General features: G+C 61.0%; 442 protein-coding genes, 6 tRNA genes, 1 other RNA gene and 3 pseudogenes (2 of these 452 cut by a window edge). 216 read left to right on the top strand and 236 right to left on the bottom strand.

Features of this window, described 5'->3' with window-relative positions; genetic code table 11:
* The 9 genes from murD to rnpB all read right to left on the bottom strand — a co-directional run.
* On the bottom strand, window positions 1-1,294 hold the 5' portion of the coding sequence (murD, locus tag ACE2AA_RS06510; RefSeq protein WP_395371785.1) for a UDP-N-acetylmuramoyl-L-alanine--D-glutamate ligase. The gene continues 107 nt to the left of window position 1, outside the view; 1,294 of the gene's 1,401 nt are visible here — the first part of the coding sequence; its start codon is at window positions 1,292-1,294; its stop codon lies beyond the left edge, outside the window.
* Window positions 1,291-2,382, bottom strand: a complete 1,092-nt coding sequence (mraY, locus tag ACE2AA_RS06505) for a phospho-N-acetylmuramoyl-pentapeptide-transferase (RefSeq protein WP_141260384.1) — start codon at window positions 2,380-2,382, stop codon at window positions 1,291-1,293. Before mraY ends, murD begins: the two co-directional genes overlap by 4 nt.
* The gene (gene murF, locus ACE2AA_RS06500; RefSeq protein ID WP_395371783.1) at window positions 2,382-3,776 is read right to left on the bottom strand and encodes a UDP-N-acetylmuramoyl-tripeptide--D-alanyl-D-alanine ligase; all 1,395 of its coding nucleotides are present in this window, start codon (window positions 3,774-3,776) and stop codon (window positions 2,382-2,384) included. Before murF ends, mraY begins: the two co-directional genes overlap by 1 nt.
* Window positions 3,773-5,245 carry a UDP-N-acetylmuramoyl-L-alanyl-D-glutamate--2,6-diaminopimelate ligase gene (locus ACE2AA_RS06495; protein WP_395371782.1) on the bottom strand — a complete coding sequence of 491 codons (1,473 nt, stop codon included), beginning with the start codon at window positions 5,243-5,245 and terminating at the stop codon, window positions 3,773-3,775. Before ACE2AA_RS06495 ends, murF begins: the two co-directional genes overlap by 4 nt.
* Before the next feature lie 5 nt (window positions 5,246-5,250).
* Complete coding sequence (locus ACE2AA_RS06490) at window positions 5,251-7,266, bottom strand: peptidoglycan D,D-transpeptidase FtsI family protein (RefSeq protein ID WP_395371781.1); 2,016 nt, start codon at window positions 7,264-7,266, stop codon at window positions 5,251-5,253.
* A gap of 43 nt (window positions 7,267-7,309) precedes the next feature.
* The gene (locus ACE2AA_RS06485; protein WP_141260380.1) at window positions 7,310-8,095 is read right to left on the bottom strand and encodes an ABC transporter permease; all 786 of its coding nucleotides are present in this window, start codon (window positions 8,093-8,095) and stop codon (window positions 7,310-7,312) included.
* Window positions 8,092-9,093 (bottom strand): 16S rRNA (cytosine(1402)-N(4))-methyltransferase RsmH, encoded by a 1,002-nt coding sequence (rsmH, locus tag ACE2AA_RS06480; protein ID WP_395371780.1) that lies wholly within the window; start codon window positions 9,091-9,093, stop codon window positions 8,092-8,094. Before rsmH ends, ACE2AA_RS06485 begins: the two co-directional genes overlap by 4 nt.
* Entirely contained in the window at window positions 9,090-9,563 is a 474-nt protein-coding gene (gene mraZ / locus ACE2AA_RS06475) for a division/cell wall cluster transcriptional repressor MraZ (protein WP_141260378.1), read from the bottom strand. The genes rsmH and mraZ overlap by 4 nt, the downstream gene beginning before the upstream one ends.
* A 333-nt stretch (window positions 9,564-9,896) precedes the next feature.
* Window positions 9,897-10,304: RNase P RNA component class A (gene rnpB, locus ACE2AA_RS06470), an RNA gene on the bottom strand.
* A gap of 103 nt (window positions 10,305-10,407) precedes the next feature.
* Here rnpB and ACE2AA_RS06465 point away from each other — a divergent pair.
* Window positions 10,408-11,445, top strand: coding sequence for an alpha/beta hydrolase (locus tag ACE2AA_RS06465; RefSeq protein WP_141260377.1), 1,038 nt, complete (start codon window positions 10,408-10,410; stop codon window positions 11,443-11,445).
* On the opposite strand, the gene ACE2AA_RS06460 is transcribed toward ACE2AA_RS06465, so the two are convergent.
* A complete protein-coding gene (locus ACE2AA_RS06460) occupies window positions 11,363-11,818 on the bottom strand; it encodes a hypothetical protein (protein ID WP_141260376.1) in 456 nt (151 codons plus the stop codon). The two genes, ACE2AA_RS06465 and ACE2AA_RS06460, sit on opposite strands and share 83 nt — an antisense overlap.
* A 7-nt stretch (window positions 11,819-11,825) precedes the next feature.
* On the bottom strand, window positions 11,826-13,307 hold the full coding sequence (gene zwf, locus ACE2AA_RS06455) for a glucose-6-phosphate dehydrogenase (RefSeq protein ID WP_141260375.1): 1,482 nt from the start codon (window positions 13,305-13,307) through the stop codon (window positions 11,826-11,828).
* A gap of 255 nt (window positions 13,308-13,562) precedes the next feature.
* On the opposite strand from zwf, the gene ACE2AA_RS06450 reads away from it, so the two are divergent.
* Window positions 13,563-13,838: a DUF2312 domain-containing protein gene (locus ACE2AA_RS06450; RefSeq protein ID WP_010509284.1), complete on the top strand. Its 276-nt coding sequence runs from the start codon at window positions 13,563-13,565 to the stop codon at window positions 13,836-13,838.
* 66 nt (window positions 13,839-13,904) lie between these two features.
* Window positions 13,905-14,633 (top strand): hypothetical protein, encoded by a 729-nt coding sequence (locus ACE2AA_RS06445; RefSeq protein ID WP_395371779.1) that lies wholly within the window; start codon window positions 13,905-13,907, stop codon window positions 14,631-14,633.
* 123 nt (window positions 14,634-14,756) lie between these two features.
* Here ACE2AA_RS06445 and proB read toward each other — a convergent pair whose 3' ends face one another.
* From proB to rplU, 4 genes are all read right to left on the bottom strand, one after another.
* Window positions 14,757-15,911 carry a glutamate 5-kinase gene (gene proB, locus ACE2AA_RS06440; protein ID WP_395371777.1) on the bottom strand — a complete coding sequence of 385 codons (1,155 nt, stop codon included), beginning with the start codon at window positions 15,909-15,911 and terminating at the stop codon, window positions 14,757-14,759.
* Window positions 15,908-16,945, bottom strand: coding sequence for a GTPase ObgE (gene obgE / locus ACE2AA_RS06435; protein WP_141260370.1), 1,038 nt, complete (start codon window positions 16,943-16,945; stop codon window positions 15,908-15,910). Before obgE ends, proB begins: the two co-directional genes overlap by 4 nt.
* Before the next feature lie 156 nt (window positions 16,946-17,101).
* Window positions 17,102-17,371, bottom strand: coding sequence for a 50S ribosomal protein L27 (gene rpmA / locus ACE2AA_RS06430; RefSeq protein WP_007400196.1), 270 nt, complete (start codon window positions 17,369-17,371; stop codon window positions 17,102-17,104).
* A 63-nt stretch (window positions 17,372-17,434) separates the two neighbouring features.
* On the bottom strand, window positions 17,435-17,749 hold the full coding sequence (gene rplU, locus ACE2AA_RS06425) for a 50S ribosomal protein L21 (protein ID WP_010513032.1): 315 nt from the start codon (window positions 17,747-17,749) through the stop codon (window positions 17,435-17,437).
* A gap of 250 nt (window positions 17,750-17,999) precedes the next feature.
* Between rplU and ACE2AA_RS06420 the strand changes: the two genes are divergently transcribed.
* A tRNA-Ser gene (locus tag ACE2AA_RS06420) sits at window positions 18,000-18,089 on the top strand.
* Window positions 18,090-18,318: 229 nt separating this feature from the next.
* Here ACE2AA_RS06420 and guaD read toward each other — a convergent pair.
* The 4 genes from guaD to ACE2AA_RS06400 all read right to left on the bottom strand — a co-directional run bounded on the left by guaD (window position 18,319) and on the right by ACE2AA_RS06400 (window position 24,103).
* Window positions 18,319-19,677, bottom strand: a complete 1,359-nt coding sequence (gene guaD, locus ACE2AA_RS06415; RefSeq protein WP_395372146.1) for a guanine deaminase — start codon at window positions 19,675-19,677, stop codon at window positions 18,319-18,321.
* A gap of 46 nt (window positions 19,678-19,723) precedes the next feature.
* Window positions 19,724-21,928, bottom strand: coding sequence for an FUSC family protein (locus tag ACE2AA_RS06410; protein WP_141260368.1), 2,205 nt, complete (start codon window positions 21,926-21,928; stop codon window positions 19,724-19,726).
* 118 nt (window positions 21,929-22,046) lie between these two features.
* On the bottom strand, window positions 22,047-23,264 hold the full coding sequence (locus ACE2AA_RS06405) for a UdgX family uracil-DNA binding protein (RefSeq protein WP_395371775.1): 1,218 nt from the start codon (window positions 23,262-23,264) through the stop codon (window positions 22,047-22,049).
* A 44-nt stretch (window positions 23,265-23,308) separates the two neighbouring features.
* Entirely contained in the window at window positions 23,309-24,103 is a 795-nt protein-coding gene (locus ACE2AA_RS06400; RefSeq protein ID WP_395371773.1) for a sulfite exporter TauE/SafE family protein, read from the bottom strand.
* Window positions 24,104-24,303: 200 nt separating this feature from the next.
* On the opposite strand from ACE2AA_RS06400, the gene ACE2AA_RS06395 reads away from it, so the two are divergent.
* The 4 genes from ACE2AA_RS06395 (at window position 24,304) to ACE2AA_RS06380 (ending at window position 26,739) form a co-directional block, all read left to right on the top strand.
* Window positions 24,304-24,708 (top strand): helix-turn-helix transcriptional regulator, encoded by a 405-nt coding sequence (locus ACE2AA_RS06395; protein ID WP_141300355.1) that lies wholly within the window; start codon window positions 24,304-24,306, stop codon window positions 24,706-24,708.
* A gap of 233 nt (window positions 24,709-24,941) precedes the next feature.
* Window positions 24,942-25,424, top strand: coding sequence for a MucR family transcriptional regulator (locus ACE2AA_RS06390; RefSeq protein WP_141260364.1), 483 nt, complete (start codon window positions 24,942-24,944; stop codon window positions 25,422-25,424).
* A 62-nt stretch (window positions 25,425-25,486) separates the two neighbouring features.
* Entirely contained in the window at window positions 25,487-26,416 is a 930-nt protein-coding gene (gene sppA / locus ACE2AA_RS06385; RefSeq protein ID WP_395371771.1) for a signal peptide peptidase SppA, read from the top strand.
* A gap of 26 nt (window positions 26,417-26,442) precedes the next feature.
* Window positions 26,443-26,739 (top strand): integration host factor subunit beta, encoded by a 297-nt coding sequence (locus ACE2AA_RS06380; RefSeq protein WP_141300351.1) that lies wholly within the window; start codon window positions 26,443-26,445, stop codon window positions 26,737-26,739.
* Between the two features lie 233 nt (window positions 26,740-26,972).
* Here the strand turns inward: ACE2AA_RS06380 and ACE2AA_RS06375 are convergent, their stop codons facing one another.
* Window positions 26,973-27,857 carry a LysR family transcriptional regulator gene (locus tag ACE2AA_RS06375; RefSeq protein ID WP_025438836.1) on the bottom strand — a complete coding sequence of 295 codons (885 nt, stop codon included), beginning with the start codon at window positions 27,855-27,857 and terminating at the stop codon, window positions 26,973-26,975.
* 106 nt (window positions 27,858-27,963) lie between these two features.
* Entirely contained in the window at window positions 27,964-28,920 is a 957-nt protein-coding gene (trxB, locus tag ACE2AA_RS06370; protein WP_141260361.1) for a thioredoxin-disulfide reductase, read from the bottom strand.
* A 142-nt stretch (window positions 28,921-29,062) separates the two neighbouring features.
* Here trxB and ACE2AA_RS06365 point away from each other — a divergent pair, with 142 nt between their 5' ends.
* On the top strand, window positions 29,063-29,533 hold the full coding sequence (locus tag ACE2AA_RS06365) for an Lrp/AsnC family transcriptional regulator (RefSeq protein ID WP_141260360.1): 471 nt from the start codon (window positions 29,063-29,065) through the stop codon (window positions 29,531-29,533).
* Window positions 29,530-31,014 carry an ArnT family glycosyltransferase gene (locus ACE2AA_RS06360; protein WP_395371770.1) on the top strand — a complete coding sequence of 495 codons (1,485 nt, stop codon included), beginning with the start codon at window positions 29,530-29,532 and terminating at the stop codon, window positions 31,012-31,014. The genes ACE2AA_RS06365 and ACE2AA_RS06360 overlap by 4 nt, the downstream gene beginning before the upstream one ends.
* A gap of 26 nt (window positions 31,015-31,040) precedes the next feature.
* On the opposite strand, the gene ACE2AA_RS06355 is transcribed toward ACE2AA_RS06360, so the two are convergent.
* From ACE2AA_RS06355 to ACE2AA_RS06345, 3 genes are all read right to left on the bottom strand, one after another.
* A complete protein-coding gene (locus ACE2AA_RS06355) occupies window positions 31,041-31,388 on the bottom strand; it encodes a response regulator (RefSeq protein ID WP_141260358.1) in 348 nt (115 codons plus the stop codon).
* Window positions 31,385-31,879, bottom strand: a complete 495-nt coding sequence (locus ACE2AA_RS06350) for an NUDIX hydrolase (protein ID WP_395371768.1) — start codon at window positions 31,877-31,879, stop codon at window positions 31,385-31,387. The genes ACE2AA_RS06355 and ACE2AA_RS06350 overlap by 4 nt, the downstream gene beginning before the upstream one ends.
* 108 nt (window positions 31,880-31,987) lie before the next feature.
* Window positions 31,988-32,380: a hypothetical protein gene (locus ACE2AA_RS06345; protein WP_141260356.1), complete on the bottom strand. Its 393-nt coding sequence runs from the start codon at window positions 32,378-32,380 to the stop codon at window positions 31,988-31,990.
* Between the two features lie 168 nt (window positions 32,381-32,548).
* Between ACE2AA_RS06345 and guaA the strand changes: the two genes are divergently transcribed.
* Window positions 32,549-34,150 carry a glutamine-hydrolyzing GMP synthase gene (gene guaA / locus ACE2AA_RS06340; RefSeq protein WP_141260372.1) on the top strand — a complete coding sequence of 534 codons (1,602 nt, stop codon included), beginning with the start codon at window positions 32,549-32,551 and terminating at the stop codon, window positions 34,148-34,150.
* Window positions 34,151-34,547: 397 nt separating this feature from the next.
* Here guaA and ACE2AA_RS06335 read toward each other — a convergent pair.
* Window positions 34,548-35,302, bottom strand: a protein-coding gene (locus ACE2AA_RS06335) for an IS5 family transposase (RefSeq protein WP_395371766.1) whose coding sequence is annotated in 2 segments (ribosomal slippage) — window positions 34,548-34,963 and window positions 34,963-35,302 — 756 coding nt in all. Because the reading frame shifts where the segments join, the coding sequence is not laid out codon by codon here.
* Window positions 35,303-36,400: 1,098 nt separating this feature from the next.
* Between ACE2AA_RS06335 and ACE2AA_RS06330 the strand changes: the two genes are divergently transcribed.
* On the top strand, window positions 36,401-38,665 hold the full coding sequence (locus ACE2AA_RS06330) for a TonB-dependent siderophore receptor (protein ID WP_141260336.1): 2,265 nt from the start codon (window positions 36,401-36,403) through the stop codon (window positions 38,663-38,665).
* Between the two features lie 161 nt (window positions 38,666-38,826).
* On the opposite strand, the gene sodC is transcribed toward ACE2AA_RS06330, so the two are convergent.
* A complete protein-coding gene (gene sodC, locus ACE2AA_RS06325; RefSeq protein ID WP_141260335.1) occupies window positions 38,827-39,354 on the bottom strand; it encodes a superoxide dismutase[Cu-Zn] in 528 nt (175 codons plus the stop codon).
* A gap of 317 nt (window positions 39,355-39,671) precedes the next feature.
* Here sodC and ACE2AA_RS06320 point away from each other — a divergent pair, with 317 nt between their 5' ends.
* Together ACE2AA_RS06320 and ACE2AA_RS06315 are read left to right on the top strand one after the other, a co-directional pair.
* Window positions 39,672-40,859, top strand: a complete 1,188-nt coding sequence (locus ACE2AA_RS06320; RefSeq protein ID WP_395371764.1) for a hypothetical protein — start codon at window positions 39,672-39,674, stop codon at window positions 40,857-40,859.
* 46 nt (window positions 40,860-40,905) lie between these two features.
* Window positions 40,906-41,979: a glycosyltransferase family 4 protein gene (locus ACE2AA_RS06315; protein ID WP_395371762.1), complete on the top strand. Its 1,074-nt coding sequence runs from the start codon at window positions 40,906-40,908 to the stop codon at window positions 41,977-41,979.
* A gap of 159 nt (window positions 41,980-42,138) precedes the next feature.
* Here ACE2AA_RS06315 and kdsA read toward each other — a convergent pair whose 3' ends face one another.
* From kdsA to ACE2AA_RS06290, 5 genes are all read right to left on the bottom strand, one after another.
* On the bottom strand, window positions 42,139-42,987 hold the full coding sequence (kdsA, locus tag ACE2AA_RS06310) for a 3-deoxy-8-phosphooctulonate synthase (protein ID WP_141260332.1): 849 nt from the start codon (window positions 42,985-42,987) through the stop codon (window positions 42,139-42,141).
* Window positions 42,984-44,630 (bottom strand): CTP synthase, encoded by a 1,647-nt coding sequence (locus ACE2AA_RS06305; RefSeq protein ID WP_141260331.1) that lies wholly within the window; start codon window positions 44,628-44,630, stop codon window positions 42,984-42,986. Before ACE2AA_RS06305 ends, kdsA begins: the two co-directional genes overlap by 4 nt.
* Window positions 44,631-44,758: 128 nt before the next feature.
* Window positions 44,759-45,055, bottom strand: coding sequence for a preprotein translocase subunit SecG (gene secG, locus ACE2AA_RS06300; protein ID WP_141260330.1), 297 nt, complete (start codon window positions 45,053-45,055; stop codon window positions 44,759-44,761).
* 37 nt (window positions 45,056-45,092) lie between these two features.
* Window positions 45,093-45,836, bottom strand: a complete 744-nt coding sequence (gene tpiA / locus ACE2AA_RS06295; RefSeq protein WP_141260329.1) for a triose-phosphate isomerase — start codon at window positions 45,834-45,836, stop codon at window positions 45,093-45,095.
* Window positions 45,833-46,102, bottom strand: coding sequence for a hypothetical protein (locus ACE2AA_RS06290; RefSeq protein ID WP_395372247.1), 270 nt, complete (start codon window positions 46,100-46,102; stop codon window positions 45,833-45,835). The genes tpiA and ACE2AA_RS06290 overlap by 4 nt, the downstream gene beginning before the upstream one ends.
* Here ACE2AA_RS06290 and ACE2AA_RS06285 point away from each other — a divergent pair.
* The 13 genes from ACE2AA_RS06285 to ACE2AA_RS06225 all read left to right on the top strand — a co-directional run bounded on the left by ACE2AA_RS06285 (window position 46,044) and on the right by ACE2AA_RS06225 (window position 60,268).
* Window positions 46,044-48,035: a peptidyl-prolyl cis-trans isomerase gene (locus tag ACE2AA_RS06285; protein WP_395371760.1), complete on the top strand. Its 1,992-nt coding sequence runs from the start codon at window positions 46,044-46,046 to the stop codon at window positions 48,033-48,035. The genes ACE2AA_RS06290 and ACE2AA_RS06285 overlap by 59 nt on opposite strands.
* 44 nt (window positions 48,036-48,079) lie before the next feature.
* Entirely contained in the window at window positions 48,080-49,600 is a 1,521-nt protein-coding gene (gene trpE / locus ACE2AA_RS06280) for an anthranilate synthase component I (protein ID WP_395372143.1), read from the top strand.
* A 101-nt stretch (window positions 49,601-49,701) separates the two neighbouring features.
* Window positions 49,702-50,298 (top strand): aminodeoxychorismate/anthranilate synthase component II, encoded by a 597-nt coding sequence (locus ACE2AA_RS06275; RefSeq protein WP_141260326.1) that lies wholly within the window; start codon window positions 49,702-49,704, stop codon window positions 50,296-50,298.
* 6 nt (window positions 50,299-50,304) lie between these two features.
* Window positions 50,305-51,684 carry an anthranilate phosphoribosyltransferase gene (gene trpD / locus ACE2AA_RS06270; protein ID WP_395371758.1) on the top strand — a complete coding sequence of 460 codons (1,380 nt, stop codon included), beginning with the start codon at window positions 50,305-50,307 and terminating at the stop codon, window positions 51,682-51,684.
* A gap of 3 nt (window positions 51,685-51,687) precedes the next feature.
* Window positions 51,688-52,569, top strand: coding sequence for an indole-3-glycerol phosphate synthase TrpC (gene trpC, locus ACE2AA_RS06265; protein WP_193558345.1), 882 nt, complete (start codon window positions 51,688-51,690; stop codon window positions 52,567-52,569).
* Entirely contained in the window at window positions 52,566-53,057 is a 492-nt protein-coding gene (gene moaC, locus ACE2AA_RS06260; RefSeq protein WP_141260324.1) for a cyclic pyranopterin monophosphate synthase MoaC, read from the top strand. Before trpC ends, moaC begins: the two co-directional genes overlap by 4 nt.
* 133 nt (window positions 53,058-53,190) lie before the next feature.
* The gene (pdhA, locus tag ACE2AA_RS06255; protein ID WP_227000871.1) at window positions 53,191-54,150 is read left to right on the top strand and encodes a pyruvate dehydrogenase (acetyl-transferring) E1 component subunit alpha; all 960 of its coding nucleotides are present in this window, start codon (window positions 53,191-53,193) and stop codon (window positions 54,148-54,150) included.
* Between the two features lie 7 nt (window positions 54,151-54,157).
* Window positions 54,158-55,522: a pyruvate dehydrogenase complex E1 component subunit beta gene (locus ACE2AA_RS06250; RefSeq protein ID WP_395371757.1), complete on the top strand. Its 1,365-nt coding sequence runs from the start codon at window positions 54,158-54,160 to the stop codon at window positions 55,520-55,522.
* A 15-nt stretch (window positions 55,523-55,537) separates the two neighbouring features.
* Complete coding sequence (locus tag ACE2AA_RS06245; protein WP_395371755.1) at window positions 55,538-56,800, top strand: pyruvate dehydrogenase complex dihydrolipoamide acetyltransferase; 1,263 nt, start codon at window positions 55,538-55,540, stop codon at window positions 56,798-56,800.
* Window positions 56,801-56,812: 12 nt separating this feature from the next.
* The gene (lpdA, locus tag ACE2AA_RS06240; protein WP_395371754.1) at window positions 56,813-58,222 is read left to right on the top strand and encodes a dihydrolipoyl dehydrogenase; all 1,410 of its coding nucleotides are present in this window, start codon (window positions 56,813-56,815) and stop codon (window positions 58,220-58,222) included.
* Window positions 58,223-58,457: 235 nt separating this feature from the next.
* On the top strand, window positions 58,458-59,450 hold the full coding sequence (gene lipA, locus ACE2AA_RS06235) for a lipoyl synthase (protein ID WP_141300323.1): 993 nt from the start codon (window positions 58,458-58,460) through the stop codon (window positions 59,448-59,450).
* Window positions 59,450-59,938 (top strand): type II toxin-antitoxin system RatA family toxin, encoded by a 489-nt coding sequence (locus tag ACE2AA_RS06230; protein WP_141300321.1) that lies wholly within the window; start codon window positions 59,450-59,452, stop codon window positions 59,936-59,938. The genes lipA and ACE2AA_RS06230 overlap by 1 nt, the downstream gene beginning before the upstream one ends.
* A 39-nt stretch (window positions 59,939-59,977) precedes the next feature.
* Complete coding sequence (locus tag ACE2AA_RS06225) at window positions 59,978-60,268, top strand: hypothetical protein (protein ID WP_193557641.1); 291 nt, start codon at window positions 59,978-59,980, stop codon at window positions 60,266-60,268.
* 135 nt (window positions 60,269-60,403) lie between these two features.
* Here ACE2AA_RS06225 and ACE2AA_RS06220 read toward each other — a convergent pair whose 3' ends face one another.
* From ACE2AA_RS06220 to ACE2AA_RS06205, 4 genes are read right to left on the bottom strand one after another with little or no spacing between them, the layout of a single operon-like run.
* Window positions 60,404-60,907 (bottom strand): CinA family protein, encoded by a 504-nt coding sequence (locus tag ACE2AA_RS06220; RefSeq protein WP_141260317.1) that lies wholly within the window; start codon window positions 60,905-60,907, stop codon window positions 60,404-60,406.
* Between the two features lie 31 nt (window positions 60,908-60,938).
* Window positions 60,939-61,403 (bottom strand): phosphatidylglycerophosphatase A, encoded by a 465-nt coding sequence (locus ACE2AA_RS06215; protein ID WP_141260316.1) that lies wholly within the window; start codon window positions 61,401-61,403, stop codon window positions 60,939-60,941.
* A complete protein-coding gene (locus ACE2AA_RS06210) occupies window positions 61,403-63,385 on the bottom strand; it encodes a lytic transglycosylase domain-containing protein (protein WP_395371751.1) in 1,983 nt (660 codons plus the stop codon). Before ACE2AA_RS06210 ends, ACE2AA_RS06215 begins: the two co-directional genes overlap by 1 nt.
* Window positions 63,385-63,990: a YjbE family putative metal transport protein gene (locus tag ACE2AA_RS06205; protein ID WP_141260314.1), complete on the bottom strand. Its 606-nt coding sequence runs from the start codon at window positions 63,988-63,990 to the stop codon at window positions 63,385-63,387. The genes ACE2AA_RS06210 and ACE2AA_RS06205 overlap by 1 nt, the downstream gene beginning before the upstream one ends.
* A 226-nt stretch (window positions 63,991-64,216) precedes the next feature.
* On the opposite strand from ACE2AA_RS06205, the gene purB reads away from it, so the two are divergent.
* From purB to ACE2AA_RS06155, 10 genes are all read left to right on the top strand, one after another.
* The gene (gene purB, locus ACE2AA_RS06200; RefSeq protein WP_395371749.1) at window positions 64,217-65,569 is read left to right on the top strand and encodes an adenylosuccinate lyase; all 1,353 of its coding nucleotides are present in this window, start codon (window positions 64,217-64,219) and stop codon (window positions 65,567-65,569) included.
* Window positions 65,570-65,611: 42 nt separating this feature from the next.
* The gene (locus tag ACE2AA_RS06195; protein ID WP_395371747.1) at window positions 65,612-66,355 is read left to right on the top strand and encodes an NRDE family protein; all 744 of its coding nucleotides are present in this window, start codon (window positions 65,612-65,614) and stop codon (window positions 66,353-66,355) included.
* 131 nt (window positions 66,356-66,486) lie between these two features.
* Entirely contained in the window at window positions 66,487-67,251 is a 765-nt protein-coding gene (gene purC, locus ACE2AA_RS06190) for a phosphoribosylaminoimidazolesuccinocarboxamide synthase (RefSeq protein WP_061274201.1), read from the top strand.
* On the top strand, window positions 67,248-67,490 hold the full coding sequence (gene purS, locus ACE2AA_RS06185; RefSeq protein ID WP_141260311.1) for a phosphoribosylformylglycinamidine synthase subunit PurS: 243 nt from the start codon (window positions 67,248-67,250) through the stop codon (window positions 67,488-67,490). Before purC ends, purS begins: the two co-directional genes overlap by 4 nt.
* Complete coding sequence (locus ACE2AA_RS06180) at window positions 67,487-67,870, top strand: Rap1a/Tai family immunity protein (RefSeq protein ID WP_141260310.1); 384 nt, start codon at window positions 67,487-67,489, stop codon at window positions 67,868-67,870. The genes purS and ACE2AA_RS06180 overlap by 4 nt, the downstream gene beginning before the upstream one ends.
* Window positions 67,867-68,571 carry a phosphoribosylformylglycinamidine synthase subunit PurQ gene (gene purQ, locus ACE2AA_RS06175; RefSeq protein ID WP_141300313.1) on the top strand — a complete coding sequence of 235 codons (705 nt, stop codon included), beginning with the start codon at window positions 67,867-67,869 and terminating at the stop codon, window positions 68,569-68,571. Before ACE2AA_RS06180 ends, purQ begins: the two co-directional genes overlap by 4 nt.
* Window positions 68,568-70,778, top strand: a complete 2,211-nt coding sequence (gene purL, locus ACE2AA_RS06170; protein WP_141300311.1) for a phosphoribosylformylglycinamidine synthase subunit PurL — start codon at window positions 68,568-68,570, stop codon at window positions 70,776-70,778. The genes purQ and purL overlap by 4 nt, the downstream gene beginning before the upstream one ends.
* Before the next feature lie 19 nt (window positions 70,779-70,797).
* On the top strand, window positions 70,798-71,031 hold the full coding sequence (locus ACE2AA_RS06165; RefSeq protein WP_141260307.1) for a BolA family protein: 234 nt from the start codon (window positions 70,798-70,800) through the stop codon (window positions 71,029-71,031).
* A gap of 37 nt (window positions 71,032-71,068) precedes the next feature.
* Window positions 71,069-71,404 carry a Grx4 family monothiol glutaredoxin gene (gene grxD, locus ACE2AA_RS06160; protein ID WP_141260306.1) on the top strand — a complete coding sequence of 112 codons (336 nt, stop codon included), beginning with the start codon at window positions 71,069-71,071 and terminating at the stop codon, window positions 71,402-71,404.
* 143 nt (window positions 71,405-71,547) lie between these two features.
* Window positions 71,548-71,880, top strand: coding sequence for a hypothetical protein (locus tag ACE2AA_RS06155; RefSeq protein ID WP_395371744.1), 333 nt, complete (start codon window positions 71,548-71,550; stop codon window positions 71,878-71,880).
* 15 nt (window positions 71,881-71,895) lie between these two features.
* Here ACE2AA_RS06155 and ACE2AA_RS06150 read toward each other — a convergent pair whose 3' ends face one another.
* Window positions 71,896-72,294: a YraN family protein gene (locus ACE2AA_RS06150; protein WP_395371742.1), complete on the bottom strand. Its 399-nt coding sequence runs from the start codon at window positions 72,292-72,294 to the stop codon at window positions 71,896-71,898.
* Between the two features lie 120 nt (window positions 72,295-72,414).
* On the opposite strand from ACE2AA_RS06150, the gene cls reads away from it, so the two are divergent.
* The 3 genes from cls (at window position 72,415) to ACE2AA_RS06135 (ending at window position 75,124) form a co-directional block, all read left to right on the top strand.
* Window positions 72,415-73,833, top strand: a complete 1,419-nt coding sequence (cls, locus tag ACE2AA_RS06145) for a cardiolipin synthase (protein WP_395371740.1) — start codon at window positions 72,415-72,417, stop codon at window positions 73,831-73,833.
* Between the two features lie 197 nt (window positions 73,834-74,030).
* On the top strand, window positions 74,031-74,735 hold the full coding sequence (locus tag ACE2AA_RS06140; protein WP_395371738.1) for a ferric reductase-like transmembrane domain-containing protein: 705 nt from the start codon (window positions 74,031-74,033) through the stop codon (window positions 74,733-74,735).
* Window positions 74,723-75,124 carry a cytochrome c3 family protein gene (locus ACE2AA_RS06135; RefSeq protein ID WP_395371736.1) on the top strand — a complete coding sequence of 134 codons (402 nt, stop codon included), beginning with the start codon at window positions 74,723-74,725 and terminating at the stop codon, window positions 75,122-75,124. Before ACE2AA_RS06140 ends, ACE2AA_RS06135 begins: the two co-directional genes overlap by 13 nt.
* A 15-nt stretch (window positions 75,125-75,139) precedes the next feature.
* Here ACE2AA_RS06135 and ACE2AA_RS06130 read toward each other — a convergent pair whose 3' ends face one another.
* Both ACE2AA_RS06130 and ACE2AA_RS06125 read right to left on the bottom strand, forming a co-directional pair.
* Window positions 75,140-75,838, bottom strand: coding sequence for an endonuclease/exonuclease/phosphatase family protein (locus ACE2AA_RS06130; RefSeq protein WP_141260303.1), 699 nt, complete (start codon window positions 75,836-75,838; stop codon window positions 75,140-75,142).
* On the bottom strand, window positions 75,835-76,911 hold the full coding sequence (locus tag ACE2AA_RS06125; RefSeq protein ID WP_141260302.1) for an AI-2E family transporter: 1,077 nt from the start codon (window positions 76,909-76,911) through the stop codon (window positions 75,835-75,837). Before ACE2AA_RS06125 ends, ACE2AA_RS06130 begins: the two co-directional genes overlap by 4 nt.
* Before the next feature lie 118 nt (window positions 76,912-77,029).
* Between ACE2AA_RS06125 and ACE2AA_RS06120 the strand changes: the two genes are divergently transcribed.
* The 5 genes from ACE2AA_RS06120 to ACE2AA_RS06100 all read left to right on the top strand — a co-directional run bounded on the left by ACE2AA_RS06120 (window position 77,030) and on the right by ACE2AA_RS06100 (window position 81,633).
* The gene (locus tag ACE2AA_RS06120; RefSeq protein WP_141260301.1) at window positions 77,030-77,878 is read left to right on the top strand and encodes a sulfurtransferase; all 849 of its coding nucleotides are present in this window, start codon (window positions 77,030-77,032) and stop codon (window positions 77,876-77,878) included.
* An 11-nt stretch (window positions 77,879-77,889) separates the two neighbouring features.
* Window positions 77,890-79,149, top strand: coding sequence for a cystathionine beta-lyase (gene metC, locus ACE2AA_RS06115; protein ID WP_141260300.1), 1,260 nt, complete (start codon window positions 77,890-77,892; stop codon window positions 79,147-79,149).
* 139 nt (window positions 79,150-79,288) lie between these two features.
* Window positions 79,289-80,323 (top strand): alcohol dehydrogenase AdhP, encoded by a 1,035-nt coding sequence (adhP, locus tag ACE2AA_RS06110; protein ID WP_141260299.1) that lies wholly within the window; start codon window positions 79,289-79,291, stop codon window positions 80,321-80,323.
* Between the two features lie 100 nt (window positions 80,324-80,423).
* Window positions 80,424-80,723 carry a hypothetical protein gene (locus tag ACE2AA_RS06105; RefSeq protein ID WP_395371732.1) on the top strand — a complete coding sequence of 100 codons (300 nt, stop codon included), beginning with the start codon at window positions 80,424-80,426 and terminating at the stop codon, window positions 80,721-80,723.
* A gap of 158 nt (window positions 80,724-80,881) precedes the next feature.
* A protein-coding gene (locus ACE2AA_RS06100; protein WP_395372138.1) for an IS5 family transposase occupies window positions 80,882-81,633 on the top strand; the annotation gives its coding sequence in 2 pieces (ribosomal slippage) (window positions 80,882-81,212 and window positions 81,212-81,633; 753 coding nt in all).
* A 147-nt stretch (window positions 81,634-81,780) separates the two neighbouring features.
* Here ACE2AA_RS06100 and ACE2AA_RS06095 read toward each other — a convergent pair.
* Complete coding sequence (locus ACE2AA_RS06095) at window positions 81,781-81,969, bottom strand: hypothetical protein (protein ID WP_141260298.1); 189 nt, start codon at window positions 81,967-81,969, stop codon at window positions 81,781-81,783.
* Between the two features lie 185 nt (window positions 81,970-82,154).
* Here ACE2AA_RS06095 and ACE2AA_RS06090 point away from each other — a divergent pair, with 185 nt between their 5' ends.
* Window positions 82,155-82,451: a hypothetical protein gene (locus ACE2AA_RS06090; RefSeq protein ID WP_141260297.1), complete on the top strand. Its 297-nt coding sequence runs from the start codon at window positions 82,155-82,157 to the stop codon at window positions 82,449-82,451.
* A gap of 136 nt (window positions 82,452-82,587) precedes the next feature.
* On the opposite strand, the gene ACE2AA_RS06085 is transcribed toward ACE2AA_RS06090, so the two are convergent.
* Complete coding sequence (locus ACE2AA_RS06085; RefSeq protein ID WP_395371730.1) at window positions 82,588-83,916, bottom strand: DUF6056 family protein; 1,329 nt, start codon at window positions 83,914-83,916, stop codon at window positions 82,588-82,590.
* A gap of 205 nt (window positions 83,917-84,121) precedes the next feature.
* Here ACE2AA_RS06085 and ACE2AA_RS06080 point away from each other — a divergent pair, with 205 nt between their 5' ends.
* Complete coding sequence (locus ACE2AA_RS06080) at window positions 84,122-85,576, top strand: sugar porter family MFS transporter (RefSeq protein WP_141300299.1); 1,455 nt, start codon at window positions 84,122-84,124, stop codon at window positions 85,574-85,576.
* Between the two features lie 510 nt (window positions 85,577-86,086).
* Here ACE2AA_RS06080 and ACE2AA_RS06075 read toward each other — a convergent pair.
* Entirely contained in the window at window positions 86,087-86,758 is a 672-nt protein-coding gene (locus ACE2AA_RS06075) for a PAQR family membrane homeostasis protein TrhA (protein WP_395371728.1), read from the bottom strand.
* Between the two features lie 464 nt (window positions 86,759-87,222).
* On the bottom strand, window positions 87,223-87,474 hold the full coding sequence (locus ACE2AA_RS06070; protein ID WP_141260293.1) for a hypothetical protein: 252 nt from the start codon (window positions 87,472-87,474) through the stop codon (window positions 87,223-87,225).
* A gap of 163 nt (window positions 87,475-87,637) precedes the next feature.
* On the opposite strand from ACE2AA_RS06070, the gene ACE2AA_RS06065 reads away from it, so the two are divergent.
* Window positions 87,638-88,909, top strand: coding sequence for a DUF2075 domain-containing protein (locus tag ACE2AA_RS06065; protein ID WP_395371726.1), 1,272 nt, complete (start codon window positions 87,638-87,640; stop codon window positions 88,907-88,909).
* 256 nt (window positions 88,910-89,165) lie between these two features.
* Here ACE2AA_RS06065 and ACE2AA_RS06060 read toward each other — a convergent pair whose 3' ends face one another.
* Together ACE2AA_RS06060 and ACE2AA_RS06055 are read right to left on the bottom strand one after the other, a co-directional pair.
* Complete coding sequence (locus ACE2AA_RS06060; RefSeq protein ID WP_025438756.1) at window positions 89,166-89,405, bottom strand: hypothetical protein; 240 nt, start codon at window positions 89,403-89,405, stop codon at window positions 89,166-89,168.
* A gap of 119 nt (window positions 89,406-89,524) precedes the next feature.
* Complete coding sequence (locus ACE2AA_RS06055; RefSeq protein WP_193557639.1) at window positions 89,525-89,713, bottom strand: CsbD family protein; 189 nt, start codon at window positions 89,711-89,713, stop codon at window positions 89,525-89,527.
* 284 nt (window positions 89,714-89,997) lie between these two features.
* Here ACE2AA_RS06055 and ACE2AA_RS06050 point away from each other — a divergent pair, with 284 nt between their 5' ends.
* Together ACE2AA_RS06050 and ACE2AA_RS06045 are read left to right on the top strand one after the other, a co-directional pair.
* The gene (locus ACE2AA_RS06050; RefSeq protein ID WP_395371724.1) at window positions 89,998-91,401 is read left to right on the top strand and encodes a M20/M25/M40 family metallo-hydrolase; all 1,404 of its coding nucleotides are present in this window, start codon (window positions 89,998-90,000) and stop codon (window positions 91,399-91,401) included.
* Between the two features lie 171 nt (window positions 91,402-91,572).
* Window positions 91,573-92,481, top strand: a complete 909-nt coding sequence (locus ACE2AA_RS06045) for a sulfurtransferase (RefSeq protein WP_141260288.1) — start codon at window positions 91,573-91,575, stop codon at window positions 92,479-92,481.
* A 143-nt stretch (window positions 92,482-92,624) separates the two neighbouring features.
* Here the strand turns inward: ACE2AA_RS06045 and ACE2AA_RS06040 are convergent, their stop codons facing one another.
* Window positions 92,625-93,548, bottom strand: a complete 924-nt coding sequence (locus ACE2AA_RS06040; protein WP_227000832.1) for a DMT family transporter — start codon at window positions 93,546-93,548, stop codon at window positions 92,625-92,627.
* A gap of 280 nt (window positions 93,549-93,828) precedes the next feature.
* Between ACE2AA_RS06040 and ACE2AA_RS06035 the strand changes: the two genes are divergently transcribed.
* Window positions 93,829-94,620, top strand: a complete 792-nt coding sequence (locus ACE2AA_RS06035) for a class I SAM-dependent methyltransferase (RefSeq protein WP_227002381.1) — start codon at window positions 93,829-93,831, stop codon at window positions 94,618-94,620.
* 621 nt (window positions 94,621-95,241) lie between these two features.
* Here the strand turns inward: ACE2AA_RS06035 and ACE2AA_RS06030 are convergent.
* On the bottom strand, window positions 95,242-95,886 hold the full coding sequence (locus ACE2AA_RS06030; RefSeq protein ID WP_395371722.1) for a hypothetical protein: 645 nt from the start codon (window positions 95,884-95,886) through the stop codon (window positions 95,242-95,244).
* Window positions 95,883-96,683, bottom strand: coding sequence for a hypothetical protein (locus ACE2AA_RS06025; protein WP_395371720.1), 801 nt, complete (start codon window positions 96,681-96,683; stop codon window positions 95,883-95,885). The genes ACE2AA_RS06030 and ACE2AA_RS06025 overlap by 4 nt, the downstream gene beginning before the upstream one ends.
* 36 nt (window positions 96,684-96,719) lie before the next feature.
* Between ACE2AA_RS06025 and ACE2AA_RS06020 the strand changes: the two genes are divergently transcribed.
* Together ACE2AA_RS06020 and ACE2AA_RS06015 are read left to right on the top strand one after the other, a co-directional pair.
* Window positions 96,720-97,241 carry an HD domain-containing protein gene (locus tag ACE2AA_RS06020; protein ID WP_395371718.1) on the top strand — a complete coding sequence of 174 codons (522 nt, stop codon included), beginning with the start codon at window positions 96,720-96,722 and terminating at the stop codon, window positions 97,239-97,241.
* 346 nt (window positions 97,242-97,587) lie between these two features.
* Entirely contained in the window at window positions 97,588-99,159 is a 1,572-nt protein-coding gene (locus ACE2AA_RS06015) for a P-loop ATPase, Sll1717 family (RefSeq protein ID WP_395371716.1), read from the top strand.
* 356 nt (window positions 99,160-99,515) lie between these two features.
* Here the strand turns inward: ACE2AA_RS06015 and ACE2AA_RS06010 are convergent, their stop codons facing one another.
* From ACE2AA_RS06010 to ACE2AA_RS05960, 11 genes are all read right to left on the bottom strand, one after another.
* Window positions 99,516-100,091: a hypothetical protein gene (locus ACE2AA_RS06010; protein ID WP_395371714.1), complete on the bottom strand. Its 576-nt coding sequence runs from the start codon at window positions 100,089-100,091 to the stop codon at window positions 99,516-99,518.
* A gap of 661 nt (window positions 100,092-100,752) precedes the next feature.
* Window positions 100,753-101,079, bottom strand: a complete 327-nt coding sequence (locus ACE2AA_RS06005) for a hypothetical protein (protein ID WP_395371712.1) — start codon at window positions 101,077-101,079, stop codon at window positions 100,753-100,755.
* Between the two features lie 75 nt (window positions 101,080-101,154).
* Entirely contained in the window at window positions 101,155-101,493 is a 339-nt protein-coding gene (locus ACE2AA_RS06000; RefSeq protein WP_395371710.1) for a hypothetical protein, read from the bottom strand.
* A gap of 1 nt (window position 101,494) precedes the next feature.
* A complete protein-coding gene (locus ACE2AA_RS05995; protein WP_395371709.1) occupies window positions 101,495-101,932 on the bottom strand; it encodes a structural protein in 438 nt (145 codons plus the stop codon).
* Window positions 101,933-101,948: 16 nt separating this feature from the next.
* Complete coding sequence (locus ACE2AA_RS05990) at window positions 101,949-102,257, bottom strand: hypothetical protein (RefSeq protein WP_395371707.1); 309 nt, start codon at window positions 102,255-102,257, stop codon at window positions 101,949-101,951.
* 66 nt (window positions 102,258-102,323) lie between these two features.
* Window positions 102,324-102,584 (bottom strand): hypothetical protein, encoded by a 261-nt coding sequence (locus ACE2AA_RS05985; RefSeq protein ID WP_141300271.1) that lies wholly within the window; start codon window positions 102,582-102,584, stop codon window positions 102,324-102,326.
* Between the two features lie 16 nt (window positions 102,585-102,600).
* Complete coding sequence (locus ACE2AA_RS05980) at window positions 102,601-103,026, bottom strand: hypothetical protein (RefSeq protein ID WP_141300269.1); 426 nt, start codon at window positions 103,024-103,026, stop codon at window positions 102,601-102,603.
* A 1-nt stretch (window position 103,027) separates the two neighbouring features.
* A complete protein-coding gene (locus ACE2AA_RS05975) occupies window positions 103,028-104,017 on the bottom strand; it encodes a hypothetical protein (RefSeq protein WP_395371705.1) in 990 nt (329 codons plus the stop codon).
* 9 nt (window positions 104,018-104,026) lie between these two features.
* Window positions 104,027-104,617 carry a YmfQ family protein gene (locus ACE2AA_RS05970; protein ID WP_395371704.1) on the bottom strand — a complete coding sequence of 197 codons (591 nt, stop codon included), beginning with the start codon at window positions 104,615-104,617 and terminating at the stop codon, window positions 104,027-104,029.
* A gap of 3 nt (window positions 104,618-104,620) precedes the next feature.
* Window positions 104,621-105,736, bottom strand: a complete 1,116-nt coding sequence (locus tag ACE2AA_RS05965; RefSeq protein WP_395371703.1) for a baseplate J/gp47 family protein — start codon at window positions 105,734-105,736, stop codon at window positions 104,621-104,623.
* 1 nt (window position 105,737) lies between these two features.
* On the bottom strand, window positions 105,738-106,238 hold the full coding sequence (locus ACE2AA_RS05960; RefSeq protein WP_395371702.1) for a phage GP46 family protein: 501 nt from the start codon (window positions 106,236-106,238) through the stop codon (window positions 105,738-105,740).
* A gap of 78 nt (window positions 106,239-106,316) precedes the next feature.
* Between ACE2AA_RS05960 and ACE2AA_RS05955 the strand changes: the two genes are divergently transcribed.
* Entirely contained in the window at window positions 106,317-106,577 is a 261-nt protein-coding gene (locus ACE2AA_RS05955; protein ID WP_395371701.1) for a hypothetical protein, read from the top strand.
* Between the two features lie 27 nt (window positions 106,578-106,604).
* On the opposite strand, the gene ACE2AA_RS05950 is transcribed toward ACE2AA_RS05955, so the two are convergent.
* The 30 genes from ACE2AA_RS05950 to ACE2AA_RS05805 all read right to left on the bottom strand — a co-directional run bounded on the left by ACE2AA_RS05950 (window position 106,605) and on the right by ACE2AA_RS05805 (window position 129,689).
* On the bottom strand, window positions 106,605-107,111 hold the full coding sequence (locus ACE2AA_RS05950) for a phage baseplate assembly protein (protein WP_395371700.1): 507 nt from the start codon (window positions 107,109-107,111) through the stop codon (window positions 106,605-106,607).
* The gene (locus ACE2AA_RS05945; RefSeq protein WP_395371699.1) at window positions 107,108-108,328 is read right to left on the bottom strand and encodes a phage baseplate assembly protein; all 1,221 of its coding nucleotides are present in this window, start codon (window positions 108,326-108,328) and stop codon (window positions 107,108-107,110) included. Before ACE2AA_RS05945 ends, ACE2AA_RS05950 begins: the two co-directional genes overlap by 4 nt.
* Window positions 108,325-109,623 carry a DNA circularization protein gene (locus ACE2AA_RS05940; protein ID WP_395371697.1) on the bottom strand — a complete coding sequence of 433 codons (1,299 nt, stop codon included), beginning with the start codon at window positions 109,621-109,623 and terminating at the stop codon, window positions 108,325-108,327. The genes ACE2AA_RS05945 and ACE2AA_RS05940 overlap by 4 nt, the downstream gene beginning before the upstream one ends.
* Before the next feature lies 1 nt (window position 109,624).
* Window positions 109,625-111,643, bottom strand: coding sequence for a phage tail tip lysozyme (locus tag ACE2AA_RS05935; protein WP_395371696.1), 2,019 nt, complete (start codon window positions 111,641-111,643; stop codon window positions 109,625-109,627).
* Window positions 111,644-111,772: 129 nt separating this feature from the next.
* Window positions 111,773-112,447, bottom strand: a complete 675-nt coding sequence (locus ACE2AA_RS05930; protein ID WP_395371694.1) for a phage tail assembly protein — start codon at window positions 112,445-112,447, stop codon at window positions 111,773-111,775.
* Window positions 112,444-112,827: a phage tail tube protein gene (locus ACE2AA_RS05925; RefSeq protein WP_395371692.1), complete on the bottom strand. Its 384-nt coding sequence runs from the start codon at window positions 112,825-112,827 to the stop codon at window positions 112,444-112,446. The genes ACE2AA_RS05930 and ACE2AA_RS05925 overlap by 4 nt, the downstream gene beginning before the upstream one ends.
* 9 nt (window positions 112,828-112,836) lie before the next feature.
* The gene (locus ACE2AA_RS05920) at window positions 112,837-114,324 is read right to left on the bottom strand and encodes a phage tail sheath subtilisin-like domain-containing protein (RefSeq protein ID WP_395371691.1); all 1,488 of its coding nucleotides are present in this window, start codon (window positions 114,322-114,324) and stop codon (window positions 112,837-112,839) included.
* The gene (locus ACE2AA_RS05915; RefSeq protein WP_395371689.1) at window positions 114,321-114,560 is read right to left on the bottom strand and encodes a DUF2635 domain-containing protein; all 240 of its coding nucleotides are present in this window, start codon (window positions 114,558-114,560) and stop codon (window positions 114,321-114,323) included. Before ACE2AA_RS05915 ends, ACE2AA_RS05920 begins: the two co-directional genes overlap by 4 nt.
* A gap of 17 nt (window positions 114,561-114,577) precedes the next feature.
* Complete coding sequence (locus tag ACE2AA_RS05910) at window positions 114,578-115,090, bottom strand: hypothetical protein (RefSeq protein WP_395371687.1); 513 nt, start codon at window positions 115,088-115,090, stop codon at window positions 114,578-114,580.
* Window positions 115,087-115,431 carry a hypothetical protein gene (locus ACE2AA_RS05905; protein ID WP_395371685.1) on the bottom strand — a complete coding sequence of 115 codons (345 nt, stop codon included), beginning with the start codon at window positions 115,429-115,431 and terminating at the stop codon, window positions 115,087-115,089. Before ACE2AA_RS05905 ends, ACE2AA_RS05910 begins: the two co-directional genes overlap by 4 nt.
* Window positions 115,428-115,709 (bottom strand): hypothetical protein, encoded by a 282-nt coding sequence (locus tag ACE2AA_RS05900; RefSeq protein WP_395371683.1) that lies wholly within the window; start codon window positions 115,707-115,709, stop codon window positions 115,428-115,430. The genes ACE2AA_RS05905 and ACE2AA_RS05900 overlap by 4 nt, the downstream gene beginning before the upstream one ends.
* A gap of 10 nt (window positions 115,710-115,719) precedes the next feature.
* Window positions 115,720-116,829 (bottom strand): major capsid protein, encoded by a 1,110-nt coding sequence (locus ACE2AA_RS05895; RefSeq protein WP_395371682.1) that lies wholly within the window; start codon window positions 116,827-116,829, stop codon window positions 115,720-115,722.
* 16 nt (window positions 116,830-116,845) lie between these two features.
* Window positions 116,846-117,244 (bottom strand): head decoration protein, encoded by a 399-nt coding sequence (locus tag ACE2AA_RS05890; protein WP_395371681.1) that lies wholly within the window; start codon window positions 117,242-117,244, stop codon window positions 116,846-116,848.
* Between the two features lie 17 nt (window positions 117,245-117,261).
* Window positions 117,262-117,807, bottom strand: coding sequence for a hypothetical protein (locus ACE2AA_RS05885; RefSeq protein ID WP_395371679.1), 546 nt, complete (start codon window positions 117,805-117,807; stop codon window positions 117,262-117,264).
* 35 nt (window positions 117,808-117,842) lie between these two features.
* Window positions 117,843-118,694 (bottom strand): S49 family peptidase, encoded by an 852-nt coding sequence (locus ACE2AA_RS05880; protein WP_395371677.1) that lies wholly within the window; start codon window positions 118,692-118,694, stop codon window positions 117,843-117,845.
* Window positions 118,691-120,421, bottom strand: coding sequence for a phage portal protein (locus ACE2AA_RS05875; RefSeq protein WP_395371675.1), 1,731 nt, complete (start codon window positions 120,419-120,421; stop codon window positions 118,691-118,693). Before ACE2AA_RS05875 ends, ACE2AA_RS05880 begins: the two co-directional genes overlap by 4 nt.
* Window positions 120,421-120,720: a gpW family head-tail joining protein gene (gene gpW / locus ACE2AA_RS05870; protein ID WP_395371674.1), complete on the bottom strand. Its 300-nt coding sequence runs from the start codon at window positions 120,718-120,720 to the stop codon at window positions 120,421-120,423. Before gpW ends, ACE2AA_RS05875 begins: the two co-directional genes overlap by 1 nt.
* A 30-nt stretch (window positions 120,721-120,750) precedes the next feature.
* Window positions 120,751-121,521, bottom strand: coding sequence for a hypothetical protein (locus ACE2AA_RS05865; RefSeq protein ID WP_395371672.1), 771 nt, complete (start codon window positions 121,519-121,521; stop codon window positions 120,751-120,753).
* A 13-nt stretch (window positions 121,522-121,534) separates the two neighbouring features.
* A complete protein-coding gene (locus ACE2AA_RS05860) occupies window positions 121,535-123,682 on the bottom strand; it encodes a terminase gpA endonuclease subunit (protein WP_395371670.1) in 2,148 nt (715 codons plus the stop codon).
* Entirely contained in the window at window positions 123,651-124,283 is a 633-nt protein-coding gene (locus ACE2AA_RS05855) for a DNA packaging protein (RefSeq protein ID WP_395372141.1), read from the bottom strand. The genes ACE2AA_RS05860 and ACE2AA_RS05855 overlap by 32 nt, the downstream gene beginning before the upstream one ends.
* A gap of 253 nt (window positions 124,284-124,536) precedes the next feature.
* A complete protein-coding gene (locus ACE2AA_RS05850; protein ID WP_395371668.1) occupies window positions 124,537-125,019 on the bottom strand; it encodes a DUF6362 family protein in 483 nt (160 codons plus the stop codon).
* Window positions 125,016-125,957: a hypothetical protein gene (locus tag ACE2AA_RS05845; RefSeq protein WP_395371666.1), complete on the bottom strand. Its 942-nt coding sequence runs from the start codon at window positions 125,955-125,957 to the stop codon at window positions 125,016-125,018. The genes ACE2AA_RS05850 and ACE2AA_RS05845 overlap by 4 nt, the downstream gene beginning before the upstream one ends.
* A 1-nt stretch (window position 125,958) precedes the next feature.
* Window positions 125,959-126,243: a hypothetical protein gene (locus ACE2AA_RS05840; protein ID WP_395371664.1), complete on the bottom strand. Its 285-nt coding sequence runs from the start codon at window positions 126,241-126,243 to the stop codon at window positions 125,959-125,961.
* Between the two features lie 6 nt (window positions 126,244-126,249).
* Window positions 126,250-126,444, bottom strand: a complete 195-nt coding sequence (locus tag ACE2AA_RS05835) for a hypothetical protein (protein ID WP_395371662.1) — start codon at window positions 126,442-126,444, stop codon at window positions 126,250-126,252.
* A 2-nt stretch (window positions 126,445-126,446) separates the two neighbouring features.
* Complete coding sequence (locus ACE2AA_RS05830; protein ID WP_395371660.1) at window positions 126,447-127,979, bottom strand: replicative DNA helicase; 1,533 nt, start codon at window positions 127,977-127,979, stop codon at window positions 126,447-126,449.
* Window positions 127,976-128,221, bottom strand: coding sequence for a hypothetical protein (locus ACE2AA_RS05825; protein ID WP_395371658.1), 246 nt, complete (start codon window positions 128,219-128,221; stop codon window positions 127,976-127,978). The genes ACE2AA_RS05830 and ACE2AA_RS05825 overlap by 4 nt, the downstream gene beginning before the upstream one ends.
* Window positions 128,218-128,460, bottom strand: coding sequence for a hypothetical protein (locus ACE2AA_RS05820; protein ID WP_395371656.1), 243 nt, complete (start codon window positions 128,458-128,460; stop codon window positions 128,218-128,220). The genes ACE2AA_RS05825 and ACE2AA_RS05820 overlap by 4 nt, the downstream gene beginning before the upstream one ends.
* Before the next feature lie 45 nt (window positions 128,461-128,505).
* Entirely contained in the window at window positions 128,506-128,739 is a 234-nt protein-coding gene (locus tag ACE2AA_RS05815; RefSeq protein ID WP_395371654.1) for a hypothetical protein, read from the bottom strand.
* A complete protein-coding gene (locus ACE2AA_RS05810; RefSeq protein ID WP_395371652.1) occupies window positions 128,736-129,050 on the bottom strand; it encodes a hypothetical protein in 315 nt (104 codons plus the stop codon). Before ACE2AA_RS05810 ends, ACE2AA_RS05815 begins: the two co-directional genes overlap by 4 nt.
* Window positions 129,051-129,335: 285 nt before the next feature.
* Window positions 129,336-129,689, bottom strand: a complete 354-nt coding sequence (locus ACE2AA_RS05805; protein ID WP_395371650.1) for a hypothetical protein — start codon at window positions 129,687-129,689, stop codon at window positions 129,336-129,338.
* Between the two features lie 129 nt (window positions 129,690-129,818).
* On the opposite strand from ACE2AA_RS05805, the gene ACE2AA_RS05800 reads away from it, so the two are divergent.
* The gene (locus ACE2AA_RS05800; protein ID WP_395371648.1) at window positions 129,819-130,088 is read left to right on the top strand and encodes a hypothetical protein; all 270 of its coding nucleotides are present in this window, start codon (window positions 129,819-129,821) and stop codon (window positions 130,086-130,088) included.
* Between the two features lies 1 nt (window position 130,089).
* Here ACE2AA_RS05800 and ACE2AA_RS05795 read toward each other — a convergent pair whose 3' ends face one another.
* Window positions 130,090-130,374: a hypothetical protein gene (locus ACE2AA_RS05795; protein ID WP_395371646.1), complete on the bottom strand. Its 285-nt coding sequence runs from the start codon at window positions 130,372-130,374 to the stop codon at window positions 130,090-130,092.
* Window positions 130,375-130,406: 32 nt separating this feature from the next.
* On the bottom strand, window positions 130,407-130,667 hold the full coding sequence (locus tag ACE2AA_RS05790; protein WP_132304361.1) for a hypothetical protein: 261 nt from the start codon (window positions 130,665-130,667) through the stop codon (window positions 130,407-130,409).
* 96 nt (window positions 130,668-130,763) lie between these two features.
* Between ACE2AA_RS05790 and ACE2AA_RS05785 the strand changes: the two genes are divergently transcribed.
* The 11 genes from ACE2AA_RS05785 (at window position 130,764) to xerC (ending at window position 136,242) form a co-directional block, all read left to right on the top strand.
* Complete coding sequence (locus tag ACE2AA_RS05785; protein WP_395371644.1) at window positions 130,764-131,525, top strand: LexA family protein; 762 nt, start codon at window positions 130,764-130,766, stop codon at window positions 131,523-131,525.
* 40 nt (window positions 131,526-131,565) lie between these two features.
* A complete protein-coding gene (locus ACE2AA_RS05780) occupies window positions 131,566-132,432 on the top strand; it encodes a hypothetical protein (protein WP_395371642.1) in 867 nt (288 codons plus the stop codon).
* Between the two features lie 99 nt (window positions 132,433-132,531).
* On the top strand, window positions 132,532-132,816 hold the full coding sequence (locus tag ACE2AA_RS05775) for a hypothetical protein (protein ID WP_395371640.1): 285 nt from the start codon (window positions 132,532-132,534) through the stop codon (window positions 132,814-132,816).
* Window positions 132,813-133,100, top strand: coding sequence for a hypothetical protein (locus ACE2AA_RS05770; RefSeq protein WP_395371638.1), 288 nt, complete (start codon window positions 132,813-132,815; stop codon window positions 133,098-133,100). Before ACE2AA_RS05775 ends, ACE2AA_RS05770 begins: the two co-directional genes overlap by 4 nt.
* On the top strand, window positions 133,097-133,666 hold the full coding sequence (locus ACE2AA_RS05765; protein ID WP_395371636.1) for a hypothetical protein: 570 nt from the start codon (window positions 133,097-133,099) through the stop codon (window positions 133,664-133,666). Before ACE2AA_RS05770 ends, ACE2AA_RS05765 begins: the two co-directional genes overlap by 4 nt.
* On the top strand, window positions 133,663-134,238 hold the full coding sequence (locus tag ACE2AA_RS05760; RefSeq protein ID WP_395371634.1) for a chromosome partitioning protein: 576 nt from the start codon (window positions 133,663-133,665) through the stop codon (window positions 134,236-134,238). Before ACE2AA_RS05765 ends, ACE2AA_RS05760 begins: the two co-directional genes overlap by 4 nt.
* Window positions 134,235-134,372, top strand: a complete 138-nt coding sequence (locus ACE2AA_RS05755) for a hypothetical protein (RefSeq protein ID WP_162851919.1) — start codon at window positions 134,235-134,237, stop codon at window positions 134,370-134,372. Before ACE2AA_RS05760 ends, ACE2AA_RS05755 begins: the two co-directional genes overlap by 4 nt.
* A complete protein-coding gene (locus tag ACE2AA_RS05750; protein ID WP_132304343.1) occupies window positions 134,369-134,620 on the top strand; it encodes a hypothetical protein in 252 nt (83 codons plus the stop codon). Before ACE2AA_RS05755 ends, ACE2AA_RS05750 begins: the two co-directional genes overlap by 4 nt.
* Window positions 134,617-134,853, top strand: a complete 237-nt coding sequence (locus ACE2AA_RS05745) for a hypothetical protein (RefSeq protein WP_132304341.1) — start codon at window positions 134,617-134,619, stop codon at window positions 134,851-134,853. Before ACE2AA_RS05750 ends, ACE2AA_RS05745 begins: the two co-directional genes overlap by 4 nt.
* On the top strand, window positions 134,850-135,158 hold the full coding sequence (locus ACE2AA_RS05740; protein WP_081500376.1) for an AlpA family transcriptional regulator: 309 nt from the start codon (window positions 134,850-134,852) through the stop codon (window positions 135,156-135,158). Before ACE2AA_RS05745 ends, ACE2AA_RS05740 begins: the two co-directional genes overlap by 4 nt.
* Window positions 135,130-136,242 carry a tyrosine recombinase XerC gene (xerC, locus tag ACE2AA_RS05735; protein WP_395371631.1) on the top strand — a complete coding sequence of 371 codons (1,113 nt, stop codon included), beginning with the start codon at window positions 135,130-135,132 and terminating at the stop codon, window positions 136,240-136,242. Before ACE2AA_RS05740 ends, xerC begins: the two co-directional genes overlap by 29 nt.
* A 62-nt stretch (window positions 136,243-136,304) precedes the next feature.
* Here xerC and ACE2AA_RS05730 read toward each other — a convergent pair.
* Window positions 136,305-136,379: transfer RNA gene (locus ACE2AA_RS05730), tRNA-Met, on the bottom strand.
* Between the two features lie 178 nt (window positions 136,380-136,557).
* On the opposite strand from ACE2AA_RS05730, the gene ACE2AA_RS05725 reads away from it, so the two are divergent.
* Window positions 136,558-137,787, top strand: coding sequence for a mechanosensitive ion channel family protein (locus ACE2AA_RS05725; protein WP_141260287.1), 1,230 nt, complete (start codon window positions 136,558-136,560; stop codon window positions 137,785-137,787).
* A 113-nt stretch (window positions 137,788-137,900) separates the two neighbouring features.
* Here the strand turns inward: ACE2AA_RS05725 and ACE2AA_RS05720 are convergent, their stop codons facing one another.
* A complete protein-coding gene (locus ACE2AA_RS05720; RefSeq protein WP_141260286.1) occupies window positions 137,901-138,743 on the bottom strand; it encodes an undecaprenyl-diphosphate phosphatase in 843 nt (280 codons plus the stop codon).
* Window positions 138,744-138,866: 123 nt separating this feature from the next.
* On the opposite strand from ACE2AA_RS05720, the gene ACE2AA_RS05715 reads away from it, so the two are divergent.
* Window positions 138,867-139,325, top strand: coding sequence for an MlaD family protein (locus ACE2AA_RS05715; protein ID WP_141260285.1), 459 nt, complete (start codon window positions 138,867-138,869; stop codon window positions 139,323-139,325).
* Window positions 139,326-139,343: 18 nt separating this feature from the next.
* Here the strand turns inward: ACE2AA_RS05715 and ACE2AA_RS05710 are convergent, their stop codons facing one another.
* Together ACE2AA_RS05710 and ACE2AA_RS05705 are read right to left on the bottom strand one after the other, a co-directional pair.
* Complete coding sequence (locus tag ACE2AA_RS05710) at window positions 139,344-140,438, bottom strand: D-alanine--D-alanine ligase (RefSeq protein ID WP_395371628.1); 1,095 nt, start codon at window positions 140,436-140,438, stop codon at window positions 139,344-139,346.
* Window positions 140,435-141,010, bottom strand: coding sequence for a DedA family protein (locus tag ACE2AA_RS05705; protein ID WP_141260283.1), 576 nt, complete (start codon window positions 141,008-141,010; stop codon window positions 140,435-140,437). The genes ACE2AA_RS05710 and ACE2AA_RS05705 overlap by 4 nt, the downstream gene beginning before the upstream one ends.
* A gap of 289 nt (window positions 141,011-141,299) precedes the next feature.
* Between ACE2AA_RS05705 and ACE2AA_RS05700 the strand changes: the two genes are divergently transcribed.
* The 10 genes from ACE2AA_RS05700 (at window position 141,300) to ACE2AA_RS05655 (ending at window position 153,523) form a co-directional block, all read left to right on the top strand.
* A complete protein-coding gene (locus tag ACE2AA_RS05700; RefSeq protein ID WP_193557638.1) occupies window positions 141,300-142,319 on the top strand; it encodes a lytic transglycosylase domain-containing protein in 1,020 nt (339 codons plus the stop codon).
* Entirely contained in the window at window positions 142,316-143,593 is a 1,278-nt protein-coding gene (locus ACE2AA_RS05695) for a D-alanyl-D-alanine carboxypeptidase family protein (RefSeq protein WP_395371626.1), read from the top strand. Before ACE2AA_RS05700 ends, ACE2AA_RS05695 begins: the two co-directional genes overlap by 4 nt.
* A 3-nt stretch (window positions 143,594-143,596) precedes the next feature.
* Window positions 143,597-144,241, top strand: coding sequence for a dTMP kinase (gene tmk / locus ACE2AA_RS05690; protein WP_395371625.1), 645 nt, complete (start codon window positions 143,597-143,599; stop codon window positions 144,239-144,241).
* Window positions 144,234-145,196: a DNA polymerase III subunit delta' gene (locus ACE2AA_RS05685; protein WP_395371623.1), complete on the top strand. Its 963-nt coding sequence runs from the start codon at window positions 144,234-144,236 to the stop codon at window positions 145,194-145,196. Before tmk ends, ACE2AA_RS05685 begins: the two co-directional genes overlap by 8 nt.
* Window positions 145,193-146,731 carry a methionine--tRNA ligase gene (gene metG, locus ACE2AA_RS05680; RefSeq protein ID WP_141260279.1) on the top strand — a complete coding sequence of 513 codons (1,539 nt, stop codon included), beginning with the start codon at window positions 145,193-145,195 and terminating at the stop codon, window positions 146,729-146,731. The genes ACE2AA_RS05685 and metG overlap by 4 nt, the downstream gene beginning before the upstream one ends.
* On the top strand, window positions 146,728-147,525 hold the full coding sequence (locus ACE2AA_RS05675; protein ID WP_141260278.1) for a TatD family hydrolase: 798 nt from the start codon (window positions 146,728-146,730) through the stop codon (window positions 147,523-147,525). Before metG ends, ACE2AA_RS05675 begins: the two co-directional genes overlap by 4 nt.
* A 3-nt stretch (window positions 147,526-147,528) precedes the next feature.
* A complete protein-coding gene (locus ACE2AA_RS05670) occupies window positions 147,529-148,317 on the top strand; it encodes an MBL fold metallo-hydrolase (protein ID WP_395371621.1) in 789 nt (262 codons plus the stop codon).
* 244 nt (window positions 148,318-148,561) lie between these two features.
* Window positions 148,562-150,064, top strand: a complete 1,503-nt coding sequence (gene guaB / locus ACE2AA_RS05665) for an IMP dehydrogenase (protein WP_141260276.1) — start codon at window positions 148,562-148,564, stop codon at window positions 150,062-150,064.
* 37 nt (window positions 150,065-150,101) lie between these two features.
* A complete protein-coding gene (locus tag ACE2AA_RS05660; RefSeq protein ID WP_395371619.1) occupies window positions 150,102-151,397 on the top strand; it encodes an RsmB/NOP family class I SAM-dependent RNA methyltransferase in 1,296 nt (431 codons plus the stop codon).
* A 272-nt stretch (window positions 151,398-151,669) separates the two neighbouring features.
* Window positions 151,670-153,523, top strand: coding sequence for a sodium:proton antiporter (locus ACE2AA_RS05655; protein WP_193557637.1), 1,854 nt, complete (start codon window positions 151,670-151,672; stop codon window positions 153,521-153,523).
* Here ACE2AA_RS05655 and ACE2AA_RS05650 read toward each other — a convergent pair.
* On the bottom strand, window positions 153,510-153,965 hold the full coding sequence (locus tag ACE2AA_RS05650; protein WP_141260346.1) for a L,D-transpeptidase: 456 nt from the start codon (window positions 153,963-153,965) through the stop codon (window positions 153,510-153,512). The two genes, ACE2AA_RS05655 and ACE2AA_RS05650, sit on opposite strands and share 14 nt — an antisense overlap.
* Before the next feature lie 221 nt (window positions 153,966-154,186).
* Here ACE2AA_RS05650 and ACE2AA_RS05645 point away from each other — a divergent pair, with 221 nt between their 5' ends.
* Entirely contained in the window at window positions 154,187-154,906 is a 720-nt protein-coding gene (locus ACE2AA_RS05645; RefSeq protein WP_026018684.1) for a response regulator transcription factor, read from the top strand.
* A gap of 79 nt (window positions 154,907-154,985) precedes the next feature.
* Here the strand turns inward: ACE2AA_RS05645 and ACE2AA_RS05640 are convergent, their stop codons facing one another.
* Complete coding sequence (locus ACE2AA_RS05640; RefSeq protein ID WP_193557636.1) at window positions 154,986-155,780, bottom strand: exodeoxyribonuclease III; 795 nt, start codon at window positions 155,778-155,780, stop codon at window positions 154,986-154,988.
* Between the two features lie 379 nt (window positions 155,781-156,159).
* On the opposite strand from ACE2AA_RS05640, the gene uvrC reads away from it, so the two are divergent.
* The 7 genes from uvrC to ACE2AA_RS05605 all read left to right on the top strand — a co-directional run bounded on the left by uvrC (window position 156,160) and on the right by ACE2AA_RS05605 (window position 163,498).
* Entirely contained in the window at window positions 156,160-158,058 is a 1,899-nt protein-coding gene (gene uvrC, locus ACE2AA_RS05635) for an excinuclease ABC subunit UvrC (RefSeq protein ID WP_162853801.1), read from the top strand.
* Between the two features lie 92 nt (window positions 158,059-158,150).
* Window positions 158,151-158,750: a CDP-diacylglycerol--glycerol-3-phosphate 3-phosphatidyltransferase gene (pgsA, locus tag ACE2AA_RS05630; protein ID WP_141260268.1), complete on the top strand. Its 600-nt coding sequence runs from the start codon at window positions 158,151-158,153 to the stop codon at window positions 158,748-158,750.
* A 92-nt stretch (window positions 158,751-158,842) separates the two neighbouring features.
* Entirely contained in the window at window positions 158,843-159,340 is a 498-nt protein-coding gene (locus ACE2AA_RS05625) for a hypothetical protein (protein WP_395371615.1), read from the top strand.
* Between the two features lie 48 nt (window positions 159,341-159,388).
* Window positions 159,389-159,643, top strand: a complete 255-nt coding sequence (moaD, locus tag ACE2AA_RS05620) for a molybdopterin converting factor subunit 1 (RefSeq protein ID WP_141260344.1) — start codon at window positions 159,389-159,391, stop codon at window positions 159,641-159,643.
* A 7-nt stretch (window positions 159,644-159,650) separates the two neighbouring features.
* Window positions 159,651-160,115 (top strand): molybdenum cofactor biosynthesis protein MoaE, encoded by a 465-nt coding sequence (locus ACE2AA_RS05615; protein WP_141300157.1) that lies wholly within the window; start codon window positions 159,651-159,653, stop codon window positions 160,113-160,115.
* Window positions 160,116-160,431: 316 nt separating this feature from the next.
* Window positions 160,432-162,279: a ribonucleoside-diphosphate reductase subunit alpha gene (locus ACE2AA_RS05610; protein WP_370685911.1), complete on the top strand. Its 1,848-nt coding sequence runs from the start codon at window positions 160,432-160,434 to the stop codon at window positions 162,277-162,279.
* A gap of 208 nt (window positions 162,280-162,487) precedes the next feature.
* The gene (locus ACE2AA_RS05605) at window positions 162,488-163,498 is read left to right on the top strand and encodes a ribonucleotide-diphosphate reductase subunit beta (protein WP_395371613.1); all 1,011 of its coding nucleotides are present in this window, start codon (window positions 162,488-162,490) and stop codon (window positions 163,496-163,498) included.
* Window positions 163,499-163,780: 282 nt separating this feature from the next.
* Here ACE2AA_RS05605 and ACE2AA_RS05600 read toward each other — a convergent pair whose 3' ends face one another.
* Window positions 163,781-164,542, bottom strand: a complete 762-nt coding sequence (locus tag ACE2AA_RS05600; protein ID WP_395371611.1) for a tRNA1(Val) (adenine(37)-N6)-methyltransferase — start codon at window positions 164,540-164,542, stop codon at window positions 163,781-163,783.
* A 199-nt stretch (window positions 164,543-164,741) separates the two neighbouring features.
* Here ACE2AA_RS05600 and ACE2AA_RS05595 point away from each other — a divergent pair, with 199 nt between their 5' ends.
* Complete coding sequence (locus ACE2AA_RS05595) at window positions 164,742-165,746, top strand: polyprenyl synthetase family protein (RefSeq protein WP_141300153.1); 1,005 nt, start codon at window positions 164,742-164,744, stop codon at window positions 165,744-165,746.
* 144 nt (window positions 165,747-165,890) lie between these two features.
* Here ACE2AA_RS05595 and ACE2AA_RS05590 read toward each other — a convergent pair whose 3' ends face one another.
* Window positions 165,891-166,718, bottom strand: coding sequence for a glutamate racemase (locus ACE2AA_RS05590; RefSeq protein ID WP_141260259.1), 828 nt, complete (start codon window positions 166,716-166,718; stop codon window positions 165,891-165,893).
* Window positions 166,719-166,732: 14 nt separating this feature from the next.
* The gene (locus ACE2AA_RS05585; RefSeq protein ID WP_141260257.1) at window positions 166,733-167,494 is read right to left on the bottom strand and encodes an orotate phosphoribosyltransferase; all 762 of its coding nucleotides are present in this window, start codon (window positions 167,492-167,494) and stop codon (window positions 166,733-166,735) included.
* A 227-nt stretch (window positions 167,495-167,721) separates the two neighbouring features.
* Here ACE2AA_RS05585 and ACE2AA_RS05580 point away from each other — a divergent pair, with 227 nt between their 5' ends.
* Complete coding sequence (locus ACE2AA_RS05580) at window positions 167,722-167,976, top strand: hypothetical protein (RefSeq protein ID WP_010508037.1); 255 nt, start codon at window positions 167,722-167,724, stop codon at window positions 167,974-167,976.
* Window positions 167,977-168,147: 171 nt separating this feature from the next.
* Here the strand turns inward: ACE2AA_RS05580 and gltA are convergent, their stop codons facing one another.
* The 4 genes from gltA to ACE2AA_RS05560 form a co-directional block, all read right to left on the bottom strand.
* The gene (gene gltA / locus ACE2AA_RS05575; protein ID WP_141260255.1) at window positions 168,148-169,446 is read right to left on the bottom strand and encodes a citrate synthase; all 1,299 of its coding nucleotides are present in this window, start codon (window positions 169,444-169,446) and stop codon (window positions 168,148-168,150) included.
* Window positions 169,447-169,665: 219 nt separating this feature from the next.
* Window positions 169,666-170,217: a histidine phosphatase family protein gene (locus ACE2AA_RS05570; RefSeq protein ID WP_141260254.1), complete on the bottom strand. Its 552-nt coding sequence runs from the start codon at window positions 170,215-170,217 to the stop codon at window positions 169,666-169,668.
* A gap of 6 nt (window positions 170,218-170,223) precedes the next feature.
* Window positions 170,224-170,541 (bottom strand): chorismate mutase, encoded by a 318-nt coding sequence (locus tag ACE2AA_RS05565; protein WP_141260252.1) that lies wholly within the window; start codon window positions 170,539-170,541, stop codon window positions 170,224-170,226.
* Window positions 170,542-170,580: 39 nt separating this feature from the next.
* On the bottom strand, window positions 170,581-171,288 hold the full coding sequence (locus tag ACE2AA_RS05560; RefSeq protein WP_193557643.1) for a metallophosphoesterase: 708 nt from the start codon (window positions 171,286-171,288) through the stop codon (window positions 170,581-170,583).
* Window positions 171,289-171,902: 614 nt separating this feature from the next.
* On the opposite strand from ACE2AA_RS05560, the gene ACE2AA_RS05555 reads away from it, so the two are divergent.
* Both ACE2AA_RS05555 and ACE2AA_RS05550 read left to right on the top strand, forming a co-directional pair.
* The gene (locus ACE2AA_RS05555) at window positions 171,903-173,420 is read left to right on the top strand and encodes an acetyl-CoA hydrolase/transferase family protein (RefSeq protein ID WP_141260249.1); all 1,518 of its coding nucleotides are present in this window, start codon (window positions 171,903-171,905) and stop codon (window positions 173,418-173,420) included.
* A gap of 52 nt (window positions 173,421-173,472) precedes the next feature.
* Window positions 173,473-173,673 (top strand): hypothetical protein, encoded by a 201-nt coding sequence (locus tag ACE2AA_RS05550; protein WP_395371607.1) that lies wholly within the window; start codon window positions 173,473-173,475, stop codon window positions 173,671-173,673.
* Window positions 173,674-173,683: 10 nt separating this feature from the next.
* On the opposite strand, the gene ACE2AA_RS05545 is transcribed toward ACE2AA_RS05550, so the two are convergent.
* The 7 genes from ACE2AA_RS05545 to ACE2AA_RS05515 all read right to left on the bottom strand — a co-directional run bounded on the left by ACE2AA_RS05545 (window position 173,684) and on the right by ACE2AA_RS05515 (window position 183,159).
* Window positions 173,684-178,222 carry an AAA family ATPase gene (locus ACE2AA_RS05545; RefSeq protein WP_395371606.1) on the bottom strand — a complete coding sequence of 1,513 codons (4,539 nt, stop codon included), beginning with the start codon at window positions 178,220-178,222 and terminating at the stop codon, window positions 173,684-173,686.
* A 16-nt stretch (window positions 178,223-178,238) separates the two neighbouring features.
* Window positions 178,239-178,862: a thioredoxin domain-containing protein gene (locus ACE2AA_RS05540; RefSeq protein ID WP_141300721.1), complete on the bottom strand. Its 624-nt coding sequence runs from the start codon at window positions 178,860-178,862 to the stop codon at window positions 178,239-178,241.
* A gap of 134 nt (window positions 178,863-178,996) precedes the next feature.
* Entirely contained in the window at window positions 178,997-179,911 is a 915-nt protein-coding gene (locus ACE2AA_RS05535; RefSeq protein WP_141260245.1) for a hemolysin family protein, read from the bottom strand.
* Window positions 179,908-180,489, bottom strand: coding sequence for an rRNA maturation RNase YbeY (gene ybeY, locus ACE2AA_RS05530; protein WP_227000814.1), 582 nt, complete (start codon window positions 180,487-180,489; stop codon window positions 179,908-179,910). Before ybeY ends, ACE2AA_RS05535 begins: the two co-directional genes overlap by 4 nt.
* The gene (locus ACE2AA_RS05525) at window positions 180,473-181,528 is read right to left on the bottom strand and encodes a PhoH family protein (protein ID WP_141260340.1); all 1,056 of its coding nucleotides are present in this window, start codon (window positions 181,526-181,528) and stop codon (window positions 180,473-180,475) included. The genes ybeY and ACE2AA_RS05525 overlap by 17 nt, the downstream gene beginning before the upstream one ends.
* A 92-nt stretch (window positions 181,529-181,620) precedes the next feature.
* Window positions 181,621-183,030 (bottom strand): tRNA (N6-isopentenyl adenosine(37)-C2)-methylthiotransferase MiaB, encoded by a 1,410-nt coding sequence (gene miaB / locus ACE2AA_RS05520; protein ID WP_395371604.1) that lies wholly within the window; start codon window positions 183,028-183,030, stop codon window positions 181,621-181,623.
* A gap of 3 nt (window positions 183,031-183,033) precedes the next feature.
* Complete coding sequence (locus tag ACE2AA_RS05515; protein ID WP_264371838.1) at window positions 183,034-183,159, bottom strand: hypothetical protein; 126 nt, start codon at window positions 183,157-183,159, stop codon at window positions 183,034-183,036.
* Window positions 183,160-183,446: 287 nt separating this feature from the next.
* On the opposite strand from ACE2AA_RS05515, the gene ACE2AA_RS05510 reads away from it, so the two are divergent.
* From ACE2AA_RS05510 to ACE2AA_RS05500, 3 genes are read left to right on the top strand one after another with little or no spacing between them, the layout of a single operon-like run.
* Window positions 183,447-185,405, top strand: coding sequence for an autotransporter assembly complex family protein (locus ACE2AA_RS05510; protein ID WP_395372139.1), 1,959 nt, complete (start codon window positions 183,447-183,449; stop codon window positions 185,403-185,405).
* The gene (locus tag ACE2AA_RS05505; RefSeq protein WP_395371602.1) at window positions 185,405-189,607 is read left to right on the top strand and encodes a translocation/assembly module TamB domain-containing protein; all 4,203 of its coding nucleotides are present in this window, start codon (window positions 185,405-185,407) and stop codon (window positions 189,605-189,607) included. Before ACE2AA_RS05510 ends, ACE2AA_RS05505 begins: the two co-directional genes overlap by 1 nt.
* A 48-nt stretch (window positions 189,608-189,655) precedes the next feature.
* Complete coding sequence (locus ACE2AA_RS05500; RefSeq protein WP_227002379.1) at window positions 189,656-190,849, top strand: MFS transporter; 1,194 nt, start codon at window positions 189,656-189,658, stop codon at window positions 190,847-190,849.
* 44 nt (window positions 190,850-190,893) lie between these two features.
* Here the strand turns inward: ACE2AA_RS05500 and ACE2AA_RS05495 are convergent.
* From ACE2AA_RS05495 to ACE2AA_RS05485, 3 genes are all read right to left on the bottom strand, one after another.
* Window positions 190,894-191,645, bottom strand: a protein-coding gene (locus ACE2AA_RS05495) for an IS5 family transposase (protein ID WP_395372138.1) whose coding sequence is annotated in 2 segments (ribosomal slippage) — window positions 190,894-191,315 and window positions 191,315-191,645 — 753 coding nt in all. Because the reading frame shifts where the segments join, the coding sequence is not laid out codon by codon here.
* A 183-nt stretch (window positions 191,646-191,828) separates the two neighbouring features.
* Window positions 191,829-192,425 carry a CarD family transcriptional regulator gene (locus ACE2AA_RS05490; protein WP_026018640.1) on the bottom strand — a complete coding sequence of 199 codons (597 nt, stop codon included), beginning with the start codon at window positions 192,423-192,425 and terminating at the stop codon, window positions 191,829-191,831.
* Window positions 192,426-192,508: 83 nt separating this feature from the next.
* A complete protein-coding gene (locus ACE2AA_RS05485) occupies window positions 192,509-193,384 on the bottom strand; it encodes a bestrophin family protein (RefSeq protein ID WP_162851923.1) in 876 nt (291 codons plus the stop codon).
* Between the two features lie 244 nt (window positions 193,385-193,628).
* On the opposite strand from ACE2AA_RS05485, the gene ACE2AA_RS05480 reads away from it, so the two are divergent.
* Both ACE2AA_RS05480 and fghA read left to right on the top strand, forming a co-directional pair.
* Complete coding sequence (locus tag ACE2AA_RS05480) at window positions 193,629-194,744, top strand: S-(hydroxymethyl)glutathione dehydrogenase/class III alcohol dehydrogenase (RefSeq protein ID WP_141260238.1); 1,116 nt, start codon at window positions 193,629-193,631, stop codon at window positions 194,742-194,744.
* A gap of 3 nt (window positions 194,745-194,747) precedes the next feature.
* On the top strand, window positions 194,748-195,602 hold the full coding sequence (gene fghA / locus ACE2AA_RS05475) for an S-formylglutathione hydrolase (protein ID WP_395371599.1): 855 nt from the start codon (window positions 194,748-194,750) through the stop codon (window positions 195,600-195,602).
* A 261-nt stretch (window positions 195,603-195,863) separates the two neighbouring features.
* Here fghA and ACE2AA_RS05470 read toward each other — a convergent pair whose 3' ends face one another.
* The 11 genes from ACE2AA_RS05470 to ACE2AA_RS05420 form a co-directional block, all read right to left on the bottom strand.
* Complete coding sequence (locus ACE2AA_RS05470; protein ID WP_395371597.1) at window positions 195,864-196,283, bottom strand: secondary thiamine-phosphate synthase enzyme YjbQ; 420 nt, start codon at window positions 196,281-196,283, stop codon at window positions 195,864-195,866.
* A 17-nt stretch (window positions 196,284-196,300) separates the two neighbouring features.
* Entirely contained in the window at window positions 196,301-197,296 is a 996-nt protein-coding gene (trpS, locus tag ACE2AA_RS05465) for a tryptophan--tRNA ligase (RefSeq protein ID WP_141300135.1), read from the bottom strand.
* A 48-nt stretch (window positions 197,297-197,344) separates the two neighbouring features.
* Window positions 197,345-197,833 (bottom strand): cytochrome c, encoded by a 489-nt coding sequence (locus tag ACE2AA_RS05460; protein ID WP_141260231.1) that lies wholly within the window; start codon window positions 197,831-197,833, stop codon window positions 197,345-197,347.
* Window positions 197,834-197,912: 79 nt separating this feature from the next.
* Window positions 197,913-198,407 (bottom strand): FKBP-type peptidyl-prolyl cis-trans isomerase, encoded by a 495-nt coding sequence (locus ACE2AA_RS05455; protein ID WP_141260230.1) that lies wholly within the window; start codon window positions 198,405-198,407, stop codon window positions 197,913-197,915.
* A 48-nt stretch (window positions 198,408-198,455) separates the two neighbouring features.
* The gene (locus ACE2AA_RS05450) at window positions 198,456-199,685 is read right to left on the bottom strand and encodes an argininosuccinate synthase (protein ID WP_007400432.1); all 1,230 of its coding nucleotides are present in this window, start codon (window positions 199,683-199,685) and stop codon (window positions 198,456-198,458) included.
* A 110-nt stretch (window positions 199,686-199,795) separates the two neighbouring features.
* Window positions 199,796-201,040: a 23S rRNA (adenine(2503)-C(2))-methyltransferase RlmN gene (rlmN, locus tag ACE2AA_RS05445; protein WP_141260228.1), complete on the bottom strand. Its 1,245-nt coding sequence runs from the start codon at window positions 201,038-201,040 to the stop codon at window positions 199,796-199,798.
* A gap of 105 nt (window positions 201,041-201,145) precedes the next feature.
* The gene (locus ACE2AA_RS05440; RefSeq protein WP_141260227.1) at window positions 201,146-201,889 is read right to left on the bottom strand and encodes a TlyA family RNA methyltransferase; all 744 of its coding nucleotides are present in this window, start codon (window positions 201,887-201,889) and stop codon (window positions 201,146-201,148) included.
* 28 nt (window positions 201,890-201,917) lie between these two features.
* Window positions 201,918-203,909, bottom strand: coding sequence for a 1-deoxy-D-xylulose-5-phosphate synthase (gene dxs, locus ACE2AA_RS05435; RefSeq protein WP_395371594.1), 1,992 nt, complete (start codon window positions 203,907-203,909; stop codon window positions 201,918-201,920).
* A 5-nt stretch (window positions 203,910-203,914) separates the two neighbouring features.
* The gene (locus ACE2AA_RS05430; protein ID WP_395371592.1) at window positions 203,915-204,850 is read right to left on the bottom strand and encodes a polyprenyl synthetase family protein; all 936 of its coding nucleotides are present in this window, start codon (window positions 204,848-204,850) and stop codon (window positions 203,915-203,917) included.
* An 8-nt stretch (window positions 204,851-204,858) separates the two neighbouring features.
* Window positions 204,859-205,089: an exodeoxyribonuclease VII small subunit gene (locus ACE2AA_RS05425; protein ID WP_025438679.1), complete on the bottom strand. Its 231-nt coding sequence runs from the start codon at window positions 205,087-205,089 to the stop codon at window positions 204,859-204,861.
* A 100-nt stretch (window positions 205,090-205,189) separates the two neighbouring features.
* Window positions 205,190-205,456: a sulfurtransferase TusA family protein gene (locus ACE2AA_RS05420; RefSeq protein ID WP_141260215.1), complete on the bottom strand. Its 267-nt coding sequence runs from the start codon at window positions 205,454-205,456 to the stop codon at window positions 205,190-205,192.
* A 123-nt stretch (window positions 205,457-205,579) separates the two neighbouring features.
* On the opposite strand from ACE2AA_RS05420, the gene ACE2AA_RS05415 reads away from it, so the two are divergent.
* Window positions 205,580-206,488: an ROK family protein gene (locus ACE2AA_RS05415; RefSeq protein WP_141260213.1), complete on the top strand. Its 909-nt coding sequence runs from the start codon at window positions 205,580-205,582 to the stop codon at window positions 206,486-206,488.
* Window positions 206,489-206,518: 30 nt separating this feature from the next.
* On the opposite strand, the gene ACE2AA_RS05410 is transcribed toward ACE2AA_RS05415, so the two are convergent.
* On the bottom strand, window positions 206,519-207,283 hold the full coding sequence (locus ACE2AA_RS05410; RefSeq protein WP_141260212.1) for an RlmE family RNA methyltransferase: 765 nt from the start codon (window positions 207,281-207,283) through the stop codon (window positions 206,519-206,521).
* A 12-nt stretch (window positions 207,284-207,295) separates the two neighbouring features.
* Entirely contained in the window at window positions 207,296-208,426 is a 1,131-nt protein-coding gene (locus ACE2AA_RS05405) for a Ppx/GppA phosphatase family protein (RefSeq protein ID WP_395371589.1), read from the bottom strand.
* Window positions 208,427-208,591: 165 nt separating this feature from the next.
* On the opposite strand from ACE2AA_RS05405, the gene ACE2AA_RS05400 reads away from it, so the two are divergent.
* A tRNA-Gln gene (locus ACE2AA_RS05400) sits at window positions 208,592-208,665 on the top strand.
* A 590-nt stretch (window positions 208,666-209,255) separates the two neighbouring features.
* Here ACE2AA_RS05400 and ACE2AA_RS05395 read toward each other — a convergent pair.
* Window positions 209,256-209,984: an SDR family oxidoreductase gene (locus ACE2AA_RS05395; RefSeq protein WP_141260209.1), complete on the bottom strand. Its 729-nt coding sequence runs from the start codon at window positions 209,982-209,984 to the stop codon at window positions 209,256-209,258.
* 226 nt (window positions 209,985-210,210) lie between these two features.
* Here ACE2AA_RS05395 and rpmI point away from each other — a divergent pair, with 226 nt between their 5' ends.
* The 6 genes from rpmI to lpxB all read left to right on the top strand — a co-directional run bounded on the left by rpmI (window position 210,211) and on the right by lpxB (window position 217,067).
* Window positions 210,211-210,414: a 50S ribosomal protein L35 gene (rpmI, locus tag ACE2AA_RS05390; RefSeq protein ID WP_007400447.1), complete on the top strand. Its 204-nt coding sequence runs from the start codon at window positions 210,211-210,213 to the stop codon at window positions 210,412-210,414.
* Between the two features lie 14 nt (window positions 210,415-210,428).
* Entirely contained in the window at window positions 210,429-210,785 is a 357-nt protein-coding gene (rplT, locus tag ACE2AA_RS05385) for a 50S ribosomal protein L20 (RefSeq protein ID WP_010507784.1), read from the top strand.
* 190 nt (window positions 210,786-210,975) lie between these two features.
* Window positions 210,976-212,046, top strand: a complete 1,071-nt coding sequence (gene pheS / locus ACE2AA_RS05380; RefSeq protein ID WP_395371587.1) for a phenylalanine--tRNA ligase subunit alpha — start codon at window positions 210,976-210,978, stop codon at window positions 212,044-212,046.
* A 3-nt stretch (window positions 212,047-212,049) separates the two neighbouring features.
* Complete coding sequence (pheT, locus tag ACE2AA_RS05375) at window positions 212,050-214,512, top strand: phenylalanine--tRNA ligase subunit beta (protein WP_395371586.1); 2,463 nt, start codon at window positions 212,050-212,052, stop codon at window positions 214,510-214,512.
* Window positions 214,493-215,524, top strand: a complete 1,032-nt coding sequence (pstS, locus tag ACE2AA_RS05370; RefSeq protein ID WP_395371584.1) for a phosphate ABC transporter substrate-binding protein PstS — start codon at window positions 214,493-214,495, stop codon at window positions 215,522-215,524. The genes pheT and pstS overlap by 20 nt, the downstream gene beginning before the upstream one ends.
* A 313-nt stretch (window positions 215,525-215,837) precedes the next feature.
* Window positions 215,838-217,067 carry a lipid-A-disaccharide synthase gene (lpxB, locus tag ACE2AA_RS05365; protein WP_395371583.1) on the top strand — a complete coding sequence of 410 codons (1,230 nt, stop codon included), beginning with the start codon at window positions 215,838-215,840 and terminating at the stop codon, window positions 217,065-217,067.
* On the opposite strand, the gene ACE2AA_RS05360 is transcribed toward lpxB, so the two are convergent.
* The 3 genes from ACE2AA_RS05360 to ACE2AA_RS05350 are packed head-to-tail and all read right to left on the bottom strand — an operon-like array spanning window position 217,006 to window position 218,521.
* Window positions 217,006-217,248 carry a hypothetical protein gene (locus ACE2AA_RS05360; RefSeq protein WP_141260204.1) on the bottom strand — a complete coding sequence of 81 codons (243 nt, stop codon included), beginning with the start codon at window positions 217,246-217,248 and terminating at the stop codon, window positions 217,006-217,008. The genes lpxB and ACE2AA_RS05360 overlap by 62 nt on opposite strands.
* The gene (hisI, locus tag ACE2AA_RS05355; RefSeq protein WP_141260203.1) at window positions 217,235-217,651 is read right to left on the bottom strand and encodes a phosphoribosyl-AMP cyclohydrolase; all 417 of its coding nucleotides are present in this window, start codon (window positions 217,649-217,651) and stop codon (window positions 217,235-217,237) included. The genes ACE2AA_RS05360 and hisI overlap by 14 nt, the downstream gene beginning before the upstream one ends.
* A gap of 39 nt (window positions 217,652-217,690) precedes the next feature.
* Entirely contained in the window at window positions 217,691-218,521 is an 831-nt protein-coding gene (locus tag ACE2AA_RS05350) for a folate-binding protein YgfZ (protein ID WP_141300100.1), read from the bottom strand.
* Between the two features lie 85 nt (window positions 218,522-218,606).
* Between ACE2AA_RS05350 and ACE2AA_RS05345 the strand changes: the two genes are divergently transcribed.
* The 5 genes from ACE2AA_RS05345 to ACE2AA_RS05325 all read left to right on the top strand — a co-directional run bounded on the left by ACE2AA_RS05345 (window position 218,607) and on the right by ACE2AA_RS05325 (window position 224,096).
* Window positions 218,607-219,521, top strand: a complete 915-nt coding sequence (locus ACE2AA_RS05345) for a glycosyltransferase family 9 protein (RefSeq protein WP_395371582.1) — start codon at window positions 218,607-218,609, stop codon at window positions 219,519-219,521.
* A 212-nt stretch (window positions 219,522-219,733) separates the two neighbouring features.
* Window positions 219,734-220,429, top strand: a complete 696-nt coding sequence (locus tag ACE2AA_RS05340; RefSeq protein ID WP_141300098.1) for a hypothetical protein — start codon at window positions 219,734-219,736, stop codon at window positions 220,427-220,429.
* 40 nt (window positions 220,430-220,469) lie between these two features.
* Complete coding sequence (locus ACE2AA_RS05335) at window positions 220,470-221,843, top strand: PQQ-like beta-propeller repeat protein (protein ID WP_141260197.1); 1,374 nt, start codon at window positions 220,470-220,472, stop codon at window positions 221,841-221,843.
* Between the two features lie 16 nt (window positions 221,844-221,859).
* The gene (der, locus tag ACE2AA_RS05330; protein WP_141260196.1) at window positions 221,860-223,281 is read left to right on the top strand and encodes a ribosome biogenesis GTPase Der; all 1,422 of its coding nucleotides are present in this window, start codon (window positions 221,860-221,862) and stop codon (window positions 223,279-223,281) included.
* A gap of 218 nt (window positions 223,282-223,499) precedes the next feature.
* A complete protein-coding gene (locus ACE2AA_RS05325; protein WP_395371580.1) occupies window positions 223,500-224,096 on the top strand; it encodes a nicotinamidase in 597 nt (198 codons plus the stop codon).
* Window positions 224,097-224,233: 137 nt separating this feature from the next.
* Here ACE2AA_RS05325 and ACE2AA_RS05320 read toward each other — a convergent pair whose 3' ends face one another.
* Complete coding sequence (locus tag ACE2AA_RS05320; RefSeq protein WP_141300094.1) at window positions 224,234-225,577, bottom strand: gluconate:H+ symporter; 1,344 nt, start codon at window positions 225,575-225,577, stop codon at window positions 224,234-224,236.
* A gap of 207 nt (window positions 225,578-225,784) precedes the next feature.
* On the opposite strand from ACE2AA_RS05320, the gene ACE2AA_RS05315 reads away from it, so the two are divergent.
* Window positions 225,785-226,534 (top strand): dienelactone hydrolase family protein, encoded by a 750-nt coding sequence (locus ACE2AA_RS05315; protein ID WP_395371578.1) that lies wholly within the window; start codon window positions 225,785-225,787, stop codon window positions 226,532-226,534.
* Here the strand turns inward: ACE2AA_RS05315 and ubiA are convergent.
* Window positions 226,524-227,441, bottom strand: coding sequence for a 4-hydroxybenzoate octaprenyltransferase (gene ubiA, locus ACE2AA_RS05310; RefSeq protein ID WP_141260192.1), 918 nt, complete (start codon window positions 227,439-227,441; stop codon window positions 226,524-226,526). The two genes, ACE2AA_RS05315 and ubiA, sit on opposite strands and share 11 nt — an antisense overlap.
* Before the next feature lie 158 nt (window positions 227,442-227,599).
* Here ubiA and ACE2AA_RS05305 point away from each other — a divergent pair, with 158 nt between their 5' ends.
* From ACE2AA_RS05305 to ACE2AA_RS05290, 4 genes are all read left to right on the top strand, one after another.
* Window positions 227,600-228,325 carry a 16S rRNA (uracil(1498)-N(3))-methyltransferase gene (locus ACE2AA_RS05305; RefSeq protein ID WP_141300091.1) on the top strand — a complete coding sequence of 242 codons (726 nt, stop codon included), beginning with the start codon at window positions 227,600-227,602 and terminating at the stop codon, window positions 228,323-228,325.
* A gap of 94 nt (window positions 228,326-228,419) precedes the next feature.
* On the top strand, window positions 228,420-229,832 hold the full coding sequence (locus ACE2AA_RS05300) for a glutamate--cysteine ligase (protein ID WP_395371577.1): 1,413 nt from the start codon (window positions 228,420-228,422) through the stop codon (window positions 229,830-229,832).
* Between the two features lie 148 nt (window positions 229,833-229,980).
* Window positions 229,981-230,937, top strand: a complete 957-nt coding sequence (gene mbfA / locus ACE2AA_RS05295; protein WP_141260189.1) for an iron exporter MbfA — start codon at window positions 229,981-229,983, stop codon at window positions 230,935-230,937.
* 74 nt (window positions 230,938-231,011) lie between these two features.
* Complete coding sequence (locus ACE2AA_RS05290; RefSeq protein WP_141260188.1) at window positions 231,012-231,656, top strand: outer membrane lipoprotein carrier protein LolA; 645 nt, start codon at window positions 231,012-231,014, stop codon at window positions 231,654-231,656.
* Window positions 231,657-231,801: 145 nt separating this feature from the next.
* Here ACE2AA_RS05290 and rsmI read toward each other — a convergent pair whose 3' ends face one another.
* Window positions 231,802-232,791, bottom strand: a complete 990-nt coding sequence (gene rsmI / locus ACE2AA_RS05285) for a 16S rRNA (cytidine(1402)-2'-O)-methyltransferase (RefSeq protein WP_395371574.1) — start codon at window positions 232,789-232,791, stop codon at window positions 231,802-231,804.
* Here rsmI and ACE2AA_RS05280 point away from each other — a divergent pair.
* Window positions 232,776-234,113, top strand: a complete 1,338-nt coding sequence (locus tag ACE2AA_RS05280) for a penicillin-binding protein activator (RefSeq protein WP_227000802.1) — start codon at window positions 232,776-232,778, stop codon at window positions 234,111-234,113. The two genes, rsmI and ACE2AA_RS05280, sit on opposite strands and share 16 nt — an antisense overlap.
* Before the next feature lie 32 nt (window positions 234,114-234,145).
* Here ACE2AA_RS05280 and ACE2AA_RS05275 read toward each other — a convergent pair whose 3' ends face one another.
* The 12 genes from ACE2AA_RS05275 to pdxH form a co-directional block, all read right to left on the bottom strand.
* A complete protein-coding gene (locus tag ACE2AA_RS05275; protein WP_141260186.1) occupies window positions 234,146-234,496 on the bottom strand; it encodes a hypothetical protein in 351 nt (116 codons plus the stop codon).
* Window positions 234,497-234,656: 160 nt separating this feature from the next.
* On the bottom strand, window positions 234,657-235,592 hold the full coding sequence (locus ACE2AA_RS05270; protein ID WP_141260185.1) for a lauroyl acyltransferase: 936 nt from the start codon (window positions 235,590-235,592) through the stop codon (window positions 234,657-234,659).
* Window positions 235,589-236,575: a tetraacyldisaccharide 4'-kinase gene (gene lpxK, locus ACE2AA_RS05265; RefSeq protein WP_395372136.1), complete on the bottom strand. Its 987-nt coding sequence runs from the start codon at window positions 236,573-236,575 to the stop codon at window positions 235,589-235,591. Before lpxK ends, ACE2AA_RS05270 begins: the two co-directional genes overlap by 4 nt.
* Complete coding sequence (locus ACE2AA_RS05260; protein ID WP_395371572.1) at window positions 236,575-237,873, bottom strand: 3-deoxy-D-manno-octulosonic acid transferase; 1,299 nt, start codon at window positions 237,871-237,873, stop codon at window positions 236,575-236,577. Before ACE2AA_RS05260 ends, lpxK begins: the two co-directional genes overlap by 1 nt.
* Before the next feature lie 97 nt (window positions 237,874-237,970).
* Window positions 237,971-238,462 (bottom strand): DUF934 domain-containing protein, encoded by a 492-nt coding sequence (locus ACE2AA_RS05255; RefSeq protein WP_395371570.1) that lies wholly within the window; start codon window positions 238,460-238,462, stop codon window positions 237,971-237,973.
* Entirely contained in the window at window positions 238,449-240,137 is a 1,689-nt protein-coding gene (locus ACE2AA_RS05250; protein ID WP_395371568.1) for a nitrite/sulfite reductase, read from the bottom strand. The genes ACE2AA_RS05255 and ACE2AA_RS05250 overlap by 14 nt, the downstream gene beginning before the upstream one ends.
* Window positions 240,127-240,456: a DUF2849 domain-containing protein gene (locus ACE2AA_RS05245; RefSeq protein ID WP_141300077.1), complete on the bottom strand. Its 330-nt coding sequence runs from the start codon at window positions 240,454-240,456 to the stop codon at window positions 240,127-240,129. The genes ACE2AA_RS05250 and ACE2AA_RS05245 overlap by 11 nt, the downstream gene beginning before the upstream one ends.
* A 145-nt stretch (window positions 240,457-240,601) precedes the next feature.
* Window positions 240,602-242,488: an adenylyl-sulfate kinase gene (gene cysC / locus ACE2AA_RS05240; RefSeq protein WP_141260180.1), complete on the bottom strand. Its 1,887-nt coding sequence runs from the start codon at window positions 242,486-242,488 to the stop codon at window positions 240,602-240,604.
* Between the two features lie 25 nt (window positions 242,489-242,513).
* Window positions 242,514-243,308 carry a sulfate adenylyltransferase subunit CysD gene (cysD, locus tag ACE2AA_RS05235; protein ID WP_395371567.1) on the bottom strand — a complete coding sequence of 265 codons (795 nt, stop codon included), beginning with the start codon at window positions 243,306-243,308 and terminating at the stop codon, window positions 242,514-242,516.
* Window positions 243,309-243,388: 80 nt separating this feature from the next.
* A complete protein-coding gene (locus ACE2AA_RS05230) occupies window positions 243,389-244,081 on the bottom strand; it encodes a phosphoadenylyl-sulfate reductase (RefSeq protein WP_141260178.1) in 693 nt (230 codons plus the stop codon).
* Between the two features lie 168 nt (window positions 244,082-244,249).
* Window positions 244,250-245,095, bottom strand: a complete 846-nt coding sequence (locus tag ACE2AA_RS05225; RefSeq protein WP_141260222.1) for a universal stress protein — start codon at window positions 245,093-245,095, stop codon at window positions 244,250-244,252.
* A gap of 130 nt (window positions 245,096-245,225) precedes the next feature.
* Complete coding sequence (gene pdxH, locus ACE2AA_RS05220; RefSeq protein ID WP_141260177.1) at window positions 245,226-245,831, bottom strand: pyridoxamine 5'-phosphate oxidase; 606 nt, start codon at window positions 245,829-245,831, stop codon at window positions 245,226-245,228.
* 209 nt (window positions 245,832-246,040) lie between these two features.
* Here pdxH and fabI point away from each other — a divergent pair, with 209 nt between their 5' ends.
* Both fabI and aroC read left to right on the top strand, forming a co-directional pair.
* Window positions 246,041-246,880, top strand: coding sequence for an enoyl-ACP reductase FabI (gene fabI / locus ACE2AA_RS05215; RefSeq protein ID WP_141260176.1), 840 nt, complete (start codon window positions 246,041-246,043; stop codon window positions 246,878-246,880).
* Window positions 246,881-246,899: 19 nt separating this feature from the next.
* Complete coding sequence (gene aroC / locus ACE2AA_RS05210; protein ID WP_141260175.1) at window positions 246,900-247,991, top strand: chorismate synthase; 1,092 nt, start codon at window positions 246,900-246,902, stop codon at window positions 247,989-247,991.
* Between the two features lie 120 nt (window positions 247,992-248,111).
* Here aroC and ACE2AA_RS05205 read toward each other — a convergent pair whose 3' ends face one another.
* Window positions 248,112-248,543, bottom strand: coding sequence for an OsmC family protein (locus ACE2AA_RS05205; RefSeq protein ID WP_141260174.1), 432 nt, complete (start codon window positions 248,541-248,543; stop codon window positions 248,112-248,114).
* A 275-nt stretch (window positions 248,544-248,818) separates the two neighbouring features.
* Here ACE2AA_RS05205 and rpsB point away from each other — a divergent pair, with 275 nt between their 5' ends.
* The 4 genes from rpsB to parC all read left to right on the top strand — a co-directional run bounded on the left by rpsB (window position 248,819) and on the right by parC (window position 253,738).
* Window positions 248,819-249,604, top strand: coding sequence for a 30S ribosomal protein S2 (gene rpsB / locus ACE2AA_RS05200; protein ID WP_061271752.1), 786 nt, complete (start codon window positions 248,819-248,821; stop codon window positions 249,602-249,604).
* 109 nt (window positions 249,605-249,713) lie between these two features.
* Window positions 249,714-250,619 (top strand): translation elongation factor Ts, encoded by a 906-nt coding sequence (gene tsf, locus ACE2AA_RS05195; protein ID WP_141260173.1) that lies wholly within the window; start codon window positions 249,714-249,716, stop codon window positions 250,617-250,619.
* A 49-nt stretch (window positions 250,620-250,668) separates the two neighbouring features.
* Window positions 250,669-251,460 carry a DNA repair protein RecO gene (gene recO / locus ACE2AA_RS05190; RefSeq protein WP_395371562.1) on the top strand — a complete coding sequence of 264 codons (792 nt, stop codon included), beginning with the start codon at window positions 250,669-250,671 and terminating at the stop codon, window positions 251,458-251,460.
* 61 nt (window positions 251,461-251,521) lie between these two features.
* On the top strand, window positions 251,522-253,738 hold the full coding sequence (parC, locus tag ACE2AA_RS05185; RefSeq protein ID WP_395371561.1) for a DNA topoisomerase IV subunit A: 2,217 nt from the start codon (window positions 251,522-251,524) through the stop codon (window positions 253,736-253,738).
* A gap of 4 nt (window positions 253,739-253,742) precedes the next feature.
* Here the strand turns inward: parC and ACE2AA_RS05180 are convergent, their stop codons facing one another.
* The 3 genes from ACE2AA_RS05180 to ACE2AA_RS05170 form a co-directional block, all read right to left on the bottom strand.
* Complete coding sequence (locus tag ACE2AA_RS05180; protein ID WP_395371560.1) at window positions 253,743-254,525, bottom strand: arginyltransferase; 783 nt, start codon at window positions 254,523-254,525, stop codon at window positions 253,743-253,745.
* 140 nt (window positions 254,526-254,665) lie between these two features.
* Window positions 254,666-255,658 (bottom strand): porphobilinogen synthase, encoded by a 993-nt coding sequence (gene hemB, locus ACE2AA_RS05175; RefSeq protein ID WP_141260169.1) that lies wholly within the window; start codon window positions 255,656-255,658, stop codon window positions 254,666-254,668.
* Between the two features lie 86 nt (window positions 255,659-255,744).
* Window positions 255,745-257,214, bottom strand: a complete 1,470-nt coding sequence (locus tag ACE2AA_RS05170) for an amino acid permease (RefSeq protein WP_395371559.1) — start codon at window positions 257,212-257,214, stop codon at window positions 255,745-255,747.
* Between the two features lie 201 nt (window positions 257,215-257,415).
* On the opposite strand from ACE2AA_RS05170, the gene glyA reads away from it, so the two are divergent.
* A complete protein-coding gene (glyA, locus tag ACE2AA_RS05165; RefSeq protein WP_305778618.1) occupies window positions 257,416-258,705 on the top strand; it encodes a serine hydroxymethyltransferase in 1,290 nt (429 codons plus the stop codon).
* Between the two features lie 25 nt (window positions 258,706-258,730).
* On the opposite strand, the gene ACE2AA_RS05160 is transcribed toward glyA, so the two are convergent.
* Together ACE2AA_RS05160 and ACE2AA_RS05155 are read right to left on the bottom strand one after the other, a co-directional pair.
* Window positions 258,731-259,768, bottom strand: coding sequence for a succinylglutamate desuccinylase/aspartoacylase family protein (locus ACE2AA_RS05160; RefSeq protein ID WP_395371558.1), 1,038 nt, complete (start codon window positions 259,766-259,768; stop codon window positions 258,731-258,733).
* 160 nt (window positions 259,769-259,928) lie between these two features.
* A complete protein-coding gene (locus ACE2AA_RS05155; protein WP_395372135.1) occupies window positions 259,929-261,032 on the bottom strand; it encodes a DEAD/DEAH box helicase in 1,104 nt (367 codons plus the stop codon).
* 111 nt (window positions 261,033-261,143) lie between these two features.
* Between ACE2AA_RS05155 and ACE2AA_RS05150 the strand changes: the two genes are divergently transcribed.
* The 3 genes from ACE2AA_RS05150 (at window position 261,144) to ACE2AA_RS05140 (ending at window position 264,566) form a co-directional block, all read left to right on the top strand.
* Window positions 261,144-262,109, top strand: coding sequence for a mitochondrial fission ELM1 family protein (locus ACE2AA_RS05150; RefSeq protein ID WP_141300063.1), 966 nt, complete (start codon window positions 261,144-261,146; stop codon window positions 262,107-262,109).
* 38 nt (window positions 262,110-262,147) lie between these two features.
* Entirely contained in the window at window positions 262,148-264,037 is a 1,890-nt protein-coding gene (locus ACE2AA_RS05145; protein WP_395371556.1) for a hypothetical protein, read from the top strand.
* A gap of 145 nt (window positions 264,038-264,182) precedes the next feature.
* Window positions 264,183-264,566, top strand: coding sequence for a hypothetical protein (locus ACE2AA_RS05140; RefSeq protein WP_141260164.1), 384 nt, complete (start codon window positions 264,183-264,185; stop codon window positions 264,564-264,566).
* A gap of 460 nt (window positions 264,567-265,026) precedes the next feature.
* Here the strand turns inward: ACE2AA_RS05140 and ACE2AA_RS05135 are convergent.
* The 4 genes from ACE2AA_RS05135 to ACE2AA_RS05120 all read right to left on the bottom strand — a co-directional run bounded on the left by ACE2AA_RS05135 (window position 265,027) and on the right by ACE2AA_RS05120 (window position 269,776).
* Window positions 265,027-265,101: transfer RNA gene (locus ACE2AA_RS05135), tRNA-Val, on the bottom strand.
* Between the two features lie 69 nt (window positions 265,102-265,170).
* Window positions 265,171-266,682, bottom strand: coding sequence for a YifB family Mg chelatase-like AAA ATPase (locus ACE2AA_RS05130; RefSeq protein ID WP_395371555.1), 1,512 nt, complete (start codon window positions 266,680-266,682; stop codon window positions 265,171-265,173).
* Window positions 266,683-267,086: 404 nt separating this feature from the next.
* On the bottom strand, window positions 267,087-268,604 hold the full coding sequence (locus ACE2AA_RS05125) for a replicative DNA helicase (RefSeq protein WP_141260162.1): 1,518 nt from the start codon (window positions 268,602-268,604) through the stop codon (window positions 267,087-267,089).
* Window positions 268,605-268,675: 71 nt separating this feature from the next.
* Window positions 268,676-269,776 carry a glycosyltransferase family 4 protein gene (locus ACE2AA_RS05120; RefSeq protein WP_395371553.1) on the bottom strand — a complete coding sequence of 367 codons (1,101 nt, stop codon included), beginning with the start codon at window positions 269,774-269,776 and terminating at the stop codon, window positions 268,676-268,678.
* Between the two features lie 258 nt (window positions 269,777-270,034).
* On the opposite strand from ACE2AA_RS05120, the gene ACE2AA_RS05115 reads away from it, so the two are divergent.
* From ACE2AA_RS05115 to ACE2AA_RS05095, 5 genes are all read left to right on the top strand, one after another.
* Entirely contained in the window at window positions 270,035-271,516 is a 1,482-nt protein-coding gene (locus ACE2AA_RS05115; RefSeq protein ID WP_395371552.1) for a mannitol dehydrogenase family protein, read from the top strand.
* Between the two features lie 138 nt (window positions 271,517-271,654).
* A complete protein-coding gene (locus tag ACE2AA_RS05110) occupies window positions 271,655-274,042 on the top strand; it encodes a glucose/quinate/shikimate family membrane-bound PQQ-dependent dehydrogenase (RefSeq protein WP_395371551.1) in 2,388 nt (795 codons plus the stop codon).
* 382 nt (window positions 274,043-274,424) lie between these two features.
* On the top strand, window positions 274,425-275,753 hold the full coding sequence (locus tag ACE2AA_RS05105; RefSeq protein WP_141260158.1) for a cytochrome c: 1,329 nt from the start codon (window positions 274,425-274,427) through the stop codon (window positions 275,751-275,753).
* A gap of 21 nt (window positions 275,754-275,774) precedes the next feature.
* Window positions 275,775-276,248 (top strand): (2Fe-2S)-binding protein, encoded by a 474-nt coding sequence (locus ACE2AA_RS05100; RefSeq protein ID WP_010507850.1) that lies wholly within the window; start codon window positions 275,775-275,777, stop codon window positions 276,246-276,248.
* A complete protein-coding gene (locus ACE2AA_RS05095; RefSeq protein ID WP_395371549.1) occupies window positions 276,241-278,562 on the top strand; it encodes a molybdopterin cofactor-binding domain-containing protein in 2,322 nt (773 codons plus the stop codon). Before ACE2AA_RS05100 ends, ACE2AA_RS05095 begins: the two co-directional genes overlap by 8 nt.
* Window positions 278,563-278,730: 168 nt before the next feature.
* On the opposite strand, the gene ACE2AA_RS05090 is transcribed toward ACE2AA_RS05095, so the two are convergent.
* Window positions 278,731-279,213 (bottom strand): DUF3429 domain-containing protein, encoded by a 483-nt coding sequence (locus tag ACE2AA_RS05090; RefSeq protein ID WP_395371547.1) that lies wholly within the window; start codon window positions 279,211-279,213, stop codon window positions 278,731-278,733.
* Between the two features lie 137 nt (window positions 279,214-279,350).
* Here ACE2AA_RS05090 and eno point away from each other — a divergent pair, with 137 nt between their 5' ends.
* Together eno and ACE2AA_RS05080 are read left to right on the top strand one after the other, a co-directional pair.
* Entirely contained in the window at window positions 279,351-280,631 is a 1,281-nt protein-coding gene (gene eno, locus ACE2AA_RS05085) for a phosphopyruvate hydratase (RefSeq protein WP_141260155.1), read from the top strand.
* 60 nt (window positions 280,632-280,691) lie between these two features.
* On the top strand, window positions 280,692-281,021 hold the full coding sequence (locus tag ACE2AA_RS05080) for a septum formation initiator family protein (protein WP_141260218.1): 330 nt from the start codon (window positions 280,692-280,694) through the stop codon (window positions 281,019-281,021).
* A 73-nt stretch (window positions 281,022-281,094) separates the two neighbouring features.
* On the opposite strand, the gene rpmG is transcribed toward ACE2AA_RS05080, so the two are convergent.
* Window positions 281,095-281,262 carry a 50S ribosomal protein L33 gene (gene rpmG / locus ACE2AA_RS05075; protein ID WP_003620129.1) on the bottom strand — a complete coding sequence of 56 codons (168 nt, stop codon included), beginning with the start codon at window positions 281,260-281,262 and terminating at the stop codon, window positions 281,095-281,097.
* 159 nt (window positions 281,263-281,421) lie between these two features.
* Here rpmG and glp point away from each other — a divergent pair, with 159 nt between their 5' ends.
* Window positions 281,422-282,630, top strand: a complete 1,209-nt coding sequence (glp, locus tag ACE2AA_RS05070) for a gephyrin-like molybdotransferase Glp (protein ID WP_395371544.1) — start codon at window positions 281,422-281,424, stop codon at window positions 282,628-282,630.
* Between the two features lie 118 nt (window positions 282,631-282,748).
* Window positions 282,749-283,423 (top strand): transcriptional repressor LexA, encoded by a 675-nt coding sequence (gene lexA, locus ACE2AA_RS05065; RefSeq protein WP_141260153.1) that lies wholly within the window; start codon window positions 282,749-282,751, stop codon window positions 283,421-283,423.
* An 82-nt stretch (window positions 283,424-283,505) separates the two neighbouring features.
* Here the strand turns inward: lexA and bioD are convergent, their stop codons facing one another.
* The 3 genes from bioD to ACE2AA_RS05050 are packed head-to-tail and all read right to left on the bottom strand — an operon-like array spanning window position 283,506 to window position 286,770.
* Window positions 283,506-284,915: a dethiobiotin synthase gene (gene bioD, locus ACE2AA_RS05060; RefSeq protein WP_395371542.1), complete on the bottom strand. Its 1,410-nt coding sequence runs from the start codon at window positions 284,913-284,915 to the stop codon at window positions 283,506-283,508.
* Complete coding sequence (locus ACE2AA_RS05055; RefSeq protein WP_395371541.1) at window positions 284,912-285,580, bottom strand: alpha/beta fold hydrolase; 669 nt, start codon at window positions 285,578-285,580, stop codon at window positions 284,912-284,914. The genes bioD and ACE2AA_RS05055 overlap by 4 nt, the downstream gene beginning before the upstream one ends.
* A complete protein-coding gene (locus tag ACE2AA_RS05050) occupies window positions 285,577-286,770 on the bottom strand; it encodes an 8-amino-7-oxononanoate synthase (protein WP_141260150.1) in 1,194 nt (397 codons plus the stop codon). Before ACE2AA_RS05050 ends, ACE2AA_RS05055 begins: the two co-directional genes overlap by 4 nt.
* Before the next feature lie 61 nt (window positions 286,771-286,831).
* Between ACE2AA_RS05050 and ACE2AA_RS05045 the strand changes: the two genes are divergently transcribed.
* The gene (locus tag ACE2AA_RS05045; RefSeq protein WP_395372133.1) at window positions 286,832-288,097 is read left to right on the top strand and encodes an adenosylmethionine--8-amino-7-oxononanoate transaminase; all 1,266 of its coding nucleotides are present in this window, start codon (window positions 286,832-286,834) and stop codon (window positions 288,095-288,097) included.
* A gap of 53 nt (window positions 288,098-288,150) precedes the next feature.
* Window positions 288,151-288,408: a hypothetical protein gene (locus ACE2AA_RS05040; protein WP_141260149.1), complete on the top strand. Its 258-nt coding sequence runs from the start codon at window positions 288,151-288,153 to the stop codon at window positions 288,406-288,408.
* A gap of 182 nt (window positions 288,409-288,590) precedes the next feature.
* Here ACE2AA_RS05040 and ACE2AA_RS05035 read toward each other — a convergent pair whose 3' ends face one another.
* Window positions 288,591-289,145: a DUF4167 domain-containing protein gene (locus ACE2AA_RS05035; protein WP_141260148.1), complete on the bottom strand. Its 555-nt coding sequence runs from the start codon at window positions 289,143-289,145 to the stop codon at window positions 288,591-288,593.
* Between the two features lie 264 nt (window positions 289,146-289,409).
* Window positions 289,410-290,273 carry a peptide chain release factor N(5)-glutamine methyltransferase gene (gene prmC / locus ACE2AA_RS05030; RefSeq protein WP_395371539.1) on the bottom strand — a complete coding sequence of 288 codons (864 nt, stop codon included), beginning with the start codon at window positions 290,271-290,273 and terminating at the stop codon, window positions 289,410-289,412.
* A 30-nt stretch (window positions 290,274-290,303) separates the two neighbouring features.
* Between prmC and ACE2AA_RS05025 the strand changes: the two genes are divergently transcribed.
* Entirely contained in the window at window positions 290,304-290,768 is a 465-nt protein-coding gene (locus ACE2AA_RS05025) for a hypothetical protein (RefSeq protein WP_141260140.1), read from the top strand.
* A 4-nt stretch (window positions 290,769-290,772) separates the two neighbouring features.
* Here the strand turns inward: ACE2AA_RS05025 and prfA are convergent, their stop codons facing one another.
* From prfA to ACE2AA_RS04995, 6 genes are all read right to left on the bottom strand, one after another.
* Window positions 290,773-291,834 (bottom strand): peptide chain release factor 1, encoded by a 1,062-nt coding sequence (prfA, locus tag ACE2AA_RS05020; RefSeq protein ID WP_141260139.1) that lies wholly within the window; start codon window positions 291,832-291,834, stop codon window positions 290,773-290,775.
* 2 nt (window positions 291,835-291,836) lie between these two features.
* Window positions 291,837-293,093, bottom strand: coding sequence for a histidine--tRNA ligase (gene hisS, locus ACE2AA_RS05015; RefSeq protein WP_141260138.1), 1,257 nt, complete (start codon window positions 293,091-293,093; stop codon window positions 291,837-291,839).
* A gap of 87 nt (window positions 293,094-293,180) precedes the next feature.
* Entirely contained in the window at window positions 293,181-294,341 is a 1,161-nt protein-coding gene (gene ispG, locus ACE2AA_RS05010) for a flavodoxin-dependent (E)-4-hydroxy-3-methylbut-2-enyl-diphosphate synthase (RefSeq protein ID WP_141300033.1), read from the bottom strand.
* A gap of 131 nt (window positions 294,342-294,472) precedes the next feature.
* Complete coding sequence (locus tag ACE2AA_RS05005; protein WP_141300031.1) at window positions 294,473-295,621, bottom strand: helix-turn-helix domain-containing protein; 1,149 nt, start codon at window positions 295,619-295,621, stop codon at window positions 294,473-294,475.
* Entirely contained in the window at window positions 295,618-296,691 is a 1,074-nt protein-coding gene (locus tag ACE2AA_RS05000; protein WP_141300116.1) for a nitronate monooxygenase family protein, read from the bottom strand. The genes ACE2AA_RS05005 and ACE2AA_RS05000 overlap by 4 nt, the downstream gene beginning before the upstream one ends.
* A gap of 11 nt (window positions 296,692-296,702) precedes the next feature.
* A complete protein-coding gene (locus ACE2AA_RS04995) occupies window positions 296,703-297,956 on the bottom strand; it encodes an aspartate kinase (protein WP_141260135.1) in 1,254 nt (417 codons plus the stop codon).
* A 157-nt stretch (window positions 297,957-298,113) separates the two neighbouring features.
* Here ACE2AA_RS04995 and ubiG point away from each other — a divergent pair, with 157 nt between their 5' ends.
* On the top strand, window positions 298,114-298,863 hold the full coding sequence (gene ubiG, locus ACE2AA_RS04990) for a bifunctional 2-polyprenyl-6-hydroxyphenol methylase/3-demethylubiquinol 3-O-methyltransferase UbiG (protein ID WP_141300029.1): 750 nt from the start codon (window positions 298,114-298,116) through the stop codon (window positions 298,861-298,863).
* 31 nt (window positions 298,864-298,894) lie between these two features.
* On the opposite strand, the gene ACE2AA_RS04985 is transcribed toward ubiG, so the two are convergent.
* The 5 genes from ACE2AA_RS04985 to ACE2AA_RS04965 form a co-directional block, all read right to left on the bottom strand.
* Complete coding sequence (locus ACE2AA_RS04985) at window positions 298,895-300,124, bottom strand: lactonase family protein (protein WP_395371535.1); 1,230 nt, start codon at window positions 300,122-300,124, stop codon at window positions 298,895-298,897.
* A gap of 46 nt (window positions 300,125-300,170) precedes the next feature.
* Window positions 300,171-300,695, bottom strand: coding sequence for a DUF2147 domain-containing protein (locus tag ACE2AA_RS04980; protein ID WP_141260145.1), 525 nt, complete (start codon window positions 300,693-300,695; stop codon window positions 300,171-300,173).
* A 66-nt stretch (window positions 300,696-300,761) separates the two neighbouring features.
* Window positions 300,762-301,220, bottom strand: a complete 459-nt coding sequence (locus ACE2AA_RS04975; RefSeq protein WP_141300025.1) for a DUF1178 family protein — start codon at window positions 301,218-301,220, stop codon at window positions 300,762-300,764.
* Window positions 301,221-301,243: 23 nt separating this feature from the next.
* Window positions 301,244-301,504 (bottom strand): glutaredoxin 3, encoded by a 261-nt coding sequence (grxC, locus tag ACE2AA_RS04970; protein WP_141260131.1) that lies wholly within the window; start codon window positions 301,502-301,504, stop codon window positions 301,244-301,246.
* Between the two features lie 70 nt (window positions 301,505-301,574).
* The gene (locus ACE2AA_RS04965; protein ID WP_395371533.1) at window positions 301,575-302,339 is read right to left on the bottom strand and encodes a ComF family protein; all 765 of its coding nucleotides are present in this window, start codon (window positions 302,337-302,339) and stop codon (window positions 301,575-301,577) included.
* Window positions 302,340-302,395: 56 nt separating this feature from the next.
* Here ACE2AA_RS04965 and ACE2AA_RS04960 point away from each other — a divergent pair, with 56 nt between their 5' ends.
* On the top strand, window positions 302,396-303,259 hold the full coding sequence (locus ACE2AA_RS04960; RefSeq protein WP_395371531.1) for a methyltransferase domain-containing protein: 864 nt from the start codon (window positions 302,396-302,398) through the stop codon (window positions 303,257-303,259).
* Window positions 303,260-303,274: 15 nt separating this feature from the next.
* Here ACE2AA_RS04960 and moaA read toward each other — a convergent pair whose 3' ends face one another.
* From moaA to ACE2AA_RS04935, 5 genes are all read right to left on the bottom strand, one after another.
* Complete coding sequence (moaA, locus tag ACE2AA_RS04955; RefSeq protein ID WP_395371529.1) at window positions 303,275-304,306, bottom strand: GTP 3',8-cyclase MoaA; 1,032 nt, start codon at window positions 304,304-304,306, stop codon at window positions 303,275-303,277.
* A 12-nt stretch (window positions 304,307-304,318) separates the two neighbouring features.
* The gene (locus ACE2AA_RS04950; protein WP_227000793.1) at window positions 304,319-304,501 is read right to left on the bottom strand and encodes a DUF3553 domain-containing protein; all 183 of its coding nucleotides are present in this window, start codon (window positions 304,499-304,501) and stop codon (window positions 304,319-304,321) included.
* Window positions 304,502-304,769: 268 nt separating this feature from the next.
* A complete protein-coding gene (gene pgmG, locus ACE2AA_RS04945; RefSeq protein WP_395371526.1) occupies window positions 304,770-306,179 on the bottom strand; it encodes a phosphoglucomutase/phosphomannomutase PgmG in 1,410 nt (469 codons plus the stop codon).
* On the bottom strand, window positions 306,176-307,045 hold the full coding sequence (galU, locus tag ACE2AA_RS04940; RefSeq protein ID WP_029329297.1) for a UTP--glucose-1-phosphate uridylyltransferase GalU: 870 nt from the start codon (window positions 307,043-307,045) through the stop codon (window positions 306,176-306,178). Before galU ends, pgmG begins: the two co-directional genes overlap by 4 nt.
* Before the next feature lie 452 nt (window positions 307,046-307,497).
* Window positions 307,498-307,583, bottom strand: a tRNA-Leu gene (locus ACE2AA_RS04935).
* A 60-nt stretch (window positions 307,584-307,643) separates the two neighbouring features.
* Here ACE2AA_RS04935 and lipB point away from each other — a divergent pair.
* Window positions 307,644-308,336 (top strand): lipoyl(octanoyl) transferase LipB, encoded by a 693-nt coding sequence (gene lipB / locus ACE2AA_RS04930; protein WP_141260125.1) that lies wholly within the window; start codon window positions 307,644-307,646, stop codon window positions 308,334-308,336.
* Window positions 308,337-308,357: 21 nt separating this feature from the next.
* Here the strand turns inward: lipB and ACE2AA_RS04925 are convergent, their stop codons facing one another.
* The gene (locus ACE2AA_RS04925) at window positions 308,358-308,981 is read right to left on the bottom strand and encodes an outer membrane lipoprotein carrier protein LolA (RefSeq protein WP_141300015.1); all 624 of its coding nucleotides are present in this window, start codon (window positions 308,979-308,981) and stop codon (window positions 308,358-308,360) included.
* On the bottom strand, window positions 308,978-309,292 hold the full coding sequence (locus ACE2AA_RS04920; protein WP_141260123.1) for a BolA family transcriptional regulator: 315 nt from the start codon (window positions 309,290-309,292) through the stop codon (window positions 308,978-308,980). Before ACE2AA_RS04920 ends, ACE2AA_RS04925 begins: the two co-directional genes overlap by 4 nt.
* Window positions 309,293-309,371: 79 nt before the next feature.
* Here ACE2AA_RS04920 and ACE2AA_RS04915 point away from each other — a divergent pair, with 79 nt between their 5' ends.
* The 3 genes from ACE2AA_RS04915 (at window position 309,372) to ACE2AA_RS04905 (ending at window position 313,099) form a co-directional block, all read left to right on the top strand.
* Window positions 309,372-310,001, top strand: coding sequence for a J domain-containing protein (locus ACE2AA_RS04915; RefSeq protein ID WP_141260122.1), 630 nt, complete (start codon window positions 309,372-309,374; stop codon window positions 309,999-310,001).
* 158 nt (window positions 310,002-310,159) lie between these two features.
* On the top strand, window positions 310,160-311,185 hold the full coding sequence (gene cobS, locus ACE2AA_RS04910; protein ID WP_141260121.1) for a cobaltochelatase subunit CobS: 1,026 nt from the start codon (window positions 310,160-310,162) through the stop codon (window positions 311,183-311,185).
* An 18-nt stretch (window positions 311,186-311,203) separates the two neighbouring features.
* Window positions 311,204-313,099: a cobaltochelatase CobT-related protein gene (locus ACE2AA_RS04905; protein WP_395371524.1), complete on the top strand. Its 1,896-nt coding sequence runs from the start codon at window positions 311,204-311,206 to the stop codon at window positions 313,097-313,099.
* Window positions 313,100-313,243: 144 nt separating this feature from the next.
* On the opposite strand, the gene ACE2AA_RS04900 is transcribed toward ACE2AA_RS04905, so the two are convergent.
* Together ACE2AA_RS04900 and ACE2AA_RS04895 are read right to left on the bottom strand one after the other, a co-directional pair.
* Window positions 313,244-314,680 (bottom strand): pyridoxal phosphate-dependent decarboxylase family protein, encoded by a 1,437-nt coding sequence (locus ACE2AA_RS04900; protein WP_395371523.1) that lies wholly within the window; start codon window positions 314,678-314,680, stop codon window positions 313,244-313,246.
* A gap of 97 nt (window positions 314,681-314,777) precedes the next feature.
* Complete coding sequence (locus ACE2AA_RS04895; protein ID WP_395372131.1) at window positions 314,778-315,734, bottom strand: bile acid:sodium symporter family protein; 957 nt, start codon at window positions 315,732-315,734, stop codon at window positions 314,778-314,780.
* 89 nt (window positions 315,735-315,823) lie between these two features.
* Between ACE2AA_RS04895 and ACE2AA_RS04890 the strand changes: the two genes are divergently transcribed.
* Entirely contained in the window at window positions 315,824-316,756 is a 933-nt protein-coding gene (locus ACE2AA_RS04890) for a hypothetical protein (protein WP_395371521.1), read from the top strand.
* 144 nt (window positions 316,757-316,900) lie between these two features.
* Here ACE2AA_RS04890 and mfd read toward each other — a convergent pair whose 3' ends face one another.
* Both mfd and ACE2AA_RS04880 read right to left on the bottom strand, forming a co-directional pair.
* Window positions 316,901-320,383: a transcription-repair coupling factor gene (gene mfd, locus ACE2AA_RS04885; RefSeq protein WP_395371519.1), complete on the bottom strand. Its 3,483-nt coding sequence runs from the start codon at window positions 320,381-320,383 to the stop codon at window positions 316,901-316,903.
* On the bottom strand, window positions 320,380-320,691 hold the full coding sequence (locus ACE2AA_RS04880) for a succinate dehydrogenase assembly factor 2 (protein ID WP_010507900.1): 312 nt from the start codon (window positions 320,689-320,691) through the stop codon (window positions 320,380-320,382). Before ACE2AA_RS04880 ends, mfd begins: the two co-directional genes overlap by 4 nt.
* A 104-nt stretch (window positions 320,692-320,795) precedes the next feature.
* On the opposite strand from ACE2AA_RS04880, the gene recG reads away from it, so the two are divergent.
* Entirely contained in the window at window positions 320,796-322,943 is a 2,148-nt protein-coding gene (gene recG, locus ACE2AA_RS04875) for an ATP-dependent DNA helicase RecG (protein ID WP_395372129.1), read from the top strand.
* Here the strand turns inward: recG and ACE2AA_RS04870 are convergent.
* On the bottom strand, window positions 322,882-323,607 hold the full coding sequence (locus ACE2AA_RS04870) for a TetR/AcrR family transcriptional regulator (RefSeq protein ID WP_227000791.1): 726 nt from the start codon (window positions 323,605-323,607) through the stop codon (window positions 322,882-322,884). The genes recG and ACE2AA_RS04870 overlap by 62 nt on opposite strands.
* 376 nt (window positions 323,608-323,983) lie before the next feature.
* Here ACE2AA_RS04870 and ACE2AA_RS04865 point away from each other — a divergent pair, with 376 nt between their 5' ends.
* Window positions 323,984-324,664: a cold-shock protein gene (locus ACE2AA_RS04865; protein ID WP_141260116.1), complete on the top strand. Its 681-nt coding sequence runs from the start codon at window positions 323,984-323,986 to the stop codon at window positions 324,662-324,664.
* Window positions 324,665-324,999: 335 nt separating this feature from the next.
* On the opposite strand, the gene smpB is transcribed toward ACE2AA_RS04865, so the two are convergent.
* From smpB to ACE2AA_RS04845, 4 genes are all read right to left on the bottom strand, one after another.
* Window positions 325,000-325,494 (bottom strand): SsrA-binding protein SmpB, encoded by a 495-nt coding sequence (smpB, locus tag ACE2AA_RS04860; RefSeq protein ID WP_141260115.1) that lies wholly within the window; start codon window positions 325,492-325,494, stop codon window positions 325,000-325,002.
* A gap of 3 nt (window positions 325,495-325,497) precedes the next feature.
* A complete protein-coding gene (gene dapA / locus ACE2AA_RS04855; protein ID WP_141300003.1) occupies window positions 325,498-326,376 on the bottom strand; it encodes a 4-hydroxy-tetrahydrodipicolinate synthase in 879 nt (292 codons plus the stop codon).
* A gap of 153 nt (window positions 326,377-326,529) precedes the next feature.
* On the bottom strand, window positions 326,530-327,375 hold the full coding sequence (locus ACE2AA_RS04850; RefSeq protein WP_141260114.1) for a prephenate dehydratase: 846 nt from the start codon (window positions 327,373-327,375) through the stop codon (window positions 326,530-326,532).
* The gene (locus ACE2AA_RS04845) at window positions 327,372-328,124 is read right to left on the bottom strand and encodes a 3-deoxy-manno-octulosonate cytidylyltransferase (RefSeq protein ID WP_395371515.1); all 753 of its coding nucleotides are present in this window, start codon (window positions 328,122-328,124) and stop codon (window positions 327,372-327,374) included. Before ACE2AA_RS04845 ends, ACE2AA_RS04850 begins: the two co-directional genes overlap by 4 nt.
* Before the next feature lie 138 nt (window positions 328,125-328,262).
* On the opposite strand from ACE2AA_RS04845, the gene ACE2AA_RS04840 reads away from it, so the two are divergent.
* The 3 genes from ACE2AA_RS04840 (at window position 328,263) to serA (ending at window position 330,938) form a co-directional block, all read left to right on the top strand.
* The gene (locus ACE2AA_RS04840; RefSeq protein ID WP_141260112.1) at window positions 328,263-328,766 is read left to right on the top strand and encodes a cytochrome c family protein; all 504 of its coding nucleotides are present in this window, start codon (window positions 328,263-328,265) and stop codon (window positions 328,764-328,766) included.
* Window positions 328,766-329,581, top strand: coding sequence for an inositol monophosphatase family protein (locus tag ACE2AA_RS04835; protein WP_141299991.1), 816 nt, complete (start codon window positions 328,766-328,768; stop codon window positions 329,579-329,581). The genes ACE2AA_RS04840 and ACE2AA_RS04835 overlap by 1 nt, the downstream gene beginning before the upstream one ends.
* Before the next feature lie 91 nt (window positions 329,582-329,672).
* On the top strand, window positions 329,673-330,938 hold the full coding sequence (serA, locus tag ACE2AA_RS04830) for a phosphoglycerate dehydrogenase (protein ID WP_141260110.1): 1,266 nt from the start codon (window positions 329,673-329,675) through the stop codon (window positions 330,936-330,938).
* Between the two features lie 197 nt (window positions 330,939-331,135).
* Here serA and ACE2AA_RS04825 read toward each other — a convergent pair whose 3' ends face one another.
* On the bottom strand, window positions 331,136-331,462 hold the full coding sequence (locus ACE2AA_RS04825) for a superinfection immunity protein (protein ID WP_141260109.1): 327 nt from the start codon (window positions 331,460-331,462) through the stop codon (window positions 331,136-331,138).
* A gap of 149 nt (window positions 331,463-331,611) precedes the next feature.
* On the opposite strand from ACE2AA_RS04825, the gene ACE2AA_RS04820 reads away from it, so the two are divergent.
* A complete protein-coding gene (locus ACE2AA_RS04820; protein ID WP_141260108.1) occupies window positions 331,612-332,118 on the top strand; it encodes a hypothetical protein in 507 nt (168 codons plus the stop codon).
* Between the two features lie 115 nt (window positions 332,119-332,233).
* Here the strand turns inward: ACE2AA_RS04820 and ACE2AA_RS04815 are convergent, their stop codons facing one another.
* Window positions 332,234-333,598: an MATE family efflux transporter gene (locus tag ACE2AA_RS04815; RefSeq protein WP_395371511.1), complete on the bottom strand. Its 1,365-nt coding sequence runs from the start codon at window positions 333,596-333,598 to the stop codon at window positions 332,234-332,236.
* Between the two features lie 218 nt (window positions 333,599-333,816).
* Here ACE2AA_RS04815 and ACE2AA_RS04810 point away from each other — a divergent pair, with 218 nt between their 5' ends.
* The 4 genes from ACE2AA_RS04810 to ACE2AA_RS04795 all read left to right on the top strand — a co-directional run bounded on the left by ACE2AA_RS04810 (window position 333,817) and on the right by ACE2AA_RS04795 (window position 338,386).
* Entirely contained in the window at window positions 333,817-334,974 is a 1,158-nt protein-coding gene (locus ACE2AA_RS04810; RefSeq protein ID WP_395371509.1) for a restriction endonuclease subunit S, read from the top strand.
* Between the two features lie 37 nt (window positions 334,975-335,011).
* Window positions 335,012-335,506: a GNAT family N-acetyltransferase gene (locus ACE2AA_RS04805; protein ID WP_395371507.1), complete on the top strand. Its 495-nt coding sequence runs from the start codon at window positions 335,012-335,014 to the stop codon at window positions 335,504-335,506.
* Window positions 335,507-335,671: 165 nt separating this feature from the next.
* The gene (locus ACE2AA_RS04800; RefSeq protein ID WP_141260101.1) at window positions 335,672-336,721 is read left to right on the top strand and encodes an AI-2E family transporter; all 1,050 of its coding nucleotides are present in this window, start codon (window positions 335,672-335,674) and stop codon (window positions 336,719-336,721) included.
* Between the two features lie 6 nt (window positions 336,722-336,727).
* A complete protein-coding gene (locus ACE2AA_RS04795; RefSeq protein WP_395371505.1) occupies window positions 336,728-338,386 on the top strand; it encodes an N-6 DNA methylase in 1,659 nt (552 codons plus the stop codon).
* Window positions 338,387-338,506: 120 nt separating this feature from the next.
* Here the strand turns inward: ACE2AA_RS04795 and mtnK are convergent, their stop codons facing one another.
* A complete protein-coding gene (gene mtnK / locus ACE2AA_RS04790) occupies window positions 338,507-339,739 on the bottom strand; it encodes an S-methyl-5-thioribose kinase (RefSeq protein ID WP_141260099.1) in 1,233 nt (410 codons plus the stop codon).
* A gap of 158 nt (window positions 339,740-339,897) precedes the next feature.
* Between mtnK and bfr the strand changes: the two genes are divergently transcribed.
* The gene (gene bfr, locus ACE2AA_RS04785) at window positions 339,898-340,386 is read left to right on the top strand and encodes a bacterioferritin (protein WP_141260098.1); all 489 of its coding nucleotides are present in this window, start codon (window positions 339,898-339,900) and stop codon (window positions 340,384-340,386) included.
* Here the strand turns inward: bfr and ACE2AA_RS04780 are convergent.
* Together ACE2AA_RS04780 and ACE2AA_RS04775 are read right to left on the bottom strand one after the other, a co-directional pair.
* Window positions 340,355-340,546: a hypothetical protein gene (locus tag ACE2AA_RS04780; protein WP_395371502.1), complete on the bottom strand. Its 192-nt coding sequence runs from the start codon at window positions 340,544-340,546 to the stop codon at window positions 340,355-340,357. The two genes, bfr and ACE2AA_RS04780, sit on opposite strands and share 32 nt — an antisense overlap.
* A gap of 69 nt (window positions 340,547-340,615) precedes the next feature.
* Entirely contained in the window at window positions 340,616-341,266 is a 651-nt protein-coding gene (locus ACE2AA_RS04775) for a hypothetical protein (protein WP_395371500.1), read from the bottom strand.
* 147 nt (window positions 341,267-341,413) lie between these two features.
* Between ACE2AA_RS04775 and ACE2AA_RS04770 the strand changes: the two genes are divergently transcribed.
* Window positions 341,414-341,863 carry a Fur family transcriptional regulator gene (locus ACE2AA_RS04770; protein ID WP_141260095.1) on the top strand — a complete coding sequence of 150 codons (450 nt, stop codon included), beginning with the start codon at window positions 341,414-341,416 and terminating at the stop codon, window positions 341,861-341,863.
* A gap of 39 nt (window positions 341,864-341,902) precedes the next feature.
* Here ACE2AA_RS04770 and ACE2AA_RS04765 read toward each other — a convergent pair whose 3' ends face one another.
* Entirely contained in the window at window positions 341,903-342,250 is a 348-nt protein-coding gene (locus ACE2AA_RS04765; protein ID WP_395371498.1) for a hypothetical protein, read from the bottom strand.
* 282 nt (window positions 342,251-342,532) lie between these two features.
* Between ACE2AA_RS04765 and pgm the strand changes: the two genes are divergently transcribed.
* The gene (gene pgm / locus ACE2AA_RS04760; RefSeq protein WP_395371496.1) at window positions 342,533-344,197 is read left to right on the top strand and encodes a phosphoglucomutase (alpha-D-glucose-1,6-bisphosphate-dependent); all 1,665 of its coding nucleotides are present in this window, start codon (window positions 342,533-342,535) and stop codon (window positions 344,195-344,197) included.
* A gap of 56 nt (window positions 344,198-344,253) precedes the next feature.
* Here pgm and ACE2AA_RS04755 read toward each other — a convergent pair whose 3' ends face one another.
* Window positions 344,254-344,760: a YaiI/YqxD family protein gene (locus tag ACE2AA_RS04755; protein WP_141260092.1), complete on the bottom strand. Its 507-nt coding sequence runs from the start codon at window positions 344,758-344,760 to the stop codon at window positions 344,254-344,256.
* Between the two features lie 253 nt (window positions 344,761-345,013).
* Entirely contained in the window at window positions 345,014-346,003 is a 990-nt protein-coding gene (locus ACE2AA_RS04750) for a helix-turn-helix domain-containing protein (protein WP_395371494.1), read from the bottom strand.
* Window positions 346,004-346,113: 110 nt separating this feature from the next.
* On the opposite strand from ACE2AA_RS04750, the gene ACE2AA_RS04745 reads away from it, so the two are divergent.
* The 3 genes from ACE2AA_RS04745 (at window position 346,114) to ACE2AA_RS04735 (ending at window position 348,640) form a co-directional block, all read left to right on the top strand.
* Entirely contained in the window at window positions 346,114-347,286 is a 1,173-nt protein-coding gene (locus ACE2AA_RS04745; protein WP_395371492.1) for an alpha/beta hydrolase family protein, read from the top strand.
* 699 nt (window positions 347,287-347,985) lie between these two features.
* Window positions 347,986-348,132: a hypothetical protein gene (locus tag ACE2AA_RS04740; RefSeq protein ID WP_162851920.1), complete on the top strand. Its 147-nt coding sequence runs from the start codon at window positions 347,986-347,988 to the stop codon at window positions 348,130-348,132.
* Between the two features lie 157 nt (window positions 348,133-348,289).
* Window positions 348,290-348,640, top strand: coding sequence for a zinc ribbon domain-containing protein YjdM (locus tag ACE2AA_RS04735; RefSeq protein ID WP_193558337.1), 351 nt, complete (start codon window positions 348,290-348,292; stop codon window positions 348,638-348,640).
* A gap of 85 nt (window positions 348,641-348,725) precedes the next feature.
* Here the strand turns inward: ACE2AA_RS04735 and ACE2AA_RS04730 are convergent, their stop codons facing one another.
* From ACE2AA_RS04730 to ruvX, 3 genes are all read right to left on the bottom strand, one after another.
* The gene (locus tag ACE2AA_RS04730) at window positions 348,726-350,360 is read right to left on the bottom strand and encodes a dihydroxyacetone kinase subunit DhaK (protein WP_395371489.1); all 1,635 of its coding nucleotides are present in this window, start codon (window positions 350,358-350,360) and stop codon (window positions 348,726-348,728) included.
* Between the two features lie 138 nt (window positions 350,361-350,498).
* On the bottom strand, window positions 350,499-351,428 hold the full coding sequence (locus ACE2AA_RS04725; RefSeq protein WP_141260088.1) for an MIP/aquaporin family protein: 930 nt from the start codon (window positions 351,426-351,428) through the stop codon (window positions 350,499-350,501).
* Between the two features lie 165 nt (window positions 351,429-351,593).
* Window positions 351,594-352,070, bottom strand: coding sequence for a Holliday junction resolvase RuvX (ruvX, locus tag ACE2AA_RS04720; RefSeq protein WP_141260087.1), 477 nt, complete (start codon window positions 352,068-352,070; stop codon window positions 351,594-351,596).
* A gap of 75 nt (window positions 352,071-352,145) precedes the next feature.
* Between ruvX and gatC the strand changes: the two genes are divergently transcribed.
* The 5 genes from gatC (at window position 352,146) to ACE2AA_RS04695 (ending at window position 356,002) form a co-directional block, all read left to right on the top strand.
* Window positions 352,146-352,433 (top strand): Asp-tRNA(Asn)/Glu-tRNA(Gln) amidotransferase subunit GatC, encoded by a 288-nt coding sequence (gene gatC, locus ACE2AA_RS04715; RefSeq protein ID WP_010511548.1) that lies wholly within the window; start codon window positions 352,146-352,148, stop codon window positions 352,431-352,433.
* A 1-nt stretch (window position 352,434) separates the two neighbouring features.
* Window positions 352,435-353,919: an Asp-tRNA(Asn)/Glu-tRNA(Gln) amidotransferase subunit GatA gene (gene gatA, locus ACE2AA_RS04710; RefSeq protein WP_141299968.1), complete on the top strand. Its 1,485-nt coding sequence runs from the start codon at window positions 352,435-352,437 to the stop codon at window positions 353,917-353,919.
* Window positions 353,916-355,364: an Asp-tRNA(Asn)/Glu-tRNA(Gln) amidotransferase subunit GatB gene (gatB, locus tag ACE2AA_RS04705; protein WP_141260085.1), complete on the top strand. Its 1,449-nt coding sequence runs from the start codon at window positions 353,916-353,918 to the stop codon at window positions 355,362-355,364. The genes gatA and gatB overlap by 4 nt, the downstream gene beginning before the upstream one ends.
* Window positions 355,365-355,463: 99 nt before the next feature.
* Window positions 355,464-355,556: transfer RNA gene (locus tag ACE2AA_RS04700), tRNA-Ser, on the top strand.
* A gap of 206 nt (window positions 355,557-355,762) precedes the next feature.
* Window positions 355,763-356,002, top strand: coding sequence for a hypothetical protein (locus ACE2AA_RS04695; RefSeq protein WP_395371485.1), 240 nt, complete (start codon window positions 355,763-355,765; stop codon window positions 356,000-356,002).
* A gap of 116 nt (window positions 356,003-356,118) precedes the next feature.
* On the opposite strand, the gene ACE2AA_RS04690 is transcribed toward ACE2AA_RS04695, so the two are convergent.
* The gene (locus tag ACE2AA_RS04690; RefSeq protein WP_395371483.1) at window positions 356,119-356,433 is read right to left on the bottom strand and encodes a hypothetical protein; all 315 of its coding nucleotides are present in this window, start codon (window positions 356,431-356,433) and stop codon (window positions 356,119-356,121) included.
* Between the two features lie 149 nt (window positions 356,434-356,582).
* Between ACE2AA_RS04690 and ACE2AA_RS04685 the strand changes: the two genes are divergently transcribed.
* The 11 genes from ACE2AA_RS04685 (at window position 356,583) to ACE2AA_RS04635 (ending at window position 362,301) form a co-directional block, all read left to right on the top strand.
* Window positions 356,583-356,861 carry a hypothetical protein gene (locus ACE2AA_RS04685; RefSeq protein ID WP_395371481.1) on the top strand — a complete coding sequence of 93 codons (279 nt, stop codon included), beginning with the start codon at window positions 356,583-356,585 and terminating at the stop codon, window positions 356,859-356,861.
* Entirely contained in the window at window positions 356,815-357,309 is a 495-nt protein-coding gene (locus tag ACE2AA_RS04680) for a hypothetical protein (protein ID WP_395371479.1), read from the top strand. Before ACE2AA_RS04685 ends, ACE2AA_RS04680 begins: the two co-directional genes overlap by 47 nt.
* Window positions 357,194-357,961, top strand: coding sequence for a phage portal protein (locus tag ACE2AA_RS04675; protein ID WP_395371477.1), 768 nt, complete (start codon window positions 357,194-357,196; stop codon window positions 357,959-357,961). The genes ACE2AA_RS04680 and ACE2AA_RS04675 overlap by 116 nt, the downstream gene beginning before the upstream one ends.
* 7 nt (window positions 357,962-357,968) lie before the next feature.
* The gene (locus tag ACE2AA_RS04670; protein ID WP_395371475.1) at window positions 357,969-358,502 is read left to right on the top strand and encodes a hypothetical protein; all 534 of its coding nucleotides are present in this window, start codon (window positions 357,969-357,971) and stop codon (window positions 358,500-358,502) included.
* Between the two features lie 71 nt (window positions 358,503-358,573).
* On the top strand, window positions 358,574-358,882 hold the full coding sequence (locus ACE2AA_RS04665; RefSeq protein WP_141300273.1) for a hypothetical protein: 309 nt from the start codon (window positions 358,574-358,576) through the stop codon (window positions 358,880-358,882).
* A gap of 16 nt (window positions 358,883-358,898) precedes the next feature.
* On the top strand, window positions 358,899-359,336 hold the full coding sequence (locus ACE2AA_RS04660) for a structural protein (RefSeq protein WP_395371473.1): 438 nt from the start codon (window positions 358,899-358,901) through the stop codon (window positions 359,334-359,336).
* Between the two features lies 1 nt (window position 359,337).
* Window positions 359,338-359,676: a hypothetical protein gene (locus tag ACE2AA_RS04655; protein ID WP_395371471.1), complete on the top strand. Its 339-nt coding sequence runs from the start codon at window positions 359,338-359,340 to the stop codon at window positions 359,674-359,676.
* 146 nt (window positions 359,677-359,822) lie between these two features.
* Window positions 359,823-360,149 carry a hypothetical protein gene (locus tag ACE2AA_RS04650; RefSeq protein WP_395371469.1) on the top strand — a complete coding sequence of 109 codons (327 nt, stop codon included), beginning with the start codon at window positions 359,823-359,825 and terminating at the stop codon, window positions 360,147-360,149.
* Between the two features lie 159 nt (window positions 360,150-360,308).
* Window positions 360,309-360,935 (top strand): hypothetical protein, encoded by a 627-nt coding sequence (locus ACE2AA_RS04645; RefSeq protein ID WP_395371467.1) that lies wholly within the window; start codon window positions 360,309-360,311, stop codon window positions 360,933-360,935.
* The gene (locus ACE2AA_RS04640; RefSeq protein ID WP_395371465.1) at window positions 360,932-361,066 is read left to right on the top strand and encodes a hypothetical protein; all 135 of its coding nucleotides are present in this window, start codon (window positions 360,932-360,934) and stop codon (window positions 361,064-361,066) included. Before ACE2AA_RS04645 ends, ACE2AA_RS04640 begins: the two co-directional genes overlap by 4 nt.
* 332 nt (window positions 361,067-361,398) lie before the next feature.
* Window positions 361,399-362,301, top strand: coding sequence for a hypothetical protein (locus ACE2AA_RS04635; RefSeq protein ID WP_395371463.1), 903 nt, complete (start codon window positions 361,399-361,401; stop codon window positions 362,299-362,301).
* 40 nt (window positions 362,302-362,341) lie between these two features.
* On the opposite strand, the gene ACE2AA_RS04630 is transcribed toward ACE2AA_RS04635, so the two are convergent.
* The 6 genes from ACE2AA_RS04630 to ACE2AA_RS04605 all read right to left on the bottom strand — a co-directional run bounded on the left by ACE2AA_RS04630 (window position 362,342) and on the right by ACE2AA_RS04605 (window position 367,226).
* A protein-coding gene (locus ACE2AA_RS04630; RefSeq protein ID WP_395372127.1) for an IS5 family transposase occupies window positions 362,342-363,057 on the bottom strand; the annotation gives its coding sequence in 2 pieces (ribosomal slippage) (window positions 362,342-362,757 and window positions 362,757-363,057; 717 coding nt in all).
* A gap of 481 nt (window positions 363,058-363,538) precedes the next feature.
* Window positions 363,539-363,976 (bottom strand): hypothetical protein, encoded by a 438-nt coding sequence (locus ACE2AA_RS04625; RefSeq protein ID WP_395371461.1) that lies wholly within the window; start codon window positions 363,974-363,976, stop codon window positions 363,539-363,541.
* Complete coding sequence (locus ACE2AA_RS04620) at window positions 363,976-364,416, bottom strand: glycoside hydrolase family protein (protein ID WP_395371459.1); 441 nt, start codon at window positions 364,414-364,416, stop codon at window positions 363,976-363,978. Before ACE2AA_RS04620 ends, ACE2AA_RS04625 begins: the two co-directional genes overlap by 1 nt.
* Window positions 364,417-365,243: 827 nt before the next feature.
* The gene (locus ACE2AA_RS04615) at window positions 365,244-365,627 is read right to left on the bottom strand and encodes a hypothetical protein (protein WP_395371457.1); all 384 of its coding nucleotides are present in this window, start codon (window positions 365,625-365,627) and stop codon (window positions 365,244-365,246) included.
* Window positions 365,602-365,817, bottom strand: coding sequence for an RNase A-like domain-containing protein (locus tag ACE2AA_RS04610; protein WP_395371455.1), 216 nt, complete (start codon window positions 365,815-365,817; stop codon window positions 365,602-365,604). The genes ACE2AA_RS04615 and ACE2AA_RS04610 overlap by 26 nt, the downstream gene beginning before the upstream one ends.
* Window positions 365,818-365,957: 140 nt before the next feature.
* A complete protein-coding gene (locus tag ACE2AA_RS04605; RefSeq protein ID WP_395371453.1) occupies window positions 365,958-367,226 on the bottom strand; it encodes an ATP-binding protein in 1,269 nt (422 codons plus the stop codon).
* Window positions 367,227-367,493: 267 nt separating this feature from the next.
* Here ACE2AA_RS04605 and ACE2AA_RS04600 point away from each other — a divergent pair, with 267 nt between their 5' ends.
* On the top strand, window positions 367,494-367,697 hold the full coding sequence (locus ACE2AA_RS04600) for a zinc-binding dehydrogenase (protein ID WP_395371451.1): 204 nt from the start codon (window positions 367,494-367,496) through the stop codon (window positions 367,695-367,697).
* A 19-nt stretch (window positions 367,698-367,716) separates the two neighbouring features.
* Here ACE2AA_RS04600 and ACE2AA_RS04595 read toward each other — a convergent pair whose 3' ends face one another.
* Window positions 367,717-368,658: an SDR family oxidoreductase gene (locus tag ACE2AA_RS04595; RefSeq protein WP_395371449.1), complete on the bottom strand. Its 942-nt coding sequence runs from the start codon at window positions 368,656-368,658 to the stop codon at window positions 367,717-367,719.
* 150 nt (window positions 368,659-368,808) lie between these two features.
* On the opposite strand from ACE2AA_RS04595, the gene ACE2AA_RS04590 reads away from it, so the two are divergent.
* Window positions 368,809-369,501: a type 1 glutamine amidotransferase domain-containing protein gene (locus ACE2AA_RS04590; protein ID WP_395371447.1), complete on the top strand. Its 693-nt coding sequence runs from the start codon at window positions 368,809-368,811 to the stop codon at window positions 369,499-369,501.
* Here the strand turns inward: ACE2AA_RS04590 and ACE2AA_RS04585 are convergent.
* On the bottom strand, window positions 369,498-370,010 hold the full coding sequence (locus ACE2AA_RS04585) for a MerR family transcriptional regulator (protein ID WP_227000595.1): 513 nt from the start codon (window positions 370,008-370,010) through the stop codon (window positions 369,498-369,500). The two genes, ACE2AA_RS04590 and ACE2AA_RS04585, sit on opposite strands and share 4 nt — an antisense overlap.
* A gap of 92 nt (window positions 370,011-370,102) precedes the next feature.
* Between ACE2AA_RS04585 and ACE2AA_RS04580 the strand changes: the two genes are divergently transcribed.
* A complete protein-coding gene (locus ACE2AA_RS04580; protein ID WP_395371445.1) occupies window positions 370,103-370,939 on the top strand; it encodes an alpha/beta fold hydrolase in 837 nt (278 codons plus the stop codon).
* Window positions 370,940-371,211: 272 nt separating this feature from the next.
* On the opposite strand, the gene nhaA is transcribed toward ACE2AA_RS04580, so the two are convergent.
* The gene (gene nhaA, locus ACE2AA_RS04575) at window positions 371,212-372,417 is read right to left on the bottom strand and encodes a Na+/H+ antiporter NhaA (protein WP_395371443.1); all 1,206 of its coding nucleotides are present in this window, start codon (window positions 372,415-372,417) and stop codon (window positions 371,212-371,214) included.
* A gap of 967 nt (window positions 372,418-373,384) precedes the next feature.
* Between nhaA and ACE2AA_RS04570 the strand changes: the two genes are divergently transcribed.
* The 12 genes from ACE2AA_RS04570 (at window position 373,385) to ACE2AA_RS04515 (ending at window position 387,826) form a co-directional block, all read left to right on the top strand.
* Complete coding sequence (locus ACE2AA_RS04570) at window positions 373,385-373,861, top strand: hypothetical protein (RefSeq protein WP_395371441.1); 477 nt, start codon at window positions 373,385-373,387, stop codon at window positions 373,859-373,861.
* Between the two features lie 11 nt (window positions 373,862-373,872).
* Complete coding sequence (locus tag ACE2AA_RS04565) at window positions 373,873-375,126, top strand: TolC family protein (RefSeq protein ID WP_395371439.1); 1,254 nt, start codon at window positions 373,873-373,875, stop codon at window positions 375,124-375,126.
* Window positions 375,123-376,289 (top strand): efflux RND transporter periplasmic adaptor subunit, encoded by a 1,167-nt coding sequence (locus ACE2AA_RS04560; RefSeq protein ID WP_395371437.1) that lies wholly within the window; start codon window positions 375,123-375,125, stop codon window positions 376,287-376,289. The genes ACE2AA_RS04565 and ACE2AA_RS04560 overlap by 4 nt, the downstream gene beginning before the upstream one ends.
* The gene (locus ACE2AA_RS04555) at window positions 376,289-379,363 is read left to right on the top strand and encodes an efflux RND transporter permease subunit (RefSeq protein ID WP_395371435.1); all 3,075 of its coding nucleotides are present in this window, start codon (window positions 376,289-376,291) and stop codon (window positions 379,361-379,363) included. The genes ACE2AA_RS04560 and ACE2AA_RS04555 overlap by 1 nt, the downstream gene beginning before the upstream one ends.
* Entirely contained in the window at window positions 379,363-380,034 is a 672-nt protein-coding gene (locus ACE2AA_RS04550; protein WP_395371433.1) for a response regulator transcription factor, read from the top strand. The genes ACE2AA_RS04555 and ACE2AA_RS04550 overlap by 1 nt, the downstream gene beginning before the upstream one ends.
* Window positions 380,031-381,380: a sensor histidine kinase gene (locus ACE2AA_RS04545; protein WP_395371431.1), complete on the top strand. Its 1,350-nt coding sequence runs from the start codon at window positions 380,031-380,033 to the stop codon at window positions 381,378-381,380. The genes ACE2AA_RS04550 and ACE2AA_RS04545 overlap by 4 nt, the downstream gene beginning before the upstream one ends.
* A 230-nt stretch (window positions 381,381-381,610) precedes the next feature.
* Window positions 381,611-381,997, top strand: a complete 387-nt coding sequence (locus ACE2AA_RS04540) for a cytochrome b (RefSeq protein ID WP_395371429.1) — start codon at window positions 381,611-381,613, stop codon at window positions 381,995-381,997.
* Entirely contained in the window at window positions 381,984-382,691 is a 708-nt protein-coding gene (locus ACE2AA_RS04535; RefSeq protein WP_141299158.1) for a VIT family protein, read from the top strand. The genes ACE2AA_RS04540 and ACE2AA_RS04535 overlap by 14 nt, the downstream gene beginning before the upstream one ends.
* 396 nt (window positions 382,692-383,087) lie before the next feature.
* On the top strand, window positions 383,088-383,354 hold the full coding sequence (locus ACE2AA_RS04530; RefSeq protein ID WP_227000603.1) for a YtcA family lipoprotein: 267 nt from the start codon (window positions 383,088-383,090) through the stop codon (window positions 383,352-383,354).
* A complete protein-coding gene (gene mdtN / locus ACE2AA_RS04525) occupies window positions 383,354-384,403 on the top strand; it encodes a multidrug transporter subunit MdtN (protein ID WP_395372126.1) in 1,050 nt (349 codons plus the stop codon). The genes ACE2AA_RS04530 and mdtN overlap by 1 nt, the downstream gene beginning before the upstream one ends.
* Window positions 384,384-386,207 carry an FUSC family protein gene (locus tag ACE2AA_RS04520; protein WP_395372125.1) on the top strand — a complete coding sequence of 608 codons (1,824 nt, stop codon included), beginning with the start codon at window positions 384,384-384,386 and terminating at the stop codon, window positions 386,205-386,207. The genes mdtN and ACE2AA_RS04520 overlap by 20 nt, the downstream gene beginning before the upstream one ends.
* The gene (locus ACE2AA_RS04515; RefSeq protein WP_141299160.1) at window positions 386,204-387,826 is read left to right on the top strand and encodes a TolC family protein; all 1,623 of its coding nucleotides are present in this window, start codon (window positions 386,204-386,206) and stop codon (window positions 387,824-387,826) included. Before ACE2AA_RS04520 ends, ACE2AA_RS04515 begins: the two co-directional genes overlap by 4 nt.
* A 111-nt stretch (window positions 387,827-387,937) precedes the next feature.
* On the opposite strand, the gene ACE2AA_RS04510 is transcribed toward ACE2AA_RS04515, so the two are convergent.
* Entirely contained in the window at window positions 387,938-388,300 is a 363-nt protein-coding gene (locus ACE2AA_RS04510; protein ID WP_395371426.1) for a DDE-type integrase/transposase/recombinase, read from the bottom strand.
* A 272-nt stretch (window positions 388,301-388,572) separates the two neighbouring features.
* Between ACE2AA_RS04510 and ACE2AA_RS04505 the strand changes: the two are divergent.
* Window positions 388,573-388,939 (top strand): annotated as a pseudogene (locus ACE2AA_RS04505) (transposase); the annotation flags it as partial.
* Window positions 388,940-389,122: 183 nt separating this feature from the next.
* Here ACE2AA_RS04505 and ACE2AA_RS04500 read toward each other — a convergent pair.
* A complete protein-coding gene (locus ACE2AA_RS04500; protein ID WP_141259472.1) occupies window positions 389,123-389,683 on the bottom strand; it encodes a recombinase family protein in 561 nt (186 codons plus the stop codon).
* 260 nt (window positions 389,684-389,943) lie between these two features.
* Between ACE2AA_RS04500 and ACE2AA_RS04495 the strand changes: the two genes are divergently transcribed.
* The 5 genes from ACE2AA_RS04495 to ACE2AA_RS04475 all read left to right on the top strand — a co-directional run bounded on the left by ACE2AA_RS04495 (window position 389,944) and on the right by ACE2AA_RS04475 (window position 396,747).
* Complete coding sequence (locus tag ACE2AA_RS04495; protein ID WP_395371424.1) at window positions 389,944-390,633, top strand: hypothetical protein; 690 nt, start codon at window positions 389,944-389,946, stop codon at window positions 390,631-390,633.
* Complete coding sequence (locus ACE2AA_RS04490) at window positions 390,633-393,236, top strand: EAL domain-containing protein (protein WP_395371422.1); 2,604 nt, start codon at window positions 390,633-390,635, stop codon at window positions 393,234-393,236. The genes ACE2AA_RS04495 and ACE2AA_RS04490 overlap by 1 nt, the downstream gene beginning before the upstream one ends.
* A 113-nt stretch (window positions 393,237-393,349) precedes the next feature.
* Window positions 393,350-393,964: a hypothetical protein gene (locus tag ACE2AA_RS04485; RefSeq protein ID WP_395371420.1), complete on the top strand. Its 615-nt coding sequence runs from the start codon at window positions 393,350-393,352 to the stop codon at window positions 393,962-393,964.
* An 86-nt stretch (window positions 393,965-394,050) separates the two neighbouring features.
* Window positions 394,051-394,872 (top strand): 2OG-Fe(II) oxygenase, encoded by an 822-nt coding sequence (locus ACE2AA_RS04480; protein WP_395371418.1) that lies wholly within the window; start codon window positions 394,051-394,053, stop codon window positions 394,870-394,872.
* Window positions 394,873-395,274: 402 nt separating this feature from the next.
* A complete protein-coding gene (locus tag ACE2AA_RS04475; protein WP_395371416.1) occupies window positions 395,275-396,747 on the top strand; it encodes a PLP-dependent aminotransferase family protein in 1,473 nt (490 codons plus the stop codon).
* A 406-nt stretch (window positions 396,748-397,153) separates the two neighbouring features.
* Here the strand turns inward: ACE2AA_RS04475 and ACE2AA_RS04470 are convergent, their stop codons facing one another.
* The 3 genes from ACE2AA_RS04470 to ACE2AA_RS04460 form a co-directional block, all read right to left on the bottom strand.
* Window positions 397,154-398,095 (bottom strand): DMT family transporter, encoded by a 942-nt coding sequence (locus tag ACE2AA_RS04470; protein WP_395371414.1) that lies wholly within the window; start codon window positions 398,093-398,095, stop codon window positions 397,154-397,156.
* Between the two features lie 169 nt (window positions 398,096-398,264).
* A complete protein-coding gene (phnX, locus tag ACE2AA_RS04465) occupies window positions 398,265-399,077 on the bottom strand; it encodes a phosphonoacetaldehyde hydrolase (RefSeq protein ID WP_395371412.1) in 813 nt (270 codons plus the stop codon).
* Window positions 399,078-399,105: 28 nt separating this feature from the next.
* On the bottom strand, window positions 399,106-400,308 hold the full coding sequence (locus tag ACE2AA_RS04460) for a 2-aminoethylphosphonate--pyruvate transaminase (RefSeq protein WP_395371410.1): 1,203 nt from the start codon (window positions 400,306-400,308) through the stop codon (window positions 399,106-399,108).
* Between the two features lie 110 nt (window positions 400,309-400,418).
* Here ACE2AA_RS04460 and ACE2AA_RS04455 point away from each other — a divergent pair, with 110 nt between their 5' ends.
* A complete protein-coding gene (locus ACE2AA_RS04455) occupies window positions 400,419-401,330 on the top strand; it encodes a LysR substrate-binding domain-containing protein (RefSeq protein ID WP_395371408.1) in 912 nt (303 codons plus the stop codon).
* Window positions 401,331-401,415: 85 nt separating this feature from the next.
* Here the strand turns inward: ACE2AA_RS04455 and ACE2AA_RS04450 are convergent, their stop codons facing one another.
* Window positions 401,416-402,273: a LysR family transcriptional regulator gene (locus ACE2AA_RS04450; RefSeq protein WP_395371406.1), complete on the bottom strand. Its 858-nt coding sequence runs from the start codon at window positions 402,271-402,273 to the stop codon at window positions 401,416-401,418.
* Window positions 402,274-402,383: 110 nt separating this feature from the next.
* On the opposite strand from ACE2AA_RS04450, the gene ACE2AA_RS04445 reads away from it, so the two are divergent.
* Window positions 402,384-403,691, top strand: coding sequence for an aspartate aminotransferase family protein (locus tag ACE2AA_RS04445; protein WP_395371404.1), 1,308 nt, complete (start codon window positions 402,384-402,386; stop codon window positions 403,689-403,691).
* Between the two features lie 590 nt (window positions 403,692-404,281).
* Here ACE2AA_RS04445 and ACE2AA_RS04440 read toward each other — a convergent pair.
* From ACE2AA_RS04440 to ACE2AA_RS04425, 4 genes are all read right to left on the bottom strand, one after another.
* Entirely contained in the window at window positions 404,282-405,682 is a 1,401-nt protein-coding gene (locus ACE2AA_RS04440; protein WP_395371402.1) for an amino acid permease, read from the bottom strand.
* Between the two features lie 242 nt (window positions 405,683-405,924).
* The gene (locus ACE2AA_RS04435) at window positions 405,925-406,761 is read right to left on the bottom strand and encodes a DMT family transporter (RefSeq protein WP_395371400.1); all 837 of its coding nucleotides are present in this window, start codon (window positions 406,759-406,761) and stop codon (window positions 405,925-405,927) included.
* A gap of 101 nt (window positions 406,762-406,862) precedes the next feature.
* Complete coding sequence (locus tag ACE2AA_RS04430) at window positions 406,863-408,245, bottom strand: aspartate aminotransferase family protein (RefSeq protein WP_395371398.1); 1,383 nt, start codon at window positions 408,243-408,245, stop codon at window positions 406,863-406,865.
* Between the two features lie 36 nt (window positions 408,246-408,281).
* Complete coding sequence (locus tag ACE2AA_RS04425) at window positions 408,282-409,043, bottom strand: SDR family NAD(P)-dependent oxidoreductase (protein ID WP_395371396.1); 762 nt, start codon at window positions 409,041-409,043, stop codon at window positions 408,282-408,284.
* A gap of 290 nt (window positions 409,044-409,333) precedes the next feature.
* Here ACE2AA_RS04425 and ACE2AA_RS04420 point away from each other — a divergent pair, with 290 nt between their 5' ends.
* Window positions 409,334-410,008 (top strand): GntR family transcriptional regulator, encoded by a 675-nt coding sequence (locus tag ACE2AA_RS04420; protein ID WP_395371394.1) that lies wholly within the window; start codon window positions 409,334-409,336, stop codon window positions 410,006-410,008.
* A 16-nt stretch (window positions 410,009-410,024) separates the two neighbouring features.
* Here ACE2AA_RS04420 and ACE2AA_RS04415 read toward each other — a convergent pair.
* Window positions 410,025-410,723: pseudogene (locus tag ACE2AA_RS04415) on the bottom strand (transposase).
* Complete coding sequence (locus tag ACE2AA_RS04410; RefSeq protein WP_395372246.1) at window positions 410,656-410,820, bottom strand: hypothetical protein; 165 nt, start codon at window positions 410,818-410,820, stop codon at window positions 410,656-410,658. Before ACE2AA_RS04410 ends, ACE2AA_RS04415 begins: the two are co-directional and overlap by 68 nt.
* A gap of 156 nt (window positions 410,821-410,976) precedes the next feature.
* Here ACE2AA_RS04410 and ACE2AA_RS04405 point away from each other — a divergent pair, with 156 nt between their 5' ends.
* From ACE2AA_RS04405 to ACE2AA_RS04385, 5 genes are all read left to right on the top strand, one after another.
* Window positions 410,977-412,059, top strand: coding sequence for a phosphotransferase (locus ACE2AA_RS04405; RefSeq protein WP_395371392.1), 1,083 nt, complete (start codon window positions 410,977-410,979; stop codon window positions 412,057-412,059).
* A 24-nt stretch (window positions 412,060-412,083) separates the two neighbouring features.
* Entirely contained in the window at window positions 412,084-413,430 is a 1,347-nt protein-coding gene (locus ACE2AA_RS04400) for an aspartate aminotransferase family protein (protein WP_395371390.1), read from the top strand.
* Window positions 413,431-413,675: 245 nt separating this feature from the next.
* A complete protein-coding gene (locus ACE2AA_RS04395) occupies window positions 413,676-414,029 on the top strand; it encodes an EthD family reductase (protein ID WP_227000609.1) in 354 nt (117 codons plus the stop codon).
* 862 nt (window positions 414,030-414,891) lie between these two features.
* Window positions 414,892-417,120, top strand: a complete 2,229-nt coding sequence (locus tag ACE2AA_RS04390; protein WP_227002289.1) for a TonB-dependent receptor domain-containing protein — start codon at window positions 414,892-414,894, stop codon at window positions 417,118-417,120.
* Between the two features lie 1,110 nt (window positions 417,121-418,230).
* Window positions 418,231-418,923: a GntR family transcriptional regulator gene (locus tag ACE2AA_RS04385; RefSeq protein ID WP_395371387.1), complete on the top strand. Its 693-nt coding sequence runs from the start codon at window positions 418,231-418,233 to the stop codon at window positions 418,921-418,923.
* Window positions 418,924-419,214: 291 nt separating this feature from the next.
* Here ACE2AA_RS04385 and putA read toward each other — a convergent pair whose 3' ends face one another.
* The 7 genes from putA to ACE2AA_RS04350 all read right to left on the bottom strand — a co-directional run bounded on the left by putA (window position 419,215) and on the right by ACE2AA_RS04350 (window position 431,094).
* Entirely contained in the window at window positions 419,215-422,850 is a 3,636-nt protein-coding gene (gene putA, locus ACE2AA_RS04380; protein WP_395371386.1) for a bifunctional proline dehydrogenase/L-glutamate gamma-semialdehyde dehydrogenase PutA, read from the bottom strand.
* 377 nt (window positions 422,851-423,227) lie between these two features.
* Window positions 423,228-424,568 (bottom strand): sorbosone dehydrogenase family protein, encoded by a 1,341-nt coding sequence (locus ACE2AA_RS04375; RefSeq protein ID WP_141299199.1) that lies wholly within the window; start codon window positions 424,566-424,568, stop codon window positions 423,228-423,230.
* A gap of 308 nt (window positions 424,569-424,876) precedes the next feature.
* Window positions 424,877-425,251, bottom strand: a complete 375-nt coding sequence (locus tag ACE2AA_RS04370; RefSeq protein WP_395371385.1) for a cytosine permease — start codon at window positions 425,249-425,251, stop codon at window positions 424,877-424,879.
* A 1,105-nt stretch (window positions 425,252-426,356) separates the two neighbouring features.
* On the bottom strand, window positions 426,357-426,800 hold the full coding sequence (locus ACE2AA_RS04365; RefSeq protein WP_395371383.1) for a hypothetical protein: 444 nt from the start codon (window positions 426,798-426,800) through the stop codon (window positions 426,357-426,359).
* An 85-nt stretch (window positions 426,801-426,885) separates the two neighbouring features.
* Window positions 426,886-427,128 (bottom strand): hypothetical protein, encoded by a 243-nt coding sequence (locus ACE2AA_RS04360; protein ID WP_395371381.1) that lies wholly within the window; start codon window positions 427,126-427,128, stop codon window positions 426,886-426,888.
* Window positions 427,129-427,782: 654 nt separating this feature from the next.
* On the bottom strand, window positions 427,783-428,727 hold the full coding sequence (locus ACE2AA_RS04355) for a hypothetical protein (RefSeq protein ID WP_395371379.1): 945 nt from the start codon (window positions 428,725-428,727) through the stop codon (window positions 427,783-427,785).
* A 921-nt stretch (window positions 428,728-429,648) separates the two neighbouring features.
* Window positions 429,649-431,094 carry a sugar porter family MFS transporter gene (locus tag ACE2AA_RS04350; protein WP_395371377.1) on the bottom strand — a complete coding sequence of 482 codons (1,446 nt, stop codon included), beginning with the start codon at window positions 431,092-431,094 and terminating at the stop codon, window positions 429,649-429,651.
* Between the two features lie 891 nt (window positions 431,095-431,985).
* Between ACE2AA_RS04350 and ACE2AA_RS04345 the strand changes: the two are divergent.
* From ACE2AA_RS04345 to ACE2AA_RS04300, 10 genes and pseudogenes are all read left to right on the top strand, one after another.
* Window positions 431,986-432,250 (top strand): annotated as a pseudogene (locus ACE2AA_RS04345) (transposase); the annotation flags it as partial.
* 255 nt (window positions 432,251-432,505) lie between these two features.
* Window positions 432,506-434,005, top strand: coding sequence for a carbohydrate porin (locus ACE2AA_RS04340; protein ID WP_395371375.1), 1,500 nt, complete (start codon window positions 432,506-432,508; stop codon window positions 434,003-434,005).
* 157 nt (window positions 434,006-434,162) lie between these two features.
* Window positions 434,163-435,662, top strand: coding sequence for a glycerol kinase GlpK (glpK, locus tag ACE2AA_RS04335; RefSeq protein WP_395371374.1), 1,500 nt, complete (start codon window positions 434,163-434,165; stop codon window positions 435,660-435,662).
* A 35-nt stretch (window positions 435,663-435,697) separates the two neighbouring features.
* Window positions 435,698-436,537: an MIP/aquaporin family protein gene (locus ACE2AA_RS04330; RefSeq protein WP_141259959.1), complete on the top strand. Its 840-nt coding sequence runs from the start codon at window positions 435,698-435,700 to the stop codon at window positions 436,535-436,537.
* A 103-nt stretch (window positions 436,538-436,640) separates the two neighbouring features.
* Window positions 436,641-438,269 (top strand): FGGY-family carbohydrate kinase, encoded by a 1,629-nt coding sequence (locus tag ACE2AA_RS04325; protein ID WP_395371371.1) that lies wholly within the window; start codon window positions 436,641-436,643, stop codon window positions 438,267-438,269.
* 143 nt (window positions 438,270-438,412) lie between these two features.
* Entirely contained in the window at window positions 438,413-439,699 is a 1,287-nt protein-coding gene (locus tag ACE2AA_RS04320; protein ID WP_227002354.1) for a sugar ABC transporter substrate-binding protein, read from the top strand.
* Between the two features lie 10 nt (window positions 439,700-439,709).
* Window positions 439,710-440,630 (top strand): carbohydrate ABC transporter permease, encoded by a 921-nt coding sequence (locus ACE2AA_RS04315; RefSeq protein WP_227000621.1) that lies wholly within the window; start codon window positions 439,710-439,712, stop codon window positions 440,628-440,630.
* Window position 440,631: 1 nt separating this feature from the next.
* A complete protein-coding gene (locus ACE2AA_RS04310) occupies window positions 440,632-441,459 on the top strand; it encodes a carbohydrate ABC transporter permease (protein WP_141299213.1) in 828 nt (275 codons plus the stop codon).
* A 42-nt stretch (window positions 441,460-441,501) separates the two neighbouring features.
* Window positions 441,502-442,611 (top strand): ABC transporter ATP-binding protein, encoded by a 1,110-nt coding sequence (locus ACE2AA_RS04305; protein WP_395371369.1) that lies wholly within the window; start codon window positions 441,502-441,504, stop codon window positions 442,609-442,611.
* 31 nt (window positions 442,612-442,642) lie between these two features.
* Window positions 442,643-443,416 carry an SDR family NAD(P)-dependent oxidoreductase gene (locus tag ACE2AA_RS04300; protein WP_141259964.1) on the top strand — a complete coding sequence of 258 codons (774 nt, stop codon included), beginning with the start codon at window positions 442,643-442,645 and terminating at the stop codon, window positions 443,414-443,416.
* A gap of 146 nt (window positions 443,417-443,562) precedes the next feature.
* Here the strand turns inward: ACE2AA_RS04300 and ACE2AA_RS04295 are convergent, their stop codons facing one another.
* A complete protein-coding gene (locus ACE2AA_RS04295) occupies window positions 443,563-444,633 on the bottom strand; it encodes a DUF3445 domain-containing protein (protein ID WP_141299219.1) in 1,071 nt (356 codons plus the stop codon).
* 29 nt (window positions 444,634-444,662) lie between these two features.
* Window positions 444,663-445,076: a flavin reductase family protein gene (locus ACE2AA_RS04290; protein ID WP_395371368.1), complete on the bottom strand. Its 414-nt coding sequence runs from the start codon at window positions 445,074-445,076 to the stop codon at window positions 444,663-444,665.
* A 108-nt stretch (window positions 445,077-445,184) separates the two neighbouring features.
* On the opposite strand from ACE2AA_RS04290, the gene ACE2AA_RS04285 reads away from it, so the two are divergent.
* Window positions 445,185-445,967 carry an NAD(P)/FAD-dependent oxidoreductase gene (locus tag ACE2AA_RS04285; protein ID WP_395371366.1) on the top strand — a complete coding sequence of 261 codons (783 nt, stop codon included), beginning with the start codon at window positions 445,185-445,187 and terminating at the stop codon, window positions 445,965-445,967.
* Between the two features lie 321 nt (window positions 445,968-446,288).
* Entirely contained in the window at window positions 446,289-447,776 is a 1,488-nt protein-coding gene (locus ACE2AA_RS04280; RefSeq protein ID WP_395371364.1) for an FAD-dependent monooxygenase, read from the top strand.
* Window positions 447,777-447,900: 124 nt separating this feature from the next.
* Here the strand turns inward: ACE2AA_RS04280 and ACE2AA_RS04275 are convergent.
* From ACE2AA_RS04275 to ACE2AA_RS04255, 5 genes are all read right to left on the bottom strand, one after another.
* A protein-coding gene (locus tag ACE2AA_RS04275) for an IS5 family transposase (RefSeq protein WP_395372124.1) occupies window positions 447,901-448,652 on the bottom strand; the annotation gives its coding sequence in 2 pieces (ribosomal slippage) (window positions 447,901-448,322 and window positions 448,322-448,652; 753 coding nt in all).
* Between the two features lie 123 nt (window positions 448,653-448,775).
* Window positions 448,776-449,627 (bottom strand): SDR family oxidoreductase, encoded by an 852-nt coding sequence (locus tag ACE2AA_RS04270; protein WP_395371362.1) that lies wholly within the window; start codon window positions 449,625-449,627, stop codon window positions 448,776-448,778.
* Window positions 449,628-449,807: 180 nt separating this feature from the next.
* Window positions 449,808-452,318 (bottom strand): TonB-dependent siderophore receptor, encoded by a 2,511-nt coding sequence (locus ACE2AA_RS04265; protein WP_395371360.1) that lies wholly within the window; start codon window positions 452,316-452,318, stop codon window positions 449,808-449,810.
* Window positions 452,319-452,462: 144 nt separating this feature from the next.
* Window positions 452,463-453,467, bottom strand: coding sequence for a FecR family protein (locus tag ACE2AA_RS04260; protein ID WP_395371358.1), 1,005 nt, complete (start codon window positions 453,465-453,467; stop codon window positions 452,463-452,465).
* A 100-nt stretch (window positions 453,468-453,567) separates the two neighbouring features.
* Window positions 453,568-453,978 carry the 3' portion of a sigma-70 family RNA polymerase sigma factor gene (locus ACE2AA_RS04255; protein ID WP_141259988.1) on the bottom strand. The gene runs 99 nt beyond the window's last position, so only the last 411 of its 510 coding nucleotides appear in the window; the start codon falls outside the window, past its right edge; its stop codon occupies window positions 453,568-453,570.

Raw genomic sequence — 453,978 nt, 5'->3', positions numbered from 1 at the left:
CGGGCGACAGCATCACGACATCGACGCCCACTTCGCGTGCATATTCCAGCGCCTCGGGCACGGCGCGGTCAAGGGTTGCGACAATACGGTGGGGAATACCGTGGCGGGCCAGCGTTGCCGCCAGTTCCGGCGCATCCCGTCCGATCAGCAGCGCCATGGCGATGCGGTCGAACAGCGGGGCCAGTTCCTCGATCCCGCCTGCCTTGGCCGTGCCGCCCGCAATCCATACCATCCGGTCATGGCAGGCCAGTGCGCGCGCGGTCGCGTCCGCGTTGGTGGCCTTGCTGTCGTTGATGAAGCGGATGCCGTCGATGCTTCCCACGGTTTTCTGGCGGTGATCTAGTGCGACAAAGGACGCAAGGGCGGGTTCCACCGCAGATCTCGGCATGCCCAGATGCAGGGCCATGGCGGTGGCGGCAGCCGCGTTTTCGCAGTTATGGGTGCCCGGCAGGTCACGGGCCGCGCGCAGGTCGGCAATGACGCCTTCATGGTCACATAGCGTGTCGGACGTGCAGTACAGGTCGCATTGCGGCATGTCGTCGCCACTGACGCAGGCAATGGTGGTACGGGTTACGGCAAGACGTCGGCGTATCATGCTGTAATCGGGCAGGGTTTCGCCCAGTACCGCAAGGTCGCCCACATGCTGGTGGTCGAATACATGCAGCTTGGCGGTGACATACCCCGCCATGTCGCCATGCCGGTCCAGATGGTCTGGCGTCAGGTTGAGGAGGCAGGCGACATTGAAATGCATCTGTTCCAGCCGTTCCAGCATGTAGGACGACATTTCCAGAACGTACACCCCGTCATCGGGCAGCAGCGGCAGGGAAAGCGCCGCAGGCCCAAGGTTGCCACCGACGGCAACCGGCATGCCGCAACCGGCCAGCATATGGGCCAGCAGCACCGTGGTGGTTGATTTGCCGTTGGTGCCGGTAATGCCCGCGAACCGCGCGCGGCTGCCCGCCGTACGCACGGCGCGGTACAGCAGTTCCGCATCCGACAAAATCGGTACGAAGGCATCCACTGCCATGCGCGCCAGCGGATGGGGCGTGGGCAGGTTGTGCGGAATGCCCGGCGACAGGACCAGTCCCGCCAGCCCCAGCATGTTGTCAAACGGCGCGATCTTCAGCCGTTCATGTGGCGCCAGGGCCGCACGGGCTTCCGCACGGTCGTCCCACGCCTGCACGCTGGCCCCCATCGCCAGCAGGGCGGTGACGGCCGCCGCGCCATTGCGACCCAGTCCGGCCACACCGTAATGGTGGGCCGCCAGAAGGGACGGGGGGAAGGACGTGCTCATCGTAACTTCAGCGTGGCCAGACCACACAGCCCCAGCACGATGGACACGATCCAGAAGCGGATGACGATCTTGGATTCCGCCCAGCCTTTCTTTTCAAAATGGTGGTGCAGCGGCGCCATCAGAAACACGCGCCGCCCGGTGCGCTTGTACCAGAACACCTGGATGATGACGGAAAACGTTTCCACCACGAACAGGCCGCCCACGATGCACAGCACCAGTTCATGCTTGACCGCAACAGCCACGGCCCCCAGCGCGCCACCCAGCGCCAGCGACCCCGTATCTCCCATGAACACGGCGGCAGGCGGCGCATTGAACCACAGGAACCCCAGCCCCGCGCCCACAAGTGCTGAACAGAATACCCCCAGCTCCCCGGTGCCCGGCACGGCATGAAGCTGCAGGTAATCGGCAAAGACATGGTTGCCTACAAGGTAGGAAATCAGCGCGAACACAAGGGCCGCGATAATGACCGGCACGATGGCCAGACCATCCAGTCCGTCGGTAAAGTTCACGGCGTTGCCGAAACCCGTAATGGTGATCATCGCAAACAGCGGGAAGGCATAGCCTAGCGGTAGCAGCAGGTCTTTTACGAACGGGAAGGCCAGGTGGTTGGCAAGGTCGGGCGGCATCATGTGTTCCAGCCAGATGCCACCGATCAGGGACGCGCCAAACTCACACCCCAGCCGCATGCGTTTGGAAACCCCATCGGTATTGCGGCGTGACAGCTTCAGGTAATCATCGGCAAAGCCCACCGCGCCGAAGGCCAGTGTCACCAGCATCACGGCCCAGACAAACCCGTTGGTCAGGTCCGCCCACAGCAGGGTGGACCCGAACAGGGAGATCAGGATCAGCACGCCGCCCATGGTGGGGGTGCCGACCTTTTCGATCAGGTGGCGTTCGGGACCAAGCTTGCGGATGGGCTGGCCCCCGCGCTGGATACGGCGCAGCTGCGCGATCAGCGGGTTGCCAAGGCACAGGCTGATGACCAGCGCGGTCAGGCATGCGGCTCCGGAACGGAAGGTGATGTAGCGGAACAGGTTGAGCATGGAGGTATGCGCCCCCGCATGCTGCTGGAACAGGTCATACAGCATCAGGCCGGTCCCACCCGCGCGCCATCCGCCTGCAGGGCGGTAACGACATGGCGCATCCGGCTGCCAAGGCTGCCCTTGACCATCACGGTGTCGCCCGCGCGCAGGGCCGCGCGAACCAGTGGGGCAAGCTGGCTGGAATCGGACGTCCACCCCCCCTGTATGGAAGAAGGCAGGGTGTCAAAGAGTGTTTTCATATTCGGGCCGCAACAGAAGACAATATCCGCGTTCGCGCGGACGGCAGGGAGAAGGGAGGTATGCTCATGCCGTGCAAACGTGCCCAGTTCAAGCATGTCTCCAAGGATGGCGACACGCCGCCCCGTGGCAACCAGCCCCAGCAGGTCCAGGGCCGCCCGTACGGATGCGGGTGATGCGTTATAGCTTTCATCCAGCAGCATGACTTTGTCATGCATCACCCTGGCTATCGCCCCGCGTCCCGCGCCGGGGTGGAAGATGGCCAGTCCGGTTACTGTATGGCCCATGTCCGCGCCCAGCGCGTGGGCCGCAGCCAGCGCCAGCATGGCGTTATCAGCCATGTGCCGACCCGGCGCGTTGACCCGTGCCTGTCCCTGCCAGCCGGGCAGGGACAGGTTGAACCCGCTGCCCTGTGCGTCGGATGTCACATCGGTTGCCTGCACGGCGCAGTCGGGCGTGACCCCCGTCCACCACAGCGTGGCTCCCACGGCTGCGGCATTGCGCCGGAAATATTCTGCGCCGGTAATGCCTGCGGGCACGATGCCGGTGCCACCCTGGGGCAGCGCCAGCAGGATTTCCGCCTTTTCCCGCGCAATGGCGTCGATGCTGCCCATAAGCCCCAGGTGTGAGGACGCAACCGTGGTCACCACCGCGACATCGGGCCGCACCATGTCGGCCAGGGGCCGGATCTCGCCTGGGTGATTCATCCCGATTTCGCACACGCAATAGGCCGCGCAGGCGGGCAGGCGCGCCAGAGTCAGCGGCACGCCCCAGTGGTTGTTGTATGACGCCACGGCGTAATGCGTGGGACCGCAGGCCGCCAGCGCATGGCGCAGCATGTCCTTGACCGATGTCTTGCCCACGCTGCCGGTCACCGCCACCATCCGCCCGGCAAAGCGCGCGCGTGCAAAACGTGCCATGTCCTGCATCGCCACAAGCGTATTGCCGACCATCAGGATACGCGGGTCGTCAACCCCGCATGGCTCATGCGCAATGACAGCCGCCGCCCCCGTATCCAGTGCTGTGGCGACATGGTCATGCCCGTTACTGTTTTCGCCCTGCAGCGCGATGAACACATCGCCCGGACGCAGCGTGCGGGTGTCGATCGAAACGCCGGTGGCCGCGATATCGTCGTGTGATGGTGACGGAAAACGCCCCGACGTCGCGGCCAGCAGGTCCGCGCGGTTCCATAACAGTGTCATTCATTCCCCGTCAGGCCACGGATGACCGTGGCATCATCAAATGGAAGGACATCGTGGCCTACGACCTGCCCCTGTTCATGGCCCTTGCCTGCCACCACCAGCACGTCACCATTACCCAGCATGTCCAGACCGGCTGCGATCGCGCGCCGCCGGTCCCCGATTTCCACCGCACCGGGGGCAGCCGCCATGATTGCCGCGCGGATGGTGTCGGGCTGTTCCGTGCGCGGGTTGTCATCGGTCACGATCACCCGGTCGGCAAGGCGGGTTGCGGTCGCCCCCATGACGGGTCGCTTGCCCCGGTCACGGTCGCCGCCAGCCCCCATCACCACTACCAGCCTGCCCGCCGTATGCGGACGTAGCGAATGCAGCAGGCGTTCCAGCGCATCGGGCGTATGGGCGTAATCAACATAGGCCGCGGCCCCGCCTGGCAGCACTGCCACCCGTTCCATCCGCCCGCGCACGCCATGCAGGTGCGCCAGCAGGGGCACGGCCCGGTCCGGTCCCGCCGCATCCCGGTCCGCCATGGCGGCGGCCAGCAGCATGTTATCGACCTGGAAACGCCCCGCCAGCGGCACCGTAACGTCATGCACCATGGCGGGGGTTGCGATGCGCAGCACCTGCCCCGTGGGCGTAGGCCGTACGTCCAGCAGGCGCAGGGTCGTGCCCTGTTCGCCAGTGCTGCGCAGGACAAGGTTGCGGCGGCGGGCGATATCGGCAATGGCGGCGCAGGTCGCCGCATCCATGTCCGCATTTATGGCGGCAATGCCCCCTTCGGGCAGGACGGTGTCAAACAGCCGCAGTTTCGCCGCCCGGTAATGTTCGGTCGTGCCGTGGTAATCCAGATGGTCGCGGGTCAGGTTGCTGAAACCGGCCGCATACGGGGCAAGCCCATCCAGCCTGCGCTGTTCCAGCCCGTGCGATGATGCCTCGATCGCCACGTGACCAACGCCATTTTCTGCCATGGCCCCCAGCATGCGCATAAGCCCCACGCTGTCGGGCGTGGTCAGCACCGGCCCGCAATCGGGCAGCGGGCAGGGGGCGACCGCGCCCAGCGTGCCGATGGTGCCCGCAGGCAACCCCATCAGGGTCCAGATCTGGCGCAGGAACTCCACCGTGCTGGTCTTGCCGTTCGTGCCGGTCACCGCTGCAATGAAACCGGGGACATGCGGCGTCAGCACGCGTGCGATAACTGCCAGCGCATGCCGCGCGTCCGACACGCGTATCGGCATGATACCGGGGGACAGGTCACAGGCGGGGACCGCATCGACCAGCACGGCCACGGCCCCGTTCGTCATGGCCTGCGGGATATAGGCCCGTCCGTCCATGTGCGTGCCATGCAGGGCGGCAAAGATCATGCCAGGGCGGACGGCGCGGCTGTCTGCCGTAATGCCGGTAATGGCCAGATCACCCGCCCCGGCGGGTACGGGCATGTCCACGCCTGCGCGGCGCAGGACTTCAGGCAGGTACATTGATATCATCCCCTGTCGCGCGGGTGTGGGGCAGCTGGTCCGTCCACAGTATTGCGGGCATGCAGGTTGCGGGCGGGAACCTGTGCCGTGCTGGTGGCGCTGCGGGCGGTATGGGCGTGGGCGGCATGGCCCGTGGTTTCGCGTTCATGTTCATGCAGGTGCGCAGTACCCGGATCGTAACCCGGTCCCAGCGCACGGTAGCCGCGCGGCACGGCCGGCTTCATGGGAATGGCCAGCGATGCCTCGATCGCCGCTGCATGCTGCGTATCGGGGAACAGGCCCAGCATGGGAGCAATGCGCGTAATCATGTGCGACGCCGTGGGGGCCGCGTTCCATCCCGCCGTGGTCCAGCCATGGGTCTGGGCCGTGGGTTTGGGACTGTCCAGCATGACATAGATCGCGTAACGCGGCGCGTTCATGGGGAAAATACCGGTAAAGGCGGAGACATTGACGTGTTTCAGGTAGCCGCCATGCGGGCCGATCTTTTCTGCCGTCCCTGTCTTGCCACCCACGTAATAACCGGGAGATTCCGCCTTCTGTCCGGTGCCCTTTGCCACGTCGAGGCGCAGGATCTTGCGCAGGATATCCGAATTGGCCGCCGAAATCAGGCGTTCGGCACCGGCAGGGACGCCAGGTGTCGTATCTGTTGCATCCGGCGCATCCGTTTCATGTGCACTGTCCGCCGCCAGCAGGGTGGGCTTGAGCAGGAAGCCCCCGTTGGCCGTTGCCGCAGTCCCCCGGATTATGGACAGCGGGGGTTCGGCCACGCCGTGGCCGAACGCCACCGTCATGGTGGTGGAGACGCCCCAGTTATGGACCGACGGCACGATCGGCCGTCCCGCTTCGGGCAGTTCCACCGGCACGCGGGAGAAGAAGCCCATGTTGCGCAGCCAGTCCTGCTGGCGTGTCGCCCCCGCATCAAGCGCGATATGCGCCGCCGCCGGGTTGGAGGAATAGGCCATGACTTCGGGCAGGGACAGCCACGGGGCGAAATGGTCCGCTTTCATGTCCGATATGGTGAACCGGCCGATCTTGATGGGCGTGCTGGAAAAACTGTCCCATATATGGGCGACCCCTTCCTGCAGGGCCATGGCGACGGTCTGCAGCTTGAAGGTCGATCCGGGTTCGTACATGCCGGTCACGGCGCGGTTGAAGCGGGAATCAGGTGATGCCCGGCCAAAATCATTGGCGTCGTAATCCGGCAGGCTGACCATGGTTATGATCTCGCCGGTATGCACGTCCATCACGATGGCGCAGGCCCCGATGGCCTGAAACGTATCCACGGCGGACTGCAGTTCGTCATGCACCACGTTCTGCACGCGCACGTCCACCGACAGGCGCAGCGGCGCGCGGTCACTGTCCAGACGCTTGTCAAAATACCGTTCGACCCCCGCAACCCCGTGGTCGTCAATGTCCACGCCACCCAGTATCTGGGCTGCGACACGGCCCATGGGGTAACGGCGGCGTTCACCCGGTTCGAAATAGATGCCGGGAATGCCAAGGTTGTTGATCGCCAGTTCCTGTGCCGGAGAAATGTCGCGCGCCAGATAGACGAACTGCTTGTTCAGCGACAGGCGGCGTTTCGTTTCTTCCTCGTTCAGGGTGGGCAGGGCGGCCTTCAGCTTGTGGGCCGCGTCGGTGGCATCGATCATTTCCTGCGGGTTGGCATAGACCTGGGCTACCGGCAGCGACATGGCCAGGACCTGCCCCGTGCGGTCGATGATCGATGCGCGATGGACCTGCGGCAGCGCGATATCCCCCGCGATCATGCCCTTGGGATCGCTTTTTGGAATGGGGGGCACCTGTGGTGCGATCTGCTGCTGCTGTGGCGGCATGGGGCGGATGATCGTCGCCATGGTCAGCTTCAGCCCGATGGCCGAAAACAGGACGCAGAACACCCCTGCCACAACCACAAGCCGCGCATGCATCCGGTCCTGCGCCATAAGCGTGCGCAGGCTACCACCGACGGGGATGGTATCCTGCGCGCTTCTGGCTGGCTGGTCTTGGGGCGGGTTGTTCATGCGCGTTCCGGGCTGGGGGCCGGGGTGAAAAATGGATCAGGGATCAGTTGCTGACAGGCACCGGGGGTGGCAGGGCGCTGACATGTGGCGTGCCAAGGGAACTGCCGCCCATATGCACGGCCGCCGCCGGGTGCCATGCGGCTTCGGCTATGTTCTGGTTGCGCGCGGGATAGCTGGCCCCCATGCGGGTGGGGGGGACGACGGTGTCATGCGCGACTGCCGCATGGGCGGGTTCGGCTGCCGCCACCGCCACAGGACGTTCGGGTACATGCACGCGTTCCATGGGCGGGGCATGCGGGGCAGGGTGGACATCGTTCTGCGCCAGGGCGCGGGCCAGGGCGTCATGTGCCGCGGGTTCGGCATGGCGGGGCGCTGTCGCCACATGGTCGGCATGCGGCACCACCGGGGCGGCTGGCATGGACGGGGCCACATGGGGGGCGGGTGCCGCGTCACGCACTGGCGGGATCACGACATGGTCGGCCGCCAGTGTGGCAACCATTGTCGCGCGCGGGGCCGGGGCGGGATGGTGCAGCGGGCTGCCGGGTGCGGGCATGTGGGACGCAAGGGCCGACATCTGCACGAACTGCGTGGGTGTTACGGGCTGCAGTCCCTTGTCGTACCGGCTGGCCAGCGTGCCCAGCCGGTCGGGCTGGTTCAGCATGGCCCATTCGGCGCGCAGCATTGCCGTCTGCGAACGTACGTGTTCGGTCTGTTCCACGATCTGTGCGATCTGGTGGTCAAGTGCGGTTGTCTGCTGCTTCTTGTTATACAGGAACAGACCGGACACCGCCGCCACCACGGCGAAGAATAACGTGACAAACCGACTCATTCGGCAGTTTCCGATGCTGGAATGGATGAGGGGGCAATGCATTCCATCGCCCGCAGTCTTGCGCTGCGTGCGCGTGGATTACGGCGGGTTTCTTCTTCCCCCGGCCGGATGGGGCGTCCGGTCAGGAGCGTGAAATCAGTGGGCTGCGCACGTGCGGTCATGGCGCGCGGGTCATGGCGCGAGGGGGCGGGCAGGCGACCCGCGGCCCGCGACATCGCCTGCTTGACCAGCCTGTCTTCCAGCGAATGGAACGATACGACAACCAGCCGCCCGCCCGGCGCCAGCAGGTGCGGGGCCTGTTCCAGCACACGGCTGATCTGGCCCAGTTCGTCATTGACGTGAATGCGCAGGCCCTGGAACGTGCGGGTGGCGGGGTCGATGCCCGACCGGTCGGGGCGCACGACCGAACGTACCACATCCGCCAGCTGGGCGGTGCGCCGCAGCGGGGCCTCGGCCCGGGCGGCCACGATGGCACGCGCGACACGGCGCGACAGCCGTTCCTCGCCATAATGATAGATGATGTCCGCCAGTTCATCTTCGGGTAGCGTGTTGACCACGTCGGCCGCCGTCGGTCCCGTATCGGCCATGCGCATGTCCAGCGGCCCGTCCATGCGGAAGGAAAAGCCGCGTTCGGCCTCATCGATCTGGTAGGATGAAACCCCAAGGTCCAGCACGATGCCATCGACCTTCGTGATGCCTTCATCCGCCAGCAGCCCGGCCATGTCGGCAAACCCGCCATGAAGCAGGTGCAGCCGGGATGCGCCATGCCCGTCGGGGAAGGCAGGGGCAAGGGCCTGCCCGCGCGCAATCGCGGCGGGGTCGCGGTCGATGCCCCATAGCTGGCAGTTGCCGGAAGCGAGGATGGCGCGCGCATAGCCGCCGCCGCCAAACGTGCCATCCACGTAACGGCCACCATCATGCGGGGTGAGGTATTCCATCACCTCGGCCAGCATGACGGGCACATGCCCGGGATCGTGCGGGGGGAAGGCTGCGTTCATGACGGCGTGCCCATGCCGGGGGTGCCGCGGCCCGCGGTCAGGCGGCGGGCGCGTTCGCGCGCGGCGTCGCGGCGGGCCAGCGCCGCCTGCGGATCCCAGATCTGGAAGGTGCGGCCCAGCCCCATGAAAGTGACCTGGTCCGCAAGACCCGCATAGGCCCGTAGCGATTCCGGCAGCAGGATACGCCCTTCCTTGTCGGCCTCGAACGGATAGGCATCGGCATAGAGCGCGGTGGCGAGGTCGTCGTGGTCTTCGGAAAAAATGTCCATTTCATCCAGCGGGCGGGTCAGTGCGGCAAAAGCATCAGCGGGCCATGCCTCAAGGCAGGGATGCAGATGGGACGGGCGCAGGATGGCCAGTGGCTCGCCCGATTTGGCCCGGGCACGCAGCGCGGCGCGGAATGCTGACGGAATGGAAACCCGTCCCTTTGCATCCAGCCGGTTCTGGTGTGTGCCCAGGAATACACTCACGCTGCGCGATGCCCTCCCTTGGCATGAATTTCAGGAACCGGATGACTGACTGACCGCCAGGCGACGGCGCCGGAATCTGGCCGCCACCCTTTGTCCGGTGTGGTCATGGGATAACATGGGATTTTATGGGCGGTCAATTAAAGATGTAGGAAAGATGGCTGAAAACTGCAGTTATTCCAGCACAACCATCCGCACCCACAGGTAAAGGGGAAAAATCGGGGGCAATATGGCAGCAATGTGATATGTTTATGGTTTGTTCTTAAGTATTAATACTTGTAAACAACTCCGGGTAGAGGGCGCCCGTTCCCTGGATTCACGCGTAAAACAGGAAAAAATGCCAGACGGTCTGTAAGCCGGGTTCTGTCCGCCCATGGGGCGGGACGGTCATTCCTCTGCGATGAACCTTGCGGCACACCTTGCGCGACCAACCCGAACGACGGGGCGGAAACCCCTGATGGCGCCTTGCGGCCCATCCGCCGTTCCTATTCGGTCTTGCTCCCGGTGGGGTTTGCCCTGCCATCCATGTTACCATGCATGCGGTGCGCTCTTACCGCACCGTTTCACCCTTGCCCCCAACACGGCCCGTATTGCTACGGGCATGCCGTGGGGGCGGTCTGTTTTCTGTGGCACTGTCCCTGGGGTCGCCCCCGCCGGCCGTTAGCCGGCACCGTTTTTCCGTGGAGCCCGGACTTTCCTCCATCATGTGTATGACCACATGACAGCGACCGTCCGACCGTCTGGCATGCGGAAACTGGCGGTGCATGCACCCTGCGTCAAGCGATAAATGATGGGGACGGGGTGCCTGCCCCCTTTTTCAGTTCCCGTTTCCCGCCGGAGATGCCCCATGTCAGATTCCGCCGCCGTGTCCCGTCCCGGTCTGCTGACCCGCCTGCTGCTGGGGGGCATGAAGCTGCGTGCCGCCCGCCGCGCCCACGAACCCCACACGCTGGAGGACCTGCGCGCAAAGCTGGACCGCCCATGTTTTCCCATGGCGCTGTCATCATTGCAGGTGCGGCGTGTCATTGAATGCCGCGTGCCGGGCAGCCGTGGCATGCTGTCTGCGCGGCTGTACGTACCTTATGGCCGGGTGCATGGTGTGGTGCTGTTCATGCATGGGGGCGGGTATGTGCATTGCGGGCTGAATTCCCATCACGGCATCTGCTGCAGGCTGGCGCGGCAGTCGGGGGCGGCAGTGCTGTCCATTGCCTACAGCCTTGCCCCTGAAAACCATTTTCCCGTCGCGGTGGATGACTGCTGGGCGGCGCTGCAGTGGCTGGCGGGGGAGGCGCACCGGTGGGGTGGTCCAATCGCGGTGGCGGGTGACAGCGCGGGTGGCACGCTGGCGGCCGTGCTGGCGCAGATGGCGCGCGACCGGGGCGGGCCGGAACTGGCCATGCAGCTATTGTATTACCCGTCGCTGTATGGCGAACGCGACGTGCCGTCGCGCCAGACCTATGCCAGCGGCTACATGCTGTCGACCAGGCTTATGGAATGGTATGCCGAACAGTATATCCGTACGCCCGCCGACCTGCGTGACCCGCGCCTGGCACCGATCCATGCATCGTCACTGGCGGGACTTGCGCCTGTGGTGATCGGGCTGGCGCAATGCGATCCGCTGCATGATGAAGGGACGGGTTATGCCGCCGCCATGCAGAAGGCCGGAAGTGCCGCCGAAACCCGCACATGGCGGGGTACGGTGCATGGGTTCCTGAATTTCTACGCCTTCCTGCCCGCCGGGCGGGAGGCGATCCGTTATGGCGCCCATGCGCTGAAGCGCGCCCTGCGTGGCGGGCGCGCGGTCAGCGTGGCAGCGGGTGAAACACCCCCGGTGACTGCCAGTCCGTCTGTGCCGTCTGTCCAACCCGATCGATCTGCAGCGTAAACAGGCGCGGCAGGGTGTTGCGGTCACCGGGGCATCTGCCGGAATGTTTTTCCATGACGTCGATACGGGTTGCATCCGGCGGATCGTTACCGTTGAGCACGAACAGCAGGCAGTCCTTGGAATCGGATGTCATGCCGTTATGGGTGACAACGGTGCGGAAATGTTCAACCAGCGCGGTGTTGTCGAACCAGCTTGTGCGTGAAAATGTCAGCTTGTCCGCCGCCTGATCCAGCCAGCCCATGCGGCCGACCAGAAAGACAAGGGCCGCCATGGGCACGATCATGAGCACCCGGCGTACGATCCGCTGTTTCAGTGTGACGGGCGCGCGCCTGCGGGTCAGGCGCGGCGGTGTGGGGGTGGGGGCCTTGGTCATGCAGGAATTATTTCTTCATGTCTTCATGCCACAGATGCCCTGACTGCGACAGCAGGTTGCGTGCGCCTTCCGGTCCCCATGTGCCTGCGGCGTAGGGTTCCAGCGGGGCCTTGTTTTCGCGCCAGCCCTGCTCGATCGGGTCGATCCAGCGCCATGCGGCGGCCACTTCGTCACGGCGGATGAACAGGATCGGGTCTCCGCGCACCACATCCAGCAGCAGGCGTTCATAGGCGTCGGGATAGCGGACGTTGAAGGCTTTTTCGAATTCGATGTTGATGTCGGCCTGACGCAGCGCGAGGCTGTCGGTCGGCGTCGGGTCCTTGGTGGCCACTGACAGCATCACGCCCTCATCGGGCTGGATGCGGATGATGAGGCGATTGGGTTCGGGCCGGTTGGCGAAGATCGACCATGGCGCAGACTTGAACTGGATCACGATCTCGCTGGATTTTTCCGCCATGCGTTTGCCTGAGCGCAGGTAGAACGGCACGTTGCCCCACCGCCATGTCGAGATATTGACCTTCAGCGCGACAAAGGTTTCCGTCTCGCTCGTCACCCCTTCGCCCAGATCCTCAAGGTAGCTGCCGACCGTTTTGTCGCCAATGGTGCCGCGCATGTACTGCCCGCGCGCGGTGTAGATTGCCACGTCATCGGCCGGGATGGGCCTGAGTGCGTGCAGTACCTTCAGCTTTTCATTGCGCACGCTGTCGGCGTCCAGCGAGACCGGAGGGTCCATCGCCACCAGGCACAGCACCTGCAGCAGGTGGTTCTGGATCATGTCGCGCAATGCGCCGGACCGGTCATAATACGCGCCGCGTCCTTCCACGCCCACGGTCTCGGCTGCCGTGATCTGCACGTATTCGATCGCATCGCAGGACCACAGGCGTTCGAATACCGGGTTGGCGAAGCGCAGCGCGATCAGGTTCTGGACCGTTTCCTTGCCAAGGTAGTGGTCGATGCGGAAAATCTGGTTTTCATGGAAGTGACGGCCCACGCTGTCGTTGATCGCCTCGGCACTGGCAAGATCAGTGCCGATGGGCTTTTCCAGCACCACACGCGACTGTCCGGTGACAAGCCCCTGCGTGTTCAGGTTTTCACAGATCTGCCCATACAGCGCGGGCGAGGTGGCCAGGTAATAGACCCGGATGCGGGTGGCGGGCACGCCATCCAGCAGGGCCTTCAGTGCGGGCCAGTCGCTGCCCGCTTCCGCTCCGTTCAGGCTGACATAATGCACCATGTTCAGGAAACGCTGCACGGTGGCGTCATCCAGCGCGTCGGGCTGGACATGCTCGGTCAGGGCCGCATGTGCGCGCTGCTGGTAGTCGGCGCGCGACAGGGGGGATCGCGCGGTGCCGATAATGCGGGAATCATCAGGGATCTGCCCGTCGCGGTAACGATGGTACAGCGCAGGCAGAAGCTTGCGCATGGTCAGGTCACCCGTCCCGCCGAAAACGATGTAGTCAAAGGTGTCAACGGGGGGAAGATGTGCCATGGAAGTCGGCCTCCTGCCTGTATATGATGCCCGGCATGTCTGGTGGGCATGCGCGGTATATGGGACATGACGCAAATGCGGCATACTGGCGTGCCGCTTCGATTACGGCCCGTCTCTCCGGGCTGTCAAGTTGGCATTGACCATCGGGCGGCGGCGCGATAATCCCGCCGTTCCACCCCGTCGCCTAATGACATTCCCTTCATGTGTGCTGATGGGCGCGGAACGGCACAATCACGATATCTGGAGACACCTGCCATGAATGCTGACAATTTCGAGGCGGAAGACAAGTCTGCCGCCGTCGGCGGTATCGCAGCCGACCGCCTGCGCAGCATTATCGAACGCGTTGAACGCCTGGAAGAAGAGCGCAAGGCCCTTGCCGGCGACATCAAGGATATTTTTACCGAAGCAAAATCCGCCGGTTTTGATGTAAAGGTGATCCGTCAGATCATCCGCCTGCGCAAGCAGGAACCGGCCGAGGTCGAGGAACAGGAAACCCTGCTTGACATCTACCGCCGTGCGCTGGGCATGTAATGGTCTGGCAGCGCGGATGACATCCGCCCGCATTGCCGGGTAACTTCAGTTCAGGTGGCACGATACATGCTGTCGTCCCTTTTCCCCGAATGGATGCCCGCGTGGGCACAGGCGGTGCTGCTGGTGGGCGGCATCCTGTTCGCGCTGGTGTGGCTGCTGGTGCCTTTCGCGGTCTTTGGCGTGAAGGGGCGGCTGGATAACCTTGCCATACAGCTTGATGATCTGCAGGCGGAACTGCGGGTCATTGCGATGGGGCAGCAGCATGCGGCCAATGCCGTGGCATCGGTTGCGGGTGATGTCCTGCCTGACGTCGTGGCCCCGGCCCCCGTATGGGAACCTGAACCCGTGCATGTCCCCGTCCGGCCTGCCCCTGATTATGACGGGGTGGGGGATGAAAACGACATTCCCGCCTATGAACGCCGTGCCGCACGTGTGCAGCCTGCACCGCCCATCCGTCCCGTGGCCCCGGTGCGTCCGCAGCCCCGGGCCGAACCGATCCGGCCCGCTGAACCGGTGCGCGCGCCACCGGCGCGGCATGACATTGCGGATGAATGGGACGTGCTGTCATCGGGGCGCAAGGGGCCGCGCCCCTACCTGTCCCGTGCGCCCGAACGTGACGGTATGGATGGCCGGCGCGAGCGTCAGGATACGCCATCCCTGTCCGACTGGAGCCGTAATGGCCCGCGCGATGACGATGCCGGTCGTGGCGCGCGCCCGGTGCGCGCATCGGTCTGGCCGCCCGAGCGTGGAAGCCGTGCGGAACCGACCCTGCGCTGGCCGCCCCGCCCGGAATAGGGGAACTGGCGTGGCCGCGAATCATAAAGAAGTTTTTGGGTGCCGCTTTTTTTTCAGACAGGCGACGTTTTTCGAAGCTTTTTCAAAAAGCTTCACCAAAACTTTTTCTTTATCAGACAGTTTTCAGGGCGCGGCAGGCTCCACCCGCGTCAGCAGCACAAGGTCATCGCGGTGGATCAGTTCATCCGCCCCCTGCCAGCCCAGCAGCCCTTCGATTTCGTCGGACTGGCGTCCCGCAATCCGCCGTGCATCATCCGCCGCATAGGCCGTAAGGCCACAGGCAATCCGGTTGCCATGCTGGTCCATGACCGCGATCAGGTCACCCCGGTCGAAATCACCCGTGACAGTGGTTACACCCGCTGGCAACAGGGATGACCCCATCGTCAGCGCGCGGACCGCGCCATCATCAATCACGGCCTGTCCTGCGGGTGTCAGGCTGCCTGCGATCCAGCTTTTGCGTGCCGAACGGGCGTCGGTTGCTGGCAGGAACCATGTGCAGCGCCCGCCATCACACAGGCGGGTCAGCGGGTGCAGGGGCTGGCCCTGCGTAATGGCCATGGCGCAGCCCGACTGCGTTGCGATACGCGCCGCCATGAGCTTGGTCCGCATCCCGCCCGATGAATAACCCGGTGGGGGTGCGCCGCCCATGGCCTCGATACTGTCGGTCAGTTCGGCCACGACCGGCAGGTGCCTTGCATCGGGGTTGTTGCGCGGGTCGGCAGTATATAGCCCGTCAATGTCAGACAGCAGGACAAGCTGGTCCGCATTGATCATTTCGGCCACGCGCGCGGCAAGGCGGTCATTGTCGCCAAAGCGGATTTCGGTCGTGGCGATGGCGTCGTTTTCATTGATGATGGGTACGCAGCCCAGCGCCAGCAGGGTGTTGAGCGAGGCGCGCGCGTTGAGGTACCGGTCGCGGTGTTCGGTATCATCGGGCGTCAGCAGCAACTGCGCCGCTGTCAGGCTGTAGCGCGACAGGGCATCGGTCCATGCCTGCGCCAGCCGGATCTGCCCGACCGAAGCAGCCGCCTGCTTTTCCTCCAGCCGCAGCACACGCCGCGTTGTCAGGCCCAGCTGGTGGCGGGCAAGGGCGATCGCACCGGAGGACACGACGACCACTTCCGTGCCCTGTGCGCGCAGGTCGGCAATATCCTGCGCCACGCTGTCCAGCCACGCCTGACGGGGGGCCGCCTGTTCGGGGTCGACAATCAGGGCGCTGCCAATCTTTACGACAACACGCTGCGCCGTGCGTAGCTGGGGCAGGGGAGTGTCCGTCATGTTGCGGGGATCTCCCCCTTTTCCTGTTCGGCTTTTTCCGCACGGTCGCGGGTTACGTAATCCTGCAACCGGCGCAGCACGGTGTCCACATTCATGTGGGCGACGGAAGACATGCACATCACATCCTGCCCGCATGCCTGTTCCAGTGCCGTCCGGCGTTCCTCGATTTCCTCAGGCAACAGCGCGTCGATCTTGTTCAGCACGATGATTTCAGGCTTGTCCGCCAGCCCACCGCCATATTCCGACAGTTCATGGCGGATGGTGCGCCATGATTCGACCACGTCTTCCGCCGTGCCGTCAATCAGGTGCAGCAGCACCGCGCAGCGTTCGACATGGCCCAGGAAACGATCACCCAGTCCGCTGCCTTCATGCGCACCTTCGATCAGGCCGGGAATGTCGGCAATCACGAATTCTTCCGTAACCGACAGACGCACTACCCCAAGCTGTGGGTGCAGCGTGGTGAACGGGTAATCCGCGATCTTGGGACGCGCTGCCGATACGGTGGACAGGAACGTGGACTTGCCCGCATTGGGCAGGCCAACCAGCCCGACATCGGCAATCAGTTTCAGGCGCAGCCAGACCCAGCGTTCCTCACCCGGCCATCCCTTGTCCGCGCGGCGGGGGGCACGGTTGGTGCTGGTCTTGAAATGCGCGTTGCCGCGGCCACCATCGCCACCACGGCACAGAAGCAGGCGCTTGCCCGCGATATCAAGGTCGCCCAGCATGGTTTCGCGGTCTTCATCAAAGATCTGGGTACCGATCGGCACCTTGATGACGACCGTTTCCGCGGCTGCCCCCGTACGGTCCGACCCCGCGCCATTGCCGCCCTTGCGCGCGCGGAAATGCTGGGTGTAGCGGAAGTCGATCAGCGTGTTCAGGTTATCGACCGCTTCGAATATGATATCGCCGCCCCGGCCGCCATTGCCCCCGTCCGGACCGCCAAATTCGATATATTTTTCCCGGCGGAAGGCGACGACACCGTCCCCGCCGTCGCCGGATTTTACATAGATTTTGGCCTGGTCAAGAAACTTCATTGCCTGCGATCCGGTGGGCGCGTGCAGTCCTGCGCACGTGCCTTATGTGCGTGCATGATACCAGAAAACGTGTCCCGGCATCATACGAAAAAAGGGGCGGCCAGAATGACCGCCCCCTTCAATTCGGGTATTCCCGCAGTGATTAAGGCGTAAACCTTATTCCGCTGCCAGCGGCAGGGCCTGCACGGAAACATGCACGCGACCTTCTGCGCGGCGTTCGAACTTCACATGTCCGTCCACCAGCGAAAACAGGGTGTGGTCGCGGCCGACGCCAACGTTCACGCCCGGCTTCATCTTCGTGCCGCGCTGGCGGACGATGATGTTGCCTGCGATGACGCTTTCGCCACCAAACTTCTTGACGCCAAGGCGACGTCCGGCGCTATCGCGCCCGTTACGGGATGAACCGCCTGCCTTTTTTTGTGCCATTGCCTGAACTCCTTAAAACTGAAATCTCTGATCTGACCTGCCCGGTTGCGACCGGGCGAGGGATCAGGCGGCGTTGATCGCGGAGATGCGCACCACGGTCACCGGCTGGCGGTGACCGTTCTTGCGGCGGCTGTTCTGCCGGCGGCGCTTCTTGAAGATGATGATCTTGGCCAGACGGTCCTGTGCGATCACGGTGCCCGTGACGGTCGCACCCTTGACGGTCGGCGCGCCGATGGTCGTGCCACCTTCGCCGCCAACGGCCAGGACCTGGTCGAACGTGATGGTGGAGCCGGCTTCGGCTTCCAGCTTTTCGATCTTCAGGACGGCGTCCTTGGCAACGCGGTACTGCTTACCGCCGGTACGGATAACTGCAAACATGTCTTTATCTATCTTTCCGATCTCTTGGCGTGCGCGGCACCGTGGTTGGGTGCAGGCGACACGACCCAGTCGCTTTTTTATATTGGCCGCAATTGCAGCGGCGCCCCGTCCGCGCGGGGTGAATGCGGGCTTTTACTGGGTGTGCGCGCGCAGGTCAATATTTTTTATGGACATGTGCAAAGGGTGAAAAAAGACCCCTTGCGCCACCCCGCGCGCGCCCCTATAAGCCGCTGCATCACCGCGTGCAGTTGGAGAGGTGCCGGAGCGGTCGAACGGGGCGGTCTCGAAAACCGTTGTGCGTGCAAGCGTACCGTGGGTTCGAATCCCACCCTCTCCGCCACTGCATCGCGTGTGGCTGCTTTTCATTAAAAAAATCTTTTCTGGAATGCCCCCAGCCATCAGGCTGATGGGGCTTTCCCGCGTGTGTCACGCCGCCTGACCGGCGCGCGGGCCATGGCATGGTGGTTTCTGATCCGGCCCGAAACGCTGCCGTTCATGACCGGGGGTATCGGCGGTACGGCATGCGTGCTGTCCGGGCATCCTGTCGCGATGGCCGGAACGTGGTCTGTTCAGATGGCGGCTTCTTCCGTTCCATGTTCATGAACCGGCCGGCCTGCCACCCAGGTCGCGCGGATGCTGCGGTCATCGCCCAGCATCATCAGCGTGAACAGGATATCCGCCGTGCTGTCGCACATCTGCGCACGCAGCGCCTGCAGCGGTGTCGCGCGCGGGTCGAGGATGCACAGGTCCGCATCCATGCCGGGTGCTATGGTGCCGATGCGGTCGTCCAGATGCAGCGCCTCGGCCCCGCCGCGCGTCGCCAGCCAGAAGGCCTGTACCGGGTGCAGCCGCTTTCCGGTCATCTGCGCGATCTTGTAGGCCTCGTTCATGGATTGCAGGTGTGACAGGCTTGTACCCGCGCCCACATCGGTGCCCAGCCCCGTGCGCACCGGGCGTCTGGCATCCATCACGTCAAACAGCCGGAACGCTCCGCTGCCCAGGAACAGGTTGGATGTGGGGCAGTGCGCCAGCGCGCTGCCACTTTCGTGGCAGCGGCACAGGTCGCGTTCATCCACGTAAATGCCGTGACCCATCACGCTGCGCGGGCGCACAAGCCCCGCGCGGTCATACACATCCAGATAGGACCGGCTGTCAGGATACAGTTCGGCCACCCATGCGACCTCCGCCTGGTTTTCCGCAAGGTGGGTCTGCATGAACAGCGTGTCGTCGCCCTTCAGCAATGCGCCCGCCAGTTCCAGCTGTTCGGGTGTGCTGGTGGGGGCGAAGCGGGGGGTGACGGCGTAATGCTGGCGGTTGCGCCCATGCCAGCGTTCGATCAGGCGGCGCGATTCATCATAGCCGCGCTGGGCCGTATCACGCAGGTAGTCGGGCGCATTGCGGTCCATCAGTACCTTGCCCGCCACCATCAGCGTGCCAAGGCGGGTGGATTGACCAAAAAACGCATCAACCGATTGCGGGTGGACCGTACAGTAAACCGCCGCCGTGGTCGTGCCGCAGCGCACCAGTTCGTTCAGGAACTGCCGTGCAATGGTGGTCGCATATGTTTCGTCAGCAAAGCGGCGTTCGGTGGGAAAGGTATAGCGTTCCAGCCATTCCAGCAGCTGTTCGCCATAGGCCGCGATCATGGGCAGCTGCGGGTAATGGACATGCGTGTCCACGAACCCCGCAGAAATCAGACAGCCCCGGTAATCGGTCACATCCATGCCCGGCGGCAGATGGGCGATGGTTTCACCATACGTCCCGACATGGGTGATGCGGCCATCAGTGATAATGACCAGCCCGTCGGGTTCGTCCACCAGCGCGTCCTGCGGTGGCATAAGGAACGGGTTGCCGCGAAAGGTCACGATATGCCCGCGCAGGGCGGCGCTGGCGGCGCTGGCGGCGGGGGAAGTGGGGGCAGGGGTCATCATGGTTGGCTCCATCCTTCCCGTGCCCATGTGTATCAGGGACGCGTCATGATCCGTCGGTCATGCGATAGGGCTGGGAAGCATCAAGGAAGGCTGCGTTGGCGCCCAGTTCATAGGAAATGACCAGCAGGTAGGCAATGGCGCGCGTGATTTCGATACGTGACGTGATGTTGGTTTCCGTCGCTTCCAGCCGCCGCAGGCTGCGTGTGGCCCCGCGCGCCACCCGTGCGGTGCGGCCAAAACGTCCGTAACGGCCACTGAACTGGGACATGCGGCTGAGGAACAGTTCAATGGCGCGGTTGGCGGCAGGCGGCAGCTGTCCCCGTTCCATGACCGTGCGCAGGCGGATGATGTTCAGCCCGATGGTCATGGCTGACAGCGTGCCCTGCAGGTAGGCTTCGATGGTGGGGGTGGGTGTCGGCCCGGCATGGCGGATCAGGCGGGAGAAACGGTCCGTATTGCGCCCGATCCACGATTGCGTGCGCGGCATGGGCTGGGCGGATGCCAGGTGGCGGAGGTCATGCAGTGTGCGGTTACGCATGCGCCAGCGTTCTTCATCATTGTCGAACGGCAGCACCGCGCGGAAGATCAGCACCGCGAAGCCGATACTGCACAGCAGCGCGAAGGACGCGTTGAAATACGCGATTTCGTTCAGGCGCGTCTGGTTGCCCGGTCCCACCAGGTTGGGCAGGAACAGGCAGTACGAGGCCGCAGCCCCCGCTGTGGCCGGGTTGCGCGCGGCAAGCCCGCCTGCGATCATGGGCAGGGCGAGGACGGCGGCCAGCATTTCGAATTCCGCAGGCCGTGGCAGGAACAGAAGCACAAGGAAGCCCGAGACAAGTACCGCCCAGCACGCCCCGCGCAGGAAGCTCATGGTACCCACCACAGGGTTTTCACGCGTGGCGAACAGCCCGCATGTCACCGCGACCATGGTGATGAAGCCGATGCCGTTGGCCCATGCCGTCACTTCCCATATCAGGGCGGACGCGCCGATGGCCACGGCGGCGCGGATGCCGTTATAGGCAGCTTCCTTGAAGTCGCGGTGCGCCTCGATACGGAAATGGAAGTGGTCGCCACGGATTTCGTGCTGGCTGGCATCGAACTCCGTGATGGCCTGCTCCAGTTCCCCCAGCAGTTCATCCAGCGCGTTATGCAGGATACGGCAGTTCAGCAGGTCGTCCACTTCTGCCGTCTCGGCAGTGGGGTCCATGCCGATTTCATGGGTCAGCGCGTCGATGATGCGCTGGCGGCATACGCCGCGCAGGTCCTGCAGGTCCTGCTGGACATGCGGGATCTCGGCATCGTTTTCCAGCCGCGCGGGCAAGCCCAGCAGAAAGGTGCGCGTCAGCAGCGACGTTTCGGTAAACTGTTCGTTGGTGGTGCCCAGCGCCTTGATGCGCGCCATCATGCCCAGACCCCGCGACAGCAGGACCGATACGGCGGCAAGGGCCGCGCGCGCATGGTCGCCTTCATGTCCGTGGGGCCCCATCTCGACTTCACTGAACTCGATCTGGTCATTAATGCTCAGGATCGTGCCGAACAGTGCGCGTGAACGGATGAAGGCGGCCTCGTCGCCTGCCAGCAGGTTGGCCACCGCATCCGTCGAACTGCCCAGCGCCATCTGGATTTTCTGGCGCATGTTGCGCCGCGCGCTGGAGGCAAGGTTGTGCGCGAACAGCACCGCCACCAGCGTTTCGCACGTGATGCCCAGCACGATATAGGACGTGCGGGACATGGTTATCATGAAGATGTTGTCGGGGTCGCGGGTCGCTGCCAGCGCGATGATGGCGCAGGTATAGCCCGACAGCACCAGCGCATAGGACCGGAAGTTGCGCACCAGTGTCGCACACATGCAGCACAGGCCGATCCATATGCTGATGGCGGGAAAGAACAGCCAGGGCGCCTGTGGAAAGGAACAGATCAGGATGACGGCGCTGATCGCCCCGATGGCGGTGCCCACCAGTCGCCACCGTGCCTTTGACAGGCTTTCCCCGCGCGATCCCTGTGCCACGATCCATACCGTCATGGCTGCCCATGGCGGGTCGTCCAGTTCCATCCACATGGCGATGGTCAGCGCCATCAGGGCCGCGAAGGTGGTACGCACGGCAAAGGCCAGGGCCTCCGGCGTGGGGGCATACAGCCATTTCAGTCCACTCATCCGCGCATAGCCGGGGGCGCGGATGGTGGGAAAATGCTTTCCGCTGAAAATACGGGTGATGAAAGAGGGCAGAAGATTCAGGTCTGCAGGCACGATATGCGGCTTCCGGCGACAAGGGGCGCCCTATCCATAACGCATCTTGGCATGACGTAACGGTGCCGCGAGTGCATATCTGGCATCGGCTTTCCTCGTGGCGGGGCCTGTGGGCTGATCAGGGCGCCGCAGGCGTACGCAGGCTGGCGGCCAGCTTCAGGTCCGCGACAAAATGGTCATATTCACGCACGCGCGCCGCTTCATCGGGCACGCGCAGCAGGAAGGAGGGATGAACCGTGACAACCCCGGTCGTACCATCATCCAGCGTGATCGCGCGCGAGCGTTCACGCCCGATCGTGACATGACGGCCCAGCAGGGCCGACGCCGCCGTGGCCCCCAGCATGACCAGCACATGCGGGCGGATGACCCGCCGTTCCGCTGCAAGCCATGGGGCGCAGTTGGCGATTTCCTCCGGCCCGGCCTTTTCATGGATGCGGCGGGTGCCGCGGGGGCGGAATTTGAAGTGCTTGACGGTATTGGTCACATACGCATCATCACGGTCGATTCCCGCTTCCATCAGGGCGCGGTCGAACAGTTGTCCCGCCGGTCCGACAAAGGGGCGGCCGGCAAGGTCTTCCTTATCTCCCGGCTGTTCACCCACGAACATCATGCGTGCGTCGCTGCGGCCTTCGCCAAACACGGTCTGGGTGGCGTGGCGGGCCATGGGGCAGATCCGGCACGTCCGCGCCGCCAGCGCCACGGCGGGCAGGGCGGTGATGCGGGGAATGTCCAGCCCGTTTACCAGCGGCATGGCGGGCGGCGGCAGGCTGTTGAAAGCAATGGGGGACGGGGCTGCGCCATCCTGTCCGTACAGCAGTTCCTTGCCCGTCCATTCCATCCGCCGCCCCGGCAGTACCAGCCGCCATGGGGCAAGCGACAGCTGGAAGGTCATGAACCGTGCATTACATTCGGGGGCATAGGTCGTGGCCTGCAGCGTGGCGTGCCACCCATCGTCTCCATCGGTATGCTGCATAAGGGTGAACAGGTCGTGGCGCAGGTGCGCGGTTTCCGTACGCACGGCTGCCGCCGCGTCCTCCATCCGCGCAAGGTCGGGCGGCGGGATATCGGTCCCGGTCACATGGGTGTAGATCAGACGGTAGGCGAGGGTAAAGCGGTCGGGCAGCATGGACTGCAGCACATCCGCCGCCAATTGCATGGTTTCACGCGGAATGCGGAAGGGACGGGCATCCGGTGCGGGGGTGTCTGGCTGGCCGGATGGCGCGACGTGCCACGCAATGGCCTCGGGCGACACGTGCAGGCCGACCAGGGCGCGCGTCGCGCTGCGCCAGCGGGCAAAATCGACGGGGTGGTCAAGGGTTATGGTGGTCTGTGGCATGGGGCGACTTCCCGGTCATGATGGTGCGATGGTCACGCGCCGTGTCAGACAAGGCCCATTGCCCGTGCGCTGCGCCACATCATGTAGAATGCCACAATGAAAATCAGGTAGGCAAAAATCATGCGCAGTCGCTGTGGGTGCCGGCCCAGATGCCGCGCAAGCTTGGTGCCTCCCGCGCTGCCTGCCACGCCGCCCGCCACAAGGATCCCCACCATGGGCAGATCGACCATACCTGCCACCGCGTAGCTGATGGACGTTGTCAGCCCGAAGGCGCATACCGCCACCAGTGACGTGGCGATGGCGTTGAGCATGGGCATGCCGGTCGCCGCCAGCAGCGCGGGTACGATCAGGAAGCCACCACCAATGCCAAAGAATCCCGAACAGAATCCTGTCGCGATCCCGTAGGCCATGACAGGCATCGAGGTCGTGCGCATGGTGACCTGTTGTGGCTGCGTCTGTTGTGGCTGGTGGCAGCCCCGCGCCATCAGCGCGCCGACCGCGATCATGACAAGGGCAAACAGGAAAAGCAGGTGCTGCCCGTTGACGACCTTGCCACAAGCGGCTCCCGCCAGTGCGCCGAGCATGCCGGCACTGGCAAACAGTGCCGCGCAGTTCCATGCGACATTACCCGAGCGTGCATGGCTGGCCAGGCTGCACAGCGCATTGATGGTGACGGCCAGCGCGCTGGTGCCGATGGCCCGGTGCGGGTCGGCAATCCCCACCACATAAAGCAGCAGCGGCACGGCCAGGATAGATCCCCCGCCCCCGACCAGACCCAGCGTGAAGCCGATGGCCCCGCCACTGCACAGGCCCAGCAGGGTATGCAGCACGTCAGGCATGACAGCGCAGGTGGGACCGGGGGAGCATGTATGCGGGTGCGGCGGGGTCGGTCATGGGGGCTCCCGTATGATGGGGGTGCGTAAATGGTTTATCTGTTTAATATATTATGTATGTATTTTATCAAGTCCTGTCCTGTGTTCCGCCGGTCGGGATTATGGTACGGAGTGACTTGCCTAACTGGTCTAAGGGGATCCGTGACATGAGCAATCTGCCCAGAACACGAGAAATTGCGGAAAATCTTGTGCAGCGCCTGCGCCTGCTGGCTCAGCCGCAACGGCTGATGGTGCTGGCCTGCCTGCTGGAGGGGGAAAAGAGCGTCGGCCAGATCGAAGCTGAAACCGGCATCGGCCAGCCTACGTTAAGTCAGCAGCTGGCGGAACTTCGGCGGGCGGAAATCGTTATAACACGCAAGGAGGCCCGACAGGTCATTTACAGTATTAAGGATAGTATGGAGGAAACGCGCATCCGCCTGATCTGCGCCGCCTGCGACCCGGAATTCGATATGGAGCAGCTGAACGGGGTGCTGCGCAGGCAAAAAACGCCCGCACCGATGGCGCATGACGGAACGGCCGCCTGTTTTGCCCGTATCCATCTGAATGCCTGAAAAAGACTGATACAGCATGAAACGAATTTATACAAAAACACCTGTTCACATTTGATCTGGTTATTTAGGACGGTGCATTCTATATAATATAACCGAAACATCCTGTTTGATAATACGCGGCATAGACTGCCCTGCAGTATTGTATTTATTGAGGTGGCAGTATATGTCCCTGAAATGAAGGTTCGTGAGGAAGTCGCGACTATTTGGCTGAATATAGAGGCACGGAATATATTATGTCTGATACAGAGCAGGATTTTTCATGTCTGGAACTGACGACGCAGATCGTGTCGGCACATGTTTCAAACAATAGTGTCGCGGCCGATGTGCTTCCCGACCTGATACGTAATGTGTACCAGGCGCTGTCCGCTGCCGGGCGTCCGGTGAACGAACCTGAAAAGCCGCAGCCTGCCGTGCCGATCAAGCGCTCGGTCTTTCCTGATTACATCATCTGCCTGGAAGACGGCAAAAAGCTCAAGATGCTCAAGCGCCACCTGCACAGCGCCTATGGCATGACGCCGGAACAGTACCGCGAACGCTGGGGTCTGCCTGCCGAATACCCCATGGTTGCCCCGAACTATGCCGAACGCCGTTCCAGCCTTGCGCGTGAAATCGGCCTTGGCCGCAAGATTACCGCCGCATCGGCCGCTGCCGCGGCTGCAGCCCCCTCAGATCATGACGAACCCGCCAAGCCCACGCGCCGCCGGCGCAAGGCGTAAGGGTGAAACGTCTTTCATAGTCCTGCCTTCGGTGTGGGTGGTATCCGTGATATGGCTCTGTCATGGATACTGATCCCGATATGTTGCTGCATGCCGCATCCCTGCGTCGCCGCCTTCTGGTCTGGCGGGGTGGGGCTGTGGCTTTTTTTGTCCTTGCCTGCATCGTGGCTGTATTGCGTGCCGGTGGGGGCGGGCTTGCGGGCCATGCGCCGCATCTGGTCCACATGAAGCTGGAGGGGATCATCCCTTCGGATGAACATGAAAATGTCGAAGCCCTGCAGAAAGCTGCCGATGATGCATCGGTGCGTGGCCTGGTGCTGGAGGTCAGCAGCCCCGGCGGCGCCGTAACGGGCGGCGAGGTGCTGCATGACGCCGTGGCTACCTTTGCACGACGCAAGCCGGTGGTGGTGTCCATGGGTGCGGTCGCGGCGTCGGCTGGGTATATGGTGTCGGTGCCGGCTGCGCGCATTTTTGCCAACCGCTCTACCCTGACCGGTTCGATCGGGGTAATTCTGGAATCGCCCGATGTGTCGGGCCTGCTGGACAGGGTGGGGGTGCATGTGGACCAGCTTGTCTCCGGCCCGATGAAGGGGCAGCCTTCCATGGTGCAGCCGCTTTCGCCCGAGGGACGCGCAATGCTGCAGGGCGTGATTGCCGACCTGTACGGTTTTTTCGTGAATGTCGTGGCGCAGGACCGGCATATGCCGGTTGACCGCGTGAAGCAGCTGGCTGATGGCCGCCCCTATACCGGGCAGCAGGCGGTCGCGCTGGGGCTGGTGGACCAGATCGGGTCCATGGCCGATGCACGGAAATGGTTGATCGGGATTACGCATCTGCCCGATGATGTGCAGGTGAGCGATATCGGCCCCACGGCCACGCGGATCAACTGGCGGCGGTGGATTTCGGGTATCCTGTCGGGTGTGCCGGGTGCAGAATTTCTGTTGAAGGAAAGTACCGCGCTTGACGGGGCCGTTGCGATCTGGAAACTTTAATTTGTTGTTTAAATTAGGGGAACAGGATGACCAGATCGGAATTGATTGCCGAACTTGCCGCTGCGCGTCCACATCTGCCCATACGGGAGGTGGAACGTATTGTTCAGGTCATCTTTACGGAAGTCAGTAATGCACTGATGCGGGGGGACAGGGTGGAACTGCGCGGTTTCGGGGCGTTTACGGTCAAAAAACGTGACGCCCGTACCGGTCGCAACCCCCGCACAGGGGAAACCGTGTCGGTGGAGGAAAAGGTGGTGCCGTTTTTCAAGGCGGGTAAGGAACTCCGTGAACGCGTCAACCAGTCGCATAATACGACCGATTGACCATCCGTCTGGTTCCTGATTCGCCCGTTATCAAAGACTGCCTGAAACAGCTTATTGATAAAAAATTTTTGGGTGCCGTCTTTTTTAATAAGGGGGCAGCGTGCTTCGACGTCCTGATGACTGCAGGGTGTTGGTCAGGCCGACTTTATTAAACTATCTACTTACAATACAAAAACACCGCGTCGGGCTGGACCCGGCGCGGTGTTTCTTTATTCGGGCTGATCGCGACGTGATCAGTGGCGGGCGTTGATTTCCGCCAGCAGGAAGTCACGGAATACCGCCACACGCTTGGACGTGCGCAGTTCCTCGGGATATACGAAATAGGCATCGACCGTGGGCAGCGGCACTTCGGGCAGGATCTTGACCAGGTTGGGGTACTGTGATGCCGCATAAAGCGGGATCGACCCGATTCCGATACCGGCCGCGATCGCACCGGCCATGGCGGCCAGGCTGTTGACCTCCAGTCGCGCCTGACGGCGTTCATCCGACGGGACGCCGGTTTCAGCCAGCCAGTTGATATGCGGCACGGGCGGGTGGTACCCGCCGAACAGCACCAGCTTGTGGGCGTTCAGTTCCTCAAGCGTGCGAGGCGTGCCGTAATCATTCAGGTATGACTGCGAGGCGTAGATCGGCAGCGGGAAATCCGCCAGGTGCCGCTGGATCAGGTCCGGCTGGCGGGGCGGGTGCATGCGCACCGCGACATCCGCTTCGCGCATGCCCAGATCCAGGTCGTTATCTTCCAGGATCAGGGTGATCGAAATGTCAGGATTGGTTTCCATGAACCGGTGCAGACGTGGCGTAAGCCAGCAGGTGCCAAAGCCGGTTGTGGTTGTGACCCGTAGCCGTCCCGCCGCCTTTTCCTTGCTTTCCGTCAGCAGGGACTGCGTCATGGCCAGCTTGGAGAAGACTTCCCGAACCGTCTGGTTCAGTGTCTCACCCTGTTCGGTCAGGATCAGCCCCCGGGCATGCCGGTGGAAAAGAGGGACCTGCAGCGCCTCTTCCAGGGCTGAAATCTGCCGCGATACCGCAGACTGGCTCAGGTTAAGCACGTCGCCGGCATGGGTGAAGGACCCTGCTTCGGCTACAGCATGAAATATCCGGAGTTTATCCCAGTCCACGCGTTGACTCCGCTTTGCTATCTAATAAAGGGCGCGCCAAGTGTTATGACACTAAGCGTTGTGGTGAAGGAAATACGGAGGGAGGTCAAGGACTCTTCATGTTTCATTACTGCGCTGCCGCAAGAAAACGCTCGGCCTCCAGTGCCGCCATGCACCCGGTGCCAGCAGCTGTCACCGCCTGGCGGAATATCTTGTCCTGCACGTCACCTGCGGCAAAAACGCCGGGAACCGAGGTGCGCGTGCTGCCCGGCGTAGTGACGATGTAACCGTCTGTATCGATCTCCACCACATCACGGAAAATTGTGGTGTTGGGGGCGTGGCCGATGGCAACGAATACCCCGTCAACATCGATATGCTGAATCGCGCCGGTTACGGTGTTGCGCAGTTCTGCCCCCGTGACCACGGGTGGCGTGCCGCTGCCGGTAATGCGTTCGACCGCACTGTTCCATATGACCGAGATCTTGGGGTTGGCATGCAGCCGGTCCTGCAGGATCTTTTCCGCGCGCAGGCTGTCGCGGCGGTGGATCAGGGTCACGTGACTGGCGTGGTGGGTCAGGTACAGGGCTTCTTCCACCGCCGTATTGCCGCCCCCCACAACGGCCACGCGCTTGCCGCGATAGAAAAAGCCATCGCACGTGGCGCAGGCCGACACGCCGGACCCCTGGAATTCCTTTTCTCCCGGCACGCCCAGCCACTTGGCCTGCGCGCCGGTTGCGATGATTACGCTGCGCGCTTCATACAGCGTGCCGGAATCGCCGGTGGCGTAAAACCGCCCGGTGCCGTCCGTACGGGTGAAGTCGCACGAGACAATGATGTCATCCATAAGCCGCGTGCCGACATTACCGGCCTGTTCGGCCATCTGCATCATCAGGTCCGGTCCCTGCACGCCCTTGGCGAAGCCGGGATAATTCTCGACATCCGTGGTGATCATCAGCTGGCCGCCGGGCTGCAGCCCGGCGACCAGGACGGGGGAAAGATTCGCGCGCGCGGCATAGATGGCAGCGGTGTAACCGGCGGGACCTGCACCAATGACAAGCAGGTCGGTAGAACACGTCTGGGGCATGAGATCAGAAAAACCCTATCGTCACAATTTCCTTTGGTATGGTCGTCCACTGGCGTCCGTGCAAGGGTTGGAGTAGGAAGGGCGTCATTATTGCGGCATATGGGCGCGACAGCCGCCCCCTTTGGCGAGAGATGGAACAGGCATGGCGGAACGGATGGCTGATCTGGATGCGATTGACCGTCGGATTGTGGCCGAGCTTCAGCTGGACGGACGCATGACGAACGTGGAGCTGGCGCGGCGTGTGGGCATTTCCGCGCCGCCCTGCCTGCGTCGCATGCGCCGGCTGGAGGAAGACCATGTGATCCGTGGCTACCATGCCGATACCGATGGTGCGCGGCTGGGATGGTCGATCACGCTGTTCGCGCTGATCGGGCTGGACAGCCAGAAGGAAGCGGTCCTGTCAGCTTTTGAAAAGCAGGTATCCGGCTGGCCGGAAGTGCGCGAATGTCACATGATCCGGGGCGGGGGAGATTTTCTTGTGCGGCTGGTGGCGCGCGACGCGACGCATGAAAACCTGCTGACCCGTCAGTTGACCGAAGCCCCGCATGTGGTGCGTGTGCAGACATTGCAGACCATCCGCACCAGCCTGAACCGCCCCGGCGTGCCTGTGTGAGGGTGCGGTACAGCCCGCAATGGTGGCTGTACCTGCTTGTACTGCTGGCCGGTGTGCGGCTGGTTGTGGCGGGTATCCTGCCACTTTCCCCTGACGAAGCCTATTACCGGCTGTGGGCGTTTGCACCCGCCGCGGGCTATCTTGACCACCCGCCCATGGTGGCGGCGTGGATACGGCTGGGCATGTTGCCGAGCGGTGATGACGCGTTTGGCGTCCGGCTGGTGGGGGTGCTTGCCGGGGCAGGGATATCCTTTTTCCTGTTCCGCGCCGTGCGTGACCTGCTGCCCGGTACGGGGCGAGCAGGGGGCGTGCGGGCGTGCGTCATGTTACAGGCGACTTTGGCGCTGGCAATTCAGTCAGTTGTCATAACGCCAGACATGCCGGTGATGTTTTTCCTGTCCGTGCTGGTATGGGCCATGGGCCGCGTCAGGGCCGGGGCGGGGACGGGCTGGTGGCTGGTGGCTGGTTTTGCCGCGGGCCTTGCGTGCGACAGTAAATATACTGCCATCCTGCCGGTTGGCGGCATCGGGTTATGGCTGCTGATCCAGGGGCTGCGTCATCGTGCCTGGGGGGGGCAGCAGGTGCCGGGCGTTGTGGGCGGCGTGATGGTGGCGGCTTTGTGCATCACACCCGTGGTGTGGTGGAATGCACGACATGGCTGGGCCAGTTTCGTGCGGCAGGGGGGGCGGACGGCAGACTGGCATCCCGGCCGGGCGGTGCAGTTCCTGACCGAACTGGTGACGGGACAACTGGGATTGATGACGCCGGGCATCGCGGCCTTTTTCATATGGGGGCAGGTGATCCTGCTGCGCCATGCGCGGCGGGATGCGGGGGCTGCGTTACTGTCGTGCATGACGCTGGTGCCAGCCTGCGTGTTCGTGCAGCATGCCATGGGCGACCGGGTGCAGGCGAACTGGCCGGTGGTAATCTATCCCATGCTGGCGGCGGGTGCGGCCATGGTGACGTGGCGGTGGGGGCGTTGGGCGGTTGGTGGCGGCGTGCTGGTTGGTGCGCTGGTTTACGTGCAGGCCCTGTTCGCCCCGCTGCCGTTGTCGGCCCATACGGATGTGGCGCTGCGGCAGATGGCAGGCTGGCGTGACCTGGCCAGCGGTATCGAAGCCCATGCGCGACCGGGTGACTTCATTGCAGCGTGTGATTATGGCACGGCGGCGGAACTGGCCACCGTCATGCCCGGCCAGGTCGTGGTGGGGATGGAGCCGCGCTGGGCGCTGTTCAACCTGCCGCATGACGTGGCGGGGGATGGGATCATGGTCTGCAATCCCCGTCGTGGTTTTGATCGGGATGTATTTGTATCGGTTCAGCAGATCGATACACTGGCGCGTGGACGACAGGGACGGGTGGCGGAACGTGTCAGCCTGTACCGTGTCAGCCTGCGCACGGACCTGTCGGCCATACAGCGCAGTACCATCGTAAGGCTGCCCACGCCGTACAAGGATCGTATTAACAAAAGTTTTTGGTGAAACTTTTGATTCTGAAGTGTCAAGGGTCAGGCCGCCGGTGCAACCTGACGGACCTGTTCCAGCAATGCCTTCATGCGAAAGGGCTTTTCCAGCAGCGGCAGCGGTGCGTAACCGGCCAGCCGGTCGGGATCACCACTCATCACGATTACATGGCAGCCCTGGGCCTGTGCCATGGCAATGAAGCCATCGGGATCGCCATCGGGCAGGGTCAGGTCCACCAGCGCCAGCGTATGGCGAGTATCCCCGATCCTCTGCATGGCATCCGCAACGCTGGGGCTTATGGTGGCATGGATGCCGTTTGCCTCCAGCATTGTGGCGACCAGTTCCGCTATCGTTGCCTCGTCCTCGACAATCAGGGCAGAAATCTGGGTCATGACGGAATGCTCTCGGGGCGGGGGGAATGGGGGGCAGGCGTGCGCATCTGTGCGACGACAGGCCATGGGGCGATGCCACGCGGGGACAGGGCCAGCGTGCCCAGTTCCAGCAGGCCGGGGCTGAAGGCGGCGGGATCGGCGCGTACCTGCGCCATGTCAAACCACCCCACGCCGCACGCGTCATCGCCCGCCGTGATGTCGGTCCAGCCATTGTCGTGGCATTTAACCGCCACGATCAGGTAGTGGAAACGGACCCGGCCTGCACGGTCACGGTCGATCAGGTCAAAGGCCGTCAGCGTGCCTTCGGCATGGGTGATGAAGCCGGTTTCCTCACGCAGTTCGCGCGCTGCGGCGTCAAGGTAGCTTTCGCCGTATTCAATGCGACCGCCGGGGAAACCCCACAGCCCCTGATCCGGCGGATTGCGCCTGCGGACCAGCAGCATCTGTCCATTGCGGACAACAATGGACAGGACTGCCCCGGCTAGTGTCATGTTATCAGCCATATACAAGAATATATCGGATCATGGCGCGGCATCCATGCCTGTATCGGACCAGTCTGTTCCCGATTGCGTGAACTTGGCCCGGCGGGCAGGGGAAAACTAGCGTTTCATCACGATATGCGCCCGGCAGCGCGGGGTGCCGTAAGTACCGACCATCGTGTTGCCTTCGGGACGGGCTTCAAACACCATGGGAAAAGCCGCCCCCGATGGCTGTCTGACCACGGTTTCGGTATGGTACAGGTCGGCTTTCTTCTGTGGCACGCCCGTCAGCGCGATTGATCCGTCGGCCGGGGTGAACGTCATGCGTTTCGCGCTGATCTGGAAGGTCGATGTGTTGCCGGTTTCGGTGCTGCAATTGCCCTGATCACGTACCAGTTGGCCCGTCCACAGCCCGATCGGGTCATTTTTGGCATCGGCGCGCGCTGGGGAAGCAGCAAGGGGCAGGCAGGCAAGGCAGCCTGCCGCCAGCAGCAGGAATGAACGTGCAGTCATGAAACAGCCATATGATCCGGTTTGTCTGAACTGACAGGAAAGACATGCCTGCCTGAATGCATATATTGTGCTATCTGCGCGGGAAAGACTATCCCACCCTTGCAATATGTTGCCAGCTCATGCTGGAAGCCTAGTTTATCGATAATGCCCGCGACCGAAAGACATATGATGAACGATACCGCGAAGACCGCCGCCCCTGAGGCAGGACTTGATGAAACCCTGCATGAGGATCGTATCCTGATCCTGGATTTCGGCAGCCAGGTCACCCAGTTGATTGCCCGGCGCGTGCGTGAAAGCGGGGTGTACTGCGAAATCTGGCCGTATTCCAGCACTGCCGAGCGGATTCGCGCCTTTGCGCCCAGGGGCATCATCCTGTCCGGTAGCCCCGCCAGCGTGCTGGACAAGGACGCGCCGACCATTCCGGAAGTGGTTTTCGCCCTGAATGTGCCGGTGCTGGGCATCTGCTATGGTCAGCAGGCGATGTGCCGCCAGCTTGGTGGCACGGTGGAGACATCCGAACACCGTGAATTCGGGCGCGCGCATATCGATATCATCAAGGACTGCGCCCTGTTCCGTGGCACATGGGCGCGTGGCAGCCGTGAACAGGTGTGGATGAGTCACGGCGACCGCGTAACCAAGCTGCCGCCCGGGTTCCAGGCCGTGGCCGTGAGCGAGGGCGCGCCATTTGCCATCATCGCTGACGAAGGCCGCCGCCTGTATGGCGTGCAGTTCCACCCCGAAGTGGTACACACCCCGCATGGCGCGGCCCTGCTGCGCAACTTCACCCATGGCGTGGCGGGCTGCAGGGGCACGTGGACCATGGCGGGTTTTCGTGAAATGGAAATTGCCCGCATCCGCCAGCAGGTGGGCAAGGGACGTGTGATCTGCGGTCTGTCGGGCGGGGTTGATTCCTCGGTCGCGGCGGTGCTGATCCATCAGGCCATTGGCGACCAGCTGACCTGTATTTTCGTTGATCCCGGCATCCTGCGCGCGGGTGAGGCGGATGAGGTGATCCGGACCTTCCGTGATCGCTTCAACATCCACCTGATCCACCGCGATGCGTCCGACCTGTTCCTGAATGCGCTGGAAGGGGTGAGCGACCCCGAAATCAAGCGCAAGACCATTGGTCGCCTGTTCATTGAAGTATTCGAGGAAGAAGCCGCCAAGTTGGGTGGCGCTGAATTCCTGGCGCAGGGCACGCTGTACCCCGACGTGATCGAAAGCGTCAGCTTTACCGGTGGTCCGTCCGTTACCATCAAGTCGCACCACAATGTGGGCGGCCTGCCAGAACGGATGAAGATGCAACTGGTCGAGCCGCTGCGTGAACTGTTCAAGGACGAGGTGCGTGAACTGGGCCGGGAAATGGATATTCCCGAAGCGATCGTGGGTCGGCACCCGTTCCCCGGGCCGGGGCTTGCCATCCGTATTCCCGGCGCCATCACGCGCGAAAAGCTGGACCTGTTGCGGCGGGTTGATTCGATCTTTCTTGAGGAAATCCGTGCGGCTGGTCTGTATGATGCCATCTGGCAGGCCTTTGCCGTGTTGCTGCCGGTCCGTACCGTGGGCGTCATGGGCGATGGCCGCACATATGATTACGCCTGTGCCCTGCGTGCGGTTACCAGCACCGATGGCATGACGGCAGATGTCTATCCTTTCGACATGTCCTTCCTCAACCGCGTGGCCGGGCGGATTGTTAATGAGGTGCGCGGCGTAAACCGCGTGACGTATGATATTACGTCCAAGCCGCCGGGAACGATTGAGTGGGAGTGATTGGAAGTAATTTATAATAAATAAATCGTCTATATTATAAATCTGTCTGGTTTTATTATCCTTCAGGATCAATGCTGTTTAGGTATGTGTCCTGAAGGATTTTTTATGATTTAGTCTAAAAAATCGTATCTAACCAAAATGGAATTATTAAATTTCTATATAAATAATAATGTTTAAGATTAATTTTTAATATTTCCGATTATTCTAACATTTTCTCATTTGTAATAATATTTATGGAAATAATAGAATAAATTGTTGTATTTCTGTTCGTATATAATTATATTATTTTCAGCGTCTTCTATAAAAGGAATACCACATACAGGCGTTACCCCAATAATATCACCATCATCTGGGTCAATTGCAGCAAGAACCGCTTTGGGATTTTTACGGCGTGTCGTCAGTTAAGCAGGATGATGATTGAGGCGAACTGCACGGCTGCGAGGAAGGTCGATTTCAGTTTATCGTAGCGGGTTGCGATAGCGCGGAACTGCTTGAGTTTATTGAAGAACCTCTCAACAAGGTTCCGTTCGCGGTAGAGAGAAAAATCGGTTTTCCGTCGTGTCGTTCTGTTGCGTTTTGGCGGGATGACCGGGGTAATCCCGCGCTGTATCAGCCGATCGATCAACCTGTCCGTGTCATACGCCTTGTCAGCGAGGAAAGCATCTGGGTCGATGTTTTCCAGAAGCGGTTCCGCCTGGGTGATATCGGCATCCTGTCCCGGTGTGATGCCGAGTTCCACCGGATTACCCAGAGCGTCGCAGATGGCATGGATCTTTGTGGTCAACCCGCCTCGTGATCGTCCGATGGCCTGATCCGTGCCCCTTTTTTGAGAGCTCCGGCACTATGCTGATGCGCCCGGACAATTGTGCTGTCGATCATCATGTATTCGTTGTCGTAATCAGCGGCCAGATAACGAAATATCCGTTCGATGACGCCGCTTTCACACCAGCGGCGCAGACGCCGGTGCACGTTTTTCCAGTCCCCGAAACGGGCAGGAAGGTCGCGCCATGGAATACCCGCGCGATAGCGATACAGCACCGCCTCCAAGAACAGACGGTTGTCCGCCGCAGTGCCGCCGACATAGCCTTCTCGACCGGGAAGAAAATCCTTTATCCGCTCCCACTGGTCATCGCGTAAACTATAGCGCCGCATCTGTCTGTCTCCCCTAAAAAAAACGGGAAAACAGTCAGCACACTCAGACACAAAGTACAACCCTCACGTGCCACACTCAGGGCTTAACTGACGACACGCCGTAGTGGAATTGGTAATGCATTGGAAATCAGGGAATATGCGTGTATTGCCGAATTGAATTATAGGCGAATTGCGCAATTGCGGGAATCTCTCTCAGTTCAAGCTTAAGTAATTCGCTTCTTGGGCGGAGATAGGATCCCGCTTTTATGTTTTCTGCTGCGGCTGAGAAATGGGCGAAAATTGCCTGACGGAGCAAGCAGTCTGGTTTGCCCTTTAAGACCATGCCGTGACAGTGGTTATGCGAGGTAGCGCCGCAAAAGTGGAGTTTGCGCTGCGGGGATGACCGTGGGGTTATCAGCGGGATCATTTACCTGATCCATAACGGGTTTCAATGAACAGTCGCATGCAAAGGGTCCCGGATTGCACGAGACGCTGTATAACCGGTTTATCCGCTGGAGCGCGCGTGGTGTATTCAGGAAGGTCTTCATAATTCTGGTGGCCCGGGCCGGTAATCCGGAATGCCTCGTGATCGATATACATATCGCAAGCCGCACCGGACGACAGCCTTACGACGCAAAAAGGGGCAGTGCCCCACGGGACCGGACGCATACACGGTGGCCTGAATTCGTAGCGTCATGCCGTCTGTGACGGCGTGTTTCTGCCTTGTCCCGAGTTTTATTCAGGGCAGATGCTTGATGCTCACGCGGCAGGATTATGTCTTCAGCCGTACCATGACCACTTTCGGATGATGGCCGGCTGACGATACCGGAATCGGTTATCAGGTTGCTCAGGCGTATAGTCAAAGTTGCGGGCGTCGAAATTTACACCTGCGTACTCAGATATGTGCCAACCGCGGTCGAGGTTGGCGCGTCTGCCTGCTTTTCCAGACATATGACCAATATGCAGTGCGCAGGAACAGCCTGCCCGGGGCAGGGCGGGCTGCCCCAGCCTATGCGCGCCGATCCGGGATCGGGTTGGGAAGATGCATATTTGATATTGCAATTCACTATCAATTGCTAAATAAGCTGCCGGAAACCGTCACAGTGTGAGCTTTGATCAATGAGTCTTCGTACGCTTTGCCTGAGCACAATCTGCGCCTCCAGCCTGCTGGCGGGTGTGGGGGCTCCGGTGGCATCCCGCGCTGCAACGGATGGAACCGGTGCCGTGCAGCAGGGAAAACCGGCTGCCACGCGGCGTGCGCAGCCAGCCCATGCCCCCGTAGACAATGCGGGCGCACAGGCAGGCGCTACACCGGAAGGAACCCCGGACAGGCACGAGGACATTGTCGTCACTGCCGCGCGCAGGAACCGCATGTATGTTAGCAGTGGGGGCGATCTGGGCGCGTTGGGCAAGAAGAACGGGCTGGATGTACCTTTCAACATCCGCAGCTACAATTCCAGCCTGATCCTGAACCAGCAGTCACAGACACTGGGCGACGTGCTGCTGAACGATCCCACCGTGCGCACGACGATGGGCTATGGCAATTACGCGCAGCTGTTCCAGATCCGCGGCTTTACGCTGTATGGCGATGACGTGGCGATTGACGGTCTGTATGGTGTAACCCCACGGCAGCTTGTCTCGCCCCAGCTTTATGATTCAGTGCAGGTGCTCAACGGCGCCAGCGCGTTCCTCAATGGCGCGGCCCCCGGTGGTTCGGCTGTTGGCGGCAACGTCAATCTGATCCCCAAACGGGCGGCGGTGACGGATATTACGCGTATCACCGGCGATTACACCAGCAGCGGGCAGGGGGGCGGCGCGTTTGACATAAGCCGCCGGTTTGGCCGCGACCATGCCTTCGGCTTCCGCTTCAACGCCGCCGGCATGGATGGGGAAACGGCGATCAAGGGCGAACGGCGCGACGATGTGGCCCTTGGTGCGGCCTTTGACTGGCATAATGACGACACGCGCATCGACATGAACATGAATTACCAGAAACAGCAGGTTTATGGCGGGCGCAGCGCGATCATCGTCTCCAGCCTGGCGGATGGCATGCCCGCGCCCAAGGCAACCGCGCCGTCGGAAAACTGGGGGCAGCGCTGGGCCTATACCGATCTGAGCTACCTGTTCGGCACGCTGAATATCGAACATGATTTTGGCAGCCACATCACGGCGTATGGCAAATTCGGTGCGCAGGGCGGCAATGAAATGGGCAATTACGCCACCACCACGCTGACCAATTCCCGCACTGGCGCAGGCAGCGTGGGGGCCATGGCGGATGCGTACAACGTCATGAACGAGGCCACGCAGGCCGGTATCCATGCGCATGTCACTACTGGCCCGATCAAACATGAAATCAACGCGGGCGGGTCGGCAATATGGGAGGAATCAGACGCCGCCTATTCCATGAGTCTGACGTCACAGGCGGGCAACATCTATCACCCCACGCAGTTCACCCCTCAGGAAACCTATAGCGGAGGCAACCTGAACAACCCCGGACGCGTGGCGTGGAACAAGCTGTACAGCCTGTTCCTGTCGGATACCATGACGTTCTGGCACGATCGCATCGCGCTGACGGGCGGGTTCCGGTACCAGGATATCCTGTCGGATTCATTCCTGTATGGCAGTGGCAAGCTGGATACGCATTATGATGCGGCGGCGTTCTCGCCGGTCATTGGTCTTGTCATCCATCCGGTCAAACATGCCGCCCTGTATTTCAACCGTATTCAGGGGCTGTCGGCGGGGCAGACGGTGGGGGCGACCTACGTCAATGCCGGGCAGGTTTTCGCCCCGTACCAGAGCACCCAGTACGAAGTCGGCGCGAAATATGACGTGGGCCGCTTTGCAGCAGGTGTTGCGTTTTTCCAGACCGGCATGCCGCAGGGCATGACCGAAGCCTACGGCAATACCGGACAGATGCTGTACACACAGAATGGCCGACAGCGTAACCGGGGCATGGAACTGACCTTCAATGGCGAAATCCTGCGCGGGCTGCGCTTCAACGGTGGCCTGACATTGATTGATGCCAAACAGATGAATACGGCGGGCGGTGAATATAACGGCAAGACCGTGATCGGCGTGCCGAATTACACCATCAACGGTAACCTTGAATACGACGTGCCGTTCGTGAAGGGGCTGACGCTGGTTGGCCGTGTCATCAGCACCGGCAAGCAGCAGTTCAACAGCATGAACACGACGCACCTGCCCGCATGGTCACGTTTCGACCTTGGAGCGCGCTATACCTTCCTTGCGGCAAAGAAGCCGCTGACCGCACGCTTTGAAGTCGATAACATCGGGAACCAGCGCTACTGGGCCTCGGTTTACCAGAGCGACCTGGTCATGGGGGATCCGGAGACCTTCAAGTTTTCGATCAGTGCTGATCTGTAAGAAGGCAGACGGAAGTCATAAAAGTTTTCAGGCGCTGTCTTTTTTTTAAAAAGGTGGCATTACCTGAAGGTTTTGGAAAAAAGCTTGCCAGAACTTCTTTATTTTAGATTACGGTTTTTGGCCGCAATCCTCGATTGCGACCGGAAACCATAATGTGCGTATCAGTGAATGACCCCGCAGGCCACGCGATCCCCCGCGCCACCAATGGGCTGGGTGCGATAGTCATCGGGATTGGCGTGAATGACCAGCGCCGAGCCATCGGCATCCAGCAGGGCAGGGCGGCCATCCCCGGCGTTGAGTGATACCAGCGTGGAATACATCTCCACCGTGGCCGTCCCGTCCTGACCCACAAACAGGTTGGGCAGGTCGCCCGCGTCATTGGCGTTCGCGTTCAGCAGGCCATGCACCACGGGTGTCGCTGCATGGACATGTGCCCCGGCGGAGGTGAACTTCGGCGGTCCGCAATCGCCCTTTTCATGGAAATGGATACCGTGCCAGCCGGGGATCAGCCCTCTGGCTTCGATACGCAGCAGCACGCCCTTTGGCGCTTGCGTGATGTGCAGGGTGCCGTGGTCGCTGCCGTCATTGCCAATCAGCTTGCCCGACGCGGTATCCGCGGCATGGGCCATGGTGGGCAGGGTAGCCAGTCCGGCAAGGATCGTCAGCAGTTTCAGGCGTGGTGTGAACATGGTCTTTATCCTTATTCCCGTTCGCTCGGACGTTTAGCGTGCCGGAATTAAGACCGGTTCGCAATAACCTGGAACCTGTCCTGTATTCCCCAACCGTCATGCATGATGTCCGAACCCGTGCGCGAACAGGGTAGTGGGCACGAAAGGGAACTGCATTCACTTTGTGCTGAACTGGTGGGACGCCATGCCATGGGATGCATTCCATGTGGCTGTTGCGCATGGTGTGCTGAACATCCCCACGCGCCGGGGTGGCGGGTAGGGAAACGCGGAGGGTTCCCATCCATGGCTGCGCGCTGTATGCCCACACGATCCTTATCATGACATTGCGGCCCATGAAGATCGGTTTCCTGTTCAACCACGACTGTATCCATCAGGTCTCGCACACCGCGCCGATCATCTGTGAACTGGTGGCGCTGGGGCAGGATGTGATGGTCATGACCTCCACCCCCGCGCAGGAAGCGCATGTGCGCCGGACCATTGCGCCGTGCATGGACCGCGTGCGCTTTGTCCGCATTGATATCGGGCCGGTGTCGCAGGCCATAAACGTGCTGGCGCAGGCAGTCGTGCCCTTCCGCCGCATTGCGAACCTGCGTGAAAACGTGGACCTGTTTCGTGGGTTTGACGCGCTGGTGGTGCCGGAAACCACATCGGCCCTGCTGAAAAGCCACTTCAACCTTGATATCCGGCTAATCTATTTTCCGCACGGGGCGGGGGACCGTTCCATCGGCTTTCGTGACGTGACCCGGTTTTTCGATCTTGTGCTGTTGCCCGGGGCCAAGACGCGCGACCGCATGCTGGACCGGCAGCTGATCCGCCCCGGCCACCACGCCATTGTCGGCTACCCCAAATTCGACACCGTGGACATGGCGGCGCATCCGCGCCTGTTCGACAATGACCGGCCCACGGTCCTGTACAACCCGCATTTTGACCCGGTCCTGTCGTCGTGGTGGGATATGGGGATGGATGTGCTGGAATGGTTCGCGCGGCAGGATGACTACAACCTGATTTTCGCCCCCCATGTCATGCTGTTCCGGCGCAGGCTGCATACATCGGTCGAACACCGCCGCGTGCGCCTGCGCCGGATGATCCCCGAACGCCTGCGCAACCTGTCGCATATCCGTATCGATACCGGCAGCCGGAATTCGGTGGACATGTCCTATGTCCTTGCCGCCGACATCTATCTGGGTGATGCCAGCAGCCAGGTCTATGAATGGATCGCGCGTCCCCGGCCGTGCATCTTCCTCAATTCCCACGGTGCGCGCTGGCAGGACAATCCCAGTTACGCGCACTGGAACCTGGGGCAGGTGATCGACAGCGTCAGCGAACTGCCCCATGCCCTGGCCGTGGCGAAGGAGCGCCAGCGCGAATTCGCCCCACGCCAGCAGGCCGCGTTCGAGGCAACATTCCATACGGTCCCGGGCGAAACCGCCGCCCATCGCGCGGCACGGGAAATTGTTTCCTTTTTATTACAGGATAAATCCTGCCCCCCTGAACCCCGGCGCTAGGGGGTGCTATGGTCCGCCGCTGGTCCATGGAATGGGTGGGAAGGCCATGCGTATCGCCTATGTCATCAATACGTTCGAAGGTGGCGGTGCGGCCCTGCCCATTCCCGATATCGCCGGGGTCTTTCGCCAGTGCGGGCATGATGTGCATGTAGCCGCCCTGTGCCGGCGCAACGGGCGGGCCATGCCGGGCCTGCGTCGCGCGGGGCTGGAGCCCGTGGTGCTGGCCGCGGATGGCGCCCCGATATCACGGCAGGTGGCCAGTCTGGATACATGGGTGCGCCATGTCCGGCCCACCCATATCTGGACATCGCTTACGCGTGCGACCCTGCTTGGGCAGATGGTGGGGGCATGGCGGCGTATTCCGGTGGTCAGCTGGCAGCATAATGCCTTCCTCCTGCCTGCCAACCTTGCGCTGCTGCGGCTGATGAAGGACCGCAGCCGGATCTGGGTGGGGGATTCCGCCCATGTCACCGCCCTGACCCGCAAAAGGCTGGCCCTGCCGGACAGCCGCGTGCTGTGCTGGCCCATTTTTCGCGCATGGTCCGATGTGGCGCCCGCGTCCGCGTGGCGACCGGGGGAGGAAGTGCGCATCGGTTCGCTCGGGCGGCTGCATGCCGGCAAGGGCTACGACGTGCTGTGCCGCGCGCTGGTCCAGTTGCGGGATGTGCCGGGCCTGCCGCCCTATCGTGTCACCATTGGCGGCGAGGGGGCGGAGCATGCGCGCCTGCAGGCTTTCTGCCAGCGGCATAGGCTGAATAATGTGCGCTTTGTGGGATATGTCGAGGACACGGCGGCCTTCCTGCGGCAATGCCATCTGTATGTGCAGCCATCGTTTTACGAAGGTTTCTGCATCGCAGCCCACGAAGCCATGAACATGGGGCTCCCGGTACTGGGCAGCAATGTGGGCGAAATGGGCCGTTCCATCGTGGAAGGGGTGACCGGCTGGAAACTGCCGCCCCGCCAGCCTGACGTGCTGGCCCGCAGCCTGGACGCCATCCTGCGCCAGCCATGGCATCTGGCCGGCATGGGGCAGGCCGCGCGCGAATGGGTCATGCGCAGTTTCAGCGCACAGGCCTTCAACCGTGCGGGGAGTGCGATCATGCAGCGCATGGCGGGGTAAGGGGTATGCAAGGGCAACGGAGGTGCGAAAAAAAGCTCGGGAAACCGCCCTTGCGCCGCCCGTGCCCTCTGCCATGCGCCTGCAGGAAAGGTCGGTTTTTTCAGTATTTCACGACTGGGAGAAAGTGTACCCCTTCCAATGAAGGGAAGGGGTACAGGGTCAGATGATGACGTCTGGCGGGCTTTGCTTGGTCAGCCTGTCATACTGCAACAGGGTGGTCAGAAGGTCTTCCATGCATTCCAGCGGCAGCATGGTCGCGCCATCACTTGGCGCGGTGTCGGGATCGGGATGGGTTTCAATGAACACTCCCGCAACCCCGATTGCCAGCGCGGCACGTGCCAGAATGGGCGCGAACACCCGCTGCCCGCCCGATGCCGACCCCAGGCCGCCGGGCTGCTGCACCGAATGGGTGGCGTCATAGATTACGGGATGCCCGGTGCCTGCCATGATCGGCAGGGCGCGCATGTCATTGACCAGCGTGTTGTAGCCAAACGACGTGCCGCGTTCGCACAGCATGATGCGGTCATTGCCGGTGGAAGCGACCTTGGCCGCGACATTGGCCATGTCCCACGGAGCAAGGAACTGCCCCTTCTTGATGTTGATGGCTGCCCCCGTCTGTCCCGCCGCCAGCAGCAGGTCGGTCTGGCGGCACAGGAAGGCCGGGATCTGCAGCACGTCGGCCACTTCCGCAACCGGCGCGCACTGGTCGGGCTGGTGCACGTCGGTCAGCACCGGCACGCCAAAGCGGGCGCGGACCTGTGACAGGATATCCAGTCCCTGCGCCATGCCCACGCCGCGCGCGCCGTTGATGGAGGTGCGGTTGGCCTTGTCGAACGAGCTTTTGTAGATCAGCCCGATCCCCAGCTTCGTTGTAATGCCATGCAGCGCATCGGCCACTTCATTGGCCTGCTGCAGGGATTCGATCTGGCACGGCCCTGCGATCAGCACGAAGGGGGCTTCGTTGCTGACCGTAAGGCTGCCGATGGAGACTGCGTGGTGGTCTGTCATCGCTTCGTCCCCGCCTTGTCTGCGGCCTTGGTCGCGGCTGCCTTGATAAAGCCGGAAAACAGCGGATGCGGGTCAAACGGCTTGGAAATCAGTTCGGGGTGGTACTGCACCGCGATGAACCACGGGTGGTCGGGGTATTCCACCACTTCGGGCAGGATGCCGTCGGGTGACATGCCCGAAAAGCGCAGGCCGGTCTTTTCCAGCTGCTCGCGATAATGGTTGTTGACCTCGTAACGGTGGCGGTGGCGTTCGCGGATGTCGGTACGGCCATAGGTCTGGGCCGCCCGCGACCCTTCAGCCAGCCTGGCGGGATAGGCGCCAAGGCGCATGGTGCCACCCATCTCGCCGCCTTCGCGCCGGCGCAGCAGTTCGTTGCCGCGCGCCCATTCGGTCATCAGGCCAACCAGCGGCTGGTCGGTTGGCCCGAATTCGGTCGACGACGCATCCTTGATGCCCGCGAGGTTACGCGCGCATTCGATTACCGCCATCTGCATGCCAAAGCAGATGCCCATGAACGGTATGTTGTTTTCACGCGCGTATTTAACCGCGCGGATCTTGCCTTCCGACCCGCGTTCGCCAAACCCGCCGGGCACCAGGATGGCGTCGCTGCGGGCAAGGCTGTTCACCGCATCGTCCGATTTCTCGAAATCTTCCGCTTCCACCCAGTTCAGGCGCACGCGCGCGCGGTTGGCGATGCCACCGTGCTGCAGGGCCTCGATCAGGGATTTGTAGCTGTCCAGCAGGGCGGTGTACTTGCCCACCACCGTCACCACGACCTCGCGGTCGGGGTGGCGGACGGCGTCCACGATCTTTTCCCACCGCGTCAGGTCGGGGTCGGGGGTCGTGGGCAGGCCGAAATGGCGCAGCACCTCGGTATCCATGCCCTCGGCATGATAGGAAATGGGACAGGCATAGATCGTGTCCACATCGCGGGCCGCGATCACGGCCTGCGGGCGGACGTTGCAGAAACTTGCGATCTTGCGGCGTTCGTTTTCGGGTATTTCCCGGTCCGAACGGCAGACCAGCATCTGCGGCTGGATGCCGACATTCTGCAGTTCCTTGACGGAATGCTGCGTGGGCTTGGTTTTCAGCTCACCCGCCGCCGCGATCCATGGCAGCAGGGTCAGGTGGATGAACATGGTCTGGTCAGGCGCAAGGTCGTTGCGCAGCTGCCGGATGGATTCAAGGAAGGGCAGGCTTTCGATATCGCCCACCGTGCCGCCGATCTCGACCAGAACGAAATCCAGATCCTCGGTATCCGCCACGATCGTTTCCTTGATCGAGTCGGTGATGTGGGGGATGACCTGCACGGTCGCACCCAGGTAATCGCCACGCCGTTCGCGCGCGATCACGCCGGAATAGATCTGCCCCGTCGTGGCATTGTCCGCCCGGGTGGCGTGCACACCCGTAAAGCGTTCATAATGGCCAAGGTCCAGATCCGTTTCAGCCCCGTCATCGGTCACGAAGACCTCGCCGTGCTGATAGGGACTCATCGTCCCCGGATCGACATTCAGGTAGGGGTCAAGCTTGCGCAACCGGACCCGATAGCCACGGGCCTGGAGCAGGGCAGCAAGGGCAGCCGAAGCAATGCCTTTGCCGAGGGAGGACACCACGCCGCCGGTGATGAATACAAACCGCGTCATGGATGGCCTTTCTACACAGCTTGCGGCCGCGCTGCAAAGGCTACGATGCGCCATGGGGCGAAAAAATGAAAAACGCCCCGGCACAGGGTGTCGGGGCGTTGGTCATGCCTTTGGAAAATAGTGGAATATCAGTGTGTTGCGGCGGGGGCGGTCGAAGCGGGGGGCTGGGCCAGGATATCATGCCCCGCACCGGTCGACGCCCCACGGTTCATGACCGCAAGCGTCAGCGACAGCACCATGAAGGCCGTGCCCAGCACGGCGGTGGAACGCGTCAGCAGCGTCGCCGTCCCGCGCCCGGACATAAAGGAACCCATGCCCTGCGACCCGCCGATTCCAAGGCCACCGCCCTCGCTGCGCTGGATCAGGATGGTCCCGATCAGCGCGATGGTGACGAACAGGTGCAGTAGAAGAAGAACTGTGATCATGCGTCTTTCCAGTAGATCCCCGTCCGCCGCGCGGCAATCACGAAGCGCGGGCGGCGCGGACAAGCGGCGCGAAGGCGTCGGCCTTCAGGCTGGCATTGCCCACCAGCGCCCCGTCCACGTGTTCGACAGGCAGGATATCGGTGACATTGCGTGCGTTAACGGACCCACCATAAAGGATTTGGATCGTTTTGCCAGCATCACCGAACTGCCGCACCAGTTCGGCGCGGATAAAGGCGGACATGTCGGCAATATCCTGCTGCGATGCGGCCTGACCCGTGCCGATGGCCCAGATCGGTTCGTACGCCACAATCCCCTTGAATCCCTGCGGCAGGGAACCTTCAAGCTGCCAGCCCACGGTGGCCTGCGAATCCCCGGCTGAACGCTGGTCATCGTTTTCGCCCACGCACACGATGGGGGTCAGGCCCGCTTCCATGGCGGCGACCGTCTTTTCACGCACGGTTTCATCCAGTTCGTGGTGTTCGGCGCGGCGTTCGGAATGGCCAAGGATGACGTATTCCACCCCGAGATCCACCAGCATGGGGGCGGAAATGTCGCCGGTATGCGCGCCCGACTTATCCTTGTGGCAGTCCTGCGCGCCCAGCTTTATGCCAGCCTGCTTCAGCTTGGGCGCAAGGCGGGCCAGCTGCGTGAACGGCGGACAGACCACGACATCGGCCCGTGGAGTGAGTGCGGCCAGTTCCGTCGCCAGCCCGTCCACCAGCGCGTCGGCATCCGCGCTCAGGCCATTCATTTTCCAGTTGCCGACAATTATCTGCTTCATGTTTCCACTCCTGCGCCATGCCGTAACGTGCCGCCTGCGCGGTCCGTGGCATGGCTGTCATGGGGGCGCAGCCTACACCATGGCGCGCCCCCGGTTGCAACCCATGTGCGCCGCATCGCGGGCGTGCGTGCATCCTTGGTGCTGGTCAAACCGCTGGCGTGACCGTATGGTGCCCGACCGGAAAACAGGGCGCCCGTATGGGGACGCATGGTGCGCAGGCCCTGTTCCATCCGGCTTTGTCTTGGTGCTGGCGCAGGGTTTTTCATGCTATCTTTTCTGTATCGCGTGTTTGTCGATTCATGGGTGGGACGCATCGTCGCCGGGCTGTTTTTCCTTGCGTTCATAGGTTTTGGCGTGGGTGACGTGCTGATGAACATCGGCACAGAACGCGCCGATGTCGTGGCCCGCGTGGGTGACCGACCCATTCTGGTGCAGTCGTACCAGAACGCGCTGCAGTCCGAGATGCCGCAGGTCGCGCAGTCCATGCATCTGTCCGACCCGTCACAGATCCCGGCCGCCACGCGCGAACAGATCGCCCAACAGGTGCTGACCCGCCTTGTGCTGCAGGCCGAAATTGCCGAAGCGGCCGACCGTCACGGCCTGATCGTGCCGGATTCCGTGGTACGTGACGAAATTTTCTCCATCCCCGCGTTCAGGGGGCGTGATGGTCAGTTCGACCGCGCGCTGTTCAATGACCGCCTGCGCCGTACCGGCATGTCCGAAGGACGGCTGGTTGAGCTGGTGCGGCAGGAACAGGCATCGCGCGTGCTGCTGCAGCCGATTCGCGACGGCGCCACCGTGTCCGACGTCATGACCCGCCGCCTGTTCGATTTTGAAGCCCAGACCCGCACCATCGACCTCGTGCGCGTGCCGTTCGACAGCCAGCCGGTCACGGCCACCCCCACGTCAGCCCAGCTTGCGCGCTACCACGCCAACCACCCGTGGGAATTCGTGGCCCCCGAATTCCGCCATGCCCGCATTGTCGTGCTGTCGGCGGATACGATCGGCCGCCAGATCGATATTTCGGATGAGGACCTGCACAAGGCCTATGACGCGCAGGCCCAGACCTTCAACGCGTCCGAACGTCGCGACGTGCAGATCGTGACCGTGCCGACCGAAGCGCGCGCCGCAGCATTGCGTGCGCAGTGGACAGACGGCAGCGCATGGGCGCAGGTGCAGAAAAGTGCAGGCAAGGACGCGGCTGCGGTTGAACTGCCGGGCATGAAGGTGAGTGACGTGCCGTCAGCCGACCTTGGCAAGCAGATCTTCGCCGCACCCGCTGATGCGACACAGGGACCGATCAGGAGTGAGGGCGGTTGGGTCGTCTTTCGCGTGACCGGCATTACGCCTGCCCACACAACCCCGTTCGGGGACGTGCGTCAGGCCCTGCATGACCAGATCGCCCATTCCCGCGCGCAGGCGCTTCTGGCCGACCGGGTGCAGAAGCTGCAGGACACCATTGCCGGTGGCGGGCTGGATTCCATCCCCACCGACCTTGGTGCCACCGCCGTATCGGGCGACGTGGATGCGTCGGGCCTGACACATGATGGCAATCCTGCCCCCATTCCGGGCAGCGACGCGGTACGGCAGGCGATCGTGGCCCGCATCTTCGCGCAGGCGAAGGGTGCGAACCCCGAACTGGTGCAGGGGCCGGACGGTGTGTGGTACGCGGTATCGGTTGATGGCGTGACCCCGGGTCATACCCTGACGCTGGATGAGGCAGGCCCGCGCGTGAATGCCGCATGGCTGGCCGATGCCCGCCGCCACATGGCCGACCAGCAGGCCACCGCGTATTACACGCAGGCACAGGGGCAGGGCGGTCTGGGGCATGTCAGCCCCGCCATTGCCGGGCTGGAGCACAGCCAGCCGATTTCGCCCATGCAGCCCGCGCCGGAAATCCCGCGTGAAATCGCGGCCCTGATCTTCCGCCTGTCCCAGACGGGGCAGAGCGTGATGACGGAGGCGGGGGATGCGTATGTGGTCGCGACGCTGACGGCCATCAACCACCCCGATCCGGCCACGCAGAAGAACCTGTATGACCGCGTGCGTGCGGGTCTGACCCAGTCCATGGGCGATGATATCGAAATGGGTTACGGCAACGCGCTGGAAGGCGTGGTCAAGCCCAGGCCGAACAATGCCGCCATCCACGCGGTCATGTCGGAAGTAACCGGCAGCCAGAATACGGGAACAGCACAGTGACAGCAGACGCGCAAAGCCCCTCCTTACGGCCCGCTGATGCCGCCATGCGTGAGGCGGCTCTTGCCGACCTGCGCGCGGACAGGGGTACTGTGGCATGGCGGGTGGAGCCTGCAGACCTGCTGACGCCGGTTGCGGCCTTCCTGCGCCTGTCACGGCTTGCGCGCAGCCATGGCGGCGGCAATGGCGGGCATAACGCTTTCCTGCTGGAAAGTGTCGAAGGCGGCACGTCGCGTGGGCGGTATTCGGTCATCGGCCTGCTGCCCGACCTGATCTGGCGCTGCCATGACGGGCAGGCCAGCGTGTGTACCGACCCGTCGGCCCCCATTCATACCTTCACACCCGAAGCCGATGCCCCGCTGGTGTCCCTGCGCCGCATCCTGCACGAAAGCCGGATGGACCTGCCTGAGGGCCTGCCGCCCATGACCGGCGGCGTGTTCGGCTACCTTGGCTATGACATGATCCGGCAGGTCGAGCACCTGCCCGACATGCCGGTTGATGACCTCGACCTGCCCGAAGGCATCCTGATCCGCCCCAGTCTGTTCGCGATATTCGACACGGTGCGCGACGAACTGCTGCTGGCAGCCCCCCTGCGTCCCACGCCGGGCCAGACGCCGAAGGCCGTGTGGGATGCGGCGCAGGGGCGTCTGCAACAGGCCCGCGCGGCCCTGTCCACCCCGGTCGAACTGCCCGACGGGGTGGAGGGGGAGATTGCTGCCCCCGTGCCGCAATCCACCATGACGCGGGAGGAATTCTGCAATGTGGTCCGCAGGCTGCAGGATTACATCGCGGCAGGCGATGCTTTCCAGATCGTGCCCAGCCAGCGTTTCAGCGCGGCGTTCAGCCTGCCGCCATTCGCGCTGTACCGCGCGTTGCGGCGGATCAACCCGGCCCCCTTTCTGTTCTACCTTGACCTTGACGGGTTCAGCCTGGTGGGGTCATCGCCCGAAATCCTGGTGCGCCTGCGCGAAGGCACCATGACCGTGCGTCCGCTGGCGGGCACCCGCCCGCGTGGCCGCACGACGGAGGAAGACCTGGCGCTGGAGGCCGAACTGCTGGCCGACCCCAAGGAACGCGCCGAACATCTGATGCTGATCGACCTTGGCCGCAACGATGTGGGAAGGGTGTGCGAACTGGGTTCGGTCAGGGTGACGGAGCAGTTCGTGATCGAACGCTTCAGCCATGTCATGCACATTTCCTCCAATGTGGAGGGGACGCTGCGCCCCGACCTTGAGGCCCTGGACGCGCTGATGTCGGGCTTCCCTGCAGGCACGCTGACCGGTGCACCCAAGATCCGCGCAATGGAGATCATTGACGAGGTCGAACCCACCCGTCGCGCCACCTATGCCGGATGCATCGGCTATTTCGGTCCCGATGGGGACATGGATACCTGCATCGGCCTGCGCATGGCGGTGGTCAAGGACGGGCGGATGTACGTGCAGGCAGGCTGTGGCGTCGTGGCCGACAGCGTGCCCGACGCGGAATATGAGGAAACCCGCCAGAAGGCCCGCGCCCTGTTCCGCGCGGCGGAGGAAGCGGTGCGTTTCGCCAGCGGCGACGACGCATAAGGCGTTTTGATGGCGGGCGCGTACATGATAAGGAAGAGGGAGACATGCCGGGCCGGACCTGAAGGTTTGACCCGGCCCAGCGGAAAAGCCATGATACGCCCATGATCCTCCTGATCGACAATTATGACAGCTTCACCTTCAACCTCGTCCACTATCTGGGGGATCTGGGGGAAGAATGTGCGGTCTATCGCAATGATGCGATCAGTGTTGCGGATGCGCTGGCGCTGAAGCCGGAGGCGATTGTCATCTCACCGGGGCCCTGCTCGCCTAACGAGGCCGGGATCTGCTGCGACCTGATTGCGGCTGCGGCGGGAAAGGTGCCGGTCTTTGGCGTCTGCCTCGGCCATCAGGCGATCGGTCAGGTCTTTGGTGGCAGGGTGGTGCGTTCGCCCGTGCCGATGCATGGCAAGGTCTCACCGGTGTATCATGACGGGACCGATATCTTTGCGGGCCTGCCCGACCCGTTCAGCGCCACCCGTTATCACAGCCTGACGGTTGCGCCCGACAGCCTGCCGGACACGCTCGTGGCGACCGCGCATACGTCCGATGGTGTCATCATGGGACTGCGGCACGCCAGCCTGCCGATATTTGGCGTGCAGTTCCATCCCGAAAGCATCGCATCGGAATATGGCCACGAAATCATGGCCAATTTCCTGTCCATTGCACGCGGATCCAACACACCGCGCAAGGCCGCCTGAACGGCGATGGCCAGCAGCAGGGACAGCGCCTCGGTCGCCAGTACCACGTTCCGCGATATTCTGGGACGTGTTGCGGGCGGCGAAGTCGTGGCGCCTGAACAGGTCAAGGTCGCGCTGGACGCCATCAGAAGTGGCGGCGTGGATGAAATTCCTGCCATTGCCTTCCTGACCGGGCTTTACATGCATGGTCGCATACTGGCTGATCCGGTGGAACTGGAAGTCGAACTGCGCAACCGCGCCCCTGCGGGTGAGACGTCGGATGCCCAACCGGGCAACACTGTGCCCGCAACCCCTGCCATGACGCCGGAATTCCGCGAGATACTGGACTGGACTCTGGCTGGTCACGCGCTGGATGCGGACATGGCGCAGGTCGCTTTTGACCAGATCATGGATGGGCAGATCGGTGCCGGTGGGCTGGCCGCCTTCCTGACCGCGCTGCACATGCGCGGCGAAACCGTGACCGAGCTGGAAGCCGCCGTGCGCGCCATGCGCGCGCGCATGCTTGCGGTGCCCGGCATGCCGGAAAATGCGATTGACGTATGCGGCACCGGCGGCGACGGGCTGGGCACGCTGAATGTGTCCACCGCCGTGGCGTTCGTGCTGGCGGCGCTTGGGGTGCCGGTGGTCAAGCATGGCAACCGCGCGCTGTCCTCGCGCTCGGGGGCGACGGACGTGCTGCTGGAACTGGGCGTGCCGCTGCCGGTGGACCATGGACATATCGGTGGCATGGTGGCGGAGCATAAACTGGCTTTCCTTTCCGCCACAAATCACCATCCCGCCATGCAGCACGTGGGGGCGGTGCGCCGGGCGCTGGGTTTTCGCACCATTTTCAACCTGCTTGGCCCGCTGTGTAACCCCGCGGGTGTGACGCGGCAGATGGTGGGCGTGTTTTCCCCCGACTGGCTGGACCCCATGGTCCGGACATTGCAGGCGACCGGATCGGCACGTGTATGGGCCGTATGCGGAGATTGTGGCGAAGGGCGGTTCATTGATGAACTGACCCTTGCCGGTCCCAACCATGCCACTGTTCTTGAAGACGGGCAGGTCGGGTCCCTGATCGTTGAGGCAGGGAAGGCGGGACTTGAACCCAGGCCCATATCGGCCATTGCCGGTGGGTCGCCCGTGCATAACGCGCGCGCGCTGCATGATCTGGCGCATGGCGCGCGTGGCGCCTATCGCGACACCGTGCTGCTGAACGCGGCGGTTGCGTTGCATGTGGCGGACAGGAAGCACAATATTATCCGGGGCGGCGCGATCGACTATACCGCCCTGCGTGAGAACATCCGCCTTGCGGCGGGTGTACTTGTTGAAAATGGCAGGGTCGCGGCCGTGCTGGATGCTGTCCGGAGTTTCCGGACGGACATGTCAAACAGAGTAACAGGGTAGAAAATGAACGACACGCCAATGACCTCCCCCCAGACAGGTAGTGTCCAGCCCGCGGATGTGGACAGCATTCCCGATGTTCTGGAACGTATCTGTGCACGGACCCGGGTGGACGTGGCGCAGCGTGCCAAGGTCACCCCGCTGAAGGAAATTACGGCGCGCGCGCGCGAAGTGACCACGCCGCCGCGCGGCTTCGGTCAGGCGCTGAAGCAGAAGACCGCCGACCACCAGATCGGGCTGATCGCGGAAATCAAGAAGGCGTCGCCGTCCGCCGGTATCCTGCGCCCCGATTATGAGCCGACCGTGATCGCGCAGGAATATGAAAAGGCGGGTGCGGCCTGCATTTCGGTCCTGACGGAAGGATCGTGCTTCCACGGCAGTGCCGAGGACCTGACGCGCGTGCGTGAGGCGTGCAAGCTGCCGCTGTTGCGCAAGGATTTTATCATCGACCCGTGGCAGGTGCATGAAAGCCGCCTGATCGGGGCGGACTGCATCCTGCTTATCATGGCCATCCTGACTGATGCGGAAGCGGCCGAACTGCTGGATATCGCGCGCGGGCTGGACATGGACGTGCTGGTGGAAGTGCATGACGAGGGCGAACTGAACCGCGCCCTTGCGCTTGATACCTCGCTGATCGGCATCAATAATCGCAATCTCAAAACGCTACAGACCGATATCGAGACCACATGTCGCCTGGCGCCGCTGGTGCCGCCCGACCGGATCATCGTGTCCGAAAGCGGCATCCGCACCCATGCAGACGTGGTGAAGCTGAACGCCATAGGTGCTTCGGGCTTCCTGGTGGGGGAAAGCCTGCTGCGGCATGAAGATGTGGGGCCCGCTGTCCATGAACTGCTGGGCACCGCGCCAGCGGATAACGCCACGCCATGACGGACGCACGCCTGTCACACCTTGATGCGGCGGGGCATGCGGTCATGGTTGATGTCTCGGCCAAGCCCGATACGCGACGCGAAGCCGTGGCGCACGGGCATATCAGGATGCGGCCCGCGACACTGGCCATGATCCTGTCGGGGGAAATGCCCAAGGGCGACGTGCTGGCCACCGCGCGCATCGCGGGCATCATGGCGGCAAAGAAAACGTCGGACCTGATCCCGCTATGCCATCCGCTGGCCATATCGTCGGTGAAGGTGGACCTGACGCCTGATGCGGCGGGCGAGGGGATCGAGATCACCGCCCGGGTGCGCACCACCGGGCCGACAGGGGTGGAGATGGAGGCCCTGACCGCCGCCTCCGTCGCGGCGCTGACGCTGTATGACATGTGCAAGGCCGTGGAGCGGGACATGGAAATCGGTCAGATACACGTGATCCATAAATCCGGTGGGGCGTCGGGCACTTATAATCGTGCCGCCACACCGTGACGGCATTGCCGGCCACGGCACCGGCCCCGATTGCCATGTCCGCGCAGGCATGGCGCAGGAAACATGAACCTGAGGACGTTTGATGAGTAACGAGACAGATCCCGGCCTGTCCGGTGGCCATAACAGCCGGACCATGACCGAGTCCGACCTGAAGGAAGCCTATTACCAGATGGTGCTGATCCGCCGGTTCGAGGAACGCGCGGGCCAGTTGTATGGCATGGGGCTGATCGGCGGTTTCTGCCATCTGTATATCGGGCAGGAAGCCGTCGTGGTCGGGATCCAGATGGAGCTGAAGCAGGGGGACAAGATCATCACCTCCTACCGTGACCACGGGCAGATGCTGGCGGCTGGCATGGACCCGCGCGGGGTGATGGCGGAACTGACCGGGCGTGAGGGCGGCTATTCCCACGGCAAGGGCGGGTCCATGCACATGTTCTCCAGCGAAAAGCATTTCTATGGCGGGCACGGCATTGTCGGCGCGCAGGTCTCGCTGGGTATCGGGCTGGCGTTCGCCAACAAGTACCGGGGCACGGACGAAGTCTCGGTCACGTATTATGGCGAAGGCGCATCCAACCAGGGGCAGGTTTACGAAAGCTTCAACCTCGCCGCCCTGCACAGGCTGCCCTGCCTGTTCGTGCTGGAAAACAACCGCTACGGCATGGGCACCAGTGTCGAACGCGCCTCCGCATCCAAGGCATTGTGGCGCAATGGGGAACCGTGGGGCATCCCGGGCATGTATGTCGATGGCATGGATGTCGAGGCCGTGCGGGCCGCGGCAGCCGAAGCCGTGGCCCATTGCCGCGCGGGCAAGGGGCCGGTGCTGATGGAGGTCGATACCTACCGCTACCGTGGCCATTCAATGTCCGACCCTGCGAAATACCGCCAGCGTTCGGAAGTCGAGGAAATTCGCAAGAACCATGATCCCATCGACCGCGTGCGCCGCGAACTGCTGGAACGTGGCGTTGCCGAAAGCGACCTGAAGGCGCTGGACGACAAGGTCAGGACGGTCGTGCTTGACGCGGCGGAGTTTGCCCAGACCAGTCCCGAGCCTGATCCCTCGGAACTGTGGACGGACATACTGGTGGAAAGCTGAATTAGAGATGGCAACAGAAATACTCATGCCCGCCCTGTCCCCCACAATGAAGGAGGGCAAGGTCGCACGCTGGCTGCGCAGGCCGGGCGAGGCCATTGCGGCAGGCGATGTGATCGCGGAAATCGAAACCGACAAGGCCACGATGGAAGTCGAGGCCGTGGATGAAGGTATCATGGGCCGTATCCTGATCCCCGAAGGGACGGAAAACGTGGCGGTCAACACGCCCATCGCCATCCTGCTGGCCGAAGGCGAGGATGCGGACGCGCAGCCTGCCGCCGCAGCCGCCACCGATGCCGCTGCTGCGGCAGAACCGGCCGCCCCGCCGTCCTGCGGTCCGGCATCCGCTGCCCCCAGCACGCCGAAAGCAGCGGCCGAGCCGGAAAAGGACTGGGGCGAGAGTGCCGAGATTACCGTGCGTGAAGCCCTGCGCGACGCCATGGCAGCCGAGCTTGCGCGGGATGAGGACGTGTTCCTGATCGGTGAGGAAGTGGCGCAGTACCAGGGCGCGTACAAGGTCTCGCAGGGGTTGCTGGACCAGTTTGGTGAAAAGCGGGTGATCGACACCCCCATTACCGAACAGGGCTTTACCGGCATGGCCATCGGGGCCGCCCTGACGGGGCTGAAGCCGATTGTCGAGTTCATGACCATGAACTTCGCCATGCAGGCCATTGACCAGATCATCAATTCCGCCGCCAAGACGCGTTACATGTCGGGCGGACAGATGTCGTGCCCCATCGTGTTCCGTGGCCCCAATGGGGCCGCCGCCCGCGTGGGCGCGCAGCATTCGCAGTGCTATGCCAGCTGGTATGGTCATGTGCCAGGGCTGAAGGTCGTGGCCCCGTGGTCGGCGGCGGATGCCAAGGGCCTGCTACGTGCCGCCATCCGCGATCCCAACCCGGTCATCTTCCTTGAAAACGAAATCCTGTACGGACAGCGTTTTCCCTGCCCGGTGGATGAGGACTTCATCCTGCCGATCGGTAAGGCGAAGATCGAACGCGCGGGCACGGACGTCACCATCGTCGCCTTTTCCATCATGGTTGGCACGGCGCTGGAAGCGGCGGCGAAGCTGGCGGAGCAGGGGATCGAGGCCGAGGTCATCAACCTGCGCACCATCCGCCCGCTGGATACCCGGACCATCGTGGACAGCGTGAAAAAGACTAGCCGCCTTGTCACGGTGGAAGAGGGCTGGCCGTTCGCGGGCATTGGCGCTGAAATCGCCATGCAGGTGATCGAACACGCATTCGACTACCTTGACGCCCCGCCAGTGCGCGTAGCCGGGGCCGATGTGCCCATGCCGTTCGCTGCCAACCTTGAAAAACTTGCGCTGCCCGACCCGGACTGGATCATCAATGCCGTCCGGCAGGTTGTGTGAAGGGGGAACCGCACGATGTCCATCAACATCCTGATGCCCGCCCTGTCGCCGACCATGACGGAAGGCAAGCTGGCCCGCTGGGTCAAGGCGGAAGGCGAGGCGATTGCCGCAGGCGACGTGATCGCGGAAATCGAAACCGACAAGGCCACGATGGAAGTCGAGGCCGTGGATGAAGGCGTGCTGGGCCGTATCCTGATCCCGGAAGGGACGGAAGGCATCGCCGTCAATACCCCCATCGGCATACTGGTGGCCGAAGGGGAAAGCGTGCCGGATGCCCCCGTCCCCGCAACCCCGGCGGCGGCACCGGCTTCCGTCGCGCCCGCCACTGCCAGCGCCAGCGCAGCCCCTGCGCCGCAGGCCGCTCCTGCTGCGGCCCCGACGGCCAAGGGCAGGCGCGTCTTTGCCTCGCCGCTGGCACGCCGGATCGCAGCAGGCAAGGGCATCGACCTGTCCACGCTGAAGGGCAGCGGCCCCAACGGGCGGATCGTGCGTCGGGACGTGGAACAGGCAGCCAGCGCAGCCCCTCCCACGCCGAAACCCGCCGCCGCTGCGCCTGTGGCAGCCCCCGTGACCGTCGGTGCGGGGTATGAAAGCGTGCCGCATTCCACCATGCGCAAGGTGATCGCGCGCAGGCTGACGGAAGCCAAGACCACCGTCCCGCATTTCTATGTGGAAATGGACGTGCAGCTTGACGCGCTTCTGGCGCTGCGCAAGCAGTTGAACGCCGCGTCCCCCGCCGAGGGACCGGATGCGTACAAGATTTCGGTCAATGACATGCTGGTGAAGGCAGCCGCCCTTACGCTGCGCCGCGTGCCGAAGGTCAACGTGGCGTACAGCGATGACGCGACGCTGGTGTATGACGACGTGGATATTTCTGTTGCCGTCTCCATCCCTGACGGGCTGATCACGCCCATCGTCCGCCGTGCCGATACCAAGGGCCTGCGTCAGATCAGTAACGAAGTCCGCGACCTTGCCACCCGTGCGCGGGCGGGCAGGCTGAAGCCGGAGGAATTTCAGGGCGGCACGTTCTCCATTTCCAATATGGGAATGTATGGGGTGAAGGCGTTTTCCGCCATCCTCAACCCGCCACAGGCCGGGATACTCGCCATCGCGGCGGGGGAACGCAGGCCGGTGGTGAAGGGGGATGAAATCACCATCGCTACCGTCATGACCGTCACCCTGTCGGTCGATCATCGCGTGGTGGACGGGGCGCTGGCGGCGGAATGGGTATCGGCTTTCCGCAACGTGGTTGAAAATCCCATGAGCCTTGTGGTCTGAGGAAACGGTCTGATGAACACCACGCAATTTGATGTCATTGTCATTGGTGGCGGACCGGGCGGTTATGTCGCGGCCATCCGCGCGGGCCAGCTTGGGCTGAAGGTCGCGGTGGTCGAGGCAGCCCAGCTTGGGGGCATCTGTCTCAACTGGGGCTGTATCCCGACCAAGGCGCTGCTGCGCGCATCCGAAATCAACCACCTGCTGCACAATCTGGGTGAATTCGGGTTTGCTGCCGACAACGTGCGTTTTGACTTCGCCAGGGTGGTCAAGCGGTCGCGCAATGTCTCGGCCCAGCTTTCGGCGGGTGTTGCCCACCTTCTGAAAAAGCACAAGGTCACCGTCATCAACGGGTTCGGCAAACTGACGGGCATGGCAGGCGGGCAGCGCAAGGTGTCGGTCAGTGTGGACGGGAAGGAAACCGTTACCCTGACCGCGCCCAACGTGATCGTGGCCACGGGGGCACGTGCCCGCGTGCTGCCGGGTCTGGAACCGGATGGCAAGCTGGTCTGGTCCTATCGTGAAGCCATGGTGCCAAAAGAACTGCCGCGCAGCCTGCTGGTGATCGGGTCGGGCGCAATCGGGATCGAATTTGCCTCGTTCTACCGCAACATGGGTGCCGAGGTGACGATTGTGGAAGTCGCCGACCGCATCCTGCCGGTGGAAGATGCGGAAATCAGCGCCTTTGCCTGCAAGGCGCTGGAAAAGCAGGGAATGAAAATCCTGACCGGGGCAAAGCTGGGCGCGATCAGAAAGGGCGACAACTCCGTCACCATTGACGTGACCATGGGGGGCAAGACCCGGCAGGTTATGGTGGAGCGCGTGATCTCGGCGGTTGGTATTGTTGGCAATGTCGAGAATATCGGCCTGGAGGGCACTGCGATCGAAGTGGACCGCACCCATATCAGGGTTGATCCCTACTGCCGCACGGGGGAGAAGGGGGTATACGCCATTGGCGACATCGCCGGTGCGCCGTGGCTTGCGCACAAGGCCAGCCATGAAGGCGTGATGGTGGCCGAACAGATCGCGGGCCGCACCGTCCACCCGATCAACCCGCTGAACATTCCCGGCTGCACCTACTGTCGCCCGCAGGTTGCATCCGTCGGCATGACGGAAGAAAAGGCGAAGGCGGCGGGCCATAAGCTGCGTGTCGGGCGTTTCCCCTTCATCGGCAATGGAAAGGCGATCGCGATGGGTGAGCCGGAGGGCATGGTCAAGACCATATTTGACGACGCAACGGGCGAATTGCTGGGCGCGCATATGATCGGCCCCGAAGTGACCGAAATGATCCAGGGTTACGTCATTGCCCGCACCGGGGAACTGACGGACGCGGAACTGAAGGAAACCATCTTCCCGCATCCCACCATATCGGAAACCATGCACGAAGCGGTGCTGGCGGCCTATGACGGAGCGCTGCATATCTGATTGATAAGAAGGGAAAAATTAGGGCGATCTGCCTTTTTTCAAATAAGGCGGCGTTCTTTGATGCGTTTTGAAAAAAGCTTTGCCAGAAACTTCCGGTCATCTGGCAGGCAGGGGATGACCGCCCTGATCGTGCGGTTGTGATCCCCTGCCGGGACGAAGGCGGCAAGAATGCTTGACGTGGTGGGGCAGGCGTTACACTTCTGGATATCTGCCTGTTTACGGGAATTTTTGCGTCATGTCCGTGCGTTTGATGATCGATCACCGGAAGAAAGGGGAGGCCGCGCCTCGGCACCCTGAAAAGGCACACCGGCCCGACAACCCCATCGCGCGCAAGCCCGAATGGATCCGCGTGCGCGCGCCCAACCACCCGACCTATCACGAGACGCGCAAGCTCATGCGTGACAACAAGCTGGTGACCGTGTGCGAGGAAGCAGCCTGCCCCAATATTGGTGAATGCTGGTCCCAGCGCCACGCCACCATGATGATCATGGGCGAAATCTGTACCCGTGCCTGCGCGTTCTGCAATGTCACCACGGGCCTGCCGCATGCGCTGGATGCGGATGAACCGCAGCGCGTGGCCGACGCGGTGGCGAAGCTGGGCCTGCGGCATGTTGTCATAACATCGGTGGACCGTGATGACCTGCCCGATGGTGGCGCGCATCACTTCGCGCGCGTGATTGCGGCCATACGCGCCGCAGCCCCCGATACCACCATCGAGATCCTGACGCCCGACTTCCTGCGCAAGCCCGGCAGTCTGGAGATCGTGGTGGCCGCGCGGCCTGATGTATTCAACCACAACCTGGAAACCGTGCCCCGGCTGTATCCCGCCATCCGGCCCGGCGCACGGTATTACCAGTCGATGCGCCTGCTGGATGACGTGAAACGGATGGACCCGTCCATCTTCACAAAATCGGGACTGATGCTGGGGCTGGGGGAAGAACGGCCCGAAATACTTCAGGTCATGGATGACCTGCGGATTGCGGACGTTGATTTCATCACAATGGGGCAATATCTCCAACCAACAGTGAAGCATGCTGCGGTGGCCCGGTTTGTAACGCCCGAGGAATTCGCCGACTATGCGGGCATGGCCCGTGTGAAGGGATTCCTGCAGGTCAGTTCCTCGCCGCTGACACGGTCGTCGTACCATGCGGATTCTGATTTTGCGGAATTGCGCGCCGCACGTGAACAACGCCTGCGGACAGAACGTGGCGCAACGGAGATGAAGTAATGCCCACCCATGCCGAACGTCGGCTTATTGCCTATTCCCCCAGCCAGCTTTTTGACCTGGTGGCCGACGTCGGGAAATACCCCCAGTTCCTGCCGTGGTGCACCAGTGCGCGCGTGCGCACCCGCACGGCGGACGAACTGGTGGCTGATCTGACCATCGGTTTTGGCCCGTTCCGGGAAACGTTCACCAGCCGCGTCCTGCTGGAAGCGCCCAATACCATTCGGGTCAGTTATGAAAAGGGGCCATTCCGTTACCTGAACAATGTATGGACCTTCACGCCGGAGCCGCGTGGCTGCCTGGTCGATTTCTTCGTGGATTTCGAATTCCGCTCGCGCCTGTTGCAGGCGGCGATTGGCGTGGTATTCAACGAAGCGGTGCGGCTTATGGTCTCGGCCTTCATCCGTCGGGCCCGTGACATCTACGGACCACCGCCTGCGGTTCCCGCACCGCAACAACCCGTCGGCCCGGCCAAGGCCGGTAACGCCTGACGTCCCCTTACGTAAAACCGGACAGGGAAATACCCCATCATGAAAACCATTATCACCGCCATGGCAGGGGGCGTCCTGCTGTGTATGGCGCAGCCTGCATCTGCGGCCCCCGCGTCATCCCACCATGCAAACAGGGAATCCATTGCCGCCAGCGACGCGGAAACCGCCGACCTGAATAACCAGAGCCTGCAGAAGGCCCGGGCCTCACTCCAGCCTGCCGCCACGCCAACCGCAGCCAGCCCGGACCACCCGGTGCAGGCCGAGGGCACGGGCCAGACCGCGCCTGCCATCCGCGTGCCCGAAACGGGCAGCACGGTTGCCGGATACTAAGAAGCTGTCTGAAAGCAACCATCTGATAAAAAATGAAAGTTTTTGAGTGCCGCCTTTTTCAGAAAGGCGGCGTTCTTTGAAGCTTTTTTACAAAAAGCATTACCAAAAACTTTTATTACTTAATGAAATAACGGCCTATTCTGCCGACAGTCGTCCCGCATGGTCCAGCAGCAGGGCCAGCGCGGTGCGGACCGCCTGCGTGCGTACGTCCCACCGTTCGCCTGCGAAAAGATGGGACACCGTATCCACCGTGCCGCTGGTGGCCACGGCAAACCAGACCAGGCCGACCGGCTTGTCCGGTATGGCTCCGCCGGGACCGGCAATGCCGGTAATGGCGATCGACAGGTTGGCGTCAGGCGCATGTGCCAGCGCCCCCTGCGCCATGGCGGCAGCGACTTCGCGGCTGACAGCACCGTACTGCTCCAGCAGCTTCGCGGGCACGCCCAGCGCATGGGCCTTCATGCTGTTGGAATAGGTGACAAATCCGCCGCACACCACGTCCGATGATCCGGCAGATTCGGTCAGGGCAGCTGCCAGCAGGCCACCGGTGCAGCTTTCCGCCGTGACGACCCGGCATCCCGCCGAACGGAAGCGGGCCAGCGCGTCGGGCATATGGGCAAGGAATGTATCAGGTAACATCCGGTATGGTCTCCTTTGCCATCCTAACGCATCAGGCCAGGAAACGGATGCCTGTCAGGATGATGCCCGCCATGATGCCTGCCACGATGTCATCGCCCATGATGCCCATGGCGTCATGTCTGCGGTCGAACCAGCCCACCGGGCCGGGCTTGGTAATGTCAAACAGGCGGAACAGGGCAAACGCCAGCAGCAGCCACAGCACATCCGCCCAGCGCAGGGTGGACAGGCGCAGGGGGGCCAGCGGGAACATGGCCAGCCACATGCCAGCGACCTCATCAATCACGATCCAGCCGTGATCCTCCCCGTTGGAGGCAAGCTGTGTGGCGCGGTAGCCCACCGCCGTGCACACCAGCACCGCCAGCGCCATCCAGATCCAGTGGCCCAGCAGCGGCACCCCAACGATCAGGGCCGCCAGCGACCCCACGGTGCCCGGTGCGCGCGGGGCGAACCCCGTGCCGCCAAAACTTGCGATCAGGTGGGACAGGGGACGCGCCATCAGCCGTGGTCCAGAGCCGGATCGGTTGCCTGGTAAATCGCCATGTTCTCCTCCACCCGTTCAACGTAATTGCGCGTCTCCCCAAACGGGATGCTTTCGATCCAGTCCAGCATGGCGTCCGGCTGTGGTGTGTCACGCGCGGGGTTGCCCAATGTCGTAAGCCAGGTATCCGTGCGGTGTGGCCCCGCATTGTAGGCGGCGGCCACATACGGTACGGCGCCGCCCATGCGCTGCGCGATATCCGCCAGGAACGCTGCCCCCAGCCGCATGTTAAGCTGCGGGTCGGTCAGGCTGGCTGCGCTGACATTCACGTTCAGACCGGCCTTGCGCGCAACCTCGCGCGCGGTGGGGACCAGCAGCTGCATCAATCCCACCGCATGGGCAGGGCTGACCACGCCCGCGTCAAACCCGCTTTCCTGCCGCGCCACCGCCAGTTCCACATCGGCTGGCAGGGTGGATGTTGGCGGAGTATAGGCACGTGGCCAGCCTTCACGGACCAGCGTCAGCCCGTCCTTGCCCGCCAGGCGCGCCACCATCACGGCGGCGTCGGGAATGCCAAGGCGGGTGGCCATGCGCGCGGCCAGCACGTGCTTCGCGATACCGGTGTCCTGTGCATCAAGGGCAAGGATGAAGTCACGCGCATGGTGCCGGTCGCCCCACGCCACCAGTATTTCAGCGGCACGGGCAAGGTCGCTTGTGTCGAAATGTACGGAATCGGCCACACCGGGCGTGGGTTCGCGTTCACGCAGCAGGTAGCTGCGGATCTGGCGGCCTGCCTGATCGGGCACGATCAGCTGGTTCATGCTGTCGCCCGCCAGCCGTTCAATGGCCATCTGCCCATAAAACGTGTTGGCCAGCGCCGCCGCCTGCTGCCACTGGGTCCTGGCCGGTCCATGCCGCCCCTGCGCCCATAGTGCGCGCCCGGCCCAGTACAGTCCGCGACTGCGGGTAATGACGGGTACCGCCTGCGCCAGTGGCGTGAAATCAGCCAGTGCGTGGTCAGCATCATGCAGGTATTCCAGCCGGATCCATCCGGTCAGGAACAGGGCATCGTACCGCGTGGCCGACCCGGTATCGGTACGGTCATTGGCCATGAACAGCGCGTCATCCGTGCGGTGGGCCAGCAGCAGGTCACGCGCCATGGCGTCGCGTTCGCGCCAGAAAACCGCAGCGACCGCCGGGGTCTGCTGCTTTTCGGTTTCCACCCCGCGTTCGTGCCACAGGGACAGTGCCTCATCCAGGCGCTGCGCATGGTGCAGCCAGCGCAGGCGGTCCAGCACCAGCGCGCCATCGGCCTGCTGTTCGGGCGGCAGGGTGGCCAGCGTGCCTTCGGCATCGGGGTCATTGCGGCGGAAGGCCAGGCGCGCGCGCGCGACAGGCTGCTGGATGGTGTCCAGCATGGGAACCTGCCGTGTCGCCGCATCAATCCTGCCCGCGCGTTCCTGCCGGTCGAATCGCAGCCAGTGGTCCTGTGGCGTCAGCACGGGGCCGAAAGCGGACAGCATGGCCTGCGCTTCCGCTTGCGTATCGGCACGGTTGACCCATGCGACGCGCGCCCAGCTGTCCAGTGCGGCAGGCCGCGGCATCGCGTGTGCGCAGCGCACCAGCGCATGCACGTCCGTCAGCTGCTGGCGGTCGCATAATGTACCCGCGACCGCGTCATCGGGTTCGGCCGCCAGTTTCTGCTGGAAACGCGCAAGCAGTAGCGGGCGCTGCGGCCATGAAGGGTTTTCGGTCAGGAAGGTCGCGTATTCCCCCGCCGTGCCGTCCGCTGACAGCAGGCGCAGGTAAACCAGCACCTTGGCCGCGACAGGATCATCATCGGCATTGCCGGTCGCGGCCTGTCCCGGTGTGGGCCAGCCACCCTGTGGCGTGGCGGGGGCAGGGGCCGCATGCAGCGGGGGGACAGACAGCAGCGCCAGTCCCGCGGCAAGGCCCCATGTCGCAACGGGACCGGGGCGGGGACCAGCCCTGCGCGGCATTACGCGGCTCCTCCCACATGGGTCCAGACCTCGCCTCCGCCCTTGACGATCAGTTCGATCGCCACAGCCAGCACAACCAGCAGCCCGACCCACGAAATCCAGCGATAGCGTTCCAGCAGCCGTGCGATCAGCGACGCCGCCACCGCCATCAGCACCACCGATATCACCAGCCCCGCCACCAGCACGCCCATGTGCTCGCCCGCCGCACCCGCCACCGCCAGCACGTTATCAAGGCTCATGGACAGATCGGCCACGATGATGCGGATGATGGCGTTGCGCAGCGATGCGGGGGCGGGGGTGTCACCTTCCGCATGGGCGTCGCCGGCCATTTCGCGGTACATGCGCCAGCACACCCACAAAAGCAGCAGCCCGCCCGCCAGCGTCAGCCCGATGATGGCCAGCAGCCTGACCGCCACAAGGGCAAGGCATATCCGGATTGCCGCCGCCCCCAGCACGCCGCACAGAATGGCGATTCGGCGTGAACTGTGCGGCAGGTTGCGCACTGCCATGCCCACCACGATGGCGTTATCCCCTGCCAGCGTCACGTCAATCAGGACAACCTGCGCCAGTGCGTAAAGGGATGAGGCGGAAAAAATGGCAGACATGGGCAAGGTCAGTTCCTGGGCAGATGGCCGCGACAGGCGGGCGCGCGGTTTTCACAATCGCTTTATGCCGTTCGCTGCCCGCATCATGCAAACATGTCCGTTCCGGCGCATGATATATGCCACGTTATGAATCGCGCGTGAATATAAGGGAGACGCAAGCGGCAGAATTGGTTAGGAAGGCCGCCTGATCCTGTATCGTCCGTTGCAGCAAAGGAAGCCCGAGAACATGGTACCGCGCTATACCCGTCCCGTCATGGCCGCCATCTGGTCGCCCGAGAACCGTTACCGCATCTGGTTCGAAATCGAGGCCCTGGCCTGTGAAGCCATGGCGGAATATGGCGTGATCCCGGCCGAGGCCGCAAAGACCATCCGCACGAAGGGCGACGCCGCCATGGCCGCCTTTTCGCAGGCGGACCTTGACCGCATTGATGAAATCGAGGCCGAAACCCGCCACGACGTGATTGCGTTCCTGACGTGGCTTGCGGAAAAGGTCGGCCCCGACAGCCGCTTCGTGCATCTGGGTATGACATCGTCCGACGTGCTGGATACCTGCCTGTCGGTGCAGATGGTGCAGGCCACCGACCTGCTGCTGCAGGATCTCGATGCGGTGCTGGTGGCGCTGAAACGCCGGGCGTTTGAGCACAAATACACCCTGACCATCGGCCGCAGCCATGGCATCCATGCCGAGCCGACGTCATTCGGCCTGAAGATCGCGGGCCATTATGCCGAATTTGCCCGCAACCGCGAACGTCTGGTCCGCGCACGCGATGAAATCGCCGTCTGCGCCATTTCCGGCGCGGTGGGCACCTATGCCCATATCGACCCGCGTGTTGAGGAATACGTGGCGGACAAGCTGGGCCTGAAGCCCGAAGGCGTGTCCACGCAGGTTATCCCGCGCGACCGGCATGCAGCGTATTTCTGCGCGCTGGCCGTGATCGCCAGCGGCATCGAACGTCTGGCTACCGAAGTGCGCCACCTGCAGCGTTCGGAAGTGCGTGAGGCGGAAGAGTTCTTCCACAAGGGGCAGAAGGGTTCGTCCGCCATGCCGCACAAGCGCAATCCGGTGCTGTCGGAAAATCTGACGGGTCTGGCCCGCCTTGTGCGTTCGCACGTCATACCGGCGCTGGAAAACGTGGCGCTGTGGCATGAACGTGACATCAGCCATTCCTCGGTCGAGCGTAACATCTGTCCCGATGGCACGATCGGGCTGGACTTCGCGCTCATGCGGCTTGCGGGGATGATGGAAAAGCTGGTGGTCTATCCCGAACAGATGCAGGCCAATATCGACAGCCTGGGTGGCGTGGTGCATTCGGGGGAGGTGCTGCTGGCGCTGGCGCGCGCGGGCATCCTGCGCGAAGATGCGTACCGCATCGTCCAGCGCAACGCCATGGAGACATGGACGAAGCTGGGGCACAAGGACGCAAAGACTTTCCGCGAAAATCTGGACGCCGACCCCGAAGTCGCGGGCCGGGTGCCGTCCGAAGTGCTGGATGCGGCAATGGACAGCAACGCCCACCTGCGCCAGATCGACCATACCTACAGCTGCGTGTTTGGTGAGTCCGGCCCCGCGCGGACCTGACCACACCATGGCCTGACGCAAACAACAGCAGGATATCAAGGCGTGTGCACAGTCGTCATTTCCCACGACCCGGCCCTGGAATGGCCGCTGCTGATGGCGGCCAACCGTGATGAACGCCTTGACCGGCCATGGCTGCCACCGGGGCGGCACTGGCCGGAGCAGCCTGATGTCGTGGGCGGCCAGGACCGGATCGCGGGCGGGTCGTGGCTGACACTGAATGACGCGGGCGTGGTGGCAGGCATCATGAACCGCGTGGGCAGTCTTGGGCCGATGCCGGGCAAGAACTCTCGCGGGGCGCTGCCGCTGCTGGCCGGACGTTTCCCCACCGCGCGTGAAGCGGCAGGCCATATCGCCACGATCGATGCAGGCGAATGGCGGTCGTTCAACATGATCGTGGCGGACGGGAACGACGCCTTCTTCATTCGTGGCCCTGGCTACGGCCAGCCACAGGTCGAGCCACTGGCGCCTGGCGTGCACATGGTCGCCACCACCGACCCCGATGACATGGCCATGCCGCGCATCGCCCGCCACCTGCCGCGTTTCCGCGCAACCCCCCGCCCGGTGCCGCCGCAGTGGACGGGGTGGACCACGCTGCTGGCCGACCGTTCGCTGCCTGCGGGCAGTGAACTGAACATCCCGCCGCGTTCGGGCTTTGGTACGTGCAGTTCATCCGCCATCGGGGTGGCGCGCGACGGGCGGCATTCATGGTTTTTTGCCGCGGGCGCCCCAGACCGTGTGGGCTACCAGCCAATCAATCTGTCTGCCCCGGGCGCGCAGGCGGGGTAAATATGGTATCTTCCCGCCCGGATCGCTGCTATGGCATGCGGACCATTTGGGATCATGCCAGCAACAGATCCTGCAGATCAGGGGAGGGGCCGCTCCCGGCCCGTCCCCGCAGCGCTATGTGAAGGACGAGTATGGGCCGCCGTCGCCAGCTTTACGAAGGAAAAGCCAAGATCCTTTTCGAGGGGCCCGAACCGGGCACCCTCGTGCAGTATTTCAAGGATGACGCCAGCGCCGGGAACGGCGCGAAAAAGGGCATCATCACCGGCAAGGGGGTGCTGAACAACCGTATCAGCGAACACCTCATGCTGAGGCTGCACGATATCGGGATCCCCACCCATTTCATCCGCCGCCTGAACATGCGCGAGCAGCTGATCCGGGAAGTGGAGATCATTCCGCTGGAGGTCGTGGTGCGCAATGTCGCCGCGGGCTCCCTGTCCAAGCGGCTGGGCATTCAGGAAGGCACGCGCCTGCCGCGCCCGATCATCGAATTCTATTACAAGAACGACGCCCTGAACGACCCGATGGTGAGCGAGGAACACATCACCGCCTTCGGCTGGGCCTGCCCGCATGACATGGAAGACATCGTGGCGCTGAGCATGCGCGTGAACGACTTCCTGTGCGGCCTGTTCATGGGCATCGGCATCATCCTTGTCGATTTCAAGCTGGAATTCGGCCGCCTGTTCGAAGGCGACAACATGCGTATCGTGCTGGCGGATGAAATCTCGCCCGATAACTGCCGCCTGTGGGACGCCAAGACCAGCGAGAAGCTGGACAAGGACCGTTTCCGCAAGGACATGGGCAAGGTTGAAGAAGCATATCAGGAAGTCGCGATGCGCCTGGGCATCCTGCCCGAGGCCACGAATTCCGACATGAAGGGACCGGAGGTAATGCAATGAAGGTGCGTGTGACCGTCATGCTGAAGGAAGGCGTGCTTGACCCGCAGGGCAAGGCCGTGGAACACGCGCTGCACGTGCTGGATTTCAAGAACGTGGGTGAAGTCCGCATCGGTCGCGTGATCGAGCTGGAAATTGACGAGACCGACTGCGAACGTGCCCGCGCGCAGGCTGACGCCATGGCGCGCGCGCTGCTGGCCAACCTTGTGATCGAGGACTTCACGACGGAGGTCGTTGGATGAAGATCGCCCGCCTTCTTGCCCTTGGCTGCATCATGGCCGTGGGCCTGCCCGCGGCCCATGCGTCAGCACAGCGTGTCTCGCGCCTGACGGGCGAACAGCTTGGTTCGCTGTGCACCAAGCCCACGGGTACGGGTATCTGTGATGCCTATATCTCCGGTATCGCTGATTCCGCGGCCCTTGACCACCTGTTCGAGCGCAATGCCGAAAAGGACACCAAGGATGTCGCGGCCTTCTGCGTGGCCCCCGCCACATCCACGGCGGACATGCGTGGCAAGGTCGTAAGCTGGATGAAGGACCACCGCGACGGGCTGTCCCGCCCGGCGGGCGAGGTCGTGTTCACCGCACTGCGTGAAACCTATCCCTGCGGCGGCGGCAAATGAAGGCGGCGATTGTAGTTTTTCCCGGCACCAACCGCGAACGTGACATGGCCATTGCCCTGCGCGGGGTTACGGGACAGGCGCCCACCATGGTGTGGCACCGCGAAACGGCGCTGCCCGCAGGTACCGATCTTGTCGTGCTGCCCGGTGGTTTCAGCTATGGCGATTACCTGCGCTGTGGCGCGATGGCGGCGCATGCGCCGATCATGGCGGCAATCCGTGAATTTGCGCAAAAAGGCGGTCATATCCTTGGCGTGTGCAACGGGTTCCAGATCCTGACCGAAGCGCAGCTTCTGCCCGGCGCATTGCTGCGTAACGCGGCGCTGCGTTTCCTGTCGCAGGACTGTTTCCTGCGCGTTGAACGCAATGACACGCCGTTCACCCGCCACTGGGCAAAGGGCGATGTGTTCCGCACCCCCATGGCGCATGGTGATGGCAACTATATCGCCAGTGCCGACACCATCCGCATGCTGGAGGACACGAACCGCGTGGCCTTCCGTTACGTGGCCGAAGATGGCCGCGTGGATGCAGGCGACCCGCAGTTGAACCCCAATGGTTCCATGAATGCCATTGCCGGTGTGTTCAGCGAAAACCTGCGGATCTGCGGCATGATGCCCCATCCGGAGGATCTGGTTGATCCGCTGATGGGTGGCGAGGACGGAAAACCCCTGTTTACGGGACTTGTGGAGGCACTGGTCGGATGAGTGCAAAGTCACCGCGCCCCGTTGATGCGGCACTGGCGCGCGAATTCGGCCTGACGGCGGAAGAATACGGCAATGTCCTGTCGATCATGGGCCGTACGCCCACGTTCACGGAACTGGGCATTTTCTCGGTCATGTGGTCGGAACACTGCTCGTACAAATCGTCGCGTGCGTTCCTGAAAACCCTGCCAACGACGGCCCCGTGGGTGATCCATGGCCCCGGTGAAAACGCGGGCGTGGTTGATATCGGCCACGGCCTCGCCGCCATCTTCAAGATGGAAAGCCATAACCACCCCTCCTTCATTGAACCCTATCAGGGGGCGGCGACGGGGGTTGGCGGCATCCTGCGCGATGTGTTCACCATGGGCGCGCGGCCCATAGCCAACCTCAATGCCCTGCGTTTTGGCGACCCCGGCAATCCGCAGACCCGCCGCATCGTGGACGGCGTGGTGCGTGGCGTGGGCGGCTACGGCAACTGCGTGGGCGTGCCCACCGTGGGTGGCGAGATCAATTTCCACCCTGCTTATGACGGCAACCCGCTGGTCAACGCCATGACGGTTGGTGTGGCGCGGCAGGACCGTATCTTCCTGTCGGCTGCCGCTGGTGTGGGCAACCCGGTGATCTATGTCGGGTCCAAGACCGGGCGCGACGGCATCCACGGGGCCACCATGTCATCGTCCGAGTTTGACGAGGACGCGCTGGCCAAGCGCCCGACCGTGCAGGTAGGTGACCCGTTTGTCGAAAAGCTGCTGATCGAGGCCTGTCTGGAACTGATGGCGACCGACGCCATCGTGGCCATTCAGGACATGGGGGCGGCTGGCCTGACCTCGTCTTCCGTTGAAATGGCGGGCAAGGGCGGGGTTGGCATCGACCTTGACCTTGATAACGTGCCCCAGCGAGAACGTGGCATGACGGCGTATGAAATGATGCTGTCCGAAAGTCAGGAGCGCATGCTGATCGTGCTGCGTCCCGACCGCACGGAACAGGCGCGCGCCATCTTTGACAAATGGGAACTGGATTTTGCCGTCATCGGCCACCTGACCGATACCGGCAACATCGTGATCCGCCACAAGGGCGAAGTGGAAGCCGACATTCCGCTGGCCCCGCTGGCCGATCAGGCCCCGGTCTACCATCGCCCGACGGCACCGGCGCTCAGGCCGCAGCCGATGGAGCCGATCATTGACCCGGTGGGCGTGGAACAGGCGCTGATCCGGCTGATCGGCTGCCCTGACCTTGCATCGCGCGCATGGGTCTACAACCAGTACGACAGCACGGTGGGCGGCCAGACGGTGCGCAGGCCGGGCGCGGCGGACGCCGCGATCGTCAAGGTCGAGGACACGGAAATCGGCCTGGCGCTGACCACCGACTGCACGCCGCGTTACTGTCGCGCCAATGCGAAGCTGGGTGGCGCGCAGGCCGTGGCCGAAGCCTGGCGTAACATTACCGCGACCGGCGCGCGCCCGCTGGCGGTGACGGACAACCTCAACTTCGGCTCGCCTGAAAAGCCGGAGGTGATGGGGCAGTTCGTCGATGCCATCGCGGGCATGGGGGAAGCCTGCCGCGCGCTGGACTTCCCGGTCGTCAGCGGCAATGTCTCGCTGTACAACGAAACCCGCGCGCCCGATGGCACGTCACAGTCCATCCTGCCCACACCGGCCATTGGCGGTCTTGGCGTGCTGGAGGACGTGCGCACGGCGGTCGGGCTGGAAATGCCCGATGGCTGTGATGTCATGCTGCTGGGGGAAACGAAGGGCCAGCTTGGCCAGTCGATCTGGTTGCGTGAAATCCTTGGCGCACAGGATGGGGAACCACCCGAACTCGATCTGGCCGCCGAACGGCGCAATGGTGATTTCGTGCGTGGCCTGATCCAGAACGGCACCATCATCGCCTGCCATGACGTGGCCGATGGCGGCGTGCTGGTGGCCGTGACCGAAATGGTCATGGCAGGACAGGCGGGCTGCGTGCTGGATGCGCCGCAGTCGGGCATGCGCCCCGAGGCCTTCTGGTTTGGTGAGGACCAGTCGCGCTATGTCGTCGCCGTGCGCGACGGACAGGCGCTGGCCACACTTGCGGCGCAGGCAGGTGTGCCATGCCGCAGGCTGGGCCGTTCGGGGGGGCAGGGTTTGACATTGCCCAGCGGGTCCACAATATCCAAGGCACGTCTGCTCGCGGTGCATTCCGAATTTTTTCCGCGACTGATGGACCGATAGGGCAGGAGTTTTAAGCCAGATGGCAATGACGGCACAGGAAATCGAAACCTATATCCGCGAAGCCCTGCCTGACGCGAAGATTACGATCGATGATCTGGCAGGCGACGGGGACCACTATGCCTGCCGTGTCGTGAGCGAGGTCTTTCGCGGCCTGCCACGCGTGCGGCAGCACCAGCTGGTCTATAATGCGCTGCAGGGGCACATGGGCGGCAAGCTGCATGCGCTGGCCCTGCAGACGCAGACCCCGGACTGATTACGGATACTTACCCCCAACGCAGGAAACGAAAACAATGGCTGAAACAATCGCACAGCGCATCCAGGCGCAGATCGATGCCAACCCCGTCATGCTGTATATGAAGGGCGACGCCACCTTCCCGCAGTGCGGCTTCTCCGCGCGCGTGGTGCAGGTGCTCAAGCACCTTGGCGTGCCGTTCAAGACCGAGAACGTGCTGGCAGATCCCGAACTGCGCCAGGGCATCAAGGATTTTTCCAACTGGCCGACAGTGCCGCAGCTTTACATCAAGGGTGAGTTCATTGGTGGCTGCGATATCGTGACGGAAATGTACCAGACCGGCGAACTGGAGAAGCTGCTGGCGGAAAAGGGCATCGCCTCCGCCGCGGCCTGATCGCACGGTGCGTCATATCGTTATCGATCGGGACGGGCGGGACAGAAATGTTCCGCCCGTTTCCTGTTTTGTGGACAACATCCCTTGCATCCGGTCCACGCTTTCGCCTAGCTTCGTGCAGGTTTGAAAAACAAGGGGGCCTGATGCGCTATAGCGACTTGCGTTTTGCTACAATGTTACTGCTTGGCGCAGGTCTTGCTGGCAGCATCGTAACCCCCGCCCATGCCCGCACCCACGCCGTGACGGACATGGAAGCCGACCGTCTGACGCTGGGTGCGCTGACAGCCCCCCCGCCGCCGGTCCGGCATGTGACCTATGTCCGTCGCGCAGGTGGCCATCGCGCCCCGGTGGTGATGGCAGCAAACCACAGCACGGCGGCCCATACGCGGCGCACCATGGTCCACACCATTGCCTATCATCCCCATGGCGCGGTGGTTCACCATATTCACCCGATTGCGGTCCGCCACCGCACCTGATTGCGGGTGGCCCCCTCAGTATTGCCTGAAGGCGTCCGGAATCCATTCCACGACATTGCCTGGCAGCACCGCGCATACATCGAAGCGGATGCTGTCATAAACCCAGTGCGGGTTGGCCGCGCATAAAAACTGCGCGGCGTTCATGATACGCGCCACCTGTGCCGGGCGGATGGATTCTCCCGCCGCCAGCAGGGATGGGCGGGCCTTGACCTCGGCAAAGATCAGGCAGCCTGCCTGCAGTGCCACGATATCCACTTCCCCCCATCGCGTACGCGCACGGTGCAGCAGGACGTGTCCGCCACGGGCCTGAATGTCCGCGATCGCCAGCCGTTCCGCTGCCATGCCATCGGCGCAGGCCCGCCTGCCGCGCTGCTGGCGGTGAAGGGGGGCGGGTGGGGCATTACGCATTGTCATGCTTTGTTTTTCCTGCGACTGGCATGGGTGTGTAAACCCGGCTTGTAGGATATAGCAGGCAGCACGACCGGGCTCTGGCGGCCATGGACGGACGCCGTGGGCTGCGACAGGATGTGCGATATGTTTCTTCATTTCCTGACCATATGGGATCTTTGCCTGCTGCTGGCGCGCGTGTCCATTATCGCGGCGGTGGTGGTGCATGTGCTGCTGACCAAGCGTGATGTCGGGGCATCCATCGGCTGGATTGGCGTGACCGTGCTCATGCCGCTGACGGGTGGGATGCTGTACCTGATGTTCGGCATCAACCGCGTGCACAGGCGCGCACGGCGCATGGCGGGACAGCACCCCTGGCGCAGCCGCACCATGTCATCGCAATGGCGGCGTGACGAAGCCGGAACCTTCGCGCCGCTGGCCTCCATGGTGGGCAAGCTGACTGGCCGGCCGCTTCTGGGCGGCAATGCGATCGTGCCCATGCATGACGGGGACATTGTCTATCCGCGTATGCTCGATGCCATAAACGGTGCGCGGCATAGCGTGCTGATGTGTTCGTACATTTTCCGTGATGACGGGATCGGGCGGCAGTTCTGTGACGCGCTGATCGCGGCCCACAGGCGTGGCGCGCAGGTGCGCGTGCTGGTTGATGGCGTGGGGTCGGGATATTTCAACTGTGGCGTGGGTCGCATCCTGCGTGATGCGGGCGTGCCGGTGGGGCGGTTCATGCATTCCATGCTGCCGTGGCGCATGCCGTTCATCAACATGCGCGACCACAAGAAGATACTGGTGGTGGATGGACTGACCGGCTTCATGGGTGGCCTGAACATTGGCGAAGAAAATGTCGCGGCAGCCCATCCCCGCCATCCGGTATCGGACACGCATTTTGAAGTGAAAGGCCCGGTCGTCCATCAGTTAAGCGAGGCTTTTGCCCGCGACTGGGCCTTTACCCGTGGTGAGGAACTGACGGCGGACATCTACTTTCCGCGTCAGGACAGTCACGGCCCCAGCCTGAGCCGCGTCGTGACCGCAGGCCCGGACATGGATCTGGAAAAGATCGAATATACCATGCTGCAGGCCTTCACCCTGGCGCGGCGCAGCATCCGGATCATGACGCCCTATTTCCTGCCCGATGACCGGTTCCTGACTGCACTGGCCCTTGCATCCATGCGCGGGATCGAGGTGGATATCATCGTGCCATGGCACAGCAACCATACCCTGCTGGACTGGGCGCGGTCGGCCAACCTGCCGCGATTCCTTGATTCGGGGTGCCGGATCTGGCTGGCGCGGCCGCCGTTCAACCATTCCAAGCTGATGGTGGTGGACCGGCACTGGTCATTCGTGGGCAGTTCCAATCTGGACGTGCGCAGTCTGCGACTGAATTTTGAAATCAACCTTGAAGCCTATGACGCGGCACTGGCGACCAGGATTGATGATTTCATCGCCACCCACCGCCATGTGCGCATGACGCATCATGACCTGGATCGCCGGTCCTTTCCGCGCAAGATGCGTGACGCGGCGGCGCGGCTGTTCCTGCCTTACCTGTAGGGTGGGTAAATTGACAGGGACGGGCATGCATACTATTTCATATAAGTAATAAAAGTTTTTGGATGTCGCCTTTTTTTTAAGGTGGTGTCTTTCGAAGCTTTTCTGAAGAAAAGCTTCACCAAAAACCTTTATTCTTTTCATCAACAGCCTGCCTCGAAATGATCTTTTATGGCCATGCCGCATATATTGAGTGTCGCATGTTCCTGATCCTGCCACTGTTTGCGGCCTATAGCGTCTTCCTGCTGTGTTTCTGGCCGCAAGGCGTCATGCACCTGTCCATCGGGTGGGACGTCAGCATGCTGTGCGGGTTTTCGGCGCTGTTTTTGCTACTCACGCTGTTTGCCCTGACGGGGCGTCCGCTGCCCGAACCCTTTTTCGATGGTCGGTTTTTCCTGACCCTGCATCGCTGGCTGGCGTGGCTGTTTGTCGGGTTTGTAATCCTGCATGCCGGGGGGATCATATGGCTCGATCCGCAGACGCTGTATGACCTGTGGCCATCGGGCGCGCCCGGCATGCAGTTTGGCGCTGCGGCGGCGCTGCTGGCGGTGGTGACGCCATGCCTTGCGCTGCAGCGCGTGCGGCGCGGGCTTTATGCAACGGCGGCCATGTTCCGCCGCTCACACGCATTGCTGGCCATGGCGGTGCTGGGGGCTTCTGTTTTCCATGTCGTGGCGACACGGGTGCATGTGGCCGTGTGGTGGCAGGTCTGGATGTGTATCGGGGTTGCCTTGGTGGCCTGCATGCTGCCGGTGGGGGAACGCTGGATGCTGGCGCGCCTGCCCATGCGTCGTGACGGGCGCAGGCGGCGGCTGCATACGGCGTATCTGGCCCGCAGGCTGGCGGGTGTCATGCTGTGCGTGGTCGTGTCCGAAACGGTGGTGTTCGTGTTATGGCGGCACTAGGCCTGCGGCGCGCCATGGCACCTGTGCTGACGGTGATCGGGCTTGCGGGCCTGTTCGCCCTGCTGGTGGTGGGGCACCGCATGACGGTTGCGACGGGGCAGGACATACCCCTTGTGTTCCACCATCGCGCACATGGGGGCTATAACTGCGTCACCTGTCACCATGATTTCCTCAAGCCGGTGGTGACGCCTGCGACACATCGCACCTGCATTGCCTGCCACAGGGAAACGCCGGAACTTGTCCCCATCATCCGCGACCAGTTTCATGAACTGTGCGAAGGCTGCCACCTGAACCTGCAGCAGCAGGGACGGCAGGCGGGGCCGGTGCATGAATGTCGCGACTGCCATGTTCGCAGGCCCGACATGCAGGCGCATGGCCGGCTGCTCTGACCCGGTACGCCGCGGTCAGCGCGTGGGTTTGAGCAGGACGGAAATGGGGCGGTGGTCGGATGCGTAATTCTCGATCACGTGGCGCTCGACACAGGTCAGGCCGCGCACAAGGCAGCGGTCCAGCCGGATGGGCAGCATGTCGGCCATGCGGTGCGTGGGCTCGCGTGGCCCCACGTCACGGAAATGCCGGATCAGGGCGGGACCGACCTGGTTGAAATCCCCCAGGATGGCAGCCTGATGCGGCAGGATCTGCACGACGCGGCGCAACTGCCGGCGGTTGAGCAGCTGCCCGTGCGACAGGTGGACATTGGCCACCGTAACCGGCCCGCAATCCACGATCTGCGCCACCCGGCGGATCAGCGTGCCCGCGGGCAGGGTGCAGGTCAGCGGCTGGCGGCGGTAGGGCCACGGGCTCCAGCATGCCAGCCCGTGTATGCGGCCGGGCAGGGGGGAACGTGCGTAATGTCCGCCGATCAGGGTGGGCAGGGTGTCGATTTCCACCGTCGCTTCCTGCATCAGCATAAGGTCAGGCCGCTCGGTGCGGATCAGGTCGATCACGTCGCGCACCGTCGCCCCGATGCGGCGCAGCAGGTTCCAGCTGACGATCTTGATCGCCTCGCCCTCACGATCGGGCGGGGTCAGGTCCATCTGCGGCGGCGTGCCATGGCGGGGCTGGATGGACGGCAGGCGAAGGTAGGGGCGCGCTAGGGTCATGGTTCGATAAACGGCTCGCGTATCTCATCAGGAATGGGGTCTTTGGACCGGGGGTCACCGGCAGCGAATTCGGCAGTCAGGGTATAGCCCACGCCAATCAGGACAGGACCAAGGAAAATGCCCAGTCCCCCGAATGTCAGCACGCCACCCAGCACGCCCAGCACGGTCAGCAGGTAGGGCATCTGCGCCCCGCGTGCGATGAACATGGGCCTGATGATGTGGTCCGCTCCCGATACGATGATCGTGCCATACAGCAGCAGGAAAATGCCCCAGCCCGGATGGTGGGTCAGCAGCAGGAACACGGCGGCGGGGATCCAGATCAGCGGCGCGCCGATGGGCAGCACCGCGACAAAGGCGGTGACCGCCCCCAGCAGCACGGGGCTGGAAATACCCGCGATGGCAAAGCCGATGCTGGTCAGGATGCCCTGTATGATGGCGGTGCCAAGGATGCCGTACACCGTGCCGCGTATGGTCCGTCCCACGATGCGCAGGATCCGGTCGGCATAAACGCCTGCGATCCGCCGCACCACGGCAACGAAGGTATCGCCCAGCGCGTCGCCACCCAGCCAGAAGAAGAAGGAAATGAACAGCGCCATGGCCAGGTGCGCCAGCCCGCTGGCCAGCTGCATCATGGCGCTGAGGATGGATTGCCCGATACGCCCGGCATAGGGGCGCACGACCTGGTCTATGCTGCCGATATCAACCGACCATTTCTGCCATTTTTCAACTATTTCAGGACCGAAATGCGGAATATGCGCAATACGCGCGGGCAGTGGCGGCAGGTGCAGCGTGCCCACCGTGTCAACGATGTACTGCAGTGTCGCCGGGACATCGGCAATGCTGCTGGACACCACGGCGGCCAGTGGCACCACCAGCACCAGCGCGCACAGTACCGTCATGATCAGGGCCGCGGGCAGCAGCGACATGTGACGCCGCAGCCGCATGAACACCGGCCATGTGGAAAAGGTCAGGATCGCAGCCCACAGCAGTGCGGTCATGAACGGATACAGGATCAGGACGCAGCCGAATGCGATCCCCCCCAGCATCAGTCCCATCATGATACGTTCGACCATAGCGGTGGCGTATCCCCTCCTGCCATTAAACGAAAGACAAATGTTCAGGACTTTCGTTCCCATGCCGTATGCTGCACCTTATTGTGCAACACGCAATTCCTAAACACCGGGAGAAGGTATGCATCCGCTGATTTCAGCCAGTGATCTGGCACAGGCCATCCAACACGGCGATATCCTTGTGCTTGATGCCTCCATGGCGTTGCCGGGGCAGACCTTTGATCCGCAGCAGCGTTTTGCCAACGCCCATATCGCCGGTGCAGTGCGCTTTGACATCGACACGTTCTCTGACCCGGATTCCCCGCTGCCGCACACCATCCCCGGTCAGGCGCGCTTTGCCCGGCTTGCGACCGAACGCGGCATGGCCAACACGAAACGCATCGTGTTCTATGATCAGGACGGCATGGCGTGTGCGGCGCGTGCATGGTGGCTGACCCGCCTGTTCGGCCATGAACAGGTGCAGGTGCTCGAAGGTGGACTGACCGCATGGAAAAGTGCCGGCCTGCCGCTGGAAAGCGGGCCGGACCTTGCCGCCCCCGCCCCCTTTGTCAGCCGCCCGCGCTATGACCGGCTGCACGGCACGGGTGACGTGCTGGATATCGTGCACGGCCGCCTGCCGGGGCTGATCCTGGATGCGCGCAGCCGGGGCCGGTTCGAAGGCCGGGACCCCGAACCCCGCGCCGGGATCGAATCAGGCCACATGCCTGGTGCCCGCAGCCTGCCCTATACCGAACTGCTGGATGATAATGGCCGCTTCCTGCCGGCTGATACGCTGAAGGGGAAATTCGCGGGTCTTGGGGTTGCTGACACCACCGCCGTCACCTGTTCATGCGGCAGCGGCATGACCGCGTGCATGATCGCTCTCGCGCTGGTCAGCATCGGGGCGGGCGCGGGGGAGCCTGCGGTTTATGACGGGTCATGGGCGGAATGGGCGTCCACGCCTGATTCGCCCATCGTGTGCGGCGCGTAAGGGCGGACGAGATGACCGATCCCATGATGCTGGTGCCGCCTGACCTGCTTGAACGTGTCGTGCGCGGCTGGCGCGACATGTCCACGCGGCTGGTCCAGCTTGGGCGCGATACGCCCGAAGGCGACAGGGGCGTATTCGTCAATCCCGCAGCCGAGCGCGGATCGACCGTGCTGTTTTCCAGCCTGGAGGCCATGGACCGCGCCGGTCACGGCCGCTACGGGCCGGAACTGATATACGGCGCCATGGGGACCCCCATCCAGCACCGGCTGGAAGCGGTCATTGCCGAAATCGAGGGCGGAACCCATGCGCAGATCGTGCCATCGGGGCTTGCGGCCTGCACGCTGCCGCTGCTGGCGTATCTGGCGGGGGGAGATCACTGCCTGCTGTCCGATTCCGTCTATGGTCCCACCCGGCGCTTTGCCGACAGGGTGCTGCGGCGTTTCGGGGTGGAGATCACCTATTTCCCCCCCATGGCGACCGAAGCGGACCTGCGGGCGCTGGTGCAGCCCGGTACCCGCCTGATCTTTGCCGAAAGCCCCGGCAGCCATTCGTTCGAGGTGCAGGATGTGCCGATGCTGGGCCGTCTTGCCGCCAGCATCGGCGCGCGGCTGGTGGTGGACAACACATGGGGCATCGGCCTGTTCAACCCGTTTGCGCACGGGGCGCATGTATCGGTGCAGGCGCTGACCAAATATGCGGCTGGTCATTCCGACACCATCATCGGCGCGGTCACGGTGGCGTCGGATGCGGACTGGCGGCCACTGCGCGACACCGCGATACAGGCAGGCCAGACGGCGGGGCCGGATGACTGCTGGCTGACCCTGCGCGGCCTGCGCACCATGGGGGCACGGCAGGAACGCCAGGCGGCCACGGCGCTGGCGGTGGCGCTGTGGCTGCAGTCCAGGCCCGAAGTGCGGCGCGTGCTGCATCCCGCGCTGCCGTCATGCCCGGGGCATGAATTCTGGGCGCGGGATTTCAACGGCGCGTCCTCGCTGTTCAGCGTGGTGTTTGATGCCGGTTTCACGTCCGCCGACATGACTGCCATGATCGACGGCCTGCAGCATTTCGGTATTGGCGCGTCATGGGGCGGGTACGAAAGCCTTGTGCTGCCGACCACGGGCGGGATTTCACGTTCATGCCGGTCGGTTACGGCTGAAGGACCGGCCTGCCGGCTGCATATCGGGCTGGAAGCGGGCGGGCTGCTGGTGGCTGATCTGGCGCGTGGTCTGGATGGCATGTCTGCCGCCCGCGCAGGGCGGGGGACAGGCTGACGTAGATCAAGGCTGCGACAGGGCGGGGGTGAAACACTGGCCCCATACATGCCCCCGTCCGGCCATGCTGGCCGGGCGGGTGGCGCAGGTAACGGTGGCTCCATGGCCGGGGCCATGACATCGGAACAGAAGGTGCAAGATGGCTGGAAAGATGAAGGCTGCGGTTGTACGGGAATTCGGCAAGCCGCTGACGATCGAGGAACTGGACATTCCGCAGATCAACTCCAACCAGATCCTGGTCAAGGTCGATGCCTGCGGCGTCTGCCATACCGACCTGCATGCCGCCCGTGGCGACTGGCCCACCAAGCCCAGGCCCCCGTTCATTCCGGGGCATGAAGGCATCGGCCACGTGGTTGAGGTCGGCAGCAACGTCAACTGGATCAAGACCGGTGACGTGGTGGGCGTGCCGTGGCTGTATTCGGCCTGCGGGCATTGCGAACACTGTCTGGGCGGGTGGGAAACCCTGTGTGAAAAGCAGGAAGACACCGGCTATTCCGTCAATGGCTGCTTTGCCGAATACGTGGTGGCCGACCCCAATTACGTTGCCCACCTGCCGAAAGATATCGACCCGATCAAGACAGCACCCGTGCTGTGTGCAGGGCTGACGGTATACAAGGGCCTGAAGATGACTGATACCCGGGCCGGGGAATGGGTCGCCATTTCCGGCGCGGGTGGTCTGGGGCAGATGGCCATCCAGTACGCCGTGGCCATGGGCCTGAATGTGGCGGCGGTGGATATCAGCGATGAAAAGCTGGAAGAAGCGCGCAAGCTGGGCGCGCGCGTGACCGTCAACGCGCTGAAGCAGGACCCGGTCGCCTATATCCGTGAACAGACGGGTGGCACGCACGGCGTGCTGGTCACCGCCGTGTCGGACAAGGCGTTCAGTCAGGCCGTCGGTTATGCGCGTCGTGGCGGCACGGTGGTGCTGAATGGCCTGCCGCCCGGGGACTTCCCGCTGTCGATCTTTGACATGGTCATGAACGGCACGACCGTACGCGGGTCGATTGTGGGCACGCGGCTGGACATGATCGAAGCCATGTCCTTTTTCACCGATGGCAAGGTCACGACGGTGGTCAGCCCCGACAAGCTGGAAAACATCAACACCATTTTCGACAATCTGGAGCATGGCCGCGTGGAAGGGCGCGTCGTTCTGGACTTCCGTAACGGAGCGTAAGGCAACTTCGCGTTGTCGGGTGCGTTTGGGATACAGACACGGCGTGGACGCACCGGTGCGTCCACGCCCGTATTCGAAAACATTTAGGACGGGTAGGATTATGATGAAAAAAACGCTGATTCTGGCAGGGCTGTGCGCAACCGGACTGAATGTCGCAACCCTGACCCCGGCACTGGCGGATGCCTGCGACGGTGTAACGGATCATGCGGAATGTGAGGTACGTCTCAAGTCACATGAAACCAGTGCGGAGACCCGTGAAAAGGCCCATGAAGCGCACGAAAAGGCCGCCGAGAAGACCGACAGCGCCAAGGACTGGGGCGACCGGACCGGCAAGAAGCTGGATAACTGGGGCCACAAGACCAAGGGCGATATGAGCCAGTTCTTCACCGGGCATCGCTAAGCGGGTTATTTAAAGGAAAGTCATGGAAGTTTTTGGATGTCGTCTTTTTTAAAGGCGGCGTTCCTTCGGGCTTTTTGAAAAAAAGCTTTTCCCAAAACTTTCTTGGGGCTGTTGGGAATTGAGTTTTCTAAAGGGCCATGATGTGTTTCAAAGACCATATGGATCGCTTCATACTGACGGATGCCCAATGGGCGAAAATGGAACCGCTGTGCCTTGGCAAGAAGACGGATCAGGGACGCAGCGGGAAGGATAACCGCCTCTTCATCGAGGCGGTCCTGTGGATCGCCCGGACCGGTAGTCCGTGGCGGGACCTGCCGACGTATTTCGGACATTGGAACTCGGTTTATTCGCGCTACAGTGACTGGATGAAAGCCGGTGTTTTCAAACGGCTTTTTGACGCTGTCTCTGACGATGCCGATATGGAATACGCGATGATTGACGGTACGGTGGTCCGGGTTCACCGCCACGGCCAAGGCGCAAAAGGGGGACCCGAAGCCAGGCGATAGGGCGGAGTGTAACGGGGTGGTCAACGAAGATCATCGCCATGACCGACGCCTTGGGTAATCTGGTCCGCTTCACGCTTATCCCCGGCCAGCATTACGATACGGTCGGCGTTGCGCCTCTTCTCGAACCAGCTGATTTTAAAGGAATTCTTGCTGACAAGGCTTTCGATGTCCACTGGATCGTGGACGCCATACGCGCGCAAGGGGCCTGCGTGGCCATCCCCCAGCGCAAAAACCGCCTCGACAGACGCCCGTTCGATGGGGCCCTGTTCAAAGCACGCCATCTCATTGAGAACTTCTTCTGCAAGCTCAAGGAGTTCAAGCGCATCGCCATGCGCAGCGAAAAAACAGACAGATCATTCGAAGCCATGATCTATCTCGTTGGCGCAATCATTAATTCAAGATAATTCCCAACAGGCCCTTATATCTTGCCGGTCGGGTCGAAGGATATCTGGGCGTGTATGACTACCGTCCCATCCCGTCCGGGAAGGATATAAAAAAGGGGGGCGACGCCATTCGGCATCGCCCCCCTTTTTTTATATCACGCCAAGCGATCAGGAATGGTGGTGATCGCCCGCTTCATGTTCGCGCCAGCCTGCTTCCAGCGTGTGAAGGAAAGTCTTGAAATGCTTCTTCACCTCGTCAGGGGACGCCTTTTCCATCACTTCCTTCTTTGCGGCCGTCAGGGTTGCGGCGGCATGGATCAGGGCGGCGTGGATGACGTCTGTCGGTTCTTTGGCCATGGTCGTATTCTCCCGTTGGGTTGATGGACAGAGGATGAAATACGGGACGGTAGCTGGCAACCGTTGCGCCTGCATGACTGCCGGTCCCTGCTACCCCTTGAAACCGCACGGGAATGAAACGGGGGGGAACCCGCACCGTGCCATATCGTTGAACGGACTGAACACCAACCTGTATGGGATAAGATATGTTTTTCAGGCGTACCGTTCTGGCCCTTGCCACCACGACAATCCTTGCCCTGCCACTTACGGCCGGGGCGGAACCGGGGGGCTGCGTCAAGGGGGCCGTCGCCGGTGGGGTGGCGGGCCATTTCGTTGGCAGTGGCCATGGCAAGGGCGGGGCGGCGGCCGGGTGTGCCGCTGGCATGGTGCGACGCCATCACGCGCGCAAGGAAGCGCGTGAAAACCAGCAGCAGCAGCCCGAGAATGGCCCGCCTGAAGGGGCATCGCAGTCTGCGCCGCCGCCCAATAACAGTGGCCAGTAAAAGACCGGTTGAAAGAAGAAGTTTTTGGTAAAGCTTTTTTCAGAAAGCTTTAGGAGGCGCCGACTTTTTGAAGAAAGTCGGCTCCCAGAAACTTTTATTACTTTTTACTGTCCGGTTACTTTCAGAAAGCCTTCCGTCAGGGCACGGACCTGACGGAAGATGCCCCCATGGCGCGTGCGAAACACATGGTCAGCATGTTGTGCGGGTCGGGGTTTATACCTACGAAAATGATGTCCTTGCGCACATAAAGCAGCTTGTGCCGTGGCCCCATCGTGACCCGGGGCAGGATAACCGGCTGGTCACGGGCGACCTGTTCGCGCGTGCTGGCCACCTGGTCGCGGCTTATGCGGGCCAGTTGCGTAAGATCCGGCACCACGATTACCATATGCATGACAACCAGTCCGGCACAGCCCAGCGCCACGACCGCGCTGAAGCCGCGCCCGACAGGGCAGGTAAACAGCAGGCAGGTCAGGTAGCTCACCAGCAGCACGCTGGCGGGAAAGGACACCCGCGCGGCCAGTGCTTCGCGCGGGAACATGAGCAGCAGCGCCATGTAGGCCAGCGACAGTCCGACAAACCATATCCCGTGCCCCGCGCGCAGGCAGGCGGGAAAAGACAGATGCCGTCGGCCCAGAAACAGGCCAATGCCGATCATCATCACAAAAGGCACCCAGAACGGGTCAAACAGGCTGCCAAGATTGCCCAGCAGTCCATCCAGCCGGTCGATGACCGGGCTGGGAACCATGGTACGCATGCGCACGTAGTTGCCCGGCGCGATTCCCAGTACCAGCGTGCCTGCGCCATGGCTGCACAGCAGCGCCCATGGCGCGCGCTGTCCGCGTTTCCATGCATGCAAGACATATCCGAGCAGTACCAGCGTCAGCAGCAGCGAAAGTGGTTCAAGGAACGTGGCGATCAGGAAAACGGTAACATGCTGCGCCATGTTCATGTCGGTGCGGCGTGATACGATGCGCGCCAGCAGCCACATCTCTCCCGCCACGGGCCACAGGTAGCCGATGGCCCCGGTTTTCCATAACGCGACCTCGCCAATGGTGCGGGGCAGCCACCACAGCATGAGGAACACCAGCAGGTACTGCACCATCCCGTCTCGCCAGTGGACAGGGGCGGGCTGCCCCGCCACCGCGCGGCACATATGCACCACCACATGCACCAGAAAGGTGAATATGGCCGCATTCACCACTGCGAAGGCCACGAGTGAGCCATAGGGCCGCAGGTCCAGCACGAAAAAGGTCACCAGCGTGGTGAACCACCGCCCCGTCCAGAAATTGTAATTGCCCCATACAATGCGCATGATGGTGGCGGGGTTGAAGGGCATGGTGCGGCAGTAATCATCCGCCCATAGCGGCGTGACCCAGTTGGCCCACAGCAGGAAGACAAGGCACAGCGCCAGCCCCACCCGTGCGCCGGGTTCGGGACGGGGGAAGATGCTTGCGGGTGGTTTCATTCGATACTGGGCCTCTGCCGGTCCGGGGTTCCGTCATGACGGTGGGGGTCTTACGGAAAAACGATATGCTCTGACCCCGGGCCGTTCGTGCAATTGATCCGTGACTGGGGTTGTATCATGGATCGGTGCTGCCGCATCGCCTATGAATCCAGCCTGACCGGCCCCGTCAATTACGATCATGCCGGAGATCAGGGGATAGAGCCACGTGTTACAGCCTGCCGATCAATCCGTCGCCTCCCCGCATGGCGCGGTACCCGTCACCCCGGCCACTGCCGGGTCTCCGCCACCATCCTCCGGTGCTGGCGGGGGGGCGGCACGCGCGGCCCTGACCACGGCATGTGCGGGGTTGCTGGTGGGACTGGATACCGGGCTGATCGCGGAAGCACTGGGCTTCATCGGTCGTGATTTCCATGCTTCTGCCCGGGCGCAGGAATGGGTGGTATCGGTTCTGATGGTGGGTGCGCTGCTGGGATCGGGTGGTGCGGGGGTGTTTTCCAGCCGCTTCGGCCGCAGGCTGGCGCTGGGTACGGCCACGCTGCTGATCGGGCTGGGGGCGCTGTTATGTGCCACGGCGGGCCTGATCGGGCAGATCCTGCTGGGGCGGTTCCTGATCGGGACGGCCATTGGCATCTGCACCTTTACTGCGCCGCTGTATATTTCCGAACTGACGACGGGACGCATGCGCGGCACCATGGTGACCACCTTTTCCATGCTGCAGTCGGCGGGAATCCTGCTGGGATATCTGGCTGGCGGCATCCTGTCGGGTGGGGGGCACTGGCGGCTGATGGTGGGGTTGCCGGTCATTCCGGCGGCACTGCTGTTCATGGGGTGCGCGTTCCTGCCATCCAGTCCGTCATGGCTTGCGGCAAAAGGCAGGTTTGGGGAAGCCCGCAAGGTCCTGCGCAGCCTGCGTGGGGATGAAGCGACGGCGGACCGGGAACTGGACAACATCCGTCGCGAACTGGGCGCGGGCAAGCCGGCGGGCGGCTTTGCCCTGCTGCGCACCAAACCGTTTTTCCGCCGTTCCGTCGCCCTTGGCATCGGGTTGCAGATCATGCAGCAGCTGACCGGCATCAATGTGGTGATGTATTACGCGCCCAAGATACTGGAGGGCGCGCATTTCGGCACCTCCGCCGCCGCATGGGCTACGGTCATGGTCGGTGCTGTCAATGCGGTGGTAGGCGTGCTGGCCATCTTCATGGTCTCGCGCTGGGGGCGCAGGCCGCTGCTGGTGACAAGCTGTGTCATCATGGCGGTGGCGCTGGCTGCCGCTGGCGTGATCGAGGGGATGCACCTGCAGGGGCCTGGCGCGGTACTGGCGCTGATGGCGGCGTTGCTGGTATTCGTGGCGGGGTTTGGCATGGGGGCCGGGCCGCTGGTGTGGACCCTGTGTTCGGAAATCCAGCCGATCGAGGGACGGGATTTTGGCGTTGCCTGCTCCACGCTGGCCAACTGGGGCATGGACTGGGCGGTCAGCAACACGTTTCTCAGTATTGTGTCAGTGGCCGGGGCAGGCTGGACCTTTGCCGGGTTCAGCGTGATGAACGTGGTGTTCGTGCTGTTTACGCTGGCACTGGTGCCCGAAACCCGTGATGTGCCGCTGGACGTGATCGAACAGCATCTGGAGGCCGGTCGACCACTGCGTGAAATCGGGCGTTAGGTCTGATTGGCAGGGGCGTAACCCGTTGCCGTGGCCTGGGGCATCCTGTTTCAATCATGATCTGGATGCAACGGCATGCGGTATGGTTGTCGGGGCGATCCTGCCGTCATGTCAGTCGCATTATCATGTGAATATGCCTGTTCATTACATCCTGTTGGAACAGAATGAAGAACACAAGGCAGGAATTTTCTTTTTTCACTTGATGTGTATGAGTAAGGAAAATGTATTATTGTAATTTAATTTAGTATCTAAAGGTAATTGAATATTAAGGTCCCAGATCTGCCCGCATTTTTCCGTAATGGCGGTTCCTGTATTCCTGAATCGCTCTTCATCTTTCAGATTTTTGAAACCGGATATTTTCGGATCATCCATATTCATGTGCCTGGTCAGACAGTCTTCTTTTCAGATCATCAGATGGAGGCAAGGGACCGGGATCCATGTCGTCTTATTCTCCCTGTGTCATATCCCATGATGGGAAGCGGTAATATTCCGCCATAATCCTGATTGCCTTCATTGCATCGGTCCCCGGCTGTAATGCAGCAGCATGGCCCCCATGGCGGCCATGTGCGTGCCAGCGCCCAGTACGACCATCACATGCCACAGCGCATTGGAAAACGGCATGTTTTCACGCATGTAGAATACAACGCCGATACAGAAGAACATCAGTCCCAGCACGATCAGGAAAAAGACAGGTGTCGGCAGCGTCCACACCAGCGGGTCGGGACACAGGAAGAAAACCCACGCAACACACAGATAGGGCACGACGTGAAAGCGGCGTGACCACGTGAAGAAACACATCTTGGCCAGTACGCCCGTTCCGGCCATGGCCCACAACAGGGCGCAGAACCACAGACTGCCCCGGCCATGCCCACCCAGAAGGATGAAAGGGGTGTAGGTTGCGGCAATGGCGACAAAGATTACGGACTGGTCAACACGTTGCAACCCGCCCTTGAGCCAGCATGACGGGCAGAAATTATAGGCGGCCGAGGACAGGCACGTGCCCAGTATTGCCCCGCAGTACAGCAGCGTTACCCCGGACTCCAGCCCCGAGTGGGACACCATGGCGGTATGTACCAGCCACAGCACGCCATACCCCAATCCCACCACGCCAATGACATGCACCAGCAGGTCGGCCGCCCGTTCGGACAGGGAATAGATGGGAAAACGTGTGCGGGTATTCATGGCAGCGGAAAATACTCCTTATTTTTCCGCAGGTCCGGTCCCATATAATGAATAAGTCTGTTTCCATATATGCAAAAAAGATCATGCCTGCGTGAATTGTCCCGCAGGCTGGGTCCGTTACCTGCCCATCCGGTTGTCTACGGATCATACAGTTCACGTCACATGATGGAGTGCCGATCCGTATCCTGCAAAAAGGTGGTGCAGGCAGGGCATATCTTTATGCTGCAAGGGAATAATGGAAACACTCGGCTGCTGTGTTTCTTTTAAAAGCCTGCCTGAAAAAATATAAGAAACTTCTTGGTAAAGCTTTTTTCAAAAAACTTGCGAAGACGCCGCCTTTGTAAAAAAGACAGCACTCCAAATTTTTGATTTATCAAAACATCATTTTAAACGGTTGCAGTAGAATGAACCGGAAAACACGGGGGCGTACATATGCCCGATCCGATGTTCCCCGGTCCCGGCCCTTAGCGGGCCGTGCGTTCGCCCTTGACGTGGTTGCACAGGGCCTTGATTTCGGTTGCCGTGATGCCTTCGGGGTTGTGCTGGGCCTTTTTGGCGATTTCATGATCGGCCTCGGTGGCGCGGCCATGTTCCTTGGCGACGTGCTGGCCCAGGGAAATCACCTCTTCCTTGGTCAGCAGCTTGGGTTCCTTCAGGCCCTTGTCCGCCAGCTTGTGCATGTGTTCGCGTGCAGCGGCGGTGGGTTTGTCAGTCATTATGGGCAATCCTGTCTGAATGATGCGCGGTATGCGCGTGGATGGATGATATAACGTATGGCAGGGCAGGAAAACCAATAGGGTACACATGCCCTTGCGTCATATTTCACATATCTGGTCAGCCGTCCCGCAGCATAAAAGGGGAGCACCAGAAGGGACAGACATGCCAGACCCCATTGACCACGCACCCGACAGTGCGCTTGCACGCCTTGCCCCCACCATGGCGCTGACGGGCCAGCAGCAGGCCCTGAAGGCGGAGGTGATGGCCTTCTGCCGCGCCCACCGGGCGGATGACCACGCGCTGTTCATTATCGAAGGGGATGCGGGAACGGGAAAGAGCCTGCTGCTCAACACCCTGTTTACCGCGATACAGGATGCGGCGCGGGGCAGGGACGCGCAGGACCCGCTGCATGACAGCCGCAACTGGCTGCTGGTCAACCATCCGGAAATGATCAAGCTGTACCGAAATATTTCCGAAACCCAGCCCTGCCTGCGCAAGAAGGATTTCGAACGCCCCACCACCTTCATCAACCAGATGTCGGTGCGTGACGGCCGGGCCGATATCGTGCTGGTGGATGAGGCGCACCTGCTGCTGACCCGCAGCGATCCCTACAACCGTTTCCGGCAGGATAACCAGCTGGCGGAAATCATCCGCCATGCCCATATCGTGGTCATCATATTCGACGCCTGTCAGGTGCTGAAGTTCAAGAGCCTGTGGAATGACGCCACATTGCGCCAGCTTGTGGCGGGCTACCCGGTCGTGACCCGCAGGCTGGACCAGCAGTTCCGCGTGCATGCCCATGCGGATGTCATGGCGTGGATCCACGCGCTGCGTGACGGCAGGCTGCTGGCCCTGCCGGCCCCGCAGCCCTTTGATTTCCGGATCTTTGACGACGCGCAGACCATGTACGAAGCCATAAGGCAGCGCAACGACCGGTATGGTCTGTGCCGCATGCTGGCGACGTATGATTATCCCTATACCCTGAACGGACAGGATCATTTTATTACCGAGGGGCGTTTTCACCTGCGCTGGGACCGCGCCATGCCACAGGCGCGCCTGCCATGGGCGGAACGGCCCGATACGATTGATGAGGTCGGTTCGGTCTATACCATTCAGGGGTTCGACCTGAATTACGCGGGTGTGATCCTTGGCCCGTCCGTGACCTGTGACCCCGCCACCGACCGGATCGTGGTCGATCCGTCACGGTATGAGGACAGGGCGGCCTTTACCGGGCGGGATGGGGTGGACAACCCGCAGGCGGTGATGGAACGCATTATCCTCAATTCCATCAACGTACTTATGACGCGGGGGAGCAGGGGGCTGTATATCTACGCCAGTGATCCACGGCTGCATGCCCGCCTGTCGGCGTTGTGGAAAGCCCGCGCGGCCGCTCCGGTGGTGCAGGCATGCGCCGCTGACCAGACGGTAACATAGCTGCTGGCTGTGGCGACAGGCGATCAGGTAGAGAATGTCATAATGCCGGACAGGCCGCACCATGCCATTTTTCGGGCAGGAAAAGCGGCGGTCAGGGCGTTGCGCCTGCGGTCGGTCTTTGATGCCTGCAAGCCCGTTCTGAAACGGCGCGCAGGTCAGGAAGACGTTTTTGGTAAAGTGTTTCCAAAAAACTTCAGGGAACACCGCCTTTTGGAAAAAGGCGGCACCCCGGAAACGTTTATCCTGAAACAGCCAGTCAGCCGCGCTGGCCCAGACGCTGCAGGTAGGGCAGAATTTCAGAGCCGGATTCAATGGCATGGCCCAGCACGGTTTCAACCAGCGTGGCCAGCTTCGCAGCATCAAGACCAGCAAGGGTCACGCTGAGGTCATGCTTCTGGGAATCGGACAGGCCGGGCGCCTGGATGATGCGCCGTTCAATGGCCGCCTTCATGGCGTCCGTGGTGAAGGGCATGTCGATGATCTGGTCTTTGCTCATGGCCGTCATTCCTGAATGGATTGAGTGATGCGGCCATCGTACGGGCTGCCGGTTTCCCGGCAACCTCCTTGCGCGCGATGCGGTTATGCGTTTGTCATCATGTATGGGGGAGGGGGCGTTCAGCCCTGTTCGGACCGCTCCATGGCGGCCATGCGGTGCAGGCGGGCGGTCTGGGAAAACCCCCGCATTTCCTGTGCGATGCCCTGACGCTCCAGCCGCCGCAGGCCCGTGGCGTAGCCGATTTCCTGTTTCAGTTGGCCCAGCAGCATGTTGGTGCGACCGCTAAGCATCGTCTTGAAACGATCCATGTCAGACCTTTCATCCAATGGAAAGAATGCTGCGCCATGCGCATGTCAGACAACAGCATGATGCATATGTTCATGCAACAATTAATGCATATCTGACAGACAATTAATGCATAGGGTCTGCCGTTGCGCCTGCCACATGACCCGTCCGGCCACGCCCATGGCCGTATTTCGCGCCTGCGCCAGCCTCCATCGTATGTCCGGTGCCCATTGGGGGACGACTGGCACGCGGGACGGTTCCATGTCATTATTTTATCGAAATAATAATTTTGGAAAGTACCCGATCAATGCGCAAAGTCGTGGCCCTGCTTGCCGTTACGGCCCTTCCGGTCCTGCTTCCCCCCATGGCGCTTGCCGATGTGATGCCGCACCCGCAGGCGGATGCACAGGCGCTGGACCTTGCGGAAAAGGCGATCGCGCTGCGCTCGGTCGCCGGGCCGGACAACAGGACGGCGGACGTGGCCAAACTGTTCAGCAAGGCACTGGTGGCCGGTGGTTTTTCCAAAAAGGACATTCAGATCGTCCCGGTGGGAAAAACCATGTACATGACCGCCACGTGGCATGGTACCGACCCGTCGCTCAAGCCGCTGGTGGTGCTGGGCCACATGGACGTGGTGGAGGCGAAACCCGCTGACTGGAAGCGTGATCCGTTCACTCCGGTGGTGGAGAACGGCTACCTGTTCGGTCGTGGGGCCACGGACATGAAGCTGGATGATACGCTGGCGATTGCCTCCCTCATCGAACTGCGGCGCGAGGGTTATAAGCCGAAGCGTACGATCATCCTTGCTTTCTCCGGGGATGAGGAAACGGACATGCATAGTGGTGCTGCTTTGGCGGACAAGCTGTCTGATGCGGGCATGGTGCTGAATGTCGATGGCGCTGACGGCGTGCTGAACGAACAGACCGGCAAGCCGGAATATTTTGCCTGGGCAGCGGCGGAAAAGACCTATGCCGATTACGAACTGACGGTGACCAACCCCGGTGGCCATTCGTCCGAACCCCGGGCCGACAACGCGATTGCCGAACTGTCGGCGGCCCTGTCGCGCATCCAGAAATACCAGTTCAGGCCGGAGGAAAATGACATTACCCGCGCCTATTTCGAAGGGGCGGCAAAGCTGGAGCCGGGCAGGCTGGGGACGGCGATGAAGGCGTTCGCCGCCAACCCGGCGGACCGGAAGGCAATTGCAACCCTGTCGGCCGACCCGTCCATGGTGGGCAAGATCGGGACGACCTGCGTCGCCACGATGGTGAACGGGGGCCATGCGCTGAACGCCCTGCCGCAGCGGGCGACGGCCAACATCAACTGTCGCATCTTCCCCGGCCATTCCAAGGCTGACATCATGGCCGAACTGCAGAAGGTGATTGCCGACCCGAACGTGCAGGTGCGTGACGTTTCGGTCGGGTCATCGGTCGCGACCGACGCCTCCCCGATGGATAAGGGCTTCGTTGACGCGGTGAACAAGGCGATCCACAGCGTGTATCCCGGCCTGCCGGTCATCCCGTCCATGGAGGCGGGGGCGTCGGACAACATGTGGTTCCGCGCCCATAACGTGCCCAGCTATGAAGCCAGCCCGCTGTTCATCAAGCCGTCGGAAAACTTCATGCATGGTCTGAACGAACGTACGCCGGTGGCCGCCATTGCGCCGGGCGTGGACTTCCTGCTGTCCATCATTCCCGACCTGTCCAACTGAGAGTATGTTCCAGACGCCGCCTTTGTTTCAAAAAGGCGGCGTTTCCCTACGCTTTCCCATACACCTGCAGCGGGTCATGCCCGGGAAAGGGATGCGCGCCTGCGCCCCGGTGATGGCTAACCTGCGTGGGGCAGGATGCAGGCCTGCCGTGTTTCTGATAGGGCAGGGACAATGTCCCGAACCATGCAGGAAGCCGTAATGCCGACAACTGTTCTTTATTCGCCTGATGATGTGCGCAGGCTGCTTGCCAGTGGCGACGCGGTCGTAATCGATGTGCGCGACCGCAAGGATTTTGACGCGGGTCATATCCCGGGTGCGGTCAACATGCCCGACATCTTTACCTATCTCGCGGAAACCACGCAGGACGGGCTGCATATGCTGCAGCAGACATTCGCCAGCCTGTTCGCGGATTACGGGCTGGATGGAAAAAAGACCGCCATCGTTTACGAAGATGCCCTGCACACCCGCTATGGCGCGTCATGCCGGGGTTACTGGATCCTCAGTTACCTCGGTTATCCCGCCGTCGGTATCCTGGATGGCGGACTGAGCGCATGGCGCAGAAGTGGCGGGGCACTGACCACCGAAACCGTCACGCCCGCGCGCACCACATTCCCGCTGCATATCAATGCCGGTCTCATGGCCACATATGAAGATGTGCGCGCGGCCCTGGGATCGCCCACGGTCAGGCTGCTGGATAATCGTGACCGGGTGGAATGGCTGGGTGAAAGCTCGTCGCCGTATGGCGTCGATTTCGCCCCGCGCAAGGGACGCATGCCCGGTGCGGTGTGGATCGAGTGGTATGACTTCATGAAAGTCACCGACAACCACGCTGCCTTCCGCAGCGCCGATGAAATCCGCGCCCTTGCCGCCAGCCGTGGCCTGCGGCCCGATGATGACATCATCATTTACTGCTTCAAGGGCGCGCGGGCGGCCAATACCTATGTCGCGCTGGCATCCGCCGGTTTCAGTCGCCTGCGGATTTACATGGGTTCGTGGAACGAATGGTCCCGCAATCCCGCCCTGCCGATCGAAGATGGTCTGCCCAAGGCTGCGGCCCCGTATCGGGAACGCCAGGCGTAACTAGAAGGTGTCCTGCTGGGCAAAAGACGCTTTTGGCGAATCTTTTTTCAACAAGCTTCAGGAAACGCCGTCCTTTTCTCCAAAGGCGGCGCCCTGAAACTTTTATCAATGTGTCATTTTAAGGCGTCGGAACACACCCACGATTACTGATGGGGGACGGTGGGGCTGTCGGACGCGGCCCATGTCGGGCTGGTGACGGTGCGGGCAGTGTCTGGCGCGCGGCTGGTCAGCAGGTACCATGCAACGGCCCCCAGCACGATGGCCCCACCACCCATGACCGCCCCGGTCGGGCGTTCGCCATAGAAAAACCAGACCCATAACGGGCCAAGGGGAACATCCAGCATCGAGACGAAGCCAGCCTCGCCCGAGGAAATCAGCTGTCCGCCCTTCAGCAGCAGCATATAGGCCACCCCCATCGTCAGGATACCGAACAGGGCACAGGCCAGCAGGGACTGGAACGACGGGATATCAGGCCGCATGAAAGGAACGGCCACCAGCATGCAGATCCCTGACATCAGGGTGATGATGATGGTCATGTCCAGCGATGGATACCGCTTCACCTGTACCAGCTGTGTTGCGAAACCAATTGTCATGATTACGGCCGCGCCAATCCCCAGCAGGTCGCGCGGGCCTGCCGCCGCCCGGCCCATGATGGCAATGCCCGCGATTGCGATACCGCCCGCCACAAGAAAACGCATGGTGACCCGTTCGCGCAGCCAGATGAAGGCAATGCCCGTGGTGATGAAGGGCAGGGCGGCATAGATGATCATGACATTCGCTACGGTCGTCATCCGCAGGGCCATGACATAACAGATGGCCGATACCACCGACACGGCTACGGCGCATGCTCCCGGCCATCCCTGCCGCAGGATGACGCGGCCAAGTTCGCCCCGGTAATGCACGACGGCAAAGCCACCGAGCGTCACGAAGGAAAAGAACGATCGCCATGCCACGATGGTCCACGTGTCCAGATGACTCATCCGCACAAACAGGCCCGCCGTACTCCACAGCACGGCGGACAGTGCAACAAGGAAAATGCCGACAGTGCGGCTGTGAAGGCGGTCCATGACGGCTCCGAAGGCGGCTGCGCGTCACATATATCCGATGATGATATGGGCAGCTATTGCGAAATCGGAACATTCTGGCATGCCAACCTTGTCCGGGTGGCATACATCGCGGGCCGGTGGCGCAGATCCGTGGGACGGCATGGCAATCTGCCGAACCGCTGCCCTGGAAAGAGACGCCGGGCGCAGGCGGATGGCGCTCATGATAAATTATGATATCGTAATGACTTCGATGCCAATATCGGAAGGACCGGGCAAAGTGTACATACGGAATTCGTTATACGTGATCGCCTGCCTTGCAACCGCGATGCCCGCAATGGCAGCACCCGCCGGCCAGCCCCTGCGCGCTGCGGTCACCGCATCCACCCGTACCCCCGATCTGGTGGCACGCGACGGGGCACGGCATCCTTACGAACTGCTTTCGTTCTATGGTGTCACGCCACGTGCCACAGTTGTGGAGATATGGCCGGGCGGTGGTTACTGGACTGAAATCCTCGCACCGCTGTTGCGGGACAAGGGCATCTATTACGCCGCGATGGGCGTGCCGGACGGGACGGAGGTCGAGCGTGAATATGCCGACTGGCCCGCGGCGATGAAGGCCCGTGTCGATGCGCATCCGGATCTTTATGACCGTATTCGTTATACGGAGTTCGGGCATGCCCACCCGGATCTGGCGCCAGCGGGCACCGCCGACGTGATCCTGACCTTCCGTAACCTCCATAACTGGATGCAGGACAAGGATACGCCCGAGTTGCTGGCGGCTGTTCACAGGGCACTCAAACCCGGCGGCATCTTCGGTGTGGAAGATCATCGCGCCCGCCCGACCCGGCCGCAGGATCCCGCAGCGGAAAGCGGATATGTCCGGCAGGATTACGCGATTGCCCAGATCGAACGTGCCGGATTCAAGCTTGTCGGCGCGTCGGAAGTCGCGGCCAATCCCAAGGATACGACGGACTGGCCAAAAGGTGTGTGGACACTACCGCCCACCTATGCGCTGGGGGCTGTCGATCATGCGAAATATCAGGCGATTGGCGAAGGCGACAACTTTGAGCTGAAGTTCCGCAAGGTCGATTAGGGACTGCAAGCAACAGACATGACGGCAGCCTGTACATGTATTTTCGGACAGGACTGTCATCCAATCTTTTGCCGGGGCCGTACTTTCGATCAATAAGACAGGCCAGCATACAGGCTGGTCGGTTACGGCCGGGGGCAGGGCGTCGGCTATGGCAAGCTGCCGGTTGTATCCGTCGTGACGGGGGTGGTCGGGAAAGGCAGATTCGCGCAGCGGGTCAGGCCGGTGCCGTCATGACCGGGCTGCCTGCCCTGGGTGGACAGTCATGGCGGCCAGCGAAAAGGCCAGCATACCCATGGGCGTCGTCATATATGCTGACCGCACCACAAACGGCAGGCACGAAGCGCCGCAACAAAGGTCACCTGTTATCGTTTAGAACAGGAGAGTGCTAAAAGCAGGGGAATATGGATTGCCAAAACAGCTTGCAACAGGGCCGGATGATGGTCCTGAAAAAGTCTAAAAATGTAAGGAAAATCAATCCTAACGCAGATGGTAGCGGTGGACGGATTTGAACCGCCGACCAAGGGATTATGATTTTCCTGTTTCTTCAATAAAATCAAATGGGTTGGTCGGAAAATGCCCATGTGGAGCACACGGGAAAATCACGAGTCGTTTAAAGAGTGACTAACGGTTTTTTCGATTCGGATTGCCATGCGTTCCAACGAACGGAACGGTTGGTAGCGGCTGGATGCATTCGGCTGTACTCCAGCTATCAATCATAGCTTGTACACGGCCACGCAGTTCCTCCCGATCGGCGATCAGCCGGGCCGCCTCGGCGTGCCGGGCATCATCGTTCTGTGCCAGCATCTCGGTCTCGTATCCAAGCTGCCGCGACATCTCGACATCTGGTAGCGACGACAGCGGAGCGTAGGCCACGGGCAGGCTGACCGTGTGACCGCGCGTCCGGGTGGCATCGCCCTGCACGCTGAATGTGGGCGCTGTCGTGATCGCTCCCACGGTGAATTGTCCGCCCTGCGTGAACTGCCCGGATAGCTGCAAGGTCACATCGCCCGCAATCGTGCCCACCACCGGATCGGCCCGGTCCTGACTGCACTGTGCCGCCCGGACGGCGCGGACGAATAGCGCGTCCTGATCCGGGGTCCAGTCGCCCGCGTGCGATACCGACACCACCCCGGCCTGCGCCAGACTGGACTGGATGCCTGCCATGGCCTGCGGAATGGTCGTGCTGACCTTGGCCGGATGGACTGCGCAGCCGGACAGGCCAATCATGCAGCCGAGCAGGAAGGCTATCCGGTCGCCCCGGTTCACGACACACCCCGCAGATATGCCGCGTTGGCCTCAACCAGAGCCGCCCAGTCGTCACCAGCCGGATACAGGCCACCGGGGGCGTGCAACTGTCCCCACGCCAGCCCATGCGCCTCCATGATGCGGGACCGGACCCAGCGCCATGTGGCCTTTTGCTTGCTGCCCCATGTCAGCAGCGTGACCAGATCGGTGTCGGCGGTGCCCGCATAATCCCACAGCAGCAGGCAGTGGCCACCCGCGCTACCCGGTGTCGGATCACCATGGTCGGCCGGACTGTCCGTGTCCCATACGGGCGGCAGGTTGCCGTCCTGGTCCTCCCACATATCCGCCGTGGCAAGCTGCACGCCCAGATAGGCGGCAGACAGGCCAGCGGTGATGTTGCGGATCCCGTTCAGGTCACCCGGATCGGCGCTGCCCCAGAGCGGGAACAGCGTCTGGTCCGCCAGCGTATAGCCATCGCGCAGGGCGGTCGTCAGTACGTCCACCTCCACGCCGCCATTATCCGTTGCCGGATTGCCGGGCACATAGCCAGTGGAGCGGGAATAGAACTGCACGGCGGCAGACGTGGTTACGGCAATCTGAAAGCCCGCCAGCGCAGCCGTGGCGCGCAGGTGATTGCCGATGCCCGCGCTGGTACAGTCGCCCAGCACGTCATTGCCCAGCAGAAGCGGCGCGGGGTCAATGTGACTACGGTCGAGCCAGGCAGGGGCCTGCCGGGCCATGAAGCCCCGCATGGCCGAGATGGAGGGCTGGCCCGAACGCGTCTGCGCGAGATGACAGCCGAGCATTCGCTGTGTCATGTTGTACCTGTCTGAATTTTATGGGATCATTGACGGATGACAGACCTGATCTCACGAGCCGATGCGTTTGCTGCGGCAGCACACGCCAGCATCAATCAGCGTCGCAAATACACGGGCGATCCCTATATTGTGCATCCGCGCCGTGTTGCGCAGATCGTGAAGGACACCGGTGCCCGCGATGAGGTCATCGCAGCAGCGCTCCTGCATGACGTGGTGGAAGATACGCCGGTCACGCTGGAGGAAATCAGGACTGAATTTGGTAAGGATGTAGCGGCGCTGGTCGAGATGGTGACAGATGTCAGCCGGCCAGAAGATGGCAACCGCAAGGTACGGAAGGCGATGGATCGGGATCATCTGGCCCTGGCCTCGGCCGAAGGTCAGACCATCAAGCTGGCTGACCTGATCGATAATACGGCATCCATCACCCAATATGATCCGGGATTTGCGAAGGTCTATATGCGGGAGAAAGTGGAGCTTCTTGGCGTTCTCAAAAAAGGAGACATCACATTATGCCAGCACGCTTCAGCTCTTGCAGAGCGGTATGGTACCAAACGGTGATGCTTATCTAAATTAGAAATGTCGGCTTACGCCTACATGTCAGACATCCAAAAGGTTGTGGCGGTTCCCCGAAAGCCGACATGTTTTTACCCCCCCCTCCCGCTTAACCGCCGGTCGGCTAAATGAATTTGAATTAAACCAACGGAAGTCACTTTTAGGTCGGTCATTTAAAGTTCTATGACACAATTTTCAAAATAGAAAATATATTGCGCAATTAAATGCTTCGGATCAGCTTAAAATTTCTAAAAATAAATATTGATAATTGTCCTAACATTAATGATGGCTTGCGGGAGATATAATCTCCGAGTATCTATGAAATTGAATAGATTGTAGGAGGAATATCGCTATGGTTTGGTCAGAGATAAATTATATGATTACCCCATATAATGATGCATACAACTACAGAGAGAAAGATAAAAAAGAGTTCTTCTCAAAAGTTTTTGTTAAAACAAAAGTATTAAACGACTTAAAAGATAATAGCATCTATTACCTGATAGGAGAGAAGGGGACAGGAAAAACAGCATATGCTGTTTGGAACGAAAATAATCCAAGCAGAGATATGGTAAGTAAACTTACCGTAATGACAGAAACTCAGTATAAAAGATTTATTTCCCTCAAAAAAGATAATAAACTTCAATATAGTGATTATGCTAATATATGGAGGTCCATACTTTTATTCTTATCTAGTCAAATGATTATTGAATCATCAGGAAATAATATTATTCACAGGATGTCTGGAAAATTTAAAAAATTGCAAAAAGAATTAGAGGCTTGGACAAAAAACTCTTTAAACCCAGAGATGGAAACTGCTTTTGATGCAATCAATAAAATGGCTTTTTCTGCTGGTTTAGGAAAAAAAGATATTGCATCTATTTCGGCGACAGAAAATGGCGAATTTCATGACACCACAAAAATTATTAAACATCATCTATTGGAAAGAGAGAATGGGTTTAAGGAAGCTTTGAGCGATATTAAACTACCAAAAAATCATGTAATTTTTATTGATGGAATAGATTTCCGACCTGAGAATATACCGCATAACGAATATATTGAATGCATAAAAGGGCTAGGCGAAGCTTGCTGGCAGTTGAATTCTGATTTCTTTTCTCGAATAAAAGATAGTAAAGGGCGCATACGTATTGTACTTATATTACGACCAGATATATTTCATTCTATGAATATATACAACTCCAACTCTAGAATTAGAGACAATTCTGTTTTTATTTCGTTTTCAAAGGTTGATGATTTTTCGAGTGGGGATATATTTAAAGTTTGCGACAAGTATTTCGAAAGTCAGCAAAAAGACAAGAAAAAATACAAAGAATCTATGTTTCATTACTTTTTATCGAGAGAAAATAATGAATGTCTTTTTAATAATTTAAAAAAAATAACATATAATAGACCACGAGACTTCCTCACTTATATAAAAATGGAAATAGAAAAAGTTAAGAATGGTGAAAAAATATTTGATCAATTTACAGAATTAGACGTAAATTTTATATCAGATGATTTTTCAGACTACATTGTCGGGGAGATGAGGAATTATGCATCATTTTATATAGAGCAAAAAGATTTTGATAAATATATAAAATTTTTTGATATTCTTAACGGTAGAAATACATTCACGTACCAGAATTACATTGGATATTATAACAAATTTAAAGAGGAATCGAAAAAATTTGATGATTTCAACAATAAGTACTTAAATAGACCAATTGACCTTTTGCAGTTCTTTTATGACGTAGGATTGATTGGCTATAGAGAAAGATTATCTGATGGAACTGGATATCATTATTACTGGTCATTCCGAGAAAGAACTCCAAACAAACTTAATCCTCAAGTGAAACCAACAGATCATCTTATGGTGAATATGGGGGCGTCTAAATCATTAAATGTTGGGAAATCTTTTTCTTCTTGATGTAGAGTAAATTAATAATGGTGATCTGCGTGACAGAGAATGTCGATTTTGGAAAGATTATTCGTAAACCCGACATTCCGTAGTCCCCCCCAAGGCAGTCATATTGACGCATGTCCAGTTCTTACTCCAGCCCACGATCCTGTAGCTGCACCGCCATATAAAGCGCATGCAGCCTAAGCGGGATCGTGACTAGTAACCCGATGAGGACGACAACGCCGCCCGCACCGGAGATGACGCCCTCCATGAAGGGCGTCATCGTGAATTGCTCGCCAAATATGCGTAGAGAAAGAAGGAGGCGGCGACCCCACTTGTGAGGCCGCTGATCCAGAGAAGAAGGGCAATGACCGGGTTCATGGTTACCCCTGCGAAACTACAAAGACATCAATCTTCCCGATGGCCGCATTCGGGTTGACGGGTGCCACGCCATGCAGGCGCGGCCCGGACATGTCCACCATGGCCTTGAGCAGGTCGATCAGCGTTTCGGCTGCCCCCGCCGCCGTTTTGGCCTCGGATACCACGCTGCTGGACAGGCTCGACGCAGTGCCGGTGATAGTGGAAATGATGAGCGTGTCCACCTTCTCCACATCAGCAAGGATACTGTCGAACGCAGCTTTCACGCTGGCGCTGTCATAGCTGACAGACGTGCTGGACCCTGCGGCGGACTGGAACGCGGCCAGCGCGGATTTCAGCGATGCGATGACGGTGTTGGCCAGTGCGAGATTGGCGGTGCCCATGCCCGACGCCACGAACGACACGTTGATGGCCGTGCTGGCAAAGGACAGGATCGCGTTGCCGTAGTCTGTGACCTCGGCCACGTTCAGGGTGACGGTTGTAACATTGCCGGACGTTGTGGTCGTGCAGGCCGCCAGCGCAGTGGCGGCAACAAGGGCGGATGAACCGCGCAGGAAGGTACGGCGGGTGGGGTTCTGCATGGCAGGCTCCATAAAAAAACCGCCTTGCGGGCGGCCAGAAATGTTTTGTCGTGTTTTGCTCGCTTCGGTTTCAGGATGGCCATAATCCTGAAACGTCACGATGTTTGTCTGTCTGTGCGGGCCGGGTTGTGCAGCAGCCTCTGACTGGCCTGGCCCGCACCTCAGGAGTAAGGAACGACAGCGGGCATGGGCAGGGACAACTCGTCTTCCCGGTCGCAGAGGTCTCTGCCCAGCCTGTCGTAGCATTCTGTTTTTCAGTACGATTTTCCCATGCCAAGGAACCGGCGACCGCCATCGATGGCGACGAAGTTTACACGCTGGGTCATGGACCAGTTTTCCAGTCTTGATATGAAAATAGTCCACCTGTGCCACAACACCGCAGAAAACCGGCGTTTTTCGTGTGATGCAGGTGGACCAGTTTACAGACCGGCATGTCGGGCTATGTAAGGCTGATCGGAAAGCAAATTATAAAATTTGTTCTAATTGCGTGACGAAGCCAGCATCTTTACCCATTCAGACTGATGGTTCTGTGGGCAGTCCGAACAATTGCAACGGCCTTCTTGGGAGCAGGGGAAGGCCGTATGCAGTTCCATCAGTCAGGCGTAGGCTGTTGCCGTTCTGATCATCAGCAGCAGCCTACGTCTTTATTTTTACAAAACTTTCAGTGCGCAGGCTGACCAGGCACGACCGGGTGCGGGGCCTCGGCCCTGGCGGACGCAACCGTGGCGGCCACTGTTGCCGGCTTCGCCTCGATCGCGGTTTTCAGGTCAGCAACACCGCCCACGATCTTCGTGACGGCGGCATCCACACCGGCAACGTCGAGGTTCGGGGCCGCGCGCGCGACAATCACGGGGATCAGCAGCTGCAGCACGGTGCCGGCCAGCTGGATGTCAGCCTGTGTTGCGGCCGTGTCACGCTTACCCAGAACAGTTTCGAGCAGGCCTTCCAGCGCGGGGATGGCGGTGCTGGTGGTGCTATCTTCGGCCATGTCTGGCGTCTCCATATGAAAAAACCGTCTCGGGGGCGGTTGGGGTATCCGGGATGATTGAATCGGGCCAGCCAGTCAGACCGGCGGGGAAGCGCGCGCCGGTGGCCTGCCCGGCCGGGTGGAACCGGGTGGCACATCAAGGCGCTGCTCAACTTCCTTGCGCGGAACCGTTGCGGGGACCATCGCGGCCTTTTTGCCCGGCTGGTAGGCGGGCAGGTTCCAGCCGCGCGCCTGGGCAATGGCGGTGACGATGGTCCAGACCAGCACCCATTTCGACGTGGGGTCAGGCGGCCGCCAGAACCGCGCGATCAGGGCGCAGGTCGAGATCAGGAACGACACGATGACCACGATGTCACCGGCATACTGCGCGGGGAGCATCGACAGGACATCCTGCAGGAGGGAGACAGGATCCATATCAGGCCTCAACGACAGGCTGTGACGGGGCAGGCGCCGCGTGCAGCGCCTGGTCGATCTGGGCCAGACCGAGATGACCCGGCCCGTTCTCCACTGTTGCGATCCCCGCGATCAGCGCCCGCTGGGTGGCCGGGTCGCGCAGGTCCAGCACGGTATCGGGCTGCACGCCCATATGGCTGCAAAGGGCGTAAATATAGGCTCCGGTGGGGTTCTCGCTGGCGGGCGCATAGACGGATATGATGGCGGAAACCGTGGTCAGCCCCCGTTCACCATAGCGCAGCAGCTGGTCGCGCAGCGCGCGGATGCCATCCGCCATGGTGGGGAAGGCGGCAAAGCGGGGGCAGGGCACGCCGGTTTCCAGATGCGCGCCGGGCTGTCCCACATAGTTCAGGTTGCCGGGGTTATTGTTGCGGATGCCGCGCGGGATTTTTACAGTCATGTCATGGTTCCTGCGTTCAGGGATGCCCATCGTGCAGGAGATGCGTGACCCAGTCGCAGAAGGGCGGATAGGCGAACAGGGCGGCCGCCACGGTGCCGATGACGGTGATCAGGCCGACGGTCGCGGCCCCGATAATCTTGATGGCCTTCATGCCACCGATCAGCTGGCCCATACATGCGCGCATCTCGGTCGACAGGGTACGGACCTCGACCCGCAGGGCGCGCAGGTCCGTCTCGGTTGATTCGACCTTGGTCTCGACACGGACAAGCCGGTCACGCAGCTGGGGGTCTTCACCGAACCCCAGCACTCTCCACAGAATGAACATCAGATTTCCAGGCAATAAAAAACCGCCTCAAGGGCGGTCGGGCAGGCGCAGGTTGTGCGGAGTGAATCAGGCCGTCGTGGCGGCAGGCGGCGTGTAGATGCTGCCGACCGGATATTTGCCGTCCGCATCCAGTGCGAAAGCCAGACCGGCAGGCGCTGTAACACCGTCCAGACCTGTCAGCATCTGGGTTGCGATGACTTCTCCCGCGGGCAAAAGCGTCACAACCGCTGGTGTCACGGTGGTACCAGACTGGTCCGTGTAGCTGGCTGGCTGCGCAGTCAGCGCCGTGGTGCGGTAAAGGATGTAGTTCTGTGCCGTATCGGCCATGGGTCAGGGTCTCCGGTCAGGTTGCAGCGGGAGGAGGCGGCAGCACCGCGCTGGTGGCATCCGCGCCGTCACGGATGGCCAGCAGCGCCTTCTGGTAGGCAATCCATTCGGCGGGAACGGTTTCACCAAGCGCGCCGTATTCGTTCCAGACATGCCGCCTGGCATCCGCCAGAGCGCGGCGTGCATGCATGGAAAGCGGGATCACATGGACGTGGCGCACGATCACGCCATCCTCACCGATGCGGTGCGACAGATGGCGTGGCAGGCTGGCCCAGTCTTCCGGCGTGACAGGGTGCATGCCGGATGCGGGCGGCACATGCGCGACGGATGACAGCGCCCATGTGTCATGCCAGCCTGTCACCCGTCGTGTTGCAGGGTCATACTGGGCGTAATAGCGGGCGGGGAAAGCCTGCTGGCGTTCAGGTTGCGCATTGATGTTCATTTCAGGCCGCTCCAAATGCAAAGACCCATACGCCAGCGCCATGGGTGCTGGCCTCACCGCCTTCAGTCGCGTTCACGTTCACTTCAAAGCCGGTTTCGGTCACGGTTCCGGTTACGATATTGATCCATGCCGAAAGATTGGTGGTGAATTCGGATGTGGCGGTCACGAATACCGACGGCACGGCTGAAAAGGATTCAGGAAACGTGATCTTGAAGTTCGTGCCCATAACGCTGTCTATGTAATAGATCAGCATCTTCTGGCCGTTGATCGTCGTTCTGGTGCCGCCAGATATGGAGGACTGCACGCCATACAGCAGCCCCAACCACACATCGGATGAACCGTTATTGTAACAGAAGGACGGTCCCGCCGCGCCCTGGATCAGGGCCTTGCCATCATACATTCCCGTCCCGACGCCATAGGCCCCGGATACGCGGGCGTTTACGTTGGTCGTGAGCGCGGCATCAGCTGCTGCACGGGTGGCAGCTTCGGTGGTCAGGTTGGTCTGGACTGTTGTTACGTCCACGTAATTCGCGATCGGGGCATAAACATCATCCGTCCCGTTATTGTAAACGCCAACCGGACGTCCTGTCGTGGCCTGCTGATACAGACCCAGCATCTGATAATCGCCAGAGCTTTTTCCATAGATGCCCGAGACACGGTTGCTGACATCAGCCGTCAGCGTTGCGATCTGGCTGGAACGGGTCGCGGATTCAGCCGCAAGGCTGGAGGCGGCAGTGGCGGCAGACGTCGCGATCAGTGACTGGATGGCGGCGGATAACTGTCCCCAGTTGGTGCGATCGAGGGTCAGGCCGGAATCAAGGATGACCTGCACGACCTCAGCCACCAGCATGTTGTAATGGCTGGCCGGGAAATCTGTAGCCGGGATGGTGGATGCCGGATCACCATCAGTTGCCCAGCCGGGCGTGCCGGTAGCCGGCATCGTGTCGCGTGAGGTCTCGACCACGGTGCCCGTGCCGATGATCAGTTCCATCGGTTGTCCTTAGCTGTAGTTGAAAATGAGGATGGTGTGCGCGGGTTTGCGGGCGTTCAGTTCGCATTCCAGCACCGCGTTGCTCCAGGTTGCCCACGGGTTGCCGAAGGACTGGCCGAATTTCAGGCGGTTGATGGTCAGCTGCGGGCTGTTGATTTGCCACGTGTAGGCCCAGGCATCGCCGCCGAAAGGCGTGCCGAACTTGCGCCGGAACCGTGAGGGTGCGAACTGGGTGATGGTGATGTCGTAACCAAGCGTCCTGGCGAACGCGATGAAGTAATCGACCGATGCGCCGCCGTTATCCGTCAGGCGCGCCACCACCTGTGCGCGCCGCAGCTCCACGGTCGGGCTTTCGCCCGCGCAGGGATCCGGCAGCCCCAGCGTGGCCTCCCATTCCGGCAGCAGGTTGACCGTGGTGGAGGGGAAGGCGTCATCGATCAGGTCACCGGCGGACTGGGCGCTGCGCTGGAACGATGGTGCCCACACGCCTGCCAGCTGGTAGGGCATGCCGTCCGGGTCGCGTGACCAGATACGCCCGCGCGGCAGCAGGTTAAGAAGTGCGGTGCGGAAATCCGCTACCGAGAAATTGGGTGCTGCCATGGGTCACGCCGCGAAGCTGATGGTGCCGAGGGTTGGCATGGTGCCGGCATTGGTGCCCGTTACCGGCCCGGTGGGGGACTGGACCTCGAAACTGTCCAGCCCGATGGCACCGATTGCTTCCTCCCAGTCGTTCGGGTCGATGGTGCCGCCGGGGGCTGACAGGCGCACGAACATGTCGGTCAGGGCTTCGGTAATCAGTTTCTGGTTGGCCGTGGTGTTGCCGGTGCCCAGATCAGTGATGACGAAATCCGTGGGCTGCGCGATGGGAGCGCAGACAATGACCAGCGCCGTGACCGGCTGGCTGGGCTTGATGGCGTTGGCGACCGTCAGCTGGTCGCCGGTCGCGGTGGTGTACCGGTCATCATCCGTGGCCGCTCCATTCGTGCCGTTGGGAAAGCCGCCACTGGCCGCATTGGCTTCATCCAGCATGACGTAGACGACCACGGTGCCGGCTCCCGCGCCATTGCCGACCACCCATGCCCGGGTAACGCCCGCCACGGCTTCGGCCCAGCCGACGTAATCGTCGGCTTTCCCGTCCTGTCCCTGCGCCTGATAGGCGTCCATGACACGGGTGCGGAAATCGGTATCGTCTTCGATATCCGCACCGCTGACCGTAATATCGGTGATCGTGCCCGTGGTCTGGATGCCCGCCACCGGGCTGGACAGGGTGACGATGGTGCCCAGCGTGACATTGCCCGCCGTGCCCGTGCTGCTGGCGGTCCAGTTGACGGTGGTGATGCCATCCACTGTCACGCTGTCGGCCGATGCCGTGGCCAGCAGGCCGCCCTGCAGGGCGAACTGCGTGCCTGCCGGGATGACGGCCGTGCCGGTGGCGGTGAAGGTGGCCGTGCCGCTGGCGGCCGTGGCCCCCTTGCGATACACGCCCTTGAGCGCGCCCCACGCGGCCAGATATGCGCCCGTGGCGGTCCAGGGCACCGACTGCATCGCCACCCAGTCGATATAGCCGTAATGGAGCCATGACAGGCCTGCCAGCACCATGGACAGGACATAGATGACCGAGAAGCGCAGCACGGCTGTCACACCGGGAATGCCGCCGCTTATGACATCCTGCAGGGCCTGCTGGCGCAGCTGCGACAGGGTGGGGCGTGGATAGGCCATGTCAGGTCAGCCCCTCCCAGGCCCATGAAAACTTGAACACCTGGGGCGTGCTGTTGCCCGGTTCGGTGATGGTGATGGAAAATTCGGCCATGGTCCGGACGGTGGGGTTCCACCACGCGCTGACCGCGACCGAGGTTGCGACCCCATCATTGACCAGCCACTGCAGGGCTTCGGAACAGATGTCCTCGATCTCGCGCGGGATGGCCCGCGTGCCAACCTTGACCGCGCGCCGCAGTTGCCACAGGCGGGAGCCGATCGGCAGGTCGGCAAAGGCGTCGCCCCACCAGCCGCGCCGGTCAGCCGTGGCCGAGCCGGTAGGGCCACTGGGGGACTGGATACCTGCGGCTGCGTCGTCGGATGATGGCTGCTGCGGTGCCACGCGGTCGGTAAACAGGGAGACCATGACGGCCGAGCGCAGGGAATTGTCCAGCGCCAGATCACTGGACACGATGGACCAGTCGCCGCGCGCTGCGCGGACATTCCAGACGATTGCGATATCCATTGAGTTTCCCTTGGGCTGCGCGCGCGTTGACTCGCAGCGTCGTTATCGTTTGTGCTATCAAGCCGTCAGGAGGCCATCATGACCGTAGACACCAGCAGCATGATTCTTGAGCAGCTTCGCCTGATCCGTAAGGAGATTGCGGATCTGCGCACGGTGACACTTGCGAACGCCGATCGTTCCCGCAGGCTTGAGCGTCGTCTTGAGGAGATGCGTGACGACATTGAACTGATGATGAAGGCGGAACTCATGGGCCGTCTTGGGCATTTCGAAACGCAGGTGGAAAACCGGCTGGATGCGATGTCAGATCGGATTGGCGAAATCATGCACGGCAAGGCGTAAGCTGCTATTTGCTGCGCCGCCTGACCATCAACTGGCCACAGGCGGCCCGGAATTACCGCTACCCGGCTGCACCCCGTTGTGGGGATGGCTGGACAGCCTGATGCCCTGCGCCTCGACCTCATTGCCGGTGATGGTGCCCCCGGCCGTGAAATCGCCGGGGGTGGTGACCTTGTTGTTCGCCGGGTTCAATGCGATGGACCCGTCCGCCTTGAGCCAGATCCGGCTGCCGGTGGAGGGATGGAACAGGCAGACCTCACCGGGCTGCAGGTCCTTCGGCCTGCCGCGCTGGTCGCCGGTGGCGATGACGACGCCGCGCGTGCGGTCGCCGCCGATGAAGGCGACGATCAGGTCAGACCCCGGAACCGGCCTGCTGGCCAGGCCATATTCCTGCATGATCGGCAGGTCGGCCTTTACCTCTCCTGCCGCCAATGCGGCCTGCACGGTAGGTGTGTTGGGGGTTTCGTTCGTGTTGGCGGTCTGGCGACCGATGCCCAGCGCCATCATCACGCGGCGTGCGGTGCGGAGCACGGTCATGACGTGGTGTCTTTCAGTGGGGGCAGGTCATCGGTCTGGATGGAACTGTCCGCGCTGTTCTGGGCGCTGTTCATGACCTGGAGGAATTTATCGGCCAGCACCGGGTTGAGCAGGGGTTCGGGCGCGAAGGCATCAGGTGGCATGAGCACCACATCGGCGTGCGTGCCGTCCTCGACCGTCTGGCGCAGGGTCAGTTCCCCGATCAGCAGGTCCGACACCGTGCCATTGCGCGCGGTGACAGGGGCGAGCGTATTGGGCAGCCAGAGCTGTCCTGCCGCATCGCGCCAGCTGTCGGCCGTCAGGGTGACGGGATAGGCCCGGCCATAGCGGCGGTTGACTTCCCACTGCGCGCGCTGCTGGCAGACCTTGTTGTTCTCGTCCCCGTTTTCGACCGGGATGAACATGTTGCGTGTACGGGGCACGCCGGGGTCGGTGGCCTCCACGCCAACGGTCAGAACGCCCATCTGGCTTTCCAGCGCATTGACGTTCGGATCCGTAAACAGCGATACGGTATTCTGGGTTATGGCGATAACCTTGGAATACCGGCCGCCAAGGCTGCGCACGGTCTGGATGCGTTCGACGTTCTGGCCCACGGCAAAACCGCTGGCCGCGCGTCTGCTGCCCACGGCAGACATGCAGATGTTCCCGTCCGGCCGGTCATAGAACAGTACGGCAGCAAGGCGGGACAGGCGCTCGATCACCTCATACGCGGTTTCCGTCAGGATGACGGAAAAGGCGAGGATGTCGGTATCGCCCGCACCATTGACGGATATCACGTCAATTTGTGCGAACTTGCAGACGGCCTGCGCGATTGCCAGCACGTTGGTACTGTTCATCTGGAACGTACTGAATTCGGCAGCACACTCTACCAGATCGACGGATTTCGATGCGATCTGCACCTCGATCATGTGGTCTTCCGGTCCAAGGTCATCCACCACGGTGATGACGTAGCCGGTGAACACGAGGTCGGTCCCGATATAGACCTGGCAAATATCGCCCGGATTGATGGTGTTGACGCCTGCGGCAGACGCGCGTGCGGCCGTCATGCCCAGCGCCGCAGTCCAGGGCATGATCTCGATACCCAGCCGCAGTACGGCAGATGTCCAGTTGGTGATCTGGCGTGACGTGCTGCCGGTCGTGACCACGATGGAGACCTGATCCGACGGGGCGTTATTCCACCCCAGAAAGTCGGATATGGCGGTCAGCGCACCACTCATGATGACAGGGCCTCGAACTCGGTTGGCATGAAAGCGGGGTGGACGGGATCGGCACGCCGGATCAGATCGGGTGCGCGGGATCCGTCGGCATAGAGCTGCTGCGCCAGCACCAGCGCGGGCAGGGCGGCGTTGCGGGTAACGGTGACCATGTCCGGCAGGCGTGCGCCCCGGTCGGCCAGATCCTGCAGCACCTGTGCCCGTAGTGACCGCAGCGCCTGGAAGCTGGCGTCATTGCCGTTGTCGGCCGCCGTGATGGCTTCGTCATCAAGCAGAGTGCCGATCTTGAGGCGCATGGCCTGCGCATCCTCGGCCGAGGATGGCTGCCAGTCGCCGCAGGCGCGGGACAGTGACAGCAGGGCGGCCTGTCGGCACAGCGTTGCAGTGGCGGCCTGCGCCGTTGCAATGGCCCCGCCGATCGGTGCGCTGGAAGCCAGCACCGTGGCGTTGCATGAGACCAGCGGGGTCAGGACCGCGATCTGCCCGGCCGGATCCGCAATGGCGGAGCGGACTGATTCGGGAATGGCAAGGATACCGGCGGCGAGCGCCGTGGCGTCCGCTGCATCCGCCAGTCCTGCCACATTGGCGCTGACGACCTGACCGTTCGTGGTCAGGGCTTCCAGCACGCTGCCCTCGGTTGCATCCGGGTCGATGGTTGCGCCATTGCCGCCTACATACCGACCGAGGTTGCCCGGCAGGACACCAAGGGCGGATGACCACGCGCCGGGGGAACGGATGGCCGTGACGGCGCCCGCGCCCCATAGACTGGCGACAGCGCGCCCGGCGCTGAGGACAGAGCGCCCGTAGGAATACGGGGTCAGCGTATTGGCGGTGTAGTCGGATGACGCCGATGCGCCGAACGCCACCGCCGCGACCCCAATGGCGGCGTCCAGCGCCAGGGTGATGACCGAGCCGAGGTAATTGACAACCTCGACCAGTTCCATCTCGATATCGACAATGCCCATCACCCCGTCGCGTTCGTACCAGTCGAAGCGGGTGAGGGCGGCCTGCAGTGCGCCCACGGTAGGGTGGATCAGCGTGCCCGGCCCCTGTGCCTCGGCCGCCATGACCAGCAGGTCACGCTGCACCAGGCATTCGGGGCCGATCAGGAAGCCACGGATGCGGTAGGAACGCGGGGCGCGTCCCAGATCCTCGGCCCAGACCTGATCGCGGTATGGGTAACGGTGGATCTGGAAATTGCGCCCGTTGCCCCCGCCGCTGCCGACCACCACAAAGGGGACGCCACGGAACGACCCTTGCAGGTATTCTTCTGCAAGGCGGGTGATCGTGCCGGACATGTCAGTTTCCTATGGGTGTAAGGGCAGGCGGCATGGCCTGCTGGACAGGCGTGCGGTTGACGACACGGGTGCCGGGTGGCGCGTTTTTTACTCGGGTCTTGGTGCCTGGCGGCGCATTCCGGTGATCAATTTCTATCTGGATCGGCTGCAATGCTTGTGCCGCTACCGGACCCGATGCGGTTCCTGACGGCACGGTCATGTCGGGACCGGAGAAGTACTGACCGGCAAGCTGGTTGGCCAGTTGCCCTCGGCGGATCATTTCGCCAAGCTGGTCCTGCGGGCGCTCCACGTAGCCCGAAACAACGGCGGCTGAGGCGGCCGGGCTACGCATCCGCCGCAGCAGATCGCCGCCCCGGTGTTCGGTCGTGTTCAGTTCGTAATCAAAAAACTTGAGCTGCTCGTCCAGATTGGATTGCCGGATATCGTGGCCGTACAGGCGTTTGAACAAAGCCTGTCGGTCGGCATGCCACTGGCCAATGCCGTATGCCTCACCGTTATCGCCCTCCCTGTGAGGATCCATCCCGCTTTCCTGGACAAGGTTGGCGACGATGCCAGCTGAATTGCCCCCGCTCCACCCACGTGAGCGGTAGAAGGCATAGGCGTTCTTGATGTCCTCCTGATTGGCGATCTTCTGCTGCTGCGCATAGGAGCGGCCGACAATACCGCCAGAGAGCCGCGATGCCGCATCATCCAGATAAGATGCTCCCGGAATGTAGCGGTCTGGCATCGAGCGCAGGTTGTTATCAGGATCCGTTGCACGAATGGTGCGGTAAGCTGCATATCCGACCGCGAGAGGTAATGCGGCGCGCGAAAGCATACCACCGCCAACTCTGCCTGATACGCCTCCCGCAGCCTGCGCTGTGCGAGAAGCGGCACCAGCTTCTATCGCGGATTTCCGCATGCGGCCGAATGCCGTTGCCACTCCGATAATGGCGGTTGCCAGGCTGAGCATGCCTGTCAGAACTGGAGCGGCATATATTGCCCCGATGGCAATCAAGGCATCACGGCCAGCCGATTTCCACCCACCAAGACGTTTCACCACGTCAGTAATGGCTTGATAAACGCCGAACACATCACCCTTAATCTGGTTCCAGCCGCCTGCACGCAGCCACGTTATAAACTGGCGTACGTAACCTGTTATATCTTGGGCAATCCATGTGCGGTTGGCCGCGATCCACTCTGCCATGCCTTCGATAACGGGACGGATGGCGGGCTCTAGTGACTCGGCCAGACTATTGCCGGACCCTCTGACGGCCAGTTCCAGTTTCTGCTGCGCCTTACGAAGCCGGTCTGCAGCATCCACACCTTTCTGATTGAACAGGCCGTATCGTTCAGCCAGCTTGAGGTTATTTTCGAATTCACGCCTGGTCTGCTGGAATATCGGCATGAGACCCTGCGCAGCGCCACCGAACAGGGTTGTAGCAGCAACAGCCTGCGCAGCAGGATTGCGGATCTGACGTAGGCTTGCCGCAACACGCAGAAAAAGCTTGTCAGGACTGAGTTTCTGTAAATCTTCTGCCTGAAGGCCGATGGCCTTGAATTGGGCAACGGCTGCAGGGTCCTGATTATTTAGAGCGGCCCAGCTTGTCTGGGACAGCTGCTGCAATGCTCCGGTCATGGCCTCGGCTGATCCGCCAGACAGTTTTGCCGCGTTCTGCATGGCCTGCAGTTTCTGCGGGGCCATGCCCATGGTGCGTGATGTGGTGCGCAGGTCCGTGCCAACCTGCGCCCACGCGCTGGCGAGGCGGTACACACCCGCCACGCTGGCGGCACCGGTCAGCGTGCCCAGCACGGGGATGATTTGGCCCAGCGACTGGAACGCGCCAAGGGCAGACCGACCGACGCCGACGATGCCATTGTTCAGCCGGGACAGCCCCGACAGGCTGGCAAAGCGGCCAAAGGCCGCCTGCACGCGGCGGACGGGGGCCTGCATGCGCGCGATGCGGGTGTTGATCCGCTCGATCGTCTGGCTGGCGCGGTCAGCCGCGCTGATGATAACCTTAACGCCTGCGTTTGGCACGTTCTGCCTCCCGTTTCTGTTCCGCCGCGATCTGGTTGGCGGTCTCGATCGCGTCGATCATGTCGGTGCCGGTCAGCGTTTCCACGTCATGGCGCGACCAGCCGGTGAAGAACCGGCACAGATCCGCGCCTAGCCGTTGCCAGTTGCCGGGCCAGACATAAAAAAACCGGTCAGATAGTCCGCGGCTTTCGCAAACTGGCTGATCGGCATCTTGAGGACGGCGGCCTTGGGCCATTCGCTGACCGCCTCGACCAAGGCGATTTCCGCCTGCAGGAAGGCTTCCGGCGTGCCCCTGGCTTCCGCCGCCTTCATGATCCGGCGTTCGCGCACCGTCGGTTCACGCAGCGTCATGTCGCTGAATGTGCGGCCAGTGGCCTCGATCGGGTCGGGGAAAATTAAAGAGAAGGACGGGGAGGTGTCCGGTTCTTCATCGGGCTTGCGCCGCGCGTCCTCCTCGAACCCCGTGACGAACACGACAGCACGGTCGAGGATCGTGGTGGCCAGTTCGATGATGGCCCGTTCCGGCACGCCGGAAATCCGGGCTATCAGACCGATCTGGGAATTGTAGACCGATTCAGGTGTCATCTGCCGGCCCATGACCTGCGCCGCGCACAGGATCTGGTACACGTTGGGTTCATGCAGGCGCAGTTCTTCGAACGTGCCGGCCTTTTTCACCTCAAGCGGCGGGTTCAGGTCGATGACGAGGGTGTTGCCCCCATCATCTTCCTGTTCCACTTCACCGCCTGCGGGGATTACGATGGCAAGGACTTCCTCATCACTGGGCTGATTGTGGTGACGGCTCACGAGACGATATCCTCTGTCACGGTGTCACTTTCGACATGCAGTTCGAACGTGCCTTCCTGCGTGTTGACGGTGATGTTTTCGGTCTGCCAGCCGGTGTTGCAGGTGATGACCTTGCCATTGGCGCAGACCAGCACGATGGTCAGGTCGGACGCACCCTGCAGGCTGCTGACCGGGTAGTCGCGACGGTCACGGCAGGTGGCGCTGATGAATCCCTGACCGGGCATCTGGGTGAAGCCCTCGACGGCGGATTGGCCCTTGGCGGTTTCATTGACCGGGCCAGATGCCTGCCACTGGCCTTCGCCCACGACATTGAACGGGATGCCGTTGATGGTGAGGGTCGCGGTGCCGCCAAGCGGCCCGCGATAGACGGTTCCGGACATGGCGGCTCCTTACGATTTCACGAACTGGCAGTTGCCAGCGATGACCCACAGCTGGTTGGCAAAGTCATAGGGCATGAGCAGGAACACCTGCCCACCACCCTGATTCTGTGCCTGCAGGCTGGTGGCGAAGGTGGCGGCGTTCTGTGCCCACAGCTGCGTGCACTGCCAGTTGTAACGAGCGGCGCAGGCCTTGCCGATCAGCTGCGCCGTGGTGGCCTTCGCCCCCGCCGGGATCTTCGTCCCATCGGCCACGAGGATGAAGCCACCGAACATGGAGGCCAGATAGATCCGCATGTCCTGCAGGCAGATCATGGCGGTCATCAGCGTCTCGATGTCGAGATAGCTGTCATCAGGCACGCCTTCGGCGTTTTCCTGATAGGTCGTGACCAGGCGCTCGACATTGACCGTGCCGCTGTCATCCACCGTGAAGGTGCTGATGCCGTCGTGCAGCAGGCTGTTGCGCTGGGCCAGCGTGAAGCGGCCGGCATCCGTGGGCGGCATGACCGTCAGGGCAACACCGGTCACGGGGATGGCCGGGTTGGTTCGGATGCTGGCTGCGACCAGTGCGCCAACCTGTGCCGCCCAGACCATGGGACTGGACGGGCTATCGGACACGGGCATGACCGTGGTGTGCGGGTCGTTCTGGCTCAGGCCGAACGTGGTGGCTTCCCCGTACGTGCCCCGGAAGGCGGTGATGCCGTGACCATACAGCTGGTTCATCGGTGCCCAGCGGCCATCGGTATTGTTGAACAGCGTCTTGAACGCGGTCAGGCTGGCCGTATCGGTATAGGGGTGGATGAACAGGTCATAGACACGGTCACCCAGCGTCGCGAGGGCCGTGGCCAGGGTGGTCGGGTTCTGCGTGCCGCCCGACATCTGGGTCAGTGTGACCGACACACCCGTGGGCAGGGACTGTCCGCCAGCTGTGCCCAGCAGGTCCACGCCCAGCACGATGTCATTGCCGCACAGCCCCTTGTTCAGCGCCGTGACATTGATCTGCCCTGCCGTGGTGGCGTCCACCGCCAGCGAAACCGGTAGACCGGTCACGGCGGCGGCGGCCGTGATGACGTTCTCGGCAATGGTGGCTGCCGTGTCGCCTGCCGTCACCAGCGTGGGGATCAGCTGATCGCCCACATACAGGCACAGCGTGCCGGATGCAGACGCCGGGCCTGCGATGGAGAACGTGCCCTTGGCGGCAGCGGACGCGGCATCATCGGCCAGTGGCAGCACCCAGACCTCGCCCAGCGGGTCGAGGGCGAAATACTTCGCGACCATGATCGCGGCCTGCGAGCCCGCGCCATACAGCCCCTGCGCATCGCTGATCCCGGCGGACAGGCGCGCGGTCCCCGCAAGGGCCGCGCCGGTCGTGGTCTGCGCGATGATCAGGACACGGCGACCATAGGACGCGGTATTTGCCCTGGAATTGTCCAGAGCAAAATAAAAGCCGGGCACCCGGTTGTTGGTCGGGTAACCCGGCACCGTGATGGAGCCGCTCATGCGTGGGCCTCGGCAGGTTCAGGAATGGCCGCCGCGCCACCGGACAGGTGCGTGGGCGAAGGAGAGGGCGAAACAGGCGCGGCCGATGCATCGGGCGGCGTGGCCTTCACCACGTCACCGTTATGCAGACACAGCAGCCAGAAGCCCGTTTCGGGCACGGTTTCACCCTGCGCTTTCAGCAAGCGCATCGTGCCGGGCCACCGCACTGCGCGGCCCGGGGCGGGTTTTACAAACATGATGGAGGGCCTCGGTTTTAGGAGGTGGGGACCTGCATACCAGCGAAATCGGCGTTGCCGTTCGCGGTCATGGTGCCGGTGATTTCGGTGAGCGGGGTGCCCGCCGGAGGATAGGTCTCGATGTATTCGAGGCCGAAATGCATGCTGACTTCGCCGGTATGCTCGGCAGTCTTGCTGTTGATTTCGACTTCCGTCTCAATTTCCGTGACCTGCGTAAGCATGGCCTGCAGTCCGGCATCGAGCATGATCGCCAGTTCGATCTGTTCTGCGAAGGCCTCGACTTCCGCCTCGGCATTTTCGGGTGACGTGTGGCAGAGCCGGGCATGCACGTACAGATGCGAGACGCGGGTGAACTGCGGCTGGGCACGCCCGGCGCTGATCCCGTTATCTCGCGGACAGGATATGATGATGGCGGGCAGCATGTCCGCCGTCATGGGCAGGCTGCGGTCGATAAAGACGTTTTTTACGCCGCTGATGCCCGCCAGCGCTGTTGCGGCGGCCTGTTTCAGTTCCACGCGGTAGAGGGTCATGGGCTGCTGTTCACCAGGTTCAGGTCGAGCCGTGCGCCGCCGTGGCTGTCCGGCTGGACCTCACGGATGGCGTATGTCAGGCCGTTGATGACAAAGGTGTCACCCTGGACGGGCGGCACGGGAAAATCCGACAGCCGGACCCCAAGACGGGGCAGGCTGGTCGTTATGTCCGTGGGCGCCATGCCCGGGATGGTGCCCATGGGGTCCAGCGCCTCGTAACCATCATCGAATATGGCGGTGATGGTTACGGGATCGGCCAGAGACTGGGATTTCCATGCATAGGGCGCGCCAAACGTATCGAGACACGGGCCCAGGACAAGCTGGCCGAAGTCTAGGCTCACGCGGCCGGCTTCTCTTCCTTTAGTGGCGGCGCGGGCGGCATTGAGGCGGCAACCTCGTCCGGATCAACTGGCCGCACTCCGTCCGTTGCAACCGGTGCAATGGTGCGGATCCGATCGGCATCGGGGGAACCGGCAGCAACTGCGATGCCTCGCGCGATGAACATCGCGGCCTCATAGGATGAAACCGTGATTTTCGTTCCTACCGGCTGGGGACGACGCCCGGGCTGGGTATAGACAGGACGGCGCAGGATGACCTGCGCCACATCTTTTTCAGACATATCTTATCCCTCAGATGCCAGGTGCCGGAACATCGGCCCCGGCAGCCATCACGGTTGCGCACAGGGATGCATTCGGCCGCGACGGGATGACGAGCGGCGCGGACTGCATGAGCAGGTTGACCTGCGCCGGGTTTTTCTCGACCCACATTTTTGGGGCGTAGGGCATGGGCATGTAAGAGAATTCAGGATCGACAATCAGGCCGAATACCTGCGTACCCTGCAACTGGGGCGTGGTCATGATGACCGTCCCGTCGGGGATCATCGGTTCCTCAATTCCCGTATCAGGATCAACAAACCAGTCGTTGAACAACCAGCAGTTATACTGACCCCAATGCCCCTTGAACACGGCACCGGTCTCGATCTGGCTGCCAAGGTTCAGGTCAGCGCCACCTGCGCGGGGGTCCCACAGCACCGAATTAAGGACACCGACATCCGCCTTGAACGCATTCCACGGGCTGGTCGTGAAAATCAGGTCGCGCGGCGTTGCCCCGCTTTTCTTGAGCATCATCGCGGCCCAGGCATCGATCGATGCCGACGGCGAGACGCCCGTCTGGCCCCACTGGGCTGCGCCGGACAATGCAAAGGTCAGCGACGGATCACGCCCGAAATCGATCTCGACCGCCGGATAGCCTTCGCCCTTGACGACATAGGACGAGTTGACCATGGCCTGGCAAGCCATCCATTCCATCCGGCGCTTGATCATGTCGAGCTGGTCGGAAATCTCATAGGCGAGATTGAACTCCAGCCGCTCGGCCGGGGACATGCCGCCCATGAGGCGCTCGCCGTACTGGCGACGCACCGGTTTAAGCAAATCAGGGTTACGCAGATCCTTGATATAAGGCGGCGTGAACATGTTGGTGGTGAACCGGCGGGATTCCACCGGCTTGGCCTCGGACGTGGGAGCCGTGAACGGCGCGAGACGCCGGACACCGATATCCACGTCAAGCGCTACCTTTTCGGTTTCGCTGACCTCGATATCAGGAAAGAAACGGTCAAGCATGAAGGTATCGGCCAGCATCAGGTTATCGACCGTGCCGATCAGCTGTGCCGTGTCATATGCCGACAGCATGGCGGCAAGCGATGCCTGCGCCCCCGCTTCGGCGGAAGTAGTTCCGGACATGAAGTTTATCCCGATTTTACGAAGTGGGAGGAGCGCCGGAGACCGACGTCTTGAGGTAGATACCGAACGGGCGTATGGCCTCGGTCAGCGTGGCGACCGTCCAGCTGGCGTCATAGGTCATGTAGTTCGTGTTGAATTCCCCCATGACATAGGCATCGCCCGTGGCTGTTGCGCCAGCGGCGGTGGTGACATCATCGATCAGGATGGCGCAGGGGGTTTGGGACCCGTCCGTCGCGGTGGCGACAGACAGGATGTACTCGCCCGTTGCCGTTACCTTGCCCAGCACCGCACCCCGGATCAGGGTCTGGCTGGCGCCGATCGTGATCGGCTGGGTGACGATCTTGAGATTGCCGGAAACAAGCTGGTCGGGGACGAACGTCACCGACTGCATGCCCGGCATGAAACCGTAGGACATGGAATGGCTTCCTGTGTTCAGCGCTTGCGGGTCTTGCGCGCGTTGGCGATGGCGGCGAGGCGTGCGCCGGGCTGCTGTGCGGCATCATTGCCGCCGGCGGGCAGCGGCGGCGCGCCGGGTTCGCGCCCCATGCGTTCGCGCAGGCCCTCACGCGCAGGTGGCTGGCTGGCGGTTTTGGTGGCAGGCGGGGCTACTGCGCCCATGGTGGAGAGCAGGCGGACGGCAGCACTGCGGGGCAGGCTGGTACCGAAAGCGATTTCCGCAGCGGCGGCAGGATTGCTGGCCGCGAATGTGCTGCTGAAAATGGCGGCGCAACGGCCGCGCTCGCGGGCGCGGGCGGATGCTTTTTCGCCGTCGCTTTCATCTTCGGCGTCGGTGGTGTCGTCGCCGTCGGTATCCGGGTCACCGCCGTCGTCGGCCTTCTTGCCCTTTTTCTTGCCGTTTTCGTCGGTATCATCACCACCGCCGCCGTTATCGGGCGTGGTGTTCTTGTCATCGTCCTCGGCAGCGCTGCCATTGAGGAATGCGAAACGGCTTACGCCTGCGCGTAGCGTGTTGCTCATGCTCGTATTGTCCCTGTCAGGAATGGTGTGGGTCATCAGCCCAGCGAGGCGATCACGTCCATCATGGCGTTGTCTGCCGACATGACGGCGTCAGCCAGACCGGCGGCAACGCCGTGCTGACCGAGGAAGGTGGCGGCCTGTGTCTCGCGCACCGCGTCGGGCGACAGGCCGCGATTGCGCGCCACGGTGGCGACGAACAGTTCGCCCATTTCATCAATGTCCGCCTGGAAGCGGCTGGCAGCGCCATCCGTCATGGGCGTGGTGGGGTAACTGTCCGTCTTCTGGTCACCGAACTGGAAAGTGGTGACCTTGATGCCCGCCTGGTCGAGCATGCCGGTGATATCGACATGCATGCCGACCACGCCGATCGAGCCAACGCCGCCCGTGCGGGGGAGGATGATGCGATCGGCGGCCGAGGCTATGGCGTAGGCGGCGGAATAGGCGGCTTCATCCACGATGGCCACGATCGGCTTGGTGCCGCGCGCGGCGTAAATGCGGTCCGCCGTATCGAAGCATCCCGCCACCGTGCCGCCGGGACTGTCGATATGAAGGGCGATTGCCTTCACGTCTTCATTGCCCATGGCCTCGCGCATGGCGGCATCGATATCGCCATACAGCGTGACCCAGTCCCACCAGGGCGAACCGCCACAGCCGGGCATCAGCACGCCGGAAACGCGGATGATTCCTACGCCCGCCACGATATCCGACAGCTGGGAGACGGGGCGGCTGTCGGTATCGTCCTGCCAGAACCCGGCGTTCAGGGTGCGGCCAAACAGGCCGACGTCGTCTGCGCCCTGCGCCAGCAGTTGACGTATGACGGCCACACGCTCGCCCGACAGGGCCAGTGGCCGGCCCAGCAGGTTCTGGGTGAGTGTGAGGTGCCTCATTCGGCCTCCGGCTTGCGTTCGGTGTTTTCCGTGGTTTCCGTGCCGGTCCATTCTGGCAGCGGGATGCCCAGTTCCCTGAATGTCTCGATCTCAAGGGCGCGCTGGTGGACGTTTTCCTCCCAGTCTGCGCCTTCGTTTTCGGCACATTCCTTTTCCAGCGTCGACAGGCCGCCATCCATGGCGAGAATGGAGCCCTGTTTTTCCGACACGGGATCGATCCAGCCTCGACCCGGCCCCATCCACTGGCAGCGGGCGTAGGCGGCGCGGGCATCGATATACTCGGGCGCGCCACGGGGGAGCGGCAGGTCATCGACTTCCATGGCTTCCTCCATCCACGCGATGCGGATGGGAGCGGCCCAGCCGATGGAAAATTCTTCCCGCCGACGCTTGAGCGTTTTCCATGCCTCCAGCAGGGCGCCACGGGCAGAACTGTAATTGACTTTTGACCAGTCATTGCTGACCTGCATGGGGGCAAGCCCCATGCCGCTGGCGACGTTGTTCAGCACGGCGGCCTGAAAGTCTGCATAGTTGCTGTTAGGCCGCGCTGCCGTGACTGCGTTGATCTTCTCGCCCGGGTAGAGCATCGGGATCCGTGCGCCCTGGAGCGACAGGTCCCGACCCGCATTCCAGGCCAGCTGCCCGGCCCAGCGGCCGCCATCGAAGCCGCCGCCTGTTGGAGAATCCAGCGCTTCCGCCGTCATCTGGTGGTCGTATGGACTTTCGATGTAGGCGGCGAAAATCGCATTGACGATGGCGCTGTCCAGTTCGGTGCTGTCGTATTTGGTCAGCATCTTGAGACGCTGCACAACGGGGGCGAGCATGCCCGCACCACCACGGTGCTGGTCGGCACGGTGGTGTTCGAACATGTGGACTACCTGCGGGCGACCCCATGAACTTTCGCGCTCGATGCGTTCCCATTCCACTGATTTCGCCGCGTTGTACCAGTCGCCCTGGTGGGCGCGGCGGATGTGGTAGGCGATCGGGGCTTCGGCATAGTCCAGTTCCACACCGCCGCGCATGCGGCTCATGTCCATGAACATCTGCGGGTTGGACAGGCGGTCGGGGTCGATGACCTGCACGGTGGTGGCGTACTGGGCACGGCCACGCGCTACGCGCTCGGGCATCCACGGCAGGGTGGTCAGTGCGTCGCCATCCACCAGCAGGTGCCGGAAAGACAGGTTGGCCTGCTGTCCGAATGTCAGCATGCGCTGGCTGTCGTTATAGCGCCCGGGATCATTGGCCCAGGTACGCCAGCGCGCATCGACCGCGCGCCCGAACTCCCGCGCCCATTTGGCGTCGAAGGCTGGATTGCCGGTCATGTGCGCCAGTGCGCGGTAGTCGGGTTTCGAGATGGGGTGGAAATTGACCCCGATGGCATTGTCCAGCGTGCGGGTGACGGCACCTGCCGCCCATCCGTCATTGCGGACCAGGTCGCGCACGCGGCTGACGATCCGGTCACGCCACGGGTTCAGTTCCGTATCGGCCGACCACAGTGGGGGCACCCATTGCCGGGTGTGCGGCCCCCACATGTCTGCCGCGTCATACGGCACGCCATAGGGGGCATTGAGTGCGGCAGGTTTGTTCGGGCCGCCAGGCGGCGTCTTCTGCCCCGGTAATATGCGCGGCGCCGCCGGTGCCGCAGGGCGTGCGGTCTGGCGCGGAGCAGCGGGGACAGACGGCGCGCGCTGACCGGACAGGGCGGCGAATGCGTCTGTCAGTCTGGTCATCAGAATATCGGCCTTAATGCGCGGCGCCGGACGCCGGGGACGCCCAGCTGCTGCTGGATCTGCATGATGAACTGGGTCAGGTTGGGCAGGCTGGCCTGCGTGTAGGACACCGAGCGCGAGCCATCGCCCTGCGCGTAACTGACCGAGACCACCTTGCCGCCGGTCTGGAGCTGGACCAGGGCGGCCTGTGCGGATGCAAGAGCCGCCTGCAGCTGCACGGTGGTCATCCCCGCCAGCGTGGAGGTGTTCGGGTTATACTGGATGGGGGGAACGCCCCATGGGTTGAAGCGGTTCATCATGGCGTGGCTTCCTGCAGGCGGAAGGCAGGGTCAGGACATTTCCCGTTTGACTTCCGCATTGATGGCGTTCGTCACGGTGCGCTCCATGCGGGCAGATACCGTGTTTTCGACGATTTCGTTGACGGGCAGGCGTACGCGATAGGTCGGACGCGTCGGCACAAACCACAGGATCGGCACGACCTTGCCGGGGCCGACGAGCTTAAATATGCCCGTCGGGCGCCCGTTTCCGCCGCGCCCTTTCGCATGACCTACGAAATATTCCGACCTCTGACCGCGCGCGTTTTTATTCTGACGCTGGAGCCGCCGGGCCGTGCGGTCGCTCATATTTTTCTGGCTTTGCTGCATGACGCCCAGGCGCGACAGTATCCGTACGATTTCTGACCGCTGGATATTTCCAGACGCATCAAGCGGAGCGCCTGGACCCGGAACCCAGAACTGACCGCCTGATATGTCGGACAGCAATTTTTCTGACCGCTTCATGTCTCGCGGGCCGCCCCATATCTGGGGACCAAGATAACGGATGGCGGGCGTTCCCCTGGCCGCGAAATCGATCGTGCCGACCCACGCAGAAAGATCAGACGGCGTTGCTTTCTTGACGGTAAAGCCCCCAAGAGTGAACCGGCCGGGACTGTCAAACACCTCTTTCATGCGATCGACAATCTGCCAGCGCGCGCCGTTGGCCAGCTTGTTCATGGCGTTGGCCGTGGCAGAGCGGATGCCTGTTTCCGACAGTTTTGCCAATTTTTTCTGCACGTCCGCCGCATCGACCGATATGCCCAGCTTGAGGAAGTCAGGGGCCATATCGGTCTCCGGTTCAGAAGGTGCCGGACCCGAACTGTCGGGCCAGGCGCTGCATGCGTTCAGCCATGGTCTCGGCCGGTTGCGGTGACGGCGCGGCAGCCGGTGCGATGGCCTGCGTGACAGTCTTGAGGCTTTCGGCAAGCTGCTGGACGGGACCGGGCACATCCACGACCAGGACGTTGCTGTCGTGAGGCATTGCCCATGATGGTGGCGCGGTCCAGTCGATGCGGCGCAATCCATGCAGGTTGGCCATCACGTTGGTCATGACCATAAGATCAAGCGCTTCATTTCGCGCCCCCGATGTCGCTTTTTCCCATCTGCCATTCGCCATCCGCTGTTCGGCCACGAGTTGGTCGAAAAATGGATGTGGCGAAGCGGCGCTTTTCAGCGCAGCGGGGAAATGAACGTATAATGGCCCGGCTTCGCCACGCTGGAGCTGAAGCGCCACGACATCCTTGGCAGTGTTCGGGTTGAAAATGCCCAGCGGCACGTCGCCCCGATTGGCCGCAAACCTGTCCTTGCGCTGGGTCTCCGGATAATTGACGACCAGCGAGGCGGAATTGATACCGCTCGCTCCCTTGAGTGGAAGGATAGTCCAGGCATCGCGTCCGTCCTTTTTGCCAAGGAACAGCGCATCCTTACGCTTTCGGGCACGGCGCCATGCTTCATACGCCTGGAGCGTGACACCTTCCTGGCCGCCGCTGTCGTAACCGATAGCAAGGATCTTCATCCCTTTATGCGGGGCATCCACAAGCGGATATACATGTGTGCGCAGGCGGTGAAGCAACGCATCCCAATCTGCAGGACTGGTCGCCGGATCCGCTGACATCCTGAAATAATCGATGACCCAGCTTTCGCCGCCGATGCCCCACCCGCGAACCATTGCCTCGAAATGACGGCCCTGAATATCAACTGCTGCGGTAAGGAACCGGACACCCTCGGGAACGGTTCCCAGTATCATGCCGGGTTCGGCACGTTCAGCTACAACGCAGGCATCTATGCTGCCAACCGATTTAGGCGGCTGGAACGGAAGCCCCCAGCGCTTGACTGTAACATCCTTGAGCTTCTGGAGCGCGTCTTCCTCACCATTCTCCAGCGCACGACGCGCTTTCTCCATTTCATAGGCGAGCGATCCGATACCGCCGATCACGAAAGGCGACATGGCACCTGTGATCCAGAAACCTGCGATCTCTTTTGCCGCCAGTTCGCCAGATATGTCGCCCGCCTCGCTGATGGTCTGACCAGTGCCAACCCATACGCCATCACGGTTCATGGCGCGTCGCCATTTATCTTCGATCAGGGATCCGCAGCATGGACAGACAAGGCGTGCAGCTTCCTTGATTTCATCAAGGGGGGCATCCGCAGGCCAGTCCAGCGTCATGACCCGCTCCCCCATCGGGTTGGGGGCGGAGTAGGCATTGCAGTTCGGGCACGGCCAGTACCAGATATGACGGTCACTGTCCCGGTAGAGAGACATAACTCCGGCAGTCCATTTATCCGGGTTGGCACCGGCAGCCATGTCCGGATGACTTTCGGCCAGCACCATGGATTCATACATGAACGACTGGCGGCGCACGCTGGCAAGCTCATAAGTATTGCCGTCGCAGGCATCCAGTTCGGTAATAATGATGCGCGGTGCGGATTTCTGAATGAGGTTTCTGTAGCTGGCGGCCAGAAACTGCACCCACATGCTGGAGAATTTCTTGAAATGCATGGAGTTGTCGCGCGGCAACTTCCCCTGCTTGTCTTTCAGGCGCTTATGGCTGTCGATCAGCGGATTGATTTCCGCCTTCACGTATTCCTCGATCATTGCGTCTGTCGCACTGTAAACCAGCATGTCCGCCGGATCCGCGTCGATGGACTGGCACATCCAGTTCTGGCCAATCGCGGTCTTGCTGCTTCGGGCAGGCCCAACCACCGCGACGGTCAGATGGTCACGACTGGTCAGCATACGCATCGGCCCTACCAGATAAGGCGCTTCATCGTGGTTCCATCGGCCGACATAACCGCCGCCGCGGTTATCCAGATAGCGATGTAGCGCAGCATAATCGGCCACATCTATCTGCTCTGGAGGCAGGAAGGCACGGATCGCGCTGGAGATGATCGTGCGCGGATCTACAAACCGGACCTTATCCAAGAAGGTCGGACTGGGGTCCGTCATCTTCTGCTTCGCCTATCTTCATATCATCCAGCACTTTCTGGACTGCCGCTCGCTGCATGTCAGCCAGCTTGCTTTCCGCCTGCCGGATCATGGCATCAGGCCACGATTGCTCGCGACCCAACTGACGGATGAAAACATTGATGTCCCGGCCGAGACGCCCGAACACGGATGTGAACAGGTCCTGCACGCCCTCGGCATTAACCAGCTTCCCGGCCCGTTCCGCCTGTTTCATCTGCAGGTCCTGCAGACGCGCCAGATCAAGCTGTTCCTTGATCGGTATCCGCTGGGAGACCGGCTGCGCTACAGGTTCGGGCCACAACGTGAGTTGGAGCTTCATCAACTCCGCATCGCGGTCCGCCTCCTTGGCGGCCTCTTCCTCCCTTCGTGCAGTCAGGAATGCCAGGACTTCATCGAGATGGAACGTCCAGCTGACACCGTTGCGGCCACGCTCGACCACGGGAAAATCAGTCCAGCGGTCCAGCCAGTTGGTCAGGGTAGGCAGCGATATCCGCAGCCGGTTGGCCAGTTCGCGTTTGTTGACGGTCGGACGAATGATGGTGGCCTGACCATCCAGCGCTGCCTCACTGTCTGACAACAACACCAATGGAAACACCAAGCCTTTGTAAAATTTATAAAAGTCAGAGAGTAACCGGGCGCGAACAACTCGCGGAGCCCGACCCTCCCAGGAAGGACCCAAGAGATTTCCCGCCATGGCCGGGGGAGGGGAGGAAGGCCCGCGCGGGGGATCGGATCGGATTACATGATCGCCTCCATCACCGCCATTGCATGGGGAGTGCCATAACGAAAAACGGCGTGAACCCCGAAGGATGCACGCCGCCTCAATATAACAATCGCTATGCGGCAAAATGGAAAGTTTGGAAAGCAGAAAATGCGTCTGGGGCAATTTTTCTGGCAATTTCAGCTACAGCCAACTGATGCCATGATTTGGCAGACGTGTGGCTCGTGCCGACACGATTGGCGATTTCCCGCCAACTAAAGCGATATCGATGCGAGATCGGATGCACGATTAGACGCAGGCAGACCACCTTGCGCCAGTTCATCCGGTCAGCACCAATCAGGCCGATCCATGACAGTGATTCGTCCATGCGCGTGATCGCAGCCGAACTGGGTCGAGGCGGTCGCATGTCATCATCCGGACAGGCATTGATCCAGTCGAGATCCGCTTCCTCCAGCATTTCCGGCCATGCTACCCGTACGCCGCCGGGTTTCAGGCCATGGGCGGGCAATGCCGCCAGCGTGCAACCGGCCTCAAACAGGCGTTCTCCGACCACGTCCGCAATGGCCAGACCTTCGGGAATGGTGAGGGTGCGCTTCATGCCGCCACCCGTGCGCGGGCGATGAAGTCTTCCCGACGCGGCTGCGGCGCATCGCTGCCGTTTGCAGAATCCAGCACCCACCGTCGATGGGCTTCCTGATAGGCCGCGTCTGCCGCGAACTCGGCTTCCGTGGTGCAGACCAGGGCAGGGATGTCGCGTTCGGCAATGGCCCTGGCAATCGCCTTGTTGAAATAGCCCATGTGCGCAATCGGGGTCTTCTTTTCTGCCTCCCGGTCAGCCAGCGTGCCGACTACATGCATCACCAGCCGTTCAGTCTCAGCTGCACTCAGGCCCTCGGCCAGCGCATCGGCTACCCACTGGCGAACCTGTCCCCAGTTGCCGCGGTCACGGGCCAGATCGAAACCAGCGCGTTCCCATGCCTTGCGCCCCAAAACCTTGAACACCGCATCTACATCCTGTGCCGCAGGCTTAGCTTTAAGGTTATTATTAACCTCTAAGCTAAGCTTAGGGTCGTGGGTTTCGCGTTGGGTTTCGTCGGCCATGTCTTTTCCTCCTGCAATGCCCATGATGGCGGTGCGCTGGCGCGGATCGTCCTGTGGTTTCGGATTGGATTTTGTTGGCGGCCTTCCGCCCTTTTTGCCGTTCTCCCGCGCGGCCAGCGCCTTGCGTGACGGCATGAGCGCGCCCGGCAGCCCGATGGTGCCGACCGTGCGGTCGTGGGTTATCAGTTGGGTTTCGGTGTAGGTTTCCAGATGGGTTACCAGTTCGGTTACATCCATGCGCAACCCGACGGCGGCGATTTCCTCCAGCGTGGGCGCGCCACCATTACCCGGCACCATCACGCCATCGGTTCCGTATTCGATGATGTAGGAAATGAGCTGCACCCAGATCCCGATGGCAGCATGGCCCAGCGCGCGCAGGCGGATGTTGTGCGTCGCCATCTGGAGCATTTTCTGTTCGGTTGTTACGCGGGCCATGTCAGTACGCTTTCAGACGGTAGCCATTCCGGAAAGGCTCCAGAATGTCGAGCCGCACCAGCTGCTCGATTGCGGTGGCGACTTCGGCGGCATCAGCCGCCACAAGCCGGGTAAACTGTTCCAGGTCAGGTGCCGTGCGCACGGGCGCGCGCATTTCCGGCATGAGATCAGCCGCGTCAGTCAGCTCCAGCCACATGGCGCGGGCCGACAGGCCAAGCAGACGCCAGCGGCGGTCTGTCATCAGCACGCGGGCATGTTTTCCGGGGCGTTGACGCGGCGATTTCATGGTGGGTTATCCTTCCCAGCGGTCGATAAGGATCAGGATGGACAGGAATGCCCACGCGGCCATCAGGCCAAACATGATCAGGAGGGACACGACCGCACCACCATGCGGTCCGGTCAGATAGCATCCCGCCAGGGCACAGAGCGCGCCAAGCAGGGCAGAGCGCAGTAATTCAGGGATCGATACGCGGAAACGTTTACGCATGATCAGAACTCCGGCGCCGTATTGGTCCATGCCGGACCGTTTTCACTTTCATCCACATCGCGGAACCACGTGGTCATGTCCTGGAACTGGAGCGCGCAGCCGCCGGTCGCGCCATGCCGGTTCTTGGCGATGTAGACGGTCGCCTTTCCCTTGCTGTCACGTGTGCGCTGGATCAGGCTGGCGCAGCGGGCGCTGTAGGCTTCATCCGTTTCGCGGTCATTGCGGGGAATGTTGCCGTCGCCCAGCTGCTTGTTTAGGTAATAATGATCGCGGTGCAGGAACAGCACGGTGGCCGCATCCTGCTCCAGAGATCCACTGTCGCGCAGATCGGTCAGTTCCGGCCGCTTGTCCTCGCGCTTGGCGCTTTCGCGTGACAGCTGCGCCAGCGCCAGCACGGGGATTTCCAGTTCACCTGCAAGGTTTTTCAGGTCCTTGCTAATTTCCGTCATCCTGTGCGTCAGATTGAATGACCGCGAATCAGTCGAGGCGCTGAGCAGGCCAACATAATCGACCACGATCAGGTCCAGCCCCTGTTTCGACCGCTTCATGGCGCGGGCCTGCGTGCGCAGTTCCGCCACCGTGATGCCGGAGCGATGATCGATGCGCAGCGGCAGGCTGGCGGCGGCGTGCTCGCCTTCCTCCAGTTCCCGCCACTGGTAATCAGCCAGCGGTTCACGCTGGGAGGTATCGACATGCGGCGGAATGTCGTAACGCCGACCGGTAAAGACCGATAGCGTGGACAGACCGGCCCATGCCGCGCCGGCACGCGCCCCCAGCTGCGCGGCGCGCATTTCACCCGACCAGAACAGCACGGAATTACCCGCCGCCGCCGATCGCACGGCAATGCCAAGTCCCAGCGCGGTCTTGCCCATGGCCGGACGCGCGCCCAACAGGGTCAGATCACCGGCATGCAGGCCGCCGGTCATGCGATCGAGCGCCTTGTAACCCCACGTGATGCCCGCCAGCCCGTCACCACGCTCGGCAGCGGCGCGGGCGTTTTCGATGGCCTGCCCAATGGCGTCACCGATCTGCACGGTAGGCTGGATTTCGACACTGCCGGACGCGATGCGGGTGATGCGGCTTTCCAGCAGTTCCATGATGGCGCTGTCGGGCCGTTCGCCCGGCATGCAGCACAGGTCCGCGGTCTCGGAACACACGTCAAACAGATTACGCCGGAACCATGCGCTACGGATCGCCCAGGCATAATCCGCCGCGTTGGTGATGCCGACCATGCTGCCCAGCAGCGTGGCGAACACCTTGCCTGCCGTCATGTCAGTCGGCAGCAGCGGATCGTTTTCAAACTTTGGCCGCAGCGTGACCGGGTCGGCCACGTTGCCCGCCCAGATCAGCGTGCGCATGGCGCCATAGATCGCGCCGTGCAGCGGAATGTAGAAGTGTTCAGGCTCAAGGATTTCCTCGACGCGCCCGAACGCAGCATTATTGGTCAGGATCGCGCCCAACAGGGCCTTTTCCGCCTCGACATTCGTGGGCCTGTTGCGCAGGGCCATGCCAAACAGGGGAGCGGGGCCGTTCATGACTGGTCATCCGTTGGGGCAGGGGGCATGAAAAACGGCTGGTACATCGTAACCGTGACCGGGCGATAACCCAGCGCCAGCGGCACGGATGTGCCCAACCCCTTGTGCCCGTTCACCGCATTGGCCAGCGTACGTAGGTTCAGGCCGGTTTTCGTGGCCAGTTTCGCCACGCCGCCCGCCTCACGCACGCGGCTGTTCAGCACGGCATACATTTCGGCTGCCGTCAGCATCGCGCCGATCATGACGAACGCCTTCCGCCAGAGCGGGGCAGCGTGAAGCGGCCGCGCCCGATATAGGTGCGACCGGAAGACGTGATGGCGACACTGACCTGATTGTTCAGCCCCAGCAGCTGCATGCGCGACCGCACGGCACGGGTCGAAATGCCCATCTTCCGCGCCATGGTGGAAACCGATACGCCCATACCCGAAAGCTGGCGCAACATGGGGTCAAGCCTGTCCCAGTCTATGGCAATAGCTGGCATTGTATTCTCCCTGCGCGGGGCGCGTGCATGCGGCACGCCGGCCCATCAGTGAAACAGGTTCCGGCGCAGACGGACCTTGAGGCGCGCAATGCGCTCAAGCCGTTCGGTCCTGCGTTCCAGAATGACGGATTCCCGCAATGCCCACGCGTCGAGCGCGCCAAGCATCAGCCGGAAAAACTTGAGGACGATCCACGCGCGGCCACGGCGCATCACCAGCACCAGACACACGGGAACGCCGAAAACGGACGCGCTGATCCAGACGTAAAAGGCATGCGTCACAGCAGGTCCCGCAGTGCGGCCTGCCGCTGCCGGATGTTTTCCAGACGCTGGCGGATCAGCGCGTCTTCATGCCGCAGGCGACTTTCTTCCTGCGCCAGACGGACAGCACCCAGTTCGCGCACGGCCTGCCATTCGGCCAGCGTGACTACACGCACCTCATGGTGCCAGCACGCGCGGACGCGGCGCACGGTAAAGCCCAGCGCACGCGCCACCTCGGCAAACGCACCGGCCAGCCCCAGACGGTCGCGCCGCGCGCTGACCTCGGCACTGACCAGATTCTGGAATTCATCGCGCATCGCATCGGCGCACATCTTATGCCTGACCTCCCGATCCGGACTGGATGCACCCGCGCGCGCGGGTGAAATGGGCAAAACGTCCGAGCGCTCGGACAAATCGGCCAAAATACCCGCGCGCTCGGACAAAAACGGCAAAATACCCGACACCTCGGACGTCCTCCCTGACACCTTCATGGATGTCAGGGGGGACTTTCCCCCGGATATTGTGAAGGGCAGGGAAGGGCAGGCCGCCAGCGCGCTGGACACGCATGGAAAGCTGGCGGTCTGCCGACCCTGAATGGAAATGACACGACACAGACATCAGTCCGTCATCCGGCGGCAGGTTTCGCAGCGGAACAGGAAACGGCTGGTCGCAACGAACACCCTGCGGCAGTTGCAGCATCGGCGATCGATGTGTTCCTTACGCGCCGCACCGGGCTTGCGCTCGTACGCAGCGCCATGCGCGGCCGCCGTGCGGTTCAACTGGGCATGGTTCAATTTCTGGCCGTCATGCTTACATTGACGCGGACGCGACAGACCGAGGAAATGGACACGGTATTTCACCGTCGACAGGGTCAGACCAAGCCGCCCCGCAATTTCGGCATGCTGCAGCCCTTTGGCCAGCAGCGGCACCAGTTCGGCCCGCGCCGCATCCCAGTCAACCCGCGCGGCCATCAGGTATTCACCGATGAATACCTGCCATTACCGGCGCACGCGGAATATCCGCCCTTACGGGTCAGCCCATTGTCAGGCCGACCCGCGCGGACCACCATGCGGTTACCACACCTAAACATGGAGGATTCGATGTCATATGCACCCGTGCCCGGAATGCGCACAGTCAGGGAACCCGCACCCACGACGGGTAAGCCAGAATATCCGCAGCGGAGAGCGCTTGAGGAAGCGGGCGCCCTCACCACGCTGCTGGTGGAGATTGTCGGACGTGCCGCACCCAATCTGCCCGAACAGGCCCGCGATGAACTCATTGCAAAGCTGGAAGCCGCAAGCAAGGGAGCGAAGGGGCTCGTATCCGATGCGGCGGCAGCGGCACTGCGGGCGGTCAACAAGGTCACGTAAATCATGGCCGCCACGGCGTTTCGTATTCGGGCATCTTGTGCCGTTCACCGTCCGGCCCTTCGGTGAGGCAGAATGTCTGCGGGTCAAAGCCGTATGGAGGAACAGCGAAGACAAAGTAAACGCCATCAGGCTGCGTTTGGTACAGCACCCGCATCGCTTCCAGCATCCGCGCGAGGATATCAGCGCGTGCCTCCTGGGGAAGGGCATGGAATGCTGCCCTTTCCGCCTCGGTAACCGGAAACGACAGGCGCGTCAGAAGCGCAGCCCGGTTCAGCGTGTCCGCCATTTCCCCAGACTGCCTGCGAACAAACTCAGTAGTCATGCCGCACCTCGCTCACATATTTCATCGGGAGATTTCAAAAGAAGCAAACCATCCGGCTTTGCCTTGTCCGTTGGCCAATTTTTCGAAATCCATTCAATTACGCGCTCACAATTACGCAGCGTGATACTGCCGCCATTCCTCAGGCGCGGCAGCGTTCTGGAATCACGCAGCGCATAACCAGACAGGGTGGCCAATGCGATGCCTTTCGCTTCGCAATAGGCTTCCGACAAGGCGAGCAGTCTCAGAGTGAGCGTCATAACTCAAACATATGCGGGGAATATACCGCATAGTCAATGGAAAATGCGGGGATAACACCGAATGACAAACGGGTTCATTGGCGGGATATTCCCCGCATGAGCATATCAGACCTACTTTCCGTGATTGATGAACGGTTAACTGCCCTTGGTCTTTCCGACCGTAAGGCGTGTTTACTTGCCCGAGAGATCAATCCGAAAGTAGGGGTGGACTTTATTCGTGACATGCGCCGCAGGCATCACGACCCTAAGGCAGAAAAGCTGGCCGCCTTGGCGCAGGCTTTAAACATTCCCTTGCCCCGACTGGTTACGGCCCTAGCCCGCAATGACGCGCCTAATGATGTGAGCGAGCATCTGATACCTGCGCCTGTAGAGCCCATTGAGGTGCGTGGGTACGTGCAGGGAGGCGCGTGGCGGAGTGCATTAGAAATACCCGACGCAGACCGTTATCAGATTATGGTTCCCGCCAAGGGCCCGTACACCCATCTCCCGCGATACGGACTGGAAGTTCGCGGCGACTCAATGAATAAGTTGTTCCCGAACGGTACCGTTGTCGAAGTTGTAAATTTCTCTGATATCGGACGCGCTCCCGAAACAGGCGAATGCGTAGTGGCAATTCGCAGGGACGGCCCAGACATGGAAGCTACCCTTAAGCTCTATCAGTGTGCGGACGACGGCACCATTTTACTATGGCCCAAAAGTACGGACCCGAACTGGCAACAGCCCATACGCCTTTGCCATATGCGGGATGGTGAGCGCCATTATCGTGATTTCGGCGATAGATCTGATGGTGCCGATACTCAGACCCTCGCGCTGGTTATTGGCGCACACCTCCCTGTGGGGAAATTTTCTATCACATGAAAGTAATGCGGTGTTACAAAAAGAATGGATAGCTGCAGGAATGATGCTACTTGCATTTCCCGCTTCCGCTCAAGAGGCACCCACATGGCGCATAGCGAGTGACGGGGGGAACTGGCAGGTCCTAACAGGACCCAATTCTGATGCAATAGTTAGGTCTATACCATCATATGCGACTTTATATTTATATTCTGATGGAAAGAGGTTTACCATTGGTGTTCATTTAAAGACACCAATCTCTGCTCCAGAACTGGATGTTGATTTTCCTGGTCAAGGATCCGTCAGTTTTACCCAGACTCATGGCGGCAATTTAACAGGATACGACTTTGCCGAGGATATTCCCGGTGAAAAAATAGGACTTTTTATCCATCTTTTGACAGCAGCCAAGACAGCTGAGGTGCATGCGGGAAACATTCAATACAATATTTCTCTTGAGGGGAGCACAGTATCAATCGAATGCCTTTCATTTTATGCAAAGGAACATTCCTGGAATCTTCCCACTCCGTTTACGCCTGCGTCTTCTGTCCCCGAAAGTTCCTTAAGTGATAGTCCGCCACCGTCGGATGCGAGCGACGACAGACTATCGACGTCGCCTGAAGAAGGAATGATGGCGTCAAACAAACTGTCCGAAGCAGAAAATACAAAACAAGAAATGTTTAAGGCGTTTAACTACATGCAGACTGCTCATTTGCCGCTCGCTACTTCCCTTTCGCAATGCGCTCGCACGAATGCAATAAAATACAATATTCTTGGCGATATTACCGGAGCAGGACAGATAAACATATCCTGCAGGATGCAGCGCAAGGCCTATCACGACGCATGCCAAGAGGAGAGCTCATCGAACGCATGCGATGGCGCTGCAGGCTTAGCTATATCTGTCGGGCAGTTCCCGGACACGACAAACGATTAGCCTGCGCGCTTTTTGCGGTAAAATCCCCGCAATATTTTATTGACATGCGGGGATTTCACCGCATTATGTCTCCATCACGCCACGTGTTGGAGCTTTCCCGTGTCAAAAATCATAATCATCCCCATCAGGGCTGCTGCCCCGCACCGAGATCCTGACGCCCTGCAGGACATCATTGTCCGCCGCCAGATGGCCGAAAGCGCCGTGGCGGCTGCCCTGCCGCGTCAGGGCGTCGGCATTGCCCTGCTCATGTCCGAACGTCGCGCCCTGCGCGCCGCTACGGCAGAACTCAACCGCCAGATCGATGCCGAGGAAGCGGAACTGAACCGCATCGCCCGTCGGCACGTCTCCCGCCATATGGTACAGAACGGGCAGGGCGCGGCATGAAACAGGATTTCACACCTGTCCCTGCCGGTGAACTGGTCGCCCTGCTGTCCGCCAAAAATCAGGCGGCGGCCCTCAATATTCATCATCAGTTCCGATACTACTTTATGGAGACTGAGTCCGCTTATGACCGCGGTCGGACTTCATATGCCCGCGCGAACCTGCGCATGCACGACGCCCGCCAGCAGGATCTGGAAAGGCTGATCCTGTCCACGTTCATGACCGAAGGCCCCGAGATCGAGGCCATGACATTCCGATGTGCGCAGGCAGGGCGGCTACAGTCATGACGTGTATTGCAGCGATCGCAACTGGTGGCGTCGTTCACATGATGGGAGATAGCGCCGGCGTGGCAGGCCTGGACCTTTCCCTACGCAAGGACAACAAGGTATTCCGTGCTGGAAATGTGGTAATGGGCTTTACCAGTTCATTCCGTATGGGGCAGTTACTGCAATACAACCTGTCCGTACCAAAGCATCATCCGGACGTAGATCTGTTTACCTACATGGTTACAGAATTCATTCCGGCCGTTCGGAACTGTCTGAAAAGCGGTGGCTATGCCCGCATCGACAATAACGAAGAACGGGGAGGCTGCTTTCTGGTCGGAATTGAAGGACGCCTTTTCCAGATTGAATCCGATTTTCAGGTCGGTGAAAGCCATTATGCATTTGATGCCGTCGGGTGCGGTGCGCCCTATGCCTTGGGAGCCTTGTCCATTCTGATTGAGGACAAAAGCCGGACGCCTGAAAACATGCTCAGCCGCGCCCTGTTACAGGCCGAACGGTTTAGCGCTGGCGTGCGGCGACCCTTCCATTACGAGAAGACCAATCCTTTTCAGGTAGAGGTATCGTCGTGACCGACACCGCGATCAAACTGACCAGGCATGGCCACGATGTGCTGGCCAAGGTCCGTACACGCGCCCTGCACGACGCCCTGCGCAACCAGACGCCCGGCATCGATGTGGCCCTGACCGCGCTGCTTATTCGCGTCACGGCGGGGGACGCCCTCAAGACCGACATACTGGCACGACTGGTGGACAGGGCAGGGGACATCATCATCCCGCCAGCCGACCAGCTGGCGCGGCTGGCATGCGAGGCCCTGGCGCGCGACGTTCACGTCACACCTGAACACAGGCAAAACACCGTCACGTATTCACAGGACTATTATGCCCGGGCCGAATGGATTGGCGCCCTGATGGATGCCGACTACAGCATGCCCCGTCTCGATGTGCCGGAAATACTGGGGGGAATGTCGGGCGATCAGTTGCGTGCCCTGTCCCTGCTTGTTGCGGACGGCCACGGCAAACCGCCCGCAAAGGTTGGCGAACTGCGGGAATGGCTGGTCGGCAAGCTGCCCGACTGGCAGCCCGTACCGTTCCATGCGCCCGGTCCGGCCCAAACACCTTTCCGCGTGATGGAGGAAGCATGATCCATATCCCCGACCATCACCTTGACCGCATCCGCGACAACCTGCCAACGGCACAGGAAGTCGGTGCGCATGTGCTGCTGTTCTGTGTCATCTGGGGCAGCCTGATCCTGATCGTGCTGGAGGCGCTGCCATGAATAGCCGTCAGCTCACCATGAAGGACAAGGTGCTTGGCGCCCACCGTGATGCGGTCCGATACACCGGTGCCGGTGTCATTCCCGCCACGACGGTGCGGCGCTTCATGCCCGGCCTGAAGCGGCAGAGCCATGTCACCCGCATGCTGAACATTCTGGTCAGCGAAGGTAGGCTCGCGATATCCGCCAGTCAGGGCCAACTCGGCTATACCATGCCATCTAGTGCAACGCGCGGGCAGGTGACGGCATGAGCGATCTGTCCAACCATCCCATCCTGCAGGGCCTTGAATTCGGCAAAGAAATCTACAGCGTCGAAATCCATGGCAATGGCCGGGGCGAGTATGTTGGCGTCACGCGCGAGGACGACGGGCCATGCTGCATTGTCTTTCGGGGCAGCCTTGTCACCGAGAACGGACGCAAGTTGATCCGGGCGCGCGGTACGCAGGCCTGGACTTCTGATAAGCGGAAGGATGATACGAGATGAAGGACGCATCACGCCTGCCATATTGGCCGCGTGCCATGAGTGAAGAACTTGCGGCCGCATATGCGGGCGGCATCAGTGTCACCACGCTGCGGCGTGAGGTCGCCGAAGGCAATGCTCCGAAGCCCCATCATATCTCTGGCCGACGGGTCGTCTGGTTCATTGAAGAACTGGATGCATGGATGGATCGGATAAAAGGGCAGGCTGTCTCAGCCCACCCCGAAAAGAAGCAGACAACCAACTCATGGGCCGCTGCAGCTGCAGCGGCAGGAAAGACCAGTGGCCAACGTCGTTCTACCTTACGTTAATACCTATCAGGCCCGTCGCAAAAAATACGCTTATTACCGTCGAGATGGTGTTCGCCTGCGAATCGCGGGCGAGATAGGCAGCCCCGAGTTTCTGAAATCCTACCAGGAAATCCATAACCGTTTTGAGCAAAGCGAAAGACCTCGGCCGGGCATTATTCCCGGCAGCCTGGCCGAACTGATCGCCCGTTATCGGGGAACACCGGAATGGACGCAGCTCAAGCCCAGCACGCGGAAGGACTACGAAAAGTTTCTTCAACCGCTGGAGGATGATTTCGGCATGGCGCTGGTGTCTGATCTGGACAGGGCGGCTGTCAGACTGGTCCGGGATCGCTACGCGTTCCGGCCAGGCCGGACAGAAGGGGACGAACCGATTCCCAGTCCACGCCGTGCCAACAAAACGGTATCGATGCTTTCGATCCTGATGAGCTACGCCATCGAGATCGGCATGCGTTCCGATAATCCGGCCCTTCGTCCCAAACGGCTCAAGACCGGTCCGGGTTATCGGGCATGGACGCGTGATGAAATTCAGACCTTCCTGCGGGAAAAGCCGCAGTTTCGACTGCCCCTTCTGCTTGCACTGGGTACGGGACAGCGTGGGATCGACCAGATTGCCATGACCTGGAGCGCCTTTGATGGGGACGTGATTGAGGTAGTGCAGGAGAAGACCGGCGCAAAGGTATGGATACCTTGCCACCCCGAACTGAAAATCGCCCTTGAAAGGGAACTGACTCTAAGGACCGCAGATACCATCCTGACAGATTCATCAGGAAGGTCCTGGGAACTGGGACAGTTTCAATCCGCTGTCAGTAAAGCAATCCGATCTGCTGGGCTGAAAGGAATCGTGTGGCATGGCCTGAGGGCGACAGCGGCATCATGGTTGGCAGAAATGGGATGCACGGAACGGGAAATCATGTCGATTACAGGACATACTACGGCCGCATCCGTGAGCGTATATGTACGTCATGCCGAGCAGAAAACCCGTGCTGTGAATGCCATCGCCAAGCTCTCCAACCGCGCCCTGGAGCAGCGGCAGGAAAAGAGGGGAGTGACTAACATTTCTGAACAGGGGAAAAAAAGTGACTAACAACGATACCGGCCAAGCCGTAGAAAAGCTGTCTAAGTCTTTGAGGATAAACCCTAACGTGATGGTAGCGGTGGACGGATTTGAACCGCCGACCAAGGGATTATGATTCCCCTGCTCTACCGCTGAGCTACACCGCCATCGCGTTAGGATGAGTGCGGAATACCCGTGCTGTTGGGGCAAGTCAACCCGTGTTTTGAAAACGGGGATGATAAAGGCCCGAAAACCCCATCGATTTGTCACGCACCCCCATCAGGGGGTACTACTGGTGGCCCCGCCCATAATCCGCGAACAACCCGAAAAGGCTGCGCACCCTTCGTGAAAACAGAATTCCTGGCACTCCTGACCAAGATCCGGCACCTCTTCGGGTGGCTGCCGGGGCTGCTGTCCTCCATACTCATGCTGTGCGTGGCGGGACTGGTCGCGGAGATGTTCAGCCGGTTCATCACGAAACTGATCCTGCGCATACCGGGGCAGAAGCGCGGGGCCTTCGTGCGTTCCTTCACCATGGCCATGCAGCGCCCCGTGCGCATCATGCTGGTGATCGTGTTTGTTGGCACGGCACTTCCGGTGTCGGGCCTGCCCTATGACATCATGCAGGCCACCATGCATACGCTGGTGGTGCTGTTCGTGCTGATGCTGGGTTATGCGGCCGTGGTCGCCACGCGCATCCTGTCCGATGCGTATCTCAAGCGGATCAATGGCAAGGATGACAAGGACGACATCCTGCTGCGCACCCACATGACCCAGGTGCGCGTGCTGCGGCGCACGACGGACCTGCTGATCGGGCTGCTGACCATAGGGGCTGCGCTGATGACGTTTGAGCCGGTGCGGCAGTACGGGCTGAGCCTGTTCGCGTCCGCCGGTGCGGCGTCACTGGTGGTCGGTCTTGCCGCGCGTCCGCTGCTGACCAACCTGTTCGCGGGCATGCAGATCGCCATGACACAGCCCATCCGCATGGAAGACCTGATCATCATCAATGGTGACTGGGCGTGGGTGGAAGAAATTACCTCCACCTATGTCGTACTGCGGGTATGGGACTGGCGGCGACATATCGTGCCGATTTCGTATTTCCTTGAAAACACGTTCCAGAACTGGACCCATAATTCGGCGGCCCTGATTGGCGTAGTGTTCCTGTATGTGGATTTCAACGCGCCCATGGACCGCATCCGTGAACGCTTGCGCGAAATCGTGCATTCCGCCCCGTTATGGGATGGCAAGGAATTTGCGGTGCAGGTTGCAGACTGCAATGCCCATGTCATGACGATCCGCGTGATCGCAAGTGCCCGTTCGGCCATGCAGAGCTGGGACCTGCGGTGTGAAATCCGTGAACAGATCCTGGCCTTCCTGCGCGATGAATGTCCCGAGGCCCTGCCGCGTGACCGCATATCGCATGTGGCATCTGTATCGGGGCTGGATGTGATGGGGGATCCGGGCATGCTGTCACCGCCCGTCAAGCGTCCGCCGCCGGGTGCCTATATGGGGCCACGCAGCGGCACGAGCGGCGGGGGCATGAGCATGACCGATGGTGGGCAGGGTCACGGCTGACCGCGTCCGGAGCCTTGGGATATAAAGAAGTTTCTGAAGAAGCTTTCTTGAAAAAGATTCGGGAAATGCCGCCTTTCTGAAAAAAGGCGGCACCCGGAAACGTTTATCAGTCTTCAGAAGGACAGGTAAGCGAATGCGGCCCCACCGGCCACGATGCAGTACCAGCCAAACGGGCGCAGCGCCCAGTCTTCATGATCGCGGAAATAACGCATGAGGATACCGGTGCACACCAGGGCCACGACAGCCGCCACGATGGATGCGATGATCGCCATGTGCATCTGTTCGGGCTGGGGCGGGGCATGGCGCAGCTTCAGCGCCTCCAGCACGGTGGCGGCCAGTATGACCGGCTGCGCCATGAGAAAGGCGAACCGCGCCGAATTTTCATGCGACAGCCCACGCAGCAGGCCACCGACGATACACGCCCCCGAACGCGACAGGCCGGGAAAGAACGCCAGGCACTGGAACAGGCCGATCACCAGCGCCTCCCCAAACCCCAGCGAGGCGAGCGAGCGGTTGCTGGCGGGCAGCAGGCCTGCGCGCATCCGGTCCACCAGCAGCAGCATGATGCCGTTGAGTGTCAGGAAAACCGCTGCATACCGCGCCGTGCCGAACAGGCTGCGGATGGCATGTTCAAACAGCCCGCCAATCAGCACGGCGGGAATGGTGGCGACAATCAGCAGCGCAAGGATGCGTATGCTGTCCATCTGTATGGTAACGCCATGGCGGCCTGCGGCCCCGGTGAACAGCGCCACCCAGTCGCGCCAGAAAAAAACCAGAAGGGCCACGCACGTGCCCAGATGCAGCATGACGAGCAGGGGCAGGAACATTTCCCCATGCAGGTCAACGGGCCAGTGCAGGATGGCGGGCACGATGGCGGCGTGCCCCAGACTGCTTATGGGAAACTGTTCTGTGGAACCCTGAATGATTGCAATGATAATAGCTTGGATGAGTGTCATTGTCCGCCCGTCCATGACGCAGTAGGATGAAAAGATAAGGCAAGGCATAGCGCCGGTTTCCCATCGCCCGGCATTGCGGCGGATTTCGGGATGGCGTGTCGCCGTATCGGGCAGGGAGCCATCATGGCAAGGCAGAGAAGTGGCGCGATCATATCCAGCGGGCTTGTCCTTCTGGTTGCGGGAGGGTTCTGTCTGTACGCCCGCGCTTCACAAAGCGGCGGTACACGGGACCGCTACCCTGTCATGGCGCGCTTCGTTTCGGCAAACGGGCTGGCGGTCGGGGCCAGTGTGGACATGGACGGCGTGCCCGTGGGGCGCGTGACCTCCATCGCGCTGGACCCGACAACCTACATGGCCAATGTAGGCTTCACGCTGGACCGTACATTGTCGCTGCCGGACGATACAACCCTTTCAATCGGCAGCCCGACGCTTACGGCGGACACCGCCCTGCTGGTGCAGCCCGGGCAATCCGCGGACAGGCTGAAGCCCGGCGCGGTCATTACAAATACGCGTGAACCGCTCAGTCTGGAACAGCAGGTCAGCAATTACATCTTCGGCAATGGTGGCCTGCCCAGTGACTGAGGGGGCAGGCTGGTCCGCTCAGTCATTCAGCGGGTAGGACGCCATAAGCCTGCGCTGGCGCAGCCACGCGCGCAGCATCGCCATCGCCCCGCTGCTTTTCCATCCCTCACGCCGTTTCTTCGCGCCGATGCGGAAGGTCTCTCGGTAATGCATGAACTGCGTCATGTAAGCATCGCGCAGGGTGGTGCGGGCATCCCATATATGGGTGGCCTCGGACCCCACACCATTGATTTCGATGATCTGGAAATCCTTGCCCTTGCGCAGGGATGCAAGGCTGCGGGCCTTGGCGTCGATCCGGCCGAAATGGAAATCGGGAATGTCGCGCATGATGGTATTCACCCGCGCGCGCAGTTCGGGTGTTATGTCCACCGCGCGGTCATGGAAGATCGAGCCCTTGCAGTGATTGCCCGCGAACACCAGCGGCAGTGACTGTCCCGCTGGCGGGACTTCATGCAGGCGCGCCGCCAGCCGTGGCAGGTAGATGTGGGGGACAAGGCGGGTGCGGGGATCGGCGTGGATCAGTTCCTCCACCGTGGCAGTGCCATCGCCGGTCAGGCACGGGACTTCCTTGTAGGTCAGGGAGGTGATGCGGCCTTCCGCCTCGTCAGGGTGGCGGATGTAGAACAGCCCGACCTCATGCCCGTAGGGGATCAGATGCTGCAGCATGACCGGCACGTCACGGCCAAAATCGGCCAGTCCCGCGCGCAGGCTGTCTTCGTCGCGCATGATGCGCACGCCGGTGCCATTGCACCCGATATCGGGTTTGAGCACGACGGGAAAGGACAGGCCCGCACCCTTCATCGCCGCCAGCGCGCGTGGCAGGTCGTCACGCCCCGTGGTCAGCACGGCATAGGGGGCGATCCATTCGCGCGCCACGTCGCCTGCCATGTCCAGGATCGAGCTTTTGCTTTCCCCGCACAGGCCACCGGTCTCGATACGCGGATTGGCCGCGGTGGGCAGGCTGAAATCGCGGTGCCACAGCCCCAGAATGATCCAGTACAGCACGATGGGGGTATAGAAGATCCATCCTGGCCAGAATTCAAACGCGGAAACCGTGGGGGTCCCGGCCTGCTTTGCTGGTCCGCTGTCAATGGCTGTGGTTACGTCGGTCATCGGGTCTCATTACTTTGCAAACGTGCGATCATGCGGCTGATCAGGAATATGGTCAGGATGAAACCGGCCATGCCGGCCCATTTCCATGTCCCCAGGTGATCGATCAGGAACTGTCCCACCTGCAGCGAGACAAGGAACAGCATGGAGGTCCATATCAGGGTCGCCAGCACCGCCGCGATACAGAACAGCCCGAACCGCGCGCGGAAGAAACCACACGCGGTGTAAAGCGGCAAGCGCGCGCCGGGTACGAAGCGGCTGATGAACACGATGCGGAACACGTTGCGGTCGAACCACTGCCCTTCCTGCGCGCCGCCGGGCAGGGTGATCCATTTCCGCGCCGGGGGCCACAGGGCCGCCAGCCTGCCCATGCCGTACAGTCCCATGTCGCCTACGACAATGCCGATATACAGCGCCACCAGCGCCACCGTGACATCGACATGCCCGGTGCGTACCTGCATGGCGGTCATGATGGTTGCCGCGTCTTCCAGTATGAAGGTGCCGATGATGATCGCCAGCCCCTGCATGAAAGGCGACGCCCCGGCCGCCATGAGATAGGCGGTCAGCGTGGGCATGCGCGCAGTTCCAGCGTGTCCCGACCGTGCGGGATGGGAAAACCGTAACTACGCAAGCAAAAGCCCTTCAGTCGGCCCGGCATGCGGGCATGGGAAACATTGGCCATGAGAGGCCAACGGGAAATGACGACGGGCGTTCTTGTGACATGCTTCGCCTGCCGTCACAAACGCGAAATTGTGTCGCAGCGTGTACATGGTCATGCCTGTGCCATGCGCGGGCGGGCCAGACATTGACGTATACGCAAGTCAGACATTGAAACGGGCGCAAGGCCGTGGCACAGCATCTGGAATGCTTGTACGTCGCCGCCTTCTTCATGCCGCCGCCGCCTCTCTTGCCGGGGCTGGCGCCTCATGGCTCGTGCCCGCGCGCGCGGCGCACCATCCGGGCAGGGGCGCACCCGCCACGGCGGGCGGTGATTACGCCACGTTCCTGGCCACCGTGCGGCGCGATGCGATTCGCCAGGGGCTGACGGCCGATGCCGTGACCCGGGCGCTGGCGCTGTCCGCGCCGAACATGCAGGTCATACAGCGTGACCGCAACCAGCCCGAATTCCACCTGACATGGGCGCAGTACCGCGACCGCGTGCTGACCCAGCGCAAGATCGCGGATGGCCGTGCGGCCTTCGCACAGCAACGTGCGATTCTGGAACAGCAGGTGCTGACCCGGTACGACGTGGCCCCCGGCGCGGTGATGGGCATATGGGGGCTGGAATCGGGCTATGGCGCGATTACGGGCAAATTCGCGGTGGTGGACGCGCTGTGCACCCTGGCGTTCGAGGGACGGCGCGCGAAATTCTTCCATGACGAACTGTTCCACGCGCTGGCGATCCTTAATGCAGGCGACATTACCCCCGAACTCATGACCGGCAGTTATGCCGGCGCCATGGGGCAGCCGCAGTTCATGCCCTCGGCCTACGCGAAATATGCCGTTGATATCGATGGCGACGGGCGGCGTGACATCTGGCATTCCGTGGCGGACGTGTTCGGCTCCATCGCCAACTACCTTGCCGGGTCCGGATGGGTGGGAGGCGAAAGCTGGGGGCAGCAGGTGATCGTGCCCGACACTGTGGCGCAGTCCACGCTGGGCCGCACCCAGACCCGCACACTGGCGGAATGGATGGCGATGGGCGTGCGGCAGATGGGTGGCGCGCCCTTTGACCGCCCGACCGATACCGGTGCCGTCCTGCGCCCCGACGGGCCGGGGGGCGAGGCCTTCATGGTCTATCGTAATTTCGCCGCGATCCGTCGCTATAATCCATCCGATTTCTATGCGCTGGCCGTTGGCCTGCTGGGGAACGAAATCGCGTGACGGACCCTGTCACGCCAGTCGTGGCCGCGCGCCCGGCTGGGACCTACCGGACCAAGGATGCAATGCACACCCGACGTTTTCTTCTGGCTGGGGCCACCAGCCTTCTTGTATCCACCCCCGTATGGGCTGCGGGCCGCCGTCGCCATCCCGCCACGGCAACGCCTGCCACGGCCGAACCCGCGATACCGTCATCCCCGGCCAACAGCCTGATCGGCCCGATCGACACCATCGCGCGGTGGGCGTGCATTGTCGATTACACCACGGGGGCCGTGATACTGGAGAAGGCAGCGGATGAACGCATGCCGCCGTCCTCGCTGACCAAGATGATGACGGCCTATGTCGTGTTCAGCATGCTGCGCGCGGGCAGGCTTACGCTGGAACAGACGCTGCCGGTCAGTGAAAAGGCATGGCGGATGCAGGGGTCGAAAATGTTCGTGCCGCTGCGCGGGGCCGTCGCGGTGTCCGACCTGATACAGGGCATGGTGATCCAGTCGGGCAATGATGCGTGCATCGTGCTGGCCGAAGGCATCGCGGGGTCGGAAGACCAGTTCGTCAGCATGATGAACGCGCAGGCGGCGCAGCTGGGCATGACCAACAGCCATTTCCTCAACGCCACAGGCTGGCCCATGGACGGGCACTACATGTCCGCGCGGGATGTCGCGACCATCGCCATGCACCTGATCCATGATTTTCCTGAATATTATCACTTCTTTTCGGAACGAAGCTTCACCTTCAACAAGATAACGCAGGAAAACCGCAACGCGCTGGTAGTCCGGGGCGTGGCCGACGGGCTGAAGACCGGCCATACCGACGCCGGTGGCTTCGGCCTGTGCGCCAGCGCCGAACGCGGCGGCAACCGCGTGGTCATGGCCATCAACGGCCTGCCCAGCAGCAACGCGCGCGCCAATGAGGGCGAGCGGCTGTTTGAATGGTCATTCGTCAATTTTGAAAATGCGACCCTGATCCATAACGGCGCGGTGGTGGACAATGCCCCGGTATGGCTGGGGCAGGCGCCCACCGTACCGCTGGTGGCAACCCGTGACGTGACGCTTACGCTGCCCCATGGCTGGCAGAACCGGGTGCATGTCGGCGTGGATTACCGCAGCCCCGTGCCCGCGCCGGTCGTGGCGGGGCAGCAGCTGGGTGAAATGGTCATTACCAATACGGGGCTTGCGGAAATCCGCATTCCGCTGGTCGCGGGGGCCGCAGTGCCACGGCTTGGGCTTATGGGCCGTGCCTCGGCCGTGCTGGGTCGCAAGCTGGGACACGGCTAGGCCATGTCCGGGCTGTTCATTACGTTTGAAGGTGGCGAGGGAGTGGGCAAGTCCACGCAGGCCCGGCTGCTGGCCGATTACCTGCGTGGCCGCGGGCTGGATGTGGACCTGACGCGCGAACCGGGGGGCACGCCGGGGGCGGAGGCCCTGCGCGACTTCCTGCTGTTTGGCGGCCACGACCTGTCATCCCGGGCCGAGGTCATGGCCCATTTCGCCGCCCGCGCCGACCATGTCGACCGGCGCATCGCCCCGGCGCTGGCTGCGGGAAAGGTGGTGATATGTGACCGCTTTACCGATTCGACCGAAGCCTATCAGGGGCATGGGCTGGGCAATGGCGATCCGGTGCTGCTGGACATGATCGCCCGGTTGCGCGCGCTGGTGCCCGCCGTACCCGACCTGACCCTTGTACTGCAGGTGCCCCCGGCCATTGCCGCCGCCCGCATGGCGGAACGCGCCAATGACCGCACCGACCGGTATGAAGCACTGGATACCGCGTTCCATGCCCGTGTCGCGGTAGGGTTTGATATGATTGCCCGGCGCGACGCCACGCGGTGCCGCCGCATTGACGCCAGTGCGGCAATGGATGCGGTGAAGGATGACATCCGCACGGTTGTGGCCCCGTACCTGAAACGGGCGGACAATGCCTGATCCACGCGCCAGCCGCCGCCTGCTGGGGCATGACGGGGCGTGGCAGGAATTCCTGTCGGTCATCCGCACCGGCAGGCTGCACCATGCCTGGCTGCTGACCGGGCCGGAGGGAATTGGCAAGGCCACCATGGCCTTCATGATGGCGCGTACCCTGCTGGGCGCGCAGGACCATGACAGCCCTGTGGGCCACCGCGTCACTGCGGGCACGCATGCCGACCTGCTGGTGATCGCGCGCGGGGTGGATGAAAAACGCCACCGCCTGCGCCGTGAAATCGTGGGCGATGACATACGCCCCATATCCGCCTTCCTGCGCCGTACGGCGGCGGAAGGGGGCTGGCGCGTCGTGATCGTCGATGGCGCGGAATACATGAACCGCACGGCGGCTAACGCCATCCTGAAGATCCTTGAGGAACCGCCCGAACGCGCCATCCTGATCCTGACCACGTCGGTACCCGGACGGCTGCTGCCCACCATACGCAGCCGTTGCCGGGTGCTGGCCCTGTCCCCACTGGATGACGCGGCCATGCGCGCGGTGCTGGCGGACATGCCATCCCCCCCCACGCCGGACCAGATCGCGCGCATCCTGCCGCTGGCCCACGGTGCACCGGGACGGGCGCATGACCTGCTTGCGGGAAATGCCGCGGAACTGGCGGAAATCGTGGCGGGCGTGATGGATGGCACGGTAGGGGAAGGCGCCGGATATGACATTGCCGAACAGGTGACCCGGCGTGAAAATGGCTTTAGCGTCTTTTTCGATCTGCTGTGTGATGCCATATCAGACAGGACGCGTGCCCTTGCCCTCGGTGCGGAGCAGGGGCGTGAGAGGGATCCGCTCCCGGCCCGACTGGCCCTGCTGTGGCAGGACATGGTACGGCTGCGCGCGGAAACCGAACAATTCAATCTGGATAAACAGCAGGCGTTGCTTACGGCGCTTGCGCGGGTGAGTGGAATATGACACGGCGCTATTACGTCACAACACCAATCTATTACGTGAACGGGGCGCCGCATATTGGCCATGCCTATACATCGGTCGCGGCCGATGTGATCGCGCGTTTCAAGCGACTGGCAGGATTTGAGGTCTTTTTCCTGACCGGAACGGACGAACATGGGCAGAAGGTGGAACAGGCCGCACAGGCGGCGGGCATGACCCCCATTGCCTTTGCCGACCGCGTGGCCGCCGATTTCCGTGACATGTACGACAAAATGGCCATCTCGTACGACGACTTCATCCGCACCACCGAACCGCGTCACACGGACGGTGCGCAGGCGCTGTGGAAGAAGCTGGAGGAAAACGGCCACATCTACCTTGGCGCGTATGAAGGCTGGTACGCCACGCGCGACGAGTGCTTCTATGGCGAGGAAGAACTGATTGACGGCCCGGACGGGAAGAAGGTGGCCCCCACGGGGGCCGCCGTGGAATGGGTGAAGGAGCCGTCGTATTTTTTCGACCTGTCCAAATTCGGCGACAGGCTGCTGGAACTGTACGAAACCCGTCCCGGCTTCATCGAACCCGCCAGCCGCCGGAACGAGGTGGCGAGTTTCGTGAAACAGGGCCTGCGCGACCTGTCCATCAGCCGCACCAGCTTCAACTGGGGCATTCCCGTGCCGGGCGACCCGAAGCATGTGATGTATGTGTGGGTGGATGCGCTGGCCAACTACCTGTCCGCCGTGGGCTATCCGGACCAGACGGCCCCGCGTTGGGATTTCTGGCCTGCAAACCTGCATCTGGTGGGCAAGGACATCCTGCGTTTCCATGCCATCTACTGGCCCGCGCTGCTGATGGGGGCGGGGCTGGAACTGCCGGAGCGCGTGTTCTCGCACGGGTGGTGGACCATCGAAGGCCAGAAGATGAGCAAGTCGCTGGGCAACGTGGTGGACCCGCGCGACCTGGTGGCGGAATTCGGCCTGGACCCGATCCGCTTTTTCCTGATGCGCGAAATGCCTTTTGGCGGTGACAGCGATCTCAGCCGCCGCGCCATCATCTCGCGCATGAATGTCGAACTGGCCAATGACCTTGGCAACCTTGCCCAGCGCACGCTGTCGCAGATTGCGCGCAACTGTGACGGAAAGCTGCCGCCGCAGGGCACGCATACGCCCGAGGACACGAAGCTTCTGGCCGCCGCCAGCCTGCTGCCGCAGATCATGCATGAACAGATCGACCGGCAGGCCCTGACCGACGCGCTGGAGGAAGTGTGGAAGGTCATCCGTGCCTGCAACGCCTATATCGACCATCAGGCGCCGTGGAAGCTTAAGAAGACCGATGCCACGCGCATGGGGGACGTGCTGCGCGTGCTGGCCGATGCGCAGCGGACCATAGCGACCGTGCTGCAGCCCTACATGCCCGGCAGCATGGATAAAATGCTGACCCAGCTTGGCGTGCCGGAAAATGCGCGGGATTTCGCATCCCTTGATACACCGCTGCCAGCAGGGTGCGCGCTGCCCGCGCCACAGGGTATCTTCCCCCGCCATGTCGAACCGGAGGCTTCATGACCCGTACGGGACTGACCGACTCCCACTGTCACCTTGACCATTTTTCTGATGAGGAAATGCCCGAAATCCTGGCCCGCACGCGGCAGGCCGGGGTGGATGGCATGGTGACCATCGGCACCCGCCTGTCCCGCGCCGACCAGCAGAAGAAGCTGGCGACGCTGGATACGCCCGACCTGCGGGTGTGGTGCACCATCGGCACCCATCCCGACCATGTGGATGAGGAAGTCCTGCCCGACGTTGCGGAACTGGTGGCAATGGCCGATGACCCGCGCGTTGTGGGTATCGGGGAAAGCGGGCTGGACTATTTCCATGGGCAGCCCGACATCCGGCCAAGGCAGCATGAAAGCTTTCGCGTGCATATCGATGCGGCGCGGCGCACCGGCCTGCCGCTGGTGATCCACACGCGTGAAGCCGATGACGACACGCTGGGCATCCTGCGTGACGAGACCACGCGGAACGGGGCATTCCCGTTCCTGATTCACTGCTTTTCATCCGGGCCGGACCTTGCGCGCGGTGCGCTGGAACTGGGGGGGTATATCAGTTTCTCCGGCATTGCGACGTTCAACCGTGCGCAGTCGGTGCGTGACGTGGCCAGGGACGTGCCGGACGACCGGTTACTGGTGGAAACCGATTCGCCCTACCTTGCCCCGGTACCGCGTCGTGGCAAGCGGAACGAGCCGGGATACGTGGCCTATACCGCCCGCGTCCTGGCGGAACTGCGCGGGATGGAAGACGCCGCATTCGCGCAAATGACCACCCGCAATTTCAGCCGCCTGTTCAGCCGGGCGGTCTGACGTATGGAAATGATCATCCTTGGCTGCGCCGGTTCCGCTGGCGTGCCCATGCTGGGTGGGCCGGACGGGGCAGGGGACTGGGGCGAATGCGACCCGAATGAGCCGCGTAACCGCCGCTCGCGCTCATCCGTCATCATCAGTGACGGGCCGGGGCGGGTGCTGCTGGTCGATACGGGGCCGGACCTGCGTGACCAGTTGCTGGCGCAGCGTGTCAGCGTGGTGGATGCGGTGCTGTACACCCATGCCCATGCCGACCATATCGCGGGACTGGACGAACTGCGCACCATCAACCGCATCATTGGCGGTGCGCTGCCGGTTTACGGTACGCGGCAGGTGATGGATGAAATCAGCGTCCGCTTCGATTATGCGTTTCGCCCATGGACGCCGCCGCATATCTTCCGCCCCATACTGGATGTCAATCACGTGATTCTGCCGTCCACCGTCGTGATGGCGGGGATGGACGTTCAGGTTTTCGGCCAGTGCCATGGCAAGACCGAAACGCTGGGCCTGCGGGTGGGGCCAATGGCCTACTGCACCGACGTGGCCGAAATGGATGACGCGGCGCTGGATACGCTGCGTGGCGTCGATACATGGGTGGTGGACTGTTTCCAGCGTGATGCCCATCCGTCCCATGGGTGGCTGGCACGGGTGCTGGAATGGCGCGACATCATCCGGCCGCGCCGCACGGTGCTGACCCATATGGGGCCAGACATGGACTGGGCGTGGATGCAGGCCAACCTGCCTGATGGGGTCGAGGCCGCGTATGACGGGCTGCGCCTGTATGCCGGATGAAAGATAAAAGTTTTCGGGTGCCGCCTTTTTTCCAAAAGGCGGCGCTCTGTGACGCTCGCTGAAAAACGCTTCACCAGAAACGTCCTGATGATTGCAGGCCGTTTTGCCGCGTTTGCGCAATAAAAGCGCACCGGACCCGCGCGTAATGCTTGCCAGCGCCCGATTAGCACCCTAAGAGGGTGCGCCAACGGTCGGTGACCCGAGGCGCGGGGTAGCCGCCATCTGCTGACGAGGCCCCTGCATCATGTCTTCCATCCCCAAAAACACATCCGCCCCCCGGCTTGAGGACCGCATCCGCGAAGCCCTCGCCTTTGATGACGTGCTGGTTGTTCCCGACGAATCGAATGTCCTGCCGTCGCAGACATCGACCAAAACCCGGCTGACCCGCAAGATCACGCTGAACATTCCGCTGATTTCATCCGCAATGGATACCGTGACCGAGGATAGCATGGCCATCGCCATGGCGCAGAACGGTGGTCTTGGCGTCATTCACAAGAACCTGACGATCGAACAGCAGGCCGAGCAGGTCCGCCGCGTCAAGCGTTTCGAATCGGGCATGGTGGTCAATCCCGTCACGGTCTATCCCGACCAGACGCTGGCGGAAGTGAATGCCACCATGTCCCGCCACGGGATCAGCGGCCTGCCGGTGGTTGAACGCGAAACCAACCGTCTGGTCGGTATCCTGACCAACCGTGATGTCCGTTTCGCCACCGATCCGGCACAGCGCGTGTATGAACTGATGACACGCGAAAACCTGGTGACCGTGCGCAACAACGTGGACCGTGACGAAGCCCGCCAGCTGCTGCATCGCCACCGGATTGAAAAGCTGCTGGTCATTGATGATGAAGATCGCTGCATCGGCCTGATTACCGTCAAGGACATGGACCGCGCGGTGCAGTACCCGCAGGCCAACAAGGACAGCCTTGGCCGACTGCTGTGTGCGGCGGCGACCGGCGTGGGGGACGACGGTGTGGCGCGTGCGCGCGAACTGATCGCGGCGGGCGTGGACGTGGTGGTGATCGACACCGCGCATGGCCATTCGTCAGGCGTGCTGAAAAGCATCGAGCGCATCCGCGCCATTGAAAACGATATCCAGATCATTGCCGGTAACGTCGCAACACCCGAAGCGGCGCGTGCGCTGATTTCCGCTGGTGCTGACTGCGTGAAGGTGGGCATCGGCCCGGGGTCGATCTGCACCACGCGTGTTGTCGCTGGTGTGGGCGTGCCGCAGTTTTCCGCCGTTATGGAAACCTCTGCCGCGTGCCACGAACTCGATGTGCCCGCAATCGCCGATGGCGGGGTGCGGACCTCGGGCGATATCGTCAAGGCGATTGGCGCGGGCGCCGACGTGGTAATGGTCGGCTCGCTGCTGGCCGGCACGGAAGAAGCACCGGGCGAGGTGTTCCTGTATCAGGGCCGGACCTACAAATCCTATCGCGGCATGGGCAGCCTTGGCGCCATGTCCCGTGGCTCGGCCGATCGCTATTTCCAGCAGGATATCAAGGACACGCACAAGATGGTCCCCGAAGGGATCGAGGGGCGCGTGGCCTACAAGGGCGCGATGGGTGCCGTCATCCACCAGCTGGTTGGGGGGCTGCGCGCGGGCATGGGTTATACCGGGTCCGCCACCATTGCCGATCTGCAGCAGCGCGCGCGCTTCCGCCGCATTACGGGTGCGGGCCTGCGTGAAAGCCACGTGCATGACGTGTCGATCACGCGTGAAGCCCCCAACTACCGGCAGGACTGATCCTGCCGGTTCCATGACAGTAACGGTTCCATAATCCATGACACCCAGCGCACGGCTTTCCGCCGCCATTGACCTGCTTACCGCGATGGAGGCGACGCCGCAGCGGCCTGCCGATGCGCTGGCCAATGCCTTTTTCCGTGAACGGCGGTATATTGGCGGCGGCGACCGCCGGGCCATTTCGGCCCGCGTGTGGTGTATCCTGCGACACTGGCGCAGGCTGCACTGGTGGATCGAACGCGCCGGCATGCAGCCAACGCCCCGTCTGCTGGCGCTGGCCATGATGGCGCTGGACCAGCAGGGGCGTGAAAATCCCGATGACCTGTTTACGGGTGAACGCTATGCCCCGCTGGGCCTGACCGGGCCGGAACGGCGGCTGTTTGACCAGATTCGGGGGCAGGCGCTGACCCATCCCGACATGCCGCGCGCCGTCAGGCTGGAGGTGCCGGACTGGCTGCTGCCCCGTCTGGAACGCACCTTTGGTGATGGGCTGGAAACGGAACTGGCTGCGATGGAAGGTGAGGCGACGCTGGACCTGCGCGTCAACCTGCTGAAATCCGACCGTCCCACCGCGCGTGCCGCGCTGGAGGCGGACGGCATCCGGGCCGAAGACACGATCCTGTCACCATGGGGCCTGCGGGTCGCGGGCCGTCAGCCCGTGACGTCATGCGCCGCCTTCCGCAGTGGCATGGTGGAAATACAGGACGAAGGCAGCCAGCTGGTTGTCGCCGCCGTGGGCGCGCGGCCGGGCATGCGCGTGCTGGATTACTGCGCGGGTGCTGCGGGCAAGACGCTGGGCATGGCCATGACCATGGAAAATCGCGGTCATATCGTGGCATGCGACGTATCCGAACCCCGGCTGGAAGGAGCGGTGCGCCGCCTGCGCCGCGCGGGCGTTCACAATGCCGAGCGTCATCTGCTGGTCGCGGGCGACCGCTGGGCACGTCGTCGCAGCGGCAGTTTCGACCGCGTGCTGGTTGATGCGCCGTGCACCGGCACCGGCACGTGGCGGCGCAACCCCGATGCGCGTCTGCGGCTGCGTGAACAGGATCTGCTGGAACTGACCGCCAAGCAGGCCGACATCATTGACCGCGCGGCCAGCCTTGTCCGTCCCGGCGGGCGCATGGTCTATGCCACGTGCTCCGTCCTGCGCGAGGAGAACGGGGACCAGATCGCGGCCTTCCTTGCGCGTAATCCCGCCTTTTCCATAGTGACGCCCGATGGGGTGGACGATGACCTGCCGCCGGGACTGGCGGTGGAAGGCCAGGTGCGCCTGACACCGCGCCAGCATCATACGGACGGTTTTTTTGCGGCCATCGTGCAGCGCGATTCCTGACATGACATGCCTGTTGCGGCGTATTTTGAAATGCCCCGTGACAGGCGTTTTGGTGGCGTCTTTTCAGGAAACGGCGGCCTGCCCTGACGCTTTCTGAAAAAAGCTTTACCAAAAACCTCTTTGTAATTTGCGTGGCGTCTCATAGGCAGGTTTTTTGAGACTGTCTCTTGGATAATTAAGAAAAACCACACGCCAGAACCGCATTCCAGGCCCATGACACGAATCTGGCGGCGGCAGGGGCGTTTGCGTTTGCAACAACGCGGGACATGGGCATGCAGGCAACGAACCTGGCGATAGGAATTCTGTTCGTACTGGGCGGCGGGATCGCGGCCCAGTGGGTGGCGTGGCGGTTCAGGTTACCGGCCATCGTGCTGCTGTTTTCTCTCGGGCTGATTCTGGGGCCGGGTCTGGGCATCCTGCACCCGGGGGCTGCGATCGGGCCGTATTTCCATCCGCTTGTGTCCATGGCCGTGGCCTTTATCGTGTTCGAGGGCGGACTTGCGCTCGACCTGCGTCAGTGGCGTGAATCGGGGGAAGGGGTGCTGCGTCTTACGGCTGCCGCCCTGCCCATCAACTGGATACTCGGCTCACTTGCCGCGCATTATGTTGGGCACCTGCCATGGGGGACGTCGTGGCTGTTTGGCGCGATCGTGGTGGTGACGGGGCCGACGGTCGTGCTGCCGCTGCTGCGTCATACCAAGCTGCGGCCCCGGGTCGCGGCGTTCCTGCGGTGGGAAGCCATCGTCAATGACCCCATTGCCGCCATCCTTGCAACGCTGGTGCTGGAATGCCTGCTGATCCGCCCGTCCCATACCGGCGGCATTTCGCTGGCGACGGTGGAAATCGGGCCGCATCTGCTGTTTGCCACCATGTTCTCGATCGCGTGCGGCATTTTTCCCGCAATCCTGATCAAGTTCCTGTCCGCGCGCGACATGCTGCCCGAAATCCTGCGTATTCCCATGATCCTGGCCTTTGTCATGACGGTGGCCGCACTGTGCAACCTGATCATGCAGGGGGCGGGACTGATGGCGGCCACGGTGTTCGGGATGGCGCTGGCGAACCTGCATGTAACCGGCATGTCGGAACTGCAGCGGATCAAGGAATCCCTTGGGGTGATCGTGGTGTCGTGCCTGTTCGTGCTGCTGACGGCGGACCTGCCGCGCACGCTGCTGACCGAACTGTCGCTGCCCATCATGGCGCTGACGTTTACCGTCATGTTCGTGGTCCGGCCGCTGGGTATTTTCCTGTCCACCATCGGGGCCAGCATGTCATGGCAGGAACGGCTGTTCGTGGGCTGGATCGCGCCGCGCGGTATCGTGGCGGCGGCGGTGGCGGGGGTGGTCGGCCTGCAACTGCATGAAGCGGGATATCCGGGCGGCGACCTGATTACGCCCGCCGTATTCGCGCTGATCGCATCCACCATGATCCTGCACGGGTTTTCATTGCGGCCGCTGGCGCGTGCGCTGCGGCTGACCCTGTCGGATGAACCCGCCCTGGCCATCATGGGGGCCAACGCATGGTCCACCAGCCTGGCCCGTGTGGTGCATGACCGGGGCGTGCCGGTGCTGCTGGTCGATACCTATGCCCCGGCGCTGAACAAGGCGGCGGGGTTTGGCATCCCGATCCTGCGTGCGGAACTGCTGTCGGTCGAGGGGATGGAAAGCCTGGAGGAACGCCCGGCAGACTACCTGATCGCGGCGACGCCGGATGCGATCTATAACGGCCTTGTCTGCGCGCGCATGGCGCCCGACCTTGGCCGCCAGCGCGTGTTCCAGGTCAGCCCTGGCATAGCAAGGCTGGATCTGTATCACGGGCTGAGCCGGGATTCGCGCGGCAAGGTGCTGGGGGAACCGGGGTGGAATTTCTCCTATATCGATTCCCTGTATGCCAGAGGCTGGCGCTTTGGCAGCCACGTCATGGAAGAACACGTGGAGGAAGCCGACCTGCTGTCCGGTCCGGGCATGCTGTTCATGATCATCCGCAAGGGCAGCGCGATATGGATCTTTTCTGCCGAGGACGCGATTCCGGCTGAACCGGCGCAAGGCGACATCATCGTCATGCTGCTGCCGCCCGCCACAGCCCCGGTAAACGCGGCGACGACACCAGCACCGCCTACACCGGCCTGACGTCGATTTCCCCCAGCCCGGCGGCCAGCAGATGGCGCAGCACGGGTTCGGGCAGGGCGATGCAGCCTTCCGTCGGGCGACCGCCCGCTGGCGGCAGGTGAAGGAAGATAGCCGACCCTGCGCCAGAATGAACCGGGTCGTCGTTATAACCAAGAACCACCAGAATGTCGTAAACGTGATCCTCCCGCCACAGCCGTTCGTGCCGGGCGGGGTGGGGCAGGGCTACATACCGGTTATAATCAGTGTGTCGGGGGTCATCACACCATCCATCAAGCGGGGAGAGCGGTTCTACAGGCAGATGACAAACAGGTGATGCCACCCGGTCGGCGCGATAGAACACGCGTCGCAGTGGCAGAATACCGCTGGGTGTTGCGTGATCTCCCTCCATTTTGCGGTTTTTGATGCCGCCTGCGCCGATAATGGCGGGGAAAATTTCGCGCATGCAATGCAGTTGTGCATCCAGCCCTGTATTCGTTTGCAAAATAGCGCGTATCATGAATTCCTCTGGATCGGGTCGTATTTATGTTATCTCCGGCCTAATCCGGCAGCATACGGCATGATGGCCGTCGGGTCGCGGGCCTGTCGGTGGTGTGGCCGGAAATGAACAGCAAGACAGAGACCGCCCTGCTGACGGGGCGGGACTAAAGTGATAAAGAGGGTTCGATGGCAGGAGCACGTCCCATACTGATAGCGGACGACGATCAGACTTTACGTCAAATGCTCGTTGAACAGCTGCAGATTGATGGTGAATTTGAAGCGATCGAGGCCGGCTCCGTCGCCGAGGCCTGGGAAAAGCTGCAGAAGCCGGGGGCGCGTTTCGATGCGATCATCCTCGATGTTTCCCTGCCCGACGGGGACGGACGCGATTTCTGCGCCGATCTGCGGCGCAAGGGCAAGCGTATTCCCATCATCATCCTGACCGGTTCCGATGACGAGACGGACGTCGTGCGCGGCCTGGATGCCGGTGCGAATGACTACGTCGCGAAACCGTTCCGCATTGCCGAGCTTCTGGCCCGGCTGCGCGCGCAGATGCGCATTTTTGAAAACAGCGAGGACGCGGTCTTCGCAATCGGGCCGTACATTTTCCGCCCGTCCGCCAAGCTGTTGCAGGAAACGGCCAAGAACCGCCGGATCCGCCTGACGGAGAAAGAGGCCGCAATCCTGAAATTCCTGTACCGTGCGGGCACGCGTCCCGTGCCGCGGCAGGTGCTGCTGAACGAGGTCTGGGGCTACAACGCCGCCGTGACCACGCATACGCTGGAAACGCACATCTACCGTCTGCGCCAGAAAATCGAACCCGATCCCACCAATGCCACCCTGCTGGTGACGGAAGGAGGCGGCTACCGTCTTGACCCCGAAGGGGGCAAGACTGCCATCGCCTGACCGGGTGATGGCCCGCATTGCAGGCTGATCTGACGGGCCGCCCGGTTTCGGGCGGCCCGGTCGCGTTCCGGGGGATGTTTCAGGCGTCCAGGTCGATCATGACCGGCACGTGGTCCGATGGCTTGTCCCAGTCGCGGGCCGTCCGCAGCACTTCCATGCCGCGCAGGGCGGACTGCAGGTCAGGCGTAACCCAGACATGGTCCAGCCGGCGGCCACGGTTGGATTTGCTCCAGTCCCGGTTGCGATAGGACCACCACGTATAAAGCTTCTCGGTCGCGGGGACGAAATGGCGCATGGCATCGACAAAGCCGGTATGCTGCCATGCCAGCAGGCGTTCGGTTTCCGCAGGTGTATGGCTGACGATCTTCAGCAGTTGCCTGTGGCTCCATACATCCTGTTCCAGCGGGGCGATGTTCAGGTCGCCCACCAGCACCGTGCGCCGCATGTCACGGCCGGAAAACCATTCCCGCGCTTCCTCCACAAACGCCAGCTTGTGCGCGAATTTGGGATTTTCCACCGGATCGGGAATGTCGCCGCCCGCGGGCACATAGAAATCATGCACGTCGATCGCGTCAGCGCCCGTGCCATGGCGTATGGCGATGTGGCGGCAGTCCCCGCGCCGGCACCAGTCGGGCGCGTCCTCCAGCACGGTTACGGGCTGGCGTGACAGGATCGCGACGCCATTATACCCCTTCATGCCCCGGAACACGACGTGGTCGAATCCCAGCGCGCGCACTGCATCAAGCGGGAACAGGCTGTCGGGCACCTTGGTTTCCTGCAGGCAGACGATATCGGGGGATGTGTCCTGGCACAGCCGCGCCAGAAGCGGCATCCGCAGGCGGAGGGAATTGATATTCCATGTCACAATACGCATATCGGGTGCATTGCCGATCGGGCGCGGGCTGACAAGAATATTTTTGTGTGCCCGCGGTACGGCGCGAGACAAAAACAGGAACGAATTACAAAAGGCGGCTGATATTCCGCGCAAAATGGAAACCGGGTTTTCCACCACGGAGATGCCACAATTTGTCCACCTGTGGGGTTGACAGGCATGTTTTGGGTTCATGTGGGGCGGGATTTTTTTTTCGGTCCATAAGTGGCCTGATATAGTTATTTAAAAACAATAGGTTATTGTTAGTGATGTTTTTTTGGGCAATCCAAGTTCAGGAAAGGAAAACCGCCATCCGCACGTTTTTTTCTGCTGCTGCTCCACAGACTTATCCACATCATCGGTGGATGAACGGCTGCCATCCATGACAACAGCCATTTCAACCGCCCCGGTCCGGCCCCCCGCCCAGCCGGTCGGGGTGGATGCGATAAGCCATGCCCTGCAGACCATGCCACAGTCGCCTGGCGTGTACCGCATGCTGGGGCCGAAAGGGGACGTGCTGTATGTCGGCAAGGCGCTGAATCTGAAAAAGCGCGTCACGTCCTATACCCATGTAAGCCGCCTGACCGAACGTCTGCGCCGCATGGTGTCCGAAACCCGCAGCATGGAAATTGTCACGACCCATACCGAGGCCGAGGCCCTGCTGCTGGAAGCCAACTATATCAAGCGCATGCAGCCCCGGTACAACATCCTGCTGCGTGATGATAAAAGTTATCCATGGATCATGCTGACGGACAAGCATGATTTTCCCCAGATCAGCAAACATCGCGGCAGGCCGGTGAAGGGGGCGTCATACTGGGGGCCGTTCGCATCCGCGTGGTCGGTCAACCAGACGCTCAACCTGCTGCAGCGTACGTTCCTGCTGCGCTCGTGCTCCGACAGTGAAATGCAGGGCCGCACGCGCCCGTGCCTGCTGCACCAGATCCACCGCTGCTCCGCCCCGTGCGTGGACCGTATCAGCCGCGAGGACTACGCCGCACTGGCGGGGCAGGCGCGTGACTTCCTTGCCGGGCGGAACCCGCATATGCGCGAGCAGCTGGGACGCGAGATGGAGGAGGCAGCCGATGCGCTGGAGTTCGAGCGCGCGGCCGCCATCCGTGACCGCATACGTGGCCTGTCAGCGCTGCAGCAGGATTCCAGCGTCATCAATCCCTCTACCGTTACGGATGCGGACATCATCGCGATCTGGCAGATCGCGGGGCAGTCGTGCATTCAGGTGTTCTTCATCCGTGCCGGTCGCAACAACGGCAACCGCGCGTTTTTCCCTGCCCACGCGCGCGATGAGAACGCGCCCGACGTGCTGGCCGCCTTCATCGGTCAGTTCTATGACGACAAGCCGCCGCCCGCCCACGTGCTGGTCAATCAGGATCTGCCGGAACTGGGCGTGCTGACATCCGCCCTGACCCTGCGCCGGGGGCGCAAGGTAGAGATCACGCATCCGCAGCGCGGGGAAAAGCGTGGCGTGATTGAACATGCCGAAATCAACGCGCGTGAGGCGCTGGAACGCAGGATGGCGGAAAGCGCCGGTCAGGCGCGGCTTTTGCAGGGGGTGGCCGACCTGTTCGGGCTGGATGCGCCGCCACGCCGGATCGAGACCTATGACAACAGCCATATCCAGGGAGCGAACGCCTATGGCGTGATGGTGGTGGGCGGCCCGGAGGGCTTCGACAGGCGCGCCTACCGCAAGTTCTCCATCAAGGGACCGATCACGCCGGGCGATGACTTCGCCATGATGCGCGAGGTGCTGGAACGCCGCTTCCGCCGCGCGCTGAAAGACCGCGAGGACGGCAACCGGCCGGAAGACTGGCCCGACATCCTGCTGATCGATGGCGGTGCGGGACAGTACACCGCCGTGCGTGGCGTGCTGGACGAACTGGGGGTGACCGGGGTTACGCTGGTGGGTATCGCCAAGGGGCCGGACAGGGATGCGGGGCGCGAATGGTTCCATACCGAAGGCCGCGCGCCGTTCCAGCTACCGCCGCGCGACCCGGTGCTGTATTACCTGCAGCGCCTGCGGGACGAGGCGCACCGCTTCGCCATCACCACCCACCGCGCCGGGCGGTCCAAGACGCTGGTGCGATCGGAACTGGACGACATTCCCGGCGTTGGACCTGCACGCAAGCGCGCGCTGCTCAAGCATTTCGGCTCGGCGCGCAGCGTGCGGCAGGCTGGCCTGGGAGAACTGGAAAATGCACCGGGCATCAATCGTGACATGGCCCGCGCCATATACGGATATTTCCATCCCGACTGGACAGGAGAGTGATCGGCTGTCATGCAGATGTGAGCATATGGCCTGCCTGACAGGCGTTATCAGTATTTCGGTTTTTCCTCATTCTTGGCTATAGCAGTACCAGCATGCTTACCGACCTGCCCAACCTCCTGACCCTGTCCCGTATTGTAGTGGTCCCCATTGTTGTCGGGCTGGTCGTCCTCCATACGGCGCAGACCGACTGCGCGGCATGTATCCTGTTCATACTGGCGGGCATCACCGATTACCTTGATGGCAAGCTGGCACGGGCGTGGAACCAGAATTCCGATCTTGGCCGCATGCTTGACCCCATTGCCGACAAGCTGCTGGTGGGTGCGTCACTGATGGTCATGGCGGGGCTTGGGCGGTTGCCGTATGGCTGCCTGTATCCGGCCATCATCATCCTTTCGCGTGAAATCCTGGTCAGCGGACTGCGGGAATACCTTGCGGCGACCCGTGTCGGCCTGCCGGTGACACGGCTGGCGAAATGGAAAACCGGGTTCCAGATGACCGCCATCGGCTTCCTGCTGGCAGGTGACAGCACGGCGGTCCTGCTGCATATCGGCTGGCTGCCGGTTGATGCGATGGGGGCGATCATGATGTGGACCGCTGCCGTCCTGACCCTGATTACGGGGTGGGACTATCTGTCCACCGGGCTGCGGCATGTCAGCCGCGGCACGGCGGGGGCTACGAAATTATCTTCCTGACCTACATGAAAAATTAACGTGCGCCGTGGTTGCTCTCTCCTGTGCGGGTCGTCTGGCCCGCCTTGTGCCGGACAGGTCAGGAGGAGAAAGCGGTGCGTAATGCAATGGTCATGTCATTGCTGGTGGGGCTGACCGGATGTGGTGGTTTTGGCCACATCCTGTCCGACAATACCGAACTGCCCGGCAGCCTGCCCAACACCCCACGCTCCGAGGTCGAAAACATGCGCCGCGTGGCGGGGCAGGCGCCACAGGTGCTGCCCATACTGCCGCAGGAACGCAATGTCTGGCCGGTTGTGAAATCAGGCCAGTCGGTGCTGGCCGCGATCGGGGCGGACCGCACCACCGCTGGCGCGCGTTCGCAACTGGTGGAACGCGAGGTGGATCTGCCTGCCGGCGGCGAGATGCAGATCGGCAACGATGCAGGGCCCGATGGCGACACGGCGGCGCGCGCGCGCGTTTCCGCATTGTCTTCCGGGCCATCGGCAACGCATAAGGGCGTATCGGATTCGGCCATTGTCGTTCCGAACGGCGATGGCACCAATACCGTGGTCGCGTCCGACGGCACGGTTCAGGAACAGCAGGCACCATGACCGGCACGGGCCGCATGGGAAGCCGTGGCACAGGGAGATGAAACCGGAATGCTGCGCATTCTCTATTTCGCATGGTTGCGGGACCGCCTCGGCACCCCCGGTGAAACACTGCCCCTGCAGGTAGGCGCGCATTCCGTGCAGGACCTGATCGACCAGCTGCGCGCGCGTGGCGGGGCGTATGGGGAAATATTCGCGAAGCCCGAACTGATCCGTGTCGCGGTGAACCAGAGTTTCGCCACGATTGACGCCCCTATTGCCGCCAATGACGAAATTGCCTTTTTCCCGCCGGTCACGGGGGGCTGACACCATCATGCCCTGCGTTACGGTCCGTGTTCAGGCGGAAACATTCGATGCCACCCACGAAACCGCCCTGCTGCTGCGCGGGCAGGACGAAGTGGGGGGGATTGGCGCGTTTACCGGCATTGTCCGCGGGGGCGACGGACTGGTGGCGCTGGAACTGGAACACTATCCCGGCATGACCGAATCCATGATGCGGCAGATTGCCGATTCGGCCTGTGCGCGATTCGGCCTGACCGGCTGTACCGTCATCCACCGTGTGGGCAGGCTGGAAGTGGGCATGCCCATCGTGCTGGTGCTGTGTGCGGCAGCCCACCGCAAGGCGGCGCTGGCGGGGACGGAGTTCATGATGGACTGGCTCAAGACCGGCGCACCCTTCTGGAAACGCGAGGAATTCGCAAACGGACGCAGTGAATGGGTCCAGCCGCGCGCGCAGGATGACGCCGCGACGGCACGGTGGGGGGGCCTGGATCAATGAAGGGGGAGGGGAGAAAATTTAAAAAATATTCTCTCCATTCCGTACTTGACCCAAGCTTGCCCGCTGATTCGGAAGATCAGTCCACAATTTGTCCCCACACATTATATGGTGCATTCCGGTACCGTTTGCTCCATATATAGGGGGCAAAATCAAAAAACCTCACCAAGCCGCACAGGATCGAAAGGTTCTGCGCGTCAGCGTGAGCCGATTACGGAGAATGTAAATGGTCCTGGATGACGTATCCGGAGGCATGCCTGATCGTTCGGCTGGTGAGGACGGGACCATCCGGGGAAAGGACAGTACGACGATGTCTGATATGTCTGACATGCTGGACAGCGTGGTTCAGCTGCCTGGCCACCATCCCGTGCGCGTGGACCATTCGCGTGATGCGCTGCTGACGGCATTCGGCAAGGCGACGCTGAACAACCGCTACCTGCTGCCCGATGAAAGCTATCAGGATCTGTTTGGCCGGGTTGCGTCCTATTACGGGGCGAATCCCGCGCATGCGCAGCGGCTGTATGACTATATCTCGCGTCACTGGTTCATGCCGGCGACGCCGGTGCTGTCCAATGGCGGCACCACGCGTGGCCTGCCGATTTCGTGTTTCCTGAACGAAGCCAATGACAGCCTGCGTGGCATCGTGGACCTGTGGAACGAGAACGTATGGCTGGCGTCCAAGGGCGGCGGCATCGGGTCGTACTGGGGCAACCTGCGTTCGATCGGTGAAAATGTCGGCCGCAACGGCAAGACATCGGGTGTCATTCCCTTCATCCGCGTGATGGACAGTCTGACGCTGGCGATCAGCCAGGGGTCGCTGCGGCGCGGGTCGGCTGCGGTGTATCTGCCGGTCTGGCATCCCGAAATCGAGGAATTCATCGAACTGCGCCGCCCCACCGGCGGCGATCCCAACCGCAAGGCGCTGAACCTGCATCATGGCGTGCTCGTGTCTGACGCCTTCATGCGTGCTGTGGCGGATGATGATGAATGGGCGCTGCTGTCGCCCAAGGACAATTCGGTCATCCGCAAGATTTCGGCCCGCTCGCTGTGGATACGCATCCTGACCGCGCGGATGGAGCAGGGCGAGCCGTACATCATCTTCTCCGACCATGTGAACAATGCGCGGCCCGAACACCACAAGCTGGCGGGGCTGGAAGTCAAGACATCCAACCTGTGCGCGGAAATCACCCTGCCTACCGGCATGGACCAGCACGGACGCGAACGTACGGCGGTATGCTGCCTGTCCTCGCTCAACCTTGAGACGTGGGATGAGTGGAAAGACAACCCGCAGTTCATCGAGGACGTGATGCTGTTCCTTGATAACGTGCTGCAGGATTTCATCGACCGTGCGCCCGATGACATGGAACGCGCGCGTTACGCCGCCATGCGCGAGCGTTCGGTCGGCCTGGGGGTCATGGGCTTCCATTCCTTCCTGCAGGCCCGCAACGTGCCATTTGAAAGCGTGGTGGCCAAAAGCTGGAACCGCCGCATATTCAAGCATATCCGCACGCAGGCGGATGCCGCGTCGCGCAAGCTGGCGGAAGAACGCGGACCGTGCCCCGACGCCGCCGATTATGGCGTGATGGAGCGTTTTTCCAACAAGATGGCGATTGCGCCGACTGCGTCGATTTCCATCATCGCGGGCAACGCCAGCCCGGGGATCGAGCCGATCGCTGCCAACGTATTCCTGCAGAAGACGCTGTCGGGGTCGTTTACGGTGCGTAACCGCCACCTTGACCGCCTGCTGACGGAAAAGGGGCAGAACACGAATGAAGTCTGGTCCTCCATTACCCTGAACAAGGGCAGCGTGCAGCACCTCGACTTCCTGACCCAGCAGGAAAAGGACGTGTTCAAGACCGCGTTCGAACTGGACCAGCGCTGGGTGATCGAACATGCGGCCGACCGTGCGCCCTTCATCTGTCAGGCGCAGTCAATCAACATCTTCCTGCCTGCCAACGTGCACAAGCGTGACCTGCACCAGATCCATTACATGGCGTGGAAGCGGGGGGTGAAATCATTGTATTACTGCCGTTCGCTGTCCATCCAGCGCGCTGATGCCGTAAGTGACGGGCAGGAAAAGCGCGACATGACGAAAAAAGAAGGCGACACCCCTGTGACGCCGACCACCACGACCACGGATTATGAGGAATGCCTTGCCTGTCAGTGAAGGTGGGGTATTTTCATGTATTGTTTCGATTTTATTTATGGAATTTCCTGTATGGGAATGGAAATAAAATTTTAAAAAGGACTACATCCTAAGTGTAGGGTAGTTTTTTTGTGCTGTTATTTTGAGTGGACGCTGACTTGTTCTGCTGTTTATTGTTCAGGGTGTCGGGTTTGTGCCCGACGATCCCGATTCATGTAACAGGACAGGCATGGCCATGACCGATCAAGCCCCCGGCGCAGGTGCCCCGACGCAGCACGAACCCAGCCTGCTGACCGCCAATCCCGTTTACAAGCCATTCCGTTACCCATGGGCCTATGATGCATGGCTGACGCAGCAGCGTGTCCACTGGTTGCCTGAAGAGGTGCCATTGGCTGATGATGTGAAGGACTGGCACCGCACGCTGACGGAAAGCGAACGGCATCTGGTCACCCAGATCTTCCGTTTCTTCACACAGTCGGATGTGGAGGTGAACAACTGTTACATGAAGCACTACAGCCAGGTGTTCAAACCGACTGAAGTGCTGATGATGCTCTCGGCATTTTCGAATATCGAGACGATCCATATTGCCGCCTACAGTCATCTGCTCGATACCATCGGCATGCCTGAGACCGAGTATTCCGCTTTCCTTAAATATAAGGAAATGAAGGATAAATATGACTACATGCAGCAGTTTTCGGTCAACGATAACTACCAGATCGCCCGGACGCTGGCGGCGTTCGGCGCATTTACCGAAGGGCTGCAGCTGTTCGCGTCGTTTGCCATCCTGCTGAATTTCCCCCGGCATAACAAGCTGAAGGGCATGGGGCAGATCGTGTCATGGTCAGTGCGTGACGAATCGCTGCACTGTGATTCGATGGCGCGGCTGTTCCGGGTGTTCGTCCATGAAAATCCGGAAATCTGGACTGATACCCTGCGTGATGACATTCGCCAGATCTGCCGTGATATTGTCGAACACGAGGACGCATTCATCGACCTTGCGTTCGAGATGGGCGCGGTCGAGGGGCTGGATGCGGGGCAGGTGAAGCAGTACATACGCTTCGTTGCCAACCGCCGTCTGGGTCAGCTTGGGCTGGACGGGATTTATGATATCGCCATCAACCCGCTACCATGGGTGGATGAAATGGTGAACGCGGTCGAACACACCAATTTCTTTGAAAATCGCGCTACGGAATATAGTCGCGCCTCGACCACGGGGTCGTGGGATGAAGCGTTTGCCTGAAGATAATGTTTCAGTGCATCATACTGATAAATAAAGACAAAAGTTTTTGGGTGCCGCCTTTTTTCAAAAAGGTGGCGTTCTTTTGAATCGTTTTGAAAAAAGCTTCACCAAAAATTTTTACAATCTGCAGGCTGCTTCAGGAGCAGGCTTCCAAGCCATCTTCGGGGACTGGTGATGCTTTTTTGCACAAAGCCGCCGGTCATGCCGTCTTTTTCAAAACAGGTGGTGTCTGGATTTTTTTGGCGCTTTCCTGTCAACAGGCTGTTTTGGAAAGGGTCTGATTTATGCGTGGGGCATCAGGGGCGCGCCGTCTTCCAGCACCGCACGGGCGGCGGGGGTGAATTCGCCACTGGTTTCATGCAGCGTCAGTCCGGGCAGCATTTCGCTGCCAGCGCGGGAATTCGCGCGGCCCTGCACCAGCACGATCCGCGCGGCATGCCCCTGACGGGGCCAGAACGGAAAGATCCGGATACGGCCAAGCCGCGTGTCCTCCATCGCGGCAATGCTGGCGGATAGCAGGCTGGCGGGCAGGGCAAGCGTCAGGGTGCCATGGTGGCGCAACTGGGCCGCCAGTGTGCGCACCCACGCCACCAGCGTGCCTGCGGGCAGGCGGCGGGCAAGATCGCGCTGCATGTGGGCGGACGCGGACGAATCATGTCCATGCCATGGCGGATTGGCGAAAGCGTGGTCAATGCGGCGCACCCCCGGCCCCGACAGCAGCGGGTCATCGGGCAGGGCGGGGATGCTGGCCACGTGCACGCGCAGGCCATGGCGTCCGTTCAGTGCAAGGTTGTGGTGGGCCAGCGTTGCGGTGGCAGGGTCCTGTTCCAGCCCGACTCCCGTAAGGCGGGGCACCCGATTCGTCAGGCACAGCAGTCCTGCGCCCGCGCCGCATCCGCCTTCCAGCACGACCTCTCCGGCGCGTGCGGGCACAAAAGCAGCCATCAGAACCGGTTCCAATCCGGTCCTGTTTCCGGTCGGAAACTGGCGATAGACCACCTTTCCACCCAGCAAAGTGCCCGTCGTGACCGGGGCATCGCCCATGGGGGAAAGGGATTGCGTATCATCAGCCCCATGCCGTGTGTGTGCGTGGTCTGGCTTGACCGTTATTCCAGCGCCGCCCATATACTCATATCTATGTTCATACATTCGGAACCGGGAGAGTAACCTTTTGGCCCTAGCAGTTAGTCTGCCGGAATCCGACGAAACGGCAAGTCAGAAAGACGAAGGGGCTCGCCGCCCGATGGCAGATGGATCAGAAGTCGCCCTGCGTGACCTGGCGGAATATCTTGCAGATGACATGGCCGCGTGTAACCGCGCCATTGTCGAGCGGATGGACAGCCCGGTCGCGCTCATTCCCCAGCTTGCGGCCCATCTGGTTGCCGCAGGCGGCAAGCGGCTGCGCCCGCTGCTGACGCTGGCGTCCGCCCGGCTGTGCGGTTACCAGCCCGATGCCACGCACCAGCGGCATGTGGCGCTGGCGGCCTGTGTGGAATTCATTCACACCGCAACCCTGCTGCATGATGACGTGGTGGACGAAAGTTCCCTGCGTCGTGGCATGGCCAGCGCGAATGCGGTGTTCGGCAACAAGGCATCGGTGCTGGTGGGCGACTTCCTGTTCGCCCGGTCTTTCCAGCTCATGACGGATGATGGCTCACTCAAGGTCATGAATATCCTCTCATCCGCTTCCGCCACGATCGCGGAAGGGGAAGTGCTGCAGATGTCCACCCAGAACGATCTTTCCACACGGATTGACCAGTATCTGGAAGTCATTCATGGCAAAACTGCGGCACTGTTCGCCGCCGCCTGTCGTGTGGGCGCGGTCGTGGCCGACCGGGAAGGGGCGGAAGAACATGCCCTCGAATCCTACGGCACCAATCTGGGCATGGCGTTCCAGCTGGTGGATGACGCACTGGATTACGCCGCGGATCAGGCCCGTCTGGGCAAGACGGTGGGCGATGACTTCCGCGAAGGCAAGATTACCCTGCCGGTGCTGGCGGCCTATGCCGCCGGGTCAGAAAAAGATCGTGCCTTCTGGCATCGTGTGATCGAGGAAAGCGAGCAGACGCCCGAAGACCTTGACCATGCACTCAGGCTGATTGAACAGACCGGGGCCATCCGCACCACGCTGGACCGGGCGACGGAATATGCCACGACCGCGCGTGAAGCCCTGTCCATTTTCCCCCCTGGCCGCCTGCGCCAGTTATTGCAGGATACGGCCAGCTATACGGTCAACCGCCTGCGTTAAGCGGGCGGTCCAGGGCAATCTGACGATGAAAGTTTATGGGTACCGCCTTTTTTCAGGAGGGCGGTATTCTTTTGATGCTTTTTGAAAAATCTTTCCCCAAGGACTTTTTGCAGGGATCGGAATTCCGCACTGGGCCACGCCTGCTCAGGAATGGGTCGTCACGTCTTTGCTGAACAGACAGGGTGCATCTATCGCGTAACCCAGCCTGCGCAGACCGGGCAGCAGGGCGGCAAGATCAGGCGGCATGGCGGTAAAGCAGACCCGTTCGGCCCGGGGCCGTCGGGGATCGGCGGTCGTATCGCACCCGGTCAGAATGCGTGCGGCCTGTCTGGCGACGGCAGGGGCCGGGTCCAGCCAGGTGACATGCGCGGGTCCGGTTTCGCGCATTGCGTCCAGCAGGAAGGTGTAGTGCGTGCAGCCAATCCCGACTACGTCAATCCGATCCCCGCCCATCTGGTCAAACAGGCCATCAAGCTCGGTTTTCAGTTGCTGTCGGTCGGGGGGGCTGCCCCGGAACGCGGCTTCCGCCATGTCGGCCAGTCCCCGCGCGCCATAGGCCAGCAGGGTGCAGTCAGGGGCGAAACGTGTGCTGAGATCACGCAGATAGGGACGACGTACCGTGGCGCGGGTAGCCAGCAGGCCGATCGTGCCGGTGCGGGTATGGTCCGCCGCCCATTTTATGGGGGGTACGCAGCCCACGAACGGCACGTCATACGCTGCACGCAGGCTGTCCAGCGCCAGCGTGCTGGCGGTATTGCACGCAACCACCACCACATCGGGCCGAAGGCGGTCAATGGCCTGACCCAGCAGGGTAACGATTCGCCGGCGCAGGGTTGCGTCGGGCTGTTCGCCATAGGGAAAGATGGCAGTATCGGCCAGGTAATCGACCGCTACTCCCGGCAGGAGGTCGCGGATACGGGCTACGATCCCCAACCCCCCGATGCCGGAATCAAAAGCAAGGATACGCGCCATCGACCCGTCCGGGATCAGGCCCCGGCGTCGCGCTTGGCCTTCAGCGCCAGCGCTTCTTCCGCACTGCCCACGCCGCCATGCTTGGCTGACCATGCGCAGGGGTCTTCAAGGAAGCGACGGACTTCGGCGGCATCCTTTTCAGAGAAATAGGGCTTGCCCGCGCAGGCTTCCAGCACATCCCACCACGTACACAGCGCATGCAGGCTGATATCCATGTCGGCCAGCGTGCGGTAGGCGCCGGGGAACACGCCGTAGAAGAACACGACAAAGGTATGGTCCACGATGGCGCCTGCCTTGCGCAGCGCGTTGGCAAACTGCACCTTGGACGACCCATCGGTGGTCAGGTCTTCCACCAGCAGGGTACGCATGCCCTCGGGCACATCGCCTTCGATCTGGGCATTGCGGCCAAAGCCCTTGGGCTTTTTGCGTACATAGGCCATCGGCGCCATCATGCGGTCGGCAATCCATGCGGCGAAGGGAATGCCCGCTGTCTCGCCCCCCACCACGGCGTCAATGCTTTCGTAACCTACATGGCGGCCGATCTTTTCCACTGCCAGCTCCATGATCTTCTGGCGTGCGCGCGGGAAGAAGATGATGCGGCGGCAGTCGATATAGACCGGGGATTTCCAGCCGGATGTCAGGGTATAAGGTTCGTCGGGGCGGAAATTGACAGCCTTGATTTCCAGCAGCAGGCGCGCCGTCATAAGTGCTGCGTCGCGGTCCCATGCCGTGGAGCCTGTTGAAAGTCCAGCCCCGTTCCCCGTGGCGTCGTGCATACCCTATCTCCGGCCAAATGATATGTGGTGTCTTCAATGACAGCACAGACGATTAACCGCAACAGATGTGAAAATCCATCTGTCTGCGTGGGCTGCGGGCATAATTGCCAAAAAAAGGCTACATCGGAAACATAACGTGACCTGATCAGCGGAGTGTGAGGCCATGCGTACCTTGCCCCATGGGGGTATTCGATCTAATATCCCAATACTGATAATCATTCTCACCAATGGGTCATCGCATCGTGTCTGTTGAAAACAGCCGCATCTCTCGCAAGTGCGAGCGTGCCGTAATCACCGCCTATCAGGAACTGCGTGGCGTAGGGACCAGCGATGTGTCGGCTTTCCATGCCTGCACTACCCTGTACCGTATCCACCATCCGGAATCCTCGCTGAACGAGGCACGGCGTCTGGTGTCGGAATGGATCGACCACCACGTGATCCAGAAACGCCCCGGTCCCACGAATGGCTGTGAGTGTGACTGACCCATCCGGGATAAGGGATCATTCCATCATGCAAAAAGGGGCGGGCCATGCAGTGGCCCGCCCTTTTTGCATGATGCACGCAATGCGACAGCGCGGCAGGTAAAACCGCCACGATCCGTTTCCCTGTTCCCACGCCGGGCGGATGGTGCATCCGTCCGGCGTGGGATTCAGTCAGCCCCGCTTGGCAAACGGCACGAAGTCGCGTTCCGGTGACCCGGTGTAAAGCTGGCGGGGACGGCCGATACGCTGGCCCGGTTCCTCGATCATTTCCTTCCACTGGCTGATCCAGCCGGTGGTGCGGGCGACCGCGAACAGCACGGTGAACATGCTGGTAGGGATGCCCATGGCCTTGAGGATGATGCCGGAATAGAAATCGACATTCGGGTACAGGCTGCGCTTGACGAAATATTCGTCGTGGATGGCGATCTTTTCCAGTTCGATCGCAAGGTCCAGCAGCGGGTCGTCCTTGATCCCCAGTTCGCCCAGCACTTCATGGCAGGTGGCCTGCATGATCTTCGCACGCGGGTCAAAGTTTTTGTACACCCGATGGCCAAAGCCCATCAGGCGCACGCCGCTGTTCTTGTCCTTCACCTTGGCGATGAATTCGGGAATGTTGTCCTTGTGCCCGATTTCAGCCAGCATTTTCAGTACGGCTTCGTTGGCGCCACCATGGGCAGGCCCCCACAGGGCGGCGATACCGGCAGAAATGCACGCAAACGGGTTGGCCCCGGTGGACCCTGCCAGACGCACGGTAGACGTGGACGCATTCTGTTCATGGTCCGCGTGCAGGATCAGGATACGGTCCATGGCGCGCGCCAGGACGGGATTGATCTTGTACGGCTCGCTGGGCACGGCGAACATCATGGACAGGAAGTTTTCCGCATATGACAGGTCATTGCGCGGATAGATGAAGGTCTCGCCCTGCGTATATTTGTACGCCCATGCCGCAATGGTCGGGATCTTGGCAATAATGCGCATGGCCGACTGGTAACGCGTCGTCGCATTCGAGACATCCAGCCCTTCATGATAGAAGGAGGACAGCGCCCCCACCGTGCCACACAGGATGGCCATGGGGTGGGCGTCACGACGGAAACCGTTGAAGAAATTGCGGATCTGTTCGTGCAGCAGGGTGTGATGCTTGATGGAGTTTACAAACCCGTCATACTCCGCCTTGTCCGGCAGTTCCCCGTTCAGCAGCAGGTAGGCCACTTCCATGAAGGTCGCCTGTTCGGCCAGCTGCGCGATGGGATAGCCCCGATGCAGCAGGATACCCTTTTCACCATCGATGAACGTGATCTTGCTGGAGCATGAAGCGGTTTCGCCATAACCGGGATCATAGGTGAATACCCCGGCCTGCGCCGGCAGCTTGCGGATGTCGATGACATCCGGCCCCAGCGTGCCTGACAGTACCGGCAGGGCAACATCCTTGCCGTTCAGCGAGATTGTGGCGCTTTTTCCGGACTCGCTCATCTACAACACTCCTCTTGGGTGCCGACCCGGCGCACATTGGGGCAGGGCGGCACATGTCTCCAACCTCCGGGCATCCTGTCGTTCGTGCGACAGTTGGTAAGTGTGCCCAAATTTATATACCCGTGCGCCGCATGGGCGGCGGTCAGCGGGCCTCGGGTCTGACGATAGGAACGAAAGCCCCATCGTGGCAATCCGTCCCCCCCGCCTGCGGTAATGACATTATTGGCAAGACAGGTCGGTCAGGCGGATATCCCCGTCAGCCGCCTGATTCCATGCCTGCGTGGCGGTAAAGCAGGCCATCGAGGCCGGTGGGAAGCCCTGATGCAGCGCATTTTCCAGTTCTGGCGGGCAATGACGCGCAGCCCAGTGCGCAACCAGCGCCTGCAGGCCGGGATTGTGAGCTAATATCATGATATTATTGACGTTATCCGGCACTTCATACAGCAGGTCACGGATGGTTTCCGGCATCGCGTCATACAGGGCGTTCACATATCGGATATCGGGTTGCCGATCGCCATAAAATGATCCGATCGCAGCCAGCGTCTGGCGTGTACGCACTGCCGGGCTGACCATCACCAGCTCCGGCGCGAAGTGACGTGCCCGCAGCAGCGCGCCACAGCTGGCGGCGGTCTGGCGGCCATAAGCGGTCAGTGGACGCCCAAGGTCCGCCTGCATCCCCATCGCCCCGAACGGGGCGGGGGCGGCCTGCGCATGGCGCATCAGCACCATCTGCCGGACAGGGGCGTGACTGGCTGCCGGTGTGTCGGGCATCGGGGATTACTGCCCTTCGCTGGCGGCAATGGCCTCATGGTGGCGGATGACCTCGCGGATGATAAAGGCGAGGAATTTTTCGGCAAAATCCGGATCAAGCTGCGCTGCCGTGGCCAGCTGGCGCAGACGTGCGACCTGACGGGCCTCACGCGCGGGGTCGGCGGGGGGCATGTGGTTGGTCGCCTTCAGCTTTCCCACCGCCTGCGTATGGCGGAAACGTTCGGCCAGCATATAGATCAGGGCCGCATCGATGTTGTCGATGCTGCGGCGCAGTTCTTCCAGCTTCGCCTGCGCGGCGTCCTGTGTGGCCTGGGTGGTGTTCATGTGGGAAGGCTCTCCTGAAGTATGAATGCGTATGGTCTGCTAAAGGATGGGCGGCAGGTCGATCCATGCCAGGTGGCCACCCTTGCCCGCGCCGGTATCGGTAAAGATGGCCCGTCCCCCCATCCGGCCGTGCCTGACCCATGGTCGCCCGTCGGTCGAGCGGCGGTCATGCCCGCAATAGACCGTGTAGCCCGCGGGGATGTGATCAACCCAGTTCAGCCGCCGTTCAGGGTAGCCGTCCTTCTGCATCCGGCCCGTCGTCTCGCCAAACAGCGCGCGTGACAGCAGGGGGGTCACGGTGCCCAGCCCCGGCGGCGGCAGTTCGCCCAGCATGCGGACATGGAAGCCGCCATGCACGAATATCGACTGCCCCAGCACGATCCACGCGGGTGCGTGCGACAGGTCCGCCAGCGCACGCTGGGACACGTCGCTGTTTTCCTCAGCCATGAACTGGGTCAGGGTTTCCATCAGGGGCGGATCGCGCCGCATCTTGCGGCCCTGCAGCGCGCGGGCCAGCTTACGGTCGTGGTTGCCCAGTATGAACAGCCCGCGCCGTTCATCGATCAGCCGCTGCATCAGGCGGAAGGCCCCGGCGCTGTCGGGACCGTAATCCACCAGGTCACCCAGCTGTATGACAAACCGGTCCGTCGCCGCGGCATGGCGGAAGGCATGCAGGTCGCCATGCACGTCGCCCACGACGCGCAGCGGCCGCCCGGCCAGCAGGTCCGCCAGCGGGTGCGCCGGCATCGTGACCGGGGGTAGCGGGTAATCCCTCGCCGGGGCGGGCGGGGACGTGCCTTCCCGTGCCATGACAGGCCTGTGAGAGGGAAATCGACGTCTCAAGCGAAAATCCTCTCCTGTCTCTCTTATGACGGTGCCGTGTGCCGGGATCCCCTGATTGGGTCTTGTTGCCTATTATTCACAAGATTGGCCGCCTTTGCACTAGGGGTATGGCCAAGAATGTATCTTTAATGACACAAAACGGTTGCATGCGGGTAACGACATTCCAGCTGCCTGATGGAGTATATTGCCAAAAATACATACCAAAAATACACCCTGCGCATATCCCGCCCGGTGATGGAGCAAACGTGAAACCTGTCACCGGAGTCCGGGCGCGGTGTCACACTCTTTTGTTGTGACGCCGACTGCCGGAGGGAGAACAGATGATGGCGTCATGCTGAAGTGAAACGCGGTGTCGGCGCATGGGGTGCAAAGGGAATACCCACACCCATGCAATGGCCAGGCAGATCGGACAGGCGCCAGCACGATGGGGACAACACAGGCCCCGCCAGACCGTGGCTGAGGCATACGACACATCCGGCGCAGGCCGGACATAACGATAAGAGTTTGAGGGAAAGTTCATGATCGACCACACCCGAATCCGGAATGCGGCGCTCCGGGCCAAGATCACCACCGCCGAGCAGGCGGCCTCCCTTGTCCGCCCGGGCAGCACGGTTGGTACCAGCGGCTTTACCGGCGCGGGTTACCCCAAGGCCGTGCCGCAGGCGCTTGCTGCCCTGATGGAGCGCGAGCACGCCAAGGGTAACGAATACCGCATCCGGCTGCTGACCGGGGCCTCTACCGGTCCGGAGCTTGATGGTGCGCTGGCCAAGGTTAACGGCATCTCCTTCCGCATGCCCTACAATTCCGATCCCGGCCTGCGCGCGCGCATCAACAAGGGCGAGACGGAATACCTCGACATGCATCTCAGCCACGTGGCCCCCATGGCATGGGCGGGCTTCTTTGGTGAGATCGATACCGCCATCATCGAGGCCACGGCCATCCGCGAAGACGGCAGCATTGTCCCGTCGTCTTCCGTCGGTAACTCCAAGACATGGCTCGACACCGCCAGACAGGTGATCATCGAGGTCAATAGCTGGCAGGACGCGGCACTCGAGGGGATGCATGACATCTGGTATGGCGCAGCGCTTCCCCCGCACCGCCAGCCCATTCCGCTGCTGCGCCCCGATGACCGGATCGGTGGCACGTCGCTGAAGGTCGACCCCGACAAGATCGTGGCGATTGTCGAAACCAATGCGCCCGACCGTAATGCCCCGTTCTCCCCGCCGGACGAGACCGCGCGCGGCATCGCGGGCCATCTTATGGAATTCTTCCGCCACGAAGTGAAAATGGGCCGCCTGCCGCCCTCGCTCCTGCCGCTGCAGTCCGGTGTGGGCAACGTGGCCAATGCGGTGATGGGCGGACTGGAAGAAGGGCCGTTCAATGACCTGACCGCCTATACGGAAGTCATTCAGGACGGCATGCTGGGCATGCTGGAAACGGGCAAGATGCGGGTTGCGTCGGCCACGGCGTTCTCTCTCAGCCCCGAAGCCGCGGAATCGCTCAATTCCCGCATGCGGGAATTCCAGAAGAAGATTATCCTGCGCCCGCAGGACATCAGCAACCATCCCGGCCTGATCCGCCGCCTTGGCTGTATCGCCATGAACGGCCTGATCGAATCGGATATCTACGGCAACGTGAACTCGACCCAGATCATGGGATCGAAAATCCAGAACGGCATCGGTGGTTCGGGTGACTTTGCCCGCAACGCCTACATTTCCGTGTTCATGACGCCGTCCACTGCCAAGGGGGGCAAGATTTCCGCCATCGTGCCCATGGCGTCGCATGTTGACCACATCACGCAGGATTCGCAGGTTCTGGTGACCGAGCAGGGCCTGGCCGACCTGCGTGGCCTGTCGCCCAAGCAGCGTGCGGAAGTCATCATCGCCAACTGTGCGCATCCCGACTACCGCCCGATGCTGCAGGATTATTTCAAACGCGCCCGTGCGGGTTCGTTCGGTCAGCAGTCACCGCATCTGCTGAACGAAGCCCTGTCGTGGCATCAGCGCTTCATCGAGACCGGCAGCATGATGCCGTAATCACTGACCTCGTTTCCGCATGGAAACGCAGTGCCTGCGGGGATGGTGGCGGATGGTGACCGCCCTTTTCCCACACGGGCATGCCATGACTGTAAAACAGGCCTGTGAGGGCATGGTTCCCACAGGCCTGTTCTATTTCGCACCGGATGCCTGTTTAAAAATCAGAAGTTTTTGTCGAAGCTTTTTTCAAAAAGCTTCGACAAAACGCCGCCTTTTTGAAAAAAGGCGGCACCCAAAAACTTTTATTTTTTAATAACAGTGTTTTATGGGGTGGGCGTGTCCACCATCTCGGTCGCGCGTTCCAGGTCGACCGACAGCACGCGACTGACTCCGCGTTCCTGCATTGTCACGCCATACAGCCGGTCCATATGCGCCATGGTCAACTGGTGATGGGTCACGACAAGGAAGCGCGTGCCCGCTTCGGCCACCATGTCGCCCAGCAGGGCGCAGAAACGGCCCACATTGGCGTCATCCAGCGGGGCATCAACCTCATCCAGCACGCAGATGGGGGCAGGATTGCACCGGAAGACCGCGAAAATCAGCGACAGCGCCGTCAGCGCCTGTTCTCCGCCCGACAGCAGTGACAGCGTCGCCAGCTTCTTGCCCGGCGGCTGGGCATAGATTTCCAGCCCCGCCTGCAGCGGGTCATCATTGCCCACCATGCCCAGATGCGCGCGTCCGCCATTGAACATGCGCGCGAACAGGGATTGAAAATGCTGGTCGATCTGGGAAAACACGGCCATCAGCCGCTCGCGTCCCTCGCGGTTCAGCTGGCCGATCATGCCGCGCAGGCGGGCGATGGCGGATTGCAGTTCGTCGCGTTCGTGCAGGATGGTGTCGATCTTGCCCGATGCGTCCTGTGCCTCGATTTCGGCACGCAGATTGACGGGACCAAGTTCGTCGCGCTGGCGGGTCAGACGGGCGACCTTGCGGCGCAGGCCGGTTTCGGCACTCACGCTCAGGTCTGCCGGAACCACACCCGCTGGTGGCTGCGATTCCGTCTGCAACTGCGCCAGCAGCACCTGCGCCTGTTCCCGCCTGCCTTCGGCGCGGACCAGTTCCTCACGTGCGGCGGTCAGGACCTCTTCCGCCGTGCGGCGACCGTCCTGCAGTTCACTCTGACGGGTCTGGGCCTGCTGCAATGCCGTGACCGCCACGTCGTGGCTGGCCGCATACTGTTCCAGTTCGGTCGTGATCGCGTCACGTCGCGCACGCACTGCCACAGGCTGCGGGGCAAGGCGTTCGTGTTCGGCCCGTGCGTTGTTCAGCCGGGCCTGGGCTGCTTCAGCCTCCAGCGTGGCGGCTTCGACGCGGGCGGTCCATTGCGCCAGTTCCTGTGCCGATGTGTCGAAACGCTGGCGCAGGCTGGCATCTTCCGCCTGCAGGCGTGCGACCGTATCGCGGCGCTCATGCTCCTGCGTGCGCAGGACCTCATCCTGCGCGCGCAGTTCGCCCAGCGCATGTTCCAGCCCGGCAATGTCCGGCAGCGCCGCCAGCCGTGCCCGTGCCGCTTCCACTGCTTCATCCGCCTGTTCCACCGCAAGGGACAGGTCCGCCATCCGTGCGCGGCGGGCATCCAGCCGCGCGCCGGTTTCACGCATTTTCTGTTCCAGTGCCGCGCGGGTCGTGCGGGCGTGTTCCAGTTGCGCGGTCGTGGTCTCCACCGCATCACGTGCCTGCTTCAGGACCTGTTCTGCGTCACTGGCGGTGGTTGTGGCCTGCCGTGCGGCCGCTTCGGCAATGTCGGGGGCGGGCAGGGCGGCCAGATGTTCGCGTCGCGTGACCAGTTCAGCCGCCAGCGCGTCGCGGTCGGTTTCCAGTCGCGCCAGTTCGGGCTGCATGGCCTGCAGGCGCGTTTCGGCCTCGCTATGACTGGACATGGTGGCCTGCATGGCCTGACGGGCCTGTTCCACCTTCGCCTCGGCCTGCTGGCGGGTGGTGCGTAACCCGCTTTCATGGGCCTGCGCCTGTGCCGCCTGCGTGCTGGCAGCTTTCTGAGCCTGTTCCAGTTGGGCCAGATCGGGCAGGCTGTCTGCCTGCGTCTGCGCGCGGGCACAGGTGGCTTCGGTTTCCTTCAGGGCGGCGGTAGCCGTGTCCTGCTGCATGGCCAGCGTGTCGATCTGGGCGGCGATGGTGGCGTGCCGCCGTGACAGGTCGGCTTCCTGCGTGCGGCAGGTTCCCAGCGTATTTTCGGCACTGGTGCGCGATGCGCGCGCGGCCACCAGTTCGCGTGCCGTCTGTTCGCGGAGCTGTCCAGCGGCGGTGGCGGCCTGTTCCAGCGCCGGGATTTCGGTGCGGGCGTGTTCCAGTTCCGTGCGCAGTTCCCGCAGGCGTCCAAGCTGCTTCAGCCGCAGGGCCGCGCGTCCCGGCAGGTTGGGGGCCTGTGCATAGCCATCCCACCGCCACAGCGCGCCATCGCGCGTGACAAGACATTGCCCCGGCGCAAGGGCTGCCTGCAATGCCGTCCCATCCATGCCATCGGGCAGCAGCCCCGCAGCCCCCAGCGCGCGTGACAGGGCAGGGGGCGCATCCAGCAGGGCGGACAGCGGCTGGATGTCGGCAGCAGGGAAAGGGGCTGGCGTGGTGGCGGGCAGGTCGTGCCATTCCCGCGCGGCCTTGCCCTTCAGCGTGGCGTTCAGCCCGTCCGACAGGACAACGGCCAGTGCGGTTTCCAGCCCGGTCGGTACATGCAGGCTTTCCGCCAGCGTTACCCCTGATTCCGGGGCGTGTTCGGTATCGCTGTCGCTCTGCAATGCGCGGGCAAGGCCGTCGGCTTCCGCTTCCAGTCCCGACAGGGTGGCGCGGGCCTGTGACAGATGGCCTGCGCTGGTTTCTTCCGCACGGGTGGCGGCGACAGCGGCGTTTTCGGTTGCCGCCATGTGCTGGTGTGCAGCTTCCAGCGCGGATTCGGCGGCCGCACGTTTGCTGACAAGGGCCTGCAGGTCCGCATCCGGCACTGCCTGCGCGCGCAGGCGGTCCATGCTTGCGGCCAGCGTATCCACCTCGCCCTGTGCACGCTGCCGTGCCGCCCGTGCCGCCCGCAGGGCTTCTTCTGTGGTGTGGCGGGTGGAACGGGCGTCCTTCAGGCGGGCATTGGCCTGTATTTCGGCCTGCGTTGCCTGTGCGCGGGATTCTTCCGCACTGCCCAGTTCCGCGCGGATGGCGCCCAGTGCGACTTCCGCCTCGGCAACCGCCTGTGTGAGGCGGAGGCGTTCAGTTTCGGGCACAAGGCTGGCGTGGGCCTTTTCCACATGCGTACGCACGCTTGCGATATTGCGTTCCAGTGCATCCAGCCTGTCACGCACCGCATTGGCGTCATGCGTCGCCTGTTCATGCACGCGGCGGCTTTCGGTGGCGGCATTGCGGGCAAGGCCAGCCTGCAGCACGGCTTCCGAATGGGTGTGGGTTGCGGCTTCGCGCGTGGTCAGTGCATCGGCGGCAGACTGTTCGGATTCGGTGATCCGCGCATCATGTTCGGCAATCGCGGCCTCGGTCGGCATGGCGGCTTCAAGGTCCGCGATCTCGGTGGCCAGTTCCTTATGCTGGCTCACAAGGCGTTCATGCGTGGCGATGGCTGTGTCCAGCACCTCACGCGCCTGCGTGGTCTGGAGCTGGGCTTCGCGCAGGGTGGTAGTGGCCTGTTCCACGCGCCCGGCCATGTCCGTCATGGCCTGTGCCAGTGCTGTGCGTTCGGCCTGTGCTGTTTCACGCAGTCCGGGCAGGGCGGACAGGCGCTCTTCCACGTGCGCGCGTTCGGCTACAAGCCGGTCGCGCATGACGATGGCGTCATCGCGTCGGGCGAGGGCCGCCGTATGCACGGTTTCGCATTCGGTCAGCCGCGTGCGGGCGGCATCCAGTGCGGCTTCGGCGCGGGCCAGTTCATCGGCAATGGTTTCAGCGCGTACCTTGAAACGTTCCAGTTCGGTGCGGCGTGTATCCAGTTCCTCCCGCAATGCGGGCAGGGTCCGGGTGACTTCGTAATCCGCGATCACAGCGCTTTCGGCCACGTCTTCCGCAGCTTTCAGGTCGCGTTTTGCCGCGTGAAGGGCGGTTTCGCTATCGGCCACGGCCTTGTGCGCGCGGGCATGCAGCAGTGCGAGCAGGGCGATTTCCGATTCCCGCAGCCCCTGCGACAGTTCGCGGTACTGACCCGCCTGCTCGGACTGTTCCTGCAGGTCGCCCAGCCGCGCCTCAAGCTGGATGCGCAGGTCTTCGGCGCGGGCAAGGTTGGCTTCGGTCGCGCGCAGCTTCAGCTCGGCTTCGTGCCTGCGGCCATGCAGGCCGGTGATGCCGGCGGCTTCTTCCAGGATGGTGCGGCGTTCCTCGGGCCGTGCGTTGACCAGCGCGGACACGCGGCCCTGGCTGACCATGGCGGATGACCGCGCGCCCGACGCCAGGTCGGCAAACAGCGTCTGTACGTCGCGGCCGCGCGTTGTGCGGCCATTGATGCGGTAGCCACTGCCCGCACCCCGGTCCGCGCGCCTGCAGACCTGCAGTTCGTCCTGCCCCTGAAAGGGGGCGGGGGCCACTTCGGCAGCACCTTCCAGCGTCAGGGTGACTTCCGCCATGTTGCGCGCGGCACGCGCGGTGGTCCCGGCGAAGATCAGGTCGTCCATTTCTCCGCCGCGCAGCGAACGGGCATTGGTTTCCCCCATGACCCAGCGCAGGGCCTCGACCACATTGGACTTGCCACAGCCATTCGGCCCGACAATGCCCGTAAGCCCCGGCAGGATGTCGACGGAAACCGGATCGGCGAAGCTTTTGAACCCTGCGATGCGCAGCCGGACGAAACGGGCGGTCATGACGGACAGGCTCCGGTCACTGTGCCGCCGCTTCGACCTTCTTGGCGAACTCCTCGTAATTCAGTTCCTGTGCCACCTGTTCCCTGTCGTTGAAGCGGAAGGTGGGGGTGCCATCGATCTTGTACTGCGCCTGTGCGCGGTCTTCCTCGTCCATGATGGCGTGGCGCAGCCTGTCGTCATGGATGGTCTGCTGGAACGTGTCGGCCGACATGCCGGCCAGGGCAGCCATCTTCTGGATCTGTTCCTCGGGGTTCACGTCCTTGCCAAAAGCCCAGCGGTCCTGGCTGGACAGCAGGGCCAGCACGAAGGGTTCATAGCGTTCGGGCGGAAGGGCGCGGGCGACCATGGATGCGGTCAGCGCCACCTGATCCAGCGGGAAATCACGGAAAATGTAGTATACGCGCCCCGTATCGACCAGCTTGGTGCGGATTTCGGGAAAGACCTCGGCGGCGAAGCGCGCGCAGTGCGTGCAGGTCAGGGAAAACCATTCCTCCACATGCACCTTGGCCTGCGGGTTGCCCACCGCACGGATGGACAGGCGCGGGTCGGCGTCCTGCGCCATGGCCCTGCCGGACAGCAGGCCGCCGCCGGTAATCAGCGCGGGGGCAAGGGCAAGCAGGGTGCGGCGTTTGATGGGCATCACGGGTTACTCTCCGGTATGGGACTGGGTGGGGGATAAAACCCCGGCGCGGCGAGTGTAAAGAGGCGACGCGCGTGCGTAAATCCATTCCACGCGGTATGGCACGCCCGCACGGCGCGGGCGTGCCGTCATGATTAGGTGGTGGGCGGTGCTTCACGCGGGGGCAGGCGCACGCGTACGTGGCGGATATGGCGGGCATCCGCATCAAGGATGCGGAAAACCATGCCGCTTTCGTGGGTTACGACTTCACCCCGGGTCGGCACGTGACCGGCCAGGCGGAAGACCAGGCCGCCCACCGTCTCGATCTCGGCCTCGCGTTCCTCCCGCGTCAGGATCGGACCGACCTTTTCCTCGAATGCCGCGACCGGTGTGCGGGCGTCTACTTCCAGCGTGCCGTCCGGCCTTTCGCGTATCATGTTGGCCGCGGGTTCGTCGTGTTCGTCCGATATGTCGCCCACGATTGTCTCGATCAGGTCCTCAATGGTGACCAGACCGTCAATGCCGCCATATTCGTCGATCACCAGGGCAAGGTGGACATGTCGGACGCGCATCTGCAGCAGCAGGTCCAGCACCGGAAGCTGTGGCGCAACCATAAGCGGCTGGCGCAGCAGGGGTTCCATGCGGAAGGCTTCGGACGTGCCGACATAGGCGATCAGGTCCTTCACATGGATCATGCCCACGATGTCATCCAGCTGGTCACGATAGACCGGCATGCGGGAATGGTTTTCCCGTCGCATCATGGCCAGTGCCTCATCCAGGCTGATATCAACGGGCATGGCCACGATATCGGCGCGCGGGATCATTACGTCATCCGCCGTGATCCCGCGCAGGCGCAGCACGTTGGCCAGCAGGGCACGTTCCTGCCGGTCCAGTTCGGATGACCGGGGATCGGCTTCGTCCCCCGCCGCGTCGTCGGCTTCCTTGACCAGCGCGGCAATGGAATGGCGCAGCCCCTGTTCACCGCGTTTGCGGCTGAACAGCGACAGGAATCCCTTGCCGCGCGACCCGGACGGAGGTTCCGCGCCCGCGTCATTGCCATTACGGCTCATGACCGCATCCCCCGCGTGGTGGCCGTGCGGCCCGGTTTCCATGGATTGGCAACACCAAGCCCGGACAGGGTGCGGGCTTCGAGCATCTCCATCTCCCGCGCTTCACCGGGGTGGTGATGGTCATACCCGGCCAGGTGCAGGACACCATGTATGACAAGATGGGCAAGGTGGGCAGCCATCGTGCGGCCTGCGGCATGGGCTTCGCGTGCCACCGTCTCGAACGCGATGATGATGTCACCGCCCCATATGCCACCACCCGCATGGGCCGGGGCATATTCGAATGTCAGGACATTGGTGGGTTTGTTGCGACCGCGATGACGCCAGTTCATCCGTGCCACCGTGCGGTCATCGGCCAGTACGACCGTTACCGGCCCGTGGCATCCTGTGGCCTGCAGCGCCACGTCCACGGCGCGCGCCACCAGCCGGGCCGGGCAGGGGACGGCGCGATTCCAGCGCCGGTCCGCCACGGTTATGTCAGGACCGTCCAATCCGGCCGGGAGGACGGGCGTGCTGGCCCGTCGCGCTGCATCTGCGACCCCGCCGGAATGGGCGGGGCCTGTGCTACTTCGAGGTTTCATCGTTCTCCTGCTGCGACCGGGCGCGGTGGGGGCGGTGCTGTGCCCCGGCGCGCTGGTCGTATGCCTCCACTATACGCGCCACCAGCGGGTGGCGCACCACGTCACGCGATTCAAATCGCATCATGCCGATCCCGGGCAGGCCGTCGAGTGTTTCGACCGCCTCCCTCAGGCCGGATGTCACGCCACGCGGCAGGTCAACCTGGCTCAGGTCGCCGGTAATGACCATGCGCGTGCCTTCCCCCATGCGGGTCAGGAACATCTTCATCTGGGCGGGGGTCGTGTTCTGCGCCTCGTCCAGAATCACAAAACAGTGCGCCAGCGTTCGCCCGCGCATGAATGCAAGCGGCGCCACCTCAATCTCCCCCGTGCCCATGCGCCGGATGACCTGATCGCCCGGCATCATGTCATGCAGGGCATCATAGAGTGGACGCAGGTAGGGATCGATCTTTTCCTTCAGGTCGCCGGGCAGGAAGCCCAGCCTTTCGCCCGCTTCGACCGCAGGCCGCGACAGGACAATCCGGTCCACCTGTCCCGCCTGCAGCATGGCTACCGCCTGCGCCACCGCAAGATAGGTCTTGCCCGTGCCGGCGGGGCCAAGGCCAAACACCATTTCCTGCCGCGCCAGCATGTCCATGTACTGCCCCTGGCCCACGGAACGCGGCGCGATGGGGCCACGCCGGGTCATGATGGTGGGCAGATCCGCAAGTGACGGACGGGCAGGAACAACGGGGGTGCTGGCATTGGTCATGGCGGGCATATCCGTTGGTGCGGCGGATGGGGCGGACAGGGCATGGGCCGCGATGCGGATGGCGGTGTCCACGGTGGCGGTATCGACAACCTGCCCCGCGCGGGCACGGCGGTAGAGTTCGGTCAGCGTGCCCTGCGCAAGGCCGACCCGTGCGGCGGCACCCGTAATGGCGATGCGATTGCCACGGCAGGCCAGCCGGACATCAAATCCACGTTCAAGATGCAGGAGATGACGGTCGTGATCCCCCACAAGCTGCGCCAGAAGCGCGTTATCCTCAAACTGCAGGGTCACGGTGCGGTCATTTGCCGCAGCCGCGCCGTGGGGGGGAGGACGCCGCCCGCCGCCGCGACGGGGGACGTGGAGCGTGGATTGTGTCTGTTCTCTCAAGCCCTGTCTGTCTCCTCTGTCAGGACACCGCCGAGCGAGTTGGTGTAACGGTGGCGGATATCCACGTTTGCGATACGTCCGATCAGGCTGTCCGGCCCATCCACGTTCACGGCCTGCAGCCACGGGCTTTTCCCCGAAAGCTGTCCCGGCTTGCGCCCGCGTCCGGTAAACAGGACGGGTGCGGTCAGGCCGATGGTCGCGTCATTGAATGCATCCTGCTGTACGCGCAGCATGGCCTGAAGTTCCTGCAGGCGGGCATCCTTCACATCCTCGGGCACGTGCATGGCCGCACCGGCCGCAGGCGTGCCGGGACGCGAGGAGTATTTGAAGGAATAGGCCTGCGCGAAGCCGATATCGTTGATCAGGCGCATCGTGTCGGCAAAGTCGGCATCCGTCTCGCCGGGGTGACCGACGATAAAGTCGGATGACAGCGCAAGGTCGGGCCGTGCGTCGCGCAGGCGGCCAGCCAGTGCGCGGTATTCATCCGCCGTGTGTCCCCGGTTCATGGCGGCCAGCACCCGGTCGGAGCCGGACTGCACCGGCAGGTGCAGGAACGGCATGAGCTGCGGCAGGTCGCGATGGGCGGCAATCAGGTCGTCTTCCATGTCGCGCGGGTGCGACGTGGTGTAGCGGATGCGTTCGACCCCCACATCATCGGCCAGCACGCGGGCAAGGCGCGCCAGCCCCCATGTGCGCCCATCAGGGCCATCGCCATGGTAGGCGTTGACGTTCTGGCCCAGCAGGGTGATCTCGCGCACGCCTGCGGCGACCAGCCGCCGGGCTTCCGCGATCACGGCCTGTGCGGGGCGGCTGCTTTCGGCCCCGCGCGTATATGGTACGACGCAGAAGGAACAGAATTTGTCACACCCTTCCTGAATGGTCAGGAAGGCAGCCCCCCCGGCCGGGGCTTCGCGGTCGGCGGGCAGGAAGTCGAATTTCTGCTCGACGGGGAAATCCGTCTCGATCACCGCGCCCGCCGCACGGGCCGCGCGGGCAACCATTTCGGGCAGGCGGTGATAGGTCTGCGGTCCCAGTACGATATCGACATACGGCGCGCGGGCCAGTATTTCGCCGCCTTCCGCCTGCGCCACACATCCCGCCACGGCCAGCACCGTGCCTTCGCCCCGTTCGGCGCGGGCTTCCTTGACCTTGCGCAGGCGACCCAGTTCGGAAAAAACCTTTTCGGCCGCGCGGTCACGGATATGACAGGTGTTGAGAATGATCATGTCCGCATCATCCGGTGCCCCCACGGCGCGATAGCCCAGCGGGCGCAGCACGTCCGACATCCGTTCGCTGTCATACACGTTCATCTGGCAGCCCCATGTTATGACATGAAGCCCCCTTGTCGTGGACGATGTGCTGGTTCGCGGCTGGGCCACACCGGAAGGGGGAGACAGGCTGTTCACAGGTCAGGTATCCTCGGGCATCATCGCGGGCGGGTGCCCGCATAACGGGCGCAACACATCGGTGTACAGTTGCGTGCGGTCAAGTGCCTTGCCGTCGATAATAAGCCAAGGAACAAATGGTCTGCCCATCAACGCTCCCGGTTTGCATCATGGCAGGGTGCCGGATGCGGCAACCCCTTCCTGCCCATGTCGATCATGCCCGCTGGAATCGGGGGTATGTCAAGAAAGGATTGGGGGGGTGGAGACAGTTTGCAACATGACCCGCGTCTTTTGGGCACCTATATGACATATTCGGAACTTATTAAGGCAACGACGTTAATATCGGTTTGATCATGCATGCCGGGAATGGCAGTTATCACACAGTGGGAAACTGAATACACGCAAGACAGGAACAGGGGCGGCACCGTTTGACAGGATTGCGTCATTCCCGTCTGGCACGCGGCCTTAATGCGCGTGCCCGGCGCAGTGCCGGTTATGTAAGCCTGTTTGCAGCCATGACAGTCTTCGGGTCATGGGTTCCGGCCGCCATGGCGGCCGACCCGCAGGAATACACCACCACCCTGCGCCCGACCGGCAATGCAGACCTTGATGACGCGCTGCGTGCGTCATCGGACCTGCTGTCGCTGCAGAAGACGCAGGCCATCAGCCCCTTCGCGCTGACGGGGCGTATCCATAACGATTATTCCCGCCTGATCAGCGCGCTGGAAAGCTTTGGTTTTTATGCGGGCGGCATCACCATTACCGTGGCCGATTCCGGCGGCAAGTCCGGTGCGCCCGTTGCAGGCAGCCATGACGGGCGCGATCCGGACCTGCCCGAATGGATGCAGTCCATTCCCGAGGGGCACAGGGCACAGGTCACCATCAGCGCCCAGCCCGGCGTGCAGTTCCGTATCGGGGTCGTGACGCTGAATCCCGACAGGGGCGACCCGCCCGTCAAGCTGAATGCGGATGAGGTAAAGGCCTTCGCCATGAAGCCCGGCATGCCCGCGCAGGCCGAAAACGTGCTGGCCGCCGGCGTCACGCTCCAGACCGCCCTGACGGAGGAGGGATACGCACTGGCCAGTGTCAGCAAGCCGCAGGCCTGGCTGCGGCCCGACACGCATACGCTCGACATCGCTTATACCGTCCATCGCGGGCCGGTGGTCAATCTGGGGGCGTTCGACTTCGCGGGGCTGCAGCGCACGCACCCGGCCTATATCGCGCGCAGGCTGACCATCGCACCGGGGGAGCTGTACCAGCCTTCGCGCATTGAACGCGCCCGGCAGGACATTGCCGCCACCGGGCTGTTTGCTGATGTGCAGGTCAACCATGGCGATACGCTTGCCCCCGATGGCTCCATGCCACTTGATTTTGCGTTCCGTGAGGGCAAGCGCCACAGCGTGGGCGCGGAAGGTGGCTATTCCACCGACCTTGGTGGCCGCGCGGGTGTGACATGGACGCATAACAACCTGTTCGGCAATGCCGAGAGGCTGAGGCTGACGGCGCTGATTACCGGGCTTGGCGGCTCGGCGGAGCAGGGGCTGGGCTATGACTTCTATGCCGACCTGCTGAAGCCCGATTTCGGGTCGCGCAACCAGAACATGAGTGCGCGCCTGGAGGGGATCAAACAGGAACTCTATTCCTACCGTCAGACCGCGCTGCTGGCGCGTATCGGCATCATCCGCCGCGTCAACCGTCACTGGAACGTGTCCTTTGGCGGCCAGATCGAGCAGGAACAGATCCAGCAGATGCGTACCAACAACAGCTATTTCATCGCATCCCTGCCGCTTTCGGCCAATTATGACGGCACGGGGGTAGACAACCCCATCACTCCTGCAACCCACGGGGTGCGGCTGGGCGCCAGCATCACGCCATCGGCTTCGCTGACGGACGGTACGTCGTTCTTCGCGATCATGCAGGCGACGGTCTCGACCTATTTCGACCTGAAGGCCCTGGGCCTGTCGCGCCCGGGCCGCAGCGTGCTGGCGTGGCGCGGCACCATTGGCAATGTGGAAGGGGCATCGACCTTCGCCATCCCGCCTGACCAGCGGCTGTATGCCGGTGGCTCCGCCACGGTGCGCGGCTTCCGCTATCAGGGCGTGGGGCCACAGTTCGCCAATACGCGCTATGCCATTGGTGGCACGTCCATGGATGCGGGGTCGTTTGAATACCGTCAGCGCATCATGCAGAAATTCGGCGCTGTCGGCTTTATCGACGCAGGTCAGGTCACGGCGGACCGGACGCCGTTCCAGGGCACGGTGCGCGTGGGTGCTGGTGCCGGAGCACGCTATTATACGCCCATCGGCCCGGTGCGCCTGGATGTGGCCGTGCCGATCAACCGCCCCGCGCGGGGTGACAAGTGGGAACTGTACGTGGGGCTGGGGGAAACGTTCTGATGCCTGAGACGACCATCCCCTCCACACCGCCGCGTGGCACGACCCGGCGCGTCCTGCGCGCGACCGCCTTTGCTGTGGGCATTCCGGTGGGACTGGTGGTGGCGGCGCTGGGCATGGTGCTGGTGGCGGCCAATACCGGTGCGGGCCAGCATGAAATCGAACGGCGCCTGCCGGGGTTGACCGGTGGCAGCGTGCACCTGTCGGGGCTGGGAGGGCGTTTTCCCGATGCGCTGCATGTCCGGCATCTGGAACTGGATGATTATAAAGGCGCGTGGCTGTCGATTGATGACCTGCAACTGGACTGGTCGCCGCTGCGACTGCTGACGCGGCGCGCCGTGATCGGCAACCTGTCCATGGCGCGTCTGTCCATTCCCCGACTGAGCGAGGATGATCCCGCCCATCCGTCAAAGCCGGAAAAGGACACGTCAGGCAGCATCCACATGGCTGTCGATATCCGCGCGGTGCATGTGGCGCGGATTGACGTGGGCGCAGCCATTGCCCGCGTGCCCGCGTCCTTCAGCCTCAATGGCCATGCCAGCCTTGATGACATCGCTCCGGTGCTGGACCATTTTGCCATCGCCACCCTGCCGCCTGCCGATATCGCGCTGGACCTGAAGCGGCTGGACCGGCCCGGGGCGCTTTCGCTGACCACGCGGCTGGATCGCGCCAATGTCGCGCTGGACCTGCGTGCGCATGAGGACGCGCAGGGCTTTGTCGCCACCCTGAGTGGCCTGTCCGCCCTGGCGCCCATGGACCTGTCACTGGGGCTGCATGGCCCGCGTGATGCCAGTCGCCTTGCCCTGTCCGCCACGGCCGGGGCCATTCACCTTCAGGCGGGTGGTCAGGTCGGGCTGGTCACGCACCACATGGCGCTGGATGTATCGGGCAAAAGCGATCCGGTGACGATCAGCGGCGCAAACTGGCAGGGCATAAGCCTTGCCGCCCATATGGGGGGCACGGTGGACCGGCCCACCGGCAATGGCACGCTGGATATTGATCGCCTGACCTATAATGACGCCGGTTTCACCTCCCTGCACATGGTGGCCGAAGGGTTGAGCGCGCAGGCAGGCGGACAGGAGGAGCACGCCGCCCTCCATACCACCGTGACCGGCCTGCGCATTCCGGGCAGCCAGCCTACGCTGTTTGCTTCTGATCCGCTGCGGCTGGATGTGCTGTGGCGTCCCGATGCAACAGGGGGGCCGGTGGACCTGACACTGTCGCATCCGCTGGCGCGGCTGACCGGACGGGTCACGACGGCCCGGCCCATGGCGGCGACCTTCCATGCCGACCTGCCGGACCTTGGCCCGCTGGCGGCGGCGGGCGGCACGCAGCTGCATGGCCATGCCGGGCTGGATGGCAGCATCACCCTGCCCACGGCGCGGCAGGCAGGGCCGTTCGCGCTGGACAGCCATATCGTGCTGGATGGCGGCCTGCCCATGGCGGTCGGCCTGATCGGGGACAGGGGACACCTGAATATCGCGGGCACCATCGGCAGCGGGCCGGGTAAGGGGAATACGGTCACCTTTAGCTCGCTACTGGCGGAAGGGCGGACCCTGCACCTTGATGCGACACCTGCCCGGCTGGTGACGGGGGACCCGATGGAGGTTGATGCCACGGCGCATCTTGCCCTGTCGGACCTGCATGTGCTGGCCCCCACGCTGAAAGGGCAGGCGCAGGCGGACCTGCATGCCACAGGCCCGGTCAATGACCTTGCCGCCAGCCTGAAGATGCAGGCCAGCATGGCGGCCAGCAACACGGCGGCGGGCAACGTGCAGGCCAGCCTGAGCATGCAGCACCTGCCGCAGGTCAGGGAGGGGGCGCTGGATGTATCGGGCACGGTGGACCGCGCGCCCATCCAGATCGCCGCCCGGCTGGACAGCAATGCCGATGAAAGCCGTCATATCCAGCTTTCGCACCTGAACTGGAAAAGCCTGACCGGGCTTGCGGACATGATGCTGCCCAAGGGGCATGTGGTGCCTTCGGGCACGCTGGACCTGCACATGACGCGGCTTGCGGACCTGCGCGATCTTACGGGACAGGACATAAGCGGCCATCTGTCAGCCAGCCTGCACAGCACCAGTGCCACTGCGGACAGTCCTGCCGCCATGAGCGTGAACGTGGATAGCGCGCTGAGTGCCGCCATGGCGCGGGTGGACCGTCTGGTGCTGAAGGGCAGGGTGCAGGATCCGACGGGGGATGCGCCGGTGACCGACCTCGACCTTGTGGTGGATAACGCGCATTTCCGCGATATGGGGGGGCATGCGCATGTCACCGCAAAGGGGCCGTTTGCCGCGCTGAACGTGGTGGCGCAGTCGGGGCTGGATACGCCATGGACGGGGCCTGCCACCATTGACGCAGCGGTGCTGTCCAACATTCCCGCAAGTTCCGTGAACATACGCCGGCTGGAAGCACAGGCCCGGCGCGAGGTCATCCGGCTGGATGCCCCGGCCACCGTGACCTATGGCAAGGAAACCGCGATTGACCACCTGAGGGTCAGCCTGACGCCCCCACGCGGGCAGTCGGGCAGCGTGGAGGTCAGTGGCAGGGTCAGGCCCACGCTGGACCTGCATGCGGTTGTCAGCCGCCTGTCACCCGACCTGCTTGCGCCCTTCGTCCCCACGCTGCATGCGCAGGGAACGCTGTCGGCCGAAGCGCGGCTGACCGGGACACTCGATCGTCCCTCCGGCCGGGTTACGGTGCAGGGGCAGGATCTGAAATACCATACCGACTATACGTCCTCCCTGGCGCCTGCATCAGTGGAGGCCACGGCCAACCTGACAGCGGGCATGGCGCGGGTCGATGCGCAGGTGCGTGCGGGCACGCAGGTGAATCTGGGGCTGCATGGCACGGCCCCGGTCAACAAGGCGGGCCAGATCACGCTGCAGGCGGATGGCAATGTGGACCTTGCGGTGGCCAATGCCTATCTGGGGGCGCAGGGCATGCAGGCGGGTGGCACGCTGCAGATCGGCTTGGGCGTGCGCGGCACCCCACAGCAGCCACGTCTGAATGGCACGCTGAACCTGACCAATGGCGTATTTCATGATTATGGACAGGGCATACAGCTGTCCGCAATGCGTGGCACGGTCAATGCAATGGGGGACCGGCTGGTCATCGCTGACCTGAATGCGCAGGCGGGGAAGGGGACGATCAGTGTCACCGGCAGTTATGGGGTGCTGGAACCCGGTCAGCCGATCGACCTGCATATCCATGCCGACAACGCCCGGCCGCTGGCCAGTGACCTTGTGACCGCGACCATAAACGGTGATCTGGGCATAAAGGGCCAGCTTGCCAGCAGGATCGACGCGACAGGGGGCATCACGCTCAAGCGCGTGGATGTCAATATTCCGGACTCGCTACCGACCTCGGTCGCGCATCTGGATGTGATCCGCCCCGAGGATGCGGCGGTGCAGGAAAAGGTGGTCCATTCCTCCCCGCTGGTGATCGGGCTGGGACTGGACGTGCGATCGCCAGGGCAGTTCTATGTGCGCGGGCACGGGCTGAACACGGAAATGCACGGTAGCATCCATACCGGCGGTACCACTGTCGCACCAGTGGTGACGGGTGGGTTTTCGCTGGTCAAGGGCGGGTTCTCGCTGGGTGGCATCTCGCTTGATTTCAGCAAGGGGCAGGTGGGCTTCAATGGTGTGGGTGTGACCCATGCAATCGACCCTACGCTGGATTTCGTGGCCGAGCGCAGCACGAATGACGGCACGGCCCGGCTGAATGTAGGCGGCTATGCCAGCGCGCCGAAAATCTCGTTTTCCTCCACGCCGCCGCTGTCGCAGGACCAGATCCTGGCCATCCTTCTGTTCGGGTCGGATACGCAGTCGCTTTCGCCCACGCAGATGGCGTCGATCGCGGCCGCCGTTGCGACGCTGAGTGGTGGTTCCGCCTTTGACCCGCTGGGCATGGTGCGCAAGACGCTGCATCTGGACCGGTTGCAGATGAGCAGTTCATCCAACGGATCGGGCAGTAATGACACCGGATCGATCGAGGCGGGGAAATACGTTATGCGCCGTGTCTATGTGGGGGCCAAGCAGGCGACATCGGGTTCGGGTACGCAGGCGCAGGTGCAGGTTGACCTGACCAGGCGGCTGAAGCTGAACACCACGGTGGGCACGGGCGGCAACGTGACCGGTTTCACTACGCCGGAAAATGATCCGGGTAGCAGTATCGGGCTGCTGTACCAGTTCAAGTACTGAATACGCGCTGACCTGTTCGGTGCGGGGAAAATGCATTACGGTCCCGTCATGAATTCTCATGTTACGACCCGTGGTGGCCTGCTGCCCATCATGCTGGCCATTGGCAGCGGCATGCTGGCGATGGGGGTAGCGATGTCGGCCCTGCCGCTGGAACTCCAGTCACGTTTTGCGTCCGGGACTACCATGATCGGTGTGATCATGGGCATCCAGTCCGTCGCCACCGTGCTGTCGCGCCCGAGGGCCGGGCGGATGGCGGACCGGCTTGGTGGACGCAACACGCTGCTATGTGGCCTGCTATGCACGGCTTGTTCCGCGCTTGCCTACAGCTTTGTGCTGGTACCCGTCCTGCCACTGAGCATGCAGCAGGTGATGATCATGGCGGGACGGCTGGCCATGGGACTGGGCGAAGGGCTGATGGTCACGGGCGGGGGCGTCTGGGCCGTGACGACGGTGGGCAGCGCGCGTGCGGGGGCCGCGATGTCATGGGTCGGGCTGGCCATATTTGCCGGTCTGGGCATTGGCACCGCACTGGGGGACGTGATCGAGGCCCATGCCGGTTTTGGCCGCGTGTGCCTTGTCGCCATCGCCCTGCCGACGGCGGGTATGGGGCTGACCCTGTTGCTGCCCGCACCCGTGCGGCCACGTGCGGGCGATCCGGGCAGTGGCATGCGTTGGAAATACCTGATCGGGCATACATGGGCATGGGGGCTGACCCTGGGCCTGTCGGCGGTGGGGTTTGCCGCGATTTCGTCCTTTCTGGTCATTTTTTATGCAGATCGTGGCTGGCATGGCGGGGGCTGGGCGCTAGGGGCGTTTGGCGCGGGGCATGTCATTGCCCGTCTGGTTGGCAGCCGCCATGTGGATCGTGACGATGTCAGGCCGATGGTGGCCGCGATCATGCTGGTGGAGGCATTGGGCCTGTCCCTGATCTGGCTGGCGCCGGGACCGGCATGGGCAGCTGCGGGCAGTTTCCTGACCGGGCTTGGATTTTCGCTGACCTATCCGCTGCTGGCACTACCGGTGCTGCGGCAGGCGCCAGCCGCAGCGGCAGGGTCGGCAATCGGGCTGTTTGATGTCTTCTTTGATATCGCAGCAGGGACAGGCGCGGTGCTGTCCGGTGTACTGGCTGGTGTGGCAGGGCCACGCAGTCCCTTTGCCATGGCCATGCTGGCGGCGGTGGCGGGGTGCGTCGTCATGTTTGTCATCCGCACCCCTGATTCCCGCCAGATTATTGATAAATAATGAAAGTTTCTGGGTTCTGCCTTTTTTTCAGGGCCTGTTGGGAATTATCTTGAATTAATGATTGCGCCAACGAGATAGATCATGGCTTCGAATGATCTGTCTGTTTTTTCGCTGCGCATGGCGATGCGCTTGAACTCCTTGAGCTTGCAGAAGAAGTTCTCAATGAGATGGCGTGCTTTGAACAGGGCCCCATCGAACGGGCGTCTGTCGAGGCGGTTTTTGCGCTGGGGGATGGCCACGCAGGCCCCTTGCGCGCGTATGGCGTCCACGATCCAGTGGACATCGAAAGCCTTGTCAGCAAGAATTCCTTTAAAATCAGCTGGTTCGAGAAGAGGCGCAACGCCGACCGTATCGTAATGCTGGCCGGGGATAAGCGTGAAGCGGACCAGATTACCCAAGGCGTCGGTCATGGCGATGATCTTCGTTGACCACCCCGTTACACTCCGCCCTATCGCCTGGCTTCGGGTCCCCCTTTTGCGCCTTGGCCGTGGCGGTGAACCCGGACCACCGTACCGTCAATCATCGCGTATTCCATATCGGCATCGTCAGAGACAGCGTCAAAAAGCCGTTTGAAAACACCGGCTTTCATCCAGTCACTGTAGCGCGAATAAACCGAGTTCCAATGTCCGAAATACGTCGGCAGGTCCCGCCACGGACTACCGGTCCGGGCGATCCACAGGACCGCCTCGATGAAGAGGCGGTTATCCTTCCCGCTGCGTCCCTGATCCGTCTTCTTGCCAAGGCACAGCGGTTCCATTTTCGCCCATTGGGCATCCGTCAGTATGAAGCGATCCATATGGTCTTTGAAACACATCATGGCCCTTTAGAAAACTCAATTCCCAACAGCCCCCAAAAAGGCGGCGTCCTTTGCAGCTTTTTGAAAAAAAACTGTACCAAAAACGTTTGTTCCCTGAATCAGAACCGCCGGCACAGGGGCCGGCGGCATCGGGTTGGGGGTTCAGGGGAAAAGACGGAGCAATCAGGCCGCCTTCATGACCTCGGTCAGCTTTTCGAGGACTTCGGTCGGTTCCTTGCCTTCCAGTACGGCGACTTCGGCCACGAAGCGTTCCTGTGCCGCCTCGAACAGCTTGCGTTCGCTGAAGCTGCCATCAAGGCTGTCCACGTTGCGGCGCAGGTCACGCAGCACCTCGGCAATCTGCACCAGATCGCCGGAATTGATCTTTTCCTGATAGGCGACCGCGCGGCGCGCCCACATGCCACGGCTGACATGCGGCTTACCCTTGATGATGGCCATCGCCTTGTCCACGATTTCCCTTGATACGATCTTGCGCAGGCCCGACTTGCGCGCCTTGGACAGCGGGATGCGCAGCGTCATCTGGTTGCCGGGAAAGGAGATCTGGATCATTTCCAGCTTGGTGCCCGCGATTTCGTCAACGCCAATCCGGTCAACACGGCCAACGCCATGCGCTGCATAGACGATGGCGTCGCCCTCACGGAATGGATCCTCGTCTTTTACGGCCTTGCTGGACTTTGCTTCGGCTGCCGTGGCAGCTGCGGCCGTCCGTGCCATTGCATCGGTCACAGTGCCCTTCTGGGTGGTTCTGAACATGCTCATGCCATGCATATAGCATAAATCTGGCGTTCTGTCCTGATTCCTTCATATGGCATCGGGCAGGGTGGGCCATCAGGTGCCGCGCGTCACGCCTGTATGCCGCGCACGGGCGTCAGCGGTGGTGGCGCGGGCAGGCCGCAGGACTGCATCAGGTCGATTTCGATCGTGCGTGAAATGGCCAGCATCGGCATGCCATGCGGTGTCGCGCTGAAGGGGTCCTGCAGGTCGTTTCCGATTTTGTCCAGTGCGACGAACAGCAGCCCCACCAGCGATGACCCCAGTGGCGTGATCCATCCCAGCGTCTGAACCATGGACAGCGGCAGGATGATGCAGAACACCACCGCCACCACCTTTGGCAGGACCGAAAACTGGATGGCAAGCGGTGTATTGCGGATACGCTCCAGGCCGCCCTGCGCGTTGCTCATATCCGACAGGATACGGTCGATCTGTCCCTGCAGCGCACCGTCTATGCCCAGCCTGCGTGATTCCGCATCCACCCGCAGCCCGATTTCGAACAGGATGGCGGCAGGGATGTTCACCTTCCCCGCGATGCCCGGTTTCATGGAATCGGGCAGCAGGCGCATGATGTCGTCCGTTGCGTCCAGCCGCCCCAGCGCGCCGCGCAGGGCATAGGGATAGGCCGCCATGGCACGGGCCAGATCGGGGCACCCGCGCAGGATCGTGCCCGCCTGCCGGGCGAAGGACCGGCTGTTGTTGGTGACCGCCCCCCACAGGGTGCGCCCTTCCCACCAGCGGTTGTAAGCGGTGTTGTTGCGGAAGCTCATGAACAGCACCAGCGCCGAGCCGATCAGCGATATGGGCAGGGTCGGCTGTTCCATCCATTCCTGATGGAAGATCTGGAACATCACCACGACCACCACGTCCCACGCGCACAGGAAAACCAGTGACAGCGCGCTTTCGCGAAGCAGGATCCACAAACCAATTCTGCGATCAATGACCATGCAAGCATCCCGGTATGTCTGGAGAAAATCCGGGGATCCGTCACCGGGTCCCCCCTGCCGCTTATCACATTGGAGCGTGGTTGCGGGACCATGCATGGGCGGGTGGCATGTTTTGTCACTGAAAATATCGTCAGGTTCCGCATGGCTGCATGACATTGACGCCGGTGCCGATGATGCCCTTAATCGTTACGTAACAGGGGCGCGCCCATGGGGACGCCCGCGCATTGAAGGAAAGACCGGGTTCATGGACGTAAGGGCAGCCGTTGCTTTCGAGGCAGGCAAACCACTTGAAATCGAGACCGTGCAGCTTGAAGGCCCGCGCGCGGGTGAGGTACTGGTCGAGATCAAGGCCACCGGGCTGTGCCATACTGACAAGTTCACCCTGTCGGGTGCAGACCCGGAGGGGCTGTTTCCCGCCATCCTCGGCCATGAAGGGGCCGGTGTGGTGGTGGAAGTTGGCGCGGGTGTGAAACATCTTAGGCCCGGCGACCATGTCATCCCGCTCTACACCCCCGAATGCCGGGAATGTAAGTCCTGCCTGTCGCGCAAGACCAACCTGTGCACGGCCATCCGATCGACACAGGGCAAGGGGCTGATGCCCGATGGCACGTCGCGCTTTTCATTCAGGGGACAGCCGATCCATCATTACATGGGCTGTTCCACTTTCGCCAACTATACCGTGCTGCCCGAAATCGCGCTGGCCAGGATCCGGTCGGATGCCCCGTTTGACAAGGTATTCTATATCGGCTGCGGGGTAACCACCGGAATCGGTGCCGTGCTGTTCACCGCCAAGGTCGAGACCGGCAGTACGGTTGCCGTGTTCGGCCTGGGCGGGATCGGGCTGAATGTCATTCAGGGGGCGAAAATGGTGGGCGCCGAACGGATCATCGGCATTGACATCAACCCTGAACGTGAGGCCATTGCCCGCAAATTCGGCATGACCGATTTCATCAACCCCAGGGACCTTGGTCCCAACGGCGATCTGGTTGGCCATATTGTGGAACTGACCGGCGGCGGCGTGGACTATTCCTTTGAATGCGTCGGCAACCCCACACTCATGCGGCAGGCGCTGGAATGCGCGCATCGTGGGTGGGGTGTTTCCACCATCATCGGGGTCGCGGGTGCCGGTCAGGAAATCAGCACGCGGCCGTTCCAGCTTGTGACCGGGCGGCGGTGGATCGGATCCGCCTTTGGTGGCGCGCGCGGACGCACTGACGTGCCGCGCATCGTGGACTGGTTCATGGAAAACCGCATCGATATCGACAGCCTGATCACCCACAAGCTGCCGCTGGAGCGCATCAACGAAGGGTTCGATATGATGGCGAAGGGTGAAAGCATCCGCACGGTTGTCGAGTTCTGACGCATGGGCGCGATCACGACGCTTGAGGAACATGCAAGCTGTGGCGGGCGGGTCGGGTTTTATAGCCATCCGTCTGAAAGCCTTGGGCTGGAGGCGCGTTTTGGCGTGTTCCTGCCCGAACGTGCGCTGGCGGGTGAACGCGTGCCCGTCATCCATGTGCTGGCCGGCCTGACCTGCACGCAGGAAACCTTTCTGATCAAGTCCAATGCCGTGCGTTTCGCAGCCCGGCACGGCATCGCTCTGGTAGCTCCCGATACCTCGCCACGGGGGGCGGGTGTTGCGGGGGAGGATGATGCCTATGATCTTGGCACGGGGGCGGGCTTCTACCTTGATGCCACGACGTCCGCATGGCGGCAGCATTATCGCATGGGCACCTATGTCAGCCATGAACTGCCCGAACTGACGCAGGGCGTGTTTGCTATTGATGGCACGCGGCGTGGCATCATGGGGCATTCCATGGGCGGGCATGGCGCGCTGGTCCATGCCTTGCGTGCGCCGGACGTATGGAAATCGGTTTCGGCTTTTGCCCCGATCTGCCATCCTGCCATCGTGCCATGGGGGGAAAAGGCGTTCGCCACCTATCTCGGTCCCGATCGCGCCACATGGGCGCGGCATGATGCGACCCTGCTGCTGGAAGCGGGGCATACCCATCCCACCGAAATTCTGGTGGACCAGGGGGAAGCCGATCAGTTCCTGCATGACCAGCTCAAACCCGAACTGCTGGCGGCGGCAGCCGGTGCGGCAGGACAGGGGTTACGCCTGCGCGTGCATCCGCGCTACGACCATTCCTACTGGTTTGTCCAGTCGTTCATTGCCGATCATATCGACCATCACGCTGCCATCCTGAACGCGGCGTGATCCCCTGTCCGGGGAGCAGCGGACCCGGTGTGCCGGTGCATGGGTATATGCACCGGCCGCCCTGTTTTCGTGCGGGTCGGGCATGGCCGCGCATGTTGAAAACAACGTGCTGATAAACAATAAAAGTTTTTGGTAAAGCTTTTTTCAGGAAGCTTCAGAAAACGCCGTCTTCCTGAAAAAGCACCCTTTGCCGAATATGTCGCAGGCAGAAAATGATCGCCCTCATGCCGTTCACGGGGCATCATGATTGCCAGTGTGCCGTCAGTCACCAATCAGGTGCAGCACGATTTCCCGCCGGTGTGGGCGTGCACGGTGTTCAAACAGGTACAGTCCCTGCCACATGCCCAGAACCGGCCGTCCATCCGCCACGGGGATGGAAAGCTGGGTATTGGTCAGCATGGCGCGCAAATGGGCTGGCATGTCGTCCGGCCCTTCATCATCATGGATGTAACGTCCCGGCTGTTCGGGCACGAGGGTTTCGAAATACCGTTCGATATCCGTGCGCACCGTAGGGTCAGCATTTTCTTGCACCACCAGCGATGCGGAGGTATGGCGGCACCATAGCGTCAGCAGGCCGGTTTCGATCCCGCTCTGCTCCACCCAGTCCAGAACCGGCCGGTCGATCGGAACCAGTCCCTTGCCCCGGGTCATAATTTGCAGGCTGTGCAGTTCCTGCCGCATGGTACCACCTGTCGTGCCTACTTCAGGAAGCCGATCAGGGATTCTGCTTCCGATACAATCGGCTCGGCAATGGCGCGCGCCCGGTCCGCACCATCGCGCAGCGTGTCACACAAAAAGCCGGGTTCCTTCAGCAGGCGTCCGGTTTCCGTCGCAATGGGGTCGATCGCGGCTACCACCACGTCACTCAGCGCGGTCTTGAATGGACCGAAACCCTGACCGCCAAACTGCGTCAGCACGTCGGCGACCGTCCGGCCGGACAGCGTGGCGTAGATGGTGACAAGGTTGCGGGCCTCGGGCCGGTTTTCAAGACCTGCTTCCTCGGACGGCAGGGGTTCGGAATCGGTCTTGGCGCGCTTGATCTTGTTGGCAATGGCGTCAGCATCATCCGTCATCTCGATCCGGCTCTGGGCGGAGGGATCGGATTTGGACATTTTCTTGGTGCCGTCACGCAGGCTCATGACGCGCGCACCCTGCGGCGGGATCAGGGCCTCGACCTGCGGGAAAAATTCGGTCCCGTAATCATGGTTGAATTTCTGGGCAATGTCGTTGGTCAGTTCAAGATGCTGCTTCTGGTCATCACCCACCGGCACGACCGTGGCTTTGTACGCCATGATGTCGGCGGCCATGAGGTCAGGATAGACATACAGGCCGGCGGAATGCTTTTCACGGTCCTTGCCGGCCTTGTCCTTGAACTGCGTCATGCGGTTGAGCCAGCCGATACGCGCGACACAGTTGAAAATCCATCCCAGCCGCGCATGGGCGCTGACGGCGGACTGGTTGAACAGGATATGTTTCTGTACATCGACGCCCGACGCCAGCAGGACCGCTGTCTGCGCCAGGGTCTGCTGGCGCAGCACCGCAGGGTCCTGCCATGTGGTGATGGCGTGCATGTCCACCAGGCAGAAGATACATTCATGATCACGCTGCAGCGCAACCCAGTTGCGTATTGCACCAAGGTAATTGCCAAGCTGCGGGATACCGGTCGGCTGGATGCCGGAAAATAGGCGTTGCATGAAGGTATTTTCCGTTTTTTTGCCCGTGCAGGTCAAGGTGCCGGGTTGTCAGGGCAGGGGGTGAATGGCGTCAAGGCGGCGGCGTTCTTCCGCCACCATGGTGGTGGTCAGGGGGCGGGCGCGTTCGGCTGCCACTTCTTCAGGCGTGAATACCGGGATGGGGCGGGTGTCGCCGCGTGTGGCCAGATAACTGAGGATGGAGGCGATTTCCACATCCGACAGGTGGGCGCGGAACGGCGGCATGGAGAAGTTGTAGCGCACGCCATCAATCTGCAGCGGGCCATTCAGCCCGTTCAGCAGCACGTGCATGAGGTACTGCTTGCCTTCCGGCGTTGCGGCGATCCTGTCCACCCGGCCGGATACGGGCGGGATCTCGCCCTTCATCCCTTCGCCGCCATGATGGCAGATGCCGCAATTGGTGCGGTAACGTGCATAGCCTTCCTGCCCATGGCGCGTGCAGGCCGTCAGCAGCATCATGGTGGCCACCATGCAGCCCCCACGCAGTACGGACGCCATGCGCCCGGTCCCAATACCCATGTCGGTTGTCCGGTTTCCTGTCCCGCTATGTCATGAAAAAAGGGCCATTCCCCCAACCGGGAGAATGGCCCTGCATGCCTTAATGGCCGCCGGGGGAGACGCCAAGAAGCTGTATCTTGAAGATCAGCGGGCTGTCAGGCTGGATGATGCCCATGGATTTGTGCCCGTAACCCAGCTCTGGCGGCACGTACAGCATCCATGTATCACCCACATGCATCATGGGCACGGCTTCCTGCCAGCCCTTGATGACCATTTCCAGCGGCATCTGCATATACGCGCCATGCCCGTGCTGGTCGGAACTGTCGAAAATGCCGCCATCAGGCAGGCGGCCTTCGTATATGACCATCACGCTGTCATTGATGGTGGGCTGCGCGCCATCCTTCGGCCCGGATTTCAGGACCTTGTAGGCCAGCCCGTCCGGCAGGGTCTTGACGCCGGGCTGCTTGCGCACGTTGTCCATGAACTGTGCCGGGGTCAGTTCCGGCTGGTCATCCTGCTTGCCCCCGCATGCCGCAAGCGGCAGCGCCACCGCTGTAGCAAGGAGAAGGGGAATGACACGGGAAAAGCGTTTCATGACACCTCGGCAGGTTGTTGGAATGAACACGAAGGATCGGGTGGATGCTTACAGCGCGCCACCACGGCGGCCAATCTTGGCCCCCAGGCGCAGGCGCAGCGCGTTCAGGTTGATGAAGCCCTGCGCGTCGGCCTGGTTGTATGCGCCCTCGTCATCCTCGAAGGTGACGACACGGGTGTCATACAGGCTGTTGGGGCTTTCACGGCCCACGCAGATCACGTTGCCCTTGTACAGCTTCAGCCGCACACGACCGGTCACGGAATGCTGGCTCTGGTCAATCAGGGCCTGCAGCATGCGACGCTCGGGGGAAAACCACAGCCCGTTATAGATGATTTCGGCATAGCGCGGCATCAGGCTGTCCTTAAGGTGCATGGCCTCGCGGTCAAGCGTGATGCTTTCGATGCTGCGGTGCGCGGTCAGCAGGATCGTGCCGCCCGGGGTTTCGTAAATGCCGCGCGACTTCATGCCGACAAAGCGGTTTTCCACCAGGTCCAGACGACCGATGCCGTTGTCACGGCCCAGTTCGTTCAGGCGCGTCAGCAGCGTAGCGGGCGACATGGCCACGCCATTGATCGCCACCGGGTCGCCCGAGACGAAATCGATGGTGATTTCGGTGGCCTTGTCGGGGGCCGCTTCGGGGGAAATGGTGCGCTGGAACACGATTTCCTCAGGGCCGACCGCAGGATCTTCCAGCAGCTTGCCTTCGGAAGAGGAGTGCAGCAGGTTCGCATCCACCGAGAACGGTGCTTCCCCGCGCTTGTCCTTCGCGATGGGGATCTGGTGTTCCTCGGCAAAGGCCAGCAGGCGCGTGCGCGATGTCAGATCCCACTCACGCCACGGCGCGATTACGGTGATGTCGGGCTTGAGCGCATAATAGGCCAGTTCGAAACGGACCTGATCGTTGCCCTTGCCGGTCGCGCCATGGGCGACAGCGTCGGCGCCGACCTGTTCAGCGATCTCGATCTGGCGCTGGGCGATCAGCGGACGCGCGATGGACGTGCCCAGCAGGTACTGTCCCTCATACAGCGCGTTGGCGCGGAACATGGGGAATACGAAATCCTTGACGAAGGTTTCGCGCAGGTCCTCGACAAAGATTTCCTTCACGCCAAACATTTCGGCCTTGCGGCGGGCAGGTTCCAGTTCCTCGCCCTGGCCAAGGTCGGCCGTGAACGTCACGACTTCGCAGTTGTAGGTGGTCTGCAACCAGCGCAGAATCACGGAAGTATCAAGACCGCCCGAATATGCGAGAACGACCTTTTTGACATCCCTGGCGGCCATGGGAGAACGCTCCTGTCGAGAAAACTTTGGACAACATTTTGCCGGGTGAACCGGCGGCATGTCCTCCTAGCATCCCACGGCGCGGGCGACCAGAAGATAAGGCCGGATTTTTACGCCCCGGCAGCGCCCGGCGTGGTGTCCGGCCGTCCCGCGCGGCGCAGGCGCTGGCTTTCGGTGCGCAGCTGGCCGCACGCGGCCAGAATGTCGCGCCCGCGTGGCATGCGGATGGGCGAGGCGAAGCCCGCATCCATCACGATGTTTGCAAAGCGTTCCAGCTGCTCACGCGTTGATGGCCGGTAGCTGCTGCCCGGCCATGGGTTGAACGGGATCAGGTTGACCTTGGCCGGAATGCCCGAAATCAGACGCACCAGTTCGCGGGCATCGGCCTCGCTGTCATTGATGCCACGCAGCATGATGTATTCGAACGTGATGCGCCGGGCATTGCTGGCAGCGGGATAGCGGCGGCAGGCGGCGATGACCTCCCTGATCGGGTATTTACGGTTCAGCGGCACGATTTCGTCGCGCAGGTCATCGCGCACGGCGTGCAGCGATACGGCCAGATTGATGCCCAGTTCCGCACCACACTGGTCCATCATCGGCACCACGCCGGACGTGGACAGCGTGATGCGCCGGCGCGACAGGCCAATGCCCTCGCCATCCATGATGATGCGCATGGCCTTGGCCACGTTGTCGTAATTGTACAGCGGCTCGCCCATGCCCATCAGCACGATGGTGGATAGCAGGCGCGGCGTATCACCTTTCGGACTGGGCCATTCGCCATAGCTGTCGCGGGCAGCCATGAACTGCCCCACGATTTCCGCAGCCCCCAGATTGCGTACCAGCGCCTGCGTGCCGGTATGGCAGAAAGTGCATGACAGCGTGCAGCCCACCTGCGATGAAATGCATACCGCCCCGCGATCTTCCTGCCGGTCGGGGATATACACGGTCTCGGCTTCCTGCCCGTCGCGGAAACGGAACAGGAATTTACGCGTGGAATCCTGTGATGTCTGCTCTGTCACCACGCCGGGACGACCGACAATGAAGCGTTCGGCCAGCTTTTCCTGCAACGGGCGGGCAATGGAACTCATGCGCGAAAAATCGGTGGCGCCCTGATGATAGATCCAGTGCCACAACTGCTTGGTGCGGAATGGCTTTTCGCCAATTTCCACCATGATGTCCGTCAGTTCCTCACGCGACAGGCCCACAAGGTCGCGCCTGCCATCGGGCAGGGCGGCGGCAGGTGGCGCGAACTGCGCGGATTTCGCACGGATGCGCGTGCGTTCCTCGTCATTCAGAAGCGAGGCCGCCGTCCCGTCGCGTGACCGGGAAGGTGAGATTACGGGGGCTGCGGACATACCGGTGCTGCCTATGTTCGTCGTGTCATTTGTGAAGGGAATGGGCGTTTCTGCCGCTCTTTTCCGTCTGTGTAGCACAGGCGGGGCAGGGGATGCGACTGCCGATCAGCCGTCCCTGCGGGCTGCGATCAGGAATTCCCGGTTGCCTTCCGGCCCGGTGATCGGGCTGGGGTCGATGCCCAGCACGGTCCAGCCCGGCAGGCCCGACCACCATTCATGGATCATCTGGCACACGGATTCATGCACGGCCGGGTCGCGCACGACGCCCTTGGCTCCCACGGCGTCACGTCCGGCCTCGAACTGCGGTTTTATCAGCGCAATGGCCCATGCACCCGGCACGCACAGATCCAGCCCCGCGGGCAGGACTGTGCGCAGGCCGATGAAGCTGGCGTCACATACCAGCGCCTGTATGGGATCAGGGATGATGGAAGTGTCCAGCGCGCGGGCATTACACTTTTCCAGCACGACAACCTGTTCGGTATTGCTGCGCAGTTTCCATGCCAGTTGTCCATGGCCGACATCAACGGCATAGACCTTTGCCGCACCTTCATGCAGCAGAACATCGGTAAAGCCGCCGGTTGACGCGCCAACATCCAGACAGGTCAGGCCCGCGGGCGACAGGTCGAAATGCGCCAGCCCGTGCGCCAGCTTGATCCCGCCGCGTGATACCCACGGATGGTCCTGCCCCTTCAGGGTCAGGGGCGTGTCCTCGGCAATCTGTTCCCCGGCCTTGTCAATGCGGCGGTCGGGCGTGTGGACCAGACCGGCCATGATAAGCGCCTGCGCACGGGTACGGCTTTCCACCAGTCCCCGGTCCACCAGCATCTGATCGACGCGACGTTTTGCCATGCGCAGGTGCCCGTTTTTCGTGGTTGCGTCAGGCCATCTGGCGCGAATGCGGCACGCCAAGGGCGGACAGCGCGGTGGCGACAATGGCGGGCGCATCCAGCCCGGCCTCATGATACTGTGCGGCCTGGGTGTTGTGATCGATGAAGCGGTCGGGCAGGGTCATGGGGCGGAAGCGCACGCGGTCCAGCAGGCCGGTTCGGGCCAGATGGGTCATGACAAAGCTTGCGAATCCGCCAACCGATCCTTCCTCGACCGTGATCAGCACGGCGTGGTTGCGCGCGAGCTGCTCGATCAGTGCGGTGTCGATCGGCTTGGCGAAGCGGGCGTCGGCCACGGTGGGGGACAGGCCCTGGGCTGCCAGCATGTCGGCGGCCTTCAGCGCATCGGCCAGCCTCGGCCCAAGCGACAGGATGGCGATGCCGCCCTGTTCCGGCCCGGACTGGCGGGTCATTTCGCGCACGATTCGCCCACGCCCGATTTCAAGGATCTGGCCGGCTTCCGGCAGTTCCAGCCCGAGCCCCGGGCCACGCGGGTAACGCAGGCCAAGCGGGCCTTCGTCAAATGCGATGGCGGTCGCGGTCATGTGCTGCAGTTCCAGCTCGGTGCTGGGCGCCATCAGCGTGATGCCCGGCAGGCAGCCAAGGTAGGCGATGTCGAACGAACCCGCATGCGTCGCACCATCGGCCCCCACCAGCCCCGCGCGATCGATGGCGAAGCGCACCGGCAGCTTCTGCAGCACCACGTCATGCATCACCTGGTCATAGGCGCGCTGCAGGAAGGAGGAATAGATGGCGCAGAACGGGCGCAGCCCCTCGGTCGCCATGCCGGCGGCAAACGTCACGGCATGCTGTTCGGCAATGCCCACGTCAAAGAAGCGGTCGGGATAGAGCCTGGCGAACTTGTCCAGCCCCGTGCCCGAGGGCATGGCGGCGGTAATCGTGACGATCCTGTCGTCGGTCGCGGCCTGACGGACCAGTTCCTTCGAAAAGACCGAAGTGTAGCTGGGCGGGCCGGACGGGCCCTTCTTCTGCTCACCGGTCACGACATTGAATTTCGAGACCGCGTGATACTTGTCACCCGCCGATTCGGCCGGGCTGTAGCCATGGCCCTTTTCGGTAATCACATGCAGCAGCACGGGGCCGACATCCTCGGCGTCGCGCAGGTTGCGCAGGATGTGGACCAGCTGGTTCATGTCATGGCCGTCAACGGGGCCGACATAATAGAAGCCCAGTTCCTCGAACAGCGTGCCGCCGGTCATGATGCCGCGCGCGTATTCATCCGCCTTCTTCGCCGTGCGTTCCAGGCGGCCGGGCAGGCGCTTGGCCATCTTGGCGGCGAGTTCGCGTAAGGACAGGAACTTGCGCGAGGACATGAGGCGCGAGAGGTAGTTCGACATCGCGCCCACGGGGGGCGCGATCGACATTTCGTTATCGTTCAGCACCACGATCAGGCGTTCGGCGCCCGGGCCGCAATGCGACGCATTGTTCATGGCCTCGTACGCCATGCCCGCCGAGATCGAGCCATCGCCGATCACCGCGATCACGTTGCGCTCGCGGTAGGAAGGATCTTCCTCCGCGCGCAGGTGATGGGCGACGGCCATGCCGAGGCCGGCGGAAATGGAGGTCGAGGAGTGCGCCGCGCCAAACGGGTCGTATTCGCTCTCGCTACGCCGCGTAAAGCCCGAAAGGCCGCCCGGCTGGCGCAGGGTGCGGATACGGTCGCGCCGCCCGGTCAGGATCTTGTGCGGATAGGCCTGGTGGCCCACGTCCCAGATCACTCGGTCATCGGGTGTGTCGAACACGGCATGGAGCGCGACGGTCAGTTCAACCACGCCCAGCGACGCGCCAAGGTGCCCGCCGGTGGTGGACACGGCATCGATCGTCTCGGACCGCAGTTCATCCGCCAGCTGCTTCAGCTGCTCCACCGAAAGGTTGCGCATGTCATGCGGCGCGCGCACCCGGTCAAGCTGGGGGTAACGCCCAAGGGTCGGAATCGCGGCCGGGGTCTTGGTGTCGGTCATGTCACTCAGTTCCTGCGCTCGACCACGTAGTGGACCAGATCGCGCAGGCGATCAGCCTCGGGGCCAAAAATATCGATATGGGATTCGGCCTGTTCCGCCACGCGCCGGGCCTCCTTCGCCGCACCTTCCACGCCCAGCAGGGCGACATAGGTGGACTTGCCGGCGGCCTCGTCCTTGCCCGCGGTCTTGCCCAGTTCCTCGGCGCTTGCGGTGGCGTCCAGTACGTCATCGGCAATCTGGAAGGCGGCGCCAAGGTCGCGCCCATAGGCGGAAATGCGCTTGCGCACGTCATCGCTGGCCTGGCCCAGGATGGCCCCGGCTTCTGCCGAATAACGGATCAGGCAACCGGTTTTCAGCGCATGCAGGCGGGCGACTTCTTCCAGCGACAGCGCGCGGCCTTCGCCTTCCATGTCGATCATCTGGCCACCGACCATGCCTGCCGCACCGGACGCATCGGCCAGTGCGCGGACAAGGTTGATGCGCACGTCCGCGCTGTCATGCGTCAGCGGGTTGGCAAGGATGTCGAACGACATGGTCTGCAGCGCGTCACCGGCAAGGATGGCTGTCGCCTCGTCAAACTTGCGGTGGGTGGAGGGCTGGCCACGGCGCAGGTCGTCATCGTCCATTGCGGGCAGGTCGTCATGCACCAGCGAATAGGCGTGCAGCATCTCGACCGAGGCCGCGACACGGTCGGCCGCTTCCGCGCCAGCCCTGAACAGGCTGGCGACTTCGGCCACCAGATAGCCGCGCAGGCGCTTGCCGCCTCCCAGTGTTGCATAGCGCATGGCGTCGATCAGGCGGGCCTCGCCTCCTTCAACGCGGGGGAGGAGACGGTCGATCATTTCCTCGATCGCCCTGGCGCGCGCGGACATGGATGCACGCAGACGGACCATGCGATCCGTACCGTCTGTTTGGGACGAGGTTGCTGTTGTTTGGCTCATCTGGTGCATCAATCCATCGGTTTTGCATCCAGCGCGCCATCCGCACGCTGGACAATCGCCTGAACGCGGGCCTCGGCCTCGTCCAGTTTTTTCTGGCAGTACTGTCGCAGGGCGGCACCACGTTCATAGGACGTAATCGCGTCCTCCAGCCTGAGCTGGCCGACCTCGAGCTGCCGCACGATGGCTTCAAGTTCGGCCAGTGCGTCCTCGAAGGAAAGGTTGGTCAGGTCGTCGGTCATCTGCTGGTGGTGCTTCCTGAAATAACTTGGCTGGCGCAGGCATTACATCCTTGGGGGGCATCCTGCCAAGGGGACAACTGGTTTTACGCTATTTTGGCACCTATGCGGGGTGCGTGGTGCCTGTGGGCGTCGTGTCGGGATCGGGCCTGCGGCGGATGACAAAGGACAGCGTGCCCCCTTCTTCCCCGAATGCGATCAGGGCATGGCCCGTTTCGCGGCAGAAAGCCTGAAAATCCGCAACGGACGCCCGATCGGTCGCAATCACGCGCAGCCGCGCGCCCGGCGGCAGGCCGCGCAGCATGCGGTTGGCCTTGAGCACGGGCAGGGGACATGTCAGGCCGCGCGCGTCTAGCAGGATCTCACTCATGGATGGCCATGTCTCCTTGGTGGTGGGCAGCTATGCTTGTGCATCAGGGTTTGCTGTTGCGTGCAGGTACGATCATAAAAGAAAATGCGCCACTGATAAAACCTGATGAAAGAAAGACTCTGGATGGCCACCTATCGTATTGGAATTGATTTTGGGGGCACCAAGATCGAAATCGCAGCCCTGGCAAAAGATGGGGCCGAACGCGTGCGTCGGCGCATTTCCAACCCCGGCAACTATCCCGCCGCCATCGGGGCCATGTGCGAACTGATCCATGGGGTGGACCAGGAGCTGGGCGGTACCGGCACGGTGGGAATCGGCATTCCCGGTTCCATCAGCCCCGATACGGGCGTCATCAAGAATGCGAATGCGACGTGGCTGAACAACCAGCCGCTGATCCGTGACATGACGGCGGCACTGGGCCGCGATGTCCGGATCGAGAACGACGCGAACTGTTTCGCCCTGTCTGAAGCGATCGACGGCGCGGGTGCCGACCATCACAGCGTGTTTGGCGTGATTATTGGCACCGGCATGGGGGCCGGGATCGTGATCGACAGGAAACTGCTGATCGGCCACAATCATATTGCCGGTGAATGGGGCCATGTGCCGCTACCGTGGCCAAGGCTTGAGGAATTTCCCATGCCCAAATGTTTCTGCGGGAACGAAGGGTGCATGGAACGATTCCTTAGCGGTTCGGCGCTGGCGCAGGACTGGAAAGGGCCAGGCCACCGAAGTGCGGCCCACATCGAACAGGAAGCCGAGGCAGGCGACCTGACCGCCATCGGTGCGCTGGACCGTTACATGGACCGCATGGCGCGCGCCTGCGCCATGGCGATCAACTTTATGGATCCCGACGTGATCGTGCTGGGTGGCGGGGTATCCAATCTTGAATCGATCTATGAACGCGTGCCGCGCCTGATGCGCCGCTACGTCATTACTCCCAACTGCACCACGCCTATCGTGCGCAACCGCCATGGTGACAGTTCGGGCGTGCGCGGGGCGGCATGGCTGTGGGACGACCATCACGTTGACTGACCCCACGGGGCCAGTCGGCGCGGCCTGTGGTCAGCCTTCGTCGCTGTCCAGGCCGCGGAAGCCCGTGGCCACTACGTAAAGCTCGCTCGATTCCTTGCGGCTGGCCGGGGGCTTGGCGTGGCGGACCTGCGTGAACATGCGTTTGAGATCTGCCAGCATCTGCTTTTCCGATCCGCCTTGGAACACCTTGGCTACGAACGTGCCATCAGGGGCAAGGATGCGGGTGGCGAAATCCAGCGCCAGTTCTGCCAGCCCGATAATACGCAGATGATCGGTTGGCGCATGGCCGGTCGTGTTGGGGGCCATGTCTGACATCACGACATCCGCGCGCCCGCCCAGCAGGCCGGTCAGGCGGTCGGGCATGTCGGGGTCATTGAAATCCCCTTCGATAATGGTGGCGCCCGGCACCGGGTCGACCGGCAGCAGGTCGACGCCGACCACTTCAGCTGCCCCGCGCTTGACCGCGACCTGCGTCCAGCCACCGGGGGCAGCGCCCAGGTCAACCACCCGCGCGCCCGGCTTTATCATGTGGAAGCGGTCATCAAGTTCGATCAGCTTGAATGCTGCGCGGGAACGCCAGCCCTGTTTCTGGGCAGCCTGCACATACGGGTCGTTAAGCTGGCGCTGCAGCCAGCGGTGCTGGGCAGTGGTGCGGCCGCGCGCCTTCTTGACCGTGATGGTCTTGGTGCGGTTGGCCTGTGCGGCGCGTCCGTCCGTGCTGCTGTCACCGGTGCCGGGTGTCAGACTGCTGGTACGGGCCTTGCCCGGTATGCGGGTAGAAGAACGCTGTTTCATGACGGGACGCGGTCAGGTAATGACCCGGTGCTCCATACGATTATGCAGGGGGAAGGAAGGCGGCGGGGCGGAAAGGCCGCCATGTCGCCTGCGGTCCCCAATCATGCGTAAAAGCAGTCCGTCACGCAATCCCCGGTCGGCCACCGTGACTTCGGCCATGGGCCATGTGGTGACGATGGCTTCGAATATGGCGCAGCCGGGTAGCATGTAGCGCGCGCGCTCCGTGCCGATCAGGGGAGTGCGCGCAAGCCCGTCCATGCCTGACCGGCGCAGGCTGTCCACCAGGGCCAGCGCATGGGGCACCGACAGGCTGCTGCCATCAATCCCGGCACGTTCGTAGCGGTCCTGTCCCTGTGCCAGGCTGGCCAGTGTGGTAACGGTGCCGCTGGTGCCCAGCAGCATGACATTGCCGCGCGCAATTTCACGGGTAATGCAGTGTATGTCATCAAACCCGCGCAGCATGTCGCTGATTTCACTGACCACGGCGCGATAGCCGCGGTCGGTAAAGATATCCGCCCCGTGGCGTTCGCCCACGGTCATGATGCCGGTTGGCAGGCTGACATAGCCCGACAGGTCATGCCGTCCGGCAGCGCGGTCGATTCGCGCCCATGCGATTTCGGTTGATCCCCCGCCGATGTCGAACAGCAGTCCGCGCCCGGTGGCGTGGTGGTGGGTCTGTAGCAGGGAATTGCAGGCCGCAAGCGCCAGTTCGGCTTCCTCTCGTGCGGAAATGACTGAAATGTCCAGCCCGGTTTCGTGCAGGACGCGGGCAATGAAATCCATGCCGTTACCCGCGCGGCGGCAGGCCTCGGTCGCGATGGCGCGGTGGCTGTGCAGGTCATACAGCCCCATGCGCGCGACACAGGTGCGCAGGGCGCTGATGGTGCGTTCCATTGCGGCTTCGGCCAGTTGTCCGGAATGGTGCAGCCCTTCGCCCAGGCGTACGGCGCGACTGAAGCTGTCGATGACACGCAGGCCCTGTTCCCCCGCGCGGGCGACCAGCAGGCGGCAGTTATGGGTACCAAGATCAATGGCGGCATAAAGCGGTGCACGCAGGGCACGGCGATTCATCGCGGATGCAAGGGGAGGGATGTTCCCCTGCCGGCGTGTCTTTGCGCTGAGCGTCTGCTGGACCATGTTCATCCAAACCCGTTGACGGTCAAGGTATTACCTATTGTGTTAAGTGTTCTGCGTGAAACGCAAGTCAAAAGAGAAAAATCGCAAAAAAGACAACGTGGGGGTTGCGCCCCAAACGGCTGGCGGCTATATGCCTGATCACCGCAGCGCATCGCGCCGCTTTCTCCTTGCTGGGGGATAGTTTAGCGGTAGAACTACCGGCTCTGACCCGGTCAGCCCTGGTTCGAATCCAGGTCCCCCAGCCACTATTTCCCATAAATATTCAAAATTATTTGTGGAGCCAGTTCATATTCTGGTTCCTGTGCAGGGCACCTTCATACGGTGTCCCGTTTTTGTATGCGCGCAGGTCAGGTTATGGGGTGGCCGCTTTTTGGATTGTGGATGCCTGGCGGGACTGGTCCCGGATACATGTTGGGGACACAGGTTGAATGGCGGTGCGGGGCATCCCTGCCGTCTGTCGTGACAGGTACGCAGGCCGATGTAGCAGGGCCTGTCGGGATATTGGCCGGATCCAGCAGGATGTTTGACTGAAGAATGGTTCTTGGCTGTTTTCATACGTTTCAGCCGTTCTGCCATTTCGGAAAGAAGAGGCAGTTTCCTTTATCGTAAGCGATGCTTTTCAGTGCTGCGATCAGAAAATCAAAATCGTCCGGTTCTTGCGCCTGCTGTCCTCATATTCCGTTCACATTTCATCTGGCTGGAGTGCGCGGTTGTGTGAGGAGTCGGCATTTCATGGCCTGATCATGCCATGGGCGGGCGGGCATTTTTTACGACAGATGGCGTCGTGGCCAATGCGCGAGAGACGTGCATTAGCCTCCCGCGCGCATCCGCCCGGTCAGGCGGCCAGGCCGCCATCCGTTGTCAGGGCAGAGCCGGTGATGAAGCTGGCTGCGGGGCTGGCGAGGAATGAGACGACGGAGGCGATATCGCTGACCTTGCCGTATTCCTTGTGGCACATGAAGCTGCGCAGCATGTCGGCGGCGGTGCCGGTGGCGGGGTTCATGTCCGTGTCGATCGGGCCGGGCTGGACCACATTGATGGTGATCCCGCGCGGGCCAAGGTCACGCGCCGCCCCACGGGCAAAACCGTTCAGCGCCGATTTGGACGCCGAATACAGCGAAATGCCGGGGAAGGGGGAGCGGTCGGCAAAGGTCGAGCCGATCAGGATGATCCGGCCGCCCTGTGTCATGTGGCGCGCGGCCTCGATGGTTTCGATCATGACGGCACGGACATTCAGGCCCAGTACCGCATCGACCTGTTCGTCCGTCATTTCGGCCACGTCGCCATAGGGGTAGATGCCGGCATTGCACACCAGCGCGTCGATCCGGCCCATTTCCTTGACCACACGCTGGATGGCCGCGCGGTTGCCATTGCCTTCGCCATCGCAGCGGATGGCCATGCCCCGGCGGCCCAGCGCGTGGACCTCTTCAATCGTCTTCTGTGCCGCCTGTTCGTTGCGGGCGTATGAAATGGCGATGTCATAACCATCCTTCGCCAGTGATTTCGCAATGGCGGCGCCAATGCCGCGGCTGCCGCCGGTAATGTAGGCAACGCGTTGTGTCATTGTGTTTTCTCCTGTTTCCAACCTGTCATTTCCCCACTACAGCACCGCGCGCATGGGGGAAAGCATGACCGGGCGTGCGAAGGGGCTTGATCGCGGGGTGCGGGTTGTCTATAGCCTGCCTGTTCGCGCGTCCGGGCCTGTAGGGCATGCCCGGCCGCAATGGAGTGTTTATGTCTGCCTCAAACGGCGGACAGAAACACGGGCACCAGACATTCAGGAGAAGAAAATGCCCAAGATGAAGACCAAGTCATCGGTCAAGAAGCGGTTCAAGATCACCGCCACCGGCAAGGTGCTGGCAGGTCCGGGTAACAAGCGCCATGGCCTGATCAACCGCTCGCAGAAGATGAAGCGCACGAACCGTGGTTCGCAGGTGCTGACGGAAATGGACGGCCGCACTGTGAAGCAGTGGGCTCCCTACGGTCTGGCATAAGGAGCACCTGAGATATGGCACGTGTGAAACGCGGCGTAACCACCCACGCCCGCCACAAGAAGGTTCTTGAACTCTCCAAGGGGTTCCGGGGCCGTTCCTCCACCAATTACCGCATCGCGCTGGAACGTCTGGAAAAGTCACTCCAGTACGCCTACCGCGATCGCCGCAACAAGAAGCGTGAATTCCGCGCCCTGTGGATTCAGCGCATCAACGCGGCCGTGCGTGAACATGGCCTGACCTACAGCCGTTTCATCAACGGTCTGGACAAGGCTGGCATCGAGATCGACCGCAAGGTCCTCGCCGCCATTGCTTTTGACGATGCAGCAACCTTCGCTGAAATCGTGAAGAAGGCGCAGGCCGCTCTGGCCTGAACCCTGTCCCACGCCCGCGTGGCGACAGGTCCACGAAACGGGTCGTCCCATCGGGCGGCCCGTTTTGTTTTTAATGCAATGCCCGTGCCGCACCCATTGCCGGTGGCGGGCACAATTTCATGCGCCGGGTCTGGCCCGCCGGTAGATATCCCTTTGCCAGCCCGCCCGACGTGAGCCTGTGCGAGGTGCTATGAGTGACGATCTCGAAACCCTGAGGGAACAGACGGTTCAGGCACTCGCTGCCGCGACCGACCAGCGCGAATGGGATGCTGTGCGCGTCGGCACGCTGGGCAAGTCGGGCAAGCTGACAGCACTTCTTAAGCAGCTCGGTCGCATGACACCGGATGAGCGGCGCACGCGGGGTGCGGCCCTGAACCGGCTGCGCGACGAACTGACCCGCCTGATCGAGGCGCGTGGGCAGGAGCTTGAGGCGGCCGCACTGAACGCCCGCCTGACTGCCGAGCGCGTGGACGTGACACTGCCCTGCGCGCCGGAAGCGGAAGGCGCGCTGCACCCCATCACCCGCACGATCGAGGAAATGGCCGCCATTTTCGGTGCGATGGGGTTCCAGATTGCCGAAGGTCCGGATATCGAAAGCGACTGGCACAACTTTTCGGCCCTGAATACGCCGTCCCACCACCCCGCCCGCACGGATCAGGACACGTTCTACCTGCCGCCCGAAGCCGAGGGCCAGCCGGAACGCGTGTTGCGTACCCAGACATCGGGCGTGCAGATCCGCACCATGCTGGGACATGAACCGCCCATCCGCATCATTGCCCCCGGACGCACCTATCGCGCGGATCATGATGCCACCCATTCGCCCATGTTCCATCAGTGTGAGGGACTGGTAATCGAAAAGGGAATCACGCTGGGCCATCTGAAAGGGTGTCTTTCGGATTTCCTGCGCGCGTTTTTCCAGATGCCGGACCTGCCGGTGCGCTTCCGCGCGTCCTATTTCCCCTTTACCGAACCGTCGATGGAAATTGACATCGGCTGGTCACGTAAAACCGGGCAGATCGGTGCGGGTGACGACTGGCTGGAAGTACTGGGTGCCGGCATGGTTCATCCCCGCGTGCTGGCCAATTGCGGGCTGGATGCACGGGAATGGCAGGGTTTTGCCTTTGGCATGGGGATCGAGCGTCTGACCATGCTGCGCCACGGCATTCCCGACCTGCGGTCGTTTTACGAAAGCGATGTCCGCTGGCTGCGCCATTACGGCACCAATCCCCTGTCTCCCGCCCTGCTGCACGAAGGTCTGTGATCGATGAAATTTTCCCTGTCATGGCTGCGCGCGCATCTTGAGACCACGGCGACGGTGGAAGAAATCTGCGCTACGCTGAATACCATCGGGCTGGAAGTCGAAGGTACTGAAGATCCCGGCGCGTCCCTTGCGTCCTTCCGCACCGCCCGCATCATCGAAGCGGCCCAGCATCCCAATGCCGACCGCCTGCGCGTGTGCCAGGTCGATGCGGGCGAGGGGTTCGAACGCGTGCAGGTCGTCTGTGGCGCGCCGAATGCGCGTGCGGGCCTGCATGTGATTTTTGCCCCACCCGGCACCTTCATTCCCGCCAGCGGCATTACCATCAAGGCTGGTAAGCTGCGGGGCGAGGCCAGTGGCGGCATGCTGTGTTCGCTGCGTGAACTGGGACTGGGCGAGGAAACCGATGGCATTGCCGAACTGCCCGAAGGCACGGAACCGGGACAGTCCTATCCGCAGTTCGCCAGGCTGGATGATCCGGTCATCGATATCGCGATCACGCCCAACCGTGGCGACGCGCTGGCGGTGCGTGGCATTGCGCGTGACCTTGCCGCGGCGGGACTTGGCAAACTGAAACCGTGGCTTGCGGAAACGGTCGAAGGGCGTTTTGACACCCCCATCAACTGGCGCATCACGTTCCCCGAAGCCTGCCCGTGGGTGCTGGGGCGCGTCATTCGCGGCGTGAAGAACGGTCCCAGCCCGGAATGGTTGAAGCGGCGGCTGGAATCCGTGGGTATGCGCCCGGTCTCGGCCCTGGTGGACATCACCAATTTCTTTGCCTTTGACCTTGGCCGTCCGCTGCACGTGTTCGACGTGGACAGGCTGATGGGCAATGAACTGACCATCTGCCGGGGCGCGGGCGAGACCTTTACCGCGCTGGATGGCAGCGAACACGTCATGACGTCCAATGACTGCGTGATTGCCGACGGGCGCGGCGTGCAGTCGCTGGCCGGCATCATGGGCGGGGCGGACAGCGGTGTCAGTGACGACACCACGGACGTGTTCGTGGAATGCGCGCTGTTTGATCCCGTGACCATCGCCCTGTCGGGGCGGCGGCACAACCTGCATTCCGATGCCCGCCAGCGGTTCGAGCGCGGCGTGGATCAGGCCCTGCCGCCCGCAGCACTGGAGGCCGCGACGCGCATGATCGTTGATCTGTGCGGCGGGGAAGCGGGCAGCGTGGTCTCCGCCGGGGCAGAACCGGCATGGCAGCGGCAGGCGCATCTGGAATTCGCCCGTCTGGAAACGCTGGGCGGACTGGTGGAAGAACCTGACCATGCCGTGCATCTGCTTGAAGGCCTCGGCTTTAAGGTGCGCGAATGCGATGCGCGGCATGTAGTGGTCGATGTGCCCTCATGGCGCAATGACATCGCAACGCCCATGCTGCTGGACCAGCAGCCCGATCTGCCGTCCGCCCGCGCGCAGGCGGCCGCCGAAGGGGCAGCGGTGATTGATCCGGAAGTGGACCTGATCGAGGAAGTGCTGCGACTGCGCGGACTGGACAGCGTGCCTGCGGTGTCCCTGCCGGTGGGTAACGCTGTGCCGGTGCCGGCTTTCACCCCGCGCCAGAGTCGTGTCGCCAGCCTGCGTCGCCAGCTTGCCGCGCGCGGGTTGCTGGAAACGGTGGGCTTTTCGTTCGTTGCGCTGGACCAGGCAGCCGAATTTGGCGAAACGCCCACGGACCTGCACCTGCTCAACCCCATCGCGGCCGATCTGGACCAGATGCGGCCCACGCCGCTGGTCAACCTGCTGGCTGCGGTAAAGAGCAACGCGGCGCGTGGCTATCCCGATCTTGGCCTGTTTGAAGTTGGCCCCGGTTTTGGCCCAGACGGGCAGAAACTGGTGGCCGCCGGTATCCGTAGCGGTCATTCCACCCGTCTGCCCGGACAGGCGGCACAGCCGGTCGATCTGTGGCAGGCCAAGGCCGATGCGCTGGCAGGACTGGCCGCGGCAGGTGCGGCGATGGAAGGCCTGGGCATCACCGCGGATGCGCCGTCCTATTATCATCCGGGGCGTTCGGGCGTGATCCGGCAGGGGCCGAAGCTGGTGCTGGGCCATTTTGGGCAGTTGCATCCCGCCCTGCTGGCCGCGCGTGGCATCGATGTACCGGTCTGTGCGTTCACGCTATATCCCGATGCGGTGCCCGAACCCAAGCGCAAGCGCAAGGCGCCGCCCGCATTGTCGACCCTCCAGCCGCTCAGGCGTGATTTCGCATTTGTGGTGGCGGCCGACATCCCTGCAGAAAAGCTGCTGAAGGCCATCAGGGGGGCCGAGCGCAACCTGATTGTGGCCGTCAGCCTGTTTGATGTTTATGAAGGCGACAAGATCCCGGCGGGGCACAAGTCGCTGGGCGTGGAGATAACCCTTCAGCCAATGGACAGGACCCTGACCGATGCGGAAATCGAAGCTGTCTGTGATCGGGTTGTCGCTGCCGCGCAGAAAAGCTGCAATGCCGTACTGCGTGGCTGATCGGTACCGGGTGCATGGCATCGGGCTGGGGACGGCACTTGTGCTGGGCCTGGCGTGCGGTCATGCCCATGCCACGGAAATCACCGGGGCCGGGTCCAGCTTTGGCGCGCCCATTTATGGGGCGTGGGGGGAAGAAGCCGCGCATGCGACGGATATCCGCCTGAATTACCAGACCATCGGGTCGGGTGCGGGGCAGAATCAGGTAAAGGCCCGCACGGTGGATTTCGGTGCATCCGACGCGCCGATGACAGCCGCGCAACTGACGCAGTTCCACCTGATCCAGTTTCCAACGGTCATGGGGGCGATCGTGCCGGTGGTGAACCTGCCCGGTGTGGATACCAGTCACCTGCACCTGACGGGGGAACTGCTGGCGCGGCTGTATGCGGGGGACATCACCATGTGGAATGATCCCCGCATTGTTGCGGAAAACCCGGATCTGTCCCTGCCTGCCATCCCGGTGGCCCCGGTGCGGCGCGCGGACGGATCGGGCACGACATTCGTGTTTACGTCCTATCTTGGCCGTGTTTCACCCCGATGGGCGAAGGAACAGGGCAGCGGGACGTCCATCGAATGGCCGGTGGGCGAAGGCGCGCGGGGCAATGACGGCATCGCGGCTGCCGTGCGCAATACCGAAGGCAGCATCGGTTATCTGGAATATGCCTATGCGGCGGGCAACCACATGGCAATCGCCGAAATGCGCAATCGCCATGGCGATCTGGTCACCGCCGGACTGGACAGTTTCGCACAGGCCGTAACCACCGCACGCTGGGTGTCTGATGACAGTCATTCCGCTGATGTTCTGGATGGCGATGGTCCGGGCGCATGGCCTATCATGGCCGCGACCTATGCGCTGATCCCGGCCGACCGGGCTGACACGCCACAGGGCAGGGCGGTACGCACGTTCTTTGACTGGAGCATGCAGCACGGCAATGATGCCGCCCTTGCGCTGCGTTATGTCCCGCTGCCGGATGATATCCGCGTCACCATACGCGACCTGCTTAAAACGCGCTGACATGATGGCGGAAAATGCTACGGCAGGTCATTGCCGTGGCATGGTGGCCTGTCAGGCAGATGGCCGGTTGCATTTGCGAAATACCCTGAAAGGGCAGGCAGAAGTTTTTTGATGAAGCTTTCATTACTTCTTTAATTGGTGTTTCTGTCTGAAACGGTTCATGATGGGAAAAACTGACGTATGTAGGTTCTGTTTCCTGTCGACATTATCTGCCCGGTCATCCGCTGGTCTGCATAACGGTGCGGGCAACCGGACTGCAATTTTCACAACAGGCATTTGCGCTGCCTGACACGACACGATAAGCCGGTCAGGCATGACTGACACTTCCCTTACGCACGTATCTTCCACGACGGTTCCATCCGGTCCCACCATCTGGATCATGGCGGGGGAGGCGAGTGGCGATGTGCTGGGCGGTCGCCTTATGGCGGCGCTGCGCATGCTGTGCCCGGGTGTGCGGTTTGCCGGAATTGGCGGGGAACGCATGCACGCACAGGGGCTGCATACGCTGTTTCCGTTACGTGACCTGGCCGTCATGGGCTTGATGGAAGTGCTGCCCAAAATCCGGCATCTGTCCCGCAGGCTGGATCAGGCAGTGGCGGATATTACCAACCGGCGACCTGATCTGGTCATTACCATAGACAGTCCCGGTTTTACCCTGCGGCTGCTGCGCAGGATCGCGCCGCTGTCCATTCCGCGCCTGCATTACGTGGCGCCACAGGTCTGGGCGTGGCGTGAACACAGGGTGCGCGAATTCCCCGGCCTGTGGGAACGCATGCTGTGCCTGCTGCCGTTCGAGCCTGAATTCTTTGCCCGCCACGGGATCGAGGCGCGTTTTGTCGGCCACCCCGTCCTGCAGTCCGGTGCGGATGGTGGGTCTGGCCCCACCTTTCGCGCCCGCCACGGTATTGCCGCGGATGCGCCCGTGCTGGTGCTGATGCCCGGCAGTCGCCGGTCCGAAGCGCCGCGTCTGTTGCCGGTATTCGGGCGCATGCTGGCAATCCTGCAACAGCGGGTGCCCGGTATCGTGCCCGTGGTACCGGTTTCCCCGGTCATTGCGGATATCGTGCGCAGGGGGGTTGCGAAATGGCCGGTGCAGCCCGTTATCGTGACGGATGTGAATGACAAGCATGATGCATTTGCCGCAGCCGATGCGGCACTGACCAAATCGGGCACATCCACGCTGGAACTGGCCATCGCCAATGTGCCCATGGCGGTGACCTACCGCGTCAATCCGCTGACGGCCGCCATGGCGCGGCGGCTGATCCGGGTGCCATATGTGGCCATGGTCAACCTGCTGTCAGGCCACCGGCTGGTGCCTGAACTGCTGCAGGAACGCTGTACGCCTCAACTGCTGGCAAACACCGTTGAACGCCTGCTGGCGGATCAGCAGAGCCGTCGTTTGCAGCGCGCGGGGTTTGGTCAGATCCGCGCCGCCCTGCGCGGGCCCGGAGCGGACCCGGCGTCTGCCGCAGCGGCCGAGATCATGGATTTACTGGGGGCTGGCCCGATGAAGGGACCGCAGGCGGGACAGCGCCCGGCGTAGCAGGGGCCGCGGCACCGGGGGGCAGGGGTTCGTTTTCCGTTATCAGGGCATGCAGTTCCGCACGCAGCATGAATATGCCCATGATGATGGTGCCCAGCACGGTAATCCCGATCCAGACCAGCTTGCTGATCTGCTCACGCTTTTCCTCGTCATTCACTACTGTTCTGTCAGGCTTTGCCATAGAGGGTCTCCGCCGCGACTTCCGGTTGGGTTGTTTCAACGATCCCTTCGGGGCGTAGCGCGTTATAGAAGCAGCTGCGTCGCCCCGTGTGGCAGGCAACGCCCTTCTGGTCCACCAGCAGCAGCACGGCATCACGGTCGCAATCAAGGCGGGCGTCAACCAATGTCTGCACCTGTCCGGATGTTTCCCCCTTGCGCCACAGGCTACGGCGGCTGCGTGAATAATAGCACACATGGCCCGTGCGCAGCGTTTCATCCAGCGCGTCCGCGTTCATCCATGCCAGCATCAGCACCTCGCCACTGTCATGCTGCTGGGCAATGGCTGTAATCAGGCCGTCTTCATTGAACTTGACCCGGTCGATCATGGCCGCGCGAACGGTCTGGTCTGGGGGAATATGGGACATGTCTCTTTACAACCTTGAAAAAACGGGGTGGGCGTATTGCTATTCCGCCTTGGCGGGCAGGGTAAACCACCGGGGTACGTGCACGCGCAGCGCGTGCCCCCCTATGGTCAGGTTCGTATCGTTGATATGTTCGTTGCGGATCATCGCCATGCCCACCTTGTCGCGGGAGGAGCGCATCTCCCCCACCGTGGCCGTACCGGACAGGATGAGCGTACCGGGGGCAGGCAGTTCATGGTGCGATGTTACCGGCAGCAGGTGACGGCGCACCAGTCCGCGGTAGCGGGTGCGTGCGGTCAGTTCCTGACCCATGTAGCACCCTTTGGTCCATGAAATGCCGTTCAGCTGGTCGAAATTGGCTTCCAGCAGCAGGGTCTTGCCACTTTCGCAGTCGCGTGCGCCGTCGGGCAGCCCGAGCGACAGGCGCAGATGGTCATAATCGGCATCATCCGCCGAAGGGCTGGCGACGGGATGCCCCATCAGGAACCGCCATCCCGCCTGCGGCAGGCGGGGGTCCGGGGCGGCCGGATAACCGTCGGGTGCAGTGAAGTCTTCCCCCCATGCGGCGTGGACGGCGTATCCGGTCTCACTGATCTCCACATCAGCGCGCAGGCGATAGCGCGACAGGCGCTGGCGCAGCATGTCGGCCTGGTCCGCATCACAATCGACCAGCAGGCGCACGCCCTCGGGGTCGGCGAAAACAAAGAAATCAGCCAGCCATTTGCCCTGTGCCGACAGGAAAGCGGTCCACACGGCATGGCCGGGCGCGACTGCCGTCATGTCATTGGACACCAGCCCCTGCAGGAAGGAGACACGATCCGCACCCGATATGCTGAGTACGGCGCGATCGGGAAGATGAGCAATTCTGGCCATATGCGCAATCTGGCCATGCCTGTGCCCGCAGGCAAGGGGTAAAGAGAGGTTGGCACATAAGCAAAACCTGACTAGCACCGGGAAAATGCATATCCTGTTCATCACATCCACCCGGCTGGGGGACGCCATCCTGTCCACCGGGCTGCTGGACACCCTGCTGCGGCGTTACCCGCAGGCGGATTTCACCATTGCCTGCGGGCCGGTGGCGGCCGGGCTGTTCGCCCACATGCCGCGCCGCGTACGCACCATCGAAATGGTCAAGCAGCCATGGGACCGTCACTGGCTGGAACTGTGGCGGCAGTGCCGCGGCACGAAATGGGACCTGTGCGTGGACCTGCGCGGGTCGGTCGTCAGCTATTTCCTGCGCGTGGGCAAACGTCATGTCATGCGTGGCGGACGCAGGCCGGGGCGGCGCATTACCCACATCGGCAACCTGCTGGACCTTGATCCGGCACCCCTGCCGGTTGTGTGGACCAGTGCCGCCGAACGCGCGCAGGCGGCGGAAATGCTGCCTGACGGGCCGCACTGGATCGCCCTTGGTCCCACCGCCAACTGGGATGGCAAGATCTGGCCTGCCGAGCGGTTTGTCGCGGTGTTCAGGGCGCTTCATGAAGATGATCCATCCCTGCGTCCCGTCATCCTGTACGGACCGGGTCATGCCGAGCGCGAGCGTGCGCAGACCGTGCTGGAGCAGTTGCCCGGCGCGCTGGATACAGGCGGCAACCTGTCGGTAACACAGGTGGCGGCATTGCTGGGGCGGTGCCGACTGTTCATTGGCAATGATTCGGGCCTCATGCATCTTGCCGCGGCGTGCGGGATTCCCACGCTGGGCCTGTTCGGGCGCAGCCGGGCGTCGGAATACGCCCCATCCGGTCCGTGGGCACGGGTGGCCATGGCCCCCGGCCCGGTGGGCAATGCCCCGATGGAAGGGCTGGATGTGGCGCAGGTCGTCACCACCGCCAGGGCGCTGCTGCGCGACAGGTGGGGGACGAAAGGGTGAAAAACCCGAACTTTTTGCATTTCCACCATGCTTACGGCTGGCGGTGGAAAACGGGCCGGTCTATGTGATCGGACAGGCAGTATGGCCGATAATGGCGCAACCACCCCGACATGGTGGTTTGCCGTGCCGTTTCAGGCCGGATATGGTGGGGCCGACAATCACGACGCGCCGTGCGCATGGCGCCGCGCAAGCGAGCAGGGAACGACAGGAACGTGGCTGACGACATCTTCACGGAAGTCGATGAGGAAATCCGTGCCGAACGCATCCGGGCGCTGGCGCGCCGCTATCTGGTTGTCGCGGGCGCCGTGGTCGCGGTGGTGTGCATCGGAGCCGGGGGATGGCAGTATTCCGTCTCCCGCGCGCATAAGGCGGATGCGGCGGTCTCGGCAGCATATTTCACCGCGATGCAGGATACCGCCCGCGCGCCCGACAGCACAGGCATGGATGGAACGCTGACCGCGCGCCAGAAAACCGGACTGCAGGAACTCGCGGCGCTGGATGGCCGGGCACGGCCGCCGCTGCGCATCCTTGCCCGGATGGAACGCGCGGCCCTGCTGGCCAATAGCGGGAGCCTGCCTGCGGCCCTTGCTTTGTGGGACGGGGTAGCGCAGGAACACGCCACCGATCCGGTCATTGCCTCACTCGCCAGCCTGCTGTGGGTCCAGCACCAGATTGACAGCGGTGATCCCGCCACCCTGCGTTCACGTCTTGCGGTGCTGGATGGGGCAGGCCAGCCATGGCGCGCCCAGGCCATTGAGGCCGAGGCCATGCTTGACCTGCGCACCGGCAAGGAAGCGGATGCCCGTGCACGGCTGGAACGCCTGACCATGGACATGTCCGTAACCGACGGCGTGCGCAACCGCGCCGAAGCCATGCTGCAGACCATGGGGGCGGACGCAGGTGGCTAGCCCGACCCATGACACCCCCATGCCCACAGACAGGAAGACCATGAAACCAGCCCTGAGCCGCCGCCACGCGTTACTTGGTGCCGGGGCCGCGCTGCTGCCCGCCCTGGCTGCCTGTTCCAGTGCGCAGAAAAAGAAGCCGCTGCTGATCGGCCACCGTTCCGACGTGCTGCAGACCAAGGCCGGCCTGACCGTTGACCCCGATGAAACGCAGGTCGTGACCGTGCCTGCCCCCACGGCGCTGAACGCATGGCCGCAATCGGGCGTCAATCCCGACCATGTGGGCATGGACATCGCCTGGCGCGGGGCCATGCGGCATGAATGGACGCATGACATCGGTGCCGGCATTTCCGAACCGGAACCGCTGTATTACGTTGCTCTGGGCAATAGCGGGCGCGGCATTATCCAGGCGCCGCCAGTGGTCCAGAACGGTCGCATTTTCGTAATGGATGCACAGGGCGTGATCCGGGCCTATCGCTGGCCCGCCATGCACAAGCTGTGGGAATACAACCCCAAGCCGCGCAAGATGCGTTCGGACAATCTGGGCGGCGGGATCAGTGTTGATGGCGATACGCTGTATGTCGTTGACGGCATAGGCCAGGCGCTGGCTCTGGACGCCGCGACGGGCAAGCTGAAATGGCGCGTCAATATCCAGACCCCCGGCCGGTCCGCGCCCACCGTTGTCAATGGCCGCCTGTTCCTTGGCACCATTGATGAGCACCTGTACTGCCTTGATGCCGAAAATGGCAACGTGCTGTGGACATACGCCGCAACCGCCGCCGATACCGTCATATATGGCCAGCCTGCCCCGGCCGTGGCCGATGGCGTCGTGCTGGCCGGTTTCGGTTCGGGCGACCTTGTGGCGCTGCGTGCGGAAGGTGGTGAGGTAGTGTGGGCCGACACGCTGGGCAGCACCAACGGGCAGCAGGCGCTGATCGACTTTTCGTGCGTGCATGGCATGCCGGTCATCGCCGATGGCACGGCCTATGCCATAAGCACAGGTGCGGTGCTGGTGGCCATTGACATGCGTTCGGGCCGCAGGCTGTGGGAACGTGGCATTTCGGGGCAGAACACGCCGCTGGTGATCGGGGACTGGATCTTCATCATCTCCATGGACCAGCAGGTGGCCTGCCTTGACCGGCTTTCGGGTCATGTCCGCTGGATCACGCAACTGCGTCAGTACGAAAATTCTGACAAGCAGAAGCGCGGCATCGTATGGAACGGCCCGCTTCTGGCGGGGGGCAAGCTGGTGTTTGTTTCCAGCTTCCCCGAAAACGGGGTCGCCATCATCGATCCGGCGCAGGGGCATATCGAATCCCTGCACAAACTGCCCGGTCAGGTGACGACCGCGCCCATTGTGGTCGATAATCTGCTGTTGCTGCTGGACAATAACGGCTACCTTATCGCCTATAGTTAAAAAGAAAGTTGCCGCAGTGAGTTCATCTTTTCCATCCGCGCCAGTGGATGCGCTGCCGGTTGTCGTGATCGCGGGCAGGCCAAATGTCGGCAAGTCGACCATTTTCAACCGGCTGGTCGGTCGCAGGCAGGCGCTTGTGGCCGACACCCCCGGCGTAACCCGCGACCGTAAGGAAGGGCAGGCCACGGTCCGTGGCCGCGCCATTCGCATAATTGATACGGCGGGGCTGGAAGAAGCGGCTCCCGATACGCTGTACGGGCGTATGCGGGCATCTTCCGAATCCGCGGTGGCAGATGCGGACCTTGTGCTGTTCTGCATTGACGCGCGCAGCGGCCTGACGCCTGCGGATGAGCATTTCGCCAACTGGCTGCGTCGGCAGGGCCGTCCCGTGCTGCTGGTCGCCAACAAGGCGGAAGGGCGGCAGGGGGCTGCCGCTGCCATGGAAGCGTTCTCGCTGGGTCTTGGTACGCCACTGGCCATCTCTGCCGAGCATGGGGAAGGCGTGGCCGACCTCATGTCCGAAATCGCCGACCGCCTGCCCCCCACCGATCTGCCGCCCGTGCAGAAGGCCACGCGCCGCACCCGGCGTGAACAGGCGGAAGGCGAGGAGGAGGATGTCCGGCCCCCCGGTCCGCTGCGCCTTGCCATTGTCGGTCGTCCCAATGCGGGCAAGTCCACGCTGCTGAACCGCCTGCTGGGCGAAGAACGGATGATTACCGGCCCGGAACCGGGGCTTACGCGCGATTCCATTGCCGTCATGCTGCATGACGATCAGGGACCGATCCAACTGGTTGATACCGCGGGCCTGCGCCGCAAGGCGCGGATTGACGAAACGCTGGAGAAGATGTCCGTTTCCGCCTCGATCGAGGCGCTGAAGATGGCGGAGGTCGTCATCCTCGTGCTTGATGCGACGCTGGGCGTGCATGAACAGGACCTGCAGATCGCCCGCCTGATCGAGCGTGAAGGCCGGTGCTGCGTACTGGCGCTGAACAAATGGGACGCGGTGGAGGACCGGGCCGCGACCCGGCAGGCCATCAAGGACCGTATCGAGACGTCGCTGGCACAGATGCGCGGCATACCCGTTGTCGCGTTTTCCGCCATGACCGGGGCAGGGATCAACAAGCTGCTGCCGACCGTGCGCCGGGCCTATGACATCTGGAACCGTCGTGTTGCGACCGGCGCGCTGAACCGGTGGTTCGAGATGATGATCGAACGGCATCCGCCACCGCTGGTTGATGGCCGCAGACTCAAGCTGCGCTACGTCACGCAGGCCAAGGCGCGCCCGCCCACGTTTATCGTGTTCGGCACCCGCACGGACCAGCTGCCTGAAGATTATCAGCGTTATCTGGTCAATGGCCTGCGTGAGACGTTTGACCTGCCCGGCACGCCGATCCGGCTGCTGCTGCGGGCATCAAGCAACCCCTACGCCAAAAGCTGACTATGATGATCCGGGCGGTTCTTCCGTCCGGATTTTCTGTTTTTGGTAGCCGTCATGGTAATCGCACAAATTATAGAAAGTTTTTGGTAAAGCTTTTTTCGGAAAGCTCTGGAAAACATTGCCCTTTTTCAAAACATCGCCATCCAAAAACTTTTATTTTCCAATAGTCTTCAAGCGGGCATCGCGCTGTCTCGATAAAAGATAAGGAAAGACGGATCATGTCCCCGCGTATAACCGCCACGGATGCCCTGCTGATTATTGACATGCAGGTCGATTTCATGCCTGGCGGTTCCCTTGGCATACCGGGGGCGGATAGGCTGCCCACCCTGATCAATCCGTTATGCGACCTGCCATTTGGCGTGATTGTCGCAACGCAGGACTGGCACCCGGCGGGGCATGTATCCTTTGTCGGGCAGGGAGGTCCATGGCCGGTGCATTGTGTGGCGGGCACGCCGGGGGCAGACCTTTTGCCCGCACTGGCGCAGGCGCATATCGGCGTGGTGCTGCGCAAGGGACTGAATCCCGATATCGACAGCTATTCCGCATTTGAAGACAACGACCACGCCAGCCGCACCGGGTTGGATGACCTGCTGAAGGGCAGGGGAATTACCCGCGTATTCGTAGTGGGTGTGGCACTGGATTACTGCGTGGCAGCCACTGCACGCGACGCGGTCCGGGCAGGGTTTGCAACCTTCATCCTGCCCGATGCCTGCTGCGGCGTGCGGCAGGCCCCTGCGTCAGTGCTGGCCGCGCTGGGTATGGAAGGGGTGGATCAGGCGCGGGCGGCAGACGTGCTGGCAGATAACCACGATTGAACGATATGCTGAAAATCAAAAGTTTCTGGTGAAGATTTTTTCAAAAAGCATTCGAAGAATGCAGCCTTTTTTGAAAAAAACGGGATCAGAAACGCACGTGATTTTTATCAATCGGTTATTCTCAAACAGGCTTCAGGTTATCCGATCACCAGCGAGATCATCATCGCGAATGCCAGTCCCAGCACGGCAATCAGGGTTTCGATCACCGACCATGTCTTTATGGTCTGACCAACCGACAGGCCGAGGTATTCCTTGATCTGCCAGAAACCTGCGTCATTCAGCGGCCCCAGCGCCACGGACCCTGCCCCGGTCACGATCACCATCAGTTCGGGGGACGCCGCATGGGTGCGCAGCAGAATCGGGCCAACAATACCGGCCGCCGTACTCATGGCCACAGTGGCGGACCCGGTTGCCACGCGCACCACCACCGCCAGCAGCCACGCCAGCACCAGCAGCGGCACATGCGCGCCCACTGCAAGGTCGGTAATGGCCGACGACACGCCGCTATCGACCAGTTCCTGACCAAAACCACCGCCCGCGCCGACCAGCAGCATGATCAGGGCGGTAGGGGCCAGGCAGTCATTGGTGAATTTCAGGATGGTTTCACGGCTGAACCCGCGGGCTGCGCCAAAGACCTGAAATGACAGCAGCGTCGCCAGTGCCAGCGCAATGTCGGTATTGCCGATGAAATGCAGCGCATTGTTCAGTGGCGTATGCGCTGTCGCCACCAGGTCCGCCATTGATCCCACCAGCATCAGAATGACGGGGGAAAGGATGGTCATGACCGTAATGCCGAAGCCAGGCATGTTTTCGGGCATGTCGTGGTTGACGAACTGTGCTTCCAGCGCAGACGGCAGGACAGGCCCGATCCGCCCGGCGATGAAGCGCGCGTAAACCGGCCCGGCAAGGGCCGCCACCGGCGTGCCGATCACGATCCCCCACAGGATCGTACGCCCGATATCCGCATGATAGGCCGACAGCGCCAGCAGTGTTGCGGGGTGGGGCGGGATCATGGCGTGCGTAACCGACAGCGCCGCACCCATGGGCAGCGCCAGCAGCAGCAATGGCGTATTGGTCCGCCGCGCCAGCGTGAAAGCCAGGGGGATGAGCAGGACGAACCCGACCTCGAAAAACACTGGCAGACCCACCAGCAGGCCGATCACCATCATGGCCCAACTGACGCGCTTTTTACCCGCAAGGCTGGTGATCGTGACCGCGATCCGGTCAGCCCCGCCCGATTCCGCCAGCATCTTGCCCAGCATGGTACCCAGCGCGATGACGGTCGCGACATGTCCCAGCACGCGTCCCGCGCCGGCTTCGAACGATGCGATGGCCTTCTGTGGTGGCATGCCCGCTCCCAGCGCCAGCGCAAGCGAGACCGCGAACAGCACGATGAACGGATTGATCTTGAAGCGTGCGATCAGAACCACGACGGCTACGATCGCCAGCGACGCGAGGGAGAGGGCGAACAGGGATGACATTATGGTTTCTGTAATGAATTCATGCCCTATACAGGCCGGGGATGTGACTGAATGTCAACGCTGGAAGCTTTTTTTGCGCAATATTTGAACAAAAATACCCCATTTCCCTGATCTGATATTACACGAATGTGAGGGCGCCCGACCCCTCGGTGGGGGATGCGTATGCTGCTATCATGACCTTTTGCCCTATGGAGCACGTATATTGCCATGATTATCCTTTCAGACGAAACGGCAGACATCCCGACACCATCAGGCATGATGCGGATGCATGTTTTCCGTCCGGCCATTGCGGGACGCTTTCCCGGCATTGTCCTTTTTTCGGAAATCTACCAGGTGACGGGCCCCATCCGCAGGCTTGCGGCCATGATGGCGGGGCTGGGGCATGTGGTCTGCGTGCCTGAGGTCTATCATGAATATGAACCGGCGGGCACCGTTCTGGCCTATGACAAACCGGGTACTGACCGGGGCAATTTCTTGAAACACGAAAAACCGCTTGCGGCCTATGATCATGATGCGCGCGCGGCGCTGGACTGGCTGGAAACCTACCCGCACTGTACCGGTGCCATGGCTACGATGGGCGTGTGCCTTGGCGGGCATCTGGCGTTTCGTGCGGCCCTTGACCCGCGCGTAAGGGCGGCTGTGTGTTTCTATGCCACCGATATCCATGCCCACAGCCTTGGTCATGGGAAATGCGACGATACGCTCATGCGCGTGGGCGAGATGAAGGGTGAGGCGTTTCTGGTCTGGGGGCGGCAGGACCCGCATGTGCCCTTTGCCGGTCGGCAGATGATCCGCGAGGCGCTGGAACATGCGGGCACCCGTTACGAATGGCATGAATTCAATGCCCAGCACGCATTCCTGCGTGATGAAGGGCATCGTTACGATTCCGCCCTGTTCCTGCAATGCATGGACATGGCCCGCACTTTTCTGGGCCGCACAATGCATCTTAACGCGTAAGCATACCCGTCAGCATGGCCAGTGCGATGACCAGGCCGGTTTCGCGGTTGAAGCGGAACAGACGCAGGCACCCGGCCGGATCACGCGCGTCCAGGCGGCTGACCTGCCATGCCAGCAGCATGGCAGGCAGGGGCAGCGTCAGCCAGAACCCATAACCCGTATGGGCAAGCCACCCTGCCGCCGCCAGTCCGGCAACCGTCAGCGCGTAGCATATGCCCACGAACAGCCGCGCATGCCCGGCCATCAGGCGCGACGTTGACCGCACGCCAATGCGGGCGTCATCTTCCATGTCCTGAAAGCCGTAGATCGTATCAAATCCAAGCTGCCAGACGATGGTGGCGGCATACAGCGCGAACAGGGCGGGTTCGATCCGGTCCGCCGCCGCGGTGTAGCCCAGCGGCGCGCCAAAGCCGAACGTGAACCCCATGACCAGTTGCGGCCACCATGTCACCCGTTTGGCGAGCGGGTACAGCCCGACAAGGATAAGCGAGGACGCGCCCAGCACCTGTGACAGGGTATTGAGGCTCATGAGGATATTGAACCCGATCAGCAGCAGGGCCGCGAGGAACAGCGCTGCCTCCCGCATCGACAGCGCGCCAGATGCCAGCGGGCGGCCTGCGGTGCGTGCGACCTGCCGGTCAATGTCACGGTCCCACATGTCATTGACCACACAGCCGGCACCACGCATCACGACGCTGCCGATACCGAACAGCACGATCAGGAAAATACGGTGCGCCACCGGCACGCCCGCCGGTAACAGGATACCCCACACGCCCGGCAGAAACAGCAGCCACGTGCCAATGGGCCGGTCCAGGCGCGCCAGCAGCGCATAGGGACGCAGGCGCACGGGCAGACGGCCGATCCAGCCATCCACCCGGATGTCCGTATGGGGTACAGGCTGGTCCACGGGGCAACTCCTTCGGGCTTGGCAGCGCCAGCGGGGCAGGGTTTGCCGATGACGGATCGCCCCGTGGCTGCTAATGGCGAAACAGATGGGCCGGAAGACCCCGCCGGGTCAAGACCGGCCCCGGCGTTATGATTAAGTGCGAAAGGTTACCGTCAGGCATGAGGGATTGCCCGCGACTGTTCATTGCCCCCGAAACGATTGCCCCGATGGCGCGTGACGCCATGCTGGATCTGGAAGCGGGACAGGCCCACTATCTCGGCACCGTCCTGCGTCGGCAGGTGGGGGCGGAGGTTGCGCTTTTCAATGCACGCGATGGGGAATGGCATGGTGTCATCGACCACCTGCGCCGGGATCGCTGCCGCATCCAACTGGTAGGGCAGACTCGCGCGCCTGTGGCGACACGGGGGGTGTGCCTGCTGTTTGCGCCGCTCAAGCGCGATGCGACCGAAACGGTCATCCGCATGGGTACCGAACTGGGGGTCACACGTTTTCGCCCCGTGGCTAGCGAACGCACCAACACCCACCGTATCAACACCGTCCGTCTGGAAAGTATCGCGGTCGAGGCCGCCGAACAGTGCGAGCGCCTTGATGTGCCCGGCATCGACCCGCTGGCGGACCTGCCGATGGTGCTGTCCCGATGGCCTGATGATGTCAGTCTTTTTGCCGCCCTTGAACGTAGCAATGCTCCGGCTGCTCCCGTCGTGGCGCGATCCGGGGACTGCGTGCTGATCGGTCCCGAAGGTGGTTTTTCCCCGCGCGAACATGACATGCTGCGCGCACGGTCGTTCGTACGGCCACTGTCGCTTGGGGATCTTGTGCTGCGTGCGGATACGGCGGCGGCGGCGGCGCTGGCTCTTGTCGGGGCTGGCCTCAAGGCCTTATGAGGGATGGGTCAATAAACACCTGCCCCCTCCGGCATGCGCGTTCAGCCTGTCGCCGGCGTTAATCTGACTGTCATTTGAGGATATTGCCCCCGCCATGTCGAATCCCGGCGCGCATAATTCAACCGTAATCGAAACATTTGACCAGATGGTCGCAATTCTGGCGGCAGGTGCCCGACCCCGGTCCGAATGGCGGATCGGCACGGAACATGAAAAATTCGGCTTTGTCCGGCCCGACACTGCAGCTCCGGGACGCAGGGCCTGGTCCTCGCCCCCTTACGCACCGCAGGGGATCGAGGATCTGCTGCGCGGGCTGGCGGCGGAAGCGGGCGGCAGGCGGTGGGAAGAAATCATCGACCGCGATGCGCTGATTGGCCTGAAGGGGCAGGCGGATGCAAAAGGTGGTTCGATTTCGCTGGAGCCGGGCGGGCAGTTTGAACTGTCCGGCGCGCCGCTGGTTTCCCTGCATGAGACCGAGTCCGAAATGGACCGCCATTTTGCCGCCATCCGCCCGATCTGCGACAGGCTGGGTATCGGTTTCGCCCCCCTGGGGTTCCACCCCACCGCAAGACGGTCCGATATACCGTGGATGCCCAAAAGCCGTTACGCCATCATGCGCAACTACATGCCCAAGGTGGGCACGCTGGGGCTGGACATGATGCTGCGGACCTGCACCGTGCAGGTCAATCTTGATTTCGGGTCGGAAGCGGACATGGCGCGCAAGATGCGGGTCTCGCTTGCGTTGCAGCCTGTGGCAACGGCGCTGTTCGCCAGTTCCCCGTTTTATGAAGGCCATCCCAATGGGTTCCTGTCCAACCGTGCGCGTGTCTGGACCGATACCGATAATGCACGTGCGGGCATGCCGCGCCGTTTCATGGAAGAAGGCTTCAGCTTTGCCACTTATGTGGACTGGCTGCTGGATGTGCCGATGTATTTCGTCACCCGCGATGACCGGCTGATTGATGTCGCGGGCAGTTCATTCCGGGACTGGGTGGCGGGACGCTGCCCGCCCGGACTGGAGGGGGAGCGTCCGACGATCGGCGATTTCGAGGATCATATGACTACCGCCTTCCCTGATGTGCGGCTCAAGCAGTTTCTGGAAATGCGGGGGGCCGATGCCGGATCGCCCGCCATGATGCTGGCGCAGTCTGCGCTGTGGACCGGGCTGCTATATGATGACGCCACCGTGCATGCTGCTGAAAAGCTGGTGCTGGAACATGGGTGGGATGACTATATCGCCATTCGTGCCGCGGTGCCACGCAGCGGTCTGGACACGCCATGGGGGCACGGTACGTTGCGCCCGCTTGTCGCGCGGATGATCGAACTGGCGACCGACGGGTTGCGGGCGCGTAATATCAGGGACGCGCAGGGACGTGACGAGACCCGGCACCTTGCCCCCCTGCATGAAATCGCAGCCGGTGGCCCCACGCAGGCGGAAGCGTGGCTTGCGGCCTACCATGGTCGGTGGAAGGGCGATGTCACCCATATCTTTGCCCAGGCCGCTGTCTGACGACAGGGGGCTATCAGAATGTATTTCCAGTAAATGTAATCGAGAAGCATAATCAGTTTCGATTATTACTTTGGAAATACAACTGATAATTATTTTTAACTTTACAATATTCTTGAGGTGATGAAAGAATTTATGCATAGACTGGATAATGCGTAAATTCTCGTCCCTGACCGATCAGGAAATCCTCGCGCTGGCCATCTCCAATGAGGAGGAAGACGGGCGCATCTATTCCGACTTCGCCTATGCATTGCGGGAAAAATATCCCGATACATCCAAGATATTTACCGACATGTCGGTGGAAGAAGACAGTCACCGCCGCGATCTGATCGACCTGTACGCCAGCCGCTTCGGCCCCCATATCCCGCTCATCCGCCGTCAGGACATTGCGGATTTCATGGTGCGCAAGCCCGCATGGCAGGTCCAGACGCAGGGGATCGAGGCCGTGCGCCAGCATGCCCGGCAGATGGAAATGGACGCCGCGCGCTTCTACCGTCAGGCCGCCCTGCGCACCACGGATGCGGCCACGCGCAAGCTGCTGGGTGACCTGGCCCATGCCGAGGACCAGCATGAACAGGCCGCCAACGCCATAGAACTGGACCGTCTGCCCACCAGCAAGCGCGAAAGCGAGGACGAGGACGCCCGCCGCCGCTTCGTGCTGCAGGTTATCCAGCCCGGCCTTGTGGGGCTGATGGACGGGTCGGTGTCCACGCTGGCCCCGGTTTTTGCTGCGGCGTTCGCCACACACCAGCCATGGAATGCCTTTCTTGTCGGCATGGCGGCGTCGGTGGGGGCAGGGATTTCCATGGGCTTTGCCGAAGCCCTGTCCGATGATGGCAAGCTGTCGGGCCGTGGCGCGCCGCTGCTGCGTGGGCTGATATGCGGGCTTATGACCACGGCGGGGGGGATCGGCCATACGCTGCCGTTCCTGATCGACAATTTTTCCACGGCCATGATCGCCGCCGTGATCGTGGTGGTGATCGAACTGTTCGTGATTTCATGGATACGCTGGCGGTATCAGGAAACACCGTTCGGTTCGGCCATCGTGCAGATTGTCATTGGCGGGCTGCTGGTATTTGTGGCCGGTGTGCTGATTGGCAGTTCCTGATCCACCTGCCTTGATATTACCCCCGTGATGGGGCACCAGTGGGCGGGTACTCCCCGTATGGATCGTCCCGTATCATGAGATTTGCCCCTACCATCGCCGCCTGCGGACTGGCCTGCCTGCTTGCTGGTGGAGACCTTGTGTCCACCGCCCATGCGCAGGAACAGATGGCCGTTGGCGCATCGGATCAGGATCATGCCCTGCTGGAACGCGTTGAGCGGCACCTGGATGCGATCAGCCTGCTGAAAGCCCGTTTCCGTCAGACAGCACCCGACGGCAAGCAGAGCACCGGGACTGCGTGGATCGACCGGACGAATCGTCGCATGCGTTTCCAGTATGACCCGCCCAGCCCGCTGCTGCTGGTGGCCAATCACGATCAGGTCGTGTTCAACGACAGCCAGCTTGATCAGACCACCACCATGCCCATGGACAAGACGCCACTGGGCCTGCTTTTGCGCCCGCATCTGCAACTGTCGGGGGATGTGACGGTCACCGGCCTGACGCATGAGGGCAATGTGCTGGAGATCACGGTGGTGCGTACCGATTCTCCCGGTGACGGCAGCATGACGCTGATTTTTCATGACAGCCCGCTGCTGCTGCGTGGCTGGATCATTCAGGACGCCCAGCAGGAGACCACCCGTGTCGATCTGCTTGATGCCTCGACCGGAGGTTCCATGCCACCGGATTCCCTGTTCAGCACCGACCTGCCGGAACAGCACTGAACCTGCTCTTGCCCCACAGGGCCGTATAATAAGAAAGTTTTTGGTGACGCTTTTTTCAAAAAAGCGTCGAAGAATATCGCCTTTTAAAAAAGGTAGTGCCTAAAAACGTTTATTTTGTATCAATCAGTTGTTTTTAAATTGTTTCTTATGTTCCGCGCGCCAGTTCCAGCGCGCGGGCATAGACGGTGCGCCGGGGCAGGCTGGTAATGCCTGCCACAAGGGCGGCCGCATCCTTGACCGACAGGGTGCGCAGGGCCTCACGTAACTGCATGTCCAGATCCGTGGCCGTGCTGTCATCCTGCAATGGTGGCCCGAGTACTACGGTAATTTCACCACGGGCCGGGTTGTCCGCGTAATGGGCAGCCAGTTCGGTCACCGTGCCCCGGCGTACTTCCTCAAATCGCTTGGTCAGTTCGCGCGCCACGGCGGCGGGACGGTCACTCCCCATGACATCGGCCAGTGTCGCCAGCATTTCCGCCAGCCGGTGCGGGGCTTCATGCCAGATCAATGTGGCGGACAGGCCCGCGCATTCTGCCGCGTGCAACTGCGCCAGTACCTCACGTCGTGCAGCCTCACGCGGGGGCAGGAAGCCTGAAAACATGAACGGATGCGGGGGCAGGCCGGACAGGGTCAGCGCCATGACCGCTGCGTTGGGACCGGGCACGGCGGTGACATGCCCGCCCGCCGCCACGACTGCGCGCACCAGGCGGTAGCCGGGATCGGACATGAGCGGTGTGCCCGCGTCCGAAATCACCGCAATGCGCTGCCCCGTGCCCAGTGCGTCCAGCAGGGCGGGGATCTGCCGGTCCTCGTTATGGTCATGCAGCGGGCGGGTGCGGGTGTGGATACCGTATTCCCGCAGCAGGCGCGCGCTGGTACGGGTATCTTCACACAGGATCAGGTCAACGGTTTCCAGTGTCGCCACTGCGCGGTGGCTCATATCCCCCAGATTGCCAATGGGTGTGGAAACAAGGACAAGTTCTCCCGGCCGGTGCACAACCGGAATGGATTCATCCGCGTTCCCTGCATGACGGAGGGGCGTTTCTCCGCTATGAACCGTTTCTGGGGGAATGTCCGTCGGATGTTCCGCGGCATGTTGAGATTTTGAAGGCGAGGAAGATGAGGCGTCAGACATTCGGAACCCAGATGCAAGGACAGGATGTTGATTCTGCCTCTTCGCGCCTTGCATGCAAGCGCTTATTGTTTGCCGGGCTGGCGCTGTCGGCCCTTACGGCATGCGCCAGCGGTGGTGGCCACCACCACGCCCCCAAGGCCGGGCGCAACGTGGGTGTCCTGCTGCCCCTGACCGGCGCGAATGCCCGGCTGGGCCAGGAAATGCTGACAGCTACCCGCATGGCCATGAACACCCCCACCGCGCCGCCGCTGGATGTGCATGATACCGCAGCCCCGGGCAGCACCGCCGCCACTGCGGCGCAGGCCGCAGTTACGGCAGGCGACGGGTTGATCCTCGGGCCGCTGACCACGGATGATACAGCCGCAGCCGCCCCCGTTGCCACGGCGGCGCATGTTCCCATGCTGGCCTTCACCAGTGACATGTCCGTGGCCCAGCCCGGCGTATGGACGCTGGGCATTGCTCCTGAACAGCAGGTGCGCCGCATGGTGCTGGCCGCCCGGCAGCAGGGACGTCAGCATTTTGCCGCCTTCCTGCCTGAAAACCGTCTGGGTCATGCGTTGGGACAGGCGCTTCAGCAGGTGTGTGCGGAAAACGGGCTGCAATCCCCGCAGATCGTGTATCATGAAAGCCTGCAGGCATCCGTTACGGCGGGCCTGAAAACCCTGTCCGCCTATGAAACCCGCGCCGCTGCCGTGCCGCAGCCAGATGCCCAGGCCGAATTGCCGCAGACCGATACGGCCGTCGATCCCGCAAACCCCGATGGTGCCCCCCCGGCGGCGGCATCCGACCAGCCCCCCGCAGTACCTGCCGCCACACCGGATTTTCCGGCACCGCCGTTTGATGCCCTGCTGCTGGGCGATACGGGGCTGCAACTGGGTATGGTCATCAACGCTCTGGCCGAGACGCATGTGGACAGCACGCATGTGCAGATCATGGGGCCGGGCCTGTGGGGCGCTTTCGTCTCCAAGCTGTCGGCATTGCAGGGCGCGTGGTACGCAGCACCTGATCCGGCAAGCCGTCAGGCCTTCGTGCAGCAGTTCATGGCGCGGTACCACCATATGCCGACGCCGCTGGCGGACCTGACCTATGATTCAGCGGCATTGGTCAAGGCACTGGACCAGAACCGCCCCGCAGGCAGCACCAATGGCTATTCCGTGCAGGCACTGACCCGACCGGAAGGTTTTGGCGGGGTGGATGGTGCCTTCGGTTTTCTTGAAGATGGCAAGACGCGGCGTGATCTTGCTGTGTTCCAGATCCTGCCATCCGGTGGCAGCAGGATTGTCATACCCCCCGCAGGCAAGCTGCGCCGCAGCGCCAATTAGGCGCGAAGGGGGATGATACGTGTCGCGGTCGTTCAGGCCGCGACAGTCGCCCCGCAGGACAGTACCGGACGGATCGCATGAAGTGCGGCTTCAAAGCTGCGGTAGGTTGCCAGCGGGCGTTCGTGAATCTGGTCGATCAGCACCCAGCCCATTCCTTTGCCATCGGGGCGAACCATGTAGGCGGGGTTTGCGTTCTCACGTACCCAGACCAGAACGTGTTCCATGTCGATTTCATCATTTTCGTCGCGGTCAGTAATGTCCGCGTCACATAGGCCCATGCAGGCACCGGCCTGCAGCCAGCGCATCAGGTATTCGCGGTGACGGGGCAGCAAGCCCTGCCGCAGGGAAACAACATTGGTGGCATACGCCTGCTGATCCATCATGTGCATTCCGTTGGCCCTCTGACTGTCGTGGTGTGACAATGTAGGAACAACGCTATTCCTGCATGGCTGCTTTGCCAAATTGAATTTGGGAATGAAAGCCGCAGAAACAGGCAGAAACCTCACCCTGTGATAAAAAAGCAATAATATGTTGCAAAGATGGTTATTTTTTAGGCTTCTTTTTAGGCAAATGCACATTCCATCGGCGGTGAAGCCATAGCCAACTGCCGGGATGCGGGCGAATGGTGCCTTCAATCCAGTCATTCACCATCTGGGTCAGGTCCATCTGGTCCTGACTCCGGTTGCCGCTATCGGGCAGGTCAAGCGGGGGATGGACATGAATCCGCAACCGTGCCGGACCCAGCCGTTCGACATAGCCGGGAATGACCGGGCAGCGCAGCTTGACCGCCATGGCCGCCATGGCCCCTGCCGTCATGGCGGGCAGGCCGAAAAACCGGGCGGCGACGCCATCATTCATTTTCTGGTCCACCAGCATGCCCAGATGGCCGCCTTTCAGGATGTGGCCCAGCGCGCTGCGAGCCCCCTTCGCCCCCTTGGCAAACAGGGGAACCGGCTGCCCCATGGCCGCATCACGCAGGTCACACAGGATACGGTCCACCAGCGGGTTGTTTGGCGCACGGTAGAACGATGAAAAAGGCAGGCCGTACCGCGCCACGGCGGGCGGCAGCATTTCCCAGTTACCGATATGCCCGGATACGAAAATGGTCGGGCCGCCGCGCTCCGCCTGTGCGGTCAGGTATTCTTCGCCCACTACGTCCCATCCCGGGCCGCTGCCCGGATTGCGGGGCAGGGTGGCGAGGTGGGGGAACTCGCCAGCGTTGCGGCCGATATTATCCCACATGTCCACTATCACGCGGCGGCGCATGGTGGCGTCCAGTTCGGGCATGGCCATGCGCAGGTTGGCGTCCGCAATGCGGGACACCGGCAGGCGTGGCCCCACCATGCGGCACAGGAAACCACCCAGGTTGGAGGCCCTTACCGGGCCAATACGGCGGAATATGGCCAGTAGTCCACGCACGAAAGCGGCTTCCAGATGCATCTGCCGGGTGGCGGGGCGTGTGGAGGGTGCTGCTGTCATGCGTCTGTCCTGCCCAGCCATTGGTCAAGTATGTGTTCGGGCATGGCGGGCGTACCCCATGCCAGTTGCACCCCGGCGGTCATGACCTGCGCCCGCATGGCGGGGGACAGGCGTACGGCGTCCTTTTCCGTGGTGACAAGGCACGCATTCAGTTGCGCAGCCAGTGCCAGCAGGGCGCAGCATTCCGTCCGGGTATAGGGATGGTGGTCGGCAAATGCCACGCAGCGCAGGGGGGGGAATCCCGCCCTGGCAAGTCCGTCAAAGAACTTCGCGGGCCGTCCGATCCCGGCAAAGGCGATAAGGGGCCTGTCACGCGGCAGATTGCCCACATCCTGTTGCAGCATGGCTGTAAAACAGGGTGGCCTGTTTTTCATGTCGGCCAGAATGCCCTGCCGGTCAGCACCGATCATGACCATGCCCCCCGCACGCGCCAGACCGGCATGGACCGGTTCGCGCAGCGGCCCTGCGGGCAGGACCCGTCCATTGCCGAAACCGACCGTGCCATCCACCACCACCAGAGCGAGATCCTGATGCAGCGTGGGATTCTGGAACCCGTCATCCATCAACAGGCAGTCGGCCCCGTCCCGTATGGCCTGCCGGGCTGAAAGCGCCCGGTCCGCGCCGATATAGCAGGGTGCGATACGGGCCAGCAGCAGCGGTTCATCCCCAGCTTCGCGCGCCGTATGCTGGTCCGGGTCAACCCGTGTACCCGCAGGCAGGTTTCCACCATACCCCCGCGATAGAAAGGCCGGGCGATGCCCACGGGCAATGGCGCGTTGTGCAAGGTCAAGCCCAAGTGGCGTCTTGCCCGTGCCGCCTACCCCGATATTCCCGCAACACAGCACGGGTACTGGCGCGCGCCATCCGCTGCGTCCGATCCGACGGGCCGTCGCCTTCGCGTACAGATACGACAGGGGGGATAGCAGGCGGGCGGCCCACCCCGGATGGGCAGGTGCAGTCCACCAGAAGCCCGGAGCGCGCATCATCGTTGCCCCAATGCCAGAATCGCAAGGGCAACCTGCCGGGCCATGTCAGGATTGGAGGGGGCAGTGTCAGGGGATGTCCCACTACCCCTGTCGGGATGCCGCAGTTGCGTGATGACCCATCGGGCGATGTCCCGCGCGGTGTGCACGTTGTGGACGCGGTCCCCCAACCGGGCATAGGCCTGACGAAAATTGCCAGTTTTCGGGCCGGCCGCAATCGGGCATCCCGCCCGTGCCGGTTCAACGGGATTATGGCCGCCACCCGTGCAACCGGACAGGCTGTTACCCATGAACACCGGTGCGCCAAGGGCATAGAACAGTCCCGTTTCCCCCAATGTATCGCATATCCATATCCTGTCCCGCGTGGTGGGGAACCGCCCTGCCGCCCGGCGGGGGGGATAATCCGCCAGTGCCGCGATATCCGCCCCGCGTTCGGGGTGGCGGGGAATGATGATGGTCAGCACGTCAGGCACGGCCTGGCGGATGATGGCGCTGGCGGCAATGATTTCGGCTTCTTCCCCCGGATGGGTGGAGGCCGCCACCCAGACCGGGCGCCCACCAAGATGGCGACGGATCAGCTCAAGCTGTGCCGGGTCGCAAGGCAGCGGAGTGGCGGCCTCCTTCAGGTCGGCGATCAGGTCGATCTGCCTTGCACCGCCCTGTCGCAGGCGGCGGGCATCTTCCGGGCTGCGCGCCATGACCCATGTAAAAGTGGACAGCATGCGCGCCAGCAGGCAACGCGCCTTGCCCCACCGGGCCAGTGACCGGTCCGACAGGCGTCCGTTAAGCAGCGCCAGCGGGATGCGCTGCCGCCTGCAGGTCGCGAACAGGTTGGGCCAGAGTTCACTTTCCACCAACGCTGCCGCATCAGGACGCCAGAAATCGACAAACCGCGTAACCCAGTGTGGCACATCCAGCGGCGCGAACTGATGCAGGACCCGCTCATGCCCATCCATGCCCGGCAGGCGCGCGTGCAGGATTTCGGCGCCCGTAACGGTTCCGGTTGTGATCAGGATATGATGGAAAGGGCGGGCGGCAAGAAGCTGGCTGATAACCGGCAGCACCGCAATACTTTCACCAACGCTTGCGGCATGCAGCCAGACCAGCGGACCATGCGGGCGGCTCATACCGGCAATGCCACGGCGTTGCGGCAGGCTGGCCGGTATTTCCCTGCCGCGTTTCAGGCGACGCGACAGGTTCAGGCGCAGGACAGGCGGCAGCAGGCTGGCGACACCCCACCATCCTGCCGCAAGGACGGCACCGCACAGGCGCGCGCCCGTCATGTCCCGGCGCTTCATGTCTGTATCAGTCCAAAAGCACGGTGGTTGCGCATGCCCTGCGGTAACACGCCCTGTCAGATGGGAAAAGGATACAGAACCTTTTCCCATCGCATGGTCAGGACAGGAAGCGGCGCAGCCCCAGTCCCTGCGTGCGTTCATGCAGGACGGAGGGCTGATAGGCGACGGAAATGATTTCGTGCGCCTGCTGCCATACGTTTATGTCTTCCGCGCGTTCGGTCTGCACGGTGGTGATGCCGCAGCGCAACATGAATTCGTACTGGTCCGGCAGCGGCTTGCCCGTCGCCCGGATTTCGCCAGAAAACGACAGATGTTCGCGCAGTGCGCGGGCCTGCGTAAAAGCACGCCCGTCACGGAAGGTGGTGAACGTGACTGCCACCAGACCAAGCCGCGGCAGGGCAGGGCGCAGCAGGGCTGCATCCACATCCGGCCCGATGGCGACACCCAGCGGCGCATCACCAGCGCGCGCCAGTCCTTCTTCCAGCCGTGCGAAGGGCACGATCACGGCACCCGTCGCGGGAACGGGCGCATCTTCGGCTATCGTGACCCAGGTGTCATCCTTGATGTGGCCATTCTCAAGCAGGGGCATAGACGGCATCCTTGAAGCTGGCGGCGCCAAGACGCCGGTAGGTATCGATAAACTGCTCATCGCCCTGACGCAGCACCAGATAGGTATCAATCAGGCGTGCGATGGCATCGACCGTCTCGTCTTCAGGTAGCGCCGGGCCGATGATCTGGCCAATGGCCACGTCATTGGCTGCCGAGCCACCAAGGGTCAGCTGGAAGAATTCCTCGCCGCGCTTGTCTACGCCAAGGATGCCGATATGGCCCGCATGGTGGTGTCCGCAGGCATTGATGCAGCCCGAGATGTTGATATGCAGCCTGCCGATGCGTTCCTGCAGTTCCGGATCGGCGAAGCGGGCGCTGAGCTTCTGTGCGATGGGAATGGACCGCGCATTGGCCAGTGAGCAGTAATCCAGTCCAGGGCAGGCAATGATATCGCCCACCAGCCCGATATTGGGCGTGCCCAGACCGGCCGCGACCAGCCTGGTCCACAGTTCGCGCAGGCGGTCCTTGCGTACATGGCCCAGCACCACGTTCTGCATATGGGTCACGCGGATTTCACCAAACGACCAGCCATCGGCCAGATCGGCGATCAGATCCATCTGGTCGGCCGTGATATCGCCGGGGATGCCGCCGTCGGGCTTGATGGAAACAACGGCGCTTATGAAACCGTCATTGCGGTGGGGATGGGTGTTGGTGCGCACCCAGCGGTCAAAGGCGGGATCGGCCTTGCGGTCGGCAGCAAGCTTCTGCGCCGCATCAGCAGGGGCCACCAGCTCTGGAATGCCGAAACGCGCACGGATGCCATCGACAATGGCGGGATCAAGGCGGTAGTCCGCGCGGTTCATCAATGCGAATTCCGCATCGACCTTTTCACGGAACAGGTCAACGCCCAGTGCCTGCACAAGGATCTTGATACGGGCCTTGTACATGTTATCGCGACGGCCATAGGCGTTGTACACGCGCACGATGGCCTCAAGGTAGGCTACGAGGTCTTCTTCCGGCAGGTTGTCGCGCAGCTGCACGCCAATGATTGGCGTGCGGCCAAGCCCACCGCCCACGAACACGTCAAACACCGGACGCCCCTGCGGTCCGGGACGGGCGACCAGACCGATGTCATGGAAGCGGGCCGCGACGCGGTCATGCGGGCTGCCGCTGATCGCGATCTTGAACTTGCGCGGCAGGAACGAGAATTCCGGGTGCAGCGTGGACCACTGGCGCAGGATCTCGGCATGGATGCGCGGGTCCAGCAGTTCATCGGCGGCAGCGCCTGCAAACTCGTCACACGTCACGTTGCGGATGCAGTTGCCACTGGTCTGGATGGCATGCATGTTCACGCCCGCCAGGTGTTCAAGGATATCGGGCGTATCCTCCAGCCGGATCCAGTTGAACTGGATGTTCTGGCGCGTGGTGAAGTGCCCGTAATCACGGTCATACGTGCGCGCGATACGGGCCAGCGCACGCATCTGGTCGGACCCCATCATGCCATAGGGCACAGCCACGCGCAGCATGTAGGCATGCAACTGCAGGTACAGGCCGTTCATCAGGCGGAGCGGCTTGAATTCATCCTCGCTCAGGTCACCCGCAATCCGGCGGTTTACCTGTTCGCGGAACTGCGCCACGCGCTGGGACAGGAAGGTACGGTCCACCTGGTCATAGGCATACCGGCCAACCGGCAGGGTTGCGGTGTCAGTGGACATTGGATGTCTCCACAGGGGCAAAATCAGGGTGGACGCTCGGCCCGAACGCACGGATGCGTTCACGCACCGTAAGCGGGGACAGGCCGGCAGCCGATGGGTCAAGCTGCACGCCATAGATACCTACCAGCTTGCGGGCATCCGGCGTGGCCTTGGCCTGCTTTATCGCGCCTTCGATATCCGCATTGTCGAAAACACGGGCATGGCCGATATGTTCCGACCACCCCTGCTGTGTCAGCCAGACAATGCGGCCATCAAGCAGGCGGTTGGCGGTAATGACGCTGGCACCGGTCGTATCCCGGCGGTTGTTCCTGACATCCACTTGTGAACCGATCCTTTTCCAGACAACAGGCAATCTGCCGTGACTGGTACAAAAAGGCGCCAGACATGTAAACTGGTGCCCGTAACCTAAATCCGGTCCTGTGTGGGGTCAGGCGGCCACGGCTGGCGGCCTGACCCCGCTGGTATCAGGACTTCTGGCGCCGGGTCGCCCCGTCAAGGCGGGTTTCCTCGCCAATGAAGGCGGCGAGGCGCGCTGCGGTCTCATCGCTCGACGCATGGGCCGTTTCCAGCCGCAGGTCGGGCTTCACGGGTGCTTCATACGGTGCGTCGATGCCGGTGAAGCCTTCGATCTTGCCCGCGCGCGCAGCGGCATACAGGCCCTTGGGATCACGCTGTTCACACGTGGCCTGCGGCGTGTCGATGAAGATTTCATGGAAACCTTCACCCACGATCTGGCGTGCCAGTTCGCGGTCTGCAATGGTGGGCGAAATCAGGGCGACGATCACAACCTGTCCGCTTTCCGCAAGGATGCGGGCCACGGCCGCGGCTCGGCGCACGTTTTCACGACGGTCCGCTTCCGAAAAGCCGAGGTCCGAACACAGGCCCGCGCGCAGCGTGTCCCCATCCAGAACCGACACATCGACCCCGCGTGAGAACAGGCGCGTTTCCGCACCGCGCGCCAGCGTGCTCTTGCCCGCGCCCGGCAGGCCGGTCATCCAGAACACGCCACCACGATGGCCCTTCGCCTGCGCACGGTCCCATACCGACACGGCGCTGCCGGTCGGGTGGATGGCGTTGCGGCCCGCGACACTCTCGGCAACCCCGATCAGCGGCGCGCCACCGACGATCTGCTGGTTGCGGTCCACCAGCACGCCACGCCCGTCCGACGTACCAGGCACGAACGCATCGAACAGCATGGTTTCGGACACCGCCAGCGTGATTTCGGCAAAGCCCTCGGGCGGCACTTCCTCGGCAGGGTGTTCGGTCAGGTCTTCCAGGCGCACCACGGAATCAATGGCCGCCACCGTGACCTGATGTTCCGCCGTGGCAAGACGCAGCTTGAAGCTTTCGCCCACGCGCAGCGGTTCCTGACGCAGCCAGAACAGGCGCGTGCGGATGCGCGCCGCACGCAGCGGTGCCGCGGATGCGGGATACAGGAAGTCGCCACGGTCGGGAATGACATCGGGTTCCAGCGTCACGGCCACGGACTGGCCTGCAATCGCGGCTACCTGCGGCGCCGTGTGCCAGCTTTCGATGGTGGCGATGCGGGCACGCGCGCCATGCACGCCAATCACCACCTCATCCCCAACGCGGATGCGGCCACGTTCGATACGGCCTACGACAATGCGCTTGGTATCGAAGCGGTAGACATCCTGTACCGGCAGGCGCAGCGGCAGGTCGGCGCGCGACGACGGGGCGGGGACCGCGGCCAGTGCCTCGGTCAGGGTCGGGCCCTTGTACCACGGCATCTTGTCCGAACGCGACGCCATGTTGTCGCCTTCACGCGCGGAAGCGGGGACGAACACGGTCGGCTCGATTTCCAGCTGGTGCAGCAGGGCGGTGATGTCGCGCTCGGCCGCTTCGATCTTCTTCTGGTCGTAGTCGAGGATATCGACCTTGTTCATCAGCACGATGACATGGCGGATACCGATCAGGCGCAGCAGCATGGCATGGCGGCGGGTCTGTTCCTGCGCGCCTTCGTTCGCATCAACCACCAGTACTGCGGCTTCCGCATCGGCCGCACCGGTGATCATGTTGCGCAGGAACTGGCGGTGGCCCGGCGCATCCACGATCACGAACTGGCGCGTGCCCAGCCGGAAGGGGATACGGGTGGAATCAACGGTAACACCCTGGTCGCGCTCGATCTGCAGGCTGTCGAGCAGGAAGCTCCATTCAACCGTCAGCCCGCGCTTCTTGCTGGATTCAATGATCTGCGCGACACGCCCTTCGGGCAGGCTGTCGGTATCATACAGCAGGCGACCGATCAGGGTGGACTTGCCATGGTCGACATGGCCCACGATCACGATGGGGGTGGCGGCGTCCTGCGGGGCAGGGGTCGGGATTGTACTCATTGTAATATAACTCCGTCCTGTCCGATCAGAGGTAGCCGGCCACGCGCAGGCGTTCGAACGCGTCCTCGGATTCATGATCCATGGCACGTCCCGCGCGTTCGGACGTGCGCGACGTTTCCAGTTCCGCAATCACTTCGGCCACGGTGGTCGCGTTGCTTTCGACCGGGCTGGTGATGTCCTGGTCCCCCAGCGAGCGGTAGCGCTTGCCATCCTTCGCGAAATACAGGTCAACCAGCGGGATGCCCTCACGCTCGATATAGCGCCAGATATCAATCTCGCGCCATGACAGCAGGGGATGGACGCGCACATGCATGCCGAGTTCGTGAGGGGTGGCGTACTGGTCCCAGAATTCGGGCGGCTGGTTTCGTACGTCCCACTTGTGGCCTGCACCTCGGGGGCTGAACACGCGTTCCTTGGCACGGGTGGCCTGCTCATCACGGCGGATGCCCGCGATCACGCCTGCCAGCTTGTACTTGTCGATCATCGCGGCAAGACCCGCGGTCTTGCGCGCGGCGGAACGTGCGGCAGGCGGCAGGGTGGGATCGATGTCTTCCACCGGGGGGCAGTCACCCAGCAGCAGTTCAAGGTTCCATTTCTTGCTATATTCATCGCGGAACCTGTACATTTCCGGGAATTTCTTGCCGGTATCAACATGCATGACCGGGAACGGCACGTTGCCAAGGAACGCCTTGCGCGCCAGCCACAGCATGACGTTGGAATCCTTGCCCAGCGACCACAGCATCGCCAGCGGCTTCAGCTTCCGGTAGGCTTCACGCAGGATGAAGATGCTCTGGGCCTCTAGTTGGTCGAGATCGTCCATGGAATTACAGACCTTCCGTAACAGGAAAGAAAACAAAGGAAACTGGCGGCCTCAGCCCGGCCGGTGCGGCGGCGCCCGCCTCAGGATGCCTTGCGGACATGGATACCACATTCCGTCTTGCTCTGCCCGGCCCATCGACCCTGGCGGGGATCCTCGCCTTCGGCCACGGGACGCGTGCACGGTGCGCACCCGATGGAGGGATAGCCCCGCAGCGTCAGCGGGTGGCGCGGCAGGTTGCGACGCGTCATTTCAGCGTCCAGTTCACGCGGTGTCCAGCTTATCAGCGGGTTGATCTTGATCTTGCCGCCGGGCGCGTCCTCCACCACCGGCAGGCCCTGCCGCGTTGCGGCCTGGGTACGCTTGCGGCCCGTGATCCACGCATCAAAGGGGATCATGGCCTCATCCAGCGGTTCGACCTTGCGCAGCGCGCAGCAGGCGTCGGGGTCAAAAGCCCATAGCTGGCCTTCGGGGTCGCGGCGTTCGATCTGTTGGGGGGCGGGGTGCAGGTCGCGCACGTCGCGCAGCCCCAGCACTCGGGCCAGTTCCTGCCGGTACGCCAGCGTTTCGGGGAAATGCTGGCCCGTTTCAAGGAACAGTACCGGAACGGCGGGATCAATTTCTGCCGCCAGCGCCAGCATGACGGCAGATTCGGCCCCGAAGGATGAAACCAGCGCAATACGTCCGCGCAGCCGCGTCAGGGCAACACGAAGCACGTCGGAGGCATTTTCTCCCGCCTGCTTCAGTTCTGCCATAATGTCCGCATTGATGCGCATAATCTCCCCCAGGCCGGATTTTACACTAGGCTATGGCGTTCTTTTCTCCGCCACACCTAATCCCCGCGGTTTGTAAAATCAAGGCGTCGCCTGGCATTTACACATAATAATACGCATATTCCGCGACGGGGGTACGAATGTTGCGGGATATGGCGGTGGATGTATCCCTCAGCGGCTCATGATAACGATAATATCGCTGTTTTCCAGCATGTGACGGGTCACGCCACCCAGAATCATCTGACGCAGGCGGGAGTGGGAATACGCCCCCATGACCATTGTGTCCGCGCCCAGCGTATGGGCCATGCCCAGCATGTCTTCGCCGACCGGACGGGAATCACTACCGAATTCGTGAATATTGGCCATGATGCCATGCAATGACAGGAATGACCGTACATGCCGGGCTTCGGGGCCGGGGCGCTGGTAGGCGGGGCTGTGCAGGATATGCACGGCTTCCGCCCGTTTCAGCAGCGGCAGGGCATGGTGGATGGCGGATGCGGCTTCCGACGTGCCGTTCCAGCCGATGCAGATGCGTCTGCCTATGGTCGGCGGGGCCACGGGCGGCACGATTATTACCCCGCGCCCGCTTTCAAACAGGATGGCATGCAGCGTATCGGATGAGGAGACATCTCCCTCCGGGTTGGGCTGGCGCAGGACCACGATATCGGACAGGCGCGCCTGGAAGGACACGACGCTGCGGGTATGGCCGTTATGGGCAATGAAGCTGGCGGACAGGCCGTGCATGCCCACCGGCGAAAGGGGGGAGTCCACCGCCACCACCGGGATCTGTTCGCGGGTGACAAATGCATCAAACAGTCCACGCACGCCATTGAGGCGCGCGGCACTTTCCTTCAGGGCAGATGCGATCATTTCCTGCACCATGGCGCCCGACAGGCCTTCACCTACCAGCGGCCCGACTTCCTGCATGTCGGTGCCCACATGCAGTACGGCGAGATGTGCATCGAACATGCGTGCAATCGCGCCGCCAACGTCCAGCGCGCTTTCCGCATGGCTCATCCCGGCCAATGGCAACAATATCCTGCGTATGCACATGCCCCGCCTCCTGATCCGTTCATGGGGCGCGCGGTCCGTCTGGCGGGTGCGACACGCCCCTTAATAAATAAAAACGGATCAGGTGGCGTTAAGTTCAGGGGTAAAGGCGCTCCGTCGTCCAGCCATCGGCTGTCCGGTCCCATACGGCGCGGTCATGCAGACGGTAGGGACGGTCCTGCCAGAATTCGAAATGCTGTGGCACGACGCGAAAACCGCTCCAGTTGGCGGGACGGGGAATGACGGCCCCGGGATCGGGATAGCGGGATTCAAGTTCGGCCACCGCCTTCTCGAACACCGCGCGGTCGGGCAGGGGGCGGGACTGGTCCGATGCGATGGCGCCCAGTCGGGAAATCCGGCTGCGGCTGGCGAAATAGGTATCGGCCTCGGCTGGAGTGACGGGTTCCACCGCACCTTCGATGCGGATCTGGCGGCGGATGCTTTTCCAGTGGAACAGCAGGGCGGCGTGCGGGTTGGCTTTCAGTTCGGCGGCCTTGCGGCTGTTGAGATTGGTATAGAATACGAACCCCCGCCGGTCCGCGCCCTTGAGCAGGATCATCCGCACCGAAGGCCGCCCGTCAGCCGTGGCGGTAGCCAGCGCCATGGCGTTCGGGTCGTTGGGTTCGTGCGCCGTGGCGTCCCGCATCCATGCGTCAAACAGGTCGAACGGGTCGGCATCAAGGTCGATCAGGGGAAGGGTCATGGGGCGGGGTTCCGTAACGCTGCATGCCTGGTACCGGCCTGCACCGGGCGCGACCGGGGCAGGGATACGAAACATATGGAAACATAAGGTAAGTTACCATGTGACAATTATTGGCTACAATTAGCGCAATCGGCATCTTGTCCAAAACGGCAGCTTGTGCAACCACGAGGCCGAAATTTCATCCGTCATTTACCATTAAGGATACCAGCATGTCAGACGGCGCGCCCAAAATCGCCATCAAGGGTTCATTGATGAAAGGCAAGCGGGGCCTTGTCATGGGTGTTGCGAATGACCGCTCCATCGCATGGGGCATCGCGCGCGCCGTGGCCGAGCAGGGGGGCGAGCTTGCCTTTACCTACCAGGGCGAGGCGCTGGGCAAGCGCGTGCGCCCGCTGGCCGAAACCGTGGGATCTTCGCTGGTCCTGCCATGTGACGTGACCGATGACGCGGCCATGGATGCGACATTTGCCGCGATCGAGAAGGAATGGGGCAAGATTGACTTCCTCGTCCACGCCATTGGCTGGGCGGACAAGCAGTTCCTGCGCGGACGGTATGTTGATACCCCGCGCGACGCCTTTCTCAAGGCGATGGACATTTCGTGCTATTCCTTCACCGCTGTCGCCCGGCGCGCTGCGGCCATCATGAACCCGGGCGGTTCGCTGCTGACCCTTACCTATCTGGGGGCCGAGCGCGTCATGCCGCATTACAACGTGATGGGTGTGGCCAAGGCGGCGCTGGAGGCTTCGGTGCGTTACATGGCGGTTGACCTTGGTGGTGATGGCATCCGCGTCAACGGTATTTCAGCGGGGCCGGTCATGACGCTGGCGGCCAATGGCATTGGCGATTTCCGCTATATCCTGAAGTGGAACCAGTATAATTCCCCGCTGGAACGTAACGTGTCGCTGGAAGAAGTGGGTGGCGCGGGCCTGTACATGCTGTCCGACCTGTCGGGTGGCGTTACGGGTGAAATTCACCATGTTGATTCCGGCTATCATATTGTCGGCATGAAAAACCCCACCGCGCCGGATATCACGGTCGCGGGTAACTGATCGCGGGAATCCTGCCCCCATGTCGTACAATACCTTTGGCCATCTGTTCCGCGTCACCACGTGGGGCGAAAGCCATGGCCCGGCCATCGGCTGCGTGATTGACGGCTGCCCGCCGCGTATCCCGCTGGATGTGGCGGATATCCAGCCCTGGCTGGACCGTCGCAGGCCCGGACAGTCGAAATTCACCACCCAGCGTCAGGAAGCCGATCAGGTCGAGATCCTGTCCGGTGTGTTTGAGGGCAGGACGACCGGCACCCCGATTTCGCTGGTCATACGTAATACCGACCAGCGTTCGCGTGATTATGGCGATATCGCAACCCGTTACCGTCCCGGCCACGCTGATGTCGCCTATGACATGAAATACGGCATCCGCGATTATCGCGGTGGCGGTCGTTCCTCGGCGCGGGAAACGGCCATGCGGGTCGCGGCGGGGGCCGTGGCGCGCAAGGTGCTGGGGGATATGGTCAGCATCCGCGGTGCGCTGGTGCAGGTCGGGCCGCATGCCATCGACCGTGCGCGGATGGACTGGGACATGGTCAATGACAATCCCCTGTTCTGTCCGGATGCAGCGATACTGCCGGTATGGGAAGGCTACCTTGCCGATATCCGCAGGAAGGGATCGTCCATCGGTGCCGTGATCGAGGTCATGGCCGAAGGCGTGCCGCCGGGGCTGGGCGCGCCGATCTATGGCAAGCTGGATTCCGACCTTGCCATGGCTTTGATGAGCATCAATGCGGTCAAAGGGGTCGAAATCGGGGAAGGGTTTGCATCTGCCTGTCTGACGGGGGAGGAAAACGCGGACCCGATGCGCATGGAAAATGGCAGGCTCCAGTTCGCTTCCAATCATGCCGGTGGCGTGCTGGGTGGTATTTCCACCGGGCAGCCGGTCGTGGCGCGTTTCGCGGTCAAGCCGACCAGTTCAATCCTGACCCCCGTGCCCTCCGTCACGCGTGAAGGGGAGAACGTGGATGTCATGACCAGAGGGCGGCATGACCCCTGCGTTGGTATTCGCGCCGTACCGGTGGGGGAAGCGATGATGGCCTGCGTTCTGGCTGATCACCTGCTGCGCCATCGGGGACAGGTGGGCTGTCAGGACCCTGTGATCCTGTAAGATTTCGGGTCGCTGCATGTGCCCCGTCCTGCTCTCTGCAGCCTGCTCACGGGACGTTCGGCAAAGCGTGCCCATGGTCTGGCGCGGGGTGGCCGTTCCACCCCCGCGCCATCCGTTGGTTCAGCCTTTCAGCTTCGCGTCCAGCGTGACCGTTGTGTTGAACAGTTTCGAGACCGGGCATCCGGCTTTTGCCTTTTCCGCCAGTTCCCTGAACTGTGCTTCGGTGGCGCCGGGAATTTCGGCCTCCAGCGTCAGTTTCGCATGGGTGATGGCAAAGCCTTCGCCCTGCTTGTCCAGCACGATTTCGGATTTTGCATCCAGTGATGTGGCCGTCAGGCCCGCGCCACCAAGAATGCCCGACAGGGCCATGGCGAAACACGCGGCATGGGCGGCGCCCAGAAGTTCCTCGGGGTTGGTGCCGGGCCTGTCCTCAAAACGGGTGTTGAAGCCGTAAGGCTGGTTCTTCAGCGATCCGCTCTGGGTCGAGATTTCGCCCTTGCCGTCCTTCAGTCCACCTGACCAGTGTGCCGTCGCAAATTTCGTGATCGCCATTACGCCTTGATCCCTGTTTTCATGTTGCAATGCGGGCATGACACCCGCCGTGGATGATAGCCATCCCTCGCATGAGGCAACCACTCCGCTTGCGAAAAGTTGCATCACGATGCGCCCCGCGTCATCTGCGCCCTTGCAATATGCGCTAAAAACAGCCATATCCCGCCACGGTCCCGCGTTGGGGCCAATTCGCACGTGAAGCCAATACCTCTGGTGTCCTTGAAAAACAGGGCGTGCTTCACGGAGGATAAACCAGACACAAGGATTTAGCCGACATGGCGATGCCTGAATTCACAATGCGCCAGCTGCTCGAAGCCGGCGTGCACTTCGGTCACCACACCCGCCGCTGGAACCCGCGCATGGCGCCGTACCTGTTCGGTGTGCGCAACCAGGTTCACATCATCGACCTGCAGCAGACCGTTCCCATGCTGGACCGTGCGCTCAAGGCGATCCGTGATACCGTCGCCGGTGGTGGCCGCGTGCTGTTCGTTGGTACCAAGCGCGCAGCCGCCGATCAGGTGGCCGAAGCTGCCAAGCGTTGCGGCCAGTACTACGTCAACCACCGCTGGCTGGGCGGCATGCTGACGAACTGGAAGACCATCACCGGTTCGATCAAGCGCCTGCGCGGCATTGACGAAATGCTGGAAAACGGCACCCAGGGCCTGACCAAGAAGGAAGTCCTGGACATCACGCGCGACCGTGAGAAGCTGGAGCGTTCGCTCGGCGGTATCAAGGAAATGGGCGGTCTGCCCGACATCCTGTTCGTGATCGATACGAACAAGGAAAAGCTGGCGGTTGAAGAAGCCAACAAGCTGGGTATCCCGGTTGTGGCCGTGCTGGACAGCAACTCCGACCCGCGTGGCGTAACCTTCCCGATCCCGGGCAACGATGACGCCATCCGCGCCATTGCCCTGTATTGCGAACTGGTTTCGTCCGCTGTCCTCGACGGTATCTCCGCCGAGCTGGGTGCGTCGGGCGAGGACTTTGGTGCGTCCGAGGAACTGCCGGTCGACCCCGCCGTGGAAACGGCCGTGACGGAAGCCGCCGCAAGCGCGGAATGAAAATGGACGCCGGGGCAGGCTGAAACAGGCCACCCGGCGTAACTGACACAGCAAGGACACGCCCTGCAGTCATGCAGGGCGTGCGCCTGTCGTGAGGAGTATCAGGATAATGGCGCAAATTACCGCAGCCCTCGTCAAGGAACTTCGTGAGAAGACCGGCGCGGGCATGATGGATTGCAAGAAGGCCCTTAACGAGGCCGAAGGCGACATCGAAGGTGCGATCGACTGGCTGCGCAAGAAGGGCCTTTCGGCTGCCGCCAAGAAGTCTGGCCGCGTTACGGCCGAAGGCCTGGTTGGCGTGGCGCAGGCTGACAGGAAGGCCGCCATGGTCGAAGTCAACGCCGAGACCGACTTCGTTGCCCGCAACGAGCATTTCCAGAACTTCGTTTCCGAAGTGGCCCATGCGGCGCTGAGCGTTGGCGACGATCTGGAAAAGCTGAAGGCTGCCGTGCTGAAAAGCGGCCGCACCGTTGCCGATGAACTGACGCACCTGATCGCCACCATTGGCGAAAACATGTCCATCCGCCGCGCGCGCGTGCTGAGCGTGCCGTCGGGCGTAGTTGCGACCTACGTGCATTCCGCCGTAAGCCCCGGCCTGGGCAAGATCGGCGTTCTGGCTGCTGTTGAAGCGCCGACCGCCAGCGAAGCGATGGAAGACCTCGGCCGCCGTATCGGCATGCATGTCGCCGCCACCCGTCCGGCTGCGCTGGATGTGGACAGCGTCGACCCGCAGGCGCTTGAGCGTGAGCGCGCCGTACTGGTGGAGCAGGCCAAGGCTTCGGGCAAGCCCGACGCGATCATCGAGAAGATGGTCGATGGCCGTATCCGCAAGTTCTATGAAGAAGTCGTGCTGCTGGAACAGGTCTGGGTGCATGATGGCGAAAGCCGCGTGCGCAAGATCGTGGAAAAGGCAGGCGCCAAGCTGACCGGCTTCGACCGTTTCCAGCTTGGTGAAGGCATCGAAAAGGAAGAAAACGACTTTGCCGCTGAAGTGGCAAAGGCTGCCGGCAACTGATTTCGTTGCCGGTTTCCGGTTTTCTTTTCGCAAGGGCGGGTACTTCCTGATGGAATGGGAGGCACCCGCCCTTGTGCTTTCCGCCACCCCGTATGGGGAAGGCAGCGCGATTGCGCATGTCCTGACCGGTGAATACGGCCTGTATCATGGTCTGGCCCGTGGGGGGGCATCCAGCCGGGGCCGGGCGGTATGGCAGACCGGCAATCTTGTCCGCGCGCGCTGGACCGCCCGCCTGCCTGAACAGCTGGGCAACATCACGGCGGAAACGGTCCATGCCTCCAGCGCGCGCATACTGGACGCCCCGCTGCCACTGGCCATGCTGGCATCATTATGTGCGCTGGCTGACGGTTGCCTGCCTGAACGCGAACCTCATCCCGCCATCTTTCAGGGACTGGCCAGCCTGCTGGCGCGAATCAGCCTCGACCCGCAATGGGCGGTGGCCGGGGCCATGCCCGAAATCGTGCGGTGGGAACTGCTCCTGCTGTCCGAACTTGGCTTCGGCCTGGACCTGACACACTGTGCCCTTGGCGGTAGGCGGGACGACCTGTGCTGGGTATCACCGCGCACCGGGCGGGCGGTATCGGACGAATGCGCAGGCGAATGGCGCAGCCGCCTGCTGCCGCTGCCCGGTTTCTTGCTGCATCCCGATCAGGTCGGTACACCTGTGGACTGGTATGACGGGTTGCAGCTGACAGGGCATTTCCTGCAACGCGACGCCTTTGGCCAGCGGCATCGTCCCGTGCCTGAAGCCCGGTGCAGGCTGCTGGACATGATCGCGCGGGAGGCGGACATTCCCCCGCCGGATGCGTCGCCCGACGGGGCGACAGCCACCACCGAGTGATTACTACCATTGGACAAAGCGTAAAGTTTCGCTATCTGTTCACCTGCGGGAGGAAGATTGCATGCCTGTGGACACAACAGCTGGCCATATTGAAGATACCAAGCTGGCCGATGCGCTGAGTGAACGTTACCTGGCCTATGCCATGTCAACGATCATGTCGCGTTCGCTGCCCGATGTGCGTGACGGGCTGAAGCCGGTGCATCGTCGCATGATCTATGCGATGCAGCAGCTCAAGCTGGACCCGTCCGCCGGGTTCAAGAAATGCGCCCGCGTGGTCGGTGACGTAATCGGTAAATACCATCCGCATGGCGATGCTTCGGTTTACGAGGCGCTGGTGCGGCTGGCCCAGGATTTTGCCGTCCGCTACCCGCTGGTGGAAGGGCAGGGCAATTTTGGCTCGATCGACGGCGATAACGCCGCCGCCATGCGGTACACCGAATCCCGCCTGACCGAAGTCGCCAAGGCCCTGCTTGAGGGAATCGGTGAGGACTGCGTTGATTTCCGCCCCACCTATGATGGGGAAGAACAGGAACCTGTCGTCCTGCCTGCTGCTTTCCCCAACCTGCTGGCCAACGGGGCAGCGGGGATCGCGGTGGGCATGGCGACCTCCATCCCGCCGCATAACGTGGGTGAGATCTGTGCAGCCGCCCTTGCCCTGATCCGCAAGCCCGCCATGACCACGATCGAACTGCTGAAACACATGCCCGGTCCGGATTTCCCCACCGGCGGCAGTATCGTGGAAGACAGCGACGCTATTGCCCGCGCTTACGAGACAGGGCGCGGTTCCTTCCGCATCCGCTCGAAATGGGAAGTGGAGCAGGGGCGTTTTGGCACATGGCAGATCGTGGTGACCGAAATCCCGTATCAGGTGCAGAAATCCCGCCTGATCGAACAGGTCGCAGACCTGATGGAACAGAAGAAGCTGCCCCTTCTGGCCGATATCCGCGATGAAAGCACAACCGATATCCGGCTGGTGCTGGAACCCAAGTCGCGCGGGATCGAACCTGCGGTGCTGATGGAAACCCTGTTCCGCGCAACGCAGCTGGAAAGCCGCTTTGGCCTGAACATGAACGTGCTGGGTGCCGATCAGGTGCCCGGCGTGCGCAGCCTGAAGGATGTGCTGCAGGCATGGCTGGACCACCGTCATGACGTGCTGCAGCGCCGTAGCGCCAACCGGCTGGCGGCGGTCAACCGGCGTCTGGAAATCCTTGACGGGTTCCTTGCAGTCTATCTCAATCTTGATGAGGTGATCCGCATTGTCCGTGAGGAGGACGACGCGAAGACGGCCCTGATCGCGACTTTCGACCTGACGGAACTGCAGGCGGAATCGGTGCTGAACATGCGCCTGCGCAGCCTGCGGCGGCTGGAGGAAATGGAAATCCGCGACGAGCATGCCAGGCTGAGCGCGGAAAAGCAGTCCCTGCACGACCTGCTGGAACAGGAAGGGTTGCGGTGGAAGCGCATTGCATCCGAAATCAGGGATATCCAGAAAACTTTCGGCAGTGGTGCCCTGGGCAGGCGGCGCAGTCTGCTGGCTGATGCGCCGGTTGAGATCGATGTCGAAGCCGCCCTGCCGGTCGAGCGTGACCCGCTGACGGTTATCCTGTCGCAGAAGGGCTGGATCCGTACCGTCCGTGGCCACGGGCAGGACCCTGAAGCCCTGAAATTCAAGGAAGGCGACGGTCTGGGCATGTTGGTCGAATGCCATAGCAATGACCGGCTGTGTGTTTTCGCGACTGACGGGCGCGCCTTTACGCTGCGTGTGGGCGACCTGCCGCGTGGACGCGGTGATGGCCAGCCCCTGCGCCTGATTATCGACCTCTCCAATGATGAGGACATCATTACGATGTTCCCCGTCGAGGACACGCGCAAACGCCTGCTGGCGTCCAGCACCGGGCGCGGCATGATCGTGGCGGAATCGGCCATGACGGCGGAAAAACGCACCGGCAAGCAGGTGCTGAACCTGAAGGATAACGAAAGCGCTCTGGTCTGTGTGCCAGCTACAGGCGACCATGTGCTGGTACTCGGCCAGAACCGGCGCATGCTGGTCTTCCCGCTGGATCAGCTGCCGGAAATGACGCGTGGCCTTGGCGTAATCTTGCAGAAATACAAGGATGGCGGCCTGCGTGATGCCGTCGTGTTCGCGGCTGATGTGGGTGTCGCGTGGCCCGATCCTGCCCGTACGCGTTCCTTTGCGGATCTGAAGGATTATCTGGGCAAGCGGTCTGACATGGGCAAAACGGCACCGGCCTGGGCCACGCGCAGACCGCGCGCCTGACGGGCTATTCCACCGGGCGGAACAGCCCGTCCGGCAGGAAGGCGCTTTCATGGGACTGATATTGCGCCAGGTCCAGATCGTGCCAAACGCCGCGGGTCATGATCTGGGCTGGGCGGAAACGGGCCTTGTAAGCCATTTTCCGGCTCTCACTGATCCAGTAGCCCAGATACAGGTGGGGCAGGCCAAGCGTGCGGGTGTATTCGATCAGGTGCATCACCGCGAATGTACCCAGTGAACGCTGCTGCAATGCGGGATCATAGAAGTCATAGACGGCGGACAGTCCGTCATCCAGCTGGTCCACCAGTGCCACGCAGGTCAGTCTGCCGTCACCATCGCGGAATTCGATCATGAAGGTCTCGATTGGCGTATCCTCGACCATGGCCCGGTAATCGGGAAAGGTCATGGACGCCATGTCGCCACCTTCGTGTCGGGTGGACTGGTACGCACTGAACAGGCTGAACTGTTCGGGTGTGGCGGCAGGGGGGATGCGTTGCGCGCGCAGCCCGGCATTGCGGCGCAGGGCGCGCAACTGAGTGCGGCCGGGGGTAAAGCGCGCCACGGGCACGCGTATGGGCGTGCAGGCGGTGCAGCCCGCGCAGACCGGGGCATAGGCAATGGTGTGACTGCGGCGGAATCCGGCCCGTGACAGGCGGTTATGGAACGGCACGGCGTCCGGTCCGCCAATCTCGGTCACGACCTTGCGTTCCATCCGTCCCGCCAGATAGGGGCAGGGCATGGGGGCCGTCGTATAGAACAGCTGTGGATGCCGTGGCGATGTGTAGGTCATGCGCTCTCACCAGCCGGAAAACAGGAAACGGCAGTCCTGTAAACAGGAAAGACGGACTGCCCGTGGTTCCTGAACGGTTATCATATCCTTCCTGTTGCAGGCATCAACTATCCGGTCGTGCGCGCGTGGTTTTGTCGCGTTCAGGCGCGCAGCAGGCGGGCAGCGTCCAGCGCGAAATAGGTCAGGACGCCATTGGCACCCGCACGGCGGAAGGCCATCAGGCTTTCCATGATGACGCGGTCACGGTCCAGCCAGCCATTCTGGATTGCAGCCATCAGCATCGCGTATTCGCCCGACACCTGATAGGCGAAGGTCGGCACCGCGAATTCCTGCCGCACGCGCGCGATGACATCCAGATACGGCATTCCCGGCTTGACCATCACCATGTCGGCCCCTTCGCTCAGGTCCATGGCGACTTCACGCAGGGCCTCATCCGTATTGGCGGGGTCCATCTGGTATGTCTTCTTGTCACCCGTCAGCAGGCCGCCCGACCCCAGCGCATCACGGAACGGGCCGTAGAAGGCGCTGGCATATTTGGCGGCGTAGGACATGATGCGGGTATTGACCAGTCCGCCCGCGTCCAGCGCGGTGCGGATGGACCCGACGCGCCCGTCCATCATGTCGGACGGCGCGATGATGTCGATCCCGGCCGCGGCCTGGTTCACGGCCTGTTTCACAAGGATTTCGACCGACGGGTCATTGACCACGTAGCCGTCTTCGATCAGTCCGTCATGGCCGTGGCTGGTATAGGGGTCCAGCGCCACGTCACCGATCAGGCCGATTTCAGGAAATTCCTTTTTCAGCAGGCGTGCCGCCCGACACATGAGGTTGTCGGGATTGGTTGCTTCCGTGCCTGCTTCATCGCGCAGGCTGGCCGGCGTGATGGGGAACAGCGCAAGGGCGGGAATGTCCAGCTTTGCCGCAGGTTCCACATGGGCTGCCAGCCGGTCGAGGCTGACGCGCTGCACGCCGGGCATGGAGGACACATCGGTGACCGAACCCGTGCCCTCGGTTACAAAGATCGGCCAGATCAGATTATCGGTCGATAGCGTGTTTTCAGACACCAGCCGCCGTGTGAACCGGTCGTGCCGGTTACGGCGCAGCCTTGTTTGGGGAAACTGACCGATATTCATCCAATCCAACTCCATCAGGGAAGGGGCGACTATGATCCCGTAGCCGCCCCGTGCCAAATTATGATCCGGTAATCCGTCCCGCGCGTTCAGGATTTCCCGCGCATGGCAGGTATGACCGCGCCCAGCCGGCTGTGGCGTATGCCATACAGCCCATACACAACCAGCCCGATCGCCAGCCAGACAACCAGCCGCAGCCATGTCAGCCCGTCCAGCGAGAGCATCATGATCCCGCAGCTCAAGATACCCGCCACCGGGATTGCGCTTCCGCCGGGCACCCGGAATGCACGCGGGCGGTCGGGTTCACGTACCCGCAGCACGATAACGCCCACGCATACGATGACAAAGGCCAGCAGCGTGCCGATCGATGTCATGTGCGCCAGCTGTTCGATCGGCAGGAAGGCGGCCAGCGTCCCCGTTACCCCCATGAAGAACAGGTGGCATGCAACCGGGGTGCCCAGACGCGCATGCGTGCGTCCGAACATGGGTGGCAGCAGCCCGTCGCGCGCCATGGCAAAGAAGACCCGGCTCTGCCCCAGCAGCAGGACAAGGATGACCGACAGGAAGCCACATATGACGCCGATCTTGACCGCCGCCTGCAGCCAGCCAAAGGGCGTGTGGTCTATGGCGGTGGCCACGGGGGCGGCGTCGCCAATCATGTCGCGGTAATTCACCAGCCCGGTCAGCACGAAGGAAAAGGCGATATAGACCAGCGTGCAGATCGCAAGGCTGCCCATCAGGCCGATGGGCATGTCACGCCCGGGATTGCGCGTTTCCTGCGCCACGGTGGAAACGGCGTCAAACCCCAGATAGGCGAAGAAGATCGTCCCCGCCGCGCGCAGTATGCCCGACAGGCCGTAATGCCCGAACTCGCCGGTATTGGGGGGAATGAAGGGGGTGTAGTTCGCGGTCCTGATATAAGGCAGCCCGAAGCCGATCACGGCGGCGATGACCGTAAGCTTGATCGCTACTATGACGGCGTTCAGCCGCGCGGATTCCGAAATCCCGCGCATGAGCAGCACGGACAGCACCACGATGATGAAGACGGCAGGCATATTGGCGATGCCATGGACGGGCTGGCCACCTGCCATGCCCACGACCTCGAACGGGGAGGCCGTGAGCCGGGGTGAAAGGTGGATGCCCCATCCCTCCAGCAGGGAGCGCATGTACCGCGCCCAGCTGACCGATACGGCGGACGCCCCCACCGTATATTCCAGCACGAGATCCCAGCCGATGATCCAGCCCATCAGTTCGCCAAGGGCTGCATAGGCATAAACATAGGCGCTGCCCGCCGCCGGGATCATGCCCGCCAGTTCCCCGTAACACAGTCCGGCAAAGGCGCACGCCACCGCCGCCAGCACGAACGATATGAGTACGGCAGGCCCGGCATTGCTGCCCGCGGCAACACCGGTCAGCGAGAACAGGCCCGCCCCGATCGTGACCCCGACCCCCAGCGCCACCAGGCTGCCGGCGCCCAGGACGCGTTTCAGTCCCGCATCATCGGCTGGCGCGCCAACGGGCAGCCGACGCAGCAATGCGCGTGTAATGCCTGTGTTCATATTGCAACGCACGGGGCGGTATGGATGGGGGAAGGTAATGTAACAGGGGTCAAATCAGCCGGTCTCCATAATTTTGGCGTTGTCTTGACGCCACGATATGGCGCACATAGCAGGCCTGTTCCCATACGTGTCATGTCCGTTTGCCTACCCGGAAATGACAGGTGATCCAATGAATGGAGAGACATAACGGTGCCGGACCCCATCAGCCAGACTGACCTCAAGCAGTTTTTCCGCGCCCCACTGACCCAAGCCGACCCCGATGTCGCCGCGATTATCGATGCGGAACTGGTGCGTCAGCGTGACGGGATTGAACTGATTGCCAGCGAGAACATGGTCTCCGCCGCCGTCATGGCAGCACAGGGCAGCGTTCTGACCAACAAATACGCCGAAGGTTATCCCGGTCGCCGTTATTATGGTGGCTGCGTGGAAGTGGACAAGGTCGAGACCCTGGCCATTGAACGCGTCAAGACAATGTTCGGCGCGGAATTCGCCAACGTGCAGCCCCATTCGGGCGCCAATGCCAATCAGGCGGCCTTCATGGCCATGGTCAAGCCAGGCGATACCGTCATGGGCATGAGCCTTGCCGCCGGTGGGCACCTGACCCACGGTGCTGCTCCCAACTATTCCGGCAAATGGTTCAATGCGGTCCAGTACGGCGTGCGCAAGGAAGACGGCCTGCTGGATTATGAGGAAATGGAACGCCTTGCCCGCGCCGAAAAGCCGAAGCTGATCGTTGCCGGTGGGTCCGCCTATCCCCGTATCATCGATTTCGCCCGCTTTCGCGCCATTGCGGATGAAGTCGGCGCGTATCTCATGGTGGACATGGCCCATTTCGCGGGGCTGGTCGCGGCTGGCCTGTACCCGTCGCCCGTGCCACACGCGCATGTCGTGACGTCCACCACGCACAAGACCCTGCGCGGGCCGCGTGGCGGGCTGATCCTGACCAATGACGCGGATCTGGCGAAAAAGATCAACTCCGCCGTATTCCCCGGCCTGCAGGGCGGTCCGCTCATGCATGTGATCGCGGCCAAGGCCGTAGCGTTTGGTGAGGCGTTGCGTCCCGACTTCCGTACCTATCAGGAAGCGGTGGCAAACAATGCCCGCGTGCTGGCGGAAACGCTGGTTCAGAGCGGCTTTGACATCGTGACCGGCGGTACGGACTGCCACCTGATTCTGGTGGACCTGCGGCCCAAGGGGGTGACGGGTCGTGCGGCGGAGCGTGCGCTGGAACGCGCGGGCATTACCGCCAACAAGAACGCCATTCCGTTCGATCCCGAAAAGCCCGCTGTTACATCGGGCATCCGCCTGGGCAGCCCGGCGGCGACGGCGCGCGGCTTTGGTGAAGAGGAGTTCCGTGAAGTTGGCCGCATGATCGACGATGTGCTGACTGCCCTTGCCAAAACCCCTGGGGAGGAAGGTTGCGCGACGACGGAACAGGCCGTGCACGAACGCGTCAAGGCGCTGTGCGCACGCTTCCCCATCTACGCCTGACCATGCTGATGGCCGCCTGTCCCGGTTACTGATCCGGGGCGGGCGGTTGCGTGCCCGTATCCACGCGGGCGAACCGTACGGCTGTATGACCACGGGCGGGACGCAGGTTGGGCATGACCAGCATGCACCGGTCATAGGGCGTGCGGATTTCATCACCGCCGTCATGCGCCACCACCGTGCCTGCATCAGCCACGACATGTCCGCTGTGAAAGGGCATGACGAAGCGGAACAGTCCCGTCCGCGCCGTTATCACATCCGTCACCACCATCTCCCGTCGCGGTAGCACGCCATCATTGGCGGGCAGGCCACAGCATGGCCCGATCAGGGATACGACCGCCTGCATGGTGCGTGTAACGGTTGCTTCGTGCCAGTGCTGGCCTGCTTCCAGCAGGCAGGCGGCGGCACTGCCGTTACTGAAGCGTGGATGATCGATCAGCCTGCATCCGCTACGGTGCCCCTGGTCGGCCACGCATACATCCACGCCACGAACGCGCCGCGCCATGGCCCGGCTTGTGGGCGACAGGCCTGAGAGTACCAGCGGATCCCCCGGCCACAACATGGAATGCAGGTCCAGCAGCCTGTCCGCCGTCAGGATGACCGGCAGCAGGATGCGCGCCCGGTCGAGTTCATATGACGTCTGTCGGCTGTCCAGCATGGCGGGGAACCAGACACGGTTCATGTCCTCGTCCACGCAGCGCGCGCGTACCGGGTCGCATGGGTCGAACTGGCGCATGGCCTCGGGGTTGGCGAAGACCAGCGACAGCCGTCCCGCACGCGGGCGGACGCGACGACGCAGCAGGCGGTCGAGCACGGTCGCACCCGCGAATTCATTGCCATGGATCAGGCTGACACAGACGATATGCGGGCCGGGCCTGCGTCCTTCGTAATGCATGACGCCGGGAATGCCGCAGTTACCCGCCAGCCACGGTGACAGGTCGGGTGGCGTGATGCCGATTTTCCATCGTGGCAGGCTGGATACTGGCGGGGGCAGGCGTTCCAGAAACGTGGTGGGCCGTGCCACGCGTACAGGCAGGCGTGGTGAATCATCCGGCCCATGTGTCATGCCCGGCAGGTCCGGTCGGTGGCCGTGCCAGTCCCGTCATGCGCCGGGATATGTGACTGCATGGCATCGGTGTTCATCATGAAATCCAGTTTATCCAGCCTTTACTCCACGGCAAGACCATGGGGGCGGAGGGCGTATGACAAATGCATGAACCGATCCGTCATTCCGGCAGGCTGGCGATGCGGATGCGCTGTCCCGTCAGGCGTTCGATTTCCTTCAGCGCCTGACGTTCCTCCGGTGCGCACAGGGCGACGGCCACGCCGCGTCGCCCGGCACGCGCGGTGCGCCCGATGCGGTGGACATAGGCTTCGGGCTGTGCGGGGATGTCGTGGTTGATGACAAGGGCGATGTCATCAATGTCGATTCCCCGCGCCATGACATCGGTCGCCACCAGCACGCCCACGCGCCCCTGACGGAAGTCGCGCAGCATGCGCTCGCGCCGTGCCTGTGAATGTTCGCCATGGATCGCGACCGCAGGTGTCAGCGCGCTTATGCCGCGGGCAATGGTATCGGCTTCCTGTCGGGTGCGCACGAACACCATCACGCGCTGCATCCCATACTGTTTCAGGCAGGCCAGCGTCGCCTCCGCCTTGTGGCGGGTGGGCACGAAAATGGCGTATTGTGCAATGCGTGGCGCGGGGGCGTCCGCCACCTCCATGCTGATGCGCAACGGCCGGTGCAGCAGGCGGGCGGCCAGTTCGGCCATGGCCGGGGGAATGGTGGCGGAAAACAGCAATGTCTGGTGCTGCGCTGGCAGGGCGGCGGCAAGGGCCAGCATTTCTTCCGCAAATCCCGGCTCCAGCATGCGGTCGGCTTCATCCAGCACGAACTGCGCCACGGCGGACAGGTCCAGCTCGCCGCCACGAGCCAGATCGATCACCCGGCCCGGCGTGCCGACCACGATCGCGACCCCTTCGCCCAGCGTCCTGGCCTGCGCCACCCGCGCCGTGCCGCCAGTGGCCTGCAGGATGCGCAGGCCACTGCCACGGGCAAGGCCACGCAGCACGCCCGCCGTCTGTCCCGCCAGTTCGCGCGTGGGCGACAGGATCAGGCAGCGTACGCGGGTATTGTCCGCATCACCCGGCCGCATGAGGGTCGACAGGATGGGGGCGGCAAAGGCCACCGTCTTGCCGCTGCCGGTGCCCGCGCGGGCTTCCACATCCCGTCCGGCCATGACTGGGGGAATGACTTCGCGCTGGATCTGGGATGGCTGGTGCAGTCCCATGCGTGTCAGGGCGGCCACCACGCGGCCATCCAGCCCCATGCCGGAAAATGTCGGTTCTGTCTCACTCATTGTAGCCACTTAGCGTGCCTGAGCGATTGACAAAAGGGGCGGGGCATTGACGCCCCGGCCCCCGACCCGTCACATGGACGTATGGCAGCTTCCATTCCTACCGCCACCGTGATTGCGGCGGACCTTGCCGGCATGCGTTCACAGACCTTCGGACTGGCGCAACGTGCGGGGCTTGATCCCCACCTGCATGCGCTGGTCCCCCGCGGGATATGGCGACGTGTTCCCGCCGCATGGTGGCCTGCTCCTTTGCGGGCGATCATGCCGCTTGGCCTTGGCCCGGATTACCGAGACCATCCGGTCATCAGCATCGGCGGCAGCGGGGGGGCCGTAGGTGCCGCGCTGCGCAGGCATGGCGCGCGCGTGATACAGGTGCAGAACCCGCGCCTGTCGCCCGCCCGCTTCGATCTGGTCATCGCCAATCGCCATGACCGGATTTCCGGCCCCAATGTCGTCCTGACGCGCACGGCGCTGCATGGGGTGACGCCCGCGCTGCTGGATCAGGCACGGCGGGAATGGGCGCCGTTCCTGGCCCATCTCCCGCGCCCGCTGGTTGCCGTTCTGGTTGGTGGGGGAAATGGTCGCTTCCGTCTGGGGCGGGCGGAGGGGGCTGCCCTTGCCACACAGTTGGCCGCCATGATGCGGCGTGACCGGGTGGGCATTGCGCTGACGCCATCGCGCCGGACGGACCCGGAAGTATGCGGTGCACTGCAGCGCGCCCTGGCCGGGCCGGATGCGTGGGTATGGGACCAGACCGGACCCAATCCATATATGGGCCTGCTCGCCTGTGCTGATGTGGTTGTCGTGACCATGGACAGCGTTTCCATGATTTCTGAAGCCGTGGCGACATCCGCCCCGGTCATGGTCGCCAGCCTGCCGGGCCGGTCGCGGCGGATCGGGCATTTCCTGCATGACCTGACACAGGCCGGTCGTATCCGGCCCTTTGCCGGGCGGCTGGAAACATGGCCTGTCACACCATTGGATGATACCGTCATGGCGGCGGAAGCTGTACGGCATTATCTGGGACTTGCAGCGGTGGTACAACAATAATTCTCCCGCTTGCGCCAGAAGTGGAATAAAACAGGCACATGCTAGGTATCCGGACTTTTGACCCGCGTTCAGGCGGCAATATGGCCTACAAGGCCCTGACCCATCCGCTGGCTGCGGAAAAGCTCGCCATCCTTTCCCGGTCCCTGCACGATGCGGGACCGGTTGCGATCTATGATCCGCATGACATGGTGGAAACCGTCATGGCGCTGCTGCCTGCACCCATTACGGTGGCAGGGGTGTACACCCATGATTCGCTGAAGGTCGGGCAGTCGCGTGCGGGCATGGCCCTGCGGCCGGTGGTGGATATGGCGCAGGGTGGGGTAAAGACCGTCTGGGCGCTGGATTTCAACCATGCCGTCATGGAAAGCCGTCTGTCCCGGCTGCTGCCCGAAGGCGGCGCGCTGCATACGCTGGAGGCGGTACGCCTGCCCCGGCATATGCTATCGGTCGGGCATGACTATCTGGACCGGCTGAACTTCGCCACCAATCTTGCCTTTTTCCGGGATACGGCGGCCCTGTCCACCCGTCTGGTCACCGCCAATTACTGGGCACGTTATGGCGCGCGGGCCGTGCGGCTGTGGCTGCGGCTGTTCGATCACGACGGGCAGGTGCTGAAGACATGGAATTACGATGTGCCGGGCGATGGTCAGGCCATCATCATCGATAGCGCCGATATCCGCAGTCGGTTCGGCCTGCCGGAGTTTACCGGGCAACTGTTCATCCATGCGCAGGGCATAGCAGGCCACGACGTGGTCAAATACGCGCTGGAGATACGTGGGGATGGCACCAACGCCAGCCTGTCGGTCACCCACGACGCCAATGCCTGGCCCGCCAACCGTTATGCCAACCTGCCTGCCCCGGCGGAGGGGGAGGACGTGGTCCTGTGGGTCCAGAACAGCCATGCCCTGCCCATTCCGTCCGGCAGCATGACGCTTAACCGCATGGGGCAGGATACACACATACCCATCCTGTCCGAACTGGCCCCGTACCAGACCATGGCCGTGCATATGCGCGACGTCTTTCCCGGGCTGTCATGGCCTGAACAGATCGAATTCCGTGCCGGTGGTCATGTCGTGCGCTCCCGTTATGAAATCACGCAGCACAACCGCACACGCATCGCCCACCTGAACGTGCAGCGCGCCGACCTGCAGCCCGATCCGGGCATTGCACGGCTGGACCCGCGTTTCTTTGGCCGGGGCTATCTGCTGCCGTTCCCGGTGCCCGATCCCGTGCGTTACCGTACGCTGCTGCTGCCATCACCCATGGCGGAAAGCCTGACCAGCCTGCCGGTAAGGGTGGACTGTTTCGATGCAGAGGGGACGGCTGGCCCGTCGCGCTTCATGGGCTGCCTGCCTCGTGACCATGCGGTAGCGCTGGATGTCAGTGCGCTTGCAACCGGTTCGGGTCATGGGGAACTGCTGTACGATTTCCGTGACGGCGGGCAGGCGGATGGCTGGCTGCATGCCCTGATCCGTTATGAGGACAGGCAGACCGGTCACGCATCAGAAACCAGTTTCGGGTCGCACATATTCAATACGGTCATGACCTATAAGGGGGAGCCGCAGTCCTATGTCGGCTCCCCCCCGGGGCTGAGCACGCGGCTGTTCCTGACGGCGGCGGGATGTGAGCCGTTCAGTTTCTGCAGGCTTATCTATCCCGTTTCGGCGACATGGCGCGCGTATTCGGATACGTCGCTGTACCTGCACGCGGCCGATGGTACGGTAATCGCACACGAAAAAATTGCCATTCCCATGTCCGGCTCGCGTGAGATATGGCCCCACCGTGTCTTTGGCCTGTCCACGCTGGTGCGTGCAGGAGAGGGTGCCTATGTCATCATCCGTGACACCACCTGCCGCCTGTTTGGCTATCACGGTCGTATGGCGGAGGGGGAGGGACGGTTTTCAATCGACCATATGTTCGGGTTCTGACCCTGACATACGGCCTGCCCGGTTCCATATGACAATGCGGGCGGCAGGCCGGTTGCCAAAATCCGTGCCATGCTGCACGGATCGGGCCAGTAGAGGATGATCCGCCTGCCATGGCGAACTGACCGGAAGGGAACCTGACTGGACCATGATCGTACAGGACACCAATTTTTTCTGTGACATGCCTGCCGACATGAAATACCTGCGCGATCGTAATCCGCCGCAGAATTTCCTTGAACAGAACATGATATTCGTCCTGCCGCAGCGGCTGCGCAAGTTCCGGAAAAACCTGTTTCATGTCCGGCGGACAGATGCGGATGCCACCGTCTATGCACCCCTGTTTCAGGTGCGTTGCGTGACGGAACATGACCCGGTGCCCGAGGGCTATGACGGGCCGTTTGACGTCTTCCCGTTCTATACCAATCCCACCCGCAAACGGCGGCGTACGCTGGATTATTATGTGCTGTTCCTGTTCCAGGACAAGCTGTCCTATGTCAAATGCCGCGATGCGCTGGAAGATGTCCCGTCATGACGGAAGTGATGCGGGGAAACCGGACAGGATCTCCAGAAAGCAACAGGTCTGGCGTTTTCGCCAGGGCTGTCTGAAAAGGCTACAAATATAAAGCAGCTTTGGGTGACGGTTTTTTTTAAAGTCAGCTCTAAAAAAATTATTTCTATCAATAGTTTAACGAAATTCAGCCCGTGCTGAATACGCGATCTGTCTGGAAGGCATCGGGGGCAGGCGGGCCATGAACCTAACGTATCAATTCATGTCCATCATGGAACGACAATGGCAGAAGGCTGACAGTAGGGTTCCGGAATGTCCTGTGATCCGATCAGAATCGATGGAAGACGCGAATAATCCGGCATGGCAGATCAGCCAGCGAACATGCAGTCAACATAGGGGATACGGGTTCGTACCCGGTCAACCGGACGGACCATTTGCTAACATGGTCTGCCTGACAGATGGCTTTAGGAAAGGAGAGACCGGATGGTGGGTGCGACAGGGATTGAACCTGTGACCCCCGCCGTGTGAAGGCGATGCTCTACCGCTGAGCTACGCACCCATCCGCTTCGGTGGGGCCTTATTAATCCAGCAGGGCATGGTGCGCAAGGGGGAAAAGATACAGAGGCGGCTATTTTCGACCCGGACGGCGGATACGGTAGGCCAGGGCTTCGGCAATATGGGGACGTTCGACATCTACGGTGCCGGACAGGTCGGCAATCGTCCGCGCCACACGCAGAAGACGGGTAAAGCCACGGGCGGAAAGATGCATCTTTTCAGATGCCTGCACCGCAAAATCACGGGCTGCAGCGGTTATGCGGAAATCATCTATCGGGGCTTCGGCATTGCGGGCTTCGCCCTGTCTGTCGTGCTGACGGGCCACGGCTTCGCTGACACGTGCGGCAACGGTGGCGCTGGGTTCGCCACCCGTGGTTTCGGCAATGCGGGTCAGGGGCATCGGTTCGACATGGACCGCCATGTCCACACGGTCCAGCAGGGGGCCGGACAGACGGGCCTGATAATCCTCGCCACAACGCGGGGCCTTGCGGCATTCCTGCGCCGCATCACCCAGATAGCCGCATTTGCATGGATTCATCGCCGCGATCAGTTGGAAGCGGGCAGGGTAGGTAACATGGGCTGCGGCGCGGGCGATGGATATGGACCCCGTTTCCATGGGCTGGCGCAGGATTTCCAGCGCGGAGCGCGAGAATTCCGGCAGTTCATCTAAAAACAGCACACCGCGATGCGCCAGACTGACCTCGCCAGGGCGGGCGCGGGCGCCGCCACCACTCAATGCCGTGGGACTGCTGGAATGATGCGGGTCACGAAAAGGGGGACGGCAGACGGGCTGCCCATCTTTCAACAGGCCGCCAATGCTGTGAATCCGGCTGATTTCCAGCATCTCGGTGGGGGTAAGATCGGGCATGATGCCGGGCAGGCGCGCGGCCAGCATGGATTTGCCCGCACCTGGGGGTCCCACCATCAGCAGCGAATGCCGACCGGCGGCGGCAATTTCCAGCGCGCGGCGCGCGGTTTCCATGCCACGAATGTCGGCAAGGTCGGGCAGGGCGGTCAGCCCTTCATTCATGCGCGCAGGCAATTCAACCGGGTCGATGATCTGCTGTCCGCGGAAATGGTTCAGCAGTTCGGGCAGGGAACGGATGGCGAGGATATCCATATCCTCGCTGGCCCAGCGCGCTTCCACGCCCTGGCTGGCGGGGCAGATCAGTCCCAGCGACAGTCCGGCCGCCGTCATGGCGGCGGGCAGCACGCCGCATACGGGATTGACGCCGCCATCAAGCGACAGTTCACCCAGTGCAGCATAACGCTGCGCCATGTCACCTGGCAGCAGGCCCATGACCCCAAGCAGGGCAAGGGCGATGGGCAGGTCGAAATGCGATCCTTCCTTCATCAGGCTGGCGGGTACCAGATTGACCACGATCCGTTTGGCCGGCAGCGCGAGCCCCATGGCGGACAGGGCGGCGCGCACGCGTTCGCGGGATTCATTGACGGCCTTGTCTGGCAGGCCCACGACAAGAAATGATGGCAGGCCAACGGATAGCTGGACCTCGACCTTGACCGGAACGGCTTCGATGCCGGAAAAGGCAAAGCCACAGATGGATGCAAGCGCCGTATCAGTCATGGTGTAATGATGCCGGATTGCGGACGGCTTGACCATTATGGAACATGGCCGAACGGGCCAGATTCTGGCGCGCAAGGAAATGCACGGCTATTTTTGTTGGCATAATATTTCTTATAAAACTTTTTGGTGCGGACGGGAGGGGACATGCCTGACGCCCCCATATCCTGTCCATCCCATTCCCTGTGCGCTTTCCTGCACAACACGGTCCCAGTTGACGTCATTCAGGATCTGGCACCTGTGATCCCTGTGACGGATAAGGCACAGTGACACGCGATGGCCACATCGCGTGTCACTTAAATAAGATTCTTAACAGACAGTCTGAAATCCCTGCCTTTGAGAAGTGCTGTTTCAGACGCAGCCTCGTTGAAAAAAGCGGCATCCAAAAACGTTTATTCATTCAGGCTTCAGGCATCGTGAACCATGTCCAGATCGGCAAAACGCGTGAACTCCCCTTCGAAGAACAGGTGCACCGTCCCTGTCGGCCCATGACGCTGTTTTTCCAGAATCAGTTCAGCGCGGTTATGCGCAAGGTCCATCTTGCGCTGCCACTCCTCCATCGCCGTGTGGTACTTGTCCTGTGAGTCATAGGATGTTTCCTTGGGCTGGCGCTGCTGCAGGTAGTACTGGTCACGATAGACGAACATAACCGCATCGGCGTCCTGCTCGATCGATCCCGATTCACGCAGGTCCGACAGCATGGGACGCTTGTCTTCCCTGCTCTCCACCTGACGTGAAAGCTGCGACAGGGCTATGACCGGCACCGACAGCTCCTTGGCCAGCGCCTTGAGGCCCTGCGTGATCATGGAGATTTCCAGCACGCGGTTTTCCGCCCTGCTCCCCACCGATGGCCGCATGAGCTGCAGGTAATCGACCACCACCAGGCTCAACCCCTTGGTGCGCGCCAGCCGGCGGCAGCGCGTGCGCATGGCCGACAGCGTGATGGCGGGCGTGTCGTCAATATGCAGCGGCAGCTGCGCCAGTTCACGGCTGACCTGCACGAAGCGGTCGAATTCCTTCTGTCCCAGGTCGCCACGGCGGATCTTTTCGCCAGATACGCTGGCCTGTTCGGACAGGATACGCGTGGCCAGCTGTTCGGACGACATTTCCAGTGAAAAGATGGCAACCGATCCCTTGGGTTTGGCATCGGGCGGGGCGTCGCGTATCTCCTCCATGATCGCGCGCGCGGCGGAAAAGGCGATTTTGGTGGCAAGGGCTGTCTTGCCCATGGCCGGACGGCCCGCAAGGATCAGCAGGTCGGACGGGTGCAGGCCGCCGGTTTTCTTGTCCAGGTCGCGCAGTCCGGTGGTCAGTCCCACCACGTCACCGCTGCGGTTGAAGGCCTGCTGCGCAATTTCCAGCGCATCCGCCAGAGCGCGGTCAAAGGACTGGAAGCCGCCATCCTGACCCTTTTCCGTCGCCAGCTTGAACAGGGCTTCCTCACTGGCGGCGATCTGGTTGGGACCATCCAGGTCGGGACGTGCGCCAAAGGCGTTGTTGACCACATCCTGCCCGATGTCGATCAACTGGCGGCGTATCCACGCATCATGGATCACGCGCCCGTAATCGGCGGCATTTATGATGCCGACCATGGATGTCAGCAGCTTGGCCAGATACGCCGTGCCGCCAACGGAATCCAGGACGCCGGTGTTCTCGAATTCGGCCCGCAGCGTAACCGGATCAGCCAGTTGCCCGCCTTCGATACGGCGGGAAATGGCGTCATAGATGCGGCCATTGACCTCGTTGGCGAAATGCGCGCCGGTCAGGAAGTCGGACACGCGGTCATACGCACGGTTATTGGTCAGCAGGGCGCCCAGCAGCGCCTGTTCCGCCTGCACGTTGGCAGGTGGCAGGCGTTGCGAGACGCCAAGGAGCGAGTCCTTTTGTCCGGACTCAGCGGAGGGGGGATTCTTGATCGTATTCACCCGCCCATCCTACCTGATCCGCCCATGCGACAGGAAGGGGCATGATGGGCTGCGTATGGGCGTCGCACGCGTCAGCCGCGACGTGTGCGCACCAGCCCTTCAGCGCGGCGGATGACGGAAGTGGCCATGGCATGGACCGTATCCGGCCCGTAGCGTTGCAGGATATCGTGTCGGGCCGCCCTGCCAGTCCGCATGCACAGCTCGGGACGTGCGTAAAGGTGGAGGATCTGTGCGGCAAGGGTTTCTGGCGTCGAGGCAGCCAGAAGAAACCCGTTGGCCCCATCACGGATGATGTCGGGAATGGCGCCCACGGGTGTGGCGATGACCGGCAGCCCCATCTGCATGGCTTCATGGACCGCGATGCACAGTCCCTCGAAATGGGAAGGCTGTACATATACATGTAGCTTGCGGCAGAATTCCAGCGGGTCCGGCTGAAAGCCCTCGAAACTGATGGCGTCCGCAGCCTCCCGGGCCGCCAGCGCCTGCAGAGCCATCATCTGCGACCCGCTGCCACACAGCGACAGGTGAATGCGTGCATCGGGTCGGGTGGCGCGGATGACGCCCATCGCGCGCACCAGCAGCTGCATGTTCTTTTCCGATTCCAGCCGTCCCAGCGACCCGACATGAAAGACCGCATCCCCCTGCCCGTCCCATGGCGTGGCCGGTGGTATGTCCGCTTCGGCCATGAACAGCGGCCATGTGCAGATCCGCTCCGGTGGCAGGCCCAACTGGCTGCGGGTGACGCGGGCCACGTATTCGGAATCGGCCACCCAGAATGCGCTCAGGTGACGGGTGCGGCGCAGCATGAAGCGGTTGGCGGGCTTGAGGAACGCGCTGTGCTGCCAGCTGACCACGGGAATGCGCAGCATCCTGCCGATGGCCTGACCATACAGGGTCGCGCGGGTCAGCGATGTCCATAGCAGGTCGGGCCGGTTGGCGCGGACATAACGCAGCACCTGCCCCAGTGATGCGAAGCGTGCGGGATCGCGGTCATCCACGATGTGGTAATCGATTCCGGCAGCCTCCAGCCAGGCAATGGCGTTGCCGGCCTTGCGCGCCAGCGCCACGACCCGGACCTCGTGCCCGCAGGCGCGCATCATCCCGATCACGGCAGGCAATGGTCGCTCGGCCCCGCCGCCATTCAGGCTGTTAATAAGATAGAGGATACGCATTCATTACCAACAACAGATCCGGCCAGGGCTGTCCCTGCCGTCATTTTTCGGGACCGGAACACCGGATATGCAACGGCGGAAAGGCTTAATAGGGCAGTTTTCCCCATTAGAAAACAGCGACCGGGTATTGGAAGTGCAAATTACCCGCCCGCAATGCCTGCCCTGACCTGTGTCAACCGCAGGTTCGCAGTATTGACGGGTTGTATGATCCTGCGTTTCTGATTACGCGTCGTGGATACTTTCCGTGGAAAATGGTTCATGACCGTACTCAATAATACGACCCTGCCCCATCTGCCGGGCAATATCATCGTGCCTGCCTATGACCGCAGCAGGGTAACGCCCGGTATTGCCCATATCAGCGTGGGCAATTTCCATCGTGCCCATCAGGCGGTTTACATGGACCGTGTGCTGGACCGTCCCGGTCAGGCCGACTGGGGGCTGCTGGGAATAGGGTTGATGGAAAACCCGCACGAGGCCGAAAAGGCACAGGACATGGCGGCACAGGACTGCCTGTATTCCCTGACCGAATGCGCCCCCGACATGCCCAATGTGGTGCGGGTGATCGGTTCCATTACAGAATACATGTATGCACCCGCCGACCGCGCGGCCACCATCGCGCGGCTGGCTGATCCCGCGATCCGCATTGTCAGCATGACCGTGACCGAAGGCGGCTACTATGTTGATGAAAACGGTGTCTTTCCCATCGATCATCCCCTGATCGCCGAGGACCTGAAGCGCGAGGTGCCGCATACCGTATTCGGCCTGCTGACCGAGGCGCTGCGCAAACGGCGCGAAAGTGGTGCCGGCCCGTTTACCATCCTGTCATGTGACAACCTGCCCCAGAATGGCCATGTCGCCCGCACGGCCTTCCTGGGCTGGGCGCGTGCGCGTGACGCGGGCCTTGCGCAGTGGATGGAGGAAAACGTCACCTTCCCCTGCACCATGGTCGATCGCATTACGCCTGCCGTCCATCCCGATGATATCCGTCGGCTTGATGCGGAAAGCGGGATTGATGACCGCATTCCCGTTTTCTGCGAGGATTTCATCCAGTGGGTGGTGGAGGACAAATTCTGCGCCGGTCGCCCTGAACTCGATGCTGTCGGTGTGCAGTTCACGGATAATGTCCAGCCGTATGAGGAGGTGAAGCTGCATATGCTCAATGCCTCCCACTCGCTGCTGGGGCTGTCTGGCGTGCTGTCGGGCTATCGTGTGGTCAGTGAAATCATGGAAGACCTGAACGAAGTCACGCTGGTCGAGCAGTACCTCGCCTTTGACGCGGAACCCCTGCTGCACGCGCCACCGGGCATGGCGCTGACCGAATACGGCCGGCGCCTGCTGCACCGCTTCCGCAACCGGGCAATCAGTGACCAGCTTCTGCGCATCGCATCCGACAGTACGTCCAAGCTGCCCATGTTCATCAAGAGCACGGCCATGGGCGTGATCGCGCATAAGCGCCCCGTGGAGCGCATCGCCTTTGTCGTGGCCTGTTACGCCGAATACCTGCGTGGCCATGATGACAGGGGACAGGCCTACGCCATTGTCGAACCGCACCTGACCGATGACGACCGGGTGAAAGCGGCTTCGCCACGGCTGGAGGATGCGCTGGACATGAGCGCCTTTGCCGGGTGGGAACTGGGTGACAGTCCTGGATTCGTGCAGGCTTACCTGACCATGCGGCAGTCCATCCGGGCCAATGGCACGCGGGCGACGCTGGCGACAGTTGTATCCAGTGGGAAATAGCCGTTCAGGGTGCTGAAAATGCATCCTGAAATATTCGGACACACGATTTATTCATAAAGTTAGGCTTGACCCGGAGGGAAGTCCTACGTTTTCTCATGGGAGAATGTTCGGATTGTATCACGGTAATCAGGAAAACTTATGAATAGCCTTATACGCTCGGCTCCCCTTCTGGTGGCTGCCATAGCCGTCTGCGCACTGACAGGTCTTTACCTGTTGGGCGGTGGTCTGTGGCTGTGTCTCATTGGGGGTTCATTTTACTATGTTGTCGCGGGTGTCCTGCTTCTGGTGACGGCATTCCTGCTGTTCCGGCGGCAGGCATCCGCGCTTACGGTCTATGCGGTCCTGCTGCTCGGCACGATGGCATGGGCCGTCAATGAAGCCGGGTTTGACTTCTGGGCGCTGGCGCCGCGTGGGGATATCCTTGTCCCCATCGGTATCGTGCTGGCGCTGCCGTGGGTGACGCGGCACCTGCAGCCTGCAGGCATGGGCGCGCGCGTGCCGCTGCTGGGGGCCATTGGCGCTGCCGTGGTCGTGGTGGGTTTCGCCCTGACGGGTGATCCGCAGGATATCGCGGGCAACCTGCCGCCGGTGGCCAAGGATGCCCCCGAACCCGGTGATGCCCACCAGATGCCTGATGGCGACTGGCAGGCCTATGGGCGCACGCAGTTCGGGGACCGTTTCTCTCCGCTCAAACAGATCAATGCCGATAATGTCAGCAGGCTGAAGGTTGCGTGGACATTCCGCACCGGCGACCTGCGTGGCCCCAATGACCCCGGTGAAATCACCGATGAGGTCACACCCATCAAGATCCGTGATACGCTGTACCTGTGCACACCCCACCAGATCCTGTTCGCCCTTGATGCAAAAACGGGCAGGCAGCGGTGGAAATTCGATCCCAAGCTGGCGTACAACCCCACCTTCCAGCACCTGACCTGCCGTGGCGTGTCCTATCACGAGGACAGGGCCGAAGCGCAGACCGATGAAGCCGCCACGCCCCCTGTGGAATGCGCGCGTCGCATTTTCCTGCCCACCAATGACGGGCAGCTGTTCGCTCTGGATGCCGAAACCGGCGCGCGCTGCGCCAACTTTGGCAACAACGGCGTTGTGGACCTGCGTGACGGAATGCCCGTCAAGACGCTGGGTTTTTACGAACCCACATCTCCCCCTGTCGTGACCGATACCACCGTGATCGTGTCCGGTGCGGTGACCGACAATTATTCCACGCATGAACCCTCAGGTGTCACGCGCGGGTTCGACGTGCATACCGGCGCGCTGAAATGGGCGTTCGATCCCGGCAATCCCGACCCGAACGAAATGCCGTCCGAACACCACACCTTCGTGCCCAATTCCCCCAATTCGTGGATCACGTCGTCCTATGACGCCAATCTGGACCTGATCTACATCCCGATGGGTGTGCAGACGCCCGATATCTGGGGCGGCAACCGCGGCGCGGATGCCGAACGCTATGCCAGTTCGATCGTGGCGCTGAATGCCTCCACCGGCAAGCTGGTGTGGTCTTACCAGACCGTTCATCATGACCTGTGGGACATGGACATCCCCGCCCAGCCCAGCCTGGTCGATATCCGCAACGAACAGGGTGAGGTCATTCCCACGCTGTATGCCCCGGCCAAGACCGGCAACATCTTCGTGCTGGACCGTCGCAATGGCCATCTGGTCGTGCCTGCGCCCGAACGGCCCGTGCCGCAGGGGGCCGCACCCGGCGATCACCTGTCGCCCACGCAGCCTTTCTCCCAGCTGACCTTCCGTCCCAGCAAGCTGCTGACCGATGCCGATATGTGGGGTGGCACGATGTATGACCAGCTGGTCTGCCGCATCATGTTCCACCGCCTGCGTTATGATGGCACGTTCACGCCGCCGTCCCTGCAGGGCACGCTGGTGTTTCCCGGTAACCTGGGCATGTTTGAATGGGGTGGCCTTGCAGTTGACCCCGTGCGCCAGATCGCGATCGCCAACCCCATCGCCATCCCGTTCGTGTCCAGGCTGATCCCGCGTGGCCCGAACAATCCGGCAACGCCTGACAAGTCCCTGCCCTCGGGCAGCGAAAGTGGCGTGCAGCCGCAGTTTGGCGTGCCCTATGGTGTAGACCTGCACCCGTTCCTGTCGCCATTCGGCCTGCCGTGCAAGCAACCTGCATGGGGTTACATGTCCGGGATCGACCTGCGTACCAACAAGATCGTGTGGAAGCACCGCAACGGCACCATCCGCGATAGCGCGCCGCTGCCCCTGCCCATCAAGATGGGTGTGCCCAGCCTTGGCGGCCCGCTGACCACGGCAGGTGGGGTCGCGTTCCTGACCTCCACGCTGGATTACTACATCCGTGCGTATGACGTGACCAACGGCCGCGTGCTGTGGCAGGACCGCCTGCCCGCAGGTGGCCAGTCCACCCCCATGACCTATGCGGTGGATGGCAAGCAGTACATCGTGACTGCCGATGGTGGCCACGGATCATTCGGCACGAAGCTGGGTGACTACATCGTCGCCTACAGTCTGCCTGACCAGAACTGAGCCGTGCAGAGCCGGGGAAGGATTTTTTCCTTCCCCGGCTTGACATGGCCGGTTCTATCTATATTCATTGGTATATAGATATTGCTGTGACAGGACACTGCAAACCCATTTATTCAGGGGTTTGCGGCGCTCCTGCTATATTCATATTATAAATAAATAACTCTTATTATAGCTTTGATCTTACGCGCCCCCAAACGGCTTGATTAGGAAACGGTAATACAAAGTTTCCGCCGTGGCGCCGATGTTCCCGCACATCCGGCAGTTCCGGTGCCTTCAGGACGGCGCAACGATGCGCTGTTTCTTGTGTTTCGCGCCATACCGGCACTGGAACCGGGCGGATGATACGGGGTGATATGATGACTTTCACAACCGCGAGAACATCGTGATTAAGCGTATTGCAGCAGCGATTGTGGGGATCGGTGTCGCCGGCGGCGTCGGGTTCCTTGCCTATGCGTGGTATCCGGCCATTGCACCGGTTGCACCGCCTCCTCCTTCCTCTTTCTCCGCAGCGCAGATCGAGCGCGGGCGCGTGCTGGCCGCTGGCGGCTACTGCGCCGAATGCCATACCCGCACGGATGGCAAGCGTGGCGTGGAGCTTGCGGGCGATTACAAGATGGACACGCCCTTTGGCGCCATCTTCTCCTCCAACATCACGCCTGATCCCGAAACGGGTATCGGCCACTGGTCGGAAGCCGCCTTCAAGCGCGCCATGCGCAAGGGCATTTCGCGTGACGGCACGCAGCTTTTCCCGGCTTTCCCGTTTGACCACTTCACGCACATGACGGATCAGGACATCGATGATGTCTATGCCTTCCTCATGACGCGGGAGCCGGTGCATTCGGTCAAGCGTGACAACACGGTGGGCTTCCCCTTCAACATCCGTCTGGAGCAGGCTGGCTGGAAACTGCTGTTCCTGCACGAAGGACCGCTGAAGAACGATCCCGGCCAGGATGCCGAGTGGAACCGTGGTGCATATCTGGCCGAAGGGCTGAGCCACTGCTCCGCCTGTCATACTCCGCGTAACCTCATGGGTGCGGAAAAGGCCAGCGCGCCGTATGATGGCGCCCCGGTGGACAACTGGATCGCGCCCCCGCTCAATGAACATAACCCGACCCCGGTTGTCTGGACCGAGGACGAGTATTTCAAATACCTGCGCTTCGGTTCCGCCCCGCTGCATGGCAGTGCCGCCGGTCCCATGTCGCCTGTCGTGCATGGCGGCCTGAGCGAGATGCCGGAATCCGATGTGCATGCCATTGCACATTACCTGGCCCAGATCGACCATTCCGCAACCCGCGTCAGTCAGGACCCCAAGGCCATTGCATGGGCCATGCAGGCATCCATGAAGGATCTGGTCGGACCGCAGGTTAACCCGAATGCGAAGCTGTATGCAGGCGCCTGCGCCGCATGTCACGCCAATGCCGGCCCGCAGCCGGTTGAAGGCCGCCCCGACCTGGCGCTGAACAACGCGCTGTGGCTGGATGAGCCGACCAACCTGTTCCAGGTGATCCTGCGCGGTATCGGGACGACGGAAGGCATTTCCACCGTTTCCATGCCCAGTTTCTACCATTCCTTCTCGGATGCGGATCTGGCCCGCCTGGCGGCCTACCTGCGTGCGACCCGCACGACCCTGCCGCCATGGACCGATCTGGAGAAGAAGGCGGGCGAGGTTCGCAAGACCCTGCCCGTCCCCCCTGTCGCGTCGTCCCATTGAGCTGAAAGACGGAGCTAGAACATGACGACCTTTCGCCTCAATGGACGGGAAGTAACCGTTGACGTACCGGGTGATACCCCCCTGCTGTGGGTCATCCGTGACGAAGTTGGCCTGACTGGAACGAAATTCGGTTGCGGTATCGGTATGTGTGGTGCGTGCACCATCCATATCGGTGGCCGGGCCACCCGTTCCTGCGTGACCCCCGTCAGCGCCGCCGAAGGCGCTGACATCACCACGATCGAAGGCATCGATCCCGAGGGTAACCACCCGGTCCAGCAGGCCTGGCGTGAAATCCAGGTGCCGCAGTGCGGCTACTGCCAGTCCGGGCAGATCATGCAGGCCGTGAGCCTGCTGAAGGATTACCCCTCTCCCACGGATGAGGAAATCGATGCCGTCATGGCTGGCAGCCTGTGCCGGTGCATGACCTACATTCGCATTCGTGAGGCCATCAAGAAGGCCGCGGCCACCGCACGCGGAGATGCATCAAATGGGTAGATTAAACCGCTTCCGCCTTGGCAAGGACGGACGCCGTGAACAGGCTTCCCTGTCACGTCGCGGCTTCCTTGTCACCTCGCTTGGCGCCGGCGTCATGTTTGGCTTCGCACGCCCCTCAGCCGCCAACCAGATTTTCCCGCTCGACAGATCATTGCCGGGTGACGGAGCGTTCGAACCCACCATCTGGTGTTCGATCGCACCTGATGGGGAAATCACGGTCAACATCATCCGCGCGGAAATGGGCCAGCATATCGGCACCGCCCTCGCCCGCATCATCGCGGATGAAATGGAAGCCGACTGGAGCAAGGTCCGCATCAACTATGTGGACACCGACCCCAAATGGGGCCTGATGGTCACTGGTGGCAGCTGGTCGGTGTGGATGACATGGGACGTCTTCCGCCAGGCGGGTGCGGCGACGCGCACGGCCATGGTGGAAGAAGGCGCGCGCCTGCTGGGTACCACGCCGGACAAGTGCACGGTTGCCAACAGCATTGTCAGTGCCGGTAACAGGCAGATCAGCTTTGGCGACATCGTGGCCAAGGGGCATCCGTCCCATTCCTTCACGCCCGAGGAAATGGCCAGGCTGCCGCTCAAGCCCGCAAGCGAGCGCAGGCTGATCGGCAATGCCGAACTCAAGGCGCTGGACATTCCCGCCAAGACCAATGGCACCGCCATCTATGGCATCGACGCCAAGGTGGAGGGCATGGTCTATGCTCGTCCCAAGATGCCGCCGACACGCTATGGTTCCAAGGTCCGTTCGGTTGATGATACCGATGCGAAGAAGATCAGGGGCTATATCCGCTACCTGCTGATTGATGATCCGTCGCAGGTCGTGCAGGGCTGGGTCGTGGTGCTGGCTGAAAGCTACAGCGCCGCCATCCGCGCGACCGATGCGCTGAAGGTTGAATGGACGCCGGGCGAGACGATCCACACGTCAGAACGCGACATTCAGGACCGTGGCCGGGAGCTGATCAATAACAAGGAAGGCGGCGTCTACATCTTCAATGATGATGGTGTGGATCAGGCCTTCGGCAGTGCGCACACGGTCATGGAACAGGAGTATACCTGTGCATCCGTGCTGCATTACCAGCTGGAACCGACCAACGCGCTGGCCTTTGAAAAGGACGGCGTCTACGAGATCCATGCAGGCAACCAGTGGCAGAGCCTGATCCTGCCCACGCTGGCCAAGTCGCTGCAGGTGCCGGAATCCAAGGTCATCCTGCGCAGCTATCTGCTTGGTGGCGGGTTTGGCCGCCGGCTGAACGGGGATTACATGATCCCGGCTGCCCTTGCGTCCAAGGCGCTGGGGGGCAAGCCGGTCAAGCTGATCCTGACACGGTCGGATGACATGCAGTTCGACTCCTTCCGTTCGCCTTCGGTCCAGCGCCTGCGCATGGCATTTGACGCCAGCGACAGGATTACCTCCATGGACTATCAGGCCGCTGCTGGCTGGCCCACGGGCGTGATGGCCGAAGCGTTCATGGAAAAGGGCGTGGATGGCAAGCCGTATGACCAGTTCGCCATCGCTGGTGGTGACCACTGGTATGAAGTCGGTGCCTTCCGGGTGCGGGCGCTGCGCAATGACCTGGCGGAAAAGACCTTCCGTCCCGGCTGGCTGCGTTCGGTCAGCCCCGGCTGGACCAGCTGGGGGATCGAGTGCTTCCTTGATGAAGTCGCGCACCGCCAGAAAAAGGATCCCGCGCAGTTCCGTCTTGAACTGCTGACCGCGCAGGGCCGTAACAAGGGACAGGCCCCCGATTCCGTCGGTGGCGCGCTGCGTCAGGCCGCAGTCGTACGCAGGCTTATGGAAAAGGTGAACTGGGGCAAGGCCAACCTGCCCAAGGACACCGCGATGGGCCTTGCCACCACGGCGGGTCAGGAACGCGGCATGCCGACATGGATCGGCTGTGTTGCGCAGGTGCATGTGGATCGCAGCACCGGCGTGGTGACATGCCAGAAGCTGACCATTGTTGTCGATGCCGGCACGGTGGTCGACCCCGATGGCGCGAAGGCCCAGACCGAGGGCGCCGCGCTGTGGGGCCTGAGCATGGCCCTGTTCGAGAACACGGAAATCGTCAACGGCATGCCGGTTGACCGTAACCTGAACACCTATACGCCGCTGCGTATTGCCGACACGCCGGAAATGGACATCGAGTTCCTGCCCAGCACTGAAAAGCCGATGGGTCTGGGTGAACCCGGCACGACAGTGGTCGGTCCAGCAATTGGCAACGCCATCTTCAATGCCGTGGGCGTGCGCCTGCGTCATATGCCGGTCCGTCCGGCGGATGTGCTGCGCGGCCTGCAGAACGGTTAAGCGGTTACAACCTGAACACGAAAAACCCCGGGATGCGATGCATGCCGGGGTTTTTTATTGTCCGGGATAAAAAACAAAGGTTTTGGGGTGTCGCTTTTTTTCACAAGGCTGGCGTTCTCTGAAGCTTTTTGAAAAAAGCTTCCTATGGTTTGCAGCCCCCCCGATTTATCAATGGGGCCGCATGCCCATGCAGGCGGCCAGTATGGCCAGAAAGCATAATTCCGCCAGGCATATGACAAACCACTGCAATGTCATGTAACCGCGCGGCATGGCCCCGCGTTGCCATGCCATGCGTTCGACGACAGCAGTAGCGGCAAATCCCATGATCAGGATCAGCAGCCCGATCAGTTCATGCACTGTCGCCGCACACAGTCCCACCCAGCCGATACAGGCAGGCGCGCCCCCCATGGCAAGGCGCAGGTTGCTCAGGCGCTGCGTGCCGCCTGCGGGGATGATGTCGGGCTGTTCCAGCGCCAGTCCCCAGTGTACTGCGCCAAGAAAGGACAGCATCACCGCGCCATACCCAACGGCGGCCGTCAGCAGGCGTGGCGTGTGGTCGGGGGTCAGGAACAGGATCGCGCATGTGCAGCCAACCAGTGGCAGCAGGCTTGCCAGCGCGGTGACGATGGCAAGCAGTGGCAGGCGTTTCACGGCGGGTCTCTCCTATCTTGTCATGTTGTGCATAGCCTACTCTGGCATGATGCGTTGCATCTGTTATCGTGGGGGCAGGATATGCATGCGGTCGTATGCCGTATCCCCATAATGTCAAATCTGAGGAAACAGATACCATGAGCGCCATTATCGATATCATCGCCCGGGAAATACTCGACAGTCGTGGCAATCCCACCATCGAGGTGGATGTTGAACTGGCATCCGGCGCAAAAGGCCGGGCCGCGGTCCCTTCGGGCGCGTCTACCGGCGCGCATGAAGCTGTTGAACTGCGTGACGGTGATCCCAAGCGTTATGGCGGCAAGGGCGTGCTCAAGGCCGCAAGCCATGTCGAGCATGAAATCCTTGAAGCCCTGCAGGGCGTGGAATCGACCGATCAGGTCGCCATTGACGAGGCGATGATCGACCTTGATGGCACGCCCAACAAATCCCGCCTGGGCGCCAATGCGATTCTGGGTGTATCGCTGGCAGTGGCCAAGGCATCGGCCGAAGAACTGCAGACCCCGTTATACCGCTATGTCGGCGGTGTGTATGCCCGCACCCTGCCGGTGCCGATGATGAACATCATCAATGGCGGCCAGCATGCGGACAATCCCATCGACATCCAGGAATTCATGATCCAGCCGGTGGGTGCCCCCACGGTGACGGATGCGATCCGCATGGGGTCGGAAATTTTTGCCCAGCTCAGGAAAAGCCTGTCGGGTGCCGGTTACAACACCAACGTCGGGGATGAAGGCGGGTTCGCGCCCGCGCTGAAATCAGCCGATGAGGCTCTGGGCTTCATGATGCGCGCGGTCGAGGCGGCAGGATACCGGCCAGGTGATGACGTGACCTTCGCGCTCGATTGCGCCGCGACCGAGTTCTACAGGAATGGTCGTTATGAACTGAAAGGTGAGGACAGGAGCCTGGATGCCGCTGGCATGATCGCCTATCTGGCCGACCTGTCCGCACGCTACCCCATTGTCTCCATCGAGGATGGCCTGGCGGAAGATGACTGGGAAGGCTGGGCCGAACTGACTGCCAACCTTGGGCACAAGCTGCAGCTGGTGGGGGATGATCTGTTCGTGACCAATCCCGACCGCCTGCGCCGTGGCATCAAGGCCGGTGTCGCCAATTCCCTGCTGGTCAAGGTCAACCAGATCGGCACGCTGAGTGAGACGCTGGAAGCCGTTCAGATGGCCCAGCATGCCGGTTATACGGCCGTGATGAGCCATCGTTCGGGAGAGACGGAAGACAGCACCATCGCCGATCTGGCGGTGGCGACCAACTGCGGGCAGATCAAGACCGGGTCGCTGTCCCGTTCGGACCGGACGGCGAAGTACAACCAGCTGATCCGCATCGAGAACGAACTGGCCACGGCCGCGCGTTATGCCGGGCGCACGATCCTGAAGAACGGGTGACATCCCGTGCCGGACGGGGTAATCCCGTCCGGCAACAGGACATGGCGGGAAAGGGATACGATGCAGCTGGGCAAGATCATAAAGCGCGTGATGGGTGCAACCATCCCCCCTGCCCTGTTTATCGGGCTTACGGCTTATTTCGGCTGGAACGTGATGCGGGGCGAACATGGGCTGCACAGCTATGCCGCACAGCTGCACCTGCTGGATGAGGCCCGTTCCGCCCAGAAAGATGCCTCGGCGGAACAGGAAGTCTGGCTGCGCCGCGTGCGCGGGCTGAAGGAAGGCGCACTGGATACCGACCTGCTGGATGAACGTGCGCGTTCCATGCAGAACCTGGCCCGGCAGGATGAAATCGTCGTTCCCTATGGGGAACACGACCATCTGTACTGATTGCTCACATGACAGGCACAAAAAAACCCCGGCACGATTACCGGGGTTTTTTTATATCCGTTTGAGCGGAAGATTATTTGATCTTCGCTTCACGGAAGGCCACGTGCTTGCGGGCAACGGGGTCATATTTGCGCATTTCCATCTTGCCGGTCTGGGCGCGGGCGTTCTTCTTGGTCACGTAGAAGTAGCCGGTGTCCGCCGTGGAGACGAGTTTGATCTGGATGGTGTTGGTCTTGGCCATGATATCCTCAGCACTGCTTTGCCGCTGCTGGAACATTCAGGTACAGCAGTGGTTCAAGTGGGCGGAAAATGCGCATACACAAGGCGCAGGTCAAGCGCCTTGGCCGATATTTCTGATTAAATTCGCACACAATGGGTAAAAAAAGGAGCGCAGTGCACGATGTTGAGCGTCCCCGAAGCGCGCAAACGGATTCTTGACGGGGTGTTTCCCCTACCATCCGAGGTCGTGGCCCTGACTGATGCCTGTGGTCGCGTCAGCGCGGCTCCCGTCATCTCCCGGCTGTCCAATCCCCCGGCCGATGTCTCGTCCATGGATGGCTATGCCGTGCGTGCAGCCGACCTGTCAGCGCAGGGCGCGCGCCTGTCCTGCATCGGGGCAGCGCCTGCGGGCCATCCCTTTGACGGCACGGTGGGGCCGGGTGAATGCGTGCGCATATTCACTGGCGCGGTCGTGCCTCCTGGTGCGGATGCCGTACTGATACAGGAAAACGCACAGGCGGAGGACACATCCGTCACCACCACGACCACCCTTGCCCCTGGCACCTATATCCGGCGCAGGGGTCAGGACTTTGCCGAAGGCCAGGAAATCATTCCCGTCGGGCGCAGGCTGTCGGCGCGCGATATCGGCCTTGCCGCCGCCGCCAACCATGCCTGGATACAGGTAACGCGCCGCCCGCGCGTGGCCATCGCCGCGACGGGGGATGAACTGCTGCTGCCCGGAAGCGGGATCGGAGCAGGACAGATCGCCAATTCGAACACCCCCATGCTGGCCGCCCTGCTGCGCGCGGCGGGGGCCGACCCGGTCATGCTGCCGGTGCTGCGTGATGACATGGCCGACCTTGCCATGCTGGAACGCATGGTTGATGGCGTGGACATGCTGGTGACGGCTGGGGGCGCAAGTATCGGCAGCCATGACCTTGTCCGGCGCGGGCTGGAACAGGTCGGGCTCAAAACCGATTTCTGGAAAATCGCCATGCGGCCGGGGCGTCCGCTTATGTATGGGCATCTGGGCCGCCTGCCATTTATCGGCCTGCCGGGCAATCCGGTGGCGGCGTTTGTCTGTTCGGTTGTGTTTATCCTGCCCGCGCTGCGCCGCATGGCGGGGCTGACCACGCCGGTCGTGCCGCCGGAACGCGCGATACTGGGGGCAGACGTGCCCGAAAACGACCGGCGCATGGACCACCTGCGCGCGCGCCTCGGCCATGACGCGGATGGACGGCTGGTGGCGACTCCCTTCGCCGTACAGGATTCGGCCATGCTGCATGTACTGGCGGAAAGTGGCGCCCTGATCCTGCGTGCGCCCCATGCGGCACCCGCAAAAGCGGGCGATCCGTGCGACGTGATCCGTATCGACCGCGTTATGGAATAGGTACTGGATGCCGGTTGACGCGGCATGGGGAACCAATATAGAACACAGGAACAGGTTTTTGGTTTGTTCCATCACGTTTCGGCCCGGGCGCCCCGGTAACGGCAAAAGGACATGTGGCATGCTTACGAAGAAACAACATGAACTTTTGCTGTTTATCGATAGCCACCTGCGCAGGACGGGTTTCTCCCCATCCTTTGATGAAATGAAGGACGCGCTGGGCCTGCGTTCCAAATCCGGCATTCACCGCCTGATTTCGGCGCTGGAGGAACGCGGTTTCCTCCACCGCAGGCATCACCGCGCCCGCGCGCTGGAAATCCTGCGCCTGCCTGATATCGAAGTGCCGCCTCGGCCCGCTCCGTCCGATTCGCCCGCGCCAGTTCCCGACCTGCCTTCCCCCGAAATGCTGGCGGGGGTGGTGGATGTGCCCTTTGTGGGGCGGATTGCCGCAGGCAACCCCATTGAAGCCATCACGGCGGAAACCGCCCGCATCACTGTCCCGGCCGACATGTTGGGCAAGGCCAGCCATTATGCGCTGGAAGTCACGGGTGATTCGATGCAGGAGGCAGGGATTCTGGATGGTGACATGGTCATCATCCGTGAAGGCGCGCACGCCACGGATGGGCAGATTGTCGTTGCCCTGATCGATGGGGAGGAAGTCACGCTGAAGCGTCTGCGCCGCGAAGGCGGCGAGATCGCGCTGGTCCCCGCCAACAGCCATTATGAAACCCGCGTGCTGCCTGCCGGGCGTGTCAGTGTGCAGGGCACGCTGGCGGGCCTGATCCGCCGTTACTGAAAAGCCCGCCTGCGAACCACGAAAAGTTTTTGGTGAAGCTTTTTTTTAAACTTCAGGAAACTTGCCCTTTCTGAAACGGCCTTCAGGAAGCGTCCGCTGCTACCTGTTCCCATGTGGGCAGGCGTGCGGCCAGTTGCGTGACTGCATCTGGTCCCATGGGGACCAGGGACGGGAATTCGGCCAGTATGCGGACCTGCCCATGGCGTTCGATGGCGCTGCGGCCATGGGATTCGGGCGCGCCGTTCAGGATCACGCCCGCTACATGCAGCCCACGCGCCCGTAATGCTGCAAGGCTGAGCAGCGTATGGTTGATCGTGCCAAGCTGGCTGCGGGCCACCAGCACCACCGGCAGGGCCAGCCGTGCCATAAGATCGATCATCAGGTAATTTTCGGCAATTGGTACAAACACGCCGCCCGCCCCTTCCACGACCAGCGGCCCGTCGCTGGCCGCATGGTGCGGCAGGGTGATGGCGGCGGGGTCGATACGGGTATGGGCCACATGGGCCGCGTCCTCGGGCGATAGCGATGCGCCGAATGTTGCGGCTGATGGATAAAGGCGTGCGGGGTCAAGCTTCGCAAGCTGCCGCACACCCATGCTGTCGGATGGCGCGTCATCCGTGCCGCTCTGCAATGGTTTCCAGTAAGCCGCGTTCCATGCCCGTACCAGGGCTGCGGATGTCACCGTCTTGCCTACATCCGTATCCGTGCCGGTGACGAATACCCCCGGCCAGAATGCGCGGCGGAACAGCCCATAGCCTACCTGATAGGACACGGCAAAAGGACCATCCATTTCCGCAGCAGTCATGACACGACGCAACTGGCCTGCCGTGGCAGGGGCATGGTCCGTATGCGTGGCTCCGATGGTGCGTAGCTCCTGCACGAAAGCCAATGGGGTGTCCGGGGTGTCAATAATCTCGGCATCGTGCCACATCCCCGCGCCACGGGCGGGCCATTCGGCCTGTAGCTGTTCGATGGCGGGGTAATCGGGCGTGGGGCACATGATCCCGGTACGCGCATACGCATCCCGCCACTGCCTGAAGCTACCCGCGCACAGGGTAGCCATCGCCATCTGTCCCCCCGGTATCAGCAGGTCAGCCAGTAAGTGCAGGGTTCGCGCCCGGTCGGAAAACCACTGCATGGCCATGCTGGAACAGATCAGGTCGAACGGTCCCGCCACGTCCGGGGTGTCGGCATCCATGCGGTGCAGGGACAGCCTGTCATCACCGGGCATCCGCTGTGCCACACGGTCCAGCATGGCGGGGGCAATATCGGTGGCGGTGATGTGAGCATCGGGGAACAGCCTGCGTAGTGCACGGGTCAGGAAGCCGGTGCCGCAGCCGATCTCCAGAATGCGGGCGGGGGCACTGCCGGGAGCATGGTGAGTGGCGATGCGGCGTGCCAGTTCGCGGGCCGCAATACGCTGGACCCGGGCAGCCTGTTCATATCCCTGTGCCGCGCCAAAACGGGCGGCGATGCTGTCCTTGCGGGTCATGGTGCGGTTATCCGTCCGGTCATGGCCATAATGGCATGGGTACAGGTTGTGGTGTGGGTCAGCGGCAGCAGGTGGCCGCCATCCAGCCATTGGGTCTGTATGTCGCCACCGGGGGGAAAGCAGGCATGTGTCAGCGTGGGGGGGGCTATGGCGTCGTCCATCCCTGCAATGACATGGACCGGGCATGTGACCTGTTGCAGGTCGGTCCGGCAATCCATGTCCATAAGGGCCAGCAGCCCCTGTTCCAGCCGGTTACGTTCGATGTGGGACGGCAGTGGTGTATCAATCCCGGCACGCAGGCGGAAGCTGTGCAGCAGCCCTTCGGGCGCGCGTAGCAGGCCCGCATGCATGCGCTCGATCACGCGCCGTGGAATGCCGTCGGGAAAGTCCGTGGCGGTCCCGAAGCGGCTGAAACCATTTATCAGCACCAACCCCCGGCATAGGGGCCCATGGTTGCGCAGCAGCCACAACGCGCCCAGCGAATGCCCCACCCCGATATAGGGAACCTGGGGTAACGTCAGCACCGCTTGGGGTGCGAAGAAGCCGAAATCAGTACACATCGTGCGCGCCTGACCCAGGACCGTGCGGGTCGTATCCCAGAATGTCGGGTCAAAGGCCCAGCCATGTACCAGTGCGATCGGGGGGAAGGATGCAGGCGAGGTCATGTGATTACGCGGGCGGCACGGGTGATGGCGTGGGCCAGCTGGTCAATCATGCTGTCGGTATGGGCCGCGCTCAGCGCCAGCCGTATGCGGCTGCCGTTGGGTGGCACCGTGGGGGGACGGATGGCGGTGGCAAGGATGCCGTGGGTCTCCATATGGCCTGCGAACGCCAGCGCCTGTGCGGCTTCCCCTATCATGATCGGTATGATGTGGGTGGTGGACGGTCCCGATGACAGGCCGCACGCCTGTATCACATGTCGGATATGGGCGGCGTTGCGGGACAGCCGCGCCCGGACTTCATTCAGCGTGGGCACCAGTTCCAGCGCCGCATCCATTGCCCCCAGCACCGCAGGTGGCGGCGCGGTCGTGAATACGAAGCCCGAACATGCATTTGCCAGCCAGTCACATAAAGCCCGTGACCCCGCCACGTAGGCCCCGAATCCCCCTAGTGCCTTGCTGAACGTCCCCATGACCAGATCGATATCATGTCCCGCGCACAGTCCGCGTCCCTGCTGACCGAGCACACCGGTGGCATGGGCCTCATCAACATAGGTAAACGCACCATGCCGCCGGGCAATGGCGGTCAGTTGCGCGATATCGGTGCGATCGCCGTCCATGCTGAATACGCTTTCGGTCACGATTACCCGCATGGTGCGTTCGTCCCCTGCATGACGGTCCAGCAGGCTGTCCAGATGTTCAAGGTCATTATGGCGGAAACGGATCTGCCGTACACCGGCCGCCATGCAGCCCTGATGCAGGCTGGCATGGTTCAGCCGGTCGGTAAAAACCAGCGGTGGCGCTCCCTGCCCCGCCGCCAGCCGTAGCAGTGCAGCCAGTACCGACGCATTGGCCTGCCACCCGCTGGACAGAAGCACTGCGGCCTCGCATCCCTTGAATGAAGCCAGCCGTGCCTCGACCTGCATGTGGCGTGGGCTGGTCCCGGTCACAAGGCGGGATGCACCTGCGCCGGTTCCGTCCTGCTGCAGCCATTCGGCGGCGCGTGCACCCAGCGCGGGATGGTGGGACAGGCCCAGATAGTCGTTGGATGAGAAATTGATCAGTTCGCGGCCGCCACGGATAACGGTGGCTGCCCCTACATGCTGTACGGGACGCAGCACGCGGCGGGTATGCGTATCCGCCATATGGTCGAGCGCGGTCTGGAAAATTGGATCAAAACGGGCCATGAAGCGCATTCTCCTGCCGGAGCGCACAGCCCCGGTCAATCCCGCCCACGCAATATCATGGAGTGGCCGCATGCATGGACCCCAATGGCTGGAACGCGGCATGAAGCATGTCTGGCTTCCCTATACCCAGATGCAGACCACCCTGCCCCCCCTGCCCGCCGTCAGTACGCACGGGCGCACCATTACACTGGCGGATGGGTCGGAACTGATTGATGGTATCGCATCATGGTGGACGGCCTGCCATGGTTACAACCATTCCCATATCCGTAATGCCGTCAGCGATCAGCTTGGACGGATGCCGCATGTCATGTTTGGCGGGCTGGTCAATGAACCCGCGCTGACACTGGCCCGCCGTCTGGCCGCCATGCTGCCGGGAGATCTGGAGCGGGTGTTCTTTACCGATTCCGGTTCCGTCGCGGTCGAGGTCGCGATGAAGATGGCCATCCAGTACTGGCTGAACCGTGGCCAGACCGGCCGGACGAAGCTGCTGGCTTTCCGTGGCGGCTATCATGGCGACACGATGGCCACCATGGCCATATGCGATCCCGACGAAGGCATGCATTCCCTGTATCAGGGGGCGCTGCCTGAACATTTCATTGCCGACCTGCCCGTGGATGCCGACAGCGTGCGGGCACTGGATGAACTGCTGGCTCAATCAGGCGACAGCATCGCCGCGATTATTGTCGAGCCACTGGTGCAGGGCGCGGGTGGGATGCTGTTCCATTCCCCCGACGTCCTGCGCAACCTGCGCATGCTGGCGGACCGGCATGGCGTGCTGCTGATACTGGATGAAATATTTACCGGCTTTGGGCGCACCGGCACACTGTTCGCATGTGAACAGGCCGGGATCGTGCCCGATGTCATCACCCTGTCCAAGGCGCTGACGGGGGGGACGATGGCGCTGGCTGCCACGGTGGCGCGCACGCATGTATATGACGCTTTCCTGTCGGATAATCCGTTGCATGCGCTTATGCACGGGCCGACCTTCATGGCCAATGCCATGGCATGCGCCTGCGCCAATGCCTCGCTGGATCTGTTTGAACGCGAAAACCGTCTGGCACAGGTTGCACATATCGGACAGCAGATGCGTACCGAACTGGAACCGTGTCGCAACCTGCCCCATGTGGTGGATGTGCGCGTGATGGGGGCGATCGGCGTGGTGGAACTGGACCGCATACGTGACATGAATGCGCTGAAGAGCGCCCTGATCGCGCAGGGGGTATGGGTACGGCCCTTCCGTAATATCGTTTATCTGACGCCAGCCTTTAACATAACCACGTCCGAGCTGGGCAGACTGACCGCAGCCATCCGGACCGTACTGGCGCAACCTGTGTAGGAAGGGCCGTATCGGCGCTAGGCCATTGGGGACGGATCTGGTATAGAAAAGACATGACTTTTTTTCAGCATCGATCCTGGCGCATGACAAATCATGATAGCAAGCGACAGATCGTGCTGAAGATCCTGTCGGACGGGAAAGCCCGTTCAGTGCGCGAAATCGGTGACCTGTTCCCCGAGCTGGGCACCTACCATGCCCGGCTGGCGTTACAGGCGCTGCGTAATCAGGGGCTGGTCACGGTGGAAGACGCCCCGGATGCCAGTGATGGACGCAGGCGCAAGGTCTGGCGTCTGGTTAACGCACACGCCTGAAGGCTGTATCCGAACGTTATCCGGTTCCTTACGGTGGTGCGTCGATACACCGTATCGAGACGTCAGGACCACCCTGATCCCTGCGTGCGGACACCTAATTCCCTTTAATAAGGCAGGTTTCTCTGAAACCGCCTCCCTGCCGACAGGCCCCGCCCGATAGACCCGGGCGGGGCTGTGCCCATTCAGGACGGGGTGGATTCCAGCTCTTCCTTCTTGTCGGCCGGTGGTTTGCTACGGCTGTTACGGCGTGGTGCACGGGGTGCGCGCGGTGTCGGGGCAGGTGCGGGTTCGCTGGCTACGGTGGGCTGCGGGGCGGTTTCCGCCGGTTCGCTCACCTGCTGCTGGATGACGGGCTGTTCGGTGCTGTCATCAATGGCGGTATCGGTGGGCTGGCGGTTGTCGACCGGGCGCTGCTGGCGGGCGGCCATGCGTTCCTGACGTTCCTGCTGGCTCTGCTGTGCGGCCTGCGTCATGGCGTTGAGAATGCGGAAGTAATGTTCGGCATGCTGGAAATAGGCTTCTGCCATGACGCGGTCGCCCGTGCTGCTGGCGTCACGGCCCAGCTGCAGGTATTTTTCAAACAGCTGCTGTGCCGTGCCGCGCACACGCAGGTCAGGTCCATTACTGTCGAAGACATGGTTGCGGTTCAACGGGATCTGGCCATTATTATGGCGTACGCTTCCGCCATTGCTGCCGCCCGAACGATTGTGACGGCCTCGCATGCGTTTCATGTTCATAAGCTGTCGCAGCACTTTCCTGTTGCCGGTCGCCGGCGCTGCCCTGGACCGTGGGGCGGTCTATCCGTCCCGTCTGTTGCCATAGTGGTTGTCCGGTATGACGCCGGACACGGATCCCTGCATGGCGGAACCATTCCGGTTCATGACGCCAGCTTTTCTGTTTTGCAATCGGGATCACCCACGCGGAAACGGAACAGCAGATCAGCTTGCAGTTCGTGTTTCCTGCGCCATCGCAATATAGCCCGCCTGTTTCGGTCTGCCAAATTATTTTTTCACCACCAGCGCCCGCCCTATTCCTCCCAGGTCAGGGCGGATTTCCAGTACCTGCAGCCCACCATTATGCATAAGGGCGGGTACGCTGTGATCCTGACCTATACCCAGTTCCAGCACCCCGATCCCGCCTGGTGCCAGCAGGTCGTGCACTATCGTCGCCAGTGCGCGATAGGCGACCAGTCCATCCTCCCCGCCATCCAGCGCGCGTGCAGGTTCATGGCGCACGACTTCGGGCATAAGTCCGTTCAGGTCGGCATGCGGGATATAGGGCGGATTGCTCAGGATCAGGTCGAATGGTCCCGTGATTCCGTCGGCCCAGTTGCAGCATAGCATGTCACAGCGCGCGGAAAGGCCATTGCGTGCGGCATTGCGTGCGGCAAGGTGCGCGGCATCGGGGTTGAGGTCAGTGCCAATCCCCGTGGCCTGCGGATATTCCGCAAGTACTGCCAGCAGCAGGCAGCCCGTGCCCGTCCCGATATCCAGCACGTGCAGCGGGGCATTACGGTCCGGCAGATGGTCCATTACGGCTTCCACCAGCGTTTCCGTATCCGCGCGCGGGATCAGGGTTGCGGGCGACACCACCATATCCAGTGACCAGAAACCCGTATGCCCGGTGATGTAGGCCATCGGTTCATGATCCAGGCGGCGCTGCAGAATCTGCATGAAAGTATCATGGCTGCCGGGCGGCAGCACGTCGATGCGTAATAGCCCCGCAAGGTCGGTACCTGCCGCATGGGCGGCCAGCAGCCGGGCCTCGCGTTGGGGGGCTTCGATACCAGCGGCACGCAGGCGGGTGGTGGCATCGGATAGAAGATGGCGCAAATTTGCTGGCGTCTGTATCATGGCATCTTTCATCACGGCTGATTTCCGTCATACTGGGGCATCATGCAACTGCCCGCTTTTTCATTACGCCCTGTGCGGATCCTGATTGCCACCATGCTGTGCGCCAGCATGGCGACGCCGGCGCTTGCCGGGTCGTTTTATGTCGAGGATGGGTCCGGCGATGGAGAAATATCCGAAATCTCGCGCCTGTATGTGGATGAACAGCTGGTCGCGACCTTCCGTCTTGACCATGACCATCCTACCCAGACCGCCCATGTGGAAACGGCGGTCAGCCGCGTGAACCACAGCTACGCCCTGTGTGGCGAGATCACGATCCGCCGCCCCGAAGGCAAGGTCGAGATCCATCAGGTCAGTGGCGAAGGCGTGCTGCATGAACCCGATGGCCACCATCTTGTCGCCCTTGGCGCACGCAATTTCACGGAATTCTACCTGGCCGACCCTGATGACCCGGATGTGGTCGAACGCCATCCCGGTCGCAGCAGCCTGTGTGCCGCGCCGACGTCATAGGGCGTCAGGTATCATCCGCCGCAAGAAGGGCCGCCTGTTCTTCCTGTGTCAGCGCATCGACGAATTCATCAAGTTCCCCCGCCATCACCCGGTCGATCTTGTACAGCGTCAGCCCGATGCGGTGGTCGGTCACGCGCCCCTGCGGAAAGTTGTAGGTACGGATGCGTTCCGACCGGTCGCCCGTGCCGACCTGCGCACGGCGGTCAGCGGCACGGGTTTCATGGGCTGCGGCACGGTTACGTTCATACAGGCGGGCGCGCAGGATCTTCATCGCCTTGGCGCGGTTCTTGTGCTGGCTTTTTTCTTCCTGCATCGCCACGACGATATTGGTGGGCAGATGGGTGATGCGCACTGCACTTTCAGTCTTGTTGACGTGCTGTCCCCCTGCCCCTGATGCCCGATAGACATCAATGCGCAGGTCACCCTCGTTCACTTCCACATCGACTTCTTCCGCTTCGGGCAGAACGGCGACTGTTACGGTGGATGTATGGATGCGGCCCTGGCTTTCAGTCGCGGGCACGCGCTGCACACGGTGAACGCCGGATTCGTATTTCAGCCGGGCGAACACGCCGCGCCCGGTAATGCTGGCGATCCCTTCGCGCAGGCCGCCGAGTTCGGACTGGTCATATTCCAGCACCTCGAACCGCCAGCCGCGCTGGTCGGCATAGCGCTGGTACGCGCCAAACAGTTCGGCCGCGAACAGCCCCGCTTCATCCCCACCTGCGGCGGGTCGGATTTCAAGGATGGCGCTGCGCTCATCCGCTTCGTCACGGGGTAGCATGGCCAGACGGATATCATGGCGCAGTTCAGGTATCTGCTGGCGCAGGGTGCCCAGTTCGGCTTCCGCCAGTTCCCGCAGTTCCGGGTCGGACAGCATCTGGCTTGCGTCGTGTTCCGCCTGCTCCGCCGTGCGCAGGGCGTTCACACGGGCCACAATCGGTTCCAGTTCCGCGTATTCGCGTGAGGCCTGGCTGAAATCGGCTCCCGACATTCCTTCCGCAAGGAGGGCCTGCAGTTCCTCACACCGGGCGACAATACGGTCCAGACGGTCGTCAAACTTTGCCACGGTCAGGCCCTTTTGGGTGTTCCGGACAGAAGGAAGGCCGCCACGCCATCCATCGGCACTTCAGTCTGCTGTCCGCTGTCCAGATCCTTGACCTGCACCACGCCGCGCGCGATTTCGTCACTGCCGATCACGATGGCATGGGTGGCGTTCATGCGGTTGGCGCGTTCCATCCGCCGCTTCATGTTGCCGCGATAGGAGGTCTCGGCCCGGACGCCTGCACCACGCACCGCCTGCAATATGGTAATCGCCGCCGCCTGCGCATCCGCCCCCATGGGAATGATGGCAACCGGGCGCGGGTCCGCAGGAATGTCTTCCAGCAGCATGGACAGGCGCTCGATCCCGCCAGCCCAGCCAATGGCAGGCGTCGCGGGACCACCCATTTCGGCCACCAGCCCGTCATAGCGGCCACCCGCCAGCACGGTGCCCTGCGCGCCAAGTCGTTCGGTCACGAATTCAAAGGCGGTATGCCCGTAATAATCCAGCCCGCGTACGATGCGCGGGTTTTCACGGAATTTCACGCCCATCACATCCAGCGTCCGGCGCAGGTCGTCCCAGAATGTCCGGGCATCCGGCGTCAGGAAGTCAGCGATCATCGGGGCGTCAGCCAGCAGCGCGCGATCCTGCGCCGCCTTGCTGTCCAGAATGCGCAGCGGGTTGCGTTCCAGCCGGGTCTGGCTGTCGGCCGACAGATCGGCACGGCGTTCGCTGAAATAGGCGATCAGTGCGGTCCGCCAGGCATCGCGGCTGGCCATGTCACCCAGTGTGTTGAGCTCCAGCACCACGTCATGGGCAATGCCCAGGCCCTGCAGCACGTCACGGCCCATGGCAATGACTTCGGCATCGGCCAGCGGTTCGGCAGCGCCCAGCAGTTCGGCACCGATCTGGTGGAACTGGCGGTAGCGTCCCTTCTGCGGGCGTTCATAGCGGAACATTGGCCCGGCGTAGAACACCTTCTGCGGCAGGGACTGCGTCAGCCCGTTGGTGACCAGCGCGCGGCAGATGGCGGCTGTCCCTTCGGGGCGCAGGGTCAGGGATTCGCCGCCCCGGTCCTCGAACGTGTACATTTCCTTGGACACGACATCGGACGTATCGCCCAGCGAGCGTGAAAAGACCCGTGTGTCTTCAAAAACCGGGGTCGCCCATTCGTCAAATCCGTACAGGCCGACAATGCGGCGCGCGGTTTCGACAACATGGGTAAAACGCCTGCGGTCCTCACCGATCAGGTCGTGGGTGCCACGAACGGGCTGTAAGCTGCTCACTACGCGATATTCCTGCATTGAACCCGGCCCGTACCCGTAGAACTGGCCGGTTGGGCGGCACGCCGGACCCTGGCGCGCCGCATGTATTCAGTCCGCGGTGGACATGGTGGCTTCGCGGGCCATTTCCTCGGCGGGGGTATTGCTGGCGTCGGCAGCCGCAAGCTGCTCCACCTTCTTTTCCACCAGTTCGACAATATGTTCGATCATGTCGCCTGCGGGCATGGTATGATCCTGCTTGCCCGCAGAATAGACCATGTGACGGCCCGAACCGCCGCCGGTCACACCGATATCGGTCATAAGCGCCTCGCCGGGGCCATTGACCACGCAGCCGATGATCGACAGCGTCATGGGTGTCTTGATATGCGCCAGCCGGTCTTCCAGCGTCTGCACGGTCTCGATCACGTTGAAGCCCTGACGTGCGCAGGACGGGCAGGAAATGATCTTCACGCCACGGTGGCGCAGGCCCAGTGACTTCAGGATATCCCAGCCGACCAGCACCTCTTCTTCCGGTTCCGCCGAAAGCGAGACGCGCATGGTGTCACCCACGCCCGCCCATAGCAGGTTGCCCAGCCCGATGGAGGACTTGACCGTGCCCGCGCGCTTGCTGCCCGCTTCGGTAATGCCGATATGCAGCGGGTGGTCGCATACATCAGCCAGTTGCTGGTAGGCCGCGACCGCCATGAACACGTCGGATGCCTTCACGCTGATCTTGAACTCATGGAAGTCATGATCTTCAAGGATCTTGGCGTGTTCCAGGGCGCTTTCCACCAGCGCGTCGGGGTTCGGCTCGCCGTATTTTTCCAGAAGGTGCTTTTCCAGCGAACCGGCGTTTACGCCGATACGGATGGAACAGTTGTGGTCCTTCGCCGCGTTCACGACTTCACGCACGCGCTCGGCGCTGCCGATGTTGCCGGGGTTGATGCGCAGGCACGCAGCACCGGCCTTTGCGGCTTCGATGGCGCGTTTGTAGTGGAAATGGATGTCAGCCACGATGGGCACGTTCACTTCCCGCACGATTTCGGCCAGCGCCTTCGTGCTGTCCTCATCGGGACAGGAGACGCGTACGATGTCCACGCCCGCCAGTTCAGCGCGGCGGATCTGCGCGATCGTGGCCTCGGCGTCCGTGGTCAGGGTATTGGTCATGGTCTGGACCGAAACCGGGGCATCCCCACCGACCGGCACGCTGCCGACATGGATCTGCCGCGACTTGCGGCGTTCGATGTGCTGATAAGGACGATAGCTGCTCATTATGTGCCCTCCAGATAAGGCGGCGGTTATGCTCCGGCCCGCCGTAGCGGCGGCGTGGCACGGCCCTTGGATCTGTTACATGCCGGTTTCCGGCATGGTGATCATCAGGGGACCATGCCGTGGAGACCATTCTACTCCGGATTGATGCGCTGTGGGAGGGGCGGAGAAAGATTATTGCCACTTCCCGTTGCCGGCGTCGCGCCAATGGCCGATGTATCGGTCACGGGCGAAGGTGCCGGTGGGCGGATGACGGGTGCCGGGCTGGCATGCATGACCGACCCGTCCACCACGGCTGTGGGAGTGAGGGGAATGTTATGGCGTACTTCCCCGTTACGGCCCAGCGGCTGTGTCGTGACGCCGCCTGCCGCCAGTGTCAGGCCACCCGCATTGCCAACTGTCAGCACAAGGCCGGACTGGTCCTGCGGGGTCTGCCACGTCTCACCGGGCTGCATCGTGTGGTCATATAATACGGGCCCACCGGGCTTGCGTACCTGCACCCATGTCGGGGCGCTGGCGTTCAGGGTCACGCTGTCCGCCGGGGTGGCAGGCTGTGCGGCTGCCGCGGCCTGCTGGGCCAGCACGTTACGGTCCTCGCCCATTTTTTCCAGCGGCTGCGTGGGGGCGACCGGAGCGGGCTCGGGTGGTGCGGCCTGCTGCACGGATGATGGCGCGCCGGTCAGGGCTTCACGTTCCTGAAGGGGAAGTGGCTGCGGCGGCGGTTCGGGCCGTTCATCAGCGGGGGGCAGGACGGATGCCACCTGTGGCGACGCGGTGGTGGTGGATGATGAAAGTCCCGGCAGCGTCAGCTTGCCGGGAATGTCATGGCCCAGCCCATCCGTGCCGGTCATCTTGTACCAGCCGACATAGGCACCCACCAGGATGACGATACCGCATAGCAGCAGCACCCCGGTCGGCAGGCTCCGGTCGGGCAGCGGCACGGGAAAGGACAGTTCGGACCGGCGGGTGAACGCGCCACGGCTTTCGACCTTGAATCGTTCGACCAGCTGTTCGGATTCCAGGCCCAGCGCCTTGGCATAGGTGCGCAGGAAGCCCACGGCATAGGCGGCGCCGGGCAGTTCGCCCGGCTGGCCTGCTTCCAGCGCCTCCAGATACGGCAGGCGGATGCGCAGCCAGGCTGCGACATCGGGCAGTTTCCACCCCAGTTCCTCGCGCCGTGTGCGCAGGATGTCCCCTACCGACGCGATGGGTGCCGTGCCGGGTGCAGGGACTGTCGTGCCCTGTGCGGGTTTGGGGCGGAAAATGCGTTTGCCGTCGCTCATCCGTAGCGGGCCCTCTCCTCCTGGCGGATCAGGGCATCAATGGCCTGATCGACCAGCTCCTTGATAATCTCACCGACCGGCTGTTCACCCGTAATCATGCCGACCGACTGTCCCGCCATGACGGAACCGTTTTCGACATCACCATCCACCACAGCCCGGCGCAACGCGCCAGCCCAGAAATGTTCAATGTCCAGCTGGGCGGCTTCCTTGGTCAGTTCGCCCGCCTGGAAACGGCGCAGCGTCTGTGCCTGGTGCTGCAGGAAACTGCGTGTGCCCGCGTTGTTCAGCCCGCGTACCGGAATGACCGGAAAGCGTTCATCAAGCTGGACGGAAGTCACCGCATCGCGTGCATTGGCGCGGATGAAGGCCTTCTTGAAGTTTTCATGCGCGATGCTTTCCCGCGACGCGGCGAAGCGCGTGCCGAGCTGCGCGCCCGATGCCCCCTGTTCAAGGTAGGACAGAATGGCATCGCCGCGGCCCAGGCCACCTGCGACGAATATCGGCACGTCATGGATATGCGGCAGGATTTCCTGAGCCAGAACGGTCAGCGAGACCGGGCCGACATGGCCGCCCGCTTCCGATCCTTCGATCACCAGTGCGTCGACGCCAAGGCGCACCAGCCGCTTGGCCAGCACCAGTGCGGGCGCAAAGGCTATGACTTTCGCCCCGCCTTCCTTGATGGCGCGGATCACCGGGCCGGATGGGATGCCACCGGCCAGCACGACATGGGTGATACCTGCGTCAAGGCATACGCGCACGAGTTCATCAAGCTGCGGATGCATGGTGATCAGGTTGACGCCGAACGGGCGGGTGGTCAGCGCCTGTGTCGCCGCGATTTCCTCGGCCAGGCGCGCGGGTTCCATCGCCCCGCAGGCCAGCACGCCAAAGCCGCCGGCGTTGGAAATGGCGGAAACAAGGTTGCGTTCGCTGACCCATGACATCGCCCCGGCCAGCAGCGCGTATTCGCTGCCAAGGAAGCGCGTGCCACGCCCCCACAGGTGGTCAAGCCGGGCACGGGCCTCGGCCCGGCGCGTGGGGTCCGTCAGGGGAGACGGCGCGGTGTCTGACATCTCCGCCACGCTCACGCCGCATCCAGGCCATAGGCGGTATGCAGGGCGCGCACGGCCAGTTCGGTATATTCGGATGCGATCAGCACCGAAACCTTGATTTCGCTGGTGGAAATGACCTGTACGTTGATGTTGCGTTCAGCCAGCGTGCGGAACATCGTGCTGGCGACACCGGCGTGCGAACGCATGCCAACACCTACGACGCTGATCTTCACCACGCCGTCATCGGTCTGCAGTTCCGTGAACTGGATTGCATCGCGGTGGCTTTCCAGCACGGAAATCGCGCGCGCCAGATCGGCCTTGCCGATCGTGAACGTCATGTTGGTCGTCCCGTCGTCGCCCGTGCTCTGGACAATCATGTCCACGTTCACGTTGGCATCGGCCAGCGGGCCGAACACCGCCGCCGCGATACCCGGGCGGTCAGGGAGTTGGCGGACGGAAATCTTTGCCTCGTCCCGGGAGTAGGCAATTCCGGCGACCTGTTCCTGTTCCACGATTTCGTCCTCATCCACGACTAATGAACCGGGCAGATGCCCTTCCGATGGTGCCGGACCATCGGTGAAACTGGACAGCACCTGCACCCGCACGCGCTCCTTCATTGCCAGTTCCACGCTGCGGGTCTGCAGCACCTTGGCCCCTACGGACGCCAGTTCAAGCATTTCCTCATAGGTAATCTTGTCCAGCTTCCGTGCCTTGGTAACAATACGGGGGTCGGTTGTATAGATTCCGTCCACATCCGTGTAGATATCGCACCGGTCCGCCTTCAGCGCCGCCGCCAGCGCCACGGCCGAGGTATCGGACCCCCCGCGTCCCAGCGTGGTGATGCGCCCGTCCGGGCCGATCCCCTGGAAACCGGCCACGACCGGCACCTGTCCCGCCTGCATGCTGCTGATCAGGTTCGCGCCGTCTATGGATACGATACGCGCCTTGCCATGCGCGTCATCCGTGCGCAGCGGGATCTGCCAGCCCAGCCATGATCGGGCATTGACCCCCAGTTTCTGGAGCGCGATGGCCAGCAGGCCACTGGTGACCTGCTCCCCCGTTGCAACGACGGTGTCGTATTCACGTTCATCATGCTGGGGCGAGAGATCGCGGCAGTAGCCGACAAGGCGGTTGGTCACGCCAGACATGGCGGATACGACAACGGCAACCTCGCATCCGGCCTCGACCTGTTTCCGGACTTTTTCCGCGACGGCACGAATCCGGTCAAGATCGGCGACGGATGTGCCACCGAATTTCATCACGATCCGCGGTACGGTAGGGGACATCGGAATAGTGGCTCCATTATGGCTCGGGCTTCAGCATATCCGGAGTGCGGCCCTGTTGGCCAATCCGGGGCATTGCGGTTATGCGCAAGCCGCGTCACATACATCTCCCCAGCTTCCGCGTCCAGCGGGAGAAAGCCAAATGAAAGGCGGTGCACCCATGCAGCATCACGATTCGCCCGTTCTGTCGGCAGATTCCGTCGCCCCCGAGGAGATCGCCCATTTCAGCGATCTGGCCGCCCGGTGGTGGGATCCGGCCGGCCCGATGCGCCCCCTGCACGCCATGAACGACCTGCGCACCGGCTGGGCCATGCGCCATCTGCCCGCGCCGAAGGCTGATGATGGGGCGCGTCGCACATTGCTGGACATCGGCTGTGGCGCGGGACTGGCCAGCGAGGCCTTCGCCCGTGCAGGATTCGACGTGACCGGGCTGGACGCATCACAGGCGGCGATCACGGCAGGCAGACTGCACATGCGTCACCACCCCCTGCCCCCATCAGCAGGCCCGCTGTCCTATCGTTGCGGCAGTGCTGAGGAACTGGTGGCCGAAGGCGCGCGCTTTGACGCGATTTCAGCACTGGAGGTGATCGAACATGTGACCGATCCGGCTGCCTTCCTGCGCATGCTGGGTGGCCTGCTGCAGCCCGGCGGGGTGATGGTGGTTTCGACCATGAACCGCACGTGGCGGTCCATGGCCATGGCCAAGATCGGGGCGGAATATGTCCTGCGCCTGCTGCCGGTGGGCACGCATGACTGGCGCAAGTTCATCACCCCGGCCGAAATGGGGCAGTACACGGCCCATGCGGGCCTGCGCATAACCGATATTGCGGGCATGGTGCCCGGCCTTGGCGGGTGGCGCGAAAGCCGCGACATGGCGGTGAACTACATCGCGGCAATGGTGCGCGACTGAGTACAGCCCGCCCGTGACGGCGGGTCCGGCGTCAGATCGTGTTCATGAACGCGAATGTCGTCGGGCTGCCCACGGGGGTGAAGTTCCATGTAAAGTCCAGCACTCCGGTCTGGGCATTGACCTTGAACGACGTGACGGAATCACTGCGCTGGTTGGCGCAGAACAGGTAGGTTCCGCTGGGGTCGAACATCATCGCGCGGCCATAGTCGGCATGCATCCAGATTTCTTCGACCAGATTCAGCGTGCCGTCGTCATTGACATGGAAGCTGGCCAGCGAATCACCCAGCCGGTTCGATACGTACAGGTATTTGCCGTTGGGCGAGAGCAGGATGCCCGCCGCCAGCGTGCTGCCCCGGAAATGCGGGGTGACGGTGCTGACGGTCTGCTGGGGCACGATTTCGCCGGTCTGGGGATTGAAGGTGGCGGCGACCACTTTCGAATCCTGTTCGCCCAGAATGTAGATCATCGTCCCCTTCTCGTTGAAGGAGAAGTGGCGCGGGGCCGATCCCGGCGTCATGGAAATGAACGGTGTCTTGGCGGGAACCAGCCTGCCGGTATGCAGGTCCAGCGTCCAGACATACACCCGGTCCAGCCCGGCGTCGCATGCCAGCACGTACCGTCCTGACGGGTCGGACGCCACCATGTGTACATGCGCGCTGGAATGATCGCTTATGGCGAAGTTGCCCGGCGGGTTATCCGCCGCGCGGTCGGGCATGCGCGGGCCGGTATTGTGCACCACGTCCGTCGGGTCGCCCAGGCTGCCGTCGGGGTGGATGGGCAGGACGCCAACCGTGCCGCCCATGTAATTGGCCACCAGCACGTATTTGCCCGATGCATGCACGCTGAGATGCGCGGGCACCGCGCCGCCTGAACGCACGACGTTTAGCTTGGTCAGTTCCCCGCTGGAACGGTTGACGGAAAACGCCGTGACGCAGCCTTCGCCATTGGCATTGAAATCATTGATTTCGCTCAGGGCATACAGGTGCTTGAAATCAGCGGACATGGCCATGAAAGACGGGCTTGCAATGTCCACATAGGTCATGAGCGGCGAAAGACTGCTGGTATCGGGGTTCATTTCGAACACTGAAATACCCTGCCCGTTGCCAGCGCCGCCGGGCGGTCCGTGCTGGGTATAGCCACCGATATAGCAGATGGTGCGCGGCCTGGCCGCGGTCTGCGCCACGGCGCGGCGGGATATGGCGGGCACGCTGGCAGCGGCCAGTGTGGTGGCGAACACACGGCGGGAGATATTGCAGCTCATGGAATAAGGATCATCCTCATTGGTTGAGAATTGTTTTCTGGGGCCTTCAGGGCAATTTGCACGCCGGGCCAATCGTGCCGGTATAGCGGGTCCACGTCTCGGTTTCACCAAATAAAGGCACGGCAACGAAACCGCGCAGCTTCAGGTCCCCGGATTGTGAAACCCACAGCTTGGCATGATAGACGTGGCCCGTATCGGGATCTGTCACATGGCCGTTCCAGTGTCCCGCGTCCTTCGGGTCGGGCGTGAAGCCGTTCAGCATGGGCAGGTTGCATTCCGGCTCGCCCCGTTTGTCGCGCGGCATGTCGGTCGTGTAGCGCACGCCAGCCAGCTTCCCGCAGATTTCATTCCCGCAATGGGAAATTTCAAACACGCCGTCATGGTCCTTTGTCATCCACCGGCCGATAATGTCCGGCTCCGCTTCCGCGGCGCGCGCGGTGGGCAGGCCGGCAGTCCCGACCGCCATTGCGCATAAGGCTGCAATCGTACCCCTGGCCAGCCAGCGCCTGATGCGCCCGCCCGCCCGGTGCCCGGTCTGGCGCGTACCATTGTGGCTTTTGCTGTCGTGCATTTCCAATCGTTCCCCCACATGGCGCGTGACGCGGCGGTCCATGCGTGCCGCGCTTGCGTGTTCCCTTTAGCTGTCGGCCCGGCGGACCCACGGGATGGCGTGCACCTCCACCCCTTCCTCATCCAGTTCGGCCTGTTCCTGCGGCGTCATGCTGCCATAGATTCCGCGTGCCTCGGTCCTGCCCCGGTGCATGTCCAAGGCTTCCTCGGCAAAGCGGTCTCCCACGTCGTCGCAGTGTTCCTCTACCGTGTGGCGTATTTTCTGTAACAGAGCGATCATGGCGTCGGGCACTCCTCCAGACGCATGGCCGGGTGGCGTGACCGCGGGTTGTGGTGGCGCATCCCTTGCCAGATGGGAACCTGCGGTATGGACCGCTGGCGCCATCAGCGCGCGCGTGACCTCGGCCGACCCGCATTGCGGACATGACAGCAGGCCGCGCCTGGCCTGCTGTTCGAATGCGGCGCTGCCGGGAAACCACCCTTCAAATTCATGGCCTGCGTTACAGCGCAGCTCGTACCGGATCATGCCTTCTCCGTCCGTATGCCGTATCAGCCCTTGCCCAGAAGGGCATCAAGTCTGCCCGTCCGTTCCAGCGCCATCAGGTCATCACAGCCACCAAGGGGAGTATTGTCGATGAATATCTGCGGCACGGTGGTGCGACCGCCCGAACGGCGGATCGATTCCTCGCGTTCGGGCGTGCCATGCGGGGCATTGATTTCGGTGAAGGGCACACCCTTGTGCGTCAGCAGGCGGACCGCGTGGATGCAGTAGGGACAGCCCGGCTGGGTATAGATCTCAATAGACGGCATTGAACCTTCGCTTGGTTTGTTGTGTGTCCGCCGTCATGACGGCGGAACGGGTCTGGGTTTCCAGCTTATCCTATTGTTGTTCGTGCTGACCACAGGCACGCGCGGCGGCCAGCACGTCAACCCGTGCGGCTCCCGCCTGCAGCAGGCTGCTGGCGCATGCAGCAAGTGTCGCGCCCGTGGTCATGACATCATCCACCACGATGACATGCCGACCCGCGATATCACCCAGCCGGTGGCTGCGCACGCCGATCACACCGTGCATGATGGCCTGCCGGCGTGCCCTGCCCTGTCCTTTCAGCGCGGGTGTGGCCCGTAGGCGTTCCAGCCCGTCAGGCAGGACAGTTGCCCCTGTCTGTCGCGCCAGCGCACATGCCAGCAGTGCCGCCTGGTTGTAACGCCGGGTAAACAGGCGCACCCGGTGCAGCGGAACCGGTATGAAAACGCTGTCCTTTCCCACCAGTCCCCGGGCTGCTGCCGCCATGTAACGCGCCAGCAGCGCCGCGTTTTCCGTGCGGTCCGCATATTTCAGCGGCAGGATCAGCCGGCGCGGCAGGTCGTCGTATACCATCGCCGCCCGGCCCTCGCGCCATGGTGGCGGGTTTTCGGCGCATGTGGTGCAGGTCAGTGTGGAACCGCCAGCCGCGCGGGATGAAAATGGCAGCGCGCAGCGATGACAGTACGGTGATGTGATCAGATGCAACTGGCTGACGCATGTCGCGCATAACAGTCCTGCCTGCATGACATCGGCCCCGCAGGCAAGGCAGTGTGGCGGGAACAGCGTATCCAGCACGCGGGCGCGCGCCCGTCGCCACCATGGGAATGCGTGATGGTTCATGCGTTCACGTGATCGTGGGCTTGGCAGCCGGGGGACAAGGCGGCACATCGGAGGGCATGAGCATGGATGTGCCGCAGATATTTGACCGTCACGCCGTGCGCCTGCACCGCGACCGCGCGGCTGCCACTGTCGACCATGTGCGGCCCGTGCTGGCTGAAGCGGCAGACCGCCTGCTGGACCGGCTGGATGATGTCACCCGTCCCTTTCACGCAGGTCTGGATATAGGCGGGCGTGGCGTTGTGGTGCAGGCGTTGCGCGCCCGTGGCATCCCAGCCGTCACGACCGACCTGTCGCACCGCATGTGCGCGGCGGGGGCAGGGCCTGCCGTGTGCATGGACACGGAGTGGCTGCCCTTCGCGCCCCACAGCTTCGACCTTGTGGTGGCCTGCCTGTCGCTGCACTGGGTCAATGACCTGCCGGGCGTTCTGGCGCAGGTACGTCGCATACTGGCCCCCGACGGGCTGTTCCTGGCCTGCATGCCGGTGCTGCCCACGCTGGGTGGCCTGCGCCATGCCTTGATGGAAGCCGAGATGGCGCAGCGTGGCGGGGTTTCGCCGCGTGTCTCCCCCTTTCCTGGACTGCGGGATTGCGCGGGCCTGCTGCAGCGCGCGGGGTTTGCACTGCCGGTGGCGGATGCAGATGTGATCCACCTGTCCTATCGCACGCCCATGGGCCTGCTGACCGATCTGCGTAATGCGGGAGAGACGAATGCCCTTCGCGCGCGTGCGCCCGGGCTGACGCACCCGGCCCTGCTGGCGGATGCGCTGGGCCGCCTGCCCGTGGCCGCGGACGGTAGCGTGGAGCAGGACCTGCATGTGGCGATGATGACAGGCTGGTCCCCTGCCCCGACCCAGCCGCAGCCCCTGAGGCCGGGGCAGTTCAGCGTAAGTCTGGAGGATGCGCTGCGCGGGACGGCCTAGCACGGTGGAACCCTTTTATCCGCCAGTGACGCTCATGTGGCGCGTGACCCGGGCGGGATCATCGGCATTGCGGCCGATCAGGAAGTCATGCCCGCGTGGCTTGCGCAGTATGGCGGCGCGGACATGGTCCATCATTTCCGTGTCATCCGCTCCTGCGCGCAGCGGTGCGCGCAGGTCGGTCGAACCTTCATGCCCAAGGCAGGTATAAAGCCGCCCGGTGCATGACAGGCGGACCCGGTTGCAGCTTTCGCAGAAATTATGGGTCATGGGCGTGATGAAACCGATCCTGCGCCCGGTTTCGGCGATGCGGGCGTAACGCGCGGGACCGCCGGTGCGGTAGGTCAGCGGTTCCAGCGTCCAGCGGTGCCGCAGGTCGCGACGCACTTCCGAGAGCGGCAGGTAATGGTCGGTCCGGTCCTCGCCGGTTTCGCCCATGGGCATGGTCTCGATCAGGCACAGATCCGCGCCGATTTCACCGCACCATGCGATCAGGGTATCGAATTCATCCGCGTTGATGTCCGCCATGGCCACGGTGTTGATGCGTATCTCCAGCCCTGCTTCCCGTGCGGCGCGGATCCCGTCCAGCGTGCGGGCAAGGTTGCCGCGTCGGGTAATGCGCCTGAAGCGGTCAGGATCGAGCGAATCAAGACTGACATTGACCCGCCGTACCCCACAGGTGCGCAGGTTATCCGCGAATTCGGCCAGTCGGCTGGCGTTGGTGGTCAGGGTCAGCTCATCCAGTCCGGCCTGCCCGGACGGACGGCCCAGCCACCCGCCCATTTCACGGAAGAAATCCATGACATCGCGTCGTACCAGTGGTTCTCCCCCCGTTACGCGCAGCCTGCGCACGCCGTGCCGGATAAAGGACGCGCATAGCCGCCCCAGTTCATCCAGAGACAGGATTTCAGCCTTGGGCAGGAAGGTCATGTCTTCGGACATGCAGTAGATGCAACGCATGTCGCACCGGTCCGTGACCGATACGCGCAGATAGGTCAGCAGGCGGCCATAGGAATCCGGCAGTGGAGCAATCAGCGGAGCGATGTTCATGCGGGCGATCCCTTACGACAGCACGGTCAGCTGCACGACCGTGGCATCGACCAGCACCTTGCCCGCATGGGGAAACATGACCGTAACCCGGTGCCCGATGGCGGACTGCACCTGTCCTTCGCCCCATTCCGGGTGATCGGGGTGGCTTACGAGTTGCCCCGGCACGAGAAATGAACGGAAGGGTGGAGTAACCATTATATCGCGCGGTTCCTGCATGGGGGCCATGACCGGGCATATCGGACCGGTTCGGGTCTTATTAAACCCCATGGCCCGGCATTCAACAAAAAAACCGTCTGCGTCGGGGGTATGTCCACCGTGTCCATGCACCGGTTTTGGGCAACATGGAAAAGTTTTTGGCGAAGCTTTATTCGAAAAGCTTCAGGAAACATTGCTTTTTTTGGAAAAAGGTGACACCCGGAAACTTTTATTCGTGCTTATCAACGCGCTGGGTTGAAGTCACTTTTTAATGGGGCGCAGCCTGATCCGAAAGGTCGGGCAGCGCCACGCCGGACAACGCCAGTTGCGCCGACAGGGCCGCCTTCAGCCGGTCCAGCGCCGTCTGTGTCGCCCCTTCCGCACGGGCGACAAGGGCGGCCTGTGTATTGGAAGCCCGCAGCAGCCACCAGCCATCCGGTGTGCTGACGCGCACGCCATCGATATCGCACACATCGGCTCCCGTCTGCGCCAGTCGGTTGGCGACTTCCGTAATCACGTCGAATTTGCGTGTCTCAGGGCAGGCAAAGCGCAGTTCGGGGGTGGAAACGGTGGTCGGCAGCGCGCGCCGCGCATCTGACAGGGAACCGTCCAGCCGGGACACCACATCCAGCAACCGGATCGCGGCATAAAGCGCATCGTCAAACCCGTACCACCTGTCGGCAAAAAAGATGTGCCCCGACATCTCACCCGCCAGTAGCGCACCGGTGTCAGCCATCCTGTCCTTCATCTGCGAATGACCGGATTTCCACATCTCGGACCGTCCGCCCGCCCTGTCGATTTCATCAAACACCACCTGGCTGGTCTTGATGTCGGCAATGATGGTGGCGGCAGGATCGGTGCGCAGCACATCACGGGCAAGGAGAAGCAGAAGCTGGTCCGCCCACAGGATCGCACCTGTATCATCCACCACCCCAAGGCGGTCCGCATCCCCATCGAAGGCAATGCCAAGGTCGGCCCCGTCATGGCGGACCGCCGCAATCAGCTGTTGCAGGTTTGCCGGAATGGTGGGATCGGGATGATGGGCGGGAAACCGGCCGTCAATCGCGGCATTCAGCACGCGGTGGCGTCCTGGCAGGCGTTTGACCAGAAGCGACAGGACATCGCCTGCGGCCCCGTTGCCGCAATCCCATATGACATTCAGCGCGCGGGTATCATTTTCGCGGTCGCGGAGCAGCCGGTCGATATAGGCGGCCGTTACATCCATTGTCCGGGTGGTGCCCGATGCCTGCGTCACGACATTGCCCGTGGCGGCCATGTGTCCCAGCATCTGGATCTGCGGGCCAAAGAACGGCCTGTTGGCCAGTACGATCTTGAAACCGTTATGGTCAGGCGGGTTATGACTGCCTGTGACCATGATCGCCCCGTCCGCGTTCAATTCGGCAGAGGCGAAATACAGCATGGGCGTCGGTCCGCAACCGATGCGCACCACGTCCATGCCGGACGCCATTGCCCCCTCCACCAGAGCACGCTCAAGGGCGGGGGATGAAAGGCGTCCGTCATATCCGATGACGACAGTACTGCCGCCATCACCGGCCACGACGCTTGCGAACGTGCGGCCGATGGCATAGGCATCTTCAGGCCCCAGTGTCTTGCCGACCGTTCCGCGGATATCGTATTCCCGCAGGCTGGTCGGATCAAAACGGTGCCTGAAAATCACTTGTACTTCGTCAGGAATTCACGCACGCCGGGGGCCAGTTCCTCACGCTCCAGCGCGAATGCGATCTGGGCTTCCAGGAAGCCGATCTTGCTGCCGCAGTCAAAGCGCTTGCCTTCGTAGCGATAGCCATGGAACGGCACGTGACCGATGGTCTTGGCCATGGCGTCGGTCAGCTGCACTTCGCCGCCCGCACCCTTTTCCAGCTTGGCCAGGTGCTTCAGCACGTCAGCGGTCAGCACGTAACGGCCAATCACGGACAGGGTGGACGGCGCGTCCTTCGGATCGGGCTTTTCAACCAGCCCCTTGACCTCGACAGTCTTGCCATCGTCCTTGCCGACATCAAGGATGCCGTAGCTGCCGGTCTGCTCGCGCGGGACTTCGGTCACGGCCAGCACGTTGCCCCCGGTCTTGTTATAGACTTCAACCAGCTGGCCGATGCACGATTTCTTGCTCTGAACCACGTCATCAGGCAGCAGGATGGCGAACGGGTCGTTGCCAATGAACTCACGCGCACACCAGATGGCGTGGCCAAGGCCCAGCGGCTCCTGCTGGCGCACGGACAGCATGGAACCCGGGGTAACGCGGGTGGCTTCCAGCGCCTTCAGGGCGGAGGCCTTCTTGCGGGCCTTCAGCGTATCTTCGAGTTCGTAGGAAATATCGAAATAATCGATGAGGGAGTCCTTGCCCCGGCTGGACACGAGGCAGAATTCCTCGATCCCGGCCTCGCGTGCTTCATCAATTGCGTACTGGATCAGCGGACGGTCAACGACGGTCAGCATTTCCTTGGGTACGCACTTGGTGGCGGGCAGAAAGCGCGTTCCAAGGCCGGCAACCGGCAATACGGCTTTTTTAAGGGGCTTAATCACTAATATTTACCTCAAGATGCATGACAGGAACAGGCAATACCGTCTGGCACCCCATTTTCATAATGAAAACAGGTTACCGGGTGTTGCCAGATGGCAATGATGTAGCGTGCTTTATCAGGACCAGACATGATTTAAATCACGATTCTTCCCTCACGCCAGTCCATGCCGCTGATACGAAACGTTTTGTAACCACCCGCGCAGGGCATCGGGTTGCCAGGATGTCCATATCTCCTGAGGTAGATAGCGGCTTTTTGTGCGGAAATATTATGACTTTTTTATGACATGTCTGTACCGGTCCCTGCCGCGTATGCATGACATGTACGCATGCAGAACCATTTCGGGCATCGGGATGATCGGAATGACAGAATCCCGATATGCCGGAATTGCATGTATGCAATGGACATACTGCCCCGATGGGGCATGATTCGTTTTCATCAATTTTCATGAAAAACTGGTGCGGCCAAGAAGACTCGAACTTCCACGGGGTTGCCCCCACAAGCACCTCAAGCTTGCGCGTCTACCATTCCGCCATGGCCGCAACGTGACAACGATGATCGACTGGGCGATACCGTCATGACGATGAAGGGGCGTATAACCGATGGAAGGCGCGCGGGCAATGACTGAAAACGAGTTTTTATGGCACAGGGCGCCAAATCTGGTTCCCTACCCCACCGCGCTGGCGGAAATGGAGGCCCAGGCACAGGGTATCCGCGCGGGCGCGCTGCCTGAACGGGTGTGGCTGCTGGAGCATCCCCCCACCTATACCGCCGGGACGTCGGCGAAGGATTCGGACCTGTTCAACCCGCGTGGCTATCCCACCTACCCTGCCGGGCGTGGCGGACAGTGGACGTATCATGGGCCGGGGCAGCGCGTGGCCTACGCCATGCTGGACCTGACCAGGCCCCACGGCATGGCGCCCGCGCGCGACCTGCGTGCCTATGTCCATACGCTGGAAGAATGGATCATCCGCACGCTGCGCCATTTTGGTGTCGAGGGGGAACGCCGTGCGGACCGCATTGGCGTATGGGTGGTCGATCCCGCCACAGGGCGCGAGGAAAAGATCGCGGCCATCGGGGTGCGTGTCTCGCGCTGGGTCAGCTGGCACGGGATTGCGATCAACGTCGCCCCGGACCTCAGTGATTTTGGCGGGATCGTGCCGTGCGGCATCAGTGAATATGGCGTCACCAGCCTGAAGAAGCTGGGAAGGGATGTCAGCATGGATGAAGTGGACGCAGCGCTTGCGGCCACATGGCCGGACTGCTTTGGCCCGATTCCCGGCGTGCGGGGGTAAGCCTGCGCGCCGGGTACGCGCCTAATTGCTGGCCGACAGGGTAAACATCGCGTCAGGCCATTTCTGGCCACTGACGGTGGTGTCGGTCAGGTCAAGGCGGATATGCTGGCGTTCCACGTCTGTCATCTCGATCACCAGTAGCGACAGTTTTCCGGCGATATCGGAAAAGCCGAGTGTCAGGATTCCCTGTGATTCGCTGTCGCGCCGCGCCAGTGAGACCTGCAGGCTGTTCTGCCCGTGCTGCACCGCCGTGACCGAGATCAGTCCCGACAGGTGCACGGGCTGGTCCAGCAGCAGGCCAAGCGGCTGGTGCCCCAGTGACATGCGGGTGACCGATTCGCGGCGGTGGTCCACAAACAGCAGGTGCCCGTTCTGTGCGACCAGCTTCATCGACCCCGGCGTTTCGTAATCCAGCCGCAGGCGACCCGGGTCGTAATGCATCACGCCCTGCCCCTTCCCGCCATCGGGCCAGGTCTGCACAAAATTGGCCTGCAACCCGTCAGAGGTATTGAGATACGCCTCGACGCGGGCGATGTCCGCCTGCTGGTCGGGCTGCTGCACGGGCGCACCCGCGCAGGCGGCCAGCAGCGTCAGCAGGCCCCCCATCATCAGTCGTCGCGTGGCGAAGGGAAAGGCGGGTTTCATGCTGCGTTCATCCGTGCCTGTTCCTCAGGCGTGCGCAGCATGAGCGACAGGGCATGCATGCCCCCCGCGAATTCCTCCGCCAGCAGGTCATGCACCATGCGCGAACGCTGCACCCGGCCCATCCCTTCGAACGCGGGGCTGACGATCAGCACGTTATAGTGGCTTTCACCTGCCTGTACGCCATTATCACGCACATGGACGTGGTGGGCGTGGCGGGCGCTGTCATCTTGTATGCGCAGTTCCACGGGGGCGAGATGTTCGCGTATGATGCGTTCGATCCGTCCGGCCCGGCCGGTTGCTTGCTGTTCCATTGGCGGCTCCATGATAGCGGGATCATTCATTGCACAGCTTCGCTCTTGCACGAAGCATGAACAGGCGCACATAACGACAATGATGAAGAGAAGGAACACCCGGCACCGCGCCTTTGACCCCGAACCCGATGCGCCGGACCGCTGCTGTGACATGCATGGCTGCGACCAGCCCGCGGGTTACCGTGCCCCGCGTTCGCGTGACGCGCTGAACAGTTATTTCTGGTTCTGCCTGCAGCACGTACGCGAGTACAACGCGAACTGGGATTTCTACCGCGGCATGTCCCCCGGACAGATCGAGGCGCATATCCGCGCCGATACGTCATGGAACCGGCCGTCATGGAAGCTGGGACAGGGCAGCGCTGCCCATGCCTTCAGTGAGGAAGAAGTGCTTGACCCGCTTGACCTGCTGAAGGGGGCGGCGAAGGCCCGCGCACGCAGCCGTGCACGCGCGCGGCAGGAAGAAGACCGTCGGGCGGAAGCGCCACAGGCGCTGAAATATCCGCTGGGTGTGCTCGACCTTGGCTGGCCCGTGTCGATGGCGGAACTCAAGGCCCGGTACAAGGACCTTGCCCGCCAGCATCACCCTGACGCCAACGGGGGGGACCGCAAGGCGGAAGAACGGTTCAAGGGCATCAACATCGCCTATGCCACCGTGCGCGCCCACCTGGTCACCACCGCCGGGCGGGATGACATGGCCCGCAGCGCATGATGGCCCCTGTCCTCCTGCTTTCGGGCATGGGATCGCAAGCGCACTGAAACCCGGCACTGGTCGATCGTTACAGCTAGACCTATACTTACGGCCTGATATGCCGCCCTGCGCTGTCATGGCGGGCCAAACCATATGAAGCGACGGACGAGAAAAAGCAGATGAACGAACCCGCAGACCTGATAACCGCCGCAGCGGACGCCAACGGTACGCCGCTTCCCGACATCTCGGCCGTGTCCGCTCCCGACCTGCAGGTTTCGGCGCGCGACGTGTTCGGTATCGATAGTGATATCAAGGTGCCCGCCTTCTCGGTCCGCACCGATCATGTGCCGGACATCGATCCGTCCTACAAATTTGACCATGACACCACGCTGGCCATTCTGGCGGGATTTGCGTTCAACCGCCGCGTCATGGTCCAGGGCTATCACGGCACGGGCAAGTCATCTCATATCGAACAGGTTGCGGCCCGTCTGAACTGGCCCAGCGTGCGCATCAACCTCGACAGTCACATCTCGCGCATCGACCTGATCGGCAAGGACGCGATCGTGCTGAAGGATGGCCAGCAGATCACCGAATTCCGCGAGGGCCTGCTGCCATGGGGCCTGCAGCATCCCTGCGCGCTGGTATTCGACGAATATGACGCAGGCCGTCCCGACGTGATGTTCGTGATCCAGCGCGTGCTGGAAATCGAGGGGCACCTGACGCTTCTGGATCAGAACCGGGTCATCCGCCCGCATCCCTTCTTCCGCCTGTTCGCCACCGCCAACACGGTCGGCCTGGGCGATACGACGGGGCTGTACCACGGCACGCAGCAGATCAATCAGGGCCAGATGGACCGCTGGAATATCGTGACTACCCTGAACTACCTGCCTCATGCGCAGGAAACGGCGATCGTGATGGCCAAGATGGGCATCGACCCCGACAAGGATGAAGCCGGACGCAAGCGGGTGGAAAGCATGGTCGCACTGGCGGACCTGACGCGGTCGGGTTTCATCGCGGGCGATATCTCTACCGTCATGTCGCCACGCACGGTCATAAGCTGGGCTGAAAACTTCCGTATCTTCAATGATCTTGCCTTTGCGTTCCGCGTTACCTTCCTCAACAAGTGTGACGAGGCGGAACGCCCGACGGTGGCGGAATATTACCAGCGCTGCTTCAACGCCAGTCCGCTGGCGCCCAGGGGCTGATGACAGGGCAGGCAAGGCATGCGTGATAACCGGAAAAAACCCCCTACCCCACAGGCCGAGGAGGAAGCCCGTCAGGCCGAGGGCTTCAAGCGCGCGACGGTAGGCGCCGTGCGTGCGCTGGGCGGTCAGGCGCAGGCCGAGGTCTCGTTCCTCAGTGGTCCGGTGCCGTCGGGGGCTTCGGTGACCGGCACGCATGTCCGCCTGTCCCATCCGTCACGGCGGATGACGGATGCCGAAATGACCCGCACGCGCGGTGCGGCCGATGCCGCCGCCCTGCGCCTGCGCCATCATGACGTGGCGCTGCATGACAGCGCCAGCCCGCCCGCGGGTGAAGCGCGCGAAGTCTATGACGTGCTGGAACAGGCGCGGGTCGAAAGCCTTGGCGCGCGGCATATGGCAGGGGTTGCTGCCAATCTTGACGCCCGTCTGGCGCAGGAATGCACCGATATGGGGCTGGACCGCCTGCCCAGCCATACGAAGCTGCCCACGCCGGTTGCCCTTGGGCTGCTGGCGCGCGCGCGCATGTCGGGCCGACCCGTGCCCGCGTCCATGCGCGACATTATGAAGGCATGGTCCGACAGTCTGCCGCCTGCCGCCGTGCGCGCGCTGGATGAAATGGTGACGCGTCAGGACAGTCAGCGTGATTTCGCGCAGGCCGCGCGCAGGCTGCTTATGGCCTGTGACCTGATGCAGCAGGAAACCACGCCGGACGAAGTGGCCGATGACGGTACGTCCGAAGCGGAAGCCGCCAGCAGCGAAAACGAGGAACAGACCGACGACACCACGCCCGAGCCACAGGACGAAGGACCGGAGGAAGACGACAATTCCCTGCCCATGCAGATGTCACAGGGCACGGGTGCGGGTGATGAAGACCCGGATGATGGCGAACAGGGCGGATCGGCCAGTGGGTCGGAAGAAGCCGGCGGTCCCGGTGAGAACGAGGCGGAAGCGGAGGAGACAACCCCCACCTACCACCCCTTCACCACCGTGTATGATGAGGAAACAGCCGCCGAGGACCTGTGCGATGCGGAGGAACTGTTCCGCCTGCGCCAGACGCTGGACCAGCAGCTTGTCAGCATGCAGGGCGTGGTGTCCAAGCTGGCCAACCGCCTGCAGCGCAAGCTTATGGCGCAGCAGACGCGTGCGTGGGAATTCGATCTTGAAGAAGGGATGCTGGATGCGGGGCGCCTGTCGCGCATCGTGGTCAATCCCATGCTGTCCCTGTCGTACAAGCGTGAGCGCGATACCGATTTCCGCGATACGGTCGTCACCCTGCTGATCGACAATTCGGGGTCCATGCGCGGGCGGCCGATTTCGGTGGCCGCCATGTGTGGCGACATCCTTGCCCGCACACTGGAACGCTGCGCAGTGAAAGTGGAGGTCCTGGGTTTCACCACCCGTGCGTGGAAAGGGGGCCGCAGCCGGGAGCTGTGGGTACAGGAAGGCAAACCCGAGAACCCCGGGCGGCTGAACGACCTGCGGCATATCATCTACAAGGCGGCCGACATGCCGTGGCGGCGCGCGCGGCGCAACCTTGGGCTGATGCTGCGCGAGGGGCTGTTGAAGGAAAACATCGACGGGGAGGCCCTGCTGTGGGCGCAGCGGCGTCTGGCCGCGCGACCCGAAGGCAGGCGGATACTGATGGTGATTTCCGATGGTGCGCCGGTGGATGACAGCACGCTGTCGGCCAATCCGGGATCGTATCTGGAAAATCACCTGCGCGAAGTCATTGCGCATATCGAGACGCGTACCAGCACCGAACTGCTGGCCATCGGCATTGGCCATGACGTGACGCGCTATTACCGCCGAGCCGTGACCATTACCGATCCCGAGGAACTGGGCGGCACGATGATGAAGAAACTGTCCGAACTGTTTGAGGAAGAAGCCACCCGCGGCCGCAGGCGTGGCGGCTAGGCCCCATCAGCCCTGCCCCTGTCACGGAGCAGGGCTTTTTCAAAACTCTACCTGCGAAATATCCTGCAAATTGAAAGAAGTTTTTGGTGAAGCTTTTTTTTAAAGACGGCGTCCAAAAAACTTTTATTTTTTATCAACAGCGTTTTAGCGCGCTGTCAGTAGTCGATGGTCCGCAAGGTTCAGCAGCGCATCCAGCATGCGATCCACATCCGCATTGGTGGTGCGGTGGTTGACGATGGCAGCGCGTATGGCCTTGTGCCCGTTGATGACAGTGGTCGAAGGGGCCGCAATCCCGCTTTCATGCAGGTCCTTCACCACCTCCCCGTTGAAATGGTCCAGGTCGGCCACCGGGGCGATGATGCGGAAGCACACGATGTTCAGCGTAACCGGGGCCAGCAGTTCCAGGCGGGGATTGGCCTTGATCCGGTCTGCAAGGTGCCGGGCAATGGCGCAGCAGTTGGCGATCATGTCGCCCATGCCATCCGCGCCATAGGTGCCCAGCGTCATCCAGACTTTTAGCGCGCGGAAACCGCGTGACAGGTCGGGGCCAAGGTCGCAGTACCATGGCGCGTTGGTGGCAAGGCCCCGGTCCTCCCGCGCAAGATAGGCGCGCGACTGGGCGAAAGCTGCGGCCTGCGCGCCAGGACGGCGGACAAGGATGCAGCCCGCGTCGTACTGAACCTGCGCCCATTTATGGAAATCGAAGGCCACGCTGTCCGCGCGTTCCAGCCCCCGCAGGCCGGGCCGCAGCGCGTCCGACAGCATGGCGAGCGCACCAAACGCGCCATCGACGTGGAACCAGATGTTTTCACGCGCCGCGATGTCGGCCAGCGTGTTCAGGTCATCAATCGCCCCGGTATCCACCGTTCCTGCCGTGCCGATCACCATGAACGGTTCCAGCCCCGCCGCGCGATCGCGGGCGATGGCGCGTTCCAGTTCGGGCAGGATCATGCGATTATCCGCGCCAACCGGGATCACGCGCAGGGCGTCGGTGCCAAGACCAGTCAGGTCGAATGCGCGTGCAATGCAGCCATGGGCAGTGGCTGCGGCATAGCCCACCAGTTTGCGCGTGCCCACGCCCTTTGCCCGCATTTCCAGACCATCAGGCACGGCGCGGCTGGCAGTGATGACGGCAATCATGTTCGCCATGGACGACCCGGTGACCAGCAGCCCGGTGGTCGTGTCGGGAAAACCGCACATTTCGGCAGCCCAGCGGATGATCTCGCGTTCGACCTCGATCGGGGCATGATCCCTGCCGCCGCAATTTGCGTTCAGCCCGCCCACCAGCAGTTCCGACAGCATGCCGATCGCCGTGCCCCCGCCATGCACCCAGCCCATGAAGCCGGGATGCACGTTGCCGGTGGAATAGGGTTCGACCAGTTCGCGGAAGCGGGCGTACAGTTCTTCCGGCGGGGTAGGATCATGCGGCAGGCCGGTCCGCAACCGCGCGCGCAATTCTTCGGGCATGGGCTGCCATACCGGGCGGTCGCGCAGGGTGGACAGACGGTCGATCATGTCATCCACCATCTGATGGCCAAGGGCACGCAGCCCATCCCAGTTGTCCGGATCCAGTCCTGTCATCTCTCTCCACCATATCATGCGGTTGCAGGCCGGTCTGGCCTGTCTGGCGCGCCTACATACCGGGCCATGCGGACATGCGCGAGGGGGAATGACCCGCTCAGTCCCCATCCCCGCGCGCCCCCATGCGCCGGGCCAGTGTCGCGCATACGAAAAGCTGGACCTGATGGTAGATCATCAGTGGCAGGACAATCAGCCCGACATCGTCAGGCGAAAACAGCACGCTGGCGATTGGCACCCCTGATGCCAGTGATTTCTTGGATCCGCAGAACACGATGGCGATCCGGTCCCCGCGGGGAAAGCGGCCAAGCCGTCCCGCCAGCAGGGTCAGCCCCAGTACGATCACCAGCAGGCCCGCATCCACCACGGCCACGCGCCCCAGTTGCAGCGGCGGCAGGCGATGCCACAACCCCTGGGTCACGGCCTCGCTGAAAGCGGTATAAACCACGACGAGGATCGAACCCCGGTCGGAAAAGGACAGCAGTTTCTTGTGCCGGTGCGCCCATTCCCCAATCCATGGCTGGGCCACCTGCCCCGCAATGAAGGGTACCAGCAACTGCAGCACGATGGGCATGATCCCTCCGCTTCCGTTGCCAGTATGCCGGCCGAACATGATGCCCACCAGAAGCGGGGTCAGAAAAATGCCCAGTATGTTGGACAGCGTGGCCGAACAGATGGCGGCGGCCACGTTTCCCCGCGCGATGGAGGTGAAGGCGATGGACGACTGCACCGTTGATGGCAGGCAGCACAGGAACAGCACACCTGTCCACATGGACGCATCCAGCATGCCCGGCAACGCCGCATGCAAGGCCATGCCCAGCAGGGGAAACATGACGAACGTGCATGACAGGATGGCAAGATGGATTCGCCACCCCAGCATCCCTTCCATCACCGCCCGGCGCGACAGGCGCGCACCCTGCAGGAAGAACATGTTCGCGATCATGATTATCGCAAGGGTATTGAAGACTTTGACCCCTACCCCATAACAGGGCAGCACGCTTGCCAGCACCACGGTGGCCAGCAGGCAGGCAAGGAAGGAATCAATCCGGCGCAGCATGGGCAAATGAGTACAAATGTTTCATCATGGCGGTGGGCATATCATACCCGATTGCATCAGGCGCGTAATCACGCCAACTTGTGCCGCAAATGAAGAAATTATTCATCACTACCGCCCTGGCGGCCCTGTCCTGCATCGGGTCGGCCGGGGCTTCGGCCCTTCCCGGCACATGCGGCCATGTGCAGGTGGCCAGCAGCCAGCCCCATGGTGACAGTGCCCTTGCCGGGCATGGTTATGATCTGGTGCTGGCGGGGGATGTGGACCAGACATTTCATGCCACTGACATTGCGGCCAGCGGCACCGGGCTTGGTCCGCAGGCGCTGCGGGACATGGAGGACGTGGCCTCCCTCGTCATGCTGGCGACGCTGACGGGGCACCATTCGCAGGGCTGCGCGCAGGATTATTTCGTCTCCGCTGCCACGCCCATCATGGACGGGCTGCGCGCGGGCCGCAGCTATGACCTGACATGGCAGGGCGGCCTGCTGACCAACGGGCAGACAAAACTGTCCTTCCGCCGTGCGCACCTGCATCTGGCGGGCACAAAAAGTGACAGCGCCCCGGCTACGCTGACGCTGGAAACACAGGGCATTGGCATAACCGGCACGCATAACACGCTGCTGGCCAGTGCACTGCCGCAGCAGGCCACGGCCAATGCATCGGTGCCCAGTGATTCGCTTGTGCCACTGGCCGCCGCTATTGCCGGCCATCCGCCGGAAAACGTGCGTGTGCCCCTGCATGTCGCATCACTGAGCGCGCAGCGCGGCACCATGCAGATCACGGGTAATGGTGATGCCAACCTGACCGGCAATACCGATGCGTCATCCGCCACCGGCCACATACAGGTGCAGAACCTTGACGCCGTGATCGACACCCTGCGTAACGCGGGCCAGACGCGGGCCAGTGCGGCGCTGATCCTTGCCAAGCTGTTTGGTCACAAGGCGGCATCAGGCGGGACATCGTGGGATGTCAGCTGGGAAGGCGGCGTGATGACAGTCAACCATATTCCCCTGCCAATCCGTTGATACACGGGCGGAATAACAGAAATTTCCGGGGACTGCTTTTTTAAAAGGCGGCGTTTCCTGAAGCTTTTGCTGTCATGCTTCCCCTGCCCCAGCATGGTGCGGCGGGATACGGACCTGTGCGTATCCCGCATTGGCCGCGCAGGTTCAGGCCGGGATGCCTGCATCCTCACGCGCCAGTCTGACCAGGGCCGTCAGCACTTTGCGCGCCTGCGTGATCCGCTGGGCATTGGTCATTTCGCGTATGATCGCCAGTTTGTGGTCGGGGCGCAGGCGGACATTGGCTTCCTTCTGCTTTGCAATCCACGTCACCAGTCCCGCCGGGTTGGCAAACGTGTTGCCACGGAACTGGATAACCATGCCCTTGGGGCCAGCTTCCAGTCGTTCTACCCCGGCCTCGCGACACATGCGTTTCAGGGTTACAACATCCAGCAGGTTGCGTACCTCGTCAGGCAGCGTGCCGAAGCGGTCCACCAGTTCGGCTTCCATCGCCTCGACTTCCGCATCATTGGCCAATGCCGCGATCCGGCGGTACAGGCCAAGACGTACGGGCAGGTCGGTGACATAGGTATCAGGGATCAGCACCGGCAGGCCAAGGATGATATTGGGCGTCCAGTCACGATCCTGCAGCTTGCGCCGCCCCTTTTCGGTGCGCAGGTCGGCCACGGCGTCTTCCAGCATCTGCTGGTACAGCTCGATACCCACTTCCCGGATATGGCCTGACTGCTCATCCCCCAGCAGGTTGCCCGCACCGCGCAGGTCAAGATCGTGGGAGGCCAGCGTGAAGCCTGCCCCCAGTGTGTCCAGCGTCTGCATGACTTCCAGCCGCTTCTGTGCCGCAGCCGACAGCACATGCGTCTGTGGCCACGTAAGGTAGGCATAGCCACGCTGCTTGCCACGCCCCACGCGCCCGCGAAGCTGGTACAACTGCCCCAGTCCGAACATGTCGGCGCGGTGGATGATGAGTGTGTTGACCGCAGGCATATCCAGCCCGCTTTCCACAATGTTGGTGGACAGCAGGATATCATATTTGCCGTCACTGAACTCGGTCATCACCCGTTCCAGTTCGGTTGGCGTCAGGCGGCCATGGGCCTGTACCAGCCGGGCATCGGGCACGATTTCATGCAGACGGGCCGCCATGCGGTCCAGATCCTCGATACGTGGCACGACACAGAATACCTGCCCGCCACGGAAGCGTTCGCGCTGGATCGCCTCACGGATCACCACGCTGTCGAACGGCATGATGAAGGTGCGCACGGCCAGGCGATCGGTAGGCGGGGTGGCGATCAGGCTCATTTCCCGCACACCGGTCAGGGCAAGCTGAAGCGTGCGCGGCAGAGGGGTGGCCGACAGGGTGAGCACATGTACGTCCTCACGCAGGGCTTTCAGCTTTTCCTTGTGGGCCACGCCAAAATGCTGCTCCTCGTCGACGATCAGCAGGCCGAGATCAGCGAATTTGACCGTCTTGGCCAGCAGCGCATGTGTGCCGATCACGATATTGACCGTGCCATCGGCCAGCCCCTTGCGCACCGCCGTCGCTTCCTTGCCCGTCACCATGCGCGAAAGCTGCGCCACATTGACCGGCAGCCCGGCAAAGCGGGCGGAGAACGTGCGGTAATGCTGGCGTGCCAGCAGCGTGGTCGGCACCACCACGGCGACCTGCGCGCCGGACATGGCGGCAACAAAAGCGGCACGCAGCGCCACCTCGGTCTTGCCAAAGCCCACATCGCCACAGACCAGCCGGTCCATCGGCTTGCCCGACGCCATGTCATCCAGCACGTCGGCAATGGCGCGGGACTGGTCCTCGGTCTCGACAAAGGGGAAGCGTGCGCAGAATTCGTCCCACATCCCGTCTTCCGGGGTAATGGCTGGCGCTTCACGTAGCGCGCGCGCAGCAGCCGTGCGGATCAGTTCACCCGCCATGTCGCGGATGCGCTGTTTCATTTTCGCCTTGCGCGACTGCCACGACACACCACCCAGCTTGTCCAGCGCCACGTGGGCCTGATCCGAGCCGAAGCGGCTGAGCAGTTCGATATTTTCGACCGGCAGGAACAGTTTTTCATTGCCGTCATAGATCAGGCGCAGGCAGTCATGGGGCGCCGTGCCCACGCCAATCGTCTCCAGCCCGTCATAGCGGCCAATGCCGTAATCCTGATGGACGATCAGGTCGCCTTCCGCAATTTCCGATGCTTCGGATATGAACTGGTCCGCCTTCTTGCGGCGGCGCGGCGGGCGGGAAATCCGCTCACCCAGCAGATCCTGTTCGGACACGAAAGCCACGTTATCGGCGACAAAGCCACGTTCCAGCCCCAGCGTCAGCAGGCCGACAGTGCCGGGCCTGAGCTTCTGTGCCTCCTTCCACGTATCATAGGTCTGCACCGGCAGGCGATATTCACACAGCAGCACGCCAATGCGTTCGCACGATCCCCTGCTCCATGCCGTGACATAGGCGCGACGGCCCGTCTGGGACCATTCCTCGACCTTTGCATGCAGCATGGGGAAGACGTTTTCACGTCCCTCGGTCACGGTCTTGGCGAACATCTGGCCCGGCCTGCCGCCCGCATCCATGCCCGGTGCGCCGTCGGGCTGGGCAAAGGGCATGAATACCACGGCCTTGCGGCCCGCAATCATCGCATCCCACCCCTTGCGGTCGAGATACATGAGGTGCGGCGGCAGCGCGCGGTAGGGTACTTCCCCCTCACGCGTCGGCTGCCTGCGGGCGTCGTAATGGTCTGCAATCATTTCCAGGCGGGTGACCAGCACTTCTTCCGCCTGGTTGGCCAGCGATATGGACACATCAGGCAGGTAGTCCACCAGCGTTTCCATCTGTTCATGGAACAGGGGCAGCCAGTGTTCCATGCCCGCGTGGCGCCTGCCTTCGGATATATGCTGATACAGCGGGTCGTTGGCGGCGGCAGGGCCAAACAGGTCGCGCCAGCCAGTGCGAAAACGGGATATGGAAGCGGGATCAAGGCTGAAATCCGCCACCGGACGCATGGTCAGGCTGTCGATCCTTGCGGTTGAACGCTGGGTGCCGGGATCGAAGCGGCGGATGTTCTCCACCTCGTCGCCAAAAAGGTCGAGGCGTACCGGTTCGCTGTCGCCTGCGGGGAAAATGTCAAAAATGCCGCCACGGGTCGCGAACTCGCCCTGGTCCATCACCGTATCGGTGCGGTTGTAGCCATGTGCGATCAGCAGTTCCATCAGGAACGGCGCATCAAGGCTTTCACCCGCCTTTATGGTAATCGACTGCCCGGCAAAGGCCGCGCGTGGCGGGACGCGCTGCACCACCCCCATCACCGTGGTCAGCACGATGCGAGGGGCAGTGGCCTTTTCCAGCAGGCGGGTCAGTGTCGCCACCCGTTCCGCGACGATGGCGGGATTGGGGGAAACACGGTCATACGGCAGGCAGTCCCAGCCCGGGAAACGCAGGATTTCCGCCTTGGGCGTGACAAAGGCGAGCAGGTCCGCGATGCGCGCCATGGAAGCATCATCGCGGCAGACATGCAGGACAGGCCCGTCATGTTCGCCTGCCCTGCGCGCCAGCAGGAAAGCGTCATACCCATCCGGCACGCCCCATACGGGAAGCGGTGCGCCGGGTGCGAGTGAGAAACCTGCCGTATCGTTCATTTTCCGCCCCGGATCGCCGCAAGCCGCGCGGGGTCGGTGGCGTCGGCCATGATTTCCTTCATCATGGGGGTATTGAGCTCGTCCGGTACCGGGCGGCGGCCGCTCAGCCAGTCCGCAAGGTCGGCATCCGGCAGGTCCATTACCGCTTCCAGCGCATCAAGCTGGGCTTCGGTCATGCCTTCCAGCCGGGGGGCGACGAAGCCGCCGATCAGGACATCGGTTTCATGTGTGCCGCGATGTGTGGCGCGGTAATATATCTTGCGCCGCCGTGTATCGAGGCGCGAGAGGTCAGGCGTTCTGGCTTCCATTGCGTTCCACCCATGATGGTTGTGTTTTGTTCCGTAACGCAGGTGTCCTATAGCCGTCATGCGGGCATCTGTCAGCCCGCATGACAAGCATGCCACCCCGCAGGATGAACCGCCGCGTGTCCGATACCGCCTCATCGCCCGTCAATTGCCTCCTTGCCCCGCTGCTTGCGGGGGTGGAGACCCTGCAGGGGGTAAAGCCTGCCACGGCGAAGCTGCTGACACGGGTAGCCGGTGGCGGGCGGGTGATCGACCTGCTGTTCCACCTGCCGGAATCGGTGGTGGACCGGCGGTACCGGCCCAATCTGCGCCAGGCTGAAATCGGGCGTGTATGCACCCTGCATGTCACGGTCATGCGCGTCGTGCCGCCCGCGCCCGGTGGCAGCCGGGGCAAGCGGCCATGGCGGGTTGTCGTGACCGACGGCACGGCGGATGCGGATCTGGTGTTCTTTTCTCCCCATCTGGTCCGCAGGCTGGAAGCGGGGCAGGACATATGCGTGTCGGGTACGCTGGAACGTTTTGGTGACCGGCTGAACATGACCCATCCCGATTACCTCGTGCCTGCGGCCCGCATGGCGGAAATTCCGCTGCTGGATCCGGTATGGCCGCTGACGGCGGGACTGTTCCCCAGTCAGGTGCGCGCCGCCATCCGTGCGGCGTTCGATGCTTTCCCCCCCCTGCCCGAATGGCAGGACGCCAGCGTGCTGAAACAGCGTAAGTGGCCGGGGTTCGAGGATGCGCTGCGCACGCTGCACCGTCCGTGTGACATGCCCGACCTGCTGGAAGGTGACGCGCTGGTGGCAGCGTCCGGGCGGGCCCGTGCGCGGCTGGCCTGCGATGATCTGCTGGCACAGCAGGTGTCCATGGCGCAGGCGCGCAGGCAGAACCGGTTGCGGCCGGGGCGTGCGGTTGTGGGGGATGGCAGCCTGCGCCGCATCGCCCTGTCGCGCTTTGGCCATGAACCCACCACGGCCCAGATCCGCACGCTGGCGGAAATCGACGCTGACCTTGCCGCCCCCCGCCAGATGACGCGTCTGCTGCAGGGAGATGTGGGCGCAGGCAAGACGCTGGTCGCCCTTCTGGCCATGCTGGCGGCGGTGGAAGCAGGCCATCAGGCGGCACTGATGGCGCCGACCGAGATCCTGGCCCGCCAGCACCTTGCCACCTTCCGTAAGCTGTCGCCCGTGCCGGTCGCGTTCCTTAGCGGCAGCGTGAAGGGCAAGGCCCGGCGCGAGGCACTGGCCATGATCGCCGATGGCACGGCACGGCTGGTGATTGGCACCCATGCCTTGTTTCAGGACAGCGTGGTGTTCCATGACCTTGCATTGGCGGTTATTGATGAACAGCACCGCTTTGGTGTGGAACAGCGCGCGATGCTGGGGGAAAAAGGCCCGCGTACGGACGTGCTGGTCATGACCGCCACCCCCATTCCGCGCAGCCTGCTGCTGACGCAGTGGGGGGACATGCTGGTCAGCCGGCTGGATGTGAAACCTGCGGGGCGCAAGCCGGTACGCACATCGCTGCATGCATTGTCGGCCATGGGGGAGCTGCTGGCGGGGATGGAACGCGCGCTGGCGCGGGGGGCACGGATATTCTGGGTCTGCCCGCTGGTGAGTGAAAGCGAGACAAGCGACATTGCCGCAGCCGAGGCCCGCTACGCCGCCCTGTGCGCCCATTTTGGCGAAAGTGCCGTGGGGCTGGCGCATGGCCAGCAGGATATTGCGGTGCGTGAGCAGGCCATCGCCGATTTCGCAGCGGGAAAGACCCGTATCCTCGTCGCGACCACGGTGATCGAGGTGGGCGTGGACATACCCGACGCCACGGTCATGGTCATTGAACATGCCGAACGCTTCGGTCTGGCGCAACTGCACCAGTTACGCGGGCGGGTGGGGCGTGGGCGGGCGGAATCCTACTGCCTGCTGCTGCACGATACCGGGCTGGGCCAGACTGCGCGGCGCAGGCTTGCCCTGCTGCGTGAAACGGAGGACGGGTTCCTGATCGCCGATGAGGATTTCCGCCTGCGTGGCGGCGGTGACCTGACGGGGCGGCGCCAGTCCGGCCTGCCGGACCTGCGGCTGGCCAGCCCGCTACATGTGGACATGCTGCTGCGGCTGGCGGCCCAGGATGCACGGCGCATAGTAGATACCCCGCTCGCTGATGCCCCTCCCGCGCTGCGTGCGCGGGTTCAGGCCATCACTTTGCTGCTTGAACTGTTTGCGCGGGCGCAGGCGGTACGGGCGATCCGTGCAGGTTAGCCATGGCGGGCGGCCTGATACCCAGTTCGACCGCCGCCTGTGCAAGGTAGAAGGTTGCATAAAGATCCAGCGGTTCGGGGTCATGTTCCATGCGTGCGCGCAGGACCGCCCCTTCCCATCCGATCCAGAAATAGCGTGACAGCCGTGTGCACAGCCGCCGCTGCGCCGCGGTCGGGTGGGGGCCGCATGCCGCCAGCAGGCAGTCGGTCACGCGGTGTTCCCACCCCTTGAGAATCGTCAGCAGCAATCCGCTGAACGAATCGGGCAGCGTATCGATTTCCTGGCCCAGGTTGCCGATCAGGCAGCCACGGCGAAAATCGTACTTCATCATGCCTGCCCGTGCGTCCTGCATGAAATTGAGCATGCGCTGTAGCGGCGGCGTTGCCTTGTCGGTCAGCCACAGGTCCAGCTTGGCATTGAAATAGCTGGCGTAGCTGTCGATCAGTACCTGCCCGAAATCTTCCTTGCTGCTGAAGCAGTAGTAGAATGATCCCTTTGAAATGCCGGTGGCGTTCAGCACGTCATCCACGCAGGTGGAGGAAAAACCCTTTTCTGTCAGTAGTCCAACACCAGCACGCACCAGCATGGCGCGTGTACCTTCGGGTGCACGGGCAATTTTTGGGGGCCGGCCGCGCCCTCGGCGTGGGGGAAGTGTATTGGGCATGGATCGTTTTCTTACCAGTCAGGGGGCGTATCAATTGGAACCTTGTCCATTGATAATGTGCGAATGCGAGTAGAAATCAAGCAATATTCCTGAATTTAATCTACACCTTTTTTGCAGCTTTTTGCGTCCCTGCCCCTCACAAACTGTTCACAGATGAAAATTCGTGTGGAAACCAAAGGCGGGAATATGCTTTGGTGTTGTTGATGCCGATGCGATTTATGCTAGGATCACCGTAGGACAGAGGATGTTTTCCTGCAGCCGCAGCCGCCCGAAACGACGGTCAACGACATACAGGCAGTCTCTATCCTGCAAACGTGCTTTCATTCGGTGATGTCCCCTTGGGGCAGCCACCACCTAGACCTCGGGATTACGACCGTTGAGAAGTAACAGGACCGACCGCAGCTCCCGCTCCCCGCGCCGCGGCGGGTTTGACGATGATTTCATGTCGTCGCCTTCATTTGGTGATCGCGGCGCCCCGCCGCCGCGCCGCTCCTTTGGTGGCGGAGGTGGTGGTCCCCAGATCGTCGCATCCGGCCCGGAAATCAGCGCCACTGTAAAGTGGTTCAACAGCGAAAAGGGCTTCGGCTTCGTCGAGCTGTCGGATGGTTCGGGTGACGTGTTCCTGCACGCCAATGCCCTGAACCCCACCGGCCACGCGACGGTCGCACCGGGCACCACGCTGGTGGTGCAGATCGGGCAGGGTCCCAAGGGGCGTCAGGTCGCAAGCGTCGTGTCCGTTGACGAGAGCACGGCCCAGCCCGAGCGCCCCCGTGCGGCTTTCGGCGCGGCACCCGGCGCACGTGGCGGTTTCTCCCGCTCCGGTCGTCCTGCCCCTGACCTGTCGCATGCACAGGACATGCGCGGCACGGTCAAGTGGTACAACGCCACGAAGGGCTTTGGCTTCATCACGCCGGAAAACGGCGGCAAGGACATTTTCGTCCATGCTTCCGCGCTGGAACGCTCGGGCCTGTCCGGCCTGACGGAAGGCCAGACGGCGAACGTGCAGGTTGTCGAAGGCCAGAAAGGCCCCGAGGCAGCAGCACTGTCGGTGGACTGATCTCCCTGTCCCGCCCCGTCAGCATGGCGGGCGCGGGAATGGTGAACAGATAAAATGAAACAGGGCCGTCCCGGTTGGGGCGGCCCTGTTTCATATTGTGCTTCCTGCATCATGTATGCAGATCAGCCTGATGCTTGTGTGGCCTGTAAGGGCGCACCTTCAAAATAACTGTTTGATAGACAATTTCCGAGTGCCGCCTTTTTCAAAAAAGGCGGATTGCCCGAAGCTTTTTGGAAGCAGCTTCGCCAGAAACTTTCCTGAATTCATAAACTGTTTCATGGGCTGGCTTCTAAAGCAGCCTCTGAAAACATGCCTTGTCCTAATGGCGGGGCAGGTCAGTAATCGCCACCCTTGTTACGCATCAGGCGGGCTTTGTCGCGTTGCCAGTCGCGATCGGCTATGGCCTGTCGCTTGTCTGCTTTCTTGCGTCCCTCACCCACACCCAGCGTCAGCTTGGCAAGGCCGCGGCTGTTGAAGTGGATGTCTAGCGGCACAAGGGTCACGCCATCACGCGCGACTTCTCCTAGCAGCCTGTCCACCTGTTTCTTGTGCAGCAGCAGCTTACGCGGTGCGCGCGGCTCGAAACGTGACAGCACGCCGCCCTGATATTCGGGGATATAGCTGTTGATGAGCCATATCTCCCCATTGCGTTCACCGGCATAGGCTTCGTTTATGGTGGCACGGCCCATCCGCAGGCTCTTGACCTCGGGGCCTTTCAGCACAAGGCCTGCCTCCACCGTATCCACGATGGTGTAGTTGAAACGGCCCTTGCGGTTCTGGGCTGCGATCCCGGTCGAGATCATGCCGCTGCCCTTGCTCTTGGCTGCCATGGGTCAGTCCAGCAGTCCGACGGTGGACAGGGCGGCCTTGACTTTCTCCCGGCTGGCATCACTCAGCGGGGCCAGTGGCAGGCGGCAGGTTTCCCCCATCAGGCCCAGCACGCTTGCTGCAAACTTGACCGGCACGGGATTGCTTTCGCAAAACAGTGCGTCATGCAGTGGCAGCAGCCGGTCCTGCAGTTCCATAGCTTCCATCACATGACCGTCGTTCCAGTTCTGTTGCACCTGCGCGCACAGCGCGGGGGCGACATTGGCGGTCACACTGATGCAGCCGTCGCCACCGGCGGCCAGGAAGGATACGGCAGTGCCGTCCTCGCCCGAAATCTGGTTGAACGGCTTTTTCACCGCGCGGCGCACCAGCAGCGGGCGCAGCAGGTTGGCAGTGGAATCCTTCACCCCGATGATGTTGGGATGCTGCGCCAGCCGCGCCATGGTCTCCACCGAGATATCGATGACCGACCGGCCGGGAATGTTATACAGGATAAGCGGGATGCTGATCGCGTCTGCCACGGCCATGAAGTGGCGGTACACCCCTTCCTGTGTCGGCTTGTTATAGTACGGCGTCACCACCAGCACGCCCGACGCCCCAGCCTGCTGGGCCTGCTGTGCCATGGCCACGGCTTCCGCCGTGCTGTTGGACCCTGCACCTGCAATGACGGGCACGCGCCCCGCTACGGATTTTATGGTGAATTCCACCACCTTGGCATGTTCATCATGCGTCAGTGTCGGGCTTTCGCCCGTCGTGCCGACCGGCACCAGGGCGGACGCGCCCTGCTGGACCTGCCAGTCGATGAATCGGCCCATGGAGGGCAGATCCAGCGACCCGTCCTCGTTCATGGGGGTAATAAGGGCGGTAATGGAACCCTTGAACATGGTTGTTTCCACCTGGATCCTGTGTCGTGGCTGTGCATGCGCCGGTGGTTCCGGCACGTTGTTTCCTGTGGCCAGCCCCGGGGCATGGGGCGGACGATACCGTTATATAGACAATGGCACGGGGGGCAAAACATGCCCGCCATGCCCGCCCCATCAGGGTTTTCGCCGGAAGGGCGACGCGGGATAGACGCCCAGGATCTCCTGCTGTTCCGAAAAGAACGAAAGTTCGTCCAAGGCGCGCGCCAGTGGCGGGGCGTCGGGGTGACCTTCCACGTCCATCAGGAACTGCGTGGCTGAAAACGACCCTTCCAGCATATAGCTTTCCAGCCGCGTCATGTTTACGCCCGCCGTGGCGAGACCACCCAGCGCCTTGTACAGCGCGCCGGGCTGGTTGTTGACGCGGAACAGCAGCGTGGTCATGAAATCCGGTCCGGGCGGCGGCAGGATCTGGGGCCTGCGTGACGCGATATAGAAGCGCGTGGTGTTGTGGGTGGCGTCTTCCACATTGCGGCGCAGGATCTCAAGCCCGTTGAGTTCGGCCGCAAGGGCGGAGGCCACGGCCACATCTTCCCTGCGTCCCCAGTCACGCACCATTTCGGCCGCTCCGGCGGTGTCGAATTCCACCACCGGATCCAGCCCCAGTTCGGTAATGATGCCGCGCACCTGCGCCATGGCGACGGGGTGGGTATGTACACGGCGGGCATCGGCCAGCGTGCTGCCGGGTATGCCCAGCAGGCAGTGTTCCACACGCTGGAAGTGTTCCCCCACAATGAACAGCCCCGCTTGTGGCAACAGCGCATGGATGTCGGGCACGCGGCCCGCCAGGCTGTTTTCACACGCCAGCATGGCCAGTTCGGCCTGACCGTCATGTACGGCGGCGATGGTCTGGGCGAATGTCTGGCATGGCAGCGTGGTCCAGCCGGGCTTCGCCTGTCGGCATGCAAGGTCAGAATATGCGCCGGGTCGGCCCTGAAAGGCGATGATGCGCTCCCCGTTCATGCTCCGGTCCCCGGTGCTGCGGCTTTCAGTACCGTCCGCGCACGTTCAAGGTCGGCGGGCGTATCAACGCCAAAGGGTGCGGTGGCGATCCGCGCGCACCCCATGGTCATGCCGGCTTCCAGCGCGCGGAGCTGCTCCAGCTTCTCACGTTTTTCCAGCCCGCTTTCGGGCAGGCAGACAAAACGGGCCAGCGCCGTGCGGCGATAGGCGTAAATGCCGATATGGTGCCACAGCGGCCCTTCCCCCCACGGTATGGGCAGGCGGGAGAAATACAGCGCGCGCGCCACCTGCGCACCCTGCCCGAAGGCACAGGCGACCTTGACCACGGATTGCGCCGCGGCTTCCGCCTGATCGTGCACGGGGGCGACAAGGGTTGCGATGTCAGTGGCCGCATCGGCCAGCGGGCGCAGCACGTCACGCAGGTTTTCGGGATCAACGCCAGGCAGGTCGCCCTGCAGGTTGATGACGGTATCATGCAGCCCCTGGGGGTCCAGTTGCTGCAGGGCCTGCCATATGCGGTCGGACCCGGATGGAAGCGCGGGATCGGTCAGGACCGCCGTGCCGCCCGCGCGTTCCACCACATCGGCAATTTCATGCTCCGCCGTGGCGACGGCCACGGGGCCGACACCTGCGGCACGCGCGCGGTCCAGCACATGGACGATCATGGGACGACCGGCAATATCGGCAAGCGGTTTGCCCGGCAGCCGGGTCGAGGCCATCCGGGCCGGAATCAGGACAATGGGATTCATAGGATCTGGGTCTGGGCCATCCGTAATCTGTCGCGGCGGCGGGGGCCGTCCGCTGCCGTGCATGCTTCACACAGGGCGCGCGGCAGTCTAGGTAAGGAGCGGTTTTCATGCAACCGTATGGGAAGGACGCCCGATTTCATGGACAGTGTACGCCTTAACCAGATCGGGGCCGCCTGCCTCTGTGCCGCACTTGCTGTCGGGGCCAGCTGGGGTGTCGCCCGCACCGCCGTGCCTGAACAGGCCCCGGCAAAGCCCGGCGTGGCCATTCCCCACCCGGTGGCCCCCGCGGGTGCATCCATTGATGATCTGGTGGCAAAGGCCAGCGTGGAAAAGGGCCATGCCATAGCCGACCGGCAGTGCGCGATGTGCCACAGCATGGCGCCGCAGGGACCTGCCATTATCGGGCCGGGCCTGTTTGGCGTGGCTGGCACGCATGTGGGTGACATTCCGGGTTACGAATTCTCGGACGCGCTGAAGGCGCACAAGGACGAGACGTGGACCAACACTACCCTGTCCGCATGGCTGAAATCTCCCGCGGAATACGCATCGGGCACCAAGATGTCGTTTCCGGGTATCGCATCTGAAACCGAGCGCGCGGACGTGATCGCCTACCTCAACTCCCTCAAGCCGGAGACACCCTGATGACCACCCTGCCCGCCGGGTTCCCGCGCGATAAGGTGCTGGAGGCGGCACAGGCCGCAGCCGACGTGGCGCGCAGCGTGGTGCTGCCTTTCTTCCGCCGGGGCGTGCTTGCGGATGACAAGAATGACGCCAGCCCCGTCACCATAGCCGACCGTACGGCCGAACGCGCGATTCGGGCCGTGCTGTCCGAACGCCTGCCCGGTTTTGGCGTGATGGGAGAGGAATTCGGGCTGGAAGGGGCTGACAGCCCGTATCGCTGGGTCATCGACCCGGTGGATGGCACGCGCGCCTTCCTGACCGGACGGCCGACCTTTGGCACGCTGATTGCCCTGCTGCACGACAATGTCCCGGTTCTGGGCATAATCGACCAGCCCGTGACGGGAGAGCGGTGGATCGGCCTGCGTGGCGAGGCCACGCGGTATGTCTCCACCCTGCCCGGCACGCCGGCCACACGGGCCTGCGCTGATGTGGGGCGGGCGGAACTGTCGTGTACTGCGCCCGAAATCCTTGATGCCCCCCACCGGCCCGGTTTTGACGCGCTGGCTACTGCGGCCAAGCGCACAAGCTGGGGTGGGGACTGTTACGCCTATGGCCTGCTGGCGCTGGGGCAGATCGACATTATTGCCGAATGTACCATGAAGATATGGGACTGGGCCGCCCTTGTGCCAGTGGTGGAAGGGGCCGGCGGGCGCATGACCGACTGGGCGGGGCAGCCGTTGCGCGCCGATGGGGACGGCACGGTCCTGGCGGTGGGGGATGGCGGCCTGCTGTCCCATGTGACGCGGCTGCTGTCGCCTTCCATTGCCATAAAGTAACGGCGCCAAATCATCTTTCCCCCTAGCGGGGGCACGGCCAATCGGATAGGGACGGACCCATCTTGACCGTACAGAAGCGGGAGCACGCGACATGACCAGCCAATCCAACGGACATCTTTCCCTTCCCAAGGACAAGATCCGTATCCTCCTGCTTGAAGGCATTCATGACAGTGCCGTAAAGCTGCTGAAGGACAACGGATACGAAAACGTAACCCGCCTGAAAACGGCGCTGGAGGGGGAGGCCCTGCAGAAGGCACTGGAAGGCGTGCATATCGTTGGCATCCGTTCGCGCACGCAGCTGACGCGCGAAGTGATCGAGAAGGCAGATCGTCTGATCGCCATCGGCTGCTTCTGTATCGGCACCAACCAGGTGGACCTGAGTGCCGCGCGTGAAGGCGGTATCCCGGTCTTTAACGCACCATATAGCAACACGCGTTCCGTCGCAGAGCTGGTCATGGGCGAGATCGTGATGCTGATGCGCCGCATTTTTCCCAAGTCGGAGGAATGTAATGCCGGTATCTGGAAGAAATCCGCCACCAACAGCTGGGAAGTGCGCGGCAAGACGCTGGGTATCGTTGGGTATGGCTCCATCGGGTCGCAGCTGTCCGTTCTGGCGGAAGCCTTCGGCATGCGCGTGTTCTATTACGACGTGATCGACAAGCTGGTGCACGGCAACGCAACGCCGGTCGATACGCTGGAAAACCTGCTGGCGCAGAGCGACGTGGTCAGCCTGCACGTGCCCCAGACCCCGGAAACGGCGGGCATGATTGGCGAAGCCCAGATCCGTGCAATGAAGAAGGGTTCGTTCCTGATCAACAACGCCCGTGGCAACGTGGTGGACCTTGATGCGCTGGCCGCAGCCCTGAAGGACGGTCACCTGCTGGGTGCTGCGATTGACGTGTTCCCCAAGGAGCCGAAGGCGGCTGGCGAGGAATTCCAGACCCCGCTGCGCGGTCTGGACAATGTGATCCTGACGCCACATATCGGCGGATCCACGGCGGAAGCGCAGGAGCGCATCGGCGTGGAAGTGGCGCGCAAGCTGGTGGAATACTCAGATGTCGGCTCCACCCTGGGGGCTGTCAACTTCCCCACCGTGCAACTGCCGGAAAACCCGCATGGCACGCGCTTCATGCATGTGCACCGCAACGTGCCGGGCATCATGCTACAGATCAACGAGATATTTTCTTCCGAATCCTGCAACGTCACCGCGCAGTACCTGCAGACGGCGGGTGAACTGGGTTACGTCGTGGTGGAAGCGGATACCGGCCGCGATGTGGAAAAAGATAACCGCATCCTTGACCGCCTTCGTGCGCTCAAGGGAACCCTGCGCGCGCGCCTGCTGTACAAGCAGCAGTAATGCGCACGGCCTGATTGTATATACGGAACGGGGGCATGCCGATTGGGCGTGCCCCTTTTTTATGTCTGGCCGTCCGGGCTTTTACTGAGCGAGCATTGGGAAAGCCTGTCTTTGAGGCATTCTGCAAATTGAAAAGACGTTTTTGGTGAAGCCTTTTTCAAAAAAGGCGGTGCCCAAAACCTTTTTATTTTTAAGTGTCAGGGCACGTTCAGGAAGGTTGCCGGTTCGCTACGGCGCAGCCGGGCATGACGTTGGGTGTCCGTTTCCATCACGCAGGCCATGAGCAGCGCGATCACCCAGCCCACCCCGGTCATGCCGGTGGCACAGTTCACCACGGCCACCACCGCCGCGTTATGGACCTTGCGCCGACAGGCAATAAAGGTCGGTAGCAGGAACACCACCATGCCGGAAGCCGCCCCCAGTACAACGGCAAGGAGGACAGCCGAGCCGATTTCCAGCCCGGTCCCCTGAATGGATTGCCAGCCACGGTAGATCTCATAAGTGGAGGGAACATGGATATTCATCGCGCTTCATGCTAATCCTGAATGCAGGCGTGCCGCCATACCATATCGCGCGCCGGGCATTGGCAGCAGCATGAACGTGTCGGCCCGTATCCAACTTGTCAGGGTTTTTTTACAGTGCGCAGTCATGTGTGCCCCAAGGGGGACAACCTGTGATCTGGGGTGATTTCCAGGCGGTGATCCAGCTTTCAGCGGGTCTCAATGTCGCCATCCTCAGCTTTGTCGATATCAGCCTGCCCGCCATCAAGGAACGCAGGCGCGTCTTTGCCAAGGCCCGGCAGGAACTGGAACTGCACCGCAGTGGCACTGACCACCAGCACCCTGATGACGCGGAGGACTATGCCGCCGCAGTGCAGGAAATGGACCGCAAACTGTTCCTGTTATGGCAGGAATCCTCCACCTTCATTCGTGAAGAGGAATCCCTTATCCGTTCCACCGGCGTGCTGGGGGTATTCGGCGCAGTGCTCAGTCTCGGGCTGCTGTGGTACTCGGCCGAACATTATGGCGGGATCATATCGCTGATGGGACGGGTGCTGATCATCCTGTCTTTCTGTTCGCTGCTGGGGGCGTTTCTCATCAACTTCATGACCGCGTCTCAGGCAGGCGTATTTACCAAGAAGTGTAATTCCATCCGTGATGAAATGCACAAGCGGCTGTAGCGGTGGAATCCTGTAAATCATAAAGAAGTTTTTGATGAAGCTTTTTTCAAAGAGCTTCAGGAAACGCTGTCTTTTTGAAAAAAGGCGGCACCCAAAAAACTTTTATGACTTTTTCTCAGTTTGATATCGCGCCATGCGGACGCATCCGCCACAGGATGCGCGCGCCCAGCAGTGCGAACACCGCCACCAGCCCGATTCCGTTACCGCACCACAGCCCCGATGGCCCCATGCCGTGGTGGAAGGCCAGATAAACCCCACAGGGAAACCCGATGCCCCAGTAACCGAGAACGGCCAGTACCATGGGGATTGCGGTATCGCCCTGCCCGCGCAGGATACCGGTGGCGATGACCTGTGCCGCATCGGGGATCTGGAACGCAGCCCCCACCAGCAGCAGTCCCATCGCAAGGCTGACCGCCTGTGCGTTTTCCGGCAGGGTGACATCCAGGTAGAGGCTGATGATGGCATGCCGTCCCAGCGTCAGTATCAATGTCATGACGCATGCGACGGCAATACCCAGCGCCATGCTTGCCCATGCGGTGCGTCGCATCATCACGGGGTCGGCCCGTCCGGTCCAGTATCCTACGCGGATGTTGCATGCCTGTCCCAGCGCCATGTACACCACGAAACACTGCACCCCCATGCCCAGCATGATCTGGAACGCCGCCAGCGCGCTGTTGCCCATCCGGGCGGCCTCCAGGCTGTTGGCCTGAAACAGCGTGACCTCCGCCATGGCGGCTGCCATCATGGGCAGGCCCGTGCGCAGCAGGGCGAGTGTCGGTCCCCATTCATGCCCGCGCGGACGCAGTGCCGCGCGCAGTTCGGGTCGGCGGATCACAAACGCCAGCATGATGAACGGCATGCACCATAATGTAATGACCGTGGCGGTGGCCGATCCGTACAGGCCCAGCGCGGGCAGGCCGAACCACCCATGGATGAGTGTCGCGTTCAGCATCCCGTTGACCACCGTGATGCAGGGCATGACGCGCATGAGGATTCCCTGCGCCCCCATGACCGGCAGCGCCGTGGTCAGGATACCCTGTCCCAGCAGTGCGGGTGGCACGGCCCACATCAGCATACGCACGAAATGGATGACGGGCGCGCGCAGGCTATCGGGTTCATGCATCCATGCCAGCAGCCGGTCCACATGCCACAGGCAGAACAGTTCGGGCACGCACAGCGCCAGCGCCACCGCCAGCATGGAGGTCATGATGGTGCCCAGGCTGGCATGGTCCTGCCGCCCCCGGGCCTGCGCCAGCAGGATGCCGCCTGCTTCGATCATGGCGGCAAGGATGGCGTTGAGCGTGAAGAACGTGCCGGTCGCAAGCCCCCCGACCGCCAGCGCCGACGCCCCAAGCCCGCCCAGAAGCACGTCATCTGTCGCACCCATCAGCATCTGCACAAACTGTGACAGGCCCATCGGCCCCGCAATGGCAAGAATGGAGCGGAATTCCACCCCGAAGGCTTGTGTTGGACGCGTCATGCAACCCTGCTGTCAGCCATGGTCGGGCATGGCCATGTCTGCCGTATGGTATCTGTCGGGGCTTTTTATATCATTCCTTTACATGTCGCCAGCATATGTCGGCTCTGATTGACACGCGCCACTTTTCACGCCACCCGTGCCACATGGGGTGCGGGCTGGTAGCGCAAAATGGCTGATTTCAGGGGATGGTGGTCGTGACGCAGGCACCATGCTGGCCCATGGTCCCACTTGGAGTGCTGGTGGACTGTCTTGACGCTCGTCGCGTGCCGCTTAATCGCGCGCAGCGTGCCCGCAGGCCCGGACGTGTTCCCTATCATGGGGCCAGTGGGGTTGCGGGATATGTTGACGGGGCGCTGTTTGACGGTCCGCTTGTCCTGCTGGGGGAAGACAGCGCCCCCTTTTTTGATCCCATGCGTGATGTCGCGTTTTTTCATAATGGTCCGTTATGGGCAGGCAACCATGTGCATGTACTGCGGCCACGCATGGGCATGGATGGCCGTTTCATGGCGCATGCACTCAATACCGTGTCCTTTGGTACGTATGTGGAGGGCGCGACCCGCCCCAAGCTGACCCGCACGCGCATGAACAGCCTGCCCATACCCTGCCCGCCGTTGCGGCGCCAGCACGTGATCGCCCGGCTGACTGACCATCACATGGACCGTCTTGACCGGCAGTTGCGTGAACTGGACGCACAGGCGACGGCCGCGGATGAATACGCGCAGGCAATCATTCATCACGCGGTCCTGTCCGATGGCGCGCCGTGGCCCGGGCCGGTGCCCGCCCGTGGGGCAATGCGGCCCGTGGGCAGCGTGTTTGACATTGTAGGCGGCGGCACACCCGCCACGGGCAACGCGGCCTGTTGGGGGGATGACGTGGCGTGGCTGACCCCGGCAGACCTGCCCGTCGGGCCGCCTGCATGGGTGGGGCATGGCGCGCGCGGCCTGTCCATCGCAGGTCTTGCGGCATGTCGGGCCACGCGGGTGGATGCGGGCGCGCTGGTTGTTTCCACCCGCGCGCCGGTGGGGCGTGTTGGCATGACAACGGTACCTGCTGCCGTAAGCCAGGGATGCAAGGCCCTTGTGCCGCGCGGACAGGATGTGGACCTGCGCTATGCCGCCCTGCTGCTGCGCGTGGCAGCCCCGGAACTGCGGCGGCGCGCGGGGGGCAGCGTGTTTCCCGAAGTGGACACCGTGACCCTTGCCTCACTTGAGTTATGCCTGCCCCCGTTGGAACGGCAGCGCGCGGTGGCGCAAAAGGTATGGGACGTGCTGGACCGGCAGGCGCGGCAGGCGTATGCCCGCGGTCAGCTACGTGCCGTGCTGCGTGAATATCGCCCTGCCCTGCGGCTGGCCTGCGTCAACGGGCATGGAGCGTAAGTGTGGCTGATCGCACGGCGCGACGGGGAAGATCGAAATGAATACAACAGGCGAATGCAGTGCCCGCGTACCGGCGGCAGCCGACATGGACGTGGATGTGGACATCACCATCCTGCCCCGCCCCACCCGGGCGGATGAGGACGCGGTGCTGGCCATCCTGCGTGATTTCACACGTGGCATGGTGGGCTATATCGACAACCATGACCTTGTCATCGTGATCCGGGACCGGGTCACGGGCACGATCCGCGGCGGACTGGTGGCGCAGTCACGCTGGGGGGAGATGCATATCGACATGTTGGCGGTCTCCCCCCATCTGCGCGGGCGCGGCATGGGGCGCAGGTTGATTGATATGGCCGAACGGGAGGCACGCAGGCGGGGCTGCGCCCATATGTGGCTTGATACCTATGCATTTCAGGCGCGCACCTTTTATGAAAAGGTGGGGTTTGAGGTCTTTGGGCAGCTTGATGGGCCACCGCCTTTCTTTCCACGTTATTTCATGCGCAGGCTGCTGTCGGCGCCGGATGGACGCTGAAATATTCAGGAGTTGTTAAGGCAGCCGGGCTAGCGTGCAGTGCGGTGTGACCATCATGAAAATGCGCGGAACGGGAAAACACGCACTCACGTGCCACGCGGGGTGTGCTACGGTGCCTGAAATTTACGCCGCATCATCGGAAACAGCAGGAACAGATTACGCCATATGGATGAAAACCGGAGCCGGACCCAGTATATCGGGACCTTTATATTTGTATGCGCGGTCCTGCTGTTTTCCGCGTGGATCGAACAGTCGTTCCTGTTTGCCTTTGTCTGGGGCGGTATTCTTGGCATCACGACCTATCCACTGTATCACCGGCTGGTCGGGCGTGGCATGGGCAACCGGGTTGCGGCAGGGCTGATCGCGGCAGGCATTTTCGCGCTGCTGGCGGTGCCCATGATCGCCATGGCGGTACGGGCGGGGATGGAATTGCCCTCGCTCATGGCATGGGGGCGCGGGGCGCTGCATGATGGCATTCCCGTCTCGCCACAGGTGGGGGAAATCCCGCGCATCGGTCCGCGCCTGTCGGCCCTGTGGCAGCGTTATCTGTCTGACCCCGATGAACTGCGGCACTGGACCAGTGTAGCCTCGCGCATGTTCGCCACGGGCGATGGGCGCGAACTGCCGCATCGGGTGATGGAAATGACGGAAACCTTCGTCATCGCCACGCTGTCGGTCTATTTCTACCTTGCCGCGTCACACACGCTGGTGACCGATATCCGCGCTGTCGGCCGCCGTTTCCTTGGTGACCGGACGCGCGATGTCATGCGCAACACCGTGGGTGCCGTGCGCGGCACGGTCGCGGGTCTGGTGCTGGTGGGCCTGGGTCAGGGCGTTCTGGTGGGAGTCGGCTATTTCATTGCAGGCACGCCCCATCCCGCATTGCTGACTCTGCTGACGGCGGTAGTCAGCATTATCCCCTTCTGCGGGCCGATCCTGCTCTGCATCACCACGCTCATGACCTTTGCGGCCAATGGCGTTACACAGGCGATCATCGTGGCAGTCATTGGTACCATCGCCTATGGAGCGGGGGATCATTTTGTCCGGCCCAAGCTGATCAGTGGCAGCACCAGCATCCCCTTTCTTGCGGTTCTGACGGCCATTCTGGGGGGACTGCATATGTTCGGGCTGCTGGGACTGTTCATGGGACCGACGGTCATCGCGGTCGCCCTGTCGCTATGGCGCACGGCGGCGGCGGAAGAACAGGCGCGTTAAGGAAACGTGGCTGACACTGCCCGTCCGCTGCTTTCGGCTGCTGCCATCTGGCGTGTGGCCGACCTGCTGCGCGGTGGCATGGAACCAGTGGAATACGGGCCGGTCATACTGGCGTTCACCATGCTGCGACGGCTGGAACTGGCGCGCGTCCGCCCCGCGCGCTGGCTGGATGCGGTGGCGCGCGCGTCTGAGCCGCAGGACTGCCTTGACCGCCTGATTGCCCGCCTGCCTGCCAGCGTGCGAGAAATTGTATTGCAACTGGAGGTCCCGTCCCTTGCCCGCCGCCTGACGCGCGCAGGCATGCTGGGGATGATGGCGGCGCATTTTGCGGCCCTTGACCTGTCCCCCGCCCGGTATGGCACCGAGGCGATGGCACGCCTGTTTGAGGAACTGGTCCATTACTTCGCCACCAGTCAGCGCACGGGCGCGCATTTCACCCCGCCGGAGGTCACGGACCTTATGGTAGACCTTGTGTTCGCCCCTGATGGTCCCGGCACGCACCACGCGCTGTATGACCCGGCGGCGGGCACGGGCGCGCTGCTGGGCCGGGCCGCAGACCGTCTGCTGGCGCGCGGAGTGACAGCTGATCTGTTCGGTCAGGAAATCAGTTCCCGTGCCTGCGCCCTGTGTCGTGCGGACATGCTGTTGCGTGGACATGTGCCGGAGCATATCGCCTGTGGTGATACACTGGCCCGGGACGGGCATGCGGGTCGCCGTTTTGCCCGCATGCTTTCCAATCCGCCCTTCGGACTGGACTGGCGGCATATCCGGGACACGATACAGGCTGAACATGCCAAAGGGGCTGTCGGGCGTTTTGCCCCCGGCCTGCCACGTGTGTCGGACGGGTCCATGCTGTTCATGCTGCATCTGGTTGCACATATGCGCGCCCGCCGTGCGGGGGGGGCGCGCATTGGCGTGGTGACGCATGGGGCGGCGCTGTCTGGTGGTGGGGCGGAGTCCGGTGAATCCGCTATCCGCCGGTATCTGGTGGAACGTGGCCTGATTGACACGATCATTGCCCTGCCCACGGACATGTTCGTCAATACCGGTATCGCGACCTATATCTGGATACTGGACAACAACAGGCCCGCTGCGCGGCGGGGTATGATCCGGCTGGTTGATGCCACGGGCCTGTGGCAACGCGCCACCTCCGGCAGTGGGGAAAAACGGCGCGAGATGACGCAGTCCCAGATTACTGCAGTCGTACAGGCCTGCATGGTCGATACGGCAATGGATATCATCCAGCGTGATGGAGCGGATGCCGCATCGGTACCATGGCAGGTGCTGGCGCACGACGCCCCCACGCCGGACGGGACGGTGGATATGCATCGGGTGGCGTTTTCGCGTATCCTGCCGGGACGGGAATTCCTGTACCGCAGCCTGACGGTGACGCGGCCCGCGCGTGATGGCGTACCCGCACGCACGACCTTCCGCGTGGGGATGGAACATGACCCGCAGGCATGGTTCAGCCAGATGATCCAGCCTTATGATCCTGCTGCCCGACTGGATACGGCCCGCACCGGCACTGGCTGCGCCATTTCCTTCGCGCGGTATTTCAGCCATGACGTCCCGTCGCGTCCGCTGGCGGAAATCGAGAGGGATCTGTGCCAGTCCATGGCGCGGCTTGTGGCGCTCATGCCTGACGGGGGCAACGGAGAACCATGAGTGGCCTTTGGTGAAGCTTTTTTTCAAGAAAGCTTCACCAAACACTTTTATCGACAGATCAGCACGGGTCATGGGGATCGATGGTGGCCTTGTTTTTCCCCACGTAATGGAATTGCCGGGCTACAGGCCGACCTGTCCCTGTTCATCAAGATAGTACAGGAAATCATTGATTGTATGGAACTCGTTCAGGTGATCCAGCACGTGATAGGCGAAGGACAGTGCCCCGGCCCGGCATGTCGCGCGCTGTTCCGGATCGGCTATCATGTCGAAATCCGCCGTGTGGGCGTAACCGATGATGCGGCGGATGATCTCTATCCCCGCAAAACCGATGGTGTCGCCCATGACTTCATCCATGAACGCCTGCTGGGCCACGTGTGCCGCCGGGCCATAAGCCAGCGGGTGCAGCGTGCCCGGCGGTGCGGCCTCGTTTCCTTTCCATAACCCCATGAACTGGTCATGGAAGCTGCCCCAGAAGGCCGCGATGTCACGTAGCGTGGCCTTGCGCGCCGTCCGGTCAGGTGTTGCGAAATAATGCAGCACCAGATTGCCCACGAACATGCCGCAGTCAAACCCGATGGGGCCGTATATTGCGAATTCCCCGTCAATCACGCGGGTATCGTCCGCCGTGCTCATGATCGATCCGGTATGCAGGTCGCCATGCAGCAGCGCCTGTGGCTGTGACAGGAAACGTCGGCGCAGGTTTTCAACCGCCAGCAGTGTCGCGGCACTGGAACGGATATCCAGCACGATGGGTGTCAGGATCGGGTCGTGCCAGTGGTTGCGCGGGTGGTCGCGGTATGGGTCATCCAGCACCAGGTCCAGCGTGATGCGCGTCAGGGCCAGGTTGGCGGCAAAGGTGCGCCGCGTGGTGAACACCTCCTCGAACGGGCGGGCCAGAAGCGATGTGCCAAACGTGGCATGAGCGATGAAGGTGCCTATGCGCGGCGCCACCCCGGGCCAGTCCACGCCCTGCATCAGTGCCGTGCGCAGCACGGTATGTCCCGACAGGCTTTCGACAATCAGGACATACAGGTCCCGGTCGAAAAACAGGCATTCCGTCGTAAGGCCGCCCACCAGCGGCAGTACCGTGCGCAGCCATGCGGCTTCGAAAAACGTCCGGTCCAGCGGCATTTTCCATGCCGGGTCCACGCGCACATGCGGCAGGGACTGCTTCAGGCAGACTTCCCCTGCAGGCCCGGCGATCAGGAAGACGTTGTTGAGGTTGCCATCACTGACCTCACGCACCTGCCACTGCGCGGGCGCACCACCAAGGCGCGTGGCCACGTCCGGCAGGCCCGCGATCAGGTCACATATGCCGTTCGCGTCCAGCGTGTGGTAGGGGGTCTGGGTCATGCGGCTCTCCTCATGCCATGCGCCGCGTGCTGCGGAGGTTTCGGGCGTGGCAGGGTTGCGCGCAGTCGGCGGTGATGCAACGCTTTTTTATAATTGCGCACGGGCAGGCACCGCAGTAACCCGAATGGATAAACATTAACAGGACGAGGAACGCGCACATGCCCGTCAGGGATCCCAAGGTGATCGAACACCTGAACACCCAGCTTACGAACGAGCTGACGGCCATCAATCAGTATTACCTGCACGCCCGCACACTGCGCCACTGGGGCGTTACCCTGCTGGGCAAGAAGGAATATGAAGAATCGATCGAGGAAATGCGCCACGCCGACTGGCTGATCGAGCGCATCCTGTATCTGGGTGGCCTGCCCAACGTGCAGCGCTACAACCAGATCCTGGTGGGGCAGGATGTGGAGGAAATCCTCAAATGCGACCTGAAGCTTGAAGAAAAGGCCATTGGCGACCTGCGCGAAGGCATCGCCTATTGCGAAAGCGTGCGCGATTTTGTCTCCCGCGACCTGTTCCTCAAGATCCTGGTCAACGAGGAAGAGCACGAGGACTTCCTCGACCGTCAGTTCGACCTGATCCGTCAGGTGGGGATCGAGAAGTATATCCAGCTCAACTCCGCCCCTGCGCCCGATCAGGACTGACCATTTCCCGACCGGCGCCACACGGTCCCGCCAGCCCACGGGGACAGGCGGATGGCGGTGGCGCCATCCCTTCCTGCCACGCAAGGATGTCCAGCAGTTCAAGAAACGCGTTTTCCATGAACATGCAGGCGTGGCGCATGGATAGCCGGGGTGATGGCATGGCGGGTTATCCTGTCATCATGCGGTGATGCGCGACCGTCCGGGTCGCGCGCTCCCCGTGATATGTCTCCTACAGACCGCCGGTCTGTGCGACGGTGGCGTTGCTGGGCCACATGATGTGGGCCGTGCCCATGTCGGCACTATGCCAGCGCATGGCTGCAAGGCAGCCCGCGCCCACGGGTTGCGGTGCGGCTGCGGGCATGGCGGAGGCCACGCCATGGACGCCTGCCCCCTCGGCGATCTGTGGTCGGGTCCAGCGCAGGCTGTGCGCGGGCGGGCTGCTGCCCCCGCCGTTATGGCCCCGGCGCGGAAGCCAGTAGCCAGCGCCCGCCATGCAGGCCCCAAGCTGGGTGATGGCGGCGGCAAAGGGGGACAGGACATGATGGTGAGTGAAGACCGGCCGCAGCGTGCGGCGTACTTCGGCCTCGCGCCCTTCCTGTGCTGCTGCGGCAGCGATGAGGAAGCGGTTTTCCGTACCTGTCAGGTGTGTTGCACTGCAGATCGCCACATCCATCGGGCCATTCTGGTAGGCGCGCAGCCGCCCCAGCGCCATGCGGAAAGCATCGGCCACGGCGGCGAAGTCCGACCGGAAGCATGGCAGGGCCAGGCCGGGCATATGGCCCGTCCCCTCACCCGCGCCACTAAGACGGCGCACGCACCAGACCAGCAGGCGTTCGCTGCACGAAAGATCATTCATGAAAACTGTCGTGTTGGTCATCATCCGCTCGGGCCTTGGCGAAGCCCGCTCCCTGTTATGTCTGTAAAATGGTGATAATGAGAAAGATTATCATTTGCAATTAAAATCGACGTGCATAACGTCTTATCCCTACTGGACCGCGGCGGCCTGTCTGGATTACGTTACAGAACGATGAAAGAGCCGAATTCCCCCGATTCCCCCCTGGCGGACCTGTGCCGCCAGCGCGGCCTGAAACTGACAGGCCAACGTCGGACGATTGCCTTCGTCCTGTCTGACAGTGATGACCATCCGGATGTGGAGGAACTGTACCGCCGTGCGGTGGAAGTGGACCCGCGCATTTCAATTGCGACGGTGTACCGTACCGTACGCCTGTTTGAAGAAAACGGCATCCTGCAGCGCCGTGACTTTGGCGGTGGCCGTGCGCGGTACGAAGTGGCGGATGGCGACCATGGCGATCACTATCATCTGATCGATGCCGATACCGGCAAGGTCATTGAATTCGAGAATACCGAACTGGATTCCCTGCTTGAGGGAATCGTACGCCAGATGGGCTATGACCTCGTCACGACCCGCCTGTCCGTTGTCGGCCGCAGGAAAGCGAAGACGCGTACGCGCGACTGACCTGCATTTCTCACCCCGCCTGATAGCATCCCTTGGTGGTCAGGGGGCCGGCGCCATCCATCTGGGGTGGCGGCGTTCGATCCATTCCAGCATGCGCGCGGTCAGCTTGCGTAGCGGGGGCACGTCCTCCGCCAGCAGGATAAGGCCCAGCGGCAGCATCCATACCCCCAGCACAGGCAGGAAGCTCAGCAGGCCGCCCACGATCAGCATGCCGCCCAGAATGGCCCGCAGCCATCCCCGTCCCGGCTGCAAAAGCCAGCGCATGGCCTGTTCTCCCCGCGCGGGCAGGCGGCGCAGCAGCCGTTCCAGCCGCTGACGGCGCAACTGTTCAGGGTCCATTTCTACCGGCGCTTGGCCGTCGGGCGGGATGGCATTGTTCATAAACATATGATGGGGTCATCCCCCCTGCCCCGCAACCCGTGCGCAGGAACGTGATGGATGGACAGGACAGCGGAAAAGGTCCGGATTTTGATATAGTTCAATGCTGGCATCATAATTCACGCGCCAGTGTCCGGGCATGATGCATGTCCTTTTTCATCCCGTGCACCGTTATCCGGCCGTGCTGTCCCCCATGCGCGGGGACGGTTTGCGGGTGGACGCTGCCTGTATCGGGCTGTAAGGGAATTTGTAGAATATGCGCTTTTTCATATCGTATTTCGGGAGCAGTCAATGCCCAGCATAAGCCCATTTGCCGGCAAGCCGGTCGATCCGGACCGTCTTGTCAATATCGACGCCCTGCTTGATGCCTATTATGCCCGCAAGCCCGACCCCGCCGTTGCAACGCAGCGCGTGGCGTTTGGTACGTCGGGGCACCGTGGTTCCTCGCTGACCACCAGCTTCAATGAAAACCACATCCTGTCGATCAGCCAGGCGATTGCCGATTACCGCAAGGGCGCGGGCATTACCGGGCCGCTGTTCATCGGCATTGACACCCATGCGCTCTCCCGTCCCGCACTGAAATCCGCGCTGGAAGTGTTCGCGGCCAATGGTGTGGAAGTCCGCATCGATGCGCAGGACGGCTACACCCCGACCCCGGTCATCTCGCACGCGATCCTGACCTATAACCGTGACCGCAGTACGGACCTTGCCGATGGCGTGGTGATTACCCCGTCGCATAACCCGCCGGAAGATGGTGGCTACAAGTACAATCCCCCCCATGGTGGCCCGGCGGATACCGACATCACGAAGGTGGTGGAAGGTGCGGCCAATGACTACATGGCCAAAAAGATGGAAGGCGTGCAGCGCGTCAGTCTCGATGATGCGCTGAAGGCCCCCACCACAAAACGTCATGATTACATCACACCGTATGTGGACGATCTGGCCGCCGTGGTGGACATGGATGCGATCCGTGAATCCGGTGTGTCCATCGGCATTGATCCGCTGGGTGGGGCCGCGGTGGATTACTGGCAGCCGATCATCGACAAATACGGCATCAACGCCACGATCGTCAGCAAGGAAGTGGATCCGACCTTCCGCTTCATGACTGCCGACTGGGACGGGCAGATCCGCATGGACTGTTCATCCCCCTACGCCATGGCGCGTCTGGTGGGGATGAAGGACAGGTTCGACATCGCTTTCGCCAATGATACCGATGCCGACCGTCATGGTATCGTGTCGGGCAGGTACGGGCTTATGAACCCCAACCACTATCTGGCCGTTGCGATTGAATACCTGTTCAACAACCGTGAAAACTGGAACGCCAGCGCGGGTGTGGGAAAGACTGTAGTCAGCAGCAGCATGATCGACCGTGTAGCCAAGGAAATCGGTCGCAAGCTGGTGGAAGTGCCGGTCGGGTTCAAGTGGTTTGTCGATGGTCTGTACCATGGCACGCTGGGCTTTGGCGGGGAAGAAAGCGCGGGTGCGTCCTTCCTGCGCCGTGCCGGTACGGTGTGGAGCACGGACAAGGACGGCATTATCCTTGGCCTGCTGGCCGCCGAGATCACGGCCCGCACCAAGCGCTCTCCGGGTGCTGCGTATGAGGACATGACCAGGCGTCTCGGCACGCCGTACTATGCGCGTATCGACGCCCCCGCCGACCCGGAACAGAAGGCCATCCTGAAGAACCTCTCGCCCGAGCAGATCGGCATGACCGAACTGGCGGGTGAGCCGATCGTAACCACCCTGACCAACGCCCCTGGCAACGGGGCGGCCATTGGCGGGCTGAAGGTTTCGGCAAAGGACGGCTGGTTTGCCGCCCGTCCGTCAGGCACGGAAAACGTCTATAAGATCTATGCCGAAAGCTTCAAGAGCGAGGCGCACCTCAAGGCCATCCAGACCGAGGCACAGGATGCAATTTCCGCCCTGTTCGCCAAGGCTGCCAAAAAGGCTGGCTGATTTGCAAGCCGTCCCCATGTCCCGTTATCGGGGCATGGGCTGGTGCCGCGCGTCCGTTATGGGCAGGCGGCATTTTTTTTAGGGATGACCGGCAGCGTGCGCCCATGGCCTGTGGCCTGCCTGCGTGCCCTGACTACTGCCGTGTCCAGCGCGGACAGGAATGTAGAACGGTCGGCGCGGGTAAAGCCACGGCTACCCTGCATGACCGCACCGGTATCGCGCAGGTCCGTCATCAGGTTGCGCATGGCCAGCGCCATGCCAATCGCATCCTGATCCAGTATCCGTCCGCGCGGTTCCAGCACGCAGGCCCCGTTCGCAACACAGCGCGCGGCCAGCGGGATATCGGCGGAAATGACAATGTCGTGGGCTGTGGCATGTTCGGCAATCCAGTCATCCGCCACATCCATGCCCTGTGTCACCACCACCCGTTCAATCAGGGGCGTATCGGGCACCGCGATCATGCGGTTTGATACCACATAGGTCTGCAGCCTGTAGCGTAGCGCCACGCGATAGGTCTCATCCCGCACGGGACAGGCATCGGCATCAATGAAAATCCGTGTCAATGCATGCGCCCTTCACATAGGGGAGCGGACAGGCGGTGACCAAAGTCAGGCACGTATAGCAACATGCCGACTGTACTAGTCCCGCCTGCCGTCTGTTGGCAAGCTGACAGCGGATCGGCCAGAACGGATCGCAGGTCATATGGACAATAATATAAAAGTTCTGGGGTGCCGCTTTTGTTAAAAAAGACCGCGTTTCATGAAGTTAAAAACAATCTTCACTCAAAAAATTCTTTATGTTTTTTTTAATCAGTTTTTAATCCATGCAGGCAGATTTTGCCCACCGGCGTAGCGCATGGGCGAATACCGACTGTTCGGCGTAGCCCAGCAGGAACGAGATTTCGTTTTTTGTATATTGTCCCGTCTGTAGCAGGTGTCTGGCCTCGCGCCGCCTGACGCGGTCCAGAATATCGCGGAAACAGCTTTTGTCTGCCGCCAGCCTGCGCTGCAACGTGCGGGATGATACGCCCAGATCGCCTGCCACGTCGGTAACAGATACCCGTCCCGATGGCAGGCGTGCGCGCAGGCTTTCAGCAACCCGGGTCGGCATGTCAGATTGTGCGGGCATTTCGGCCAGCATACGGCGGGCCAGTTCCTCCAGAAAAAAGCGCGCGGGCCGGGTTTCAAGGTGCTGGCGGCGTTCCAGCGGCGCACGGTCGAATACCAGCCGGTAGTGCTTCTGTCCGAAATGGATCGGGCAGCCAAGGACATGTTCCGCCTTCTGCCATGGTCCCGGTCGGGGTGGCGGACAGGCCATGTCCATGCGCAGGGGGGTAACATCCAGCCCCAGCGTCGTGCGGGGCAGTCGTGCCAGCAGGGTCAGCGCCCACAACTGCCCTGCCGCCAGTATTGCCGATGCAATACGCTGGTCCGCGCGCAGCAGGGTATAATGTATTTCAATGCGTCCCGCCTGTCTTGTGGCCCGAATATCGATATCGGGGTGCAGCAGGCGGCTGTAGCGACCGATTACGCGGTAGGCATCCAGCAGGCTATCGCAATGGCTGACCAGTTCGCCCATTACGCCAAAATCATGCGCTCCCGCATTCAGCGCCAGTGTGATCCCCAACCCGTGGTCGACATCATGCGGGGCTAGCAGTTCATTCCATATCGCTGCACGCAGGCGCGCCGGACGGCCCGGGCCATCCGGCACGGTTCCTGTTCGCGTCATAATGCGCCGGACTTCACCCATGTTAAGGTATCCGGCCTGGAGTGCGGCCGCCAGTACGGCCTCGACTGTCGTAACCATGCCAGTCCCCATTATGGCGTAAATTGTCAGGTCAATGGCACAATATGTCAAATACGCTCATGGGTGGCCGGTATCATGTTCCGGTTTTTGATCCGTAACCGAGGTACCCGATGTCGCAACCCGTCGCTCCCCTGCCCGATCGTGGGCTGTCACGGTTTTTCCGTAACCAGACCTTCCATTTCCAGACCCTGCGCACACTGAACCACATTGCGGCCGGTGGGGCAGACCTGAATGAAGTGCTGATGGCGATCAGCCAGATTGCGGATGGCGACAGCAATGACTGGTACGCGCAGTTTTCCGCCCTCGCTACCAGGACCGAGGACCGCATCCCTCATTGCGCCGATCCGCTAAGCTGCGGCCATGCATGGCTGCGCGCCCATAATTACTGGCGTACGGCGGAATTCCTGCTTTCTCCCCATGACCCGCGCCGCCAGATGGCGTGGGCGCGACAGGTAGCGGCTTTTGACAATGGCATGCGTCTTTCGGCCATTGCGCATGAACGTTTTACCGTGCCGTACGAAAACGGACAGTTGCGGGGCATCGTCTATCCCGGCCCGGCAGGATGGCAGGCGCGACCGCTGATCGTGTTGGGTGGCGGATATGATTCCACGCTGGAGGAACTGTATTTCGTTCTGGTCAGGGCAGCGCATGACCGCGGTTATGGTGTCCTGACCTACGAAGGGCCGGGACAGGGTGCTGCCTTGCGTCAATATGGCCTGCCCTTCACCCCGCAATGGGAAAAGCCCACGGCGGCGGTGCTGGATCATTTTCAGGCTACATGGTTCACACCCCGTCGCACGGTGTTGGTGGGCATGAGCATGGGGGGCTACCTTGCGCCGCGTGTCGCGGCGTTTGATGGCCGGATTGATGGCGTGGTGGCTTATGATGTCTTTTTTGACATGGGCAGTGTTGCGCAGCGTTATGCCGCCGCGGCGCGGGATCCCGATGCCGTGAAAAACCCCGATATCGCATGGGCGCTGGACAATGCGCTGTGGACGCTGGGTGTCAGCTCGCTGGAACAGGTTCTGGAGGCGCTGAAATCCTATACGCTGGCGGGTGTTGCGGAAAAGATCACGGCGGATGTACTGACGCTTGTGGGTGAACGGGACCATTTCATCCCGGCCTCGCAGGCCGAGGATTTTGCCCATGCCTGCACCCATGCGCGGTCGGTGGAAACGGTCATGTTCGATGTCCAGTCAGGCGGCGCGGAACATTGCCAGCTTGGCGCACCGACCCTGTGGCACGCGACGTTCTTTGACTGGATGGTGCGTAAATTCGGCTGATCTGTGGCCTGCCTGCGTATTGATGGACTGGCCTGGTCACAGGCAGGGCCGTAATGTCCGGTATTACAATGATGTTAAAGACCCTTCCTCGGCATTGAAGGTGTCGGGGATGTTTTTTGACTGGAGAAAATTACATGGCCATAGCCCGGCCATGATCGCATCATCGGGTCTGATTACCGCCCATACCGGACATTTATATAGTGATCGTAAAACCTTTATTGGGACGGGGGGCGGAAGACAGGTGCTGAATGAACGCCGGGTGGTGGTTTATTGGCCTCCCCTCCAGAGAATGGCCGTGCGGGGACGCAAGGTAATTGTGAAGCACGCAATGTGCGTTTTTGCTTCCGATTTCGGGGTGGATACGTCACTATCTTGCTAACAAGTCAGAGGAGGAGGCTGTCATGCGTTACCTCATCGATCATGCGCGCGAGGGCTTTGGCGTCGCGTTATTACTGGGCATGCTGGCTGTCGAACGTTTTTTCCGAAAGCAGGCTGTCCGTTAGGGACAGCCCCGAAATACGGATCGCACCGGATGGAATATCCTTCCTTCCAGTACCGCCATCGCTGCTGCGTGCGGATGCGTGAAATGGCCTGCGTGGCGCTGCTTGTCAGGCGTTGCCCTGTTTTGGCACGCAACCGTGGCGCGGTACGACGGTTATCCCCCCTTGAAGGCCAGAATAGCTGGAGAGGAGAAAACCAATGCAAAACCTTGCGCGGATGATGATGGCGGTGGCTGTCCTTGGCTGTCTTGCCGGGTGTGACAAGCCAAAGCCCGCCGGTGGTGGATCGGATGATGGTGGTGGCCCCGGTGTCAGCACCCATGGGGGTACGGCGCCGCAGCAGTAAACATCATAACGTCAGGCCGTATCGGGGTATCTGCCCGGGCGGCCTGTCGGCTGAATCATGGCAGATCGGGCGCGAAAGCGTGCGGTCGCATGATCCATGTCTTTCCTGCATGTGGGTCCGTGCTGTATGAGCGCGGTCCCGGATAGTGAGGATGATGATGGAAGCTGACATGACATGCCCCCAGTGTGGGTGCGAACACGTCTATCCCGATGGCAGCCTGTGGAACTGCCCCGAATGTGGATATGAATGGAACCCGCAGGATAGCGACGGCACGACAGCCGGAAACATGGCTGAAATACGCGACACCAACGGTAACATACTGGCCGATGGGGATAGCGTGACCGTTATCAAGGACCTGAAGATCAAGGGAGCGTCCTCGGTCATCAAGGGCGGGACGAAGGTCCGGGGTATCCGGCTGGTCGATGCGGCGGACGGGCACAACATTGCCTGCAGGATCAGTGGTGTGGGTGCGATCAACCTGAAATCGGAATTCGTGAAAAAGGCATGAAAGACCGTTAAAGGTCTTTTAGTGAATCTTTTTTCAAAAAAATTCAGGGACAGGTGAATGATCGCCTGTCCCCTGCCCTGTCCGTTCAGCCAGCCGCCAGCCCTTCCAGCAGGCGTGCCACGGCTTCGGCACCCGGGTCTGGCACGTCGCGCACCTGCGCGCTTGGCACATAGGCGGCGCGGCCGGCGCGGGCGCTTTCCATCGTGGTGGTGGATTCTGCGCCCTGTCGTGCCGCCAGCGCCACATCCGGCAGGCTGCCGCCGGTCGCCAGCACTTCCAGCGCGGGGTACAGCGCGTCGATCATGGTGCGGTCACCCGGTTTTGCGCCACCGCATTCCATCATGTGCTCCAGTCCGTCGCGCAATGCCTGCCGCCAGGGTTCGGGGCTGCGTCCGGCTGCCGAGAACATGATGGCGAACAGCACGCCACTCGATCCGCCTGCATGCTGGGTCAGGATGTTGCTTATGGTGGTCATGAGATGATGCGGGTCAGACAGCGGCAGGCGGTCGAGTGCCGCCGTGATCTCACGCGCCGCACCGGCGAAGGTGGATCCTGCGTCCCCATCACCGATCCGGCCATCCAGTTCGTTCAGCGCCACTTCATTGGCGATCAGGACCTCCGCTCCGCGTTCCAGCACCTGCCGTAGCGCGGGGTTGGGTGTTGCAGGATACGGAAAAGCATCGGGCATATGGGGCATGGGCACGACTGCGGGGCTGCCCAGCGGAACAATGCCGGGCCATGCGCGTGGCTGTGCCGGGGCCTGCAGCGCCGTGGTGATCGCACCGTCCAGTTCGATCAGCGTGAATGAAAAACCGTTCATGTCCAGCGCGGTCATAAGCGGTGCCGGGCCAATGACATGCGATACCCGGCGGGCCAGCGGCGTCTGGCTGAAGGCTTCCAGCAGCAGCGCCATCTCCACTTCCGGCACCGTGCCAAGGTTGTTCAGCACCAGCGCGAAACGGGTGTTGCGGACAGTGGTGGGCAGGCAGGCTTCCAGCGTATCGGCGGCGGTGTGCACAAGATCGCGCGCACTGGCCATGGCAATGCGCTGTGCCCCGGGTTCGCCATGGATGCCAAGACCCAGTTCGGCCTGATCGGCTGAAAGACGGCTGGTGCGACCGGATTCATAAGGATTGCAGTCCTCCAGCGCCAGGCCGATGGTGCGCATGCGCTTCACCCCGTCGCGCACGAATTCCGCCACCCGTGACAGCGGCCAGTTCTGTGTCACCCCATACCCCGCCAGCTTGTGCGCCAGCACCGTGCCCGCCACCCCACGCGGAGTTGTGGAATCCGGCAGGGCGATATCATCGCCCACAATCACCATTTCCACCTGTTTGCCCAATGCGCGCGCACGTTCCGCCGCCAGGCCAAAGTTCAGCCGGTCGCCCGTATAGTTCTTGACCACCAGCAGGCAGCCTGCGTCCCCCGTGGTGGCCAGAATGGCGGCCACGATCGCGTCCACACAGGGGGATGCAAACAGCGCGCCGCATACCGCCGCCGTCAGCATCCCGCGCCCGACAAAGCCCGCATGGGCGGGTTCATGGCCCGATCCGCCACCCGAAATGACCGATACCTGCGCGCGATCCGGTTCGCGCTGCATGATGACGCAGGTGTCGGGGTAGCCATCCAGTCGGCACAGGTGACTGCCCGCCGCTGATCTCAGGAACCCGTCCAGGGCCTCGGTTACAATGGTGTCGCGCGTGTTGAAAAAACGCTTCATTATTATGATCTCTCCCTCGACGGGCCATGTCGGGCATGGCGGCTGGCGACTATGACCGTTAATGCCGTCCAAACAAAACAACGGAATATGTCATTCGTGGGTTGCGCCAGATGCGGGCCAGCCCGATGGCCAGGTCTTTCAGGCCGGGCCTGCGCCAGGGGGAATGTGGTCGGGATCGTCGGGATGGTTGAGCTTGCGGTGCGGGTCATCCAGTCCAGGCACGCGGCCATGGTGGCCGAAATTGACCAGCCGCGCCTCCAGCAGGTGCAGCTTGCCCAGCAGGTTCATGCGGATGGCCATGACCGCAAGCGACGCCCCCGCGAACGGCCCCACCACATAGATCCACAGCCCCGTCCACTGCCCTGCGAACAGGGCCGGGGCCAGTGTGCGCGCGAAATTGACGCTGTTGCCCGACAGCCATGCCGTCACCGGGTTCATGATCAGGAAGAACAGCCCGCCTGACCACGGAGTGATGAACTTCCATTTCGGGTGGGCCGCCAGCCAGTACAGCATGGCGATCAGGGCGGCGGTCACGAACATTTCTGACCACATCGCCCACCAGATCGAAATCTGGCCATACGGCACGGTCGCTCCATACCGTACGGCGACGGCCATGTTGCCCCACCATGCGATCAGCCTGCCCGCTTCATACACGACAGCCGTGCCAAGAAAGGCGCCGATGACCTGTGCAATCATGTAATTCAGTGCATCCACCCCACCGATCCGCTTGGCGAGCGAGAACGCCAGGGTGACGGATGGATTGATATGCGCCCCGCTGACCTTGCCAAACGGTGTCATGGCCGCAGCCGTGCCCGACAGGCCGAAGCACAGCCCGCACAGCGCGGTCTGGATATAGGGATGGTGCATGAGCGGTGATGAAAACGGGCTGCCGGGTGCGGTCAGCAGGATGACCGCGCTAAGGCCAAGGATCATGAGGATGGCGGTGGCGATCGCCTCGCAGAAATACAGCTTCCAGTGGAAGGGGTTGTGTGGGTGCGGGTCGCCTGCCAGCGGGCGGTCATGCACATGGACGTGCAGGTAGGGCAGATGCAGGTGCGGCAGGCGCATGGCCGGTATCCTTGTTTATGCAACATGGCTCCGGCGGAAAAGGCATAGGGGGAAGGATCACCTCCCGGTGCGCGCCGGTGGTAGGAACCACCATAGCAGTCCCCGCACCGGTCGGGTCCGGTTTTGGCACAATCCAGTCATGCCATCACGAATTCGAAATCGCCCTTATGCCTGTTCGTGCGGGATCGAGGCATCAAGGGCGGCCTGCAGTATGTAGGCGGCCGCCATCTGGTCCACCACTTCGCCGCGCCGCTGGCGGGTCATGTCGGCTTCCGAAATCAGGAAGCGGTTAACGGCGGATGATGACAGCCGTTCATCCCACATCGCGGCCGGCAGTCCTGTCATGTCCGACAGGTTGAGTGTCCAGTCCCGTGCCGCCTGCGCTGCCGGGCCAAAGCTGCCATCCAGCGACAGCGGCAGGCCGACCACCAGCCCGCCTACATCCTGCATACGGGCGATTTTGCTGATTTCAGCGGCATTGACCGACAGTTTTCCGCGTTTCAGCCCCGTATGGGGGGATGCCAGCATAAGTCCCACATCCGACAGGGCGATGCCAATCGTCTTCTTTCCGGGGTCAAGGCCAAGCAGGCGCTGGTTGGGCTGCAGGGCTGCGCGCAGATCGGATATGTTGAACAGGGGCATGGTCGGGGGTATGTTCCTTTTCGGTCCTGCGCCGCAGGATATTCTTCCCCTGTTACGATGGAAAGTTATTGCTTCATGTCGCTTGATCCCGCGACCGTCCGCCGCATTGCCAGACTGGCACGGATTGGTATTGACGAGTCTGATCTTCCTGCCCTGCAAGGGGAACTTAACGGGATCCTAGGCTGGGTCGAGCAGCTGAACGAGGTCGATGTCGAAGGGGTCACCCCCATGGTCGGCACGGGCCACGCCGCCCTGCGCACGCGTGACGACGTGGTGACCGACGGCAACTGCCGCGACGCCGTGCTGTCCAACGCGCCCGATGCCGTTGGCCCCTTCTATACCGTGCCCAAGGTTGTTGAATAAGATGAGCCTGACCGAACTGACGATTGCCGATGCGGCAGCGGGACTGCGCGCGCGCAAATTCAGCGCCGTGGAACTGGTGCGCGCGCATACGGATGCCATTGCCGCGCTGAACCCGCGCCTGAACGCATACATCACCACCACGTCGGATGCGGCGCTGCAGGCTGCCACCCATGCGGATGAAGCACTGGCCAGGGGTGAGGCAAAGCCCCTGACCGGCATCCCGCTGGGGATCAAGGACCTGTTCTGCACCAGTGGTGTGCGGACCACGGCGGCGAGCAATATCCTGAAAAACTTTGTCCCCCCGTATGAAAGCACGGTGACGGCCAACCTGCTGCGTGATGGCGCGGTGTTTGTGGGCAAGACCAATCTTGACGAATTCGCCATGGGGTCGGCCAACATCACCTCCGCCTTCGGGCCGGTGGAAAACCCGTGGAAGCGCAATGGTGATGATGCAGCACTTGTGCCCGGCGGGTCATCGGGTGGGTCTGCCGCTGCCGTGGCTGCTGGCCTTGCCATGGGGGCGACGGGCACCGACACCGGCGGGTCCATCCGCCAGCCCGCGGCCTATTGCGGCATTGTCGGGCTGAAGCCGACTTATGGCCGGTGCAGCCGGTTTGGCACGATTGCCTATGCATCGTCACTGGATCAGGCTGGTCCCATGGCGCGCAGCGTGCGCGACTGCGCGATCATGCTGCAGTCCATGGCGGGCTTTGATGTGCGTGACAGCACCAGCGTCAACTGCGACGTACCGGATTATTCCGCAGCCGTTGGCCGCAGCCTGAAGGGGCTGAAGGTGGGCATTCCCGCCGAATACCGCGCCGAGGGCCTGTCTGCCGAGATCGAGGCTGCCTGGCAGCGGGGTATCGAGTGGCTGAAGGCCGCAGGGTGCGAGATTGTCGATGTCTCCCTGCCCCACACCAAATATGGTCTTGCCACCTATTATATCGTGGCCCCCGCCGAATGTTCATCCAACCTGGCCCGCTATGACGGCCTGCGCTTTGGGGAACGGGTTCCGGGCGATACGCTGGACGCGATGTACGAAGCCACCCGTCGTGCGGGTTTCGGCCCCGAAGTGCGCCGCCGTATCATGATGGGGACCTATGTGCTTTCGGCAGGTTATTACGATGCCTATTACCTGAAGGCGCAGAAGGTCCGCAGCCTGATCCGCCGCGACTTCACCGAAAGCTTCCAGAAGGTTGACGTATTGCTGACCCCCACCGCGCCGACACCCGCCTTCGCGCAGGGGGAAAAGACGGATGATCCGGTCCAGATGTACCTGAATGATATTTTCACCGTGCCGGCATCCATGGCTGGCATGCCCGCCATGTCCGTGCCCGTGGGGCTTGGGGCTACCGGCCTGCCGCTTGGCCTGCAGCTGATCGGCCGCCCGTTTGACGAGGAAACCCTGCTGGCCGCAGGTAGCGCGCTGGAAAGTGCGGCGGGCTTTACCCACCGGCCTGCCATCCGTGCGGAGGGCGCGAAATGAGCTACACACTCGAAGGCAGGACCGGCACGTGGGAAATCGTGGTGGGTCTGGAAGTCCACGCACAGGTCATCAGCCATTCCAAACTGTTTTCCGGGGCCTCCGCCTCGTATGGTGGGGAACCCAATACCCATGTCAGCCTTGTTGACGCGGGCTTTCCCGGCATGCTGCCGGTCCTGAACCACGAATGCGTGGCGCAGGCCATCCGCACCGGGCTGGGGCTGCGCGCGCGCATCAACCTGGAAAGCCGGTTTGACCGCAAGAACTACTTCTATGCCGATCTGCCGACCGGCTATCAGATCAGCCAGTTTACCCATCCCATCGTGGGCGAAGGTACGGTCGAGATCGAACTGAGCGACGGCACGGTGCGCCATATCGGCATCACGCGCCTGCATATGGAACAGGATGCGGGCAAGTCCATGCACGATCAGGACCCGACGCGGTCCTTCATCGACCTGAACCGCGCCGGTGTCGCGCTGATGGAGATCGTGAGCGAACCCGACATCCGCAGTCCGGAAGAAGCCGGCGCCTACCTGCGCAAGCTGCGCCAGATCCTGCGTTATCTTGGCACATGTGATGGGAACATGGAGGAAGGGTCCATGCGTGCCGACGTGAACGTGTCGGTGCGCAAGGCGGGTGAGCCCTTCCGCACGCGCTGCGAGATCAAGAACGTCAACTCCATCCGTTACGTCATGCATGCCATCGAGGTCGAGGCCACGCGCCAGATCGAGGTATGGGAGGACGGTGGCGAGGTCGATCAGGAAACCCGCCTGTTCGATCCGTCGCGCAACGAGACCCGTTCCCTGCGTAGCAAGGAAGATGCGCACGATTACCGCTATTTCCCCGACCCCGACCTGCTGCCGCTGGTGGTGGAACAGACATGGGTGGACGAACTGGAGCGTGCCCTGCCCGAACTGCCCGATGACAAGCGTGACCGCTTCATCAAACAGTATGGCATTCCCCGCTACGACGCCAGCGTGCTGGTGGCCGAGCAGGCCATTGCCGATTACTATGAGGAAGTGGCCAAGGGCCGCGATTCCCGCCTGGCCGCCAACTGGGTCACGGGTGATCTGTTCGGTGCGCTGAACCGCACGGGCCGCAGCATTCAAGACAGTCCGATTTCAGCGCAGGCGCTGGGCGGCATGCTGGACCTGATGGCCGACAAGACCATCAATGGCAAGATTGCCAAGGAAGTCTTCGAGGATATGCTGGAAACTGGCGACAGTGCCGCCGACATCGTGGAACGCAAGGGCCTGAAGCAGGTAACCGATACCGGTGCGATCGACGCCGCCGTGGCCGACGTGCTGGCGCGCAATGCGGACAAGGTCGAGGAATATCGCGGCGGCAAGGACCGGCTGTTCGGATTTTTCGTGGGCCAGGTGATGAAAGCCATGGCAGGTAAGGCCAATCCGGCCATCGTGAACGAAGCCCTGAAAAAAGTTCTGTAAAAACGGGGTTTAGTGCATTTTGGGGCTTTGCAGGGTTGCGGCAACACGCTAAAAGCAGCCCTGCAAACGCCGTGTTACTTATAATGCGCGCTCTTCGGCGGAGGGGTGGCCGAGTGGCTGAAGGCGGCGGTTTGCTAAACCGTTATACGATGTCAAGTCGTATCGAGGGTTCGAATCCCTTCCCCTCCGCCAGAACTTCTTGAAAATATTCAGGAAATTGCCAAGCGCCCCACGGGGCGCTTTGGTCGTTTCTGGACGGTTTTTCAGGCTGCTGTGGTAGAAATTGTGGTAGGTGCTGCAAAAATCTGCTCCGCCTGGAACTGGACGCGCTCCTGTTCCTCGACGGTCAGGAAGCCCAGATAATTCTGTTCGGTCACCTTCACGGAACTGTGTCCAAGGTGTCGGGACAGGCGGTAGATGGTTCCCCCCGCTTTCAGCCGCCGCACTGCAAAGGCAACGCCCGCAACGAAGCGCTCGACCTCATGACCATGACCAACGTCATGGCCTTCCTGTTCGGCCTCCCCCGCATGCCGTGGGAAAGCCCGCCCGGCTGGGCCGCGACGTGGGATGTCAACACCATGGTTGTCTCCATGGAGGAAGAGACGGCGGCACGAAACGCCACTGCCCTGGCGGCATGAATGAAAGCCGTGGCGCAGGTTGTTACATCTGCGCCGTCAACCGCATCCCGTGAGGAGCGCAGAAAGCGACTGGCATCCCAATTGGCGCGGTGATCATGTATTTCGTGTGAAGGGAATTATGACTTCTTAAGAAGAAAATCTACGACTTTTGATTTTTTATCATCGGGTATGAAGTCGCTCCCAAAGTAAAGACTGTAGGTCTCGCTCGGCAGTATGAACCAGGTAGGATAGCCACGAGAAAGTGGATTTCCCTTATCTCCTTCATCGCCATTCCATCGCTGGGCCAGAACAGGACGCTTCCCGTCTTCATCCGTCCAATAACCTATGGCCATTGACCACCACCGACCTTCATGCAGAACGTCGACCAGTTCCCACTTGTCCCGAGGTGATAGAACTTCGCGCGGGTCTGCCCCTTTATTGTTTTCTGACATGTAATATTCCTTCTGTAACTGAATATGCAATGGAGAATGTCATAGAATATGCAGAAAGGAGCATCGAATTATATACAATAATACTGAATAATAGAGATTTACCATTCTAAAAAATGGCATGACTTTCGTATTACCATAAGGAAGTAGGTATGCCACTCGATCTCAAGGTATCAGTCGATGGCTCGGCCCTGTTCCAGGCATTCGCCCAACTAACAAAGGACGAACTGCCCGGTGCCATTACCCATGGCCTGAACCGCGTGGCAGGCGTTGCCAAGTGCGCGGTCCAGTCCCGCATGGAAGAGGTTTTCAACAACCCCAAGCCCTGGACGAAAAACGCCTTCTTCGTGCGCACTGCAACGCCACAGGACCAGACGGCATGGGTTGCCACGCGCGACTTTGCTCGCCCCCGGGGGAACCGCCGCGTATGATTACCTGCGCCCCGAAATCTTCGGCGGCCCGCGCCCGATGAAGAAATCGGAAAAGGCGCTGCGTCCCATTGTGGGCGATCAGTACTGGGTGCCCGGTCGCGGTGCGCCTCTGGACGCCTACGGCAACATCCAGCGCGGCGAGATCGTGCGCATCCTCAGCCGTCTGGGCCTGATGCAGGGCCCGCTGCAGAATATGACCGATCGCACGGCAAAGCGGCTGGCCCGCAAGGGGCTGAACGCCCGTGGCCAGCGATCGGAATACTTCATCGCCCGCGAGAAAGGGAATGGTCGGGCCAAGGGGCATCTACAAGCTCGTCGGCCCCGGCAACGTGGTGCCTATTCTCATTTTTGTCCGGCAGCCCTCATACCGCGCGGTGCTGCCGGTCCAGCGGCCCCGCCCGCGTCGCGCTGCAGCACTGAACGGCGGTTTCGGACAGACACCCTATGATGCGGCGGACATCACCAGTCCGCACATGGCGGCATGGAACCCGCTGAACTGGTCGCCTGATGTCGAGCTAAACGTCTACCGCGACCGCATCGTCGCGCGCATCCGTGACCTGGTGCGCAATGACGGCTGGGCCTCTGGCGCCATCACCCGCGTGCTGGACAACGCCATCGGCGGCACGTTTCGCCCCATCACCAAGCGCGACTACCGCAGCCTGCGTGTCCGTACCGGCTACAGTTTCGATGCCATGTGGGCCGAGGAATTGGCGCGTGAAATCGATGCGCACTGGCGCTGCTGGGCCGAGGATGAAGATCGGTTCTGTGATGCCGGGTGCCGCCTGACCTTCACCCAGATGATGTGGGTCAGCGCGACACAGTCCATCCTGATCCAGTGGGGGACGTTCTCCGGCGTCACGGATAACGGTCTGACCAACGGGATTTACGAATGCTCGGCTGGTATCGGCGTCTCATGGCCAATTGCTTTTTCCACGCTGTTCATCGCGCTGGCCGGCAACGCCACGGACGTGACGGGATACGGCCAGCAGGAACAGGCATGGATCTGGTCATCGAACGTCAGCGGCGGGAAATTCTCGGTCGCCTGCCGCACGCAGAATGCGACGATGACCGGCTCATACATCGCAATAGGGATGGCGTAAGACACATATGACCGACAGCACGCAGACGACAGCACAGCCCCCGCAGGCCAAATTCTCGCCCGCGACAGGCGGCTTCTATCTGGTCGGGATCAGCAGCGCCGTCCCGACCGACGCGATCGACGTAACCGCTGCCGATTATGCCGCCCTCATGGCGGCGCAGGCAAAGGGGGCAACGATCAGGGCCGATGCCAACGGGGCGCCCGAAGCGGTTGCCGGCAATGGCGCCGTCATTGACCTGACTACCGTGACGACGACGGCAACTTTCACGTACGCCCCGCCCATCACGCTCCAGCAGCAGGCGGCGACAGCCTTCTCCGCCGCATCGGACCTGATGTGGGATGAATATGGCTGCCTGGGCGAGACGCCGCCCACGGAATGGACAACCTACCTCAAGGCGCTCAGGGCCATCGCCAGCGGGACGGATACGACCAGCACCGCGCTGCCTCCGGCCCCCACGGACAACACGTCCGGCACCACTGCGTCGACCACGACCCAGACGGCTACGACCACGACAGCGCAGGCGGCCGCTGCCGCCACCTGACACGGGTCTCCAGCCCGTTCTGCGCCTGCCCGACCGCCCGACGAGGCGGTTTTTTATTGCCTGGAAATCTGATGTTCATTCTGTGGAGAGTGCTGGGGTTCGGTGAAGATCCCCAGCTGCGTGACCGGCTTGTCCGTGTCGAGACCAAGGTCGAATCAACCGAGACGGACCTGCGCGCCCTGCGGGTCGAGGTCCGTACCCTGTCGACCGAGATGCGCGCATGTATGGGCCAGCTGATCGGTGGCATGAAGGCCATCAAGATGATCGGGGCCGCGACCGTCGGCCTGATCACCGTCATCGGCACCGTGGCGGCCGCCCTGTTCGCCTATCCGCCCTTCTGCGACTGGGTCACGCATCTCCTGCACGGTGGGCATCCCTGAACGCAGGAACCATGACATGACTGTAAAAATCCCGCGCGGCATCCGCAACAACAATCCGGGCAACCTGGACTATGTCGGCCAGCCCGGCGCGCATCTGGAAACCGGCGTGCCCTGCCCCCGCTTTGCCGCCTTCTCCACCATGGCGGATGGCATCCGCGCGCTGCGCGACCAGCTGCTGCGCTATGGTGAGCGGGGGCTGACCACGGTTTCCGCCATCATATCCGTCTATGCGCCCGCCCGCGAGAACCCCACCGGAGCCTATATTTACGCCCTTTGCAGCCATATGGGCGTGCAGCCCGATACCGTGCTGGACCTGCGCGACCCGGCCACCCAGCGGGCGCTGATCGCGGGGATCGCAACAGTGGAGAACGGGCCGGGTCATCTCGGTCTGGCCCAGATCGACCAGGCGCTGCACGCGGCACCTGCCCCGTCACAGCCTGTCGTTGAGGTCTGATATGGATCCTGTCTCCCTCCTGCAGGATGTCCTGTCGATGCTCCCCGCGCAGTATGCCGGTGACATCGTGGTCATCGTGTCGTTCCTGATCTCGACCTGCGCCCTGATCGCGCGGTTCTGGCGGCCGCCGGATCCCACGTCGAAATGGGTGCTGGTCTGGACCATCGTCACCGCCGTTGCCCAGGCGCGCGGCTGGAACCTGCCCGCCTACCAGCCGGGCAAAAAGGCCGCGATGGTCCCCGCAACGGTTCCGCGCAAGGAAGTTGAACAGCGCCTTGATGTGCCACCCGGGTCCACCAGGCCGGGCAAACCACCGGTGCGCGCCGCCCCGCCTGCCTGACTGCTACAGCCCCGGCCCTGTGGTTGGACGGCCGATAAAGGCCGGGGCTGCGCGCGCAGGATACACAGCCGGAACGCGCATTTATGTAAAGAAACACAACCCAGAGTAACCGCCCGCAAGGCGGTTTTTTTATGGAGACGCCAGACATGGCCGATGACACCACCACCAGCACCGCCATTCCCGCGCTGGAAGGGCTGCTTGAAACCGCGCTGGGCAGGAAGGACACGGCCGCCACGCAGGCTGACATCCAGCTGGCCGGCACCGTGCTGCAGCTGCTGATCCCCGTGATTGTCGCGCGCGCGGCCCCGAACCTCGACCTTGCCGGTGTGGATGCCGCCGTCACGAAGATCGTGGGCGGCGTTGCTGACCTGAAAACCGCGATCGAGGCGAAGCCGGCAACAGTGGCCGCCACGGTTGCGCCTGCCAGAGCCGAGGCCCCGCATCCGGTCGTGCCCGGACAGCCCGTCCGCTGATCTGTCAACCTGATCCGGCCGGTCTGTAAACCGGCCGCCGGTCTCCCCGCATCCCGCCACCTGTAAACCGGTCCACCTGCATCACACGGAAAACGCCGGTTTCCTGCGGCGTTGTGGCGCGGGTGGACTATTTTCATATCAAGACTGGAAAACTGGTCCATGACCCAGCGTGTAAACTTCGTCGCCATTGATGGCGGCCGCCGCCGGTTCCTCGGTATGGGACTGATGACGGCAGCCGGCATCGCGGTGGTGGCTTCCCTTTCTGCCTGCTCGGTCAGCAGGACCGGCAACGTCACCACCGTCACGATCAACGTGGCCGAGATCAAGGATTACAGTCAGGCGGGCCTCAATGCCGTCACGACCGTCCTGAGCATCGCGGCCGTGGCCAGCGCCATCGGCACCCCTGCCGTCGGCATCATCGGGCTGGCTGATACGGCGCTGTCCACGGCCCTGAGCGATTTTTCCACGGCGGCCGGATCCACGCTGACCATCACCTATGACGACACGAACTGCAAAAGCCGGGTGGACAGCATCCTGTCTGCGCTGACCAAGGTGAAAAGCGACCTGAGTGCTGCGATCAGCGGGGTCTCGACCAAGGTCTCCAGCACGGACCTGTCCGATGCCAACACGGCCCTGAACGCGCTGGGCACCATCGTGTCGGCCTTCAAAGCCCTGCTGGACAGCGTGGCCGCACGCCGGCACGTGGGCGCGCGGCTGTCCGGTGCTGCTGCACCGTCCCAGGCACAGGTGCAGCAGGCGCTCAAGGTGCTGGGCGTGACAGCATGACGCCCTTCATGGAGGGCGTCATCTCCGGTGCGGGCGGCGTTGTCGTCCTTATCGGGCTGCTGGTCACGATCCCGCTCAAGCTGCATACGCTTTATATGGCAGTGCAGCTACGGGATCGTGGGCTGGAGTAAGAACTGGATATGCGTCAATATGACTGCCTTGGGGGGATTGTGTTGAAAAAGTTTTGCCAACCCCCCGTCTGAAATTTTAGTTCAAAATCGCAACGTATAGAACGTTGTAATCATGTGTAATCTTCATTCCGAATTGCACACTAAATCAAGATCGGACATCTCAACCTGACTTTTTCAACACAATCGGGGGAGTGTGGAACGTCTGCTACCAGGTGAGCCTCTCAGAAAGACGACATAGAATTACCAACATAGGTAATTGACCGAGGTGCCACTCTAAGAGAAAATTAGTAAATTCTTCTACATGCCTTTTATTCACAAAAGAGATCTGCAACTTGAGCAACGAAGAAAGAAACTGTCCAGTTTGCCATACCGCCTCTCCGCAAAATTCAAGATTTTGCGCAAACTGTGGCTGCCGCTTGATTGGAAGAAAATCTGAGGAAATAATAAAAAACTATGCTGAAGAGGCGATTTCTGAAAAATTAATATCGGAAGAAAATTTAGTTAGGTCTCTATCGGATAAAGTTGAAGATATTATATTTAAAAGAATAAAGATAATAACAATATGTATTGGTATTTGCGTAACCACAATTACTTTTTCTGTGGGATTTTACGGAATAACAAAGTTTGGAGATATTCGAAAAAAAATAGAAAGCGCCGAAAAGAATGCCTCTGAAGCTGAAAAAAAATCCTCCGAAGAATTGAAAATAGTCAATAATTTAGACTCTTCCATTAAATTCATAAATTCTGAAGTAAATTCAGTTAAGGTGCGACAGGAAGACAATGATATCCAATCCCATATTTTGGGCTTGGGTGTTAAAAAGGGACTTTTCCTAGGAATGAGCCCGTTCAAAAACTCCATTGGTAAAAAAGTTATCCTAATAAATATAGATCCAAACGCTTCTGGAAATTATTCAGCGGAAATGCTAAGAATAATAAAAAATGAAATCGAAAATAAAGGGTTTTCTGTAGTATTTGGTTGCTTCCAGAGGGTCGTTTTCAGACAATGTATCATGATAAATTCGATGATTCCTGGCATTGGAAACAACACAACATTATTCTTTGATAGAGAAGCACTTGAAGTGGCGAAATTTGTTCAAGACGAGTTTTCAAAAACATCACCTTTTAAGACGGGTCCTATTTTTGAAAACTACAAAAATAACTCAGAGTTCTCAGATGATATGAAATACGTATTGGAAAAAGCTAACGTTTATATTTCCGTAGATATTTTTGATTAATTTTCGTTGTATTTTATTGTGCACTTATTACGGCGTGTCGTCAGTTAAGCAGGATGATGATTGAGGCGAACTGCACGGCTGCGAGGAAGGTCGATTTCAGTTTATCGTAGCGGGTTGCGATAGCGCGAAACTGCTTGAGTTTATTGAAGAACCTCTCAACAAGGTTCCGTTCGCGGTAGAGAGAAAAATCGGTTTTCCGTCGTGTCGTTCTGTTGCGTTTTGGCGGGATGACCGGGGTAATCCCGCGCTGTATCAACCGATCGATCAACCTGTCCGTGTCATACGCCTTGTCAGCGAGGAAAGCATCTGGGTCGATGTTTTCCAGAAGCGGTTCCGCCTGGGTGATATCGGCATCCTGTCCCGGTGTGATGCCGAGTTCCACCGGATTACCCAGAGCGTCGCAGATGGCATGGATCTTTGTGGTCAACCCGCCTCGTGATCGTCCGATGGCCTGATCCGTGCCCCTTTTCTGAGAGCTCCGGCACTATGCTGATGCGCCCGGACAATTGTGCTGTCGATCATCATGTATTCGTTGTCATGATCAGCGGCCAGATAACGAAATACCCGTTCGATGACGCCGCTTTCACACCAGCGGCGCAGACGCCGGTGCACGTTTTTCCAGTCCCCGAAACGGGCAGGAAGGTCGCGCCATGGAATACCCGCGTGATAGCGATACAGCACCGCCTCCAAGAACAGACGGTTGTCCGCCGCAGTGCCGCCGACATAGCCTTCTCGACCGGGAAGAAAATCCTTTATCCGCTCCTACTGGTCATCGCGTAAACCATAGCGCCGCATCTGTCTGTCTCCCCCAAAAAACGGGAAAACAGTCAGCACACGCAGACACAAAGTACAACCCTCACGTGCCACACTCAGGGCTTAACTGACGACACGCCGTAGAGTGCCCTTAAGCCCTCTTGAGAACACTCTATCTTAGCACATGTCCGCTTTCTCAAAATCTCTTATATTTCCCAAGCGTCGCATATGTAGGCGAGTGCCGCCTGTCTGCATTGCTCATGTAGAGCGGACAGACGGTTATGGAGGGGATGCGGAAGGTCAGCTTTGGGAGATAAACCGTGTCTGGAGAATTTCCACTGAACTCTAGTTCAGCAGAAAGGCTCTGTTTCTTTGGTTTTTGCAAGCATCCTTACCCATTTAGATGATCCCATTTGAATGGGGTCTGCTCTGGCAGAACCGCCGAGCGTTATGTTTCCGGCCGGGTCACCCGGCGCAGAGATACTCACTTGCGATGATGCCGTTTCGGTTGGCACGATGGGAGGTAGACACCCGCCGTATCTTCAAAACGATCCGGATGCGCCGTAAGAGGCATGGACACAACATCATCGCTCCGATGGTCAGTATAGACGAACGTCAAATAGTAAGACTGAGCCTCGATCCGAGGATCGCCATCGAACATTTTGTTCCATTCCAGCAGGTCGCGCCGCAGCGGCGATCCGACATCGCCGCTGCGGGTCCAGACCGCCGACACACAGGTCGAAACACGCTCGACGCGCACGATCAAGCGCCCATTGAGAAACGCCTTTTCATCAAGCTCCTCATTGAGCACCGTGTTGAGATTGTAGGTCAGCTCCTCCAGGGACTCCGGCCTGGCGCCAGCGTATGCGGTACCGCCGATACAGACGGCGCAAATCAGGCTTAGGATAATAGCGCGGATCATCAATATTGTCCTTCCAGCAGAAGCATGGCCTCGTCGTGCCGTCTCTTGACCAGGCCCCTCAAGACCTTGCCTTTCGAGCGCACCTGCTCCTCAATGATCATGACGGCCTTGCGTTTGTCGCCGCTGTTGATAGCAGCACGGACGCCCGGCCAACCTCTTCCTGGATTATAGACGAACGACACGAGGGCATTGAACTCATTTTGTGTCAGGTAGACATGAATTCCCCGACGAACGATCGCCTCATAGCTCGGGAGATTGACCTGTAGAAGGCGTCTCTGCTGACGGTCCGACAGATCGACGAGATTTCTGTTATCCTGGGCGAACTTCCTGGCCGCTTCGCCACGCAGACCGCTCCCCGCCGCCACGCGAGACACCAGACTAGAGTTGATGCCGATATCCCGCAATTTCTGTTCAATCTCAGTCCGGGAACGATCGCGCATGTCATAGCCAGGCCCGAGCGTTACCCCGGATGCCCCGCCCGGCCAGTGCAGCCGGTTGCTGACGCCCCTCATCTCTTCGTGGCGTTCAATAAAACCGCTTCCTTGAAGCGACGTCTTAGTCGCGCTGGGAGCACGTGACGATTCTGACGATGACCGGGTGTAGGACGGATTACAGGTACAGTTTGAGCCAGACATGTTTCCTCATTTCCTGTGGCTTGATGCCACAGATAAGCTAAAAAATTAATCAGCACGTAGCCCTAGAGAGACGCGTAGCCCCGGCCATTTCCACAGCTCCGAAGCCGACCGAAGCCAGACTTTCGGCCCGGTTTCTGGCTTGGCAGATAGCGTCTGACGACGCTGACGAGTTGGTGTTCGCTCATGACACATGTCAGGGCGAGATGCTGGTTGGTATTCGACATGACGTGTCCTGAAATGCGGACACAAAAAAGCCCGCCGGGTCAGGGCGGGCTTTGCGTATGCGTGGGTGATCCTTAGCCATAGCTCTGCCATAGCGATTTTTGGGAGGATCATGATTTTGTAGGAAAGTCCGGATCAGTGAGCAGCACTAGCCGAACCATATTTAATATATAGCAAAAACCGCGCGCAGATACCAAAGGGAAAATAGGCTGGCGGAACTCCACCAATGTCCGCTTTTGCGAAATTTCAGACACCCGCAAATGTCCGACATGAAGGCGAGTGCCGCCTGTCTGCATTGCTCATGTAGAGCGGACAGACGGTTATGGAGGGGTAAGCGGATGGTCTGTTTCTGGAACGCCAACATATGAAAGCAGACATTCCTGTATTCGGTGTTGACGAACGATCTGCCCCTACGGACTCGGGTCAATCTCTCTTCCCGCCCGCACCTCGGGGTCATTTTCAAAGGTACGCAGAACGGCTGACCAAAATGCCCGCAGGCTTGGAAAGCTGCCCCAGTTAGGTGGTTCTTCAATATCCGCCGTGGGGTCCATACCGAGCACAGCCCAACTGACGCGATCGAGGTCCATATCGCTATAGGCCAGTAACGTCCTTAATTCGTTGACTGTCTGCTGCTTGAACGGCAGGCGATGCATGCGCGGCGCATCTTCAATGACCTCGAACAGTGTATCGCCAAAGAGCTCAGGATCCTCGCCAAACGAGCTCGCACCCAGATTAGAGAGACGCGGAAACAGGTCGAGAATATCATATTTAGTCAAGTTTAACAGTTTGGACATAGTAGATCATCCCATTGTGTTCTTTTTTGACAATTGTAACTTGAATGCGCCGCGCAGTCTTGCGCTGCCGATTGGCCCTCTCGATGACGACAGTTCCTCCCCCTGAGGTGTGTCCTTCAAGGAGGATTGCATTTCCATCTCTGGCGTTCTTGAGCCAGCCATCAATCCTGGAGCTGTTATCCTTGAGCACTTTGTGAATAGCACGTTCGGCTTCTTCCTTCGACGTGAAGAATGAAACAATTGGTGTTGATTTTCACTGAGAACTGACCCGGTTTTTTCATCAGGAATTGACCCAGCCAGATGCTATTTCAGGCATAGTCATGCGGGCGGTCAAGAAGGAGATCTGTCCTTTCTGTTTTTTGACGCGGCGGTGCTGGCGCGGAACCTGTAGCTGTCATTTCCTGTCTCGAGGATATGACAGTGATGGGTCAGCCGATCGAGGAGCGCTGTCGTCATCTTCGGGTCACCAAAGACATCTCCCCATTCACTGAAGCTCAGATTGGTTGTGATGATGACACTGGTGCGCCCGTAGAGGCGGCTGGGCAGATGGAACAGCAGGGCGCCAGCAGATGCGTTGAAGGGGAGATAACCGGGTTCATCAAGAATCACGAGATACAGGCGGAGCAGCCTGTCGGTAATCTGTCCGGTGCGGCTGGCGGTCTTTTCGTGTTCGAGCGCCAGGGCCTGTGGGGCAGCATCAAGCCGGGGAACCACGGTTCTCCTGGCATCGATCAGGCGATGCAGCGTATTGAGAACATGGGTCCTGGTCGCCACGCCGTCTTCAAGTGCCAGTTCAACCGCGCAGAGGACAGCCTGCTCATCATGCTGCAGCACAAGGGCCAGGATTTCAGCCATTTCCCGGTCGCCTCCAGGTCGCCTGAGCAGTTGATCCTGCAGGGTCCGGAAGGCGGCTGGCAATTCGGCAAACGGCGCGCCATTGCGCAGGGCGCCCGGTTTGCGCTGGATGACCGCCAGATAATGCCGCCAGTCATACACCGTGCGGCCTGGCACGCCATGCGAACGCGTGATGATCCGGTCATGCACGCACAGAACCTGCCCTTCGGCGATAATGCGCAGCCTGTCGGGATAAACCCGCAGGCTGACCGGACGATTGGTAAAGGAGGCCGGCACGCTATAGCGGTTGCCTTCGAACCGGATCAGACAGGTTGGTGAGACGCGCCTGGTCTGTTCGACAAACCCGTCAAAGGGACGCCCCGGCACCATGAGGTGAGGATGCTCGGCTTGCATGGACCTCGGCGATGCTCCGGGCCAGTTCGATATGCTGCAGCCGTTCCCAGCAGTCCAGGCAGCTCCATAGGATCCATCATGGCCCAGTGCCACAAGATCCTCATGCAGTCGCCGCGCCGTGCGCCGGTTCCTGCGTGATCGGGCAGCTTCCAGGACCAGCCATCCCCTCAGCCTGTCAGCAAACGGGGCCAGTCGGCCGGGACGTTCGGGGACCTGGAACCGCGGTTCAATACTCTGTGCCCGCAGATATTTCCGGATCGTATTGCGTGACAGCCCCGTCCGACGTTCAATCTCGCGGATCGGAAGATGATCCCGGCAGTGCCACCGACGGATCACACTCAGAAGCTCCATGTCAATCACTCCTCAAACCCCCAGCAGATGCTGCCGGGGAGTGTGAAGGCATGGGGCAAATCTCGATGAAAATTTCCGCCCTGCCCGGGTCAGTTCTCAGTGAAAATCAACAGACAGGCCGCCGAAATGCTCGGGTAATCCGATCGATGATCTTCCAGAAGGCGCATGGCGCGCTCATGGAACTCAGGCGAATAACGCGATGTCTTCTTCTCTACCATAGGGGTCATCCTCCGAGAGTTTTACTCTCCGGTAAACCCGGGGCAGTTCATGAAGATCGGCTACGCGATCTTCATGGACCACGTTCATACGCCGGATCTGCCGTGCCCCCATTCGGTGCAGCTCTTCAACTGGATTATCGACGGCAAGCTGAAGGTCCACATTGGCGGTACCTACCCGCTGGCCAACGCCGCCCGCGCCCATGCCGACATGGAAAGCGGTGAAACGACCGGGAAGCTCCTGCTGATTCCGTAAAAAAGCAGGAGAGCCGGGATCATTCAGGCTTATTCGCCTCCCATTCCTTCCTGATCAGTTCCAGACCCTCCTCATATGTCGTGACCCAGAGCGCAGGGAAATGGCGTTTGAATTTCGTTGAGTCGAAGAGATTGTCCTGCTCGTAGCGGGGCAGCAGTTCCCTTATCTCCCGCACCTGTTTTGAGAAAATGCCTGCGATGATCAGTGGCCATCTGCCGATGACCGAATAAGATGGCGTGCGTCCGAAAATCCTGCTCGCCATGGTGACGAATGTCTTATAGGTCGGCCGATCATCACAGCACGGCAGATGCCAGGTCTGGCCATAAGCATCGGGGGTATTGCCCAGGGTTGCCAGCGCGCGGCTCGCATCCGGCGTCCAGATGAGGGTCCGGCGCGTATCGTCACGGACAGGGACCAGAGGTCTTTTGCCTGTTTTCAGCCTGTCGATGATCAGGGCGTTGGTGAAGCTCTGCGTTTTTCCCGGACCATAGAATTCCGGTGCGCGGGCGATGAGCACGGGAATGTCTCCTCGCGCCATTTCTTCCAGCACCATGGACGCCATTGCAGCGCGCACCCGCCCTTTCCGGCCAACCGGGGCGAAGCGCGTTTCCTCCGTCTGGATATGACTGTTCTGCGGATACATGTAGGTATTGTCGAAATAGGCGAAACTGGCGCCCGCCGTCCGGCACGCCTGCAAGGCGTTCTTCAGCATGACCGGAAACCGCTCTTCCCAGAGCGTGCTGTCAGGGGGCAGGCCGGCTGTGAAATAGACGATCCGGCTGCCTTTCACCGCCTGTGTCGTCTGTCCTGCATCCAGCAGGTTCGCAGCCATAAGGGTATCGTCCTGGTTGACCTTGCGGGGATTGCGGCTCACGAGCCGCAGGTCGCCCGTATGATGCTGATGTAATGTCCGCGCCAGTTCCGTGGCGATCTGGCCATTTGCGCCCAGAATTGTCTGCATGTGGGGCTGCCTCCATGGTGCCGAGCAGGTTTATCGTTGCGACGCTAACGTTGAAGTCAGATTTAATGTCAAACGACAGATTGACCTTCAACCGGGCTAGAACGTTACAAAACGGTTGTCCGCCCCCCTGTCGCATCAAAGGGACCAGCCATGAGCCGTCATATCCTTCACGTTGCCACCAACATCGCGCATTTTGACAATCCGGCGCATCCGACCGGGTTATGGCTGTCGGAACTGACGCATGCCTGGGACGTGTTTGCCGCCAGGGGTTATGAACAGCGCATTATCAGCCCCACGGGTGGCAGGGTTCCGCTTGACCCGCGTGCGCTGAAATGGCCGATGCGCGATGCCTCATCCAGAGCCTGGCTGGCCGATCCGGCAAAAATGGCCCTGCTCTCTTCAACCCCCTGCCCAGCAGACATCAATCCGCAGGATTATGATGCGATCTACTTTACCGGTGGGCATGGCGTGATGTGGGACTTTCCAGACAATGAGGACCTTCAGGCCATCACCCGCGCAGTGTGGGAAAAGGGCGGCATTGTTTCCGCTGTCTGTCATGGATATTGCGGGCTTCTGAACACCCGTCTTGCAGACGGTTCTTTTCTGGTCTCCGGGCGAAAAATCACCGGATTTTCGTGGACCGAGGAAAGGCTGGCGGGCGTATCGCGGGAGATACCCTACAACGCGGAAGCTGAGATGAAGGCACGGGGCGCGCTATACGAAAAAGCCCTTCTGCCGTTCATGTCCCATGTCGTGGCGGACGGAAAACTGGTGACGGGCCAGAACCCTTCTTCCGCCAGAGCGACCGCAAGAAAAGTCGCGTCCCTTCTGGGAGGACTTTAAGGCGAAACAGCTTTTTTGCTGCGCCTCCTGCTCACGGACAGACGACGATCCGTGCTGTCCAGAAGGCGCACATCGTCAGGGGTCACGTCCAGGTTTTCGGGAGGCTCCATAAGCACATTCGTCAGGACACGATGGGCATTGGCCGCACAGTCCATGTCGTCAGGGCGTGCCTGAATGTCCGTAACCAGACGAAGGAGGTGGGTTTTGCTCTGGGCCAGACGTGCCTGCAGCGCCTCGATATCCGCAATCTTGCGTGTCAGTGCATTCATGAGGGCATCATGGTCCCAGTGTTTCAGATCAGCGGGCAGCAGGGTGCGGATTTCATCCAGCGTAAATCCGGCCCGCTGTGCCATCGTGATGAGTCCCAGGATCAGCTCGGCCTGTGGCGGATAGGTACGGTATCCGTTGGAACGACGATCAACCGTTTTCAGGAGACCGATGCGCTCATAGAAGCGGATTTTGGAAGTCGTAAGACCGGTTTGCCGGGCCAGTTCTCCAATTTTCATCATCTGTCTTCTGTTACAGGTTCATCTTGACGTTGAACTTATGTTCAACGTTAGCGTCTGAGCAATATCAGTTCTGAATGCTCGGGAGAAGTATCATGTCATTCGTCACGACATCCGACGGCGTAGAGATTTTCTACAAGGACTGGGGACCGAAGGACGCCCGGCCGATCGTATTCCATCATGGCTGGCCGCTTAGCGCCGATGACTGGGACACGCAGATGCTGTTCTTCCTGAGCAGGGGATTTCGCGTTATTGCGCATGACCGCCGCGGTCACGGACGTTCGGCGCAGGTGAGCGACGGTCATGACATGGACCATTACGCGGCTGATGCATCGGCAGTTGTCGAACATCTCGATCTGAAAAACGCCATTCATGTCGGGCATTCGACAGGGGGCGGACAGGTTGCCCGCTATGTTGCGCAATATGGTCAGCCTCAGGGACGTGTCGCCAAAGCCGTGCTCATCAGTTCCGTGCCGCCTTTGATGGTCCAGACGGACCGCAGTCCGGAAGGCGCACCGATCGAAGTCCTGAACGGACTGCGTGCCGGATTGGTGGCCAATCGCGCGCAGTTCTTTCTGGATGTGGCCGGCGGGCCGTTTTATGGCTTCAACCGTCCGGGCGCAGAAGTTTCGGAAGGGACGATCCGCAACTGGTGGCGTCAGGGCATGATGGGGAGTGCGAAAGCCCATTATGAAGGGATCAGGGCATTCTCCGAAACGGACCAGACGGAAGACCTGAAAGCCATTACCGTCCCGGTGCTTGTGCTACAGGGCGATGATGATCAGGTCGTGCCTTATAAAAATGCGGCCATCCTTCAGGACAGGCTGCTTCAAAACAGCACGTTGAAAATCTATCCCGGTTATCCGCATGGCATGCACACGACCCATGCCGATATCATCAATGCCGATATCCTGGCGTTTATTACCGACTGAAGATCGCGTCCCGACGATGTGGCCTTTGACGTCAGTAGGTGGTGATTTTGTCCCGTTACCTGCCTTGTCGTGAAGTCAGTCCCCGCAATGTGGCTGGGCTGGAGTTCGTCTGTCAACGTCGGCTTTACGAAAACGTCTCTGACGGACGTAATGTCCTGAATGCGGACATCAGTAGCCTGTCCGCTCTGTTCTCACTAAGCAGACAGGCAGTTACCGACAGGAAAAGGCGAATGCTGGCTGTGGGTGACAATTTCCCTCTTGCCGGCCACCTTCTACCGGGAAGATGGCCGGTCATGCTGAGGCAAGAAACGCAACCAGAACCACCCCATCAGGGCAGACAGGACAGAACCGGCGAAGATGCCCATCTTGGCCAGGATCACAAGATCTGATCCGGAAAATGCCAGGTTCGCGATAAACAGGCTGATCGTAAATCCGATGCCGCACAGCAGCGAAAGACCAAACAGCATTCCCATTGGTGTTTCGGCCGGAAGCGTGGTGATCTTCAACCGGGTCGAAAGCAGCGTCGCGCCAAAGACACCGACAGGCTTGCCAACAATCAGTCCCAACATGATCCCGAGCGGAACAGCCTCCAGCGTTCTGTCCGGATGAACGCCCACCAGTGAAACACCCACGTTCATGAAGCCGAAAAGTGGCAGAACCACCCATGTGACAAAGGGGGCCAGCGCGGAGCCTGTTTTATCGAGAGGCGTAACTGGTCCAACGCCTTTTCCGGATGTCGTCGCCGGCAGACAGAGTCCGGTTATCACCCCGGCAAGAGTTGGATGCAGGCCAGATTCCAGAAGTGCTATCCATAGGAGAATGCCTGCGGTGGCATAACTCCATAACGTCCTGATCCCGGCCCTGTTCGCTCCGATCAATGCTGCCGTGACGATCCCGACCGCTACAAGTGCTGGCCAGTACAGAGCGCTCCCGTAAAACAGGGCGATCACCAAGATACCCAGCACGTCATCGAAAATGGCCAACGCCATCAGCCAGGCCCTGGCGCCAGGCGAGACATGCTTTCCAAGAGCAAGAATGATCGGCAACGTGAATGCAGCGTCCGTTGCAACAGGAATAGCCCAGCCGCGCGTCGCTTCCGGATGCCCGCATGTCACCAGAAGATACGTCAGGGCGGGCACGATCATGCCGCCCAGTGCCCCGATAAGCGGCAGGGCAACGCGGCGTAGTGATGAGAGGTGCCCTGAGACGGTTTCCTTCTTGATTTCGAGAATGACCACCAGAAAAAACAGGGTCATAAGCCCGTCGGAGACCCACGCGTCCATGTTTTCCGGCCCATGCGTGCCCAGAAAGGAAAGCTTCATGGGGGTCGTTATCAGGGCTGTATAACCCAGCGCCCACGGTGAATTTGCCAGGACAAGACCCGCAAGAGAGGCGAGCAGGAGAACAGACGCCCCGCCTGCGGGAGAGCCAAGGAAACGTCGAAGATGGGCGGCGGACGCAATAAAGGATTCAGTCATTTCTCTTTGTTGAACAGGACAGGGTTCCATACAAGTCAAAGGTTCTGCGCTATATTGTCATAATGTTTCTTTTTACGTCCGCTTCTCGAATACCCGTTTTACGAGCTTTGCGTTCTGGATGAGGCAACTGCAGCTTTTTCCTCATATCTGCCCAAAGTCATCAATGATCCTGCATTCTCCAATCATGCCATGCTGGCACTGCTTTAGTAGATGGTTCAACTCATGCCGTAGAGATTGCAGATCAGAATTTTGCGGTCGATTTCCCTGACATGAGTACTGGCGATAACATCAACTTCTTCGCTGGATCGGCCAGCCTGGGCCGCCAGATCCAGTAATACCCGCACCATTGTGGCTTGTGTTATGGGCGTGTCGGGGTTGTGGAGCGGATTGCAGATTATTTGTCACAGTATCAAAGAAGCTGGCGGTATTCTCCTGCGATGAAAAGATATCAGGCATAACATCGTGCCGGATACCAGACGTATGGAAGGGCATAGGATCCCGTGGCCTTCAGTATTTTGCACGCTTTCTTCGCATCGACCCATTTTATGAAACGGCTGCTGAACATGACCAGAAAGCGCGTTATAATGGATCGGGAATACTTCTGTCTGGTGAATACTCCCTCGGTGAATTCCTTGTATTTTAAAGAAATGGGTCTGTAGCTGGACAGTCTGCCTGTTCGTCAGAGAATGCTGGCCACTCATCTTCAGATGTCATTGCGAAGGCTTTATAAAAACATCACCAAACATATATTATATTGTAATATAATAATTAATATAAATAATATTATATTTTATCAATGGATTTCTATCCATAGTCCCCACGAATATCATAATGATAATCATTTTCATAATATAAATTCCTTTCATAGGTGACATGTTCAGGTTCACGTCAGGTTTCTCTGTTATCGGTAGGAAGTCATCGTCGTGATGGCAGGAACTCTACGTTTGACAGGAAACAGACGCGTATTATGCGAAGGATATTGCACGGTGGCCTGTATGCAGCCTGTATTTTCTTCCTGTCGGTATTGCCCACCCGGGCAGACAGCGGGACGGAAGGCATATGCATGACAGTCCAGCAGGGTATCCGCCTGCATGTAGACGGTATGTATGGCGGATATCCCCATTCCGTACTGCGCGATGCCGTGCTGCAGGGGGTGGCGTGCCCGTCTGATGAGGCTGAACTGCATGCATTCAGTCTTATCGCTGAGTCAGCCCCTCATCTGCGTATTTCCGTTACGAGGCCCATGGGACAGGGGCAGCAGGGATCGATTTCCGCCCGGCTGTTCGCGCAGGGGCACTTTATCATAGGGGAACGTATGTCCCTCTCCCCCCTGGCACGTTCCCAGTCTCCTTTTTCGGTTTCGTCCGACATCAACCTCATGATGGCGCGGCTGTGGAGCGACCTCGCCTTACGGATCAGTCATGGTGGTCCCGTCATTCCATGAAGGCCTGAAGCATGAAGCGCGTCATGCGCCCCATCCTGTCGGTCGCCATGACCGGCGCCCTGACATGGGGGGCTCTGGCCCGGGCTCAGGTCCCCCGGTCCGGCCCATCCTTCCATGAAGCGGTCGGCATGGCGTGGGCCATTGATCCGGTCCGCACCGAACTGCAGGTCAGTCACCATTCCGCCCGTGCCCGCGCGAGTGCGGCGGGGTCATGGTTTGCCGGTGGCCCTACCCTGTCGGGTGAATACATGGATGACCACATGCTGGGCAGTAACGAAGGCTATACGACGTATCAGGGCGGGGTGTCCGTGCCGCTATGGCTGCCAGGACAGGGCCGCGCCACCTGGCAGGTTGCAAGCGCGGAAGCTGCATCGTTTGATGAACAGCTCAATGTCGAACACATGGCACTATCCATCCGGGTGCTTGACGCTGGCGCTGCCGCCCTGATCGCCCGTACGCGGGTGGAGGTGGCCCATACCCTTTATGATGTGACAGCACGCATGGCCACCAGCGCCACACGGGCGGTGCATGGTGGCGAACTGGCCTCGGCCGATGGTCAGATGGCACAGGCGGCAGTGGAGAATGCCCGTAATGAACTGGCCCTGGCACAGGAGGAGGCCCGGAATGCAACGGCTGCACTGGAGGTGCTCCTCGGCCGCCCGGTTGTGCCGGATCTTGCGCGTTACGGGGCGAGCGACGTCACCCACGCCCGCTTTATCGCGCCCCGTGACATGGAGGACAATGACCCCCGCATCAGGGTCGCGCACCGCAATGTTGAAGCTGCCGAGGCCAACATGAAGCTGGCGCGCCGTTCCTTCATGCCCAATCCGGAAATCGGCGTGGATGCGATCCATGAAAAGCAGTACGGCAGCCCGTGGGATGACCGGGTGGGCGTGAATTTCAGCATTCCCCTGCCCAGCGAGGTCCGCAACACGCCCATCATGTCCGAAGCGCGCAACCGGCTGGCTTCGGCTACCAGTCAAGAAACGCAGGCGCGGCGCATGGTGCATCTGGAAATGATGCGGGTACGGGAACGTCTGATCGCAGCCACCACGGCGCGGCAGACCACCCGCACCGCATCCGAAAACATGGAGAAGCGGGCCGAGGCGCAGGAACGGGCCTGGCGGCTGGGCGAAGCCAGTCTGGATACGGCGCTTGCCGCCCGGCAGACGGCGGCCAATACCCGGCTGGCCAGCGCCCGGGCCGAGGTGGAATGGCATGTCGCCAGCATCCGCATGCTGATCGCAACCGGGATCGTACCATGAAGCGGCTCACCCCTGCCCTGTTTATTCCTGCCCTGTTCATTCTGGTCCTGTCCTGCCCGCCAGCCCATGCCACGGATGTGGCGTTGCCTCCTGTCGTGAAGCTGGATGGGGCGGCCGTGGCGAACGCGGGTATCGCCATTGTCACGGCAGCACCCGGTAGGGTTGTGCCCATGCTGCCGGTCATAAGCCGGGTCATGCCCGATACGACACGGGTCGTGCATATCCACCCCGCTGGCAGCGGCAAGGTGCTGGCAGTGCTGGCGCAGCCGGGCACACCCGTGCGGCGGGGACAGGCGCTGCTGCGTTATCAGGACCATTCCCTGCATGTCGCTCGTCTGCAGGCGGTCCAGATGCGTGCGGCGCTGACAGCCGCCATCGCGGCCCGGAGCGATGCGGCGGGCGCCGTGCAGCGGGCAAAGGCGCTGGCGGGCGAAACCATCTCCATGGCCGAACTGCGCCGCAGGCAGGATGCACTGGCGCAGGCTGACGCCACCATGCACGCGCGGCAGGCGGATGTGGATACGCTGGGCCATCGTTTCGCGGAGGAGTTCAATTCATCATCGGAACAGGACAGCAAGCGCACGGAAGACGAGAGCTCGACCCTGATTGCCCCTGTCGATGGCATGGTGCAGGCGCTCAATACTTCGGTGGCGGGCGACGTGGACCCGACCATGGATGTGGCGACTGTGGCGGACCTGTCCGGCATATGGCTTGTCTCCGACATCCCTCCCGATCAGGCCGTACGGATCGCACCGGGCGGGCAGCAGGTGACGCAGGCGGCAGGTGGCCCGTTCACGTCGCGTATCGACACGGTGGATGGCATGGCCAGTCCGCTGACCGGGCTGGTCCGCGTCATCAGCAGCGTGCCCAACCCCACCGGCGCACTGGTGCCCGGCATGGTGCTGGATGCAACACTGGCGCAGCGCGATAGCGTGGCGGGCATTGTCGTGCCGTCCGAAGCCCTTCAGCAGATTGACGGGCAGAGCGTCGTGTTCTTGCGGATGAGCGAAACCGATTACCGGCCCGTCGTGGTTGATGTGGCGCTGGATGACGGGATTCAAGCGGTCGTCCGTTCCGGCCTGAAAGGGGGCGAGCCGGTCGTAGGCCACGGCAGCTTCGCCCTGCATTCGGTCATCGGCCTTGCCGGGATGGATGCGGACTGATGGCGCGGAAATACCTTGAGGCGCTGATGCGCGCGCGCATGCTGGTTCTGGGCGGTCTTTTCGTGCTGCTGGCGGCTGGAATCATGACGGTGCTGGGTCTGCCGGTGGAGGCGGTGCCCGATATCTCGCCCCGTCAGGTGCTTGTCTCGGTTGTCGCCCCCGGCCTCGCGACGGAAGAAGTGGAGAAACTCATCACCTTTCCCGTCGAGGCCAGCATGACCGGCATTCCCGGCATGACCGACCTGCGCTCCGTCTCCCGTGGCGGGGTGTCGGTGGTATATGTGCAATTTGCCGACGACACCGACATCAACCTTGACCGCACCCGCGTGAACGAGCGCATGCAGCAGGCGCGTTCGAACATATCCGTGCCCGGAATCACCATCAGCATGGGGCCGCTGGCCACAGGCATGGGCGAGATCATGCAGTTCCAGATCCGGGGCGCGGGGCGCTCGCCCATGGAACTCAACCGCATCATGAACTGGACCGTGGTGCCGCAGATGCGCCTCGTGCCCGGCGTGGTGGACGTGAACGTCAATGGCGGGGCGGAGGAAACCTATGAAGTCACGCTCGATCCTGCACGGCTGATCGGGGCCAATCTTTCCGTCGGTGAGGTCTATCGCGCGGTGGATGAGAATAATGCCGCGTCCGGCGGTGGCTGGATCACGCATCATGCCGAACAGCAGAGCGTGGTCGGGCGCGGGCTGGTGGGTAGCCTTGCGGATTTCGGCAACATCGCCGTGCGGACCAATACGGACGGCTCGGTCGTGCGCCTGCGCGACCTCGGGCGCATCACCACGGGCGCGCGCACCCGGCTGGGGGCGGTCACGCGCGACGGACAGGGCGAAATCGTGATCGGCGTGGTGATGATGGAAAGTGGGGCGAGTTCCAACGCCACCCTTGCCGCGATCGACCGCGCCCTGCCGGGTATCCGGCAGGCGCTGCCCGCAGGCGTTACGCTGGACCCCTACTACACCCGCGCCACCCTGACCGGGCAGACCATCGCCACCGTGCGTGACAACCTGTTGATGGGCGCGGTGCTGGTGGTGGGCGTGCTGGTGGTGGTGATCGGGAGCTGGCAGGCGGCCCTTGTCATTGCCTCGGTCATTCCGGTGGCCCTTGTCTGCGCCATGGCGGGGATGCGGCAGTTCGGCATCTCGGCCAACCTGCTCAGTCTGGGCGCGATCGATTTCGGCATGATCGTCGATGGCTCGCTGGTGGTGATCGAACATGTCCTGTCACGGCGCGAGGAGGAACCGGATGTGGAATTCATGCCCCTCGTGGTGTCATCCGTGCAGCAGGTCATGCGCCCGGTGGGGTTCGCCATCCTGGTCATCATCATGGTCTATCTGCCCATCCTGACCCTGCAGGGGATCGAGGGGCGCATGTTCCGTCCCATGGCGCAGACGGTCATCATGGCGCTGCTGGTGTCGCTTGCTTACTGCTTCATCTGCATTCCCGTGCTGGCCAGCCTTGCGCTGGGGCGGCTGCACCCTGCGGGCGATACGCGACTGATCGCATGGCTGCGCCGCCCCTATACCCATATGGTGACATGGGGGGAGATGCATCCGCGCACCCTGTTTGGCGGCACGATCGCGGTGCTGGTCGTATCGGCTGTTCTTGCCACACGACTGGGGGGTGAATTCATTCCCCAGCTTGATGAAGGCGCACTTGCGGTCACCACCACCCGACTGCCCTCGGTCTCGCTCGACACCGTGCTGGCGTCGGTCACGAAGCAGGAGCAGATCCTGCGCCGCTTTCCCGAGGTCAGGACGGTGGTCAGCAATACCGGCACATCCGCCATTCCGACCGACCCGATGGGCGTGAACGAGACCGACAGCTTCATCTTCCTCAATCCACCTTCCACATGGAAAACCGCCCGCACGCAGGCGGGCCTTGTCGCCGCGATGGACGACACAATGCGGCGCGAACTGCCCGATGCGCTGTATTCATGGAGCCAGCCGGTGCAGATGCGCATGGACGACCTGCTCTCTGGCGTGCGCACCCAGATTGCCGTCTCGATCTTCGGTGATGACCTGACCACGCTGGCAGAACTGGGCGACCGGGTGGTGGCCGCCATGTCCGGCGTGAAGGGCGCGGCGGACGTGGCGGCGGCGGGCGATGGCACCGTGCCGCTGATCGTGGCCGATATCGACCGCACGCAGGCCGCCAGCCGCAACGTGGCGGTGCAGGACATTCTGGATACGGTAGAGGCGGTGGGCGGACATATCGGCACGAGGCCGGTGATCGTGGATAACGCCATCATCAGCACGCAGGTGCGCCTTGAACCGAAGCGCGTGACCTCGGCTGCCGCGATTGGTGCGCTGCAGGTCCGGCGCATGGACGGGCAAGGCAGTGTCATGCTTTCACAGGTGGCGCATGTGCATGAAGTCGATGGCCCGCCGCGCATCAGCCGCGATGGCGTGCGCCGGCGCATGGTGGTCCAGGCCAATGTGCGCGGGCGGGATCTTGCGTCCTACGTGGCCGAGGCACAGGCCCGGGTGGTTCGGGACGTGAAGCTGCCCGCAGGCTATGCCATGCAGTGGAATGGCCAGTTCCGTAATCTGCAATCAGCGGTGCTGCGGCTGGAGATCGTCCTGCCCATTGCCCTTGGCCTGATCTTTGCCCTGCTGGTGGTGGCTTTTGGCGCGGTCAGGCCAGCCCTTCTGGTATTCATCAACCTGCCGGTGGCGGCGACCGGCGGCATCGTGGCGCTGACGCTGCGCGGCCTGCCGTTCAGCATTTCGGCAGGCATCGGCTTTATTGCACTGTTTGGCGTGGCGATCCTCAACGGTGTGGTGCTGGTCAGTGAAATCGCAGCCCTGCGCGCGGGTGGCATGGCGGTGGCGCAGGCGGCCTTTGCCGCCGCCGAATCCCGCTTTCGCCCGGTCATGGCCACGGCCCTTGTCGCCAGCCTTGGCTTTTTCCCCATGGCGTTTTCAGACAGTGCGGGGGCCGAGGTCGAACGCCCGCTGGCCAGCGTGGTGATCGGCGGGCTGGTTACGTCCACATTGCTTACACTCCTGGTGCTGCCATCGCTTTACGCCCGGGTCATGCGAGAGAGGGTTCGGGACTGATGCGTATCCTTATTGTTGAAGATGAACGTGACCTTGGGGCGGCAGTGCAGGAGCGCGTGCGGCTGGACGGGCATGCAGTGGACTGGTTCATGACGCTGGAGGACGCGCGTGCGGCCATGGCCACCGTGGATTATGATTTCATGCTGCTTGATCTTGGGCTGCCAGATGGCAGCGGGCGCAGCCTGCTGCGTGACATCCGCCGGACACCATCGAATATCGCCATCCTCATCACCACGGCGGAAGATCAGATCAGCGACCGCATTGCCGGCCTGTCCGAAGGGGCGGATGATTATATTGTCAAGCCTTACGACCTGAACGAACTCGTGGCCCGTATCGCTGCCGTGGCGCGGCGTTATGCGGCTCCCCGCAGGCAGGTCCATTATCGCATTGGGGAGATTACGATCGACCGGGAAAACCGCTCGGTATCGCGCAGCGGGCGGGTGCTTGACCTGACCGCACGGGAATGGGCCATTATGGAACTGCTTTCACGTCATCCGGGGCGGATCCATTCACGCCAGCAGATCGACACGGCCCTGTATGCGCTGGACCACGATGTGGACAGCAACACTGTCGAGGTTTTCATAAGCCGCCTGCGCAAGAAGGTAGGCAACACGGTAATCAGGACTGTCCGTGGCCGTGGATACTGTCTGGCTGATGGTGAAGCGGTATGAAGAACTGGAGTCTCGCCACCCGCATCGTCAGCAGTGTCCTGAGCGTGGTGACGCTCAGCCTGCTGGCTCTCAGCCTCGCCGTTGCAGGCTTTACCCGCTACGAAATAACGGAACGGCTGGACAATTCCCTGCAGGAAGTCTCCGAACGGCTGCAGGCCACCATCGCTACACAGCCCCATGGACCACGGGACACTGTTGCCTGGGTGCCCGGTGTCGGACCGCGCACACTCGCCTACCAGGTGGTCGATCAGTCCGGGCATGTGGTGTTGCGCTCACAGAATGCGCCGGTCCAGCCGTTTGTGCCCGATATCCATACCGGGTTTGTCGATATCCCCCGTTTCCGGGTCTATATCGCAGCTCCGACCGCCACGGCCTATCGTGTGCTGGTGGGGGAGCCGACATTGCACCGTCGGGGGGCGACGTGGCGCGCGACGGCGATCGCCATTGTGCCGATACTGGTTTTCCTGCCTGTCATCTGGCTGCTGGTACGCGTGATCGTGCGACGTGCCCTGCGCCCGCTTGACCGCCTGCATGATGAAATGCAATCGCGCGGCAGCGGCAACCTGCGGCCCATCCCCTCGCTTGACCTGCCGGTGGAACTCGTCTCCATCCAGCATGCCGTCAATACCCTTCTGGCCCGTCTGGAAACCGCACTTTCCACCGAGCGGGCCTTTGCCGCAAGTGCCGCGCATGAACTGCGCAACCCGCTTGGCGCCCTGCTGGCGCAGGTGCAGATGCTGGGCCGCATGGTATCGCCAGAAACGGAGGCCGGGCGCAGGGTGGACATCATTGCCGACCGGACCCGCCGACTTGGACGGACGGTAGAAAAACTGCTGCAGTTCTCACGTGCCTCGTCAGGTGTTGCCTTCCGCCGCAACCGCTTCGACCTCCTGACCGTGCTGCGTGTACTGGCGGACGATCTGGACCATAACCCGCGTGACGGGTGCGGAATCATCCTGAACGTAAACGGGATCAGCCACATATTCGTGCATGGTGACATGGATGCGACCGGCATCATGCTGCGCAACCTGCTGGAAAACGCATTGCTGCACGGGGGGCGTGAGACGCCCGTGCATGTGGCCGTCCTGCCAGATGGGTGCATTGACATTACTAACGACTGCCCGGCCCTGACGGCGGACATGCTGACGCGGCTGACCAGTCCGTTCGTGCGCGGCGGGACTGGCACGCGCGGCAGCGGCCTTGGCCTGGCAATTGCCAGCAATATTGCCAGGCAGATGGACGCGACCATGCGCCTGCGTTCCCCGCTGCCGGAATCAGGCAGGGGGTTTGGTGCCCACATTACTTTCCCCGACCCGGATGTGATCCGCGCCTCCGGCACAGCCTGAGACCGCGCGTTCGGTTTCACGTCATATGGAACTGATATGAAGACTGGCATGACGCACGAAACACTCCCGGCACGCAGGCGCTATGATGCGCCGACAGTCTTTATTTTACTGGAGCTGTGCAGCAATCATCATGTTGCAGTTCATAAGCGCAGATATATGGGGTCTGTTCCATAATCCGCTGCGTCACCAGCTTCTGGTCAGTCACCTGACGGCGGGAATGGTGCCAAGCAGTGCTACTGCCCGTGCGCATCGCGTGGCGGATCGGGTGGGGGCGGCAGATGTCCGCATCAGACCGCTGGCTGGGCTCTCTCTTGGCCTGCAGCGTGGAATACAGCCTGTATGGGCTGGCCATGATGGAAATCGGCCTTGGCTACCTGTGGCGATGGGGAAACGGACAGGCTATGAGTTTCCTGTCCGGGCAGGTCATGCCGCCGTTTGGAAAATTCGCACCCGCCAGGGTCGGCCTGCTGCATCAGCCGCACCAGTGGAATGGCTGGCTGATCATCTTTCTGGCTACCGGCCACGCGCTGGCGGCGTGTTTTCATTACTTCACCCTGCGCGACAATGTTCTGCAGCGCATGTTCATGACCGGGAATATATCGAATGGACGTAAGTGATAAGGGCATATCTGGTTCGGATGAGGTACATGCAGCCGCCCGTATGGGCTGGCTGCGGGCCTCCGTTCTCGGGGCAAATGACGGAATACTGTCTACTTCCAGCCTTATTATTGGCGTTGCAAGTGCCCATACCGCGCAGGCAGGAATACTACTGGCTGGCATTTCCAGTCTGATAGCTGGCGCCATGTCCATGGCTGCAGGGGAATATGTGTCTGTCAGTTCCCAGGCCGATTCAGAAAAGGCGGATCTGACCCGTGAAAAAAAGGAACTCGGTAGTAGCTGGGATTCTGAAGTCAGCGAACTGGCTGGTATATATCGTCAGCGTGGACTTGATGATCTTCTGGCGCACCAGGTCGCCGTTGCCCTGATGAAACATGATGCGCTGGGCGCCCATGCCCGTGACGAACTGGGTATTTCCGATGTAACGGCGGCGCGTCCAATACAGGCTGCCCTGGCGTCCGCATGTGCATTTGCGCTTGGCGCCATACTGCCGTTGCTTACGGCCGTGCTATCACCACTCAGGCTGGTATCATGGAGTGTCTCTATCGTTTCGCTGATCTGTCTTGCAATTCTGGGAACTGTCGGCGCTCTGGCTGGAGGTACGGCACCCTGGCGTCCAGCGTTGCGGGTCATATTCTGGGGCGTGATGGCCATGCTTGTCACATCGGTTATTGGAAACGTATTCAATAAGTAAAAATATGAATTTTTATTTTACCATGGGCATTATTACGGATTGTTGTCTCTGTGGTATTTGAAAGTGATGGTTGCTGCAAGGCATCTGGCCGGGCAGAATATATGGGCGCTACGGTCATAACGCGTTGCGATACGGTGCGCTGTATGATTGGCGACAGAATGTTTCAGCGTTGCTTCACGGATGGTTTTTGGGAAAATATTCCTTAAAAAAATTATGTCAGGTTTCTGAAATTTCAAAATGATGTCCGTCAATCCATTCAATGGACTAGATTAACAAATTGTTTATATTTAGGTAATCTGGAATAGAAATATTTTTGTGACTATTTTTTAATAGGAAATATGATAACAGGAAATTTCCGCTACGATTGAGGAAGATTTTTCCCCTGTCATGATATCAGTGCGTCCACTTACGACCCTGCCGTTTTTCCCCCTGTTGCTTGGGGGATGTGCATTCCGGGGCGCGCCCTCTTTTCCAGTGGTGGGCGCCTATTTCCCGGCATGGATGGTGTGCGGGCTGACCGGGGTTGCGGTGTCGCTGGGCCTGCGGGTGGTATTCGTGCTGACGGGGGTGGATGCCATCCTCAGCTTCCGGCTTTTTACCTATGTCGCACTGGGTGTCCTTGCCGCGCTGGCGGTCTGGCTGGTGGCTTTCGGCCCCGGATGATGCAGCGCGTCCGTATTTCAGGCAGAAAGCCGCTTGGCATGGCCATTGCCGCAGGCTGCATCGGTACTGCCGTCGTGCTGAGTCTTTATGTGGCTCACCGGGGAAATGCCTATCCCGGGTCCGATAGCGCAAGCATTGATGCCGAACTGGTTCATATCGCCTCAACGGTTGGTGGACGGCTGACAGACCTTCCGATTCAGGTCAACCAGCATGTTCATAAAGGCGACGTGCTGTACCGCCTCGATCCCGAGCCTTACACGCTGGGCGTGCAGCAGGCGCAGGCCAATCTGGACCTTGCCAGCGCGGAGGTGGAGAACCAGAAGCGTCTGGTTGGCGTTAAAACGGCAACAGCCGCCGCCGCGCGTGACCAGGTCACCCGCGCCCAGACCAACCGCGACCTTGCGGCCCGTACGACCGGGCGCCTGCAGCCGCTGGCCGGTAAATCCTATATTCCATGGCAGGAATACGACCAGGCCCGCGTTGCCCTTCGTGATGCCGAGGTCTCGCTGGCACAGGCGCGACAGCAGTCCGCAGCGGCGGATATGGCCGTGGGTGATCTGAAAAGCGCACAGGCCGCACAGGCTGCAAGCCAGGCGATGCTGGATCATGCCCGTTACGAACTGCGCCAGACAGTTGTCACCGCGCCTGCGGATGGGTACGTGACCAGCCTTGGTGTAAAGCCGGGCGAAGTGCTGGCCCCGTCACAGGTGCTGTTTACGCTGATTGTGGATGAGGCATGGTACGTGACCGCCACCATTCGGGAAATCGACCTTGCCCCCGTTCATCCCGGTGACTGTGTTACGGTCTATTCCATGATCGACCGCCATACCCCCCTGCGGGGCCACGTGGAAAGCATTGGGTGGGGCGTTATGTCCGCCGATACGACCGGTCTTGCACGCACGCTGCCCCTCGTGCCACGGCAGATGGACTGGGTTCACGTCGCCCAGCGTTTTCCGGTGCGGATCCGTCTGGATGACATCCGCCCTGCCCTGCTGCGCATGGGCGCCACCGCTACCGTCGAGATCCGTTATGGCGCCGCCTGCCACTAACGTCCCTGTCGCACAGATGCGGCGCCCGGGTATGCCCCGTGGTCTGTCGCTGTCACGCCTGTGGGCGCTGGTCTGTAATCCGGCACCCGGTCGGCTGGGTTATGCCCTGCGTATGGCGGCGGGGTGCACCACCACCGTGCTGGTGGGAGAAATATGGCAGGTGCCCGACCTGGCCGTGCCTGCTCTGGTGACCATGGCGCTGTGGCAGAAAGACCGGGTGACGAATGTGCTGGCGGCAGTGGGCATCAATATCTTCGTCGTGTTCCTGCTGGCTTTCGTGTTCGGGCTGGTCCGTCTGACTCTGGACCACCCGATGGGGCTGGTCATCATCATTACGCTGCTGTCGTTCGGGTTTTTCTTTATGGGCTCGGCAAGCAAGCTCAGGCCTGTCGCCTACGTGCTCGGCCTGACCGTCGTGTATGCGCTGATTGCCATCGATCAGGTACCGGTGGGTGAAATCGTGACCCGTGCCGTACTGTATGCCGATCTGTTCCTTGCCGTGCCCGGCGTGGTGATGGTTGTGCTCGGGCTGCTGATCTGTCCTTCGCCCAAAACGGTTCTGACGGATGGCATTGCAGCGCGTCTCAACCTGTCCATCAGCCTGCTGCGGAACCCTGATGACAGGCTGATCGACCATGCCACGGGTCTGCTGCGCGCCGGGTCTGCCGAAATGATGGGCAATGTGAAAATGGCGGGACTGGAAAAGATCTGGTCACCTCATGATCTTGCCTGCCTGCAGCAGGCCGCCAATGCCAGCGTCGCGGTGCTGGCGCTGGCGATTGATGCAGCACGCGCGCAGGCCACCGCACCGCCCGAACTGGTCGCAACACTGGGCGATATGGCGGCTATGTTCGAAGAGGGTGACTATCCTGTCGATATCCCCCTTCCCGCCCCCGTTGAGGACAGCGCCACCCTGCATGACCTTGCGGCCCTGTTGCCGACATTTACAACGCCAGCCGGAGCGCAACCGGAAAAAACGGGCGGCCCTGCAGGTTTTTTTGCCCCTGATGCATTCACAAGCCCCACTCATGTCCGCTTTGCGGTCAAGGGCACGGCTGCTGTCATGTGCAGCTACCTTTTGTTCAAGATGCTGGACTGGCCGGGTATCCACACCTGCATCATCACCTGTTTCATCGTGGCACTTCCCACCATGGGCGAAATGATCTCCAAACTGACGCTGCGCATCACCGGGGCGCTGATCGGGGGAGCGATCGGGATCCTGGGCATCATTTTCGTCATGCCGCATCTGGATGGCGTTACGGGTTTTCTGGTTCTTGTCTTTGTCGTCTCCCTGCTCGGGGCATGGATCAAGACTGGTGATGCCCGGATCGCCTATGCCGGTTTCCAGATTGGCCTTGCCTTCTACCTGACCGACCTCAAGGGCTATGGGCCAACCAGTGACATGGCGACGGCGCGGGACCGCATCGTGGGCATCATGATCGGTAATTTCATTACTTACGCCGTCTTCACCAGTTTCTGGCCCGCCAGTGCGCGTGACGCGATACCGGGGAAACTTGCTGCCCTGTTCGGCCTCCTGCACCGGCAGGCGGATGCGCCCGTTCTCCAGCATCGCGAAGCCCTGTTTGCCCGGGTACAGGGCGCGATGGCGGCTGCGGAACTGGCGGTGGAATACACCCGGGCCGAACCGGTGCCCCCGGGCGACGATGCGGACCGGCGCAATACCCAGCTTGCAACATGGCACGATACGCTGGCGCAGGCCGGATGCCTGGGCACCACGCTGCTGGGCCACACTCTGCCTGATACGGCTGCACGGATCGAACAACTGGAACATAGCGCCCGATGAACCGTCCTGCTTTTTCCATACTGGCCGGTTGTGCGATTGTTGTCCTGTGCGGGTGCGCCACGCATGAACTGGCCAGTGCCCCGGCCAGTCCGGACAGCCCGTGGCAGCCCAGCCAGACCGCCAGCGGTGAAATCCAGCCCGGCCGTGCGGCCCGGCATGGGCTGCTGATGCCACCGGGCTTCACCCTGCCCTCCAACAGCCAGATCCAGGTGCGGCCCCCCGATACGGCCATTACCGCACAGGCCGGGCATGCCTACGGGCTGGCGGAACTGATTGACATTGCCCAGTCAGCCAACCCCGATACGCGCCGGGCGTGGGATACGGCGCGCGATGCGGCTCTGGCTGTGGGCATTACCAAAAGTACCTACCTGCCCCGACTGACGGCAACCGTGGTGGGTGGCTACAATCACACCCGCAACAATGGTGACAACCCTTCCATCAGTAATGGCGGGGCGGCAGGCGATGCCTTCAATGGCGGGGTGACCAGTTTCAATAATCTTGTCGGTGGCGTTCGCAACGCCGGTTCGGGTGCGGGCGAAATCCAGACGGTAGGACTGGAATGGCTTCTGTTTGATTTTGGCAAGCGTGAAGCCGTGCTGGCCGCGATGCGGCAGGGACAGATCGGGGCCAATATCCTGTTTACCGCTGCCCACCAGAAAATCATTTATGGTGTTACCATCGCCTTCTATGCCCACGCGGCGGCGGCTTCCCGCGTGCACTGGCTTGAACAGGCGCTGGAAAATGCCCGGCGGGTGGAGGATGCCGCACAGGCGCGGCTGAAACATGGGCAGGGCACGGTCGTGGATGCGACACAGGCCGGCCAGGCCACGGCCCAGACTGAACTCCGTCTTGTGCAGGCGCAGGGCGATGTGGAGAATACCTATCTGGAACTGGTCAATGCGATGGGCATCTCCCCCCGCACCCGTATGCAGACCGAGAATGTATCGGACCGGCCCCTTATGCTGGATGATACCCGACTGAGTGATGCCTTTGTCCAGCAGGCGGTTTCGCGCCGGGCGGATGTGCTGGCGGCTTACGCCAGCGTGAAAGCCGCCCAGAGTCAGGTTGCCGCAGCCAGAAGCGAATTCCTGCCCAAGATCTTCGTGACTGGCAATGTTGCCTATACCACCGGTCGGCTGGCGCTGTCTTCCGTGCCGGGGGTCGGCAGTGATAGCCCGCCCACCCTCAACCTGTCCTCCAACGCGCTCAGCAGCGTGATTCTGGGCGGGATCAGCGTGCCGATCTTTGATGGCGGCATGCGGGCGGCCCAACTCAGGCAGGCGCAGGACCGGGCGGATAGCGCCAGCGCCACATTACAGAAAACGGTGGATGCATCCGTCAAGCAGATCGTGGCGGCAGAAAACGCCCTGCACACCAGCCTGAGCGCCTACAGCGCATCCGGCAGGCTGGAGACAGCGACACGGACAGCGTTCGACGCAGCTTATGCCGCCTATCGCAATGGTGTGGGGTCCATCATACAGACATCCATGGCCCAGAACGGCCTTCTGGATGCGACCCTCAGCCATTCCGATGCCTATTACGCCGCCCTGATCGCTGCGGCCAGCCTGGCATTTGCTACCGGGTCACTTGATCAGGCGCCGGCTGAATACGCGCCCTGAGCGTTGATACGGAGCACGGTCCCCGAGATGAGAAACACCCGGCTCATTTACTGACTGGACGTGTCACGGTTTAATTCCGGACTACGGATGATCTGTTAAGCGGCTTTGCGCTCATAATCCAGAGGGCTTTTCCATTATAGTGCGGAACGCCGCCTCTGCGGATTGCAAAAAATCGTTGATATGGCATGTGATGGCCTGCACGACCTTCTGACGCGTCATCCGTGCCTGCCGCCACAGGAGTTCAGCCTTCAGGGCCTTGAAGAAGCCCTCCGTGACAGCATTGTTCCAGCAGTTTCCTTTTCTGCTCATGGACACGATAAAACCATGAGCAGAAAGGAGCCGACGATAATTCTCTGAACAATACTGACTGCCACGATCGTCATGATGCACACCCTTCTGTAGGTGACGTAAGGCAATGGCTTGTTTCAACGCTGTGACAGCAGGATCCGCGTCATACGGACATTGAGGTTCCATCCGATAATCCCCGCCGTGAGAACAGATCAAGGACCACAGACAGATAAACCCAGCCTTCACGTGTCCAGATGTATGTGATGTCTGCTGTCCATTTCTGGCTGACGGCTGTTGCCGAGAAATCCTGTCCCAGCAGGTTGGGTTCAGTGGCATGATGGTAAGTACTACTGGTGGTCACTTGCGCTGTCGTGTCCTGACAAAACGAATGTCATTCTCATGCATCAGGCGTCCGCAGCCTTGAGTTCCTCTGTTATTCGTGGGCGCCCATAGCTTCGCTTGCTCTGCTCGTGCATGCCGCCGATATCCAGGACCGTGGCGCGCCTCTGGTGGCCGCCCGGATCAGGTAATTCTTTTGCGTGGTTACGGCATCTGATTGGCGATGGAGGTTATGCTGGTGAAAAACTGCGCACGGCTCCTGAGCAACTCGGCCAGTGGACCATCGAAATCGTCAGGCGCTCCGACAGGGCGGTGGGTTTTGTTGTCCTGCCCAAACGCTCGATCGTGGAACACAGCTTTGCCTGGCCTGATCGTAGCCGTCGCCTCAGCAGAGAGGTCGAGGCGACAGTTTCATCTTCACATGTCTGGCTGATCATTGCCCATATCCGCAGAGTTGTACGGAAAATCGCTCAGGTCGCTTTTTGAATCAGGCTCTAAAAGGCAGAGACGATCGTGCTGTCGGACATAATGTATTCTGCAATACCTGCCTATAATGGCAATGGGAAACAGAAAATCCTAAATACACGGCATCTGATCTGGCAGGTGAATCGACAATCATAACTCTTTCCACTGCTACAGATCATATCAGTATCACATCGCAAGAAATTCTTACTTGTTATTGGTGACCGCCCGATAGATGGTGGCCTTATGCACGCCAAAACGGGCCGCGACTTCTGAAATGGAGATGTTCTCGTCCCGGACAAGCTTCTGGATCGTCGCAATCTGCTCAGCGCTGAGCTTGGCAGGCCGACCAAGATGCACACCCCGTTCCTTGGCCCGTTTCCTGCCTGTTTCCGTAAGGTTCCGGCTTAATGCGCGCTCGAACTCGGCAATGCCGGCAAAAACACCAAGAATCATCTGTCCATAGGGAACGGTGGTATCGGCCCAGGGTTCACACAGGGAACGCAGCCCTGCCCCCTTTTCACGCAGTCGATCGGCCACCTCCAGCAGGTGGGGCGTTGACCAGGCAAGACGGTCCAGAGAATAGACAATCAAAGTATCGTCAGAAGAAAGTTCCGTCAGGATGCGACCCAGAACGGGCCAGTCCCTGCTCATCGTAGGAACTTTTTCCTCATATATTTTTTTACAACCCGCCTTTCGGAGCGCTTCTACCTGATGGAGAAGCGTCTGTTCTTCCGCATTTTCGCGCGCGTACCCGATCAGCATCATATTATTCGTTTATATTGGCACATCAGTCTTATTTTATAGACGATTGTATAAACGCATAGCCAGAATTTTTTTGGTTTTCAAATGACGGGTCTTATGCAACAATAAATTCCGTTACCTCCTCATCACCTCCACCACCATGCGGTTTCACATCGGGCAGAAAGGCCACGCCACAAATATTTCATATTTTGGCCCAATAGCCAGCGGTCAGAAAAACCGGAACTTCCTTGCTGGTGCGAGTATTTTTGAGACAGGCGATACATATGAAAATGGTAACGGATAACGGTCACTCCCTTGTGGTCAGCACAGACGAGACCGCAGTCAGAGACGGCTTTTTCATCTGGGGAAACGTGATCGAAATTGTAAAAAGATCACTTCCCCTGTCACGCAGGTCGGATCTGTCTTCCTATCGTTTCATAATAGGGCCACGGGCCTGGGTCCGCACGAACCTGATTGATCTGGCCCGGTGGAGCAGTTGGGAATACGTCCTGCAGGGGGGAACGCTGGAAATCGACAGTTTTGGCCCCCTTCAGGTGCTGTGGCTGCACCTGATTATTGATCAGGCGGGGGGAGAAATCATTTTCGGACCCAAGCATTCCGAAGCCGGACTTATCCTGATCGACATTACATTTGGCAGCCTGGACCGCACCGCGTCATTCAGCCTGGTATTCCGCGGCAACGAGACCCTGACGGCATCCTATGATTCCGATACCTGCATCACACTGGTCGGGCTGCTTGCAGGATGCGGGCTGGAACAGGACTGCGCGGCATGGGCAGTCGTGCGTTGTGATGGGGACCCCTATGGACTGTCCCATCCTGAAAACGGGCAGCAGGAAGAAGAAGGGACGGACATGTCCCCGCTTTTCCTCAAACGCTACCGGACACAGACCCCCCAGAATGGCATCGTCATCCATTTACCCACCAGAACACAACAGACAGGCAGGCCAGACTAATGGGCGAACGACAGACCTATCCCATTCCGGACAGACTGCTGGAAAGCATTGATACGGGTATCCTGCTTGTCAGCAATGATAACACAATCATCTTTGCCAATGATAACGCGGCCCGTATCTGGGGTGGCCCCACGCCCGGTCTGGTCGGCCGGAAACTCGATATCCTCTTTCCCACCGGGACAGACATCCTGCCCTGTACCTTTGGTGAGAACCTGACACATGTCGCGCTGTGTCCATCCGGCGTATCAGGGGACAAGGTCTGTCGTTCCACTACGGAAAACCGCCGCCATCTGGCCCTGCTGCGGCATGATGGCACGGCGTTCTCCGCCGAACTGTCCGTGGCACGGATCGAGGGAGCCGGACAGCCGGTGTTTGTCATTTCCCTGCGCGACGTGACACTGAATCTGTCCCGGCATGAACAGGACCTTCAGTATGCCACCATTGTGCAACGCAGCGCATGTGGCATCCTGATACTGGACAGCCAGTGCCGCATTACCTACGCCAATGCAGCGGCGGCCCGGTTTTCGGGTATCGGTGCCGAGGGTATGGAAGGGGCTGATTTCTCGGCTTTTCTTTCCGGCCGGCGGGACGATCTTGCAACATTGCACGCATTCCGCCGTCGCCTGCAGCGCTGTAGGCCCTTTGAACTGGAAATCCATTCCCGCACCGACACGGGTCAGGACGTCTGGCTTCTGGCAACCATAACGCCCTTATGCAGCCCCTATGAGGAACTGCATGAAGTGATCGTGGTGCTGAATGACATTACCGGCAGCGAGCAGATAAAGGCGCTCCAGAAGGACATGATGGGGGCATTGACCAGCAACCTGTCCTTCAACGAAATCCTTGCTCTCATGTGCCGGCAGATTGAACGCATCGCGCCCGATGTCGTAACACAGATCGTGGTTGTGGATGAGGCACGGCGCATGCACCCTGCAGGCAGGGCACGGCTGCCTGCACAGATTGCCGAAGTCTGCGCGGACCTGCAGATTGGCCCCGAGGTCGGGTCATGCGGTACGGCGCTGTTCACAGGCAGGGAAGTGGTCACGCCAGACATTGAAGCCGATCCGAAATGGAAGGGTTTCTGGCAGTTTGTCGTCCCGCATGGCCTCATGGCCTGCTGGTCGGTGCCGATCCTGCTGCGTGATGGCCGGGTAGGAGGCAGCCTGGCTTTCTATTTCCGTGCCAAGCGCGCACCGGGCAGATGGCATCGCCGGATTGCCGATGCCTGCCTGCATCTGTGCGCACTTGCCATCGAGCAGCAACGCTCGCGTGAGGATCTCGCACGGCTTACGCAGTATGACACACTGACGGGCCTGCCCAACCGGACCGGGCTGCGCCACGGTATCAGGCAGCGGGCGGCACGTGCGCGGCATGAAAACCTGCTGGCCCTGATCATTAACCTTGATCAGTTCCGGACCATCAATAACGGATTGGGGCGCCCGGCGGGTGACAGGCTGCTGGCGGTGCTGGCCAGGCGGCTATCCGGTCTCATTTCCACTGATGACCTGCTGGCCCGCAGCGGAGGTGACGAATTCACCCTGATCACGACCGGTGGTGTGGAACGGGCCACGGCACTGGCCGATGCCGTCATGAAAGCCGTGACGGAGCCGGTCATGATTGACGAGGTTCCTGTCACCATTACAGCCAGTATCGGTATTGCGGATAATAACGGCGGCCTGGAGGAGTCAGAATTACTCATGCAGCAGGCGGAAACGGCCCTGTCACAGGCAAAAAATTCCGACCGAAACTGCTACCGTTTTTTCAGCGAGGAAATGAACCGGCAGGCGGCGGACCAGATCCTGCTGGCCAACGCGCTGAAGGAGGCGATCAGGACAGATCAGCTCTATCTGGTATACCAGCCGCAGGTCCATGCCGCGACTGGCAGGCTGGAAGGGGTGGAAGCTCTGGCCCGATGGACCGACCCTGCCCTGGGCATGATATCACCGGGCCGTTTTATACCCGTGGCGGAAGAAACCGGGCAGATCGAAGCAATCGGACTGTGGTCACTGCGTGCGGCCTGTCGGCAGATGGCCATATGGATGCGGGCAAGAATCGAAATTCCGGTCGTCTCGGTCAATATATCCGCGCTGCATTTCAGAAATCCTGATCTGCCGCGCCTGATTGGTGATATTCTGAATGCAAGCGGTATTCCTCCCCAGCGCCTGACCATCGAACTGACGGAGAGTGCGATGATAGAGAATTATGAGCAGACCCTTGTTGCCGCGCAGGCGATCCGGGCAATGGGTATCGGGCTTTCCATGGATGACTTCGGAACCGGTTTTTCCAGCCTGTCGAACCTGGCAAACCTGCCGCTTAACGAACTCAAGATTGACCGGAGCTTCATGGATGGCTTTGAACCGACGGGCAAGGTTCACTCAGTAGTCACAGCCATCATCCGGATCGGGCGGAGCCTGGGCATGACAGTGGTGGCGGAAGGCGTGGAAACGCAGGCGCAGCTTGACCTGCTCCGGCAGATCAACTGCGACGTGATACAGGGATATTTCTTTTCCAGGCCGCTGGGTGTGCAGGATCTTGAAGCATGGCTGCATGCGCGCCCGGATACCGGGTGCTCACAACCCGGCAGTCAACATGATGCTGCTTGAGACGGGCATGAATAATGGCGTGATGACGACGGGAAGATGCCCCCCGGTTACCAATTCTTTACAATAAAAGCTTTCCTATCGGATTTGGAGCTTTATCTGTTGCAGGACCGGACATGACACGTGCGCACCGCAATCAAGATTTCTCTGCAGGCGAAGATTCCGCCCTGTGGCAGCAGCTATGCGGACAGCCGGCCGCGGATGATCCCATTACGCAGATGCTTGTGGCAAGCGGTCTACCCGTAATGCATGGCATCACCCTGCCACTTGGAACAGATGAAAGTGTGGAGATCGATCACATATTTGCCAGCGCGGACGGACTGCATACCTTACATACGAAGCATTATATTGCGTGGCTCAATGCGCCTGCTTCCGAAAAAGAAATACGGCCGCAGGGCGGGACGGGAAATTTCGCCTATAATGATGATTTCCTGCAAAGTTTCCTGAAACTGGCAGAAGCTGTCAGCACCACCATAAATGACCCATTACCGCCAGAGGACGGGACCTGCGTTCCCGTGACGGGCCATTTCCTGCTTCCTTACAAGGTGCCACTGATGGCCCCCCTGCAGAATCATGCCCTTTTTGTCCCGGAACTGGAAAGCATGTTGAATAGCCAGGCCAGCAGGGGCACCATTCCTGTCGAATATGGCAAGGCTTGGTGCCATCTTGGGACAGTACATCATAAATACGCAATCGCATCTTCACAGATACAGAATCGAAGTCCCTTCTGAATTTTCCTTGCCTTTGACCAGATCGGACTTCCTATGGACATCACAACACCCTGCATTACTCGAAAAGACTATTATTAGGATAGCAGATGTCGTTTGTACCCCTGTTAGAAGAAATGGACCTGCCCGACTCTCCCCTGCTGAACAATCTTGCACAGGAGTTCTCGACGGCCAGACCATTTCCGCACCTGGTCATGGACAGAATGTTCAGTCATGCCCTGCTGAACGAAGCGTTACAGGCATTTAATCTCGATCATGTAAATAATATAAATGTATTCCAGAACCAGCTTCAGTCAAAGCGTTCGACCAGCACACAATCCGCCATGCCTGCAGAAATACAACGGTATTTTGATATTGTTAATGGTGCACCGTTTCTCCGGCTACTGACCAGATTGACAGGAATCACAAATCTTCTTCCCGATCCCTATCTTTATGGGGGGGGCATGCACGAAGTGGCGGGACAGGGACATTTTCAGGTTCATACCGATTTTCGTCATCACCCCCATACATGTCTGGAAAATCGACTGGCTTTGCTGACTTACCTCAATCATGACTGGAAACCTGAATATGGCGGCCAGCTGGAACTGTGGCAGAACAATCCACCCCGGCCTGTCAGAAAAATCGTTCCCCAGTTCGGGCGCAGTGTTCTCATGCTCCAGTCGCCTGATTCATGGCACGGACATCCTCAAGCCGCACAAGCGGGGTACCTGCGGCGCACACTCATTACATATTTTTATACGGCACCAAAAATAAAAACCGACAGGACAGCACAGAACACGATCTATCTGCCCAACAGCAGACAATCGACCATGCAGATAGCAGAAATATTCATACGGAACATACTTCCGCATTTCGTTCTTGATACGGCAAGATGGATACGACGCAGGAAACGTAGACAGAATTGTAAGTAAAATTCTAGAACCTGTTAGGTCTTGATGTAATCTGCTGTAGCTGCGGTGAGGATGATGGAGAGAAAGGACGTGGCTGTCTTCTCGTATCGGATTGTGACAGCCTGCCATTCCTTGAGCCTTGCCCTTCGAGACGGACTTCCTCGATCAGAGGCTCCCAGATAGATCAGGCGGCATCGTGCTCATCATAAACAGCTATGCAGTGCGTCTCATCATTCAAGGTCTAACGGGTCTAAACATGCTAAACAGCGTGGGGTTTTTAATCCGTTCGCTTTTTCCCTTTCATATTTTTCAAATCGTTTTTTCCACAACATGATTGTTGCGTAATAACAACAATTATGTTTATTATCGTCGATAATTATTCAACCTTTTGATATAATTTCATTTTAAAACAGGGAGGTGAGAATGGATATCGGGTGGAGAAAAATTTTTGCCTCGCACCCGAGAGATGAGAAAGAAACGCTTCAGGAAAATATCCGCAAAAAACTTGTTGCTGCCATTGAAAGCGGCAAGATCCGTTCAGGCACCCGCCTTCCCTCCAGTCGTCAATTGGCGGATGTCCTTGGCATTGCCCGCATAACGGTGGTCATGGCCTACGAACGCCTGATTGATGATGGATATATTGTCAGTCGTTTGCGTAGTGGCATGTATGTGAAAGACGAAGTCAGTCGTCATCTTGTCGAACAGAAAGATGAACAGGCTACGCCCCCTGAAAATCGGGTCAATTGGAACAAGCATATACAATTAAAGGTATCAAACCTTAGGAATATCTCCAAACCCAGGAACTGGCAGGACTACAAATACTGTTTTTTATTTGGACAGCTTGATTCAACCCTCTTCCCGACAAGGGAATGGCGGGAAAGCATGAAAAAAACGGTTAATCTCAGGGGGCTTGGTCTTTGGGCTGGTGACATGATTGATGAAGATGACCCCGATCTTCTCGAACAGATATGTCTGCAGATTCTACCCCGACGCGGGATATGGGCATCGGAACAGGAAATTATCATTACAGTCGGGGCACAGCATGCCCTTTTTATGGCATTGAAGATACTTGTATCATCATCAACTAATTTTGGGATTGAAGATCCTTCCTATACTGACTCACGCAATATGGTCCAGCTTCAGACTTCCCGAATAAAAAATCTGAAAATGGATGATCAGGGGGTCATACCCAATGATGATTTTAGCCAATGTCAGGTCGTACTTCTTACACCAGGGCACCAGTGTCCGACTACAGCAATCATGTCTCCACAACGCCGTATGGAAATACTGGGGGTCGCCCAAAAGAAAGATATCGTTATTATAGAAGATGACTACGATGCAGATCTGTTTTCAGAAGGACAAGCCGGGTCAGCCCTGAAAAGCATGGATACGCATGGACGTGTCATCCATATCGGTAGCCTGTCTAAGATACTGGCACCAGGCCTGCGGATTGGTTATATCGTAGCGCCGCCTGCCATTATACAGGAACTGCGTGCTCTGCGTCGGCTTATGCTTCGTCATCCCCCGCGTAATAACCAGAAAACCTTGAGTGCATTTATTGCATTAGGACATTACAGATCACATTTAAAGAAAATGGGCGCGCAATTACATGAGCGCGCTATATTAATGGATAAATTGCTACCCCGTTACCTGCCGAACTATAAAATTATGCGATCTGCCGGTGCATCCAGTTTCTGGATTCAGGGGCCTGATCATCATGACGCCACGAAACTGGCTCAAGAAGCCAGTAAACACGGTGTATTAATCGAGCAGGGCAATATATTTTTTAATAACCCCAAAGCAGGACGATCATGCTTCCGTATGGGTTTTTCGGCTATTCCCTACGAGCGGATAGAAGAAGGTCTGAAAATACTGGGGTCTATCATTCCATCCTGATAAGTCATGAAGTTGGATCAGTATGGGATGTTTTTTTATTATGTTGTTTTGTGAATGAAATAAAAATGTTATGTAATAATATAATGTACTGAATTTATTGTAAAAATTTGTTATTAATAACACTTATTGCGGGGGGGGGGCGGTAAGAATTTTCACATAAGAAAAAGGCATGTATTTGACGCAGATTACGCTCGATGCACAGCCTGTTTCTGAATATGATAAAAGTTTAATTAAATATAATAAAAAATATCGCAATATAAGCGTAAAATCCGGATAATAACCTGTTTTTAAATCAGTTTCATGCGTTCAATAAAGGGGTAGTTTTCTAGTTTATTTGTGCATTTCTTAAAATAATTAGCCTTTGTAATAATTTCTATTTTGAATGTTAATTAAAAAATCAATGATATCATGCTTTCCGATGAGCTGCTATGCACGAAAGTACACTACTGACAACCAGTAAGAATGCCATCACTTCAAGGGGACGGGGCATCCTCTGTTCCCACAAAAAGCCATAGAGTAAGGCAAACAGGGTTTCAAACAGGATCATCTGTCCGACCATGGTGAGAGGAAGGAGACGACTCATCCGGTTCCACAGGGCATTGCCGCAGATTGAGGCAAGGAACGCAATCCCGACCGAGACGGAAATGAAACGCTCCCATCCCTGCGCAGTATGATGAATATTGGTCAGCAACCAGGCAACAGGAACAAGCAGCACGGCCTGAGCGCCGGTAACAACACCGGTGAGCAGATTCCATTCATGTCCTGAAATATGATGAAGCCGTCCGAGGCACCGGCTGTTCCACACCACATAGGCGCTCCATGATGCAAGTGCCGCGAAGGCGCAGAACAGTCCGGTTATGGACGATCCTGCAGGTGTTGCCACAAGAATGGCCTGACTGCCGATACACAACATGCCTGCACCGCACAGAATAAGCGATGGAACAAGTTGCTTAAGGGAGACAGCATCTGCCTCACGGCTTCCGACTACGGTTACGATAACTGGAAGGAAGCCAGCAATAAGCGAAGTCAGGGCGATGCCGCCTAGCTGTACAGCCATTGAGAGCAATATATAATAAAGGATATTGCCCAAAAGTGACAGCCAGAACAGGGCCTGCCAGTCCTGTCGTGTCACGGTGCGGGAAAGCACAGGCCAGCGGGGCGCTATCAGTACGCAGGCAATCACGCCATAAGCCAGATAACGACCGACCGCGAGTTGCATAGGCGTGAAGGTTCCTACCAATTCTGGCGCCAGAAAAACCAGTCCCCACAAGGCCCCTGCCCCAGCACCACATAAAACGCCCAGGGGGATCTGCCGTGGGGGTGCCAGAAGTGTTTTTGTCGCGCTCACTATATTTTCCCCTTCATGGAGCATGACATATTATTACGTTCCTGAATTTTGTAATCCTGATTATGCCGTGAAATGCAACAAAAACGCGTTTATGACGAAACCCGGCTTTCTTCTGCCGATTCCCTTGATGCCCCTGTCCGTCGCGTACAAGCATTCCCGCAGACGCCCATCAGGGGTGCTCGCCACGGGCCATACGACCATCGAACGCCCATAAGACAGGCAGAAGGTCTGCTACCGAATCAATAACGACATGCGCGCCCGCCGCAGTCAACTGGGCGTATGCTGCTGCGCGCTTTGCTGCGAATTCCAGATCTGGCAGGGCTGCCATTTCCTCCGGCGCATAGCCAAAGGCATTGCCGCTCAGCGCCACGCCTACTGTCCATGCGCCTGCGTTGATGCCTTCATCAATTCCTACGGGGGTATCGTCAACCTTTACGGTGGCATGGGTGGGCCAGACGTTCATCTGCGCCAGGGCGTGCCAGACCATGAAGGGGCTTGGTCGTCCTTCTGTTGTTTCCCCCGAACAGACAAGGCTATCGACACTAACCCCCAGTCGCGCGGCAACAGGCAGGATTTCGTTCATGATTTCGCGGGTATAGCCTGTAGTGGACCCGATCTTCAGCCCCCTCTGCCGCAAGGCCGCCAGCACGTCCGCCGCGCCGGGGATGATATCGGCATGCCTGCTGGCGACCGAGACATTTTTGGGCACGAATACGGCATATATCGCATCGATATCCCGCTCGGTTGGGGGGGCGCCATGGCGCTGACGCCACGCCTCATGAATACGCGGCTGCGCCAGCAGGGCGGCAATATGGGGACGTTTCGCCATGCCCATCGGTATCCGCGCTTCCTCAATTGTAATGGTCACACCGAATTGCGCGAAAGCCTCGACAAAAACCCCCATCGGGGCGCGTGATCCATAATCGACCAAGGTACCGGCCCAGTCAAAAATGACGGCTCTGAGATGTCTGAATGACTGCATTTTTTAAATCTCCTGCTTGGAAAACGGGTCAGGCCAACGCGGCGGCATCTCGCGCCGCCAGACTGGCGGCTGACGGTGCGGCATGGGGAATACCCAACGCCGCCAGGGATTCCTTTGCCGCGGCAACTACCCTTTTCATGACATCCGGCCCGAAATGACCGATGCAGCCGATACGGAAACTGTCAACAAGTGTCAGTTTTCCGGGGTAAATGATGAAGCCTTTTTCTTTCATCAGGTCATAGAATTTCCTGAAATAAAATAACTCATGTCCGGGCGTAAGAAACGTAACAATAATGGGGGATAACCACTGTTCTCCCAGCAATGTCTCGAAACCCAGCGCCTGCATGCCGGCAACCAGCGTGTCACGGTTGGCGGTATAGCGTTCCAGCCGGGCAGGCTGGCCGCCTTGGGCCATATACAACCGCAATGCTTCAACAAAGGCGGCTACAACATGAGTGGGAGGCGTAAAGCGCCATTGTCCGGTGGTGTTCATGATACGCCACTGCTCATGCAGGTCCAGACTCAGGGAATGGCTACGTCCTTCTGCCTGCTCGAATGCTGTCTTGCGGGCAATGATAAATCCAAAACCCGGCACACCCTCGATGCATTTATTGGCGGATGAAACCATGGCCTCATACTGCAGGGTTTCGATATCAAGATTAACGGCCCCGAATGCGCTCATGGAATCAATCAGTAACTTGCGACCGTGGGCTGCCGTAACCGCGGCTATTTCCTCTATCGGGTTAAGGATGCCGGAACTTGTTTCGCAATGCACGACAATGACATGGGTAATGGCTGCATCTTCCGCCAGTATCCGGGCGACTTCGGCTCCGCGCGGTGGACTGAAATCCCCCTTGTCCAGTACGCGGCAGGCGCGCCCCAGATAGCCGAGTGTTTTGACAATACGCTGCCCATAGGCACCATTGACAAGCACCAGCACCTTACTGTCGTGCGGCACAATACTGCCAAGCATGGCTTCGACACAGAAGGTACCGCTTCCCTGCATTGGAATACAGTCATAAACGGTGGTGTTGCCAGCGATTTCCAGCAGGGCACCCCGCAATTCAGCTGTCAGGTCTCGGAATTCCTGATCCCACGATCCCCAGTCCCGCATCATCGCCGCACGGGTCTGGGGCGCGGTTGTAAGGGGGCCGGGGGTCAGGAGATAATGATCGGGTTCCATCAGCAGATCGTCTGGATTACGGGAAGTGTGCTCGATTGTGTCTGACATGTCACCACTCGCCTGATTTGGAATGGACATAACAAAGCGGAGTGATATAGATTTGTAAAATCGATAAAATTAATTCTTGTAACGATTTTACTTATATATCAGTCACGCCAATGCAATATGTCCAACTTCGCGCTTTTCATGCTGTTGCTGAACATGGCAGCTTTTCCCGTGCAGCCAGCGCACTGGGTCTGACACAGCCTGCAATCTCCGATCAGGTGCGTCGTCTGGAGCAGGAATTTGGCGTCACCCTATTCAATAGACGGGGACGTACGGTAAAACTGACCGACCTGGGACGACGTCTGTTGTTGACCACACGGCAGATGTTTATTTATGAGCGCAATGCCCGCCAGTTACTTTCTGCAGAAGGCGCACTGGATGCAGGCAGCCTGCTGATGGTAACAGACGCACCTGATCTGGCAGTTAAAATAATAGCCACTTTCCGCAGACATTACCCCAATGTCATCATTTCACTATCCATTACAAATGCGGAATCCTGTCTGGCCCGTGTGCTGAATAATACGGCGGATATAGCTGTATGCGCTATCTATCCATCGGATTCCCGTATTCGTGGTCAGGAATTACGGCGTGAAAAATTGATGGCTGTCGTTCCCAATACCGATGACTTTGATGAACACGGTCTTACTTTTTCAGAATTCGTACAACATGGCCCCATTTTTCGGGAAGCGCAGTCCGTTACGCAACGCCTGCTTTCCAGGGAACTGGGCAAGCGCGGCATCCAGGTTACACCTACCCTTCTGATTGATGGCCGCGAAGGCATGATTGAGGCCGTTGCCCATGGTCAGGGTGTCGCTGCCATATCTCCCAGCGAATTTATAGGAAATGACCGGGTTCGTCTGGTGCCACTTATTGGGGCAGAGGAAGAAATGATCGAATATATTGTCTCCCTCGCGGATCGGCCGCCTTCAAACCTGCTGGATGCACTTCATGCCATTACACTTGAAATGAATGCATCATCTGTTGCTACCCCTATGCCGATAACATCACGGCGAAAGCCACGATGAACAACCGGGATATCATTATATACATCCCGCCCACGGTTTACGCCGCGTATTCGTTAGCAGAACAATATTTGGACCTGACGTCGTATCATAATTTGGGCAGAGTATGACGAATATGCGTGGCAAACTGTTCGGCCGGATCGCTGCTTACAACCTTATCAAACGCAATGGCTATCCCCAACTGCGGTAGATCTGGCAGGCCGACATCGGGCCCCAGTTCCAGCAGGTCAGGCGGCACGGCTGCACGGGTAAGCACGGCTACAGCCTGACCTGACCGGACAACGGCCGTCAGCCCCGCTAAGCTGGCACTGGCATAGGCAATTCGAAATTTCCTGCCATCATGCTCCAAACTCTTCAGGACCGCCTGATGGTCAAACGTATCAACTTCCGTCAGGGCAAGAGGAAGTGGTATGCTATTCCAGACCGGAAAACCTGTCCTGCCCACCCAGACCAGTGGTTCCATACGGATAATATCATGTTTCGTATGCGGGTTGACAATGGATACAAGAGCCAGATCCAGTTGTTGCTGTTCCAGCATCCTGTTCAGTCTTTGCGTTGACCCACAAACGATTTCAATAAGCACATCCGGATGAACACTGGTAAAGCTGCCGACCAGGCCCGGCAGGAAAGCGGCTGCATAATCGTCAGGACAACCAAAACGTACACTACCGGTCAGGCCCTGCCCTGTTAAATCAGCCAATGCACGGTCATGCGCGCGTAAAATATCACGCGCGTGTGTCAGAAGGCGAAGTCCATGGGCGGTCAATGTTACACCACGCCCACCCCGGTTAAGCAGGCAACGACCCGTCAGATCTTCCAGTCGTTTGACGTGCATGCTCAGGGCGGACTGGGTTTTAGCCAGTTGCAGGGCGGCCCGGCTGAGCGATCCGGTATCGGATATGACGGTAAAGGACCGCAATAGATCAATTTCCAGATTATACGGCACGATATCAAATTTCTTTATACCTTGTATCAAAACTATTCGCTGCGCTTAATATTGTCAATGCAATATCATTCCGGGAAACCATGGTCACACGCACGCAGGAGCGCGTATTCATGCCTGAATCCAAGAACAATGATCCCAGGTTCTGGGAAAATGCACGGGAACATATTATCCGTTATGGCGGCACCTTCGAGCATCTGATTATCGAACGCGCCAAAGGTAGTTTTGTGTACGATGCTGACGGGCGCGCCATTCTTGACTTTACTTCCGGGCAGATGAGTGCGGTTCTGGGACATTGCCACCCGGATATCGCAGCCGTCATTGCCGAGGGCAGCCGTAATCTTGATCATCTCTTCAGTGGTATGCTGTCACGTCCGGTTGTCGATCTGGCAACTGCACTGGCCAAGACATTGCCCGATGGGCTGGACCGCACCATTTTGCTGAGCACAGGGGCGGAATCCAACGAAGCGGCAATCCGCATGGCCAAGCTGGTCACGGGAAAATACGAAATCGTAAGCTTTGCCCAATCGTGGCATGGGATGACAGGTTCGGCTGCATCCGCAACCTATAGTGCGGGCCGCCGGGGCGTGGGCCCATCAGCCGTAGGCTCCTTCGCCATTCCCACGCCGTTTCCCTATCGACCCCGCTTTGAAAAGAACGGGATTTATGACTGGAGTGCTGAACTGGATTATGCTTTTGACCTGGTGGACCGGCAGTCCACTGGTAATCTGGCAGCGTTTATTGCGGAACCTATCCTGAGTTCTGGCGGAATTATTGACCTGCCAGTTGGTTATCTGGCCCTGCTGCAGAAAAAATGCCACGAACGTGGCATGCTTCTGATTGTTGACGAGGCCCAGACCGGTGTAGGTCGTACTGGCATGATGTATGCGTTTGAGCGTGACGGGATTGTGCCCGATATCCTTACATTATCCAAGACATTGGGGGCGGGCCTGCCATTGGCAGCAATGATCACATCTGCTGAAATTGAAGAAAAGGCCCACAAACTCGGGTACCTCTTTTATACAACCCATGTGTCGGATCCCCTGCCCGCAGCAGTTGGGCTGAAAGTTCTGGAAGTCGTCAAGCGCGATAATCTTGTTGAACGTGCCAGGCTCATGGGCCAGCGATTGGAAGCGGGCCTTCGTTCCCTGCAGGCACGCCATCAATGTATTGGCGATATTCGCGGGCGTGGCCTTCTTCTCGGTCTGGAAATTGTAAAAGACTGTCAGACAAAGGAAGCGGATGGTGCACGGGGCGAGGCCATTACACGGGCCTGCATGAAACTTGGCCTGAGCATGAATGTCGTGCAGTTGCCAGGTATGGGGGGCGTCTTTCGTATCGCCCCTCCCCTGACCGTAAGCGAGGAGGAAATCGATATGGGGATTGAACTCCTGGGCCGGGCGATTGAAGAGACCCACTGATGGCATCATAACTATTTTCTGCAACCAGTTGATCATGATGTCGGTATGCGGGCTCATCGTGTCAGTCTTTCGAGATCCGGCCAGGCCCGCATACCGACACGGTCTCATCTGCGGTATTGTGCTGTTTTGGGGCCGCGATTAGCGTTGCGTCCAGTATTTGACCGGATATCAGGGTATAGCCAGAATAACTTCGAAGCGTTCCAGCGGAGGCACAATAGCACCGTCTTGCGCCGGGTATCAGCAAAACAGCCAGACAGTCCCAGACTGGAGGCCAGATGGTTGTTGATCAGACATTCCGTCCGCCTATCATGAAGGTTATTCCGATACCGGATTACCAGAATGCGGAATAGCAGTATGGCGTTAAACGGCGAATGACTGCCTTTGCTCAGATCCGGATGAGAGGAAGTCTTCTCCAGATCAGGCTGCAATACCTCAAGATCCACAGTCCGGTCAGACGGGAGCGCCGTGCATCAATGTCAGAAAACAGCTGCTGCATTTGGCTCTCTCCCATTGGGACGAAAAAGACGAAATCATAAAAAACCACTCAAAACCAAGGGATTTTGTGAATCCATCAGGTGAAGATTGAATATTCATCCAATCCCGGATTTTTTATGAACTTCCTGTCGAACAATAGTCCCATCATTCGATTTTATACCTGAACATCTGTTACGAAAAAGTGAAATACTGGTTATCACGATGACAATAAAAGAACTGAATTCTATCTCAAAACGTGTCTGTGCTTCGAACATCATAATAACCAGAACCAGCAGAAAGGATCCAGCCGTCAGGTAAGATAAGATCGGGAACAGCCACATGGGGCAGTCTGGCGTCTGGTTCTGGCGGATCATTTTTTTACGTAGTCTGATCTGCGCCAGGGCAGCTAAAAAATAATCAAATAAAATCAAAGCACCGCTTGCACTTAACAGGAATGTAAAAATGCCCCCCGGGGACAAGGTTGAAAATAGCGCCACAATAGCTTCAACTCCGGCTGCCATTATGATTGCCGCGGTTGGAACGCCCGTGCTTCCCCGCTTGGCTAAAAAGAACGGAGCATCACCGAAAGTCGCCATTTCCATCATCACGCGGGATGTCACATAAATTGCTGAATTAAGGCACGACATGACCGCAATGAACATGACAAAGGCCATCGCTGTCGTTGCATAAGGAATATGTAATTGGGTCAGTGTGGCCAGAAACGGGGAAAAGCCGCTATGAACATCATTTACAGGCAAAATATATAAAATAAGCGCGACTGAAATGACATAAAAAAGCAGGATCTTGATTGGCACGGAATTGGCAGCACGCGCGACACTTACACTGGGATTGCGCGTTTCAAGGGCAGCAACAGTCGCTATTTCCGATCCGGTCAGGGACATCATGATGGTCGGAATGATGGTAATGACAGCCAGGACACCATGCGGTAGCATATTCTGTGCTGTCACGGCCGATTGAATGGGAAAGGTATTGATAAGTCCAAAAATGGACAGAACACAGACTGTTATAAAAATACAGACTGCGCTGATTTTCATGAAGGATAGCCAGTATTCAAATTCGCCATACCCGCGAACTGAAAACAGGTTGCTTGCTGTCATGATCGCAATCAGGATACCTTCTATTGCTACTCTGGGCAGGCTAATCCAGTTTTCAATCAGGCCAGCCCCTGCGATGACTTCCGTACCTGCTATGATGGCCCATAATATCCAGTAGGCCCAACCTGCGACAAAGGCGGCATGCGGACCCAGGCCACGACGGATCTGAATAATGAACGACCCCGATCTGGGGGAGTTCAGAACCATTTCCCCCAGCATCCGCATAATCATCATGGTCTGGATACCAGCAAAGATATAGGCCAGCAGGACAGCAGGACCAGCACGGGAAATGGCAGCAGAGGAACCTACGAACAGGCCCGCCCCGATGACGCCTCCGATCGCGATCATGGAAACATGTCGTTCACGAAGTTGTCCTGCCGTATTGTCGTTTTCATCAGCCATCAATGCATAACCTTGCATATATATTTGCAAAATCCCAACATGAACCGCAATCATTCTTTATGTGGAAGAAAAAAGCAATAGGTTCTTTTTCCAATGAAAAATTATGTGTAGAAATTGCATAACGTTACATTGAACCAATAAATTTGGTCTCATATATGGCTATATTATTTATGGCATATTGAGAAACCTTGTTATGCGAATGTGGTAACATCCAGGATAACCCAATATTCTGGTTATCAGAATCAGGACATGCGTAACATCATGGCGCCGACGAGAATGATACATACGCCCATCACACGGCGTGATGTCGCCGGTTCTTTGAGGAATATCCATGAAATCAGAGAGCCAAAAAGAATGGATGTCTCGCGCAATGCTGCAATCATGGCAACGGGTGCAACCGTCATCGCCCATAATGCCAGACCATATGATGCGGTCGTTCCCCCGCCACCAATCAGGCCCTGCATCCAGTAATGACGGATATATTCCTTAAATCTGTCAGGCATCATACAGAACGTACCGATACCCATGGGAAGACCTGTCAGCAGAAAAATCCACAGGGTGTAAGTAATCGGGGCGCCAGACCGACGAACGCCTATGCCATCCACCATCGTATATGCCGCGATGATGATGGCGGTAAACAATATCAGTCTTAATCCATCCTTATTTTCCTCATGATGATTATCCAGCGCCATGCTCAATATGCCCAGACAGATGACACCAATACCCAGCCAGGCCATAAGGGAAAGGGATTCACCCAGCAGGGAAGCACTTAGAATAGCAACAATGAAGGGCGCACTTCCCCGCATCAGGGGATAACCCAGGCTCATATCAACAAGATGATAAACCCGTGCGATCAATATATAATATATGATCTGCAGCATGGCGGATATAAGTATAAATATCCAGCTGGCTGACTGCGGCTGTTTTAAAAATGGCAGGATCAGCGCAGAGATTATGGCAGCCCCACTTGTAACCAGAACGGTTATAAGAATTTTGTCGGTGTTTTTCTTGACAATAGCGTTCCATGTCGCATGCAACAGCGCGGCAAACATCACAATAAAAAAAACAGACAGCGACATTACCGCAAACCCTGGAAATCCATTAAACATCTCTATCAGGCGCAAAAAATCTTATGACGCCTGACAGAATTAAAATATTCAGATGTCGATTTTAAATTCACTTATCCAAAAACAGAGGTCAGTGCCTTATCAAGCGTATCGATGATCTGGTTTGTTTCATCATCATTGATGCTAAGCGCAGGACTGAAGCATAACGTGTTATTCATGCCCGGTAATGAACGGTTTGTCATGCCAATGATGACACCGTCTGACATGCATTTTTTTACAACGGCCTGGACAAGTTTCTCGTCCATAGGTTCCTTCGTTATCCGGTCCTTGACCAGTTCTGCACCGCAGAACAGCCCTTTACCCCGCACGTCACCAATGACCGGATGCTTCGCCATCAGTCCATTCAGGCCGGTCATGAAGCGTTCGCCCATCACCCGCGTATTTTCCAACAGTTCCTCGTCCTCGATAATCCGCATATTTTCCAATGCGGCGACGGGGCCGGACAGGCAGCCACCAAATGTCGAAATATCCCGGAAATAATTCAGTGGGTCATCAGGACTATCCTTGAACAGGTCGAATACAGCCTCGGTCGTAATCATGCAGGAAATGGCAGCATATCCCGATGCCACGCCCTTTGCTACAGTTACAAAATCCGGTTTGATATCGTAATTCTGGTAGCCAAACCATCTGCCGGTACGACCGATCCCGCAGACAACTTCATCAATATGAAGCAGAATATTGTATTTCTTGCATATTTCCTGAACGCGCGGCCAATAACCGACTGGTGGGGTTATGACCCCTCCCCCCGCGGTGATCGGTTCCAGACATATTGCCCCGATCGTATCGGGATCTTCGCGTAAGATCACCTCTTCAATGGCATTTGCCGCCGCCAGGCCATAATCCGGGGCATCAGGATACTGGTTGCGATATTCCAGGCAATGAGGCACTTCGACAAAGCCGGGCGGAAATGGCCCGTAATCCGCACTGCGTTGCGGCTGTCCGCATGCTGCCAATGTCCCTAATGTCGTGCCATGGTAGTCCCGTTCCCGAAACAGGATTTTCCATTTGCGCCCTCCATGATGGCGGGCCGAAATCTGGTGCACCATCTTGAAAACCTTTTCGTTCGCTTCAGAGCCTGAATTGGCATAGTAAACCCTGCTCATGCCGGGCATTTTTTCAATCAGACGCTCAGAAAACAGGGCAGCCCCCACCGAACCGGCCGATCCGGCGAAATAGTTCAGCTTTACCAACTGGTCGCGCACAGCATCGGCAATGGAAACCCGGCCATATCCCACATTCACTGTCCAGACACCGCCGGAAACAGCATCGAGATATTCCCGTCCTTTGATATCCCATAGCCGCAGCCCCTTGCCTTCCACCATAATTGGCGGATCAACAGTCTCATACTGCTTATGCTGCGACAGGTGATGCCAGACATGGTTCCTGTCTGCTTCGATAATGTGACGGTTGTCATTGCCGTCATGAATGTAATTCATGATAATTTTTCCCAGTTTGTAATGTTTTTTAGAAATTCAGCTTTTGCCGATGCCACGACTGACAGCCATGCCACCAGCGGACTGACAGACCGGCATCATTTCGATTTCATTGATATTTACATGCGAAGGCAAGCTGACAATCCAGCTTATGGTCTCGGCAATATCATCCGGCACCAGCGGAAAGGTGTCCTCATAAACCGCAGCGGCTTTTTTATCGTCCCGCAGGCGTACGTTACTGAACTCACTACCACCACACAGGCCGGGCGCAATATTGGTTGCCCGTATGTGCGTGCCCAGCAGGTCACAGCGCAGGTTACGCATAAACTGCGCCACGAATGCTTTCGTGCCGCCATACACATTTGATCCCTGATAGGGATACCGGCCGGCCGTGCTGCCGATTGAAATGACATGCCCTTTGTTCCGGGTTATCATGCCGGGCAGGAATGTGCGCGTCATGTGTACAAGTCCGGTAACATTGGTCTGGATCATCTCATCCCAATTTTCCAGATCCGCATCCTGTGCGCATTCCAGCCCTCGCGCCAGCCCCGCGTTATTGACCAGAATGTCGACCGCACGCCATTCCGCCAGCAATGCCTCGGGCAATGCCTTGACTGCAGTCGCATCAGAAACGTCCAGTTGTATGGGTAGAAGGTTCGTCCCGAGTTCCGCCTGCAGTTCCTTCAGTCGTTCAATACGGCGGCCTGTTGCAATAACACGGTAACCATCCGCCACCAGTCGTTTGGCAATCGCCCATCCAAATCCTGCCGTAGCACCTGTAACCAGAACCGTTCCCCGCATTTATATCTCTCCGCTTGCGTCAGGCAGTGAAAACATGATGATGCCAGTAGTGACTGCACGCGCCGCAAATCATAGAGCCAGTTGGGACAAAAGAGCGTGCCAATGCTGTCGGCAAGTAATGTTCAGGCGTATGGCACATGTCCAGAAACGTGATCGAAAATGAATCGGGATGACGACCCGCTGGCAGTGGCGAGAACCGTTACGGTCTTCCCTGCCCTCGCTATTGTTTGCGTGAGTGTATACATTGTGCGTCAGTCATTGAGCATGATCGTCATGAAAGGCTGGATCTGGTGGCGGGACTAAAAAAAATCGGGCGGCAAAGTCTGGAGGCACAGGCGACGACAGCGATTGAACAGGCCATCATCAATGGTCATTTCAAGCCGGGATCACGTCTTACGGAAGTGACGTTATCTGAACAGCTGGGTCTGTCCCGTGGACCAGTCCGGGCCGCACTGACCAAGCTTTCAACTGCTGGTCTTATCGTACAGCATCCCTATGCCAGTTGGGAGGTCATCGCCTTTTCTGACAAGGATATATGGGAGTTGTTCACTTTACGGGCCTCACTGGAATGCCTGGCGATCGAACTGGCCATGCGGCGCTTTTCCCCTGCGGCAAACCGACGTTTACAGAACGCGTTGAAAAAGCTTGAGGATGCTTGTGCCCGAGATGACTTTGCGGCAACCAGCAACAGCGATTTTGCATTCCACAAGACGATTGTCGAACTGTCGGACCACGGCCTGCTGGTGGAACATTTTGAACGTGTGGAAATGCGGATCAAGATGTTGATCAGTTCCTCCAACCTTCGCCTGCCCTCCTCTGCTGAACTTCTTGCACAGCATGTGCCGATTGCCGATGCCTTTGCCCGACAGGACATAGTCCTGAGCCAGCAGACCCTACGCGCACATATTCTGGATGAAGGTCGGGCACTCATTGATGATTATGAAAAAAAACCATCTGCTGCCTGAGAGACTTTTTGGAAATTCATGGATGAGCATTTCGGCGTAACAGGAGGCTTCCCATGGCGATGTGGATCATGGCCTCTGCCACGTCGACACGTTGCTTGTAATCCTCACCAGTTGGCGCCAGCGGATCATCCTGCCTAATGTCCGTTCAGCGACCTATCGACGCGGCAGGATTTCAAACCCCTTTGCCGTATCGAACCGGTGAATGATCCAGCCCGTGAAGTCAGGAAAGGCGGCCCTGTCCATCAACCGCAGGCGGCCATCCGTATTGACGGCAATGTGCCGCTTGCGACCAACGACTCTCCTGCCGGCGTCCTAACCCCGTTCCTTTGCATGGACGGCCTTGATGCCCTGGCTGTCGATGACAACCACCGGATGGAGTGGCCTCGCGTCCCGTGGCTTCACAATCGAGCATCAGGCAGACATCATGGATGGTTTCGGCCACGAAACGGCGCATCAGCCTGCGGAACGACCAATAGACAGTCTGCCATGGACCAAAATGAACCGGCAACATTTCTCATCCGTACCCTGAGCGGACAGGATAGCGCAGCGCATTGATGATCTCGCGTAAATCGGTTGTCCGCTTCCCGCCACGGTGATGCGCAGGCAGAATCAGAGGGGCTATGCGCTCCCATTCCTCATCGGTCAGATCAGAGGGATAGCGTTTCGTCCTGCGCGTAATGCTGGTCATACGGTCTCGTTGTGCTGGTATCCACATCCTGCGTTTGAATCACGCTCAAACCGTCTTGAAAACCTATCACATCGAATTTCCAAAAGGGTTCCGGGCCGTCATGGGCGTTTTCATGGTTTTTCATTGTTATCAGACCCTGCCGGGGTGCTTGACAGTGCATTCATGCGACGGAATTAAAATTGGAGATTGTAGACAACCTACAGGCATGCGTATGCTGCCCGGATAGTCCGATTCGGATAAGAAATAAAATTATTCAAGACAAAGGTCAGGTAAGATACTTATGGCTCCTTCCAGATCATATGATCCGTCCCCCACACTTATGGGGGATCTGGCAGCCGATTTCGTAAGGATGCCCGAAACGGAAGCTGGACAGATTGGTCTTTCCCATTATGGCATACAGGGAACGGCCGAGCGGCTTTCAACGGAAAAGGACGACACATTCCGCCTCACGGCGTCGGATGACCGTCATTACATTCTCAAGATTGCCAATCCGGCTGAACCGGAAGAAGAAATTGCAGCACAGGTTGCGCTGCTTGAACACCTGGCATTCAACGCCCCGACATTACCGGTCCCGCGCGTTATTCCCAATCATGATGGTCAGTCCCTGCCGGTCGTTATCGATGCGGCAGGACAGACCCGGCGTATGCGGCTTATGTCCTATCTGGCTGGAAGACCACTCGACAGCACGGATACGAACGGCACCGAACGCGAAAAAGTGGGGGAACTGGAGGCGGCCCTGCGTCTGGCAATGGCAGATTTTACGCATCCGGGCTGTAATCGGACCGTATTATGGGATGTCCGCAATCTTGCGCTGCTGCAGCCGCTGCTAAACGAAATAACCAATGACAGCCAACGCTTGGCACTATCGGGTGCGATGACGCGCTTCCTTGAAATGCAGCCGGAAATTAACCAGTTGCGGATGCAGGTCGTGCATAATGATTTCAGCCGGTCCAATATCATTGTCGATCATAACGCCGAAAAATTTGTCACGGGCGTTATCGATTTTGGTGATGCCGTCTATACGGCCATTGCCATAGATGTTTCGACAGCGCTGCTTAATCAGTTGCCTTCCCGCATTGATGATCCCGTCCGTGACAATATCTTCCGGTATGGATATGACCTTCTGCGTGGCTATCTGCGTATCGCGGATCTGACCCAGGCGGAAATGTGGCTACTTCCCCATCTGGTCATGGGGCGTATCGTCGCGCGTACCCTGATTACGTTATGGCGTGCCCGTCTTTTCCCCGATAACGAAACCTATATCCTGCGAAATACCCATCAGGGCTGGGCACAGCTTGACTGGTTTCTCATGCGTAGTCCGGATGAAGTCTCACGGTCGTTCATTTCAGGTTTTCATCAGTAAATCCCATCAAAAGGTGTCCCGTAAATGACAATGCCCCCCAAACATGCCACCATGGTCAATGCCTTCAGCCCGGATAATATGGCATCACTTGATCCAGTGATGCAGGATTCCGTTAAAAAGCGTCTCCGTCTGCTTGGTCCGGCCTATCGCCTGTTTTACCAGAACCCTGTCCAGGTGAGCAGAGGGGCCGGCGTACATCTGTATGATCGCGACGGGCAGGAATATCTTGATGCCTATAATAATGTGGTCTCGGTTGGTCATGCCCATCCGCGCGTTGCTGACGCCATCTGCAGGCAGGCCCATACATTATGTACGCATACCCGTTACGTGCAGGATGGCATTTTACGTTATTCCGATGAAATCCTGAGTACATTTGGCGGGCAACTCGGGATGTCCGGTCACATGATGTATACCTGTACCGGATCGGAAGCCAATGATCTGGCCTTACGGATTGCGCAGCATCATACCGGCAGGAATGGCATCATCATCACATCCGAAGCCTATCATGGCAATTCGTACCTGACGGCCGGGCTGTCTCCATCCCTTGGTGCGCGTTCCCCATTGGGAACGTGGGTTCGGCGCATACCCGCACCGGATTCCTATCGCCTGCCCAGCAAGGATATGGGGGCATGGTTTGCCGACTGCGTGCGTGCACAGATCCATGATCTGGAACGACATGGTAACGGACTTGCCGCTTTCATCGCGGATTCCATTTTTTCGTCCGATGGAATCTATGCCTTCCCGACCGATCTGCTGGCACCCGTTGCGGAAGTCGTGCGTGAAGCTGGTGGGGTGTTCATCGCTGATGAAGTACAATCTGGTTTTGGTCGTACCGGGGACAAATTATGGGGCTATCAGCGTCATGGTGTAGATCCGGATATTGTATCCATGGGCAAGCCGATGGGAAATGGTTTTCCTGTCGCTGCTATTGCCGTCCGTCCAGAAATTGTCGCAAAATTTGGCGGCGATATGCGCTATTTCAATACATTTGGCGGAAATTCGGTTGCGATTGCGGCAGCACAGGCAACCCTTGATGTGATCCGCGATGAACAGCTTATCGAAAACGCGCAGCGGGTAGGTGTCTTTCTGCGCAAGGGATTGCGGGAACTTCAGACACGTTACCCGCAAATGGGCGATATACGGGGTGCCGGACTGTATATCGGCGTTGAGATGGTAAAGGATCCAGTTGGCAAACAGCCGGATGCGGCACTGGCGTCTGCCATCGTAAATGGTCTGCGCGAACGTCGGGTCCTGATTTCCGCTACTGGGTTTTATGCCAATATTCTGAAAATCCGACCACCGCTGGTTTTCTCTGAAAATGATGCCTCCCGTCTGATAGAAGAACTGGAACGCGTGTTATCCAATCTATGAAATAATGATATGATATACATGTGCAGGTGCGTCACATATCACCTGTACATATTTTATAATTACTTTTAAGAAACTATAACCACAAATTCTTGAAACACGATTTTATCCGGCATATATAGAGGTCTGTATCAATAATTTTATTTATTCACCACTTCGTGATGTAGGTGATTTATTATTGAACGGTTGTTTTGTTTTCCTGATTAATGAGCTACAGCATATGAATGTGCGGCATATTTCTGGCGGGCATGGCCCCGCCAGAGGTGGCGGCGCACCAGATTGATGACTTTTTGGGAAAAATCATGACTACAATGTACGTTACCTACCCTGGAAAATCTGACGCATGGTTCGATCGCGACTATTATGTGACGCATCATATGCCACTGGTTATGGAAGCATGGAGCAGCATTGGTCTGAAATCCGCTACGGCCTTTTTCCCGACTGACACCACCAACGGGACGGTTGCAATCTGTGAATGTCAGTTCAAGGATGAAAGCGCCCTTCAGGCTGCTCTAGCATCCCCTGAAACACCTCGTGTTCTGGCTGATCTGAAGAATTTTACAAAAATCGAACCTGTTCTTCAGCGTGGAATTAATATTTGATATTATAATATATAAAATATTAATTTTACCATTTTCTGTTCTATGTATTCAGACAGGCCGTATAATGTATATTATATACATTATACGGCTTTTTTTTGTTTTGAAAATGTTCCAAAAATAGTTTCCTGCGTTAGATGGCGGCTTGCCTGCCCCGCGTCATTCCACCTTATGCTTGGGACATGTGCTGTTGGTTACGTACAGCCAGTCGGCTTCGGCTCATTCGCCTTGGGTTCGATATCTGGCATTATAAAATGTAGAAATTGGCGTTGGCGCCATAAGGATATTTACGTTACCAATTTATAGTAACGTAGAAATTTTTGCTTTTATTCCTGCCAAATTTACTCGATTGAGTTCAGTCGCAACCTGATCTCGAAACGGCATGTATTGCAAACGATGAATGTTAATAAAAATTGTGTTGTAATTTTGCCATACCCAAAACCGTTCATCATTCAGCGGGGTTTGAACGTTTGACAGTTCATCGTTTCAAAAAATAGGATCGATAACGAAATTATGGTTCATGAGAAACAGTATAAAACAACAAATCAACAGAAACAAAAACGTTCGTGGGTACACATTTCTTATGGGTATTTCTTCGCGCTAGGGCCAATATCTGTTCCGCATTCGACGTGAGAAAAAAATGATAAGATCTCAATTTTTTTGCTCCCTTCTCGTTACGACAGCTTTTATTTCTGCGTTTTCGGAACCTGGATGGGCAGCGCCTGTCAGTAGCGGAAAAACTGTTCGTACCACCGCGAAACCCGTACATACGGCTGCCGCGACCCAGTCTGTCCCTCCGACCCCAAAGGTTGAAACGCTGAACGCCGTCGGGATACGCAGGCGCGCACGTGGCACCCAGATCAGCATGGGGCAACAGGTGCTGCGCACCATGGTGCCAGGCACCAACCCGCTCAAGGCGCTGGCCCAGACCCCGGGCGTCGTGTTTCAGTCGGATGACCCGCAGGGTGTGGATACCTATTCCGTCAACCTGTACATGCATGGTTTTGCCCAGAACGAAATCGGCATGACCATGGATGGCATCCCATTGGGGGAACCGGTCTATCGCGCCTATAACGGCCTTAACCCCGTACAGGCGATCTCATCTGAAAACGTCGAGCGACTGGATGTAACCCAGAGCGCTGGCGCGGAAGGGGCCGCCAGCACCAATAACCTTGGTGGCTCCATCAATTATGTCAGTAGCGACCCGAAAGACCGCATGGGTGGCCAGGCGGCCCAGACTTTCGGCAGCAACAAGATGTACCATACATTCTTCCGTTTCGACAGCGGCGTGCTGAACAAGACGGGCACCAAATTCTACGCGTCCTACATGCGTAATGAAACTGGAAAATGGAAAGGCGGCAGCGACCAGTTCATGCAGCAGGTCAATGCCAAAATTGTGCAGCCCATCGGTCAGGACAGCAAGATCACCGCGTTCTTTGACTGGGATAACCTGCAGCAGACCAACTATCAGGATTATTCGCCTTACTGGATGCAGCATAACGGCACCGGGCTTGATAACTTTATCGGCACGCCCAATGGTTACCAGAATGCTTATAATTATGCTGTAGGTCATGGCCTGCCCTCAAATGTCTATGATGCGCGTGATTCGTCCTATTATGACAGCACCTCCATGTCCTATGACTATTTTGGCGGGCTGACGGCGGACCTGGCGCTAACGAACCACGTCCGTTGGAAAACAACCATCTACGGACATGAGGAATTGACCCGCGGCACCTATACCAACCCCTATGGATGTGGTTCGAACTATTATATCGCCGATCCCACTGGTACAAGCGCCGATGCAGCATATTGTACCAATAATCGGGTTGGTCTGAACGGTAACCCACTGTTTGAACAGACCAAGCGGCCGACAGACCACCGTTACGGTATCCTGTCATCCGTGAGCTATAACGTCGCCCATCACCAGATCACCGGCGGTGTCTGGTATGAAAACAACAAATACGTCTCGGACGAATATGGTTATGCCGTCCCCTTCCCGAAGGAAGGGCAGATGTGGGACCAGTATGGCAACCTGCCGTCAGGTGGACGCGAGTTGTGGGGCCAGACTTATAATACCAATACATTTACTGCATTTGTCGCGGATACGTACCATCCGGTACGCAATCTGGCGCTGCATTTCGGCTTCAAGTCGATGCTTAACACGACCCGCGTCAGTCAGGATGGCAATTATGAACCGTTTACGGGTGTCAGCGCCATCACCGGGGGGGAAAGCCTGACAACGGCAGAGGCCTTCATGCCGCATATCAGCGCGGACTGGACCTTCCTGCACAATCATGAACTGTTCTTTGATATTTCAAAGAATGCGCATGCTTATTCCCAGTCGGGCTACAACCTGACGGCATCCCCCATGGCTGTGTCACAGGCTGCATTTAATGACGCCAAAAGCTCGCTCCGGCCGGAAACGGCCTGGACTTACGCAGTTGGCTACCGTTACCATGACCGTCTGGTGCAGGGATCGATCTATGCCTACCGCACCAACTTCAGCAATCGCATGCAGCAGATCGTGACTGGCGGCACAGTATCCAGCCTGTTGTCCGAAGTACGTAACGTGGGTGGCGTTACCATGAACGGCGTTGATGCCGGTGTTACCTTGACCCCGGTTCGTGGTCTGGCGATTACAAACAGCATCAGCTACAATCATTCCACATACGATAGCGACATGAATGCCTCCGGCACCACGTACGCAACCCACGGCAAACAGGTGGTTGATTACCCACGCCTTATGTATAAGGCACGGGCGGCCTATAACTGGCGCAATGCCGAGTTCTATGTCGATGCGCAGTATATGGGTCAGCGCAGCTATTCCTATACAGGGGATTACCAGCTACCCAGCTACTGGCTGACCAATGTTGGCGCGCGCTACGTAATGGGTGAGATGGGCCATTATAACAAGCACCTGTCTTTCATGCATAACGTGACCTTTGCCTTCAACATCTACAACCTTACTGATACGAAATACGCATCGACTGTTGGCCAGAATGGTTTCCTGATGAGCGATCCGAAGGGGCAGAACCAGTCTATCCTGCTTGGTGCGCCGCGTCAGTTCTTCGGCAGTGTGAAAGCTGATTTCTAACCAGAAAAGATGCATTGACGCGGAACAAGGACAACGAATTTCCCGGCATTGAATATGCCGGGAAATGGGCTTCTGGGGCAGCGTCTTTACATGGCTCCGGTTCCATACATAGGGCACCGAGTGCACGTTTTTAAATCCTCGACCACATTTTCTGCCGAAGCAATGCCAGACGCGGGACATATTGCCAGAACAGGGCATTAACAGCGAGACATGTGGTCAGGAAAAAAGCTATCCGGCATCGATTATAGGATGTGGCGAGATGTCTATATCCGTGACGCATGTGAATATGGTCCTGTTCCGGTTCCATCGTCTATATCGGCAGCTTTCATATCTGGTGGGCTGATACGTGATTTACGTCTGGAAATGCAGGGTTTGAGCCTTTTTGCATCCCGGCCCTCAGCACCAGTCTGTGTTATGGCCAGCTTTGTCAGCCTTCATTGCTGCTTTGGACAAACCATCCGGCAAAGTGATACCGGCCAGCGTGGTTGCTGATATGGCCAGTGGTCATGAAGGAACCGGGTGGACGTCCATCCCTGCCCGTCATGCATAAAGCTTCATGTTCATGCGGCCTCTGGTGCGACGGATCAGCCGAACGGCGTCCCTCCAGCGAGGTCGTGCCAATCATGACCGTTTCTGGTACAGCATTCCCGGTCGGCAGGTCTTCCATGATCGGGGCAGAGCCCCCCGTCCTCCCAGCTTTTCAAACGTTTATAAAACGTCTTGTACGGACTATTGTCCGTGGTGGCAGCACACAGACAGGTCCATTATGCTTGACGAAAGTACTTTCATCCAGCGTACGATGGTCGGCACCACAGGGCTGAATCTGATGCGGCCACCGTCAGCGGGCCGAAAAAAATACATTGTAAATCAAAAGATAATTTAAAAATGGAGTTTGCCGTCCAGCAATCCATCAGGCTGAATTCTTTAGTCATGATCTGCATTTCATCATATGTTCTGCTGGTGATTGTTCACAACAGGCCAGAGATGACTGATAAGACCGTGCCCTGTTTCCTTCCAGACTATTTTAATGACCTGATATTCAATAGCAGCCTGTAAACGCTTATACGGGTGAGGAATGTGATGCCTCCCTCAGGAAAGGACAGAAACCGTATGTTGCCAGATTCCATTTTCGATGCAGCCAGCGGGCAGAAACGGGGGGCTGCCTCGGTAATGGTCAGTGCGGCGCTACGTAATTCCATCCTGTCAGGCATATTGCCTGCGGGCCAGCCCCTGCCACAGTCGGAATTGGCGGCGGGGTTCGGCACCAGCATCATCCCCGTGCGGGAGGCACTGAAGCAACTGGAAGCTGAAGGGCTGGTCACCTTCATGCCCAACCGGGGGGCCATGGTTACGGGCATGTCGGAACAGGATATTATCGAATATTCCGAAATCCGTGCCTCGTTGGAAGAAATGGCAGCCCGTCATGCCGTCAGCCGGATGTCGCGCGTTGATCTTGCGCGGGTGGAGGACGCCTATGATGCCTTTGTGCAGGGTGCGGCACGGGCAACGGGCAGACATCATTCAGGCGAATTGAACCGTGCTTTCCACAACGCGATTTATGCCGCCGCCCAACGCCCGCGTCTGCTGGAAATGATTGATGACCTGCACATACGGCTTAACCGCTATATCCGCAGCCATCTTGAAATCAAAGGGCGTAAGGAAGTCACGGATATCGAACATGAGGCCATCATGCAGGCTTGTCGCCGTCGCGATGCGGAAGAAGTTGCACGCCTGACAAAACGGCATATTCTGGAGGCCGCCGATATTTCCCTGCAGGTCATTCGCGGGCGCATACTGGACTGACAGGCACCCTTTGGCGGGCACATGACAGGGGTGTTGCGTTAATCTGGCTGCGATAGAATGCAGCCCTGTATTCGCGGATCGGGGCACCAACTCGCCTGTTCAGGATAGAACCCGCATCGTTATTCATGTCCGGTCACGCTGTTTATGGTGTGCCGCCAGAAGTCTTTCCGGTTGCCAGCATAACGGTCACCGCTGCATGGTAATGGACAAGCTAGGACCCTACGGTCTGACCAGACGTCAGCCATCAAACATCGTTCCCGATAACCTGGCCGAAAAGGAACAGGAAGCAGTTCAGCCCAGCGTCATCAGGCTGGCGTTACCACCGGCGGCCGTGGTGTTGATGCTCACGGACTGTTCTTCCAGCATACATTCAGCACAGGGCAGCCCACTCCCCGTCAGCCATGCGGAAACGATCGGCCGGTTTTCGTCACACAGTGCCTGTCGGGCGGTGGCGAAGGCCGCATCATCCTTGTCACTCAGGATAATGCTACAGGATTCCGCCGTGGCGCTATCCACAGGCCGGACCCTTGCCCGCACGGCATCAGGCAACGTGGCGTACCATGCAGGCGGCATGACATTGCCCAGTACAAGTGCGGTATTTCCCCCGGCCAGCACAAGGGATATCTGGTCATAAAGCGTCGCCGTGCAGGTTGCGAGGCATAGGACATTGCCGCGACCGGTCAGGTTATAAAGGTTTTCTTCCCCGACCGGGCCGGGCAGGGCCAACGTGCCACCGGTCAGGGGTCTGTCACGCAGGGTCACGGCTGTATTGACCGCAGCCGTTTCCCCCTGTCCCCGCAGCCAGTCTGTCCATGTGGACATTGCTACAGGTGTGTGCCCCTGTATCAGAAGCGGCAGAACGGGTGCCTGCGCCAGCAGCCTGCGCAGGATAAGCGGGCCGCCCGCTTTCGGGCCGGTACCCGACAGGCCACGCCCGCCAAAGGGCTGGACACCCACCACCGCCCCGATCGTATTGCGGTTTACATACAGATTGCCTGCATCCACCCGTGAGAGAACATGTTTCACTGCGGATTCAATACGTGTATGCAGTCCAAATGTCAGGCCATACCCGGTTGCATTGATGTCAGCCAGTAGCTGATCAAGATTGCGGCGGGAATACCGCAATACATGCAGGACCGGGCCAAACACTTCCTTTCCCATGTCCTGCACGTTCAGGATTTCGATCAGGGTGGGAGGAACAAAGCTGCCACCTGCACAGGCCTTCGGCAAGGGGGGAGCAAAGACCGGTGCGTTTTTGTGACGAAAAGCGTCGATATGCCGGGTAATGTCCTGTGCCGCCCCTACCGTAATGACCGGGCCGACATCGGTGGAAAGCAGGGCGGGATTGCCCATGCCCAGTTCCCGCATGGCGCCGCGTAGCATGGTCAGGACATGATCCGCACAATCTTCCTGTAAGCATAGCAGCCGCAGGGCGGAGCAACGTTGCCCGGCACTGTCAAAAGCCGATGCCACGACATCCGCCACCACCTGTTCGGCCAATGCCGATGAATCAACAATCATGGCGTTCTGCCCCCCTGTTTCCGCAATAAGCGGTACAGGCTGGCCGGTATGCGTGCGTCGTGTCGCAAGCTGGCGGTTGATACCCTGCGCCACGGTGGTGGAACCGGTGAACATGACGCCCGCGATCCGGTCATCCCCCACCAGTAATGCGCCAATATCCCCTGCTCCGGTCAGCAGTTGCACAACGTTTTCGGGAATCCCGGCTTCGTGCAGTATTCCTATGGCCAGGGCCGCAACCAGTGGAGTTTCCTCCGCCGGTTTGGCCACAACCACGTTACCAGCCGCAAGTGCTGCCGCAATCTGGCCCAGAAAAATGGCAAGCGGGAAGTTCCACGGGCTGATACACGCCACCGTGCCAAGAGGGACATGCGTGGCGTTATCAAAATCCCTGCGGATGGTGGCGGCATAATAGCGCAGGAAGTCCACGGCTTCACGCACTTCGGCAACGCCGTTTGGCAGGGATTTCCCGGCTTCCCGTGACAGTAGGGCCAGCAGTTCATTCTGACGGGATTCCAGCAGGCTGGATGCTCTTTCCAGAATGGCGGCACGGGTTGCAGGCGGCGTACTGGCCCAGTCGGCACACGCGGCCCCTGCCCCCGTTATCGCCTGTCTGACAATCTCCGGTGTCGCAGCGACGACTGTCCCGACCTGATCGCGATGATCGGCGGGGTTGGTTACGGGCATGGCCATGCCATCATGCTGCGCACCGGCAACAAGGGGAACGGCTGTCCAGCTTTCCGGGGCTTTTTCTAGCCCGGCCGCCAGTTCGGACAGGACCCGGTCATCAGCCAGATCCAGACCTGCTGAATTGCGGCGTTTCGTGCCGAACAGATCACACGGCCTGCGTATTTCAGGGTGGGGTGCGCCATAAGGGACAAAGCCGCGTGCGACGACCAATGGGTCTTCTACCAGCTTCGCAACCGGAATGGCTTCATCGCCGATCTGGTTTACGAAAGATGAGTTTGCACCATTTTCCAGCAACCGCCGCACCAGATAGGCCAGCAGGGTTTCATGCGTGCCAACCGGGGCATAGATACGGGTCGGGCGATTGAGCCCATCTCGCCCGACCACTTGTGTATATAGCGCTTCCCCCATGCCGTGCAGGCACTGGAATTCATACGATCCCACGTCAAACGGTTCACCAGCCAGCGTGTGGATGGTCGCCAGCGTGCGGGCATTATGCGTGGCAAACTGGGGAAAGATCACATCGCGTGCCGCCAGCAGCTTGCGTGCGCAGGCAATGTAGCTGATATCGGTATGGCATTTGCGGGTATAGACGGGAAAGTCAGGAAGCCCGTCAACCTGTGCTTTCTTGATCTCGCTATCCCAATACGCCCCTTTTACAAGGCGGATCATCAGGCGACGGTTGCTGCGGCGCGCCAGATCAATTATGTAATCCAGCACATAGGGACAACGTTTGCCGTAGGCCTGTACAACAAAACCGATGCCGTTCCAGCCTTCCAGGCCCGGCGTGTGGCACAGTATTTCCAGCAGGTCGAGTGACAGGTCAAGCCGTTCACTTTCTTCCGCGTCGATATTGATGCCGATATCGTAACTGCGTGCCAGCAGGGTCAGTTCCTGCACTACGGGCAGCAGTTCGGTCATGACCCGTTTACGCTGGGCACGGGCATAACGGGGATGCAGAGCCGAGAGCTTGATGGAAATGCCAGGGCGTTCATATACGTTGGCGCCACGGGCGCTGCGCCCGATGGCGTGGATGGCGTGAAGGTAGTCCTGCCGGTAACGGTTGGCATCAGGCGCGGTAAAGGCGGCTTCGCCCAGCATGTCATAGGAATAGGAAAAACCGGCTGCTTCCAGCTTTGCACTGTTGTCACGGGCCAGTTCGATCGTCTCGCCCAGTACGAACTGCTCACCCATAAGCCGCATCGCAGCATCGACCGCCTTGCGGATGACAGGCTTCGTACCGCGGGAGACAAATCCCAGCAGGGCGGATTTCAGGTTGTTTTCGTCATGCCGGGCAACGATCGTCCCCGTCAGCGCCAGTCCCCACGCGGCGGCATTGGCAAAAAGCGGCCGGTCACGTGACATATGTGCCAGCCAGTCGCCATCGCCGATCTTGTCTTCAATCAGTGCATCACGTGTGGCCATGTCGGGAATGCGCAGCAGTGCTTCGGCCAGACACATCAGGGCCACGCCTTCGGCTGAGGACAGGGCAAATTCCTGCACCAGCGTTTCCACAAGACCAGGACTGCGTCCGGCGCGCAGGCCATCCGCCAGACGGGTCGCCAGGACGTCAGTCCGCCCGTTTTCAGTGGGGTCAAGGGTTGCTGCGGATGTCAGTGCCGCAACACATTCGGCTTCCGGTTTGCGGATTGCCTCGATAACAGCCTGACGTAAGGGAGACCGGGATGAAAACGCGGGAGCGAACGTGTCATGAAATGACATGAGTGTCTGTTCCGGTATGTGAAAAGGTATCCTTCTGGCACGCGGTACAGAAGGTTCTGGCATCAGAATGATATCTCCATCGCACGATAATATACGATTTGCAATATCATATATAAAATAGCCTGGCAGTTATCGTGGTTGCGTGGCCCGTGCGGGTTCAGTTGCAGGATGAACACGAATAAAATATGTAAAAACAAATAGTTAAGAACTGGCGGCACCGTTTCAACGTTGCCGCCATCTCCATCGCTTTCAGGGAAAATCTGGGTTGCGCACGGTTCCGTGCGACCTGAACCGTGACGTGGATGCTGTTGCCGGGCTGGTTGGCATCACGCGGTGTCAGTCAGGTCTGTTATGGGCATGCTGCCCGGACGGATCTGTCAGTCGGCCGTGCCTGCCATGCGCCACACAATGCCGCCGACATCATCGGCGACCAGTAATGCCCCGACGCGATCAAGCGTCAGCCCCACCGGACGACCATGCACATGCGCCTCGTCGGGCGTCAGGAAACCGGTCAGCACATCAACAGGCGTCCCTGATGGCTGCCCATTCGCAAAAGGCACGTAAATGACCCTGTAGCCGCTTTTGGGGCGCCGGTTCCATGATCCATGCTGGGCAACAAACAGTCCATGGCGCCATGTCTCCGGCAGCATGGTTGCATCATGCGAAAACGCAATGCCAAGCGAAGCCGTGTGGGGACCCAGCGCATAATCAGGCGCGATCGCCTTTGCCACCAGATCCGGGCGCTGTGGTGAGACACGTGTATCAACATGCTGGCCATAATAACTATAGGGCCAGCCATAGAAGGCCCCTTCCTTCACGGATGTAATGTAGTCGGGCACGAGATCACTGCCAATTTCGTCCCGTTCGTTGACGGCTGCCCACAGCGCGCCACTCTCCGGTTCAAAGGCCAGTCCATTGGGGTTGCGCAGCCCCGTCGCATAGGGCGTCAGCTTTCCTGTGGTCAGATCGAGCCTGTCTATCCTCGCACGCCCCTCCTCCACTTTCATGCCATTATCGGCGACATTGCTGTTGGACCCGATTGTCACATACAGAAAACGACCGTCCGGGCTGGCAAGCAGGTTTTTCGTCCAGTGATGATTATACCCCGCAGGCAGGTCCGTGACCTTTATGCCTGGTGCGGAAATCTGCGTGTCACCGTCATGATAGGGAAAACGGAGAATTTCATTGGCATTTGCGACATAAAGGTCATTGCCAACCAGCGCCATCCCAAAAGGCGAATAAAGATGGTCCAGGAAAACCGTGCGGGTATCCGCTGAACCATTTCCCTTGGTGTCGCGCAGCAGGATGATCCGGTTCGGGCTGGGCGCTCCTGCGCCCACCTTTCCCATCACGAACCCCGCAATACGATTTTTTATCGTCGCAATGTCCGTTTTCGGCGAGTTGCTTTCCGCGACAAGGATATCGCCGTTGGGTAACCGGTAAAGCCATCGCGGGTGGTCGAGGTTTTTCGCATACGGCGCAACCGAAAGCCCCGCTGCCGGTACGGGTTTCTGTTCGCCCGACCAGCCGATGGGCGTTGCGACATTAACGGTCGGGAACAGGGTATGGTTTGGCTGTGGCAGGCGTGGATGGGGACCGGTTCCAGCCATGACAGGAAGCGAGGCCACTTCCGGATGCGCCACAAGTTTCCATGTTACGGCACTGAGCACCGCAAGGCCGATCACGCCGACACTGCCCCAACGTTTCCATGTTTTCATGATGTTCTCCCGGTTTCATGTTATCAGCAGCATTCCGCAATCAATATGATGCATCTTCGCCATCCTGTGACAGAATAAAGCCCGGCCCCCCTGAAAGATGCCTGCGATCGCCCGACCAATGGCTGGCGCTTTCATGGTGTCCGCCGCGCGACAGGTTGGGTACGGGCTTATGACCGCAAACTGGTTGGCCGCGTGAAGCGGGGAATAAACTGCAGTGATTTCCTTGCCCAAAAGCTTTGCGCCGGATCGACATGCACCATGGAAAAACCGGCAGCCCTCCGTCGAGGACGGATTGCCGATTTCCATGTTCATGTTTCACTATTCGTTGGTATGGAAATCGGACGCGGTGCAGACTGGCCCATAAGCATGCCATACAGTATTGCGGCACGGCCCCCGCCGATAAACAGGAACAGATGATGGATGGCATCGAATGCGGGGAGGAAGACGATCATGCCGCCCACCGCAACCGATATGACCATCGCCACCGGGTTGATCCCCGTGTGGTGCCGGTAAGGCAACGTGGTGTGTCCAGAATAAAGCGCGTTTACATCCATCATACCGCGACGCATGAAATAGTAATCTGTCAGTAAAATAGCGATCAGCGGCCCGATGGACGTGGCCAGCACGTCCAGTGTCAGAATGAGCGACCTTTCCTGTTCCCTGAACCCCTGCAAGAACTGCAAAATGGATGGATGTCAGGAGATCATCGGGCATGGCGGTCTGGAACAGGGAAGTATGGCGCTGGTCGGTCCGGCGCAGCAGGTAGCCGGTCTGCTCATGCAGTTCATCGGTGACATAGGGCGTGTTGTCTGTCCCATCCATGGTGCATTGCAGCCTTTTGTGGTTCCGCCTGTTTCTGGCGTGCAACCGGCAGGTCACTGGCCGGGGCGCCGTCAGCCATTGTGTTCCGTCGGGGGCTGGCAGCATGGATTGGCCGGTCCGGCATGGTGGCAATCAGGATCGCCCTGTCGGCGACACATCTGGCAAAGACCGCAGATATCCCAGCGAACCTGGTCAGATTGGTCACCATGAAACCCGCAAGATTGTTGAAAGCATGTTTCCCCTGAAAGGTTAGGGGAAACATCACATGCCGGGTGGAAGTGCAAGCCTTATGGAGCCGTAAGCGGACTGACGATGTGCGTCTCAGGCTTCTTTCCTGGCTTGGTTTCCCGATGCGTGCCGGGGGTATTCCCCGTTGCACGTATCCATGAAAAGAGAAATGAATAATGCCTCGGTAAATGGAATATGAGCGATAAAATCGTTGATGCGAGATCATCAGGAGACCAGCAGGCATTTTTGCGCGCTGTTGCCCGACATGGTGATCGGCGATCGCTTGGTGAAACGGACTTCTGTCAGCCCGATCCACCGACCGAGCATCTGACTGACCCGTTTGATGATTCCCTCGGAAGAAGGTGCATATTCCACCCCGCAATCAGGCACCACATAGGCTGCTGCCCTCTCAACCCGTCGGGGATTGCAACGACGGCACTGGCATGAATGGCTGGATGGGTGGCGATGATCTTTTCAACCTGCACGCCCGAAATCCGTTGGCCTGCGACCTTGACGACATCATCGGAACGCCCAGGCATATGAAGGGCGCGGCTGGCCTTGATCATGCCTTCGTTAAATATGCGGTATCTGCTCCCACTGACTGCTGCCCAGACCATACCGTCGCATTCACATCTCTCCCTGAAAACAGAGAGAAAACACCACAGATCATATGGAAGTACAAGCCTCATCGGGCCGTGTGTTAACTGACGACACGCCCTAATCAAAGAAAGGGCTGTCTCAGGGGCCAATGCGGATACCGGATACGTCTACGGTATCGGACGCCTGCCAGGCCGCGGGCAATGCCTGCGGCCTGGCAGTCTGGTGGGACGGCCCTTGTACACGCGTGGGAAAATCTGGCGGCATGCAGTCTTTCGGCAGGCCAGGTCTGCTGGTCTGCTCTCCCACGAAGGGACTGCCATCATCCATCGCTGGCTCCATACCTGTTGGTACGGGGCCGGGCATGCCGCCTGCCCCTGTCATGCCGCTGCCTCCCATGGGGAAACCACCCGTCATGCCGCGTCCGCTACCGACGCCAAAGCCGGTGGTTATGCTGCCATGAAGGCTGCTGTTACGCGAAGATGGGGCACGCCAGCATTTATCCGTATGGTCAGGGGGCTGCTGGCAGCCTGCCATCGTCGCCAGCAGGACAATCAGGAAGAACGTGATGGTACGGTCGGGCATGGACAGCAGCGGTATCTCACCTGTTGGGGGGAAACCTTAACCTGCTGTCCTGTTGTGTGCCCGTCACGAAATGTAAACCTGCGGCTTACCAGTCTTCAACCGTTCCGCTGTCTTCCTCATCCGGTTCAAAGGGATCAAGTGGATCATCGGTGTCCGGGTCAATTGTTTCGTCATCATTATCCCAGTCCGGTACATCCGGTTCGGGGTCATCCAGTGGATCGTCATCCGGGTCGGGCCCAGGGTCCCCAATGGGCGTGGGTGGCACCGTGGGCGGCGGGTCGAACGGCACGGGAATATCCGGATTATCCTTTACCTGCATCCTGAGCATGATGTTCCTCCGCTGGTAGGTCTGCGTGCAACGGAAACAGGAGGTGACAGGTTGCATCCATGCCCCTGCCTGCCTGCATGTTTCTCTGCCGGGTCTGTTCAGACACGCAGATATCGGAAACGTCAGGATGGGCTGCAAGGGGATATGCCGACCGGATGATATCCTTCATGACTGGTGGGAACAGAAGTCGGCAGTTAGCGCAACGGGACAGCCATTGTGCAATGTGCCGTCACGTTGATGCTTCCCCTGCCCTATTGCAGGAGACTGTCTGAAAAGTAACCCAGGGCTACATCCTGCAAATTATACTGAGCGGCCATATCAGCGCCATGGCATATGACATGGATCTGCCCGGCCCCTACGACTGCACGTACTACCTCGATTTTTCTGCCGCGCCTGATGCAGGCCGCATAATACGGCTGGAGCATGTGGCGATCGGGCCGGATTTTTCACCGCCATCCGTGTCACGCTGCGCAGAGCCTGCCAGGACAGCCATGCAGGATGCATGCAGCGGACCCCTATGCACCCCGACGCTGGTACCGCCTGCCTGCCCTGATATGCGGGGCCGGATACCATGCCCGGCGCTGCGGGCTCGGCAAGGCGGTACGACCATCCACTCCCACCACCAGGCTGATGGTGGTACGGGGATTGTATGGGTTAGTGTTGCGCGGTCGTGGCGGACGTATTGGCTGCAACGGGCGTGCCTGCCGTGGGTGTTGCAGCGGGTGTGGCAGCCGGCGTGCTGGCGGGTATGACTGTTGCGGGCGGAGCCGCGTTGGTACCGGTTGCACCGCCGGTGGCCGACGTGGCGCCATCATCCAGTTGCACGATCTCATCGGGCTTGGCGAACAGGAAGCGGGCGTCCGGCTCATGGTGCAGCGAGTTGTCGAGTGTGCCGTCGCCCTGTTCGGTTTCAAAGCCGGTCATCTGGCCTTTGGCCACATGTCTGAAGATACTGTTCATGTTCTGGGCCACGAATTGCGAACGCGTGCCCTGCACGCCCGATGCGATGGCTGTGACGATCAGCCCACCGATCCCGTGCATGCTGGGGTTTGCCTGCACCGCGTTGACCTGGATGGAGCCGAGAACCACGTTATTGCGCGTTACGACCGCCTCGACCTGGGTCGCGGGGGATTTGTTCCAGCTCTGGTAGCCAATGGTGTCGCCCTTCTGCACGCGGGTAACACAGCCGGTCAGCACATAGGCATCGGGCACCGGGGTCAGGCTGACCGAGGGGAACACGCCATGCTTGCTGTTGATCTTCTCATACAGGGCCTTGGGCAGATGGTCGGCCACTTCCTGCGCGCGGGGGTTGCCGGCCTCGGCGGTAAATGTGCCGATCTGCAGCGGGGCTGCATGCGGTTTGAAATCGGACGAGAATTCATAAACCCATGAAGGCTCGGGGTATGCCTTGATGTCCTGCTTTTTAGGAATGGTGAGGTCTGGCTTCTGTTTGGCCGCCATGACCGCAAAATCATGATATGTCGCGGCCGACAGCGTGCCGCCGGGCTCGATTGCAAAGGGAACCGGGCGTTGTGGGTTACTGCAGGCTGCAAGGACACAGAGCGGCACGATCGGCATGATAGTTTTAAACAGTTTCATGAATGTATGATTTCCATTAAAAATTACGAAGTGTTGCTATGATATAATGACCCAAATTGCCATAATTTTTTCACATTTCATGAAAGAAAAATATCATTCTGTTCCATTTAAAATATGTATGTTCTGTGCATTTATTGAATATTATATTTTCTTGGAGTATATAATATCTGTTGTTTTTTCTGAAATCCGGTTTCTTACTTCAAAGTATGCGGCATGAGTGCCTGTACCGCGCATGAAACGCCGGGTTCTGTTGACAACGTATCCGATCCCAAGCCTTGCCGCAGTGAAATTGAGGATGCTCATGAAGAACGGGCGGTTCTGTCGTAACGGGTTGCAATGCGCTGCTTCCATATCCCCGATCAGCCAGCATGGTGCCGGGGGCTGGAACCGACAGCTTTGTCGCTTTGTAATCCGGGATCTGTCCGCTGGTCAGGACAAAGTCGGGAGGACAGTTCCTGACTGTCGCATCGGACGTGGTCCCTGCCCGTAAAGCCGCAGCGTGATCGACCGGAAGATTCCGAACGAGCCCCCCTTCTGCGCCAGTGGGGCCGTGAGTGTAACTGGACGATATACGCTGCCAGTCAGCGCTCGGTTCCAGATCCACAAGGGGTTGCGGCAGGGCATCCCGGACACCCGTTCAGCCCACCGATGAAAGCGGATCTGCACGAAGTCCCATTTGCCATAGTGTTCATGCATATCAGCCGGAAGCAACCCGTCTGCAGGACATGCGGCATACCATTGAGCAACCGCGGATTATCTCTGGCAGTCCACGCCCGGCGGGAAGAAGCGGGCCAATTACAGCCCGCTCATTATCCGGCAGATCGCCGCGTGCCATGTCTGCTCCACCGTTCTGCCTCTACACGGCGCCAGTGGATCGGACCTCAGGCCAGCCTGACCGCCCTTTTGCCAACGTAACCCAGGTTACAGGCTACGCGCCAGACCATGCTGGTTGTTACCGGTGCGGCCAGTGGAGCTGTTTTCGGGGGAGAAGTGATCTTCCAGGTACTGTTCCAGTTTCTCCAGAGACATACCTTTCGTTTCTGGCAGGAACCTTGCCACGAAAATCAGAGAAATCAGGTTGATCGCAGCAAAGGCGAAGAAGGTCGATGCACCGATCCAGTGCAGGACGGCCGGGAACAGGAATGAAACTGTAGCATTGAAAACCCACTGTGCCGCAACGGAAAGCCCGGTCAGGACACCCCGCGCGCGCATTGGAAACAGTTCCGACATCAGCAGCCAGTAAAGTGGTGATACCATCATCTGGATGAAAAGCAGGGCCAGAAGAATGAAGCCCAGCGCCATCATGCTCTGCAATGGGGAGCCACCCATGACCAGCAATGTCCCCCCCAGGCCCATATGCGCGCACACAACACCGGCAAGGCCACCCATAAGCGTGAAACGGCGCGGAAACCGACCGATCATCCATATACCGAGAAAGGTCGCGCCCACGGCGACGACGCCCGCGCCGATTGTTGCGGTCAGGGCGGCTTCGGTGCCCAGGCCGGTCTGGCGCAGGATGATTGGCGTAAAATACATGAAGGCATTCACGCCGGTAAACTGGGCAGCAAACCCCAGCCCGATCCCGACCAGCAGCAGGCGCCGGATCCAGACTTCGCCCAGGGCTTCCCGCCATCCCAACTGGTCGGAATCCTCATTCACCTGTGCCTTGATCTCAACCATTTCCTTGTGGACCTGCCTGTCGGTCGACCGGATGAGTTCCAGTACCGTTCTGGCTTCGTCGGTCCGGCCACGACTGGCGAGCCAGCGTGGGGAGCGCGGCACGAAGATCAGGCCAAGCCCCAGCAGGAAGGCCGGAACCGCCGCGATCAGGAGCATGGTGCGCCAGATATCATTGGCGCCGGAATACCGCGCCAGCAGGGCACTAAGGATATAGGCGATCAGTTGCCCCGTGACGATCATCATTTCATTCTGGCTTACCAGCCGTCCGCGCCGGCTTGGGGGCGCCATTTCCGAAATGAACATAGGAACAAGGGCGGATGCGCCGCCGACGGCAAAGCCAAGTATGGCGCGCATCACGACCATGACCGGGACCGTCGGGGCCTGCGATGTGCCGATCGCACCGATCATGAAAATGACGGACAGTCCCATAAGGCTGTCACGTCGCCCTACCCGGTCCGCGATGATACCGCACAGCAACGATCCGACTGCGGCACCCAGTACCAGCGCGGACGTAACCAGGCCCTCGGTCAATGGGGTCAGGCCCAGCCCGCCCTGCGCGGGCGGAAGCTGCATGAACGGCAGCGCCCCGGCAATCACCCCTGTATCATAGCCGAACGCGAGCGCACCCATCGTGACGACCACAACAATTTTGGTAACCAGTTTCTGTGCGTCAGTAAGTTTTTTCATTCATGTATCCACAGCCTTTCAACTGTGTTCCCCCGAACGGACGGGCACTGAAAGCTGTCCATTTCTTTCATGCCAGGAAATCAGAAAACACCTGAAACACCTGTCGGGTTGCAAATTCTCTGTAATGCCGGAAATTCTGCTTATGTTATGTTGTATTATTTTCGTTATTTGATCGACGCTATCGGCTGATATTCACGGACTTCGTGAAACAACATCCGCTGCATTTTTACAGGCAACGAAATATTATTTACCTCTGCCGCCAACATGCATGCGGACATCTGATATCCGACCCCAATTCCATGGGCATGACTGTCTGCAGGCTGTCAGATTATCCCATGTCTGGAAATAGACTGTCGACCTGCCTGTTTAGGCGTGCGGGGATCACGATATTCAGGTCACCGGACAACCGTCGGCGCGTTGCACGGTTGGGTGTGCGCGTTCTGTCTGTCCGGGGACATGACATGGGATTATCCTGCTTACAAATCCCATGGCCCGCCTGCCGCGCGGATTGATCGTACGGGGGGATGTTTTCCGCGTCCCGGTGGTCTGCCATGCCATCGCCAGCTGACTTCCGGGGGGCACGATCCGTTAAGATGACATGTCCCTAAACGAGGTTCTGCGAGGGGACAGCGGTTTGTCACCGATTGCCTTATTGGCGCAGGCGATCCGCTATATCGTCACCACGGGCTGCCAGTGGCGGCAATTGCCGCGTCACTTCCCGGCTTTACGACCGTACAGGGCTATTTCTACCGTTGGATCCGCGAGGGACGATGGGGAGCCATGAACCATATTCTCGTGATCCTGTCGCGTGAGCAGGACGGGCGAGACGCCGCGCCTCCGGTGGGCATTATCGACAGCCAGTCGGTTAAAACCGCTGAAAATGGCGGTCCACGCGGGTATGACGCCAACTGGTTCCGCGATGCTCTGGAGGAGACGGGAATAAAACCCTGCATTCCTGGCCGGAAATCACGCGGGAAACCCGTCAGATACGACAGGAGACAATATAAGCGTCGAGGTCATGTTCGGATGCCTCAAGGACCGGAGGCGTGTCGCAACACGCTACGGCAGATACCCGTCTGTCTTCTTCTCAGCGATCTGCCTCGCAGCAACCATCATGTTCGGGCCATGGTCCTGTGTCTGGCATAAAGTTCAATAAAAAATTACGGATATAGGGTATATTGTTAATGTTTCGAATAAATTAATCGCACATCAGTGTCAGAAAACTATTCTGTATCATTAATGAATTGTTTTATGAATTTAAAAATACATATAAAAATTTCTCAATATAATATAAATAATCACAAAATTGTGTTATTTATAAATTAAATCTTTCCCATTCGTAAATCGATACACATCCTGTTCCGGATAACCGAACCCGTGGCCAAAACCGCCCGGGAAGGGAGAGCAGACAATGTGTGTCATCACGACATGCGCCAAGAACGAGAACAAGTCTGCAATAACATGGAACAACTTTCCTGCCCTTATCAGGCTGCTGGCCGTTATGGTGGGAATGCTGTTCGCCTGTTGCATGCTCACTTCCGAAGTATTGGCCCAGACAGAAACCGCCAAGACCGCCTTTACTACCCATTACGAACCTGCCGCCTTTCCCATGACCGAAAGTGGACAGGTGGCAATCGGTCCCATCGTGCCCATGCTGACGGCCAGCCCCCACCTGTTTGGTGACTGGGGTGGCATACAGCCATGGCTGACAAATCGGGGTATTTTCCTTAATGTTACTATCAATGAAGAATATATGGGCAATATTACTGGGGGCAAACAGCGCGCCAACGTGCTGGCTGGTCAGGTCGCCGGTGCGCTGGACATAGACTGGCAACGTCTTGCAGGGATTCCGTCCTTCTGGACGCATATGCTGGTCGTCAACGGACATGGCAACAGCCTGTCCAACGCCATAGGGGATTCGGTCACCAATCCTGAAGAAATATACGGTGCGCGCGGCAATGTGGTAGCCCATCTGGTGGACATGTATGCTGACAAGGGTTTCCTGCGCGACCGCATCATCCTGTCGGTCGGTGTCATACCAACAGGCAGTTTTTTCAATCAGGATTATCTTGTCTGTGCGTTCATGAACGTATCGGTGTGCGGCAATCCCGCCCCATCCAAATACGTACCGGGTGGCCGGGACTGGCCTTCGGGCAATCTTGGGGCAGTCCTGCGGGTGCGGCCCACGCTGCGGACCTATATTATGGGTGGCATCTTTGCCGTCAGCCCCCACGCCTATAATGGCGGCATCTCGGGCTGGGCGCTGGGGCAGGACGGGCTGGGAAAGCTCTCATCCCAGGTCGAGATCGGCTGGAGCCCTTCCTTTGGCAGGCATCATCTGCTGGGGCATTACAAGATCGGATACTGGTATGACAATTCCCGTTATCCCAACCTGTATGCCGACATAAACGGCAATTCGTTTCAGGCGACGGGCCTGCCGCGTCGGTATGAATCCGGCATGAACGCGGCGTGGGTCATGTTCAACCAGATGATTCATCGCAGCGGAGACGGCCTGGCGAACGGCCTGATCGTGATCGGGGGTGTTGATTACACACAGGGTAGCCAGGTCGCCATGCGGGATCATGAATGGATCGGCCTGCTGCAGAGCGGCACCCCCTGGGGCCGCCCGCTGGATCAGATAGGCGTCATGTTCCAGCATATGGAAATGAGCCACACCGTGGCCCTGCAGCAGGAATCCTCACTTGCGCTCGGCCTGCCTTACCTGCCCAACCAGTGGGGCGCCGTTTACGGCATACAGAGCCATGAAAACGTTTGGGAAGCTTTCTACAGCATCCATATTGCCCGTGCGACGGCCTTCCAGCCGGATTTCCAGTACCTGCAGCGCCCCGGAGCCACGACAACCTTCCATGATGCGGCGGTGATCGGGTTCCAGTTCACTACCAATCTCTGAACGTTTCACTGCAGCAGACATCCTGAATGCCAGCAGGAGAAAAAGAGGGACATGGTTTTCACGCCGGTTATGTAGAACAAACAATCCTGTGGACACCATAATATTTCCTGCATTGTAGAAATTTATTGTGAAAAATAAAAACAAAAAGGAATGCAGCATGACGGAATACGTTGGCGCGATAGACCAGGGCACAACCAGTTCCCGGTTCATGATATTCGACCGGAAAGGAACAATCGTTTCCGTGGCGCAGAAGGAGCACCGCCAGATCTATCCCCAGCCGGGCTGGGTCGAACATGATCCAGTGGAAATTCTTGAAAATACCAATGAAATGATTGGTGCCGCCATGGCGCGGGCCAATCTGGGTGCGGGCAGTCTGGTATCGGTGGGCATCACCAACCAGCGTGAAACCGCCGTCCTGTGGGACAGGACAACGGGCCAGCCGCTGCATAACGCCATCGTATGGCAGGATACCCGCGTGGACCAGATGGTCAGCGAATATGGCCGCGATGGGGGGCAGGACCGCTTCCGCGCCGTTACCGGCCTGCCACTGGCAAGTTACTTCGCCGGTCTTAAACTGCGCTGGCTGCTGGATAATGTGGAAGGCGCGCGCCAGAAAGCCGAAACCGGGCAGGCGCTGTTCGGCACGGTGGACAGCTGGCTTTCATGGAACCTGACGGGTGGCGCCAGAGGCGGTATCCATATTACCGACGTGACCAATGCTTCACGCACCCAGCTTATGAACCTGAAAACCTGCGCGTGGGATGAGGACATGCTCAGGGCATTTTCCATTCCTCCTGCCTGCCTGCCCCGCATCGTACCGTCATCACAGGTATATGGCACGATCACCATCCCCAGCCTGAAGGGTACGAAACTGGCAGGTATTCTGGGCGACCAGCAGGCGGCCCTGGTCGGGCAGACCTGTTTTTCACCGGGAGAGGCCAAAAATACCTATGGCACCGGCTCGTTCCTGCTGATGAACACCGGTACCGATCCGGTCCAGTCCAAGGCAGGGCTGCTGACAACGGTGGCCTACCAGTTCGGCACGGAAGAACCCCGGTACGCGCTGGAGGGTTCCATCGCCATTACCGACGCGCTGGTGCAGTGGTTGCGCGATAACCTGAAGCTGTTCGATCTGGCAACGCAGATTGAGCCGCTGGCCCGCAGTGTTGCGGATAATGGCGGCATCTATATCGTGCCTGCGTTTTCCGGACTGTACGCACCATACTGGAAAGAAAATGCCCGCGGGGTCATCGTGGGACTGACCCGTTATGTCACACGCGCGCATTTTGCACGCGCCACGCTGGAGGCCACAGCCTATCAGGTGCGAGATGTTGTGGCTGCAATGGAGGAAGACAGCGGCATCATCCTGAGCAGCCTGAAAACGGATGGCGGCATGGTGGCGAACGAACTGCTCATGCAGTTTCAGGCCGATATCCTGAATGTGCCGGTTGTCCGCCCGAAGGTGGTGGAAACAACCGCGCTGGGTGCGGCCTATGCCGCAGGTCTGGCCGTGGGTTACTGGAAAAATATCGATGACCTGCGCGCCAACTGGGAGGTGGACCGCACGTGGCAACCCACCATGCCACCAGAGCAGCGCGAACGCTACCTGGCATGGTGGAAGAAGGCAGTACAGAAATCCTTTGACTGGGCCGAATAATCCGGTTTCAGCTCAATACATAAGGAAACAGGCCAATGAATCGGGCATTCCTGGGCGAGCTTATTTCCGAAGCACTTGCCGTGTTCATCATTATCGCCTTTGGTGATTCGGTGGCGGCGATGTACCTTCTCTACGATCCCAGCCCTTACCTGCATGCCTATTGGGGGGTGTGTATCGTATGGGGGCTGGGCGTCACTGTTGCCATCTACGCCACCGGATCGGTTTCGGGTACGCATGCCAATCCGGCGGTGACCCTGGCGCTTGCTACTTACCGCGCTTTTCCATGGAAAAAGGTGGTGCCTTACTGGATCGCGCAGGTCGTGGGTGGCGTGCTGGGGGCGGCACTGGTTTACGCGCTGTATTATCCTGTCATTGACCATTTCAATGACGTGCACCAGTTGACCCGCATGGCGGGTGGTGCTGCAGGGGTATTCTTTACTGCACCCGCGCCGGGTATAACCATATGGCATGCCTTTAGTGATGAAATCATCCTGACCGCCATACTGGTATTCGGTATTTTTACCATTACCGAACAGTATAACGAAATGGCGCCGGGCGCCAATTTCGGTGCGCTGATCATCGGCTTCCTGGTCGCGGCCATTGGTGCCTCCATGGGATATCTGGAAGCGTGGGCCATAAATCCGGCGCGTGACCTGGGGCCACGGCTGTTCGCCTATATTGCCGGCTGGCATGAAGCCGCCCTTCCCTCAGCAGGTCATTACTGGTGGGTGCCCGTTGTGGGGCCCCTTATTGGCGGCCTGCTGGGGGCAACCGTCTATGAATACCTGATTTATCCCTTCCTGCCCGCACAGCTGCGCGCGCAGCAGGCATTGCAGCGCAAAGTCGAAGAAGACACGGTTATCATGGGGAAATAAGGCATCCCCTCCCCTGTGTATCCTTTCCCCTGATATCATCAGGACAGGATTTCCATAGCCGGACAGGGGCTGACATCTCAATACGAAGGAATGGACCAGGTAGATGGATGTCGTCATTGGCATTGATGTGGGGACAGGCAGCGCACGTGCGGGAATTTTTACACTGGGTGGTTACAGGCTGGGCGCAGGCAGCACGCCAACCCGGACGTGGCAGCCACACGCCGGTTACATGCAGCAGTCCTCCGCTAATATATGGCGTGCGGTGTGCGACAGCGTTGCCATCGCCATGCCCATGGCGCGGGATGCTGCCGGGGAAGCGCTGGATGTACGTGGCATCGGGTTTGATGCGACCTGTTCGCTGGTGGTGGTTGGTCCTGATGGACAGCCACTTTCCATTGATGCTGATGGTGCGCCGGGGCAGGACGTGATCCTGTGGATGGATCACCGTGCCATGGCCGAAGCCGCCGAGATCAATGCAGGCCATCATGACGTGCTGCGTTACGTGGGTGGCGTGATTTCGCCCGAGATGGAAACACCAAAACTGTTATGGCTCAAACGCCATCTGCCCGATGTGTTCGCGCATGCCGCCCTTTTCCTTGATCTGCCGGATTACCTGACCTGGCGCGCGACCGGGGCCAGTTCGCGCTCACGCTGTTCAACCGTATGTAAATGGACTTACCTTGCGCATGAAAACCGCTGGGATGACACTTATTTCCGGGCCATAGGTCTTGGCGTGCTGGCTGATGAAGGGTATCGCCGCATCGGCACGGATATCAAAGCTCTGGGCGAACGTGTCGGGTATGGGCTGGACGCGCGGGCAGCCATGGAACTTGGCCTTCCGGTGGGCACCCCGGTCGCGGTGTCCGCCATTGATGCACATGCGGGCGGCATTGGCGTGATGGGGGGAACGACGGATAACGAGCCATCTGCATTCAACCAGCGTCTGGCATTGATTGGCGGGACGTCGAGCTGTCATATGGCAATTTCTTCCCTGCCCCGCTTCGTATCCGGTGTCTGGGGGCCCTACCGTGATGCCATGCTGCCTGACATGTGGCTGAATGAAGCAGGCCAGTCGGCTACAGGCAGCCTGATCGACTTCATCATTGCCACCCATCCCGCCACACCGGCGTTACGCCAGCAGGCTGAAAACGAAGGCAGGACGATCTACCAGGTCCTTAACGACCTGCTTGCCGAAACCGAAGGCAACAGGCCCGCAGGCATGCTGACGGAAGACCTGCACATCATGCCGGATTTCCATGGCAATCGTTCCCCCCATGCCGATCCGACCCTGCGTGGCATGATCAGCGGGCTTGTTCTAAGCGCCACGGCACATGATCTGGCATTACTGTATCTGGCGACAATACAGGCACTGGCTTATGGCACACGTGATATCATAACAGTGCTGAACAGGCAGGGCTATGCGATCGATACGATCGTTGCAACCGGGGGGGGGACGAAAAACCCCGTTTTCGTGCGCGAACATGCCAACGCCACCGGCTGCCGTATCGTGCTGCCGGAAGAGCCTGATTCCGTGCTGCTGGGCAGCGCGATACTGGGTGCGGTAGCGGCGGGCGCATATCCCTCGATCCGGGCGGCCATGACCAGCATGACGCGCATACGGGCGGAAATACGGCCCTGTGCCGGGAGTGCCGCTTTTCATGCCAGAAAATATGCGGTCTTTACCCAGATGTATGCTGACCAGATCCGTTACAGGCAGATCATGAACAAATAAGACAGGCATCAGGGGAACCGGAAGGTTTCCGTGGCGCTTTACAGAAAAACCCGGGCACCGGACTTTCAGGCCAAATACCGCAAAAAAACCGGAATAAATCAATAAAGGGTATTGTAATGGCAACTTCCAGGATACTGGCCTGCATGACCGCTGTTGGCATGTTGGTGGCCGGTGGCGCGCAGGCGGCCGGTACGCTGACAATCGCCACGGTCAATAATGGTGACATGATCATCATGAAACGGCTGTCAGGCGAATTCGAAAAAGCCCATCCCGATATTCACCTGAACTGGGTCACACTGGAGGAAAATGTCCTGCGCCAGCGTGTGACGACCGATATCGCAACCCATGCGGGGCAGTTCGATATCCTGACCATTGGCAATTACGAAGTACCGATATGGGCAAAACAGGGATGGCTGGCTGAACTCAAACCCGGGCCGGATTATGATATGAATGACATCGTGCCCTCCGTGCGCGCCGGGCTGAGTGTGGACTCCAGGCTGTATGCCCTGCCGTTCTATGCGGAAAGCGTCATGACCTATTACCGGACCGACCTGTTCAGGAAGGCCGGGGTGACAATGCCGCAGCGCCCCACCTATGACCAGATCCGCACCTATGCCGACAGGATTACGGATAAGGACAGTCAGACCTACGGCCTGTGCCTGCGTGGCAAGCCGGGCTGGGGTGAAAACATGGCCTATGTCACCTCGCTGGTGAATACGTTTGGCGGGCAGTGGTTTGGCGAAGGGTGGAAGCCGATGCTTGATAGCCCGGAATGGAAGGCGGCACTGCAGTGGTATGTATCGGCCATGAAAGCCGACGGGCCACCCGGCGCCACGTCAAACGGTTTTAATGAAAACCTGGCCCTGTTCGCCAGCGGTCATTGCGGCATATGGGTGGATTCAACCGTTGCGGGCGGCCTGCTGTTTGATCCCAAACAGTCGCATGTGGCGGACAGGATCGGCTTTGCCGCCGCCCCCACCGGTCCGTACGGCAAGGGACCGACATGGCTGTGGAGCTGGAACCTTGCCATTCCTGCATCATCCCGACATGCAGATGACGCGCGCATCTTCATAGAATGGGCGACGTCCAAAGCCTATGTCCAGCTTGTGGCACAGCATGAAGGCTGGGTGGCGGTGCCGGCGGGAACCCGTGTGTCCACCTATGACAATCCAGATTACCAGAAGGCGGCTCCGTTCGCCACGTTCGTCCATACCGCCATCGACACCGCTGACCCCAATGGTCAGACAAAGCAGCCACGCCCGTATGGTGGCGCGCAGTTTGTCGGCATCGCCCCCTTCCAGGCCATCGGCACCCAGGTTGGCCAGAGCGTTGCGGCAACGCTGTCGGGCCAGATGACGGTCGAACAGGCGCTGGCTGGCGCACAAGCTGCCGTGACACGTACCATGCGCCAGTCCGGTTATCTGCATTAAGGGGGCGAAGATGGACAAAGTGGCAGTACATCCATCCGTAATGGCCCGTCCCGCTGCCAGCGCCGCCCGCAGCCGACGCCTGCAGGGTTTCGTGCTGCAGTCCCCCGCGATCGTACTGCTGCTGGTATGGTCGGTGGTGCCGCTGCTCATGACGCTGTGGTATTCCGTGCGTAACTACAATCTGGTGGACCCGACCCAGCAGGGTTTTGCGGGCATCAATAATTACTGGTACCTGCTGACCGATCCGGATTTCATGACATCGCTGGAAAACACGGCCATTCTGGTTGGCGGCGTGCTGGCCATATCGGTGGGGCTGGGAACGCTGCTGGCGGTCCTGTATAATGAGGAGTTCGCAGGACGCGGCATTGCCCGTATTCTGGTCATCTCCCCGTTCTTCATAATGCCTACGGTTGCCGCCCTGCTGTGGAAGAACCTTATGCTGCACCCGATCTATGGCGTGTATTCTGCCATGATGCGGGCTGTGGGCCTGACACCGGTCGACTGGCTGTCACGCTACCCGCTGGCAACGCTGGTGATGATCGTGGCATGGGAATGGCTGCCCTTTGCGGTCCTGATCCTGCTGACCGCCATCCAGTCGCTTGATACGGAACAGAAGGAAGCCGCGCGCATGGACGGCGCGGGCATGGTGGCGCAGTTCATCAACATCACCCTGCCCCACCTGTCGCGTGCGATTACTGTCGTGATCATGATCGAGACCATTTTCCTGCTGACCGTATTCGCCGAAATCTCGGTCACTACGGCAGGTGGGCCCGGTGTCGCCTCCACCAATCTCGCGTTTCTCATCTATTCACGCGCCCTGTTGCAGTTCGATGTGGGTGGCGCCTCGGCTGGCGGGGTCGTGGCCATTGTCGTCGCGAATGTCGTGGCTGCCTTCCTGCTACGTGCCGTGGCCCGCAATCTGGAGACCTGACATGGCAAGAACCAGCACACACATACGCCATGCCGCAATTACCGTTCTGGCCTGGGGCATTGCATTATGGATGTTTTTCCCGATCCTGTGGATGGTCCTGACGGGCTTCAAGAGTGAGCCTGACGCCATCTCCACACCGCCGCATTTCTTCTTCAGTCCCACGATTTCAAGTTATCAGGACGTATTCGCGCGGGAGAATTACTGGCATTTCGCCACCAACAGCGTCGTGATTTCGGCCATGGCAACCGTTGTGGCCCTGCTTGTCTCCGTTCCCGCCGCCTATGCCATGGCGTTTCTGCCGGGGCCGCGCACGCGCATGACCCTGTTATGGATGCTGTCCACCCGCATGCTGCCTTCGGTCGGGGTGCTGGTACCGATCTATCTGCTGGCCCGCGCCACTGGCCTGCTGGATAGCCGGACAGGGCTGATCGTGATCTACATGCTGACCAACCTGCCCATTACGGTATGGATGCTTTATACTTTTTTCAGGGAAGTGCCTGTCGCCATACTGGAGGCCGGGCGGATGGACGGGGCGACACGCTGGCAGGAAGTAACACAGGTGCTTATGCCGCTGGCGCTGCCGGGCATCGCCTCGACCGGACTGCTTTCCCTGATCCTGTGCTGGAATGAAACCTTCTGGTCACTGAACCTGACTTCCTCCATCGCAGCACCGCTGACCACGTTCATTGCGTCCTTCTCGTCACCTGAAGGACTGTTTTTCGCCAAGCTGTCAGCGGCCTCCACGCTGGCGGTGGCGCCCATCATGGTCTTTGGCTGGGTCAGCCAGAAACAGCTTGTGCGCGGCCTGACATTCGGGGCGGTGAAATAGAACCGGGGCGGGCAGCCCGCGCGGCAGCAACAGGAACATACCATGGCGACAGTAGAACTGCGTAATCTGCGCAAGACCTATCTGCATGAGGAAATCATCAAGGGTGTATCGCTTGTCATTGCCGAGCGGGAATTCATCGTCTTTGTCGGCCCTTCAGGGTGCGGCAAGTCCACCCTGCTGCGCATGATCGCGGGATTGGAGGATATCAGTGCTGGCGACCTGCTGATTGACGGGCAACGGGTGAACGACACCGAACCCGCACGACGCGGCCTGGCAATGGTCTTTCAGTCCTATGCGCTATATCCGCACATGAATGTCTACCGCAACATGGAGTTTTCGCTGCGGCTTGCCGGCATGCCCGAAGCCGAGCGGCGGCAGCGTATCGGTGATGTGGTGCGCATTCTGCAGCTTGATCCCTATCTTGATCACAAGCCGGGCCAGCTTTCGGGTGGGCAGCGGCAGCGTGTTGCGATCGGACGCGCGATCGTGCGCAATCCCAGGGTCTTCCTGTTCGATGAACCGCTGTCCAATCTCGACGCCGCACTGCGTGGGCAGATGCGCGTGGAACTGGCCAGCCTGCACCGGCGGTTGGGCGCGACCACAATCTATGTAACCCATGACCAGGTGGAGGCCATGACCATGGCCGACAGGATCGTGGTCCTTAACAAAGGTGTCGTGGAGCAGATCGGCACCCCGCTGGAACTCTATCACCGGCCGCGCAACCTGTTTGTCGCACGTTTCATGGGGTCCCCTCCCATGAACCTGCTGCCCGTTACCATCAACGCCCAAACACCTGAAGGGAGTGTGCAGGTACGGACGGAAACGCTCAGCGTGTCCATCCCCACGCAACAGACGGGGCTGGAAGCAGGTGCACCTGCTACGCTGGGCATTCGACCCGAACATATCCGCATTGACCCGCAAGGCGCAGTACAGGGCGTGATCGAGATCAGCGAGCGGCTGGGGGCTGTCACGCTCCTGCATGTGCGCCTGCCTGACGGACAGATGATTGTCGTGCAGACGGGCGGAGACAATGCAGACCATGCCGATACCCCCATACGCATGACGTTTGAGGAAGAACACTGCCATCTGTTTGACGCAGACGGTATGGCGCTGGCCCTCAGTACGGACCATCCGCTGCTTGCGGGTGCATGAAAAACGACTTTCCTGTTCAGGATATAGACATATGTATACGGAAAAACTCCGTCTTGACGGACGTGTCGCGGTTGTCACCGGCGGCGCGCAGAATATTGGTCTGGCCTGTGTTACGGCGCTGGCGGAATTCGGTGCCCGCGTCGTCATTGCCGATCGTGATACGGAACTTGCGGCACACGCCGTGGCCGAACTGGCAGCGCAGGGGCTGAATGTATCGGCCATGGCGCTTGACGTAACCGATACGGGACAGGTGGATGCCTGCGCTGCACGCATCGGGACCGAGGAAGGCCGTGTTGATATACTGGTCTGCAGTGCCGGGATCTGCATTTCCGAAGTCCGGGCCGAAGACATGACGGATGCGCAGTGGCTGAAACAGGTCGATATCAACCTCAACGGCATTTTCCGCTGTTGTCGGGCATTTGGTCGCATCATGCTGGAACAGGGTCACGGCACGATCGTGAATATCGGATCCATGTCGGGCCAGATCGTCAACCGCCCGCAGGAACAGGCGGCCTATAACGCATCAAAGGCAGGCGTGCATCAGTATACACGTTCGCTTGCAGCAGAATGGGCCATGCGCGGGATACGGGTAAACGCGGTGGCCCCCACCTATATCGAGACGACCCTGACCCGATTTGGCATGGAAAATCCGCGCCTGTATGCCGCATGGCTGGATGGCACGCCCATGCACCGCGTGGGCCAGCCAGACGAGGTCGCTTCGGTCGTGCAGTTTCTGGCATCGGACGCCGCCAGCCTGATGACCGGGGCCATTGTCAATGTCGATGCCGGGTTTACTATATGGTAAATTACCAGAGGCATCTTTGGATGATGTCTTGCCCGTATGTATGCAGCCCGGTGAGAGCACGTCCAGAAACATATGGCAGGCATAAGGTCATAGCCAATGGTCGGCTCAATCCCTCATGAGAAATAATGCCTGTTATCAATAAGAAATTACATATGAACAATAATATCCTGATCCGGGCTTATGCCTTTTGATGTCAGTTCATTATTATCAAACTGAGACAGGTAATGAACGGCATGAGCGCGGTACAGGTCCAGCCCTTTATAAGCTGACAGGGCTGGATCAAGGTCGCGCAGGACACGATGCAGGCGAATGCGCCATTTGTGTACTAACGCAATATCACGTAACGGCAGAAGATAACAGCGGACCGCGAATAGAATGGCATTGGAACGTGGCAGGCGAAATAATGTCTGCAATTCCACCCGTAAATGTACCAGATCTTTGGCATTGTCGTCAGTGACGACTGTTCGATCCCTGCCCCAGATGGTGAAATTTTCCGGGGATGTATCAAGGCGTGGGTTGATTGTCATGGTCCAGTTCAGGCGACGGACCGGCATACCATGCTGCAACATCAATAAAAATCGTAGTCCTCGGTCAAATATGCCCATTTCTCCTGCTTTGGGTACGGGGGCATGCCATTGCTTGAATGACATGCCCAGATCAAATTTCAGGGACCAGTCCGCCTGGGATGTGACCATTCCGCCATCCATCCACAGGTCATTGTCCCTCTGGTCCTGCAGGGTGAAATCTCCCTGCATCTGTCGGGCCATGAATTCAAACGGTGCATAGGGTAGTGTGCCCGCATCCCCAAAAACAAAATGCTGGTCGATATTCAGGGGCCGGTTGATCCAGTGCCATCGCATGCCATCACGCGAAAGGTGAAACAGGTCGGGATAGTCTTCCGACAGGCTGTTCATTGCCAGTTCAATGAAATCCCACTCTGCTTCTTGCATGTGGGGCAGTACGATGCATCGTTTGGGGTCTTCGGACAGGATACGTGCCTTTTCCTGACACTCCACGACATAATGTTCATCCACGTCAAAGGTCCGACGTAGTGAATCAACCTCCCCCGCCTTTACATGCGGCTCGATATTCATGGAATACATGTAGGTATCTTCGGGAAACGGGAACGGAAAGCGCAGGATCGCAGCATCGCTATTTTCCAGAAGATAGGGCGCACGGTAACTGCCTGCCGACCTGAACGTGGTGTCGATGCTCATGCTTTTTTACTCGCTATTCAATCCGTTCTTTACAGATCAAGTGTCAGTGTCGGGGACATGGATCTTGAAACGCAGGTCAGTATGACGTTACCACCATCACGTTCATCTGCGGTCAGGACATGATCCCTGTGGTCCGGCCTGCCATCAATCACCGCCACGCGACACATGCCACATGCTCCTCCCCTGCACAGGCATGGAGCGGCAATGCCTGCGTTCTCCAATGCTTCAAGCAGCGTTTCATCCGTTCCGACCGTAATGGTTTTTCCGCTGCGCGCCAGTCTGACCTCAAACACGCGACCACCTGCGGGTGAGACAAAGCGTTCAGAATGAACTTTTGCCGTAACGTATCCAGCCTCGGCCGCAGTCTGGCGGACCCATTCCATAAAACTGTCCGGCCCGCAGACATACAGGTGGGACGTAATCGGCTCCCGTTCCAGCAGCATGCTTAATGATGAAACCGCGTTCTGCCGTCCTTCATTTACCCTTATCCTTGATTGATCGTAGGGTGACAATATTGCCTTGAACGCGCTGGTTTCCTCTGGTCGTGTATAATGATGCAGGGCGTAATCCATGCCGCTTTTCTGGAATATGTGACGGCTGCCCTGCACCAGCCCCGCGGGGGCATGGCCCCCCACCATAGCGTGATGAAGGGATATCTGCATGCGTGCGGGGAAAAAGGCATTGAGGTGCGCTATCGGACCGCCATAACGGGGTTTGACATGCATGATCACAGCGTGCGTGGGGTGTATGTCAATGACCACCTGATCCGTTGCGATACGGTCGTTATCGCGGCGGGTCCCCAGTCGCCCGAACTGGCCCGGTACGCACAGGCCGAAATTGATGGCTACATGATGCCCATCGAGGCGATGGCGCTGGAACCCATGCGGCCGCTTATCGGCCCGGCGCTGGCGCTGATCGACAGTCTGGCCTATTTCCACCAGACAGCACGTGGCGAAGTGGTGGGGGGAACGGAAGTGCCCGAAACACCACAGACAAACCTGCGCGCCGATGTGCCGGCCATGGCGGCCATGGCCCGTGTCTATACTCGTCTGTTTCCCCAGCTTGCGGATATACGGATCCTGCGGCAATGGGCCGGGCTGTTACATATCTCATCCGATCTTGCCCCCCTGCTGGGGCAGCATCCACGGGTCCGGGACCTGTGGTTCAGCGCAGGCTGGTCCTATGGCTTTGCTGGCGCCCCGGGGGCCGGACTGCTTATGGCGAAAGCCATTGCGAAGGGACAGGTGGACGAAATCCTGCGGCCATTCGCGCTGGATCGGTTCGAGAAGGGCAATCCCATACAAGAAGCGGGCGTGGTGATGATAAAAAACTGACAGCAGGCATGGCCATGTCTGGATTATCCCCTGTGTTCCGGTATCTTCCCGCAATGGCGTTTCGCCCTGAGCGGTGGCTGCCAGATGCCAGGCAGCCGCTTCCCGCAGAAACCTCCGTAGGCAGGGGCAAAAGCCGGGCATGGGCCGGGTGACGGGTGTGCCCATGGCGTTTTCCACGACATGGGAACGGCTTGGTCATGCCCGGTGCCAGCTTGCCGACCCTTCCCCGCGCGATATTCAGGTCGTCCGGCAACCATTGACGCATCGCGCGGTTGGGTGTGCGTGTGTCGGGATAGGCACTTTCCCCTGCGGACGGAACCCATGTCGAAGCCTGTTCTTGTCGTTGGTGCCGGGCCGGTCGGCCTGACCATGGCTGCCGAGCTTGCACGGTACCACATACCCGTCAGGCTGATCGACAGTACGGCCGCGCGCACCGACCAATCCAGAGCCCTTGCCATCTGGCCACGAACCCTTGAACTGCTGGATGCCGCAGGCTGTGCCGATGCGTTCGCGGCAGGCGGGCTGCATGCACAGGCCGTTGGCATCCGTTCCGGTCATGACGTGCTGGCCCGTATTACATTTGGAGATATTACGTCGCCATTCCGGTATCTGCTGATGATCCCGCAACCGGAAACCGAACGGCTGCTGGAGGCGCATTTCCAGACCCTTGGCGGCATAGTCGAGCGCAATACGGAACTGACGGATTTTGTTGATACCGGGAATGGGGTATCCTGCACCGTCAGGCTGGCTGATGGTAAAAGCACGCGCATGGAGGCTGGCTGGCTGATCGGTTGTGATGGCGCCCATTCCCTTGTCCGCCGCAGGCTCGGGCTGGTATTTGGCGGGGATACGCTGGCAACGGGCTTTATCATTGCTGACGTGCATGTTGTGGGTCTTGCCATGGCCCCGGATGAACTGGCGATCTTCTGGCATCCTGACGGGGCCGTCATGTTCTTCCCGATAATTCCCGGTCGCTACCGCATCATTGCCGATATCGGCACGGTTCCCGCGCATGCACCGGATCTGGCGGCGGTGCAGGCGATTGTGGACCAGCGCGGGCCGGGTGGCGTTATCCTGTCTGATCCGGTGTGGCTGTCGGATTTCAGGGTCAATGAACGCAGGGTGCGCGAGTACCGTGCGGGCCGGGTATTCGTGGCGGGTGATGCGGCCCATGTCCACAGTCCCGCTGGCGGCCAGGGCATGAATACGGGCATGCAGGATGCCTTCAACCTTGCATGGAAGCTGGCGCTTGTTGAACGGCAGGCGGCCAGCCCGGACCTGCTGGACAGCTACAGTATTGAACGCAGCGCGGTTGCGCGGCAGGTCCTGTCTGATTCGGGGCGCATGACACGGATTGTCCTGCTAAAAAATCCCGTGGCCCGTCTGCTGCGTGGATTGGTCGTGCGGGGAATGTTCCGCATCCCGGTGGTCCGCCACGCCATCGCCAGCCGGTTTTCTGGGGTGACGACCCGTTATGATGATACGCCCCTCAACGGGGGTTCTGCGTGGGGGCTGCGTGGTCCACGGCCAGGGCAGCGGTTTGTCACCGATTGCATCATCGGCGCAGGCGATATGCCCCGTTTTACGCTGGCCGCGCTGGATGATGCCGAAGCCCGCGCCATGATTGCACGTCATGCCCGCGTGCTGGGCCCAGAAATCTGTCATCCACCGGATGAAAACGGCATCTGGCTGGTGCGGCCTGATGGTTACGTCGCGGCCACCGCGCGTCGGGGGGACTGGCTGGCGATTGATGCCGTACTGGCCGCCTTGACCCTGCCCTGTCCCGACAGGATACGTGCCTGCCGGTAGTACTACAGCCTATCGGCTGGATATCCATCCAGATAAGAGGGTGTCTGTGGTGCTATCCTGTCTGTAAAATGTTCTGGAATAACGAAAAATTTTTGATGAAGCTTTTTCCAGGGCTTGTTGGGAATTATCTTGAATTGATGATTGCGCCAACGAGATAGATCATGGCTTCGAATGATCTGTCTGTTTTTTCGCTGCGCATGGCGATGCGCTTGAACTCCTTGAGCTTGCAGAAGAAGTTCTCAATGAGATGGCGTGCTTTGAACAGGGCCCCATCGAACGGGCGTCTGTCGAGGCGGTTTTTGCGCTGGGGAATGACCACACAGCCCCCTTGCGCGTGTAGGGCGTCCACGATCCAGTGGACGTCAAACGCTTTGTCAGCGAGAATCCCCTTGAAATCCGCCGGTTCGAGAAGGGGGGCAACCCCGACCGTGTCGTAATGCTGGCCAGGGATAAGCGTGAAGCGGACCAGATTGCCCAGGGCGTCGGTCATGGCGATGATCTTGGTCGACCACCCCGTCACACTGCGTCCTATCGCCTGATTCCGGGTCCCCCTTTTGCGCCCTGGCCGTGGCGATGAACCCGAATGACCGTACCGTCAATCATCGCGTATTCCATATCGGCATCGTCAGAGACAGCGTCAAAAAGCCGTTTGAAAACAACGGCTTTCATCCAGTCACTGTAGCGCGAGTAAACCGAGTTCCAATGTCCGAAATACGTCGGCAGATCCCGCCACGGACTGCCGGTCCGCGCTATCCATAAGACCGCTTCGATAAAGAGGCGGTTATCCTTCCCGCTGCGACCTCGATCCATTTTCTTGCCAAGGCACAGCGGTTCCATTTTCGCCCATTGGGCATCCGTCAGTATGAAGCGATCCATATGGTCTTTGAAACACATCATGGCCCTTTAGAAAACTCAATTCCCAACAGCCCCCAGAAAGATTCAGGAGATACCGCCTTTTAAAAAAGACGGCACCCGAAAAACCTTTATTGTCGCGCCCCGTTATTTATCCACCGGTGTCCCTGGCCGCATTTCATAGGTGGTTTCAACCAGCGGGAACCGTTTGCCCAGATTCTCGCTGGATTTCCGGGTCCATGCGGCGTCCATTTCCTTGCGCTGCATTTCGATGTTCTGTTTGGGTTCAACGTTGCGGTAGGTGTCAATCGTGCCTTCGATTACGCCTATCGTGGTATCGACAACCGGCTTGATGTCAAACTGTTTGTAGGGATAGGCAATGTGTTCATAATCGAACAGGTTGTCCGACTGGCTTTTTCCCCAGCTTTTCCATGAATCGAAGATACGGTCATTGAAACCCGTCAGGAACGGGCCGGGATTGACCGTCGCCACAGCGACACCGAATTCCTGCAGTTCCTTGCCCAGTGCTTCGGCAATCGCCTCGATGGCATGTTTCGATGCGGAATAGGCCCCGGTAAACGGGTCCGAGGTCAGCCCCGCGCATGACGACATGAAAACGATCTTCCCTGCCCTGCGTGTCGCCATGCGTTTTGCAATACCCTGCGTCAGAAGCACCGGGCCGACCACGTTGACCTCGAACTGCCTGCGCAGGTGTTCTTCGGGTATGTCGACCATGGACCCGCCTTCCCCGATGCCTGCGTTATTGAGGATTACGTCAACATCCAGCATGCTGAACCGGGCGCGGTCTGCGGCACTGGTTACATCCAGCTTTTCAACCTGCAATGCCACGCCGCGCTGTTCGGCCTCATGTTCCAGCTGAAAGATCTGGGACGGGATTTCAACACCCGCGATAACTGTCCACTGCCGCGCGGCCAGCCGTAAGGCGATTTCCCTGCCGAATCCCGTTCCAGCGCCGGTAACAAGGATGGTCCTGCTCATGGTATCTTTTCCGTTTCATGCATGGGATTGTCGTGCCGCGCCGCGCGGGGTGCGCGGTGGCCTGTGCATGACGGTTAATGATCCAGTGCGCGGATAGTTTGATAAAAAGCGGGGCACCGGGCCGCCGTCACGGCTCCGGTCCCCTGCCGTTATGGCCATTGTCTGGCCGCAATCCGCGCCTTACCAGCTATAGGTCACTTTCCCGATCACATTGCGGTTTGCGCCGATATAGCAGCCGGTATCGGCACCCGCGCAGCCGGGATAGTACCGCTGGTTCAGCAGGTTCTGCGCCGTGACCTGAAACAGCATGCCCTTCATCCGTGGCGCCACGGCGTCCAGCGCATACTGGGCCTGCGCATCGACCAGCACATAGCTGGGTGTGACATATTCCAGCGTGTTGTCCACCAGCGTATTGCCGTTGTACCGCACGCCCGCGCCGAACCCCAGCCCACGCAGCGGACCGTTGCGCAGGTCATAATGCCCCCAGACCGAGAACGTCTGCTTGGGCACCGCGATCGGGCGTTCCCCCGTCAGGTCGCCACTGCCGCGCGTATAGGCCACGTCCTGATAGGTATAGGCCGCGATGATGTTCAGGTTGCGTGTCAGGTCGACATGGGCTTCCAGTTCGATCCCGCGCGAACGGATGCCCCCGGTCTGGGTATAGAAATCGATATGGACCGGGTCGGTGACCAGCACGTTGCTCTGCTTGAGGTCATACAGCGCCAGCGTGAAAAAACCGTTGAAACCGTGCGGCTGGTATTTCAGCCCCACCTCGAACTGCCGCCCCCGGGTCGGCTTGAACGGCGTGCCGTTGAACGACAGGTTGTTCGCGGGCTGGAAGGATTCCGCGTAATGGAAATAGGGTGAAAGCCCGATGGGGAAGGCATACAGGATGCCGCCGCGCCACGTCGTGGCCTGATCCGCCTGGTTGAAGCTGCCGCCACCATCGGTCTGGTCACGGGTATCGATGGTGGACCAGTCGTGGCGCACGCCGCCCTGCACATGCAGCCTGCCCCATGTCATCTGGTCCTCGCCATATATGCCTTCCTGATTGGTGGTGATGCTCTGGGCTTCATACAGGTCCAGCTTGCCAATGCTCTGCCCGTAGGTGGGGGAAAAGACATCCAGCGAAGGGGCATCGCCGTAATACAGGTTGGCGGAATCACGGATGTTCTGCCAGTTGCCGCCAACGATCACGTTGTGCCTGACCGGGCCAGTGCGGAAATGGCCCAGAATCTGTTCTTCCACCGTGATCGTGTCGAAATGCTCCTCCGACCCGTAGGCCGCACGTTCCAGCGTGCGGTTGTCATCATCCAGCATCCCGCCAGAAGATACCTGCTGGAAAAACGCCCCCACATTCGCGTAACGGGCAAACGACTTGAAGGTCCAGTTGGGGGCGATGCGGTAGCTCAGGTGGTAATTGACCGCCGTCTGGGTGCGCTTGTAGGTCTCGAAATTCGGATCGCCGGGATAGAAATGGTCCGAAATCTTGCCGTTCGGGTTGGGCAGGATGGTGCCCTGCAGGGGGGCGGTGTCAAAATTGCCCCCACGCGGGTCACGCTGCCAGAAGGCGGACAGCGTCATGGTCAGCCGGTCATTGGGCGTCCATGACAGGGATGGCAGGACGCCAAAACGTTCGTTGCGGGTGTGTTCGTCCTGCGTGCCGGACGTGGTGGCGGTTGCGGCCACGCGGTACAGCCACTTGCCATCGCGGTCGATCCGCCCGCCGAAATCGGCGGTGCCGCGCACGTAGCCATATGTTCCCCCTTCGACCGAGACGGAGTGGACGGGTGCTGCCGTCGGCTGTTTCGTGGTCAGTACGATCGCCCCGCCGGGATTGGACTGGCCATACAGGACCGATGGCGGGCCCTTGAGGATATCGATGCGGTCCAGCAGGTAGGGGTCGATCTGCTGTGTGGCGTAATAGGCGCCGTTGAACAGGCGCAGGTTGTCAACAAATTCATCCGCGCCCGCGGCCCCCTGAAAGCCACGGATTTCGACCATGTCGAACCGCGTGGTGTAGCCCGAAGCCACATCGCCCGACACACCGGCATTATACCGCAGGGCTTCGGTAATGGTGCGGGCGTTCTGCTGGTCCAGCTGCGCGCGGGTTACGATGGATATGGATTCCGGGGTTTCTATCAGGGGCGTATCAGTCTTGGTGGCGGCACTGGACGCCTTGGGCACCAGCCCTGCGCGGCCAGAGGTGGCGTAAACCGCGATCTGCTCCTCCCGCGCTGCCCTGTGGCCTGCGTTTTCCTGCTGTCCTTCCACCCGCACCGGATCAAGCGAAATGGGGGTGGCGGTGCGGATCAGGGCGATGGAATGCGCGCCAGTCCTGCGATAGGTGACGCCCGTGCCGGACAGCAGGCTGGACAACGCCTGTTCCGCGGTCATCTGGCCGGTAGCCGCTCCTGATCGCGCGCCTGCAACCGTGGCGCTGTCAAATGCGATCTGCATGCCCGTCCGCGCACCAAAGGCTGACAGCGCATGGGACAGGGGCTGGGAAGGGATGTCAAAGTGCTCCGTGGGCGCCGACGTGGTGGCGAGGTTTTCCCCGACCGGTGCGGCAGCGGCCGGATGCCCGGCCGCTGCCCACGCAACGAACATCAGGGCGGAGTAGCCGCCCAGCAGAGTATTGCGGGACTGCCGGATGCCCCTGTGGCGGCACGGCGGAAAAACACACGGCATGGTCTGGTCTCACGGGCGGACGGTTGGCAAAAGATGCAAACGAATTGCATTCGCGTATCTTCATGTCCGTTGAGACGAATTTTTTTTAACGGGGGGCGAACTTTTTTTTGCAAAAAAATGATCAGGCCGCCCATGCCGGGGTGATCAGGGCGTTTTCGGGGCGGCTTCAGCCAGCACGAACCCCGCAGGCAGCGACACCAGCCTGCCCCCATGCAGTGCGCACAGGGCTTCCAGTGCTTCCTTCGGGTGATGCAGGTCATAGATCCCGCCCACCGGCGTGATATCGCGTTCAAGTCCGCGGGTTACGATAATGCCGGGATAGTAGCGTCCCAGCATCTCCACTGCTTCGGACAGGGGGACGCCGTTCAGCACCATCTGGCCCGACCGCCATGCGCCGACATCCTCCGGGTCAACCGCGCTTCGCTGCGCCTGCCCGGTGGTGGAATTTAACGTCCATTGCTGCCCCGCCGTCAGGTGCAGCGCGGGGGTCGACGGGCGCGCCACACTCACGATCCCTTCGCGTACCGCGACAGTCACATGGGGACCGGTGATCCGGATATCGAAGGCGGTGCCGATATCGCGGGCGGTCACGTTGTCGGCCGTCACGGAAAACCCGCGCTGGCTGTCATGCACGACGTTGAAAAACGCCTCGCCCGCCAGCAGCGTCACCCCCCTTTCCTGCCGCGCATAATGCAGGGCGATGGCGGAGTGCCCGGCCAGCGTCACGCTGGACCCGTCGGGCAGGCTGACCGAGCGGGTCTCGCCTGTTTTCGTGTAATAATCAGCCTGCAGACGGACCATCAGATCGGGTGTGGCGAACGCCCCCACACAGGCCGCGGCCGCCACCATGGCGCAGACCGCCACCCGCCGGGGCCATCGCCGCGTGGCGGCGATGCGTGGCCTGCCTGTGGACGATGTTGCCGGGATGGCGGGGCGGACATGGTGGGTGGCATTGTCTGCCAGTGCGCCGGTTGCGGCCCATACGCGTTCCATCCTGCGCCACGCCCGGTCATTTCGTGCATCCTGTGCGCGCCATGCCGCGAATTCCGTCTGTAGCGCCCTGTCATGCGGTGCGTCATTCAGGCGGATTTTCCATGCGGCGGCTTCCGCCATGGCCGTATCCGCGCCCTGCGTCGGTCGTGCGCTCATCGGGTTCCATTTCCTTTCGTTCTGCGCCGGAGGCGCTGAACGTGCCCTGCTGAACAGGGACGCGGCAGGGACCTGTTTTTCAACGGCTGGGGAAAAATCTTTACGGCTCCATATCCGGCAGGGCCGTGGCGCAGGCGACCAGCGCATTCTGGATCATCTTGTGAACGCGGGTGGTGGAAACGCCCAGAACGGTTGCGATTTCGTGCAGTGTATACCCACTGACGCGATACATCTCAAACGCGCGACGGGTACGTGGCGGCAGGTTGTCCAGCACGCCCGCCACCGTGTGCAGGTCCTGACGGTGCCCGAACTGTGCTTCGGGCGAGACGGACCCCGCCCCCGTATCGGCCAGCAGTGAATGGTCGATCTGGGTCGGCACCTGCCTGCGCGCGGCGCGCAGGTGATCCAGAGCCAGATGCCGTACGATGGTGGTCAGGTAGGCCATGGGGTTGAAGACAGTCCCCCGCCGCCGGGCGCTGGCCACCTGAACGAAGGCGTCCTGGACAATATC

The sequence above is a fragment of the Komagataeibacter diospyri genome (assembly GCF_043995075.1).
GTDB lineage: Bacteria > Pseudomonadota > Alphaproteobacteria > Acetobacterales > Acetobacteraceae > Komagataeibacter > Komagataeibacter diospyri.
Note: the sequence above shows the minus strand (reverse complement) of the source record. Positions and strands in the feature narration are given on the sequence as shown.

Coding starts and splice junctions, on each gene's coding strand:
- mraY (WP_141260384.1), bottom strand. CDS start 2,382: ATGCTGTATGACCTGTTCCAGCAGCATGCGGGGGCGCATACCTCCATG.
- murF (WP_395371783.1), bottom strand. CDS start 3,776: ATGACACTGTTATGGAACCGCGCGGACCTGCTGGCCGCGACGTCGGGG.
- ACE2AA_RS06495 (WP_395371782.1), bottom strand. CDS start 5,245: ATGTACCTGCCTGAAGTCCTGCGCCGCGCAGGCGTGGACATGCCCGTA.
- ACE2AA_RS06490 (WP_395371781.1), bottom strand. CDS start 7,266: ATGAACAACCCGCCCCAAGACCAGCCAGCCAGAAGCGCGCAGGATACC.
- ACE2AA_RS06485 (WP_141260380.1), bottom strand. CDS start 8,095: ATGAGTCGGTTTGTCACGTTATTCTTCGCCGTGGTGGCGGCGGTGTCC.
- rsmH (WP_395371780.1), bottom strand. CDS start 9,093: ATGAACGCAGCCTTCCCCCCGCACGATCCCGGGCATGTGCCCGTCATG.
- ACE2AA_RS06465 (WP_141260377.1), top strand. CDS start 10,408: ATGTCAGATTCCGCCGCCGTGTCCCGTCCCGGTCTGCTGACCCGCCTG.
- ACE2AA_RS06460 (WP_141260376.1), bottom strand. CDS start 11,818: ATGACCAAGGCCCCCACCCCCACACCGCCGCGCCTGACCCGCAGGCGC.
- zwf (WP_141260375.1), bottom strand. CDS start 13,307: ATGGCACATCTTCCCCCCGTTGACACCTTTGACTACATCGTTTTCGGC.
- ACE2AA_RS06450 (WP_010509284.1), top strand. CDS start 13,563: ATGAATGCTGACAATTTCGAGGCGGAAGACAAGTCTGCCGCCGTCGGC.
- ACE2AA_RS06445 (WP_395371779.1), top strand. CDS start 13,905: ATGCTGTCGTCCCTTTTCCCCGAATGGATGCCCGCGTGGGCACAGGCG.
- proB (WP_395371777.1), bottom strand. CDS start 15,911: ATGACGGACACTCCCCTGCCCCAGCTACGCACGGCGCAGCGTGTTGTC.
- obgE (WP_141260370.1), bottom strand. CDS start 16,945: ATGAAGTTTCTTGACCAGGCCAAAATCTATGTAAAATCCGGCGACGGC.
- rpmA (WP_007400196.1), bottom strand. CDS start 17,371: ATGGCACAAAAAAAGGCAGGCGGTTCATCCCGTAACGGGCGCGATAGC.
- rplU (WP_010513032.1), bottom strand. CDS start 17,749: ATGTTTGCAGTTATCCGTACCGGCGGTAAGCAGTACCGCGTTGCCAAG.
- guaD (WP_395372146.1), bottom strand. CDS start 19,677: ATGACCCCTGCCCCCACTTCCCCCGCCGCCAGCGCCGCCAGCGCCGCC.
- ACE2AA_RS06405 (WP_395371775.1), bottom strand. CDS start 23,264: ATGCCACAGACCACCATAACCCTTGACCACCCCGTCGATTTTGCCCGC.
- ACE2AA_RS06400 (WP_395371773.1), bottom strand. CDS start 24,103: ATGCCTGACGTGCTGCATACCCTGCTGGGCCTGTGCAGTGGCGGGGCC.
- ACE2AA_RS06395 (WP_141300355.1), top strand. CDS start 24,304: ATGAGCAATCTGCCCAGAACACGAGAAATTGCGGAAAATCTTGTGCAG.
- ACE2AA_RS06390 (WP_141260364.1), top strand. CDS start 24,942: ATGTCTGATACAGAGCAGGATTTTTCATGTCTGGAACTGACGACGCAG.
- sppA (WP_395371771.1), top strand. CDS start 25,487: ATGGATACTGATCCCGATATGTTGCTGCATGCCGCATCCCTGCGTCGC.
- ACE2AA_RS06380 (WP_141300351.1), top strand. CDS start 26,443: ATGACCAGATCGGAATTGATTGCCGAACTTGCCGCTGCGCGTCCACAT.
- trxB (WP_141260361.1), bottom strand. CDS start 28,920: ATGCCCCAGACGTGTTCTACCGACCTGCTTGTCATTGGTGCAGGTCCC.
- ACE2AA_RS06365 (WP_141260360.1), top strand. CDS start 29,063: ATGGCGGAACGGATGGCTGATCTGGATGCGATTGACCGTCGGATTGTG.
- ACE2AA_RS06355 (WP_141260358.1), bottom strand. CDS start 31,388: ATGACCCAGATTTCTGCCCTGATTGTCGAGGACGAGGCAACGATAGCG.
- ACE2AA_RS06350 (WP_395371768.1), bottom strand. CDS start 31,879: ATGACACTAGCCGGGGCAGTCCTGTCCATTGTTGTCCGCAATGGACAG.
- ACE2AA_RS06345 (WP_141260356.1), bottom strand. CDS start 32,380: ATGACTGCACGTTCATTCCTGCTGCTGGCGGCAGGCTGCCTTGCCTGC.
- guaA (WP_141260372.1), top strand. CDS start 32,549: ATGAACGATACCGCGAAGACCGCCGCCCCTGAGGCAGGACTTGATGAA.
- ACE2AA_RS06330 (WP_141260336.1), top strand. CDS start 36,401: ATGAGTCTTCGTACGCTTTGCCTGAGCACAATCTGCGCCTCCAGCCTG.
- sodC (WP_141260335.1), bottom strand. CDS start 39,354: ATGTTCACACCACGCCTGAAACTGCTGACGATCCTTGCCGGACTGGCT.
- ACE2AA_RS06320 (WP_395371764.1), top strand. CDS start 39,672: ATGACATTGCGGCCCATGAAGATCGGTTTCCTGTTCAACCACGACTGT.
- ACE2AA_RS06315 (WP_395371762.1), top strand. CDS start 40,906: ATGCGTATCGCCTATGTCATCAATACGTTCGAAGGTGGCGGTGCGGCC.
- kdsA (WP_141260332.1), bottom strand. CDS start 42,987: ATGACAGACCACCACGCAGTCTCCATCGGCAGCCTTACGGTCAGCAAC.
- ACE2AA_RS06305 (WP_141260331.1), bottom strand. CDS start 44,630: ATGACGCGGTTTGTATTCATCACCGGCGGCGTGGTGTCCTCCCTCGGC.
- secG (WP_141260330.1), bottom strand. CDS start 45,055: ATGATCACAGTTCTTCTTCTACTGCACCTGTTCGTCACCATCGCGCTG.
- tpiA (WP_141260329.1), bottom strand. CDS start 45,836: ATGAAGCAGATAATTGTCGGCAACTGGAAAATGAATGGCCTGAGCGCG.
- ACE2AA_RS06285 (WP_395371760.1), top strand. CDS start 46,044: ATGGTGCGCAGGCCCTGTTCCATCCGGCTTTGTCTTGGTGCTGGCGCA.
- ACE2AA_RS06290 (WP_395372247.1), bottom strand. CDS start 46,102: ATGAAAAACCCTGCGCCAGCACCAAGACAAAGCCGGATGGAACAGGGC.
- trpE (WP_395372143.1), top strand. CDS start 48,080: ATGCGTGAGGCGGCTCTTGCCGACCTGCGCGCGGACAGGGGTACTGTG.
- ACE2AA_RS06275 (WP_141260326.1), top strand. CDS start 49,702: ATGATCCTCCTGATCGACAATTATGACAGCTTCACCTTCAACCTCGTC.
- trpD (WP_395371758.1), top strand. CDS start 50,305: ATGGCCAGCAGCAGGGACAGCGCCTCGGTCGCCAGTACCACGTTCCGC.
- trpC (WP_193558345.1), top strand. CDS start 51,688: ATGAACGACACGCCAATGACCTCCCCCCAGACAGGTAGTGTCCAGCCC.
- moaC (WP_141260324.1), top strand. CDS start 52,566: ATGACGGACGCACGCCTGTCACACCTTGATGCGGCGGGGCATGCGGTC.
- pdhA (WP_227000871.1), top strand. CDS start 53,191: ATGACCGAGTCCGACCTGAAGGAAGCCTATTACCAGATGGTGCTGATC.
- ACE2AA_RS06250 (WP_395371757.1), top strand. CDS start 54,158: ATGGCAACAGAAATACTCATGCCCGCCCTGTCCCCCACAATGAAGGAG.
- ACE2AA_RS06245 (WP_395371755.1), top strand. CDS start 55,538: ATGTCCATCAACATCCTGATGCCCGCCCTGTCGCCGACCATGACGGAA.
- lpdA (WP_395371754.1), top strand. CDS start 56,813: ATGAACACCACGCAATTTGATGTCATTGTCATTGGTGGCGGACCGGGC.
- lipA (WP_141300323.1), top strand. CDS start 58,458: ATGTCCGTGCGTTTGATGATCGATCACCGGAAGAAAGGGGAGGCCGCG.
- ACE2AA_RS06230 (WP_141300321.1), top strand. CDS start 59,450: ATGCCCACCCATGCCGAACGTCGGCTTATTGCCTATTCCCCCAGCCAG.
- ACE2AA_RS06225 (WP_193557641.1), top strand. CDS start 59,978: ATGAAAACCATTATCACCGCCATGGCAGGGGGCGTCCTGCTGTGTATG.
- ACE2AA_RS06220 (WP_141260317.1), bottom strand. CDS start 60,907: ATGTTACCTGATACATTCCTTGCCCATATGCCCGACGCGCTGGCCCGC.
- ACE2AA_RS06215 (WP_141260316.1), bottom strand. CDS start 61,403: ATGGCGCGTCCCCTGTCCCACCTGATCGCAAGTTTTGGCGGCACGGGG.
- ACE2AA_RS06210 (WP_395371751.1), bottom strand. CDS start 63,385: ATGCCGCGCAGGGCTGGTCCCCGCCCCGGTCCCGTTGCGACATGGGGC.
- ACE2AA_RS06205 (WP_141260314.1), bottom strand. CDS start 63,990: ATGTCTGCCATTTTTTCCGCCTCATCCCTTTACGCACTGGCGCAGGTT.
- purB (WP_395371749.1), top strand. CDS start 64,217: ATGGTACCGCGCTATACCCGTCCCGTCATGGCCGCCATCTGGTCGCCC.
- purC (WP_061274201.1), top strand. CDS start 66,487: ATGGGCCGCCGTCGCCAGCTTTACGAAGGAAAAGCCAAGATCCTTTTC.
- purS (WP_141260311.1), top strand. CDS start 67,248: ATGAAGGTGCGTGTGACCGTCATGCTGAAGGAAGGCGTGCTTGACCCG.
- ACE2AA_RS06180 (WP_141260310.1), top strand. CDS start 67,487: ATGAAGATCGCCCGCCTTCTTGCCCTTGGCTGCATCATGGCCGTGGGC.
- purQ (WP_141300313.1), top strand. CDS start 67,867: ATGAAGGCGGCGATTGTAGTTTTTCCCGGCACCAACCGCGAACGTGAC.
- purL (WP_141300311.1), top strand. CDS start 68,568: ATGAGTGCAAAGTCACCGCGCCCCGTTGATGCGGCACTGGCGCGCGAA.
- ACE2AA_RS06165 (WP_141260307.1), top strand. CDS start 70,798: ATGGCAATGACGGCACAGGAAATCGAAACCTATATCCGCGAAGCCCTG.
- grxD (WP_141260306.1), top strand. CDS start 71,069: ATGGCTGAAACAATCGCACAGCGCATCCAGGCGCAGATCGATGCCAAC.
- ACE2AA_RS06155 (WP_395371744.1), top strand. CDS start 71,548: ATGCGCTATAGCGACTTGCGTTTTGCTACAATGTTACTGCTTGGCGCA.
- ACE2AA_RS06150 (WP_395371742.1), bottom strand. CDS start 72,294: ATGACAATGCGTAATGCCCCACCCGCCCCCCTTCACCGCCAGCAGCGC.
- cls (WP_395371740.1), top strand. CDS start 72,415: ATGTTTCTTCATTTCCTGACCATATGGGATCTTTGCCTGCTGCTGGCG.
- ACE2AA_RS06140 (WP_395371738.1), top strand. CDS start 74,031: ATGTTCCTGATCCTGCCACTGTTTGCGGCCTATAGCGTCTTCCTGCTG.
- ACE2AA_RS06135 (WP_395371736.1), top strand. CDS start 74,723: ATGGCGGCACTAGGCCTGCGGCGCGCCATGGCACCTGTGCTGACGGTG.
- ACE2AA_RS06130 (WP_141260303.1), bottom strand. CDS start 75,838: ATGACCCTAGCGCGCCCCTACCTTCGCCTGCCGTCCATCCAGCCCCGC.
- ACE2AA_RS06125 (WP_141260302.1), bottom strand. CDS start 76,911: ATGGTCGAACGTATCATGATGGGACTGATGCTGGGGGGGATCGCATTC.
- ACE2AA_RS06120 (WP_141260301.1), top strand. CDS start 77,030: ATGCATCCGCTGATTTCAGCCAGTGATCTGGCACAGGCCATCCAACAC.
- metC (WP_141260300.1), top strand. CDS start 77,890: ATGACCGATCCCATGATGCTGGTGCCGCCTGACCTGCTTGAACGTGTC.
- adhP (WP_141260299.1), top strand. CDS start 79,289: ATGGCTGGAAAGATGAAGGCTGCGGTTGTACGGGAATTCGGCAAGCCG.
- ACE2AA_RS06105 (WP_395371732.1), top strand. CDS start 80,424: ATGATGAAAAAAACGCTGATTCTGGCAGGGCTGTGCGCAACCGGACTG.
- ACE2AA_RS06095 (WP_141260298.1), bottom strand. CDS start 81,969: ATGGCCAAAGAACCGACAGACGTCATCCACGCCGCCCTGATCCATGCC.
- ACE2AA_RS06090 (WP_141260297.1), top strand. CDS start 82,155: ATGTTTTTCAGGCGTACCGTTCTGGCCCTTGCCACCACGACAATCCTT.
- ACE2AA_RS06085 (WP_395371730.1), bottom strand. CDS start 83,916: ATGAAACCACCCGCAAGCATCTTCCCCCGTCCCGAACCCGGCGCACGG.
- ACE2AA_RS06075 (WP_395371728.1), bottom strand. CDS start 86,758: ATGAATACCCGCACACGTTTTCCCATCTATTCCCTGTCCGAACGGGCG.
- ACE2AA_RS06070 (WP_141260293.1), bottom strand. CDS start 87,474: ATGACTGACAAACCCACCGCCGCTGCACGCGAACACATGCACAAGCTG.
- ACE2AA_RS06065 (WP_395371726.1), top strand. CDS start 87,638: ATGCCAGACCCCATTGACCACGCACCCGACAGTGCGCTTGCACGCCTT.
- ACE2AA_RS06060 (WP_025438756.1), bottom strand. CDS start 89,405: ATGAGCAAAGACCAGATCATCGACATGCCCTTCACCACGGACGCCATG.
- ACE2AA_RS06055 (WP_193557639.1), bottom strand. CDS start 89,713: ATGGATCGTTTCAAGACGATGCTTAGCGGTCGCACCAACATGCTGCTG.
- ACE2AA_RS06050 (WP_395371724.1), top strand. CDS start 89,998: ATGCGCAAAGTCGTGGCCCTGCTTGCCGTTACGGCCCTTCCGGTCCTG.
- ACE2AA_RS06045 (WP_141260288.1), top strand. CDS start 91,573: ATGTCCCGAACCATGCAGGAAGCCGTAATGCCGACAACTGTTCTTTAT.
- ACE2AA_RS06040 (WP_227000832.1), bottom strand. CDS start 93,548: ATGGACCGCCTTCACAGCCGCACTGTCGGCATTTTCCTTGTTGCACTG.
- ACE2AA_RS06025 (WP_395371720.1), bottom strand. CDS start 96,683: ATGACACAGCGAATGCTCGGCTGTCATCTCGCGCAGACGCGTTCGGGC.
- ACE2AA_RS06020 (WP_395371718.1), top strand. CDS start 96,720: ATGACAGACCTGATCTCACGAGCCGATGCGTTTGCTGCGGCAGCACAC.
- ACE2AA_RS06015 (WP_395371716.1), top strand. CDS start 97,588: ATGGTTTGGTCAGAGATAAATTATATGATTACCCCATATAATGATGCA.
- ACE2AA_RS06010 (WP_395371714.1), bottom strand. CDS start 100,091: ATGCAGAACCCCACCCGCCGTACCTTCCTGCGCGGTTCATCCGCCCTT.
- ACE2AA_RS06005 (WP_395371712.1), bottom strand. CDS start 101,079: ATGGCCGAAGATAGCACCACCAGCACCGCCATCCCCGCGCTGGAAGGC.
- ACE2AA_RS06000 (WP_395371710.1), bottom strand. CDS start 101,493: ATGGATCCTGTCTCCCTCCTGCAGGATGTCCTGTCGATGCTCCCCGCG.
- ACE2AA_RS05995 (WP_395371709.1), bottom strand. CDS start 101,932: ATGACTGTAAAAATCCCGCGCGGCATCCGCAACAATAACCCCGGCAAC.
- ACE2AA_RS05990 (WP_395371707.1), bottom strand. CDS start 102,257: ATGTTCATTCTGTGGAGAGTGCTGGGGTTCGGTGAAGACCCCCAGCTG.
- ACE2AA_RS05985 (WP_141300271.1), bottom strand. CDS start 102,584: ATGGCCGATACGGCACAGAACTACATCCTTTACCGCACCACGGCGCTG.
- ACE2AA_RS05980 (WP_141300269.1), bottom strand. CDS start 103,026: ATGAACATCAATGCGCAACCTGAACGCCAGCAGGCTTTCCCCGCCCGC.
- ACE2AA_RS05975 (WP_395371705.1), bottom strand. CDS start 104,017: ATGGAACTGATCATCGGCACGGGCACCGTGGTCGAGACCTCACGCGAC.
- ACE2AA_RS05970 (WP_395371704.1), bottom strand. CDS start 104,617: ATGGCAGCACCCAATTTCTCGGTAGCGGATTTCCGCACCGCACTTCTT.
- ACE2AA_RS05965 (WP_395371703.1), bottom strand. CDS start 105,736: ATGGCCTATCCACGCCCCACCCTGTCGCAGCTGCGCCAGCAGGCCCTG.
- ACE2AA_RS05960 (WP_395371702.1), bottom strand. CDS start 106,238: ATGGATATCGCAATCGTCTGGAATGTCCGCGCAGCGCGCGGCGACTGG.
- ACE2AA_RS05955 (WP_395371701.1), top strand. CDS start 106,317: ATGACCGTAGACACCAGCAGCATGATTCTTGAGCAGCTTCGCCTGATC.
- ACE2AA_RS05950 (WP_395371700.1), bottom strand. CDS start 107,111: ATGACCGTGCTCCGCACCGCACGCCGCGTGATGATGGCGCTGGGCATC.
- ACE2AA_RS05945 (WP_395371699.1), bottom strand. CDS start 108,328: ATGAGTGGTGCGCTGACCGCCATATCCGACTTTCTGGGGTGGAATAAC.
- ACE2AA_RS05940 (WP_395371697.1), bottom strand. CDS start 109,623: ATGTCCGGCACGATCACCCGCCTTGCAGAAGAATACCTGCAAGGGTCG.
- ACE2AA_RS05925 (WP_395371692.1), bottom strand. CDS start 112,827: ATGTCCGGAACCGTCTATCGCGGGCCGCTTGGCGGCACCGCGACCCTC.
- ACE2AA_RS05920 (WP_395371691.1), bottom strand. CDS start 114,324: ATGAGCGGCTCCATCACGGTGCCGGGTTACCCGACCAACAACCGGGTG.
- ACE2AA_RS05915 (WP_395371689.1), bottom strand. CDS start 114,560: ATGTTTGTAAAACCCGCCCCGGGCCGCGCAGTGCGGTGGCCCGGCACG.
- ACE2AA_RS05910 (WP_395371687.1), bottom strand. CDS start 115,090: ATGACCCTCTACCGCGTGGAACTGAAACAGGCCGCCGCAACAGCGCTG.
- ACE2AA_RS05900 (WP_395371683.1), bottom strand. CDS start 115,709: ATGTCTGAAAAAGATGTGGCGCAGGTCATCCTGCGCCGTCCTGTCTAT.
- ACE2AA_RS05895 (WP_395371682.1), bottom strand. CDS start 116,829: ATGTCCGGAACTACTTCCGCCGAAGCGGGGGCGCAGGCATCGCTTGCC.
- ACE2AA_RS05890 (WP_395371681.1), bottom strand. CDS start 117,244: ATGTCCTACGGTTTCATGCCGGGCATGCAGTCGGTGACGTTCGTCCCC.
- ACE2AA_RS05885 (WP_395371679.1), bottom strand. CDS start 117,807: ATGAGCAACACGCTACGCGCAGGCGTAAGCCGTTTCGCATTCCTCAAT.
- ACE2AA_RS05880 (WP_395371677.1), bottom strand. CDS start 118,694: ATGAGGCACCTCACACTCACCCAGAACCTGCTGGGCCGGCCACTGGCC.
- ACE2AA_RS05875 (WP_395371675.1), bottom strand. CDS start 120,421: ATGACCAGACTGACAGACGCATTCGCCGCCCTGTCCGGTCAGCGCGCG.
- gpW (WP_395371674.1), bottom strand. CDS start 120,720: ATGATGAACCGCTTCAACCCATGGGGCGTTCCCCCCATCCAGTATAAC.
- ACE2AA_RS05865 (WP_395371672.1), bottom strand. CDS start 121,521: ATGGCCCCTGACTTCCTCAAGCTGGGCATATCGGTCGATGCGGCGGAC.
- ACE2AA_RS05860 (WP_395371670.1), bottom strand. CDS start 123,682: ATGACGGACCCCAGTCCGACCTTCTTGGATAAGGTCCGGTTTGTAGAT.
- ACE2AA_RS05850 (WP_395371668.1), bottom strand. CDS start 125,019: ATGAAGCGCACCCTCACCATTCCCGAAGGTCTGGCCATTGCGGACGTG.
- ACE2AA_RS05845 (WP_395371666.1), bottom strand. CDS start 125,957: ATGGCCCGCGTAACAACCGAACAGAAAATGCTCCAGATGGCGACGCAC.
- ACE2AA_RS05840 (WP_395371664.1), bottom strand. CDS start 126,243: ATGAAATCGCCGCGTCAACGCCCCGGAAAACATGCCCGCGTGCTGATG.
- ACE2AA_RS05835 (WP_395371662.1), bottom strand. CDS start 126,444: ATGCGTAAACGTTTCCGCGTATCGATCCCTGAATTACTGCGCTCTGCC.
- ACE2AA_RS05830 (WP_395371660.1), bottom strand. CDS start 127,979: ATGAACGGCCCCGCTCCCCTGTTTGGCATGGCCCTGCGCAACAGGCCC.
- ACE2AA_RS05825 (WP_395371658.1), bottom strand. CDS start 128,221: ATGATCGGCGCGATGCTGACGGCAGCCGAAATGTATGCCGTGCTGAAC.
- ACE2AA_RS05820 (WP_395371656.1), bottom strand. CDS start 128,460: ATGCCAGCTATTGCCATAGACTGGGACAGGCTTGACCCCATGTTGCGC.
- ACE2AA_RS05810 (WP_395371652.1), bottom strand. CDS start 129,050: ATGTGCGCCGATGCGATGCGCGATGAATTCCAGAATCTGGTCAGTGCC.
- ACE2AA_RS05805 (WP_395371650.1), bottom strand. CDS start 129,689: ATGGCCGCGCGGGTTGACTGGGATGCGGCGCGGGCCGAACTGGTGCCG.
- ACE2AA_RS05800 (WP_395371648.1), top strand. CDS start 129,819: ATGTCATATGCACCCGTGCCCGGAATGCGCACAGTCAGGGAACCCGCA.
- ACE2AA_RS05795 (WP_395371646.1), bottom strand. CDS start 130,374: ATGGCGGACACGCTGAACCGGGCTGCGCTTCTGACGCGCCTGTCGTTT.
- ACE2AA_RS05790 (WP_132304361.1), bottom strand. CDS start 130,667: ATGACGCTCACTCTGAGACTGCTCGCCTTGTCGGAAGCCTATTGCGAA.
- ACE2AA_RS05785 (WP_395371644.1), top strand. CDS start 130,764: ATGAGCATATCAGACCTACTTTCCGTGATTGATGAACGGTTAACTGCC.
- ACE2AA_RS05780 (WP_395371642.1), top strand. CDS start 131,566: ATGATGCTACTTGCATTTCCCGCTTCCGCTCAAGAGGCACCCACATGG.
- ACE2AA_RS05770 (WP_395371638.1), top strand. CDS start 132,813: ATGAAACAGGATTTCACACCTGTCCCTGCCGGTGAACTGGTCGCCCTG.
- ACE2AA_RS05765 (WP_395371636.1), top strand. CDS start 133,097: ATGACGTGTATTGCAGCGATCGCAACTGGTGGCGTCGTTCACATGATG.
- ACE2AA_RS05755 (WP_162851919.1), top strand. CDS start 134,235: ATGATCCATATCCCCGACCATCACCTTGACCGCATCCGCGACAACCTG.
- ACE2AA_RS05750 (WP_132304343.1), top strand. CDS start 134,369: ATGAATAGCCGTCAGCTCACCATGAAGGACAAGGTGCTTGGCGCCCAC.
- ACE2AA_RS05745 (WP_132304341.1), top strand. CDS start 134,617: ATGAGCGATCTGTCCAACCATCCCATCCTGCAGGGCCTTGAATTCGGC.
- ACE2AA_RS05740 (WP_081500376.1), top strand. CDS start 134,850: ATGAAGGACGCATCACGCCTGCCATATTGGCCGCGTGCCATGAGTGAA.
- ACE2AA_RS05720 (WP_141260286.1), bottom strand. CDS start 138,743: ATGACACTCATCCAAGCTATTATCATTGCAATCATTCAGGGTTCCACA.
- ACE2AA_RS05715 (WP_141260285.1), top strand. CDS start 138,867: ATGGCAAGGCAGAGAAGTGGCGCGATCATATCCAGCGGGCTTGTCCTT.
- ACE2AA_RS05710 (WP_395371628.1), bottom strand. CDS start 140,438: ATGACCGACGTAACCACAGCCATTGACAGCGGACCAGCAAAGCAGGCC.
- ACE2AA_RS05705 (WP_141260283.1), bottom strand. CDS start 141,010: ATGCCCACGCTGACCGCCTATCTCATGGCGGCCGGGGCGTCGCCTTTC.
- ACE2AA_RS05700 (WP_193557638.1), top strand. CDS start 141,300: ATGCTTGTACGTCGCCGCCTTCTTCATGCCGCCGCCGCCTCTCTTGCC.
- tmk (WP_395371625.1), top strand. CDS start 143,597: ATGTCCGGGCTGTTCATTACGTTTGAAGGTGGCGAGGGAGTGGGCAAG.
- ACE2AA_RS05685 (WP_395371623.1), top strand. CDS start 144,234: ATGCCTGATCCACGCGCCAGCCGCCGCCTGCTGGGGCATGACGGGGCG.
- metG (WP_141260279.1), top strand. CDS start 145,193: ATGACACGGCGCTATTACGTCACAACACCAATCTATTACGTGAACGGG.
- ACE2AA_RS05675 (WP_141260278.1), top strand. CDS start 146,728: ATGACCCGTACGGGACTGACCGACTCCCACTGTCACCTTGACCATTTT.
- ACE2AA_RS05670 (WP_395371621.1), top strand. CDS start 147,529: ATGGAAATGATCATCCTTGGCTGCGCCGGTTCCGCTGGCGTGCCCATG.
- guaB (WP_141260276.1), top strand. CDS start 148,562: ATGTCTTCCATCCCCAAAAACACATCCGCCCCCCGGCTTGAGGACCGC.
- ACE2AA_RS05660 (WP_395371619.1), top strand. CDS start 150,102: ATGACACCCAGCGCACGGCTTTCCGCCGCCATTGACCTGCTTACCGCG.
- ACE2AA_RS05655 (WP_193557637.1), top strand. CDS start 151,670: ATGCAGGCAACGAACCTGGCGATAGGAATTCTGTTCGTACTGGGCGGC.
- ACE2AA_RS05650 (WP_141260346.1), bottom strand. CDS start 153,965: ATGCGCGAAATTTTCCCCGCCATTATCGGCGCAGGCGGCATCAAAAAC.
- ACE2AA_RS05645 (WP_026018684.1), top strand. CDS start 154,187: ATGGCAGGAGCACGTCCCATACTGATAGCGGACGACGATCAGACTTTA.
- ACE2AA_RS05640 (WP_193557636.1), bottom strand. CDS start 155,780: ATGCGTATTGTGACATGGAATATCAATTCCCTCCGCCTGCGGATGCCG.
- uvrC (WP_162853801.1), top strand. CDS start 156,160: ATGACAACAGCCATTTCAACCGCCCCGGTCCGGCCCCCCGCCCAGCCG.
- pgsA (WP_141260268.1), top strand. CDS start 158,151: ATGCTTACCGACCTGCCCAACCTCCTGACCCTGTCCCGTATTGTAGTG.
- moaD (WP_141260344.1), top strand. CDS start 159,389: ATGCTGCGCATTCTCTATTTCGCATGGTTGCGGGACCGCCTCGGCACC.
- ACE2AA_RS05615 (WP_141300157.1), top strand. CDS start 159,651: ATGCCCTGCGTTACGGTCCGTGTTCAGGCGGAAACATTCGATGCCACC.
- ACE2AA_RS05610 (WP_370685911.1), top strand. CDS start 160,432: ATGTCTGACATGCTGGACAGCGTGGTTCAGCTGCCTGGCCACCATCCC.
- ACE2AA_RS05605 (WP_395371613.1), top strand. CDS start 162,488: ATGGCCATGACCGATCAAGCCCCCGGCGCAGGTGCCCCGACGCAGCAC.
- ACE2AA_RS05600 (WP_395371611.1), bottom strand. CDS start 164,542: ATGGGCGATGCCCCGGTCACGACGGGCACTTTGCTGGGTGGAAAGGTG.
- ACE2AA_RS05595 (WP_141300153.1), top strand. CDS start 164,742: ATGGCAGATGGATCAGAAGTCGCCCTGCGTGACCTGGCGGAATATCTT.
- ACE2AA_RS05590 (WP_141260259.1), bottom strand. CDS start 166,718: ATGGCGCGTATCCTTGCTTTTGATTCCGGCATCGGGGGGTTGGGGATC.
- ACE2AA_RS05585 (WP_141260257.1), bottom strand. CDS start 167,494: ATGCACGACGCCACGGGGAACGGGGCTGGACTTTCAACAGGCTCCACG.
- ACE2AA_RS05580 (WP_010508037.1), top strand. CDS start 167,722: ATGGGTCATCGCATCGTGTCTGTTGAAAACAGCCGCATCTCTCGCAAG.
- gltA (WP_141260255.1), bottom strand. CDS start 169,446: ATGAGCGAGTCCGGAAAAAGCGCCACAATCTCGCTGAACGGCAAGGAT.
- ACE2AA_RS05570 (WP_141260254.1), bottom strand. CDS start 170,217: ATGCCCGACACACCGGCAGCCAGTCACGCCCCTGTCCGGCAGATGGTG.
- ACE2AA_RS05565 (WP_141260252.1), bottom strand. CDS start 170,541: ATGAACACCACCCAGGCCACACAGGACGCCGCGCAGGCGAAGCTGGAA.
- ACE2AA_RS05560 (WP_193557643.1), bottom strand. CDS start 171,288: ATGCCGGCGCACCCGCTGGCGGACCTGCTGGCCGGGCGGCCGCTGCGC.
- ACE2AA_RS05555 (WP_141260249.1), top strand. CDS start 171,903: ATGATCGACCACACCCGAATCCGGAATGCGGCGCTCCGGGCCAAGATC.
- ACE2AA_RS05550 (WP_395371607.1), top strand. CDS start 173,473: ATGGTGACCGCCCTTTTCCCACACGGGCATGCCATGACTGTAAAACAG.
- ACE2AA_RS05545 (WP_395371606.1), bottom strand. CDS start 178,222: ATGACCGCCCGTTTCGTCCGGCTGCGCATCGCAGGGTTCAAAAGCTTC.
- ACE2AA_RS05540 (WP_141300721.1), bottom strand. CDS start 178,862: ATGCCCATCAAACGCCGCACCCTGCTTGCCCTTGCCCCCGCGCTGATT.
- ACE2AA_RS05535 (WP_141260245.1), bottom strand. CDS start 179,911: ATGAGCCGTAATGGCAATGACGCGGGCGCGGAACCTCCGTCCGGGTCG.
- ybeY (WP_227000814.1), bottom strand. CDS start 180,489: ATGAAACCTCGAAGTAGCACAGGCCCCGCCCATTCCGGCGGGGTCGCA.
- ACE2AA_RS05515 (WP_264371838.1), bottom strand. CDS start 183,159: ATGGGCAGACCATTTGTTCCTTGGCTTATTATCGACGGCAAGGCACTT.
- ACE2AA_RS05505 (WP_395371602.1), top strand. CDS start 185,405: ATGCCTGAGACGACCATCCCCTCCACACCGCCGCGTGGCACGACCCGG.
- ACE2AA_RS05500 (WP_227002379.1), top strand. CDS start 189,656: ATGAATTCTCATGTTACGACCCGTGGTGGCCTGCTGCCCATCATGCTG.
- ACE2AA_RS05490 (WP_026018640.1), bottom strand. CDS start 192,425: ATGAGCATGTTCAGAACCACCCAGAAGGGCACTGTGACCGATGCAATG.
- ACE2AA_RS05485 (WP_162851923.1), bottom strand. CDS start 193,384: ATGGTCATTGATCGCAGAATTGGTTTGTGGATCCTGCTTCGCGAAAGC.
- ACE2AA_RS05480 (WP_141260238.1), top strand. CDS start 193,629: ATGGACGTAAGGGCAGCCGTTGCTTTCGAGGCAGGCAAACCACTTGAA.
- fghA (WP_395371599.1), top strand. CDS start 194,748: ATGGGCGCGATCACGACGCTTGAGGAACATGCAAGCTGTGGCGGGCGG.
- ACE2AA_RS05470 (WP_395371597.1), bottom strand. CDS start 196,283: ATGCGGCAGGAACTGCACAGCCTGCAAATTATGACCCGGGGCAAGGGA.
- trpS (WP_141300135.1), bottom strand. CDS start 197,296: ATGCAACGCCTATTTTCCGGCATCCAGCCGACCGGTATCCCGCAGCTT.
- ACE2AA_RS05460 (WP_141260231.1), bottom strand. CDS start 197,833: ATGGGTATTGGGACCGGGCGCATGGCGTCCGTACTGCGTGGGGGCTGC.
- ACE2AA_RS05455 (WP_141260230.1), bottom strand. CDS start 198,407: ATGAAACGCTTTTCCCGTGTCATTCCCCTTCTCCTTGCTACAGCGGTG.
- ACE2AA_RS05450 (WP_007400432.1), bottom strand. CDS start 199,685: ATGGCCGCCAGGGATGTCAAAAAGGTCGTTCTCGCATATTCGGGCGGT.
- rlmN (WP_141260228.1), bottom strand. CDS start 201,040: ATGTCCGCAGCCCCCGTAATCTCACCTTCCCGGTCACGCGACGGGACG.
- ACE2AA_RS05440 (WP_141260227.1), bottom strand. CDS start 201,889: ATGGCAAAACGTCGCGTCGATCAGATGCTGGTGGACCGGGGACTGGTG.
- dxs (WP_395371594.1), bottom strand. CDS start 203,909: ATGACCGACACCAAGACCCCGGCCGCGATTCCGACCCTTGGGCGTTAC.
- ACE2AA_RS05430 (WP_395371592.1), bottom strand. CDS start 204,850: ATGAGCCAAACAACAGCAACCTCGTCCCAAACAGACGGTACGGATCGC.
- ACE2AA_RS05425 (WP_025438679.1), bottom strand. CDS start 205,089: ATGACCGACGACCTGACCAACCTTTCCTTCGAGGACGCACTGGCCGAA.
- ACE2AA_RS05420 (WP_141260215.1), bottom strand. CDS start 205,456: ATGAGTGAGATCCTGCTAGACGCGCGCGGCCTGACATGTCCCCTGCCC.
- ACE2AA_RS05415 (WP_141260213.1), top strand. CDS start 205,580: ATGGCCACCTATCGTATTGGAATTGATTTTGGGGGCACCAAGATCGAA.
- ACE2AA_RS05410 (WP_141260212.1), bottom strand. CDS start 207,283: ATGAAACAGCGTTCTTCTACCCGCATACCGGGCAAGGCCCGTACCAGC.
- ACE2AA_RS05405 (WP_395371589.1), bottom strand. CDS start 208,426: ATGAACATGGTCCAGCAGACGCTCAGCGCAAAGACACGCCGGCAGGGG.
- ACE2AA_RS05395 (WP_141260209.1), bottom strand. CDS start 209,984: ATGACACAACGCGTTGCCTACATTACCGGCGGCAGCCGCGGCATTGGC.
- rpmI (WP_007400447.1), top strand. CDS start 210,211: ATGCCCAAGATGAAGACCAAGTCATCGGTCAAGAAGCGGTTCAAGATC.
- rplT (WP_010507784.1), top strand. CDS start 210,429: ATGGCACGTGTGAAACGCGGCGTAACCACCCACGCCCGCCACAAGAAG.
- pheS (WP_395371587.1), top strand. CDS start 210,976: ATGAGTGACGATCTCGAAACCCTGAGGGAACAGACGGTTCAGGCACTC.
- pheT (WP_395371586.1), top strand. CDS start 212,050: ATGAAATTTTCCCTGTCATGGCTGCGCGCGCATCTTGAGACCACGGCG.
- pstS (WP_395371584.1), top strand. CDS start 214,493: ATGCCGTACTGCGTGGCTGATCGGTACCGGGTGCATGGCATCGGGCTG.
- lpxB (WP_395371583.1), top strand. CDS start 215,838: ATGACTGACACTTCCCTTACGCACGTATCTTCCACGACGGTTCCATCC.
- ACE2AA_RS05360 (WP_141260204.1), bottom strand. CDS start 217,248: ATGGCAAAGCCTGACAGAACAGTAGTGAATGACGAGGAAAAGCGTGAG.
- hisI (WP_141260203.1), bottom strand. CDS start 217,651: ATGTCCCATATTCCCCCAGACCAGACCGTTCGCGCGGCCATGATCGAC.
- ACE2AA_RS05350 (WP_141300100.1), bottom strand. CDS start 218,521: ATGGCCAGAATTGCTCATCTTCCCGATCGCGCCGTACTCAGCATATCG.
- ACE2AA_RS05345 (WP_395371582.1), top strand. CDS start 218,607: ATGCATATCCTGTTCATCACATCCACCCGGCTGGGGGACGCCATCCTG.
- ACE2AA_RS05335 (WP_141260197.1), top strand. CDS start 220,470: ATGAAACCAGCCCTGAGCCGCCGCCACGCGTTACTTGGTGCCGGGGCC.
- ACE2AA_RS05325 (WP_395371580.1), top strand. CDS start 223,500: ATGTCCCCGCGTATAACCGCCACGGATGCCCTGCTGATTATTGACATG.
- ACE2AA_RS05320 (WP_141300094.1), bottom strand. CDS start 225,577: ATGTCATCCCTGTTCGCCCTCTCCCTCGCGTCGCTGGCGATCGTAGCC.
- ACE2AA_RS05315 (WP_395371578.1), top strand. CDS start 225,785: ATGATTATCCTTTCAGACGAAACGGCAGACATCCCGACACCATCAGGC.
- ACE2AA_RS05305 (WP_141300091.1), top strand. CDS start 227,600: ATGAGGGATTGCCCGCGACTGTTCATTGCCCCCGAAACGATTGCCCCG.
- ACE2AA_RS05300 (WP_395371577.1), top strand. CDS start 228,420: ATGTCGAATCCCGGCGCGCATAATTCAACCGTAATCGAAACATTTGAC.
- mbfA (WP_141260189.1), top strand. CDS start 229,981: ATGCGTAAATTCTCGTCCCTGACCGATCAGGAAATCCTCGCGCTGGCC.
- ACE2AA_RS05290 (WP_141260188.1), top strand. CDS start 231,012: ATGAGATTTGCCCCTACCATCGCCGCCTGCGGACTGGCCTGCCTGCTT.
- ACE2AA_RS05280 (WP_227000802.1), top strand. CDS start 232,776: ATGAGGCGTCAGACATTCGGAACCCAGATGCAAGGACAGGATGTTGAT.
- rsmI (WP_395371574.1), bottom strand. CDS start 232,791: ATGTCTGACGCCTCATCTTCCTCGCCTTCAAAATCTCAACATGCCGCG.
- ACE2AA_RS05275 (WP_141260186.1), bottom strand. CDS start 234,496: ATGATGGATCAGCAGGCGTATGCCACCAATGTTGTTTCCCTGCGGCAG.
- ACE2AA_RS05270 (WP_141260185.1), bottom strand. CDS start 235,592: ATGACAGCAGCACCCTCCACACGCCCCGCCACCCGGCAGATGCATCTG.
- lpxK (WP_395372136.1), bottom strand. CDS start 236,575: ATGCGCGCTCCGGGCTTCTGGTGGACTGCACCTGCCCATCCGGGGTGG.
- ACE2AA_RS05260 (WP_395371572.1), bottom strand. CDS start 237,873: ATGAAGCGCCGGGACATGACGGGCGCGCGCCTGTGCGGTGCCGTCCTT.
- ACE2AA_RS05255 (WP_395371570.1), bottom strand. CDS start 238,462: ATGCCCCTGCTTGAGAATGGCCACATCAAGGATGACACCTGGGTCACG.
- ACE2AA_RS05250 (WP_395371568.1), bottom strand. CDS start 240,137: ATGTCCACTGACACCGCAACCCTGCCGGTTGGCCGGTATGCCTATGAC.
- cysC (WP_141260180.1), bottom strand. CDS start 242,488: ATGAGTACAATCCCGACCCCTGCCCCGCAGGACGCCGCCACCCCCATC.
- cysD (WP_395371567.1), bottom strand. CDS start 243,308: ATGGACGATCTCGACCAACTAGAGGCCCAGAGCATCTTCATCCTGCGT.
- ACE2AA_RS05230 (WP_141260178.1), bottom strand. CDS start 244,081: ATGCGCATCAATGCGGACATTATGGCAGAACTGAAGCAGGCGGGAGAA.
- ACE2AA_RS05225 (WP_141260222.1), bottom strand. CDS start 245,095: ATGAGCCATGCGGAAAGCGCGCTGGACGTTGGCGGCGCGATTGCACGC.
- pdxH (WP_141260177.1), bottom strand. CDS start 245,831: ATGACCCTTCCCCTGATCGACCTTGATGCCGACCCGTTCGACCTGTTT.
- fabI (WP_141260176.1), top strand. CDS start 246,041: ATGTCAGACGGCGCGCCCAAAATCGCCATCAAGGGTTCATTGATGAAA.
- aroC (WP_141260175.1), top strand. CDS start 246,900: ATGTCGTACAATACCTTTGGCCATCTGTTCCGCGTCACCACGTGGGGC.
- ACE2AA_RS05205 (WP_141260174.1), bottom strand. CDS start 248,543: ATGGCGATCACGAAATTTGCGACGGCACACTGGTCAGGTGGACTGAAG.
- rpsB (WP_061271752.1), top strand. CDS start 248,819: ATGGCGATGCCTGAATTCACAATGCGCCAGCTGCTCGAAGCCGGCGTG.
- tsf (WP_141260173.1), top strand. CDS start 249,714: ATGGCGCAAATTACCGCAGCCCTCGTCAAGGAACTTCGTGAGAAGACC.
- recO (WP_395371562.1), top strand. CDS start 250,669: ATGGAATGGGAGGCACCCGCCCTTGTGCTTTCCGCCACCCCGTATGGG.
- parC (WP_395371561.1), top strand. CDS start 251,522: ATGCCTGTGGACACAACAGCTGGCCATATTGAAGATACCAAGCTGGCC.
- ACE2AA_RS05180 (WP_395371560.1), bottom strand. CDS start 254,525: ATGACCTACACATCGCCACGGCATCCACAGCTGTTCTATACGACGGCC.
- hemB (WP_141260169.1), bottom strand. CDS start 255,658: ATGAATATCGGTCAGTTTCCCCAAACAAGGCTGCGCCGTAACCGGCAC.
- ACE2AA_RS05170 (WP_395371559.1), bottom strand. CDS start 257,214: ATGAACACAGGCATTACACGCGCATTGCTGCGTCGGCTGCCCGTTGGC.
- ACE2AA_RS05160 (WP_395371558.1), bottom strand. CDS start 259,768: ATGACACATGGGCCGGATGATTCACCACGCCTGCCTGTACGCGTGGCA.
- ACE2AA_RS05155 (WP_395372135.1), bottom strand. CDS start 261,032: ATGGGGCTGGATGGCCGCGTGGTGGCCGCCCTGACACGCATGGGACTG.
- ACE2AA_RS05150 (WP_141300063.1), top strand. CDS start 261,144: ATGGCAGCTTCCATTCCTACCGCCACCGTGATTGCGGCGGACCTTGCC.
- ACE2AA_RS05145 (WP_395371556.1), top strand. CDS start 262,148: ATGCTAGGTATCCGGACTTTTGACCCGCGTTCAGGCGGCAATATGGCC.
- ACE2AA_RS05140 (WP_141260164.1), top strand. CDS start 264,183: ATGATCGTACAGGACACCAATTTTTTCTGTGACATGCCTGCCGACATG.
- ACE2AA_RS05130 (WP_395371555.1), bottom strand. CDS start 266,682: ATGACTGATACGGCGCTTGCATCCATCTGTGGCTTTGCCTTTTCCGGC.
- ACE2AA_RS05120 (WP_395371553.1), bottom strand. CDS start 269,776: ATGCGTATCCTCTATCTTATTAACAGCCTGAATGGCGGCGGGGCCGAG.
- ACE2AA_RS05115 (WP_395371552.1), top strand. CDS start 270,035: ATGACCGTACTCAATAATACGACCCTGCCCCATCTGCCGGGCAATATC.
- ACE2AA_RS05110 (WP_395371551.1), top strand. CDS start 271,655: ATGAATAGCCTTATACGCTCGGCTCCCCTTCTGGTGGCTGCCATAGCC.
- ACE2AA_RS05100 (WP_010507850.1), top strand. CDS start 275,775: ATGACGACCTTTCGCCTCAATGGACGGGAAGTAACCGTTGACGTACCG.
- ACE2AA_RS05095 (WP_395371549.1), top strand. CDS start 276,241: ATGGGTAGATTAAACCGCTTCCGCCTTGGCAAGGACGGACGCCGTGAA.
- eno (WP_141260155.1), top strand. CDS start 279,351: ATGAGCGCCATTATCGATATCATCGCCCGGGAAATACTCGACAGTCGT.
- ACE2AA_RS05080 (WP_141260218.1), top strand. CDS start 280,692: ATGCAGCTGGGCAAGATCATAAAGCGCGTGATGGGTGCAACCATCCCC.
- rpmG (WP_003620129.1), bottom strand. CDS start 281,262: ATGGCCAAGACCAACACCATCCAGATCAAACTCGTCTCCACGGCGGAC.
- glp (WP_395371544.1), top strand. CDS start 281,422: ATGTTGAGCGTCCCCGAAGCGCGCAAACGGATTCTTGACGGGGTGTTT.
- lexA (WP_141260153.1), top strand. CDS start 282,749: ATGCTTACGAAGAAACAACATGAACTTTTGCTGTTTATCGATAGCCAC.
- bioD (WP_395371542.1), bottom strand. CDS start 284,915: ATGACCCGCAAGGACAGCATCGCCGCCCGTTTTGGCGCGGCACAGGGA.
- ACE2AA_RS05055 (WP_395371541.1), bottom strand. CDS start 285,580: ATGACCTCGCCTGCATCCTTCCCCCCGATCGCACTGGTACATGGCTGG.
- ACE2AA_RS05050 (WP_141260150.1), bottom strand. CDS start 286,770: ATGCGCTTCATGGCCCGTTTTGATCCAATTTTCCAGACCGCGCTCGAC.
- ACE2AA_RS05045 (WP_395372133.1), top strand. CDS start 286,832: ATGCATGGACCCCAATGGCTGGAACGCGGCATGAAGCATGTCTGGCTT.
- ACE2AA_RS05040 (WP_141260149.1), top strand. CDS start 288,151: ATGACTTTTTTTCAGCATCGATCCTGGCGCATGACAAATCATGATAGC.
- ACE2AA_RS05035 (WP_141260148.1), bottom strand. CDS start 289,145: ATGAACATGAAACGCATGCGAGGCCGTCACAATCGTTCGGGCGGCAGC.
- prmC (WP_395371539.1), bottom strand. CDS start 290,273: ATGAAAGATGCCATGATACAGACGCCAGCAAATTTGCGCCATCTTCTA.
- ACE2AA_RS05025 (WP_141260140.1), top strand. CDS start 290,304: ATGCAACTGCCCGCTTTTTCATTACGCCCTGTGCGGATCCTGATTGCC.
- ispG (WP_141300033.1), bottom strand. CDS start 294,341: ATGAGCAGCTATCGTCCTTATCAGCACATCGAACGCCGCAAGTCGCGG.
- ACE2AA_RS05005 (WP_141300031.1), bottom strand. CDS start 295,621: ATGAGCGACGGCAAACGCATTTTCCGCCCCAAACCCGCACAGGGCACG.
- ACE2AA_RS05000 (WP_141300116.1), bottom strand. CDS start 296,691: ATGTCAGACACCGCGCCGTCTCCCCTGACGGACCCCACGCGCCGGGCC.
- ACE2AA_RS04995 (WP_141260135.1), bottom strand. CDS start 297,956: ATGTCCCCTACCGTACCGCGGATCGTGATGAAATTCGGTGGCACATCC.
- ubiG (WP_141300029.1), top strand. CDS start 298,114: ATGCAGCATCACGATTCGCCCGTTCTGTCGGCAGATTCCGTCGCCCCC.
- ACE2AA_RS04985 (WP_395371535.1), bottom strand. CDS start 300,124: ATGAGCTGCAATATCTCCCGCCGTGTGTTCGCCACCACACTGGCCGCT.
- ACE2AA_RS04980 (WP_141260145.1), bottom strand. CDS start 300,695: ATGCACGACAGCAAAAGCCACAATGGTACGCGCCAGACCGGGCACCGG.
- ACE2AA_RS04975 (WP_141300025.1), bottom strand. CDS start 301,220: ATGATCCGGTACGAGCTGCGCTGTAACGCAGGCCATGAATTTGAAGGG.
- grxC (WP_141260131.1), bottom strand. CDS start 301,504: ATGCCGTCTATTGAGATCTATACCCAGCCGGGCTGTCCCTACTGCATC.
- ACE2AA_RS04965 (WP_395371533.1), bottom strand. CDS start 302,339: ATGAACCATCACGCATTCCCATGGTGGCGACGGGCGCGCGCCCGCGTG.
- ACE2AA_RS04960 (WP_395371531.1), top strand. CDS start 302,396: ATGAGCATGGATGTGCCGCAGATATTTGACCGTCACGCCGTGCGCCTG.
- moaA (WP_395371529.1), bottom strand. CDS start 304,306: ATGAACATCGCTCCGCTGATTGCTCCACTGCCGGATTCCTATGGCCGC.
- ACE2AA_RS04950 (WP_227000793.1), bottom strand. CDS start 304,501: ATGGTTACTCCACCCTTCCGTTCATTTCTCGTGCCGGGGCAACTCGTA.
- lipB (WP_141260125.1), top strand. CDS start 307,644: ATGGAAGGCGCGCGGGCAATGACTGAAAACGAGTTTTTATGGCACAGG.
- ACE2AA_RS04925 (WP_141300015.1), bottom strand. CDS start 308,981: ATGAAACCCGCCTTTCCCTTCGCCACGCGACGACTGATGATGGGGGGC.
- ACE2AA_RS04920 (WP_141260123.1), bottom strand. CDS start 309,292: ATGGAACAGCAAGCAACCGGCCGGGCCGGACGGATCGAACGCATCATA.
- ACE2AA_RS04915 (WP_141260122.1), top strand. CDS start 309,372: ATGATGAAGAGAAGGAACACCCGGCACCGCGCCTTTGACCCCGAACCC.
- cobS (WP_141260121.1), top strand. CDS start 310,160: ATGAACGAACCCGCAGACCTGATAACCGCCGCAGCGGACGCCAACGGT.
- ACE2AA_RS04905 (WP_395371524.1), top strand. CDS start 311,204: ATGCGTGATAACCGGAAAAAACCCCCTACCCCACAGGCCGAGGAGGAA.
- ACE2AA_RS04900 (WP_395371523.1), bottom strand. CDS start 314,680: ATGACAGGACTGGATCCGGACAACTGGGATGGGCTGCGTGCCCTTGGC.
- ACE2AA_RS04895 (WP_395372131.1), bottom strand. CDS start 315,734: ATGCTGCGCCGGATTGATTCCTTCCTTGCCTGCCTGCTGGCCACCGTG.
- ACE2AA_RS04890 (WP_395371521.1), top strand. CDS start 315,824: ATGAAGAAATTATTCATCACTACCGCCCTGGCGGCCCTGTCCTGCATC.
- mfd (WP_395371519.1), bottom strand. CDS start 320,383: ATGAACGATACGGCAGGTTTCTCACTCGCACCCGGCGCACCGCTTCCC.
- ACE2AA_RS04880 (WP_010507900.1), bottom strand. CDS start 320,691: ATGGAAGCCAGAACGCCTGACCTCTCGCGCCTCGATACACGGCGGCGC.
- recG (WP_395372129.1), top strand. CDS start 320,796: ATGAACCGCCGCGTGTCCGATACCGCCTCATCGCCCGTCAATTGCCTC.
- ACE2AA_RS04870 (WP_227000791.1), bottom strand. CDS start 323,607: ATGCCCAATACACTTCCCCCACGCCGAGGGCGCGGCCGGCCCCCAAAA.
- smpB (WP_141260115.1), bottom strand. CDS start 325,494: ATGGCAGCCAAGAGCAAGGGCAGCGGCATGATCTCGACCGGGATCGCA.
- dapA (WP_141300003.1), bottom strand. CDS start 326,376: ATGTTCAAGGGTTCCATTACCGCCCTTATTACCCCCATGAACGAGGAC.
- ACE2AA_RS04850 (WP_141260114.1), bottom strand. CDS start 327,375: ATGAACGGGGAGCGCATCATCGCCTTTCAGGGCCGACCCGGCGCATAT.
- ACE2AA_RS04845 (WP_395371515.1), bottom strand. CDS start 328,124: ATGAATCCCATTGTCCTGATTCCGGCCCGGATGGCCTCGACCCGGCTG.
- ACE2AA_RS04840 (WP_141260112.1), top strand. CDS start 328,263: ATGGACAGTGTACGCCTTAACCAGATCGGGGCCGCCTGCCTCTGTGCC.
- ACE2AA_RS04835 (WP_141299991.1), top strand. CDS start 328,766: ATGACCACCCTGCCCGCCGGGTTCCCGCGCGATAAGGTGCTGGAGGCG.
- serA (WP_141260110.1), top strand. CDS start 329,673: ATGACCAGCCAATCCAACGGACATCTTTCCCTTCCCAAGGACAAGATC.
- ACE2AA_RS04825 (WP_141260109.1), bottom strand. CDS start 331,462: ATGAATATCCATGTTCCCTCCACTTATGAGATCTACCGTGGCTGGCAA.
- ACE2AA_RS04815 (WP_395371511.1), bottom strand. CDS start 333,598: ATGACGCGTCCAACACAAGCCTTCGGGGTGGAATTCCGCTCCATTCTT.
- ACE2AA_RS04810 (WP_395371509.1), top strand. CDS start 333,817: ATGGTCCCACTTGGAGTGCTGGTGGACTGTCTTGACGCTCGTCGCGTG.
- ACE2AA_RS04805 (WP_395371507.1), top strand. CDS start 335,012: ATGAATACAACAGGCGAATGCAGTGCCCGCGTACCGGCGGCAGCCGAC.
- ACE2AA_RS04800 (WP_141260101.1), top strand. CDS start 335,672: ATGGATGAAAACCGGAGCCGGACCCAGTATATCGGGACCTTTATATTT.
- mtnK (WP_141260099.1), bottom strand. CDS start 339,739: ATGACCCAGACCCCCTACCACACGCTGGACGCGAACGGCATATGTGAC.
- bfr (WP_141260098.1), top strand. CDS start 339,898: ATGCCCGTCAGGGATCCCAAGGTGATCGAACACCTGAACACCCAGCTT.
- ACE2AA_RS04780 (WP_395371502.1), bottom strand. CDS start 340,546: ATGCCATCACCCCGGCTATCCATGCGCCACGCCTGCATGTTCATGGAA.
- ACE2AA_RS04775 (WP_395371500.1), bottom strand. CDS start 341,266: ATGATGACCAACACGACAGTTTTCATGAATGATCTTTCGTGCAGCGAA.
- ACE2AA_RS04770 (WP_141260095.1), top strand. CDS start 341,414: ATGAAAGAGCCGAATTCCCCCGATTCCCCCCTGGCGGACCTGTGCCGC.
- ACE2AA_RS04765 (WP_395371498.1), bottom strand. CDS start 342,250: ATGTTTATGAACAATGCCATCCCGCCCGACGGCCAAGCGCCGGTAGAA.
- pgm (WP_395371496.1), top strand. CDS start 342,533: ATGCCCAGCATAAGCCCATTTGCCGGCAAGCCGGTCGATCCGGACCGT.
- ACE2AA_RS04750 (WP_395371494.1), bottom strand. CDS start 346,003: ATGGTTACGACAGTCGAGGCCGTACTGGCGGCCGCACTCCAGGCCGGA.
- ACE2AA_RS04745 (WP_395371492.1), top strand. CDS start 346,114: ATGTCGCAACCCGTCGCTCCCCTGCCCGATCGTGGGCTGTCACGGTTT.
- ACE2AA_RS04740 (WP_162851920.1), top strand. CDS start 347,986: ATGCAAAACCTTGCGCGGATGATGATGGCGGTGGCTGTCCTTGGCTGT.
- ACE2AA_RS04735 (WP_193558337.1), top strand. CDS start 348,290: ATGGAAGCTGACATGACATGCCCCCAGTGTGGGTGCGAACACGTCTAT.
- ACE2AA_RS04730 (WP_395371489.1), bottom strand. CDS start 350,360: ATGAAGCGTTTTTTCAACACGCGCGACACCATTGTAACCGAGGCCCTG.
- ACE2AA_RS04725 (WP_141260088.1), bottom strand. CDS start 351,428: ATGCGCCTGCCGCACCTGCATCTGCCCTACCTGCACGTCCATGTGCAT.
- ruvX (WP_141260087.1), bottom strand. CDS start 352,070: ATGCCCCTGTTCAACATATCCGATCTGCGCGCAGCCCTGCAGCCCAAC.
- gatC (WP_010511548.1), top strand. CDS start 352,146: ATGTCGCTTGATCCCGCGACCGTCCGCCGCATTGCCAGACTGGCACGG.
- gatA (WP_141299968.1), top strand. CDS start 352,435: ATGAGCCTGACCGAACTGACGATTGCCGATGCGGCAGCGGGACTGCGC.
- gatB (WP_141260085.1), top strand. CDS start 353,916: ATGAGCTACACACTCGAAGGCAGGACCGGCACGTGGGAAATCGTGGTG.
- ACE2AA_RS04690 (WP_395371483.1), bottom strand. CDS start 356,433: ATGTCAGAAAACAATAAAGGGGCAGACCCGCGCGAAGTTCTATCACCT.
- ACE2AA_RS04685 (WP_395371481.1), top strand. CDS start 356,583: ATGCCACTCGATCTCAAGGTATCAGTCGATGGCTCGGCCCTGTTCCAG.
- ACE2AA_RS04670 (WP_395371475.1), top strand. CDS start 357,969: ATGACCGACAGCACGCAGACGACAGCACAGCCCCCGCAGGCCAAATTC.
- ACE2AA_RS04665 (WP_141300273.1), top strand. CDS start 358,574: ATGTTCATTCTGTGGAGAGTGCTGGGGTTCGGTGAAGATCCCCAGCTG.
- ACE2AA_RS04660 (WP_395371473.1), top strand. CDS start 358,899: ATGACTGTAAAAATCCCGCGCGGCATCCGCAACAACAATCCGGGCAAC.
- ACE2AA_RS04655 (WP_395371471.1), top strand. CDS start 359,338: ATGGATCCTGTCTCCCTCCTGCAGGATGTCCTGTCGATGCTCCCCGCG.
- ACE2AA_RS04650 (WP_395371469.1), top strand. CDS start 359,823: ATGGCCGATGACACCACCACCAGCACCGCCATTCCCGCGCTGGAAGGG.
- ACE2AA_RS04645 (WP_395371467.1), top strand. CDS start 360,309: ATGACCCAGCGTGTAAACTTCGTCGCCATTGATGGCGGCCGCCGCCGG.
- ACE2AA_RS04640 (WP_395371465.1), top strand. CDS start 360,932: ATGACGCCCTTCATGGAGGGCGTCATCTCCGGTGCGGGCGGCGTTGTC.
- ACE2AA_RS04625 (WP_395371461.1), bottom strand. CDS start 363,976: ATGATCCGCGCTATTATCCTAAGCCTGATTTGCGCCGTCTGTATCGGC.
- ACE2AA_RS04620 (WP_395371459.1), bottom strand. CDS start 364,416: ATGCGCGATCGTTCCCGGACTGAGATTGAACAGAAATTGCGGGATATC.
- ACE2AA_RS04615 (WP_395371457.1), bottom strand. CDS start 365,627: ATGTCCAAACTGTTAAACTTGACTAAATATGATATTCTCGACCTGTTT.
- ACE2AA_RS04605 (WP_395371453.1), bottom strand. CDS start 367,226: ATGGAGCTTCTGAGTGTGATCCGTCGGTGGCACTGCCGGGATCATCTT.
- ACE2AA_RS04600 (WP_395371451.1), top strand. CDS start 367,494: ATGAAGATCGGCTACGCGATCTTCATGGACCACGTTCATACGCCGGAT.
- ACE2AA_RS04595 (WP_395371449.1), bottom strand. CDS start 368,658: ATGCAGACAATTCTGGGCGCAAATGGCCAGATCGCCACGGAACTGGCG.
- ACE2AA_RS04590 (WP_395371447.1), top strand. CDS start 368,809: ATGAGCCGTCATATCCTTCACGTTGCCACCAACATCGCGCATTTTGAC.
- ACE2AA_RS04585 (WP_227000595.1), bottom strand. CDS start 370,010: ATGATGAAAATTGGAGAACTGGCCCGGCAAACCGGTCTTACGACTTCC.
- ACE2AA_RS04580 (WP_395371445.1), top strand. CDS start 370,103: ATGTCATTCGTCACGACATCCGACGGCGTAGAGATTTTCTACAAGGAC.
- nhaA (WP_395371443.1), bottom strand. CDS start 372,417: ATGACTGAATCCTTTATTGCGTCCGCCGCCCATCTTCGACGTTTCCTT.
- ACE2AA_RS04570 (WP_395371441.1), top strand. CDS start 373,385: ATGCGAAGGATATTGCACGGTGGCCTGTATGCAGCCTGTATTTTCTTC.
- ACE2AA_RS04565 (WP_395371439.1), top strand. CDS start 373,873: ATGAAGCGCGTCATGCGCCCCATCCTGTCGGTCGCCATGACCGGCGCC.
- ACE2AA_RS04560 (WP_395371437.1), top strand. CDS start 375,123: ATGAAGCGGCTCACCCCTGCCCTGTTTATTCCTGCCCTGTTCATTCTG.
- ACE2AA_RS04555 (WP_395371435.1), top strand. CDS start 376,289: ATGGCGCGGAAATACCTTGAGGCGCTGATGCGCGCGCGCATGCTGGTT.
- ACE2AA_RS04550 (WP_395371433.1), top strand. CDS start 379,363: ATGCGTATCCTTATTGTTGAAGATGAACGTGACCTTGGGGCGGCAGTG.
- ACE2AA_RS04545 (WP_395371431.1), top strand. CDS start 380,031: ATGAAGAACTGGAGTCTCGCCACCCGCATCGTCAGCAGTGTCCTGAGC.
- ACE2AA_RS04535 (WP_141299158.1), top strand. CDS start 381,984: ATGGACGTAAGTGATAAGGGCATATCTGGTTCGGATGAGGTACATGCA.
- mdtN (WP_395372126.1), top strand. CDS start 383,354: ATGCAGCGCGTCCGTATTTCAGGCAGAAAGCCGCTTGGCATGGCCATT.
- ACE2AA_RS04520 (WP_395372125.1), top strand. CDS start 384,384: ATGGCGCCGCCTGCCACTAACGTCCCTGTCGCACAGATGCGGCGCCCG.
- ACE2AA_RS04515 (WP_141299160.1), top strand. CDS start 386,204: ATGAACCGTCCTGCTTTTTCCATACTGGCCGGTTGTGCGATTGTTGTC.
- ACE2AA_RS04510 (WP_395371426.1), bottom strand. CDS start 388,300: ATGGAACCTCAATGTCCGTATGACGCGGATCCTGCTGTCACAGCGTTG.
- ACE2AA_RS04500 (WP_141259472.1), bottom strand. CDS start 389,683: ATGATGCTGATCGGGTACGCGCGCGAAAATGCGGAAGAACAGACGCTT.
- ACE2AA_RS04495 (WP_395371424.1), top strand. CDS start 389,944: ATGAAAATGGTAACGGATAACGGTCACTCCCTTGTGGTCAGCACAGAC.
- ACE2AA_RS04490 (WP_395371422.1), top strand. CDS start 390,633: ATGGGCGAACGACAGACCTATCCCATTCCGGACAGACTGCTGGAAAGC.
- ACE2AA_RS04485 (WP_395371420.1), top strand. CDS start 393,350: ATGACACGTGCGCACCGCAATCAAGATTTCTCTGCAGGCGAAGATTCC.
- ACE2AA_RS04480 (WP_395371418.1), top strand. CDS start 394,051: ATGTCGTTTGTACCCCTGTTAGAAGAAATGGACCTGCCCGACTCTCCC.
- ACE2AA_RS04475 (WP_395371416.1), top strand. CDS start 395,275: ATGGATATCGGGTGGAGAAAAATTTTTGCCTCGCACCCGAGAGATGAG.
- phnX (WP_395371412.1), bottom strand. CDS start 399,077: ATGCAGTCATTCAGACATCTCAGAGCCGTCATTTTTGACTGGGCCGGT.
- ACE2AA_RS04460 (WP_395371410.1), bottom strand. CDS start 400,308: ATGTCAGACACAATCGAGCACACTTCCCGTAATCCAGACGATCTGCTG.
- ACE2AA_RS04455 (WP_395371408.1), top strand. CDS start 400,419: ATGCAATATGTCCAACTTCGCGCTTTTCATGCTGTTGCTGAACATGGC.
- ACE2AA_RS04445 (WP_395371404.1), top strand. CDS start 402,384: ATGCCTGAATCCAAGAACAATGATCCCAGGTTCTGGGAAAATGCACGG.
- ACE2AA_RS04440 (WP_395371402.1), bottom strand. CDS start 405,682: ATGGCTGATGAAAACGACAATACGGCAGGACAACTTCGTGAACGACAT.
- ACE2AA_RS04435 (WP_395371400.1), bottom strand. CDS start 406,761: ATGTCGCTGTCTGTTTTTTTTATTGTGATGTTTGCCGCGCTGTTGCAT.
- ACE2AA_RS04430 (WP_395371398.1), bottom strand. CDS start 408,245: ATGAATTACATTCATGACGGCAATGACAACCGTCACATTATCGAAGCA.
- ACE2AA_RS04425 (WP_395371396.1), bottom strand. CDS start 409,043: ATGCGGGGAACGGTTCTGGTTACAGGTGCTACGGCAGGATTTGGATGG.
- ACE2AA_RS04410 (WP_395372246.1), bottom strand. CDS start 410,820: ATGAAAAACCATGAAAACGCCCATGACGGCCCGGAACCCTTTTGGAAA.
- ACE2AA_RS04405 (WP_395371392.1), top strand. CDS start 410,977: ATGGCTCCTTCCAGATCATATGATCCGTCCCCCACACTTATGGGGGAT.
- ACE2AA_RS04400 (WP_395371390.1), top strand. CDS start 412,084: ATGACAATGCCCCCCAAACATGCCACCATGGTCAATGCCTTCAGCCCG.
- ACE2AA_RS04395 (WP_227000609.1), top strand. CDS start 413,676: ATGGCCCCGCCAGAGGTGGCGGCGCACCAGATTGATGACTTTTTGGGA.
- ACE2AA_RS04390 (WP_227002289.1), top strand. CDS start 414,892: ATGGGGCAACAGGTGCTGCGCACCATGGTGCCAGGCACCAACCCGCTC.
- ACE2AA_RS04385 (WP_395371387.1), top strand. CDS start 418,231: ATGTTGCCAGATTCCATTTTCGATGCAGCCAGCGGGCAGAAACGGGGG.
- putA (WP_395371386.1), bottom strand. CDS start 422,850: ATGTCATTTCATGACACGTTCGCTCCCGCGTTTTCATCCCGGTCTCCC.
- ACE2AA_RS04375 (WP_141299199.1), bottom strand. CDS start 424,568: ATGAAAACATGGAAACGTTGGGGCAGTGTCGGCGTGATCGGCCTTGCG.
- ACE2AA_RS04365 (WP_395371383.1), bottom strand. CDS start 426,800: ATGCCCGACCGTACCATCACGTTCTTCCTGATTGTCCTGCTGGCGACG.
- ACE2AA_RS04360 (WP_395371381.1), bottom strand. CDS start 427,128: ATGCTCAGGATGCAGGTAAAGGATAATCCGGATATTCCCGTGCCGTTC.
- ACE2AA_RS04355 (WP_395371379.1), bottom strand. CDS start 428,727: ATGAAACTGTTTAAAACTATCATGCCGATCGTGCCGCTCTGTGTCCTT.
- ACE2AA_RS04350 (WP_395371377.1), bottom strand. CDS start 431,094: ATGAAAAAACTTACTGACGCACAGAAACTGGTTACCAAAATTGTTGTG.
- ACE2AA_RS04340 (WP_395371375.1), top strand. CDS start 432,506: ATGTGTGTCATCACGACATGCGCCAAGAACGAGAACAAGTCTGCAATA.
- glpK (WP_395371374.1), top strand. CDS start 434,163: ATGACGGAATACGTTGGCGCGATAGACCAGGGCACAACCAGTTCCCGG.
- ACE2AA_RS04330 (WP_141259959.1), top strand. CDS start 435,698: ATGAATCGGGCATTCCTGGGCGAGCTTATTTCCGAAGCACTTGCCGTG.
- ACE2AA_RS04325 (WP_395371371.1), top strand. CDS start 436,641: ATGGATGTCGTCATTGGCATTGATGTGGGGACAGGCAGCGCACGTGCG.
- ACE2AA_RS04320 (WP_227002354.1), top strand. CDS start 438,413: ATGACCGCTGTTGGCATGTTGGTGGCCGGTGGCGCGCAGGCGGCCGGT.
- ACE2AA_RS04315 (WP_227000621.1), top strand. CDS start 439,710: ATGGACAAAGTGGCAGTACATCCATCCGTAATGGCCCGTCCCGCTGCC.
- ACE2AA_RS04310 (WP_141299213.1), top strand. CDS start 440,632: ATGGCAAGAACCAGCACACACATACGCCATGCCGCAATTACCGTTCTG.
- ACE2AA_RS04305 (WP_395371369.1), top strand. CDS start 441,502: ATGGCGACAGTAGAACTGCGTAATCTGCGCAAGACCTATCTGCATGAG.
- ACE2AA_RS04300 (WP_141259964.1), top strand. CDS start 442,643: ATGTATACGGAAAAACTCCGTCTTGACGGACGTGTCGCGGTTGTCACC.
- ACE2AA_RS04295 (WP_141299219.1), bottom strand. CDS start 444,633: ATGAGCATCGACACCACGTTCAGGTCGGCAGGCAGTTACCGTGCGCCC.
- ACE2AA_RS04290 (WP_395371368.1), bottom strand. CDS start 445,076: ATGCTGCTGGAACGGGAGCCGATTACGTCCCACCTGTATGTCTGCGGG.
- ACE2AA_RS04285 (WP_395371366.1), top strand. CDS start 445,185: ATGATGCAGGGCGTAATCCATGCCGCTTTTCTGGAATATGTGACGGCT.
- ACE2AA_RS04280 (WP_395371364.1), top strand. CDS start 446,289: ATGTCGAAGCCTGTTCTTGTCGTTGGTGCCGGGCCGGTCGGCCTGACC.
- ACE2AA_RS04270 (WP_395371362.1), bottom strand. CDS start 449,627: ATGAGCAGGACCATCCTTGTTACCGGCGCTGGAACGGGATTCGGCAGG.
- ACE2AA_RS04265 (WP_395371360.1), bottom strand. CDS start 452,318: ATGCCGTGTGTTTTTCCGCCGTGCCGCCACAGGGGCATCCGGCAGTCC.
- ACE2AA_RS04260 (WP_395371358.1), bottom strand. CDS start 453,467: ATGAGCGCACGACCGACGCAGGGCGCGGATACGGCCATGGCGGAAGCC.